Origin of the sequence: Sphingomonas sp. QA11, from assembly GCF_028473665.1 — a bacterium.
Classification (GTDB): Bacteria; Pseudomonadota; Alphaproteobacteria; order Sphingomonadales; family Sphingomonadaceae; genus Sphingomonas; species Sphingomonas phytovorans.
On sequence record NZ_CP098774.1, the window covers coordinates 4,541,168 to 4,992,997 of the forward strand.

A 451,830-nucleotide genomic window follows, 5' to 3' on the forward strand; every position below is an offset into this window, starting at 1 on the left:
CATGTCGGCGGCCCGGCAGAGCCTGTTGTGGAGCGACCCCGCGCTGCCGGTGCTGGGAAGCTGGAACTTCGCATCCTATCTGGCCACCGTCGGGGAATGGCCCACGCCCGATGCCGGCGACGACTTCCGCACGCCCGTTTCAGATCCGACGCCGGTCCTGTTCGTGCACGGCGACTGGGATACCTCGACCCCGGTCGACAATATGCTGGCGATGCTGCCCTATTTCCCCAACAGCCGCGCAATCCTGATCCACCGCGCCCAGCATAACGGCGCTTTCGCGATGCTGCGGAGCCGGCCGGCCGTGGCTGCGAAGATCCATGATTTCCTGCGTAGCGGCACGACCGACGGGCTGCCGACGGATGTCGCGCTCGACCCGGTGACCTTTGCCAGGCCGGATTTCCCGGCGCCGCACGGCGCAGACGATTCGCCCCACCCGACCGGATAGCCGACCACAAGGCGGTGCGAATGGCACGGCAGCCGGCCGGTTCCGTCATCGCCCGCGAATCGCTTTCCGTTGCCCGGCGGGATTATGGCGCAGGAATCCATCAGGATTCAGGTGTTTGCGCATGAACTTCACGCGCGAGGGCCTCATGTCGCGCTCAATTGATGAGAAACGGCAATCGCGATCTGATATCAACCATCGCGCCCGGCCTGTTCGGCACGGGATTGAAGCATCGCCGGGCAGGATGGGGAGATACAATTATCGGGAGCAGGATGAGCACCCGCATCCTATAGTATATTGTGAGTTTATGCCGGATAGCCGGAGTTCTTTACGGGACCTGCGCCGGCTGCGCCGCAACAATAGTGTATAGATAAGCTGTCATAACTGCAGTATGTTTCGGAGAGGTTTGCCGGGGGAGACATGCCCCCTCGATAAGGTCGGAATGTCTTCCATCGGATGCGGCGGCCACCGCGTCCTGGAGGGCGACGAAACCGGGCCCGTCCAGGGCCGACGACATTCTTCGAGGAACGACATCATGCAGCGACGACCCGAAATGTGCATCGTCAACCGCGAGCTGGTGGAGGATCTGGAGCCGCTGGTCGGATCGCAGGCCGAGGTGATGCAGCGGCTCGGGATCAGCTGGAACAGCTGGATCAAGATCGTCGCCGGCCTGCCGGTCCGCAAGTCGGTTGGGCAGCGCCTGAAGGAGCGCGCATTGGCGCAGGCAGCCAGCGCCCAGGGACTGAAAGCGAAATTCCCCTGCAGCTCGGCGCCGGACGGGATCAATCGCGCGGCACTCGACAATGCCTTCATGTTTCCCGCAGCCAATGATGCCGAAGCGGCGCCCCGGCCGGCCGGATATGGCCTTCGCGGCGTTCGGCGCGCGCGGTCGTTCGGGATGTGCGAAGGCGCAGCGCACTGACAAGCCTGATTTGCTTCGGGACAGCGGACCTCGCCGCCGCCCCGAAGGCATCATTTCCAGCTATCGCGGGCTCGCCGATCCTTTCTTCGGCGTAGAGCTTGGCTTGGGCGTCGGGCTTGGACTGGTCGTGCCGTCGTCTCTCATCGCCTCGTTCAACTGCTGCGCGCGGATTCGGATACCGGCATCCTGCTCGGGCGTGATCTTGCCCTTGCCATATTGCAGCGATCGATAATCCTTTTCGGCCTGGCTCTGGTCCGAGGACGCCGGACCGCTCGTGTCGCCCGAGGCCTGCTGAGCGGCGGCGGACTGGGCGAGGGCACCGCCCGCGAGAAGCAGGCCGGCCGCCGAGGCGAGGAAAAGCTGGGTGATCGTCTTCATGGTACATCCCTTCCGGTTCCGGCCGGCGATCGGCCGCGTGGCCGGCGCCGCCCGGGCACCGGTGGGAGCATCATGCGATTCCCGCGGCGACGTTGCGCGTGACAGGCGTCACGCCGTCGCGACACGCTATCGTCGGGCTGTCACCGCGACGCCGGTCGCCTGACCGCCAGCACCCCGGCGGCGATGAAGGCGATCAGCACCAGCCCCTGGACGATCACAAAGGCCGGTTCAGTCCCGGTCGGGGCGAAGGCATTCAGGAAGGGGATCTTCTGGAAGGCCTGCACGACCCCGACAAAGACGTTGAAATAGAGCGCGATGACCGCGGTGACGGTATAGACCGCACGCCATATCCCGGCGCGTTCGAACACATAAAGGGCGACCAGGGCGACGGCGAGATCGACCAGCGAGATCGCGCCGACGACATGTGGCGGGCCGATCACCTTCGAATGGAAGAAGAAGCCGGTAACGCTGGTCAGGATCGTGAAGACGAGAAAGGCGAGGTTCCAGCCGCCCAGCCACCGCCCCCGCAGCAAGGCGACAAGAAAAACGAGCCCGGTCGCGATGCCGATCAGGCTGATGATCGTGTGAAGTTGCGTGAACGCCGCTACCGACAGGCCGAGAATCATCGTTCGTCTCCCCGTTATTCCTGCAGACTATACTTCGTGGACAGTCGCGGCGAGCAGATTCGTAACCGTAACGAAACGATCGGTTCGCGTGACTTCCTGGCGATTGGATGCCGCCAGCCCATCGGCGGCACGCGCCGAGACGCGAAGAAGACACGGCCGACCGGCTTGTCCGGCAGGTGCCCGCCACCTCGATTGACGCCCGCCGAGCGCGTGACCATAGGCTGGCCGCGCTTCGGCAGCGGAAGAAGACGTGGATGGGTGCTGTTTCGGCCGTCTTCTACTTTCTCAGCCAGCATTCCCTTCTGGCAATACCGCTTTATCCGTTGGCCGCGCTGGCGATCGGGGCGGTGCTGGCCAGGGTGACCGGCCGGCGCTGGTGGCTGTTCCTCGGCGTGCCGGGGCTGGCGATGGCGGCGGTCAGCCCGCTCTTCGCATCGGCGGTGAATGCGCTCTTCCTCAATGCCGCCGGCACGACGGGCAGCGCGGTGATCGTCCATGCCGAGGAGACGAACTCGACGCTGAACGACAATCCGATCTGGTATTATGAAGCCGTGGTGCGGACCGCGGACGGCCGCGACGTCGAGACGAGCTTCGACACCATGTCAGCGTCGATCTACCCGTGGCGCAACGAAATCCTGATCCCGCCGGAGGGCGAGCGGTTCGTGGTCACCTATATCCCCGGCTTTCCGCGCAACATCGCGATCATGGTCGACCAGTCGCCCTATGGCCGCAAGCGGCTGATCCAGCGCGACCGGGAGCCGGTCGACACGGCGGGGGCGAAGCTGGCGGCGGCGCCCGGCAATGCGGATTTTCGCGAGGCGTATCGGAAGGCGCTGACCGGCTTCATCGCGCGCCACGGGGTTGATGCCGACCGTGCGCTGCTGGCCGATTATCGGGCTAAACTTGCCGGGCTTGAGACGCAGCCGTCGCGATAGGAGGCAAGGACGATAGGCAAGCTCTGGAAATTGCACCCAGTCACCATCATTATCGGTGCCGACACGCCGTGTCCGGCACGGGCCAAACCGCCGGAAACCAGTTGAGCAGTCAGGAAGGACCGCATGAAATCCCTGTTCGATCGCCTGTTCGGACGCCGCGAGGCCATGACAACAACCGCCGAGGTCGCACCGGCCGCCAGCCCCGACCCCGATGAGAAGATCGACCGGCTGCGCGACCAGATCCGGCGCGATGTCGCCACCGGTTTCTATGATGAGGACGTCATCCTGGTGCAGGCGGTCGCTTCCTTCGAGGAGGAGTTCGATCCGCCCGTGCTGCGCCGTGAGGCACAACGGCTGCTGCGCGAGGCTCTGTTGGAGCATAGCGAAGCACAGCGCGGCTGGCCCGAGCGCACTGACTGCGACCGGCTGGACGACGCGTTCGCCGCGCTTGAAGCCAGGGGCATCGTCTCGCGCCAGCACTTCACCTGCTGCGGCACCTGCGGCTCCACCGAGATATGGGACGAGATCGACGCGGTGGAGAAAGCCGGCCGGCCGGCGCGCGGCTATGCCTTCTATCATGTGCAGGATACGGAACGCGCCGCCGAGGGGGGCGGGCTCCATCTGAACTATGGCGCTTGCGAGGAGGGCGAGGAGGCTGCCCTGGCGGTGGCGAAGGACATCGTCACGCACCTCGAGGCGCATGGGCTTCGGACGGAGTGGGACGGGAGTTGGGCGCAACGGATTGCGGTGTCGCTCGATTGGAAGCGGCGGCGTTAGGGCCAACCCACCGGCACATGGATCAAGTGGAGCGTCAACGTCATCTCGCGGGTAGAACAAGACGGCGAGATGAGGAAACTCGTTCCGGCCACTCCTTGGGTGAGAAGCTGCGAAAGTCTATCGCCACCAGCATTCCGTCATTCAGCCCAGGCCATCGAGTGGCAGCCCTAACCCCGAATCGATCTGGCAGCCCAGATCGGCCTTAGCCATCCTCGACATGGAAGGGCCCTGGCACATTTGCGGGATGGGGCGGCAGGCGAACGGAATTAATCACCGGATCCGCATCGATAAACGGTGCATCATCCATCGCCGATCGGGGCAACGCGTTCTGGCGGAAAAGAACCGCATCGCTGCCCCGATCAGCGACATGCTGACTACTCTGCCGCTGGCAGGTAGATTTCCCCGCCGGTCTGCCGGAACTTCTCGCTCATTTCGTCCATGCCCTTTTCCGCTTCACCGTTGGCGAAACGGGCACGCGCCGCGTCAGCCTGCTGCGCGGGATCGGCCGCGAGGAAACTGTCCACGCCGCTGTTCTGCTTCGCCGCGAAGTCCCGCACTTCCTGCGTAATCTTCATCGAGCAGAATTTCGGCCCGCACATCGAACAGAAATGCGCGGTCTTGGCACCTTCGGCCGGGAGCGTCTGGTCGTGATATTGCTCAGCCGTGTCGGGATCGAGCGACAGGTTGAACTGGTCGCGCCAGCGGAATTCGAAGCGGGCGCGGGACAAGGCGTCGTCGCGCAGCTTCGCGGCCGGGTGGCCCTTGGCGAGATCGGCGGCGTGGGCGGCGAGCTTGTAGGTGACGACACCCACCTTCACATCGTCGCGGTCGGGCAAGCCGAGATGCTCCTTGGGGGTGACGTAGCAAAGCATCGCCGTGCCGTACCAGCCGATCATCGCGGCGCCGATGCCGCTGGTGATGTGGTCGTAGCCGGGCGCGATATCGGTGGTGAGCGGCCCGAGCGTGTAGAAGGGCGCCTCCCCGCAGACCTCGAGCTGCTTGTCCATGTTCTCCTTGATCTTGTGCATCGGCACATGGCCGGGGCCTTCGATCATCACCTGGACGTCTTCCTTCCAGGCGCGGTGGGTGAGCTCGCCGAGCGTGTAGAGCTCGCTGAACTGCGCCTCGTCATTGGCATCGGCGATGCTGCCCGGGCGCAGGCCATCGCCAAGCGAATAGGCGATGTCATACGCCTTCATGATCTCGGTGATCTCGTCGAAGCGCTCATAAAGGAAGCTCTCCTTGTGGTGCGCCAGGCACCATTTCGCCATGATCGAGCCACCGCGGCTGACGATGCCGGTGACACGCTTCGCCGTCATCGGGACATAGGCGAGGCGAACGCCCGCATGGATGGTGAAATAATCGACGCCCTGTTCGGCCTGCTCGATCAGCGTGTCGCGGAAGATGTCCCAGGTCAGGTCCTCGGCCACGCCGCCGACCTTTTCCAGTGCCTGGTAGATCGGCACGGTACCGATCGGCACGGGGCTGTTGCGCAGGATCCATTCGCGGGTGTCGTGGATGTTGCGGCCGGTCGACAGGTCCATCACCGTGTCGGCACCCCAGCGGATCGACCAGACCATCTTGTCGACTTCCGCCGCGACGTTAGAGGCGACCGCGCTGTTGCCGATATTGGCGTTGATCTTCACGAGGAAGTTGCGGCCGATCGCCATCGGTTCGGATTCGGGGTGGTTGATATTGTTGGGGATGATCGCGCGGCCCCGCGCAACCTCGTCGCGGACAAATTCCGGCGTGACATGATCGGGAATCGACGCACCCCAGGACTGGCCGTCGCGGATCAACTGATCCTTGGCGGCGGCGCGGCCCATATTCTCGCGGATCGCGACATATTCCATCTCGGGCGTGATGATGCCCCGGCGGGCATAATGCATCTGGCTGACATTGGCCCCGGGCTTCGCCCGGAGGGGGCGCTTCACCACATTGGGGAATTGCGGCACGCCGGCCGAGCGATCCGGGCCGGACAGGCCGTTATCCTCCGGCCTGATCTCGCGCGCGTCATAGGATTCGACGTCGCCGCGGCCGAGGATCCAGTCGCGACGCAGCGCCGGCAGGCCGGCATTGATGTCGATGATCGCCTTGGGATCGGTATAGGGGCCCGACGTGTCATAGACCCGGAGCGGCATTTCGCCGCTCGACGGCTCAAGCATGATCTCGCGCATCGCCACGCGCCATTCCCCGACATGGATCTTGCGCGAGCCACGGATGGGGCCGGTGGTGACACCGATTTCGGTGCGGGCGGGGATGTCTGCCATGGGTATTTCCTCAGTAGATAATAGGTTTGGCGGTGACGCCGGCGACCAGGAAGGCGAGGCCGAGCGCGAGCACGACGATCGCCCAGACACGGGTGGCGGTGGCGAGCGGACGAGTCAGGTGAAGGCCGCGATCCTGCAGGACGATCAGCCCCATCCCCTTGGCCATCGCCGTCCAGCCGACCAGCGAGACGGCGACGGCGAGCGGATCAGACCAGCGATTGTGGACCCCGACAATCACGGCACCGGCAATGAAGCCGACCGCGCCCGCGACCAGCAACAGCGCGGGAGAGGCAGCGAATTCATCAAATGCGCGACGCCACCGATCCCCGTTCGCCAGCCCGCCAAGGCCTGTGCCGGCGAGATAGACGCCGATCAGCATCGCGAGCAGCGCGGTCGCTGGTGTATGAATCGTCATGGCCACCTCCTCACGCAGTGCGGAGGACGGGCCACGGCTTTCGGGTGAAAGCCGCTCCCTCCCTCCGCCGGTTTCAACCGGATCAGGTTCGGCGGGTCGGGGGCTGCAGCCCCCCTCTCAGGCGCGCATCAGCGCCCCCCCGGGGAAGCGGGGACCCTAGGCGTATCGGCTGACAAAGAAAAGGCCGCGCGACCCGCGTCGCGCGGCCTTTTCAGCATGCTTCGCAGCGAGCCGGTCCGGTCAGTTGGCGCCGCTCGTCTTGAAATAGGTGCTGATGACGCCGTTCGGATAGAAACCGCCGCCCGTCACCGCCGCGCGATTGGTGTAGAGGACGTTGAGCACCTGCGCCGGGGTGCGGCCGGCGACAAGGCCGTCGATCGTGGCCGGCGTGATGTTCGACGTCGTGGCGTTGCCCGTGACCCCCTGGTCGAGATCAGTCGCGCCGTCGAGCGCGTCCCGCGCCCCGCTGAGCTGATCGGTGGCGGTACGCGCCGCCGTGCCGCGGCCATAAAGCTGCGATCGGATCAGCGCCGCCTCATAGGATTTTGCAGCAAGAGCATCCGCCGCCACATTGACGAGAACCAGGTTCGTGATCGCCGGGGTTGCGCCGATATAGGCAGTGACCACGACATCCTGGAGAATGAAAGCGCCGAGCAGGAAGTTGAGATCGCTGGAAAAGGCGTCGAACGTGTCGGCCGGGCCGATCAGCCCGCCGGCACGCGCCAGGCGGGTGAAGCCGCCGGTGACCGAGCTGGAAAGATCGATCGACGGCTGCGCGGACACCGCCGCCGAGCCGATCGCCGAGCGCAGGATGCCGAGCTGGGCGAGCTCCCGGGTCGCGATCTCGCGGGCATATTGGCCGAGCAGCGCATCGCTGAAGGTGATCTGCGCCCCGCCTGACACGGTGCCTTGGGTACCCGTGCCGGTGAGCAGCGATGCTGCGACGCCGCTACCCGTCGTCGCCAGCGCGAAATATTGCGCCGTGAGATACTGAAGCTGAAGCGCGAAATTCAGATAGTCGACGTCGAGCGCGACGGTCGAGGTGGAGGTGGGCGTCGGCGTCGCGGTGCCGGTCGGCGTGGGGGTCGGGGTCGGGCTGCTGTCGCCGCTGCCACCACAGGCAGCGAGGCCCATCGCCACCGTGGCGCCACCGGCGAGTTGCAGGAAGCGGCGCCGCGCGCCGGCGCGATCATTGTCCGCGCCGGGCGCCGTCATCGGGGTATCGGTATCGATCATCGTGAATCTTCCCTTTGGGAGCAATATTGCGATCAGTTGACGGCGCTGGTCTTCACGGCGCCGTTGAGGCCTGCCGTGAAGAAGCCGCCCGAGCTGACCGCCGCGCTGTTCAGGTAGAAGATGTTCAGCACCTGGCCCGCACTGCGACCAAGCACGATACCCTCGGGATTGGCCGGCACGATATTGGACACGAGGTTGCCGTTGACCGTGGTCGGCGAGATGCCGTGATCGAGATCCTTGCTGGCATCGCTGCCGACGCCATCAAGCGAATCGCGGACGTCGGAAATGCTGTCGGCGTTCGTGCGGAGCGCGGGGGTGGCAACCCCCTTTGCGTAGAGCAGCGAGCGGATCATCGACGCATGGTGCGCATGCGCCGAGAGCAGGCCTAGCACCTGGCCAAGGATCGTCCTGTCGGTGATCGACGCCGCGGCGGCGGCATAGCCGGTGACGATGACGTCCTCGATCATGAAGGCGCCGAGCAGGAAATTCTGGTCGCTGGCATAGACGTCGAACGCGGTCCCCGCCGTAACGACGCTGGCCGCGCCGGCCAGCTTGGAGAAGGCGCTGGTCGCGGTGACGCCGAGGTCGATCGCCGGCTGCGCCGTCACGCCGTCGCTGCCGAGCGTGGTGCGCAGGAACGCGACATGCGCCGCCACATCCTGCGCGATTTCCTGCGCATATTGCGAGACCAGCGGATCAGTAAAGGTCACCTGGCGCGCGCCGGTGGCGGCACCAGCGGTGCCGACCCCGGTAAGCTGAGCGGCGGGAAGGCCGACGCCCGACACGGCGAAGCTGTAATATTGCGCCACGAGATATTCGATCTGGAGCAGGAAATTGCCCATATCGTTGTCGGCGATCGTCGCCGCCGACGCCGAGGTCGCGATCGACAGCGCGCCGGCCCCCGCCACCGTGGCCGCCGTGGCGCCAAGCGCTGCCTTGAAGAATTCGCGGCGCTCGTTGCGCAGTTCGGGTTCCGGCTGGAGGGCTGATTCGCTACTCTCGATCAGCTGCTGGTCGTCGGTCAAAATGACCTCTCCTTGAGATGATTTCCCGCACGCGCGAGAAGAATTTGGCCACCGGCCCCAACCATTTGCAGCGGTCGGGCGAACCGATTCCAGCCGGTTTCTGCACCCCGGTAGCCGATCTACCCGGCCGACATCAACAACCGTTAACGGCCAATCCCGCTCAAGCCGACACAGTCCGCCTCAAAAGGTGTAACCGAGCCCGATCGCGCCGAGCCATTGATTGGGGCTGCCGGCGATGCTGGTCACCGGACTGGCGGCGAAATCGTCCTGCATGCGAGTGTAGGAACCCGTCACGTAGATGCCCAGACCATGAAGCAGATCGCCGGTGAGCGAACGGCCGGCGACGAGCCCGACATTGAGATCCTTCCAACCCTTGCGTCCGCTGAACACCGGCAGGCCGCTGCGCGCCGATCCGGCGGCATCCACGTCGAAATAGGCGCGGGCATAGCCGGTGCCCGCATAGTCGGCCGAGACCGAGAGCGCGACGAACGCCTTGCGGCTGAGCGGCGTTGAATATTCGATCGACGGGGTGATCACATAGCTGCGATAGATATTGCTGAGATCGTGGACATAGGCGACGCGGACGGTGAGATTGTCATAGTCGCTGGTGATCAGGCCGGTCTTGCCGATGCCGACGAACCCGCCGGCCTCAAGCGCGACCTTGCGGCTGCCGAGCGCCTTTACCTGCGGATCGACGATTCGGCCGACGCGGTTGAAGTTGAGACCGGCGATCGGCCCGAGCTGGAGATCGAAGGACGGACCGGGGGGATTGGGGATCAGGTCGACGTACAACTGGGTGTTGCGCGTGAAGAAGCTGAACCCGTCAAGCTTGCCCCGCGCCGCGAACGCCGGCGTCACGACATAGTCGTTCGACCCTTCATAGCTCGGCAGATAGGCGACACCGCCGCCGATGGTGAGGCTGTTGCGGTTCTGCTCGACCGTTTCGACGGGCAGCGGCGCCGGAGAAGGCGGGCCGGCCGAATCCTGCGCGAAGGCGGGGGCTGCGGTGCAGGCAAGCAATGTCGCGAGCGAAAGGGCGATATGGTTTTGCGATATCACGAAAATACTCCAGGCCGGATCTCGGACCGGGGAAACGCCGCCCGCATCGCTTTGGGTCCGCCGCGTGATCCTAGAGAAGGTAAAGCATCTTCACCTGTTGCGCATCGGCATCACCCGATACGGTGAAGCGTGCCGCCTTGAAGCTGGGCGGACCGAAGGTGATGATCGGGTTGCGCGAGAAGCCGAAGCCCTCGCGCGGGATGCCGGCAAAGGTATCGAGCTTGCCGTTGCTATTCTCGTCATGGATCACCGCGATGGCATAGTCGCCGCGCGGCAGCCCGTCGAAGCTGATGTCGTGAGTGGTGGCCAGAACGGAGCGCGTCACGGCGCGCCGGTCGTCGGTGCATTTGGGGAAATTGGCGGGATCGGCAGTGAGGCAGATCCGGATCATGCCGCGCGTCGAGCGCAGCTTCGCCACGTCGAGCGACAGATCAGAGACCGGCATCGCCCCCGGCAGCAGCGCCATCGCCGTGAGCGCCAGACCCAGGCGCTTTGCCCAGAACCGCCTTGCTCCTGGCCCGGGCATGGTCGCGCGCGAAATCGCCGACGCCGCGATCGGTGCCGCACAGCCGGTCCCAGAACCGGAAATAAAGCCCATAATTCCCCCCATAATGCTCATGGTGGCGTTGATGATGGCTCGCGGTGATGAGCCACGCCCCCATTCGCCCCCGCCACATGAACGCAGGGAAAACCTCCCACCCCATATGGTTGGTAACCCCCATAAGCGTCATGACCGCAAGCACCACCGCCAGCGCGCCGGCATGAATCGGAATCACGAACACCAGTAGCGGAATTGCCACAGCGCCGGTGACCGCCTCGATCGGGTGGAACGCCATCGCCGCCCAGGCGGTCGGCGGGCGGCTGGCATGGTGGACGGCATGGGCGATGCGGAACGGCCGGGGCAGGTGCATCCAGCGATGAGTCCAGTAGAACCAGGTATCGTGCGCCATCAGGTACAGCAGCACCGACAGCGGCAAATACCAGAGCGGGAACGCATGGAGATCGTTATAGATCAGCGTCCAGCCGCGATTCTGCCAGCCCCAGGCGATCACGCCGGCCGGCACGCCGTAGATCGCGGCTGAGGCGAGACTCCACCCGATCTCGCGCCTGATCTGGGGATCGAGCCCGGCATAGAGGCCAGGATGCCTGACCCTGGTCGCCATGGCGAAGGCGCCGCTGACGATCAGGTAGCGCACCCCGACGATCGCCGACATCGCGACGGCGGAGAGCAGGATGGCGATGGCGACGGTCATGCAGCGCCTTATACGCCGAACGCCCGGCGCGTCATGCGTTCAGACGATCATCGCGGCACAATCGCGCGCGATACGGTCAAGCGATTCGCGCGGCTCCCCGGCGCGGGCGCGGATGCTGAGCGAATGGAGCACCGAGGCGACGATCGCCGCCGATGCGGCCGGCCGGGTACTGCCGGCGGCCGCGAGCAGTTCCTCGATGCAGCGATCCTCCATCGCCAGGAAGGCGCAGAGCGCGGCGCGGACTTCCGGATCGGCCGCGGCCTCGGCCGTGGCGGTGCCGATCAGCAGGCAACCCGAAGGCCCCTTCTCCCCCGACATATAGCCCTGGATCGCGCCGAGCAGCATGCGTTCGACCATTTCCCGCAGCGGCAACGCGAAGCCGCCGAGCGTGACGAACGAACGCTCGACCCGATCGGTCAGCCGCGCGAGCGCCGCGAGATACAGGGACCTTTTGTCGCCGAACGCAGCGTAGAGGCTCGGCCGGGCAAGGCCGGTGGCCTCAGCCAGGTCGTCGAGCGAGGTGCCGGCGAAACCATGGGTGCGGAACCGTTCCGACGCGGCCTTGAGGGCGACGTTCGCATCGAAGCTGCGCGGCCGGCCGCGGGGGCGCTGTGACAAATTATGTACCGTTTCGCAAAGAATAGTTGACTTGAATATATATTATGCGAAACGGTACGAAAATCAACCAAGGCCCAGGGAGGTCCCCATGAACTCTATTTCATTCCCTTCGCCTGCTCGCTCGCGACGCGGATCGCGATCGAGGAGGCAGAGCTCGACGCCGAGTTCATCCAGGTGCTGCCGGGCGGCCGCCTGCCCGACGGACGCCCGTTCAGCGCGATCAGCCCGATGGGCTATGTGCCCGCGATGGAGACGGTCGGCGGCCTTGCGCTGACCGAGGGGCCCGCCGTGCTGACCTATATCGCCGATCTCGCCGCCGAGGGCGTGCTGGCGCCCGCCCCCTATACGGAGGAGCGCTATCAGATGATGCGCTGGCTCAATTTCATCTCGACCGAGCTGCACAAGGCAGTGTTCGCGCCGCTGATGAGCAGCGCGCCGCCCGAGGGCGCCAAGGCCTGGGCGCGCGAGCTGGCCGCGAAACGGTTCGACCTGCTGTCGAGCCGCCTCGACGGCAGCGACTATCTGCTCGACAGCTTCAGCGTGGCCGATGCCTATCTGCTCAGCGTGCTCAACTGGTGCGAATATGCCGGGATGCCGATCGCCGACTGGCCGGTACTGCTCGGCTGGCGCGGCAGGATGCGCAAGCGCCCCTCGGTGGCGCTGGCGATGGCCACTGAAATGCCGTTGCGCGAAGCCGCCTGAAACATCTCCCCTGCCCGATTTGCGGGAACGCGCGAATCGGGTAGGCACGGGCGCATGCCCGCCCTTCCCTCCTGCGATATCGCGATCGTCGGCGCCGGGCTGGCCGGCGGGCTGGTGACGCTGGCGCTCAAGAAGCGGCATCCCGCTCTGGACGTCAGGCTGATCGAGGGATCGGACGGGGTCGGCGGCAACCATGTCTGGTCCTTCTTCGCCAGCGACGTGGCGGATGCCGACCGCTGGATCGTCGCCCCGCTGATCAGCTATGGCTGGAAGAGCTACGACATCGCCTTCCCGGCGCACCGCCGCACGCTGGGCGCGGCCTATTATTCGATCGAATCCGAACGGCTCGACGCGGTGGTGCGCGCCGCCCTGCCCGAGGGCGCGCTGATGACCCGGCGCAAGGTGCTTGGCGCGAGCCCGACCGCGGTAGTGCTGGCCGACGGCGAGCGAATCGAGGCCAAGGGGGTGATCGACGCGCGCGGGCCGGGCGACCTGGCGCTGCTCGAGCTTGGCTGGCAGAAATTTCTCGGGCGCGAATGCCACCTGGAAGAACCGCATGGCGCGCCGAATCCGATGGTGATGGACGCGACCGTCGAGCAGATCGACGGCTATCGCTTCGTCTATTGCCTGCCGTTCGCCGCGACCCGGATGTTCGTGGAGGACACCTATTACAGCGACACGCCCGAGCTCGACCGGACAATACTGGCCGGACGGATCGACAGCTATGTCGGCACGCGCGGCTGGCGGGTCGACCGTGTCGCGCGCGAAGAGGCCGGCGTGTTGCCGGTCGCGATGGGCGGCGATTTCGAGGAATATTGGCGCAGCGGCGGCAACAAGGTCGCCAAGGCGGGCATGCGCGCCGGGCTGTTCCACCCGACCACCGGCTATTCGCTGCCCGATGCGGTGCGGACCGCATCGCTGATCGCCGGAACGAGCGACCTGTCGGGCAAGGCACTGCACGACCTGACCTATGGCCTGGCCCGGTCGACCTGGCGCCGGCGCGGCTTCTACCGCATGCTCGACAAGATGCTGTTCAAGGCAGCCGAGCCAGCCGAACGCTATCGTATCCTCGAGCGCTTCTATCGGCTCGATCCCCGTCTTATAGGCCGTTTCTATGCTGGACGTTCGACCCTATCCGACAAGGCCCGTGTCCTGATGGGCAAGCCACCCGTACCCATCGGCCGCGCTTTTGACGCCGTCATCGGCCCGGCGATCCGTCCGGTCGCCAGGCGGAGCCCGACATGAATCGTTCGGCCATCGTCATCGGCGCGGGCTTCGGTGGCCTCGCGCTCGGCATCAGGCTTCAATCGGCCGGCGTCGAGACGACCATCGTCGAGGCGCGCGACAAGCCGGGCGGGCGTGCCTATGTCTGGGAGAAGGATGGTTTCACCTTCGACGCCGGGCCGACCGTCATCACCGACCCGGCCTGCCTGCAGGAGCTGTGGGCGCTGACCGGGCGCAGCATGGCGGACGATGTGACGCTTGCCCCGGTGCTGCCCTTCTACCGGCTCACCTGGCCCGACGGCACCAGCTTCGACTATACGAATGACGACAGCATCCTGATGGCGGAGATCGCCCGGCTGAATCCGGAGGATGTCGCCGGGTACCGCAAGTTCCTCGACTACGCGGCCGGAGTCTATCAGGAAGGCTATGTGAAGCTAGGCCATGTCGCGTTCCTCGACTTCGCCTCGATGATCAAGGCGGCGCCGGCGCTGGCGAAATACCAGGCGTGGCGGTCGGTCTATTCGATCGTGTCGAGCTTCGTGAAGGACGAGCATCTGCGCCAGGCGCTGAGCTTCCACACCTTGCTCGTCGGCGGCAACCCGATGACGACCAGCGCGATCTACGCGCTGATCCACAAGCTCGAGCGCGACGGCGGCGTATGGTTCGCAATGGGCGGCACCAACAAGCTCGTCGCCGGGATGGTCGCGCATTTCGAGCGACTGGGCGGCGTGCTGCGGCTGGACGATCCGGTGACGAGCATCGAGACGCTGGGCGACAAGGCGACCGGCGTGATCACCGCGTCGGGCTGGGAAGGCAAGGCCGACATGGTCGCGTGCAATGGCGACGTCATGCATGTCTATCGCGACCTGCTGAAGACGTCGCGCAGCGCGCAGCGCACGAAGAACCGGCTTGAGCGAAAGCGCTACTCTCCGTCGCTGTTCGTGGTGCATTTCGGAATCAAGGGCACCTGGCCCGGCATCCCGCACCATATGATCCTGTTCGGCCCGCGCTACAAAGGCCTGCTCGCCGACCTGTACGACACCGGCGTGCTGCCGGAGGATTTCTCGATCTATCTGCACCATCCGACCGTGACCGATCCGAGCCTTGCGCCGGAGGGGCATTCGGCCTTCTACGCGCTGGCGCCGGTGCCACATCTCGGCAAGTTCCCGGTCGACTGGGCCGAGATCGGGCCGATCCTGGAGAAGCGCATCCTCGACGAGGTCGGGCGGCGGCTGATCCCGGATATCCATGACCGGATCGTGACCAAGTTCCATTATGCCCCGAACGATTTCGCGCACGACCTGAACGCACATCTCGGCAGCGCCTTCAGCCTTGAGCCGATCCTGACGCAGAGCGCCTGGTTCCGCGTGCACAATCGCGACGACGAGATCGCGAACCTGTATTTCGTCGGTGCTGGCACGCATCCGGGCGCGGGGATTCCGGGGGTCGTCGGAAGCGCCAAGGCGACGGCTGCGTTGATGCTGGAAGGACCATTGCGATGACTTTTCAAATCCTCCCCGGCACGGGGAGGGGGACCATTCGCTTCTTCAGCGAATGGTGGTGGGGGAGCACCACCAGCGCTTCGCCTGCCGAAGCCCCCCTCCACCATGCTTCGCATGGTTCCCATCCCCGTACCGGGGAGGAATTGTGAAGCGTCTCGCCGTCTATTGCGGGTCAGCCACGCCGGCCGACCCGGTCTATATCGATTCAGCCCGCGCCGTCGGCCGCGCCCTTGCCGGACGCGGCATCGGCGTCGTCTATGGCGGCGGCCGGCTTGGGTTGATGGGTGCCGTCGCCGATGGCGCGATCGAGGCGGGCGGCGAGGTGATCGGCATCATTCCGACGGCTCTCGTCTCAGCCGAGGTGGCGCATCGCGGGCTGACCGAGCTTCATGTCGTCGACACGATGCACCAGCGCAAACAGGCCTTCACCGACCTGTCCGACGGCTTCATCAACCTACCCGGCGGCACCGGCACGATGGACGAATTGTGGGAGGCGCTGAGCTGGGCGCAGATCGGCTATCATGCGAAGCCGGTCGGGTTGCTCAACGTGGCCGGCTATTACGACCATCTGATCGCCTTTTACGCGAAGATGGGGGAGGTCGGCTTCCTGCGGCCGCAGCATCAGGGAATCCTGATCATCGACGACGGGCTCGACGGGCTGCTCGCCAAGATGGCGGCGCATGTGCCGATCGAGACCATCACCAAGATGCGCAAATCGGACCTGTGAGCCCGACGCTGCCAGGCCGCGACGCGATCGTCGCGACGGCGGCTGAATCGATCGCCCGCGGATCGAAGAGCTTCGCGACGGCGAGCCGGCTGTTCGATCGCAGGACTCGCGAGCGTGCCTGGCTGCTCTATGCCTGGTGCCGGAAATGCGACGATATCGCCGATGGCCAGGATCACGGCCACGGCATGACCCGGGTCGACGACGCGCCCGAGCGTCTCGCGCGCATCTCGGCGATGACCGAGGCGGCATTGTCCGGCCACCAGGTCGGCGACCCGGCTTTCGATGCGCTGCGCATCGTGGCGGCCGAGACGGGAATGCCGCCGCGTTTCGCGCGCGACCTCATCGCCGGTTTCGCGCTCGACGCGGAGGACTGGCGGCCCCGCAGCGAGGACGACCTCTATACCTATTGCTATCATGTGGCCGGGGCGGTCGGGTGCATGATGGCGGTGGCGATGGGGGTACCGCCCGGGGACGAGGCGACGCTCGATCGTGCGTGCGACCTCGGCATGGCGTTCCAGCTCGCCAATATCGCGCGCGACATCGAGGAGGATGACCGGGTCGGGCGCTGTTACCTGCCCGTGGAATGGCTGGTGGAAATGGATATCCCGCCTGGCCAGCATATGAAGCCCCCCTTTCGCCAGCGGCTCGCGGTGCTGGCGAAACGGCTGGCGGCGCGCGCCGAGGCATTCGAGGCGAGCGCACGGGCCGGGACGCCTGCCCTGCCGCTGCGATCGGCCTGGGCGGTGCTGGCGGCGGCAGGAATCTACGGCGCGATCGGCCGGGAGGTTGCCGCGCGAGGAGAGCATGCGTGGGACCGCCGTGTCACGACCTCCACCGGCGCCAAGATCGCCATGATCGCCCGGGCAGCGCGGGAGGCAATCGGACGACGGACGCTGTATCCGCCGGTGCCGCGCGACCCGAACTTGTGGACAAGGCCGCGCTAACCTTTTCCGGTGACCGTCACGATACCATCCGGGCTTAGGCCTTGATGCATGACCATGCTCTCCCACCGCTTCTCCCGTGCGCTTGCGCAGGGACGCGCCAGGCCGGCTGAACCGCCGAGCCGCGCGTCGCTGCTCGCAACGCTGCTGCAGAAGCGCGCGACCGCGCATCAGATGGGCGCGGAAGAGCTTGAATCGCTGCTGCGCGCCCAGATCCGCTGGTCGCTGCCGATCGTGCGCGAACCCGGGAACGGATCAGCCGAGTAACGGCTCGCCCGGATAGGGCTTGCGGTGCGACCATATCCCCAGCGCGCCGCCCAATAGCGGCAACAGCACCGCGCAGGCCTGCATCCAGAACGGATGGGGCAGCATCACGATATTGGCGATGCTGCCGGCGAGCACCACCGCGGTGACGATCCGCCCCGCCATGCGCCAGTCGCTGATACGAAGCGCCAGCCAGGCCCCGGCGAAAGGACCGGCGAACCAGCCGGCCGCGACGAGCAGCTTGGCCGCGATCGGCATGCCGGCGACGACAGCCGCGAGCGCCGCCGGGTCATCGCTTTCCAGCTGGGGCATCGGATAGAGATAGCTGGCAAGCGCATCGAAGGCGGAAACGACCAGCATCGCCGCCAGCGCGCCCAATATTATGCTCAGAATCTTGCGCATCGATCGTCCCGCCACCTGTAGCGGATAGCGTAACAGGCCCAGAGCGAAGGCGCTATCAGCCGCCGCGGCGCTGCGGATCCAGTTGGACGAGCTGCGGGCGATTCGAACGGCATGCCGCGCTGATCACCGGATAGTCGATATCGGTGTTGCGCTGGAGCATGGCGGGCATCGCCGCCTGGCATTGGGCGGCCGTGGCATAGCGTACCGGCACGACCCGCGCCTCGGCACATTGGGCCGAACCGTCAGCACATCCCATGATCGCCATGACGAAGTAGAACGGTTCCATGCTTCGGCTCCCAGTCAAGGTATCAATCGACGAGACGAGACTCTTGTTCCGTGAAATGCTTCCGATCGGGGGCCGGCCGCCTATATGGGACGCAATGCCGCCCATGACCGAACCAACCCGCATCGAGCGCCCGCTGATTCCGACGCTGCGGCGCTTCCTGCCCTATCTGTGGCCGGCCGACGCGCCGATGCTGCGGCTGCGCATCGTGGTCGCGCTGCTGCTCGTACTCGCGTCGAAACTGGTCCAGGTTTATGGCGCGCCGTTCGCGCTGCAGGGCGCCATCGATGGCATGGGCGCAGGCGACCGAAGCGCGACGACGCTGATCCTATTGCTGGTGATCGGCTATGCCGCCGCCCGGTTCGGATCAGTGGTGTTCGACAATCTGCGCAACGCTGTGTTCGAGCGCGTCGGGCAGGAGGCAACCCGGCGGCTGGCGGCGGCGGTGTTCCGGCATCTCCACCGGCTGTCGCTGCGTTTCCATCTCGAGCGGCGCACCGGCGCCGTCACCAAGGTGGTCGAGCGCGGCACCAAGAGCATCGACACGATGCTCTATTTCCTGTTGTTCAACATCGCCCCGACGGTGCTTGAGCTTGGCTTGGTGCTCGGCATCTTCTGGACCAAATTCGGTCCCGGGCTGGTCGTCGGCACCGTGGTGATGGTCGCGGCCTATATCGTCTTCACCCGGATCGTGACTGACTGGCGCGCTGCGTTGCGGGCGCGGATGAACGATCTCGATACCGGCGCGGTAGCGCATGCGGTGGATTCGCTTCTGAATTTCGAGACGGTCAAATATTTCGGGGCCGAGGAGCGCGAGGCCAAGCGGTACGACGAGGGCATCGCCGCCTATGCCAATGCAGCGGTGATCAGCGAGAATTCGCTCGCTTGGCTCAATATCGGCCAGGCGCTCATCACCAACCTGATGATGGCGGGCGGCATGGCACTGGTCGTATGGGGCTGGAGCGAGGGGCGCTATACCGCGGGCAATGTCGTGCTGGTCAGCACGTTGCTCTCCCAGTTGTTCCGGCCGCTCGACCTGCTCGGCATGGTCTATCGCACGATCCGTCAGGGGGTGATCGACATGGGCGCGATGTTCGACCTGATCGACACGCCGTCCGAGGTTGTCGACGCGCCCGGCGCGAGCCCGCTCGTCGTCGGCGCCGGGCACGTCCGGTTCGAGGATGTCCGCTTCGGCTATGACGACGGCCAGCCGATCCTGAAGGGTATCGACCTGGATATTCCCGCCGGACACACGCTGGCGGTGGTCGGCCCGTCGGGCGCCGGCAAATCGACGCTCGCAAGGCTGATGTACCGTTTCTACGACCTGACCGGCGGGCGGATCACCATCGACGGGCAGGATATCGCTGGCGTCACGCAGGATTCGCTACGCGCCGCGATCGGCATCGTCCCGCAGGACACGGTGCTGTTCAACGACACGATCGGCTATAACATCGCCTATGGCCGCGAGGGTGCTGGCCAGGACGAAATCGAGCGCGCCGCGCGCGGCGCCTCGATCGCCGAATTCATCGAGCGCCAGCCTCTGGGCTATGAAACACGGGTCGGGGAACGCGGGCTGAAGCTGTCGGGCGGCGAGAAGCAGCGTGTGGCGATTGCCCGAACCCTGCTGAAGAATCCGCCGATCCTGATCCTCGACGAGGCAACCAGCGCGCTCGACAGCCGAACCGAGGCGGAGATCCAGGCGACGCTTGAGGATATCGGCCGTGGCCGATCCACCATCGTGATCGCACACCGCCTGTCGACCGTGGTTGATGCCGACGAGATCGTCGTGCTTGAGGCGGGCCGGGTGGTCGAGCGGGGCAGCCACGCGGCGCTGCTGCGGCAGGACGGGCTCTATGCCGAGATGTGGAACCGCCAGGCCCAGGAACGCGAAGAGGGAGCGCTGGCCGCCGAATGATCCTCAGGCCGTTGGTTCGGCCAGCAGGTCCTGCCATTCAGGGTGGCGCTCGATATAGGCCTTCACGAACGTGCAGACCGGTCGCACCTTCAACCCGCGAGCGCGGACCTGGGCGAGCGCGCCGGAGATCAGCCGGCTCGCCACGCCGTGCCCCTCCAGCGCGGGAGGGACGATGGTGTGAGTGAAGGTGATGATATCGCCGTCGAGCGTATAGTCGCTGAAAGACAAATGGCGGTCGACCACCAGTTCGAAACGGTGGGCGGCGGTGTTGTCGCGGACATCTTCGGTCATGCGCCCGTGCTAGCAGGAAAATCGCGATGGGGCACCTGGCCGCGGGTCCGCCTGACCGTGGGACGCGATATATCCCGAAGCCCTGCATGGCTTTTTGATGCGGCGAGGCTATTTGGGACAGCGTGATCGATCCGCTTCCCACATTGCAATCCACCTTCGGCTTCCCCGAATTCCGCGGGGTCCAGCGCCAGGTGGTGGATCGCGTCCTCGCGGGTGAGAACACGCTGGCAGTGATGCCGACCGGCGCCGGCAAGTCGCTCTGCTATCAGCTTCCAGCGGTGATGCTCGACGGGACCTGCATTATCGTCTCCCCGCTGATCGCGCTGATGCACGACCAGCTGCGCGCGGCGGAGGCGATCGGCATCCGCGCCGCAACCCTGACCTCGGTCGACACCAACCAGATGGAAACCATCGGTCGATTCAGGGCGGGCGAGCTCGACCTGCTCTATGTCGCGCCCGAGCGCGCCTCCGGCGAGAGTTTCCGCAACCTGCTGTCGCAGGCGCCCCTCGCGCTGTTCGCGATCGACGAGGCGCATTGCGTCTCCGAATGGGGGCATGATTTCCGGCCCGACTATCGGCTGCTCAGGCCGCTGCTCGACCATTTCCCGGATGTGCCGCGCCTCGCGCTGACCGCGACCGCCGACGCCCATACCCGCGCCGACATTCTGGAGCAGCTCGGCATCCCGCGCGACGGCAAGATCGTCGCCGGGTTCGACCGCCCCAATATCCGCTATCTGATATCCCCCAAGGACAACACGACCCGGCAGATCGCCGATCTGATCGCCGAGCAGCCGGGCCCGGGCATCGTCTATGCCCAGACGCGCAAGGCGGTCGAGCAGCTTGCCGAAAAGCTGGCTGCGACCGGACGTTCGACCCGGCCCTATCACGCCGGGCTCGATCCGCATGTCCGCGCGCGCAACCAGGCCGATTTCGTCGCGTCCGAGGACATGGTGATGGTCGCCACGGTCGCATTCGGCATGGGAATCGACAAGCCGGACGTGCGCTTCGTCGCGCATGCCGGCATGCCCAAGTCGATCGAAGCCTATTATCAGGAGACCGGCCGCGCCGGCCGCGACGGCGACCCGGCGATCGCCCATCTGTTCTGGGGGGCGGAGGATTTCGCCAAGGCACGCCAGCGCATCGCCGAGGTCGAGCCGCATCGCCAGGCGGGCGAGCGCACCCGGCTGACCGCGCTTGGCGCGCTGGTCGAGACGGCGGGATGCCGGCGCCGCATCCTGCTCAAGCATTTCGGCGACGACAGCCCGGAAACCTGCGGCAATTGCGACAATTGCCTGAACCCGCCAAGCGCGGTCGATGCGACCGAGGTGGCGCGCAAGTTCCTGTCGGCGGTGTTCCGCACCGGGCAGAGCTTCGGCGTCGGCTATATCGAGAGCATCCTGACCGGCCAGTCGAGCGAGCGCAGCCTGATGAACGGGCATGAGGCGCTTGGCGTGTTCGGCATCGCCTCAAGCGCCGAAGAGGCAGCGCTGATCAAGCCGGTGGCGCGCGCGCTGCTGCTGCGCGATGCACTGCGCGCCAATGATTTCGGGGGCCTTGAATTCGGGCCCGAGGCGCGCGCGATCCTCAAGGGCGAGTCCGGCATGGCGCTGATCCTGCCGCCGAAGCGCGAACGGCGCCGGCGCGGCGGTGGCAGCGGCGCGGCCAACCCGACCGGCGATCCGCTGTTCGAGGCGCTGCGCGCCAAACGCCGCGAGCTGGCGCAGGAGGCGCAGGTGCCGCCCTATGTGATCTTTCATGATTCAGTGTTGCGCGAGATGGCGACCATGAAGCCGGCGACGCTTGGCGCGATGGGGCGGATCACCGGTGTCGGCACCCGCAAGCTGGAGGCGTATGGCGATGCCTTCCTCACCGTGATCCGGGACGGGGCGTGATGCGGCGCCCGTCTCCTTTCAGGAAAGCGGCTGGGGTGAGCTTGACCCGGCCCGCGGCGTCTGGTCGATAGCGGATCACCCTCCCACCGCGCCGCGGCGGGAGACGGTCCTTGGAGCAAGTTCGGCATGCAGATTCGCCCCGTTGACGACACTATTGCGGTAGCCCCGCAGATCCTGCCCGGGGACATGGCGGAGATCGTCGCCGCCGGTTTCACCGCGATCGTCAATAACCGGCCAGACGACGAGGAAGGCGGCCAGCCCGAGGGCGACGCGATCCGCGCCGCGGCCGAGGCGGCGGGGCTCTCCTATACCGCGATCCCGATCACCCATGCCGGTTTCTCGGGCAACCAGGTCGATGCGATGGTGACGGCGCTCGAAGCGGCGGGCGGGCCGGTGCTCGCCTTCTGCCGGTCGGGTACACGCTCCTGCAATCTCTGGGCGCTGGCGCGGGCGAAGATGGGCGACCAGCCCGACCGGCTGATGGCCAAGGCAGCGGCGACCGGATACGACCTGACCGGCATCCGGCCGATGCTCGACGCCCTCGCGGGCGGCAGATGAACTGGACCCAGCTCGCCGGATCGATCGCGGCGATCCTGGCGCTGGCCGGGGTCGCGCGGTGGCTGCGGCTGGGCGAGAGCCGGATCGGCAGCCCCGCCGAGGCGCGCGAGATCGCCGAGGACATGCTGGCCGGCTTCTATGCGCATGCCGCCCTGGTCAGCCAGGATGGCGGCGCGGCGATCGTCGCTGGCAATGGCGCGATCGCGGTCCTGAAACGCCATGGCGCGCAGGTCGCCGCACGCCGGCTGCTGGCACCGCTGACGCTTGGCCCGGCGGTCGAGGGCGTGACCGTCAGGACCGGCGAGAGGCTGTTCGGCGACGTGACCCTGCTCGGCGTGCTGGAGACTGATGTGCGTGGGCTGGAAGCGTCGCTGACAAGAGTGTAAGCAGGTGGCATGAGCCTGCCGAATCCAGTCGATTACGCCGTGCCCGCCTTCGTTCTGCTGGTGCTGGCCGAGATGCTGGTCGCCTGGGCGAAGGACCGCAAACGCTATGAGCCCAGGGACACGCTGACCTCCCTTGCGCTGGGCACCGGCAGTACCGTGGCGGGCGTGCTGACCGGCGGGTTCGTGTACATGCTCGCGGTGTGGCTCTCGCAATACCGGCTCTTCGACATCGGCTATGCCTGGTACTGGTTCGTCCTGTGCTTCGTACTCGACGATTTCGCCTATTACCTGTTTCACCGGTCGGCACACCGGGTGCGGTGGTTCTGGGCAAGCCATGTCATCCACCATTCGAGCCAGCATTATAATCTGTCGACGGCGCTGCGGCAGACCTGGACCGGCTTTATCAGCATCGCCTTCATCTTCCGCCTGCCGCTGTTCCTGGTCGGCTTTCCGCCAGCGATGGTGTTCTTCGTCGGCGGACTGAACCTGATCTACCAGTTCTGGATCCATACCGAGGTGATCCACCGGATGCCGCGCTGGTTCGAGGCGGTGATGAACACGCCGTCGCACCACCGCGTCCATCACGCGACCAACGCGCGCTATCTCGACAAGAATTATGCCGGCGTGTTCATCGTGTGGGACAAGTGGCTCGGTAGTTTCGAGCCCGAGCGCGACGATGATCGCCCGCGCTACGGCATCGTCAAGAATCTGGGCAGCTTCAACCTCGTCTGGGCGGCGTTCCACGAATGGGTGGGCATCGCGAAGGATGTGTGGGCGGCACCGGGATGGCGTGCCAAACTGGGCTATATGGTGATGCCGCCGGGGTGGAGCCACGACGGCAGCCGGGATACGTCCGAGACGATCAAGGAATTGTGGCTCGCGAAAGAACGGGCACGGGAGGGGGCGCAGTGGAAGAAGCCGATATCGTCGTCGTCGGGGGTGGATCAGGCGGAGCGGCAACAGCCGGCCGGCTGAGCGAGGACGGCCGCTACAGCGTCGCGCTGCTGGAGGCCGGGGGCCGCAACACCGGGTTCCGCACGCGCATTCCGGGTTTCATCGCCTTCCAGACCCCAAAGACCAACTGGCAGTTCGAGACGGTGCCGCAGGCGGGACTGAATGGCCGGCGCGGCTATCAGCCGCGCGGACGCGGGCTGGGCGGATCGAGCGCGATCAATGCGATGCTCTATCTGCGCGGCAACAAATGGGACTATGACAATTGGGCAGCGATGGGTTGCCCCGGCTGGTCCTATGACGAGGTCCTGCCCATCTTCAAACGCTCGGAACATAATGAGCGCGGGGCCGATGCCTGGCATGGCGGCGACGGGCCGTTGAACGTCAGCGACCAGTGCGATCCGCATCCGGGATCGATCGAGTTCGTCGAGGCCGCACGGCAGCTTCAGATTCCGCTGAACGACGATTTCAACGGCGCCCGGCAGGATGGCGTCGGCGTCTATCAGGTGACCCAGAAGGGCGGCGAGCGCTGGAGTTCGTCGCGCGCCTATATCGAAAGCGCCGGCAAGCGCGCCAACCTGGAAGTGCTGACCGACGTCATCGCCGAGCGGGTGCTGTTCGACGAAGGCCGCGCCTGGGGCGTCGCCTATCTGCAGGACGGCGAGGCGAAGGTAATCCGGGCGCGCCGGGCGGTGGTGCTGGCCGGCGGTGTGTTCGGCACGCCGCAATTGCTGATGCTGTCCGGCATCGGGCCGGGCCGGCATCTGCGCGGACAGGGCGTGGCGGTGCGGATCGACCGGCCGATGGTCGGCGCGAACCTGCAGGACCATGTCGATTATATCGCCGGGTTCGAGGTGAAGGGCAGCTATTTCATTGGCCAGTCGCTGAAGGGCACGCTCAAATCGGCGGGCGCGATCCTGCAATGGATGCGGCACCGGCGCGGCGCGATGACCACGCCCTATGCCGAGGCGGGCGGTTTCCTGACGGTCGACCCGGCCTCGCCCGCGCCTGACATCCAGCTGCATTTCGTGCCGGTGGTGCTTGAGGATCATGGGCGGACCAAGGTGAAGAGCCACGGTTTCTCCTGCCACACTTGCGTGCTTAGGCCGGAAAGCCATGGCACCGTCCGCCTTCAATCGATCGACGCGCGCGCCGCGCCGCTGATCGACCCGGCGTTCCTCAGCGACGGGCGCGACATGGAACTGCTGAAGAAGGGCGTGCGGGCGATGTATCGGATCCTGGAGGCGCCGCCGCTCGCCGACCACAAGGGCCGCGACCGCTATCCGATCGACCTGAACGACGACGATGCGCTCGAACGGCTGATCCGCGCCCGGGCCGACACCATCTATCATCCGGTGGGCACCGCGCGGATGGGATCCGACGACATGGCCGTGTGCGACCCAAGGCTGCGCGTGCGCGGGGTCGAGGGGCTCTATGTCGCCGATGCCTCGATCATGCCCAAGCTGATCTCGGGCAACACCAACGCTCCGTCGATCATGATCGGCGAACGCTGCGCCGATTTCGTGAAGGCCGATCTCGCGGGCTGATCATCCAGATTCATATGGCGCGCGTTCAGCTTTTCGCATGTAGCGCGGCGTCATGGACAGAAAGACGCTCAACCGCCTCGGCCTCGCCGCCGCCATCCTGCTCGTGCCGGGCGGCTTCATCCTGGGCGCGACGCTCGCCGCGCAACGCTATCGCAAGCAGCACGCGGAAGGCGAGGCCGTGACGGAAGAGGACGAAGCCGCCGAGGGCGATACACGCCCAGCCGCCTGACATAAAAAGGGCCGGTGCGTTGCCGCACCGGCCTAAGGTTGTCCGCAGGAGGAACATGATGGGGGGCCGACCGCATCGGGCCGGCCCCGATCTGGTCAGTAGTTGTAGGCGCGCTCGCCATGCTCGCCGACGTCGAGGCCTTCCTGCTCGACTTCGGGGGAGACACGGCCACCAGTGACGGCCTTGGCAATGAACACGGCGATGGCGGTACCGATAGCAGCCCAGACGATGGTGGTGCCGACGGCCTCGAGCTGAACCAGAATCTTGGCGCCCATGTCATAGTCGACCGCGCCGGGCCCGCCGAGCGACGGAGCATAGACGATTGCGGTACCGACCGCGCCGATCATACCGCCGATGCCATGCACGCCGAACGCATCGAGCGAGTCGTCATAACCGAGCTTCGGCTTCACCTTCGTCACGAAGAGGAAGCAGACGATCGAGGCCACCGCACCAAGCACGATCGCCCCGAACGGGCCGGAATTGCCGGCCGCCGGGGTGACGGCAACCAGCCCGGCGATGATGCCGGAGCAGAAGCCGAGGGCCGATGCCTTGTGACCCGAGGCGCGCTCGGCGAGCATCCAGAACAGGCCCGCCGAGGCGGTCGCGACAAAGGTGTTGATCATGGCAAGAGCGGCCGAGCCATTGGCTTCGAGCGCCGAGCCGGCGTTGAAGCCGAACCAGCCGACCCACAGCAGGCCGGTGCCGACCCCGGTGAGCGTCAGCGAATGCGGTGCCATGCGCTCGGTCGGATAACCGACGCGCTTGCCGATGATCAGGGCGAAGACCAGCGCCGAGACGCCGGCGTTGATGTGAACGACCGTACCGCCGGCGAAATCGAGGGCACCGAGCTTGAAGAAATAGCCGCTCGACGCCCAGACCATGTGCGCGATCGGGAAATAGACGATCGTGAGCCACACCAAAGCAAACACCATGACCGCCGAGAATTTGACGCGTTCGACGATCGAGCCGAGCACCAGCGCGACGGTGATCGCCGCGAAGGTCATCTGGAAGCAGACGAACACATATTCGGGTATGCCGACGCCGGCCGTGAAGGTCGCCGCGACGCTCGAGGCGTTGACCCCCTTCAGGAAGAGCTTGTCGAAATTGGACACGACGTTGCTGAGGCCGCTGGTGTAATCGGGCCCGAAGGCCATGGTGTAGCCCCACATCACCCAGACGAGCATCGCCAGCGCGGCGACCGCGCCGATCTGGGTCATCACCGACAGCATGTTCTTGGTGCGGGCGAGGCCGCCATAGAACAGGGCGAGGCCGGGAAGGATCATCATCAACACAAGGACCGTGGCGGTCATCATCCAGGCGGTATCGCCCTTGTTCACCGTCGGCACCGCTGGCGCCGCGGTAGCGGCGGCCTGTGCCCAGGCGGGGAGCGCGGCGAACAGTCCGAGCCCGAGGCCAGCCCCGAGGCCGGCATATTTCAAAACATGCTTCATCACTGCCCCCTTGCTCACAGCGCGGTTTCGTCGGTTTCGCCGGTGCGGATGCGCACGGCCTGTCCGACATCGAGAACGAAGATCTTGCCGTCGCCGATCGCGCCGGTGTTGGCCGAGGCCTGGATCGCCTCGACGACCTTGGCCGCGAGGTCAGCCGCGCACACGATCTCGATCTTGATCTTGGGCACCATGTTGGTGCTGTATTCGGCGCCCCGGTAGATTTCGGTCTGGCCCTTCTGGCGGCCAAAGCCCTTCACTTCAGTCACGGTCATGCCCGCGACGCCGATCTCGGTAAGGGCCTCGCGGACCTCGTCGAGCTTGAACGGCTTGATGATGGCAATGATGAGTTTCACCGGCGCCCCCTGTTGAGATTTAGTCCCGGGGGATGATCAGCAATGGTCGTGCCAGAGTCGAAAACACGCGTTTCCGCGCGGTTTTCCGAAAGAAAATGTTACCGGCAGGTAAATTTTTGTGCAGCTGCGAACAGCTGCACAAGAATCAGGCAGTATCCGACAGGATTTTCCGTGCGGCCGCCAGATCCTCGTCATCGACCATCACGCGGACCGGAATGAACAGATAGCTGCCGTCGGCGATGCTCGAATTGCCATCCAGCGCGACTGCATCGATCCCTTCTGAATCGAGCCGGCCGATCACGATATGTGCTTCGTTGCGATTGAAGCGGCCCAGTTCAACCAGTGCCATTATCGAGCCGCCCGTGTCGGGTTGCGGACCGGCAGGCCGTCGATGCTGCGGGTGCGCCGGGCATATTTGCCGAAGCGCTCCTCGTCGCTCGATTTCGCGTGATATTTGCTGAGCGTCTCGCGCTCGCGGTCGAAGCTCATATGCGGCACGCCCCAGCCGCAGCTCGTCTGCACCTGATCGATCGCGATCTCGAAGATCTGGCGCGTGCCGGGAAGCAGGGTGAAATGGCCGGCCAGTTCCGCCCAACGATCATCCTGCGGCAGGACCGGCATGCCGCGTCCATAGATGCGGAAGATCAGGGCGGGGCTTTCGAAGGCGCAGAACATGATGGTGATGCGGCCGTCGGCAAGGAGATGCGCGTTGGTCTCGTTGCCGGAACCCGCGACGTCGAGATACGCCACGCGCCTGTCGTCCAGCACGCGGAAGCTATCCATGCCCTTGGGGCTCAGATTGATCCGCGCCCCGGCCGCGGCGGTGGCAACGAAAAAGACCGGCTGGCGCGCGATGAAGGCGCGGTGATCGTCGTTGAGGGCGTCGAAGAACTCGGCCATGCGGCTGCCGTATCACACCCCTCCCATGAGAGGGAGAGGCGACGTCTATACCACGCGCGGCACCCGTGGCCGGCCGAGCGGGCATTCCAGCGCATCACGATCCCAGGCTGCAAGATCGGCGGCGGCATCGTACGTTGACCGGCAGAAGGCGAGAAGCGCCGAATCGGGATCGGCGGCGGTGCGGACGGCGTCATAGGGAAGGAGGAACTCGCCCATCTCGACGCTATAGACAGACTCACCCGGCTCGACTTTCGCCTCGGCATAGCCGGCCGGCGCGGGATAGGCGTAGGCATAGAAGGAAGCATGCGGATAGGCATCGCTGCCCGGCCAGAAGCCGACGCTCGCCTCCTCATGGCTATACGCCTCGCACGTCACCGCATCGGGCAGGCCCGGCAGGCCGCCCGGATGGCGCGGCGCCACACGACCGGAGAAGCGAGTCGAGGCCAGATCGAAGCTGCCCCAGAAGAAATGGATTGGGCTCGCCTTGCCAAGAAAGCCGGTGCGGAACCGGCCGAACACGCGCTGCGCCTGGATCAGCGCACGCCAGAACCGACGCACCGCAGCCGCATCATAAGGCCGGACTTCATGATCGTCGGCGAAGGGCAAGGCATCGGACATCTCGCTCGGCTTGCCGTCGAATGACGGCGTGACGCCAAGGCTCCGAAGTGCTTTCACCACAGCCCCGTGGAAATCGGCGATGCTGCCGGCGGCGAGCGCGACGGTCTCCATACCGCCATCGCTGCTGGTGAAGACGACCTCGTCAGCTATCAGATCCATGTCGATCTGGAGGATATGGTCGCCGCAGGGAATGGTGGACGTCCCCCACCCCCGCGCGGTCAGATAGAGCGGCACGTGCCAGCTATGATTGAGCCACGGCGTCAGCGCGAGACGGATCTTGCCGATGATCTGGGTGCGGAGCTGGAGGCCGATCGCGGTCTCGCGCCAGGACAACCAATCGAGTTCGGGCCAGGCAGACATGCTCAGTTCCCTCTTTCACCCTCGCTCCACAGAAGGGCGATCACACCGCCGTGCCGCCCACCGTCAGTCCGCTGACCAGCAAGGTCGGCTGGCCGACGCCGGCGGGCACGCTCTGGCCACCCTTGCCGCACATGCCGACGCCTTCGTCGAGCGCGAAGTCGTTGCCGATGCCGGTCACCTTGGTCAGCACGCTGGGGCCGTCGCCGATCAGGGTCGCGCCCTTGATCGGAGCGCCGAGCTTGCCGTTCTCGATCTTGTACGCCTCGGTGCAGGAGAAGACGAACTTGCCCGAGACGATATCGACCTGGCCGCCGCCGAAGCTCTTGGCGAAGATGCCGTTCTTCACGCGGCTCAACAACTCGGCCGGATCGTCGTTGCCGCCGCGCATGAAGGTGTTGGTCATGCGAGGCATCGGCGCATGGGCGAAGCTTTCGCGCCGGCCGTTGCCGGTCGGGGCGACGCCCATCAGCCGGGCGTTGAGTCGGTCCTGGATATAGCCGCGCAGGATGCCGTCCTCGATCAGGATATTCTCCTGGGTCGGGGTGCCCTCGTCGTCGATCGACAGCGAGCCGCGCCGGTCCACGATCGAGCCGTCGTCGACCACCGTCACGCCGGGCGCGGCGACTCGCTCACCGATGCGGCCGGAAAAGGCCGAGGTGCCCTTGCGGTTGAAATCACCCTCGAGCCCATGGCCGATCGCCTCGTGCAGCAGGATGCCGGGCCAGCCCGGGCCGAGCAGCACAGTCATCTCGCCGGCGGGGGCAGCGACCGAATCGAGATTGACCAGCGCCTGGGCCAGCGCCTCGTCGATCGCGCGGTTCCACGTTTCGGGCCGCATCAGCGCATCATAGAGATAGCGGCCGCCAAGGCCGAAATTGCCCGTCTCGCGCCGGCCATTCTGCTCGACCACGATCGAGACGTTGAGGCGGACGAGCGGGCGGATATCGGTCGCGACGAAACCGTCGGCGCGGACGATCTCGACCACGCTCCAGGTGCCCGACAGCGCGACCGAGACCTGGGCGACGCGCGGATCGCGTGCGCGCGCCGCGGCATCGATCGTCTGGCAGAGATTCACCTTGTCGGCGAAGGGGATGAGATCGAGCGGATCGGCAGCGGTATAGAGATGGCGGTTGGTCGCGCGCGGCGGCGGAGCCTTGGCCGACGCCGAGGGATCGATCAGCGCCATCGTCTCGGCGGCGCGGCCGATCGCCGCGGCGCTCAGCTCGTTCGCATGGGCGAAGGCGGTGGTCTCGCCCGAGACGGCGCGCAGGCCAAAGCCGGAATGGGTGTCGTAGCTGGCGGTCTTCAGCCGGCCGTCGTCGAAGCCGAACGCCTCGGACTTCCGATACTGGAGGTAGAGTTCCCCGTCATCGGCCTTGGCCAGCGCCGACGCGGTGAGGCGCTGCGCCTCAGCGGGATCGAGCTGGCCATCGTGATAGAGGAAGGAGCGGGGGTCTGAGAGGCTGGTCATGCCCCGCAATATAGGGGCGTTAAAGGCTCGCGCCAGCCGGATGATCGGGGAGGGTCGATTGATCGACCCCGTCGGCCGGTCCGCCGATCAGCACGAAACGCCGGTCGCAATAGCCGCAATCGACATAACCATGCTCGTCGATCTCAAGAAACACGCGCGGGTGGCCGAGCGCGGCGCCGCCGGGAATATCGGTCGCGCCGTCACAGGCGTTGCGGCGGTGGGAGACGCGGAGGGTTTCGGGCGGGGCGATCATGAGGTGGCGCGATAGCAAGCGCAGGCGCGAGGGGCAATTCTTCCTTTCCCTATCCCGCCGGGAGAGGGGTTGGCGCGCGCTTGCCGCAAGCTTAAGGGCCAAGCATGACTGAAGCCGCCATCGTCATCGACTCGCTCTGCAAGACCTACAAGGGCGGCAAGCGCGCCCTGGACGATGTGTCCTTCGAGGTGCCGCGCGGGCAGATTTTCGGGCTGCTCGGGCCGAACGGCGCGGGCAAGTCGACGCTGATCAACATCCTGGCAGGTCTGGTCAACAAGACCGATGGCACCGCATCGATCTGGGGCTTCGATATCGACCAGCATCCGCGCAACGCCAAGGCATCGATCGGGATCGTCAACCAGGAGATCCTGTTCGATCCCTTCTTCACCCCGTTCGAGACTCTCGAGATCCAGGCCGGGCTATACGGCGTGCCCAAGGCGAGGCGCCGCTCGATGGAATTGCTCCGCGCGGTGCACCTGGAAGACAAGGCCAACGCCTATGCCCGCACCCTGTCGGGCGGCATGAAGCGACGGCTGATGGTGGCCAAGGCAATGGTGCACACGCCGCCGGTGCTGGTGCTCGACGAGCCGACCGCCGGCGTCGATATCGAGCTTCGCCAGCAGCTCTGGGCCTATGTGCGCGGCCTCAACGAGCAGGGCGTGACGGTCGTGCTCACCACGCATTATCTCGAAGAAGCCGAGCAGCTCTGCGACCGCATCGCGATCATCAACCATGGCAAGGTGATCGCCAACGAGCCGACCCGCGAGCTGGTCGGCAAGGCGACCGAGAAGCTGGTCGAGGTGACGGTCGACCGTGACGTCAAGGCGACACCCCAGGCCGATTGTTTCCAGAAGATCGAGCTGAAGGGCACGCGCACGCTCGCCATCACCTACGCCAAGGACCGGGTGAATGCGGGCGAAGTGCTCGCCGCGGTACAGGCCGACGGCTACGGCATCGTCGATGTTTCGACACGCGAGGCCGACCTGGAGGATGTGTTCCTGAACCTCACGCGCGCATCGAACGGATAGCGACCGCTTGTTTTCCCGTTCGTTTCAGGCGTAGTCGCGGGAAACGCGGATCGAACGCCCCTGGTCTCGACTTCGCTCGACACGAACGGAGTTGGTGTGCCGGACTCTCATATAAGCGACGTTCTGATCATCGGTTCCGGCGCGGCCGGGCTGACCGCAGCGCTCAATCTCGCCGACCGGGTCAAGGTGACGGTGCTTGCCAAGGGCGGGTTGAACGAGGGGTCGACCGCTTGGGCACAGGGCGGGATCGCGGCAGTGCTGGAGCCGGGCGACACCTTCGAGAGCCATATCGAGGATACGATGATCGCCGGCGCGGGGCTGAACAACCGCGAGACCGTCGAATTCGTGGTCGAGCGTGCCCCGGCCGCCATCGCGCGGCTCGAGGAGCTGGGGGTGCCGTTCGCGACCGACGGCGATGCGCTTCACCTGACGCGCGAGGGCGGACATAGCCATCGACGGATCGTGCATGTCGCCGACGCGACCGGCTGGGCGGTGCAGGAAGCACTGCAGCGCGCGGCCGAGGCGCATCCCAATATCAGCCTGATACCCGACATGGTCGCGATCGACCTGGCGACCGGACGGCATGAGGAGCGCTATTCGGGATCAGGCCATGTCTGGGGCGTCTATGCCGTCAACCGGGCGACGGGCCGCGTCGAACTGTACACCGCGCGCGCCACGATCCTGGCGACGGGTGGCGCCGGGCGCACCTATCTCTTCTCGACCGCGCCGCGCGGCGCCACCGGCGACGGCATCGCCATGGCGTGGCGCGCCGGTTGCCGGGTGTCGAACATGGAATTCATGCAGTTCCATCCGACCTGCCTGTACAATCTCGAGGTCAAGAACTTCCTGATCACCGAGGCGGTGCGCGGAGAGGGCGGCCATCTGCTGATCCCCGACACCGGCTATCGCTTCATGCCCGATTTCGATCCGCGCGCCGAGCTGGCGCCGCGCGATATCGTCGCGCGCGCGATCGACCATGAGATTAAGCGGCTCGGCCTGGACTATGTCCATCTCGACATCAGCCATCGCGGCCCGGAGTTCGTGAAGGAGCATTTTCCGAACATCCATGAAAAGCTGCTCGGCCTCGGCATCGACATGACGAAGGACCCGATCCCGGTCGTGCCGGCGCAGCATTATACGTGCGGCGGGATCGTCATCGACCTGCACGGCAAGACCGATCTGCCCGGCCTCTATGCCGCGGGCGAATGCAGCGAATCCGGCCTGCATGGCGCCAACCGGCTTGCCTCCAACAGCCTGCTCGAATGCTTCGTGTTCGGCGAGGCAGCGGCGGACCACATCCTCGACCATTGGGACGAATTGCCCTCCCCGCCCCCGATCCGCCCCTGGGACGAAAGCCGGGTCGAGGATTCGGATGAGGAAGTCGTCATCAAGCAGAACTGGACGGAGATCCGGCGCTTCATGTGGAACTATGTCGGCATCGTCCGGACGACCAAGCGCCTGGAACGGGCGCAGCACCGAATCCGGCTGCTCACCGACGAGGTGAACGACTATTATGGGCATTTCCGCGTGACGCCCGACCTGATCGAGCTGCGCAACCTGCTCCAGACCGCCGAATTGATCGTCCGGTCAGCGCTGCACCGCCATGAATCGCGCGGGCTGCATTACACGCTCGATTATCCCGACATGTTGCCGGAAGCCGTCGATACGATCCTCGTACCGTAAACGGGCGGTGCCGCGCCGTTCCGGGATCGGCAGCGCCTCTTGCCGCAGACAAATCCGCTGCCGCGTCGACTTTCGGGAGCCTGTAAAACTCCTGAATGGATTCAACCGGCTGGCCTGCGATGCTGCGACAACCGTTTCACCTTGTGTCAGCCGCGGTTCGTCGCAAGGCTTGCATGCCGGGGATTCCTCAAGGAGAATCCGTGTTTAAGGTCGCGAACCGGGGGCGGGGCTTTGATTGGTGACACAGATTCTACCATTTGATTTTCCGAGGCCTGTAGCGGTGACTCTTCTCGCCGCCGCGCTCTGCGCCTGCGGACATGACACCAGCAGGCATCTGGTCCTGATACCCCCTGCGCCTGTTCAGCCGCCCTATCAGGTCGTCGTTCCCGTCCCGCCACCCACACCCAGGCAGCTGCCGCCCCGGGCGCCCGAAGCACTGGTCGCGAATGTCACCGCGCTCGGTCGCAACTTCAACGGACGGGTCGGCATCGCGGTGCGCAGCATCGACCAGGGGTGGACGGTATCGAGCAATGGCGACGCCCGCCTGCCGCAGCAAAGCGTGAGCAAGCTGTGGGTGGCGATGACCGTGCTGGATTATCGCGACAGCGGCCGGCTGACGCTCGACGATCCGATCACGCTGACCAAGGACGATTTCACCCTGTTCCATCAGCCGATCGCGGCGCTGGTGAAGGACGGCGGCTATCATACCACCGTCGGTGAACTGCTGCGGCGCGCGCTGACGATGAGCGACAATACCTGCAACGACCGGCTGCTCCGCTATGTCGGCGGGCCGGCCGCGGTGCGCGACTTCATCCGGCGCAAAGGTCTGGGCGATATCCGCTTCGGCCCGGGCGAGAAGCTGTTGCAGAGCGCGACCGCGGGGCTGCAATGGAAGCCCGAGTTCGCCTTCGGCAACGCCTTCACCCGCGCCCGCGCCCGCCTGCCCCAGACAGCGCGGATCGCGGCGTTCGAACGCTATGTCGCCGATCCGCCGGACGGCGCAGCGCCGTCAGCGATCGCCGGCGCCCTGGCCAAGCTCAAGCTCGGCCAGCTTCTGTCCAGGCAGTCGACCGATTATCTGATCAGCACGATGGAATCGTCCAAGACCGGCCGGCAGCGGATGCACGGCGCGGTGCCGGCCGGTTGGGACTTCGGCCACAAGACCGGCACCGGACAGGATCTGGCCGGGCGCACCGCCGGCTATAATGATGTCGGCCTGCTGATGGCACCCGATGGTCGCAGCTATGCCGTCGCGATCATGATCGGCGATACGCCCCGGGCCATCCCGGAACGCCAGGCGCTGATGCAGGCAGTCGTCACCGCGGTGGTGGCGAGCCATCGCGGCCAGGGCGATTCGCTGGCAGGCCGCGCCCCGATTCCCTGATCGGGCAACGCCGGTCAGTGGCCATCCGATCGCAGCACGCGCGCTGAGATTTCGCCTCGCCCCCGCCGCGCACCACTGCTATCCCGCGCCCATGCCGCACCTCTATCTCGTCGACGGATCGGGTTATATCTTCCGAGCCTATCATCGCCTGCCGCCGCTCACCAACGTGCACGGCGAACCCGTCGGCGCGGTCTATGGCTATACGACCATGTTGTGGAAGCTCGCCGACGAGCTGCACAAGGCCGATGGGCCGACCCATATGGCGGTCGTGCTCGACAAATCGAGCCATACGTTCCGCAACGAGCTGTACGACAAGTACAAGGCGCAGCGCCCGCCGCCGCCCGAGGACCTGGTCCCGCAATTCCCGATGATTCGCGACGCCACCCGCGCCTTCTCGCTGCCGTGCATCGAGGAGGACGGGCTCGAGGCGGACGATATCATCGCCAGCTATGCCAAGGCAGCCCTGCGCGAGGGCTGGTCAGTCACCATCGTCAGTTCCGACAAGGACCTGATGCAGCTCATCGAGCCGGGGCTCGACCTGTACGACACGATGAACAACCGCCGTCTCGGCGCCGAGCATGTCATGGAGAAGTTCGGCGTGATGCCCGACCGGCTGGGTGACGTGCTCGGCCTGATGGGCGACAGCGTCGACAATGTGCCGGGCGTGCCCGGCGTCGGCCCCAAGACCGCCGCCAAGCTGATCCAGGAACATGGCGATATCGAAGGCGTGCTGGCCGCCGCTCCCTCGATGAAGCCGGGCAAGCTGCGCGACAATCTGATCGAGCATGCCGACAATGCTCGGCTCTCCCGCGTGCTGGTGACGCTGAAGGACGACGCGCCTCTGGCCGAGCCGCTTGAGGACCTGGCGCTTCAGGGGATTCCCGAGGCACCGCTCCGTGCGTTCCTTGAACATCACGGCTTCAAGTCGCTGCTCGCCAAGCTATCCGCCGTGGCGGATGCGCCGGTCGAGACGCCGAAGAGCGTGCCGCAGGAGGAAGACCCGCCCTGCGATCACGACGGCTATGTGACGGTGATCGACGAGGCAGCGCTCGACGACTGGATCGCGAAGGCGCGACACCAGGGCTGGATCGCGATCGACACCGAGACGACCGGCGTGGACGCGACGCGCGCCGAACTGGTCGGGGTCAGCATGGCGCTCGAACCGAATAAGGCATGCTACGTCCCGCTTGCCCATGGCGGCACGGGGTTGTTCGCCGAAAAGCCCGACCAGATCGCGCCGGCCACCGCGCTGGCGAAGCTCAAGCCGCTGTTCGAAGATCCGGGCGTGCTCAAGATCGGGCATAATCTGAAATACGACATGATCGTGCTCGGTCGGCTTGGCATCGACGTCGCGCCGCATGATGATACGATCCTGATGAGCTTCGATCTCGACGCCGGGCTGCACGGGCATGGCATGGACGAGCTTGCCGCGACTCATCTGTCGCACAGCTGCATCGCGTTCAAGGACGTGGTCGGCACGGGCAAGAGCCAGCTTCAGTTCAACGAGATCGATCTGGCCTCGGCCACGCGCTACGCGGCCGAGGATGCCGACGTCACGCTCAGGCTGTGGCGCCGGTTCAAGCCGCGCCTGCCGGCCGAGGGCGCGACGCGCGTGTACGAGATGGTCGACCGGCCGCTCGCGCCGGTGATCGCGCAGATGGAGCGGCACGGCATCAAGGTCGACCGCGAGAAATTGTCACAGCTCTCGACCGAATTCGCCCATTCGATCGCCGCGCTCGAGACCGAGATCCATGGCCTTGCCGGCGGCCCCTTCACCATCGGCAGCCCCAAGCAGCTTGGCGACGTGCTGTTCGAGCGCATGGGCATCAAGGGCGGGCGCAAGGGCAAGTCGGGCGTCTATTCGACCGACGTCAACGAACTGGAGCGGATTGCGGCGGACAAGGATTCGCCCGGCAAGGAGATCGCGGCGCGCGTGCTCGACTGGCGGCAATTGTCGAAGCTGAAATCCACCTATACCGACGCGCTGCAGGCACAGATCAACCCTGAGACCGGGCGGGTCCATACCAGCTATTCGCTGACCGGCGCGCAGACCGGGCGGCTGTCATCGACCGACCCGAACCTGCAGAACATCCCGATCCGCACCGAGATCGGCCGCCAGATTCGCGACGCCTTCGTCGCGGAGCCGGGCAATGTCCTGCTCGCGGCCGACTATTCGCAGATCGAGCTGCGGCTGGCGGCGCACATGGCCGATGTGCCCGCGCTCAAACAGGCATTTGCCGACGGCGCCGACATTCATAGCCTGACCGCGCAGGAACTGTTCGGCGAGGTCAATCGCGACACGCGCGGCCGCGCCAAGACGATCAACTTCGCCATTCTCTACGGCATTTCGCGCTGGGGCCTGGCCGGCCGGCTCGACGTGACCGCTGACGAGGCGCAGGCGATGATCGACCGTTATTTCGAGCGCTTCCCTGGCATCAACCACTATATCGTCGAGACGACCGAAAAGGCGCGCGACAAGGGTTATACCGAGACGTTGTTCGGCCGGAAGACGCATTTCCCGCGGCTCAAGTCAAAGATCCAACATGAGCGCCAGGGCGCTGAGCGCGCCGCGATCAACGCGCCGATCCAGGGAACGAGCGCCGATATCATCAAGCGTGCGATGGTGCGGATGGGGCCGGCGCTGATCGAGGCCGGCCTGCCGAACGTGCGCATGCTGCTTCAGGTGCATGACGAACTCGTGTTCGAACTGCCCGAGGGTGATGTCGAGGCGGCAAGGCCGGTGATCGAACGGGTGATGGCAAGCGCAGCCGAGCCCGCCGTGGTCCTCAGCGTGCCGCTCGGCATCGAGATCGGCGTCGGTCCGAGTTGGGGAGCGGCGCATTGACCGACGCGGCCGCCGCCGATGATGGGGGCACCGAAGACCTCAAGGCCCTGGCCAAGGGCGGTCGCACCAACATCATCGGTTTCCTGTTGCGTCTTGCCGCACGGCTGCCGTTCCTGTTCATCGCCGGCCGGGTCTATGGCCCGGATATCGTCGGCCGGTTCGCGCTGGCGGTGGTGGTGGTCGAACTCGCCGCCCTGCTCGCCACGCTCGGGCTGAAACGCGGACTTGCCCAGGCGCTGTCCTCCTCCGACCGGCCGCATGTCCATGTGGTGTGGGATGCGATGGCGGTGGCCTTCCTCGCCTCGCTGATCGCCAGCGGCGTGCTGATCGCCCTGCCGCAGATCATGTACCCCAACAGCCCGATCGAGGGGATGGACCGCTGGCTGCCGTGCATCGTGTTCGCGGTCGCCTGGTCCGATGTCAGCCTCGCCGCGCTCGCCTATCGCCGAAACGTGAAGGCAACGGTGACCGCCCGCGCGATCGTCGAACCCTGGACGATCAGTGCCGCTGCCTGGGTCTTCTCCTTCGTTTCGCTGCGCGACGGCCTGATCTATGCCTATATCCTGTCGATGGCGGCGGCACTCGTCGCGTCGCTGGTACCGTTCATCCGCAGCTATGGCCTGCCGCATGGCTGGCGGCCGCGCATCGTTCACCTGGTCGCGCTGGCCAGCCGCAACGCGCCGCTCGCCGGCGCCGACGCGATCGAATGGGGCACGCGCAACGTCGACCGGTTCATCCTTGGAGTGATGTTCGAGCCCAAGATCGTCGGCATCTACTACATGGCGCAGCAGGTCGCTTCGATCCCGGCCAAGCTCAAGACCAGCTTCGATCCGATCCTTGGCCCCGTGATCACCGCGAGCCTGGCCAAGAACGACCGCGAGGCGATCGCGGCGCAGGTCCGGCAGGTCGGTTTCTGGATCATGGCGGCGCAGACCGGCCTTGCGCTGATGGGGTCGATCCCGGGCGAGGCGGTGATGGGCGTGGTGGGGCCGCAATTCGTCTCCGGCACCGCCGCGCTCGCCTTTCTGCTGACCGCCGAGGCGGTGGCGTCGACCGGTGCCGTGTGCGAATCGGCTTTGGTCTATATCGCGCGGGTGCGGAACCTGATGATCTCGCTGGGGACCCTCTGTTTCCAGATCGCGCTCAGCTTCACGCTGATCTTCGCGATGCGCTGGATCGGCTGGCCGATCAACTTCCAGGCCGCAGGGCCAGCGGTGGCGCTGCTGGTCGCGCTCGGCCTCGCATCCGTCGTCAAGTCGAACCTGCTCGCCCATCTGCTCAAGGCGCGCGTCTCGGGTTTCCGCATGCCGATGCTTTGGGCGATCGGCGCGGCGGTGGTCGTCGGGACGGCGTTCACCTCCCTGCCCAGGCGGTATGAATGGGCCGAGCTGCTCATCGGCCTGCCGGCCATCGCCGCGACCTATCTCTTCGTCCTGTCGCGCTTGGCGTTCAGCCCCGAGGACCGGGCGCTGTTCGGCAAGATACCGTCAGTGGACGAAGCGACGCTGCCGACCTGAGGCAGCTCCCCCTGCCTCCAACCCGCCCGCCCGTTCATCAATGCCGGAAGTGGCGCATCCCGGTGAACACCATCGCCAGGCCAGCCGCATCGGCCGCCGCGATCACCTCGTCGTCGCGTATCGAGCCGCCCGGCTGGATCACCGCCGTCGCGCCTGCCTCGACCGCGGCAAGCAGGCCGTCGGCGAAGGGGAAGAAGGCATCCGACGCCACCGCCGAGCCGATCGTGCGCGGCGTGGCCCAGCCTGCCTTGTCGGCGGCGTCCTTCGCCTTCCAGGCAGCGATGCGGGCTGATTCGAGCCGGTTCATCTGGCCCGCGCCGATGCCGGCAGTGGCGCCATCCTTCGCATAGACGATCGCATTCGACTTGACATGCTTGGCGACCGTCCAGGCGAAACGGCAATCGGCAAGCTCCGCCTCGGTCGGCTGGCGTTTGGTCACCACCTTGAGATCCGGCGCTGCGCCATTATCGCGGGTCTGGACCAGCCAGCCGCCCGCGATCGACTTGGCCATAAGGCCGGTACGCGCCGGATCGGGCAGGTCGCCGGTGAGGAGCAGGCGAAGGTTCTTCTTCGCCGCGAAGATGGCGAGCGCGGCTTCATCGGCGTCGGGAGCGATCACCACTTCAGTGAAGATGCCTGAAATGGCGCGCGCGGTCGCCTCGTCCAGCGCCCGGTTCAGCGCGATGATGCCGCCGAACGCCGAGACGGTGTCGCAGGCGAACGCCTCGGCATAGGCCTGTTCGATGGTCGCGGCGCTGGCGACGCCGCAGGGATTGGCATGCTTGACGATGACCACGGTCGGCTGCGCGTCGTGGAACTCGCTGACCAGTTCGAGCGCGGCGTCGGCATCGTTGTAATTATTGTAGCTGAGTTCCTTGCCCTGCACCTGACGCGCCTGGCCGATGCCGCGTGCGTGCGGGCCGGTGGCGGTATAGAAAGCAGCTGACTGGTGCGGATTCTCGCCATAGCGGAGCGACGCGCCGCGCTTCAGCGTGATCGGCAGCGTTTCCGGAAAAGCCTCGCCCTGGTCGGCGAACCCGAACCAGCTCGCGATCATGCCATCATAGGTCGCGGTCGCGGCGAAGGCGCGCGCGGCAAGGCGCTTGCGCAGATCAAGCATGGTGGCGCCGCCCGATGAGTCCATCTCGGCGACCAGCGCATCATAGTCGGCGGGATCAGTGACGATCGTGACAAAGGCGTGGTTCTTGGCGGCAGACCGCACCATCGACGGGCCGCCGATATCGATATTCTCGATGATCTCCGGCCGGTCGGCGCCCTTCATCACCGTCTGAAGGAAGGGATAGAGGTTCACCACCACCAGATCGATCGCGCCGATGCCATGCTCCTCCATCGAGGCGACATGGGCCTTGTCGTCGCGCACAGCGAGCAGGCCGCCATGGACCTTGGGGTGCAAGGTCTTCACGCGACCGTCCATCATCTCCGGGAAGCCGGTCAGATCGGAGATGTCGCGCACCGCGAGCCCCGCATCGCGCAACGCGGCGGCGGTGCCACCGGTCGAGACCAGCTCAACGCCGTGGCGGGCGAGCGCCCGGCCGAGATCAACGATGCCAGTCTTGTCGGATACCGACAAAAGGGCACGGCGGATGGTGATGGCGGTCATGGGCACTCCGGGGGTGAGGGGTCGCGCGTCCCTCTGCCGCCTCAGGTCGCGCGCTTCAAGGCCCAGCTCACGCTGGCGCCGCCCGCAGGCGATTCTCCCGAGACGACGAGCTGGTGAGTCGGTTGCGGCCGGCCGTCACCGTCGATCCACAGGCTGTCCTCGACCGCCAGCGTGCCGCCGCGACAGCGGAACTGCCACAATACCCCGCCGGGCAGACGAAGCAGCGCGGCCATGCCGTCCGCCGTCGGCGAGACCGACACGCCCTGGCCGAGATGGAAGCGGATCACGAAGGCCGTCGCCGCGAGCTTGCGCTTCTTGCTGGCGGGCAGCAGCATATCCTCGCCGCGCACCTCGCGACCGTCGCCGGCAAGCACGAGCTGGCGGCGGTGGACGAAGCCGTAGCGCCTGGCATAGCCGTCATGGCTCGCCTCGATCCGGCTCGACGCCTCGCTTTCCTGCCGTGCCAGCTCGACCTCCGCGACGCCGCGCCCGAGCGTGCCGTCGGCATGGATCGCGGTCGAATTGCTGTCCCCGACGATCAGGGTCGAATGCGCCGCGGTGGTGCGCAGGCCGTCGGCAAGGACGGCGGGAAGCTGCGCCACGGCCGACCGGGCGCCGCCGCAATTGACGATCAGGCGATGCGCGCCATCGGAGAGTTCGAACGCGAGGGTGGAAGCACAGCCGCCCTCGACCAGCCGCGCGATCGGCGGCGGCGCCGCGTCCATGATCAGGACGGCGGTGCCGGCGGCGAGGCGCTGATAGCCCCAGTCGCGCGCCTGGCGGAGCGGCCGGGCACGCACGCCGGTCGCGGCGATGATCCGTTCGAGCGCCTCGCCGGAGACAGGGCCGCCGCCCTGCCAGCTCGAAAGCCCGCGATCGCCGTGGCACACGCCAAGCAGCGCCGGCACCATCCGCGCCAGCACCGCGGCGATCGCCGGCGGCTCGACCAGGCGGCGCGCGGCGTACACTTCCTTCAGGCCGGTGAGCAGCATGATGATGTCGAGCTGCGCCATCGGCGAGCGCGCCACGCTGCCGCCATCCTCGAACACCGAGACCGACAGCGCCTTGGCCAGGGCGGCTTCGGTGGCGCCGCGCCGCGCATCGCCCCCCGGGATCAGCAACCCCGCCGCGACCACGCCGCACAACGCCGCGACCCGTGGGGCGCCCGGCGGAAGCTTGTCGGCGCCGCGATCGATATGCCGCGCGCCCCGCGCGAGCGTGTTGAGCACCAGGCTGCGATAGACCAGGTCGGTGCTCGACAGGATCAGCGGGGCGTGCGCGGTCCAGAACAGGATCCGCCGGCCCCAGAGATCGGCGCGCCAGGCAGGTTCGCTGACCGTATCGGCGTGCGCCGCGAGCCAACGGCGCATCAGATCCTCGGCGATCGGGGTCGCCTGTCCGCGTGTCGCCACGGTCGAAAGATCGCGCAGCCAGAGAAAGCTGTGGAGATAATCGCCCAACGCGCGCGAGAAATCGGGCCTGGCGAGATTGAGATCGGCGATGGCGCGGGTTTCCCCGCGCAGATTCAGCTTGCCGTCGAGCAGCGCGTTGCCCCGTCGCGGATCGCCCAGGAACGGATCGTCGGGAACCGCGATCAGCTTCAGCGGATGCCGGCCCTTCAACCGCATCCCGTGTATCGGCGTCCGCCAGGTCAATCGATGAAAATATTCGGTGAGACGGTCAGCCAGCGACAACCCCTTGTCGCCCCCCAGACGAATCAACCGTTTGCCCTCTTCGATGCCGTCGGCGCCGGAATCGCGACCGCCGTCGTTCACCCGCCTCTCAGGGCAAGGATGTTGGCGGCATAGGCCGAGGGGCCGCCGCGGAAGGTAGCCGTGCCGGCGACGAGCGCGTCAGCACCGGCGGCGATCGCCTCGCGCGCCGTCACCGCGTCGATACCGCCATCGACCTCGAGATCGACGCCGAGCCCTGCCTTGTCGATCATCTTGCGGATGCTTTCGATCTTGCGCAGCGCGCTGGGGATGAAGCCTTGGCCGCCGAAACCGGGATTGACGCTCATCACCAGCACCAGATCGACCTCCTCGATCAGATAGTCGAGCGCCTTGGCCGGCGTCTGCGGCGTCAGCACCACGCCGGCACGCTTGCCGAGCTTGCGGATGTGCTGGAGGCTGCGGTGCGTGTGCGGCCCCGCCTCGACATGAATGCTGATGATGTCAGCCCCGGCTTCAGCGAACTGATCGAGGAACGAATCGACCGGCGCGATCATCAGATGCACGTCGAGCGGCTTCTGCGTATGCGGGCGGAGCGCCTTCACCACCGCCGGGCCGATCGTGATGTTGGGGACGAAATGACCGTCCATCACATCGACATGAATCCAGTCGGCGCCGGCCGCGTCGATCGCGCGCACCTCCTCGCCAAGGCGCGCGAAATCGGCGGAGAGGATCGAAGGGGCGATACGGACAGGCTGTTGCATGACCGATTCCTTAGCATGCGTGAGTCGCGCGGCAAGGCGACTCAGGTACCGCGGCGCAATCTCGCGATGAAGAAGCCGTCGCAGCCGCCCTCTTTGCCGAGCATGCCGGGCAGCGTGCGAACCCAGCCACGCTGATGCGGGATGATGCCGGCCGGCAATTCTTCGACGCTGACCGGATCGATCGCGAAATCGGGCTGGGCGGCGAGAAACGCCATGAGCTGCTCCTCCCCCTCGGCACGTTCGAGCGAACAGGTGGCATAGATCAAGGTTCCGCCGGACTTGACCCATCTGGCGGCCCGGGCAAGCAATTGCGCCTGCACCCGGGACATTTCGGCAATCACCTTCGGATTCACGCGGTGGAGCACGTCAGGGTGGCGGCGGAAGATGCCGGTAGCGCTGCACGGCGCATCGAGCAGCACGGCGTCCACCGGCGCGTCCGGCGACCATTTGAGCAGGTCGGCGGCGATCACCGTCGCCTCAAGATGGGTGCGGGCGAGATTCTCGCGAAGTCGCGCCAGACGACTTTCCGAGGAATCGATCGACGTGACGGCCCATCCCGCGCTGGCGAGCTGCATCGTCTTCCCGCCGGGAGCGGCGCACAGATCGAGCGCGGTGCCACTTCCCTTGCCGATGAGGCGCGCGGGGAGCGAGGCGGCAATATCCTGGACCCACCAGCCGCCCTCTTCAAAGCCCGGCAGTTCACGCACACTGCCGCTGGCGAGGCGGATATGGCCGGGGAGCAGCGAGGTGCCGTCCATCTCTTCGGCCAAAGCATCGGTCGCCGCCGAGTCGGCCAGGGTCAGATCGAGCGGCGGGGGCGCGGCGATGGCACGTTCCGCCGCGGCGACCCGTTCCTCGCCCCAGGCATTCTGCCAGCGGGCCTCCGCATCTTCCGGAAGAGTCGGGAATTCGGGCAGGCTCTTGTTGGCGCGCATCAGCGTGCCGAACACGCCATGGACAAGCTTGCGTGGACCGCCATCGACCAATGGCAGGACGGTCGAGATCGCGGCGTGCGGCGGCGTACCCAGCGCGAGCGCCTGAACCAGCGCGATCCGCAGCGCGAAGCGTGCCTTGGCGTCATCCGGCAAGGGACGTTGAGTCGCCGAATCGATCAGCGCGTCGAGATCGGGCAAGCGGCGGAGGGTCTCAGCGGCGATGGCATGGGCAAGCGCGCGATCGTCGCCGCGATCGATCCCCTGGGTCGCGCGGTCGAGCGCCGCCTCAAGCGGCAGGCCTTGGCGGAGTACCGCATCGAGCAGCTTCAGCGCGGCGCGACGGGCGGGAACGCCGGGCGGATCGGCGGGACGGTCTGGGGATCGGCCAGCGGATCGAGATGGGGGTCGGGTCAAATCGCTTGAACTCGTGTCGTGACGGGTGGATGGGGTGGCAAGCAGCATCCGGAAAGAACCGCCATGGGCCGCCGCCCGCCACATGTGAAGCCGCCAGCCTATCTTTCCAAGAGCCCGCCGGTGCCGAAACCCGATCCCAAGCCAGCGGCCGAAGCGGAAAACGACCCGCTCGGGCTCGACCCGACGCGTTATGGCGACTGGACGCTCAAGGGCATCGCTGTCGATTTCTAGACGGCGAGCCCGCAAGCGTTCCTGACTTTATCCCTGTTCTTCGCCGTTAAACCTCGTTTCTTTTTTCGGGGGCTTTTTTTCCTCTGTTATGTTGGATTTTGCGCCCGGATTTTTCGTTCCAGAACAGTGACTTGAAGACCCATTTCCCTGTTACCGGATAACAGGGGAAAATCGCGCCGATAATAGGGGAGGTTTTTTTGCCGAAACAGGGGACGCGCCCTATAAATACCGACGATGCGAAAGAACGGGACCATGCCGAAATGGTCTGGTCATGATGCTATCGCCGGTTGCCGGCGTTTGAATCGACCGCCGCGCATCGGAGGGGAGATCAGGCCAGCAGGTCCCGCAGCTTGCCCACCGTATTCCAGTTGCGCATCGTCGCGATCTTCGGAAATTTCAGCTTCACCATCGCCGGGAGAAGCTTCGAGTTCCCGACGTCGACCGGGAAATCGATATAAAGCTCCCGATCGATCGCCTCGAGTCGCTCGGGGCCATCATAGAGGCCGGGGATCTTCCCGATCAGCCCGTCCGGCACGGGATCGCGGTGGAACGCCACCATCAGGTGACCTGGATGGTCCTTCGCGGCATCGGGGAAAGGATTGGCCGCGATCACCGCCTCCAGTTCCGCCAGGTTGCGCACGACCACATCGGTCCTGAGGCCCCAGGCGGCGAGCGCTTCCTCAAGCGCCTTTTCCAGCGCGGCACCGTCAGCCTCCCTGGCGGTGAAGACGACATTGCCCGACGCGAGCAACGTCTTGACGTCATCATGGCCGAGCTTCTCGACCAGCGCCTTCAGCTCGGTCATCGGAATCCGCTTGCCGCCGATGTTGATGCCCTTGAGCAGAGCAGCCCAGCGCGTCACTGATCCTCCCGCGTCAACGGTCGCGCCAGGAGCGCACCGACGACCTCGCGCACATCGGCGCCGTCGAGCAGCGCGCAGACCGCCTCGGTGACCGGCATGTCGGCGCCGACATCGGCCGCAGCCTCGCGCAGCACGGGCGCGGTAAAGGCTCCTTCAGCGACGGTGCGGCGATCGGCCATCAGGTCGCGCGCCGATTTGCCCTGGCCAAGCCCCATGCCGAGCGAAAAGTTGCGCGAGCTGGTCGAGGAGCAGGTAAGCACCAGGTCGCCAAGGCCGGACAGCCCCGCCAATGTCTCGGACCGTGCACCGCGCGCCATGCCGAAACGCGTCATCTCGGCGAAACCACGTGCGATCAGCGCGGCGCGCGCATTCTGGCCGAGCCCTGCCCCCTCGACCACGCCGCAGGCGATGGCGAGCACGTTCTTGACCGCGCCGCCGATCTCGGCGCCGATGACGTCGGAAGAGAAATAGGGACGGAAGGCCGGGCCGGCGAGGCGATCGGCGAGCCGGGCGCCCAGATCCTCATTGTCGCAGGCGAGCGTGACCGCTGTCGGCTTGCCCTGCGCAACCTCGAAGGCGAAGGTCGGCCCGGAGATCACCGCGATCGGCGCTCCGGGATGCACCGCGCGGGCGACTTCGCCGACCAACAGGCGCGACCCCGCCTCGATACCCTTGGCGCAGAGCACCAGCGGCGTGATGCCGACGGGCATCGCGCTCAGGATGCTCCGGATATGCTGGGCAGGAACGACGACCAGCAGCGCATCGCAGGCCGAAACCGTATCAAGCGACCCGGTCGCCTCGATCGAGCCCGGCAAGGGGATGTCCGGCAGGAACAGCGGGTTCCGGTGAGTCGCGTTGACTGCCTCGACCACCTCAGGCTCGCGTGCCCATAGCAGGACAGGCTCGCCCTCGCGCGCCGCCACGCTGGCGAGCGCCGTGCCCCAGGCACCGCCACCGACCACGCCGATCTTCATGCCTTCACTCCCGCGCCGCGCACCGCCTCCGCCCCCGGATCCAGCGGCCAGCGCGGGCGCGCGGGCACGTCGAGAGGATCGGTGAGGCCGGCGGCGAACCGTTCCGCCCCCGCCCAGGCAATCATCGCGGCATTGTCAGTGCAGAGCCACAAAGGCGGCGCCACGAAACGCAACCCGTTCGCCGTTGCCAGTCCCTGCAGTGCCGAGCGTACCGCGCGGTTGGCGGCGACACCGCCCGCCACCACCAGTGACGTCACGCCGTCAGCCCGGCCAAGCGCCCGGGTGGTGCGATCGATCAGGCAATCGACCACGGCCGTCTGGAAGGAGGCGGCGATATCCTCCGCGCTCCACGTGCCGGCGTCCCGGGCGCGGGCAACGGCGCTCTTCAGGCCGGCGAAGGAGAAATGCGGCTCAGCCGATCCTTTCAGCGGACGCGGCAGGGGGACGGCGGTGGGATCGCCGGCTTCGGCCGCCCGCTCGACCGCCGGGCCACCAGGGAAACCAAGGCCAAGCAGTTTCGCGGTCTTGTCGAACGCCTCGCCAGCGGCATCGTCGATCGTAGTGGCGAGGCGGCGATAGGTCGCGACACCCTCCACCAGGAGCAACTGGCAATGCCCGCCCGAAACGAGCAGCAGCAGATAGGGGAAATCGAGATCAGGGTCGGAAAGACGCGGGGAAAGCGCATGGCCCTCGAGATGGTTGACCGCGACCAGCGGCTTGCCGACCGCATGCGCCAGCGCCTTGCCGGTGACGAGCCCCACCATGACGCCACCGATCAGGCCGGGCCCGGCGGTGGCGGCGATCGCGTCGACATCCGCGAGCGTCACCCCGGCATCGGCCAGCGCGCCTTCGACCAGCGGGATCAGCGCCTCGACATGAGCGCGCGCCGCGATCTCGGGCACGACGCCGCCATAGGGACGATGTTCCGCCTCCTGCCCGAGCAGGCGATGGGCAAGCACGCGTCGGTCGCTGGTCACCAGTGCCGCCGCCGTTTCATCGCAGCTGGATTCGAGGCCGAGGATCAAACTCATGATGGTTGCCCCCTACCCGTTCGCCCCGCGCTTGTCGAAGGGCTGTCCTTTCTTCTAGGTCGCAGCCAGTGCGGGGCCTCGACACGCCCGGCCCGAACGGAGTTTTTAGTGCCCAACCCCCTTCTTCGCCTCGGCAGCCGTGGTTCGCCGCTTGCGCTCGTGCAGGCCGGCATGGTGCGGGACGCGCTGTGCGCCGCGCATGGCTGGGACGCGGCAGCGGTCGAGATCGTCCCGATCAGGACGACTGGCGACAGGGTGCAGGACCGCGCGCTGGCCGAGATCGGCGGCAAAGCGCTGTGGACCAAGGAACTCGACCGCGCCCTGCTCGACGGCGAGATCGACTGCGCGGTGCATTCGATGAAGGATGTCGAGACTATACGCCCCGTCGCGATCGCGATCGCCGCAATGCTCAAACGCGCCGATGTGCGCGACCGGCTGATCGGAGCGGACAGCATCGACGCGCTGCCGCGGGGCGCGTTGATCGGCACCAGTTCTCCGCGGCGCGGTGCGCAGTTGAAAAGACGGCGGCCCGACCTGAAGACGATATTCTTCCGGGGCAATGTCGATACGCGCCTCGCCAAGCTGGCGGCCGGCGAGGTCGATGCCACCTTGCTCGCCGCGGCGGGGCTTGACCGGCTGGGACGCGCGGAAATCGGCGCGCCGATCCCGAATGACGTCATGCTGCCAGCGCCGGCGCAGGGCGCGGTCGGGATCGAGGCACGCGCCCGCGATGAGCGGATGCTGACCTTGCTGAGCGCGATCGATCACGCCGAGACGCGCGGATGCGTGCTGATCGAGCGGGCGCTGCTCGCCGCGTTGAAGGCGGATTGCCATTCGCCGGTCGCGGCGCTCGCCACGGTCGACGGCGCGCGGACGACGATCCGCGCTGAGCTGCTGGCCGAGGATGGCAGCGCGCATGTTTCCGGCGAGACGTCGGGCGCGGCAGGCGACACGGCACTTGCCGATCGGCTCGCACGGGACCTGCTCGACCGCGCGCCACCGTCGGTAAGACGGCTGTTCGCGGCATGACACCGGACTTCGCGGTGCTCCGCCCGGAACCGGGCAACGCCGCGACCGCCGTACGGATCGAGGCATTGGGCCTGCGCGCGATCCGGCTGCCCCTGTTCGAAATCCGCGCGCTCGACTGGACGGTTCCCGACCCGGCCGGGTTCGATGCCTTGCTGCTGACAAGCGCCAATGCCGTGCGCTTCGGAGGCGCCGGACTGGATTCATTGCGGCATCTGCCGGTCCTGGCGGTGGGCGCCAGAACCGCTGAAATCAGCCGCGCGGCTGGATTTGACGTCATGGCGGCGGGAGAGTCTGACGCAGCGACGCTGCTCGCCGGGGATCACGGCATTGCTCGTGCCCTGCACCTCGGCGGGCGGGATCGATCCATCGAAGAAGGCGGCTGGATCACCCAGGCCATCGCCGTCTATGCCAGCGAGCCGTTGCCGGTGACGGCGGTCCAGCTCGGGGCGCTGGAGGGATCGATCGCCCTGCTGCATTCGGCCCGGGCAGCCACCCGGCTAGGCGAACTGGCTGAAGAACATGGTCTGGCGCGGCCCTCGATCGCCATCGCCGCGTTCAGCCCTGCCGTCGCGTCGGCCGCCGGAAGTGGCTGGAAGTGGATCGCCACGGCCGCCGCACCCAATGACGCCGCGTTGATCGAGGCGGCGTGCGCGCGATTGACCGGGTGAGCATGCGCGGAGATAAGACGGCATGAGCGACGAGCAGCCGACCCTTACGGCGCCATCCCGCAAGCTGGGCTGGCGCACCGCGGCGATCCTGGGGGCAGTCGCCTTCATCGCCGGCCTGTGCGCGATGGCGCTGGGACTCTACGCCTTTCCACAATGGTTCGGCCCCAAGCCGGTCGCCACCGTGACCCTGCCGATCGCCTCCACCGCCGACGGCCAGCGCACGCCCGTGGTGATCGTGCCGGGCAACGGCACGACGGCGGCACCGGCGATCGACCTGGACGCGCTGTCGACCCGCGAGAACGAGCTGGCCGCGCGCCTTGCCGAGCTGGAGGCCCGAACCGCGAGCATCAGCGGACAGGCGCGCCTTGCCTCCGGCTATGCCACCCGCGCCGAGGGGCTGATGATCGCCTTCGCCGCGCGGCGCCAGATCGATCGCGGCCTGCCGCTCGGCTATATCGAGGAGCAGCTGCGCCAGCGCTTCGGCCCGATCCAGCCCGAGGCGACCGGCACGATCATCCAGGCGGCGCAGCAACCGGTGACGATCGAGGATCTGCGCGTCGGGCTCGACGCGATCTCGTCCGAGCTGAGGACCGGCGCGGCGAGCGACGGATGGCTTGCCAGCCTGAGGCGCGAGCTGGGCAACCTCATCGTCCTGCACCGCGCCGACACCCCCTCGCCGCTGCCGGCCGACCGGCTCGCCCGCGCCCGACGTACCCTCGAAGCCGGCCATGTCGAGGCAGCGCTGGCCGAAGTGGCGCGCATGCCCGGCGCGCCGCAGGCCGAACGCTGGACCACCGCAGCGCGGCGCTACATCGGCGCGCGCCAGGCGCTCGACACGATCGAGACGGCGGCTATCATGGGACAGGGCGGCGCGGCGCCGCGCTGACCGGGACTGATCACGCGGCCGCGTTGATCCGGTCGAGCAGCGCCATCGCGCCCGCGGGGGCCCGGACCTTCGCCCCGTTGATGAAGAAGACGAAAGTATCGCGCGGCGTCTTCGCCAGCGGCTCGGACGAGGCATAGGGCAAGGCGGCATCCACTGGCTGGCCGCCACCCGCCCAATTCTTCGCGATATCCAGCCAGCGATCGAGTTCGGCGGGCGTATAGCCTGTAGGAACCGATTCGACCGCCTTTTCCAGCCGGGCGTAGACGAAATCACCGGTGACATCGGCAATCGCCGGGTATTCGGCCGAATCGGCGAAGACCAGGGCGACACCAGCGGCGCGCGCCATCGCGACGAATTCCGGTACATGGAAACTATCGTGCCGCACCTGGATCGCGTGGCGGAGCGCGACACCTTCATGCGACGCCGGCAGCAACTTCAGGAACGCGGCGAAATCGTCCGGTTCGAATTTCTTGGTCGCCATGAACTGCCACAGGATCGGGCCGAGCTTGTCGCCCAGCTCGACGATGCCCTGGTCGACGAACTTTGCGATCGAGTCACCCGAATCGGCGAGGACCTTGCGGTTGGTGCAGAAGCGCGAGGCCTTGAGCGCGAAGACGAAACCGTCGGGCGCTGTCTTCGCCCAGGAAGCGAAGGTCGCCGGCTTCTGTGATCCGTAATAGGTGCCGTTGACCTCGATCGCCGTCACCGCGCGCGACGCATATTCAAGCTCACGCTTCTGCGACAGGCCATCGGGGAAGAACACCCCGCGCCAGGGTTCGTAAGTCCATCCGCCGATGCCAGTGCGAATCATGCCGTGGTTCATGCCATTGCTCCTGAACGGACGGTTCTAGGACGGGAAGCCGCTTTCGCGAAGCCGCCCGACGCTGCTAGGACCATGAGCGACATGGCGTGGGGAAGACCGATGGCGACGGACCGTAGCGAGATCGATCCGAGCGACCCCTATGAGCGCAGCGCCCAGACCTTCCCGGTCCTCAGCGAGGCGATGGTGGCGCGGATGATGTCCTATGGCCGCGAGGAAGCGGTCGAAAAGGGCGTGGAACTCTACACGCGCGGCGAGCGCAGCGTTGATTTCTTCGTGGTACTGGCCGGATCGATCGAGGTGCTGGACACCGACGAGCACGGCGTCGCCAACATCTTCACGACGCATCGCGAACGGCAGTTCACCGGAGAGCTCGACCTGTTCAACGACCGGGAGATTCTCGTCACCGGCCAGGTCGGCGAGGATGGCCGGGTGCTGCGAATCAGCCGGGCGAATTTCCGCAGGATGGTGTCCACCGAGGCGGATATCGGCGAAATCATCATGCGCGCCTTCATCCTGCGCCGCGTCGGGCTGATCCGCCATGCGCATGGCGGCGCGACGCTGATCGGATCGGGACATTCGGGCGACACCCAGCGGCTGCAGCGCTTCCTCGAGCGCAACGGCTATCCGCACCGCCTGCTCGACATCGATGCCGATCCCGATGCCGGCGGCTTCCTCGACTGTTTCTCGCTCACGCCCGAACAACTGCCGGTGGTGATCGCCTCCAGCGAACGCGTGCTGCGCAATCCGCCGACCGGCGAACTGGCCGATGCCCTGGGGCTGACCGAAACGCTCGACCCGGCGCGCGTCCATGACGTCGTGGTGGTCGGCGCTGGGCCTGCCGGGCTCGCCGCGGCGGTCTATGCCGCCTCAGAGGGGCTCGACACGATCGTGATCGAGGGGCTGGCGCCGGGCGGCCAGGCCGGCACCAGTTCCAAGATCGAGAATTATCTCGGCTTTCCGACCGGCATCTCCGGCCAGGCGCTGGCGGGGCGGGCCCAGGTACAGGCGCAGAAATTCGGCGCGCGGCTCGCCATCGCGCGGCCGGCGACGGCGCTCGACTGCAGCAGGGATCCCTATGTCGTGACGATGGAAGACGGGCAGCGCGTAAGCGGCCGGTCAGTGATCGTCGCGAGCGGTGCACGCTATCGCAAGCTCGACGTGCCTGATTACGCCCGGTTCGAGGGCCAGGGAATCCATTATGCGGCGACCGCGATGGAGGCCAATCTCTGTTCGGGCGAGGAAGTGCTGGTGGTCGGCGGCGGCAACTCGGCGGGGCAGGCAGCGGTGTTCCTGTCGCGCACCGTGCGCCATCTCCACATCCTGGTCCGCTCGCGCGGGCTGGCGGAGACGATGTCGGACTATCTCGTCCAGCGAATCCTGTCGTCAAGCCGGATCACGCTGCACGCCCATTGCCAGGTCACCGGCCTGGAGGGCGACGAGTATCTGCGCCACGTGACCTGGACCGATGTGAAGAGCGGCGAAGAACGACGCCATGACATCAGCAACATGTTCGTGATGATCGGCGCCGAGCCGAACACCGACTGGCTCGACGGCTGCCTGGCGCTTGACGACAAGGGCTTCGTGAAGACCGGCACCGACGCGGCTGGATCAACATCGCCCTATGCCACGAGCAAGCCCGGCATCTTCGCGATCGGCGACGTGCGCGCCGGATCGGTCAAGCGCGTGGCCTCCGGCGTGGGCGAGGGATCAGTGGTGGTCTCCGCGGTCCACCGGTTCCTGCATCCGATGGACTGACATCGACTCAGGCGTGCTCGACATAGGGATAATGGTCGCGGATCCGGCGATTGAAGAAACCGCCCTTCGAGGCGACCCGGCGCATCGCGTCGACCACCGATTCGGGCATGTCGAGATAGGAATAGCGCCGGCCGCTGACGAACTCGATATCGAGCCGCCGGTCGGCCGGGTCGTAATCATAGGAGCGGATGACGCTTGAAGGCATGCGACACCAACGCGGCGACCGGCCCGGATTTCCACGCGCATGCCAACCGCAAGGCGCGACGAACGCGGCAATTCGCGCAAAAGATTGAAGCCGAGGGACACGTCCGGCTTCTCGTCCGTTTCCCCTGGGCGTGCCTCTCATCACGAGACGCCGCGCGAAGGGAATTGGCATGAACGAAGATACGCTCAAGGGAGAAGGCCGCAATCTTGGCGGCAAGGTCACTGAAGCAGTCGGCAAGGTGACGGGCGACCAGGCCACTGAGGCGCAGGGTGTCGCCGACCAGATCAGCGGCAACCTCCAGCAGAGCTATGGCGCCGCGAAGGATGCGGTCGCGCAAGGCGTCGGCCCCCTGGCGGACAAGGCCAGGACATTCGCCAAGGAACGCCCCTGGGCCACGGCCGCGCTGGTCGGTACGCTCGCATTGGCGGTGATCAACACGCTGCGCGGCAAAAAGGCCTGACATCAGGTCCTGCCGGTAGCTGAAAGCTGGCCCGACGACGCTTGCTTCCCTATCTTCGAAGGGGAGCAGTCCAAGCAGGGTGAAGCCGTGGCCGACTATCAGCTTTTCGACACGAGGAACGGCGTCGCCGCGATCGCCTGGAACGAGGCTGGCGTGGTCGGGTTTCGACTACCCGATGATTCTGCCGATGCCACGGAACGGTCACTGCTTCGCCGCTTTCCCGGCGCGATGCATTGCGCGCCACCGCCACGGATCGCGGAGGCCATCGCGGCGGCGCAGCGCTATTTCGATGGCGAGGAAACGGATTTCTCCGCCGTGCAGGTCGATCTGGGCGAGCAGGCGCCGTTCTTCGCGCAAATCTACGAATCGGTGCGGCGACTCGGCTGGGGCCAGACCACCACCTATGGCGCGGTGGCGAAGGAACTCGGTGCCGGTCCCGAATCGGCGCGCGACGTAGGCCAGGCCATGGCGTCGAATCCGGTGCCGCTGATCGTACCGTGCCACCGCGTGCTGGCGGCGGGCGGCAAGGTCGGCGGCTTCTCCGCTCCGGGCGGGTCGGAATCGAAGCTGAAGATGCTGGCGATCGAAGGAGTCGATTTGCGGCCGCCCGAACCGGCTCAACAGGGCTTCGGCTTCTAGCCGGACATGAAAAAGGCCGCTCGCGCGGCCTGTTCCCACTCTCGTGATCCGCACGAGAAACTGGAGCGGGCGAAGGGATTCGAACCCTCGACCCCAACCTTGGCAAGGTTGTGCTCTACCCCTGAGCTACGCCCGCTCTGGCGCCTGACCGGTCGGTTGACCGGGCGGGTAAGGGGGCGGCCTCTAGCATCGGCTTTTGGGTCCGGCAACCCCCTGATGCGCATCAAACGAAAAGGGTTGGCTTGAGGGCCCGCACACCCACATAAGGCGCGACGTAGAAACACGGGAGCGACACTTGGCCAGTTTGGGAATGACCGCCGCGGAACGCGAGGCAGTCGAGGGTTTTCGGCGCGACGTCGTCGAGCCGTCGATGACGAAGCTCGTCGTGATCGATTTCTGGGCTGAATGGTGCGGGCCATGCAAGGCGCTGACACCGATCCTCGAGAAGGTCGCCGCCGACTATGCCGACAAGGGCGTGGTGCTGGCCAAGGTCGACACCGACAAGAACCAGTTCATCGCCGCGCAATTCCAGATCAAGTCGATCCCGACCGTCTATGCGATGTTCCAGGGGCAGCTGGTCGCCGACCTGACCAGCGCGCGCACCGAATCGCAGCTCAAGGCGATGCTCGACCAGATCCTGCGCCAGCTGCCGGTGGCCAGCGAGGAGGCCGAAGCCGAGGCTGAGCTCGAGCCGCTGATCGCGATGGGCGAGCAGGTGCTGGCTGAAGGCGATGCCGAGCGCGCCCTATCCGTGTTCGGCCAGATCGCCGAGATGGCGCCGGAGCATCCGGCCGTCCTGTCGGGCCGGGTGCGGGCGCTGGTCGCGGCGAATCGGATCGACGAGGCCGAATCGGCGATCGCCGCGCTGCCGGAAGAACTGGCCAAGCTGCCCGAGATCGAGCGCGCGAAATCGGCGCTGGCGCTGGCGAAGGACGCCAAGCCGGTCGACGACCTGGCCGGCCTGGCCGCCGAGGTCGCCGCCAACCCCGACAATCTGGACAAGAGATTCGAGCTCGCCGGTGGCCAGATGGCGGCGGGCGACCGCGACGCGGCGGCCGATTCGCTGCTCGGCATCATCGCCGCCGACAAGGACTGGAACGAGGGCGCGGCACGCCAGCAGCTGCTGAAGCTGTTCGAGGTGGTCGGCCTTGAGGATCCCTGGGTCTCGGCGCAACGGCGGCGGCTGTCGGCGATCCTGTTCGGATGACCGACGCGCCGACCACGACTCGGCTCTCCATCTTCCCGCTGCCCGGCGCGCTGCTGTTTCCCGGCATGCACCTGCCGCTCCACATCTTCGAGCCGCGATACCGCGCGATGGTATCCGATTCGATGGCGCGCGACCGGCGCATCGGCATGATCCAGCCGCGCCCCGGCCCGCTGGCGCCGGGCGAGGCACCGGCGCTGTTCGAGGTCGGCTGTGTCGGCCGGATCGCCGAGTTCGAGGCAAGCGAGGACGGCCGCTACAATCTGGTGCTTGAGGGCCTCTCGCTGTTCCGCATCGTGCGCGAACTCGATGTGACGACGGCGTTCCGCCAGGTCGAGGCGCTGTTGCTGCCGGTAGCGGGCGAGCCCGAGATATTGTCGCTCTCGCGGCGATCGTCGCTGGAAATGGAATCGCGTCGTTTCGCCGATACGCAGGGCTATGCGGTCGACTGGGAGGCGGTGAACCGGCTCGACGACGAGGCGCTGGTCAACGGCATCGCGCAGATCGCGCCGTTCGACGTCGCGGCGAAGCAGGCGCTGCTGGAAGCACCAGGAATCGAGGACCGTGCCGAGCTGATCATCCAGCTGATGCAGTTCTTCGGCCGCCATGACGGCGAGGATTCGGTGACGCTGCAGTGAGCGGCAACGATAGTCTCAGCGGCGAATGGGACGGTATCTTCAACTATCCCTCTCACTTGCCGCCCAAGACCTTCACCGCGGTCCTGCGCGAGGAAGACGGCGCCTTGACGGGTGAGACGACCGAATCGAGCGAGGCTCGCCTCGACCCCTCCATTTTGCACGCCTGGCTGGAAGGGCGACGCAGCGGGGGTAGCGTGCGATTTGTGAAATCCTATGATGCATCATCGCGCGCGCACTATGTCGTCCACTACACCGGAACGATCGCGCCCGACGCGAACGAAATCACCGGGCAATGGGACGTGCCGGGCGTATGGTCTGGCACATTCATCATGATGCGCAGAGCCGGCAAGACTGAGTCGATCGAACGCAAGGTCGCGGAAACGATCCGCTAGACGGTCAGCCCCTGCAGCAGCTTCGGGACCTCACCCGATTCGCCCCGCGCCTCGGCCATGAAGCGGTCCTTGAGCGGCGGCAGCTTCTGCACCGCCGACAGGCCGAAGCGGCGCACGGCGGAGGCTGTTCGCCCGGGAATGCCGAACAGCCGGGTCAGCCCGTCAGTGGCGGCCGCGACCATGAAGGTATCGAGGCTGCGCCAGCGCTCATAGCGGGCGAGAAGCTGGGGATCGCCGAGATCGAGACCAAGACGCTTGCCCTCGACCAGCACCTCGACCAGCGTCGCGACGTCGCGAAAGCCGACATTGACCCCCTGACCCGCGATCGGGTGGATGCCGTGCGCCGCGTCGCCGACCAGCGCCAGCCGGCCGGACGTGATCGTCGCTGCATGGTGGAAGCCAAGCGGATAGCTCGACCGCGCGCCGAGCGGGCCGAGCCGCCCGAGGAAACCGCCCATCTTCTTCTCCGCCTCGGCAAGGAAACCGCGATCGGACAGTTTCAGCATGCCCGGCGCCTCTTCCCGGCGTACCGACCAGACGATCGCCGAGCGATGGCCCTGCGCATCATCGTTCAGCGGCAGGATCGCGAAGGGCCCCTGCGGATAGAAGATCTCGTAGGCAATGTTCTCATGGGAATGCTCGTGATGGAGCGAGGTGACCAGCGCGGCGTGATCATAGGTCCAGCGCGCGACCTTCAGCCCGGCCGATTCGCGCGTCGGCGAGTTGCGGCCTTCGGCGGCGATCAGCAACGGGGCGGTGAGCACCGCGCCCGAATCGAGCGTGACGGTGACGCCGTGCGCGCCGCGATCGACCGATATGGCGCGCGTCTTCATCCTGACGTCGACGCCGGCAGCCGCTTCGAGCAGCGCCCCGCGCAGCCGGCGATTCTCGAACATATGGCCGAGCGCGCCGCTTTCGGCATCGGGCTCGAAATCGAGCGCGCCCGGCTCGAGCCCGTCGCTGACCCGGATGCCCTGGATCGGGCACCCGAAACCCGCCAGCCGATCGACCACGCCGATCGCCTCAAGCATGCGATAGGGCGCACTGGCGATCGCCGAGGCACGCCCGTCGAAGCCGGCGGCCAGGATCACCTCCGGGTCGGCGATGTCGATGACGATGGCGGTGAGGCCGTGCGCGTCGAGCGCCACCGCCAGCGCGCTGCCGACCAGGCCACCGCCCAGAATGATGACGTCCGCTTTGTCCATGGGCTCGCTCTAGCGCGCCCGATGGATGGTGCCAATGCGTCCGCCTTGACGCCGGACTCGCCAGGAGCGATGATTCCGCGCGTACAGACAGCGAACAATCAAGGACCAGATCATGGCTAGCCGGGCGCAGCCGCCCTTGTGGCGCGAGACGGTGAAGGCGGGCGCCGCGCGCAGCGGCGCACTGATCGGCGCGATCGCGATCGTCGCCGCCGCGATCCTCGTGCTGATCGCGCTCGTCACCTATCATCCGGGCGATCCCTCGCTGAACACCGCGTCAGGCGGGCCAGCGGAGAACTGGCTGGGGACGCCGGGCGCGTGGACCGCCGACCTGCTGTTCGCGCTGTTCGGCCTGCCGGTCGGCCTGGTGCTGTTCACCGCCCTGATGATCGCGCTGCGCCTGTGGAACGACGTGCCGGTCGGGCGCTGGCGACTGATGCTCATCGCGGCGCTGGGCGGCATCGCGCTGATGGGCACGACCGGCGCCCTAATCCGCGGTTCGGCCGTGCACTGGCTACCGGCGGGCTATGGCGGCATGGTCGGCATGACGGTCGCCGACCTGCTGCGCTGGGCGACGGGCTTCATCGGCGACGCGGCCATCCGGCTGTGGACGGTGCGCGGCGTCGCGGTTCTCACCGGCCTGGCGGGCGCCGGCGTCTGGGCGCTGAGCTTCGTCATCGATATCGGCGACAGGCCGCGCCGCCTGCCCAGGCCCCGGCCGGCAAAGGCGGAACGGCGCACGCCCGAACAGGAGGTATTCGCCCCCGAACCGGCGCGAAAGCCCACCCCGCGCGCATTGGCGACCCCCGATTCGCGGCCCGGCCCGGTCATTGCCGAACGCACGCTCGCGCCGTCCGTCGCCAAGCCAAAGGCCAAACAGGCGTCGTTCGACCTGGGTGACAATTCGCAGCTTCCCCCGCTCGACCTGCTGAAACCCGCGCCACCCGCCCCGGGCGGGCCAGTCGACAAGGCAGCGCTTGAGCGCAATGCCCGGCTGCTCGAATCGGTGCTCGACGATTTCCACGTCAAGGGCCAGATCATCAACATCCGGCCCGGCCCGGTGGTGACGATGTACGAGCTCGAGCCGGCATCGGGGATCAAGGCGAGCCGGGTGATCCAGCTCGCCGACGATATCGCGCGCAACATGTCGGCCATCTCGGCGCGCGTCGCGACCATCCCGGGGCGCACCGTGATCGGCATCGAGCTGCCCAATGTGCGTCGCGAGACGGTCGGGCTGCACGAGCTGATCGGGTCGCAGAGCTTCGACGACCAGTCGGCCTCGCTACCGCTGGTGCTGGGCAAGAACATCGCTGGCGACCCGGTCATCGCCGATCTGGCGCCGATGCCCCATCTGCTCGTCGCCGGCACGACCGGTTCAGGCAAGTCGGTCGGCCTCAACTGCATGATCCTGTCGCTGCTCTACCGACTGCGGCCCGACCAGTGCCGGATGATCATGATCGATCCCAAGATGCTCGAACTGAGCATGTACGAGGATATTCCCCACCTGCTCTCCCCGGTCGTGACCGACCCCGCCAAGGCGGTGCGCGCGCTGAAATGGGCGGTCGAGCAGATGGAGGAACGCTATCGCATGATGTCCTCCGTCGGGGTGCGCAGCCTGGCCAGCTTCAACGAGAAGGTGCGCGCGGCGCGGCAGAAGGGCCAGCCGCTCGGCCGCCGCGTGCAGACCGGCTATGATGCCGAGACCGGCCAGCCTGTCTATGAGGAGGAGACGCTCGACTTCCAGCCCCTGCCGCAGATCGTGGTGATCGTCGACGAACTCGCCGACTTGATGATGACCGCCGGCAAGGAAGTCGAGTTCCTGATCCAGCGGCTCGCGCAAAAGGCGCGCGCGGCGGGCATCCACCTGATCATGGCGACTCAGCGCCCCTCGGTCGACGTCATCACCGGCGTGATCAAGGCGAACCTGCCGACTCGGATCAGCTTCCACGTCACCTCGAAGATCGATTCGCGCACGATTCTCGGCGAGCAGGGCGCGGAGCAGCTGCTGGGCAAGGGCGACATGCTTTACATGCCCGGCGGCAAGGGCATCGTCCGTGTCCATGGGCCGTTCGTCAGCGACGACGAAGTGCGCGCGGTCGCCGATCACTGGCGCGCCCAGGGCCGGCCCGACTATATCCAGTCAGTCACCGAAGAGCCCGAGGATGGCTTCGCGCTCGACGGCGCGCCGGACGGCGAGGATTCGGCCGAGGACCAGCAATATCGATCGGCGATCCAGCTCGTCGTCGAAAGCCAGAAGGCCTCGACCTCCTGGCTCCAGCGCCAGCTCCGAATCGGCTATAATTCGGCGGCGCGGCTGATCGAGCGGATGGAGAAGGACGGCGTCGTGAGCCGGCCTGACCATGTCGGACGGCGCGACGTGCTGCGCGACCGCGACGGGAACCCGTTGTAAGGTTTACGGTTCAGAAGGGGTTCAACCCGGCGCGCCTAGCGCCCGGAACCTGTCTCGGGAGAATATCGTGATCCTTCGCAATCTGTCCGTGCTCGGGGCGCTCGCCGTTCCAGCACTGGTCGCGGCGGCACCGGCCACCGGCGATCTCGCGCTCGTCCAGAGCCATCTCCAGTCAGTGCAGAGCCTGACCGCATCGTTCAGCCAGACCGATCGTGCCGGCAAGGTGCTGACCGGCACGCTGACCCTGAAAAAGCCCGGCAAGATTCGCTTCCAATATGAGAAGGGCGTGCCGATCCTGATCGTCGGTGACGGCAAGGCGCTGACCTTCATCGATTATTCGGTGAAGCAGGTGCAGCGCTGGCCGATCGGCAATTCGCCGCTCAGCGTGCTGCTCGACCCCTCCAAGGACATGACGCGGTTCGCCAAGGTCGTGCCGGGATCCGACCCGCGGATCATCTCGGTCGAGGCGAACGACCCCAAGCATCCCGAATATGGCCGGATCACCCTTGTCTTCATCCGCGACGAGAGCGCGCCTGGCGGACTGATGCTGCAAGGCTGGGTCGCCCTTGATTCCCAGAACAACAGAACGACGATCCGACTGTCGAATCAGCAATTCAACGCAGCCGTGAGCGACAGGACGTTCAATTGGAACGACCCGCGACGGACTTTGGGGCGAAACTGATCCTTCGTTCATAGTGGCGACAGGTTAGTCCCCCTAGAAAGACATTGCGGATGTGGGGCGGATCGGGATTTTCCCCCTGTTGCTCGAACGGCCCATTTCCCGCCTGCGTGACGAACGCTAGGTCGGCCCTCGCTCCATGCCCCCGGAGCGAGGGCCTTTCCTTGTCGGCACTGATTCCCCCCGCTACATCGCCTTGATGACGCTGAAGATCGTTTCCTGGAACATTAACTCGGTACGGTTCCGTATCGAAATCGTCGAACGTTTCCTGCGCGAGGTGTCGCCCGACATCTTGTGCCTTCAGGAAACCAAGGTCATCGACGGGGACTTCCCCACCGCGCCATTCCGCGCGCTGGGGTACAAGCACATCATCCTGCACGGGCAACGCATGCACCACGGCGTGGCGATCATCAGCCGGGTGCCGCTGGTCGAGGACGACCGGTTCGACTGGCAGGCCAATCGCGAGGCACGGCATGTCGGCGTGCGACTCGAAAACGGGGTGCGACTGGAGAATGTCTATGTGCCCGCCGGCGGTGACGTGCCGAATCGCGAGGTGAATCCAAAATTCGGCCAGAAGCTCGATTTCGTCGAGCGCATGACTCACTGGTCAGCCGGGCTGACCGTCCCGTCGATCCTGGTCGGCGACTTCAACATCGCCCCGCTCGAATCCGATGTGTGGAGCCACAAGCAGCTGCTCGACGTGGTGAGCCACACGCCGATCGAGGTCGCCGCGCTCGACGGCCTGCGCACATCGAACGACTGGGTCGATCTCGGCCGGCATTTCGTGCCGGCACCCGAGCGGCTGTTCACCTGGTGGAGCTATCGGGCAAAGGACTGGCTCGCGTCCGATCGCGGGCGCCGGCTCGACCATATGTGGGCGACCGCCGACGTCGCGAAGACAGCCACCAGCCACAAGGTGTTCGAAGATTGCCGGAGTTGGCTGAAACCGTCCGACCATGTCCCGATCATGACCGAGTTCGCCCTGTGAGCGCGCGCACGACGGCGAACGCGATCGACGCGCTGCGGCGGGGCTGGCCGATCGCGATCGCGGGGGCGGACGGCACCCTCGCCTTGCTTCCCATCGAGACGACCGATCCCGAACGGCTGGCTGCGTTCGATCCGGAGGGCCAGGCTTCGGTCCTGCTGACCTCGGGCCGTGCCGCGACCCTGAAGCTCGCCAACCAGCGCGACGCCGCGGCCCCCGATTCGCCCGTGATGGTGGAGCGGGCGCCCTGGCTCGATTTCGCGGCCGCGACAGCGCTCGCTGATCCCCAGTTCGATCTGCAGACGCCGCTGAAGGGCCCGTTCCGCGCGATTCCGGTGGCGGCACCGGAGGCAGCGGCCGCGGCGCTTCGACTCGCCCGGATCGGCGGGGTGCTGCCCGCCTTTTTCGCCGGCGCCGCCGCGACCGTCGACGTGACGCTCACCCCGGCCGATATCAATGCACATGAAGATGCCGCCCGGCTGACCATCGCGACGCGCGCTCGCCTGCCGGTTTCGGGTGCTGAAGATACCGAGATCGTCGCTTTCCGTACCCCGGAAATGCCCGGGGAGCATGTCGCGCTGCTGATCGGCGCGCCCAACGGACAGCCGCCACTGGTCCGCCTGCACAGCGAATGCCTCACCGGCGACGTGCTCGGCAGCCTCAAATGCGATTGCGGGCCGCAGCTCGACGCCGCGATCCGTGCCATCTCCGCCAGCGGATGGGGCATATTGCTCTATCTACGGCAGGAAGGGCGCGGGATCGGGCTGATCAACAAGCTGCGCGCCTATGCGCTGCAGGACCAGGGATTCGATACGGTCGACGCCAATACGCGGCTTGGCTTCGCGGTCGATTCACGCAATTTCGCGGTCGCGGCGCGAATGCTCGACCTGCTCGGTCAGCGATCGGTACGGCTGCTGACGAACAATCCGGAGAAGGTGGCACAGCTCGAAGGGGCGGGCATCAAGGTGATCGAGCGCGTGTCGCACATCCTGCCGGCAAACCCGCACAACGAACGTTACTTGGCGACCAAGCGCGACCGCACCGGGCACCAATTCTAGGGGTAGCCAGGTAGCCCTCGGGCCAGATTTGGAACGATCGAAAGCAATTCTAGGCTATCAGCCGGGCGACCTCGTCGAAATTGCCAGCGATCTCCTGCACGCCCAGCGCTCTCAGCGTAGCGGCATGATCCGGCCCGCAATGGCGGCCGCCGCAATAACCGATGACATAAGCACCCGAGGCGACCGCGCCGGTCACTCCGACGGGCGAATCCTCCAGGATCACGCAGCGCCCGATATCGACGCCGAGCGCGGCGGCGGCGTGGAGATAGAGATCGGGCGCCGGCTTGCCGCGCACGACATGGTCGCGGCCGGAAAAGATCTTGTCGCCGAACGCGTCGCGGATGCCGAGATGATCGAGGTGACGCTCGATCCAGCGGGTGGGACTCGACGACGCGATCGCGCGTGGGAAATCGGCGGGCAGGCTCCGAACGAAGGCGATGGCCCCCGCGATCGCGTCGAGCCCCTCGCGCATCGCCCGGTCGTCCTCGGCCTGGCGGGCGACATGGAAATCATCCGGCAGCATCCGCCCGATCCAGCGCTCGATCGCCGCGAGGAAATCGGCGCCGGCCAGACCCATGAAGTTCGTCATGGATTCTTCGGGCGTGGTCGGATGGCCGACGCCGGTCAGATAGTCGGCGATCTGCTTGTTGCCGGCATATTCGCTGTCGAGCAGCACACCATCGAAATCGAAGATGATGGCCTCGAACCTCATCGGCGTGCACCGAACAGCGCGGTACCGATACGGACATGGGTGGCACCGAGCGTCACCGCCGTCTCGTAATCGCCCGACATGCCGATGCTGAGCCCCGCAACGCCATTGTCGCGCGCGAGCTTCGCCAGCAGCGCGAAATAGGGCGCCGGCTCCACCTCGGCCGGTGGTACCGCCATCAGCCCGGCAACCGGCACTCCCGCCGCGCGGGCCTCGGCGAGCAGATCCGGCAGCGCGTCGATCGCGCAGCCGCCCTTCTGCTCCTCGTCCCCGATATTGACCTGGAGAAAGCAATCGGGCCGCCGGTTCTGCCGTTCCATCGCCCGCGCGAGCGCCGCGATCAGCGAGGGCCGGTCGACCGAATGGATGGCGTCGAACAGCGCCACCGCTTCTTCCGCCTTGTTGGACTGGAGCTGGCCGACCAGGTGCAGCACCGCATCGGGCCATGCCTCCCGCAGCGCCGGCCATTTCGCCTGGGCTTCCTGCACGCGATTCTCGCCGAACACGCGCTGACCGGCGGCGAGCAGAGGCTCGATCTCGTCGGCGTCTTTTGTCTTCGATATCGCGATCAGGGTGACCGCTTCGGCCTTCCGGCCGGCAAGGCGTGCGGCATGGGCAATCGCCTCGCGCGCTGTCGTGAGACGGGTCTCGGGGTCGTCGGGCTGCATCGGCAGCGCTATAGGCAGGGCCGTGCCGCACCGCCACCCCAAGCGCCCGCCGATTCCGACGCTGTGGCTGATGACCGACGAGCGGATCGGCGACGGCCTCTGGCGCGCGATCGATTCCCTGCCACGCGGCGCCGGCATCGTGTTTCGCCACTATTCGACCGAGCCGGGAAAACGCCGGGCATTATTCGCCCAGGTCGCACGGATGGCGCGACGCAAGCGGTTGATACTCGTCCGCGCCGGACCGGTGCCGCTGGCGAAGGAAGCAGGTACGCATGGGCGCGGCACGCTCCGACCGGGCGGCATCCGCACCTGGGCGGCGCATTCGCGCAAGGAAGCAGTGGCGGGCAAGCGCGCCGGTGCCGATGCCCTGTTCGTCTCGCCCCTCTATCCGACTCGTTCGCATCCGGTCGCGGGAACGCTTGGTCCAGTCCGTGCCGCTGCAATCGGGCAGGCCCTTGATATCCCTGTCATCGCTCTGGGCGGGATGAACGCGGCGCGATTCAGGAAACTACGAGGACTTGGGTTTCATGGCTGGGCGGCGATCGACGCCTGGCTGCCGGATCAGAAGCGGAAAGCGGTTCCGATATAGACTGCCTGGCTGTCGCGGCGATCGTCGGGCGCTGGCTGGAGACGATAGTCGCGCTCCGCCTTGTACCGGATTCCCGCGGTCACATCGAGGTTGCGGGTCAGGCGATAGGAGCCGCCGACGTCAAGCGAATAGGCCGGAGCCTCCTCGACCAGCTTCGGCGCGCCCGCCAGCGGGCGATCCGCCACCGCCTTCACCCGGCCGGTGAACCGCTGCCCGGAATAGCTGACACCGACATCGACCGCCTCGCGGCTGCCCGGCAGCCCGGCGAGATCGACCTTGGCGACATCGCCCGACAGCGCGAAACGGCGCCAGCCGACCGCGACGCCCAGATTATAGGCGATCGGCGCGATGCTGACCGAGGACGGCATATCGATGAGCGACCTGCCACGCTCGGCGGCGAGCGCGGTGCGCGTGGAACGCGCGCGGACCGCGACGGTGACCGCGCGATTGCCGCTATGCCGCGTTTCGGTTGGCGTGAAGCGGAAGCTGCTGGTGTCGAGCCCGCTCCGCGCGAAGACCGCCGCGAGCTTCGGGTCGGCAGCAGCCGGGGTGAAGGAACTGATATCGCCAATGTCCAGCGGCGCGCGCTTTGCCGTCAGCCGCGACTCGCCGGGTGCGCCGGTCGCCGGTGCCATGGCGAAGCCGGCGGCGACCAGCGCCCCCACTCCGATTCCTGACATCCAACGCCCTGAAAACACGTGCGACCCCTTAGCAGTGCCTGGATTCGGCACTTCACTCCAATTCGCGCCTATCACGATTCGATCCGGCCCTGCCACTGTCTTGACGCATTTTCCCCCGAAGTGTTGCCCGCGGCACACAGGCCGCGCGCGTGCGCCGCGCTTGCGGCAGGCGCGAGACCATCTATAGATGCCCGAGATCTCATGAAACCGTCCAGGAAACCGCCGATGAACCGCCTTTTGCGTACCGCGATTGTGGTTTCGCTTGCCCTCCCGCTCATGGCCTGCGGCCATCGCGGCAAGGACCGCGCCACCCCCGATCTGGCCGCCGCCAAGGTGACCACCATCGGCGTGAACTCCTATCTCTGGCGCGCCAGCCTCGACACGCTGAGCTTCATGCCGCTGCTTCAGACCGATTCGAACGGCGGCGTGATCGTGACCGACTGGTATGTGAACCCCGCCGCCCCGACCGAGCGGATGAAGGTGACCGTGACGATCCTCGACCAGGATCTGCGCGCCGACGGCCTGCGCGTCGCCGCGCTGCGCGAGGTGAACCAGGGCGGGCAATGGGTCGCATCGCCGGTCGCGGCGGCGACCGTGCAGAAGCTCGAGGACATCATCCTGACGCGCGCACGCGACCTGCGCCGTACCGCCATCGCCAACTAAAGGCGGTCGACATATGGCGTCACGCTTCAACGCGCTGAAGGCGGACGCGGCATGGCAGGCGGTGTGGGACGAGCGCCGCACCTTTGCCGCGCGCGACGATTCGGCCAAGCCCCGCACCTATGTGCTCGAAATGTTTCCGTACCCGTCAGGGCGGATTCATATCGGCCATGTCCGCAACTACACGATGGGCGACGTGCTCGCGCGCTATCGCCGGATGACGGGCCATGAGGTGCTTCATCCGATGGGCTGGGACGCCTTCGGCATGCCCGCCGAGAATGCCGCCATGGAAAAGGGCGTTCATCCGGGCGGCTGGACCCGCGCCAATATCGCGACGATGAAGGCGCAGCTGAAGCGCCTCGGTTTCGCGCTCGACTGGACGCGCGAGCTCGCTACCTGCGAGCCCGATTATTACGGGCACGAACAGGCGCTGTTCCTCGACCTGTTCGCTTCGGGCCTGGTCTATCGCAAAGAATCCTCGGTCAACTGGGATCCGGTCGACATGACCGTGCTCGCCAATGAGCAGGTGATCGATGGCCGCGGCTGGCGATCCAACGCGCTGGTCGAACGGCGCAAGCTCAGCCAGTGGTTTCTCAAGATCACTGATTTCGCCGACGAACTGCTTGAGGGCCTGGACAGCCTTGAGCATTGGCCCGGCAAGGTGAAGCTGATGCAGGAGAACTGGATCGGCAAGAGCCAGGGCCTGACCTTCCGCTTCAAGCTTTCGGACGGGGAAGAGGTCGAGGTGTTCACCACCCGGCCCGACACGATCTTCGGATCGAGCTTCGTCGCGGTCGCGGCGGACCATCCGATCGCGCGCGCGTTGGCGGAGCATGATCCGGCGGCGGCCGAGTTCATCGAGCTGTGCAAGCGCGGCGGCACCACCGCAGCCGAGATCGAGACTCAGGAGAAGTTCGGCTTCGATACCGGGCTCCGAGCGGCACATCCCTTTGATTCGGAATGGAAACTTCCGGTCTATATCGCGAATTTCGTGCTGATGGACTATGGCACCGGTGCCGTGTTCGGCGTGCCGGCGCACGACCAGCGCGATCTCGATTTCGCCCGCAAATATGATCTGCCGGTGCGTCGGGTCGTTTCCGACGGCGACGTCACCGATCCGCTCTTCACGGGCAACGAGGCCTATACCGGGCCCGGTACCCTGGTGAATTCGCACTTCCTCGACGGGATGGATGTCGAGGATGCCAAGCGCACCGTGATCCGCCGCGCGGAGGAAGAAGACTGGGGCACGGGATCGACCGTGTTCCGCCTGCGCGACTGGGGCGTCTCCCGCCAGCGCTATTGGGGCACGCCGATCCCGATCATCCATTGCGACGCGTGCGGCGCGGTGCCGGTGCCGCGGGACCAGTTGCCGGTGGTGCTGCCCGAGGATGTCAGCTTCGACATCCCCGGCAACCCGCTGGATCGCCATCCGACCTGGAAGCATGTCGACTGCCCGAGCTGCGGTGGCGCGGCGCGGCGCGAGACCGACACACTCGACACCTTCGTCGATTCCTCCTGGTATTTCATTCGCTTCGCCAGCCAGCCGGGCAATGCGCCGTTCGACCGCACCGTGGCCGAGAAGTGGCTGCCGGTCGCGCAATATATCGGCGGCGTGGAGCATGCGATCCTCCACCTGCTCTATGCGCGCTTCTGGACCCGGGCACTGCGCCATATCGGCATGCTCGACGTGGCCGAGCCCTTTGCCGGGCTGTTCACCCAGGGCATGGTCACGCACGAGACCTATTCGCGCGGCGAAGGCAGTGAGCGTGTCTGGTACGGGCCCGATGACGTCATCCTCGGCAGCGGCAAAGCGACGCTGAAGGCCGATGGCGCCCCGGTGGCGATCGGCCGCGTGGAGAAGATGTCGAAGTCGAAGAAGAACACCGTCGATCCGACCGGCATCGTCGACCAGTATGGCGCCGACGCGGTACGCTGGTTCATGCTTTCCGACAGCCCGCCCGAGCGCGACCTGCCGTGGAGCGAAGCGGGCATCGAGGGATGCTGGCGCTTCATCCAGCGGCTGTGGCGGCTGTTCGACGGGCTGGCCGAGGCCGAGCCGAGCGATGCCCGCGACGCGACGCTCGACCGCAAGACTCACCAGACCATCGCCGGCATCGCAGCCGATATCGAGGCGCTGTCGTTCAACAAGGCCGTCGCCAAGCTGTACGAGCTGGTCAACGCGATCGAACGCGCCGGGTCCTCCGCCTCGCGCGTCGACGCGATCCGCACGCTGATGCGGCTCGTGTCGCCGATGGCGCCTCATCTTGCCGAGGAAGCCTGGGCGGCCAATGGCGGCGATGGCCTGATCGCCGACGCGGCCTGGCCCGAGGTAGACCCTGCCCTGCTGGTCGAAGACGAGGCGACCATCGCGATTCAGGTCAACGGCAAGCTGCGCGACACCGTGACGGTCGCCAAGGGCACCCCGCGCGAAGCAATGGAGACGATCGCCTTGGCCAATGCCAATGTGCAGCGTATCCTTGACGGCGCCGCTCCCAAAAAGGTCATCGTCGTGCCCGACCGTCTCGTGAACATCGTCGCATGAAGCATCTCCCGCTGATCGCCGCCCTTGCGCTGATGCCGGCACTGGCGGGATGCGGGCTGCATCCCCTCTATTCAGGCGGTGGATCGGGCACCGTGGCGACGACGCTGACCAGGGTCGAGGTCGGGCCGATCGAAGGCAAGGCTGGCTGGCTGATGGCCAACGCGTTGAAGGATCGATTCGGCGCGAGCGGTGCGCCGCTCTACCGGCTTGAGGTCAAGCTGGACGACCAGATCATCGGCCTCGGCGTGCGGAGCGACGACAGCGTCTCGCGCGAGCGGCGGACGCTTCGCGCCCGCTATCAGCTGATCGACCTGTCGAAGGGTACCGTATTGCTTGACGCAACCGCCGGGTCGGACGCCGGGCTCGACGTGGTCAATTCCGAATATGGAACGATCGCGGCCGAAAACACGGCGCTTGAGCGACTGTCGGAAATCGTCGCCGACCAGATCGTTTCGCGTGTCGCGCTGTATGCGCAGCGGACGGCCGCATCGGCGAAATGAGCCCCTGGCTGTGAAAGCCAACGCCAATCAGATTCGCGCCGCGATCGACGCGGCGAACCCCGATATCCGACTTTATCTTCTCCACGGCCCCGACGAATCGGGCGCGCAGGAGATTGCGGCGCGGCTGGCGCGGACGATGGGGCCCGATGCGGAGCGAGTAGATCTCGAATCCTCGACGCTCAAATCGAATCCCGGCCGGCTCGCCGACGAAGCTGCGTCGATGTCGCTGTTCGGCAGCGCGCGCCATATCAGGATCAGCGGCGCGGGCGACGAGTGTCTCGAGGCCTTCACCCTGCTGCTTGATGCCGAGCGTGCGGGCAATCCCGTCGTCGCGATCGCACCCTCGCTCAAGGCGACCTCAAAGGCGGTGAAGCTGGCGCTTGGCGCCTCCCGCGCGATGAGCTTCGCCTGCTATCTGCCCGAGGGCGGCGATGCCGAGAAGCTCGCCACCGCCATCGCCCGCGAACAGGGCCTGCGCACCACCGGGGACACTGCGGCACGGCTCGCCAATGCCACGGGGGGCGACCGAGCGGTGATGACGCGCGAGCTTGAAAAGCTGGCGCTGTATCTCGACGCCTCGCCAGAACGGCCGCGGGAGCTGGACGATTCGGCGCTCGACGATGTCGGCGCCGACCTGGGCGATTCCGAGATGAGCCGCGCGATCGACGCCGCGATCGACGGCCGTCCCGATTCTCTGGGTGGCGAGCTCGCCCGGCTTGAGGAAGCGGGCGTGTCGCCGATTCCGGTGCTGCGCCAGCTCGTCCGGCGCCTGATGACGCTTGCGGAGCTTCAGGCCGAGATCGATGCCGGCGCTAGCCCCGGGACGGTGATCGAAAGAGTCTTTTTCCGGGAGCGCGCCTCGACCGGGCGGGCGCTGCGTACCTGGTCTGCCCCCAGGATCAACGAGGCGATCCAGCGCGCGCGGCTTGCCGAGCGAGCGATCATGAGCTCGGCGACAGCCGGGACGGTCCTCGCCCAGTCAGCGATCGTGGCGGTCGCCCGAATGGCTGCCCGGCAGCGTTAGGCTGCCGACCAATCCACCTTTAATATCAATAGATTACTGGCTAGATTCGCTCGCCGGTCAGGCGCTGGCAAACCATGTCGAGCTGATCGAGCGTCGAATAGGACAAGGTTAGCGAGCCGCCCTTGGGGCCATGCGCGATCCGCACCGCGAGGCCGAGCAGATCAGCGAGATGATGTTCAAGCGCGGCGAGATCCGCATCCCGGCCGGTATCTCCGCTGCGGATCCGTGCCGCCTCCGGCTTGGCCTCGCGCGCGAGCCGCTCGGTGTCGCGCACCGACAAGCCCTTCGCGACAACCTGATAGGCAAGCTGCTCGATATCGGGCGCGCCGATCAGCGCGCGAGCATGGCCCATGCTGAGCTCACCCTCGACCACCTTGTCCTGCACCATCTTGGGCAGGTCGAGCAGGCGTAACAGATTGGCGATATGGCTGCGCGACTTATGGACCAGCTTGCCCAGCGCCTCCTGGGTGTGGCCATAGTCCTCGATCAGCCGATGATAGGCTTCCGCCTCTTCGATCGCGTTGAGGTCCTGGCGCTGGATATTCTCCACCAGCGCGATCTCAAGCGTCTCGGCATCATCGAACTCGCGGACGATCACCGGCACTTCATGCAGTCGTGCCCGCTGCGCCGCACGCCAGCGACGCTCGCCGGCGACGATCTGATATCCCTTGCCATGCGGCCGCACGACGATCGGCTGGATCAGGCCGCGCGCAGCGATCGACTCAGCCAGTTCCTCCAGCGCCGCTTCGCTGAAATGGCGGCGCGGCTGGCCAGGATGCGGCGTCAGTGATCCGACCGGCAGCGTGCGCACACCGGTCGACAGGGATTCACCGCCGGCGACTGGTTCTTCGCGGGCAATGTCCCCCATCAGGGCATTGAGGCCGCGGCCAAGGCCTGAGCGGGGCTTGGGCCGTGGGTTTGGCGTCTGATCAGCGGCTTGGTCGGTCATGCGGCCCTGGTGACAGCTTCTTGGGGGGCTGGTCTGGTCGGCAGGCGGACAATCAATTCCCGCGCCAGCGCGATATAGGCTTCCGAGCCGGCGCAGCGATAATCGTAGATCAGCGCGGGCAGGCCGTGACTGGGCGCTTCTGACAGCCGGACATTGCGCGGGATGACCGTGTCGAAGACAACGCGGCCAAGCACGGCGCGAACATCGGCCGAGACCTGATCGGTCAGTCGATTGCGGCGATCATACATCGTCAGGGCGACGCCGAGAATCGAGAGACCAGGATTGAAGCGCTCGCGAATGCGCTCGACCGTATTCAGCAACTGGCTGAGACCCTCAAGCGCGAAGAATTCGCACTGCAGCGGCACGAGCAGCGAATTGGCGGCGACCATAGCGTTGAGCGTCAGCAGCCCAAGCGACGGCGGGCAATCGATCAGCACCACGTCCCAGCGCTCGTCGGAGCGCGCGAGCGCCCGGTTCAGACGGTGGGTACGCTCCTCATAGTCGACCAGTTCGATCTCGGCACCCGAGAGGTCGACCGTCGCTGGCACGATCTCAAGCTTGGGCACGCAGGTGGGAATCGCTGCGTCAGCGACCGCCATCTCCCCAAGGAGGATATCGTAGCTCGATTTCTCCCGCTCGGCGCGATTGATGCCGAGGCCGGTCGACGCGTTGCCCTGCGGGTCGAGATCGATGATCAGCACGCGCGATCCCGTCGCGGCAAGCGCGGTGCCCAGATTGATCGCGGTGGTGGTCTTGCCCACTCCACCCTTCTGGTTCGCGATGGCAATGACATTCATCGGCGTGACACCCCTTTGGCGAGGACGATGAGAGATTCGGGATCGGTGATGCTCTGTTCCACGTGAAACACACCATGCCATGTCTGCTCGGCGACCGCCACCTCTTCGCGCGCGGTTCGTCCCTTTGGGAGAATCCATAACGTCTTGCGACGGCTACATTGAACCGCTGATGCGAGCAACGCATTGAGCTGTGCGACGGCCCGGGCGGAGATCACCGCCACTGGCTCGCTAACCGATTCCACCTTGCCGGCCATAACTGACACGCGATTTGCGATGCCCAGCGCTTCGGCCGCCGCGTGAAGGAATTCGACTCGCCGTTTGCGCGGTTCGACCAGCACGGTACGCCGCTCGGTCAACGTCGCCACGACAAGGCCGGGAAAGCCCGCGCCGCTCCCGATATCGAGCCAGTCACCCTCATTCTCCGCCGCGAGGCCGATCAATTGAGCCGAATCGACAATATGGCGCGACCAGATTGAATCGAGCGTCGAGGGTGCAATCAGGTTCTGGCGGGCGGATTCATCGATAAGGAGCCGGGCGAATTCAGCCATACGCCCCTCACCTTTCGCGCCGAAACGTTCGCGAATCCACCCCCTGGCATCGTCCTCGGTCATGCAGCCCGCCGCCGGGCGTGGAGCAGAATTGCGGTCAATGCCGCGGGCGTAATGCCGCGAATCCGGCCCGCCCCTCCTAGCGTGGCCGGACGCACTCGAGCCAGTTTCTCGACCATTTCGGTCGAGAGACCCGGAATCGCGGCATAGTCCAGATCATCGTGCAGCGTGATCGAATCATTCGCGCGGAGTTGCGCTACTTCCTCGTCCTGGCGCCGCAGATAGGGCGCATAGCGGGCATCCTCAGCCATCTCCGCCACGAGCGATAGATCATATTTCGCTGCCAATCCTGGCGCGACATGGTCGATTCCCACTCCGGCAAAACGCAGCCATTCAGCGCCCGACCGCTTCTGACTGTCGAGCGGCCCAGAGGCGCCGTTCGCCAGCACCACGGCAGCCGGTAGCTGCCGGGCAAGCTCGACCTCGATCTCGCGACGCTGCGCGGAGCGTTCGGCCAGACGCCGGGAACGCTCAGATCCGAGACACCCCAACGCTTCAGCGATAGGGCCAAGCCGGGTCTCGGCATTGTCGGCACGAAGCCGCAATCGATATTCGGCCCGCGCCGTCAGCATACGATAGGGCTCAGTAATGCCCTGAAGCACCAGATCGTCGATCATGACGCCAAGATAGCTGGTCGCCCGGTCAAGTATGATCGGATCGGTGCCGAGCGCCATCGCCGCGGCGTTAAGGCCGGCGACCAGCCCCTGCCCGGCTGCTTCTTCATAGCCAGTCGTGCCATTGATCTGCCCGCAACAGAACAGCCCCCGCATCGCCCGAACCTCCAATGTCGGGTCAAGCGCACGCGGATCGATATGATCATATTCGACCGCATAGCCCGGCGTAATAATCCGCGTCGTCTCAAGCCCTGGGATCGAGGCGATCATCGCCGCCTGGACATCCGCCGGCAACGAGGTCGAGATGCCATTGGGGTAGATGGTCGCATCATCCAGCCCCTCCGGTTCGAGGAATATCTGGTGACCATCCCGGTCGCCGAAACGGTGAATCTTGTCCTCAATCGACGGGCAATAGCGAGGTCCCGGCCCGGCGATCGCACCGCCGAATAGCGGCGACCGGTCGAGCGATGCGCGGATGATGCCATGGGTTTCTTCGGTCGTGCGGGTGATCCCGCAGAAGAGCTGAGGCAGGCTTCGGCCCGATGTGATCGGCGACATGGTCCAAGGCTCGCTGTCGCTACGCTGCTCGGCAAGGCGGCTCCAGTCGATGGTCCGTCCGTCAAGGCGGGGCGGCGTGCCTGTCTTGAGCCGGGCCATCGGCAAGCGCGCATCACGCAACTGATCGGCCAGCAGCGACGCCGCAGCCTCGCCGATCCGGCCGCCGGTCAGCCGCTCCTCCCCGCAAAATATCCGGCCGCCCAGGAAAGTACCTGTCGCCAGCACCACCGCACGAGCGTTTAACCTACCCCCATCGGCAAGCGTGACACCGGCAATCGCCCCCGCCTGGTCGAGCGAGAGCGCTGCGACTTCGCCTGAAACGACCGTCAGGCGCGGCTGTGCGGCTAGCATCCGCTGGATCGCCGCAGCGTAAAGCCGTCGGTCTGCCTGGACTCTGGGCCCCTGCACTGCCGCGCCCTTGCTGCGATTGAGCATGCGATAATGGATGCCCGCCGCATCGGCCGCACGGGCGATCAGGCCATCGAACGCATCGACCTCTCGGACCAAATGGCCTTTGCCGAGCCCCCCGATAGCCGGGTTGCACGACATGGCACCGATTTTCGCCGGGTCGAAACTGACCAATGCCGTGCGCGCGCCGCGCCGAGCCGCCGCGGCCGCAGCCTCGGTGCCGGCATGGCCGCCGCCAACCACGATCACATCGAAATCCATGGGGCCCCGCTAAGTCTGCCACAGCGGCCTGTCAAAGCTGTTCCACGTGGAACGTTTATTTACCGAGGCAAAAGCGGGTGAACAACGCGTCGAGCATTGCTTCGACATCGCTCCGGCCGACGAGCTGATCCAGCGCCTTCATCGCCAGGCGGAGTTCCTCGGCGAATATGATCAGGTCCGCCTGATTCCCCGCGGCCTTCAGCCCGTCAGCGCATAATGCCAGCAATCCGCGCTGGCGGCGATTGACGGCGATCGCATCGTCGCGTGGCAACATGGCGCGGGCACGCTCGGCCAGCACGGCCCAGAGTTCATGCATGCCCTGCCCCGTCGCCACGGACAGCACGAGGTCAGCCTCCGCCGGCACGATCGCGCGTTCGGCGATATCGGCGCGCGCATGCACACGGATCGCTTCGGGCTGTGGCGCTTCATCATCTCCAAGCCACAGTATCAGGTCGGCCGTCCTGATGGCTTCTTCCGCTCGGGTGATACCGATCCGCTCGATCGGATCAGCTGTCTCATCAAGCAGCCCTGCCGTGTCGGTCAACACATAGGCGATCCCGTCACGGATCACCGGTGCCTCGATCCGGTCGCGCGTCGTTCCCGAGATCGGCGAAACGATCGCGGCATCGCGTTCGGCCAGCGCGTTAAGCAGCGTCGACTTGCCACTATTGGGCGGACCGGCGATCACCACGCGCACCCCGTCGCGAAGCCGTTCCACTGGCGGCACCGTCAGAAGCGCGTCGATCTCTCCGGCAAGCTCCCTCGCCTCAGCCGCGAATCCCAATGGCGGCGCCTGGTCGACCTCATCCTCTTCAGCGAAATCGAGTTGCGCCTCGACCTGAGCGGCTAGCGCCAGCAGCCGGTCGGTCCAGTGCTCCGCACGGCGCCGCACCGCGCCCTCGGCCATGGCCAGCGCGACGCGGCGCTGCCCCTCGGTTTCCGCCGCGAGCAGATCGCCCAGCCCCTCCGCCTCGGTCAGATCGATCCGTCCATTCGTCAGCGCGCGCCGGGTGAATTCGCCCGGCTCGGCCCGGCGCATCCCCGGCAGCATCGCGAGCGCCGCCTCGACCGCGTGCACTACCGCGCGTCCACCATGGACATGCAGTTCGACCAGATCCTCCCCTGTAGCGCTATCGGGACCGGTAAAGACAAGAACGAGTGCTCGGTCGAGCAGCAGGCCGTCCTTGTCCCGCAAGGCGCGCAATCCCGCCTGACGAGGCGAGGGCAACGTGCCGGCAAGCATGCGCGCCGCGATAATCGCCCGGTCCCCACTGAGCCGGACGATCGCGATGGCAGCCGGTGGGGCACCGCTCGACACCGCAAAGATCGTATCCATGGGGAAACGCTATTTGGTCGAGGTATCGAACATCTTGCGCCAGAAGTTCATGCCGGCCTCCCCCATCGGCGACCAGCTCTTCATCATGTTCTCGATCATCTCGGGGGCGACCGCACCATCCATCGCACCCAGCACGCCCTGGATATATTTCTCATGCACCGGGGTGAAATCGGGCAACCCCATCACGCGCCGCGCTTCCTCGGGGGTGCAATCGACTTCGACATTGATCTTCATAGGTCATCTCCGCTTGAGCGGGCGACGGCCGCGCTGCATAAGCTTGTGTCACATATGCGCGCTACACGGGCCTGATCGCAACGCCCATTGGCGCCGCAGGAATTTCAGGCCATCAGCCAGCACAGCCGAGGACAGCCATGACCGCAACGATCACCATCGACACGCTCGACGGCACCGGCGATTTCACCGCCTATTGCGCGCGGCCCGGCGGTATCCCTCGCGCGGCCATCGTGGTGATTCAGGAAATCTTCGGCGTGAATGCCGGTATCCGTCGCAAATGCGATCGCCTGGCCGAAGACGGCTATCTTGCCATTGCCCCCGACCTGTTCTGGCGACTTGAACCCGGCGTCCAGCTCGATCCCGACATTCCGGAGGAGTTTCAGCAAGCGCTCGCGATGATGGGCAAGTTCAACCAGGATGCGGGCATCCGCGATATCGAGGCAACGATCCGAACCGCCCGCGCGACGCTGGGTGCCGAAGGCAAGGTCGGCGCGGTCGGTTATTGCCTGGGTGGGCGCCTCGCCTTCATGACCGCTGCCCGCACCGATGTGAATGCTAGCGTCTGCTATTACGGTGTCGGCATTGACGGCCTGCTCGGCGAGAAACATGCGATCGCGCATCCCGTGCTGCTACACGTGCCGGAGGAAGATCATTTCGTCGACAAGGCAGCGCAACAGCGCATGCATGCCGGGCTGGACGATCACTCAAAGGTGACGATCTTCGACTACCCCGGCGAGGACCATGGTTTCGCAACCGAGTTCGGGCTTCGGCGATCGGACGAATCTGCCAGGCTGGCTGATGAGCGGACTGCAGCGTTCTTCGCGGAAAACCTGGGTTAAGGCCTGGATCAAATCAGCAAATGCAGGATTCCGACGTCGTTATCCACGATGCCGTGATAAATCATTGATCCTGATACATAAAGGATCACCGCCAGACCGATATAGGCAATCCAGTGATAGCGCTCGATCAGCCGCGCGATGAAGTTCGCGGCGACCGCCATCAGGGTCACCGATAGGATCAGGCCGAACAACAACACGGTAGGGTGCTCGCGCGCGGCGCCGGCCACGGCGAGGACATTGTCCAGGCTCATCGACAGATCGGCGATGGCGACCTGGATCGCTGCCTTGAGGAAGCTCTTGCTCGGCTTCCCCCCCTCGACGTCCGAGGTTTCGGAATCATCGACCCGAGCTGCCGCCGGCGCGGGATGAAGCTCCCGGAACAGCTTCCAGGCAACCCACAACAACAACAGCCCGCCGCCGAACAACAGGCCGACAACGTGCAACAACTGAGTCGCGATCAGCGCAAAGCCGATCAGGCAGACCATCGCGATGACGACGCCGAAGCCGAGCACCTGCTTGCGCTGCTTCGCCGGCAGGCCCGCCGCCAGCGTGCCGAGGACCATGACGTTGTCGCCCGCCAGCATCAGGTCGATCATGATCACCTGGCCGAGCGTGGCGAGCCCGGCTGCGGTGAACACATCGGCGAAATTGATCACAACGGCTCTCCGAAATAGCTGACGACGGGCATCGGCTCATAGAAAGGATGAAGCAGGGTGCGCCATTCGCCATAACGCTCGGACAGGCGAAAACCGTCCCGATGGCTGGCGATATCCTCCCACTCCACGATCAGCAGATACAGGTCTGGGCTTTCACAGGCTTTTCGAACGGCGATCGAGCGGAAGCCCGGTAAGGCGGCGATCAACGGGCGGGCCTTGGCCATCGCTGCCTCGAAGGCAGCTGACTGGCCGGGTTTTATGGCAAGGAGGGCGTGTTCGAGGATCAAGCGACTGCTCCACATACACAAGCGGCGCGGGCAAGGCCCGCGCCGTCGACCGGGACGAACCCCCGTCGGCCATGCTTGCGCGAGTCCTGCAGCAGCATGCTGCAGGCCACACTGCTCACTGATTCATCGAATCGAAGAAATCCTCGTTGGTCTTCGAATCCTTCATCTTGTCGAGCAGGAATTCCATCGCGTCGATGGTGCCCATCTGCATGAGGATCCGGCGCAGCACCCACATCTTGGAGAGCTTGCTCTTGTCGACCAGCAGCTCTTCCTTGCGGGTGCCGGACTTGCCGACGTCGAGCGCCGGGAAAATGCGCTTGTCGGCGACCTTGCGATCGAGGACGATTTCCGAGTTGCCGGTGCCCTTGAACTCTTCGAAGATCACTTCGTCCATGCGGCTGCCGGTATCGATCAGCGCGGTGGCGATGATCGAGAGGGAGCCGCCTTCCTCGATGTTGCGCGCGGCACCGAAGAAGCGCTTCGGGCGCTGGAGCGCATTCGCGTCGACACCACCGGTCAGCACCTTGCCCGAGCTCGGGACGACAGTGTTGTAGGCGCGGCCGAGACGGGTGATCGAATCGAGCAGGATCACGACATCCTTCTTGTGCTCGACCAGGCGCTTGGCCTTTTCGATGACCATTTCGGCGACCTGGACGTGGCGTGTCGCCGGTTCGTCGAAAGTCGAGGAGACGACCTCGCCCTTCACCGAACGCTGCATGTCGGTGACTTCCTCGGGCCGCTCGTCGATCAGCAGAACGATCAGGAACACTTCGGGGTGGTTGTCGGTGATGGCGCGCGCGATGTTCTGCAACAGCACCGTCTTGCCGACGCGCGGCGGGGCGACGATCAGGGCGCGCTGGCCCTTGCCCTGCGGGCTGATGATGTCGATCACCCGCGCCGATTTGTCCTTGATCGTCGGATCCTGCGGATCGAGCGTCAGCTTCTCTTCGGGATAGAGCGGGGTGAGGTTATCGAAATTGACCCGGTGGCGGACCGCGTCGGGATCGTCGAAGTTGACGCTGGTCAGGCGGGTCAGCGCGAAATAGCGCTCGCCGTCCTTCGGCCCGCGGATCTCGCCCTCGACCGTGTCACCGGTGCGCAGGCCGAACTTGCGCACCTGGTTCGGCGACATGTAGATATCGTCAGGGCCGGCGAGATAGTTCGCCTCCGGGCTGCGCAGGAAGCCGAAGCCGTCGGGCAGCACCTCGATCGTGCCAAGCCCCATGATCTGCTCGCCATTTTCGGCCTGGATCTTGAGGATGGCGAACATCAGGTCCTGCTTGCGCAGGGTGGACGCGCCCTCGACGCCGAGTTCTTCGGCCATCGCGACCAGTTCGGCCGGGCTTTTCTTCTTGAGGTCTTTGAGATGCATGGATGGCGTCCGGACGTATGATGGTCGGGGGAGAGCGTCGGTCGGCGAAGGACACGCGACGATGCTGGAGGAAGGTGCCGCGGCACGGAGCTCAGGACCCCGCGCGCTTCGACGCCATGGGACCTAGGTCTCGCCCCCCGTCAAGTCAAGCCTCAGAAGGGGCGGACGATCACCAGAATCACGATCAGCACCGCGATGATGGCGGGAAGCTCGTTGATCAGCCTGAGCTGCCTGCCGGTCAGGGTAGGCGTGCCTCTCGCCAGCTTCTTCGCATAGCCGACCGCCCAGCCATGATAGCCGCTGAGGATCACGACCAGCAGCAGCTTGGCATGAAGCCAGCCAAGCCCCCCCACCCCGGCGAACAGCCCGGCATTGACCGCGAGCATCAGCCCGAGCACCCACACCAGGATCATCGACGGCGTCAGGATGATGGCACGCAGCTTGGTCTCGCGCTCGACCCATGCCTGCGCCTCGGCCGATCCCGGTTCCGCTTCCTGATGATAGACCAGATAGCGTGGCAACATGAACATGCCCGCCATCCAGAAGATGACGAAGATGACGTGTCCCGCCTTCACCCACAGATAGGCGTCCCCAAGAAAGTTCATCGCGCTCTCCGCACATGCGCCAGCAGGCGCTCGACATGGCTGATCGGCGTGTCCTGCAGGATGCCATGGCCAAGGTTGAAGATATGCGGCCGATCAGCGAGCGCCTCAAGGATTCGCGTCGCCGCGGCATCGAGCTGTTCGCCACCGGCGATCAGGGCGAGCGGGTCCAGATTACCCTGGACGGGCAGCCCTTCCGGAAGGCTGGCATGCGCCCATACAGGATCGACGGTCTCATCCAGACCGATCGCGTCGGCACCGGTTTCCCGCGCATAGGCCGGCAACTTGCCGCCAGCGCCCTTCGGAAAGCCGATCACCGGTGTGTCCGGGTACAGTTGATGGAGAGCAGCGACAATCTTCGCGGTCGGCGCGATCACCCAGCGCTCGAACTGAGCAGGAGAAAGGCTGCCCGACCAGCTGTCGAACAGCTGCACAGCTTCGACGCCCGCTTCGATCTGGCGGGACAGATAGGCGATCGTGCTGTCAGCGATCGCATCGATGATTTCGACAAAGGCCTGCGGATCGGCATAGGCGAAACGGCGCGTCTCGCCCTGGTCGCGGCTACCATGGCCGGCGACCATATAGGTGGCGACCGTCCAGGGGCTTCCCGCAAAGCCGAGAAAGGTGGTTTCCTCCGGCAGCATCGCAGCCACGGTCGCGACAGTCGCATAGACCGGATCGAGCCGCTCAGGAGCGGCCTGGAGCCCCGCCAGCGCGTGATCCACCAAGGGTGGGGCCAGTGCTGGTCCCTCGCCCGCGCCGAAGCTGAGCGTCTGTCCCAGCGCCCAGGGGATCATGAGGATGTCGGAGAAGAGGATCGCACCATCGAAGCCGAAGCGGCGGATGGGTTGAATCGTCACCTCCGCAGCAGCGTCCGGATCGGTCGCTAGCGCGAGGAATCCCCCCTTTTCCGCCCGGAGCGCGCGATATTCGGGAAGATAACGTCCGGCCTGGCGCATCAGCCACATGGGAGGGACGTCGTGCCGCTTGCCCCTCAGGGTCGAGAGCAGCCGTTTTTCGGGCGTCGGAGTCGGGATCGCGAGAGTCCTTCTATCTAATAAGAAGAGAATCTAGAAAGGATGTAGCAGTCGTTGGCGCGTGGATGCCGGGGCTTATGCGTTCGTCCCGAAAATGCCAACAGCTTGACGGGCGGGGAGCGCCTGACTCCGCTGAGTCGTTGCGGCGATCCCCATTATCCACAGCCTGTGCGTTGAATCATGGGGTTGTGAACGGGATTGTGGGAAACTCCCGACTTTTCCACGATCGCCGATCGCTTTGCGTCCGGGCGAAGTTGCGCTAGCGATTTTCCCGATGTTCTCCACAATTTCATCCCCGTGCGGCAAAGCCGCCTGATGCGGCTGCATCTCCACCTCCTGTCGGATTCGACCGGCGAGACGCTCGAGAATATCGCCAAGGCGGCGCTCGCCCAATATGACGATGTGGAGACGATCCGTCATTTCTGGCCGATGGTCCGCACCGAGACTCATCTCGAACGCATCCTGCAGGAGATCGCGCAGAATCCCGGGCTGGTGCTGTTCACCCTGGTCAACAGCGCGACGCGACGGACCCTGGAGACACGGTGCCGCGCGCTTGGCCTGCCGGCGGTCGCCCCGCTCGATCCGGTGACAGATGCGCTGTCCAGCCTGCTCGGGCAGCAGGCCAAGGCCCGGCCGGGGCGGCAGCATGTGCTCGACGCGGCCTATTTCGCGCGGGTCGATGCGATCCAGTTCACCATGGCGCATGATGACGGGATCAACTGGGAGGACTGGGAAGAGGCGGATATCGTCCTCGCGGGCGTGTCGCGCTCGTCCAAGACGCCGACGTCGATCTATCTCGCCAATCGCGGTTTCAAGACAGCCAATATCCCGATCGTGGTGGAAAGCCCTCCGCCATCGAGCCTCTATTCGCTCAGGCATCCGCTCGTCGTCGGGCTGACCACCAGTGCCGACCGGCTGATCCAGGTGCGGCGCAACCGGCTCCTCTCGCTGAACCAGGCGCCCGAGACGGCCTATGTCGACCAGGAGGCGGTGACGCGCGAGGTCGCCTATGCCCGGCGGATGTTCGCCGACAATGGCTGGCCGGTGATCGACGTCACCCGCCGCTCGATCGAGGAGACAGCGGCGGCGATCGTTCAACTGGTCAATGAACGGGATTCGGCATGAGGTTCGTGCTCGCATCGAAAAGCGCGTCGCGCCGGGTGATGCTGGCGGCTGCCGGCGTGCCGTTCGAGGCGGTCTCGGCCAGTGTCGACGAGGATGCGGCCAAGGCCGGGCTGCGGGCCGACGGAGTTGCGCCGCGCGACTTGGCCGATGCGCTGGCTGAGCTGAAAGCGCTGCGCGTGTCGCATCGCGACCCCGAGGCGCTGGTGCTGGGCAGCGATTCCATCGTCGCGCTTGAGGATGGATCGATGCTCGACAAGCCGGTCGATCGTGAACAGGCGGCGGAGCATCTTCGCCGTTTGTCAGGCAAGCGGCATGAACTGATCAGTGCCGCGGTGATGGCGGTCGACGGTCGTCCGGTCTGGCGGGTGGTCGACCGGGCGAAGATGCATGTCCGCACACTCTCCGACACGTTCATCGAGAGCTATCTCGATGCCGAATGGCCCGAGATTTCCGGTTGTGTCGGCTGTTACCGGATCGAGGGGCCGGGCGCGCAACTGTTCAGTCGGATCGAGGGGAGCCAGTTCACCGTGCTTGGCCTGCCGCTTCTGCCGGTGCTCGATTATCTGCGGGTCCGGGGAGTTTTGACGTCATGACGACTGCTTATGCCGAGGTGATCGGCGATCCGATCAGCCACAGCAAATCGCCGCTGATCCACCGCTTCTGGATCGATGCGCTGGGCCTCGACGCTGATTATCGCGCGCATCATGTGACGCCGGACGGGCTGGTCGCCTATTTCGAGGAACGGCGCGCCGATCCCGCCTGGCGTGGGTGCAACATCACCCTGCCGCACAAGGAAGCCGCCCTCGACCTTGTCGAGGATCGTGGCGGGGTGCGCGCGACGATCGGTGCGATCAACCTGGCGATGCGTGCCGAGGACGGCGTGCTGATCGGCACCAATACCGATGCGGGCGGTTTCTACGCGCCGATCGCCGATCTGCCGCTGGCCGGCGCGCCAGTGGCGGTTGTCGGAGCGGGCGGTGCGGCGCGCGCGATCCTGTTCGCGCTGTCGCGGATCGGTGTCGGCGAGGTGACGATCCTCAATCGCAATGTCTTGAAGGCTGCCGCGTTGCTCTCCGCCTTCGGGCTGAAGGGCAAGGCGCTCCCGCTGAGCGCGCCGCTGCCGCCCGCGGCGTTGCTGGTCAACACAAGCTCGCTCGGCATGACCGGTCAGCCCGCGCTCGAGCTCGACCTGTCGCCGTTGCCTGAGGATGCAGTGGTCTATGAGATCGTCTATGCGCCGCTCGAAACGAGCCTGTTGAAGGCGGCGCGCGCCCGCGAGCTCGATACGGTCGACGGTCTCGACATGCTGATCGGCCAGGGAGCCCTCGCTTTCGAATTGCTGTTCGGTGCGGAGCCGCCGCGCGACCGCGACGAGGAGCTTCGGGAGCTGCTGACGTCATGATGGCGCCGTGCTGACCCTGGGTCTCACCGGCTCGATCGGCATGGGCAAGTCGACCGTCGCGGCGATGTTCGAGGAGCTGGGCGTGCCGGTGTTCGATTCGGATGCGGCGGTCCACCGGCTGCAGGGGGAAGGCGGGCGGCTGGTCGCCGCGATCGAGGCGATGTTCCCCGATACCACCGGGCCGAAAGGAGTCGACCGGACGTTGCTGGGCGAGGCGGTGCTTACGGATCCCCGCGCGCTGAAGCGGCTCGAAGCTTTGGTCCATCCGGCGGTGGGCGAGGAACGAGCCGCCTTTATCGCCGCGCACGCAGACGCGCCGCTGGTCGTGTTCGACGTGCCCCTGCTGTTCGAGACGGGCGGCGAAACACGGGTCGACAAGGTCGTCGTCGTCTCGGCGCCGGCCGAGGTCCAGCGTGTTCGCGTGCTGGCGCGGCCGGGCATGACCGAAGCGCGGTTTGACGCCATCCTCGCTCGCCAGATGCCCGATGCGGAGAAGCGTGCCCGGGCCGATTTCGTGATCCCGACCGGGGGCAGCATCGAGGAAACGCGTGCTGCCGTCGGGACATTGGTCTCTTGCCTCAGGGGCTCGTAATACCGATAACATATGTAATGCGTGAGATCGTTTTCGACACCGAGACTACCGGCTTCAGTTTCGCCGACGGCGACCGGATGGTGGAGATCGGCTGTGTCGAGGTGGTCAACCGGGTCGAGACCGGGCGCACCTTCCATGCCTATTTCCATCCGGAGCGGACAATGCCCGCTGAGGCCCAGCGGGTGCATGGGCTGAGCGACGCCTTCCTGTCGGACAAGCCGTTGTTCGCGCATGGTGTGGACGATCTGCTCGAATTCCTCGGCGACAGCCCACTCGTCGCGCACAATGCCAGCTTCGACTTCGGCTTCCTCAATGGGGAACTCGTCCGCTGCGGGCGCAAGCCGATTCATCTCGACAGGATGGTCGACACGATCGTGCTCGCGCGCACGCGCCATCCGGGTGCCAAGCACAGTCTCGACGCTTTATGCTCCCGCTATGGCATCGATCGCAGCCACCGCGTCGTGCACGGGGCGTTGCTCGACGCGCAGCTTCTGTCTCAGGTCTATGTCGAGCTGACCGGCGGGCGCCAGATCGGGCTGACCCTGGTCACCGAGACGGTCGAGGTGCAGGCCAGCTTCGCGCCGGCTGCGGCGCCGGCGGTCGTGCGGCCGGCCCGGCTCTTCGAGGCAAGCGCCGAGGAACTCGCACGCCATGCCGCGTTTATGGAGAAGATCAAGAATCCGCTTTGGGGGGTCGAGGCGTCCGGTTGACGCAGGTACCGGGCCGGGCCAAGTTGGCTGGTCCATCATAGGAGAATGCTCATGGACATCCGGATTTCGGGCCATCAGGTCGCCACCGGCGACGCACTGAAAAGCCATGTCGAGACTCGGCTCCAGGGTATCGCCGCGAAATATTTCTCGCGCGCCATCTCGGCGCAGGTCACCTTCGGCAAGGGGCCGCATGACAATGGCTTCACCTGCGATATCGTCGCGCATGTGATGCAGGGCCTGGTGCTCAAGGGCAGCAATGACGGCACTGACGCGCATGGCGCGTTCGATGGCGTGGCCGACAAGATCGAAAAGCAGCTGCGCCGCTACATGAGCCGCCTGAAGAACCGCAATTCGGGCCAGGCCAATGCCGTCGTCGTCAATGGTGCCGATGGGGTCGATAATGCGGGCTATACCGTCTTCCGCGAGAGCGATGACGAGGTGGCGGAGGATTTTCCGCTGATCGTGGCCGAGACGAGGGTGGACGTGCCTGACGCGACCGTCTCAGATGCGGTGATGATGCTCGACCTGCGCAACACGACTGCCCTGCTGTTCCGCAACGCTGGATCCGGCGCCTATAACATGGTCTATCGCCGCGGTGACGGGACGATCGGCTGGGTCGAGCCGCACCGCGCAGCCTGATCGATATGCTATCGCGCGCCGCCAAACGGCGCTATGGGCGCGCGCCGGGGTTGGCGTGGCCCAAGGATGACGATGACCGATCTGAGTGACCTGCTGCTGCCCGAGACCGTTCTCGAACGGCTCGCGGCAGCCAACAAGAAAGCCTTGTTCCAGCAACTCGGGGCGGCTGCGGCGACGGCATACGGAATCGACTCCGTGGCCGTCGCCGAGGGCCTGGCCAAACGCGAGAAGCTGGGCTCGACCGGTTTCGGCAGCGGTGTCGCGACGCCGCATGCGCGGATTCCGGGCCTTGGTCATGTCGTTGGCGTGTTCGCGCGCCTGGCGCAGCCGATCGATTTCCAGGCGGTCGACGATCTCCCGGTCGATATCGTGTTCATGCTGCTGTCGCCTGTCGATGCCGGCGCGCTGCATCTGAAAGCGCTGGCGAAGGTGTCGCGCCGCCTGCGCGAACGGGGATTCGTCGACAAGCTGCGTGGTGCCGGGTCGCGCGACGCGATGTATGCGCTGCTGACCGCCGACGAGGCCCGTGACGCTGCCTGATCGCCCGGCGCAGGGCGAGCAGGCCCATTTCCGGGCGCTTGAATCGCTCTATGCCGCGGCGCCGATCAACCGGCTGTTCGAGTCAACGCTTGAGATCCCAACGGCTGGGGTCGCGCGAATCCATTTCATGATTGATGAGCGCTATTTTCATGCTGGCGGCGCGGCGCACGGCACGAGCTATTTCAAGATGCTCGACGATGCCGCCTTCTACGCCGCGAACAGCCTGGTCACTGATCGTTTCCTGCTGACCACTGCGTTCAACCTGCTGTTCACCAAGCCGCTCAAGGCAGGTCCCGTCGTGGCGGAGGGGCGCTGGGTGAGCGGCCAGCGTCGCGTCTTCGTTGCGGAGGCCAGGCTGATCGACAGCGAGGGAGAGGAAGCCGCGCGCGGCACCGGCACCTTCATGCGCAGCCGCATCGCGCTGGCCGGCCTGCCCGGATATCGGGTGGCACCCTGAGCATGGGCCGGTGAGCGAACGGTTGCCGAGCGGGCTGCTGGTCGGCGCCCTGCTCAGGCGGGTGAACGACGCCGGCGGGATTGGCATGGTGCTCGCGCGGGGCGATGCCCAGGCCGGGGCGATATTGGTCGTCGCGCTGGAAAAGGGAGTCAATTCAGGCATCTACGAACGCGGAATCGGACCCGGGGGAACTGTCCAGCTTGTCCGCGTTGGCCCGCAAGATATTGCAAATGCTATTGAAATTACCGAATATTGGCGGCGCAGGCGCAGCCGCGATCCCGATTTATGGGTTATCGAGCTGGATATCGCGTCGGCGGAACGATTCGCCGCAGAAACGATAGTGGCAGGTTGACTTGGCTGCGCTGCACAACGAAAGCCTCCGCACAGTCACGCGCGTTGTGCCGTGCCGGGTGCGATCCGGCTAGGTTACGCAGTCGGGGGGAAGTCCGGCTGATCGTTGTTTCGATACGATCAGGTCCGCACGCCAACCGCATATTTTGAAGTCTTAATGACGTTTTTCACTCGCGCCGCAGCCATCGCGGCGATCTCTCTGACCATCACGAGCCTGATCGGCGCCAGCACCCCTGGCTTCGCTTTCGATCTCGACAAGTCTCTTAAACTCCCGACCGCCCTTCCGGTTCCCGTTTCCAGCCCAACGCCTGAGGCCGCCGCAACGCAGGCGCCCGCGGAAGCTGCCAACGCCGTGGCGAAGGCCGATACCGATATTTCCTCCGCCCAGGCGGACGATGACTATGACAGCCTCGCCGAGGCAGTCGCCGCGCAGGACACCAATTCACTCGATAGCGACCTCACCTGCATGGCGGGCGCGATCTATTTCGAGGCGAAGGGTGAGCCCCTGTCGGGCCAGCTCGCCGTCGGCGAGGTGATCATCAATCGCACCAAGTCCGGTCGCTTCCCGAAATCCATCTGCTCGGTGGTGACTCAGCCGGGCCAGTTCTCGTTCGTTCGCGCCGGCCGTGTGCCGGTCATCGCCAACAACGCGGCCTATCGCACTGCCGTGGCCGTCGCCCGTGTCGCGATGGCCGATGCCTGGGACAGCCCGGCGCCGGACGCGATGTACTTCCACGCCCGCCGGGTTTCGCCGGGCTGGCGGATGATCAAGGTCGCCGCGATTGGAAACCATGTATTCTATCGCTGAGGCGACGGGACGGGTTTTCATCGTCCGCTGATTTGACCAGCGTTCGCTAAATGTTCTAGATCGGGAGGATGCTGCAGCATCCTCCCGATTCGTGTGTCGATGCCCCCGGATCGCCGCTGTGCGCGGCGGATGTGGCGCGGGGCACGGTGCGCATGCTGCTCCGCCACGATCTGGTCGCGATGGCCGAGGTGCCGCTCGACGACGGGCGCCGCGCCGATTTGATGGCGCTCGATTCACGCGGCAACATCATCATCGTCGAGATCAAGGTGTCGCGGGCCGATCTGCTCGGCGACGCGAAATGGACTGACTATCTCCGCTCCTGCGACCGCTTCTACTGGGCGATCCCGGCCGGGTTCGATGCGTCGCCGCTTGATGGCCAAGCGTTCCTGCCAGCGCGAACCGGGGTGATCGTGGCCGACCGCTATGACGCGGCGATCGTGCGCGAGGCGCATACCGATCCGCTGTCCAGCGCCACGCGCAAACGCAACACGCTCGCTTTTGCGCGGCGGGCCGGGCGGAGAATGATCGGGTTGATCGACCCGGAGGCCGGCATTCTATCTTAAGGTTGGCCCGGAAATGGCGCGGCGCGCCTTTTTCGGGGTTTCCGCCATCAGCTTGGCCATGGCGGTCGACCGGGCGTCTTCCACCGCATAATCGCGCGCCGATTTTCCGGCGATGACATCGGCCTGGTCGGGATCGCCGCCAGCGGCCAGCAAGGTACGGGCCATGCCCAGGTCGCGACGCTGGACAGCGCGGATCAGCGGCGTCTCCCCGCTTGAATTGGCCAGGTTCACATTCGCATTCTTTTCGATCAGCACCTGCATCAGGTCGATCTGGCCGAGCCCGGCCGCGACCAGCAGCGGCGTGTTGCCCTTGTCGTCCTTGATATTCGGATCGGCGCCCTGGGCCAGCAGATAGCGCAGATAGGTGCCGTCGCCCCGCTTGACGACGATGTGCAGCGCGCCCTCGCCGGTCGCATATTCGCGCGTGTTGAGCACCGTCGTGCCCGGCACCCGCAACATCTTCTCGACGTCGGAGCCCTTGGCGTCCTTCACCGCCTGGAGGAATTTATACCCTTCCGACTGGTTCTGTGCCTGGACGGGAATAGCGGTTGCGCCGAGCAACGCGGCGGTGAGCGCGATGCCGAATGTACGTGCGATCATCTGGTGGACAGGCCCTTGTGCTTCCGAGGACGTGGTTTCCGAAGATGGCTTCGGCTCGACCTTGCGCCAAGTCCCTTAACAGATCATGGCTGGTCGCGCCATGAACGAGATAGCCCGCGCGCCCGCCCTTCTCATCCGTCGAGCCCTTGCCGCCCTGCTGGTGGCAGCCCTTCCCGCCGCCTGCTCCGGCCCGGCCGCCCCTGCCCGGCCACCGCTTGAAGGCGCGCGGATCGGGGGTCCGTTCGTGCTGACCAACCAGGACGGCAGGCAGGTCACCAATCGCGATTTCACCGGCAAATATCGCATCGTCTATTTTGGCTATACCTTCTGCCCCGACGTCTGCCCGGTCGACGCGCGGAATATCGGTGCCGGGTTGCGCGCGGTCGAGACGAGCGACCCGGCGATCGGGGCCAGGATCGTGCCGATCTTCATCTCGGTCGATCCGGCGCGGGACACGCCCGCCGTGCTCAAGAGCTTCGTCGCCAATTTTCATCCGCGGATGGTCGGCCTGACCGGCAGTGCCGCTGCGATCGATGCCGTGGCGAAGGAATATGCGGTCTATTACAGGAAGGGCGAAGTGACGCCCGGCGGCGGCTATATGGTGGATCACAGCCGGGTCGCCTATCTGATGGACCCGCAGGACAAGCCGATCGCGCTGCTGCCGCAGGACCAATCGCCCGAGGCAATCGCGACCGAGATCAAACGCTGGGTGAAATGAGCGACCGTTTCTGGGAAACGACCCCGATCGATGCGCTTGACCGCGGCCAGTGGGAGGCCTTGTGCGACGGCTGCGGCAAATGCTGCGTCCACAAGCTCGAGGATGAAGACACCGGCGAGCTGATGGCGACCAACGTCTCGTGCCGCCTGCTCGATCGCAAGACGGCGCAATGTTCGGATTATCGCCACCGCCACGCCTATGTCAGCGAATGCGTTCGTCTGAGCCGCGACAATGTGCGGGAAATCGATTGGCTTCCCTCGACCTGCGCCTATCGGCTGCGCGCTGCTGAAGAACCACTCCCGCGCTGGCATTATCTGGTCTGCGGGGATCGCGATGCCGTCCACCGTGCGGGTGAATCGGTGCGCGGCTGGACCATTTCCGAGGATGATGCCGGCGACCTCGAATATCATCTGGTCGATCGCCGGCTGTGACCGGGTCCGGTCAGGCGCCGGTCGAGGTCGTCCGCAATGCCCGTGCCCGCCGGGCCAAGCTGTCGGTCGATCCGGCGAGCGGGCGGGTCAGGCTTACCCTGCCGCTACGCGCGCCGGTCAAACCCGCCCTGCTCTGGGCCGAGGGGCAGCAGGCATGGATCGAGGCGCAGCGTGCCCGGCTGCCGCGCCCTCGACCACTGGTGCCGGGCGGGACGGTGCCGTTCGGCGACGCGCTGCTGACGATCGATTGGCGCGAGGGTTCGACGCGACGGATCGTCCGTGAAGGCGACGTTCTACATTGCGGCGGTCCCCGCGATGGACTGTCGCGGCGGATCGAATCCTGGCTGAAGCGCGAGGCGCTGCGTGTCCTGAGCGCTGAGACCGCTGAATTTGCCGCGCGTGCCGGGGTCGGCGTGACCAGGGTCGCGATCGGCGATCCGCGCGGGCGCTGGGGAAGCTGCGCGTCGAGCGGGGCGATCCGCTACAGCTGGCGGCTGATCCTCGCGCCGGATTTCGTGCGGCGGGCGACCGTCGCGCATGAGGTGGCGCACCGGGTCCATATGAATCACGGCCCGGATTTCCACGCACTGGTCGAACGGCTCGACGAAAGCGATCCGGCGCGATCGCGGGCCTGGCTTCGCGCCAATGGCGCGGCGCTTCACTGGGTCGGTCGCGAATCCTGAGAGCGTTCGGCTGGCCGGTCCGGCGGCGGCGCGGCCGGCGCCCGCTCGCGCGGCGGCGCTTGCCGGCCGGGCGGCGGCGTGCGGCCCAGCACCTGATCCATCCAGTCCTGGTCGAGCCGTTCGGGCCGCGCGGCTTGTGGCACTGGATTGCCGTCGGCGTCGACCTGGGGCTGCCCGGCGTCTGACGGTGCCGTCGTGCCCTGGGGGACCGGGTTGCCGTTCTCGTCGACGAACATGCCGTTGTCGGGCTCGCCGAAATAGGATTCCTGGTCGGGTTCGAGCTGCCATTCGGGCAAGGTTACCTGAGTCTCGAACTGCTCGACTGGACGATTGGCGACGGCGGGTTTCATGAAGGCGGCAAAGGCGCGTGCCGGCGCGGTGCCGCCCTGCAGGCCGGGCACGGTCTGGGCATCGTCGCGGCCCATCCACACGCCGGTGGTCAGCCCGCTCGAGAAACCGAGGAACCAGCCGTCCTTGTTCGAGCTGGTTGTGCCCGTCTTGCCGGCGACCGGGCGGCCGATCTGCGCTGCCTTGCCGGTGCCGGTGTTGACCGCGGTCTGGAGCAGATCGGTCATCTGCGCCGCGACATAGGGGGCGACCAGCACATGGCTGCGATCGACCTGCTGGGCATAGATCGTCTCGCCGTTCGCGGTGACCTTGGTGATTCCGTACGGCGTCACCGCGACGCCCTTGTTGGCGACGCTGGCAAAGGCACGGGTCATGTCGATCAGCCGCACGTCGGAAGTGCCGAGCACCATCGCCGGATGGGTGTCGATCTTGGTGGTGATGCCGAAGCGGCGCGCCATGTCGGCCACGGTGGCGAAGCCGACCTGCTGGCCGAGCTTGGTCGCGATGGTGTTGACTGAATAGGCGAAGGCGGTGCGCAGGGTCATCTCGCCGCGATTGGCGCCGGAACTGTTGCGCGGGCTCCACCCGTTGATCGTGACAGGCTCGTCGACCAGCGTGTCCTCGGGCTTGTGCCCTGCCTCGAGCGCGGCGAGATAGACGAACAGCTTGAACGCGGATCCGGGCTGGCGGACCGCCTGGGTCGCCCGGTTGTAGATCGACGAGACATAGTCCTTGCCGCCGACCATCGCGCGCACCGCGCCGTCGCGGTCGATCGCGACCAGCGCGCCCTGCGCGTTCTTCGGCGCATTCGCCCGGATCGCTGCATCGGCGTCGCGCTGCATGTTGAGGTCGAGGGTCGTCCATACCTCGAGCGGGCGGCTTGTCTCGTCGATCAGCAATTCGAGCTGGGGCAGTGCCCAGTCGGTGAAATAGCGGACGCTGTTCTGCTTGGGCTCGGGCGCAAGCGCCACGCTCTTGGGATCGGCGGTCGCTGCTTCGGCCGCCGTGATCTTGCCCGTTTCCTGCATCAGCTGGATCACGACCCCGGCGCGGCCCACCGCGGCCTCGGCATCGGCGGTCGGCGAATAGCGCGACGGCGCCTTGACCAGCCCGGCGATCACCGCCGCCTCGGACAGGGTCAGCTTGTCGGCGCCATGTCCGAAAAATTTCCGGGCGGCCGCATCGATGCCGTACGCGCCGCCGCCGAAATAGACCTTGTTGAGGTAGAGCTCGAGGATCTGGTCCTTGGTGAACTTGCGCTCCATCGCGAGCGCCAGCAACGCCTCGCGCGATTTGCGGCCGACATCATATTTGTTCGACAGGAAGATCGTCCGCGCGACCTGCTGCGTGATGGTCGAGGCGCCCTGGATCCGCCTGCCACTGCCACGATTGACAATGACCAGCTTGGCCGAGCGCAACAGCCCGATCGGATCGATGCCGATATGCGAGCGGAAGCGGCGGTCCTCCACCGCGACCATGGCGTCGCGCATGACCGGCGGGATCTTGTCATAGGACAGCCACTCGCCATAGCTTGGCCCCATCGAGACGATGACGGTGCCGTCAGCCGCATGCACGCGGATCATCTGGCCGTTGGGCGAGGATTTCATTTCCTCGAAGCTCGGCAGTTGCGCGCGCTGGACATAGACAGCAACGACCAGCCCGATCAGGCCGAGCACGGCAAGCACGCCCGCGATGCGCAGCATCAGGGTTAACCGGCGGCGCCAGATCGGCGGCGAAGATGTCGGGGAGCGGCGGGCCATGGGGCTGGGTGGGGATAAGCTCTATTGGTTACGCAAACAAGCGGCCTGCGCGTGAAGATGTGGTGCAGACGCGGTGAAGCGCCGGTGAACGGATATGGTCAGGCGGCTGCCTCGCCGGCGCTTTCGGTGCTGCGCGCCCGGAAATCGAGGCTGAGCGAGTTCATGCAATAGCGCAGCCCGGTCGGCGGTGGCCCGTCGGGGAAGACATGGCCGAGATGCCCATCGCAGCGCGCGCAGCGCGCCTCGGTCCGGGTCATGCCATGGCTGATATCGCTATGCTCGGTCACCCGCTCCGGCGCGATCGGCCGGGTGAAGCTGGGCCAGCCCGATCCCGATTCATATTTGTCGGCGCTGTCGAACAACGGGCTCGCGCAACCGCCGCAGCGATAGATACCATCGGCCTTGTTGTTGTTGTAGCGGCCGGAAAAGGCTGGCTCGGTGCCGGCCTCGCGCAGCACATGATATTGCTCGGGGCTGAGCCGCTTGCGCCACTCTGCTTCGGAGAGGGTGAACAGGTCCATGAGCGTCAGCTTTCCTGCGCCGTGGCGGGATGGTCAAGGTGCGAATGGTCGATGCGGGTCAGCCGCGCGACAACATCGATCAACAGCGGCAGGTTCCGCGCGACCGGCAACACCGCCCTGGCGATGGCGGGACGTTCGGCCGCCGCGCGAATCAGGCCGGCGATGTCGATCGGCCGCGCAAGATCGCGGGCGAGACGACGCTGGAAGGGAATCGCTGCTCCGGCCCCGCCCCGCACGCAGGCGCGGGCGGCACGCATGCCGCTGGCAATGGCGATGCCCATGCCTTCCCCCGCGAGCGAGGGAATCACGCCTGCCTGGTCGCCAAGGCGGAACAGGCCGCTGGTGGCCGCGCGCGCGCGCCAGCCATAAGGGACGTTGGCGACCGCATCGATCGCCTCGCCGCCCCGGCGCCAGGCGAGGCGATCGCCCAGCCGGGGCGATTCGGCCGCAAGCGCATCGAGCAGGCGATCGGGGTCACCGGCTTCGGCCATGCGGGATCGATGCACCGCCATGCAGCAATTGGCGCTGCCGTCCTCCTGCAGGACGACGCCCATATAGCCGCGATCGAACAGGTGCAGCTCGATCGCGTGACCAAGCAGCCGGTCGAGCGCCGGCGCCGGCGCAAGGCGGATGCGCAGGCCGAGGGTCGGGTCGGCCCCGCGGGCCTCGGCCGGGCGCGCCAGGCCCCGAATGTCGTGCTTGCCGCTCGCCAGGAACAGCGCATCGGTTTCGATCGCACCGCCATCCTGCAGCTGGGCGGTGGTGCCGTCGATCGCCTTCACCGCGACGCCGCGCTCGATCGCGGCGCCGGCGCGTTCCGCCCGGTCAAGCAGCAGCGAATCGAGCAGGCGGCGCGACACGCCCTGCGCGGGGCGCGGCAATACAGCCTCGGCCATCCGGTCGCCGGCGAACAGCCGGACATGAGTTACCCGTGCCGGTCCGAGGGAATCCGGCTCGATACCCAGGCTGCGCAGCGATTCGAGCGTGCGCCAGCTGAGGAAGCCGCCGCACAGCGAATCGCCGGTTTCCCGGGTGCGCTCGATCAACAGGTGCGGTGCCCCCGCGCTGGCGAGCAGGATCGCTGCGCTCGCCCCGGCCGGCCCGCCGCCGACGATCAGCGCAGGTGTTCGACGCACAGCCGGAAGGGGAAGGCACGATAAACATGGGCCTCAATGCCAGCCTCCGCCAGGATCTCCGGCCATTCCGAAGGCCGATAGGAGCGGGCGATCGACAAAGTGCCGTCGAGTCGAACGATCCGGTGCCAGCCCGCGACCCGGGCGAGGATCGGGAAGCCCCAATGGGCGAAGCCATGGCGATGTAGGTCGTTGATCAGCCAGCCGCATCGCGACTCGAGCTCCATGAAGCGGAGGAAGGCGATGAGCTGCCCATGAGTCATATGGTGCGCGACGAGGCTCGAGATGACGAAATCCCACTCGCCGCCGGCGAAATCGGCATAGTCGCCGGTGATATAACGAATACCCATATAGGCCGGCGTATGGGCGGTGGCGGCAAGCTCGCTGCGCGGGTTCAGGTCGACGCCGATAAGGTCGGCGGCGATCCCTCGCTTCTTCGCCCAGCGCGCGATCCTCCGCAGCATGTCGCCATCGCCGAAGCCGACATCGAGCAGGCGGAAAGGACGGTCGTCCCGCACGCCCCGCGCGAGGAAATCGAGCGTCGGGCGCGCCGCCATCGTCACGACATTCACTTTGGCGAGATCGCCCACGACCTCGGCATAGGTCGCGGCATCGAGATCCTCGGCGTCCATCAATTCATCGGCGATGGCGCGGGTGGCGAGGCTCACCCCGCGCTCCTGAAGCCGAACCCTTCGGCCGCGAGTCCGGGACCGAAAGCCAGGGCGACGCCGTCTCTGACCGGCGGCCCCGCGAGCAGCCGTGCCAGGACGAACATCAGCGTCGCGGATGACATGTTGCCATTGTCGGCCAGTACCCGGCGAGAGGCGGCCAGCGCTTCGGGCGCGAGATGCAGGCTGTGCTCGACCGCGTCGAGGATCGACCGGCCGCCGGCATGGACCGCCCAGCCGTCGATCTCGTCCGGGGCGCGGCCGCCGGTCGCGGCCGATGCGAAATGGGGATCGGCCAGGCCGGCGGCGATCCGCCCCGGCACTTCCCCGGATAGGTGCATGGCGAAGCCGCTGTCGGTGACGTCCCAGCGAATCAGTTTCTCCGAATCGGGCAGGGTGGTCGCGAAGGGCTGGCCGATCGCGAAGCCGCCCGAATCGGCGGTCACCATCGCCGCCGCGGCGCCATCACCGAATTGCAGCATCGCCAGCAGCGGTTCGACCTCGTTCACGGCCTGCAGATGGAGCGTCGACAGCTCGACGCAGAGCACGAGCACCCGGGCCTCCGGATCGGACCGCACGATATGGCGCGCCGTGCGGAGCGCCGCGACCGCCGCGTAGCAGCCCATGAAGCCGATCAGCAGCCGTTCGGTCGATGGCGGCAGGCCGATCTGCCGGGCAATGATCTGGTCGACGCCCGGCGCGACGAATCCGGTGCAGCTCGCCACGACGAAATGGGTGATATTGTCGATCGGAACCTGCGCGGCGAGCGCCTTGATCGCGGCAATGCCGAGCTTCGGGGCTTCCTTGGCATAGAGCTGCATGCGCGTGGCGGTGCCTGGCAGGTGCGGCTTGGCGTAGAAACCCTCAGCGGAGACGGGCGATCCGCCGCCGCTGGTGCGCCTGAGCACCGACCAGCGATGCTCGATGCCGGAACGTCCCGCCATGCGCGCGAACAGCTTCGCGGCGCGGTCGTCCTCGATCCGGCCCTGCGCCCAGTCGATAAAGGCGTGATGGATATCGTGATCGGGAACGGCGGTGCCGATCGCATTCAGATAGGCGGCTACTTCGGGCAAAGGCAGCTTTCGGGGCAGCTTTCAGTCTGATCCGGCGGATGCCGATCAGTTGCAGAACGCCACTGTAGCGCGGACGATCCCCGCTTGCCAAAGCTTTGCTTCCGCGGCCGCCCGAAGGCGTGTCCTGATCCGGAAGAAGAAAAAGTGGTGCGGCCGAGAAGACTCGAACTTCCACGGGCTTTCGCCCACAACGACCTCAACGTTGCGCGTCTACCAGTTCCGCCACGGCCGCACGTGAAACACCACCGGATAAGCCCCGGCAGCTGGTAGGCGAGCGCCCCTAGCAAGGCATTGCGACATTGGCAACTGCTCTATCCGCGCCGTCGATCCATCGTTAGCAGGGCGGCATGCCCGTTGCCTCCCCCTCCTATCCGATCGGTGACGAGACCAGGCGCATCCTCGGGCTGGCCTGGCCGGTAATGCTGACCAGCCTCAACTGGACGATCCTGCACGTCACCGACGTGGTCGTGGTCGGGCTTGCCGGTACCGAGGAAGTCGCTGCGCTGGGGGCCAGCCGGTCGCTGACCTTCGTCGCGATCGTCGCAGGGCTCGCCGCGCTGTCGGGCGTGCTCGTCCATACCTCGCGTGCCGATGGCGCGGGCGACCTGAAGCGTACCGGTGCCGTGCTGCGGGAGGGGCTTGCCCTCGCGCTTGTCCTCGGCAGCGTGGCCGCGTTGGTGTTGCTGTTCTTCGCCGCGCCGATGCTTGCCGGCATGGGCGTCGCCGACGAGCTTGTCCTGCGCGCGTCGCGCGTCGTGCAGGTGATGGCGATCTGCTTTCCGTTCCAGCTCGTCATCGTCGCGGCGAGCTTCTTTCTTGAAGGGGTCAGCCGCCCGCGCCGGGTAGCGACGGTCAATCTCGCGATCCTGCCGCTCAATGCGGTGCTCGCCTGGGCGCTGTCGGGCGGCCATCTCGGGATGCCGGCGCTCGGCGCCGTCGGCGCGGCGACCGCGACGGCGATTGCCTCGGCGCTGGGTGCCGCAGGCATGATCGGCGCCGCATGGACCCTGCCGCGCGCCGCGCTGCGCGGAGTGCACGATCTGTCGCGCGCCACCTGGCGAAGCGTCCCAGCGGGCGCGGTGCGGCTCGCTGCGTTCGGCATGGTGCCGGCGATCGCCTCGGGGCTCGAACTTGCCGGCTTCTCGATCCTGATCGCGCTTTCCACCCGGCTGGGCGACGCCGCGACGCATGCCTTCCAGATCGTCTTCTCCATCCACAATGTCACCTTTTCCATCGCGCTGGGAATGGGATCGGCGGCCGGCGTGCGAGTCGGCAATGCGGTTGGGGAAGGTATGCCGCAACGCGCCTTTCCCCGAACGATGATCGCCGTGTCGGTCGCGGCGATCCTCACCGGACTATTGGCGCTGCTGCTGGTGGTCGGGCGCGGCGGCATCGTTGCCCTGTTCCCTGCCACGGCAGAGGTTCATATGCTCGCGCTGGCGATGGTGCCGCTATGGGCGCCGTTCATCCTGTTCGACGGGGCGCAGGTGGTGTTCGTCTATGCGCTGCGCTCGCTCGGCGACCAGGTGGTGGCCGGGGGCAACAGCATCATCGCCTTCTTCCTGGTGACGGGCGGGGCTGGCTGGTGGCTGGTCCATATCGGCGCCGGGCTGACCGGGCTGGTGTACGCCTCCGGCATCGGCATGGTCGCGGCGACGCTGCTGCACGGCAGCCGTTTCGCGCTGATCAGTTGGAGGATTCGCCGGAAAAGCTCAGCACCAGCTGTTTCGAATTGACCGGCACGTCGAGCTTCGCGCTGTTGAACTCGACCGATCCGCGCGGCGGCAGCGCCATCGTTTCGGGGCGGATCGTCCAGCTATAGACCAGCCGGTTCTGCGCATCCTTCAGCTCGACCCGGATGTCCGGGACCTGCTGGCGCTGGTCGGTCGGGTTCACCACCTTGCCGCTGATCGCGAACATCTCGCTGCCATTGGCCAGGTCGCGGCGATCGATCGGGTTGTTGACGATCTTGAGCGGCGTCGCTGGCGCGCCGATCGGCAGGCCGAATTGCTGGGCCAGGCCGGGTGCGCCCGAATAGAGGATGGCCGCGGCGCCCACCAGCATGGCGAATCCGGCGGCGAAGGCGGCCATCGTCCAGCGCCGCGCCGGGTTGCGGCGCGGGCGGAAGGGCGGCTGGTGCGCGAAGGCGTCATAGTCGGGCGCGGTGCCAGGCGGCGCGATCTCGACGTCGGGCGCCGTTACGGGTGGCGGTGCTGGCGGAGCTGCTGTGGAGGCGGGGGCCGGAGCCGAACGGGGAGCGGGGGCGACGGCTTCGGCCTGGGCCACCAGATCGAGCACCTGGCCCGGCTGGAACCAGCTATGCTTGCAGCTCGCGCATCGCACGGTCCGTCCTTCGGACCCGATTGCCGAATCGGGTACGAGGTATCGAGTCCGGCATTGAGTGCATTCAAGGATCATCTTGCGCCGCTTCCGGCGTCGCGGGTCGCGCCACGCCTGTCCCGAATCTAAGCACGTGCCGACCGCTCGTGGCAAGTCTTTCGGGTCGAAGGGCTTACGCGCGCGCTTGTGGCGCGCGCCCCGAACGTGCGATGGCGGGGCGGGGCATCAGTGAGAAGCGAGCGTTGCGCCGGTAATGGCGAATATCGTCCAGTTCGAGAATGTGGGGCTGCGCTACGGCACGGGTCAGGAGACTCTGTCCGACGTCAGCTTCACGCTGTCGACCGGCTCCTTCTATTTCCTCACCGGTGCCAGCGGTGCGGGCAAGACGTCCCTGTTGAAGCTGCTCTATCTCTCGCAACGCCCCACGCGCGGCATGATCCGCCTGTTCGGCGAGGATGCAGTGACGCTGCCGCGCAAGCGGCTGCCCGGTTTTCGCCGCCGGATCGGGGTGGTGTTCCAGGATTTCCGCCTCGTCCCGCACCTTTCGGCCTATGACAATATCGCGCTGCCCCTGCGCGTCTCCGGCGTTTCCGAAAGCGATGTCGAGGCGCCGGTGCGCGAGATGCTCGCCTGGGTCGGCCTGTCCGACCGGGTCGAGGCCAAGCCGCCGACGCTCTCGGGCGGGGAGCAGCAGCGCGTCGCGATTGCCCGCGCGGTGATCAGCCGGCCCGAGATCCTGGTGGCGGACGAGCCGACCGGCAACGTCGATCCCGACATGGCGGAACGGCTGCTCCATCTGTTCGATTCGCTCAACCGCCTTGGTACCACCGTCGTCGTCGCGACTCATGATTTCCACCTGCTCGGCCGAATCCCGAATGCGCATATGATGCGGCTCGACAAGGGGCGGCTGCTCGATCCCACCGGGTCGTTGCGCTTTCCGCCTCCCCAGGCGGATTCCGAATGAGCGTCCGGCTGATCGCGTCAGCGGCCGATCGCCGCCTGCTCGACGAGAGTCGCGGCACGCGCGCGATGATGTGGATCATGGCGATCATGCTGTTCCTGACAGTGCTGGCGGCCGCGCTTGGGCTCGGCACGCTGAGCGCCGCGACCCTGCTCGACCGGCAGCTCGCCGGGAGGCTGACGGTCCAGATCGTCGAGCCGGCCGATCGCGCGCGGGCGGACCAGACGGCAAAGGCGCTGGCGGTGCTGCGCGGCCTGCCCGAGGTGTCGCGCGCCGTCGAGGTGAACCGTGCTGAACTCGTCAAGCTGCTCGGCCCCTGGCTCGGCCCGGACGGCGCCGATCCCGATCTGCCCGTACCCGCGATGATCGACGTCGACCTGGGCATTGCCAGCGCGGCCGCCGTGGCGCGGGTGACTCAGGCGGTGCAGGCGGTCGCGCCCGCGGCACGGGTCGACCGGCACGAAAGCTGGATGTCGCCGGTCAGCAATTTCATGAACATGGTCACCTGGCTCGCGGCCGGGCTGGTCGTGCTGATGGCGGCGGCTACCAGCGCCGTCGTCATTCTTGCCGCGCGGGCCGGGCTCGAGACGCACCGCGACACGATCGAGGTGCTGCACATGCTTGGATCGACCGATCTCCAGGTCGCACGGCTGTTCCAGCGGCGAATCGCGCTCGATACCCTGTTCGGCGGCGCGCTCGGCACGGTGGTCGCGGCCGGCATGGTGGTTCTGGTCGGCCTGCAACTTGCGACGCTCGGTTCCGACCTGCTCGGCGGGTTGCAGCTGTCGACGCGCGACTGGCTCCTGCTCGCGATGCTGCCGATCGGCTTCGCCCTGCTCGCGACCTATGCCGCGCGGCTCGCGGTGCTCGGCGCGCTGAGGCGCATCCTGTGATCCTGCGAATCCTCGGCGGTGCCGTGCTGCTCTGGGCGCTTGGTTTCGTGCTGTTCCTGCTCGCCATGCCCGGGCCGCTCGACAATGCGAAGACCGACGCGATCGTGGTGCCGACGGGCGGGGCCGGGCGGATCGACCGGGGCATCGCGCTGCTCAAGGCGCACGCGGCGAAGCGCATGCTGGTAACCGGAGTCGCGCCCGAGGTGAGGCCGGTCGAGCTGGCGCATGAATATCGCGAGGCGCCTTCGCTGTTCGCCTGCTGCATCGATCTTGGCCGGGAGGCGGTCGATACGCGCTCAAATGCCGAGGAGACGGCCGACTGGGTGAAGCAGCACGGCTATAAATCGGTTCGGCTCGTCACCTCGGACTGGCATCTGGCCCGCGCCCGGATGGAACTCACCAACGCGCTCGACAGCGATGTCCAGGTGCTTGACGACGGCGTGCCGAGCAGCCCGCGCTTCAGCCTGCTGGTCGCCGAGTACAACAAGCTGCTGCTCCGCCGCGTCGTGCTCTGGATGGGGATCGGCGTATGACCTGGCTGAGGACGATCCTGTTCATGATCGTGTTCTACGGAATCTCGATCCCGATCGTGCTGCTGACGCCGGTGACGGCGTTGTTCGGCAGGAACGCGCTGATCGTCCACACCCATATCTGGACGAAATTCCATGGCTGGGCGACCGAGGCCATTCTCGGCATCCATCGCCGGGTCGAGGGAAATCTGTTCGCCGATGGTCCGGTCATCTACGCGGCCAAGCACCAGGCGATGTACGAGACGCTTGAGCTCGGGCGGCTGCTCCGCACCCCGGCGATCGTAATGAAGCAGGAACTAGCCTCGATTCCGGTATGGGGCTGGGCGGCACGACGCTATGGCGTCATCGTCGTCGACCGCGAGGCTTCGGCCGCCGCGCTCCGGCGCATGGTACGCGAGGCGCAGGCTGAGCTTGCGCTGGGGCGGTCGATCCTGATCTTTCCGGAGGGCACGCGGGTGCCCCCGGGTGAGCAGCCCCCGCTTCGCGCGGGTTTCGCCGGCCTGTATCAGATGTTGAAAATCCCGGTGATCCCCGTCGCGATCGACAGCGGCAAGGTCTGGCCCAAGCACGGCCCCAAGCTGCCGGGTGTCGTGACTTTCCGCTTCGGCGAGCCGATCCCGCCGGGCCTGCCCCGAGCCGAGGCCGAACGCCGGGTCCATGCGGCGATCAACGCGCTGGATAGCTGAGATTATTCGTGGGTGCGGCCGAAGTCGGGGGCCGGATCGTCCTGGCCCTGCTCGATGATGGTGCGCCGGATCGCGCGGGTCCTGGTGAACAGGTCGAACAATTCGTCGCCCTTGCCCCAGCGGATCGCGCGCTGGAGCGCCGACAGGTCCTCGGAAAAGCGCTGGAGCATGTCCAGCACCGCCTCGCGATTGGCCAGGAACACGTCGCGCCACATGGTCGGGTCGGATGCGGCGATGCGGGTGAAGTCACGGAAACCGCCGGCCGAATATTTGATCACCTCGCTGCGTGTCACTTCCTCCATGTCGGAGGCGGTCCCGACGATGGTGTAGGCGATCAGATGGGGCAAATGGCTGGTGATGGCGAGGACGCGGTCGTGATGGCCCGGCTCCATCGTCTCGACCTCGGCGCCCAGCCTGCGCCAGAATTCGCTGACCCGCTCGATCGCGACCGGATTGGCGCCCTCGGGCGGCGTCACGATGCACCAGCGCTTGTGGAACAGGGTGGCGAAGCCCGCCTCGGGACCGCTCCGCTCCGTACCGGCGACGGGATGGGCGGGGATGACCGTCGCGCCGGGCAACGCCTCGGCCAGCGCACGGACCACGTCTTCCTTGCACGACCCGACATCGCTGACCACCGCGTCGGCCGGCAGGTCGGCGGCGATCTCGCCTCCGACCGCGCCCATCGCGCCGACCGGCACGCACAGGATGACGAGATCGGCATCGATCACTGATGCGCCGGCCGTGTCGGTGACGTCGTCGAACAGCTGGAGGCGATCAGCGACGGCGCGCACCTCGGCATCGGCATCATAGCCGGTCAGCCGCACCGTGGGCATTTGCGCGCGCACCGCGCGGGCGATCGAGGAGCCGATCAGGCCGATGCCGATGACGGTGACGCGGGCGAAGGGAAGCATGGTCGTCCGCATGGCTCATGGCTTTCGCTAAGGCAAGCTGACGCTCTGCCGTACTCCTGCTAGGAAGCGGCAAAACGGGGGATGGGCCGAATGCGGGGCAGTGCGACTTTCTGGGAGGCGCTCGAATCGGCGCGCCGGATGAATCTGGCGGCGGCCGGCGAGAAACCGCCGGTCGCGGGGCCCCAGGGGCTCAGCCGCCGTGCCCTGCTCAAGGCGATCGGCGCGGCCGGCCTCGTCACAGCCATGCCTCGCCCGCTGCGCGCCGCGCCGGTTCGCGGGCCGGTGGCTATCGTCGGCGGCGGAATCGCCGGGCTCACTGCCCTGTGGCATCTGACCCAGGCGGGGATCGACGCCCGTATCCATGAGGCTCGACCCCGGCTTGGCGGCCGCATGTTTACCCATCGCCCGACGGGCGGCGTGCCGATGGAGATTGGCGGCCAGCTGGTCAATTCCGACCATGACGACATGCACAAGCTCGCCGCCGCATTCGGTATCGGCCTGATCGACCGCAAGGGCGAGGCGCACCGCACGATGGTGCTCGCCAATGGCGCGGTGCTGCCCGTGGCGGCGCTCGCCGAGGCGTTGCGACCGATCGCGGCACAGATTGCTCTCGATTCGGACCGGCTCGACAAGGATTATGCACGAACGGCACGGGAACTCGATCGACTCTCCATCAGCCTCTATCTCGACAAACACGCCGACAAGCTGCCCCAGCCCTGGGTGCGCCAGCTGATGGAGGCGACCAGCCGCACCGAATATGGCGTCGAGCCGGGCCAGGCCTCGGCGATCGAACTGGTCTTCAACCTGCCCACCGTGGACGGCGAGCGAGTCGATGTGCTCAGCCGCAGCGACGAACGCTATCTCATCGACGGCGGCAGCGGCGCACTGATCGCCGCGATGCAGGCGAAGCTTGGCGACCGGATCGAAACCGGCAAGAGGCTGTTGCAGATCGATCCGTACGGCGCCGGCGTACGACTCTCCTTCCTTGACGGCACCGTGGCGGATGCCGGGGCAGTGATCGTGGCGGTGCCGGCGCCGCTGCTGCGCCAGATCGAATTCCGGGTGCCGCTGCCACCTTTGTGGCGCCGCTTCATCGCCGAGGTCGATCTCGGTTATAACGAGAAGATCCAGGCCGTCATGACGTCACGCCCTTGGGAAGGGCCGATCGGGCGCGGCGGCGAGCTGTGGCAGACCGATGCCGCCGCGGGCGCCGCGCTCGGCTGGGACGGCGGCATTCGCCCGGCCAGCGATGCCGGCAGCGTCTGGACCTGGTTCCTCGGCGGTAACGAAGTCGAGGCCGCGGCCGCGGCCGATCCTGTCCGGCTCGCGCGCGGTTTCGCCGGCATGGCCGAGGGGGGCGTGCCTGGCTTCGGCGCGGCGATGAGCGGGGTGGTGCGGCGCACCGGCTGGCACCGCGATCCGTTGACGCTCGGTGCCTATGTCAATTTCCGCCCCGGCCAGCTCACCCGCTTCGGCGAGCTGATCTGGGTCGAGGGCGGAAACGGGCCGAAGCATCGCGCGCTTTCCGGCCTGGTCCAGTTCGCCGGCGAGCATCTCTCCGATGCTTATCCAGGCTATATGAATGGTGGCGCGCAGACCGGGCGGATGGCCGCCGCGGCGATCATGGCCGCTCACCATGCTTGAACGACGGCGTTTCGCGGCCTAACGCCGCGTCAATGTCGGACGACACGCGCTTCGGGCTTGCTCGCCATGTCACCCTGCCCGGGCCGTTGCAGCTCGACGGCGGTGCGCTGCTGTCGCCGGTCGACATCGCGTACGAAACCTATGGCACGCTCGACGCTGACGGCGGCAACGCGATCCTGATCTGCCACGCGCTGACCGGGGACCAGAATGTTGCGAGCAACCATCCGATCACCGGCAAGCCCGGCTGGTGGACCCGCCTGGTCGGGCCAGGCAAGCCGGTCGATCCCGATCGGCACTTCATCATCTGCAGCAATGTGATCGGCGGCTGCACCGGGTCATCGGGCCCGGCGACGGTCAACCCGGCGACGGGCAAGCCCTGGGGCATGAACTTTCCGGTCATTACCATTCGCGACATGGTGCGCGCCCAGGCGATGCTGCTCGACCATCTCGGCGTGGCGACGCTGGCGGCGGTGATCGGCGGGTCGATGGGCGGCATGCAGGCGCTGAGCTGGTCGGCGACCTTTCCCGACCGGGTCCGCGCGGCGATCGTCATCGCCTCGGCGGCGCGGCACACCGCGCAGAACATCGCCTTTCACGAGGTCGGCCGTCAGGCGGTGATGGCCGATCCCAACTGGCGCGGCGGCGATTATTACGAGACGGGCGATCCCCCTTCCGCCGGCCTCGCGGTGGCGCGCATGGCGGCGCACATCACCTATCTGTCGGAAGCCGGGCTGACCGAGAAATTCGGCCGCCGCCTGCAGACGCGCAATGCCAAAAGCTTCGGCTTCGACGCCGATTTCCAGGTGGAAAGCTATCTGCGCCACCAGGGGATCAGCTTCGTCGACCGGTTCGACGCCAATTCCTATCTCTACATCACCCGCGCGACCGACTATTTCGATCTGGCCGAGGAACATGGCGGCCTGCTCGCCAACGCCTTCCGGGCAAGCAAGGCGCGCTTCTGCCTGGTCAGCTTCGATACCGACTGGCTCTATCCCACCTCGGAATCGCGCGCGCTCGTTCAGGCGCTCAACGCGGCGGGCGCACCGGTCAGCTTCGTCGAGCTCAACAGCCCGTTCGGGCACGATGCCTTCCTGCTCGATTCACCCGGCATGAACCTGGTCATCGACGGCTTCCTGAGGGCGGGCGCATGAGCGCATGGCGCGACCCATTCTATGTCCCTCTCCCGGCGGGAGAGGGAAGGGCGCCGTCGCGAAGCGATAGGAAGGGTGAGGGTGATCGTTGCCTTCACTCAGTCACCCTCACCCTTCCGCAGCTTCGCTGCTCCCTCCCTCTCCCGCTGGGAGAGGGATTTATCGGTGAGGCAATTTAATGCCTCTCCGTGCCGACCTTGCCGTCATCGCCGATTCCGTCGCGCCGGGCAGCCGAATCCTCGATGTCGGCTGTGGCGACGGCGCGCTGATGGCGGCGCTGCGTGACGGCAGGGGCGTCGACGCGCGTGGGCTCGAGCTCGATGCGGGCAATGTCGCCGCGGCCGTCTCGCGCGGGCTGTCGGTGATCCAGGGCGATGCCGATTCGGATCTCGCCGACTATCCCGACGCAAGCTTCGACTATGCGATCCTCAGCCAGACGCTACAGACGACCCGGCGGCCCGACATGGTGCTCGACCATCTCCTCCGGATCGGCCGGCGCGCCTTCGTGTCCTTCCCGAACTTCGCGCACTGGCGCGGGCGCACCTCGCTGATGTGGGGCGGGCGGATGCCCGTGACCCGGCTGCTGCCCGAACAATGGTATGACACACCCAATATCCACCACCTCACGATCGACGATTTCCGATCCTTCGTGAAAGGGCGCGGCATCACCGTCGAAGGGGCCTGGTTCCTGTCAGGGGACAAGCGCACGACCTCGGCGGCGGCGAACTTCTTCGCCGAACATGCGGTGTTCCTGCTGAAGAGCTGATCTCGATCAAGGAACCTTGCGCCCGTTTCGCGGGTTGGCGGCAGGAAGATTCGAGGAATCCATGGCAACCACCGCTCTTATTGTCGAAGACGAGATTTTCGTGGCGCTCGATCTCGAGCGAATCCTGACCGATGCCGGCTATCATGTGAAGGCGATCGCCGCCGACCGGAGTGGTGCGATCGAGGCCGCCGAGGATTGTCATTTCGCGCTGGTCGACGTCAATCTGCGCGACGGCGCGACCGGGCCCGATCTCGCCGCGACGCTTGCCCGGGATTACGGGGTGAAGGTGATCTTCGTCACCGCCAACCCAGCGCAGATCGGCGCCGCCAGGGGCGCGCTCGGCTATATCCGCAAGCCCTTCTCCGAAGCCGCGATTCTGGCGGCGGCGGCAATGGCCAGTGCCGGCAACCCGCACGGCGCGGCAGCCAATGACGATCTGGTGCTGCTCGGCCGCGAGATCAGCGGCGGCTGAACGCCCGCGACGGCACGTCGATCGTCACGACCAGTCCGTCCGAATGCCAGTCGCGAGCGATATTTCCGCCCAACTGTCGGACGGCGCTCATCTCCATCAACTGGGAGCCGAAGCCCTTCATTGCCTCGGGTGACGTCACCATCGGCCCGCCGCTTTCAGCCCAGCGCAGGACGACACCGCTCTCCGATGCCGTGACATCGAGGACGATTCGTCCCGAATCATTGACCAGTGCGCCATATTTGGTCGCGTTGGTGGCAAGCTCGTGGAACAGCAGGGCAAGCGGCGTCGCTGAGCGGTCGTCGATCTCCACATCCACGCCGCCGACCGTGATTCGCTCGAGGTCGGCCGACTGATAGGGGCGGAACAATTCGCCCAGCAGCCCGTGCAGGCTGTTCTGCGACGCTGCCGGTCGCGAATTCGCGCTGTGCGGGCGGACGAAATCATGCGCGCGGCCGAGCGCGGTGATCCGCTCGCGCAGATCTTCGGCGACGCTCGCCAGCTCTGGCTTGGTCCGCGCGGCGAAGCCCACGAGCCCAGCGATCACGGCGAAGATGTTCTTGATTCGGTGGCTCAGCTCCTGCGCGATGACCTCGCGCTCCTCGCTCGCCTCTTTCTGCTCGTGGATGTCGGTGCAGGTGCCGAACCAGCGGACGATCATGCCCGATTCGTCATGCAGAGGGAGTGCCCGGCCCAGCGTCCAGCGATAGGCACCGTCAGCGCGGCGCAGGCGATATTCGATCTGATAGGGCTCGCCCGTGACGAGGGAATGCCGCCAGGTCTCGAGCGCGCGGGCCTGGTCCTCCGGATGGAACATGCGGTTCCATCCCTCGCCGTCGGTCGACCCTTCGGGCATGCCGGTGAATTCGTACCAGCGCGCATTATAGTAGTCGTTATGGCCGTCGGGCGGGGTCGACCAGACCATTTGCGGCATCGCATCGGCGAGCACGCGGAAGCGGTTGTCGCTCTCGGCAAGCGCGCGGTGGCTGGCGTTCTCGGTGGCGCGCCATGCGGCTGCGTCCCGGCTGTCGCGCAGCCGCGCCATTACGGCCTCGGCCAGCGTCGAAAGGCCCTGGCGCTGGAGCGGGGTCAGTCCGTCGCGCGGTACCGTGTCGATCACGCAGAGCGAGCCGAGCGGCACGCCCTCGTCGGAGACGAGCGGTGCGCCGGCATAGAAACGGATATGGGGTTCGCCGGTGACCAGCACATTGTCGGCGAAGCGCGGATCACGCGTCGCGTCGGGCACGACCATGATCTCGGTCCCGCGCATCGCGAAGGCGCAGAAACTGGTCTCGCGCGGCGTTTCCGTCGCGTCGAGGCCGGTTCGGGCGATGAAGGTCTGGCGACATTCCTCGACGAGGCTGACCAGTGCGATCGGGGCCGCGGACAAGGCCGCGGCGAAATCGGTGATCCGGCTCAGCCCGTCATTGTCGCGGAGCGATTCGATGTCGTGCGCGGCGATCGCGTCGGCACGCACGGCCTCGTCGATCAGCCAGCCGGATGGCGCGGCCGATCCGGCCGGGAAAGTCTCGCTCATAGGCGAATGAACGCGCGAAACGGTCAGAAGGGCACGTCGTCGTCGAGATCGTCGGCGAAGCTGCTGCTGCCGCGATTGGCCGGGGCACCGCCGCCACGGCTGGCGCTGCCGCCGAAGCCGCCACCCGATCCACCCGAGGATCCGCCGCCATAACCACCGGAGGATCCTCCGCCGAAATCGTCGTTGCCGCCGAAATCGTCGCGCTGGCTGCCGCCGCCTCCGCCGCCACCCGAACCGCCGCCGGGGCCGTCGAGCATGGTCAGCACCGAGTTGAAGCCCTGAAGCACGATCTCGGTCGAATATTTATCCTGGCCCTGGGCATCCTGCCACTTCCGGGTCTGCAGCGCGCCTTCGATATAGACCTTGCTGCCCTTGCGCAGATAGCGTTCGGCGACGTTCGCGAGACCTTCGTTGAAGATCGCGACCGAATGCCATTCGGTCTTTTCCTTGCGCTCGCCGGTGTTCTTGTCCTTCCAGGTGTCGGACGTGGCGATGCGCAGGTTCACCACCTTGCCGCCATTCTGGAAGGAACGGCTCTCGGGGTCGCGCCCCAGATTGCCGACGAGAATGACCTTGTTGACGCTGCCCGCCATATATTTAGTTCCTACAATCCGAGTCCGATAGCGGCCCAGTATGTAGCGCCCGCGGCGACGTATGCCAGTACGAAGAGATAGCCGATCATGAACATCGGCCATTTCCATCCATTGGTCTCGCGCCGCGTGACGGCGATGGTCGAGATGCACTGCGGCGCGAAGACGAACCACATCAGGAAGGCGAGCGCGGTCGGCAGGCTCCAGCGGCCGCGCAGGCGGTCGGCCAGCTTGATCTCGTTCGCCGAATCCTCGGGGTTGTCGATCGAATAGACCGTGGCGATCGCGCCGACCGCCGCTTCGCGCGCGGCCATCGCTGGCAGCAGCGCGAGCGCGATATCGTGGTTGAAGCCGATCGGTTTCACCACCACTTCGATGCCGGAGGCGATACGGCCGGCGATCGAATATTCGCTCTGCTTCTGGCCGGCGGGGGCGACCGGATAGCTTGCCAGCGCCCAGAGCAGCACCACGGTGAGGGCGATCGTCGTGCCGGCGCGCTTCAGGAAGATGAGCGCGCGGCTCCACAGGCCGATCAGTATGTCGCCCAGCCGGGGCCATTGATATTTCGGCATTTCCATCATGAAGCCCGATGAGGCGCCCTTGGTCACCGTCCGCCGCAGCACGAGCGCGGCGAAGAACGCGCCGACGATGCCGAGCACATAGAGGCCGAACATCACGAGCCCCTGAAGGCCGACGAACGGCAGCACCCGGGTATTGGGGATCAGCGCGCCGATGATCAGCGTATAGACCGGCAACCGCGCCGAACAGGTCATCAGCGGCGCGATCAGGATGGTGGTCAGCCGGTCCTTCTCGTCGTCGATCGTCCGAGTCGCCATGATGCCCGGCACGGCGCAGGCGAAGCTCGACAGCAGCGGGATGAAGGCGCGGCCCGACAGCCCGACATGCGCCATCAGCCGGTCCATCAGGAAGGCCGCGCGGACCATGTATCCCGATGCCTCGAGCACCAGGATGAAGGTGAACAGGATCAGGATCTGCGGCAGGAACACCACCACCGCGCCGACGCCGGCGATCAGCCCGTCGACGAGAAGCGAGCGCAGGAAACCGTCAGGCAGTTCGCTGCTCACGAAGCCGGAGAGCGAGGCCATGCCCGATTCGATCCAGCCGATCGGCGCCTGCGACCAGGCGAACACCGACTGGAACATGATGAACAACAGGCCGAGCAGCAGGATCGGGCCGACGATCGGATGCAGCGCGATCGCGTCGAGCGCATGGCCCCAGCGCCGGGTCGGCGTCTCGGACACCGTGGCCGCCACCGCGATGGTCCGGGCGCGGCGCTGCAGGGTGACGATGTCTTCCTGCACGCTGCCGTCGCTCGCGCGCAGCGGCCTGGCGGCGCCATGGACCAGGATGTCGGCGAGTCGCGCCTTGAGGTCCTCAAGCCCGCGGCGGCGGACCGCCACGGTCGGCACCACCGGCACGCCGAGATCGCGCGACAGCCGCTCGGGATCGAGGATCAGCCCGTCGCGCTCGGCCAGGTCGAACATGTTGAGCGCGACCACCACCGGCAGCCCAAGCGCGATCAATTGAAGGGCGAAGCGCAGGTGATTGTCGAGATTGGCGGCATCGACGACCACGACCAGCGCATCGGGCAGCCGTTCGCCGTCCTGGGATCCGCTCACCACGTCGCGCGTGACGCGCTCGTCGGGGCTTGAGGGATCGAGGCTATAGGCACCGGGCAGGTCGACCAGTTCGACCGGCCGGCCATCGGGCAGCGCGAGCCGGCCGGAATGACGCTCGACCGTCACGCCGGGATAATTGCCGACCTTCTGTCGTGCCCCGGTCAGCGCGTTGAACAGGGCGCTCTTGCCGGCATTGGGGTTGCCGACCAGCGCCACCAATGGCGCGGCATTCATTTACGGTACCAATCTAACCGGCGATGGGGGAAACGTGGATCGCGCCCGCCACGGCACGGCGAAGCGCAACGGTCATTCGGCCGATGCGGCAGGCGATCGGGCCCTTGCCCAGCGTCGCGCGGTGCAGCACCTCGACACCGACACCCTCGTCGAAGCCGAGCTCGCGAAGGCGTCGCGCCTCCGGCACGCTCAGCTCGCTCCAGGCGATTCCGGCGACGGTCGCGCGCTGCCGGTGCGGCAGCGATTCGAGGCTGAGGGGCATCTGCACAAATTGGCAATAAGCTCCTTGCGATTGATTATCAATAACCGTCGGCGATTTGCCGCAGGATCGATTCACACCACCGGATAGCGCAGCCGGCCGATGAAACGCGACAGGCTCGGCCTGTGCTCGGTCCGCGACAGGAAGCCGGCCTTGGCTTTTTCGAACTGCATGATTCCCTCGATCCGCCGGGCGAGGAAAGCGCGCGTATCCACCCAGTTCCCGCTTTCGTCGTCGAGGAAGACGGTGATCGTCGCTGTATAGACACCGGCCAGGATCGTGCGCTTGGTATAATGATTATAGTCGGTCGCGGTGTCGCCCGCCGCGCGCCACATCAGGTCGGCCGCGCGCCAGCCGAGCTTCGCGCCGCGCACGACATTCTGCGGCATGGCGAGGATCGCCAGCGCGCGGCGCAGCGCCTCGCGATTGGGCGCCACCTCGGCGAGCCGCGCCTCGACCAAAGCGGTTATCTTCTCGCGGATCTTCATCGTCGCCAGGCGTTCGGGCGGCAGGGCCGCCGCCATTGCCGTATCGACCTGGGTGAACCAAGCGTCGATCATGTCGACCGGCCCGCCGGGAAAGGCAACCGCGGCGACATCGCGGTCGACGCCGGCCGACTCGGCGGCGGCATCGCGCGCGGCGTCGTTCCATCCATCGAACGCGGCGTTGGCCGCGATCAGCGGCGCCAGCGCTTCGCGCACCTCGTCGAGCGTCGGATCCTCGGGCAGGGCGGACATCATTCGTCTCCTCGCATCCTATCTAGCTTCGGCCCCGGTCGGTGCAAGCGGCGCCGGCTTGTCGCGCACCAGCACCAGGGCGACGGCGACGAGTACCGCTCCGATCAGGTCGGGCAGGCCGAGCCGCTCGTCATAGACCATCCACCCGACCGTCGCGGCGACGACCGGCTGCACCAGCAGGGCGATGCCGACGACCAGCGGCGATAGCTTGCCGAGCGCGTAGATCAGCAATCCCTGCCCGACCACCTGGCTGACCAGCGCCAGGGCGATCAGCGGGGCCCAATCATGCGGCCAGATGCGCTCTCCCAGCAGGATCGCGAACAGCAGCAGCGGCAGGATGCTGGCCCCGGTCGCCAGGCCGAGAGCCGGCAACGCCTCCATCCGTTCGCGTACGCGCAGCATGAAGATGAAGTAGAACGTATAGAGCAGCCCGGCGAACAGGCAGAGCAGGTCGCCGGTCAGGTTCTTCGGATCGAGCTGGTAGGACCGGCCCATCAGAAGCGCCGCGCCGATCGCGGCCAGGGCGAGCGCGATCCCCTGCATCCGCGTCGGCAGGGCACGCGCCGCGAGGAAGCCGTAGATCGGGAAGAACAACGTCGCCGAATTGCCGAACAGCGTCGCATTGGCCAGCGTCGTCTTCAGGATGCCGACATGCCAGCTGCCGAGATCGGCGGCGAAGCAGATTCCCGCCAGCGCGAACAGAAACCACAGGCGCGTGCCGATCCGCGCCGGTCGCCAGCCCCCGGCCATGGCGGCGGCAAGCAGGATCGGCGTCGCCAGGGCGATGCGCCAGAAGGCGGAGGCGACGGGTCCCGTATCGGCCAGCCGCACGAACCAGGATCCGAAGGCAAGCATGATGTTGGCGGCGATCAGCGCGGCAAATGCCGTCCGCCGAGAGCCCAGGCTTTGCAGCAGGACAGTTTTTCTTGAAGGTACGGACTGGTGCATGCGGCCCCTTAGCGCTCTATGTCTCGGCCGTCAGGTAGCAAAAGGAAACTCAGTTTCATGCCCAGCCTCTTCGATCCGATCCAGCTTGGCGCGATCCACGCGCCCAACCGCGTGCTGATGGCGCCGCTCACCCGGGGGCGCTCGACGCGCGATCATGTGGCACAGCCCTTGATGGGCGATTATTATGCGCAACGCGCCGGCGCGGGGCTGATCATCTCCGAGGCGACCGGCATCTCCCGCCAGGGTCTTGGCTGGCCGTTCGCGCCGGGCCTGTGGACTGATGAACAGACCGAAGCCTGGAAGCCGGTGGTGGCCCAGGTGCATGCGGCTGGCGGGCGGATCGTCGCGCAGCTCTGGCATATGGGCCGAATCGTCCATTCGAGCCTGGGCGGCGCACAGCCAGTCTCCTCCTCGGCGACGACCGCGCCTGGCCAGGCGCATACCTATGACGGCAAGCAGGATTATGAGGAGGCGCGGCCGCTCGCGCTCGAGGAATTCCCCGGCCTGCTCGACGACTATGAACGCGCGACTCGCAACGCGATCGCGGCGGGCTTCGACGGGGTGCAGATTCACGCGGCGAACGGCTATCTGATCGACCAGTTCCTGCGCGACAATTCCAACTTCCGCGACGATCGATATGGTGGCGACCCGGAGAATCGCGTGCGCCTCCTGCGTGAGGTGACCGAGCGTGTCGCGGGCATCGCCGGCGCGGACCGCACCGGCGTGCGCCTTTCGCCCAACGGCAATTCGCAGGGGGCGAAGGACAGCAACCCGGAAGCGGTGTTCGTGCCCGCAGCGAAGATGCTGTCGGAGATCGGTATCGCTTTCCTCGAACTGCGCGAGCCAGGTCCCGACGGTACGTTCGGGCGGTCCGACCAGCCGAAGCTCTCGCCGGAGATTCGCCAGGCCTTTTCTGGCCCGCTGGTGCTCAACTCCGACTATCTCGGCGGGGATGCGCAGGCAGCGCTCGATTCGGGCGTGGCCGACGCGATCAGCTTCGGCCGCACGTTCCTCGCCAACCCCGATCTGCCGGTCCGGCTGCAAAAGGGCGCGCCGCTCAATCCGGACAATATGGCGACCTGGTACAGCCAGGGGCCCGAGGGCTATACCGATTATCCGGCGCTGGAAGACGTCGCGGCCGAATAGCATACCCTGTTACCCCCGGGACTTGTTCTCGGGGGTTCATTCTACAGCCGCGTTGATAGGGGCTGTGGATAGCGGAACAGGTCGGGCATGGCGGAAAAGAGCCGACCCTATCCCAGCGGCACGAACCGCACCGGCAGCCCGTCCTTCGGCCGGGGAATCGGCCAGGCCTGCCATTCGGCGCCCGATCCTTCGTCCAGCTCGATCCGGTAGCGGCTGAGCAGGTGCGCCATCAGGATGCGGATCTGCATCGTCGCGAAATGCAGGCCGATGCACATATGGGCGCCCCCGCCGAATGGCACCCAGGCATATTTGTGGCGCCCTTTGCTCTCCTCGGGGGAGAAACGCATCGGGTCGAAACGCTGCGGATCGGGCCAGTGCTCGGGCATCTTGTGGGTATAGGCCGGGCTGATGCCGATCATGGTGCCGGCCGGGATATGGTATCCGCCGAACTCGAAGTCGCGCACGGCCCGTCGCGGCAGCGACGGCACCGGCGGCACCAGCCGGAGCGCCTCCCTGAAAGCATATTCGGTCAGCACCAGCCGGTCGAGCTGGCCATAGGGCAGGCCCGCATCGTCGTTCAGGCCAAGACCGGCGATCTCCTCGCGCAGCCGGTCCTGCCATTCGGGGTTGCGGCCGAGCAGCATGACCAGGCTGGTCGCCGACGAGGTGATGGTGTCGTGCGCCGCCATCATCAGGAAATTCATATGGTCGGCGATCGCGTCGTCGCTCAGCGGCTGGCCTGCCTCATCGGTCGCCCGGCAGAATTGCGAGAAGAAATCATGGCCCCCACCGTCATCGGTGCCGGCCCGCCGCTTCGGAATCTCGCGCTTGAACAGCTCGATCAGATAGGCGCGCGCCTTCACCCCCTTGCGCATCTGCGTGCCGGGCAGGGGTATGCGGACAGGCGCCACCGAGGCCTGGACCTCATCGACGAAGGCCTGGTTGATCCGGTCGGCCTCCGGGCCAAGCGGCATGCCGAGAAAGCTGTCGGCGGCGAGATCCAGCGTCAGTGCCTTGATCGAGTCGTAGAAACGCATCGGCTTGCCCGACCAGCCGGAAACAGTGCGCGCGATGCCGGCGTTCAGCGCCTCGGCATAATGGCGCATCGGTTCGGGCTTGAAAGCGACCGACATCACCTTGCGATCGGCACGGTGCTTCTCGAAGTCCATCAGCATCAGCCCGCGCGGGAACAGCAGGTTGAGCATCGGCCCCCAGCCCTGTTCCGACGAGAAGATCCGGTCGCGGTCGAACAGCACGAGCTCGTTCGCCTCCGGCCCCATCAGGCTGACGGTCGGCCCGCCGAATGCATGGTTGCGGAAGACCCGGCCATAATTGGAGACCATGTGCTGCCCAAACGCGATCGGGTCGCGTAGCATCTTCAGCGTGTTGCCGACGAACGGCAACCCGTTCTCGCCTGGGATGGCCGCGATGGCATGAGGGCGCTGCCGTGGCAGCCAGTGCGGATTCGCCTTGAAGGTATGCGCCAGCGCCATGCGAGGTCTCCTTACTTACATTAGTATAAGTAAGGCCGCGCAGGGGTCAATCGACCGGCAGCTTCTCAAGCCTGTCGACCCAGCGCGTGCCGATCGCGGGGATATTCTTGCCGACCACCACGAACAGGAAGACGGGAACGAACAGCGCCTCGAACCCGATGGCGAAAGCCAGGATGGCGATGAGGCCGATGAAGATCAGAAAGGCCAGCACGGTGCCGCCAAGCCTTTCGACGCCCGACCGGCCAAGGCTGAATTCGCGTTTCGCCTTGCTGTCGAACCATGATGCACTGGTGAAGATCGGCCTGCCTTCCGCATCTTCGGCGCCGGCACAGGCGGCGAGGGCGAGCTGGCGGAGGAGCGTGCCCCCGTCTTCGCCCGCCCGCGCAATCCGATTCGCCGACCCGCCAGATGTTCGCGGCAACAGGTCGCGCCCGGAGGGTGACGGCGTTGGAGGAAGTGACGCCGTTGGAGGAACCTGGGGAAAAGAAGAGGAGGGCGCCTTGTCGCCTGCCCAGTTGTCGATGACGATCAGCCGCCGGTCCCGCTCCACGATGCGATAGCGCGGTGGCGGAACCTGGCTCATCGGCGCCTCAGCCGAACCGGTCTTTCAGCGCCAGCATCGCCAGCGCCGCCTTGGCCGCCTCGCCGCCCTTGTCCTTTTCGCTGCGACGCGCCCGGGCCAAGGCCTGGGTCTCGTTCTCCACGGTCAGGATGCCGTTGCCGATCGCCACGCCGTCCATCGACAGCGCCATCAGGCCGCGCGCGCTCTCGCCCGCCACGATCTCGAAATGATAGGTCTCGCCGCGGATCACCACGCCCAGCGCGACGAACGCGTCATAGTCGTCGCTCTCCGATGCCAGCGCGACCGCGCCGGGAATCTCCAGCGCGCCGGGAACGGTGATCGTCTCGTGACGATGCCCCGCTTCCTCGATCGCGGCGCGCGCGCCTTCGAGCAGCAGGTCGTTCAGATGGTCGTAGAAGCGTGCTTCCACGATCAGGACGTTCGCCATTATTCGCCTCCAGTGCCGGGGATCGGTCGTTCGCCGACGATCGACAGGCCATAGCCGTCAAGCCCGATCAGGGTGTGATGGGTATTGGTCAGCAGCACCATGTCCTGCACGCCCAGTTCGGCCAGGATCTGCGCGCCGACGCCATAGTCGCGCAACTCGGCTGCTTCCGGCGCGTCGACGGCCTTGCCCTCGGTGCGCAGCTTGATGGTCCGGGTCATCGAATCCTTCATCGGCCGGTTGATGACGACGATGACGCCCGTTCCCTCGGCCGCGATCGCCTCCATCGAGCAGGACAGCAGCCCCGACCGGGGCGATTCCTCGCCAAACGCATCGGCGAACATCGACAGGCTGTGCATGCGCACAAGGGTCGGCTTTTCGGGGTCGATCTTGCCCTTGACCAGCGCGACCTGCTCGTCGCCGGTCGCCTTGTTGAAGAAGGTCATCGCCTTCCAGTCGCCGCCCCATTTGCTGTGGAACACCGTTTCGGCGCGCTTCTCGACAAGATGGTCGTGGCGCCGGCGATAGGCGATCAGGTCGCGAATCGTGCCGATCTTGAGATTGTGGAACTGCGCGAAGGTGACGAGATCGTCCATGCGGGACATGGTCCCGTCCTCGTTCATGATCTCGCAGATCACGCCCGAAGGGTTGAGGCCGGCAAGGCGCGACACGTCGACCGCCGCTTCGGTATGGCCGGTGCGCACCAGCACGCCGCCGTCGCGCGCGACCAGCGGGAAGACATGGCCTGGGGTCACGATCTCCTCGCGGCCCTTGGACGAATCGATCGCCACCGCGACGGTGCGGGCACGGTCGGCGGCGGAAATGCCGGTAGTCACGCCGTCGCGCGCCTCGATCGAGACAGTGAAGGCGGTCTCATGTCGCGTGCCGTTGTGGCGGCTCATCAGGTCGAGCCCGAGCTCGTCGACGCGCTTCTTGGTCAAGGCAAGGCAGATCAGCCCGCGGCCATGCTTCGCCATGAAATTGATCTTTTCGGGCGTCGCCATCTGGGCGGGGATGACCAGGTCGCCCTCATTCTCGCGGTCCTCGTCATCGACCAGGATGAACATCCGGCCGTTGCGCGCTTCGTCGATGATCTCCTCGGGCGAGGAGAGGAAGCCGTGACGCAGCCGCGCCAGTTCAGGCTTTTGCACGATAATGCTCCATGCGTTGGAGGTAGCGGGCGAGCACGTCGATCTCGATATTGATCGGATCGCCGGCCGCGAGGCTGCCAAAAGTGGTGACCGCCGCGGTATGCGGGATGATGTTGACGCCGATCGTGACGCTGCCCGGTGAATCCTCGACTTCGTTGACGGTCAGCGAGACGCCATCGAGCGTGACCGATCCCTTGGGCGCGATGAAGGGCGCGATGTCGGGCCCGGCCTTGATCCGCACGCGGTGCGATCCGCCTTCCTCGATCACTGATTCGACCTCGCCGATGCCGTCGACATGGCCGGTGACGATATGGCCACCCAGTTCCTCGCCCAGCTTCAGCGCGCGCTCCAGGTTGAGCCGGCGTCCCTCGGTCCACTGGCCCTGAGCGGTGCGCGAGATGGTCTCGCCCGACACGTCGACGGCGAACCAGTTGGGGCCCTTGTCGATGACGGTGAGGCACACGCCCGAACAGGAGATCGAGGCGCCCAGGTCGATGGTCGCCGTGTCGTAGCTGGTGCCGATCACCACGCGCGTGTCGGCCAGCGCCTCGACTCGCTCGATGATTCCGATGTCGGTAACGATTCCGGTGAACATAGTGCCTTCCGTTGTCGCCTCATCCGGGCGGAAAACCGGTTCCCACTTTTCCTGATGAGACGGGGCCTTTGGCGCGCTCGTAAACCTCGACGCGGTCGCTGCCAAGCCGCCGCGCATCCTGCAACGTCCAGAGGCCATGCGCATCGGCAAGGTCGGCCAGGCCGATATCCGGCAGGGTGCGGCCGTTCCCGACCAGGATCGGCGTCCGATAGAGCAACAGCCTGTCGACCAGATCGTCCTTCAGGAACGCCGCCGCCGTCCGCGCGCCGCCCTCGACCAGGAGATGGTCGACGCCTTTCAGGCCGCCGATCTCGCCCGGGTTGCGGAGTATTTCCCAGCCGTCTGGCGCGTTCCCGCCGGACAGGACCAGCCGTCGCGGACTTCGACTTTCGAGCCCGGCCAGCCGGACGTCGAGCGTCGGCGAATCGGCGTCGAGCGTGCCGCGCCCGACCAGGATCGCCTCGTGCCGCGCCCGTTCGAGATGCGCGTGCGCCCGCGCCTCAACCCCGGTGATCCATTTGCTGGCCCCGTCGCCCATCGCCACCGCGCCGTCGAGCGACATGGCCAGCTTCAGCGTCACTTGCGGCCGTCCCAGTGCCTGGCGCGTCAAGAATCCGGCCATCGCGCGCCGCGCGTCGCCGTCGCGGACATCGGTCACCACCTCGATTCCGGCGGCGCGGAGCCGCGATATGCCGTCGCCATCGGTGCGGGGATCGGGGTCGTGCAGCGCGATCACCACGCGCGCCACGCCGGCGGCGATGAGCAGGTCGGAACAGGCGGGGCCGCGCGGCGATTCATGCGCGCAGGGCTCGAGGCTCACATAGCAGGTCGCACCGCCTGATGCGGCGCCGGCTTCGGCCAGCGCCATCGCTTCGGCATGAGGGCGCCCGTTGGGCTGGGTCCAGCCCCGACCGACCACCCGGTGGCCGCGCACGATCACACAACCGACATTTGGATTGGGCGCGGTCAGCCCCTTGCCGCGCTCGCTGAGCGCGAGCGCCGCTCCCATCCAGCGCGCGTCCGCGGTCGTCAGAGGCCGTACTTCTTCAGCTTGTCGTCGAGGCGCTTATAGGCTGCCTGGGTCTCGGCATCCTGCCGCCTGACTTCCTCGGCGGCAGCCTTTTCCTTGGGCCCGTCGATCTTCTGCTGGGCGATGATCTCCGCATCGGTGCGGTTGGCCGACCATTGCTCCACATAGACGATGTTGGGGCGATAGACCTTCTCGACTGTCGAATTGTTGGCGATCGCGAACATGATCGTCCAGGTCACGACGATCGCCAGCACCAGGAATACCAGCTCATAGGTCTTGCGCGTCGCCAGGAACTGCCGAAGGTCGCGGTAAGCCCGTAAGGGGGAGATGGCGCGCAGGAAACTCATGGCAGGAAGATAGGCGCATGGACGGCGCGATGCCAGTCCGAAGGTCTCCCGATCGCGCCGGAGGTCCAAGGCAAAGCCCCGGCGCGATCGGAAGCGGTCATTCCTCGGTCATCACGAACCGCACCGCCATCGTCTTCCATGTCTCCATGGGGACGCCGTCGCGGGTGCCCGGCTTGAAGCGCCACTTCTCCAGCGCGCGACGGCGGGTCGCCTCGAAAAAGCTGCTGCTCGGCGAACTGACCATCTCGACCTGCTTCACCCGGCCGTCAGTACCGATCAGCACCTTGACCACGACCCGGCCCTCATTGCCCAGCCGGCGCTCGCTTGACGGATATTCGGGCTGGTAGTTGGCGGCATAGCGCGGATCGACCACGGCATCGACGACGACGGGAGCCGGTTTGGTGAGGATCTCGCCCCCACCGCCGCCAATGCCGGTGCCTGTTCCCTCGGTAATCTCGACGGCCTTCGGGCCGGGATTCACCACGAAGACGTCCGGCTTGTCGATCGTGACATGCTGTGGCGGCGGAACGATCTGCGTTCGCGTATTGGGTTGCTGGACCTCCGGTTTCTGCGGGAGGGGCTTGGGATCGGGTGGTGGCGGTGGCGTCAATTCAATATTGCGGATTATCAGGCGGGGATCTTTCAGAACCGTCCCGATATTGGGCGCCGAGAAGATCATCCCGGTCATGATTCCGCCGACCAGCAATGCCGAAAGGCCAAGGCTGCCCGGGTCCAGCTTTTTCTGTTTCGCGTAACGGTCTGCGTACATTGCCTGCCTCCATCACTCTCCTTGGTGGGCGGTCGAGTCTTGCGCTCGATCTCGACAGGGATGTTACAACATAACTCTTGAGATACAAGATATCATTTCGGCCCGCGAAGAAGGCGCACGAAGCTCTTCCCCGGCGAAGGCCGGGGCCCAGTTGGGGGGACGTCAGTAATTGATGTTGTATGTCGGCATCGAAGCGCTGCCGAGTGGCCCCGGCCTCCGCCGGGGAAGCGGAAGGTTCGCCGCCACCTGCCCGAAGGCCTCAGGCCGTCAGCCGCGCCAGCGCCCGTTCGCGTCCGATCAACGGCAGCAACGCCTTCATGTCCGGCCCATGATCCAGCCCGGTCAGCGCGCGACGCAGCGGCAGGAACAAGGCCTTGCCGCCGCGCCCGCTCGACGCCTTCAGCGCAGTGGTCAGCGCGTGCCACGGGTCGGCCGACCAGTCGATCGTGCCAGCCACCCGCGCTGCCTCGGCTAGGAAATCGGCATCCGCCGGGTCGGTCGCCGACTCGACCGGCCCCTCGATCACCCGCCACCAGTCAGCCGCCTCGGCGACGATGGTGAGGTTGGGGCGCACCGCATCCCATTCCACCCGGCCCATGCCCTCGGGCAGCCGCGCCGCGACCGAGTCGAAATCGAGCTGGTGAACGATCCGGGTATTGACCGCGCTCAGTTCCGCCTCGTCGAACCGCGCCGGCGCCCGTCCGAACCGGCCGAAATCGAACGTATCGATCAGCCTGGCGGTATCGACCAGCGGCTCGACCGGATCGCTCGTTCCGATCCGGGCCAGCAAGGCACGTACCGCCTCGGGCTCGATCCCCGCTTCGCGGAACTGGTCGACGCCGACCGAGCCGAGTCGCTTGGACAGCTTGCCCTCGCTCCCGACCAGCAGCGCCTCATGCGCAAAGGCGGGCGGCGGGCTGCCCAGGGCGGCGAACATCTGCAGTTGCAGCGCTGTGTTGGACACATGATCCTCGCCGCGCACCACATGAGTCACGCCCATCTCGGCATCGTCGATCGCCGAGGGAAGCATATAGAGCCACGATCCGTCGGCACGGCGGATCACCGGGTCGCTCATCGTCGCCGGATCGAAGCGCTGGTGCCCCCGGATCAGATCGTCCCATTCGATCGCGGCGCCATGGTCGAGCCTGAACCGCCAGTGCGGGGCAACGCCCTCGGCCTCAAGCGCCGCGCGCTGGTCGTCGCTCAGTGCCAGCGCCGCGCGGTCATAGACCGGCGGCAGCCCGCGCCCCGCCGCGATCTTCCGCTTCAGGTCAAGCTCCTGCGCCGTCTCATAGGCGGGGTAGACATGGCCCGCGTCGCGCAACGCGGTGAAGCGCGCCTCGTACAGCGCGAAACGCGCCGATTGCCGTTCCTCGCCATCCGGGACCAGTCCAAGCCAGGCGAGGTCGGCGCGGATCAACTCGACATAATGCTCCTCGCTCCGCTCCTTGTCGGTATCGTCGATACGCAGCAGGAATCGTCCGCCACGCTTCTGTGCCCACAACCAGTTGTGGAGCGCGGTGCGGATATTGCCGACATGCAGCCGGCCGGTCGGGCTTGGCGCGAAACGGGTAAGAACGGTCATGGACGCGGCTGTAGACGCCGCGCCGGGCGGCAACAACCGGGACGCTCGATCGCGATCATGCTACAAGGGACGCGGAAGGGGTATCCAGGGATGCACCAGATCGCCATCGTCGCCGCGCTGATCGGCTGCCGCCTTCTCGATCCGGTACGTCTTGGAGGATCGCGGCGTGGCGGTTCACGCGATCGTCGCCGGCCATCATGTCGTGCCATTCGCCCTTTTCAGACTGGCCATCCGACCATGGCGGTGGCGGGCATCGCCCGAATCGGGGCGCAACGGGCCTTTCCCCCTCGCGAAGTGCTGGCTAAGAGCGCCCGTCAACGGCCACGTCGGCCGGTGGGGATACGCGTATGAAACTGATGACCGGCAACTCGAACCTGCCTCTGGCGCGCGCGATCTCCGATTATCTGGAAATCCCGCTGACCAACGCTAGCGTCCGCCGCTTCGCCGACGAGGAAGTGTTCGTCGAGATCCAGGAGAATGTCCGCGGCGAGGACGTGTTCGTGCTCCAGTCGACCGGCTATCCCGCCAACGACAACCTCATGGAGCTGCTGATCTGCATCGACGCGCTGCGCCGCGCCTCGGCCAAGCGCATCACCGCCGTCATCCCCTATTTCGGCTATGCCAGGCAGGATCGCAAACCCGGCCCGCGCACCCCGATCTCGGCCAAGCTCGTCGCCAACCTGATCACCGTCGCCGGTGCGGACCGCGTACTCTCGGTCGATCTCCATGCCGGGCAGATCCAGGGCTTCTTCGATATCCCGACCGACAATCTCTACGGCGCGCCGGTGATGTCGGCCGACATCCTGACTCGCTTCGGCGACCGTAATTTGATGGTCGTCTCGCCCGACGTCGGCGGCGTGGTCCGCGCCCGTGCGCTGGCCAAGCGGCTCGACAACGCCCCGCTCGCCATCGTCGACAAGCGCCGCGAGCGTGCCGGCGAATCCGAGGTGATGAACATCATCGGCGAGGTCGAGGGCCGGTTCTGCATCCTGATCGACGACATCGTCGATTCGGCGGGCACCCTGTGCAATGCGGCCGCCGCGCTGAAGGAAGCAGGCGCCGAGGGCGTGGTCGCCTACGTCACGCACGGGGTGCTTTCGGGTGGCGCGGTCGCGCGGGTCGAGGGATCGGCGCTCGAGGAACTGGTCATCACCGATTCGATCGGCAGCCATGAAGTGGTCGAGAACGCGAAGCGCATCCGCCACCTGACCATCGCGCCCCTGCTCGCCGAAGCGATCAAACGCATTGCCGACGAAACCTCGGTGTCGTCGCTGTTCGACTAGGTCGGATCGCCGTTCACGTCCTGTAGAACGGTTGCAACAAAGAGGGAGGGTTTGCGCAGGGAACGCGGCGGTCATTTCCGACCTCGATCCTCCTGCACTGGCAAGCCCCGTGTTCGTGGACATATCTGTCATCGCAAACCGCCCGTGGCGCTTGCGGTTCCTCTCAGCGCCCTCCGCGCCTCCGCGCGAACTATCAACTTGTGCTGCCGACGCCTTTTCCCTCAGAATTCTATCCCGACACGCCCGATCACCGTGGCACCGGCATGATCGGCGGCGGCGCGATCGATACTGCTGTTCGCATAGCGCACTCCGGCCAGCCAGCGTCCCTTGCGGTAATCAAGCGCCAGGCCGTGATCCCAATAGTGTCCGTCGGGCCGCAGGCGCCGGGCGCGGAAAGGGTCGTTCACCGCGCCCGATGACCGTCCGACATGGCCGGAAAGCGTGAGCGGCGTGCCTGGGATGCCGAATGACGGCGCCATCCCGAGGTAGAGATTGTCGCCCCCGATCGCGCGCTGCCTGGGCGCGTAGCGCGCGAAAAGCTCGATCGTCGCCGGACCGATCAGGAATCCCGCAACGGTGCCCAGCTCGACATAATCCTGGCCGGAGGCGCCGGGAAAGAGGCGATAGGTGGCGTCGGCCGACAGGCGCCACCCGCCCAGTTGACGCGCATAGCTGGCCTGGACATCGACAACCGCGCCTGCCCCGCCATGACGACTGCTTCCCCATAGCGAAACGGCCGTCGCCTCCACCGCGAGCTCCTGGGTGACGGGGATCGCGGCGACCGCGCGCACGACCGGTTCGCCGTCGCTCCAGCTCAGCCCGCGCCTGCGCTCGTCGGTGGCGCCCTCAAGCGACAGGGATGGTCCGGTATCGAGTTGCGCAACGGCAGGGGCGGCGATTCCCAGCGAGGCGATGCAGACAAGGACCGGCGTCATGCCCGGCGTCAAATAGTGTCGCACCCTAGTTGGACGCCATGTTCCTGACGGTATCCAGCTCGGCGAGCAGGGCGGTTCGATCCTGCTCGGCAGCCGCGAGGAGGTGGGCGCGGACCGCGCCGTCGTGCCGCGCCACCTCGCGCTCGATCGCCCTTGAGCCGCGCGCGCACGGGCCTGGCAGATTGCCGGAAAGCGCCCGCTCGCCCGGAACCGGCCGGGTCAGGGCCGGTCCATTGGCCAGCCGCCGCTCCACCAGGATGGTTGCCGTCCAGGTGCAGCGCCGGCCGTCCATCCGGTTGGGCGTATGCGCGCCGATCGTTCGTGTGCGGATGTCGGTTCGTGCGCTGTACACTGCCTCGACCGGTGTGCCGTGATGATCGATGTGCACGCTATGCGTCGCGATGGCTGCCGCCATCGCTGCCAGAGCCAGGCTCATGCTCATCTCCTGCTGGATGCCGGGCCATTCGCCCGGTCGTCACCGGCAGATGTAGAATCCATTCATTGCCAGTATTTTGCTGATGAATGACAAAAGCCGGTTCGGCCCGTGGTGAGGGCCAGCATCTCCGCCCGGACCGCCGGTCTTCGTCACGCCACCCCGTCCCATACCAGCTTCACCCCTACCAGGATCATCAGCACATAGATCGCGGTGTAGAAGCGGGTCGGCGACACGCGCCGCACCAGCCACACGCCCCCCAGGGTCGAGGCGATCGCCACCGGCAGCAAGGTCGCCGCCGTCATCAGGTTTTCGCGGCTGAACTGGCCGAGCGCCCAATAAGCCGGCACCTTCATCCAGTTGGTGACGGCGAAGAAGATCGCGGTGGTGCCGACCAGCACGTCGCGCTCAAGCCGTTTCGGCATCACCCAGATCTGGAAGGGCGGCTGCCCGGCATGGGCGATCTGGCTGGTGAAGCCGGAGGCGATGCCGAGCAGGGTGCCGACCCAGCCCGGCGAGCGTGCGGGGGCGGCGATCGCCCCGCGCCGGTCGACCCACAGTCGATAGGCGCCGAACAGGATCGAGATCGCGCCGACCACGCCAAGCACCGCGCTCTCGGAGACCTGCGCGGCGAAGAACCAGCCGAGCGCGATGCCGATGACGGAGCCCGGCAGCATCCAGCCAAGCACATGCCCGTCCCATTGCCTGCGGAACGCCCAGACGCCGACCACGTCCTGTACGATCAGGATCGGCAGCAGGATCGCCGCCGCCCGCACGGGTGAGATCGCCAGCGCCAGGATCGGCAGCGACAGGGCGCCCATGCCGACGAACCCGCCCTTGGACAGGCCGATCAGCGTTACCGCCGGCACCGCGAGCGCATAGAAATACCAGTCGGGAATGGTTCAGCTCCGCTCGGCGCTTTCGCCGGCCGGCGCGCGGACTCCGGCATGGCCCCGCCGCTTGAGCTCGGCCTTCAGTATCTCTGGTTTCGGCGCCCAAAGAAAGCCGAAGCTCACCGTGCCTGCCTTTGTCTCCACCACATGATGAAGCCGGTGCGCCTGGATGATCCGCTTCATATAGGCGGATTTCGGCAGATAGCGGTGGTTAAGCCGCTTGTGGACGATGATGTCGTGAAACCCGAAATAGATCGCGCCATAGGCAGCGATCCCGGCACCGATCCAGATGAAGCCAGGCCACCAGCCAAGCTGCACCCCGCCGAGCAACAGCACGATCGACGGCACGGCGAAGATCACCGCATAGAGATCGTTCAGTTCCCAATGCCCGGTGCGCGGGCGGTGATGGCTCTCGTGCAGGAACCAGCCCGGCCCGTGCATGATCCAGCGGTGCGCGACATAGGCGAACCCCTCCATGCCCGTCACGGTCAGGGCGAACAGGAAAAGGCCGGTTGTCCAATGCATGGCTGGCGATATAGCGGGCCGGGGGCTGGGTTGCACGATAGGATGGTCGCATGCGGATGATTTTGCCGCCGGGGATTTTGATGATGCCCGCGCTGCTGGTGCTGGCTGCGTGTTCCTCTCCCGAGTCGATGACGCGCGACGGCCTCGTCAGTGCCGGCATCTCGAAACCGGTCGCTGCCTGCATGGCCTCGCGCATGGTCGCCAGACTCTCGATCCTTCAGCTCCGCCGCCTCGCCGGACTCGGCAAGGCGCAGCAGTCGCACGATCTCGACCAGCTCCTCCACCGCGTGCGCTCGCTCAGGGACCCGGAGATCGTCGGCGTGACCGCGAGCGCCGCCGCGCTCTGCGCAACCGGGCTGGCCCACTGAGGCTGATTGTTGACGTACGATGATCGAGTCCGGGAATGATCTCCGCGTTCTCTGCGCCCTCTGCGCGAACCCCCTCTCTAGCTGGGCGGTGTCGGTGACGCGAACGACGATCCGACCGGTCGGGGCGACCGGCTCGCTCCCGGAACGAGTAGCCCGCCTTGCCATGGTCTTGGCACGCTGACGCTTGCAGGGGTGGATTCGCCGCCCACCCTGTGCTTAAGGCTCCTGCATCCCCGATCTTCGAAAGGCATGTGAGCCCCATGAACATCCACGAATACCAGGCCAAAGAGCTGCTCGCGAAATTCGGCGTGCCCGTTCCCGCGGGCTTTGCAGCGCTCAGCGTGGATGAGGCAGTGGCCGCGGCAGGCAAGCTGCCCGGGCCGCTTTATGTGGTGAAGGCACAGATTCATGCCGGTGGCCGCGGCAAGGGCAAGTTCAAGGAACTCGGCCCTGACGCCAAGGGCGGCGTCCGGCTGGCGAAGACCGCTGATGAGGTTCGCGCTGCGGCGACCGACATGCTCGGCAACACGCTCGTCACGGTGCAGACCGGCGAGCATGGCAAGCAGGTGAACCGCCTCTACATCACCGACGGCGTCGACATCGCCAAGGAATTCTACCTCGCCTTGCTGGTCGATCGCGCCACCGGCCGGGTCGCCATGGTCGTCTCGACCGAAGGCGGCATGGATATCGAAACCGTCGCGCATGACACGCCGGAAAAGATCCAGACCTTCGACGTCGATCCGGCAACCGGTTTCATGCCGCATCACGGCCGCGCCGTGGCGAACGCGCTCGGCCTCAAGGGCGATCTTGCCAAGCAGGCAGCCAATGTCGCGTCGAAGTTGTACGATGCCTTTCTCGGCACCGATGCTTCGCAGATCGAGATCAACCCGCTCGCCGTCACTGATGACGGGAAGCTGCTGGTGCTCGACGCCAAGGTCGGCTTCGATACCAATGCCCTGTTCCGTCACAAGGACCTGATGGAGCTGCGCGACGAGACCGAGGAGGATCCTTCGGAACTCGAAGCGTCGAAATACGACCTCGCCTATATCAAGCTCGACGGCGATATCGGCTGCATGGTCAACGGCGCCGGCCTCGCCATGGCGACGATGGACATCATCAAGCTCAACGGCATGTTCCCGGCCAACTTCCTCGATGTCGGCGGCGGCGCCAACAAGGAGAAGGTGACGGCGGCGTTCAAGATCATTCTCGCCGATCCGGCCGTGAAGGGAATCCTGGTCAACATCTTCGGCGGCATCATGAAGTGCGACATCATCGCCGAGGGCATCGTCGCCGCGGCGAAGGAAGTGAACCTCTCGGTGCCGCTGGTCGTTCGCCTTGAGGGCACCAATGTCGAGGAAGGCAAGAAGATCCTCTCGACGTCCGGCCTGGCGATCGTTCCCGCCAACGATCTGGGCGATGCCGCCCGCAAGATCGTCGCCGAGGTGAAGGCAGCGGCGTAACGCGCTAATCATACCCGGCCTTCCTCCCCAGGGACTGGTTTGGACGCAGGAGAGTTTGCGATGAAGGTGGTGGTCCCGGTCAAGCGTGTGCTTGACTATAACGTAAAGCCCCGGGTGAAGGCCGACGGGACGGGGGTCGACCTGGCCAACGTCAAGATGAGCATGAACCCGTTCGACGAGATCGCGGTCGAAGAAGCGATCCGGCTCAAGGACAAGGGCGTCACGGAGATCGTCGTCGTCTCGATCGGCGAGGCGAAGGCGCAGGAAACGCTGCGCACCGCGCTGGCGATGGGCGCCGACCGCGCGATCCTCGTCGTATCGGACGACAAGGTCGAGCCGCTCGGCGTTGCCAAGCTGCTGGCGAAGATCGTCGAGGAAGAAAAGCCCGATCTGGTCATCCTCGGCAAGCAGGCGATTGATGACGACAACAACCAGACCGGGCAGATGCTGGCCGGCCTGCTCGGCGTCGGCCAGGCGACCTTCGCGTCCAAGGTCGAACTGGCCAGCGACTCGGTCACGGTGACGCGCGAAGTCGATGGCGGCTCGGAGACCGAGACGCTGAAGCTTCCGGCGGTCATCACCACCGATCTGCGTCTCAACGAGCCGCGCTATGCGTCGCTCCCGAACATCATGAAGGCCAAGTCGAAGCCGCTCGTGCAGAAGACTCCCGCCGATTACGGCGTCGACGTCGCCCCGCGGCTGACCACGCTCAAGGTGGTCGAGCCTGCCAAGCGCTCGGCCGGCGTGAAAGTCGCCGATGTCGATGAACTGGTGGCCAAGCTCAAGGCGATGGGAGTCGCGAAATGAAGACGCTCGTCTGGGTCGAACATGACGGCAAGGCCGTCAAGGACGCAACGCTCGCCGTGGTCACCGCCGCGTCGAAGCTCGGCGAAGTTCATCTGCTCGTCGCCGGCCAGGGCGTCGACGGCGTTGCGGCCGAAGCCGCGAAGATCGCCGGCGTGGGCAAGGTCCATGTCGCCGACGACGCTGCCTATGCGCATGTGCTCGCCGAAAATGTCGCGCCGCTTGTCGTCGAGCTGATGGGGCATCATGACGCGGTGCTGTTCCCGGCCACCTCGAACGGCAAGAACATCGCGCCGCGTGTCGCCGCGTTGCTCGATGTGATGCAGATCAGCGATATCCTCTCGGTGGAAAGCGCTGATACCTTCACCCGCCCGATCTATGCCGGCAACGCCATCGCGACCGTCCAGACCAGCGACAAGAAGCTGGTGGTCACCGTGCGCGGCACGGCGTTCGAAAAGGCCTCGCCCGAGGGCGGTTCCGGCTCCGTCGAGGCAGTCGCCTCGACCGGCGATAAGGATCTGTCGACCTTTGCTGGCGCTGAGATCGCCAAGTCCGAGCGTCCGGAACTGACCAGCGCGAAGATCATCGTGTCGGGTGGCCGCGCGCTGCAGAACAGCGAGAATTTCCACTCGATCATCGAGCCGCTTGCTGACAAGCTCGGCGCCGGCGTCGGCGCGTCGCGCGCCGCGGTGGACGCTGGTTATGTGCCCAACGATTATCAGGTCGGGCAGACCGGCAAGATCGTCGCGCCCGAGGTCTATATCGCGATCGGCATCTCCGGCGCGATCCAGCATCTGGCGGGCATGAAGGATTCCAAGACGATCATCGCGATCAACAAGGACGAGGATGCCCCGATCTTCCAGGTGGCTGACATCGGCCTGGTCGGCGATCTCTTCAAGATCGTGCCGGAACTGACGGAGAAACTGTAGGCGCGCAGCGAAGCTGCCTGCCGGTGCGAGCGGCAAAGCCCGCTCGCAACAGTTCGACCGGCCGGCGCGGCCAGAGCCGCGACCGACGAGACGCGGGATTTACTCCCGCGTCGCCCCGCCCTTATGTTCTGCCCATGGATAGCGACCGCCTCTTCGTCCTCACCGGCGGTCCCGGATCAGGCAAGACGACCCTGATAGAGGCGCTTGCCGCCGCCGGCGTCGCGACCAGCCCAGAAGTCGGCCGGGCCGTGATCCGCGAACAACTGGCGACAGGCGGCAACGCCCTGCCCTGGGCCGACCAGCAGGCCTTTGCCGAATTGATGGTGGTGCGGGACGTGGCGGCCCGGGAGGCTGCGCTGGCGGGTGGCCACGTCACCATGCTCGATCGCGGTGTTCCGGATGTCGCGGGCTTCCTGCGGGTCTCGGGCCTGCCGGTCCCCCCTCACATCGACGAAGCGGCGCGGACCTGCCGCTACAACGCCCGCGTCTTCATCGCGCCCTTCTGGCCCGAAATCTTCACGGGCGATGCCGAGCGCAAGCAGTCGCCGGACGTGGCGGAAGCGACCTTCGCGGTGATGGTCGCGACCTATCGCAGCTACGACTATGAGCTGATCGAACTACCCCGGGTGAGCGTCGCCGCCCGGCTAGCGTTCGTGGTCGACCGGATCGGTTTCAAATAAACGTCACCCCGGACTTGTTCCGGGGGCCACCGTTCCGCAAGAGTCTCGGCTGCGATTCCCGCCGCATGGTGGATGCCGGAACAAGTCCGGCATGACGGTGGGTCGCGTGCCTAACCCGGCCTGCGGAACTTGTAGATGAACTGGTCGGTCTTCCCGCGGATCGTTTTGTCGAACACCGGCAAATGGTGGTCGTCCGCCGGATTGGCGAGCAGCTTGCTCTCGCCGACGAATTCGAAACCCGCTGCCGTCACCTGCCGCTTCACGATCGCCGGGTCGATTCGGTGGAGCGTGTCGGTATCGCGCATGCCCGATCCCGCCGCTGCCGCATGGTCGATGATCAGGAAGATGCCGCCCGGCTTCAACGCGGCCAACGCGCCCTTGTTGAGCACCGCCGGATCGAGCGATCCCATGAACTTGTCGGGATAGTCGTGGTAATTCTGCGAGGTGAAGACGAGATCGGCCTTGACCGGCGCGGTGATCTCGGTCGCTGATTTGATCGATCCGCTGACATTGCCGAACGCGGGGGTGGCGGCGAGCTTGCCATAGGCAACCACATCACCCCGGGCTTCCAGGGCATAGGGTTTGGGCCAGATGCCATAGACATGGCCCTTGGGCCCGACCGCCCGGGCGAACAGCCGGGTCCAGTATCCGCCGCCGGGGATCAGGTCGATCACCACCCCGCCTTTGGACAAGCCGGAAAAGGCCAGTATCTCCGGCCCATGCCGGCGTGCGTCCTGCCCGACATCCTGCGCGCGCGCTGGATCAGCGGCGGTCGCGGCGACGTCGACGGGTTTGGGAGGAATGGCCTGTCCGCACCCTCCGATCACGCATCCCGCAAGCAGCAGCGCGATTGTCGATCGAGCGATCATCCCCGTCCTCCCTCTTGTCTCCGGTACCGGATCAGCCCGGCTTGCGGAATTTGTAGATGAACTGGTCGGTGTGGCCGCGAATCGCCGGGTCGAACACCTTGAGACTGTGGTCGTCGGCCGGATTGCGCAGCGCATCGCTCTCGCCGACAAAGGTGAACCCTGCAGCGATCACCTGCGCCTTCACCGCCGCTGGATCGATCCGGTGCAGCGTGCTGGTGGTGGTGATGCCGGTGCCGGCCGCGCTGGCGTGATCGACCACGATATAGGTCCCGCCCGGCTTCAGCAGGTTGAACACGGCCTTGTTCCCTGCCGCGAGCGCCGCTTCGCCGCCGGCATTGGCGATGTCATGGTAATTTTCGACCGTCCAGAACAGGTCGACCGGCTTGTCGCTGGTGGGAATGTCGACGGTCTGCACCACCGGCGTCACGTTCGCCAGTTTGCGGCCCTTCAGGTCATCGACGGTCGCGGTGGCGCGGCTGGCGGCCACGGCCGGCCACATCGGATAGACATGCCCCTTGGCACCGACCACGCCAGTGAAGATGCGCGTCCAATATCCCTTGCCCGGCAGATAATCGATCACCGTGTCGCCGGGGCCGACGCCCGAGAAGATCAGCGTCTCGGCTGCCTTGCGCCGCACATCGTCGACCGCCTGGTCGGCGCGCGCGGGATCGGCAAGAGCGGCGGAGACGGCCTTCCGGGTCTGGGCGGCGGGATGGTCCTTCGCGACCGCCGCCGTCGCCATCAGCGCCACGATCGCGACGCCCGTCAGTGCGACCCTCATGCCCGTCTCCTTCGATTGATTTGGCTTAACGCGATTGCCGCGAATGAGAGGCCCGGGAAACTGCCATTTATTACAGAACCCTTCGGCCGATTGCGTGGTGTTGAAAGCGATCATGTGCCCAATTCAAAAAAAATCAATCGATATGTCGTTCAACTATTTGCAAGCTTGAGAAGTGGCGCGGGCCTATGCACGGCTTGGACTGTGGCTGCGATGATCGAACGGGCGATCACGCCGAACCGCCCTTCTATCGGGTTCCGACAATTGGCATGCATGGGAAGCTTGACGGCGCGATCGTCCACTCTCCAGGGCGCGGCGCTGACCGAAACGGTCAAGGTTTTTCGCGCGACCTGACATAATTTCGCGGTAACCCCTGGGGCCCGTGACGGAACCGGCACTACATCCGGAAGTGGCTGCAATTCACAGGTCTTATGGTTTCAGGGGCGGCGGGAATGGGCCAGACTCGGCCATCGGGGACTTGGTGAAAGCCGTGGTCGGCTTATTCGATGGGGGATGTAATGACGAAACAATCTTTTCGGGTCTGGTTAGCCTGCCTCACCGCTACCATGGCCATGCTGGTCCCGGGGCAATTGGCGCAAGCTGATCCCTACTCTACGCCGGTAAAAATCAAAGGGGTTAGGGTCTATTCCAACCCGCCTAGCAACGATGTCGTCCTCCTCACCACGGCGACCGCAGGAGTTTGCAGTACGACAAGCTTTTCGTTCCTTCTGAATACGCCTGCCGGCCAGGGAATGCTCGCCACCGCCCTCACCGCCATCAGCAGCAACAGCAACGTCACGATCGAGGTTTCGACCGCCACCGGCTGCACGACCCAGAACGGCTTCGGCGCTGCGGTTCAGTCGCTGACCCTGCTTTCACCTTCCAATCCAGGGCCTTGGTGAACGGAACGCAGCCTTTCTTATGCGCTGGCTCGAATGGTCGGAGCGCGCGACCATTCGTTTGCTGGCGGGACCAGCAGGTCGGAGCGAAGCTGGACGAGTGAGCGTATCTGCGGCCGACAGGCTTTGAATCAAGCCGTCGGTGGGTTGTCTCCGATCTTCTACACGTCCAGGTTCACCACGCTCAGCGCATTGTCCTGGATGAACTCGCGGCGCGGTTCGACGACGTCGCCCATCAGCCGGGTGAAGATCTCGTCGGCCACATGCGTTCCCTCCAGATTGCAACTGACCGAGGCGCACCGCCATTCACCGATGAAGGGGTGCCATTGACCGAGCCATGGTAGCGTAGCGCGCCGCAAACGGCTCAACCGATGGCATGAACAACACATCGCTCAATCACCGAGACGAGCGCGCCGCCGCTCATCCCGCCTTGGCGACCGCAACGCCGCATAGATATTCCAACACACAATAGCAGCCGCTGTATTTCTCACGCTTCGGGATCACCAAGTAATGCTCGACAAAATTTCCGCCGCAATCGGCCTGATTGCAGCCATGGGCGGCCTTCCCGCCAGTGCGAACGCCCGCACATCGTCGTTGGCGGAGGCAGATAACAAGACCGTCGCAATCGAACAGTTAATCCAGAGCGAGATGGCCGAGCGCGGCATTCCGGGGCTCCAGTTGACGGTCGTACAGCATGGCAAGATCATATTCACCGGCGCTTATGGTCAGGCCAATATCGAAACCTCGACCCGCGTAACCAAACAAACCGTCTTCCCGATCAACTCGATCAGCAAGGCCGTTGCCGGTGTCGCGGCGATGCAGCTCGTCGAGGCCGGAAAGCTGGATCTCGACGCGCCGATCAGAACCTATCTCGAAGCGCTTCCGGAGTCGTGGAGCGGCATTACCGTTCGACAGATTCTGAATCACATGTCGGGGCTGCCCGAGATTTCGGACGACAATCTCCGGCTGCTCGACGGCGCCGAACCTGAAGCCGCCTGGGCAAAGGTGCAGGCGCTTCCCCTCAAACTCTCGCCGGGGACGAAATTCGACTATACCCAGACCAACTATGTCGTGATGGGGAAGATTGTCGAGAAGCTTACGGGGAAGTCCTATGCCGACTTCGTGCGCGACCGGCAGTTCGACGCCGTCGGAATGGAACGGACGCGCTTTGCCGACGTGACCGGCGCCACAACCAAACCTCAAGAAGTGCAACTCTATACGCATTTGACGTTGAAGGTCGACGGGATGAAGACCGTCGGCGTCGAACGGAGCAAGCTTCCGTTTGCGCGCGATGAACCATGGACAGAAATCCTGTTCCCGGCCGGTGGCGTCCGAACCACGTCGACCGATTTGGCAAAGTGGGTTATCGCGCTGCAAAAACAGAAGCTTGTCAACAAGGACAGCCTGGAGCAACTTTGGAAACCGCAGCCTCAGAAAGACGGAACCTATCGCGGCTTTAGCTCCACGATAAATGGCTATGGACTGGGATGGCCATCCGCCCGGCGTGCCGATCATCCGGCGATCACACCCGTCGGCGGAGCCCGCGCCGCCATATTCATCTATCCCGAGGACGATCTCTCGATCGTCGTTCTGACGAACCTGATGGGCGCTTCACCCGAGAAGTTCGTCGACAGGATTGCCTCGATCTCTGTTCCCGGCTTCTCCGTCGAAAAGTGACGGCAGCGTCTCGCAGCGAGGCCACCGACACCTTCAACACCCGCAACAAAGCGACCGACTGCAGCTCGGGCGACCTGTTTCACTTCGAACATTCGGCCAGCTACCCAGTCACCAAGAAGCTGCGGCTCGGCGTTCAACGGCTTATCTGGGACAGACCATCGACCATCGCCAGTTTGGCGTGGCCGTGAACGGCGATGGCAACCGCGGGCGCGTGGACGCCATCGGCCCGGGGGTGCACTATGACTTGGGCAAAATGGACTTCGACCTGAAGGCGCTCAAGGAATTCGACGCGCGCAACCGCGCCGAGGGGGCGAGCTTGTGGCTCAAGATCGTCACTCGCTTCTGACATCTCGGGGCAGGCCGCGCACGGTGACGCGGAGCGCCGCGCCCGCACGACTCATCGGCGCGGCAATCATGATCTACGGAGTTCTGCTCGCGCTCTTTGGTGATCGCTTCCAGCGTCTCTCCGTGGCGGCGTAATGACGAAGACCCTTCGCATCTCGTGCACGAAAGAGCGCACGTCTGCACGATCAGAAGCACGCGCTTCGAAATATGAAGACGCATCGTTCCGGCTATTTCACGTCCATGTGGCCGCTATGCCGCGTTTCAGCCGACGTCGCTGCGGGCAACCAATCGGCTAAACCGAACAGTGTATTGCTTTAAAATAGCAACGTATCACCTTACTCCAGAGTTTTATTACACGTCCAGGTTCACCACGCTCAGCGCATTGTCCTGGATGAACTCGCGGCGGGGCTCGACGACGTCGCCCATCAGCCGGGTGAAGATCTCGTCGGCCACATCGGCCTGCTCGATCTCGACCCGGAGCATCGAGCGGTTCTGCGGATCGAGCGTGGTTTCCCAAAGCTGCTCGGCGTTCATCTCGCCCAGGCCCTTGTAGCGCGAGATCGCCAAGCCCTTGCGCCCCGCCAGCAGGATCGCATCGAGCAGCTGGCTCGGCCGCGCGACCATCGTCTCGCCCTTGCCGACCGTGACGGGGGCGTCATCCTCTTCCTCCGCCGCATCGGTCTCGGCCTGCGCGGCGGCGGCTGCCTTGGTCGATACGAGCTTGGCTGTCTGGGCGAAGGCATCGCCCTGTTCGACCGCCAGCGTGTGGAGCTTGCGCGCCTCTGCGGAGCCGAGGAACGCCGCCTCGATGATGTGATGATCGGTCACGCCGCGCCAGACACGCTTGAACTGGATGCTGCCTTCCTCGGTGACCGAGGCGGACCAGCGCGCGTCGGCATCCGCCGCGTCGAGCCCGCGCACCACCGTTTCCAGCAGCACGCCGCGCGCCTCGTTGGACAGGGACGGGTCGAGCACGCCGCTCATCGCCAGTGCCTCGACCATGGTCGGGTCGTAACGGCGCGGCACGTACCGCATGAGGGTGCGCATCCGCCGCGCATGGTCGACCAGCGAGCGCAGGTCGGCACCGCTCCGCGCCCCGCCGGCGCCTTCAAGCACGGTCGACGCGACGCCGTTCTCGACGAGATATTCGTCGAGCGCATTGTCGTCCTTCAGATACACTTCGGATCGGCCGCGCGTTGCCTTGTACAGCGGCGGCTGGGCGATGAAGAGGTGCCCGTTGCTGATGATCTCGGGCATCTGCCGGTAGAAGAAGGTCAGCAGCAGCGTGCGGATATGCGCGCCATCGACGTCTGCGTCGGTCATGATGACGATCTTGTGGTAACGTAGCTTCTCGACGTTGAAATCGTCGCGGCCGATGCCGGTGCCCATCGCCTGGATCAGCGTGCCGATCTCGCGGCTGGACAGCATCCGGTCGAAGCGCGCGCGCTCGACGTTCAGGATCTTGCCGCGCAGGGGAAGGATCGCCTGGAAATGCCGGTCGCGGCCCTGCTTGGCGGAGCCGCCGGCCGAGTCACCCTCGACCAGGAACAGTTCGGACTTGGCCGGATCGCGCTCCTGGCAATCGGCGAGCTTGCCGGGCAGCGAGGCGATGTCCATCACGCCCTTGCGCCGGGTCAGCTCGCGCGCCTTCTTGGCGGCCTCGCGGGCGGCGGCGGCGTCGATGATCTTGGCGACGATCGCCTTGCCGTGCGCCGGATTCTCTTCCAGCCATTCGGCCAGCTTGTCCGCCATCAGGCTTTCCAGCGGCTGACGCACCTCGGACGAGACGAGCTTGTCCTTGGTCTGCGAGCTGAACTTGGGGTCTGGCAGCTTGACCGAGACGATCGCGGTCAGGCCCTCGCGCATGTCGTCGCCGGTCAGCGTGACCTTCTCCTTCTTCAGGAGGCCCGACTTGTCGGCATAATTGTTGAGCGTGCGGGTCAGCGCGGCGCGGAACGCGGCGAGGTGCGTGCCGCCGTCGCGCTGCGGGATGTTGTTGGTGAAGCAGAGGACGTTTTCGTAATAGCTGTCGTTCCACTCGAGCGCGACGTCGATCGTCACGTCATCGCGGGTGCCGGCGATCGCGACCGGATCGGGCATCAGCGCAACCTTGTTGCGGTCGAGATATTTCACGAACGCGGCGATGCCGCCCTCATAATAGAGCTCGACCGTCTTGGTCTCTTCGTGCCGCGCATCGCTCAGGAACAGGCGCACGCCCGAGTTGAGGAAGGCAAGCTCGCGATAGCGATGCTCGAGCTTCTCGAAGTCGAATTCGGTGATCTTGAAGGTGGCGGGCGACGGGAAGAAGGTCACGCGCGTGCCCTTCTTGCCCTCGGCCGGGCCGACGACCTTCAGCGGCGCGACCGCGTCGCCGAACGCGAAGCGCATGTAATGTTCTTCATTGTCGCGCCAGATCGTCAGGTCGAGCCATTCGCTGAGCGCGTTGACCACCGAGACGCCGACGCCGTGCAGGCCGCCGGACACCTTGTACGCATTGTCGTCGGAGGTGTTCTCGAACTTCCCGCCGGCATGGAGCTGGGTCATGATGACCTCGGCCGCCGACACGCCTTCCTCGCTGTGAATCCCGGTCGGGATGCCGCGGCCATTGTCGGTCACGGAGACCGAGCCGTCGGGATTCAGCGTGATGTCGATCCGGTCGCAATGGCCGGCCAGCGCCTCGTCGATCGCGTTGTCGGAAACCTCGAACACCATGTGGTGGAGGCCCGAACCATCGTCGGTATCGCCGATATACATGCCGGGGCGTTTGCGGACCGCGTCGAGGCCCTTGAGCACCTTGATTGAATCGGCGCCATAGTCGTTCTTGTTGGGATCTTCTGCCATGCCGAGCATATAGGGATTCGGGCACGGAAACGGAAGCAAAATGCCATGGCCGGACGGCCGCCCGCTCCTGGCGGACGACCGTCCCGCGGTACCCGGTTTTCCAACTTAGTTGGCGCGGGCGAAGCGATCCGCGCGCTGGCCGAGCAAGGTCACCTCGACCCGGCGGTTCTGGCGCATGCCGGCCGGCGTGGCATTGGTCGCCACCGGATCGGCCTTGCCATGCCCGACCACCGAGAAGCGGGCGCGCGTCACGCCCAGATCGTCGAACGCGGTGCGCACGCTGGCGGCCCGGCGCTCCGACAGCGCCTGGTTATGCGCGTCGGTGCCGCGAGAGTCGGTATAGCCGTCGATCGCCACCCGCACGCCCGGTTCGGCCCGCAGATAGCCGGCGAGCGGCCGCAGTTTCTCGATCGCGCCGGGGCGAAGCTCGGCGCTGTCGGTGCGGAACAGCACGTCCTCCTGCAGCCGCAGGGTCGCGCCGCGCGTGGTCTGGCGGAAGCCATAGCCGCGCATCGCGCCATGGTCCCATCCGCCGCCGCGGCCCTGGTCGACCACCACGACGCGGTCGTGCGATTCCCAGTCGAACCGGTCGCGGCGCTGGCCGGCGATCCGGGCGAAGGCCCGGTTGGCGGCATCGGCCTCGCGCGGGCTGATCCGGCCGTCTCGGTTGAAGTCGAAATTGCGCATCACGAAGGCCCGGCCACGATTGGTCCGGCGCAATTCGGGATAGAGGATCGGCACGCCCGCGCCCGTCAGGCCATAATCGCGGTCGCCCGCGCGCCCGCCGCCCCAGTCCCAACGGTCCTGCGCCAGCGCGGGGGCGGCCCCTGCCGCGACGGTGATCGCGGCCAGCATCGTGGCTATCATCGGGTTCTTCGTCATTGGTCTTCTCCCATGGCCCCCGCCATGGCAGGCGTCTGCCGCCCGGCGCTTGAACGCCCAATGAGCCGCTTCGACAGTCGAGGTTCAGTGTTGCGCGGGCCCCAGCGTCAGGCGGAAGGCATTGGGACCGATCCCGTCGAACAGGGCGGATTCGGTGCCGGTCATCCATATCTGTCCCTTGCCGGCAAGCCGGTCGAACAGCACGGTGCGGCGCATGGGGTCGAGATGCGCGGCGACCTCGTCGAGCAGCAGGACAGGTTGCTGGCCGATCCGCTCGGCGACCAGGTCGGCATGGGCGAGGATGATGCCGAGTAGCAGGGCCTTTTGCTCGCCAGTGGAGCACAGGGCGGCGGCCTGCCCCTTGGCGAGATGCGTGACGGCCAGGTCGGTACGGTGCGGGCCGGCCAGCGTTCGGCCCGCCACGGTATCGCGGCGGCGGCCCTGGGCGAGGTCGGCCGCGAGGGTTTCGCCTGCCCCGGTCCAGCCCTCCAGCATGAGGCCGGCCCGCGCGAACGGCCCCTCGGGCTGCTCCGTCAGCCGTACGGCGAGTGCCGCCACCGCCTCGCGCCGGGCCATGTCGATCGCCGCGCCATGCTCCGCCATCTGCGCCTCGAGCGCGCTCAGCCATTCCGGATCCGCGGCGCGGATTCCCTCGTTCGCCTCTGCCAGCAGGCGGTTGCGCGCGCGCATCGCCGCCTCGTAGCGGTTGGAATGGACCGCATGGCCGGGGTTCAGCGCAAGGGTCAGCCGGTCGAGGAAGCGCCGCCGCTCGCTCGCCGGCTCGACGAAGAGGCGGTCCATCGCCGGGGTGAGCCACAGCACGGTCAGCCATTCGGCCAGCGCGGTCGCCGCCGCCGGCGCGCCCTGGATGCGCACGATCCGGCGTTCCGGCGCGGCCGGCTGAGTCCCGGTGGCGATCTCGACCTCGCCAGCAAGGGCCGCGGCCACCCCGAACCCTCCGCTTCCCCCCTGCCGCGCCATCTCCCCCAGCGCGGCGCGGCGCAGCCCGCGCCCCGGCGCGAGCAGCGATACCGCTTCGAGGATATTGGTTTTGCCCGCGCCATTCTCCCCGGTCAGCACCACGAAGCCCGGCCCGGGCTCGATCACGGCATCGGCATGATTACGGAAATCGGTAAGGACGAGGCGAGACAGCATTGCGGCAGCCTTAGCGCGTTTCCCAAGCTGTCGCGCCGTTTTCGCGAAGTGCCGCTATAGCGGGGGGCCGGGCGCGCCGCTCGCCACGCGCCCGAGTCGTCCGCAAAGGATATTGCCCATGCGCCTCCCACTGATCGCCCCCGCCGACCTGACCGATGCCCAGAAGCCGCTTTATGCCGACATGAAACAGGGCATCGCGTCGAACTTCAGCGATTTCAAGACGCTGGCTGACAATGGCGCCCTGATGGGCCCGTGGAATCCCTGGCTGCACGAGCCGGTGATCGGCAAGGCGGTGTGGGATCTGACCAAGGCGATGTCGATGCAGGCGACCCTGCCGGACCCGGCGCGTCAGGTCGCGATCCTGGTGACCGGGGCGCATTTCGACGCCGCCTATGAACTCTACGCGCATATCGCCGTCGCCGAGCGCGAAGGCATGCCGCCCAAGCGCCTGTCCGAGCTTTGCGCGAACGTGAAGCCGGCCGATCTCGATGCGGAAGAAGGCGTCGCCTATGACGTGGCCTTCGCGCTGGTGAACGGGGGCGTGCTGCCGGAGCCCTGCTACCGGCTGGCGGTCGACACCTTCGGCCAGCACGGCGCGAACGAGCTGATCTATCTCGTCGGCCTCTATGCGCTGGTCTCGATGACGCTCAACGGCTTCAACGTGCCGGTGCCCGAACGCGAATGATCAGGCGGCGAGCTGCTCCGGAACGGCGCTCTTGTCCTTGCGCGCGCTGAGATAGGAGGCAAGCTCGGCCCCAAGCTCGCGCTGCGCGTGCAGATAGGCGGTCGGCGTCGGGATGCCGAGCCGGGCACGCGCGGCCTCGATCGGCTCGTGCATCAGCTTCTCGTAATCCTCGCCGGCGACCCATTTCGCCTTGCGGCCGTTGCGATACCCCTCGATCACCGCGCGGGCGAACAGGGTGCTCCCGGTGACGCGGATGCTCTTCAGCGCGGCCGCCCCGCCGATGAACGCCCAGCCGAGACCGCCGACCTGGGCATAGCTGAACGCGACCAGCGCCGCCTCGCCCATGCTTTCGTCGGCCTTGTATCCCGTCAGCACGTGCCAGATGTCGTGCGTGTCGCGGATGCGCCGGCCGAACCAGGCATAGGGGTGCGGCATGTCCTCCTCGCGATTGATCTTGCTGATGTCGGCAAGCCCGTCCGCCGAATACCCCGTCGTCTCGAGGAAATGGCGATAGGCGGCACCGACCGTGCCGGGCGCGAACGACGCGACATAGGCCTTGTCGACGAAGCGTTCGGCCAGCTCGATCCGCTCATAGGCCATGCGCCCGCCCTGTCTGGTGGCGATGAACTTGCCGTAATTCGCTGCCGTGCTGCCGACGTTGAGCGCATGCATGATGCGGAACACCTGAGTCGTATCGTCGCCGTCGGCGAGCAGCTTGCGGATCGCATCGAATGCGGTCCGCCAGTCGCGACGTCCGGTCGTACCGGGGAGGGGAGGAAGCTTTGCCATCGACTCGATCCTTACTGACAATCATGTTAATAAGGCGCTCGCCACGGAAATGCAAGACCGAACGTGCGACAGCGTCGCAATCGCCTTCCTTCCCCGACATTCGCCCCGGATCGCGCGGCACGAATCAGGGGCGCGCGAATCAGGGGGACTGTGTCGGGCCGGGATCGGGCAGCGGCACTAGGATCCCGTAGGGATCGTCCCCGGCCGCGCGCCTGACGGCATCGAGCAACCAGTCGCGCAGGGCGCGGACCTTCGCCATGTTGCGCTTATGCTCCGGGTACACCAGCCAGAAGGCGTGGCCATAAGTCGCCACATGCGGGAACGGCTGGACCAGAAGGCCGGCGTCGATCGCCGGCTGGAACATCGGCGGGCTCAGGATGGCAACGCCGTGGCCGGCAATCGCCGCATGGCCATCGAGCACTTGTGATTCGAAACGGATGCCGGTGGGGCCGGCCCCTCCCGCGTCGCCGACCTCCTGCGATTCGAACCAGAGATCCCACCAGTCGTCGTCCGGTGACAGGCGCACGGTCGAGCGCAGGTCAGCGAGCGTTTCGAGCGGATGGTTTGCCAGGAAGGAAGGGTTGACCAGCGGCGTCACCGGCATGCGCATCAGGAAATGCGATATCAGGCCGGGAGCGGGGGCCGGCAGGCCGCGAATGGCGACATCGAATTCGCTCGAATCGAGATCGACCATCTGGTCGGTCACGTCGAGGCGCACCGCGAGATCGGGGTGGGCGATGTGGAATTCGCCGAGCCTGCCCGCGAGCCAGTTGGTGGCAAGGGTACGGGGCGCCGTGATGCCGAGGATCGTATCGCTCTCGGCGCGCGCGATGGCGAAGGCGTCGCCGAGCGCCTTGAACGCATCGGTCACCCGCGGCGCGATTCGGCGGCCGAGATCGGTCAGGATCATGCTGCGGCCCTTGCGGATGAACAACGGTGCGCCCAGCCGCTCCTCCAGCAGCTTCATCTGATAGCTCACCCCGGCCTGGGTCATCGCCAGTTCCTCGGCCGCGCGGCTGAAATTCTCGTGGCGCGATGCGGCCTCGAACACCCGGACAGCGGACAAGGGCGGGATTGGGAGCATCGATCACCTATAAGGACAGCTTGCAGATGGCGTCTGTCGCTTTGTTGGTATCTCGGGCGGCGTGGAGTCAAGACGGACGGCGTCGATCACGACGAACGAAGGACGCTCCCATGCTGAAACTGTTGATCCCGGCTGCTCTCCTGGGCGCCGCTTTACCCAATGCCGCCCAGGCGATGGAAAATCCTGCCGATGTTCATGTGGCGTATCGCGACCTGAACCTGAAAAGCCCGTCTGGCGTGCGGATGCTTGACCGCAGGATCGAGCGTGCTGTGTCTCGGATCTGCGTCGAGGACGGGGCTCTGGACATGCAGCGCAGGCTGGCGGTCTTCCATTGCCGGCGGGTAGCGCTTGCGAAGATCGCCAGCCAGCGTGCGGCGGCCCTGGAAAATGCGGCGCGCGGGAATGTCGAGCTTGCGGCAAGCGCTGATCGATAGCGCGGGTGGCGACGCGCTTATGCGCCGGGGCGACCTCATGCCGCCCCGGCGGGTCAGCCGTTGCCGATGTGCAAGTCAAGCTGATATATAACAGCGATCACGGCACCCTGCCCGGCGCGCGCGATGATCGATCGGGCGCACCCGTGGCTAAAAATGAAGCGTAGTGGCCTCGAAGGCAGTCCCTGCGCTTCTGCGGGAGATCCGGCACGATGCCGCGACGCGCCGAAATCAGCCCGCGTCGCCTGACAGGGATGCTGCATTCGCGCGAGGCTTCTTCCGCCCGGCATTTCCGTTGCGGATGGCGACAGGACGATGGCGAGGCTAATCAGGCCAGCGCGTCGTCACACCCGCATTGGCATCAATACGTATAGCGCCGACGATTTGTCGTTCTCGCGAATCAGGGTCGGGGCGGCAGCGTCGGCGAGGTGGACCTCGATCGTGTCGCCTTCTAGCTGGCCAAGGATGTCGAGCAGGTAACGGCTGTTGAAACCGATCTCGAACGGCATCGCGGCATAATCGCCCGGGACTTCTTCGGCGGCGGTGCCGTTTTCGGGGCTCGTCACCGACAGGATGATCTTGTCGCGGTCGAGGCCCATCTTCACAGCCCGCGTCTTCTCGGTCGCGATGGTCGAGACACGGTCGACACCTTCCTCGAAGCTGCGCGGGTCGATCTTCAGGATCTTGTCGTTGCCGGTCGGGATCACGCGGCTGTAATCCGGGAAGGTCCCGTCGATCAGCTTCGACGTCAGCAGCGCCTGGCCCAGGTCGAACCGTATCTTGGTGGGCGACAGCGACACGCCGACCGAGCCGTCGATCTCGTCGAGCAGCTTGCGCAGTTCAGCCACGCATTTCCGCGGGATGATCACGTCGGGCATGCCCTCGGCGCCGTCGGGGCGCGGCATCGTCACGCGGGCGAGGCGATGGCCGTCGGTCGCGGCTGCCTTTAGAACAGGCTGGGGATCGTCCGACACGTGCCAGAAGATGCCGTTGAGATAATAGCGCGTCTCTTCGGTCGAGATGGCGAAGCGCGTCTTGTCGATGATCTGCTTCAGCGTCTCCGCCGGCAGCTCGAAGCTGACCGGCAGCTCGCCCTCGGCGATCACCGGGAAATCATCGCGCGGCAGGGTGCCGAGCTGGAACTTGGCGCGGCCCGCCATGATCGTCATCTTGCCATCGGCGGCGGCAAGGCTGACCTGGCTTCCCTCGGGCAGCTTGCGCGCGATGTCGAACAGGGTGTGGGCTGAAACGGTGGTCGCGCCGGGCTGGTCGACGGCGGCCGAGACAGTCTCGTTGATCTGGAGGTCCAGGTCGGTCGCCATCAGCTTCAGCCCGCCATCGGCGGTCGCCTCGATCAGCACGTTGGACAGGATCGGGATCGTGTTCCGGCGCTCGACCACCGACTGGACGTGGCTGAGGCCCTTCAACAGCGTTGCGCGTTCGATCGTCGCCTTCATCTCGTTCCCCCGGGCCGCCGCCCATTTCTTTCCCTCCGAGCATGCGCACCGGGGGCAATTCGCCGTCTCCTTTCCTTAACGATAAAAGGGGCCGGGGCAAGCGCCCCGACCCCTTGTTTTACGCCTGTTAACAGACGATTCGGCTCAGAAGCGGTAGCCGATGCCGCCCAGCACCTGATTGCGGTTGGCGTTGATGTCGTAATTGCCGGCTTCGCCATAATGCGAGTAGCGGTATTCCGCCTTCACATAGGCCTTGGGCGTAACATTATATTCGATGCCGCCGCCGACACGGTAGCCGTCGAGGTTGGTGTGGTCCTCGATCCGCGCGGTACCGACGGCATAGTCGGTGTTGACCCGGGCGTTGGTGTAGCCGGCCTTGGCGTAGATCAGCGCGCGGGGCGAGACGGCATAGCCGATGCGGCCACCGACATAGAAATCGCGGCCTGCGCTGACGCGGAGGCGGTCGCCGGCGGTCAGCACATTGGCTGCGCGGATCTTGGTGGTGGAGCCGGTGACCTCGCCCTCGACGCCGAGCACGACGCCGCCGACCTGCGCGTCATAGCCGAGCGCGCCGCCATAGGTGAAACCGTCCTTGCCGGTCGAATTGGAATCGCCGTCGCTGACATGATCATAGCCGCCCAGGGCTTCGACCCGAACGCCGGTGAAGGGTGCCTGGTCCTGCGCGAAGGCGGGGGCGGCGAGACCGAAGCCGAGAGCAGCAGTGGCGGCGGTGATAACAAGCTTACGCATAACGATGACTCCGTTGAACATTCCCGACAGTGTTGGGCCGGGAAGCGGGAAATAGGCGTGCGCGCTCGAAGTTGCATGAACCTCAGATAAACAAGGAAAAGCGTTGCTTTTACGCCACACGGGCTTGAAACCGGGACAGGCAATTCCAAGGCGTGGGCCCCCGGTCGGCTGGACATCATCGCTTGCCGTCTAGAAACATTGTCGAACGCGTTGCGCTCATTGCCGGGCATCCATTGGACCTTGGTCGACGCGGAAAAACGTTGCTTTTGCGCCGCCCGGGGGCGAAGGCCCGAGGGAATTTCAAGGGCAGGGTGGGGTGTCGTATGAGGCTGGGTCGGGACTTCATCGCGCGCCATGGCGAGACGGTGTTCAACGCCGCGCACCGGCTTCAGGGCGATCATCCGCATACGCCGCTGACCCGCGCCGGATTCATGCAGGCCGAGGAAATGGGCCGCGCGCTGCGCGCTGCCCTCGGCGCGAAGCCGGCCTTGACGATGTGGGCTTCGCCGACCGGCAGGGCGCTGCAGACCCTCGCGGTGATCGCCGAACATCTCGAGCTTGACTGGCATCAGGCGAAAACCGACGCGCGGCTGGTCGAGATCGGCATGGGCAGCTGGGGCGGGCGCTATTACGCCGATGTCATCGCAGAGGTCGGGCCGGTGTTCGATCCGGTCCATGCGATGCTCACGCCGGCGCCGGATGGCGAGATCTATCCCGAGATCGCTGCGCGTGTCTCCGGCTGGCTCGCCGACACGGATCAGGATCCCGGCGACCGGCTGGTGATCATGCATGGTATCTCCAGCCGCGTGCTGCGCGGCGTGATGACCGGGGCTGCCCCGATCCCGGCGATTGGTGCGCCTGCCGCGCCGGGCCTGACTCAAGGCTCGGTGGTGATGATCGAGCGCGGCGTCGAGACGGTCGTGCATGTCGGCACAGGTTATTCCCCGGCATGAAACGGGCGCTGCCCCTGCTGGTGCCGGCATCGTTGCTGGCGGCAGCGCCTGTGGCGGCGCGCGATTCGCTCGGCGTCTTCGATAGCTGGGGGGCGTTCAGCGACGCCTCGCCCCGCCGGTGCTTCGCTATCGCCGAACCGGTCAGGCCGGGCAGGGCCGCTGGCTGGCGGCCCTTTGCCAGTATCGCCACCTGGCCCGGCCAGGCAGCGCGCAACCAGCTTCACATCCGCCTCAGCCGGGAGCGTGACCCGCGCGCTCGTGTGACCCTGTCGGTCGGGGAGCGCCGCTTCGAGCTGGTCGCGGGCAATGCCGATGCCTGGGCGCCCGACACGCGCACCGACGCGGCGGTGGTCGCGGCGATCCGGTCGGGCCGGAGCATGAGCGTCGAGACATTGGGCAAAGGCGGTCAGCCCTTCGCCGACGTCTATCCCCTGCGCGGCGCGGCGACCGCGATCGACGCTGCGACGCTGGGCTGCGCGCGAAGATAGTCGGTCAGTCCCCCTGCCAGATAGTCGAAGGTCGTCTTGATCCGGGCGACGCCGCGCATGTCCTCATGCATCACGACCCAGGTATCGAGATCGATGTTGAAGGTGTCCGGCAGCAGGCGGACCAGCGCCGGGTCGCGTGCGGCGAGCGGAACCTGGCAGATGCCGATGCCGATCCCGGCCCTGATCGCGGCGACCTGGGCGAGGTCGCTGTCGGTGCGGAAGATGAAGTCGGCGAAGCTGATGGCATAACGGGTCTGAAGGGCGCGCAGCACGGCATTGTCATGCTCCACGCCGATGATGCCGAGTGCCAGGACTTCCTCGAATGTCTTCGGTGTGCCGTGCGCCGCCAGATAATCGGCGCGCGCGTGCAGGCCGAGCGGCACCGCGCCGATCCGCCGGGCGACCAGCGCGTTCTGGGTCGGCCGGACCATGCGAATCGCGATATCGGCCTCCCGCCGCAACATGTCCTCGTTGCGATTGCTCGGGGAGAGTTCGATCACCAGCGCGGGGTGCAGGCGGCGCAGTGCCGCCAGCATCGGTGGCAGCACCTCAACCGCCACCACCTCGCTGGCGGAGATGCGCACTGTGCCGGCGATTTCCCGGGCGCCCGCCGATCCGGCGCGGACAAAGGCGTCGGCGGCCATCGCCATCGCCTCGGCATGGTCGCGCAGCGCGAGTGCCGCCTCGGTCGCGTTCAGTCCCCCCGACGAGCGCGTGAACAGGGGGGTGCCGAGCGACGCCTCGAGTTCCTCGATCCGCCGCCGCACGGTCGGCTGCGCGACCGACAGCGCGCGCGCCGCTGCCGACAGGCTGCCCTCGCGCAGCACGGCGAGGAAGGCGCGTTGTCGTTCCCAGTCGATGCTCATCAAAAATGTATAGGCGGACTATGCATGCCTGGCAATTTCAACTCAGGCCACATCGCCGCATAGTCTCGCCATCAATCGATGGAGGCGACCCATGACGAACGGAAAAATTGCCCTGGTGCTCGGTGCGACTGGCGGAGTTGGCGGCGAAACGGCTCGCGCGCTGATCGCCCATGGATGGCAGGTCCGCGGCCTGACCCGCACACCCCGTAGCGACGATGGCCGCCCCGGTGACGGCATCGACTGGATCGTCGGCGACGCGCTCGATGGCGAGGCGGTCCTGCGCGCGGCGCAGGGTGCCTCGGCGATCGTCCACGCGGTCAACCCGCCCGGCTATCGCGATTGGGAAAAACTGGTGATGCCGATGCTCGACAACAGCATCGCTGCCGCGGAAAGCGTCGGGGCGCGGCTGGCGCTGCCGGGCACTATCTACAATTACGATCCCCGCTCGGTTCATGTCGCCGCCGAGGATGCGCCGCAGCGGCCCAACACGAAAAAAGGGGCATGGCGGGTCGAGATGGAACGCGCGATCGAGGCTGCGTGCGATCGCGGCATGCGCGCCCTGATCCTGCGCGCCGGCGATTTCTTCGGTCCCCGGCCGGGCAATAGCTGGCTGTCGCAGGGCATGATCACGCCGGGCAAGCCGGTGAAACGAATCATGTATCCTGGCGCGCGGGGCGTCGGCCATGCCTGGGCCTATCTTCCCGACGTCGCTGAGACCTTCGCGCTCCTGCTCGATCGCGATAACGCCCTGCCCGCCTTCGCCCGCTATCATTTTCAGGGAATCTGGGACGCCGATGGCAGCGTCATGGCTGATGCGATCCGCACCGCCACGGGCAATCCCGGCATCAGGGTCGGCGGCTTTCCCTGGGTGCTGCTGCCGCTGATCGCGCCGTTCAACGCGACGATGCGGGAGATGATCGAGATGCGGCCTTTCTGGCAGAATCCCCTCGCGCTGGACAACCGCGCCCTGGTCGAAATACTGGGCGAGGAACCGCATACGCCGCTGGTCCGGGCGATGGCGACGACGCTCGACGCCCTTGGTTGCGGGGGCGCAGTAGAAAAAGGCGGGGAAATCGCCTATGTGCGGGGTCATGCTTGATACCCCGACGCATTCAATGCCCATTCCCGGGCACATCGATCCCGTGCCCGTTCCGCGTGCGCCGACGCTTCGCGAGGATGGCAAGGTCGATCTGATCGGCCTGCCCCGGGAAGCGATTCGTGCCGCGCTCGAAGAGGCGGGCATGGAACCGAAACAGGCCAAGCTGCGCGCCAAGCAGCTCTGGCACTGGATGTACAATCGCGGCGCGACCGATTTCACCGCGATGACCGACATCTCCAAGGCGCAGCATCCGTGGTTCGCCGAACGTTTCGTCATCGGCCGGCCCGACGTGGTCGAGGCGCAGGTCTCTACCGACGGCACGCGCAAATGGCTGCTGCGCTCGCCCGACGGGCAGGATTACGAGATGGTGTTCATCCCCGATGCCGATCGTGGGACCTTGTGCGTATCGAGCCAGGTCGGCTGCACGCTCAATTGCCGCTTCTGCCACACCGGCACGATGCGCCTGGTGCGTAACCTGACCGCGGGCGAGATCGTCGGCCAGGTGATGCTCGCGCGCGACGGCCTTGGCGAATGGCCGAGCCAGCCCGAGGGCCGAATGCTCACCAACATCGTGATGATGGGCATGGGCGAGCCGCTCTATAATTTCGATGCGGTGCGCGATGCGCTCAAGCTGGTGATGGACGGCGACGGCCTTGCCTTGTCGAAGCGCCGTATCACGCTCTCGACCTCGGGCGTGGTGCCGATGATGGCGCGCGCCGGGGCGGAGATCGGGGTGAATCTCGCTGTCTCGCTCCATGCCGTCACCAAGGACGTCCGTGACGAGATCGTGCCGATCAACCGCAAATACGGCATTCCGGAACTGCTCCAGGCGTGCGCCGACTATCCGGGTGCCAACAATGCGCGGCGCATCACCTTCGAATATGTCATGCTGCGCGACAAGAACGACAGCGACGAGGACGCGCATGAGCTGGTCAGGCTGATCCGGCATTACCGCTTGCCCGCCAAGGTGAACCTGATTCCGTTCAACCCCTGGCCCGGCGCGCCGTATGAATGCTCGACGCCGGAGCGGATCCGCAGCTTCTCCAGCATCATCTTCGAAGCCGGCATCTCGGCCCCGGTGCGCACCCCGCGCGGTCGCGACATCGATGCGGCCTGCGGCCAGCTCAAGACCGCGTCGGAGAAGAAGAGCCGCGCCGAGCTCGATCGCCAGGCCGAGGAAAAGCTGGCGGCGCTTGGCTGATCTCGCCGGGCTGGCGCTGGCGGCCGGTGCTGGGCTGCTTGCCGGTGCGATGAATGCGCTCGCCGGGGGCGGCACCTTCGCCACGATGCCGACCCTGATCGCGCTTGGCCTGCCGAGCCCGTCGCCAACGCGACCAGCAACGTCGCGCTCCAGCCTGGCCTGGGTGCCAGTGCCCGGGCTTATCGCAACGATCTGGCGCCGCTGGCGGGTTTCGCCATGCCGCTGCTCGTGATCCGCCTCTGGACCCTGCTGGTGACGGCCGGCACGGCGGCGGTGTTCTTCTGGCGCGCTTATGGCCAGGCGTCCTGATTCACTATCGGGGCGGATCGTGGCAGCGAGGGGGCGGTCGGGGCCTACTGGGGCCCTGCCGGCTCTTTCACATGACCGTATCGTCTCGGGCGATTCTTTCCGGTTGCAGCCGAAAGATCGTCCCGTTTTTCCGCTGTTTCGGCCCGGTTTTCCGCTGTTATCGGGTAACAGGGAAAAATCCGTTCAAGTATTTGATAATACGTATGTAATTTGGCCGAAAATTCCATCATAACAGCGGAAGAAAAAAAGATATCGCGATATCCGGCTCGTTGTTGGATGCCATCATGATATGCAGGGCCATGAGTGAGGCAATCGCCGCCGTTCAGGATGCCGCGCCGACGCCGACGCCGTCGGCGCGGGTGATCTATCGTCACCGGCTTGCGACCCGGCTGTGGCACTGGGTCAATGCCGTGACGCTCTTCATCCTGCTCGGCAGCGGGTTGATGATCTTCAACGCGCACCCGCACCTCTATTGGGGCGTGTACGGCGCCAATTACGATCATGCCTGGCTCACCCTGCCGCAATGGCCGGGCTGGCTGACCATCCCGGCCAGCTACAATCTCGCGCTGGCGCGGCGCTGGCATCTGCTGTTCGCGCTGGTGCTCGGTTTCGGCCTGCTGTTCTTCATGATCGCGAGCCTTATCAACCGGCATTTCCAGCGCGATCTGCGCGTGCGCGCGGCCGAGCTGAAGCCGCGCCATCTGCTCCACGACCTGCGCGAGCATATCGCGCTGCGCTTCCACGATCCGGAGAACCCGGGCGCGTTCAACATCTTCCAGAAACTGTCCTATGTGCTGGTGATCTTCGTCCTGATCCCTTTGATGATCCTGACCGGGCTCACCATGTCGCCGGGCATGAACGCGGCGTGGCCCTGGCTGCTCGACCTGTTCGGCGGACGGCAATCGGCGCGGTCGATCCATTTCATCGTCGCGGCCGCGCTGACCGGCTTCGTCATCGTCCATCTCGCGCTCGTCATCATCGCTGGGGCCTGGAACGAGGTACGATCGATGGTCACCGGGCGCTGGACCGTGCCGGAAGATGCTGAATGAGAGGGCGGCCATGAACCGGATCCTCACCAGGCGCGCGCTGATCACGACAGCGGCGGTCGGTGGCGCTGGCCTGCTCGCCGGGTGCGATCGGGTGGCCAATGATCCCGCCTTCCGGAAGATCCTGTTCTCGGGCGAGAAGATGAACCTGGGGCTGCAACGCGCCCTGTCGAACCGGAACGCGCTCGCCCCGGAATTCCGCCCGGACCAGATGTCGCCTCGGTTCCGCACCAACGGCACGAACAATCCCAACACGCCTGATTATAATGCGATGCTGGCTGAACGCTTCGCCCATTGGCGGCTCCAGGTTGGCGGGCTTGTCGCCCGTCCACTCAGCCTCTCGCTCGCGCAGATCAGGTCGATCCCGGCGCGGACCCAGATCACCCGGCACGATTGCGTCGAGGGGTGGAGCGCGATCGGCAAATGGCACGGGCCGATGCTCGGCACAGTCCTGAAGGCGGCGGGGATCAGGCCCGACGCGCGCTATGTCGTGTTCACTTGCGCCGACCTGTTTCGCGGTCACAATTATTATGAATCGATCGACGTGATCGATGCGTTCCACCCCCAGACGATCCTCGCCTGGGCGATGAACGATGCGGTGCTCGGCGTCGGGCACGGCGCGCCGCTCCGCCTGCGGGTCGAACGCCAGCTCGGCTACAAGCACGCCAAATATGTCATGCGGATCGACGCGGTCGCCTCGCTCGCGGGGATCGGCAAGGGCAAGGGTGGCTATTGGGAGGATAATGTAGATTACGATTGGTATGCCGGCATCTGATTGTTAGGTGGGCGGAATATGGCTCTGATCGATCGATTCCTCGCCGCCCGCGTCAAGCGGGGTCAGCTCACAGTCCATCACGCCAACGGCGCCGTCCGCGTATTCGGCACGCCCGATCCCGATCCCGATTTTCCGAACGTCGTGATCCGTTTCACTGACAATGGCGCCGCGAACTTCATCGTCCGCAATCCGAGCCTGGGCGCGGGGGAGGCCTATATGCAGGGCCGGATGACCGTCGATGGCGAGGATGTCATGGGCCTTGTCCGGCTAATGACCGCGAACGACCTGTGGGAAGGCGGGGGCGGCGCTCTCCACCCCAGTCGGGCCAGGCGCGCGGTGGCGGCGATCACGCACCGGATCAACCGCGTCAACATGGCGCGCCGCTCGAAGAGGAATGTCGCGCATCATTATGACCTGAGCGACCGGCTCTACGATCTCTTCCTCGACGCGGATCGTCAGTATAGCTGCGCCTATTTCACTGATCCGTCGAACAGCCTTGAGCAGGCGCAGGACGACAAGAAGGCGCATATCGCCGCGAAGCTCGCGCTGAAGCCGGGCATGAGGGTGCTTGACATCGGCTGCGGCTGGGGTGGCATGGCGCTCTATCTGCACCGGAAGACCGGGGCCGAGGTGCTCGGCGTCACGCTGTCGGAGGAGCAGTTGAAGGTCGCCCGCCGCCGCGCCGAGGAGGCGGGCGTCGCGGACAAGGTAAGGTTCGAACTGATCGACTATCGCCATGTCACGGGCAGTTTCGACCGGATCGTCTCGGTCGGCATGTTCGAGCATGTCGGTCCGGCGCACTACCGCACCTTCTTCAGGCAATGCCGCAACCTGCTCGCCGAAGACGGGGTGATGCTGCTCCACACCATCGGGCGCGCCGGCGCGCCCGGCGTCACCGACGACTGGACCGCGAAGTACATCTTCCCGGGCGGCTACAACCCGGCGCTCTCGGAGATCGTCAGGGCGAACGAGGGACTCCGCTTCTTCCTCACTGATGTCGAGGTGCTGCGCCTGCATTATTCCTACACGCTCGACCATTGGTACGACCGCACCGTTGCCGCGCGCGCGGCGATCGTGGCGCTGTATGACGAGCCCTTCTACCGGATGTGGCAATTCTATCTGGCCGGCGCGTCCTGCGCCTTCCGCTATGGCGGCATGGTCAACTACCAGCTTCAATATGCGAAGAACCGCCACGCCCTGCCGATCACCCGCGACTATATGATCGAGGGGGAACTGGCGCTGCGGACGTCCTGAGTTGCCGAGTTGCGACGGCGTCGGGCTGGCGTGGCGCCGCGCCGCCGCCGATCCGGGCCCGTGATCTCGGCCCCTCTCACCCGTCGCGCGATCTTTGCCCAGGCCTGGCCGATCATGCTCGGCCAGACGACGGTGCCGCTGGTCGGGCTGGTCGATACCGCGGTGATCGGGCGGACCGGGGATGCCACCGCACTTGCCGGGGTCGCGCTCGGCACCGTCGTGATCAACATGATCTTCTGGACCTTCGGGTTCCTGCGCATGGGCATGACCGGGATGACCGCCCAGGCCGAAGGGGCGGGCGACGCGCGCGAGGTCGAGGCGATGCTGCTGCGCGGTGTCGTGGCCGGGGTGGGGTTGGGCGTCGTGCTCTTCGCGCTCCAGATCGTGCTGATTCCGCTCGCACTGGAGACGATGGCGGGCGGGGGCGCGCTCGACGACGCGGCGCGCGGCTATGTCAGCGCGCGCTTCCTGGGGGCACCGGCCAGCCTCGCGATCTTCGCGATCAACGGATGGCTGTTCGGCCGGGGGCGCACGCGCGCGGCGCTGGCGCTGCAGATCGTCATGAACCTCGTCAACATCGCGCTGAACCTGCTGTTCGTCTGGCATTTCCACATGGGCGCGCGGGGCGTCGGCCTTGGCACCGCCTGTGCCGAATGGATCTCGCTCGCGGTCGGGCTGGCGATTGCCGGGCGCGGGGTCGACTGGGGCCGCATCCTCTCGCCCGCATTGTTCGGCGGTGGCGCGCTCAGGCGGCTGTTCGCGGTCAATGCCGACATCATGATCCGCACGATCGCGCTCCTGTCGCTGTTCCTCTGGTTCACCAATGCCGGCGCCCGCCTGGGCGCGACGGCGCTCGCGGCCAATTACGTGTTGATGCAGTTTGTCAGCGTTTCCGCCTTCGTACTCGACGGCTTCGCCTTCACCGCCGAATCCCGCGTCGGCCAGGCTATTGGCGCGGGATCGCGATCCGCGATGGTCCGGGCGATCCGGCTGACGGGAGAGTTCTCGCTGCTGGCCGGGATCGGTTTCGCCCTGCTGTTCTTCGTGCTCGGCCCAGCGCTGATCGCGTTCTTCGCGAGCAACCCCGCCGTGCGCGCGCAGGCAGGGGCGATGCTGCCCTTCGCCGCGATCATCCCGGCGATCGGCGTGCCCGCCTGGCTGCTCGACGGCATCTTCATCGGCGCGACGCGGGGCAGGGCGCTGCGCAACGCCGCGATTCTGGCGACCGCGCTTTATATCGCGACCGACCTGCTGTTCCGGCCCTTCGGGGAGAGCGGGATCTGGTGGGCGTTCATGGCGAGCTATCTCTATCGCGCGGTGTCACTGGGTGCCTATCTGCCCGGGCTGCTTCGGACCATCGAGGTTGCGGAACCCGCCAACGGACCCTAGAGCGCGGGCCGATTCCCCGTACCTTCCCGGAGCCTGCTTCATGACCGACAAGATCAACCGCGTCGTCCTCGCCTATTCGGGCGGACTCGACACCAGCGTGATCCTGAAGTGGCTCCAGCAGACCTATCAATGCGAGGTGGTGACCTTCACCGCGGATCTCGGCCAGGGCGAGGAGCTTGAGCCGGCGCGGCGCAAGGCCGAGGCCGCCGGCGTGAAGCCCGAGCATATCTTCATCGACGACCTGCGCGAGGAGTTCGTCGGCAACTATGTCTTCCCGATGATGCGCGCCAACGCCATGTACGAGGGGCTGTACCTGCTCGGCACCTCGATCGCCCGGCCGCTGATCGCCAAGCGCCAGATCGAGATCGCGAAGCTGGTGAATGCCGATGCGGTCAGCCATGGCGCGACCGGCAAGGGCAACGACCAGGTCCGCTTCGAGCTCGGCTATTACGCGCTCGCGCCCGATATCAAGGTGATCGCGCCATGGCGCGAATGGGATCTGACCAGCCGCACCCGCCTGATCGAGTTCGCCGAACAGCACCAGATCCAGGTGGCGAAGGACAAGCGCGGCGAAGCGCCCTTCTCGACCGACGCGAACATCCTGCACACCTCGTCGGAGGGAAAGGTGCTTGAGGATCCGTGGGAAGAAGTGCCCGACTATGTCTATTCGCGCACCGTCAATCCCGAGGACGCACCCGACCAGCCCGAGTTCATCACGATCGATTTCGAGCGTGGCGACGGCGTCGCGGTCAATGGCGAGGCAATGAGCCCGGCGACGCTGCTGGCCAAGCTCAACGATCTCGGCCGCAAGCATGGCATCGGCCGGCTTGACCTGGTCGAGAACCGCTTCGTCGGCATGAAGTCCCGCGGCATGTACGAGACGCCGGGCGGTACCATCTACTATCTGGCGCACCGTGGCATCGAGCAGCTCACGCTCGATCGCGGCGCAGCGCACCTCAAGGACGAGCTGGCGCCGCGTTATGCCGAGCTTGTCTATAACGGCTTCTGGTTCTCGCCGGAGCGTGAGATGCTCCAGGCGGCGATCGACCATAGCCAGGAGAAGGTGGCGGGCACCGTCCGCCTGAAGCTCTACAAGGGGGGCGTCTATGTGGTCGGCCGCAAGTCGCCCAATACGCTCTATTCGGAGAAGGTCGTGACCTTCGAGGACGATCAGGGCGCCTATGACCAGCGCGACGCGGCTGGCTTCATCAAGCTCAACGCCCTTCGCCTGCGTCTGCTCGGGCGCCGCGACCGGGATTGAGGCCGGCCGCGGGTAGTAACTGCCGTTACGAACCCGTTCCTGCCCTAACCCGGCCTTAACCCGGCTCCGCTACGCCCCTGTCATGGGGACGGCGATCGAACGGCGGCTGGTCTATGGTGACGCGCTGGTGGCAATGCTGCTGGCAGTGCTGCTTGCCGCCGCCTGGGCGTTTCGCGACTGGCACCAGCTTTCGGCGCTCCGCCTGCCCGACACCGATGATGTCATGCGGCTCCAGCAGATTCGCGACTGGCTGGCGGGGCAGCGATTCAACGATCTTTCGCAGCACCGGCTGGGCGAGGCGCCCGGCCTGGCGATGCACTGGTCGCGGCTGCCCGATCTGGTGCCGGCGGCGATCATCGCGCTGCTGACCCCGCTGGTCGGAACTCACCAGGCGGAACTGGTCGCCGTCATCACCTGGCCGACGGCGCTGTTTGCCGCGGCGCTGTTCCTGGTCGGACGCATCGCCCGATCGATCGGTGGGCCGGGCGTCGCGCGCACCGCCATCGTCGTCGCTGCGATCGCTTATCCGGCGACGACCATCTTCCTGCCCGGTCGAATCGACCATCACGGCCTCCAGATCGTGCTGTTGCTGCTCGTGGCGCGCACCCTCACCAGCCCCCCGACGCTCGGCCACGGCCTTACCGCCGGCCTGGCCGCCGCGGCGAGCGTGGTGATCGGCATGGAGACGACCCCCCTGCTGGCAGCGGCCGGCCTCGCCATGGCGGGCGAATGGCTGTTCGCGAAGCACGCCGCCGATGACCGGATGATGGGCTTCGGCATCGCGCTCGCCGCCGGGTTGCTCGGCGCGTCGATCATCTTCAAGACAAGCCAATGGGGCTATCCGGGTTGCGACGGCTTCACCGCGACCGCCTGGCGCGGCACGGTCATCGCTGCCTTCGGGCCGATGATGATGGCGCTGGCGGCGCGCGACTTCACCAGGCCGGCGATGCGCCTGATGCTCGCGATACTGGTCGCGGGCGTGATTGGCGGCGGGGTCATCGCGGTCGCCCCGCAATGCCTGGAGCCCTATGCCATGGTCGATCCGATGCTGGCGCGGCTGTGGCTGGGCAAGGTCGGAGAAGCGCAGCCGCTGTTCACGGCGCCGGTCAGCGTGGCGATCGGCTATGCCGGGGTGATGGTCGCCGGCATCCTCGCGACGGCCTGGCGGTTATATGTGACGCGCGACTATCGCTGGGTCGCGCTGCTCATCGTGCAGGTCGCGGCGTTCGGCCTCACCTGCTTCCAGCTGCGCGGCGCCTATGCCGGGGCGATCCTCGCCGCGCCGGCGCTTGCGGCGGTGATCGCCGCCGCCCGCCGCCGGGGCAGCCTGTGGCTCACCGGTGCCTGGATCGCGTCGGCAGGCATGCTCTATCCACTCGCCGCCGATGCACTGACGCCGCGCCAGACGGTGCGTACCAGCGATCCCGTTGAAGGGAGCTGCACCTCGCCCGAGGCGCTTGCGACGCTTGCCGCGCTGCCGCCGGGGAGATTGCTCGCGCCCCTCGATCTCGGCGCCTTTGCGCTGGCGGCGACCCGGCTCGATGTGGTCGGCGCGCCCTATCACCGTAACAATGCAGGCAACCTCGCCGTCTATCGCTTCTTCCTCGGCGCCCCCGAGGATTCGGCGACGATCGCGCGGGACTGGAAGGTCGGTTACGTCGCGCTCTGCCAGGATAGCTTCACTGAACTGGGCGACAATTCGGCAGGCGATATCCAACTCGTGAACCAGCTCCATCGCGGCCAGGTACCGGCCTGGCTCAGTCCCGTGGCGGCTGCTCCTGCCGGGCTCGCCTTGTATCGCGTCGAACCCGGCTTGTTTACGCAGGCCCCATCGCGGTAAAGCCCTCCCATGCCGGGGGATATCGAAAAACTGCATTGGTGGCAGACGCGCTGGTTCGTGGCGCTGGCCGCGTTCGTCGCGATCATTCCGCTGCTTCGTCCGGAAATCCCGCCACTGGTCGACCTGCCGGGGCATCTCGGGCGCTACCGGGTTCAGCTCGACATCGGCAATGCGCCGTGGCTCGCCGAATGGTATAATTTCAGCTGGCAGCTGATCGGCAATCTCGGGATCGACATCCTCGTCATCCCGCTCGCCAAGATCTTCGGGCTCGAGCTCGCGGTGAAGCTGATCGTCATGACCATTCCGGCGATGACGGTGACGGGCCTGTTGTGGATCGCGCGCGAGGTGCACGGCCGGATTCCAGCCACCGCCCTGTTCGCCCTGCCGATCGCCTATAGCTATCCCTTTCATTTCGGCTTCATCAACTTCGCGCTGTCGATGGCGATCGCCTTCAACGCTTTCGCCCTGTGGCTGCGGCTCGCGCGGCTCGGCAGGTTCAGGCTGCGCGCGATCGTGTTCGTGCCGCTCTCCTGCGCGCTCTGGCTCTGCCATACCTTTGGCTGGGGTGTGCTCGGCGTGCTCGCTTTCTCGGCCGAGATGGTCCGTCAGCACGATGCCGGCCATCGCTGGTTCAACGCTTGGGTGCGCGCCGGGCTTGGCTGCGTGCCGCTTGCCCTGCCGATGGTGCTGATGGTGATGTGGCGCAGCGGCCATCATGTCGGCGGAGAGACCGGCGACTGGTTCAACTGGCGCGCCAAGGCCATGTGGCTGACCATGGTCCTGAAGGATCGCTGGCAGCTCTTCGATATCGCCTCGGCGGCGATATTGTACCTGATCCTGTTCAGGGGTTTTCGCGATCCGACGATCGAATATTCGCGCAACCTGGGCCTGTCGGCGCTGTTCCTGCTTGCCGTGTTCATCCTGCTGCCGCGGATCGTGTTCGGATCCGCCTATGCCGACATGCGCCTCGCGCCGTTCGTGATCGGCATCGCCCTAATCGCGCTGCGGCCGCGTCCGGGCGTTCCGATCCGGCACGCGGCGGTGGTCGCCGTGCTTGGCCTCGCCTTCTTCCTCGTCAGGATCGGCGCCACGACGGTGAGTTTCTGGATGTACGACCAGTCCTACGAGCGCGAGTTGAAGGCGCTCGATCACGTCCCGGTCGGCGCCAAGGTCGTCAGCTTCGTCGGCGCTGAATGCCGGCCGTCCTGGTTCATGACCCGGCTCGAGCATCTGCCGGCGATCGGGCTGGTGCGCAGGCTCGCCTATACCAACGATCAATGGTCGATGGCGGGCGCGCAGTTGCTGACGACGCGCTATGCGCCCGCGCGGCGCTTCGCGCACGACGCATCGCAGATCGTTACCGAGCAATATTGCCGTGGCGAATGGTGGCGCACCATTTCGCTCTCGCTGGCGCGCTTCCCGCGCGATGCGTTCGATTATGTGTGGCTGATCAAGCCGCCGCCCTATGATCCGAAATACAATGCCGGGCTGGTGGAGATCTGGCGCGACGGTTCAAGCGCGCTGTTCCGCGTCGACCACAATGTCACGCCCCCGACCGTGCCGTTGTTCCCCGAGGAGATCAGGGCGATCGAGCTTCGGGCGCGGCGCCTCAGGGCGCTCGGTCTCGACGAAACGGGGTCGTCTCTCCCAGCCACTCCCGATCCGACGTCACCGCCTGCCGCTCCTGCTCAAGGAACTGGGCGACCGCCCTCCTGAAGCCGGGGTCGGGGATGTAATGCGCCGACCAGGTTGGTTCCGGTACATAGCCGCGCGCCAGCTTGTGCTCGCCCTGCGCGCCGGCCTCGACCGTCCTGAGCCCGCGCGCGATCGCTGCGTCGATCGCCTGATAATAGCAGAGCTCGAAATGGAGGAAGGGCACTTCCTCGGTGCAGCCCCAATAACGCCCGTAAAGCGTATCGGCACCGATCAGGTTGAGCGCGCCGGCGATCGGCCGGCCATCCCGCTCCGCCAGGATCAGCAGGACCTTGTCCGCCATGCGCTCGCCCAGCAGCGAGAAGAAGGCACGGGTCAGGTAGGGGCGGCCCCATTTGCGCGCGCCGGTGTCCTGGTAGAAGATCCAGAAGGCATCCCAATCGGCCTCGGTGATCTCCCTGCCGGTCGCGTGGCGGATGGTCAGCCCCTCGATCGCGCCGGCCCGCTCCTTGCGGATCGCCTTGCGCTTGCGGCTGGCCAGGTCGCCGAGAAAATCGTCGAACGCGGCATAGCCCTGATTGTGCCAGTGGAACTGGGTGCCGGCGCGGATCAGCCAGCCGGCCGCCTCGAACAGCGGCAACTGGTCGGGCGCGACGAAGGTGGCGTGGGCGGAAGAGAGATTGTGCCGGTCGGCGACCGCCTCGATCGAGGCGATAAGGGCGGGCGCCAGGCTGTCGTCGCGTAGCAACAGGCGCGGGCCCGGTGCGGGGGTGAACGGCACGGCGAGCTGGAGCTTGGGATAATAGCGTCCGCCGGCCTGTTCCCAGGCGTCGGCCCAGCCATGATCGAAGACATATTCACCCTGGCTGTGGCTCTTCCCATAAGCGGGGGCGATCGCGGCGGGGCGCCCATCGGCGCCATCGATGACGATCGGGATCGGCTGCCACCCCGTTTCAGCCACGGCGCTTTCCGAATCTTCGAGAAGAGCGAGGAAATCATGAGTGACGAAGGGGTTGCTCGTGCCCGAGCACGCATTCCAGTCCTCCGCCCTGATCGACGAGATGCCGTTGGCGATTCGGGCGGTAACGGCGGCGTTGCTCACACCGTCTAACTAGGCGCGGACTCTCCGCTTTCCAACCGCGGTGCGATCATTCCGCAGGCGAGCAGCAGCAGGAACGGGGTGACGAACTCGCGGTGGCGCTCGCCGAACTCGAACCACACCCCGAACAGCAGCAATTGCACGCCGCATGCGGCAATCAGCAGCAGCAATGTTCCGGTGCCGGGCGTGCACCGCACGCGCACCGCGACCGTGGACGCGCCAAGCAATGCGACATGGGTAAGATGGGACATGGGCAGCAGTGCCGCCGCGAACGCCGCGGGCAGGGGCGGCTGCATCGCCACCAGCCGGGTGATGCCGAACGACGCCACGCCGCAGGCACGAAGGAACTTGGTGATGGTGAGCCTGACAAAGGCGCCCGGATTGGCCTTGATCCATTCCATCGCGATCGCGCCGATACGCTTGCCATAGGCGATTTCGGGAAGGCCGCGCAGATGTTCGGGCGGTGGCATCCAGTTGCCGGTGGCGTCGGGATTATTGCCGATCCACAGGCTCGCGCCGCCCGCGCTGGTCAGCGGCACGAACACGCCGAAGATCAGCCAGTTGCGAATCCACCAGGGCAGCATCACCAGCAGCGCCACGCACAGCGCGCGCAGGCCCGCGGCCATCGTCGATAGCGCACTTGCCCGACGGATCAGGCACAATCCGAACAGCGCGGCGAGCGGCGCCAGGCCCGGCTGGGTCAGGGCGAGCAATGCCGCGGGCACGCCGATCTTGATCGCGTCGCGCCAGCCCCTGTGGTCGCGGTTCAGCCAGGCCAGCGCCAGGGCGAGGATCAGGAAGGCGCAGAGTCCTTCCTTCTGCGCGAGCGGGGCCGAGAACAGGACGGAAGGCCAGACGAGATAGAGCCACGCGGCAGCGCGTCCGGCGCCTTCATTTCCCAGGCGGCGGCCCAGCCTGACGATCAGCGAGACGGTACCGAGATCGATCGCGGTGCCGAGAAACAGGACTGAGAGAGTGGAGAAACCGGTGATCGCGCCCCACCCCGCCAGCAGGAAGGAATAGAAAGGCGGGAAGAGGGCGCGCCAATACCCACCGAAAAACGGTTCGTAGATTCCGTATTCGTCCCGGATCAGCAGGCCCTTTGCGAGCAGGAGATAGGCATTCGGGTCGCCGTTCGATCCTCGATGGACGGAGAGCAGCGCGAAGGCGAGGCGTACTGCGATGGCGACCCCCGCAAGCATCGCGAGCCGTCGGCGCGATGGTTCGGCACGCAACAGGGGTAGCCCGAGACTGGCCACCGCGACCCACAGCAGGAGGATTCCGATCGCGGCGAACGACAGGCCCCATTGGCCCAGCAGCCCGGGAAGGGAGGCAAGGCCGTAGAGACAGAGAACCGCGAGGACCGCCTGGACGCCGATGCCGGCGAACCTGCCGGGCGCCCGGGTCATTCGCCGAATGCGGTCGCGCGGTAAAGCAGCGTGATGGCGACCCGCCGGTTGCGCGGATCGGTCGGGTTGTCCTGGATCATCGGCTCGCGATCGGCGACGCCCTCGATCCGGTTGAAACGGGCTTCCGGAATACCGCCGGTGGCCAGGCGCCGCCGCGTCGCCTCGGCCCGGCCGCTGGACAGCATCCAGTTGTTCATCGCAAGCGGATCGCCATAACCCAGGCTGTCGGTATGGCCGCGGATCATGATCGGATTGGTCATGCCCTTGATCGTTTCGGCGATCAGCCCGATCAGCTTCGACGCCTCGGGGTCGAGCATGGTCGTGCCCAGGCCGAACATCGAATAATCCGCATCGTCGATCAGGTCGACGCGCAGCCCGTTCTGGGTACGGACGAAGCGAACATGCGATCCCAATTTGGACAGTTTCGGGCTCGACGACATCGCGAAGGCGACCTGACGACGGATCAGTTCGAAATTCTTGCGATCCTCGGCGTTGAGCACCGCCTTGTCCTTCAGCGTGCCTTTCTGCCCGGTGCCGACCTGGTCGCCGCCAGTCGCCTCGACCGGAATGGTCATCGACCGGGTACCGGTCTGCGAGGCCTTGTGCGGATAATTGTCCTTGTCGGTGATGGAGGAGCCGCCGAACATGCCGTTGGAGCCGGCGCTGTTCTGCTTCATCTGGACCAGAGTCGGCGCGAAATAATCGGCCAGCGCCTTGCGCTGCTTCTCGTTGGTCGCGCCCAGCAGCCACATCAGCAGGAAGAACGCCATCATCGCCGTCACGAAATCGGCATAGGCCACCTTCCAGGCGCCGCCGTGATGCCCGCCATGCCCTTCGACATAGATCTTCTTGTAGATGATCTTCGGTGGCTGGTTGCTGCCATGGGGAGCACGCGCTGCCATCCCTTATCGCCCGCGCAGGCCGTCGAACACTTCGGCGAAACCGGGCTGGTTCGAATGCGCGATGCCTGAGCGCGCGGCCTCGATGACGAGCGGCTGCGGATGGCCGTGGAGCGACGCGATGATGATCTGCTTCACGACATGATAGATGGCGGCATCGGCATCGATGACCTGCTTCAGCCGGCTGGCGAGCGGGCTGACGATGCCATAGGCAAGCAGCACGCCCATGAAAGTGCCGACCAGCGCCGAACCGATCATCGCGCCCAGGATGGCGGGCGGCTTGTCGATCGAGCCCATCGTCTTCACCACGCCGAGCACGGCGGCGACGATGCCGAGGGCGGGCAGCGCGTCGGCGAGGCTCGACAGCGTGGTATGCGGCCCTTCCACCTCGTGATGGTGGGTCTTGATCATGTTGTCCATGACGTCCTCGACCGCATGCACGTCGAGCGTGCCCGACGAGACGACGACGAGACGCAGCGTATCGGCGATCAGGTTGATCAGCGTATGATCGGCGAGCAGGCGCGGATATTCAGCGAACAGCGCGGAGGATTTCGGATCCTCGACATGCGGCTCGAGCGCGATCGGTCCCTCGGTGCGGAGCATCTTCATCAGCTTCGACACGAGGAAGATCGTGTCGAGATAATCCTGCTTCTTGTATTTGGCGCCCTTGAAGATCTTGGCGAAGCTGCCGCCCAGCGCCTTCAGCTCCTTGCCCGAATTGCCGATGATCAGCGCGCCCGCGGCGGCGCCGCCGATGATCAGCATCTCGTGCGGAATCGCTTCCATCACCGGGCCGAGCGCACCGCCGGTGATCGCGAAGCCGCCAAAGATCATGACGAGCAGGACGACGAGGCCGATCACCGGAAACATGAACTTCGCATTCCCCTTCTTGGTCGCCGCCGTCTCAAGGAACGGTCGCGATCATCCCCGGTTAACCGGATTTCGTAGCCAACCGGTTACCAAACGGCCCCGGTTCACCGCAGATAGTCGAACAACGAAAGCTGGCTCAGCTTGGTGAAGCTCGCCTGGGTCGCCGACAGGATCGTCATGGTCTTCTGCAATTCGGTGAGCGTTTCGGTGATGTTGGTATCCTCGATCGCGCCGCGCGCGGTCTCGCGATTGGCCGCCGTGTCGGTCAGCTGATCCGAAACCAGGTCGAGCCGGGCGGCGCGGGCGCCAACCGAACCGCGCACGCTGCCGATCTGGGTCAGCGCTGCGTTGATGCCGTTCGTCGCTTCGCCGGCCGCGTCCTTCACGCTGCCGCCTGCATCGAGCGCGGCGGCGAATTTGGAAAGGATCGCGAAGACGTCGCTCGTTCCGCTCGCGGTCGGGATCCCGCCGAACACGCGCGCGGCGGTATCGGAAGCAGCGATCGACTGATCGTCGCCGATCGGGATCGGCGGCGGGGTGCCCGTACCGGTGAAACTGACCGAGCCATCGGCGTTGACGGTGACCGCGCTGTCGCCGGTGGCGGCACCGAACAGCGGCTGGCCGCGCGCGTCGGTGGTGTTGGCCAGGCTGACCAGGTTGCTCAGCACGCCTTTCAGCTGAGTTGCGATCGTCGCGCGATTCGCGTCGGTCAGCGTGCCGTTGTTCGCTTGTAGAACCAGTTCGGCTGCCTGCTGCAGGCCGGTTTGGACCGAGGTCAGCGTGGTGTCGGATTGCTGGAGCAGCGACTGGGCGAGCGAGACATTGGCCTTGGTCGCCGTATCGTCGGCCTTGCCCTGCTTGAGCGTGGCGAGCCGCTGATACGCGACGACGTCGTCCGAAGGCGCCTGCAGGCGCGTTTCTGACGAGACCTGGATTTGCAGCTTGTCGGCCTTCTGGCTGAGCTTCTGCATGAGGCTCGATGACCGGTCGTAAAGCTGGGAGGTGCTGATCTGCATGATGCTGCTCAACGAATATCGAGGATTGACTGGAGCGTTTCGCGCGCGACCTGGATCACGCGGCTCGACGCCTGATAGGCCTGCTGGAAGCGCATCAGGTCGACCGCCTCGCTATCGAGGTTGACGCCCGATACCGCGTCGCGCGCGGCGACCGCGCCGTCGCGGATCGCGCTCTGCGCCTCGGCGACCTGCTGGCGCGAGGCGAGGGCGGCGGCGTTGCCGGAGATAAGGGCGGTCGTCTTGCCTTCGAAGCCGGCCGAGCTGCGCAGGGTTGAGAGCGCCTTGAGATTGCTGTTGTCGCGCGTGCCGCCGCCGACCGCGGCCGCGGCCACGTCGCGCGGATCGGTCAGCGTCATCCGGATATCGGTCGGCGTCGTGCCCATGGCGAACATCGCCGCACCCGGGTTGCCGTCGAGGTCGCGGCCCTGGGCCTGCACTGTATTGATGCCGTCGACGAAGCTCGTCGCGATGTCGTTGAGCTGCTCGCGCGCCGCGGCGATTCGCTGCGCGCCATCGACGATCCCGGCAAGCGCGCCGCCCGACGGGGTCAGGGTCGTGACGTCGCCGGCATGGTTGACCGCGAAGGAGACGCTGCCATCCTGGTTGCGGGCATAGGTCACGGTGCCCGCATCGTTGCCGGAAACGAACGTCGGGCCAGTCGCGCCACCCAGGCGGACGGCGGCGCGGCCGGCGACGTCGATCGAGACCGACACATCGCTGATCGCGCTCATCTGTTCGAGCAGCTGGTCGCGCTGGTCGAGCAATTGCGCGGCGCTGGTGCTGCCCGGTGTGGCCCGGCCAAGGCCGTCATTGACCTTGGCGAGCGCCGCCCCGAGGCTGCCGAGCGTGGCGACGGCATTCCCGGCGGTGCCGTCGAGATCGGCCGCGACACCGTCGAGCGCCTTGCCGGTGGCGGCAAAGGCGCTCGCGGCGGAGGTGCCTGCCTCCAGGAACACCGAGCGCGGCGCGCTGGCGGTCGGATCGGCGGCGATCGCCTGGGCCGAGGTGAAGAAGCTGGTCAGCCGGTTTCCGAGCTGGTTGCCGGTCAGCGCGCCCTGGATTCGATCGAGCCAGGTGATGCTTGTCTCGCTGCGCGCAAGATCGGCGCTTGAGGCACGGACGTCAGCGGCGCGGAAGGCATCGGCCGAACGCACGATGCCGTCGACGACCACGCCCATGCCCGATACGACGCGGCTGGTCGACGCGATGCCCGCCCCGGCATTGACCTCCTTGAGGTTGACGGTGCGGCGCGCATAGCCGGCGGTGCCGGCATTGGCGATGTTCTCGGAGACGGTGGTCAGCGCGCTCTGATACGCGCGGACCCCGCTTGCGCCAGTCGCGAGGAGATCGCTCATGGCGTCTCACCCGCGGGTTTTGAGGTCGATTCAGGCTGGAGGTTGGCCTGAGACTTGGCGAGGAAGTCGGTCATCGCCTTGCCGATGCCGAGCGGGGCGTGATCCGCCATCGACTGCGCGACCTGCTGGTCCTGCATGTCGCGAAACGTGTCGAGTCCCTTGGACGAGAACAGCTCCTCGGCGAGATGGGCCTGGCGCATCGACTTCAGCATCATGCCGGCAAAGACCGACTCGAACTGCTTGCCGGCCTTTTCGAGGTTGGCTCGCGAGGCGAGGCGGCTCGTGTCGACGCCGATGCCGCTGGTCGGGCCGGGCGTAGGACGGGATGGGGGAAGGGCTGGGATGTCGGTCACAGGACGATCAGCTCCGCTTTCAGCGCGCCGGCTTCCTTCAGCGCTTCGAGGATGGCGACCAGGTCGGCCGGCGACGCGCCGATCGCGTTCACTGCCTTGACCACATCGGCGAGCTTCGGGCCGGGTTCGAGCAGGAACATCGGGCGATGCTCCTCGTCGACCGCGACGCCGCTCTTCTGTTCGGTCGCCGTCTGCCCCTGGCTGAACGGCAAGGGCTGGCTGACATGCTGCTGCTCGTCGATGCGAACGGTGAGCTTGCCGTGGCTGACCGCGGCTGGGCCGACCCGAACCGCTGAGTTGATCACGACGGTACCGGTGCGGGCGTTGACGATCACCTTGGCTGAAGGTTCGGCCGAGACGACGTCGAGATTCTCGATCTCGCTCATCAGGGTCGCACGGACGTCGCCACCCATCGGCGCGCGCACCGAGACCGAGACGGCGTCGATCGCCTGCGCCGAGCCGGCGCCGAGCCGCGTGTTGATCGCGGCGGCGACATTCTGCGCGGTGGTGAAGTCGGCGCGGGTGAGGTTGTAGGTCAGCACCGGTGATGTCTCGAAACCGGTCTGAACCGCGCGCTCGACCGTGGCGCCCTCGGGGATTCGGCCGGCCGACGGGATGTTGACGACGATCTGCGAGCCGTCCTTGCCTTCGGCACCCAGCCCGCCGACGGCGAGGTTGCCCTGCGCCATCGCGTAGATCTGGCCGTCGGCGCCAAGCAGCGGCGTCAGGATCAGCGCCCCGCCGCGCAGCGACTTGGCCTTGCCCATCGAGGCGACGGTGATGTCGAGCTTCTGGCCCGGCTTGGCGAAAGCGGGCAGGTCGGCGGTGATCATCACCACCGCTGCGTTCTTCAGCCCGGGATTGGCGTTGGGCGGCAGCTGCAGCCCGAAGCGTGAAGCAACCGCCTTCATCGACTGGATGGTATATTCGAGATTGTCGTCGCCCGTGCCGGGCAGGCCGACCACGATGCCATAGCCCGTGAGTTGGTTCGAGCGGATGCCCTGGAAACCGCCAAGGTCCTTCACCCTGTCGGCGTTTGCCGGAGCCGCCGCGAGGAAGATCGCGGCCACCGCCAGGAAAGCCGCACCAGCCCGCTCCCCCACCCGGCCTCCCATCGAGGATACCGTGTGGGGGAGCGGGCTGGTGCGGCGGCCCAGCGCAGCGCGGCAAAGAGCTACCAGACGGAACATCGCGGGCGCTTTCATCAGAAGGGGCTGACGACGGAGAAGAATCGGCCAAGCCAGCCCTGGCGGCTGGCGCGGGCGACATCGCCCTTGCCGGTATAGGCGATCTGCGCATCCGCCACGCGGGTGGAAGGCACGCGGTTGTTGGCGTCGATGTCGGCGACGCGGATCAGGCCCTTGATCTGGACGAACTCGTCGCCGCGATTGAGCGTCACGCGCTTCTGGCCCTGCACCAGCATGGTGCCGTTCGGATAGACGGCGGAAACGGTCACGCTGACCTCGCCCGACAGGGTGTTCGACTGGTCGGTCGCGCCGCTTCCGGTGAAGTTGCGGGTGTTGCTCGCGCTGGCGTCGGTGTTCTTGAACAGCGAGAGCGCGCCGGTGGTGGGCGGGGTGATGCTCAGGCCGCCGCCGCTGTCGAGCTTCGAACTCGCCGATTTGGAGGCGACGGTGCGCTCGACCAGCAGGATCGTCAGCGGATCGCCCACCCGGCGCGCGCGCGCTCCTTCATGAAGCGCGGCATAGCCGTCGCTCGCCTGGAAGATCGATCCGTTGGCGGGGGCCGCGACCGGCATGGGAAGGGGGAGCGCGGCGGAGAAATCGACCGGCTCCTTCTTCTTGCCGAACAGGCGCGCGTCGGCGGGCGACGGCGCGAGCGCGACGACGGCGGGCAGCGCGATCAGGGCGATCAAGGTGGCTGACGGTTTCATGAAATTAACCATCAGATATTTTGGTTAACATATTTCAGCATGTCGTCGGTCGCCGAGATCATTTTTGAATTTACCTCGTACGCGCGCTGAGTCTCGATCATGTCGACAAGCTCCTCGACGACGTTGACGTTGGACGCCTCGAGCATGCCCTGGCGGATATTGCCGCGGCCCTCGAGGCCGGCGACACCGAGATTCGCCGCGCCCGATGCCGCCGTTTCAGTCAGGTAATTGTCGCCCTTGCTGAGCAGGCCGGCCGAATTGGCGAAGCTGGCGACCTGGATCTGGCCAAGCTGGCTTGCTTCGGTCTGGCCGGGCACGGTGGCCGAGACCGTACCGTCGGTGCCGACGGTGATCGCGGTCGCGCCCTCCGGCACGGTGATGCCTGGCATCACCTGATAGCCCTCGGAAGTGACCAGCAGGCCTTCCGGCGAGCGGGTGAAATTGCCCGCGCGGGTATAGCCCAGGGTGCCCCCCGGCATCTGGACCTGGAAATAGCCGTCCCCGTCGAGCGCGAGATCGAGCGCGTTGCCCGTGGTCTGCATCGCGCCCTGGGTGTCGATTCGCGCGGTGCCCTGGATACGGACGCCGGTGCCGAGGTTGAGCCCGACCGCATATTTGGTCTCGGCCGTGCTCGGCGCCCCCGGCGCGGTGACCGTCTGATAGGCGAGCGTCTCGAACGCCGCCCGGTCGCGCTTGTACCCGGTGGTGTTCACGTTCGCGAGGTTGTTCGAGATCACCCGCATGCGCATGTCCTGGGCGTCGAGCCCGGTCCGCGCGATGTGCATGGCTGCGCTGGTCATATCCTGTCGTCCTTATGAAGGCATCCGCATCAGCGATGCGGCGCTCTCGTCCATGTCCTTGGCCTGCTTCATCAGGTTGGCCTGGACCTCGTAGCTGCGCTGGTTCTCGATCATGTCGACCAGCGCCTGAGTCATGTTGACGTTCGATCCCTCGAGTGCGCCCGACTGGAGCTTCGCCTCCATGTCCTCGGGCAGCACGCCGCCGCCGCGGACATGGAGGAGATTGTCGAGCCCCTTGACCGTGTCCGAGCCCTTGGTGCTGACGAGCTTGAGCTTGTCGAGGATCTGCGGGTTGCTGGCGTCGCCGCCGATCGGCACGATCGAGATCGATCCGTCGGCCGAGATCTTGATCGATTCGGCGGGCGGCACGGTGATGGGACCCCCCGATCCCATCACCGGGAAACCGTCGCCGGTTTCCAGCACGCCCGTGGGGGCGACCTGAAGATCGCCGCGCCGGGTATAGGCCTCGCTCCCGTCGGGAGCCTGGACGGTCAGCCACGCGTCGCCGGTGATGGCGACGTCGAGCGGACGGCCGGTCGACATGATCGCGCCCGGACGGCGATCCGCATCGACCACCTCTTCCGACGCCGGCGAGCGTGTGTCGAAGCCGGAGCCCGACACTTCCAGCCGGCTGAACACCACCCGGTCGGCGCGGAAGCCGATCGTCGAGGCGTTCGCCATGTTGTTCGCGATCGCGGCCTGCGACGCCATGTGCGCCTTGAGCCCGGTTGCCGCGGTATAGACCAGCTTGTCCATTCAGTGTTCCCGTCCGCCCGTCGCGATCAGCGGATGTTGAAGATGGTTTCGGAGATCTGGCTCGCGGTATCGAGCGCCTTGGCGTTCGCCTGGAAATTCCGCTGCGCCGCGATCAGGGCGACCAGTTCCTCGGTGATGTCGACGTTGGAACCCTCGACGGTGCCCGACATCAGCGAGCCATAGCCATTGTCGTTGGCGCTCCCGAGCGTCGCAGAGCCGGAGATGCCGCTGGCCGACCAGTAGCTGTTGCCCATCTGGCGCAGCCCCGACGGATTGGCGAAGCTGGCGAGCGCGACCTTGCCCAGCGCCCTTGTGTCGCCGTTCGAGAAATTGGCGGTGACGACACCCGATTCGTCGACCGTGACGCCCGCCAGCTGGCCGACCGACTTGCCGTCCTGGCTGCGCGCCTCGACCTTGAAGGCGCTCGCCGCCTGGGTCGTGCCGCTGAGGTCGAAGCTCAGCGCCTGGGCAGCGGCGCCGCCCGCCGAGGTGAAGGCATCATAGCTGACGGGGGCTGCCGGCGCGGTCATCGTACCCGCGGCGTTGAAGGCAAGCTGCACCGGATTGGTCGAACCGCCGACACTCAGCTGCTGGTTGCCGACATAGGAATAGACCGACCAGCTATTGGCGCCCCCGGGGCTCGTCGCACTGTTGCGGACATAATAGTTGGTCAGCGTCATCGCATTGCCGCTGGCGTCGTAGATCGTCGTTGCGGTCGAATTATTGTAGGACGAGGCGTTAGTGCGGTCGAACGCGGTGCCCGGCGGGGTCGCGTTGGCCGACAGGTTCACGTCGAGCGCGACCTTTGAGGTGGCGACCGGGACACCGCTGGTTTCAGGCAGGGTCAGGTTGGTCAGGCCGTCCGGGCCGGTCGCGGTGACGTTGCCCTGGGCGTCGACCGGATAGACCTGAAGCGCGCTGCCCTGGGCATCGACGACATAATGGCTGACCGGATCGACCTGGAAGCTGCCGTTGCGCGTATAGGCGGTCGAGGCGTTGATCCCGTTGGTCTTGACCGTGAAGAAGCCGTCGCCGGAGATGGCGAGGTCGAGCGAGGAACCGGTCGATTTCAGGTTGCCCTCGGTGAACAGCTGGCGGTTCGCCTTCACGACCGTGCCCGATCCGACCACCTTGGTGGGATCGGCCGAGACGCTCGACGCGATCACGTCGGCGAAATCGGTCCGGCTCTTCTTGAAGCCGTTGGTCGAGACGTTGGCGAGGTTGTGCGAGATGGTCGACATCTCGGACTGGGACGCCTGCAGGCCGCTGAGCGAAGTGTAGAAGGACATTCTGATCTACTCCTGATGATAAGGTCAGCCGATCTGGCGAACGGCGGAAATGGGAACCTGGCCGAGGCCGGGAAGCGTGAGCACGGGCGAGCCCGAGGCGGGCATCGACACAGCGGCGACCGGCGACCAGACGAGGCCGCGGCTGCCGACGCTGGTGCCGGCATTGGCGGCGGTCACGGTGACCTTGAACGGGCCCGGGCCGGCATCCGCGCCGCCGTCGGTCTTGCCGTCCCAGTCGTAATTGACCGTGCCCTTGGGCTGGGCGCCAAGCTGCTGCGTGGTCAGCACCTGGCCGTTGGCATTCTCGATCGTGACGGTCACGTCGGTTGCCGCGCCATCCAGCTCGACGGCGCCGGCGATCCCGCCCGAGGTGCGGCCATAGGCCACCTTGCCTTCGGTCAGCACGGTCCGGCCGACATAGGCGAGCGCGTCGCTGGCGCTGGTCCCGGACAGCTTGTCGGAGATCGCTTTCAGCGTCGTGTTCATGTCGGTGATGCCGGCCAGCGACGAGAACTGGGCCATCTGGGCGACCATCTGGGTGTTGTCGACCGGCGAGAACGGGTCCTGGTTCTTGAGCTGCGCTGTCATCAGCTTCAGGAAATCCGCCTGGCCGAGCGAGGTCGAGCCCTTCGACGCGGTTGGCGCGCTGTTGGTGGTGCGGTTGATGCCCAGATTGTTGAGCGTGGTATCGAAGGCGGAGCTCATGATCAGCGTCCCAGCTTGAGGGTATCGAGGATCAGCGACTTCGCGGTCTGCATCACCTCCACATTGTTTTGGTAGCTGCGGGCGGTCTCCATCATGTCGACCAGCTCGCGGGTCTCGTCGACCGCGCTGACGAAGACGTTGCCGTCCTTGTCAGCCATCGGATGCGAGGGGTCGTAGAGCTTGGTCGGATCGCCACCGGCGGTCACGATCTGCTCGACATTGACGGTCGCAAGGCCCGTGGCCTTGTCATATTCGGTGCGGAACACCGGCTTGATCGTGCGGTAGGCGGTGTCAGCGCTGCCCGTGATCGCCCCGGCATTGGCCAGGTTCGACGCGGTCGTGTTCATCCGCACGAGCTGCGCCGACATCGCGCGACCGGCGACCTGGAAGATGTTGAGGCCGTTGTCAGCCATCTTATTCGCCCTTCAGCGCGCGGGTGATCTGGCCGATCCGCCCGTTCAGGAAGGAGAGGGTCGTCTGATACTGGACGGCATTCTCGGCAAAGGCGGTCTGCTCGGTCGACAGCTCGACCGTGTTGCCGTCGAGCGAGGCCTGGCTCGGCACGCGATACCGCACTGAGTTCCCGATGCTGCTGCTGCCGGTGCTGTCCGACTGTTCCATCGCGGAGAGCGCGGTGCGGAAGTCGATGTCCTTGGCCTTGAAGCCCGGGGTCGACGCATTGGCGATGTTCGATGCGAGCAGGCCCATCCGCTGCGAACGCACCTGAAGCGCCGCACCGTGGATCCCGAAAAGCATGTCGCTGGCCATTGGCCTTCTCCTGCGCAAGATTGCGCGAGGGAACACAGCAAAGGTCGTGCCAAACGCGATCGGCAGGGTCCTGCATCTCCTTCCCGCCTCCCGATGGCGGCTGGAGCGGCAAGGTCTTGCCGGTGGGGCGGCAATCTTGCCGGTCGCCTGCCGGTTGCTACGGCATCGTCGGGCGTTGCGGTGTGGCGGCCGGCATTTGGCCCACCCCTTGCAACGGGCAGGCGGATGACGACCGCACCCGATATCGCCCAGCAACTGGGCCCCTTTCTCGATCCGCTCGCGATCTCGATCGTCGGTGGCGGAACGTTGCTCGCCGTCGTGCTCCGCACGCCAATGCGCGATCTCTCGCGCGCCGTCGCGGCGCTCGGCACGATCGGGCGGCGCCGGTTCGATGCCGGGCCGCTGCTCGACCAGATTGGCGCGCTTGGCCGAATCGCCCGGCGGCACGGCGTTATGGCGCTCGATCGCTCGGTCATCGCCGATGCGGATGTCGCCGCTGCGATCGCCGCGATCGTCGACGGCCGGCCCGCCGCCGATGTCGAGGCGCTCGTCCGGCATTGCCGCCGCGCGCGGATCGACCGCCATGTCGCGGCCGCCGACGTCTGGGCCGGCATGGCCGAGGTCGCACCGGCCATGGGCATGGTCGGCACGCTCATCGGCCTGGTCGGCATGTTCGTGAAGATGGATGATCCGGCGGCGATCGGTGGCTCGATGGCGATCGCCCTGCTCGCCACGCTCTACGGCGCGCTGCTCGCCAATCTGGTTGCGATGCCGGTGGCGGCACGCCTGCGCCGCCACGCCCGCGAGGAAGCGGTCGAGCGGCTTCGACTCGAAGCACCGCTTGTCGCGCTCGCCGCCCGCGAGCAGCCGCGCACCGCGGCGCCCCCGCTGGGCGTCCCCGTGCCGATGGCCGACGTCGTATGACCGAGGATTTCCCGGAAGCGGCGCCCGGCCGTCCGATCTGGCTGATGACGCTCGCCGACCTGGCATTGCTGCTGGTCGGCTTCTTCGTGCTGATCCAGGCGAGCCAGAATGTAGACCGCAAGGCGCTGGCCCGAGGTATCCGCGAAGGCTTCGGTGTGTCGGCAGCGACTGCCGCGCCCGATCCGATTCCCGTGGCCGCGGCCGCGATGATGAATTTCATGCCCGGCTCGGCCGCGTTGCCCTCGACGCCCGCGGGCCTGATCGCCTGGGCGCGGGAGGCGGTGCGCGATCCGCGCGTCGTGTTGAAGATCAGCGGCAGCACTGACGGCTCGCCCCGCGACGTCGATGCCCTGACGGGTAGCGGCGCCGTGCTCGCGGCGGATCGTGCCCGGGCCGTCGCGGCCGCGCTCGCTGCGGCGCATGTGGTGCCCGCCGGGCGCATGACCATCGTCAATGCGCCGGAGAATCCGGGCCGCATGCACCGCACCGTCGTGATCACCATCGGCTTTGCCGGGGAACGGCAATGACGTGCCGCCCGGCAACCCGAATTTGCCGCCCTGAGGAGAAAATCATGTCCCCGTTGTTCGTGGCACGCCTGTTCGTGCCGCTCGCGTTGCTCGCCGGTCCCGCTGTCGCGGCAGCACCCTTTCAGGATACCGTGGCGATCGACCGTGCCGTCGCTGCCTTTACCGGCAAGGCGATCGGCGAGGCCGGGGGGGCGCGCAGCATCGTCGATACCAGGCTGAAGCTCGCCGCCTGTCCGATGGTCTCGATGGCTTGGCGCGGTGCCGGCCAAGATGCGGTGGTCGTGACCTGCACAGGCCCGGCTTGGCGGATTTTCGTCCCAGTCCACACCGTTGCGAAGCCAGTCTCGGCACCAGCGCCGGCTGCGCCGGTCGCCGTCGCGCCGGTCAAGTTCGCGGCCGTGATCAAGCGTGGCGATCCGGTGACGATCGCGGCCGGATCGCCCGGTTTCTCGATCACGCGCGAGGGCATCGCGATGGCGGATGCCGCGCCGGGTGCCCGCTTCCTCGTCAAGGTCGATAGCGCCAAGGCGCCGGTACAGGCGGTGGCGATCGAATCGGGCCGTGCAACACTGCCCGGCTGGACGGAATAATTCCTTAAGCTGTGGACGAAACGGTCGTTACTCCTCCTGTCAGCGTAACCCCAAAGGTGCAGACGTGGTGGATTCGATCAGCTCAAAGCCAGTGCCCGGACGCGATCGGCAGGTCGTCCCGGTCGCGCGTGCCGCACCGCCCGCCAAGGCGACGGGTCGTGAAGGCGTGGTCGCCGAGCAGCTTGAACTGTCCGCCATGGCGTTCGGCTTTGCCGACCAGCCGCCGGTGGATGTGGAGCGAGTGTCGCGTATCCGCAACGCGATCCGCAACGGCACCTTTCCGATCTACCCTACGACGATCGCCGACCGGCTGATCGCGCTCAAACTCGAATGGAATCCGCATGACGCCGACTAACAGCAGGCGCGACGCGCTGATCGGCGTGATCGAATCGCTCCACGCCGAGATTGCGGCGCTGAAGGCGAACGACGTGGAGGGGCTGGAGCGTGCGACCCAGGCCAAGCTCGCCGGGATCAACGCCATTGCCGCACTGGGTACTGGCCCGGCCGGCCCGGAGCTGCGCGATCTCGCCGAGGAGGCCAACCGCCTCAATGAGACCTGCCGCATCTATGTGAACCTGATGGCGGCAAATGTTCGCCGCCGCCTGCAAAGTCTGACCGGCGATGCCGGCGCCGGCTACCGTCCGGGCATGGGGCTCAACGTCTACGCCTGAGAATCGGGTGGTCTTCACCCGGCGCGTCCCGAATAGCCGTCGAGCCTGACGAGACGGCGTAGCGCGGGACGGGCGTTATACATCCCGATAGCGCCTCTATACGGTCGATCCCCGCTCGACACGAACGGACGGGCGAGAACTGGCACGCTCCTTGCTGATTGTGACCCTGAATAAGGGCAAAGCAGCCAGGGATCGATGACCTTCAATCCGATTGCCAATCTCGTGGGGACGAAATCGACCGGCTCGGTGCAGTCGGCGATCGCGCTTGCCAGCCAGAAGACCGGGATCGATTTCAACTATCTGATGGGCCAGGCGCAGCTCGAAAGCGGCATGCGCGCCGATGCGCGCGCCGGCACGTCGAGCGCTTCGGGCCTTTATCAGTTCATTGAACAGAGCTGGCTGCGGGTGGTGAAGCAGCATGGGACGGAACATGGCCTTGGCTGGGCGGCTGACAGCATCTCGACGACCAGTTCGGGGCGCATGGCGGTCAGCGACCCGGGCCTGCGGCGCTCGATCCTCGCGCTACGCAACGATCCGCAGACCGCCTCGCTCATGGCCGCGGAGCATGCGTCGGACAACAAGGACGCGATCGAGAGCGCGCTCGGCCGCGACGCCAACGGCACCGACCTCTATATGGCGCATTTCCTCGGCCTGGGCGGCGCTCGATCCTTTCTCGGCGCGATGCAGGACAGCCCAAACCGCAGCGGCGCGGCGATGTTCCCCGCAGCGGCGCGCGCCAATCACAACATCTTCTACGCCTCGAACGGCCAGCCGCGCACGCTCGCGCAGATCTATGACCGGTTCACCGCCAAGCTCGAAAACGGCGCGGCTGGCGGTGCGGCAAAGGTTGGCGGCGTTGCGCTTGCCTCGACCACGCTCGGTGAATCCGGCGCGACCGTCATTCCCGGCAATGGCGAGACCAGCACCAGCGACGCCGCCGTCTGGGCGCAGGCCACGCTCGACCAGATCAACGGAGGGGCCGCGCGCGTGCAGACTGCCAATCTCATGCGGCCGACGCCGGATACGGCGCGGCTGGCGTATATGATGCTCGCGACCCTGGGGGCCTGACGCATGGCTGTTGCTCTCAAGCGTGGCGGCATGGCGCCGCTGTTCCGCTCCGCCGCGCTGCCGGTCGCGATCCTGCTGCTAGTCGTGCTGATGGTCGTGCCGATCCCGCCGGCCCTGCTCGACCTGTTCTTCATCATGAACATCACGATCAGCCTCGCCGTGCTGATGGTGTCGCTGAACGCGCAGAAGCCGCTCGACTTCTCCGCCTTCCCCACCGTGCTGCTGTTCGCCACCTTGTTCCGCCTCAGCCTCAACGTCGCGTCGACCCGTGTCGTGCTGGTGCACGGTCATGAGGGCGAAAGCGCCGCCGGGCATGTCATCGAGGCGTTCGGCACTTTCCTGATCGGCGGCGACTATGTCGTCGGCCTGTTCGTCTTCGCCATCCTGGTCATCATCAATATGATCGTGGTGACCAAGGGTGCGGGCCGCGTGTCCGAAGTGTCGGCGCGTTTCACCCTGGACGCCCTGCCGGGCAAGCAGATGGCGATCGACGCCGATCTCAATGCCGGCCTGATCACGCCCGAGGAAGCCAAGGCGCGCCGTATCGAGGTCGCGACAGAGGCCGATTTCTACGGTTCGATGGACGGCTCGTCCAAGTTCGTGAAGGGCGATGCGGTCGCGGGCCTGCTGATCCTCGCCGCCAATATCATCGGCGGCTTGATCCTCGGCCCGGTCAGCCACGGCATGTCGATCGGCGACGCCGCGCACAATTACGTGCTGCTCGCGGTCGGCGACGCGCTGGTCGCGCAGATCCCGTCGCTGATGCTGTCGATCGCCGCCGCGGCCATCGTCACCCGAGTCACCTCAAGCATGGATCTGGCCGGCCAGATCGGCAGCCAGTTCGGCTCGGCCCGTACCTGGACGCCGGTCGCGATCATCCTCGCCCTGCTTGGCCTCATGCCCGGCATGCCGCATCTCGTGATCCTGCCCGCCGCCGCCGCCGCCGGTTTCGCCGCATGGAAGCTGCGCGAGATCGCCCGCCGCCCGGCCCCGGTCGAAATCGTCGCGGTCGAGCCGGTCGACCAGTCGAGGATCGGCTGGGAAGAAGTGACCGACGGGATGCAGGTCAATATCGACATCGGCTATGGCCTGGTGCCGCTGGTCGACGAACGCCGCGGCAGCCCATTGATGGCCCGGATCACCGGTGTCCGCCGCCAGCTGTCCAAGGAGCTCGGCTTCGTCGTGCCGCAGGTGCGCGTGCGCGACGACATCAATCTTGCGCCCTTCACCTATCGTATCATCGTCGGCGGCGTGACCGTCGGCGAGGACAGCGTCTCGCCCGACGAGATGCTCGCGCTCGATACCGGCCAAGCGTTCGGCGAGCTCCAGGGCAAGAAGGCCAAGGACCCGACCTTCGGGCTCGACGCGGTCTGGATCGCCGCCGGCGATACCGATGCCGCCACCGGTGCGGGTTATCTGGTGGTCGATCCGGGCACCGTGGTCGCGACTCATCTCAACCACCAGCTCGGCGCGCATGCCAGCGAATTGCTTGGCCCCGACGAAGTCCAGAGCCTGCTCGACGGGCTGAAGGATCGCGCGGCGAACCTCGTCGCGTCGCTGTCGCCCAGCCCGTTGCCGCTGACCACGCTCACCCAGGTGCTGCGCGGCCTGCTTGCGGAGAATGTGCCGCTGAAGGAATTTCGCCGCATCGCCGCCGCCATCGCGGTCGCCGCCCAGCGGACGCTCGACGCCGACGAGATCATCGAGATGATCCGGCCGGAACTTGGTGGACTGATCATCCAGAAACTGTGCGGCGTGCGCGAGCCGCTGCGCGTGATGACCCTGGAAGGCCAGCTCGAAGGGTTGCTCGGCCAGGCCGTCCGTTCCGATCCGTCGCGCCGCCACACCATCGAGCCCGATCTAGGCCGCCGGATCGTCGACGCGCTTCAGCGCGCCGCCCAGCCTTTGGTCGATGAGGCCAAGCCCTTCGCGCTCGTCGTCCAGCCGGCGATCCGCGTCGCCATCCGCAAACTCGTCCGTACCATCTTGCCGGATACCCCAGTCATGAGCTTCTTCGAAGTACCCGAGGACAAATCTGTCGAGGTCGTCGCCGTGATCGGCGCGCCCGGAGCGCTGCCGGCATGACCGCGCAGCCGCACCCCGCCGCCTTCTCGGGCGCGATGCCGCTGGTCTATGGACGGACCTCGGCTGCCTCGGCGCCTGACATGGCGACGCTCGCCAGGAAGCATATGCCGCTCGTCCGCCGCCTCGCCTGGCACATCCATGGCGGCATGAGCAGCGCGATCGAGGTTGAGGACCTGGTGCAGATCGGGCTGGTCGCCCTGGTCGAGGCGGGCTCCAGCTTCGAGGATCGCGGGCAGGTCACCTTCGAACAATATCTCGTCACCCGTGTGCGGGGATCGATGATCGATGCGTTGCGGCGCCAGGCGACGCTGACCCGTGGCGCGATGCGTCGCCGGCGCGCCTATAATAATGCGATAGCCGCGCTGACGACCGAGCTTGGCCACGCCCCGACCGAAGCGGCGATCGCCGAAAAGCTCTGCGTCACCGTTGAGAAGCTCCGTCTGGAATATGCGACGGCTGAGCCGGTGCGGTTCGAGGCGATCGACCAGGTCTATTCGGACGACAAGCCGTGGTTCGCCAGTGACGAGCCTGACGCCTTCGAGCAACTCGCCGAGGCCGATCTGCGCGAGGCGCTGATCGGCGCGATCTCCGCCCTGCCCGAGCGCGAGGCGCAGGTGATCCAGCTTTATTATGTCGAGGAACTGAACCTGGAAGAGATCGGGCTTGTCCTCGGCGTCGGTGCCGCGCGGATCTGCCAGATCAAGAAATCGGCGCATGACCGGCTCAAGAAGGCGCTGATGCGGCGGTGCTGAACGCCGCCCTGCTGTCGTCGGGCACTTCGTCGCGATCGGCCATGCCGTAATCCCGCACGACCGCCGCGATCCGCAGGCGATAGTCCTCGAATACCGAGTCGCGGCCCTGCGCTTGTGTCGCGCGGTGCGAGGGGCGGTTGCGCCATGCCGCCACTGCCGCCTCGTCGCGGAAGAAGGACAGCGACAGCAGCTTGCCTGGCTCGGTCAGGCTTTCGAAACGTTCGATCGAGACGAATCCGTCGATCGCCTCAAGCTCGGGGCGCAGCGCCGCGGCCAGATCGAGATAGCCTGCCCGCTGGCCGTCGGCCGGCCTGACTTCGAAGATCACCGCGATCATTGCGTGTCGACCCGGCGCAGGAACAGCCGGTCCTCCCGGCGGATGAAACGCTCCGCCTTGGCAAAGGCAAAATTCTCCCGGCCGAGCGGGTCGGCCTTCAGCCGGGCGCGATAGGCTTCGTACGCGGCGAAATCGGCAATCGAATAAACGCCGTACGCCGTCGTCACCGATCCCTCGTGCGGCGCGAAATAGCCGATCAGATCGGCACCGCAGCGGGGAATGGCCTCGCCCCAGGTTCGTGCATATTGCTCGAAGGCGGGCAGGTTGAAGGGATCGATCTCGTAGCGGATGAAACAGGTGATCATGCTCGGCTCCGTGGTTGCGGGCCTTCTCCTACACCTTGATGTGACACTGATGGTTCGGCTATGGTCGAACCATGAAGGACGGGCCAAGCATTGCCGCCATCGCCGCGCTGATCGGCGATCCGGCGCGCGCCAACATGTTGACCGCGCTGATGGACGGCCGCGCGCTAACTGTCAGCGAGCTGGCGCAGGCAGCCGGTGTCGGGCTGCCGACCGCGAGCGGGCATCTGGCGAAGCTCGATGCCGCGGGGCTGCTCGTCGCGCGTCGGCAGGGGCGCCATCGTTATTTCCAATTGTCCGGGGCTGATGTGGGGGAGGCGCTGGAAAGCCTGATGAGCCTGGCGGCGCGGACCGGGGCGATGCGGGTGCGGACCGGACCGAATGACGCGGCGCTGCGCGAAGCGCGGATCTGCTACGATCACCTTGCGGGCGAGCGGGCCGTGGCGCTGATGCAGGCCTTTACCCGGAACGGCCTGATTGCGGGTGAGGATTCGCCGGTGGTGACCCCTGCGGGCGCCGGCTTCCTCGGCGGCCTGGGCATTGATGTGGTGCGGCTCGGCCGGGCGCGGCGGCCGCTGTGCCGGGCCTGTCTCGACTGGAGCGAGCGGCGAAGCCATCTCGGCGGCGTGCTGGGCGCGGCGATCCTCGACCATGTCATCGCGGCCGGCTGGGCCCGCCGGGGCGAGGGGCGCGCGATACGGTTCGACCGGGCCGGCGCGGCGGCGTTCGACGCAGCGTTCCTGGGCGGCTGAGTCGCGACAAAAACCCCGGCGGTCCTGCGACCGCCGGGGTTCCTGGTTGCTCCGCCCTTGCGGGAAGAGCCCGGTCGGCCCCGACACCCGATGGGGGGCGGTGCCGGAGGCCGTTTTCCGATATTAGCGGAGCAGGGAAAGCACGCCCTGCTGGCTCTGGTTCGCCTGGGCGAGCAGCGCCGTCGATGCCTGGCTCAGGATCTGCGCCTTGGCGAGGTTGGTGGTTTCGGTCGAGAAGTCGACATCCTCGATCCGGCTGCGCGCGTCGGTCAGGTTGGCGACGTTGCTGGTCAGGTTGTTGACCACCGATTCAAGGCGGCTCTGGCCTGCGCCGATCGACGAGCGGGTCGTGTTGACCGCCAGCAGCGAGGTGTCGAGCGTGTCGAGCGCGCTCTTGGCGCCGGCGGCGGTGGAGATGTCGATGCTGCCAACGCTGGTGAGATTGAGCGCGGTGATCTTCAGCGCGACCTGGTCGGCCGAGCCCGAACCGGTCTGGATGTTGATCGTGACGTCGCTCGCGCCGAACAGCGTGACGCCGTTGAAGTTGGTCTTCGACGTGATGTCCGAAAGCTGCGACGCCAGTTCCTTGACTTCGACCTGCAGGTTCTTGCGGTCGTCGTCGGAATAGGTACCCGACGAGGACTGGACCGACAGCTCGCGCACGCGCTGCAGGATGTTGGTGACTTCACCCAGCGCGCCGTCGGCGGTCTGGGCGAGCGAAATGCCGTCGTTCGCGTTGCGGATCGCCTGGGTCTGGCCCTTGATCTGCGAGGTCAGCGAGGAAGCGATGGCGGACCCCGCCGCGTCGTCCTTCGCGCTGTTGATGCGCTTGCCGGTCGACAGGCGCTCGATGCTGGTCTGCAGTGCCTTCGACGCCGCGTTCGACGCGTTGGTCGCGCGCAGCGCGGCAACGTTGGTTCCGATAACAGTCATTGTCCGAACTCCATTGTGATCTGACGATCCCCGCCGCCCCCAAGCGGAGGGCCGAGCCGTCATGGAAGGTAACGGCCGGCAAAGCTGCCGATTAAGTAAATTCGCACGGCACCGCCGGAAACCGCGCATTTCCGGGGCCTGTAGTGGCGCATTCCTGCCGGGCGGAAATAATTTGCCGCCACGGCAATATGCTTAACTCCGCGTTTACCATCCGTGCGGCATTTCCCTTCCTACCGAAGGGGGAATTCAATGCGTGCCATCGTCCCGTCAGCTGCGGTCCTGCGGCAGAAATATACGCTCGTATCGTCGCTCCGCGCCCAGGGGTTCGCGGTCCGCTCGTTCGAGGATGGCCGGCCGCAGCCGGGCGACATCTATCTCGTCGCCGATGGCGAGACGCCGCCCGCACCGGCCCGCACCGTGATCATCGGCGATGCCGTCGGCTCAGCCGGCCGCCATATCGTCCCGGCCCGCGACGGCAGCCCCGCGCGGATCGCCTTCGGCCCCGAGGACGCGCATGTCGGCAACGGCTTCATCCGTGCGCTCGTCGCTGAACAGGAAACGCCGACCGCCGCCGATCCGGAGAGCCTCGCGCTCTACGCCCTGGCAGAGCGGGTCGCCGCCGCCGACATCAGCGTGCTGATCAACGGCCCGACCGGGACCGGCAAGGAAGTGCTTGCCCGCTCGATCCATCTCAACTCAAGCCGCCGCGATGGCCCGTTCATCGCGATCAATTGCGCCGCGCTGCCGGAGACGATGCTTGAGGCGCTGCTGTTCGGCCACCAGAAAGGCGCTTTCACCGGGGCTTCCTCGGGCGGGGAAGGCTTTTTCCGCGCCGCGCACGGCGGCACGCTGCTGCTCGACGAGATCGCCGAGATGCCGCTCCAGCTCCAGTCGAAGCTGCTCCGCGTGCTGCAGGAGCGTGAGGTCGTGCCGATCGGTGCCTCAACGCCCGTCTCGGTGGATGTCCGGATCATCGCCTGCGCCAACCGCGACCTGCAGGCTGAGGTCGCCGCCGGCCGGTTCCGCGCCGATCTCTATTACCGCCTCTCGGTCTTCCCGCTGAGCACCAAGCCGCTCGCCGAGCGCCGCCAGGATATCCCAGCGCTCGCCGCGACCCTGATCCTGCGCCATGCCGGCAATCGTGCGACGACCCCCTGGCCCGATGCCTCGGCGGTCGAGGCGCTGTTGGGCCATGACTGGCCGGGCAATGTCCGGGAGCTCGAAAACGTCATCCAGCGCGCCTTGCTGTTCGCGGCGGGCGATACGATCCAGGCAGAGCATATCGTGTTCGATCGCCCGTCGGCGCCGGTCCCGGCCTTCGCCGCGCACGCCGCCAACGATCAGCCGGCGACCCAGCCCGCAACCTTGGGCAACATCGTCCAGATGAGCGAGTTCGCGGCGATCCGCGAGACGCTCGCTGCCTGTGGCGGCAGCCGGATCGAAACCGCGCGGCGGCTCGGCATCTCGGAGCGGACGTTGCGCTATCGCCTCGCCAAGGCTCGCGAGCAGGGTGACGATATCACCCGTGCCCCGAACAAGACGGTGTCGGCATGAGCGGCGTCGGTGGTGTCGGCGGCGCGATGAGCGTCGACAGGGTGATGCAGCTTCGCGCGCAGATCCTCGAACGTAACGAAGCGCTGTCGCGCGCCAATGCGACGGCCGGAACATCGACCCCGGTCCAGGGGGTGGGCTCGTCGCAGCCGACCAGCTTCGCCGCGACGATGGAAGAGGCGCTGAAGAACGTCAACGAAGGCCAGAACAAGGCCGGCGAACTCTCCGCGGCGTATGAACGCGGCGAGAATATCGATATCGCGAAAGTGATGCTCGCGCGACAGCAGGCCTCGGTCGGCTTCGAGGCGACGCTTCAGGTCCGCAACAAACTCCTGTCCGCCTACAAGGACATCATGAGCATGCCGGTGTAAACCATGAGCAACGCCCTCACCCCGTCCGCCACGCCCGCCCTGCCGGAGCGCTTCGCCAACCCCCTGCGGCAGATCCAGGATCTGCTCGCCCAGCCGGCGGTGCGCCGCAGCCTGCCGATGGTGCTGATGATCGGCCTGATCGCGGCCGCCGCGCTCGCCTGGGTCATGCTGTCCACGCCGACGCAGAAGACCCTGTTTTCCGGGCTCAGCGACGTCGACAAGGGATCGGTCACCCAGGCGCTCCAGCAGGCCAAGATCACCGCGCGGATCGACGAGGGCACCGGCGCCCTGACGGTGAACGAGGACGATTATTCCCGGGCGCGAATCCTGCTTGCCGGGCAGGGCCTGCCCAAGGGTGCGCCCGGCGGTTACCAGATTCTCGACAATCTGCCGATGGGCGTGAGCCGCGCGGTCGAGGGCGAGCGCCTTCGCCAGGCACGCGAGACCGAACTCGCCCGGTCGATTCAGGAGATCGATGCGGTGGCCGAGGCGCGAGTCCATCTCGCCACGCCCGAGGCATCGGTATTTGTCCGCGATAACGCCGCGCCTTCAGCCTCGGTTATCGTCAAGCTTCAACCGGGCCGGTCGCTGGGCGATGCGCAGGTCAGCTCGATCATCAATCTCGTTGCCTCGTCGGTTCCGGGCATGAAGCCCGAGGCGGTCACGATCGTCGACCAGATGGGCGGCCTGCTCACCAAGGGATCCGACAAGAGCGCGCTCGGCATCGCCAGCGACGAACGAATCGCCTTCCAGCGCCGCATCGAGGAAAAGAACCGCGCGCAGGTGGTGCAATTGCTGACGCCACTGGTCGGCGCCGGCAATTTCACCGTCGAGGTCCAGGCCGATGTCGATCTCGACGAGACCCAGGCAACCCGCGAAAGCTACGACAAGCAGGGCACGCTACGCGCCGAACAGGGCAATTGGACCGGCAACCAGAAGGACGGCGCGGGCGCCCAGCCCGGTGGCATCCCCGGCGCGCTGTCGAACACGCCACCGCCGGCTTCGACGCTCAACGCACCGAAGCCGACGCCGACGCCCGCCCCCGGTACGCCGCCGGTCGCAGGTGCCCCCGGCGCGCCGTCCGCGGCAGCCGCCGTGGTCGGCGCGGTCAGCGATGCGATGAAGCAGAGCGACCAGTATAGCCGTGCCTATGATCTGGGTAAGGAAGTCTCGGTCACCCGGGCTGCTCCCGGCGCGATCAAGCGGCTGTCGGTCGCGGTGCTGCTGCGCGAGCCGGAGGCCGGCAAGCCGCGCAGCCAGCTCGAAATCCAGCAGATCACCCAGCTCGTCCAGACGGCGGTTGGCTATAACCAGGGCCGCGCCGACCAGGTCACCGTGATCAGCCGCAAGTTCGCCGGCGCGACCGCGCTCGACGACAAGCAGCCCTGGTACGAGGCAGGTTGGCTGCCGGTGGTGGCGCGCAACGTCACCGCCATCGTGATCGCGCTGCTGGTGCTGTTCCTCGGCGTGCGTCCGCTCGCCAAGGCGATGCTGAAAAAGCGCGACGACGCGGCGCCGCGCCTGGCGCTCGGCCGCGACTATGGCGGCGCGGCGGGTGGCACGGGCGGCGGTGGAGCCGGGAGTGCCAATGGCGTCCCGGTCAGCATCGACGCGCTCGAAAGCGCCCGTAACTATGACGACCGAATCGGTATGGTACGGGGCTTCACCCGGGACAATCCGGCGCGCGCCGCCCTGGCGGTGCGTGACATGATCAAGGCGGACGCCAAGCCATGACCGCGCCTTTCCGCAACTATACCGGCGTCGAGCGCGCCGCCGTGCTGATGATGCTGGTCGGCGAGGAAGAAGCCGCCGCGATCCTGCAGAAGCTCGATCCCGAGGAAGTCCGCCAGCTCGGCAAGGCGATGTTCGCCGTCGCGGATGTCAGCGAGACCGAGGTCGAGTTCGTGCTCGACGATTTCGTCGGTAAGGCGCGCGAGCGTACCGGTATCTCGTTCGATCCGCGTCCGCAGATCGAGACGATGATGACCCGCGCGCTCGGCCAGGAAAAGGCGGACAGCGTGCTGTCGCGAATCATCCCGCCCGAGGATGCCTGCCAGATCGACCTGCTCGACTGGCTCGACGCGACGGAGATCGCCGGGCTCATCGAGAAGGAGCATCCCCAGATCGCCGCCGTGATGATCGCGAACCTCGATCCGACAGTTGCGGCGCAGGTACTCGAATTGCTGCCCGATGCGGTGCAGCCCGATATCCTTCACCGCGTCGCGCGGCTTGGGCCGATCACGCCCGAGGCGGTCGAGACGCTGAAGACGGTACTCGCCGGCCGGGTCGGCACGACCCAGCAGCCGGCCGGCGTCACGCTGGGCGGCACCAAGGACGCGGCGAAGATCCTGTCGAGCGGCCGCAAGGCGACCGAGCTTCGCGTTATGCCCAAGCTGTTCAAGATCGACCGCGACGTGGCCAAGGCAATAGAGGAGGCGATGTTCGTCTTCGACAATCTGCTTGAGCTCGACGACAAGAATCTCGGCACGCTCATCCGCAACATCGACGGCGACATCCTTACCCGGGCTCTCAAGGGCGTCGACGAATCGATGCGCGCCCGCTTCCTTGGTTGCATGTCCAGCCGCGCCGCCGATGGCATCCGCGACGAGATGGAGGCACGCGGCCCGATGAAACTGTCCGAAGTGCTCGAGGCGCAAAAGGTGATCATCCAGATCGCGCGCAACCTTGCCAAGGACGGTACGATCCAGATGGGCGGCGGCGAGGACGACTATGTCTGATTTCACCGCAGGCTTTGTCGCCCGCCACGAAGCGATAGCACAGGCGCTTCACCAGGCTTTCGAGGTTCCGCCCGAAGGGTTCGCGCCGGCCGATCTCAGGGCATGGGCCACGGGTCGCGCCGGCCCGGTATCCTTCTCGCCGCAATCGGACGGTCCGAAGCATTTCCATCCGGCCGATCCGGACGCCAAGCCGACCGAGGGGTGGGATCCGTTCGCCGCAGCCGAGGCCGCGCCGTCCCCGGCGCCCTTCGTCGATCCGCTCGCCTCCGCACACGCCGCCGGCTTTGCCGAGGGCATGGCCGCGGCCATTGCCGAGATCGGCGAGACCGGCGATCGCGATCGCGCGCTGCTGGCCGCGCTTGGCGAGGCATTGCGCAACGAAGGCCGGCTCGATCGCGAACTGATGGCCCGCCAGTTACGCCAGACCGTGATGTTCCTTGTCACCAGGCTGATCGGGGAAGCGGGCATTTCGCCTGACATCCTCGCCCGCCGGATTGATTCGGCCGCCGAAATTCTCGCCGACAGTGCCGAATCGGCGCTGCTGCGCGTTCACCCAGACGATGTCGTCTTGCTCGACGGCAGGCTGCCCAAGACGGTGTTCGCGGTCGGCGACGCGGATGTCGCGCGCGGCAGCTTCGTGCTCGAATCGGCCTCGACCATTGTCGAGGACGGCCCGGAACTCTGGCTCGAACAGCTCGCCCTGGCGATCGACCGGGTGGCCGTGCCGCCATGCTGAACCGTTTCACGAGCGATTATCTCGAATCGCTGGGCGTGCCCGATTTCACGCCGGCTCCGAAGATCTCCGGCCGGCTCGCCTCGTTCGATGGCCTGTTGATGGAGGCGGTCGGCCTGACCCTGCCGGTCGGCACGGTCTGCCAGGTCGGCACCCGCGGGGTCGGCGTGGAGGCCGAGGTGATCGGTTTCCGCAACGGGCGGACCCTGCTGATGAACCTGGGGGGCCCGGCGCCGCTGCTCCCGCAAATGCCGGTGCGGCCGCTTGGCCCTCCGGGCGAGGCGGAGGTCGGGCCGGCGCTGCTCGGCCGTGTCGTCGATGGCGCGGGCAAGCCGATCGACGGGCTTGGTCCGATTCGCGGGGCGGATCACTGGCCGCTCGCGGGCAAGCTGCAAAGCCCGCTCGATCGCGGCCGCGTGCTTCAGCCGCTCGATGTCGGCGTGCGCGCGATCAACGGATTGCTCACCGTCGGCCAGGGCCAGCGTATCGGAATCATGGCCGGTTCGGGCGTCGGCAAGTCAGTGCTGCTCGGCATGATTGTGCGCGCGGCCGAGGCCGATGTGATCGTGATCGGCCTGATCGGCGAGCGCAGCCGCGAGGTCGCCGACTTTCTCGAAACCAAGGTTGCCGGCGAGGCGCGCCGGCGTGCCGTCGTTGTCGCGGTCCCCGCCAATCATTCGCCGGTGCTGCGCATCCGCGGCGCGCTGCGCACTCATGCCATTGCCGAGGCGTTCCGCGCCCAGGGCAAGAAGGTGCTGTTGATCATGGACAGCCTGACGCGTGTTGCGCATGCCGGTCGCGAGATCGGCCTTGCCCTGGGCGAGCCGGCCAGCGCGCGCGGCTATCCGCCTTCAGCCATCGCCATGTTGCCCAACCTGATCGAGCGTGCCGGCACCGACGTCGCGTCGGGCGGCTCGATCACCGCGATCTACACCGTGCTTGCCGACGGCGACGATGGCAACGATCCGGTGGTCGACAGCGCCCGTTCGATCCTGGACGGCCATATCGTGCTGTCCCGCGCGCTGGCCGAGCATGGCGTCTATCCCGCGATCGACATCGGTCCGTCCGTCAGCCGCGTAATGACCGACATCGTCGACAAGCCGCACCAGAAGGCCGCCCGCGTGCTGCGGCGTCACCTCGCGACTTATGAGGAGAATCGCGACCTGGTGCTGATGGGCGCCTATCGCGCCGGCACTGATCCGGCGATCGACGCTGCCATCGCCTGCCACCCGGCGGTGATGGAATATATCAGGCAGGACCCTGACGAGATCGTGTCGCTCGGCGATGCCGTGATGGAACTGACCGGTGTGTTCGGCGATGGCTAAGCCGGCCAAGCTCGACCGGCTGCTTCGTGTCCGCACGCTGCAGCTTGGGCTGGTCCGTGCCGAGGAGGTGCGGGCGCAGGAGCGGTTCAACAGCGAGACGGCGCTCAAGGGCAGGATCGCGCAGCTCGCCGAAGCGGTCGCGCCGAGCTCGACCGCGACCGAGGGCTTCTCCCTCATCGCCACCGCCCATTTCCGCGACCGGCTCCAGCAGTCGGCCGAAGCGGCGGAGGGGCGGCTCCGCGCCGCTGAACGCGTGGTGGAGCGCGCCGTCGAAGCCACTCGCGAAGCCAGGCGGGACCAGAACGCGATCGAGAAGCTGATCGCGCGCGCCGATGCCGACGCGGCGCTCAAGGCGATCCGCGCGCTCGAAGCCGCCCCGCCCACCCGGAAGATCCGGCACGATCCTTGCTGAAACCCTGAGCGGCGGAATGTGCCGAACGGGATATATGGATGATCGAGCTCTCGACCCAGTTGCCACAGACGACAGTACCGGTTTCCGGTCCAGCCGCGCCGGGGGGCGCGGCTGGCGGATTCGTTCAACTTCTTGCGGCTTTTCTGGACGCGGGTGCCTCGGCCGCGCCCGACGATCCGGCCGATACGGCGTTGCCGGCTCACCGGCAGGCTCTTGCCGATGACGGCAAGGCCTTGCCTGCCGCCGTTGCCGATGACGGCAAGCCGATCGATCCGGCGCTGATCTGGCTGCCGGTCGGATTGCCGATCCTGGCGCCGGCGGCCCCGCCGCTCATGCTGCCGCCCGATCCCGGCGCACGCGCGCCCTTTGCCGGTGCGGCTGGTATCGACCCCGGTCCGGCGACAATTACCGCCGCCGTTCCGTTGATGCTGGCCCCTGGCGTCATGGAGGCAAAGACCGACGCCACGATGAAGGAACTGCCGGTCCCGGCCGCCGGGCTCCCGGTGAAAACGGATGCTGGCGTGACGGAGCCTCTGTCGAAGACCGTCGCTGCCGCTCCATCGCCGATGACCGCGGTTCCCACCGCGCAGCCGGCCGGCCAGACCTTCGCCGCGGCGATCGCGGCGGTCCTTGCCAATCACGAGGGCCCCGTGCGCGCCGATGATCGCGCCGATCCGCGCAATACCGGCGCGCTGATGGCGATTGCGCAGGCCGATGCCGCGGCGCGGCCCATCGTGCAGGCTGCGGGCGGCGCGCAGAATCCCGCGCTCGACCTGCGCGACGATCGCGGACTGCACGGCATGATCGACCGTATCGAGATGCTGCGCGACGATGCCAATGCGCGCGACACACGGATTCGCCTCGTTCCCGATGCGCTGGGCGGCGTCGATGTCGCGCTGCGCAAGGACGGGGATACGCTCCATGTCCGCTTCACCGCCGACACCCAGGCGACGCGCGCGCTCCTGACCGAAGCACAGCCGCGCCTCGCCGAACTGGCCGACGCGCGCGGCGTGAAGCTTGGGCAGACCAGCGTCGACACCGGCGCCGGCGGTGGCGCGAACCACGCGAATCACCAGTCGCGCGCCGCGCCGCGCGCGCCCGCGCCCGCGGCGGTGCCCGCTGCCGATGCCGATTTTTCCACCGATCAACGACTAGCCTGACATTGAAGGAGCCCGACAATGAGTGACACCGAAGACGCCAAGGCCTCCGGGAAAAAGAAGAAGGGCAAGGGCAAGCTCCTGGTCATGGTCCTGGGCCTGCTGGTGCTCGGCGGCGCCGGGGGCGGCGGCTATTTCGCCTGGAGCAGCGGCATGCTGGGCGGTGGCGCTCATGGCACGGAGGGCAATGGCCCGCGCCTCGTTCCGAAGCGCGAGCAGAAACGCGTCAGCGCATCCGGCGAGGGCGGTGGCCATGGCGAGGAAGGCGGCGGCGCCGGCTCCAAGCCGCCGAGCGGTTCGGGCGGCGAGAAATATGCCTCCAACTATTATGCGATGGAAAAGGAGTTCACCTCCAACCTGCAGGACAGCGTCCATTTCATCCAGGTCGGTCTGGCGATCTCGACGCCATACGATGATTCGGTGATCGAGAACATCAAGACCAACGAGATCGCGGTCCGCTCGGCGATCCTGATGACGCTCGGCGACACGACCGAGGAGCAGGTGTTCACCAGCGACGGCAAGAAGCTGCTTGAACGCCGCCTCGCCAAATCGATCAACGACACGCTGAAGGAAAAGGAAGGATTCGGCGGGGTTGGTAACGTCTACTTTACCAATTTTGTTGTTCAGTGACCTGGCATGGTTAACGGCTCTTCACCACAATCGGGCGAACGACGGGAACGGCCCCGGCATGTGGCGGAACACGCCACGCTGGGGGTCGCGAACCTCAATCCGTTCGGCGATCTGCACACGCTGCAGCATCTCTCGGCGCGCCTCGCGCGCGGGATGCGCGGCGTGTTCGAGCCGTTGCTGCGCAAGGAAATCCGTACCTTCGCCGAGCCGCTGGTCGTCCAGCGCTTCGCCGACTACCGCGCTGAGCGGCCCGACGGGCTGACCGCCTGGCTGCCGCTGGCGATGACGCCGGCCACGGGCCAGGCGATGGTGGTTCTCGACGGGCGCTTCGTGATGGAACTGCTCGACCTGTTCTTCGGCGGCACCGGCGCCGTCCCGCACGATATGCCGTCCGAATTCACGCCGGCGGCCGAGGCGATGATCGGGCGGCTCGGCATGATGCTCGCCGCGCCGCTCAAGGCTGCCTGGGAGCCACTGGCCCGGATCGAGTTCAAGCCCGGTCATGTCGAGGCGAACGCGGCGCTGATCGCCGGCCTCGACGGTGACGATGCAATGGTGATCACCCGTTTCGGCATCGCCGCGGGCAACGCCAAGCCCGTGTTCGTCGACATCGTCTATCCCGTCGCGGCGCTCAAGCCGCACGCCCCGTCGCTGACCGGCAAGGTCCATGCGAAGACGGCCGAGCCTGATCCGGCATGGCGCAACAGCCTGACTCGTGCCGTCATGGGTGTCCGTTTCCCGATCCGGTCGGTGCTGGCCGAGCCGATGGTCCCGCTCAGCATGCTGATGAACCTGAAGCCTGGTGACGTCATTCCGATCACGCTCGGCACCGACGTGCCGGTGATGGTCGGCGGCGACCGGCTGGGTGCCGGCACCGTCGGCACGTCCAACGGCCATGCGGCCATTCGTCTCAATTCGATCTCGCACGAAAAACTAGAGGAACTCCAATGACCGACATGACCGGGGGATTCCCCGTCGATTCGTCGCTGGCGGCCAATTTCCGGCTGCTGCAGGACGTCGACGTCAAGCTGACCGTCGAGATCGGGTCGACCTCGCTCACGTTGCGCGAACTGCTCGCCTTGGGGGAATCGAGCGTGATCGAGCTCGATCGCCAGGCGAACGAACTGCTCGACGTGCTGGTCAACGGCACGCTGATCGGCCGTGGCGAGGTGGTGATGGTCGGCGACCATTTCGGCGTGCGCATGACCGAGCTGGTCAATCCCGAGAAGCGGGTCTGATCCGCCATGATGTGGTCCTATGTCCTGAAGCTGGTCGTGCTGCTGCCGCTCGTCTGCGGTCTGATGATCGGCTGCCTCTATCTCTGGCGCCGGCTTGAATCGCGCCTGCCCGGCCAGCCCGCCAACCGCATGATGGCGGTCAAGGAAACCATGATGATCTCGCCCGGCCTGCGTCTCGCGGTGATCGAGTTCGAAGGGCGCAAGCTGCTCGTCTCGGTCAGTCGCGGCGGGGTCACCCTGATCGACAAGGGCGACAAATGACCGTCACCGTTACCCGCAAGGGCACCGGCCCGGCGCTGATCAGGACAGTGAAGCCCCGCAACGGCCTCTCATGGGGCAAGGTCGCGCTGCTGGTCCTCGGCATCGTCTTCGCGGTGATGATGGTCCATCCCGCCTTTGCCCAGACCGCCGCCCCTGCCGTGCCGCCACCCGCGGCACCGGGCGCCGGGGATGCGGTCGATCGTGCGCTCGGCGATCTCGGCGGCGGCAACGCGCCGCTGGCGTTGTCGCTGCAGGTCCTCATCATCATGGGCCTGCTCACGATCCTGCCGGGCATCCTGCTGATGATGACCAGCTTCACCCGGATCATCATCGTGCTGGCGATCCTGCGCCAGGCGCTCGGGCTGCAGCAGACGCCGCCCAACCAGGTGCTGATCGGCCTGTCGCTGTTCCTGTCCTTCTTCGTGATGGCGCCGGTGGTCAACCAGATCAACACGGTCGCGATCCAGCCCTATGCGGAGAACAGGATCGGCGCGACCGACATGATCAAGAACGCATCGGTGCCGCTGCACAGCTTCATGACCAAGCAGACGCGGGTGAAGGACATCACCATGTTCGCCGGCATCGCCAAGTCGGGCCCCTATGCGAAGCCCGCCGACGTGCCCTTCTCGATCCTGCTCCCGGCCTTTGTGACCAGCGAGCTGAAGACAGCGTTCCAGATCGGCTTCCTCGTCTTCCTGCCCTTCATCGTCATCGATCTGGTCGTCGCGACCGTGCTGATGTCGCTCGGCATGATGATGATGTCGCCGACGATGATCTCGATGCCGTTCAAGCTGCTGCTGTTCGTCCTGGTCGATGGCTGGGCGCTGACGATGGGCAGCCTCGCCAACAGTTTCGTGAGTTAGCGGCCATGGACGCTGACTATTTCCTGACGATCGCCAACCAGACGATGTGGGTGCTGGCACTCGCCGCGGCGCCGATCCTGATCCCCGCGCTGTTCGCCGGGCTCATCACCGGCATGATCCAGGCGGCGACCTCGATCAACGAGCAGACCCTGTCGTTCGTGCCGAAGCTGATCGTGGTGGCGTTCTCGATCCTGATCTTCGGCGGCCTGATCCTCGGCCTGCTGAGCGACTTCACGGTCAGCATCTTCGAGCGGATTCCCGATCTCGTCCGATGAGCGTGCTCGGCTTCGGCCTCTCGATCGAGCCACAGCTCTGGGCGCTCATCTTCGTCATGGTGCGCATCGGCGCTGCCTTCATCGCGGCGCCCGTGTTCAGCGCCGTGTCGATCCCGGTCACGGTGCGTGTCACCCTTTCGGGCGCGATCGGGGTTCTCGTCCTCGCCGCCCACCCGATCACGCCGCCGGCCGAGATCTTCGCTTTCGCAACGTTTCTCGCGGTGGCGTCCGAGGCGCTGGTCGGCTTCGCGCTTGGTTTCATCCTGCAGATCGCCTTCGCCGCGCCGATGATCGCGAGCGAGGTGATCGGCACGTCGATGGGCATCGGCTTCGCCTCGGCGATCGATCCGCAGAACGGCCGCTCGACGCCAGCGCTCGGCCAGTTCTTCTCGATGATGCTGACGCTCTTATTCCTGTCGATGAACGGGCATCTCGTGCTCGTCGAGATGATCGTCAAAAGCTATGACGCGCTGCCGGTCGGTGCCTCCTGGCTGACCGCGCAGCAGTTGAAGGATATCGCCTTTTTCGGCGGCTATATCTTCCTTGCCGGCCTGCTGCTCGCGCTGCCGGTCGGTTTCCTGCTGCTGTGCCTCAACCTCGTCGTCGGCATGTTGTCGCGTTCGGCGCCGGCGCTCAACCTCTTCGCGATCGGCCTGCCGACCAGCCTCGCGGTCGGCGTGGTCGCGCTGGCCTTGGCCTTCCCTGCGATGGGTGACTATATGATGGTCATCGTCACCCAGGGGCTCGCCGCCACCCAGAGCCTGGTGCTCGGCTGATGTCGGAGGAATTCGGCGAAAAGACAGAAGCCCCGACGCCAAAGCGCAAGAAGGACGCGGCGGAAAAGGGGGATGTTCTCCGCTCAAAGGAATTCGCGACCGCCCTGGTCGTCATGGCCGGTTGCGCCTGGCTGGCGCTGGCCGGGCCGTCGCTGATCGGGGCGTGCAAGGCGGTGATGGCGTCGAGCTTCCAGTTCGGCCGCGCCGACATCGAGAATTTCTCGCCCTTCCGGCCATTGCTCGATTCGGGCTGGAAGCTTGCCCCGTCGATCATCTCGCTGTTCGCGGTGACCCTCGTCGCCGCGATCCTCAGCCAGGCTGGCCTTGGATCGTTGAGCTTCAACAGCACCCTGCTCGCGCCCAAGGCATCGCGGATCAATCCGGCATCGGGGCTGAAGCGAATCTTCGGGCCGCAGGGCTGGATGGAACTGGGCAAATCCCTGCTCAAGGTCATCCTGCTCGGGTCGATCGGCGCCTATATGCTGTGGAAGGCGTCGAAGGCGTCGATCGGGCTGGTGTCTTCCGACATCAACGGCGCGATCGGCGCGCTGGGCGACAGCCTGATGACCATATTGTTCGTCATGGCCGGTGGGTTGCTGATCATCGCCGGCATCGACCTGCCGATCCAGATCCTCCGCCTGCTCGGCAAGCTGCGCATGACCAAGCAGGCGGTTCGCGACGAGCACAAGGAAACCGAGGGTTCGCCCGAGGCGAAGGGGGCGATCCGCCAGCGCCAGCGCGAAGTGATGAAGCGCGGCATGCGCAAGGCAGTCGCCGGGGCTCATGTCGTGCTGACCAACCCGACTCATTTCGCGGTGGCGCTACGCTACGATCGCGGCAGCGATCAGGTGCCGGTCGTGGTCGCCAAGGGGCGCGGCGTGATGGCGCTGGCCATTCGCGAACTGGCCGGCGAATCGCAGGTGCCGATCCTGGAATATCCGGCGATCGCCCGCGCGCTCTATTATACCAGCCGCGAAGGACAGGAGATCCGCGACGACCTGTACCAGGCGATCGCCACGATCCTTGCCTTCGTGTTCGGCATCAATGCTCAGGCCGGCGGCAGCCCGCCGCCCGTGCCGGTGCCGCAAACCGCCCGGTTCGACGAAAACGGGGTCAAACAAGCCTAAAGATTGGCCCCGAACGGCCGATATCATGGATGAAGCTTCCGAGGATAGAATCATGGTGAGTACATCTATCGCGGGTACGCTCGGTACCGGTTCCGGCGTGGACTTCACCGCGCTCGCCAACCAGCTGGTCGACGCGCAATTCGCGACCAAGCTCAAGAACCTGACCGCCACCAACACGAAGCTCACCGCGCAGATCTCCGGCGTCGGCCAGATCAAGAGCGGCATCACCGCTTTTTCGACCAGCCTGACCGCGCTGATCAAGGGCGGTTCGCTCGCGACTCAGCCGACCAGCTCGAACACGTCGCTCGTCACCACGAAGGCGCTGCCGGGCGCGAAGCTTACCGGCTTTACGGGATCGATCGAGGTACGCCAGCTTGCCGCCGCCCAGTCAGCCGCCACCGGCCCGATCGCCGACAAGTCGGCCCCCATCGGGACCGGCATGCTGACCCTGACGCTCGGCACCGCGACGGTCACCGATGGGGCGATGACCGATTTCACCGCCGGCAGCGGCAGCCCGATCAACATCGCGATCACCTCGACCAATTCGAGCCTGACCGGGATCGCCGCGGCGATCAACGCGCGAAACGCCGGTGTAACCGCGTCGATCGTCAGCGATGCGGATGGTTCGCGCCTCGTGCTCAAGGGCCCGACCGGCGCGAGCCAGGCCTTCACCATGACCGCCACGGAAAATCCCGGCTTCGAAGGCCTGTCGGCGCTCAATGTCGGCGTCGGTGCGACCGGCACGACGATCGGCAGCAGCGCGAAGGACGCGATCGTCGCGGTCGACGGCGTCGCGGTCAAGCGATCGACCAATTCGATCAGCGACCTGATCGACGGTGTGCAAATCAATCTGGTCGGTGCGTCGGTCGGCACCAAGGTCACGCTCGGCACCAGTTCGCCGAACGCGAACATCACGCAATCGGTCAACGATTTCGTCGACACCTATAATCAACTGCTGGCGGTCGTGAAGCAGGAGACGGATGCCAAGACTGGCGCGCTCTCCGGCGATCCGGTGGCGAAGTCGCTCACCCGGGCGCTCGCCCAGCTTACCGTCACCAGGCTGGTGCCGGGCAGCGGAACTGATGCGCCGGCGACGCTGGCCAATATCGGCGTGATGACCAACAAGGACGGCACGCTTTCGGTCAATGCCGCCAAGCTCACCGCGGCGCTGGCCAAGGATCCGGCGGCGGTCGAGGCGATGTTCGCTGACGGCACGGGCGCAAGCGGCAATGGCTTGGGCGCGGCGCTCGCCGCCATCACCGACAATGCGGTCAGCACCAAATATGGCCTTGGCGCGAGCGCTGACCGCTATACCAAGGCCCAGTCCACCATTGCCGACGACCAGGCGAAGATCTCCGACCAGGAGGACAAACTCCGGACGCGCCTGACCGCCCAATTCGCCGCGACTGACGCGCGCGTCGCTGCCTACAAGGCCACGCAGGACTATCTGAAACAGCAGGTCGCCGCGTGGAATGCGAAGGGATGATCAAATACGCAAGCGCGTTGCGCGATCCCGATGCCACCTATCGCCAGATCGACCTTGTCGGCCGCACCGCCGAGGCTGATGGACCGGCGCTCGTCCAGCTCCTCTACGAGGAGGCGATCCATGCACTCCGCGCGGCCGCCTGGGCCGCCGAGAACCAGCAGTCCAAGGCCAAGAGCGACAAGGTGACCCGCGCCACCGCGATCCTGTTCGCGCTCGAGGCCAATCTCGATCACGAGGCCGGCGGCGAGGTCGCGCAGACACTGGCGCGGCTGTATGCCGGCGTGCGGCGCATGATCATCGACGCAAGCATCGGCAATGATCCCGCGCCTTTCCGTGAGGTCGCGACGATGCTCGACGAGATCAGCCAGGCCTGGCGGACCGCCCGCACGAGCTGAATGCTGCTGGCCATGGTTGCGGGGTGATTAACCGAATCGTGACCGGCCCGTCCTAGGGTCGCCCTTATCAAGGACGGGACCTCGCCAGATGGATGTTTTCGGCAAGCTGGAATCGGTGGCGCAGCGGCGCGGCCCGGTGCGAACGATCCTCGCGGTCGACGACAGCCGGACCAACCTGGGCGTATTGGGGCGCCGCCTCGGGCATCTCGGTTACCTGACCGTGCTCAGCGACAATGGTGCGGAGGCGCTCGACCTGATCGCCGCGCGGGGCTTCGATCTGGTCCTGCTCGACATGGTCATGCCCCGCATGTCGGGCCTGCACGTGCTTGCTGAAATCCGCGGCAGCCGGGACACCGCCGATCTGCCGGTCATCATGCTCACGGGGCGCAGCGATCCGTCGGCTGCGGTCGAGGCGCTGGCGGCCGGTGCTGACGATCATGTCGCCAAGCCTTTTGCCTTCGAAGTGCTCGCCGCGCGGATCGAACGCGTGCTTGCCCGCGCCCGGCGCATTGCCGAGTTGAAGCGTTCCAATGCGACGCTCGACGCGCGCATCGCCGCGCGCGCGATGGAACTCGGTGAAGCGAAGAGCGCGCTGGCGGCAACCCGCGCTGATCGGCAGCGGCTGATCGCGTCGATCCAGGCACTGAACGACGAGGTGGAGCGCCTCAGCGCCCGCGCCTGATAGTGTCAGCCGTGCCCGAACCAGTGGCGGCGCACGAAATAGATGATGATTCCCGCTGAGATCACGGTGCAGACGGCCGTGATCGCGTCGAACGCCCATGGCGCCTCGGCATAGGGCAGCCCCTTGACGTTCATGCCATAGAGTCCGGTGATGAAGGTCAGCGGCAGGAAGATCATCGCGGCAATCGAAATGATCAGGGCGCGGCTGTCGATCTGCTCGGCGCGAAGATCGGTCAGCGCCTCGTGCATCAGTGCCGCGCGTTCGCGAATGCTTTCCAGCTCTTCGGCCATGCGCGCGGCGCGGTCGGCGGCGGCGCTGAGATGCAGCCGGTCGTCGTCCTGCAGCCAGTCGCACGGCAACGCGGCCAGCTTCTCGATCGCGGCGCGCTGCGGGGCGAGGAAGCGACGATAGCCGATCGCCGCGACGCGCACCTTGGTGACGTGGCGACGCAGCTCGAACACCTTGTCGGCATCGAGATCGGCCTCGCAATCGTCGAGCGTATCGCCGAGGTCGGCGACCTCCGGATCAAGGTTGCGGGTGATTGCCGAGGCAAATTCAGCGATCAGGTCGCCGGGATCGCGGATCTTGCTTCCCTCGATCGTCTCGACCACATCGTCCACCGCGACAAGCGAACGCCGCGTCACGGAGATCACCCGCCCCGCCGTCGCCCAGATGCGGACTGAGGCGAGCGGCTCGGAGGTCGGTGTCTCCTCGCTCGACCGGCCGCGCAGGTTGAGGAAGGCACCGTCGCCCAGCGCGTCGCAGCGCGGGCGAGTCTCGGTCGCGGTCAGCGCATCGACGATATAATCGGGTGCCTTGGCCTCCTCGACCAGCCAGGCTTGGGCATGTTCGTTGTTGGTGGTCAGATGGACCCAGATCAGGTCGGCGTCGCTTGCCAGCGCCTGCTTGATCTCGACCCGTTCGGCCTTGCCGCCTGATACGCGATAGGCAAATCCGCTCATGCCAGCTCCATATAGATCGCAAGTCCCGGACCGGGCTCAACCGGCGACATGCTGCAAAGGGTCCTTGGCGCATCAGCCCGTGCGCGGTCCAGGATCGCGGGCGGTACGTCGGCGTGATGATAGACATGGTCGGCCAGGCCGATCAGGCGCGCTTCCCTGATGGTCAGGTCCTCGGGATCTGGCGAACGAAGGCGGATCGTGACGAGCCGGTCGCGTTCAGGCGAGTCCAAGTCGTCCAGCCATGCCGCCGCCATGTCGGCGGTGGCCGCCAGTGGATCCAGCGCGCCGCCGGGGGCGAGCGCCTGCCCGAGCGCGCGTCTGCGATCGTCGATCGCAGGCAGCTTTTGCCGCAGCGCAGCCCGGGCGTGATACAGCGCGTTGGCCAGTCCGCCGAGACTCGCTGGCAGGATCGTTTCCAGCCGCTGGCGCAGCGCCGCGGCGAGCCCCGCGGAAGCGCCGCCTGTTCCGATCGCGATCAGCACGGGGGCGCGGTCGACGATCGCGGGCAAGGTGAAATCGCACCAGTCCGGCCGGTCGACCGCGTTGACCAGGATGCCGCGGGCCCTGAGCCGGGCGACTGCCTCGCCGGCAAGCGCCTCGTCAGCGATCGCCACGATCGCCAGCGCGGCATCGGCATCCTCGTCGCTGATCACCGCGCCCGCGCGCTCTAGCAGGCGCCGTTTCGCGTCGGCCGCGTCGCCGTCGCCCAGCAGGATCACCGGCCGGTCCGCCAACCGCACGAAAAGCGGCAGGCTGTGCAGGCTCACGCGGTCAGCCACTCCGGCAGCCGCTCGGCGGCGATGATCGTCTCCGGCTCGATCCGGTCGGCGACCACCGCGAACCTGTCGCCGTCGACCATCACCTCGGGCACCAGCGCGCGGCTGTTGTACGTGCTCGCCATGGTCGCGCCGTACGCGCCGGCGGTACGGAATATCGCGAGATCGCCGGATTTCACCGCATCGATATCGCGCGCCATCGCAAAGGTGTCGCCGCTTTCGCAGACCGGGCCGGCGATGTTGGCGATCATGCGCTCGCCGGTCGGGCGGACAGCGGCGAAATCATGCCAGGCGTCGTACAGCGCCGGCCGGGCGAGGTCGTTCATGGCCGCGTCGACGATCACATAGGGATTGGTCACGCCGGGCTTGACCCAGATCACTTTGGTCAGCAGCACGCCGGCATTGCCCGCGATGACCCGGCCGGGCTCGAACATCAGCATGACGTTCCAGCCCTTGGTCACCCGCGCGACCATCGCGCCATATTCGGCTGGGCTCGGCGGGTTGTCGCCGACCTTGTACGGCACGCCCAGGCCTCCGCCGAGATCGACCCGCTCGATCGGATGGCCGGCGGCACGCAACTGGGCGACGAGCTCGCCGACACGGGTATAGGCCGCCTCGAGTGGGGCGAGATCGAACAGCTGGCTGCCGATATGAATGGCGATGCCGCGCATGGCGAGGCCGGGCAGGGCGGCAAGCCGGCCGAAAATCGCGGGGGCCTGGTCGATCGGCACGCCGAACTTGTTCTCGCTCTTGCCGGTCGAGATTTTGGCATGGGTGCCGGCATCGACATCGGGGTTCACCCGGAGCGTTGCATTGGCGCGGATACCCATCGCCGCGGCGAGGCCGGACAGGGCTTCGCCTTCCTCCTCCAGTTCGAGGTTGAACTGGCCAAGACCGGCATCGAGCGCCCGCAACAGCTCGACCCGGGTCTTGCCGACCCCGGAAAAGACCACGTCCTCGGCCTTCATGCCCGAGGCGAGCGCGCGGGCCAGTTCGCCGCCCGAAACGACATCGGCGCCATAGCCCTCGTCTGCCAGCACCTTGAGCACCGCGAGATTGGGGTTGGCCTTGATCGCATAGGCGAAATGGGCGCGTTCGACGCCTGCCAGTCCCTCGCGGAACACCCGCGCATGCCGGGTCAGCGTCGCGCGCGAATAGACATAGACCGGTGTGCCCACCGTGCTGGCGATGTGTTCCAGGGGAACGCCCTCGGCGTGAAGAGCGCCGTCGATGATACTGAAATGGTCCATATTCTCAATTCGGCGGCGGGAGGTCGAAATCGTCGCTGCGGCGGTTCTCGGAAGTCTTGAGAAGCTCGTCACTGCGGGAGGGGCGTGCCTGGGTGCTCGGTTTGAGCAGGTCCTGGGCAGGCGGCGGTGCCTTGGCGCCATAGGGCGCCACCGGCAGGGATTCGCCTTTTTTCGGCCTGATGTCGTTCCGTGCCCCGCAACCGGCGAGAGCCCCCGATACGGCCAATGCCATGACCATCACGATCGCGCGTTTCATGATCCGCTTTCCTTCCTCGCCGCCGCGATCGCCGCGCGCACCCGTTCCGGTGCCGTGCCGCCGAAGCTCGTCCGGCTGGCGACCGACGCATCGACGCTCAGCACATCATAGACGCGTTGGTCGATCCGCGCATCGATTGCCTGCAGGTCGCCGAGTTGAATCGCGTCGAGGGCGATCCCCAGCTCCTCGGCCAGCTTCACCGCGCGGCCGGTGATATGATGCGCCTCGCGGAACGGAATGCCCGCCTCGCGCACCAGCCAGTCGGCCAGGTCGGTCGCGGTCGAGAAACCGGCTTCGGCCAGGCCGCGCATCCGGTCGGTGCGGAAGGTCGCGCTTTCCACCATGCCGGTCATCGCCGCGATCGACAGGCCGAGCAGGTCGTGCGCCTCGAACACCGGCGGCTTGTCGTCCTGCATGTCCTTCGAATAGGCCAGCGGCAGGCCCTTCATGGTGATCATCAGCGCGGTCAGGCACCCGATGATCCGTCCCGAATGGCCGCGCACCAGTTCGGCGGCGTCGGGATTGCGCTTCTGCGGCATGATCGACGACCCGGTGGACCATTGATCGGACAACGACACGAAGCCGAAGGGCTGCGACGCCCAGAGGATGAATTCCTCCGCCAGCCGCGACAGGTGAAGCGCGCATTGTGCCGCCGCCGTCAGATATTCGATCGCGAAATCGCGGTCGGACACGCCGTCCAGCGAGTTGCGCATCGGCCCGTCGAAGCCGAGCGCTGCCGCGGTCATCTCCCGATCGATCGGGAATCCCGTGCCGGCGAGCGCCGCCGAGCCGAGCGGCGAGCGGTTCATGCGCGCGCGCGCATCGGCGAACCGGCCGCGGTCGCGCGCGATCATCTCGTGATAGGCCATCAGGTGATGGCCCAGCGTCACCGGCTGAGCGCTCTGCAGATGGGTGAAGCCGGGCATCACGCTCGCGGCATGGTCTTCAGCACGGGCGAGCAGGGCCCGCTGGAAATGCGCAAGGCCGGCATCGACCGAGTCGATCGCATCGCGCACCCAGAGCCGGAAATCGGTCGCTACCTGGTCGTTGCGCGATCGCGCGGTGTGCAGCCGGCCGGCGGCCGGGCCGATCGCCTCGGCGAGGCGTGCCTCGGTCTGCATATGGATGTCTTCGAGGGCGAGATCCTCGGCGACGCCGTTCGCCTCGTAATCGGCCGCGACCCGGTCGAGCCCGGCGATGATCGCCGCGATGTCCCCGGCCGAGACGATGCCCTGGGCGCCGAGCATTGCCGCATGGGCTTTCGATCCGGCCACATCCTGGCGCCACAGCCGCTTGTCGAACGGGATCGAGGCATTTATCTCGCGCATCACCGCCGCCGGCCCTTCGGCGAAGCGGCCGCCCCACATGGCATTGGATCGGTCCGACATGTCCTTCCGCTCGACGATCGTCTCTCTCCTAGCCACCGGGCTGCTGATCGGCGGCTGCGATAGGCAAGTCTCCGCGCCGGAGCAAGCAAAGGCCTCGCCGGCCGTACCGGCAGCGACCGGCCCGAACCAGGGTGGCAAGGGTGCGGCCAGTGCAATCGGCACGCTCGATCGCAGCCACAAGGGCGAGGCAGCGCCGAAACTGGCGTTCAAGGACCCGGCGGGCAAGCCGGTGACGATCGCGGCCTTTGCCGGCAAGCCGTTGCTGCTCAATCTCTGGGCGACCTGGTGCGCGCCCTGCGTCGCTGAGATGCCGACGCTCGATGCGCTGGCAAAGGATATGAAGGTCGTGGCGGTCAGCCAGGATCTGGGTGGCGCGGAAAAGGTCGCGCCTTTCTTCGCGAAGACCGGCCTGAAACATCTTCAGCCTTATCTCGACCCCGCCATCGGTCTCAGCGTCGCGTTGAACGCTGAACTGCCGACCAGCATTCTCTATGATTCGACCGGTCATGAGGTCTGGCGAATGACCGGGGGCATGGACTGGACGACCCCGGACGCCCGGCGATTGCTCGCCGAGGCGCGCTGACCAGCCGGGCGTTCGCACCTCCCGTCGATCGGGCGTAGTAGAAGCGTTCGATAGTTTCGGCTGACCCTGGACTCTGCGCTAGCAGCCATTGCGGCCTTGTCCGGCCCGTCCGCCGGATAGGATCGAATCCGTGCCTTTTTTGCATCGGCCTTCCCTCGGCTGACCCGACTCGTTTCGGACTCGCTTGACGCCCGTCCGAAGCGGCCGTAGGAATGCCTCGATTTTCGATCCTATATCATATCAAATCATAAATAAGATCAGATCGAGAGTTGAGAGGATAACCAGTCTGAAAGGGGGAGCGGGATGCGATTCTCGTCAAAAATCAAAATAAGCGGTTCGGTGATTGCATTGACGGCGGCGATGGCGCTCGTTCCGGGCATCGCCTCCGCGCAGAACGCGCCAGCGGCCGGAGAAGCCAGGCCTGCACCAGCCGATGACGCGACCCTGCCCCAGGAAACCCTGACTGACGGTTCTGCGGCGGACATGAGCAAGGACATCGTCGTCACCGGCACCAGCATCAAGGGCGTGGCGCCGATCGGGTCGAACCTCGTCTCCGTCGGCCAGGCGACGATCGAGAAGGTGGCGCCGATCAACGTATCGCAGCTGGTCAACACCGTGCCGGCGATCACGACATCGGGCTCATTGGCCCAGGGCGAGAATGCCTATTCCTATTATTCGCCGCAGATCCACAGCCTTGCCGGCTCGTCGTCCAACACGACGCTGGTGATCATGGACGGCCTGCGCCTTCCGGGCGGCGGCACGCAGTTCGCCCAGACCGATCCCAACATCATTCCCGTCAGCGCGGTCGAGCGAGTCGAGGTTCTCGCCGACGGCGCTTCCTCGGTGTACGGTTCTGACGCGGTCGCGGGCGTGGTCAACTTCATCACACGCCGTACCTATGACGGGCTCGAGGTGAATGCCCGCTACGGCTTCGCCGACGCCTATCACAACTACGATATCAACGGCATCTGGGGCACCAAGTGGGACACCGGCGGCGTCTACATCGCCGGGTCGTACAGCAAGGGCAGCACGCTCTATAACCGCGATCGCTCCTTTGCGAGCCTGGGCGATTTCCGTCCGGTCGGCGGTACCAATACCAACGCCTATACGTGCAACCCGGCGACGATCCAGGTGACCAACCGTTCCGATGGCGGTGCCGTATCGGGCGTCTATCTCTCGCCCGGCGCGACGACGACCGTGGCCAACACCGCGGTCAACGCGCCATGCAATACCTCGGTATATGGTGTTCTGGTGTCTGGCCAGTGGCGCGCCAACACCATGATGAAGGTGTATAACGAGTTCGGCGACAAATTCCGCATCACCGCGATGCTGAACTACAATATCCAGAAGACGACATCGCCGAACGGCCCGGGCACTCTTACCAATGCGACTGCCTTCGGCCCCGGCCGCGGTATCGCTTCATACACTGCGCCCAACGGCACCGTGACGGCATTTCCTCAGGTAAACCCGTTCTTCGTCGCCCCGGCCGGTTCACCGACCGCGAACCAGGAATCGTTGAGCTGGCTCGCGCTGCGTGACGACGGCAAATATGGCTATGGCGAATCCGAAGCGGATTCGATCTACGCCACCTTCGTCGCTGAATATGATCTGAGCGACAGCTGGACCGTGAAGTTCAGCGACGCGTTCGGCAGGAATCGCTCGGCACTGAACACGATCGACGGCTTCTGCAGTTCCTGTGCTCTGCTGGCACTGAACGGCACGGCCCAGCTCAGCGGCAGCACGACGACGACCGATGTCGCCGGCCAGAACGTGATCGCGCTGAACCTGCCGCTCACCACGGCCAACGCGCTCGATGTGTGGCGGACCGGCTCGGCCAACCGCACCTCGGCGGCGGTTCTTCGCTCGCTTTATGGTGCCGACAGCCAGAACACCAATTTCAACACCTTCAACCAGATGAAACTGGACTTCCAGGGCGGCATCTTCAACCTGCCTGCCGGCGAAGTGAAGGTGGCGTTCGGCGGCGAGCATTACTGGGCCGACGAAACCCAGAAGATCAACGGCTCGAACGGCACCGGCCCCTCGGTGACCGGCGCGACCTTCCGGCAATATATGTACAAGCGCACGGTCAACTCGGCCTATGGCGAAATCGTCATTCCGGTGATCTCGCCTGACATGGGGATCCCGTTCTTCCGCCGGGTCGATCTGGATATCTCCGGACGCTACGATCACTATAGCGACGTCGGCAGCACCACCAACCCGAAGTTCGCCGCGAACTGGGAGGTCTTCGAAGGCGTCAAGCTCCGCGGCAACTATGCGACGGCTTTCGTGGCGCCGCCGCTCGCGGTCATCGGCGATCCCAGCCAGGGCTATCTCTATGCCTCGGGCAGCGTCGGCAACCAGGGCCAGCTCGTCGTTCCCGTCGCCAACTATCCGAGCGTGGTGAACGTGCCCGGTGCTGTGGTCACCAACACCAGCACTGCCTGCACGGCGACGGCGACAACCTGCACGATCGGTCTGGCGGCGAATCCCGGCATGCGTCGCCAGCTCGGCGGCGGCTTCTCGAACATGGTGCCGCAGAAGGGCACGAGCTACTCGTTCGGCCTCGATCTGGCGCCACGCTTCATGCCGGGCTTCACCGCGGCGGTGACCTGGTTCCACAATCAGTTCATCGGCGGCGTCAGCTCGCCGAGCCCGACGGCGATCGTGAACTCGGCCGGTCTGCGCAACCTGCTCACGATCTGCCCGGGGACACCCGGCGCGAATTCGGACGGAAGCTGCAGCCAGGCCCAGATCGATACCTTCGCCAACATCGCGAACGGTTCGACCATCTCAGGTGCGATTCCGGACAAGATCTACTTCTTCCTGGACCAGAGCTCGCGCAACGCCCTGAACCTCACGGTCGAGGGTATCGACTTCCAGGCAAGCTACCGTACCTCGATCGGCGATCTGGGCAACTTCACCGCCGGCATAGGGGGGACGTACTTCACGAAGTTCACCCAGAACTTCGGCGGCGGCACGTCGTTCAGCATCCTGAACACCTCGGGCTACAACACGACCTTCCCGTCGGTTCAGTACAAGCATCGTGCGCAGCTCGGCTGGGAACTGGGCGGCATCTCGGCCGACCTGTTCTGGAATCACACCGGTTCGTACCGGAACTGGATCAGCACCTCGGTGATTCCGATCACGACCAACTCGATCGGCAATCCGACGGGCGGCGGCGACAAGGTCAAGGCGGACAACACCTTCGACCTTCACCTCCAGTATACGGTCAAGAGCGAGGGCATGTTCAATGGCTGGCAGGCTTATGTCGACGTGAAGAACCTCTTCGACAAGGATCCGCCTTTCTACAACGGCAACACCGCCGGCATCATCGGCGGTGCCTGGGGCTACAACGGCTTCGTCTCGAACCCGCTTGGGCGGCAGATCGCGGTGGGTCTGCGGACGAAATTCTGATCCTCCATCCGCTCGCTCCTTTTCGGGGAGCGAGCGGACCCTTTCTCTACCGGGCGGAACAAGACGGCCATGACGATCAGCAAGCGGGAACGGATGCGAGAGGGGTTTCTCCCCGGCGCCGGGCTCGCGGCCATACGACCTCGCGCTGCGGATATTCTTTCACCTTCAGCGCGTGTCGGTCGCGGATGGAGATCGGCCGGATGATGCCGATCGAAACGACAAGACGGATGAAGAACGTCCCCGGACGAAATGGAGCGGGTCCTATGCGTGCATGTAGCTTGATGAGCGTGGCGGCGATGATGGCGGGGGCGCTGACCGCGATGCCGGCCTTGGCGAAGACCGTGGCGCTCTCGCACTTCACGCTGATCGACGGCACCGGCCGGGCGCCGGTCAGGGACTCGGCGATGATCATCACCGATGGCAAGATCAGCTGGGTCGGCTCGGCCGCCAAGCTGAAGGCACCTGCAGGCGTGGCGGTTACCGACCTGACCGGCAAGTTCGTCATGCCGGGGATCATCGACAGCCATGTCCATCTGGGGCTGGTCGACGGCATCACCCAGGACCTGAAATATTATACCCGCGAGAATGTCGAGCGGCAGCTCAGGCTCTACGCGGCTTACGGCGTCACCTCGGTCCAGGTGCTTGGCACCGACAAGGATGAGATCCACGCTATCGTCAGTGATATCCGCGCTGACCCGGCTGGCCGGGCGCGGGTGTGGACGGCCGGTCGCGGCGTCGTGTTCAAGGGTTCCTATGGCGGTGTCCCCGGGCTTGACGCCCAGGTCGCGACGCCGGCCGAGGCCAGGGCGATGGTCGATCGCGAGGCGGCCAAGGGCAGCGACTTCATCAAGCTGTGGGTCGATGACGAGTTCGGCGATATCGCCGAACGCATGCCGCCCGCGATCAGCACGGCGGTGATCGCGGAGGCGCACAAGGACGGCAAGAAGGCCGTTGCGCATATCTTCTACTACGACAATGCCAGGGAACTGACCCGTGAGGGCGTGAACGGTTTCGCCCACTCGGTTCGTGACCGTGCTGTCGATGCGCCGCTGCTTACCGCGATGAAGGCGAAGGGCGTGTGGCAGATCGCCGCGACGCTGAGCCGCGAGGCGAGCTTCACCTACGATCTGCTGCCCTTTGTCGACGATCCCTTCTTCTCGCGGGGCGTGACCCCGGCGGTGATCGAGGAGCTCAAGAGCCCGGCGCGGCGCCAGCGCCTGGCCGCCGGGCCACATTTCACTCAATATCCGGGCGTCCTCAAGATCGCGATGGAGAATTTCGGGCGCGAGGCGAAGGCCGGCATTCCCTATGGAATGGGCACCGACAGCGGCCCGACGGCGCGCTTCCCGGGCTATTTCGCCCATTGGGAGCTCGAGCTGATGGTCAAGTCGGGCATCACGCCGCTCCAGGCGCTGACCGCCGCGACCAGCCGCAACGCCAGCTTCATGGGCGCGAGCGGCATCGGCACGATCGCGCCAGGCAAGGCGGCCGACCTGCTGGTGCTCGACAAGGATCCGACCGCCGACATCCGCAATACCCGCGCAATCGACAGCGTCTACCTCGCCGGCAAGCAGGTGCCGACGATCTGGCAGACCTGCACCGGCCGCGCGGCCGACGCCTGCACGGGCGGCCCGAAGTGAACGACGGTTCGGCCCGCGTCCGCGGCGCACGGCCAGCTCATCCCACCTTCGTCCGGCATAAGGTGCTGTGGCTGACGGTGCTGGCCTATCTCATCACCTATATGGACCGCGTCGTCATCTCGACCGCGGCACCGTCGATCCAGAAGGAATTCGGCTTCCATGACGTGACGATGGGCTGGATCTTCGGGGCCTTCTCCATTTCCTATGCCCTGTTCCAGATTCCGGGCGGCTGGCTTGGCGACAAATTCGGGCCGCGCCGGGCGCTCACCGGCGTGGTGCTCTGGTGGTCGACCTTCACCGCCGCGACGGCGCTGACCTGGTCGGCCGGATCGATGATCGTCACCCGGTTCCTGTTCGGCATGGGCGAGGCGGGGGCCTTTCCTATCGCCACCCGGTCGCTCTCGCGCTGGATGCTCCCGGCTGAGCGCGGCTGGGCGCAGGGCCTGACCCATGCCGGCGCGCGGCTGGGCGGGGCGGTGACACCGGTGTTCGTCGCATTGCTGATCGTCGATTTCGGCTGGCGCATGCCGTTCATCGCCTTTGCGGTGGTCGGCATCGCCTGGGCGGTGTTCTGGTTCTGGTTCTACCGCGACAGCCCGCGCGAGCACGCTTCGGTGAACGAGGCGGAGCGCGCGATGATCGAGGAAGCGCTCGGTGAGGGCCGCGCCAGGGCAAGCGTTCCCTGGGCGAAGCTGCTCGCGCGGCCCCAGCTCTGGCTGCTGTCGGCGATGTATTTCTGCTACGCCTACTGCATCAACATTTTCCTGACGTGGTTCCCGAAATATCTCCACGATGCGCGGGGATACGACATCGCGTTGATGGGCCTGTTCGCCAGCCTGCCGCTGATGGCGGGCGTCGTGGGCGATCTCGCTGGCGGCTGGTTCTCCGATCATCTGGTCAAGCGCGGCCGTGGCCTGCGGCTCGCGCGGCGCTGGGTGTCGGTAGCGGGTTTCGCGATCGCGGCCACGATGATCCCGCTCGCCACCGCGTCGGACAATCATGTGGTCAGCATCGCCTGCTTCTGCCTCGCGCTGTTCGGGCTCGAGCTGACGGTCGGCGTGTCCTGGGCGGTGACGCTCGATATCGGCGGTGCGTTCGCCGGCTCGGTCTCGGCGGTGATGAACACCATCGGCAATCTGGGCGCGTTCGTCGCCGCGACGCTGACCGGCTATATTGTCTCGGCGAGCGGCTGGGGCTCGGCCTTCGGCGTGCTGGCCGGCCTGTGCGTGGCGGCGGCCCTGCTGATGTTCACGATCGACGCGTCGCGCCCGCTCATTCCGGAACCCGCGCATGAGTGACGGCGGCATGGACGGTCACGGGCGTATTGACACCTTCGGCAACAGGCTCGGGGCAGGGGCTGTAGTCCTGCTCGCAGGAGTATCGAGATGAGATATATTGCAGCATTGACAACGTTCGTCATGATGGCGGGAGCAGCCGCCACGATCTCGGCCGCACCGCCGGGGAACGCCGCGAATGGCGCCGTGATCTTCAAGAAGTGCGTCTCGTGCCACAGCGTTGACCCGTCCGGGAAGAATGGCCTCGGCCCCAATCTGCGCGGCGTGGCCGGGCGCAAGGCCGGCACGGTTGCCGCCTTCACCTATTCGCCTGCGTTGAAGGCGTCAGGGCTGGTCTGGAACGACCAGACTCTCGCCCGCTTCCTCGCAGCCCCGCGCCAGACGGTCCCGGGCACCCGGATGATCTTCATCGGTCTGCCCAAGCCCGAGGATCAGGCTGATGTGATCGCCTATCTCAAGCAACACAGCGCGAAGAAATAATCCCTTGGGAATCAATCAGATGAATATCCTCTCACTCTCTCCTTCGGCAGGCATATCATGACTATCTTCGGCGCCATGCGCCTTCCCCGCTCGGTCCTGTTCGGTGTCGGCCAGCGCCGCGCCATCGGCAAGGTGACCGCCTCGCTCGGCAGGCGCGCGCTTATCTGCACCGACGCGCGCCTGGCCGCGGACCCGGCGTTCCGGACGATGCTCGCCGATCTCGAAGAGGCCGGGGTCGAGACTCATGTCTATGACCAGACCCAGCCCGACCTGCCCGTCGAATCGATCCTTGAATGCGTCGAGCAGGTTCGCGGCTTCACCGCCGATGTCGTGCTCGGCATCGGCGGCGGCAGCTGCATGGACCTGTCGAAGGTCGTCGCCGTGCTCCTCGCGCACGGCGGCGGCATCAGTGACTATTATGGCGAGTTCAAGGTTCCCGGGCCCGTCCTGCCGCTAGTCGCGGTACCGACCACCTCGGGCACTGGTTCAGAGGTTACGCCCGTCGCCGTGGTCTCCGACAACGCGCTCGGTGCCAAGGTCGGCATCGCCAGTCCCTATCTGATCCCGATGGCGGCGATCTGCGATCCGGAACTAACTATAACCTGCCCAAAGGGCCTCACCGCCTGCTCGGGCTCGGATGCGATGACCCATGCGGTCGAGGCGTTCACCGCGCTCGCCCGCCCGATCGATGCGATGCTGACCCAGGATCATGTCTTCGTCGGCAAGAACGGCTTGTCGGATCATTTCGCCAGGCTGGCGGTGAAGAGCGTGTGGGACAGCCTCAAGGCGGGATATGACGACGGCAGCAACATGGTCGCGCGCGAGCAACTCATGCTCGGCTCGCTGGCCGCCGGCTGCGCGTTCGGCGTGGCGGGCACGGCGGCGGCGCACGCGCTGCAATATCCGGTCGGCAATTTGACTCACACGGCGCATGGCGACGGGGTCGCGGCGCTGCTGCCCTATGTCATGCAGTTCAACCGCCCGGCGGCGGTCCCGGCCTTTGCGGCGCTTGCCCGCGTCGTCGGCCTCGGGTCACCGGACGACAATGAGGACGTGCTGTCGCAGCTCTTCATCGACGGCATTGCCGACTTGTTCGCGTCGGTCGGTATTCCCACCTCGCTCAGGCAGCTCGGCCTGGCCGAAGACATGCAGGACTATGTCGCGGAGAACGGCCTGAAGGCGCAGCGCCTGATCAAGAACAACCCTCGCCCCCTCGATCTCGACGCGATGCGCAGCATCACCGCCGCCGCCTATGCGGGCGACCGTTCGTTGCTGCTCGATCGCGTGAATCTGAATTTCCAGAAGGCAGAATGATGGAATCCCTGAACAGTTACGCCGCCCCCGCCGCCGGGGATCATGAAGCACCTTTCGATGTCCCGACCGATCTGCTGATCGGCAATGCCTGGGTCGAGGGTCATGCCCGTGGCCGTATCGAGGTGGTCAATCCCTCGACCGGCGACGTGCTGACCGCAATCGCCGACGGCACGGTCGAGGACGGCATTGCCTGTGTCGACGCCGCCGAGGCCGCCGCCGCTGCCTGGGCCGCTACCGCGCCCCGTGCCCGCGCGACGATTCTGATGGCGTGCTGGGAAAGGATGATGGCGAACGCCGAATGGCTCGCCCAGCTGATCAGCCTGGAAAATGGCAAGTCGCTGCCCGACGCGCGCGGCGAGGTCGGCTATGCCGCCGAATTCTTCCGCTGGTATGCGGAGGAAGCGGTGCGCATCAACGGCGAGCTGTCCCTCTCGCCGGCCGGGAACAACCGCATACTGGTCCAGTATCAGCCGATCGGCATCTCGCTGCTGATCACGCCGTGGAACTTCCCGGCGGCGATGGCGACGCGCAAGATCGCCCCGGCGCTCGCGGCTGGCTGCACCGTCATCCTGAAGCCTGCGGCGGAAACCCCGCTGACTGCACTCGCGGTGGCGCAGATCATGCTTGACGCCGGCGTGCCGGCCGGCGTCGTCAATGTGATCAATACCAGCGATGCGCCGGGCGTGTGCCGTGCGATGCTGCACGATCCGCGGGTGCGGAAGCTCAGCTTCACCGGCTCGACCGAGGTCGGCCGGATCCTGTTGCGCGAATGCGCCGACCAGGTGCTCAGCGCGTCGATGGAACTAGGCGGCAACGCGCCGTTCCTGGTGCTCGACGATGCCGATCTTGATGCTGCGATCGAGGGCGCGATGGTCGCCAAGATGCGCAATGCGGGCGAGGCCTGCACGGCAGCGAACCGTTTCTATGTCCAGCGCGGCATCTACGAGGCGTTCACGCAGAAGCTGGTCGAGCGGATGGGCGCGCTGAAGGTGGGGCCCGGTTACGACGCGGCCACTGAATGCGGCGCGATGATCAACCAGGAGGCGATCGACAAGATCGAGATGCTGGTCGAGGACGCCGAGGCGAAGGGCGCGCGTGTCCTGCTCGGCGGCAAGACCCCGCAGGGCGACGGTTTCTTTTATCCGCCGACGGTCATCGCCGACATCCATCCGGACTCGCAGATCCTGACGACCGAGGTGTTCGGCCCCGTCGCCCCGATCACGGCGTTCGACGATGTCGAGGACGCCATCCGCCTCGCCAATGCGACCGAGTTCGGCCTGGCCGCCTATGTCTTCACGGGCGATCTGAAGAAGGGCCTCGCCATCTCGGAACGGATCGAGGCGGGCATGGTCGCGCTCAACCGCGGCCTGGTGTCGGATGCGGCGGCGCCGTTCGGCGGGGTCAAGCAGAGCGGCCTCGGCCGTGAAGGCTCGCACCACGGCCTGCACGAATATACCGAGGCGAAATATATCGCCGTCAGCTGGTAAGGCTGGCGATCGTAGGACGGCCGCTCCTGAAAAGGGGCGGCCGCTCTTGGTGGGGCGGGTGTTCGAACCAGCCGCCATGCCGGACTTGTTCCGGCATCCATTGCTCCGCGGGCGCCGCGGCCGTTGTGTTTGCTGGCCGATGGACCCCGGAACAAGTCCGGGGTGACGATAGTGATCGGGTATAGGGGCGCGGTCTATGCAACCGTAGCGGTCAATCCCCCGTCCAGATCGGGGTCTTCTTCGTCTTCGCGAGGAAATCGTGCACGCCGCGACGGAAGTCGTTGCTGCCATATACGTCGGAGATGAGCTGCTGGATGTCGGGCAGCCCGTCGAAGGTCAGCCGACGGATCGTTTCCTTGGTCGTGCGCGTGGTGAGCGGCGCATTCTCCGCCGCGCGTCGCACCAGCGTCTCGACCACGGCATCAAGGTCCTCGGGTTCGGCGATCTTGTAGAGGAAGCCGTTGTCGAGCAGTTCCTGCGCGGTAATCATCTCGCCAAGCAGCACCATGCGCTTGGCGACCTGCGCGCCCACCGCGCCGCCGACGCGCGCCACGCTGCTGGCGGACAGGCAATTGCCGATGGTGCGGCCGATCGGCGATCCGAACTTCGCATTGGGTGTCGCCACCCGGAAATCGCAGGCGGAGGAGATGTTGATCCCGCCGCCGACCGCCCAGCCTTCGACGATCGCAATGGTGGTGGCCGGTATCCTGTCGATCGATCCCATGAACAGGTCGATCTCGTTCTCGTAGTCGAGCCCGTCCTGCCCGCCCGAGAAATCGGCGAAACCCGAGATGTCGGTGCCCGAGATGAAGGCCCTGCCGCCGGTGCCGCGGAAGGTGACGACGCGCACTGTCGGATCATTGGCCAGCGTCACGCAGATGTCGTGCAGATCGACCCACATCCGGTGAGTCAGCGCATTGTGTGCCGGGACATTGTCGAACCGGACGCGCGCGATCGCGCCGTCGCGCTCCAGGATGGTCTGGCCGCTCATTTGGCAGCCTCCGTCGGAGCCTCGGGCAACAGGCCGCGCTCGCGCAGCTCGCGGCGGATCTCGTCGGCATGTTCGTTGATCAGCGGCGGGGGCAGGCGCACTTCCTGCGGGGTGCCCATCATCTTGACCGGGAAGCCGAGCGACTTGAACGTCCCCTCGACCGGGTGGGCCACCTCCATCACCATGTTGCGGGCGATCGCCTGCTCGCTCGCCATCGCCTGTTCGTAGTCGAGAATGGGGGCGGCGGGCACGCCGGCGCCGAGCAGCGCGTCGATCCATTCCTGGCTGGTGCGCGTCAGGAAGGTCGGGGCGAGCTCGGCGATCAGCTCGATCCGGTTCGCCACGCGCGCGGCATTGGTCGAATAATCGGGCACGTCCTGCAGTTCCTCGCGACCGAGGATCTTGAGGAAGGTCAGCCACAGGCCCTGGTTGGCCGCGCCGATGACGAACCAGCCGTCCTTGGCCAGTACTGCCTGATAGGGGCCGGACATTCGATTGGCCGAGCCGATCGGGGTCGGCGACTTGCCGGTGCCCCACAATTCGGTCGTCTCCCAGATCGACAGGCCCATCGCCGCCTCGAGCAGCGAGGCGTCGATATACTGGCCGACGCCCGATGTCGCGCGACCGATCACCGCGCTCAGGATCGCATAGACGGAGAACAGCCCGGCGCCGAGATCCGCGACGGCGATCGAATTCTTGGCGGGCTCCATGCCGGGGAAGCCGTTCGAGCTGAGCACGCCCGACATCGCCTGCGCGATCAGGTCGAATCCGGGGCGCTGCGCCCAGGGACCGGTCTGGCCGAAGCCGGAGATGCTGGCATAGATCAGCCGCGGATTGATCGCGCTGAGCGTTTCATAGCCCATGCCGAGCCGGGCCGCGACGCCGGGCCGGGCGTTCTCGACCACCACGTCGGCGGTCTTGACCAGGGCATAGAGCACCTCGCGATCGGCCTCGTTCTTCAGGTCGAGCGTGATGCTGCGCTTGTTGCGGTTGAGCGCGAGGAAGCCGGGGCTGTCCTCGCCCTTCAGGCGGAAGCCCATCGAATGCCGCGTCGAATCGCCCGTCTTCGGCGGCTCGATCTTGATAACGTCGGCGCCCATGTCGCCCAGGAGCATGCAGCAGAACGGGCCTGCCATGACCTGGGTGATATCGAGAACCCGGATGCCGGAAAGCGGCAGCGTCGTCATTCAATGTCTTCCTTCATACGCGCCGCCCGCCGACGGCATTTTCAGTCAAGTGATTGCCCGTCGGCGATATCAGGCGGCGACCGCGAGATGGGGCGAGGCCGGCCGCTCGGCGACGATCAGCCGGTCCGGCTTCACGAAACACCAGGCAACGGCCCCGATGATCGCCAGGGCGGCTGCGGTGCCGAAGGCTGCGATCCAGCCATATTCCTGGGCGATCCAGGGTGTCAGCGACGCGGTGATCGCGCCGCCGATCTGGCACCCCATGTTCATGAAGCCCGATACGACGCCGGTGTGCGGCCCGGCGATATCGGCGGTGACCGACCAGAACGAGCTTTGCGAGAGGTACAGCGCGCCCGCGCCGCCGGCCAGGATCACCACGGCCAGCCCGGTGCCGGTCACCTGGGATCCCGCCGCGAGGAACCCTGCGGTCAGGATGAACGCGACCACTGCCAGGCCGCTGCGGCCCCAGAACAGGCCGTATTTCTTCGCGATCCGGTCATTGGCGACGCCGCCGCCCAGGCAGCAGATGGTCATCGCGATGAACGGCATCATTGAATAAAGCGCGCTCGCCTTCAGGTCGACATGGCGCGCCTCCGCGAGATAGATGAAGAACCAGCTGAAGAAGAGCCAGGCGACATAGCCGAAGCAGAAATAGCTGACGAACAGGCCCCAGACGTTCCGGTCGGTGAGGATCGTGGCCCATGGCGTGGCCGGCGCGGCGCCGGTCGAGGGCACGGGCAGGCCGGCCCGGATATGGGCGAGCTCGGCTTCGGACACGCCGGGATGCTCTTCCGGCCGGTCGCGCGCGAGCAGGTACCAGACGGCACCGACGATGATCCCGATCAGCGCACAGGCATAGAAGGACAGGCGCCATCCGCCAAAAGCGATGATCGCGGTGATCAGCGGTGGCGTCAGGCCGGCGCCCGCGCCCACGCCCGCGAAGATCCAGCCATTGGCCTTGCCCCGCTCCTGGATCGGAATCCAGCGCGAGAGGAACTGGTTGCCGGCCGGATAGATCACCGCTTCACCGGCGCCGAGCAGGAAACGGACGACGATGAGCTGAAGCACGGTGCTGCCGAGGGCCGGGGAAACGAGCGCGGTCGCCGCCGAGAGGATGCCCCACCAGATCACGCCATAGGTGAGGACCTTGCGCGGCCCGATCCTGACCGCGAGCCAGCCCGCGGGAACCTGGAACGCGGCATAACCGATCAGGAACGCGCTGAAGACCCAGCCGAGGTGAATCTGGTCGATGCCATATTCCTGACGCATCTGCACGCCCGCGACCGAGATGTTGGTCCGGTCGAGGAACGCGACCGCGCTCAACAGAAAAAGCAGGAAAATCAATAAGATCCGCACTCGCGAGCGCCTCGCTATCGTCATCACGGTCTATCCCCTCGCTACACCCCGCCCTGCGCCCAATAGCCACAGGATCATATTGTATATGATATTGCACCCTGCTAGCATCCGTCGAAACAAAGAACAACGTCTGTGCCGGACCGGTAGCGAACGGCCGTGACGTCGAGGGGAGATCCGGGTTGAGGAAGCATCTGTTGGCGTGCGCGGTCATCGGGCCGATATTCGTTTCGGCCGCCGCGCATGGACAGTCCGCTGGTCCGGTTCAGCCCGCCGCCCGGCCGGCGAAGACGCTGACGCAACGCATCGGCCATACCGACCCGACCAGATACCGCCGCAGCGAGGGCGTTCATGCCGGCGCCGGATCCATGGAATTCGCCCCGATCTTCGGCACCGATGCGCTTAGTACCAACCTGATCTTCGTGCACCGCGGCGTGATCGCGCCCAGAAGCGGCATCGGCGAACATTTCCACAACAATTGCGAAGAGATGTTCGTCATCCTGGACGGGGAGGCGCAGTTCACGATCAACGGCCATACCTCGCTCATCAAGGGCCCGGCCGCGGTGCCCGATCGGATGGGTCACGCGCACGGCATCTACAACCCCACTGACAAGCCTGTGCAGTGGGTCAATATCAATGTTGGGCTGACCAAGACCTACGACGCGTTCAACCTGGACGACCCGCGCACCGATGTGGCGCTCGACCCGATTCCCCAATTCATCTCAGCCCGCTTCGATCCGGCGCAGCTTCGGCCGGTCGCCGGCATGGATGGCGGCGACGGCACGGTGCAATATCGCCGGGCGTTCGAGCCGAGCGTCTTCTCGACGCCCTGGTCCTATGTCGATCACCTGCGCATTCCGCCGGGTGCGTCGGTCGGCACGCGGACCATGGCGGAGATGAGCGAGGTCTATCTGGTCATCTCTGGCGATGGTGAGGTCGCCATCGGTTCGGAGACGGCGCCCATTCACATTGGGGACGTCGTCCCCGTCGATCTGGGACAATCCCGGTCGATTCGGTCAACAGGAGCAACTCCCCTGGATATGATGGTGATCGGTGTAGCGAAGGATCTGGCGTCCAAGGCGTCGTATATGGCCGCGCAGGCCGCTCGTCCGAGGGCTGCCCGTTGAGGATCGCTCTGCTGCTCGCGGGCGTCGCGACGATCGCCGCTTCGGCGCATGCCGCCCCCGCCGGAAAGGATTGGCCGAGCTACGGCAACGATCAGGGAGCGACGCGCTATTCGCCGCTGACCCAGATCACGCCGCAGAATGTCGACCGGCTTCAGGTCGCCTGGACCTACAACATGAAGCCGTCCAATTTCGTCGTACCGACCTTCCCGGTGAACCCCGAAGCGCCGGCCAACATGGCACCCCCGCCGCGGCCGCGCTTCTCCTCGTCGCAGGCCACGCCGATCGTGATGAAGGGCGTGATGTATTTCCCTTCCCCTTACGGCAAGGTCGTCGCGCTTGATGCTGACACCGGCAAGGAGATCTGGTCGTACCAGATGCCGGAGCGCGACCAGGCCTCTACCCGCGGCGTGCAATATTGGCCCGGTTCGAAGCAGGCGAAGCCGGAGATCGTGTTCGGCACCCGTTCGGGCCGGCTGATCGCGCTCGATGCCGCTACCGGCGTGCCGGTGCCGGGCTTTGGCGAGAATGGCGTCGTCAACATGAAGACGCCGGAGATCATGAACGGCAACCCGAACGGCCAGTACGGCATGACCGGGCCGCCAGCATTCTATGGCGACCTGATCATCACCGGATCGCGCGTGCAGGAAACGCCGTCGCTCGGCGCCAGGGGGGATGTCCGCGCCTGGGATGCGCGCACCGGCAAGCTCGTCTGGACCTTCAACACCGTGCCGGGGCCGGGCGAGCCTGGCCACGAGACATGGGAAGGCGCCAGTTGGAAGAACCGGTCGGGCAACAATGTCTGGACGCAGATCGTCGTCGATGAAAAGCGCGGCATCGCCTATCTGCCGATTGCGGCGCCCAGCTTCGATCGCTGGGGCGGCGATCGCAAGGGCGACAATCTCTACGGCAACTCGATCGTCGCGGTCGACGCGACCACCGGCAAATATCTCTGGCATTTCCAGGTCGTCCATCACGACATCTGGGACGTCGATCTGCCCGCTGCTACCTTGCTCGACGTGAAGAAGGATGGCCGCACCATCCCCGCGATCGTGGTGATGAGCAAGATGGCGATCATGTTCATCCTCGACCGTGTCACCGGCCAGCCGATCTACGACGTGAAGGAGGTGCCGGTCCCGACCGACACCGATGTCCCGGGCGAGGCCCCGTCGCCGACCCAGCCGATGCCGTCGGCGCCGCCGCCGCTCACCCGCCTGTCCTTCGAGATGGCGGACATGGCGGCGATGACGCCCGACATCAAACAGCGCTGCCAGAAGGTGGTGGACGATTACAAGATCGTGCCCAGCAGGATGTTCCAGCCGCTCCGGGCGGATTCGGCGGTCGCCTTCTTCCCGGGCAGCCTTGGCGGCATCGACTATGGCGGCGGCGCCTTCGATCCGAAACAGGGTCTCTACATCACCAACGTCAACTCGCTTGCCAGTCCGCAACAGCTTGCCAAACAGGCCGACGGGTCCTGGGGACTTGCCCGCGGCTATGTCTATTTCTGGGATCGCGAGACGCGGACACCGTGCGGCCCGCCGCCCTGGGGCGAGATGGTCGCGGTCAACGTCAACAGCGGCAAGATCGCCTGGCGCGTGCCGCTCGGCACGACCGACAGCCTGCCCGAGGGGATGCGTGACACCGGACGGCTGAGCTCGGGCGCGCCGATCGTCACCGCGACCGGCCTCGCCTTTTTCGGCGGCACTGACGAAAACAAGATGCGCGCCTTCGATACCCGCTCTGGCAAGGTCCTGTGGACCGCGACGCTGCCGGCGGCGATCTATGGCTCGGCGATCACCTATGCCGGCAAGAGCGGCCGCCAATATGTCGCGGCGGTCGATACGGGCGGGTTCAATGGCGCGCCCGTGTCGAGCGACGCGGTGCTGGCGTTCGCCCTGCCGGATGCCGGGCCGAAGAAGTGAGCATGTAACTGGAGCATCGGGTCGAGATGACTGCACGAAAAATAGCGCTGGGCGTGATGGGTCTTGCATTTGCCGTGGTGGCGACCTGCGGGCTCGAGGCGCAGAGCGCGCCGCCGGCTCCTTTGGCGGGAAGCGCCGCCCCGACACCGCCCCCCGGCCCGGCGCTCGTCGTGATCAACGAACGCTGCGGCACCTGCCATTCGACCGCGAGCGTGTTCAACCAGCACCGCAGCGCCGACGACTGGGCCGCGACGGTGCAGCTGATGGTCGATCGCGGGGCTGATCTGACGCCCGACGATATGAACATGGTGATCGACTATCTGGCGGCCAACTTCGGCCCGGAACCGGCCAGGCCTGCCGCGAAATGAAAAGCTGCGGCCGGATTCCGGGACGAACGAGAACAATCCTGGAGAGGGATAAAGCGATGAAGTCCGTACTGAAATACGCGCTTGTCATGAGTGCTGGGATCGCTGCCGTCAGCGCCGCGACCGCGCAGACGTCGCCGGCCGCACCGGCCGTGTCCGAGGTGGTTCGCGTGGACCCCGCGCTCGATACCCTGATCGCGCCCGGAGCGCAGGTCGAGAAGGTCGCGACCGGTTTCAAGTTCGTCGAGGGCCCGATGTGGCGCGAGGGGCGGCTGTGGTTCTCCGATGTCGGTGGCGAGGAGATCAGGGCGGTCACGCCGGACGGCAAGGTGGAACTGCTGGTCGATCACGCCGGTGGCTATCCCAATCCCAAGCCTGGCAAGACGCTCGGGCCGAACGCGATGGCCACCGACAAGGACGGCACGATCGTCTATGCCCAGCAGGGTGGCCGCAACCTTTCCCGGCTCGATGCAAAGCTTGCGATCAGGCCCTTCCTCAGCACCTATCAGGGCAGGAAGATCAACAGCCCGAACGACCTGGTCTTCGCGAAGGACGGTGCGCTCTGGTTCACCGATCCGCCCTTCGGCCCGATGAACATGGAGCCGTCACCGCCGCTCGATCAGCCCTTTGCCGCGGTCTATCGCTACGCCAGGGGCAAGCTGACGCCGATGGTGACAGACCTGACATTGCCCAACGGCCTCGCCTTCTCGAACGACGGCAAGACCTTCTACGTCAACAGTTACGGGCCGGAGATGTTCACCCGTGCCTATGACGTGGGCAAGGATGGAGCGTTGTCGAACCCGCGTGTGCTGTTCACATATGATCGCGGCATGGGCCGGGGCGGCCCGGACGGCCTCAAGACCGACATTGCCGGAAATGTCTGGAGCACCGGTCCTGGTGGCATTCGCGTCATCACGCCGCAGGGCAAGCTGCTCGGCCAGATCACGCTGCCGGAAGTCGCGGCGAACCTCGCCTGGGGCGGGGCCGACGGCAAGGATCTCTATATCACCGGCTCGACCAGCATCTACCGCTTGCGGACCAAGATTGCGGGCACGCCGCCGCTTTACAGACGCTGACTCGACCCCTTCCGTTGGTCCCGAGCACGGGACACTTGGCGGGGCGTCGCTTCGGCGCCGTCCCGCCCTTTTCATCAATGGCCGTCAGGCACGGAGCCAGACCGGGGGGCTTGCTGACAAATTACAGGCATCTCGATATATCCTATAGGATAGATGATTCTGCTGTGGTAGCCGGCATTCAGGGCAGCGCAAGAGTGCCCGGCATAGGGAGTGGTTGAATGTCGAATCTGTCCAGACGTACGCTTCTGCTGAGCACCGGGGCGACGCTGCTGCTGGCGAAGACGGGCGCGTTCGCTCAGGGCAAGGGCGGGTGGACGCCGCCGGTCATTCCGCCACACGATCCCAGGGTCGATACCGAGTGGCGCCATTATGCCGCCGACCAGGCCAATACGCGCTACGCCCCGCTCGACCAGATCAACGCGGCCAACTTCAACAATCTGGAAGTCGCCTGGCGGTTCAAGACTGACGCGCTCGGTACTCGCAAGGAATATCAGTTCGAGGCGACACCGCTGCTCGTGAAGGGACGCCTGTTCCTGACCGCCGGCGCGCGCCGGGACTGCATCGCGCTCGACGCTGCCACTGGCGAGATGCTGTGGATGTATCGGATCGACGAGGGCAAGCGCGCGCAGAATGCGCCGCGCCAGCTCTCCGGCCATGGCTGCTCCTACTGGACCGACGGCACGAAGGAGCGGGTCCTGTTCGTCACGGTCGGCTATCAGCTCGTCTGTCTCGACGCGGCGACCGGCTATCCCGACACCTCGTTCGGCGTGAACGGGATCGTCGATCTGAAGAAGGATTTCGACCAGGAGATCGATCCGGTCACCGCCGATGTCGGTCTGCATGCGACGCCGTTGGTGGTGAAGGACATGGTCGTGGTCGGCGCCGCTCACACCTCGGGTGACGTGCCGACGACGCGTTTCAACGTGAAGGGCTATATCCGCGCGTTCGATGTCCGCACCGGCAAGCGCAAATGGATCTTCCACACGATCCCGAAAAAGGGTCAATATGGTTACGACAGCTGGCTGAACGGCGATGCCGACCAGGCCGGCAATACCGGCGTCTGGGCGCAGATGTCGGCCGATGAAGAACTCGGCCTGGTCTATCTCCCGGTCGAGCTGCCCACCGGTGACGAGATGGGCATGTATCGCCGCGGCAATGCGCTGTTCGGCGAATCGCTGGTCGCGGTCGACGTGAACACCGGGGAGCGGCGCTGGCACTATCAGTTCGTGCATCACGGCCTGTGGGACCGCGACCTACCCTGCGCACCGATCCTGTGCGACATCCCAGTCGCCGGCAAGATGGTCAAGGCGCTGGCGCAGCCGAGCAAGCAGGCCTGGCTCTACGTGCTCAACCGGGAGACCGGCAAGCCGATCTGGCCGATCGTCGAGCGCAAGGTGCAGGCGGGCGACGTGCCCGGCGAATGGTATTCGCCGACCCAGCCCTTCCCGACCAGGCCACCGGCCTATGATCGCCAGGGCACCGGCCCGGAGAATCTGATCAACTTCACGCCCGAGCTGCATGCCGAGGCGCTCGAGCTGGTCAAGAATTATGTCACCGGTCCGTTATTCACCCCGCCGACACTCAGCAAGGAAGGCGGACCGTTCGGGACGCTCGTCGCGCCGGGCCTGCAGGGCGGCACCAACTGGCCCGGCGGCTGCTACGATCCGGAGACCTGCAAGGTCTATGTCTATTCGAAGACGACGATCGGCCTGATCGGCATCGTGCCGAGCACCGACAAGAATGTGTCGGACTTCGCCTATGTCCACGGCGTCACCGGCATTGCGCCCCAGCCGCAATTCTCGATGGGCGCGGCGGCTCCCGAAGGCGGTCGTCCGCAGCGTCCGCCCGCTGCGCCGCCCAGGCCCGGCCTACCGCGTCCCGGCCCGCTCACCGTGCAAGGCCTGCCGTTGATTGCGCCGCCCTATGGCCGTATCACCGCGCTCGACCTGACCAAAGGCGACATCGCGTGGCAGGTCGCGCATGGCGAGACGCCCGACAATATCCGCAACCATCCTGCGCTGAAGGGCCTGAAGATTCCGCGTACCGGGCGCGAGGGCAATCTCGGGCCGCTCTGCACCAAGTCACTGGTGATCTGCGGCGAGGCGGGTTTCTTCACCAACGAACAGGGTATTCGCGGCGCGATGCTGCGCGCCTATGACAAGGCGACCGGCGAGGAGAAGGGGGCGGTCTATATCCCTGCCCCGCAGAGCGGTTCTCCGATGACCTATATGCTTGGGGGCAAGCAGTATCTTGTCGTCGCGATCGGCGGCGGCAACTACAGCGGCGAGCTCGTCGCGTTCAAACTGCCCAGGGAGGCATGACCATGAAGTTCGGCTGGATGATCGATGGCGAGGCAGGCCCGCGTACCGGCCTTCCTGGCGGACGTGCGGCGCTTGTTGCCGCGGCTGCCCTGCTGACGACGGCGATCGCGTCGGTCGCCACCCATGCGCAGGCGCCGGCCGGTTCGGTATGGACGGGTGCCTTTACGACCGAGCAGGCGGTTCGCGGCAAGGCCGCCTATGCCGACAATTGCGCGGCCTGCCATGGCCCGACCCTGACGGGTGGGGATTCAGCGCCGCCGCTCGCCGGCAGCAACTTCCTCAACAACTGGAACAACACCAGCACGGCCGACCTGTTCGCGCGCATCCACGATACGATGCCGGCGCAAGATCCCGGCAGCCTGAGCGGCAGGACGGTCTCGGATATCGAGGCGTTCATCCTGCAGACCAACGGCTTTCCGGCCGGCACGACGGCGCTCGCGACCGATCCTCAGCTCATGGGCAACACCAGGATTCTGGGCACCAAGCCTGGCCAATAGTCCTGTGCACAGGGGGCGCCATGCTTGGCGGACCCCTGTGCCGGCGGATAGGTTCATTGTTAACCTATCGCCCGGCGATCATCCTTTCCCGCGACGATCCGATATCCTATAGGTGTTGCATAGACGCCGCGGCGCCGTTGCATGTCGAGACCTAGATGGAAAACCCTGATTCCCCAGTGACCTTCCCGCCCATGGGCTATCGTTCGCCCCGCCCCGCTCCGGTTCCGACCCTGGTTGCCTGGGCGCATGAGCATCTCCTGTCGATGCTGGTCTCCATGGAGATCGCACCGGGCACCCGGATCGGCATCGACGCGGTCGCGCGCAAGCTCGGCATTTCGCAGACCCCGATCCGGGAAGCACTGAGCCGGCTCGAGGCCGAGAAGCTCGTCATCAAGGTGCCCAATGTCGGCTATCACGCCAGCGCCCAGATGACGCCGGCCGAGGTGAGCGACCTTTATGCGCTGCGCCAACTCATCGAGCCCTATGCCGCCGCCCGCGCGGCGGAATCGATGAATGATGAGATGCTCCGGCAATTGGCGGCGATGGAAGAGGAGATGGACCGGATCCAGGCTGAAACCGGCGTTGCCTATGCCCGTTTCGCCGAGGCTGACGCGATGCTCCACAGCCTGGTCGCCACCGGCAGCGGCAATTCGCTGATCGCCGAGACGATCGAGCGGCTGCACATGCATCTCCATATCTTCCGCTTCCTGTTCAACACCAACGCCCCGCAGGAAGCAGCGGAAGAGCATGCCCGGATCATCCACGCGCTGATCGCGCGCGATCCGGCGGCGGCGGAAACCGCGATGCGCACCCATCTGGAGCGCTCGCGCATCCGCATGGAGGAAGCATCGGTCCGGATCGCCCAGCGCATGCCGTCCGAGCCGCGCACGGCCGGCGGCCCGCGCCGGGAGGGCTGATGCCCTCCCGGCCGTGAACGCTTGCCTGGAATGAATCCCGCCCGGCGGGGTTGATCTGCTGTCATGTCGGCATTGTTCCGGATGCCTCCCTATGGGATTCATACGCCTGCATGCGCCGTCGATCCTTGAATCGGCATGGTTGATATTGGCTGATCCGGGCTGTGGATGATCTCTTGCATGAAAAAAATGTCATGATGATCGCAAAAGATTGCGGTCATCCATGTATATTGATCTGCATCAAACGGCAGGACCACTTGTCGCTTGCCAGAGCGGCCTAATGAAACCTAGCGTCCTGCGACACGAATTGGGGGATTCGTCAGCAAGATGCGACATGTTCTCGGCCTGGCTACTATCGTCGTCGTTGCAGTGGCGATCATCGCGGGGATCGTCTTCCTGCGGCGCAGGTTCGGCTGGGGAACGCGCGAACGCCGCCGTGCGCGTGCCGACCTGACGGGTATCGTCCGTTCTGATCGCAGCGAGTGAAGGGCCACAAGCGCGGGGCGGTTTCACGACGGACGTTCGTCTGGCCTTTGGTGGCCCCCACTCTGTTCGTCGACTTCGTCAGCAGTCGCGTGAAAATGCTCCGGTCCGGAGAGGCCCGCTACGCCGACCAGGCCAGGGGGCCAGGCCCGCCGGCGGCGGGATCGGAATAGGACGCGCTTCCATTCTCGATATGGCCTGCCATGCGCCAGGACTGACCTTCCGCCACGAATTGCCGGTCATACCAGCCATGGCTTGCCGTGAGATTCAGCGGGATACTGCGCGCTTCTCCGCCCGCGAGCATGATCACATCGGGAGATGCGCCATAGGCCCGGTCAGTCATGGCGATGGACTGGGGCATCGAGGTGAGATTTTCGAGCAGGAGCGAGGGGGGAGCGGCAATGCCACCCTTGAGGCTGACCGAGAAGATATCGCCCCTCCCGGTCAAGCGTCGATGAAAGCCGTTGGGCCCAAGGACGAAGATGTCCAACGCTTTGCCGGAGACGGGCAGGAGGTGAGCCAGTTCCCGGCCTGCGCCAACCGTATAGCGCGCGGGAACCTCGCCGAGCTGCGTGACGTCATGGACATGGAAAACGGCCGCGCGCTCGGCCGAATGGTTGGCGAATACCAGGGCGCGGCTCGTGCCCTGGGCGCGCAGTCGGGCGTCGAGGGCATAGGGTGTTGCGCGTCGCCGTCGCAGGCCGGTTTCCTGCACGGGGGCGACCGCATGATCGGGAAGTGGCGGCCGGATTTCCTTCAGGCTGGCCGCGCGCTCCGACAGGGCGGCGGTGGCCGGAAGTGCCCGCATGAAATCGACCGTGTCGGGCGCGCTGAAATCGAAGCAGGACGTGAGGTCGCCGCACACGGCCCGTCGCCAGGCGCTGATATTCGGTTCATGGACGCCAAAGCGGGCTTCGAGGAAGCGCAGGATGCTTGTGTGATCGAAGACCTCGGAGGCGACATGCCCTCCCTTGCTCCAGGGCGATATCGCGTAGAGCGGCACGCGCGGGCCAAGGCCGTAGGGCCGGTCAAGATAGACCGCGTCTTCGGCTGCCTGCGAATGGACATGATATTCGTCGTCCGCCGGGATGTTCGTCGCGCCGACTGTGCGCCCGGACACGCGCGCCGGCGGGGCTGGCGGGGGTACATGGTCGAACAGGCCATCATTCTCGTCGAAATTGATGAGCAGCACCGTACGCGCCCAGACTTCCGGATTGGCGGTGAGCGCGTCGAGCACTCTTGCCGCATAGTCCCCGCCCTGGAGCGGCGTTGAAACGCTCGGATGCTCCGATAGGGCTGCGGGAGCAACAATCCAAGAAACCTCCGGCAGCCGCCTGGCCAGCACGTCCTGCCGCAGGTCGTCGAGCGAGCGGGTCGTCATCGTCCGGCGTGAAAGCAGGGCCGCGGCTGCCGTGGCCGCGCCATGCGCCTGGCGATAGCGACGGAAGCCGACCAGCGGATTGTCGGTGAAATTGTCGGACATGTCCTGATAGATCTGGAAGCCGATCCCGGCAGCCATCAGGCGCTCGGGATAGGTCGTCCAGAGATAGCCGCCGTGGCGCAGCGGATCGGCGCCGAGACTGTCATAGCCGTTGTCGATGGCGGGGCCGTTGCCCCGGGCCAGCGGATCGTGCGTGCCGGTCCAGATGTAGAGCCGGTTGGGGTTGGTGCACAGGTGCATGGCGCAGTGATAGGCGTCACACAAAGTGAAGGCCTCGGCGAGGGCATATTGGAACGGCAGATCCTCGCGCGTGAAATGCGCCATCGCGTGATTTTGCTTGGAGCGCGGCCACGCGCCCATCCGTCCATTATCCCATGCGGCCTGGCTGTCGGTGAAGCCATGGGGTGTGCCGAGCGGGCGATAGAGGCGGAAATCGACGGACGTATCGAGCCGGAATGGGGCGATCAGCGCCGGCTCGGTTCCCGGATGCTCGTTCGGCTGGAGGAGGACGGTGCGATTGGGCGCGGCAGGAAGCGGCGGGGCGGGAATGGCGAAGCGGTCGCCATAGCCCCTGACGCCGCGCATCGTGCCGAAATAGTGATCGAAGGAGCGGTTTTCCTGCGTGAGGATGACGACATGATCGACATCCTTCAACGTGCCCGTCCGGCGATCGGCTGGGATCTCCAGGGCGCGGGCGATCGAGGGAGCCAAAGCCGCCGCAGCGCCCGCTGTCGCCATCATGGTGCGGATAAAGCTGCGGCGATCCTGCATCGTCATCATGCCCGGTCTCCCGATCGACTGCGATAAACGAGAAAGGGAGGAACTCGCACGGGAATATCACCTGTCATAGTGCAGAGGTCTAGACCACTGATATGGCGGTTGGATGACGGCAAACGGGGATGCGGCTGGCGGTGGCCACCGGGGCCCGTTCGCTGCGTACTTCCAGCGCGACCGGCCTTGGATTCCGTATCGGCAGAAAATTCGGCTCGGAATTCGTTTCGGTAAAAACTGTCACAGAGGTGTCTCCGCAGTCTGCTTTAGGCCTTCTGGTTCATACCAGTTGGCGGGGGATAACCAATGACGAAATCATATTCGGTTCGGGCCATGCGCCTGAGGTTCAAGAGCTTTTTGCTGGCAACCGTTGCCGCGGTGGCTGCCGGGGCGACTCCACGAGTCGCTCTCGCGCAGGAGGCCTCCGATCAGCCGGCCTCCACCAGTTCGGGCGCGGACATCGTCGTCACCGGCTTTCGGAAGTCGCTGAGCGATGCGCGCAGGATCAAGAAGGATTCGACGATCCAGGTGGACGCGATCGTCGCCGAAGACATGGCGAAGTTCCCAGAACTGAACCTGGCCGAATCGCTGCAGCGCCTACCGGGCGTGCAGATCACCCGTGAGGCAGGGGAGGGCCGGCGCATTTCGCTGCGTGGCCTGGGGCCGGATTTCTCGCGCGTGCAGCTCAACGGCATGGAAGTGCTGGGCAATGTCGACTCTGCGCAGGACAGCCGCGGCCAGCGTACCCGCGATCGCGCCTTCGACTTCAATATCTTCGCCTCGGAATTGTTCTCGCGGGTGGAAGTGGAAAAGACCTTCCAGGCGGCGCAGAACGAGGGCGGTATGGCCGGCACGGTCGGCCTGTTCACCGGCAAGCCGTTCGACTACGCGCCAGGCAACAAGGGTGCGCTGGTGGGGAAGCTGGGCACGAACGAATATACCAAGGACGCTCAACCGCGCGTCGCGGCGTTGCTCAGCCATAATTGGGACAATGAGTTCGGCATCCTGGTCTCGGCCGCCTATTCCAGGCGCCAGACCACGGAGCAGGGCCACAACACCTATAATTACGACCGGCCCAGTGCGGCGACGTTGCGGAGCCTGGTCGACAAGGGCCTGAACATCTCGAAACTGACCGCGGCACAGCAGGCCAAGTTCCTGTCGGGCGACCTGTATTTCGCTGATGGCAATCGTCTCTCTTCCTGGAACGCGAAGCAGGAGCGTCTCGGCATCACGGCTGCCGCGCAGTGGCGACCGGCGGACAATTTGCTGCTGACGCTCGATGGACTATATGGCCAGCTCACCACGCATCGCGACGAACTGCACCTTGCCACACGACCGCTCAAGTCCGACGGTTCCATCGCGTTCGACACTCCCGCCGGCGCACCCTGGCCGGCCATGTTCCAGACGGCTTCGACCATCAACGACCTGAGGTGGGACAGCAGCAACTACGTCACCAGGACCGATGTCACCGGCACGACCTTCGGCAGCGAACACCGCCGGTCGCTGAACGAGACCCGTTTCCGGTCGCTGGAGCTGACCGGCACCTGGGACGTCTCCGACCGGTTTACGGTCGACGGGCATGTCGGGTACCAAAAATCGACCTACAAGACGCCGTATGACGACAAGTTCTACATGCGCGCCAAAGGGAATCTGGTCGCCGATTATGGTACCGACGGCCGTTCGGCTTCGTTCGATTATCCGGGTTGGGATCCAACCAACCCCGCCAACTACACGATGGATGATTTCTACTATCGCGCGTTCAATAATGAATCGGAGTTGCGGGAAGGCGTGCTCAACCTGCGCTACAAGATGAACGACGCGCTGACGTTGCGCGCGGGCGGCGCCTATCATCGCTTCCAGCAGGACGGCAGGGATCTCTTCTATGACAGCAACGTCAACGGTACCCGGTCCAAGACGCGGGGCACGTCGGTCAACGACATCACCACTGTGTTCAAGAACGAGTTCGGTTCGTGGCTGATCGGCGACTACGACAAGGGTTTTGCGAAATATAAGGAATATCACCGGCTCGAGCCCAACAAGGACGGAACGGGCGGGACGATCCAGGACATCGAGAATGTCTATACGACGACTGAAGAGACCTTTGCCGGCTTTGTCCAGATGGACTGGAGCACTGAACTGTTCGGCAAGCATTTCCGCGGCAATGTCGGCGCGCGGGGCTATCATACTGACACCCGCAGCATCGGCTGGATCCAGGGCGACAGCTATGCCTATCTCGGCACGGCTGACGTAAAGGGCAGCTATTCGGGCGTGCTGCCCGCCATGAACGCGGTGCTGGAACTGACACCGGAGGTGCTGCTTCGGTTCGCCGCCTCGCAGAACCTGAACCGCCCGGGGCTTGGCTCGATCGCGGCCGAGGGTAGCGCGTTCCGGAACGACGATACCGGCGCGATCACCGCATCCCGCGGCAATCCCAACCTCAAGCCCTACAAGGACACCACGCTGGACTTCTCCGCCGAATATTATTTCGGCAAGGTGGGCCTGCTTTCCGCGAGCGTGTTCCATAAGCGGATCAAGAACTTCATCGGCTCGCAGACTCTCAGCAATGTCACCTTCGACGAGGCGGGCGTGCCGATCAGCTCGATTCCGGGCGCGACGGGCAGCACGGTCATCAAGGAATTCTCGATGCCGATCAACGTCGCGGGCACGAAGAGCCTGACTGGCGTTGAACTGGCGGCACAGGCCCAGTTCTCGTTCCTGCCGGCACCCTTCAACGGCCTGGGCGTGACGGCGAACTATACCTATGTCGACGCGCCCAAGGAGATCACGGGCATATCGAAGACCAGCTACAACGCCACGCTCTATTACGAAACCAACCGCTGGGGCTTCCGTGGTTCACTGAGCCATCGCACCCGTTACTACACGGGACGCAGCGAGGACATTATGAGCGCCAACACCCGTGGTTTCGAGGGGACGACATATGTAGACGCTTCGGCCTTCGTGAACGTCACCGACGGCATCCAGCTCACGCTGAACGCGATCAACCTGACGAACCAGAAGGACACGCAATTCTGGGGTCAGAACCGCTATCTCTACAACCAGACCCAGAGCGGCACGACCTACATGGCCGGCTTCAGCTTCAAGTTCTGAGGCGACCCCATATGCTAAACCGCGCCCCTCCCTTCTCCGGAAGGCGGGGGCGCATTTTTTCGTGTGACATCAGACATGATCGTTTCCCATCGCCACCGTTTCATCTTCGCCGCGGTGCCCAAGACCGGGACCCATTCAGTGCGGCAGGCCCTGCGCGAGCAGCTGGGCGACGGGGACGTCGAGCAGGTGGGGCTGTTCGTCAACAAGCGCTTCCCATGGGAGGATCTGGCGGCGATCCAGCATGGCCATTTGTCGCTGCGGCAGGTGCGTCCCTATCTCGGCGAGGATGCTTTCGGCAGCTATTTCAAATTTGCCTTCGTGCGCAATCCGTTCGACCGCTTCGTCTCCTACTGCGCCTTCATGCTGCGTGGCGGCGATGTCTTCCGGCAGCGGCCGCGCGACGTGATGCGCCATTTTCTTTTCGTCGAGCCGCCGGAAGACCATATCCTGTTCCAGCCCCAGGCATCGCTGCTGGTGGGTGAGGATGGCAGGACCCTGCTGGCTGACAAGGTCGGCCATGTCGAGGACATGCAGGGCTCGTATGATGCGATCTGCGCGCGCCTCGGCATTGCCTCCCGCCCGCTCGACCGCGTCAACGGCAGCACGCGCGGCGACTATCGTCATTACTATGATCAGGCCCTGATCGACGGCGTCGCCGCACGCTACGCGCAGGATCTGGAGTTGTTCGGCTACACCTTCGAAGGCATGCGATGATGCTCGCTCGTCCTGGCGCTCATCATGGCCCCGCCGCCAACCCGCGCAAGACCACGACCGTTCGCAAGCTCGGTCCGGTTGACATCGTTGCCCTGCAAGCCGCCGTGCTGGTAATCCCCGAGCACGTCTGGGACGCGGAGAACGCGGGCAAGCCGAACAAGTTCGAGGTTCTGGACGATACCCGCCACATCGTTCTTCGCTTTATCGACGGCCCCCGCGACTGGCGCGGCTCGCACGACCGCCCGGCCTGGCCGCAATGGCGGGGTTTGCTTGAGCCGGTGCTGGCGGAGGCCGTTCGCGGCTATGGCTATCCGCGGGGCGTGTTCCCCCGGGTGATGCTTGCAAGGATGGCGGCGGGCGGGGTGATCCACCCGCACGTCGATGCCAACCCTGCGGCGAAGTGGCCGCACAAGATCCATTTGCCGGTGTCGACCAATGCCGGTGTCGTGTCGTTCTTCGGCGGCGAGGAGCATTATTTCCCGCCGGGCGAGGCGGTGGAGGTCAACAACCTCGGCCCGCACTGGGTGCGCAACGGCGGCGATACCGACCGAGTGCATCTGATCTTCGAATATTACGATGCCGACCAGCCGGAACCGGACTGGCTGGAGCCGTTCCTCCTTTCCGGCGCGGCGCGATGAATTTCTCCGAGCGCGATGCCCTCCTTGAGGAAGCCACGGACTTGCGCTCCCGCCAGCGCCTGCCCGAGGCACTGGCCACCCTCGCCCGGCTCCAAATATTGGATCCCCTGTTCAGTCGCCTGTACCAGGAGCGCGGCCATTGCCACGTCCTGCTTCGCGATGCGCCGGCCGCCATCGACGCACTGTGCGAGGCGGTGCGCCTCAACCCGACGCTGCCGGCGAGTTGGGACATGCTGGAACAGCTCTACCGCATGCTGGGCGACACAGCCCAGGCGACCATGTCGGCGCAGCGCCTGGCCATATTGAGACAGCTGCCTCCGCAGGTCGTGGTGGCGAACAGCCTGTTCGCCGATGGCGACCTCCCGACGGCGGAGGAGGTCATCCGGGATTATCTGCGCGAGGACGGCGACAATGTGGGCGCGCTGCGCCTGCTGGCGCGCATCCGCCAGGACCGCGACGCGTTCGATGAGGCCGAGGTGCTGCTGAAATCGGTGCTCGATCGCGCGCCGGACTATCACCCGGCGCGCCTCGACTATGCCATGGTGCTGTTGCAGCAACAGAAGCACCTGCAGGCGCGGCGGGAGGCCCGGCACCTGCTCGGGCACGACCCGGATAATCGCGAATACCTCAAGCACTATGGCGCTGCCTGTGTCGGCCTGGGCGATCATGAGCCAGTGATCGATCTGTATGAAAGGCTGCTCGCCGGGCAACCGCAGTCGGGGGCTGAGGTCGCCGACCTGCGCCTGTGGCGGGCAAATGCCCTGAAGGTCACGGGCAGGCAGCAGGAAGCCGTTGCCGACTATCGCGCCTCGCTGACGGCCCGCCCTGACTATGGCGTTGCCTGGTTCAGCCTCTCCAACCTCAAAACCTATCGCTTCGCCGATGGTGAAATCGCGCGCATGCGCGCCGCGGAATGCGGGCCCGCCGTCCAGGACATGGACCGCATCTATCTATGCTTCGCGCTGGGCAAGGCACTGGAGGACCGGGGCGATTACGCATCCTCGTGGCATTATTACGAGCGCGGGAACGCGCTTCGGCGTGCTGCCGGCCGCTATCGTCCGGACGTCGCGGAATCCTGCGCGCGCCGAATCAAGCGGGCGTTCACCGCCGAGTTCTTCGCCGCGCGCGCCGACTGGGGCATGGACGATCCGGCGCCCATCTTCATCCTGGGGATGCCGCGCTCGGGCTCGACATTGATCGAGCAGATACTGGCATCCCATTCCCGCGTGGAGGGCACGCAGGAACTGACTGAAATCGGCCGATATGCGGGCGAGCTCTGCGATGCCGATCCGGATTGCGGCCTGCCACTGCACCCCGAAAGGTTGCGGCGCCTGACCGCCGAGGACGCCCGGGCGCTCGGAGAGCGCTTCCTGGCCGAAACCCGGACTCATCGCCGATTGGGCCGGCCATTCTTCATCGACAAGATGCCGAACAATTTCTGGCACGTCGGGCTGATCAACCTGATCTTGCCCCGCTCGACCATCATCGATGTTCGACGCGAACCCATGGGCTGCTGTTTCGGCAACCTCAAGCAGCTGTTCGGCACGACCAACCAGGAATTCAGCTACGGCATCGACGATATCGCGCGCCACTACCGCCTTTATCTCGACCTCATGCGACACTGGGACCAGGTGTTGCCGGGGCGGGTGCTGAGGGTGCGGTGCGAGGACGTGGTCGAGGATCTCGAAGGCAGCGTGCGACGCATGCTGGAGCATATCGCGCTGCCCTTCGAGCCCGCCTGCCTCTCGTTCCACGAGACCCGGCGCAGCGTGCGCACGCCCAGTTCCGAGCAGGTGCGCCAGCCCATCGGCCGGGAAGGCCTTGCGCAATGGCAACATTATGCGCCCTGGCTGGCATCGCTACGGGACGCGCTGGGTGACGCGTTGACCGGCTACGGGGACTGAACCATGCGGCTGTCGCGTCCTTTCTTCCAACTTCCGGTGCTCTTCGAGATGGAGCATCTGCAAGCCGAGCTCGTCGCGTTGCCGCCCGAGGCGTGGGTGCCGCATCCGGACGGCCTGCCTGGCAACAGCGCGGTGCGGCTGATCAGCGTTGGCGGCGATGAGACGGATTCCGTCCACGGACAGATGCTGCCGACGCGCTGGCTGGCGGCCATGCCCTTCCTGCGTCAGGCGCTTGCGGGTTTCGGGGTGGTATGGGGCCGTTCGCGGTTGATGCGCCTCGCGCCGGGCGCGCGCGTGCCCGAGCATGCCGATATCAACTATCACTGGCATAGGCGGGTGCGGCTGCACATTCCGATCTTCACCCGCCCTGAGGTGCGCTTCCATTGCGACGGGCAGTCGGTGCACATGGCCGCGGGCGAAGCATGGATCTTCGACAATTGGCGCCGACACCATGTGGAGAACCAGTCCGGCGCCGAACGCATCCATCTCGTCGCTGACACCACCGGCACGGCCGCGTTTTGGCAGTTCGCCTGCGGGCAGGCGCCGCCGCGGGAGCAATGGCGGACGGTAAGCCGGCACCCCGATGCCGGTCCGCAACTGCTGACCGAGGGCGATCAGCGTTCGCCGGTGATGCCCGCCGCCGAGGTGCAATGGCTGGTCGACGATCTGCGCGCTGATCTGGCGGTCGCCATCGATACCGTGGAAGCCAGGGCCCGCGCCGCGCAATTCGGCATGTTGCTGGAGAGCTTCGTGTTCGACTGGCGCCAGCTCTGCGCATTGCACGGCATTGGCGGACAGGGGCGAGCGGACTTCCTTCGCCTGGCCGGTGCCGTGCGCAAGGCCGCGAAGCCCCTCGCCGATGGGGTCGTCATGCGCACCAACGACGTCGGCGCGCTGCTGGTATTCGAAAAGCGTGTGCTTCAGCACCTGCTCGCTGAGATATCCTAGCCGATCGGCAATTCCCGCAGCGCGGTCGGCAGGTCGGCGACCGTGTCGATCACGACATGCGCTCCGGCATCGGTGAGGATGGCCCTCGCCCGCGCGATGCGTTCGGCCCGATCCTCGGGCGCGAGCGCGGCCAGCGCCTCGCGCGACAGCCCCAGGGCGTTACCGCTGGCCGCGACGCCGACCGTCCACACGCCCGCCGCGCGGCCCTCGGCAATGCCGACCTCCGCATCATCGACCTTGACGCAGGCGCTCGCCGGCCAGGCGCCCAGCTCGACCAGGTTCTTCCACAGCATCAGCGGGGAAGGGCGCCCTTGCGGCGTCTCACCCGCGCAGACCAGCATGTCCGGTCGATAGCCCTGCTCCGCGGCGCGGGGCAGAATGTCGACCATCATCTCGCGCGTATAGCCAGTGCAGGACCCCACCGCGACGCCCCTGTCCTGGAGCCGTCCGGCGATGTCCGCCGCGCCCGGAATCAGCTCCGCGCAGTCGCGCGCCGCCTCGCGCATCATCGGGCCGATGCTCCCGAACAAGGCCGCGACGTCCCCTTCGCTCGCCGCCCCGCCATGTCGCGCGGCCCAGGTCTTGGCGACGCGGGGGTTGCCCAGCAGCGCGCGGATATGGTCGCGCTTCGCCATGCCCATATCGGCGCGTGCCTCGGCCTCGCGGATCGGCACCCCGGCTTGTTCGAACACCCTGCACAGCGCCACCACCGGCGCGCGGCTGCCGAAATCGATCATCGTGCCCGCCCAGTCGAACACGATGGCCTTGAGTCCCGGATGCATCAGTTTCCCCCGAAGAGATCGGCGATCACGTCCTCGGCCAGCGCGAAGCTAGTCGACGCGCCGGTGCCGCTGGTGATGACGACCAGTCGCACGCCCTCCGTCGGCGCGCGGACGATGCTATGCCCTGCGGCCGAGGCGTAGGTGCCCGTCCAGCGCCCGATCACCGCCGGTGGTGCGCCAAGGACCTGGGCATAGGCGTCGAGGATCGCATCATCGATCGCTGCCGTGGAAAAGGGGTCGGGGGTCGGCGCATAGTCATGGCTGTCCCCCACCACGAGCGATCCGTCAGCGCCCTGCACCGCGATCAGGTGAACGCCGTGCGCCAGCGCCTCCGCCGCCTCGGCCTCCAGCCGGGTACGCAGCGCCGCCGCCTCGGGCAGCGCGGCATAGCCGAGATAGCGGACCATGCTCAGGTCGCTCATCACTGGCGCGGCGAGGTGCCATCCCGGCGGCGCGAGCCGCAGCATCTGGAGCTTGCAGCGGGTGATCCCGGCCTCTGAATAGATTTCAGGGAAGAGGGTTGCCCAATCGTCTCCCGGGCAGACGATTACGGCCTCCGCTTCGTGCACGCCGATACTCGACCGGACGCGACCCGTCTCGACGGCATTGACCGCGACGCCATAGGCGAAGTCGACTCCATGCGCGACGCTGAGCCAGGAAGCGAGCTTCGGGATCGCCAGCGGCGAATCGACACGCAGGTCGTGCGGGCTTTGCAATGCGGCCGTCCCGCCGCGCACCATCGGCCAGCGTGCCGCCAGCTCCGCCGCGCCGAGGCGGGTGCAGCCCCGGCCCATCTCGGTTGCGAGGAAGGCGTCGATGACAGCCCCGGCCTCCGCGCGCTGGGCGACTAGCAACAGGCCCTCCTGCTCGATCGCTATCCCTGCCGGCCCCGCGACGTCGCGCCAGATCGCGGCGCTGCGCATCGCCAGCTCCCGGACCCGGCCGCGTTCCTGCCCGGTGACGGTGACGAAGCCGAAATTGCGGATCGAGGCGCCGTTGGCCCGAGCATCGCGATCGAGCACCAGTACGCGCTTGCCCCGCCGCGCCGCGGCCAGCGCATGGGCAAGGCCGACAATGCCCGCGCCGACGACGATCAGGTCATGCTGCGGCATAGCTGTTCCTTGAGCGGCCGCGTATCGCGAAGCCGAGCGCGGAGAGGGTTGTCAGCGCCCCCACCATGATCGCCGTCGCATAGGAAACATGGATGAAGAAGGGGAGCCAGTCCATCTTCGGCGCCGCCAGGCTGCGGAACAACAGCAGCGCGACGCTGCCGGCATAGCCCGAGGCATCGGCGACATAGATCAGAAAGCCGGCATTGCCCGCCTTGCCGATCGCCGCGATCATCCGGTCGAACAGCATCGCGTTGAACGGGGTATAAGCAAGATAGAGTCCCGCGCCGGTCAGGATCATCCAGGGGAGCGGCGCGAGCAGCCCCGCCTGGAACGCCAACGTCGACAGGCCGAGCGACAGCGCGCCGACGATGATCACGCCGTGCATCGCCAGCAGCGCGCGCATATTGTCGCGCACCAGCATCAGCGCGGCGAGCCCGCCCAGGCTGATCACCGCAACCGGCAGCTCGCTCGCGGAGAACATCGCCGCCTTGCCGGCATATCCCATCGCGGCCCACAGCTCGGCGGCGAAATTGTCGCGGAAGTCGCGGATCGCGGTCAGCAGCACATAGCCCGCGACCAGCAGCAGCAGCGAAAGCCCGTGCTCGCGGAGGAAGGCCGCCCGGTCGGCGCGTAGCATCGGTACGCGCGCGACGCGCTCGGCCTCGTCACGGGCATCGGGCGGCGGCATCCGCTCGAGCCACCACAGCGACACCAGCAGTACTGGCAGGAACGCCGCGCCAGTCACCGCCGGCATCCAGACCTCGGGCACTCCCGCGTGAAGGAACAGCACCGCGACCGACTTCACCACGCCCGAGGAGAGGATGAAACTCGCGCACAGCATCGCGCCGAGCAACTCCGACGCGCGGCGACCCTCGACATAGCTGAACACCAGTCCCCAGATCATGCCCAGCGGCAGCCCGTTGAGGAACAGGCAAGCGACGCTCAGGGGCGGCGGGACCAGCGCGAACAAGACCAGCGCCAGCCAGGACGAGCCGATCAGCGCAAGGATCAGGGCCCCGCGCCCGCGCCGGCCGAATTCGGCGATCACCCGGACCCCGATCAGCTTTGATAGCGCGTAGCCGAACACCTGAGCGATCAGCAGCGCGCTCTTGTAGTCGATCTCGAAATGCCAGCCGCCGATATCGGCGAAGGTCGCTGCTGCGAACGGCTTGCGGAAAGCGTACATCGCGAAATAGGCACCAAAGGCGGCCAGTCCCCCGAGCAGGAGCGTCAACGGAGGGGTAGCGCCAGGTGCGGGTTTTGCGGGCGGCATGGAAGTCCTGCGAATTGTCAGGACTGGTATGAACCAGATTGGCGTCGATTTTGTGACGCTGGCGGGGTGCCTTTCCTCACCAGGGCCGTGCGGCCAGTACCCCCTGTTCAGCCTTGCATTGCCCCGGATCGGGCGCGGGCACATTTGAGCCGATCGAGACCAGCTCGTCCCGGGCTGCCTTCAGGTCGCGCTGGAAGCCGGGAGCGCCGCCGAGCATGGCGAACATCGCCGATCCCGCCATCCAGCCTGCCTGTACCGCGCTCGCAGAATGCGAGCCGCATACCGCGCGACTCTCGCCATAGGCCCGGGCCCTGGCGAGGATCGCCGTCGCGCGTTCAGGCATCAGTTCGGCCAGGATCAGTCCCTCGAGCCAGCCGTTCGCGGCATGGCCGGAGGGATAGTCGCCATTCCCGGCGAGATGCGCGGTCCTGGGCTCGCAGATCGGCGAGTCGGTGCCGAGATAGGGGCGGGGCACCCGGTAGTGCTGCTTCACCCGGTTCACCAGATCGCCGGTGCCCGCCCGGTCGAGCAGCCGGGTCAGCGCCGGCGCGCTAGCTGGGGCAAGCTTCATGCCGAGCGCGCAAGCATAGCGGTCGAGCGGGGCGTTGCCGACATCCTCGGCCGCGATTCGCCAGCGCGGCGTGTCCCGCAATGCGCGCGTGGCGACGAAGATCGCGCGGTCGGCCCGCGCGGCGGCGCTGCCGGGGGCGGGCGGTGGTGACAGGATCGCCACCCCGTCGGGCACGAGGCCGGGCGCCAGATAGGGGCCGGTATCTCCGACCTGGCTTGTCGCGGTCAGCGCCAGCCATGCGGCGAGCAGCAAGGTGGTGCGCATCGCGGTCAGGCCGTGACGCGCATCGGGCCTATGCCGGGATCGGTGCGCCCGGCGCGCCCGGTCTCGACCTTACCGGCGAAGCGGCGGAGGAACGCAGCGTCGTCCACCAGCGTGACGGTGAGATCGTACCAATGGTCGCTCGTCGCGAGCCGCCAGATGTCGCTGACCTGCTTGCCCGGCGCCACGGAAATGCGGCGTGTCCGCGCGCCTTGCGCGGGATAATGTCCGTCGAGCGCGATCGCGAAGACCATGGGCTCGCTGCCGCCGTTGCGCAGCAGCAACTCGACCTCGCCCTCCGACGGACGCTGGAGCAGGACCACCTCGGCGCGGGGCGCCTGCGCCGCGAGCGATCCGGCGAAGCGGCGCCACAGGCCGTTCGGGCCCCGCAGCGTGAGGTCATAGGCGGCGAGCGGCCCGGCATCGTGCCATTGCTCGCTGGCGAAACGGTCGCCCGCGCCGATCGTATAATGCCAGGGTTCCTGCGCATCGCTGTTGTCGTGCACGGTGAAGGCCGCCCCGACGGTACCGCGGTTGATCATCTCGATTCGCAGGCGCCGCTCGGGTGTCACGCCAGCGATCACGTCGAGCTTGTAGGGCAGCGGACGATGCGGGCGCTGGCCCGGCATCTGGGTGGCAGGCGTCTGCGTCGCGGGAATCATATTGACCGGCCCCGCGAGCGATTGCGCGATGCGCTCGCGGAAATCGTCGGTGATCGGCAATTTGAGCGCGGCGGCACGATCCGATCCGCTGAAGTCGAATACCGAGGTCAGGTCGCCGCACACCGACCGCCGCCATGCGCTGATATTGGGCTCCTGCACGCCGAAGCGTTTCTCGACGAACTGGAGCACCGATGTGTGGTCGAACAGCTCCGAACAGACGAAGCCGCCGCGGCTCCAGGGCGAGACGATGATCGCCGGCGTGCGGATGCCGAGCCCGATCGGGTGCTTGCCCGGGGCCTGGGCGTCAAGCGCGCCATAGTCCTTGGTCTCGCCATTGAGCGGCACGGTGCTGTGGCCGCGATAATCGCCCACCGGCGGCACCGGCGGCGGCGCGTGATCGTAAAAGCCGCCGGCCTCGTCATAGTTGAGGATGAACACGGTCTTGGCGAACACCTCCGGATTGTCGACCAGCGCCTCGATCAGCTTGGCGGTGACATGTTCTCCCCTGGAAGGCTCGGCCGTCGGATGCTCGGACAGATCGGCGGCGGTGACGATCCACGAGACTTGCGGCAGCTTGCCCGTCTCCACGTCGCGGCGGAATGCCGCGACGAGCTGCTCGCCATCGGAGCGCTTTCGGTCCGCACCCTCCTTATGCTCACTGACCCAGGAACGGCCGCGGCGATACAGCTCTGACTCCCTGGGTGCCGGGCGGAAGGGCGGGAAGATCGACAGGAGATTGTCGCCGAAATTGTCGTATTCCTGATAGACCTTCCAGGCGATGCCCGCCGCCTGGAGTCGTTCGGGATAGGTGGTCCAGCGATAGGCCCCGTCGCGAAGGGCTCGGTCTTCCGCCATGTCAGCGCTTGGCGTCTCGTCCTCGCCATAGTTGCTCATTTCGGGGTCGCCGCCCACCGTGCCGCCGCCGTTGCACCCGGTGAACAGATGCATCCGGTTGGGATAAGTCTGGGTCATCGTCGAGCAGTGATAGGCGTCGCACACGGTGAACGCGTCGGCGAGCGCATAATAAAATGGCAGGTCGCTCGCGGTGTAGTGAAGCATCCGGTTCTGGAGCGCGCCGTTATGTCCCCAGCGATCGTAACGGCCGCGATTGAAGATATGGACATTCTCCTGGTGCGACTGGTCGGCGCCATCGACCTTGAACGAACGCGTCGTCTTCGAATCGCCGTGAAAAGGCAGGACATAGCCATCGGGATGTTGCCCCGACGGCTGTGCCCATGCGCTGCGCCCGCCCGGCAGTCGCAGCGGCCGCGGGTCACCGAAGCCGCGCACGCCGTTCAACATGCCGAGATAATGATCGAACGAGCGGTTCTCCTGCATGTGGATGACGATATGCTCGACATCCCGGAGTGAGCCGGTCCGCTTGTTCGCCGGGATCGCCAGCGCCCGGTCGATCAGGTTCGGGAGAATCGATCCGGCCGCGCCCGCGCCCGCCATGCGCAGAAAATGCCGCCTCGTCGTCGGATCCATGGCTTTACCCTTTTCTTGGTCGCGCGAACGCGCTAATCGTTGTTGAAAGTGGTATAGTCCAGTAAGGCTACAATCTTACGACAGCGAAACAGCGTGAACGGGCAGCTCCCGGTGCCGTTCGCCATCACGCAAACCAGCGAGGAAGCATGACCGCGAACGTCATCGACCGGATTTTCGAGCTCTTCAATCGTTTCGGAACGCTCTATTATGGCGAAGACGCCACGCAGCTCCAGCACGCGCTCCAGGCGGCCGAGCTGGCGCGCCGCAATCGCTGTTCGGACATGATGATCGCCGCCGCGTTGTTGCACGATGTCGGTCAATTCATGGATGATGCCGGCAACGCTGCCGAAACCCTCGGGGTCGATGCACGGCACGAAATCTCCGGCTCTTTGTTTCTTGGCGCCTATTTCCCGCGCGGGGTTACCGAACCGGTCCGGCTCCATGTCGCGGCCAAGCGCTATCTGTGCGCGATCGATCCCGCCTATCTGACCGGACTCAGCAGTGCCTCGGCGATCAGCCTGGAATTGCAGGGCGGCCCGATGTCGGCCGATGAGGTGCGGGCGTTCGAAGCCGAGCCCTTCTTTGCCGACGCGGTGACGCTGCGCCGCTTCGACGATATGGGCAAACACCCCGACTGGCGTCCGCCCGATCTGGCCAGCTATCGCCCGCTGCTCGAATCGCTGCTCATCGCAACCAACTGAAAGGTTGCGGACGCGCCGTTTTACAACTGGCATAGACCAATTCGCCGCGCGTGAACTCAGCGAATCCCGAAAAGCCTGCAGCAGCAGGGTCTCCGAGCCGGAAACATACGGCGTCGAACTGAACCCGATCAAGGATTTTCAGGGCCTTGCATGGCTGTTCGACGCTTCGGCTTGACCTGCCTCCGCACCCACTGTCATCTCCAGTCCAGGCACCATGCGAAGCGAACTCGAACTCACTCCGATCGCCAAGGGCGACACCGCGGACGGTCCGCAATATCTGGCGCTGCGCGACCAGATCGCGCTCGGCATCGAGATGGGCAAGCTGGCGCCGGGATCGAAGCTGCCGTCCGAGCGTCAGTTCCAGGGCGATAGCGGCGCGGCGCGCGGCACCATTCGCGAAGCCCTGTTCCAGCTCGAGGCCGAAGGGCTGATCTACCGGCGCGACCGCAGCGGCTGGTTCGTCTCTCCGCCGGCGGTGACGTACAATCCCACGCGCTGGTCGGGCTTCATGACCTATGTCGCTGAGCAGGGGCGAATTCCGGCGACCGAAACGCTGAGCAAGGATCTGGTGCCCGCGCCGCCCGCGGTTGCCGATATCTTCCGTACCGCGCCCGGCACGCCGCTGTACAACCTCCATCGCCGCCGTTCGATCGACGGCCGCGCCGTGCTGGTCGAACGGATCATCGTCGATCCGTCCATGGCGCCCGGCCTCGTCGATCGTTCGCTCGACGGCTCGCTCACCCAGATCCTCACCGGCGACTATGGTCTCACGGTGGTGCGCAACCGGGTCGACATGCGGCCCTGCGCGCTGGTCAAGTTCGCCGCCGACGCGCTGGGCGTGAAGCCCGGCACGCCGGGCCTGCTGGTGGTGCGCACCAGCATCGCGGCGGACGGGCGCGTGGTGGAATATGATCAGGAATATTGGCGGCACGACGCGATCCGCGTTCATGTCGATCTCGACGTCCGGGGGTGATTCACCCCGGCCGATGACAGGCCATGGTTCCGGTTCCGACCCTTGTCGCCTGGGCGCATGAGCATCTCCCGTCGACGCTGGTTACCATGGAGATCGCACCGGGGACCTGGATCGGCTTCGACGCGGTCGCGCGCAAGCTCGGCATTTCGCGGACTCCGATCCGGGAAGCGCTGGGGCGGTTCGAGGCCGAGAAGCCCGTCTGAGGCCGCCGCTGGCGAAGCATGTAGCTCAAAAAACCGTCGAAGCGGATATCGCGACCCGATCCACATCATTGAACTGCTTCACCGCAGAAACACCCCGCGCATATTCCAGCGAGAATCCCAGTCCGGCTTTGGGAACCGCGCCGCGGAGGCCAGCGCCCAGATTGACCGCGGTAAGGTCTGGGCGTTCGACCGCCGTCGCTCGCTCGATCCAGCCCTTGCCGGCAGCGCCGAACAGAAAGGGCGATAGTCGCAACCATTTGCGTCGGCCGAAGGCGAAATGCCGCGCAAGTTGTGCTCGCGTGACGATCGCCGCATCGACAGCCGTTTCGCCGCCGACATAGGCGGACAGCGCATCGTTTCCCTCAAGCGCCGTCTGTTCCGATCGGAACAGCGGCCGGCCGAATGATGTCTGCCCCCTCGCCGCAAGGCTGAATTCGAGTCCGGCGCTGATGGGCATGGCGATGCGGTATGCCAGTGTCGCTTTGGTGAAATCGGTCGCCGCGCCCTGTCGCGAGGGGAGCACGCCGGCCGGCAATGCATCGCTATCGAGTCCCCCGAGCCCTTGGCTGACCTGCGCCGACGCCGCCATGCTCCCGCCACCGGACAGGGCCGCCGAATAGGTCGCGCTAAGCCGGCCGACCATGAAGCGATCGAGACTTAGGCGAGCGCCGAAATCGATCGCGTCATTCGATTCCCGAATCTGCTCGATCGCGCCGCTCAGCGAAAGACTCTGTCGGCGCGACTTCTCGACCACGAAGCCGCCGCGCAGCGACAGGCGGCGCAGATTGCCCCGCGTTGTCGGCACGCCCGGCCGGGGCCGAGGCTGGGTGCGCGAAAAGGTGACTTCCGGATTGATCGAGAAACGCGCTTCGCCGGGCGCGAGATTGATGCCACCGCCCAGCACGCGAACCGGGGCGTCCCCATAGAAATTCCCGGGCAGGTCGTATCCGCCAACCGCGAAGCCGTAGATTTGCTCGCCAAGCCCAAAAGCCGAATTGAGGGACGCCTGAGCCGTCACGCCAAACCGGCCCAACGCGGGCGCAAACCCGTTCTCCACTGACAGGCTGCCCGAAGTGATCCTTTGCCGTCCGCTTAGCAGCAATCGGGTGCCGCCCTGTTCCAGGCCGCGCGTCAGCGTCGATGTCAGTGTCAGGCCGGGTGTCTCGCCTGTCAGCAGCAGGGGCCGCTCGATCTCGCCGATTTTCAGGTGGCGTCGCCCGGTCAACGCTGCCGCCCGCGCAGCGACGCTATGACGGACCCGCTCGGGCACGGCGGAGACATCGATACTCTCGATGAAACCGTCGATCACGAGGATACGGAAGCGCCCGCCATTGGTGATCTGCTGGGGCGGCACCGCGACGCGCGCCAGCACATAGCCGGCCCGGGCATGTGCCGCCTCAATGGCCGACGCCACGGCATAGAGTCGAGCCAGCGTTACTTGACGGCCGACGACCTGAGCGACGATCGCCTTCGTTTCCCGCGCTACCTCGGCAAAGCTGCCCTCGACATCGATACCTTCAATCCGCACGGCCAGGCCTTCGGCGCCCTTCGGCGCCGTCAGCCCCTCGGTCTGTTGGATGACGGCCGCATTGTCGTTGACAGGCGGTGGCGGCTTCAGCGTCGGCGGCGTGATCGAACTCGGCGCGGTCGATTGCGACAGTGCCGGACATGCGGTGACAAAGCCTGCGATACCCGCGGCTGACAGGATGAGGCGCGTGCGCCGCACTAGCGAAACTCTCCCCTCGCCGCCACTGGCGCTTCTATGCCCGCAACCCCGGATCAAGGCGTTGTCCCATGCGCGGAAACGCGCTTCCCGCCACGGTGTCGATCGCGATCGTCTTCATTCACGAAGGGTGGCGTGGGGTTCAGGAAGCGTTGAGGCTTGGGGATGCGGATCCGTCATTGGGTGGCTGGGTTGCATCCTGCATGGTGTCGTTCATGCTGCCGAGGGTTTCGAGCCTGGGCGTGGTCCAGGGTCGCCTGGGCGCTGGTGCTGTGTCGGGGATGTGGTGATTGTCGTGGACGGTCATCGTTTCGGTCTCGCGAAGGGAGGGGGATCAGGGGCGGAGTGCCGGAGAGGCGCTGGCGACGGGAGCATTCCAGATCGTGACGAAGTCCCATCCGGCATAGCTGAGGGGGGACTGCATCTGGGTGGCGGTCAGGGCGGTGCCCCCGGCGCTGGTCGCCTGCCCGCTGGCCAGGATATTCCAGTAGGAACTGGTGACGGTTGCACCGTTCGTCCTCTGGCCGATCAGTCCGCCTGCTCCCCGCGTGCCGATCACCAGGCCGGTCGAATAGCTGTTGGTGAGGCTGCCGCCGTAGAGATAGCCGATCAGCCCGCCCGCGGTGTTGACCGACGCGCCGGCCTGGCCGGTGGCATAGCTGTTGGCGGTGGACGAATTATACTGATAGCCGATCAGCCCGCCGACATAGTTGGTGCCCGCCACGGTGCCGGTCGCGAAGGACCGCGTGATCGTCGCGCCCGAGGCATAGCCGACCAGCCCGCCGACATTGCTGACGCCGCTGACCGCGCCGCTCGCGCTGCTCAGGGTGATGCTCGATCCGTCATTCTGGTTGCCGACCAGCCCGCCGACCAGATTGTTGCCGGTGACGGTGACCGCGCTGCTGCTCCCGCTGACGCTGCCGCCATTATAGAGCATGCCGACCAGCCCGCCGACGCCGTTCTGGCCGCTGATGCTGCCGCTCACGTTGATATTGCTCAGCGTGCCCGAGGACAGGCCGAACAGCCCGATATTCTTGATCGTGGGACGGTTGATGCGCAGGTTGGACAGCGTGAAGCCGTTGCCGTCGAGCGTTCCGGTGAAGCCGTAGGTGCCGCTGGTGATGCTCGCGAGCAGCGCATGGCCGGTGCCGTTCCAGACATTGCCGAGGCCATCGGTACCGATCGGCACGAAGCCGGCGCTTGACCACATGCCCGAATAGGAGCCCGGGGTCCCCGCGACGACCGAACCGGTTTCAGCCAGGTCGATAGTGCCGGCCAGGCTGTAGCTGCCCGACAGGCGCGCCTGATCATAGCCGATCAACTGCAGTTGATGGCTGTTGGAGATCAGCAGGCGGCCGCCGGCATCGGTCGTCGTGGTGAAACTGGTCGGCACCTCGAACGCAAGGAACGGCCGTGTCGAATTGCCCGCCAGGAACACGAAGCCGGTCGGGGTCGCGGTGCCGATACCGGCCGCCGCCGCGAGATTGCCATAGGCACCCGCCTTGTACGCATAGGTCGCCGCGCCAGACTGGTTCGGATCAGAAGTGATCGCGGATACGTTGCTCGCGGTGCCGGTGGCTGTGGTGAAGGCGTTGTTTTGCCGCGTCGAATAGCTGTCCCAATAGGCATTGGTAATCGAACCGGCGACCAGCCGGGCGACCACGCCGCCGACCTGGTAACCCACCATCGATGTCGATACTTCGCCAGCGGCATAGGCGCCGTTGATCGAACTGGACGCGCCGATCACGTTACCGACCAGGCCGCCGACATTCTGGCCTCCGGCGACGGCGCCGGTCGCATAGGCGTTCTGGATGCGGCTCGCGTTGAGCGTGCCGACCAGCCCGCCAGCACCGACATTGCCGTTGATCGAATTGCTCGACACACGGCCGGTGGCGTAGGAATTATTGACAAGGCTGTTCGACGCGACGTTCCCGACCAGTCCGCCCGCGCTGCCGTTGTTACCAGTGCTGGCGAGTGTCGCCGTGCCGGTGGCGTAGGAATTGCTGACCGTACCACCCGTCAATTCACCGATCAGGCCGCCGACAAAGGCGCCGCCACCCGATCCGGTCGCCCTGGCAGTGCCGCTGGCCCAGGAATTTGTCACCGTGCCGGTCACCGTTCCGATCAGGCTGCCGACCCGCGCGACGCCGGATACGTTAACGGCGGAGGACGAATTGCTGGTTGTACCGCGGAGCTGCTGGCCCACGAGGCCACCGATATTGCCGGCGGTGCTGCCCACGCCAGCAACGGTGCCGGCGACGTGCACGTTAGTGATCCGGTTGTTGGTCGACCCCATATAGCCCGTCAGGCCGGCAGTCAGGCTCCGACCGGTGATATTCAGGCCGGTCAGGGTAAGATTGCTGATCGTGGCCGAACTGTCGATGCCGCTGAACAGGCCAACATAATCGCTCGTAGGGCGGTTGATCGTCAGGCCCGAGATGACGTGGGACCTGCCGTCAAAGGTGCCGGTAAAATAGACCGGTGCGGAAAGCGAAATGGGATCGAAACCGGCGCCATTGTTCCACAGCGCCGTGCCGCTGGCGTCGATGTCGGCGGTCAGCACGAACTGGCGCGCGAGCTGGTTCGCCGAGGCGATCCCCTGCAGGCCATAGACGTCCTCGATGGTGAATGGCGTGTTCATGGTGCCATCACCGCCGGTCACGCGCCGGAAACTGGCATTGGCGAAGCTGAAGCGGAAATCGGTCGCGTGGAAGAATGGCAGTGCCGCGCTGTTCTGCGACCAGCCGCCATTGACGAGGTTGAACAGCCCGACATCGACCGTGCCGGTCGCGTTGATCAGGCCCATGCGGGGAGAGGCGTTGCCGGCACTGAGCGCCAGCCCGCCATTGGTGCCGATGATCGCGGCGTTGATGTTGATATTGTTATAGGCGCGTAGCGTTAAGCTGTTGGCGCTGGTCCAGGTGACGGCGCTGTCGATCGTGATGTCGCCCGCGCCGGGTGTCTGGTTGCCCGCGCCGGCCGCGCTGCTGCCGGTGGTTTCGAGCGTGACGTTGTTGCTGGCGAGATTGGCGCTGATCGTCGCGGCGGCGCCCGCATCGACGGTCAGGTCGACCGGGTCGATCAGCCAGGTGCCGGTCATGCCGCCGGCCGCCGAGGTATCGACGCGCAGGCCGGTGAAGGAAATGTTCGCGCCCGACGTCTCGATGAAGCCGCCATCACCCGTCGTCCCGGTGGCGCGCGCTGAAAGTGTGCCGGCGAAATTGACTGATCCGCCGTCGCCGCCATGCAGGATGATCGTGCCGCCGTTGCCGATCGCGCTATCGGCATTGATGTCCCCGGTCAGGTTGATCACGTTGCGAACCGCATCACGCACCGTCGCCGCCCTGAGCTCGACAATGCCGCCGCTGGCGTTGATCGTGCCCGCCATGTCGATCAAGGCGGTGCCGCCGACGGCGGTGATCGGCACCGCGACCTGCATGAAGCCGTCGCCGTTGAGATCGAGCGTGATGCTTTCGCCGGAGGCAAGGTCGACACGGCCATAGGCCACGCTGATCGTTCCGCTATTGCCGACCGATCCGCCAAGCAGCGCGACATAGCTTCCCTGCCCCGCATCGATCGTTCCGCCGTTCGCCACGCGGGCCGATGCGCCGGACCCGGTGAAGTTCAGGCGCCCGGCCTCGAAGTCGGCATCGCTGATCGCCAGCGTCGAGGCGACGAAGCCGCCGCCGGTACTGACGTTGCCGGTCGAGGTGATCGCGATGCCGTTAGGATTGACGAGATAGACCGAGCCGTTGGCGCGAACCTGCCCGGAGATTTCCGATCCCATCGTACCTGTCACTCGGTTCAGGGTCGCGCTGCCCGCATCGGGCTGGTGGAACACCACGCTGTTGCCTGACGCGACGTTGAAACTGTTCCAGTTGACGATCGCGCGCGCCGTCGTTTGTGTTATCGTGACGCTGTCGGGCGCGGTCGCGATCGTCGCGGTGCCCGATGCCACGACCCCGCCCGCGGGCAGCGCCGTCTGTGCCTGCGCACCCGTCGCGCCCACGCCGTTTACGCACGCGCAGATGGCCGCACGCACCAGAATGCTTGTCGCGAGCGCACGGCTACGTCCAGCCGAGCGGACCAAGGAATGACGATGCATGAATCCCCCACCGGAAAGCCGGGCGCATGCCTGGGCCTTAGGGGAGCCTTAACTATTCTAACCTCGGCGCCACTCAACGGAACACAAGCGGACTATTCCGGCGCGAGTGATCCGACCGGATCATGGCGGGTTGAGCAGCGCCCGCGATGGGCCTTCCGATATGGAGGAAAAAACCGGGCGTTGTGCGCATTTCCGTGGGGAACGATCCCGGAAAAGGCATCCCTGGCCATCCAGCGACCGTCCTGATCGAGTGCCTCCGTCACCCCCTCCACACGACCTGCGTGACACTCGATCGATCGCACGTGGCGGGCCTGACGAAACGAATCCGTGATATTATTAAACCATTTTGGGTGTGTTGGCATCCGCGCGATCCGATGATCGCGGGAGATTCGCGCAACAGGGCAGCCCGGTCTCTCGGCGTGCGGCACGGCTCGTAGGAGGTCAGCAGCTTGAAGACATCGCCAATCGAGCAGTCGATCGACCCGGCTGTCGCCATTCCTTCTTTCCACACCCCGGAGACACTGCGCGCGCATCCGCGCTTCTCGGAGGCTGTGGCCTGCCTCGTCGATGGGCTCGTGTCATTGTTCGGCCATGATCGCCGGCTGCGGTCATTGATCGAATATGATCGCGGCGTCACCTTCATGCTGATCGTCTGCCTCGCCGCGGGGGAGCGAAGCGACCGGCCGGAAACCTGGCTGACCATGAAACGACTTAACGCCTTGTTGCCGCGCCTGTGCATCGAACCGGGGCGCGGTATCACCGACTTCGTCACCAGCCTGCAGGATGAAGACTTCCTGACCACGCGCCGCTCACCGCTCGATGCGCGGGTCCGCATCCTGCAGCCGACCGAGAAGATGCTCGCCGCGGATCGCGAATGGCTTCAGGTGTTCCACGCACCGCTCGCCTTGCTTTATCCCGACGGCGACTATCACGGCGCGATGCGGCAGGACCCGGTCTATCAGCGCGCCTATCGCACCGCCTCGCTCACCACGCTCGAGATTGCCGACCGGATCGTCGGCGGCAATCCGCCTGCCGATTATTTCATCCGCGAAAGCGTCGGCACGCGCCTGTTGATGGTACTGATTCAGGAGGTGCGCGACGCGCCGGACCATCGCACCGGACCGGGCTTCTATACTCGCGCGGCGGCGCTCGGCGGCGTGTCGCGCACGCATGCGCGCAACGTGCTGCAAGGCGCCGCCGACCGGGGCTGGCTGCGATCGAGCGATCCGCCGGGCCTCTTCATCGAAGTGCGGGACGAGCTATGGGACTCGGTTCAGCGTTGGGTGGCCGAGTCGGTGGCGGGCGTGGACATCGTCCACGGCATGGCCCTCGCGCTCCAGAAGCCCGCGCAAAAGGGCGCGTGAGCCCGATGAGAAAAAATGGGAAGTCGATGTAACTACCCGAAGGCCTGCTGGAAGGGCGGCATGCCTCGCATGCGGGCGCCCTGAGCCGCCCGATCGTCGAGACTCGTGACGGGATGGGGAATGATGCGGGAAGGCATTCCGCCGTCCGGAAAATTATCCGGCTACTTCTCATGGATGGCTGGTGGAGATGGATGCCCCGTGAGGATTCGAACCTCAATAGACGGAGTCAGAGTCCGTAGTCTTACCATTAGACGACGGGGCAACGCGGAGGGCGATCTAGGGGGCGAGGCCGGGGCTGTCAACCAACGCCGCGCGCTGCTTGCCGCACGGCACTGCCTGCGCTACCCTTTGCCTCAAGCACCGAACGGCGGCCTTTCCGGCCGCCGCGACGGCAGAACATAAAAGCGAGTACACACGGCATGGGGGATCATTCGCCCAAGATGCCGTACCGGCAGGAAAGACCTGCCCGTTCGGCGCCGATCCCCGGCAAGGTCACCGGGGCGGGACGCGCGCGTTGGCCGGAGGCGCGCCATTTCGCGGCGCTTGACCTCGGCACCAACAATTGCCGCCTGCTCATCGCGCGGCCGCAGGGCAACGGCTTCGCGGTGGTCGACGCCTTTTCGCGAATCGTCCGGCTGGGCGAAGGGCTCGCCGCGACCGGCAGACTCAGCGACGCGGCGATCGATCGAACCCTGGCCGCGCTGAAGGTCTGCGCCGACAAGCTCAAGCGCCGCAACGTCGCCCTGTCGCGTTCGGTGGCCACCGAGGCGTGCCGCCGCGCCAGCAACGGGCCTGAATTCATCGCGCGCGCCTATGAGGAAACGGGCATCCATCTCGACATCATCTCGGCGGAGGAGGAAGCGCGGCTCGCCGTGCTCGGGTGCCACGCGCTGATCGAGCCCGGCGAGGACCCGGCGCTGGTGTTCGACATCGGCGGCGGCTCGACCGAACTGGTGCTGGTCGACACGCGGCCCAAGGTGCCGGTGGTGCTCGACTGGCACAGCGCGCCCTGGGGCGTGGTGTCGCTTACGGAGTTCGCCGGCGGCGGGACGGGGCCGGACGGGCTTGCCGCCGCCTATGCAGCGATGCGCAGCCTCGTCGCGGACAGCTTCGCCGGCTTTGCCGGCCGCCTGCCGCGCGGCATGGAGCGGCCGCGGCTGCTCGGCACCAGCGGCACGGTGACGACGCTTGCCAGCGTGCATCTCGGCCTGTCGCATTATGATCGCTCGGCGGTCGACGGGTTGATCGTGCCGGCCGCCTCGATGCGGCGGATCAGCGCCGACCTGTCGCGGATGAGTCTGGCCGAACGCGCGACCCTGCCCTGTATCGGCAACGAGCGCGCCGATCTGGTCGTTGCCGGTTGCGCGATCCTCGAGACGATCCTCGATCTATGGCCCGCCGAACGGCTGGGCGTGGCCGATCGCGGTATCCGCGAAGGCATTTTGCGCCGGCTGATCGGTGGGAAGGCGCTATGAAGGTGGCATTGTGAGCAAGGACGGCGGCGGGCTTCGAGTCCGCGTCAAGACGGCGCGGCGGCGCACCGCGCAATCGACGCGTTGGCTCGATCGCCAGCTCAACGATCCGTACGTGAAGCGCGCCAAGGCGGAGGGCTATCGCAGCCGCGCTGCCTACAAGCTGATCGAGCTCGACGAGCGCTTCGGCTTCCTCCGGGGGGTGAAGCGCGTGGTCGATCTCGGGATCGCGCCCGGCGGCTGGACCCAGGTGGTGCGGCGGCGCTCGCCCAAGATCGCGATCGTCGGGATCGATTTGCTGCCGGTCGATCCGATCGACGATGTGACCATCTTCCAGATGGATTTCATGGACGACGCCGCGCCCGCAATGCTCACCGAGGCCCTCGGCGGCGCGCCGGACCTGGTGCTGTCGGACATGGCGGCCAACACGGTGGGGCATCCCCAGACCGACGCGCTCAGGACGATGGCGCTGGTCGAGGCGGGCCTTGCTTTCGCGATCGACGTGCTCGAGCCGGGGGGCGCCTTTATCGGCAAGGTGTTCGCCGGCGGTGCCGATGCGTCGCTGGTCACCGAGCTGAAGCGCAACTTCAGGACGGTGAAGCACGCCAAGCCGCCCGCCAGCCGCAAGGGCTCGTCCGAATGGTATGTCGTGGCACAGGGCTTCAAGGGCCGGCGTGAAGCGGTGCCTCAAGAGCCGGAGGATCAGTAGAATAGGCGTCGTGCCGGATGCCTCGGGCTTGTCGAGAGGGCCAGGGTGACGGCAGGATTGCCCGGCCGGGCGCGAGCATCACAAGCACGAAAAAGCCCGCGGATCGCTCCCCGGGCTCTTCGTATCGTCAGGACTTCGGGCTCAGCCCTCGTAGTCGCCGCCCAGATTCTGGTTGCGCGGCGGCGCGGCGGCGGTGAGGCGAAGCGCCTCGGCCGATGCCGCCAGGCTGCCGATTTCGTCGGGCGTGTCCTCGTCGTCGACCTGGACCCGCTGAAGGCCGGAAACGACTGCTTCCTCCAGGTGATTCGGACGCACCGTCTCTTCGGCGATCTCGCGCAAGGCGACGACCGGGTTCTTGTCGCGATCGCGGTCGATCGTCAGGTCGGCGCCGCCGGAAATCTGCCGCGCACGCTGGGCCGCGAACAGCACCAGATCGAACCGGTTGGGAATCTTGTCGACGCAATCCTCGACAGTGACGCGCGCCATGAATGGCTTCCTTCGCAAACAACGATAGAATGAAGACCGGCGATCTAGGGCCCGGACCGGCAAGAGTCAAGGAATCCGGCTTGCCCCCGTCCCGATGCGCGGCCACATCTGCAAGATGACCGAACCTGCCGTCCAGCCGAGCTTCACCGTCGACGGCAACACGCTCACCATGCTGGATACCGGCCCGCGCCGGCTCGAAGCGCTGATCGCCCTGATCGCCGGGGCCGAACGGACGCTTCGGATCATCTACTACATCTATGTCGACGACGATGCCGGCGCGCGGGTACGGCAGGCGATGCTCGATGCGGCGGCGCGCGGTGTCGCAGTGTCGCTGGTGGTCGACGGGCTGGGCAGCGAGCATGCCGAGCAGAATCATTTCTTCGAGCCGCTGCGCCAGGCCGGGGTCGATGTCTGCCGCTTCGTGCCGCGCTGGGGCCGCCGGTATTTGTTGCGCAACCACCAGAAGCTGGCGCTGGCGGACGAGGCGCGCGCGATCATCGGCGGCTTCAACGTGCAGGACAGCTATTTCGGCACGCCGGCCGAACAGGCATGGCGCGATCTCGGGCTCCTGGTGGAAGGCCCCGCCGCGGAGCATATCGCCGGCTATTTCGACGCGCTGTCGCGCTGGTCGAAGCAACCCAGGGCGCCGCTACGCTCGCTCCGTCGCGCGCTCGGCACATGGAGCGAGCCGGAGGGCAGGACGCGCTGGCTGTTCGGTGGACCGACACGGCGGCTGTCGCCCTGGGCGCGGGCAGTGAAGCGGGATCTGGAAAGCGCCCAGGCGATCGACATCATCGCGGGGTATTTCGCGCCAAGCCCCGGCATGCTCAAGCGGCTCGACCGCGCCGGCATGCGGGGCCGGGTGCGAATCGTGCTGCCGTCGAAGAACGATCATGGCGCCGCGATCTGGGCGTCGCGCTTCACCTATGCCGGGCTGCTGCGCAAGCGGGTCGAAATCTACGAATATCAGCCGACCAAGCTCCATACGAAGCTCTTCGTGATCGACGACGTGGTCTATATCGGCTCGGCCAATTACGACATCCGCAGCCTGTTCCTCAACCTCGAGATGATGCTGCGCATCGACGACAAGGTCTTCGCCGCCCATGTCCGCGCCTATGTCGACGGGGAAGTCGCCCAGTCGGAACGGATCACTACGGCGCTGTACAAGGCCCGCACCAACTGGTGGGTCCGCACGAAGCAGGCGGCTGCCTTCTTCGTGATGACCGTGCTCGACTATAATGTGACGAAGGGGCTCAATTTCGGGCCGCGCCGGCGGCTCCGCAGGCCCTGATCTTTATTCCTTCCAGGCCCAGTAGAGCTGGGCCGGCGGTACGTTCCACCATTCCATGTCGTGGTCGACCTTCGGGATATAGGGCTCGATGAAGTCGCGGCACTTGGGCGAGAACTGATAGACCAGGAAGGCGCCGCCCGGCCGGAGCACGTCGGCGGTCGCCTGGCCGATCGCGTCGCCGACGCCGGCGGGAAGCGTGGAGAAGGGCAGCCCCGACAGCACATAGTCGGCATGGTCGAAACCGTGATCCTCGATGATCTGGCGCACGTCGGCCGCCGATCCGCCGACCGCCAGGAAGCGGGGGTCGGTAATCTCGTGGCGCAGATAGCGGATGAAATCGGGATTGGTGTCGATCGCGAGATAGGTCGCGTCCGGGGCGAGCCGTTCAAGGACATGCGGGCAGAAGGTGCCGACGCCGGGGCCGTATTCGACGAACAACCTGGTGTTCTTCCAGTCCACCGGACCAAGCATCTTGCGGATCAGCTTGCCCGAGGAGGGGACGATCGATCCTACCATCACGGGATGTTTCATGAACCCTTTCAAGAACATGGCCCAGGGTGAGGACACTCCGGCGGCGGCCCTGCGCTGGCGTCGCGCGGCAGTGGTTGAAACGGTCACTGGCGATCCTTGTTTTCGTGATTCACGGGTATCTGTCGCAATCCTGTAACGAACATTCAAGTCTTAGGGTCCGCGCGCCGCCCTGCATGCGTCCCGTTCGGGGTTGCGCATGGACCCGAAGCGTTTAAGCGAGGCGCATGCGCGACGACCGGACTGGCCAGATCGTGGTGATCTTCCTTTCGCGCCGGACTGTCGCGGACGACGCCGGCTATGCCGAGGCGGCCGAGGCGATGGCGTCGCTCGCCGCGACCCAGCCGGGCTATCGCGGAATCGAAAGCACGCGCGGGCCCGACGGGCTCGGTATCACGCTCAGCTTCTGGGCCGACGAGGCTGCGGCGCTGGCCTGGCGCGACCATCCCGAGCACAAAGTGATCCGCGATACCGGGCGTGCGCTCTGGTATGAGAGCTATGAGGTGATCGTCTGCGCGGCGCAGCGCTCCTACGCTTGGGAAAGGGCCGGGGAAAAGGCCAGGGACCGGGGTTGAAGACGCCTGCGGTCAACCGCGATTTCGCGCTGCTGTTCCTGGTGATGCTCACGATCGCTGCCGGCAACACTGCGCTGCAATCGGTGCTGCCCGCCCTCGGCCGATCGTTGAAAGTCCCCGACAGCGCCGTTGCTGCGGCGTTCTCGGTATCGGCCCTGCTCTGGGTGATCGCGGCGCCCTATTGGGCCAACCGGTCGGACCGGCATGGCCGGCGCGCGATGATCCTGCTCGGCGTCGGCGGCTTCTGCGTATCGCTGCTGCTCTGCGGCGTCTTTCTCGCTGCGGGGATCAATGGCTGGATCAGCGGCACCGCGGCGTTCATCTGCTTCATCGGTGGCCGGTTGATCTATGGAACATTCGGGTCGGCCGCGCCGCCGGCGGTCCAGGCGCTGGTCGCCGGGCGCACCAGCCGCGAGGAACGGACCCGGGCGCTCACCCTGCTCGGCTCGGCCTTCGGGCTCGGCACGATCCTCGGGCCAGCGATCGCGCCGTTCCTGATCCTCGGCAGCATCGGCGCGGTGGAGATCGGCCTGTCCGGTCCCGCCTTCATCTTCGCGCTGTTCGCGACCGGCATCTATGTCGCGGTGCTCAAGCGCCTGCCCAATGACCGGACGCCGCAACCGGGCACGCACGGCGCGGCCAATGCCTATCCCTCGATCGGCGGTCAGAGTTCAGGCGCAAGCATCACCGCCGCGATCGAGCCGCACAGCGAGCGAGTCGGCTATTTCGATCCGCGCGTCCGCGCCTGGATGGTCGCTGGACTGGTGATGGGCCACGCTCAGGCGATGACCAGCCAGGCGGTCGGCTTCCTCGTCATCGACCGGCTTCACCTCGCGCCGGCCGACGCGCTCCAGCCGACCGGGATCGTGCTGATGATGGGCGCCGGCGCCGCATTGCTGGTCCAATGGGGCATCATCCCGCTGCTCGACATGCGTCCGCGCCAGTTGATCCTGGTCGGCCTTGTCGTCGGCGCGGCGGGCTGCGCGCTGACCGGGCTCGCGACCTCGCTCTATGGTATCGCGACCGCTTATGCGCTTGCCTCGATCGGCTTCGGCTTTACCCGGCCCGGCTTCACCGCCGGCTCGTCGCTCGCCGTCGGCCATGCGGCGCAAGGGTCGGTCGCGGGCAAGGTGACCTCGATCAACGGCGCGTCCTTCGTGCTCGGGCCATCGATCGGGGTCGGCCTGTACGAAGCGCAGCACGCGCTGCCCTATCTGACGGCAGGCGCGGCGCTCATCCTTCTGCTCGGCTATTGCTGGGTGGCGTTGCGGGATTCACCCGGGTCGAGACTCGATCCGCCCTCCGTGCCCGTTCGTCCCGAATAACCATCGACACGAACGGCTGAGTTCGACCCGGGCAATGCTTCGGTTGACCTTCAATCGGCGCCCTTCGGCCCGTGCGGACGGAGCTGGCCGGGGGAGATGAAGCCGATCGGCTGGATGGCTGATGCTTCCTGCTTCAGCCGCGCGGCCATCTGCTCATATTCGCGCTCCATGTCCGGCGTCACCGAGGCGCGGGAATCCTCCAGCGCTTCCTCGAAATGCGCCATGGTCACCTCGGCGACCGACAGGGATTGGCGCAGTGCGACCAGGCCCGCCCGGCGGACCAAATCCTCCAGGTCGGCACCGGTGAAGCGTTCGGTCCGGCTTGCCATCTCATCCAGATCGACATCGTCAGCGAGCGGCATCTTGCCGGTCTGGATCGCCAGGATGCGACGCCGCCCGGCCTTGTCGGGCACGCCGACATAGACCAGCTCGTCGAAGCGGCCCGGCCGCAACAGGGCCGGGTCGATCAAATTGGGGCGGTTGGTCGCGCCGATCACCACGACCGACTGGAGTTCTTCCAGCCCGTCCATCTCGGCCAGGATGGTGTTGACCACGCGTTCGGTGACCTGGGGCTCGCCCAGGCCGCCGCCGCGGGCGGGCACCAGCGAATCGAGCTCGTCGATGAAGATCACGCACGGCGCAACCTGCCGCGCGCGGGCGAACAGCCGGGCGATCTGCTGCTCGGATTCGCCATACCATTTGCTCAGCAGGTCGGACGATTTGGTGGCGATGAAGTTCGCCTCGGCCTCGCGCGCGACTGCCTTGGCCAGCAAGGTCTTGCCGGTGCCGGGCGGGCCATAGAGCAGGAAGCCCTTGGCCGGACGGATGCCGAGCCGGCGGAACGCGTCCGGGTCTTTCAGCGGCAACTCGACGCCCTCCTTGAGGCGCGACTGGGCCTTGTCGAGCCCCCCGACATCTTCCCAGCGCACGCGCGGCGCCTCGACCATCACCTCGCGCATGGCGCTCGGCTGGACACGCTTCAGCGCATCGAGGAAGTCCTCGCGCGTCACCGCCAGCGTATCGAGCACTTCAGGCGGAATAGTCCCCTCGGCGAGGTTGAGGCGCGGCATGATCTTGCGCACCGCCTCGATCGCCGCCTCGCGGGCCAGCGCCGCCAGATCGGCGCCGACGAAGCCGTAGGTGGTCCGCGCCAGCTCGTTCAGGTCGACCTTGTCGCCAAGCGGCATGCCGCGGGTGTGGATGCCAAGGATCTCGCGCCGGCCGCGCTCGTCGGGCACGCCAACGACGATCTCGCGGTCGAACCGTCCGGGACGCCGCAGCGCTTCGTCGATCGCCTCGGGGCGGTTGGTCGCGGCGATCACCACGACATTGGCGTGTGCTTCCAGCCCGTCCATCAGGGTCAGCAGCTGCGCGACGAGGCGCTTCTCCGCCTCGCCGGACACTTGCCCGCGCTTCGGCGCGATCGAATCGATTTCGTCGATGAACACGATGGAGGGCGCGTTCTTGGCGGCCTCCTCGAACACCTGGCGCAGCTTGCCCTCGGATTCGCCATAGGCTGATCCCATGATCTCCGGGCCGTTGATCAGGAAGAACTCGGCCGCGCTTTCGTTGGCGACGGCGCGGGCAAGCCGGGTCTTGCCGGTGCCGGGGGGCCCATGGAGCAGCACGCCCTTGGGCGGATCGACGCCCAGCCGCTGGAACAGCTCTGGGTAGCGCAACGGCAGCTCGACCATTTCGCGGAGCTGGTCGATCGTCTGCCCCATGCCGCCGATATCGTCATAGGTGACGTCGGCGCGGCGCGCCTCCTTCGGCTCCTCATATTCGGGGCGAAGCTCGATCTCGGTATTCTCGTCGACATGAACGACGCCCTTGGGCGATGTCGCGATCACCGCGAGGCGGATCTCCTGCAGGGCATAAGCCGGCGCGCGGAGGAATTGCTGAACGCCCGGGGGCATGTTGTCGACGCGCTGCTGCCCGGCGGTCGCGACCACGTCGCCCTGGGTGACCGGCCGGCCGAAAAAGGTGCGCTTCAGCGCGTTGGACGACCCTTCGAGCCGAAGATTCTGCTGTGCGGGGGCGAAGACGATTCGGGTCGCCGGCTTGGATTCGACCTTGCGCACCTCGACGAAATCGCCCGAGCCGGCACCGGCATTGGCGCGCTGCAGGCCGTCGATCCGGATGATCTCAAGCCCCTCGTCCTCGGCATAGGGTGCGACGGCGCGCGCCGGGGTGGTCGACTTGCCGACGATCTCGATCACATCGCCTTCGCCGATGCCAAGCGCCGCCATCAGCGCGCGCGGGACATGCGCCAGCCCGCGGCCGCTGTCTTCGGGCCGGGCATTCGCCACCTGCAATTTCCGAATCGGCGCTTCGCCATCGGCCATGTGAGATCCCCTCGAGAACGCAAAGTTGAGCGCGCGAGATAGGATGGTGGTTCCGAAGATACGAGGGGCAGATAAAGGAAGGGGTTGCCTGCTTCAGGTAAGCCACTGGAAGCAGGCAAAAAAAGGGCCAGCCCCAAAGGGCCGGCCTTGAAAGTTTTAGGAGAGGATGCCTGAAAGGCCTCGCCTATATGCGGCGCAGCGGATTATGCTGCAAGTGCGAAACGAGTCTATGCAATTGCGTTCGATGCAATCATTGCTGGCAATCCTGCGAGGGACGATGATAGATTTGGAACGCAGGGTATATGATGCAGCGCACAATGCGCGTGTGAAGGGAACGCTGACACCATGCGCAGATTGCCGCCTCTGACCGCGATCGAGGCGTTCGTCCAGGTCGCGCGCCTCGGCTCGATCAAGGCTGCGTCGCAGGAGCTTGCGCTGTCGCCGCCGGCGCTCAGCCGCCGGATCCAGGCGCTTGAGCGCTTCATCGGCAAGCCCCTGTTCGATCGCCGCCACCAGGCGGTGGTGCTGAATGCCGATGGCGAACGCCTGCTCCAGCAGATCGCGCCGGCGCTGGACAACCTGTCCGATGCGGTCGAGATGATGACCAGCGGCACCGACGTGTTGCGGCTTCGCCTCGGCATCCTGCCGCTGTTCGCGTCGCAGCGCCTGTTCCCGCGCCTGGCCGAGCTGCGTGCGAAGCATCCGGAACTTCATCTCGACATCGACACCGCCGCTCATGGTCTTGCCCGGCTGGGCGATGGTCTCGATGCAGTGATCGCGCTGGCGCGGGAGATCGATCCGGCCCTGTACGGCAAGCGGCTCGACCGCAATTCGGTCTATGTCATCGGTGCGCGGGCGCTGGTCGAGGGCGCCAATCCGGTTACCCGGCCCGAACAGCTCGCCGGGCTCACCGCGCTCGTCCACCGCGACATGCCCGATACGTTCACGGCGTGGCGCCGTGCCGCGAAGCTCGACGATCTCGAGCCGCTGGCGATCGACCATTTCGATTCGGGCGCGCTGATGCTCGAGGCGGCGGCGCAGGGGCTCGGCATCGCCTTCATGCACGAAAGCCATTTCGAGGACGCGCATGACGACCGGCTGGTGAAGCTGTTCGATATCGCGGTGGAGAGCCCGTACAGCTACTGGTTCGCCTGCCGCCCCCGCTCGCTGGCGCAGCGGCCCGTGCGATTGTTCCACGACTGGCTGATCGAAACGATCGGCGACCCGGAGGTATGACCCTCCTTAAAAGCCCCTCCCCTTCAGGGGAGGGGTTGGGGTGGGAGACTAATCCGGACGTTCCCGGTGAGTCCCACCCGTGCGACTCCCCTGACGGGAGGAGATCAGGTTCAGGCAGCTCGTGCCTTGACGATCTTGCCCGGCTCGCGCGGCGGCTCGCCCTTGGGCAGCGCGTCGACATGGTCCATGCCGGAGGTCACTTCGCCCCAGACGGTGTACTGGCCGTCGAGGAAGCGCGCATCGTCGAAGCAGATGAAGAACTGGCTGTTCGCGCTGTTCGGGCTCTGCGCGCGCGCCATCGAGCAGACACCGCGGACATGCGGCTCCTTCGAAAATTCGGCGGGCAGGTTCGGCTTGTCGGAGCCGGACATGCCGGTGCCCGTGGGGTCGCCGCCCTGGGCCATGAAGCCGGGGATCACGCGGTGGAAGACGACGCCGTCATAGAAGCCGTCATTGGCCAGCTCGACGATGCGCGCGACATGCTGGGGCGCCAGGTCGGGGCGCAGCTTGATCGTCACGTCGCCGCCGTCGAGCGTCAGGGTCAGGGTTTCGGGGGAATCGGCCATGTCGGGCTCCTGAAGAAATAAGGTCCCCGCACCTAGGGACCGTCTTCGATATCCGCAATGGCAGGCAACGCCGAATGGCCATGGGCCGGACAGTCGATGCGGCGGTTTTCGATCGCATCGCAAATGCTGTCATGGCGATTTGGCTTTGGCCGCGCGGGAGGTTAGAGGCTGGCGTCGTACGGCTATGGGAGGTCAGGATGAACGAGACCGAACTGAGCCAAGCCGAGGATGAAGCTGAGACCGGCCAGCTCGACGAGGACGACCGGCTGAAGCCCGAATTCGTCCGTGCCGTGCTGGATGCGGTCGATGCCGGCGATACCGAGGCTGCACGCGCGCTGGTCGAGCCGCTCCACCCGGCCGACATCGCCGACCTGTTCGAGCTGACCCCGCACGAAGAACGCGCGGATCTTGCCAAGGCGATCACCGACCTGCTCGACGCGGACGTGTTCGCAGAGATGAACGATTATGTCCGCGAGGACCTGATCGACGCGCTCGAGCCGCACGAAGTGGCGGATATCGCCTCGGAGCTCGATACCGACGACGCCGTTGCGATCATCGAGGACATGGAGGAGGACGACCAGAAGGCCGTGCTCCGCGCGCTCGATCCGGACGACCGCGCCGCGATCGAGGAGGCGCTGTCCTATCCGGAGGAATCCGCCGGCCGCCTGATGCAGCGCGAGCTGATCGCGGTGCCGGAGCATTGGAGCGTCGGCGACGCGCTCGACTATCTGCGCGGCCATGAGGAACTGACGACCGATTTCTGGGAGATCTTCGTGGTCGGCCCGTCTCACAAGCCGGTCGGCACCTGCCAGCTCTCCTGGATCCTGCGCGCGCCGCGCACCGTGTCGATCGGCGACGTGATGAAGCGCGAACAGACACTGGTCCCGGTCGACATGGACCAGGAGGAAGTCGCGCTCCGTTTCCAGAAATATGCGCTGATCTCGGCGGCGGTGGTCGATTCGGGCGGGCGGCTGGTCGGCATGATCACCGTCGACGACATCGTCCACATCATCTCCGAAGAGGCGGGCGAGGATATCCTGCGGCTGTCCGGCGCGGGCGAGGGCGACATCAACGAGCCGATCCGGCTCACCGTGCGGACGCGGATCACCTGGCTGATCGTCAACCTCGGCACGGCGATGCTTGCCGCTTCGGTGGTCGGGTTGTTCCAGGGCGAGATCGGGCGCTTCGCCCTGCTCGCGGTGCTGATGCCGATCGTTTCCGGCATGGGCGGCAATGCCGGCACCCAGACGCTTGCGGTGGTGGTGCGCGCGCTCGCCACCAACCAGCTGACCAGTTCCAACACACGGCGCATGATCTTCCGGGAATTCAGCATCGCGGCGGCCAACGGCTCGATGCTCGGCCTGCTGATCGGGCTCGGCACCTATCTCGTCTTCGGCAATGGCGATCTCGCCATCGTCATTGCGATGGCGATGGTCATCAACAATGTGATCGCCGGCCTGTCGGGCGTGCTGGTCCCGGTCGGCCTCGAACGGGCCGGGGTCGATCCCGCCGTGTCGTCGGCGGTATTCGTGACGATGATGACTGATGTGATGGGTTTCTTCTCGTTCCTCGGTCTCGCTACCCTATGGGGCCTTGGCGGCTGACCCCCGGCTTCCCAAATCGCTGAAATGACACTGCATATTACCAAGGTCGCGTTCGGCGCCACCGGCGTCGACCATCTCGCGGAGCGGCTGCTTGCCCGTGCCGAGGCTGGCCCGGTGTTCCTGACCACGCGCTATCTGCCCAAGCGTCACGAGGAGATTGCAGGGCAGGGGTCGCTGTTCTGGATTATCAAGCATCAGCTCATCGCGCGCTCGCCGATCCTGCGATTCGGCGAGGCGGAGGGCGGCCGGGTGGCAATCCATATCGATCCGAAGCTGATCCTCACCCAGGCCCGACCAAAGCGCGCGCACCAGGGCTGGCGCTATCTCGAGGATGGGGATGCGCCAGCCGATCTCGACGGCGACATGGCGGTGGGCGATCAGATGCCGCCCGCGCTGATGGGCAAGCTTGCCGGACTGGGCCTGATTTAGGGTACGCGTCCTCGGTCGGATCGACATTCGGAACTGGCCCCTCGGCGGCACAAGATGGTTCGCGCAAAGGCGCGGAGGACGCTGGGAAGGGCCGGTCAGCCGCATGGGTGGTTTGCGATGAAAAACACGTCCAAAAACAGGCGGCTTGCCGGTGCACGACGATCGAGTCCGGGAATGAACTCTGCGGTCTCGGCGCCCTCTGCGCGAACCCTTGTCTTCGCTGCCATCGTTCCGATAACGTGACTGTCGATCCGGCCTAGGGGGCGGCCAGCTTGCCGCAGCTCACCGGGCCGCCCGCGATCGCCTTCACCGTGCAGGCCGGCTTGCCATAGACGGTAACCGACCCCAGCCCGGTTGAGGTGACATTGGCGGTGAACCGGGCGGTCGCGCGTATCTCGCCGGGGCCGTCGAGCAGCAGGGTGAGATCGCCTGCACTCAGCGGCACGGCGTCGATCCCGCCCGTTCCATTGGTCATCAGCCGCACCTTGGCCGCTCGCCCGCCAAGCTTGATGCCGCCCGATCCGACCAGGGTCGCGTTGAGCTGATCGGCATCAAGCGTGGCCGCGTCGAGCGTGCCGCTGCCCGTCACCTGCAGGTCGATCCGTTGGCCCTTGACCGCGCCGGCGACGCTCAGCCTGCCGCCGCCGATAAGGGTTGCACCGCGGATGGCCAGCGTCGAGATGCTGATCACCGGCGCGCTCACGCTCCCCCCGCCCGATTGTTCACCCCAGCCGTTGGCGCTGGCCCGGACAATCAGGGTTGTCCCTTCGACGCGGACATCGAGCGTATCGACCGCCCGGGCGTCACCATCGGCGCGCGCACCCGGCGACTTGCCCGTCACAAGCTTGACCTGGAACGGCCCGTCAACGCGGACTCGGTCGAAGCTGCCGATCGCATAGACTCGGTTTGCCGCGCTCGCCGACATAGGCAGAAGCAGCAGGGCCAGCGCGGACAGATGACGGATCATCCGCCCGGCATCGGCCCAATCGCGGTTTCAGGCAAGAGGCTCAGCTACCGCATTTCACCTCGCCGGACCCCTTCTTGGAGGTTGCGCAGCGGGCTCCCGGACCAAGATCGACATCGCCCGAGCCGACGACCGATACCGCCGCGCCGCCCTTTACGGCGGCACGCACGCTGCCCGACCCGGCGACCGATACCTCGGCGCCCTGGGCGGTCAGCCCCGGCGCGTCGACATCGCCCGATCCGGTGACGTCGATCGTCAGCTTCCTGGCGTTGCCTTTCAGCTTCATGCCGCCTGATCCGGCGACCGAGAATTTGCCGGTCTCGACGTTGACCGTTGCGACCTCGAGATTGCCCGACCCGGCGCTTGAGCCGCTGAAGCTCTGGCCCTCTACCCGGTCGACCGCCAGGTTGCCGGAGCCGGCAATGCTCGCTTCGGCGATGCGCGGCATCGTCACGAAGACCTTCACGCCCTTGTGGCTGCCGCCGCCCCAATTGAAGCCGTCGCGGTTGATCCGGCCGATCCGAAGCGTGTCGCCGACTTTTTCGATCTTGAGTCGATCGAGTTCCTCCGAAGGCCCTTCGGCGCGCACCGAGAAACCGGTGCCGACGCGCACGTCGACATCGTCGGATCCGCGTAGCGCGACTCCGGTGAAATTCGCCACTGAATAACTGCGCGTGGTGCCGCTGCCCGATCCGGTGACGCCGGGCTTGGAATCATTGCCGCCCGATGTGAACGAGCAGGCCGCCAGTGGAATGGCGGTCAGCGGCAGGGCCGCGATCAGGGCAATGAGACGCATGATATCCTCCGTGTGTGTATTGTGTGAATAACACACCTATAAAGCGCGCGCAAATGAAAAGGGCCAACGAAAAAGGGGCGGCCGTTGCCGGCCGCCCCTCTTGCTGGTTCCGGATCGGACGCCGCGATCAGGCGGGCGTCTTGTCCTTGTTGTGGATCGCCGCGGCCTTGCGCAGGATCTCCAGGATCTTTTCCTGAGCCGTCGGCTCGTCGACCTGCTCCATCGCGGCGAGTTCGCGCGCGAGGCGGCTGGTCGCCGCTTCGAAGATCTGGCGCTCCGAATAGCTCTGCTCGGGCTGGTCGTCGGCACGGAACAGGTCGCGGACCACTTCGGCGATCGACACCAGGTCGCCCGAATTGATCTTCGCTTCATATTCCTGGGCACGGCGCGACCACATGGTGCGCTTCACGCGCGGCTTGCCGGTCAGCGTGTCGAGCGCCTCGCGCAGCGTCTTGTCGGACGACAGCTTGCGCATGCCGACGCTCTCGGCCTTGTTGGTCGGTACGCGGAGCGTCATGCGCTCCTTCTCGAAGCGGAGAACATAGAGTTCGAGTTGCATGCCGGCGATTTCCTGCCGCTGCAGCTCGATGACACGGCCAACGCCGTGCTTGGGGTAAACGACATAATCGCCGACGTCGAAGGACAGCGCCTTGGCAGCCATTCCGTTGAGCCTTTCCGTGGACTGGTTCCCCTGAGGGTGCGCGTCAGCAGCGTTGCTGCGTGCGCGCGATAAGGGGGTGTTGATTTAAACGTCTCCAGCCGGATGACGCGAATCCGCGCCTCCGTCCTACCTCATGTAGCAGAGTCGTAATAAAATTACCAGCCGCACTAGGCCCGTTCCGGGCCGTCCGTGCGAAAAATAGTATGGATGCGACGAAAAGAGCCGCTGATCAGTCGCCCTTGCCGGCCTCCGGCGAGAAGTATTTGTCGTACTTGCCTTCTTCGCCCTTGTGCTCGTCGGCGTCGGCGGGAGTCTGGTCGGCCTTGCGTGTCACATTGGGCCATTGCGACGAGAAGCTGTTGTTCAGCTCGAGCCATTTTTCCAGGCCGCTCTCGGTATCGGGCAGGATCGCCTCGGCCGGGCATTCGGGCTCGCACACGCCGCAATCGATGCATTCGCTGGGGTTGATCACCAGCATGTTCTCGCCTTCATAGAAGCAATCGACCGGACAAACCTCGACGCAGTCCATGTACTTGCAGCGAATGCAGGCATCGGTGACGACGTAGGTCATTGCAAACTCCCCAGCTCGGAACACACGGGTCCGACGAAACGCCCGTCTGCTATGCCCCGTCGCCGCCGTCGTCAATCGCCCGAAGCCTGATGCGAGACGTTCTCAATGACGAGGTCGGTGTAGCAGGCGCGTGCCTCGGGTGCGGGCCCCCGCCGTGGCGGCAGCGCCTCCACCCGGATCGCGCGTACCCTGTCGCCCTGGACAAAGGCCAGCACGCTGCCGATGCGAACACTTGCATGGGCGCGGTCGATCGCACGCCCGTCGAGCCGCAGCCGGCCCTCGCCGGCGATCTTCTGGGCGGCGCTGCGCGTCTTTGCGAGCCGCGCGAACCAGAGGAACCGGTCGAGCCGCATCGTCTGGCCGCCAGCCCCGATGCTAGCCCCGACACTAGCCATGCGTGGAGCGCAGTCCGGCCAGCGCCGCAAAGGCATTATCGCGTGGCGGCGGGGCCACCTTGGCACGGGTAAGCCCCCGCCATACCCAGTGTGGCGCTCCCGCCTGCGCATGTTCTTCCCGTGCCGGGGCCATGCGAAAGCCGAGCGCCGCCATCAACCGCGCCAGAGTCTCGGGGGTCACGCCGATAGAGGTGGCGAGCGCGGGGTCGGGGGCGAAGGGCTTCCGACCGGCGCGCGCTTCATGCGCGGCCCGGGCGATCCGCTCGGCCAGGTCGACCCGCACCGCCTGGTTGCCGAGCGGGCGAAAGCCGTCGGCGAGCGTCGCGCCCGGGGCGCCACGGGCGAGCACCGTCGCGCCATCGGGCGGTGCTGCCCCCGGCGCGTGCCCTGCCTGCGCCGCGATCAGCATCCGCCGCCATCGCGCCGGGCCGGGCTTGAGCAGCCGCGGGTCGAACAGGTCGAGCGCCCCGATCGTCACGCCGACCGCGCGCAGCCTCTTGCGGGCCGCCGCGTCGAGCGAATCCACCGCGGCGTCGATCCCGCTCCGCGCGACGATCCCGCCCGCCCCGACCAGGGCGGCGGCCACGGCGCGGAGCGGCGGCGTCGCCGACGGATCGCGCTGCGCCGCATCGAGCGCGACCAGGCCGGGCAGGCGCTGCTGTATCTGGCCGGCCATCCAGTACTCCAGCCGGGCCCGCACCCTGGCCTGCAACCCGCGATCGAGGCAGTCGAGCGCACGGTCCAGCGTCAGGCGCGGCCGGGCGAGTGATGGCCCGGTCGCCAGTCCGGCGACTTTCAGCCCGTTCCACAGAATCGCCGGCGGTCCATTGTCGTCGATCGCCAGCGCCGTCTCAGCGGCGGTAGCGAGCGCTTCGCCCCGCCGCGCCCGCTCGTCGCCCAGGCGGCGTTCGGCCGCGGCGAGCAGCAGCCTCTTGTCGCCGTGCCGCGCGTCGGCGGCGACGGTGAAGCGGAAGCCGTCGAGCCGCCCGATCGCATGCTCCTCGACCATCACCTCGCCTTCGGGCCCGATCGTCACCGGCAGGGCGCCCTTGTCGGCGCCGATCTGGCGCAGCAGCATCGTCGTCCGCTTGTCGACGAAGCGCTGGGTCAGGCTGAGGTGCAGCGCGTCGGAAAGCCGTTCCTCGACCGCCGCCGCCCGGCCCGCCCAATGTGCCGGATCGGCGAGCCAGTCGGGCCGGTTGGCGATATAGGCCCAACTCCGCGCCGCCGCGATCCGACCGGCCAGCGTCTCGACATCGCCCGCGACATTGTCGAGACGGGCGATCTCCTCCGCGAACCAGGTGTGCGGGATGTGGCCGTTCCCCTCGCTGAGATGCCCGAACACCCGTCCGGCGAAGCGGGCATGCGGGTCGACGCCGAGCTTGCGGAAATCGGGCAGCCCGGCCGCCGCCCATAGCCGCCTGACCATCGCCGGGGACCTGACACGGTCGCGCACCCAGTCCTCTTCGGCCAGCCGCTTGAGGATGGCGAGGTCGGTCGCCTGCGGCGCGGCGCGCAGCACCCGCTCGGTTGGCCGCGCCTCCAGGCTGGCGACCAGCGCGTCGATGCTCGCCATGTCGGGATCGCCGTCGCGCCAGTAGAGGAAGTCGAGCCGCGGGAAGCGATGCTCCTCGATCGCCAGCACTTCCTCCGGGGTGAAGGCGCCCGGCCCCTCTTCGACCAGCGCGCCGAACGTCCCGTCGCGCTGGTGCCGCCCCGCGCGGCCGGCGATCTGCGCCATCTCCGCCACGGTCAGCCGGCGCTGGCGGTGCCCGTCGAACTTGTCGAGGCTGGCGAAGGCGACATGCGCCACGTCCATGTTGAGACCCATGCCGATCGCATCGGTCGCGACCAGATAATCGACCTCGCCGGCCTGGAACATCGCGACCTGAGCGTTGCGCGTGCGCGGAGACAGCGCGCCCATCACCACGGCCGCTCCGCCGCGCAGCCGCCGCAGCATCTCGGCCACGGCATAGACCTCCTCGGCCGAGAAGGCGACGATGGCGGAGCGCTTGGGCAGTCGGGAGATCTTCCGCGCGCCGGCATAGCTGAGCGTCGAGAAGCGCGGCCGGTTGAGGATGTCGATCCCCGGCACCAGCGCCTTGAGCATCGGCCGGAGCGCTTCCGATCCGAGGATCATCGTCTCCTCGCGGCCCCGCGCGCGGAGGATCCGGTCAGTGAAGACATGGCCGCGCTCGGGGTCGGCGCCAAGCTGTGCCTCGTCGATACCGACAAAGGCCAGGTCGCGATCCAGTGGCATCGATTCAGCGGTACACAGGAACCAGCGCGCGTCCTTCGGGACGATCTTCTCCTCGCCGGTGATCAGCGCGACCTGGTTCGCGCCCTTGATCCTGACCACCCGGTCATAGACCTCCCGGGCCAGCAGGCGCAGCGGAAAGCCGATCATGCCGCTCGAATGGCCGCACAGCCGTTCGACCGCCAAATGGGTCTTGCCGGTATTGGTGGGGCCCAGCACAGCGGTGACCGGACGTTCGGTGTCGCGACTCATCGTGAAGGCAACATCGCGTGCCAATCGCCCCTGCGCAACCTGCCAGCGTCAAAAACAACGCTAACCATATCGAATAGCTGGCGGATTCGGTTGATAACTCCTTGTCGCAGGGCCGCCACGCTTCGCCGCGCGTGCCTCGCCCCGGGACATTCCTTAATTTGACTTTAGGAGAATGTCGCCACAGTCATGCGACCTCGCGCCGGGGGGTTCTTTTTTCAGACGGCGCCGCGATCTGGGGGCGGACAGCCTTTGTTCTTGCGCAGCGATCATGGCTCGGATCAGGCGGGGGGTACCGCTACCCTGTCGTTCGGCCGGGCCATCGTACCGATGGCGGAGCCGGGCACGCTCGAGCGGCTGCGCGACGCGATCGCCCGTATCGACTGGGCACCCGATCTCGGGTCGCAGATCGGCTCGCTCGACTGGTGGCGCGGTGCCGCGACCTGCGCCGCGCTCTGCACCGCCAGCTGGATGCTCGCCCCGGGCTTCGACACGAAGATCATCGGCGCCGCGCCGGCAGCGCTCGACGGCGACGCCTGGGACGAGGCGCGCGCCCAGTCGATCGCGCCGCTTGCCTGGGGTGCCGATACCGGGCGCCACATGGCGGCGAACGACCTCGTCGCGCCGCTCAGCCAGACGCCCGAACGCCCGATCGTCGATATCACCACCCTGTTCGGCAATGGTGACAGCTTCACCCGCGTCCTGCAGCGCGCGGGTGTTTCGGAAGGTGACGCCACCGCGACCGCCCGGCTCGTCTCGGGCGCGGTCGGCCTTGGCGATATCAAGCCCGGCACGCCGATCGACATGACGCTCGGGCGCCGCCCGAACCGCAATGTCGCCCGCCCGCTCGATCTCCTGTCCTTCCGCGCGCGCTTCGATCTCAACCTCAGCGTGTCGCGCGTGAACGGCGCGCTCACCCTGGTGCGCCATCCGATCGTGATCGATCATACGCCCGCCCGTTTCCAGGGCCTGGCCGGCCGAAGCCTCTACCGCTCGGCCAGGGCCGCCGGCGTTCCCGCCAAGATCGTCGAATCCTACATCAAGGCAATGGCGACGCGCCTTTCGGTCGGCCGAGACGTCGGTGCCGGCGATACGTTCGACATCATCGTCGAACAGGCCCGCGCAGCGACCGGCGAAGTCCAGATCGGCAACCTGATGTTCGCGGGGCTCGACCAGGGCCGCAAGAAGACCCAGCTCGTCAAATGGAATGACGGCCAATGGTATGAGGCGTCGGGCCAGTATGAACGGCGCGGGACGATGGGCATGCCCGTCGCCGGCCATATCACCTCGACCTTCGGCCTGCGCCGTCACCCGCTGCTCGGCTTCACCCGGATGCACAAGGGGCTCGATATCGGTGCGCCCTATGGTTCGCCGATCCGCGCGGCGATGGGCGGCATCGTCGCCTTTGCCGGGCGCAACGCCGGCTATGGCAATTTCGTGAAGCTGGCGCATGGCGGGGGCATCGGTACCGGCTATGGTCATATGAGCCGAATCGCGGTGCATGCCGGCACGCGCGTCTCGGCCGGCCAGGTCATCGGCTATGTCGGCTCGACCGGCCTGTCGACCGGCCCGCATCTTCATTGGGAGGTGTGGAAGAACGGCGTCGCGGTCAACCCGCGCTCAATGTCCTTCTCCAGCATGGCCCAGCTCACCGGCGAGGCATTGCGCGCGTTCAAGGCGCGCTATGCCGGCCTGATGGCGGTGAAGCCCGGCGCGCAGTGATCGGCGTCAGCCGGTTCTGCGTCCACGCGGGCTCGATCCGGTCCAGCGCTTGAACGCCCTTGAAAAGGAGCTCGGGTCCGAAAAACCGACCAGATAGGCCGTTTCGTTCACCGAGGTCTTCCTCCCGCTCAGGTAATGCAGTGCCATCCGATGGCGCAGATCGTCGATCAGCGCCTCGAAGCTCACATCCTCTTCCTTCAGGCGGCGATAGAGCGATTGCCGGCTCATGCCGATCTGCCGCGCGATATCCTCCATGGTCAGGTCGCCGGTGTGCAGCAGCGGGATGGCGAGGCTTTCCACCCGGCCGCGCATCGTCGTCGCCTTCTCAAGGCTCTTCAGCAGGCGCTCGGCATGCTCGCTGAGCACCCCGAAGACATAAAGGTTCGGCTGGTGCAGCTCGATCGACAGCCAGGAGGGGTCGATCATGATCGCGTTCCTGTCGCTGCCGAACGTCACCGGCACCTCCAGCACGCGCTCATAGTTGGCGGCATGGTCCGGGGCCTCATGGGTGACGTGCACCGCCTTGGCGAAGGGTGCGTCGGGGAAGTGGCGCCTGGTCTCGGAAATGAAGCGCGACCAGGTCGATTCAGTCATTTCGGGAAAGGCGTTCGGGTCGCTGCGCATATCGACCAGCCACAATTCACCGTCGATCGGGGTCAGCTGGAACCGCCCGCCGCTCACCGGGATGTCGACCTCCGCGGTCAGGCGGCTGAAACGGTTCAGTTCCATCAGTGCGGCGCCCATGGTCGGCGCGGCATAGCAGATCAGCCCGACGACCGAGATTTCCTTGAAATCCTTCTCGGCGCCCAGGTCGAGCGCCAGGGCGGGCGCGTCGCACAGCTCCTTGGCCGCCTTCATCAGCGCGATGTAGCGGGCCATCGGCACGCGACTATCGGGGTCGGCCAGCGCGTCGGCCGCGATGCCGGATCGCTCGGCAAGCAGCGTCGCGCTGGCGCCCTTCGCCACCGCGAACTGCATCAGATTATGGGCATACCCCCCTGATACGGTCGGTTCGGGCACGCTTCTCCCTCCTGGAACGCAAAGCCATGTTTTTGATCGTTCCTGTCATGTGCCCGGAATCCGGCGCGGACTAAAGCCCGGAGGATGGAAGAACCGAAGACGATGCAGGTCGCGACCGCCGCCAGAGCCTTGAGGGCATCGGGCATGTTCTGGTTCCTGACGGCGCTGGCCGGCCAATGGCTGTTCGTCATCTATATCGCGGCTTTCTACGGCGGGGCGGCGGCGCGGGGTGCCTTTGCCGAGTGGAACGACGTGCTGGTCGGCGGCTATGTCGCCGGCGGTACCGTCGGCAATGTCGTGCTGGCGGCGCATCTGCTGCTGGCTGCGGTCATCACCATCGGCGGGCCGCTCCAGCTCGTGCCGTGGATCCGCGCGCGGTTCCTGCTCTTCCATCGCTGGAACGGGCGGCTGTACATCCTCACCGCGATCGTGATCAGCCTTGCCGGACTCTACATGGTCTGGACCCGCGGCACCGCGGGCGGCCTGGCGATGTGGGTCGGGATCAGCATCAACGGGGTGCTCATCCTGGTCGCCGCCGTCACCGCATGGCGCCTGGCGCTGGCGCGCCGGATCGCGGCGCATCGCCGCTGGGCATTGCGCAGCTTCATCCTGGTCAGCGGAGTATGGTTCTTCCGGGTCGGGCTGATGTGCTGGGTCCTGCTCAACCAGGGCCCGGTCGGCATCGGCAAGGATTTCGACGGGCCGTTCGTGCGCTTCTGGGCATTCGGCTGCTATCTCGTGCCGCTCGCCGTGCTCGAACTCTATCTGCGCGCGCAGGATCGCGGGACGCCGACCGGTCGATACGCGATGGCGGGCGGGCTGACGATACTGACGCTCGGCACGGGGATCGGGATCGTCGGCGCCGCGATGGGGATGTGGCTGCCGCGGCTGACCTGAGGCGCCCGGCGATCAGCGTCCCTGGGATCGCCAGCGCTTGAGCGTGCGCCCGATGATCAGGTCTTCCTGGCCGACTTCGCGCCACAATTCGGAGAAGAGCGGGTCCTCGGATGCCGGGCGCCTGTTCTCCTCGAGCCCGTCGAACGACACGCGGATCGGGATGGCGACGCCTTCGCCGCAGATGATGCATTCGCGGTTGCGCAGCGCCGGGATCGAATCGAGGAAACCGCGCGCGCCTTCGGGCATGGCCGCGCGGACGAATGCCTGGTCGCGATCGTTGTTCAGGCGCATCGAGATGATCGTGCCGAGCTGCGACAGCACGCCTTCGGCAAGATCCGACGGCCGCTGCGTGATCAGGCCGAGCGACACGCCGTATTTGCGGCCTTCCTTCGCGATCCGGCTGAGAATCCGGCCGACCGAGCTGTCGTCGGCATTGCGTTCGTTGGGGATGTAGCGGTGCGCCTCCTCGCAGACGAGCAGGATGGGGCGCTGGGCCTCGCCGCGCGACCAGATCGCATAATCGAATACCATGCGGCTGAGCACCGCGACCACGACCGAGGTGATTTCGGAGGGCACGCCTGACACGTCGATGATCGAGATCGGCTTGCCGTCGCCCGGCAGGCGGAAGATCCGCTCGATGAAACCCGCCATCGTGTCGGCGACCAGCATGCCGGAGAACATGAAGCTGTAGCGTGGATCGGCCTTGATCTCCTCGATCTTGGTCTTGAGTCGAAGATAGGGCGCGGTGTCGCCGGCCCGGTCCATCTTGCCCATTTCGAGCTGGATCAGGTTGGTCAGGTCGCTCAGCAGATAGGGGATCGGCGCGTCGACCGTCAGCTTGGAGATTTCCTGCCCCAGCCTGCTCTTGCCGCGCGCCATCAACAGGCACTTCGCCAGGATGTCCGCGTCGATCTGATGCTCCGAACCGCTCGAGGTGACGAACACCTCGCAATGCTCCTCGAAATTCATCAGCCAGTACGGCATCTGCAGGTTGGACACGTCGAAGGTCGCGCCATTGTCCTTGAACGCGGCGCCATATTCGCCGTGCGGATCGACCATCACGATATGGCCCTGCGGCGCGAGCTCGCAGATCCGGTGCAGGATCAGCGCGGCGGCGGTCGACTTGCCGGTACCGGTCGATCCCAGCAGCGCGAAATGCTTGCCCAGCATCGCATCGACATACAGCGCGGCGCGGATGTCGCGGGTCGGATAGACGGTGCCGATCTCGATATTGGCACGGTCGTCCGCGGCGTAGATCTGCTTCAGGTCGGCGGTCGTCACGGGGAATACGCGGCATCCCGGGGTGGGGTAGCGCGTCACGCCGCGACGGAATTTGTAGAGTTTGCCGGTCAGCTTCTCTTCATCGCCCTCGCCGAGGAAATCGACCTGCGCGGCAATCCGGTCGGTTGATCCGTCCAGGAGCTTCAGCGACCGGATATTGGCGATCAGCCAGGTACCGCCGACGCGCATCTTAATCTGGCTGCCGACCTGCCCGGCGCTTGCCGCCACCGGATCGCTGCTCTGCGTGGCGGCGTCGAGCGCGCGCGCGTCCAGCATCACCTGGCTGCTCGATCCGGCGATCTCGAACACGATGCCGATGCCGCCCCCCGCCGCGTCCTGCGGGGAGATCCCGGCACTTGTGGGAGCTGCTCTTTCGAAAGCGTTGCTGCCCAGCATTTCGGTCATTCCTCGGTTCCCCCGGGTGTCAAGAACCGAGCTATGCCGAGTGACTGGTAAATATTGGGTGTGCCGGGACATGGGGCGCATACTCAGGCCATATCCGATGGGCCAATCCCTTTCCGTCCGGGGCAAACCTTTCGAGCCATTTGCCAGCTCGCGGCGCATATTATCTGAAATTGAAATAAAAACCTGATCAGGATAAATTGGTCTCCATCGGGTTGCAAATAGGCGTGGTTTCATCAATGATGCGCGCCATAAAAGAGAGGGCACATCATGATCTCGATCGCGCGAATGAAGCATGTCGTTCTGTCCGCAACGGCATTGGCCCTGATTGCGCCCGCGATCCCGGCCCTGGCGCAGACTGCCGCCCCGGCACCCGCAGCATCCGCTGCCCCTGCAACTACGGCCGCGCTCGAGGGGCTTGATGCCTATATCGAGACCGCCCGACAGACCTGGCAGGTGCCCGGCATGTCCATCGCGATCGTGAAGGACGGCAAGATCGTTTATTCCAGGGGCTTCGGTGTCCGTGAGGAAGGAAAGCCCGGAAAGATCGATGCCGACACAGTCTTCGCGATCGGCTCGACGACCAAGGCATTCACCGCTGCTGCGCTCGGCATGCTGGTCGACGAAAAGAAGATCGCCTGGGACGGTGCGGTGCATGATTACATGCCGTCGTTCGAGATGGACGATCCCTATGTCACCCGCCACGCCACGGTGCGCGACCTCCTGTCACACCGGACCGGCGTGGTCACCAATGGCAACCTCTGGTACGGCTCCGGCTTCGATCGCAAGGAGATCATCCGGCGGATGCGCTTCCAGACCGAGTCGCTCGGTTTTCGCAACCAGTTCCAGTATCAGAACGAGATGTTCATCGTCGCGGGTGAGGTCGTCTCCTCGGTCGCCGGCATCAGCTATGACAGGTTCATCGCCAGCCGGATCTTCGAACCGCTCGGCATGCGCCGAAGCTATACCAGCATCACCGAACTCAAGGGGCTGGCCAATGTCGCGACCCCGCACGTGCTGGTCGATGGCAGGATGGTGCCCATCGGCTATCGCATGATCGACAATGTCGGTGGTGCCGGCGTGATCAATTCAACCGCGCGCGACATGGCGCAGTGGGTGCGCCTGCAACTGGGCGGCGGCATGTTCGAGGGCAAGCAACTGATCGCCCCCGCCACCCTGGCCGAGATGCACACCGGCCAGATCGTGCCGCGCGGCGGGGCCAGCGCGACCTTCAAGTTCAGCGAATATGGCCTTGCCTGGGGCATCCAGGAATATCGTGGGCAGAAGGTCGTCGCGCATACCGGCGCGATCGACGGCATGCAGAGCGTCGTCGCGATGATACCGGAAAGGAAGCTCGGCGTGGTCGTGCTGACCAATGGCCTGCGGACCATGCTGCCCACCGCCGTCGAGATGCGCGTGCTCGACGCTTTTCTGGGCGGTCCGGTGACCGATCATAGTGCTGTCCTGAAAAAGGCAAGTGACGACGCGGCCCGGGTCGCGCGCGAAAAGACCCCTCCGCCCCCCGCTACGGTGTCGGCGCCCACCCTGCCGCTCGATCGCTATGTCGGCACCTATGCGAGCGCCATGCTGGGCGACATCGCGATCACGGTGGCCGACGGCAAGCTGGTGCTCGCGCGCCCGGTGGAGTCGGCGGTGCTCGATCATGTGGACAAGGACAAGTTCAAGGCTTTGTGGAACAGCCCAGGCCAGGCGACCATTTTCGGGCAGACCCCGGTGGGCTTCACCTTCGGGTCGGCGGGACAGATTACCGCGCTGGAGCTGGGTGGCGATAGGTTCGCGCGCAAATAGGGGGCGGGAGTCTGTTTCAGCAACGCTGGAACCGCGGCGGTCTGGCACCGATTCAGCGACGCTGAAAACGACTCTAGAACCGTCGCGCGACCCATCCCGCGGTCCAGCCGAACAGGATCGACAGCGCGACGGCGGTCAGGCCATAGGTGAAGGACCAGCGATCGGCGGAGCGCGCGACGAAACGCTCGAACCCCGATTTGCGGATGTCGATATTGCGCGTCGCCGCCGCCAGCACGCGGCCGTCGCGGATCAGGAAGGTCTCGGCGGTGAAGCGGCCGACCGGCACCCGCGCCGGGATGGAGACGCGGGCGCGATAGAGCACGCCGTCGGTGATCTCGACCGCGCCCGGTGCCTCGTAATACAGGCCGGAACGGCGCTTGAGATCGACCAGCCCGCGCGCGAAGCGATCCTGCTCGGCGGTCGGCGCGCTGCTGGCGGGCGACAGCTGCAGGCTGTTGAGGCCCAGCTCGTAGATCGCCTGGGTCCGGCCGTCGACCAGTCTGCCGATCGGCCGCGACGAGGCGATCGCGTAGAAGCTTGGCGCTGAGCGGTAGCGCAGCCTCGCTGCGTTGACCCAGATGCCCGCCACCTTCTCCTTCTCGCGCACCAGGATCGACTGGACCGGTCCCTTCACCACCACGACGATGTCGGTCGGCTTGTCGTCATCGGGCAGCCGGCCGCCAGGATAGAGGATCGCGCCGAACAGCAGCAATTCGGCACCGGTGAAGCTATAGGCGATCTCGATGTCGCGCTGGGAGACGTCGGGCACCAGGACAGGCTTGGACTGCCCCATCAGGAGCGGGACGAGCAGAAGAAGGAGGCACCGCCTTCCCGATGCGGGAACCCACTTCACGACAGCTCGACCGAATAGATCTCGTCCGGCCGCCAACCCAGGCCGAGGCCGATGCGGAAAGCGACGAGCAGCACGATGACCGCCAGCGCGAGGCGGAGATATTCCGGCTTCACCTTGGCGGCGAAGCGCGCGCCGACCTGCGCGCCCGCGACCGACCCGAGCAACAGCAGCGCCGCCAGCACGATATCGACCGCCTTGGTGGTGGTGGCATGGACCATCGTCGCCATCGCGGTGACGAACAGCGTCTGGAACAACGAGGTGCCGACCACGACCTGAGTGGTCATGCCGAGCAGATAGAGCATCGCAGGGACCAGGATGAAGCCGCCGCCGATCCCGAGCAACATGGTCAGGATGCCGACGAAAAAGCCGAGCAGCAGCGGGGCGAGCGGCGAGATGTACAGCCCCGACCGGTAGAAGCGTGTCCGCAGGGGGAGCGCCGCGACGAGTGGATGGTGCCGGCGTTTGCGGGGGCGCGGCGGCGCACCAGTACGGCTGGCGTGGATCGCGGTCCAGCTTTCATGCGCCATCAGCCCGCCGATCGAGCCGAGCATCAGCACATAGACGATCGCGATCACCGTATCGATCTGGCCGCTCGCCTGGAGCAGCTTGAACAGCCAGCCGCCGAACAGCGAACCGATCAGGCCCCCCGCGACCAGCACGCCGCCCATCTTGGTGTCGACCCCGCCGCGCCGGATATGCGCGAACACGCCGGAGACGCTCGCGCCGGTCACCTGGCTCGCGGCCGAGGCGGCGGCGACGGTCGGCGGGATGCCATAGACGATCAGCAGCGGCGTGGTCAGGAATCCGCCGCCCACCCCGAACATGCCGGAGAGCAGCCCGACACCCCCGCCGAGCAGGACGATGACAAGTGCGTTCACCGACAGGTTGGCGATGGGCAGATAGATGTCCATTGACCAAGGCGGATATCCTGTTCGGCGCGTCGCGGAAAGCGCGACGCGGAGAATTCGGTAAGATGCCGGCGGTTCGCGGCAATGCACGGCAAGGATGTCCAGTTATTGCCGTCATCGGGCGGCCACTTCCGGCTGGACTTGAACCCGTATCGGGCCTTAGCGTGTGGCCGACTTTCCGGGAGAGTTCGATGAAGCTCGCACTGCGTCTGGCACTGCTCGGACTGGCGCTCGCGCCCGTCGCCGCGCTCGGTGACAACAGCCCGCAGGTGGTGATGGCGACCCCTGGGGTCGGCGATGGGGGCTCGATCAGGTCCTTCACCGCGCGGTTCAGCCAGCCGATGGTCCCGCTCGGCGATCCCCGGGCGCCATCGCCGTTCGGCGTCACCTGCGCGGTCGATGGCGAAGGGCGCTGGGTCGATCCGCAGACCTATGTCTATGACTTCAGCGGTCCGCTCTCCGGCGGCACGACCTGTAGCTTCAAGCTCAAGACCGGGCTGAAGAGCGTGTCGGGCTATGCCGTCACCGGCCAGCAGGACTTCAAGGTCGATGCGGGCGGCCCGGTCGCCCGCGCGATCCTGCCGGCGCAATATGACGGGGAGATCGAGGAGGATCAGGTTTTCCTCGTCGCGGCCAACATGCCGGCGACCGCCGCGTCGGTCGCCGGCAATGCCTATTGCGCGGTCGACGGGATTGGCGAGAAGATTCCGGTCGACGTGCTCGCGGCCGATGTGCCGGGCAAGCTGCTCGGGGAGATAGGCACGGGCAACTGGAACGTGCGCAGCTTCCTCGAAAATGCCGGCCTTCCGGCGGCGGTGCCGGCCGATGCAGCCGACCGGCAAAAGGCCTATGCCGCCGTGACTGCGCTCAAATGCCGCCGTCCGCTGCCCCCCGGCCGCGACATGGCACTGGTCTGGGGGGCGAATATCGCTGGCATCGGCGGTAAGCTTGCCGGTGCTGAACAACGCTTCGACTATACCGTGCGCAAGCCCTTCACCGCGCGTTTCGAATGCTCGCGCGTCAATGCCCAGGCCGGGTGCAGCCCGGTCGAGAAGGCCTATGTGCGCTTCACCGCGCCGATTCCGATGAGCATGGCGGAGCAGATCCGCGTGACCACCGCCGACGGCAAGGCCATCGCGCCGGTGTTCGACAAGGACGAGAAGAAGAAGGCGACGATCAGCAACGTCACTTTCTCCGCGCCGCTTCCGCCCGCGACCGCCGCGAAGCTCACCCTGCCCGCCGGGATCAAGGACGAGAGCGGCCGGACGCTGGCCAATGCAGAGCGTTTCCCGCTCGATGTCCGCTTCGACGAAGCGCCGCCGCTGATGAAGTTCGCCGCTCCCTTCGGTATCCTCGAGGCGAAGGAGCAGGGTGTCCTTCCCGTCACCGTCCGCAATGTCGAGCCATCGCTGCAAGGCCTGAGCGTGCCGGTCGCAGGCCAGTCGCTGCGTGTGGACGGGTCTGACGGCAAGGTCGCCGAATGGCTGCGCACCGTCGACAAGGCGGGCAGTTATGAAAGCCATCAGGTCAAGCAGGGGACTGAGACGGTCACCGTCAACGACACCGGGTCCAAATCGATCCTCGCCGGAGCCGGCGGTGCGCCGCTGCAGGTCGGCTTGCCCGGCAAGGGCAAGGATTTCGAGGTGGTCGGCATCCCGCTCGGCAAGCCCGGATTCTATGTTGTCGAGCTGGCCAGTCCGGTGCTCGGCCAGGCGCTGCTTGGCCGCAAGGCGCCGCGCTATGTCGCGGCGGCGGCGCTCGTCACCAACATGGCGGTGCATTTCAAATGGGGCCGGGAGCGCAGCCTTGCCTGGGTGACTCATCTCGACACGGGCAAGCCGGTCGCCAATGCCGTGGTCCGCATCACCGACAGTTGCACCGGGGGCCTACTCGCGCGCGGCACCACCGATGCCAGCGGCGGCGTGTTCGTGCCGCAGGGCCTGCCCGAGCCCGAGACCTATGGCAGCTGCGAGAACGGCAGTTCGCATCCGCTGATGGTTTCGGCGCGCGAGGGCGACGATTTCAGCTTCACCCTGACTGCCTGGGGCGACGGCATCCGGCCGTATGATTTCGACCTGCCCTATGGCTATCAGGCCAAGGGCGATATCCTTCACACCGTGTTCGATCGCGCACTCGTCCGCCAGGGTGAGACGATCAACATGAAGCACATCCTGCGCACCTCGATCGGCGCGGGTTTCGGCATGGCGCCGGCGCTCGAGGGGGTCCTGCGCCTGTCGCATCGTGGCTCCGACACCCAGTTCGACCTGCCGCTCAAGATCGACGCGAACGGCATCGGCGAATCGAGCTGGACCGCGCCGCAGGGCGCGCCGATGGGCGATTACGACCTGCAGGTGATCGTCGGCGACAAGACGATCTATACTTCCCAGTCGTTCAAGGTCGACGTCTACAAGCTGCCCACCATGCGCGCGACGGTGACCGGGCCGAAGGAAGCCGCGGTCAGGCCGAAGACGCTGCCGCTCGACCTGTTCGTCGGTTATCTGTCCGGTGGTGGCGCCTCCAACCTGCCGGTCGACCTGCGCGTCGGCTATTTCGGGCGGAGTTCAACGCCCGAGGGATATGACGGCTACAGCTTCGGCGGCACCGCGATCCAGGAAGGGACGCGCCCGCTCAACGGCGATGGCGAGGAAGAGCAAACCCCGCTTCCGCCGACCCAGACCCTGCCCGCCACGCTCGGCGGCGACGGCACGGCCAAGTCGGTCATCGAGGTGCCGCAGGGCCTGGACGGCGCGACCGACATGCTGGTCGAGATGGATTATCAGGATGCGAATGGCGAGGTGCTGACCGCATCGCGCCGAATCCCGATCTTCCCCTCGGCGGTGCAACTCGGCATCAAGACCGATGGCTGGCTGATGAAGCAGGACGATCTGCGCCTGCGTTTCGTCGCGCTCGACACCTCCGGCAAGCCGCTCGCCAACCAGAAGATCTCGGTCGCGCTCTACAGCCGCAAGATCCTGACCGCGCGGCGCCGGCTGATCGGCGGCTTCTATGCCTATGACAACCAGATGAAGACCGAGAAGCTGGCGGGCACCTGCGCCGCGACAACCGACTCGCTTGGCATGGCACAGTGCAAGGCCGATCCCGGCGTCTCGGGCGAGGTCTATGCCGTCGCGACGACGACGGATGCCAACGGCAATGTCGCGCGGGCGACCCGCTCGGTCTGGCTCGCCGGCGACGACGACTGGTGGTTCGGCGGTGATAATGGCGACCGGATGGACGTCGTGCCCGAAAAGACCGCCTACAAGGCGGGCGAGACGGCGCGTTTCCAAGTGCGCATGCCCTTCCGCGAGGCGACCGCTCTGGTCACGGTCGAGCGCGAAGGCGTGCTTTCCTCCTACGTCACCAACCTGTCGGGTACCGATCCGGTGGTCGAGGTGAAGATGCCGGGCAGCTATGCGCCCGACGTCTTCGTCTCGGTCATGGCGGTGCGCGGCCGCGTGCAGGGCGGCTTCTGGAGCTGGGTCCACGGCATCGCGCAAAGCCTCGGCCTCGCCAGCGGTCCGCCCGCCGCGCCGGAGCCGACCGCTCTGGTCGATCTCGCCAAGCCAGCCTACCGGCTCGGCATGGCCAAGGTGAAGGTCGGCTGGGAGGCGCATCAGCTCCAGGTCGCGGTCAAGGCCGACAGGGAGAAATATGCCGCGCGCGATACGGCGCAGGTCGATGTCCAGGTGAAGACCCCCGACGGCAAGCCCGCGGCCACCGCCGACGTCGCCTTCGCGGCGGTCGACGAGGCGATCCTCCAGCTCGCCCCCAATGAAAGCTGGGACGTGCTGACCGCGATGATGGGCGAGCGCTCGCTCTCGGTCCTCACCTCGACCGCGCAGATGCAGGTCGTCGGCAAACGCCATTACGGTCGCAAGGCGGTCGAGGCGGGCGGCGGCGGCGGCAACGACATGTCGGGGCTCAATCGCGAGAATTTCCAGCCGGTGCTGCTGTGGAAGGGGCGGGTCGCGCTCGACCGGAACGGCCATGCCCGGATTCCGGTGGTAATGAGCGACGCGCTGTCGTCGTTCAAGCTTGTCGCCATCGCCACTGACGGAGCGCAATTGTTCGGCACCGGCATGGCGAGTGTCAGGACGGCGCAGGACCTGTCGATCTTCGCCGGCCTGCCGCCGCTCGTCCGCGCCGGCGATTATTTCGCGGCCGGCTTCACGCTGCGCAACGGCTCGGACAAGCCGATGAAGGTCACGGCCATGGTCGACGTCACTCCGCGCGTTGCCGAGGGCAAGCCGTTGACGGTGGTCATCCCGGCCGGCGGCGCGACGCCGGTGGCCTGGAATCTTACGGCGCCGGGCAATGTCGCCAACCTCCGCTGGCATGTCAGCGCCAAGGCGGAAGACGGCAAGGCGGTCGACCAGCTCACGGTGAACCAGGACGTGATCCCGGCCGTGCCCGTCGAGGTGTGGGCCGCGACGCTCGCCCGGGTCGGCACCGACACCTCGATCCCCATCGCGCCGCCCGCCGGCGCGCTGCCGGGGCGCGGTTCGGTGGATATCAAGCTTGACGACACGCTTGCTCCGCCGCTTGCGGGCGTCCGCGCCTTCATGTCGGCCTATCCCTATGACTGTTTCGAGCAGCGCCTGTCGCGCATCGTCGCGCTGGGCGATTCAGCTGGCTGGACCGCGCTGGCGGGGGCGATCCCGACCTATCAGGCGCCTGACGGGCTGTTGCGCTTCTGGCCGTCCGACACGCTGCAGGGGTCGGAGATCCTGACCGCCTATGTCCTGTCGCTGACGGCCGACGCCGGCCTGCCGATCCCCGAGGCATCGCGCACGCGCATGATCGAAGGGCTGAAGGCAGTGCTCGACGGGCGGCTGCGGCACGAAACCTATGGCGATGTCCGTCTCGAAAAGGTCGCCGCCTTCACCGCGCTGGCGCGGGCCGGTGTCGCCACCCCGGCGATGCTCGGCCAGATCAGCATCACGCCGAAGGAGATGCCGACCGCGAGCGTGGCCGATTACCTGATGGCGCTCGACAAGGTCCCTGGCCTCGCCAACGGCCCGGCGCTGAAGGCGGCGGCGGAGGCGGTGATCCGCTCGCGCATCGCCTATGAAGGCACGCGGCTCGACCTGACCGACGCGTCGAGTTCGGCCTGGTGGCTGATGTCGTCAAGCGACGAGGCGTCGATCAAGGCGCTGCTCGCCACGCTCGGCCGGCCCGGCTGGCAGGACGATGCGCCGAAGATGATGGTCGGCGTCGCGCTGCGCCAGGTCCGCGGGCATTGGGATACGACAACGGCCAATGCCTGGGGCAGTGTCGCCGCGCGCAAGTTCGCGACGCTCTACCCGGCCGAGGCGATCGCCGGCACGACCTCGCTCGTGCTGGGCAGCCGCACCGTCGCGAAAGCGTGGCCGCTTTCGGTCGATCTGCGCCAGGCGAGTTTCCCGCTCCCCGCCGCGCAGACCCCGCTCCGCCTGTCGCAATCGGGTGGCACCGGTCCCTGGGCGAGCGTCTCGGTCTCGGCGGCGGTGCCGCTGACCAAGCCGCTCAATGCCGGCTACCGGATGTCGCGCAAGATGGACGTGGTGCAAGCGCGCACCAAGGGCGTGCTGACCCGCGGCGATGTCGTGAAGGTGACGATCACGGTAGAGGCGACCGCGGAACGCAACTGGGTGGTGATCGACGATCCGATCCCGGCCGGTGGCACCATCATCGGCGATCTCGGCGGCCAGTCGAAGATCCTTGCCGATCAGGGCAGCAATGGCGGCGGCTTCGATTTCGTCGCGCTCGACGGCGACGGCAAGCTCTGGAACGTCGAGGTCGGCGCCCAGCTCGCCTATGTCGAGCGCGGCAATGAATCGTGGCGCGCCTTTTTCTCCTGGCTGCCCAGGGGCAAGCTGACGGTCAGCTATCTGGTCCGCCTCAACGGCGCCGGCCGGTTCAACCTGCCGCCGTCGCGGGTCGAGGCGATGTATTCGCCCGCGATCCGCGCGCAGCTGCCCAATGCGCCGATGACGGTGGCGCAGCGGTGACGAGTGGCCGCGTTGCCTGATCCGGGGAGATTGCTCTCCGCGGGCGCGGAAGTGGCGAAGGCTGGCGGGCGGCTCTGGATGCGCGCGGAGTCGCTGCTGTTCCGCTGGTGGGCGGCGCTCCGCACCAGAAAGGGCATGACCTTCGCCGGCATAGGGCTGGTCGCCCTGGCCTATGCCGCGGTCGATTATGCCACGCTTCCCCCGCCGCTCCCCGGCTTTGCCGGGGTCCGCGCCGCATGGCATCCGTCCGAGGCCTGGCTCTACGACCGCGACGGCAACCTCATCGACAGCGCCCGCGTCGATTTCGCGGCGCGCCGGCTCGGCTGGACACCGCTCGACAAGGTCTCGCCGGTCACGCGCGAAACGCTGGTAGGTGCCGAGGATCGCCGTTTCTTCGGCCATGGCGGGGTCGACCTGCTCGCGCTGGCCGGCGTGGCGCGCGACAAGGCGCAGGGGGAACGCGCGCGCGGCGCCAGCACCATCACCATGCAGCTCGCGGGCTATCTCGCGCCCGGTCTCGCGGCCCCCGGTTCCCGCCGGTGGTGGGACAAGATCCGCCAGATGCGCGCTGCCTGGGCGCTCGAACGCGGCTGGACCAAGGATCAGATCCTCGAGGCCTATCTCAACCTGGCCGGCTTTCGCGGCGAGGCGCAGGGCATCGCCGCCGCGGCGCTTGGCCTGTTCGGCAAGACCCCCGATGCCCTCGCCCGCGACGATGCGCTGTTACTGGCGGCCTTGCTGCCCGATCCCCAGGCGACCGCGGACCGGGTCGCCCGCCGCGCCTGCGCCCTCGCGCATGAGGCGGATTGCACGCGCTTCGCCGGCGAGGCCGCGTCGATGCTCGGCCCGGCGCGCAGCCTCGCGCTCGACCCAGGCCTCGCGCCGCATCTCTCCGACCGGCTGTTGCGCAAGCCCGGCCTGCGCGTCAAAACGACACTCGATCGCCGCATCCAGCAGCTCGCGATCACCGCATTGAAACGCCAGCTCCAGGGCCTCGGCGGCGCCCGTGCCCGCGACGGCGCGGTGGTGGTGCTCGACAATGCCAGCGGCGACGTGCTCGCCTATGTCGGCGGAATTGGCGGCGCCTCGACTGCTCCGTCCGTGGATGGCGCCAATTCCTATCGCCAGGCCGGATCGACCCTGAAACCGTTCCTCTACGCCCAGGCGATCGAGAAGGGCTATCTCACCCCGGCCTCTATCCTCGACGATTCGCCGGTTCAGCTCGACACCGCCTCGGGCCTCTACGTCCCGCAGAATTACGATCGCGGCTTCAAGGGGCCGGTCTCGGCACGCTCGGCGCTGGCCGGGTCGCTCAACGTGCCCGCCGTCCGCACCCTGTTGCTGGTCGGGGTCGATCCCTTCCGCGACCGGCTATGGGATACCGGCTATCGTGGCATGACCGAGGACGGCCAATATTACGGCTTCTCGCTCGCGCTCGGCTCGGCCGAGGTGACTCTCCTCGAACAGGCCGATGCTTATCGCAGCCTCGCCAATGGCGGCCGCTGGTCGCCGCTCCGCCTCACCGCCGATGCCCCGCACGATGCGCCGCGAAAGGTCACCACACCCCAGGCGGCCTGGATCGTCGCCGATATGATGGCTGATCCCAACGCCCGCGCCGCGACCTTCGGGCTGGATTCGGCGCTTCGCCTGCCTTTCTGGGCGGCGGTGAAGACCGGCACGTCGAAGGCGATGCGCGACAATTGGTGCATCGGTTTTTCGGATCGCTACACCGTCGCTGTGTGGGTCGGGAATCTGGAGGGCGATCCGATGCGTGCCGTCTCGGGCACCAGTGGCGCGGCGCCGGTCTGGCGCGACCTGATGCTGGCGCTGAACGCCGATCGAAAGGTCACCGCGCCGCAGCGCCCGCCGGGCATCGAGCAGCGCGCGATTCGCTTCGCCAATCATGTCGAGCAGCCCCGGCTTGAATATTTCCTCGCCGGCACCGCGCAGACCGAGATCGCGTCGGCACCCCAGGCTGCCCGCCGGCCGCGCATCACCAATCCGGTTGCCGGCAGTGTCTACGCGATCGATCCGGATATCCCGCCCGATCGCCAGCGGCTCGCGATCGGCGTATCGGGAGAAGTGACCGCGCATCGCCTGCTGCTTGACCGGCGCGATCTCGGCGCCGCCGATTCGCAACCCCAGGTCCTCGCGGCGCCGGGCCAGCACCGGCTGAGGCTGGTCGATGTCGGCGGCCATGTGGTGGATCAGGTGTTCTTCACCGTCCGATAGAAAAGGCCGCGCCCGCCGGATGCGGACGCGGCCATGGGGTGGGCGGCATCGCCGCCCGTGCCGTTACCAGTAGAAGTTGCGGATCACGTCGACCACGACGCCGCGACGCGTGTCGATCAGCAGCACGTCGTTATAATGCCTCACCCAGCGCTGGTTATATCCTACCGGCGGCAGGCGATAGCGCCACGGATCGGCGATGAAATAGCGTGGCCCGTAATAGCTCGGCGCGATGCGCACGCCGGGGCGGAACGCGTAATAGCGGAACGGCGCGTTCCAGTTGCCGCGCGCGTAAAGCGAGCGATTGCGGTCGCGCCAGCCGCTCCAGTCGTTGCGGCCCCAGCGGCGGTCGCGGTCGCGAATGTCCTCGCGCAGCTCCTGTCGGGCGTCGCGGACGTCGCGGCGCTCCTCGCGGATGTCGCGGCGGTCGCCGTGGCGCCGCGCCTGGTCAAGCTCGCGCTGCTCCTCGCGCAGGTCGCGCCGGTCCTGGCGGACCTCGCGGTTCGATTGAGCCATGGCCGTGGTCGGCAGGACCGTCGCGGCCATCAGCGTCAGGATGATTAGTTTACGCATCGTCGATTCTCCATCTTCTCCCGGCGGCGCCTGAAAAGGCGCCGCGGCCCGCCCTTGTCGCCGGCTCGCGCTGAACGGCGCGCGAACCAGCCAGTCAGGTGATAGAAAGAATGACGCATGGGCGACGGCCTTCCGCCGCGCCACCGCGATTCGTGACGACGATTACGGGGTGTCGCGTCCGCCACCAGTCCCGCTGCCCGGCGAGCCCAGGCCCGCCGCGCCGACCGTGCCGATATTGCCGAACAGCTCGTCGAACAGGCTGCGCTTGCGGCCAAGCGTCGGCGTCTTTTCGCCGGATGGCCTGATCCTCGCGATCTGCTCGGCGCCCGTTCGGGTCACGCTCGTCACATTGCCTCTGGCGTCGAAGCTGATGCGCAGCGTCGTCTGGCTGGTCACCTTGGGGTTGTTATAGGCGAAATTGCGCGTGTCGCGGGCGATATAATACCATTCGCCCTGGTTGAACTGGCTGGCGAAGCTCGGCTTGCCCAGCACCTGGAGGACCGACTGGCGGTTGTCGACGCCCGGCTGGACCGAGTTGATCAGGTCGACGTCAAGCACATAGCCCTGATGCGCGCGCAGCGGCGTGCAGCCAGCGGCGGCGATTGTCGCGAGGCCCAGGGCGGCGCCCATCAGAAAGCGGGCGGAAATCACACTCATCATACTCTCCAGGCACGCCAGCGCGGCAACGCGAGTGCATTGCATCATGCGCCGTCAGCCTCAATATGCGGATGAACGCGGCCAAACAAGGGCACGCGCGGGAGACCTTGAGACGTGCAATGGATCGCGAAGCTGTTCGGTAGCCGGGACGAGGAGACGCTGCCGCTCTATACCGCGATCGTCGCGCGTGCCCGGGAACCACATTGGTACGAGGCAGGCGCGGTGCCCGACACGATCGACGGCCGGTTCGACATGGTCGCGACGGCCCTGTCCTTCGTGCTGCTCCGGCTCGAGGACGATCCCGTGGCGGCCGGCCCAAGCGCGAAGCTGACCGAGCGTTTCGTCGAGGATATGGACGGCCAGCTTCGCGAAATCGGCATCGGCGACATCGTCGTCGGCAAGCATATCGGCAAGATGATGAGCATGCTCGGCGGCCGGCTGGGCGCCTATCGCGACTCGACGACTCCCGCCGCGCTCGATGCTGCACTGGTCCGCAACCTCTATCGCGGGACGCCGCCTGGTCCGGCGGCGCTGGCCCATGCGCGCGATTCGCTGATGTCTTTCCGCGATTCGCTCGCCGCCACGCCGACGGCATCGCTGCTCGCGGGAACCATGCCATGAGCGTTCCGGAATTTTCCCGCCCTGAACGAATCGACACGATCGGCGAAGGGGAGCGCGAGGTCGCGGTATCCGCCAGCGCGGAGGAAATGGCGGCACTCGCCGTCCGCTTCGGCCTGAAGGCGATCGACCGGCTCGAGGGCAAATTCCGTATCCGGCGCGATGCAGCCGGCATCGTCGCGCGGGGCAATGTCCAGGCGGATGTGGTGCAGGCCTGTGTCGTTACCGACGATCCGATTCCCGTTTCGGTCGATGAACCCGTCGCGCTCCGTTTCGTCGCTGACGATGAACCCGCGGGTGAAGAAGTCGAGCTTAGCGAGGATGCGCTCGATACGATGAGCTTCGACGGCGCCGCGATCGATCTCGGCGAGGCGGCGGCCGACACCATGGCGCTTGCGCTCGATCCCTTCCCGCGCGGGCCCAACGCCGCGGCGGTGTTGAAGCAGGCGGGGGTGATCAGCGAAGAAGAGGCAAGGCCGCTTGGCGCGCTGGCCGGGCTGGCCAGCCTCAAGGCCAAGCTGGAAAAAGGTCAGTCCTGATCGGGGCCAAGACTAGGGTCCAGGTCGCGCGGCCTTACGAACAGCGCCAGCGACGCACCGCCGGCCGCGACATCGCGCCACGATTCCACCGCGAAGCGCAATTGCGCGGTGCTCGCTGTCGGGAATTTCGTCTCGACATCGTCGCGCAGCGGTTGCTCGTCCGAATCGGGTACCAGCAGCAGCACCAGATCTTCCAGCCCCGGATTATGGCCGATCAGCAGCGCATCGTCGGCGCCCTCGGGCAACTCGTGGATCACGTCGAGCAGCGTCGTGGCCGAGGCGAGATAGATTCGCCGGTCCCAGGCGGGCGCCAGCGCGGCGCCGTAGCCGGTGGCGACCTGATCGATCGTCTCCATCACCCGCACCGCGGGCGAGGCGACGACCTGGTCGAATTTCAGGCCCATCGTCCGCCAGTTGCGCCCGACAAGCTGGGCCGCGCGCTTGCCCTTGCCGTTGAGCGGCCGATCGAAATCGCGCAGCACCGGATCGTCCCAGCCCGATTTGGCATGGCGCAGGAGCGTCAGCGTCTTCATCCCGGCAAGCGTCTCCGTCAGGCTTCCTCGCGCGCCTCATGCCCCACCTTCGTGAAGGAAGGAAGACGGCCCGCACGGAGCACCGCCTCGTCCAGGGTCACGCGAGACACCGATACGCCCGGCGGAAAGGCGGTGAGCAGCCGCGACGGCATCGCCGCGGAAAGCAGGACGAAAATGCCATGGTCGTCGGCCCGGCGGATCAGCCGCCCGAAAGCCTGGGCCAGCCGGGCCCGCACGATTCGGTCGTCATAGGCGCTGCCGCCCCCGGCAAGCCGCCGCGCGGCATGCAGCACGGTCGGCTTGGGCCAGGGCACACCCTCCATCACCACCAGCCGCAGCGACCGGCCCGGCACATCGACCCCGTCGCGCAGCGCATCGGTGCCGAGCAGCGAGGCGGAGGCGTCGTCGCGGAAGATATCGACCAGCGTGCCGGTGTCGATCGGGTCGACATGCTGGGCGTAGAGCGGCAGGCCGTCCCGGGCCAGCCGGTCGGCGATCCGCGCATGCACGCCGCGCAGCCGCCGGATCGCGGTGAACAGCCCGAGCATGCCCCCGCCCGAGGCGACGCCGAGCCGGGCATAGGCATTGGCGAGCGCTCCCATGTCGCCGCGCTTCACGTCGGTGACGATCAGCACCTCGGCCTGCGCCGCATAGTCGAACGGGCTCACCGCCTCGAACCGGCTCGCGCCGCGCACCAGATGCTGCGCCCCGGTCCGCGCCTCGGCCACTTCCCAGTCGCCGCCGCCGCGCAGCGTCGCGGAGGTGACGAGCGCGCCATGCGCCTGTTTCAGCACCGTCTCGGCGAACGGCTTGCTCGGGTCGAGCCAGTGGCGGTGAAGCCCGATATCATATTCGCGCCCCTCGATCCGGTCGACCGCGAGCCAGTCGACATAATCGGGCGTGGCCGGCCCGCCGATCCGGGCGAGCAGCGACAGCCATGCCGCCACCGTCTCGGCCCGCCAGCCGATCGAGGCGATCGCACCCTCGATCCGCGCGCGGGCGGGGCCGTCCATCCAGTCAGGCGCCTCGGCCAGCACCGCCTCGAGCCGTCGCCCCAGGGTGACGAGCGGACGCACCAGCGCATCGAGTGCCTGCGCCGCCGGCGCGGCCGCTTCGATCAAGGCCGGATCGGGTTCGGCCAGCTCGGTCTCCAGGCCATAGCCGGCATCGCCCGCCGCCTCGGCGCGTGCATAAGTCAGCCCGCGCACCGCCGCGAGCAGGGTCTCGATCGGGCCGAACGGCGCTCCCTCGCCCAGCCGCTGCAGCCACCCGTCGCTCGCCAGCGCCCCCGCTGCCTTGATCGCGTCGGCGATGGCGATTCCGCCGCCTTCGTCATAGCTCGCCACGTCGGAAAGCCGCGCCGCCAGACCGCGCCGCCGCCCGCGCGCGCCCGATTCGGGGCCGAGGATCCAGCGCCTTAGCTCGATCGTCTCCTGCCCGGTCAGCGCGGTCGAGAACATCGAATCCGCCGCGTCGAAGATATGGTGACCCTCGTCGAATACGTAGCGGGTCGGTCGTGTCGCCAGCTCGCGGCCGCGCGCCGCATTGACCATCACCAGGGCATGGTTGGCGATGACGATATCCGCCTCTGCGCTCGCCCGGGCCGCACGCTCGATGAAGCATTTCCGGTAGTGCGGGCAGCCGGCATAGACGCATTCGCCGCGCCGGTCGGTCAGTGCGGTCGATCCGTTGCGGCGGAACAGGGTCGGCAGCCAGCCGGGCAGGTCGCCGCCGACCATGTCGCCGTCAGCGCTATAGGCCGCCCAGCGCGCGACCAGTTGCGCCAGGATCGCCGCGCGTCCGGCGAACCCGCCCTGCAGGGCATCCTCCAGGTTGAGCAGGCAGAGATAATTCTCCCGGCCCTTGCGGGTCACGACCCTGGCCTTGCGGATCTCCGGATCGGGGAACAGCCGTGCGCTTTCATGTCCCAGCTGGCGCTGCAGCGCCTTGGTGAAGGTCGATACCCACACCGCACCCCCGGCCTTTTCCGACCAGAGCGAGGCGGGGGCAAGATAGCCCAATGTCTTGCCGATGCCGGTGCCTGCCTCGGCCAGCACCATGTTCGGCTCGTCGCGCACCATGCGCGGGCTGAACGCCTCCATCGCGGCCTGGGCGAAGGCGCGCTGGCCCGGCCGCTGTTCCGCGCCATTGCCGGTCAGTCGCGCGAGCCTCGCCTGGGTCTCCTCGGGGTCCAGCGAGATGGTACGCGGCGCGGGTCGTGGTGCGCCTTCCCACCATTCCGGCAGCTTCGAGAACAGCCAGCGCTCGGCGGTGGCGGGTTTGCGCAGCCGTTCGGCGACGACCGGCGCCCAGGTCCAGCGCAGCCGGAACAGCGATTGCGCCGCGGTCCAGGCGCCCTCGCGCTCCGGCCAGTCGCCAGCCGGCATGTCGAGCAGCTTCGCGGTCGCGGCGCGCAGGAATGCGGCGACGTCCGCATCGTTGGGCGGTGGCTCGAGCCCCGTCTCACGCGCGAGTCCGCGCGGCGTCGGCACCATGAAGCGCGCCGGGCAGAGAAAGGCGAACAGTTCGAGCACGTCCAGTCCCGACAGATCGGCATAGCCGAGCCGCTGCCCGATCAGCGGCGCGTTGAGCACGATCACCGGCGTATCGGCCGCAATCCGGATCGCCTCGCCGCGCCCGATCGGTCGCGTGCCCTCGGCATCGGCGATCCAGATGCCGCTATGGCTTGCGTGGAGGGCGGGATAGGGGAGCAGGGCCACGCCCACCCATCGCCCGAATGGAACGAATTGGCAACGGCGACCCGTCGCATTCCCCGGGGGGTATCGCCCTTGCTCCTTCCCCGGCGGAGGCCGGGGCCCAGTTGGGGAACGTCTGGGAATTTGCGTTGCGCGCAATCACTCAAGCCTTTCCAACTGGGCCCCGGCCTTCGCCGGGGAAGGTAGAAGCGGGAGGCTGCGTCTCGAAAAGCAGGCTATGTTGTCGCTCAGCCGTCACCGCGCTACTGCGCCCGCATGACTGCACCCGAACTCCGCGCCGCCGCCCTCGAATCCAAAGCCTGGCCGTATGAAGAGGCGCGCAAGCTGCTGAAACGCTATCCGGACGGCAAGCAGGGTGCGCCGGTGCTGTTCGAGACCGGCTATGGCCCCTCGGGCCTGCCGCATATCGGCACCTTCAACGAGGTGCTGCGCACGACGATGGTGCGCAATGCCTTCCACGCGCTCAGCGACACGCCGACCCGCCTCGTGGCCTTTTCCGACGACATGGACGGCCTGCGCAAGGTACCGGACAATGTCCCCAATCGCGCGATGCTCGCCGAATATCTCGGCAAGCCGCTGACCAGGGTGCCGGATCCGTTCGAGAAGTTCGAAAGCTTCGCGCATCACAACAACGCGATGCTGCGTGATTTCCTCGATCGCTATGGCTTCGATTACGAATTCCTGTCCTCGACCACTGAATATGCCTCGGGCCGGTTCGACCCGACCTTGAAGCTGATCCTCCGGCGCTACCAGGCGATCATGGATGTCATGCTGCCGACGCTCCGTGCGGAGCGTGCCGCGACCTATTCGCCGATCCTGCCGATCAGCCCGAAATCGGGCATCGTGCTTCAGGTGCCGGTCGAGGTGGTCGATGCCGATGCCGGGATCATCGCCTTCATCGATGAGGGCGACCGGATCGAGCAGTCCGCGCTGAGCGGCATGGCCAAGCTGCAATGGAAGGTCGACTGGGCGATGCGCTGGACCGCGCTCCAGGTCGATTACGAGATGTCGGGCAAGGACCTGATCGACAGCGTCACCCAGGCGTCGAAGATCACGCGGGTGCTCGGCGCCCGCCCGCCCGAGGGACTCACCTATGAGATGTTCCTCGACGAAAAGGGCGAGAAGATCTCCAAGTCGAAGGGCAACGGCCTCAGTCTCGACGAGTGGCTGACTTACGGGCCTGAGGAGAGCCTTGCCTTCTACATCTATCGCGAGCCGAAAAAGGCCAAGTCGCTTCACATGGGCGTCATCCCGCGCGCGGTCGACGAATATTGGCAGTTTCGCGGCAATTATGCCGGGCAGGAACTGAAGGAGAAGCTCGGCAACCCGGTCCATCACATCCATGACGGCAAGCTGCCGACGGGCGAATTGCCGGTCACCTTCGGGCTGCTGCTCAATCTCGTCAGCGTGATGGGGGATGCGACCCGGGAACAGGTGTGGAGCTATCTTTCCAATTATGTGCCCGACGCGACGCCCGAGGCTTATCCCGAGCTCGACCGGCTGATCGGCCATGCGCTCGCTTATGGTCGCGATTTCGTCGCGCCCACGCTTCAGCGCCGCGCCCCCGAGGGTGTGGAGGTCGCCGCGCTCGAACGGCTCGACGCCGATCTTGCTGCATTGCCGCCCGAGGCGAGCGCCGAGGACATTCAGAATATCGTCTATGAGATCGGCAAGACCAGCGGGTTCGAGACTCTGCGTGACTGGTTCAAGGCGCTCTACGAGACACTCCTCGGTTCGTCCCAGGGGCCGCGCATGGGCAGCTTCATCGCGCTCTATGGTATCGAGAACAGCCGCAAGCTGATCGCCGAGGCGCTTGCGCGCTGATGGGAGGCGCGATGTCGATACGGCCCGCCCGGGCTGACGATGCCGCTGCCATCTGGTCGATCATCGGCCCGGTGATCGGGGCCGGCGAAACCTATGCGCTCGATCGCGACATGGCCGAGGCCGAGGCGATCGCCTATTGGATGGGCGCGGACAGGGAAACCTTCGTCGCCGAGGAAGACGGTGTCGTGCTCGGCACCTATTATATCAGGGCAAATCAGGCCGGTGGCGGCAGGCATGTCGCCAATTGCGGCTATATGACTCATGTTGCCGCAACGGGTCGTGGCCTGGCGCGACGCATGGCGGAGCATTCGATCGATCGTGCGCGGCTGCGCGGCTTCCGGGCAATTCAGTTCAACTTCGTGGTGAGCAGCAACGACCGGGCGGTGCGCCTCTGGCAGTCGCTCGGCTTCGACATCGTCGGCACCTTGCCGCGCGCGTTTGACCATCCGGCGCACGGCTTCGTCGATGCGTTCGTGATGTTCCGGGACCTCTGAAACCTCCCCTCCTAACCTCCCTCTCCCCTTGTGGGAGAGGGAAGGGACCCGCGCCGAAGGCGTGGGAAGGGTGAGGGGGACACTCGTCACTGAGTATCTCGAACCTCACTCCCCCTCACCTTCCCGCAGCTTCGCTCTCCTTCCTCTCCCTGAAGGGGGAGAGGAAGCTGGAGGCAAAATGCGGCCCCTCTACTTCGCCCCGATAAAGGGCAGGGGTGCGCTCGCGCCGGTATAGGTCGGCAGCTTGCCGTCCCATTTCTCGACCGCGCGAAGGTTCACGATTTCCGGGTTGGTGCGGATCGCCTCGGCCTCGACCTGGATTGCCTTGGCGTCGCCTTCCGCCTTGGCGACCCGTGCCTCGGCGTCGGCCCGCGCGGTCGCGACATTCGCCTGGGCGGCAAGGGCCTGCTGTTCGTTGGCGATCTTCGCGTTGATCTGCTGGAGCACCGCGTCCGGTACGACGATATTACCCGCCCAGTAGAGTTGCTCGACCTGAAGGCCGACCGGCGCGAAATAGGCCTGGACGTGGCGCAGCGCCGTCTGGATCAGCTCGCTCTTGTGCGGGCCATATATCTCCTCGACGCCAAGCTGCGCGCCGCGCTCGACAATGGCGTTGCGGATGGCGTTGCGCAGCGGCCCCGCGATGATCGCGTCCATGTCGGTGCGATAGCGCTGGAACAGGATTGGCGCCCGGCTTGCGTCCACATGATAGGCAACGGCAACGTCGGCCGACAGCGCCAGCCCGTTCTTGTCCTGGAAGTTGAAGGCCTCGTCGACCCGGGTCTGTTCGGTCGCCGAACGAGTCCAGCTATAGGTGCGGGTAAAGACCGGATATTCGTAGATGTTGGTGCCGGGAGGGGCGAAATACCAGCCGACCGGCAAAGGCTGCGAGACCACGCCGGCATTGCCGCCGATATTGTTCACCCGGATGCCGACATAACCCGGCAGCACGCGCGCGAACGCATTGGTCAGGAAGATCGCCGTGATCGCGAATGCCATCATCCCCGCGATCAGCGCGCCACGGCGCCGCGTGAAGCGGCCAAGGCTGCGGGCTACCGGGACCTCATCGAATGTGTCGTCCATCGTCTTTTCCTGTTGCATGCAGCGCGCGCACGATGCGCGTCAGCATTGCCGCAAGAACAAGCGGACTCAGCAGGAACAGGAAGATCGATGACCAGAGGCCGGTCGACGTGTGCGCGTTGAAGAGCGCAGGCGCGACGAAAAGCAACAGCCAGAGGGCGGCGGCCATCACGATGACCGTCTCGATCCAAGGGCTCACGCCAATCCGTCTTATGTCTCGCTCCAATCCTCGAACGCTGCACCGCACAATATAATCATGCTGTGAGCGCAACGAAATGAGAATCGCCATGATGCACGCCGTGCACTGTCGATTGCACGACGCTTCCGTTTCACCGGCTTTGCTTGCAACGACATGCCACAAACCGGCATAGCGGGCTCGAAAGGGGACGCGCATGAGCAGCCCGAAACGCCGCGGTTACGCCTCAGCCCTGCGCGCCTTCCTCGCCAATGAAGCGCTGGGCGGCATCCTGTTGATCGCGGCGGCGGCGCTGGCGATGGTCGCGGCCAACTCGCCCTTCGCCCAGGATTATTTCCACCTGCTGCACGTCGAGACTGGGCCGGTCCTCGCCCCCGCGATCGGGCCGATGACGGTCCATCTGTGGATCAACGATGCCCTGATGGCGGTGTTCTTCCTGCTCGTCGGGCTCGAGATCAAGCGGGAGCTGGTCGACGGGCAACTCGCCTCGCCCGAGCGGCGGCGCATGCCGATCATCGCCGCGGCGGCCGGCATGATCTGCCCGGCGATCTTCTATCTCGCCATCACCGGCGGCGCGGCGGACTTGCGTAGTGGCTGGGCGATCCCGGCCGCGACCGACATCGCCTTCGCCATCGGCGTGCTGGCGCTGCTCGGCCCGCGCGTGCCCGCCTCGCTCAAGCTGTTCCTGACCACCGTCGCGATCGTCGACGACATGGGCGCGGTCGCGATCATCGCGGTCTTCTACAGCCACGGTCTGTCGCTGCTGGTACTCGCCGGCGCGGCGATCGTCGCTGGCGGCATGGGCGCGATGAACCGGTTCGGCGTGGTGCGGCTCTTGCCCTATCTGATCGGGTTCGCTCTGCTGTGGCTGCTCGTGCTGATGTCGGGGGTGCATGCGACCATCGCCGGCGTCGTCGCGGCGATGACGATCCCGATCCGCCGATCGCCGGGCGCGCCCGATCATCGTGATTCGCCGCTCCATATACTCGAACACGCGCTCAATCCCTGGGTTGCGTATGGCGTGGTGCCGTTGTTCGGGTTCGCCAATGCCGGGGTGTCGCTTGCCGGGCTGGGGCCGTCGATCCTGGTCGAGCCGCTGGTCCTGGGCATTGCCCTCGCGCTTTTCTTCGGCAAGCAGCTCGGCATTTTCGGCAGCATCTGGCTTGCGGTCCGCTTCGGCATCGCGCAGGTGCCGCGCGGCGCTAGCTGGGCGCAAGTCTATGGCGTCGCGCTGCTCGCCGGGATCGGCTTCACCATGAGCCTGTTCATCGGCGGGCTCGCCTTCCCCGGCAATGCCGCGATCATGGACGAGGTGAAGATCGGCGTGCTGACCGGCTCGATCCTGTCCGCGGTGGTTGGTTTCGTCGTGCTGTATCTCGCCGGCTCCCGCACCAGGTCGTCCTGATTCAACCGGGGCAAGGATCATGGCAGCGTCGAAGCGCCGGCCCTCCGGCCCGTTCTTTGTCATGGTCGATCGATGTTGAAGGGTTTTTTCCGTTGCTTCAGCGGAAAATCCGGCGCTTTTCACCGCCGTTTTTCCGCTGTTAGGCATAACAGGGAAAAGCCGACCCAAGTAACTGTAAATGCGGGTGGAATCCGGCACGAAAATCCAACATAACAGCGGAAGAAAAATAGGTGTTGGCCGATCGCGAAAAAGCCGAGTCGCTGCTGGATCCGGTTGCGCCGGTCTCCGCGCCGCGCGACAAGGCCGGATGCGCTGTTTCTTCGACCCCCGTCAGCTCGCCCATGCTCCCCTGAAGGAGCTGCACAATGGCGGCTTCGCCGATTATGCTGAAAAGCCGGTCCGGGCTGAGGCGATCGCGGAGACGCTGGGCACGCTGGAGGCGCCCGTCGATCATGGCGATACCGCGATCCGTGCGGTGCACGATGCAGGGTATCTCGATTTCCTCAGGACCGGGCCGGCGCGCTGGGCGGCGGCCGGGCGTCCGGGGGACGTGATCGGCTATATCTGGCCGATCGTCGCCCGGCGGGCGCTGAAGCTCGACCGGATCGACGCGCTCGCCGGCCGCTACAGCCTCGACGCCTCCACCCCGTTGACCGGGGAGACCTGGGACGCCGCTTATTGGAGCGTCCAGTCGGTCCTTTCCGCGCTCGACGCGGTGCGGGGCGGGGATCGCGCCGCCTTCGCGCTGTGCCGTCCGCCGGGTCACCATGCCGGTGCCGACTATCTCGGCGGCTATTGCTATCTCAACACCGCCGCCATCGCCGCACAAGCCGCCCGCGATGCCGGGGCGAGGCGGGTCGCGATCCTCGACGTGGACTATCATCACGGCAACGGCACGCAGGACATCTTCTGGACTCGGGGCGACGTCTTCTATGCCTCGATCCATGCCGACCCGGCGACCGACTATCCTTTCTTCTGGGGCCATGCCGAGGAAACGGGTGAAGGGGAGGGGGCGGGTACCACGCTCAACCTGCCATTGCCGCAAGGGGCCGGGCTCGACGCGTTCCGGGCGGCGCAGGCGTCGGCGCTCGATGCTATCGCGCGGTTCGGCCCGGACCTGCTGATCGTCAGCTTCGGGGCGGATACGTGGGACGGCGATCCCATCTCCTTCTTCCGGCTCGCGACGGAGGACTATGCCGTGCTCGGTGGTGACATCGCCGCGCGCGGCTGGCCGACGGTGATCGCGATGGAGGGCGGCTATGCGGTGGACGCGCTCGGCGCCAATGTCGCCAGCCTTCTCGCGGGCTTCGCCGCCTGATTCAGATGTTCCCTTCGGCCTCGGGAACCTTGATCACCGACAGGAACAGGCCAAGCTGGCGGATCGCCTGGGCGAAGCTTTCGTAATTGACCGGCTTGGTGATGTAGACGTTCGCGCCGAGATCGTAGCTGCGCTCGATCTCCGCCTTGTCGTCGGTGGTGGTCAGGACCACGACCGGGGTGCGCCGCAGTGCCGCCTCGCCCTTGATCTTCGCCAGGATGTCGTTGCCGTTCATGTCGGGCAGGTTGAGATCGAGGATCACCAGGGCCGGGCCGCCCAGCGCCGGCCCCTTCTTGTCGTTGAACAGATAGTCGAGCGCCCGGGTCCCGTCGGTGAAGTGGACGATGTCGTTCAGGATGCCCGCCCGCCGGATATTCTTCTCGATCAGCCGTGCATGACCTTCATCGTCCTCGATCATCACGATGCTGACTGAGTGGTGATCGTTCATCTAATGCCCCTGTGCATCGGAGAGCGTGGTGGGAAGCGAAAGGCGGAAAGTCGCGCCCTTGCCGAGGTCGGAACGGACATCGATAACGCCGCCGAGCCGATACGCCAAGGCGCGGACGAGCGCCAGGCCGATGCCTTCGCCCGGCTGGTCCTGATTGCCGGCCCGGCGGAACAGGTCGAACACCCGGCTGTGATCCGCCGGCGCGATCCCGCGGCCATTGTCGCTGACCTCGAACGTCACGCGCCCGCCATGCCGCACACCGCGGATCTCGATCACGCCGGGACTGCCCGGCTTGAGATATTTCACGGCATTCTCGATCAGGTTCGAGAAGATCTGCTCGATCGCCAGCCGGTCGCTGACGATCTCCGGAAGCGTGACTTGGATTGCCAGCCGGGTCTGGTTGCCGTCGATCAGGTGCTGCAGCGTCGCGCCGATCGTCGCGACCAGGGCGGTCATGTCGATCCGCTCCGGCACGATGACGCGCCGGCCCTCGCGCGACAGCTTGAGGATCGCGTTGATCAGCCTCTCCATCTTCTCGGTCGAGGTGCGGATGAAGCGAATCGCTTCGGGCATCTCCTGGCGCGCGGCGGTACGCGCTTCCTCCGTGAGGATGGTGGGCGCGCTGGCTTCGGCGCGGTCGATCAGCTCGGTGATCGCGCCGATCGAGGCGTCGAGCTCGGCGGTGAAGCCCATGACGTTGACCAGCGGCGCGCGCAGGTCGTGGCTGACGATATAGGCGAAGCGCTGAATTTCCTCGTTCGCACGGGTCAGGTCGGCGGTCCGCTCGTCGACCAGTTCCTCGAGCGATTCAGCGAAGTCGCGCAAGGCGTCGCGTGACGTGGCGAGGTCCCTCGTGTAGCGCTGGATGGTCAGCAGCGACGCTATCGCGACGAACAGCAACAGCGCGCCGGCGACGCCGATCGTCATGTAGAAGGTCCGCACGCTGGCCCGCTGTTCGGCGTCGCGGAACGTGAGCAGCCGCTGTTCCTCGCGCTCCATCGACTTGCCGAGGTTGCGGATGCCGCGCATCCGGCGTGCGGTGGTTTCCTCGGTGAAGGCGTCGATCGCGTCCCCGATACGCCCGGCCTCGACCAGCCCGTTGGTGATGTCCCGGCGTGTCTCGATCGCCGCGACCAGCCGCCTGAGCCGGGTGAGATTCGCCCGTTCGCGGGGATTGTCGTCGGTCAGCTCGTCGATCTTGTTCAGCGCGCCCGGGATCTGCGCGGCGATCGTCCTGTAGCTGTCCAGATATTCCTGCTCCCTGGCAATGATGTAGCCGCGCCTCACCGATTCGGCCTGTTCGATCAGGACGACCGCGCGCGAGATGGCCAGTTCCACCTCATAGGTGTGGTTGACGGCGCGGATATGTTCCTGGTTGCGTCCGGTCGACCAGATGGCGGCGGCCCCCGCGGCGACCAGGCTGGCGAAACCGATGACCATGCATCCGATGAGGAAACGGCCCATCGACTGTTCCGCCCATCCGAAGCGCCGGGCGATTCCTCGGAACATGGGCCTGTCGAGCATGGGCGTTTCTAGATTCGCCCGTCCGGAAACGCCAGCGTGACGGGCGCAGGCCTAGAACAGCGCGCCTTGCAGCGTCGTCCGCCCGACGGCACCGCCGCCGCGGCGGCGCGCCAGCTCCGTCTCGGCGGTGAAGCGCACGTCGATGTCGCGGTCGCCCAGGAAGCGCGCGAGCGATTCATCCTCGATCTCGCGCCAGTCCTTTCCGCGATCGGGGCCTTGGCGGACTCGCGGGAGCAGGCCGGGCAGGTTCGACCATTCGATCAGCTGGGGAAGCCCGACCTGGTTGAGCATGTCGCGCAGATGGAAGGCGGTGACATAGGCGTCGGGAAAGGCCCGGTGCGCGGGCAGGCCGCGCTCATGCTCGATCCCCTCGGGCTTGCGCCAGTAGCGCAGCACCTGGTTGGAGAAGCTCGGGCAGTCCGGCCAGAGGCGCATGGCGCATTTCCACGTGCATACCCAGTCGGCATTGCGGGTGAGCGCAGGCGTGCAATATTGTTCCTCGAAATCGGCGCGGTGCGCCGCGAGCGCGACGCGGCGCGGCCACGGGTCCAGCACGGCACGGGCGACATCATGCCAATAGGGCGCGTCGGCGACCTGCTCGTCGAGGATATGGTGGATCGCCTGCGTGATCGGCGGAATCTGCCGGCCTGGATTGACCAGGCGGCTCCCGCCCTCGCCGTGCAGTTCCCACCGGCCCTCGGCGCCGAGCGCAACGTCCTGCCACCCGATCTCGCAAACGCCGTGCGCGGGCGGCGCCGGACCGGTTGTCTCTAGGTCGACGACGCGGATAAGCTGGGGCTGAGGGGGAGGCATGCCCTTACGTGGCGGTTCGAGGCGCGGAATGCGAGTCCCTAAAGCCCCTCCCCCGAAGGGAAGGGGCCATCCCTCAGTGGCCCGCCTGCTCGCCTCGCACGATGCCGCTTGCCGCAAGCTGCGCGTCGATCATCGCCATCAGCCGGTCGAGCCCGGCCTGATCCCTTGCCTCGGCGCGTGCGACCAGCACGTCCTGCGTGTTCGACGCGCGCAGCAGCCACCAGCCGTCGGGCGTGTTGACCCGCGCGCCGTCGGTGCGGTTGATGTCGGCGCCCTCCGCCTCGAGCCGGTCGAGCACCTCGTCGATCACCGCGAACTTGCGGCTCTCGTCGACCTGGAACCGCATTTCGGGGGTGTTGACCATCGCTGGCATCGCGCCGCGGATCTCGGTCATCGACTTGCCGATCATGTGCACCGCGCGGATCAGCCGGACGGCGGCGTATTGCGCATCGTCGAACCCGTAATATTCATGCGCGAAGAAGATGTGCCCGCTCATCTCGCCCGCCAGCGGCGAATGGGTCTCCTTCATCTTCATCTTGATCAGGCTGTGGCCGGTCTTCCACATCAACGGCTCGCCCCCGAGCTCGGCGATCCGGTCGTATAGTGCCTGGCTCGCCTTTACATCGGCGATGATGGTCGCGCCGGGCACCTCCTTCAGCACAGGCTCGGCCAGGATGGAAAGGAGTTGGTCGCCCCAGATCACCCGGCCCTGGCCGTCGATCGCGCCGATCCGGTCACCGTCGCCGTCGAATGCCAGGCCGAAATCGAGCTGCTTCTCGGCGACGAGACGCTTCAGGTCGGCAAGGTTCTTCTCGTCAGTCGGATCGGGATGATGGTTGGGGAAGGTGCCGTCGACCTCGGTGAACAGTAGATGATGCTCGCCGGGCAGCAATTTGGTCAGCTTCTCGATCACCGGCCCTGCCGCGCCATTGCCCGCGTCCCAGCCGATCCGGTAGGTGCCGCCGGCATAGCCGGCGAGCAGCCGCCCGACATAATCGTCGACGATATCGGCTTCGGTGACCTCGCCCGCCCCCTCTTCCCAGTCCCCCTCTTCGGCGAGCCTGCCGAGATCCTGAATGTCGGCGCCGAAAAAGGGCAGGTGCTGGAGCACCATCTTGAAGCCGTTGTAATCGCCCGGGTTGTGACTGCCGGTGATCTGGATGCCGCCGTCGACCTCGAGGATCGCCTCTGCATAATAAAGCATCGGCGTCGGCCCCATGCCGACCCGCACGACGTCGACGCCACTCGCGGTCAGGCCGTCGATCAGCGCCGCTTCCAGTTCGGGCGAGGAGACCCGGCCGTCATAGCCGACCGCGACCCGCGTACCGCCGGCACGCCGCACCCGTGTCGCGAAGCCGCGTCCGATCGCGGTCGCATCGGCCGGGCCGAGCGTCTTTCCGACGATGCCGCGGATGTCATATTCACGTAGCGAGGTGGGATCGAACCGGTGAGTCATCGGGGCTCCTGTGGGTAATGTCCTGCGCCCAATCGGCGAGCGACGGGAAAGTTCATTGGAGAAGGGTCAGTCGCGCCGTTTCAGCAACACGTCGCGCGCCGCGTTGATCCGCCGCGCCAGTTCGACCGATCCGCCGCGATCCGGGTGGACCGCGGCGACCAGGCGGCGATGCGCGGCCCGGATGGCATCGGCATCGGCGCCATTGTCCACGCCAAGGATGGCGCGCGCTTCCTTCTCGTCGATCGGCTGGGTGGGGGCACTCCGGCGCAGGTACAGCCACAGGCCGAACAGCGCGAGGCCGATGAAGAGAAGCTTCGCCATCAGGCGAACAGCGGCATCGCTGGCTCGGGCAGGCCGAGCGCCGCCATCATCTCGCGCAGCTCCTGCCGGGCCGCGACATGGGCCAGGCCCATCTCGCCGAACTCGCGCGCGTCGAGCATGGTAAGTCCCTTGGGGAAAAGCTCGCGGTAGATCACGCGTTCGCCCAGCCCCGGGATGATGCGGAAGCCGACCCGCTTGGCGAGCTGGTCGAGCGCCTCGGACACGCGGCGCATATTGCGCGCCTCGATATGCTGGACCCGGTTGCGCAGCACGACCCAGTCGATCGTCGATCCGTCGGCCTTGGCGCGCGCCTTGCGCGCGTCCCAGATCAGCTCGGCATAGAAGCTCGGCCGGGTCACCTTGTAGGTGACGGGATCGACCTGGCCGATCAGGTCGAAATCGACGAAACTGTCGTTCATCGGCGTCACCAGCGTGTCGGCCTTCTGCGCCGCGATGCGCGCGAAGGGATCATCGCGGCCCGGCGTGTCGATGACCAGAAAATCGGCACCCTCGGCAAGGGACGCGACCGTTTCGGTGAAACGGTCGAGGCTCTCGCCGTCATGCGTCGCGTGGCGTGGGATGTTCAGCTCGCGGCCAGTGCGCTTGGCGGTCGCAAGGCGGTTGTCGAGATAGCGGCCCATGGTCCGCTGGCGATGGTCGAGATCGAGCGCTGAGACCTTGGCCCCGCGCGCTTCGAGCGCGATCGCGACATGGACGGCGGTCGTCGATTTGCCGGTGCCGCCCTTCTCGTTGGCGAACACGATGATATGTGGCTTCTGTGCAACCGTCGACAAGTCGCTCGTGTCCCTGATGATTGGCCGTATTGATCGGTCGCGTCACGCCCCATAGAAGGCCCGCCCCGTCCTTACTCGTCCTTATCGAAGGCCCATCAAGCGTGCAAACCATCCGTCAACTCGATCTGCTCCGTGGCGGGATTGCCGAATTCCGCGAGCAGGGGGCGACGATCGCGCTCGTCCCGACCATGGGTGCCCTGCATGCCGGGCATATGGCACTGATCGAGGCAGCGAAGCGTCCCGGCACGCGCGTGGTCGCCTCGATCTTCGTCAATCCGAAGCAGTTCGGCCCGAACGAGGACCTGTCGCGCTATCCCCGCAAGGAGACCGCCGACACGCGCATGCTGAAGGAGGCGGGCTGCGACCTGCTCTGGATGCCCCCGGTCGAGGCGATGTATCCTGACGGCTTCTCGACCAGCGTGTCGGTGGCCGGAGTCAGCGAAGGACTGGACGGCGCGGCCCGGCCCGGCCATTTCGACGGAGTCGCGACGGTTGTTGCCAAGCTGTTCAACCAGGTGCGGCCGGATATCGCGTGGTTCGGCGAAAAGGATTTCCAGCAGCTCGCGGTGATCCGCCGCATGGTCGCCGATCTCGATTTCGGGATCGATATCATGGGCCTGCCGACCCAGCGCGAGGATGACGGCCTCGCGCTCTCGTCGCGCAACATCTATCTCGACGACGACCAGCGCAGCCGGGCGGTCGCGCTGCCGCGTGCGCTCGGTGTCGCGGCGAAGGGGATCGGCAAGGGCGACGATGTCGAGACGGTGCTGGCCGCCGCGCGGGATTCGCTGGCCGCAGCCGGCTTCGAGATCGACTATGTCACGCTGGTCGATGCCGAGACGCTGAAGGAGGTGCCCGATCCCGAGCGCCCACGCCGCCTGCTGGCCGCCGCGCGGATGGGCGGGACTCGCCTGATCGACAATATCGCGGTCTGAGTGGCGGCATGCCTAACCGGCATTAACCATTTGTTGAAATCTTGACTCCAAAGTCGCCCGACAGGGATGGTTAACAGGGGTTAAGGGCATGGGCAGCAGCCTGAAGAGTGCGCAGTTCCTGATAGACAGCCGGCTCGCTGACGCGGCCCGGGGCGACATGGACGCGCTCTACGATCTCGGCATGGTCTATTCGAGCGGCGCCGCCGGCATCGATGTCGACCTGATCGAGGCGCATAAATGGTTCAATCTGGCGGCTGTCGCGGGCAGCGACGCAGCGCAGGCCTGCCGCAGCGAGATCGCCGAGGATATGACCGCGCGTCAGATCTCCGAGGCGCAGAAGGCGGCGCGTGCCTGGCTCGGCGTGACGGCACGCCGCGCCGCCTGATCCGGATCGACGCCCAATCGACGCAGGGCAACAAAAGGAATAGAACCGCCTCCGCAACGAAGGAGGGGGTATGCAACTCACGATCACCGCGCTCGCCGCGGCCGCGCTCGCGCTGCTGCTGGTCTTCCTCTCGGTCACCACGATCCGGATGCGCATCAAGCACAGTGCTGCCTATGGCGATGCCGGCCAGCATGACCTGAATTGCGCGATTCGCGCGCACGGCAATCTCGCTGAATATGCCCCGACCGGTATCATCCTGATCGCGCTGCTCGAAAGCGGCGGCGCCAATTCCACCGTTCTCTCGATCGTCGCTGCCGCCTTTGTCGGGGGGCGCCTGCTCAACGCCATCGGCCTGTTCAACCCGCCCGGGCCGCCCAAGCCTGCGCGCTCTACCGGCATTGTCGTCACGCTGCTGACCCTGTTCGGCATGGCGGTCTGGCTCTTCATCAGGACGGTTCCGCTGCTGCTGGGCTGACCCCGGCTCAATCGCCGATCGGCAATTCCATGTCGATGCGGTGCATGCCGGGACCCCAGCCATTCTCGAGACAGCCGAGGGCATGGGCGCCGTGGCGCAGGAAGAATGGTGCGCTGTGCTGGCTCGCCGCGATGTCAAGCATCGTGGCGCCTTGATCCGCCGCGCGCGTCCGCGCCGCCTCCATCATCGCGTTGCCGATGCCCCCGCCTTGCGCCACGGGATCGACCAGGATCCAGTTCAGATGCGCCCGGCCTGCCGTGCCGCGCGCCACCGCAAAGCCGGCGACGATCGAGCCTTCCCGCTCGCAGACCGCATAAAGGCCGGCGTTTCCGTCGAGATAGCGAACGAAATCCGCCCGTTCGTTGACCGCGAAGAATTGCGGCGTGTTGGCGTCGAAGATCGCCAGCATGCGGTCGCGATCCGATGCGACATAGTGCCTGATGGACAGGACCATGAGCTGTTATCCCGCCTTTGCGCCAGTCTTCGTCGCGGTCTTGGCCTTGCTCGGTGCCGCTTTCTTGGCCGGGGCTTTCTTGACCGCGGCCTTCTTCGCCGGTGCCTTCTTCTTGGTCTTTTTCGATGGGCCGGCCGCCGCGCGCGCATCGAGCAACTGCGCCGCTTCTTCGAGGGTCAGCGCATCCTTCTCGATCGACTTGGGCAATGTCGCGTTGGTCTCGCCATCAGTCACATAGGGGCCGTAGCGACCCTCCATCAGCTTGATCTCGGCTTCGGTCCGCGGGTGCTTGCCCAGGATCTTAAGCGGTGCCTGCGCCCCGCGCTGCGGGCGTCCGCCGCCGGCCGCAGCTTCGGCCAGCCTGACCACCGCCGCGTTCATCCCGGTTTCGAATACCTCCGCCGTCGAGGTGAGGCGGGCATATTTGCCTGCATGGGCTAGATAGGGCCCATAGCGTCCGATCGACGCGGTGATCGGTTCGCCGCTCTCCGGATGCGTGCCGATGGTGCGCGGCAGGCTGAGCAGCTTCAGCGCCCATTCCAGGTCGAGCTCCGGAATGTCCTTGGGGATCGAGGCGCGTTTCGCGTCCTTGCCCTCGCCGAGCTGGATATAGGGGCCGAACCGCCCCGCCTTGCGCTCGACGGGAAGACCGGTTTCCGGGTCCTGGCCGATCGCTTCGGGACCGGTATCGCCGCCCTCGTCGCTGCCGCCCTGGCCGAAGCGCCGGGTGTATTTGCAGTCGGGATAGTTGGAACAGGCGACGAACGCGCCGAACTTGCCGCCGCGCAGCGCCAGCTGGCCCTGGCCGCAATTGGGGCAGAGCCTCGGGTCGCCGCCGTCAGCCCTGGCCGGGAAGAGATAGGGCTCGAGGAACTTGTCGAGCGCGGCGGTCACCTCGGACGGTTTCTGCTCCATCACCTCGGTGGTGCGCGGCTTGAAATCCTTCCAAAAGGATTCGAGCACTGCCTGCCATTGCGCGCGACCGCCCGAGACCTCGTCGAGCTCGTCCTCAAGCCCGGCGGTGAAATCATAGCCGACATATTTTTCGAAGAAGCGTTCGAGGAACGCCGTCACCAGCCGGCCGCTCTCCTCTGCGAAGAAGCGGTTCTTCTCGACCCGCACATAGGCGCGGTCCTTCAGCGTCTTGATGATCGACGCATAAGTCGAGGGGCGGCCGATGCCGAGCTCTTCCAGGCGCTTGACCAGCGACGCTTCGGAGAAGCGCGGCGGTGGCTGGGTGAAATGCTGCTCAGCCCTGACCGCCTTCTTGGCGGGCGCGTCGCCTTCGCGCAGGCGCGGCAGGCGGCGGCTGTCCTCATCGGCGCTGTCGTCGGTACCTTCCTCGTACAGGGCGAGGTAGCCGGGGAAGAGTACGACCTGGCCGGTGGCACGCAGGCCGGTCTGGCCCGATCCGTCGGTCAGCTCGACCGTGGTGCGCTCCATCCGCGCCGACGCCATCTGGCTGGCAAGCGCGCGCTTGAAGATCAGGTCGTAGAGCCGGGCATGATCCCCGCCGCCGGCCTTGTCCCTGGAGAAATCGGTCGGGCGGATTGCCTCATGGGCTTCCTGCGCGTTCTTGGCCTTGGTCTGGTAGAGGCGCGGCTTGTCCGGGACATAGCCGGCGTCATAGCGGTCGGCGATTGCCTTGCGCGCGGCGGAGATGGCCGATCCGTCCATCTGCACGCCATCGGTTCGCATATAGGTGATCGCGCCGTCCTCGTAGAGGCCCTGCGCGATGCGCATCGTGTGATCGGCGGAGAAGCCGAGTTTGCGCGATGCCTCCTGCTGAAGGGTCGAGGTGGTGAAGGGCGGCGGCGGGTTGCGGGTGGCCGGCTTGACCTCGATCGTCTGGACGCTGAAGCGCCCTGCCTCGACCGCGGCCTTGGCGCGGAGCGCGGTGCCTTCCTCGCCGATCGACAGCCGGTCGAGCTTCTTGCCCTCGAAAGTGACGAGCCGGGCGGTGAAGGGCGTGCCATCCTGCTCCATGTCGGCGGTGACCGACCAATATTCCTGCGCGCGGAACGCTTCGATCTCGCGCTCGCGATCGACGATGATGCGCAGCGCGACCGATTGCACGCGCCCGGCCGATTTCGCGCCGGGCAGCTTGCGCCACAGCACCGGCGAAAGCGTGAAGCCGACGAGATAATCGAGCGCCCGTCGTGCGCGATAGGCGTCGATCAGGTCGGTATCCAGCTCGCGCGGATGCTTCATCGCCTCGGTCACCGTTGTCTTGGTGATGGCGTTGAAGGTGACTCGCTCGACCTCCTTCGGCAGCGCCTTGCGACCGCGCAGCACTTCCTGGACGTGCCAGCTGATCGCTTCGCCCTCGCGGTCAGGGTCGGTCGCGAGGATCAGGCGGTCGGCCTTCTTCGCCTCGTCGGTGATCGCCTTGAGCTGCTTCGACTTGTCGGCGTAATTTTCCCATTCCATCGAAAAACCGTGTTCGGGATCGACTGACCCGTCCTTGGCTGGCAGATCGCGGACATGGCCGTAACTCGCGAGAACGCGATAGTCGGAGCCCAGATATTTCTCGATGGTCTTCGCCTTGGCCGGCGATTCGACAATGACAAGCTGCATGGGTTTTTGAAGCGTCCTTACGTGTACGCGCGAGGATGGAGAGGTGTTCGGGGCGGCGTCAAGCGGTGGGAGAGCGATCCCGGGATAGCGCGATTCCCCATCGTTTGAATCGAGCGAATCGAATCTGGTTGGATGCCAGCGTCAAATCAAGCTCACCCTCCCGCCGGCATGACGTTCAAGCCGCCCGGCCAGTTCAAGTTCGAGCAGCACTGTCTGGACGATCGCCGGGGCAAGCCCGGATTGCCGGATCACCTCGTCGATCGCGACCGGCACCGGGCCGAGCAGCCCGGCCACGTCGCGCCGTTCGATGTCGCTTGCATCCTCGGGCGGCGGTCCTTCGAAGCGCGATCCTGGAGCCCGCACCATGCGCGGGTCGATCGGGCGGATCAGCTCGAGGATGTCGGCGGCCGACTGGATCAGGGTCGCGCCGTCGCGGATCAGCCCGTTGCATCCCTGCGTGCGCGGATCGAGCGGGGAGCCGGGCACCGCCATCACGTCGCGGCCCATCTCGCCGGCCAGCCGTGCGGTGATCAGCGACCCGGATTTGGGGGCCGCTTCGACCACCACCGTGCCTTGGGCAAGCCCGGCGATGATGCGGTTGCGATAGGGAAAATGGCGCGCGCGGGGTTCGGTGCCCGGCGGTTGTTCGGCGATCAGCAGGCCGCGCATCGCGATCGCTTCCTGCAGGCCGGCATTCTCGGGAGGATAGGCGATGTCGATGCCGCCGGCGATCACCGCGATGGTGCCGCTGTCGATCGATCCGACATGCGCGGCCGTGTCGACGCCCCGTGCCAGCCCCGATACGATCGTGACGCCCTCGCGTCCGAGCTCGACCGCCAGTTGCCGCGCGAAGCGGCATGCCGCGGCGGAGGCGTTGCGCGCGCCGACCATCGCGATCGTCGGGCGGCGGGCCAGGGCGATGTCGCCGCGTAGCATCAATACGGGCGGCGCATCGTCAAGCTCGGCCAGCAGCGCCGGATAGTCCGGATCGTCGACGAACAGATGGCGCGCGCCGAGTTTCGCCGCATCCGCCAGTTCCCGTTCGGCGATCATGGCCGGGGCGATGGCCGGCGCCCGCCCACCGCCACGAGCCGCCAGACCGGGCAGGGCCTCGAGGGCGGTGGGTGCGTCGCCGAAGCGCTCGATCAACTGACGATAGGTGACCGGGCCGATCTTCGGCGTGCGGATCAGCCTGAGGCGCGCGATCGCCCGGTCGCGCGCCGGATCGTCACGCACGTTTCGCGCCGACCTTCGGCTCGGTACCGTTCAGCAGGCGCTCGATATTCTCACGATGCTTCCATAGCACCAGCAGCGCGAGTGCGAGCAGCGGCAGCACGATGTCGAAGGCGGAGAAGAAGGCGGCGCTGACCGGGGCGCTGAACGCCGCGGTCATGCCGGCCAGCGAGGAGAAGCGCAGCACGGCGAGCAGCCCGAGCCAGACCACCGCGAAGACGACGGCGCATGGCCAGTGCAGCGCGAGCACGATGCCCATCATCGTCGCGACGCCCTTGCCGCCCCGGAACCCGAGCCAGACCGGATAAAGATGGCCGAGAAAGGCGGCCGCCGCGGCGAGCACGCCGTTGCCCGGCCAGATCGCCTCGACGATCGCGACCGCGGCGAAACCCTTGGCCGCGTCGAGCAGCAGCGTCGCCGCGGCAAGGCCCTTGCGGCCGGTGCGCAGGACGTTGGTCGCGCCGATATTGCCCGATCCGATCTTGCGCAGGTCGCCGGCCCCGAAAACGCGGGTGAGAATCAGCCCGAACGGAATCGAGCCCAGCAGATACCCGAGCAGCAGCGCGCCAGCCGGCGCCATCCAGACAGTTTCGGTCGGCAAAATGGATCAGCCCCCACGCGACGCCAGCATAGCCCGATATGGGATTGCCGCCAACAACCTCTGTTAGGTTGGCAAGCCCCGGCCCAGGTTCAAGGGCGGGGACATTGTCAAACCCGGCGAGCGCGCTACATCGCGCCTGTGACGGACACGCGGCCGATCCTGTTTTTCGATTCCGGGGTGGGCGGGCTTTCCGTGCTCGCGCCGACGCGCGCGCTGCTGCCCCATGCTCCCTTCGTCTATGTCGCCGATTCGGCTGGCTTTCCCTATGGCACCCGGAGCGAGGCCGAGATCGCGGCGCGGGTGCCGGCGCTGCTCGGGCGGCTGGCGGAGCGGTATCGGCCGCGCCTGATCGTGATCGCCTGCAACACCGCCTCGACCATTGCGCTCGCCGCGGTGCGTGCCGCGCTCGATCTGCCGATCGTGGGCACGGTCCCCGCGATCAAGCCAGCCGCCGAAGTAAGCCGCACGCGCGCGATCGGCGTGCTCGGGACCGATGCGACGGTGCGCCAGCCCTATGTCGACGATCTCGCCGCGCGGTTCGCCGGCGATTGCCTGGTGCTGCGTCACGGATCGGCCGACCTGGTCCAGCTCGCCGAGGCGAAGCTGCGCGGCGAGGACGTCCCGCCCGTCCGGTTCGAGGCGGCGCTTGCCGGCCTGTTCGGTCAGCCGGGTGGCGAGCGCATCGACGTGATCGTCAATGCCTGCACGCATTTCCCGCTCGTGGTCGATGAACTGGCGGCGGTCGCGCCGCATCCGGTGCTTTTCGTCGATGGCTCGGAAGGGATCGCGCGCCGAATCGCGTTCCTCACCCAGGGTCAGTCATGGCCGGACAGCCCGGGGGAAGGAGTCGCGGTGTTCACCGGCGACGCGGATCACGCCGCGCTCGCGCCGGCGCTCGCCCGCTACGGCCTCACGCGGGTAGAGGCGCTCTAGGCGTTTCCGCCTGGACCTCGGCCGACTCGGCGGCCAGCACGGCATAACGACTCGCCAGCTCGCGATGCACGCGGCGCGCCGACCGGTCGGCGGTCCGCCCGGCAAGCTCGCGCTCCTGTGCCGCCCTGTGTGAATAATAGACCTGTTTTCCGTCAGTTGGCACATCATTGGCCATGATCATAAGCTCCATGCTGCTGCGGGAGCGCATCGCGTCTCTCGATCGCGGCGGGTGCTTTCGGCACGCGGCCGGCGACGGCGCATCATAGCATGAATGGGCGTGCCGCGCTTGAGCGAAGCTAAGGAACGCGATTCTTTTTCCAACCGGTTCGGGCGCATTCCGGGTGAGTAAAACACTGGAAATCCTTGGCGCCGCGCGCTAGGGCGGCCCTTATGGAAGCGGACGGCACGGCGCTGCGGGGAGTGGATTACTCGCGCATCTTCACCCAGGCGATTGACCGCCTGCATGTCGAAGGCCGTTATCGCGTCTTCATCGACATCCTGCGCAACAAGGGCGCGTTCCCCAATGCCCGCTGCTTCGCCGGGCATAACGGGCCGAAGCCGATCACCGTATGGTGCTCGAACGACTATCTCGCCATGGGCCAGCATCCGGCGGTGATCGCCGCGATGGAAGAGGCGCTGCACGATGTCGGCGCCGGCTCGGGCGGCACCCGCAATATCGGTGGCAATACCCATTACCATGTCGATCTTGAGGGTGAGCTTGCCGATCTCCACGGCAAGCAGGGCGCGCTGCTGTTCACGTCGGGCTATGTGTCGAACGAGGCGACGCTTGCGACGCTCGCCAAGATCCTGCCGGGCTGCATCATCTTCTCCGACGAACTCAACCATGCCTCGATGATCGCGGGTATCCGCAATTCGGGCTGCGAGAAGCATGTCTTCCGGCACAACGACGTGGCGCATCTGGAAGAACTGCTCGCGTCGGTCGATCCGACGGTGCCCAAGCTGATCGCGTTCGAGAGCGTCTATTCAATGGACGGCGATATCGCGCCCATCGCCGAGATTTGCGACCTGGCCGACAAGTACAGCGCGCTGACCTATCTCGACGAGGTCCATGCAGTGGGCATGTATGGCGAGCGGGGCGGCGGCGTTTCGGAGCGGGACGGTGTCGCGCATCGGCTGACCATCATCGAGGGCACACTGGGCAAGGCGTTCGGGGTGATGGGCGGCTATATCACCGCCGACCAGACGATCGTCGACGTCATCCGCTCCTACGCGCCGGGCTTCATCTTCACGACGTCGCTCTCCCCGGTGCTGGTCGCCGGCGCGCTGGCAAGCGTGCGACATCTCAAGGCGTCGAGCGTCGAGCGCGACGGCCAGCAGGCCGCGGCGAAAATGCTGAAGGCCATGATGGCCGAGGCAGGGCTGCCGGTGATGAACTCGACCACGCACATCGTGCCGCTGATGGTCGGTGATCCGGTCAAGGCCAAGAAGATCAGCGACATCCTGCTCGCCGAATATGGCGTGTACGTTCAGCCGATCAATTACCCGACCGTGCCGCGCGGCACGGAGCGGCTGCGCTTCACCCCCGGCCCGGCGCATGACGAGGCGATGATGCGCGAGCTTACCGGAGCCCTGGTCGAGATCTGGAGCCGGCTGGAACTCCGCAAGGCCGCCTGAGCGGCCACCATTTCCGACGATTTGCGGTTTCGATTTTTCTTCCGCTGTTATGTTGGATTTCGGGTCCGGAATCCGGGCCTGTTTTCAACGTTTTGAACGGTGTTTTCCCTGTTATTGCATAACAGGGGAAAATTGCCGGCTTTCGGGCGAAAACCGCCCTGTGTTTACCGCTGCTCAGGCGGAAAAATCGTCCAGCATTCTTCGGTCATGTCAAAGAGCCGGACAGGGCGCGAGGAGCTCCTATCCGGCTCCAGCGTGCGACAATCGGACGACGGGTTGAATCGAGGCCGGTCCCGTTCCTCCCTCGCACCGCGAGGGAGGAAAAGGGGCGGCGGTCAGGTTACCCCGTGCATCCACTTCTTCAGCGGCCAAGACAGCAATAGCAGGAGCAGGCCAAGCCCGATCGCGATGTAGGAAATCGTCGTGAACACGCCGGTATAGGTTTCGAGGCTGACCTTGAGATTGGTCACCTGCCCGCCGACGGTTTCGACGCTGGCGACCTGCGCCACCGCGCCGGCGACATATTGAGCGACGGAGATGGACAGGAACCACACGCCCATCATCATCCCGACGATCCGCGCGATCGACAATTTGGTGATCATCGAGAGGCCGACCGGCGAGATGCAGAGCTCAGCGATCGAATGGATCAGGTACAGGCCGGCGAGCCAGGCCATGCCGACCTTGAAGTCGCTGCCGACAAACTGGCTGCCCCAGACGAGGAACAGGAAGCCAGCGCCCACGCCCATCAGCGCGATGGCGAACTTGATCGGGATCGAAGGCTCAAGCCCGCGTCGGGCCAGCGCATTCCACAACACGCTGAAGATCGGCGCGAAGATGACGATGAACAGCGCGTTGAAGATCTGGGTCTGGCCAGCGGGCATCACATAGACAGCCTGGCTGCCGAAGCCGTGGATCCGGGCGACGTGCATGCCGACCAGGCCGGCCGCCGCGACCACGGCGAAGCCGATGGCCATGATACGACGCGTTTCCGGCTGCTCGCCGGAGGCGAAGAACCAGAAGGCAAGCCAGGCGACGCCGCCGATCACCGCGGCGAAGAAGAGATAATAGGTGATGGGAGTCGCCTGGAACATGGCGAACAGCGGGGCGGTCCAGCCGATTTCAAGCACCGTGTTGCGCGCGGCGAATAGCGTGAGGGACGACCCGGCCTGTTCGAACAATGTCCAGAACACGACGTTGAAGATGATCAGCACCATCGCCGCCATCATCATCTGGAACTCGGCCCTGCTTCCCTTGACGAAGGACCAGACGAGAATGGCCGGCACGCCGACCAGGAAGGTCCCGAACAGCGCCTTGCCCATGACCGGGAGGTTGAGGACGTAGCCGATGACGCCCGATCCTTCCGGTGGTGCGACATAGTTCATCAGGTTCCAGAACAGGAAGATGACCAAGGGCACGGTGACGAGCGCGCCGCCATAGATCCACCAGTCTCTGTCCGCCCGGGCATCGGCCGGGCGCTCGCCATAGCCGTCGAGACGGCCCCCATCGAACTGGAACAGAAGCCACGAGCATCCCATGCCGATGGCGGCCAGGCCGAAGCCGGCCCACCAGCCAACGCTTTCGGCGAGGATCGGGCAGAAGAATTGCGAGATCAGCGAGCCGAGGTTGATGCCCATGTAGAACATCGTGAAACCCGCATCGCGCCTGCGGTCCCCGCTTGCGTACAGCTCACCCACCATGGTCGAGATGTTCGGCTTGAAGAAGCCGTTGCCCACGGTGACGAGCGACAGGCCAAGCAGGAGGATGAAGACGAAGAAGGGGGAGCGCTCACCGTCCGACTTGAAGCCATTGGCCTCGATTCTGCGGACTTCATGGCCATCCTGGGCGAGAAGCGAGACGCTCTTGTCGTCATTGCCGCGAATCTGCAGCTTCTGATCATGGTCGATGACGAACTGCTTGCCCGCATCCCCCTTGCCCTCGACCACCACCTCATAGCGCTGGCCGTCGATCGTCGCGAACGGGGTGGCTCCGTTGCCGCCGAAGCAGAGTGTGAGATAGCCGAGCGACATCATGATCGCACCGAATTTCACGGTCCGTTTCGAGCCGAGATACTGGTCGGCGATCAAGCCGCCGACCAGCGGCGTCAGATAGACCAGGGCAGTGAAGCCGCCATACAGGCCGGTCGAGGTCTCGTCGTTGAACAGGAAATGATGGGCGAGGTAGAGCGTCAGGATCGCCCGCATGCCGTAATAGCCGAACCGTTCCCACATTTCGGTGGTGAACAGGCGCTTGAGCTGTGGCGGGTGGCCGAACCAGACCGCGTCGCTTGCTGGATTTACATGAGTGATATCGGGTTCTCGCGGGCTGTCCGCGGTCGGTGTGTCCACCATTTTTTTGGTCGCTCCCTGAATGACTTCACGCCGTCAGATGCGGCGTTGCTGATGGCGCGGAGACTAGCGGCATGCGCCGGGGTGTAAATACGCGTGGCCATCGCTAGATGACCGCCATGTTCAACGACACCAGCAGCCCGCTCGCGCTCCTCGCCACCCGCCGTTCGGGCAAGCCGCGCGACCTTGTCGCGCCCGGTCCGGACGAGGCCCAGCTTACCCATATGCTCGGGATCGCGGCGCGCACGCCCGATCACGGCAAACTGGCGCCGTGGCGTTTCGTCGTGGTCCCGGCCGATCGCCGCGAAGCGCTCAGCGACCTGATCACCACCGCCTATCGCGCCGAACGGCCTCAGGCAGCGCGGCTCGAGATCGAGGCGCTCGACCAGTTCGCCCGTCAGGCACCGACTCTGGTCGTCGTGCTGTCCTCGCCGAAACCCGAAAGCCATATCCCGTTGTGGGAGCAGGAACTGTCGGCGGGCGCCGCGTGTATGAACCTGCTCCATGCCGCGCATGCCGCCGGATTCGCCGGCGGATGGCTCACCGGATGGGCTACGTACAACGAGTCGGTGCGTGACGCTTTTGGCACAGCGCCGGAGAAAATCGCCGGATTCATGTTCATCGGGACGCCTTCCAGGCCCCTGGAAGAGCGCCCGCGTCCGGAATCGGACAAAATCGTCCGATATTGGACATAGTGTTGGACTCTCGGCCTGATCGGTGTATTATTGCACCATGACAGCCCTGAACAGCGAAGACAGCCCCGTCTATATCAAGCTTCGCGGCACGATTTCCGCGGCGATCCTGCGCGGCGAGTATCGCGCGGGGGACCAGCTTCCGTCGGTCCGCGCGCTTGCGGCCGAACACGGCGCCAACCCGCTGACGGTGGCCAAGGCCTATCAGAGCTTCCAAGACGACGGCTATGTCGAGGTCAGGCGCGGCGTCGGCATGTTCGTACTGCCGGGCGCCGCCGAGAAGCTTCGCGCGGCCGAGCGCGAGCATTTCATCCGCGACAGCTGGCCGCGCATCCGCGCGCACATCGTGCTGCTGGGCCTCGATACCGAAGACCTGCTGGAGCGCGCAGGGGCGTAATCCCGGCAAAGCCGGGCCATGGCGAAGGGGTCAGGCCCCGAACGCCTCGGCCGGAATCGCATACAATATTTCCGCTTTCGCCGTCGCTGCCGCCCTGAGGCCCATCGCCTCGGGCACGATCTGTTCGACATAGAATCGCGCCGTGGCCGCCTTCATCGCGAGGAAGGCGGGATCGCCCTCTCCCGTCGCCGCGCGGCCCTGCCGTTCCATCAGCCAGCCGCAGACAGCGGTCGAGAGCATGGTCAGGAAGGGATAGCTTGCCGCCAGCCGGTCGTCCGTGTCGCGGCTCATCAGGTCGCGTCCGATGGCATCGCATGCCTCGATCAGCTCGACCAGACCTGCGTCCCTGGCTTCGGCGCGCATGTCGCCGATCAGCCCTGCGAAGACGCCGCCGCCCTTACCATCGGCACCAAGCCCCAGCTTGCGCCCGACCAGGTCGGCCGCCTGGATGCCGTTGGTGCCTTCATAGATCGGGGTGATGCGTGCATCGCGGTAGAACTGCGCCGCGCCGGTCTCCTCGATATAGCCCATGCCGCCATGGACCTGGACGCCGATCGAGGCGACCTCGCATCCGATATCGGTGCCGTGCGCCTTGGCGAGCGGGGTCAGCAGCTCAAGCCGGTCCTGAGCGCCCGCCTCGCCGATCGTCGCCCGGTCGACATGGCCGGCGGCGAAATAGACCAGGGCGCGCACCGCCTGCGTCTGCGCCTTCATCCGCATCAGCATGCGGCGGACGTCGGGATGCTCGATGATGGCGACCGAATCGCGTGACGGCGATCCGGCGCGGGGCGACTGGATCCGCTCGCGGGCATAGGCAATTGCCGCCTGGGTCGCGCGCTCGGCGACCTGCGCGCCCTGAAGCCCGACATTGAGCCGTGCATTGTTCATCATGGTGAACATCGCGCGGATGCCGCCGAACTCGCCGCCGATCAGCGTGCCGACGCAATCGTCATTGTCGCCGAAGCTCAGCACGCAGGTGGGCGAGGCATGGAGCCCCATCTTGTGTTCGATCGAGACCACGCGGACGTCGTTGAGCTCGCCCGGGTTGCCACCGACGTCGAGTCGGTGCTTCGGGACCAGGAACAGCGAGATGCCCTTCGTCCCCGGCGGCGCATCGGGGGTGCGGGCGAGCACGAGGTGGACGATGTTGGGCGCCATGTCATGGTCGCCGAACGAGATGAAGATCTTGGTGCCCTTGATGCTCCAGGTCCCGTCGCCGCGCGGCTTCGCCTGGGTGCGCAGCGCGCCGACATCCGATCCGGCCTGCGGCTCGGTCAGGTTCATCGTGCCGGTCCATTCGCCGGTTGCGAGCTTCGGCAGGTAGAGCGCCTGCTGCTCGGGCGATCCATGATGGATCAGCGCCTCGATCGCGCCGACCGTCAGGGTCGGGGCGAGGGCCAGGCCCATGTTTGCCGCGCCGAGCGTGTCGAGCACCGCCGTCTGGATCGCGAAGGGCAGGCCCTGGCCGCCAAAAGCCTCGGGCACGCCGATCGTGCCCCAGCCGCCCTCGACATAGTCGCGATAGGCCTCGTCGAAGCCTTCAGGCATCACCACCCCGTCCGGCGTCCATTTCGGGCCGACGGTGTCGCCGGCGCGAAGCAGGGGCGCCCATTCCCCCGCCGCGAAATCGCCGATTCCCTCAAGCACTGCCTCGACCACGTCATCCGTCGCCGCGGCGAATCGGTCGGAATCGGCCAGCGCGCCGATACCGACGACATGGTCGAGGACGAAGCGCTGGTCGGCGGTAGGGGCGGTGAATGTCATGGCGTTTCTCTTCCTGCGGTCGTGCGCGCTATAGCCACGCATGATGACCTCGCCAAACCCGCTTATCTCCACGTGCACCTTACCTTACGGCGAGGCGGCGATCGCCGAGGCCGCCGCGACGATCCTGTCGGGCGAGCCGGTCGCGATCCCGACCGAGACGGTCTATGGCCTTGCCGCCGACGCAACCGAGTCGCGCGCGGTCGCCGGCATCTACGCCGCCAAGGGCCGGCCGAGCTTCAATCCGCTGATCGTCCATGTCCTCGATCGCGCGGCGGCCGAGTGTATCGCGTCGTTCGACGAAGCCGCAGGAGTGCTTGCCGATGCGTTCTGGCCGGGGCCGTTGACCCTGGTGCTGCCGCTCCGCCCCGATGCGGGGATCGCGTCACTGGTGACGGCCGGGCTCGATACGATCGCGATCCGGGTGCCGGCACACCGGGCCATGCGCGCCCTGCTGCTCGCCACGGGCAGGCCGCTCGCCGCGCCGTCGGCCAATGCGAGCGGCTCGATCAGCCCGACCCGCGCCGAGCATGTGCTGGCGAGCCTGGGCGGGCGGATTCCGCTGATCGTCGATGACGGGCCGACCGAGGCGGGGCTGGAATCGACTATCGTGATGACGGGCGACGGGGTTCGAGTGCTGCGCCCCGGACCGGTCACGACGGAAGACATCTCCAATCTCTTTCCCGGCGAAGGCCGGAGGCCGGTATCGGAGGGCATCGTAACCGGGCCCCGGTCTTTACCGGCGAAGAAGATCGTGACGTCCCCCGGCCAGCTCGAAAGCCACTACGCACCGGCCAAACCACTGCGCATCAACGCCAGTTCAGCCACCCCGGACGAATGGTTGATCGGATTCGGTTCCATCTCCGGCGACGTTTCCCTGTCCGGGACGGGCGACCTGACCGAGGCCGCCGCCGCCCTGTTCTCGGCCCTGCACCGAAGCGATGCGTCTCCCAAACCCCGAATTGCCGTCGCGCCGATTCCCGAAACCGGGCTCGGCGTGGCGATCAACGATCGCCTGCGCCGCGCCGCGCACCGCGACTGACGTCTTTACGCCGCCGTAACGGCCGTTAACCTCCCTCCCTACGACTCGTAAAGGAGAGGAAGACCATGGTGACGAACACGCAGCGGGGGCTCGCCGAGTTCCTGGGTACTTTCTGGCTCGTCTTCGGCGGCTGCGGCAGCGCGGTGCTGGCGGCGGGCTTTCCGGAAGTCGGCATCGGCTTTGCGGGCGTCGCGCTCGCCTTCGGCCTGACCGTGCTGACCATGGCCTATTCGATCGGCCATATCTCCGGCTGCCACCTCAACCCGGCGGTCACTGTCGGCCTGTGGGCGGGCGGGCGGTTCGCGGGCAAGGACATCCCGCTCTACGTCATCGCCCAGGTGCTCGGCGCGACGGTCGCCGCCTATCTGCTCTATTTCATCGCCAGCGGTGCGCCGGGCTTCACCCTGCCGCCCAACGGCCTTGCGGTGAACGGGCTCGAATCGCTGTCACCCGGTCATTATTCGCTGGCGGCCGGGCTGACGATCGAGGTCGTGCTGACTTTCTTCTTCCTGCTGGTGATCATGGGATCGACCGACACGCGAGCGCCGGCCGGCTTCGCGCCGATCGCGATCGGCCTCGCGCTCACCCTGATCCACCTGATCAGCATCCCGGTCACCAACACCTCGGTGAACCCGGCGCGCAGCACCGGACCGGCACTGGTGGTCGGCGGGCTGGCGCTTCAGCAGCTCTGGTGGTTCTGGGTCGCGCCGATCGTGGGCGGTGTGCTCGGCGGCCTTGTGTACAAGACGCTCGGCGCCGATGCGTCGAAGAAGCCGCCGATCGAGGGCGAGGCGCTCTGATCTGCTTATTCCCCTCCCGGAAGGGAGGGGAATATTACGCGGCCATCCCGGTTTTCGACCGGTCGGCGAAGCTCTTGCGGAGCTTCTTCAGCTTGGGCGGGATCACGGCCAGGCAATAGGGGTTCGACTGGCCTTCGCCTTCCCAATATTGCTGATGATAGTCCTCCGCCGGATACCATTCGGAAAGCGGCTCAATCGACGTCACGATCGGCGCGGGCCAGCCGGCCGAGGCGCGCGCGATCGCTGCCTGGGCCTCTTCGCGCTGGTCGGCCGAATGCGGGAAGATCGCCGAGCGATATTGCGTGCCGACGTCATTGCCCTGCCGGTTGAGCTGGGTCGGATCATGAGTCGCGAAGAACATGTCCAGGATATCGCCATAGCGCACCTGATCCGTGTCGAAGGTGATCCGGATCGCCTCGGCATGGCCGGTATCCCCGCCGCACACCTGCTTGTAGGTCGGGTTGGGCAGCGCCCCGCCGATATAGCCACTCTCGACCGTCTCGACGCCGATCACGTCCTTGAACACTGCCTCGGTGCACCAGAAACATCCGCCCGCCAGCGTCGCCACGTCGCTTGCCATCTCTCACTCCTGCCTTGAGCCGCCCAAGATAGGGTCGCGCGGGCGGGAGGCAATCGCCCCGGAGCCGGCTTACAGGCCGAAGCGCAGCGTGGCCCGGATGTCGCGGCCGGCGAGCGGCGCGAAATCCTTGAGGAAGCTCGCCGCACGCCGCGCATTCACATCGAAGATGTTGTTGGCGCTGATCGTCAGCGTGGTCTTGCTGGCCTTGCCGAACGGCGCGATCCCGACCGAGGCATTGACCATCGTATAGGCGTTGGTCGGGGTCTCGAACGCGGCGATCCGGTTCTGCCTGAACACGCGTTCGACCTCGATGCGGCCGTTGAGCCGGTCGCCCTGCGCCTCGACCCCGCCAAGCACGCGCATCGGCGGGATGCGCGGCAACGGACCCTGGTCGACGATCGAGGCATGGACATAGTCGCCCAGCGCATCGACATTGATCTTGTAGCCGCCGACCTTGGCGAGCAGCACCGACGCCTCCGCCTCGACGCCGTAATAGACCGCATCGGTCTGGATCGACTGGAAGCAGGGGAATTCGACGGTGCGCCCGCTCGGCGCGGCGGCAGCCTCGCAGACCGATTGCGCGACCTGGGTCTCGGCGATGTAGTTGGTGAAGCGGTTATAATAGGCCGACGCGTCGAAGCTGTAGCCATTGCCGTGCGCGTGCAGCGTCCCCTCCAGCCCCCAGCTCTTCTCGAGCCTGAAGTTGGGATTGCCCAGCTCATAGGCCTGGGTGCCGGCATGCGCGCCGTTGGCGAACAATTCCTCGGCTGAAGGAGCGCGCTCGGTGCGCGAGAAGTTCAGGCCGATCCGCACTGCATCGCTGATGCCGTAGGACGCACCGATCGATCCCGACAGTGCACCGAAATGCCGCTGCCCAGCGAAGAAGCGCTCGTCGCCCAGCGGCGTGCGCGCCGCGACGTCAGTCACTTCGTAGCGAAGCCCGCCCTCCGCCTTGAACGCGCCGAGATCGAGCTGCTGGAGGGTGAAGAAGCCGATCTGGTTGGTCTCGTTCTTGGGCAGGAAGGCCTCGTCGCCAACCACGTTGAACACCCGGTTGAAATATTGCACGCCCGACGCGCCGACCCAGGCGCCCCGCTTCGCCTGAACCAGCTCAAGCCGTGCCTCGGTGCCGTTATTATAGAAGGCGGTGCCGATCGCGCCGTCGGGCTCAAGCTCGAAATGGCGATAGGTCGCATGGCCCGCGCGGAGGCGGATCTTGTCGAGGAAGCCGCCGCCCGTATTCACCTCGGCGCGCAGGTCGAACCGGTTCTGCACGATGTCGAGCCGGGGCGCCTCCTGGCCCTGGTCGGGCAGGGTCGCGTAGCGGATCGGCACGCCGTACAGGCTGTCATAATGGCTGTACGATACGCCCAGGCTGCCGGTGTCGGTGATGATCGACGCGCCGACGCCCGCCGTCCAGGTTCGGGCGGCGGTATTGGGCAGCTTGCCGCGGATCGCCGCGTTGGCGGCATAGTCGATCGGGTCCTCGCCGGGTTCGGGCGCAGCCGGCGGCAGCTTGCTGGTGGCGATCGCCTCCTGGCGGCGCTGTTCGGTCAGGGCATAGCCACCGATGCGCAGGTCGTCGCTCTTCGACCAGGAACCGTCGGCATGGAGCACGAGATGCTCGCCGATCGCGACATCGCCCGCCATGCCGGCCGATCGCTCGTTCGCCGCCGAGCCATAGGTGGCGATGCCGTCGAGACGATAGCCCTTGGCAGGCACCGCGCGCGGAATGCGCGTGTCAATCACGTTGACGACGCCGCCCACCGCGGAGGAGCCGAACAGCAGGGCCGAGGGGCCGCGCAGAACCTCGATCCGCTCGGCCAGCAGCGGATCGATGATCACCGCATGGTCGACCGAGGTGTTGGACACGTCGATCGATCCGATCCCGTCGGTCAGCACGCGGACCCGCTCGCCCTGGAAGCCGCGCAGGATCGGGCGCGACGCGCTCGGCCCGAACGAGGTCGCCGAGACGCCGGGCTGCTTGGCCAGGGTTTCGCCGATCGTCGGCTTCAGGTCACGGGTAAGTTCCTCGCCGCTGACGACCGAGGTGCCGGAAAGGACGTCGGTTTCGCTCTGTCGGAAGGGCGCGGTGACGATCACGTCGGGGCCCTGGCCGGCCAGGGCGGAGGCGCTGTCCGACACGCTCACCGAAGGCGCGTCCTGCGCAAAAGCCGGCCCTGCGATCATCAGGGTGGTACCGGCGAGCAGGGCGATCTTCAGCGTCATGACATACTCCGACTGTGCGTTGTGCGGCGGAGTAGATAGGATGTTATAAAGTATCAAGGCAATTCATCGCTACGGACGCACGCTTCGCCGACGATGAGGATTGATACGGCGTTACGCCCGGTACGGCGTGACGGTGGCCGCCCGCTTCATCCGCGCCCAGGCACCCAGCGCCCACCAGGCGAGCGCCCACAGGATTCCGAAGCTCCAGCCGGCGATGACGTCGCTCGGCCAGTGGACGCCGAGATAGATCCGGCTGAAGCCGATCGCGCCGACCAGCAGCATGGCGACGGCCAGGATATAGCGGCGCGCGCGTGGTTCCTCGACGATCTGGGCCATCAGCAGCGCGATGGTGAGATAGATGATCGCGCTGTTCGCGGCGTGACCGCTCGGGAAGCTGGCCGAGGTCACTTGGACGAGATGATCGGTCACCTCCGGGCGAGCACGGCCGGTCAGGCTCTTGGCGATGGCGACCGCGACCGAGCCGCTGATCGTTCCGCCAAGCACCAGCCAGAAGGTCAGCCAGTGGCGCTGCACCGCCAGGAAGCCGGCGGCCATCGTCACCAGGATGACCAGCACCGTCTCCCCGCCGAGCGCGGTCACGTCGATCATCGTCTGCTTCAGCCAGGACGGGCCGATCGGGGCGCCGTGAATCGTGCCGTGGCGCATCGCGAGCAGGATGGTCCGGTCGAAGCCGAACTGGAACCCGCGATCGATCAGCGTGCCGATCAGGCCCAGGATCAGCACCGCGGCCGCCACCGCGCCGATGCCGATCAATCGCCAGGGCGGATGACGGATATCGTCGGGAACATGGCCTGCCGTGTCGGCGCCCCGGGCATGAAGGGGATCGTCGGGGAGGGGATCAGCGGACGTCACCCGACCCTTACTGGGCGCGTTCGGCCAGCCGATCAACCTGCGCGCGAACCACTGCCCCGGCTTTCCTGATCGAAAGCCCCTGCTCCATGCGCAGCCGCTGCCATGTCTCGAAGCTCAGCAGCAGGTCGATCGATTCGAAGGCGAGCATGTCGCTGGAAATCTCGTCGGGCAGGATCGATTTCAGCCTGGCCCGCATGAAGGCGAGCGTTCGGGCATGTTCAGCCTGGATCGCGGCCGATTCATGCCGGTGCGCATCGGCGGCACGCTTGAACGGCATCAGCTTTTCATAGGTGCTCAGCCGGCGGTCCATCGTCTCGGCGAGCTGTCCGCGCCAGTCGCTCGATTTATAGGGGACAAGCCACATCTCGTACTGGCGCGAGAGCCGTGCCGTCATCGCGGCATAGAGGCTCTCCATATCCTTGAAATGGCGGAAAACGCTGCGCAGGCCGACGGCGGCGCGGCCCGCCACCTGGTCGGCGCTGGGGGTGATCTGCCCTTCGGCGACAAGCGCGAGCATCGCCTCGACGATCTTGTCGCGGCTCGATTCCGATCGTCTTCTTCGCCCGTCGGCTGAACGCCCTTCGTCTTCGGCCATCAGTTCAATTTGCCCAGTAGATATAGGTCTCGCCCGGTTTCGGCCTGGTCCCGAGCGGCCGGTCGATGGCGATCGGCGACCGGATCAGCGACGGCCAGGCCGGCTTGACGCTTTCCTTATCATGCTTTGCCAGCAATGCCTGCAGTCGTGCGACGACGGCGGGTTGTTGCGCCGCGACGTCATGCTGTTCCGTCGGGTCGGCGCGCATGTCGAACAGCAACGCCTTGTGCGGCAGATCGAGCATCTGCAGCTTCCAGTCGCCCTCGCGCACCACCCGATAGGCGCCGTCGCGCCAGAACAGCGTCTGGTGCGGGGCGCCGGTCGCCTTGCCCTCGACAAAGGGCATCAGGTCGACGCCGTCGATCGCGCGGTCGGCCGGCATCGCGATCCCGGCTGCCTTGCCCGCGGTGGCGAAGATGTCGAAATGGCTCACCGGCCCGGCGATTCGCGTGCCTGCCCTGATCTGCGCGGGCCAGCGCATGAAGAACGGCACCTTCATCCCGCCTTCGAAGAAGGTGGCCTTCCAGCCGCGATAGGGCCGGTTGATGTCGGGCAGGCCGATATAATGCGCGCCGCCATTGTCGCTGGTGAAGATCACCAGCGTATTCTTGTCGAGGCCCTGCGCCTTCAGCTCGGCCGTCACCCGGCCGACCCCCCGATCGAGCGCGCGGATCATCGCGGCATAGACGCGGGTACGGTGGTCGGCGATCTGCGGCAGCGCGTCGTAATCCGCCTTTAGCGCCTGGAGCGGCGTGTGCGGCGCGTTATAGGCCAGGTACAGGAAGAAGGGCCGGTTGCGGTTCGCCCTGATCGTGTCGATCGCCTGGTCGGTCAGGTAATCGGTCATGTAGCGGCTCGGCCGGAACGGCGCGCTGCCGTTATACTGGACGCTGAACGGGAGGTTCGCCCAGATATATTTGTCGATCGGGTCGAAATCCTGCTTCGAATTGGCGGCGTTCGGATCAGTTTCCGGCAGGAACATCTGCGCGCCGATGATGAAGCCGAGGCTTTCGTCGAAACCCTTGTCCTCGGGCCGCATGCCCTTCGCACCGCCAAGGTGCCATTTGCCGAGATGGAGCGTGTGATACCCCTTGCCGCGCATCAGCTGGGCAATGGTCAGCTCCGATCGCGGCATGCCCTTGTCGTCGGCCGGCGGATCGTTCCGCGCGGCCTCCTCGTCGAAGATGGTGCGGTGCTCCCAGCTCGTCGGGAAGCCGGCGATGGTGCGCGCGAAGCGGGTGTCGGTCGGCGTGAATTCAAAGCCGAAGCGGGTCGGATAGCGCCCGGTCATCAGCGCGGCGCGCGACGGCGCGCAGGTGGCGTTGCCGGCATAGCCGTCGGCGAAGCTGACCCCGTCCCGCCCGAGCGCGTCGATATGAGGCGTCTTGAGAAGGCCGCCCGCCACCCCGCCGCCGTTGAAGCTGATGTCGTTATAGCCGAGATCGTCAGCGACGATCAGGACGATATTGGGCGGGCGCTTGTCGGCCGGTACCCGCGGCGTATCCGGCCCCTTCTGCCAGGCGACCGGCCGGTTGGGATAGACGTGCGGCGACAGCCAGCCAGCGAGGTGGAGCAGCACGTAATCCTTGGCCAGGTAGCCGCCGACAAGGAGCAGCGCGACCGTTCCAAGCAGGATCTTCAGCCAGGTCTTCATGCGCGGGCTCCTCAGCGCCGGTTGGAGAGGATGCGGCGTCCCGCAAGCAGGATCGCGATCATCGCCGCCTCGGCGATCATCGGTTCGAAGGCGGTGGGCGACGCCCCGTCGATCGCGATGGCGACGCAGCGCCCGAACAGCGCGATGGCGAGCAGGAGCAGCGGCACGCTCAGCGGCTCGGGCCGTCCGCGCCACGCCCCGAGCAGCGCGAACGTCCCGCCGGTCACGAAGAAGGCGGTGAAGTCGGCCCGCATCGTCGCGAGCCCCTGGATGCTCGCGGGCAGCAGGAAGAATCTGGCGCCCAGCCTTGCCGGGGCGGCCAGGAAGGCGAGCCCGATGGCCAGGTTGAACAGCCCGACCAGTGCGATCGCGGCGCGAATCATGGTGCGCATGCCTGCCTCTCCCTTGTTTCCCGGCATCGTATCAGCACTCGGGGCCTTTGCAACATTTCGGCATTGATAATGCCATTATCCCGGCGCATCATCATCGACAGGAGAGAGGCCGATGCGAGCAGCTTCGAAAAAAGGGCTGGGAAAATGGGCGCTGGCGGGAGTCGTCCTGGCGGCGGTCGCGTTCGGCGGAGTGACTCTGTTCCAGCGGCAGATCGGCACGGCGATGCTCGACCGCGCGGTCAAGCATCGCGTCGGCCGCGATGCCACCGCCGGGCTTCCCGACGGGTTGCATGTCGCGCTGTGCGGCACCGGCTCGCCGCTGCCCGATCCGACGCGTGCTGGGCCGTGCACCGTGGTGATCGCCGGCAAGCGGGTCTTCCTGGTCGATGCAGGCGGGGGCGGCGCTAGGAACATCGTCCAGATGGGCATCCCGCCGGGCCGGATCGAGGCGCTGTTCCTCACTCATTTCCATTCGGACCATATCGACGGGCTAGGCCCGGTGATGCTGCTGCGCTGGTCGGGCCGCGCCTCGCCCACGCCGCTGCCCATCCATGGTCCGTCGGGGGTCGACAGCATCGTCGCCGGCTTCGACGCGGCGTACGGGCTCGATACCGGTTACCGCGTCGCGCATCACGGCGCCAGGATCCTGCCGCCTTCCGGTGCCGGCGGGACGGCGCTGCCCTTCGCGCTGCCGCCGCGCGGGCAGGGCGACAGTGTCGTGCTGATCGACGATGGCGGGGTGAGGGTGACGGCGTTCCGCGTCGATCACCGGCCGGTCGAGCCCGCGGTCGGCTATCGCTTCGACTATAAGGGCCGCTCGGTTGTGCTGAGCGGCGACACGGCACCGACCCCGACGGTGGCCGCGGCGGCGAAAGGCGCCGATGTGCTGGTCCATGAGGCGCTCCAGCCGAAGCTCGTCGCCTTGCTGACCAGGGGACTCGAGGCGCGGGGCCAGGCGAACATGGCGCAGGTCACGCGCGACATCATCGGCTATCACTCGACGCCGGAACAGGCGGCGCAGGTCGCGAAGGCGGCGGGCGTACGCTATCTGATGCTCAACCATATCGTCCCGCCGATGCCGATCCGCTTCGCCTACCCCGCGTTTCTCGGCGATGCGCATTCCTATTATGACGGGCCGATCACGGTCGGGGAGGACGGCATGATGCTCAGCATGCCGTCGGGCGGGCAGGCAGTGATCCTCAAGCGGCTGATCGACCGGTGAGGCGCGCCATCACCCTGCTCTGGGCTGCTCCCCTGCTCTGCACCGTCGCGCTTGTCTCGGGTGCCGGCGCGGCGGAGCGGAAGCGGCCCAATATCGTCATCCTGCTCGCCGACGATTGGGGCTTCAGCGATGTCGGCAGTTTCGGCAGCGAAATCCATACGCCCAATATCGACGCGCTTGCGAAGATCGGCGTCCGCTTCTCCAACTTCCATGTCGCCGGCACCTGCTCGCCCACGCGCGCGATGTTGCAGACAGGCGTCAGCAACCACCGCGCCGGCCTCGGCAACATGCCCGAGACGATCCCGCCCGAACATGTCGGCAAGCCCGGCTACGACACGGTGCTCAACGACCGGGTCGTCACGCTGGCCACCCTGTTCCGAGACGGCGGCTATCGCACCTATCTGACCGGCAAATGGCATCTCGGCCGGACGCCGGACAAGCTGCCCACCGCGCGCGGCTATGACCACGCCTTCTCGCTTGCCGATGCCGGCGCCGACAATTTCGAGCAGCGCCCGATCGAGGGACTCTACGACACCGCCGACTGGACCGAGGATGGCAAGCCGGCGATCCTCCCGAAGGATTATTATTCCTCGCGCTTCGTCGTCGAGAAGATGATCGACTATATCGAGCGCGGTCGATCGAGCGGGCGGCCCTTCTTCGCGTCGATCAACTTCCTCGCCAACCACATCCCGGTGCAGGCGCCCGACGCCTATATCGCGCGCTATCGCACCGCCTATGATGGCGGCTGGACCGCGCTGCGCACCGCGCGGCGGGACAGGGCGGCGGCATTGGGTATCATCCCCGCCGGCACGCCGATGGTCACCATGGCCAGCACCCGCGACTGGAACGCCCTTCCCCCTGCCGAGCGGGCGGCGCGGGCGCGCGCGATGGCTGCCTATGGCGGCATGGCCGAGGCGGCCGATGCCGAGATCGGGCGGCTGGTCGCGCATCTCAAGGCGACTGGCGACTATGCCGATACCGTCTTCGTCTTCCTGTCGGACAATGGCGCCGAGCCGATCGATCCGATGGCAAACATCCTCAGCGCGCTCAACAGCCGGCTTCATTACGATCTGGCACCCGAGTCGCAGGGACGGCGCGGCTCGTTCACGTCGATCGGCCCGGGCTGGGCGAGCGCCGCCGCCTCGCCGCTGCGGGGCTATAAATTCTCCGCCGGGGAAGGGGGGCTGCGCGTGCCGCTGATCCTGGCATGGCCGGGCAACCCCGCGCTCAAGGCGGGAACGATCGCCGGACGCTTTGCCTATGTGACGGATATCGCCCCGACCTTGCTGGCCCTCGCCGGGGTTCCCGGACAGAAGGGCAGCTATCGCGGCAAACCGGTCGAGCCGATGATGGGGGCGAACCTCTGGCCGGTGCTGACCGGTGCGGCGGACAGCGTTCATCCAGCCGACCAGGCGATCGGCTATGAGCTGGCCGGCAACGCGGCGGTGTTCCGCGGCGATTACAAGCTGGTGAAGAACCTGCCGCCCACCGGCACGGGCGAATGGCACCTCTACGACATCGCCCGCGATCCCGGCGAGACGCGCGATCTTGCCGGGGCGATGCCTGCCCTCTTCACGGCGCTGCAGGCCGATTATGCCGCCTTCGCCAGGCGCGACCAAGTGCTGCCGATGCCGGCCGGCTATACCGCCGAGGTGCAGATCAACCGGAGCGGTTTCAACAAGAGCGTTCGGCCGAAGCTGCTCAGGGCACTGGCGGCGCTGCTGGCACTTGGTGCGCTCGTGACCGGGGCGGTGTGGTGGCGGCGGATGGCGCGTCGGACCTGACCGGCCAGGTCCCGCCCTGCCGGGCTTCTCAGTTCACATAATCCTCGTCGTCTTCATCGGTGTTGCGTTGCTTCGCGCGGACGAAATCATCCTCGAAATCTTCCTTCAGGCCGGTGAAGTCAGCGACGGTCTGATCCATCCGGATGAAATGATGCCGCATGTTGTTCGGCATCTGATCGTAGATATCGCCGGGAATGGAGAAGCGCGTGCCCTCGACGAGCAGCGTGTGCGCTTCCGAGCCGTCGATATCGTCGTCGCCGGTGCCTTCAAGCTTCCCGAGAGCATCCACGAAATCACAGAATGACTGGTTCGCGGAGAATGGCGGCTTGTTCGCCAGATCCTGCATCACATCGAGCTTCTTGTGGAAACCCTTGATCGCCTTGATGGCGTAGTCCTGGGCGTTCTGGACATGCTTGAGATAGGTGCTGGTCGAGGCGGTGTGGCCTGAGAGGTGGAGCTTGGTCTGCTCCATGAATCCACCGCCGCCGCTGGAGAAAAGATGATCGCCGCCGGGGAAGTTGAGTCCGAACTGGCCGCCGTTCAGCGCGATTGGCTGATAGCCCTGATTGCTCATGGTCTGGCTGGCGAAATATTCGCCCATGGTTCCCTGGAAGGACTTTTCCGACCAGTTCCGGATCTCGCGCTCCTCGCCGTCCCGGTATTTGATCTTGTCCAGGCCGGCATTGTCGCGCGCCGTCGTCGTCATATGGACTTCGAATTCGTCACGATTGTCGAACTGGTAGTCCTCGTCCTCTTCCTCCATGTCGGAATTAACGTCATCCTCGGTGATCCTGAGCGGTACTCCGTCCTGGCGCCGTCGGTATTCAGCGAAGATCAGGTCTCCGTCGCCGGGTTGAAGCATATAGCCTTCGGGTTCCTCGCCCAGATGGATCGCGTTGACGAGTGCGAAGAGTTCGTCGTCGCCGAGCGTGGTGACATCCACCACGCCGCCTTCCTCGTCGAGCAGGCGCTGGACCGGCGTGGTGCCGGGCCCGTCGATCGCACTGAGCTGGGCCGGCTCCTCTTCAGTCTCTTGCGGGGCGGTCGCGAGCGCCTGCGCGCCCATCACATCGGCTTCCCGCTCGAGCCCCGTATCGTCGTTGATCGGAACGCCCGAGGCGAGCTGCGTCGTCGCCTGCACCCGGCCCTGGGCCTGCTGCGCGACATGCCATGCCTCGTGCGGGAGGTTGTGCGCCTGGCCCGGGGCGAGATGGATGTCGGTGCCCTGGGCATAGGCATGGGCGTTGAGCTGCGCCGGCTCCGCCGAATTATAGTGCACCCTCACCTGGTCCATCGACACGCCCGACAGGGCCTCGACCCCCGACTTGAGCCGGTCGGGCAGGCCGGTGCGGTTGGGCTTGCGTTGCAGGATGGCCTTGAGCTGAGTCAGCTGGGCATGACGCGGTCCGGCGATGGCGTTGCCCGCCGGTGCCGGGCGGGCCGATCCGGCCGGGGTCCGGTAGCTGCTATGGCCGCCCATCGCCTTCTCCCCGCTGCACTCGATCCGCCACTCTGCAGTCAATCAAACTGTGCGTGGAGCGTCAATCGACGAAGGCGCCATTAGTGGCGCGGTTCAGCGCCGCGCGAGACCCTTCCGCTCCATCCGCCATTTGAGCTGGTCGAACCGGTCCTGCCCGAAGAACGGCTCGCCTTCGAACACCATGAGGGGCACGCCATAATGGCCCCCGACGCGCTGCGCGGCCTGGTTGGCCTCTACCACAGCGACATGATGGCCGGGGTCCGCCGCGATCGCCGCATCCATCTCCGCCAGGTCGAGCCCGGCGCGACCGGCTGCCTCCGCCAGATGGTCGCCGAGATGCCAGTCGGGCACCGCGCCGCCCCAGATCAGCCGGCTGACCTCGTCGAGAAAGGCAAGGCCGCGTCCGCGCTCGGCCGCCGCCACGCCGAGATGAGTCAGCCGGTGGATATGGGGCTGCTCCTTTGGATAGGTGCGCGTCGCCATGTCCATCTTCACCGGATCAGGCGATGCCCAGCGGAAGGGCAGGCCGACGAATTCGGCGCTCCGGCCGATGTCGCGCAGGAAATAGCTCACCCAGAGCGGATCGTTGCTGGTGAAGAAATCGGGCTGCCGCACCGCGATCGGATAGACCGGGCGAACATTGGCCGTGACGTCATGATCCCGCTCCAGCTCGACCAGCCTCGGTGTCACCAGATAGGAATAGGGCGAGCGGAACGACCAGTAGAGATCATAGGTGAGGGTCATCCGCCGATCGCCTTGGTGCGGATGTTGAGCTGGCCAGCGAGCCCGGCGATGCGGTGCTTCTCGATCGCCTGATAGGCCGGGGAGGATACCATCGCCATCATCGCCGCGCGCGACGGATATTCGGCGAGCGCGACCATGTCCCACAGCTCGTCGATCTCGCCCAGCATCAGTTCGGTGACGTCACCGGCATAGAGCGATCGCGCGCCGACCGAGGCGAGGCAGGCCTGCACCGCCTTGCCGTAGCGGCGATAGGCGTCGCGGCCGCTCAATTCAGGCTCGGAGCCGTCGGCATATTTGGCACGGTCCCGGAACTTGAGCAGGTTGATCATGACGAATGGTCCGTCCTCCGGAGCGCCGAAAAAGGCGGCTGCCTGTTCGGGTGCGGGGAAGACGACATTGGTGACGTTCATGCCGCGATCTCCGCCGGCCGTTGCCGGATGAAGGTGTCGATCAGCGCGCACAGTGCCTCGGGCTTGTCTTCCTGCAGGAAATGCCCGGCGTCCTTGACGATCAGGTGCGCCTGCCCGCGCGCGCCCGGGATGCGGTCGATGAACGCCTTCTCGCCACCGCGCGTCACCGCGTCATTGTCGGCAAAGGCGGTCAGTACCGGTTTCTCGAAGCGTTCGAGCACAGCCCAGGCGGCCCGGTTCTCAGCGACCGACGCGTGTTCCGGGGTGATCGGTACAAGGGTCGGGAACTGCCGCGCGCCCTCCTTATAGCTTTCGTCGGGAAAGGGCGCGTCATAAGCGGCGATCTCGGCCGGGGTGAGCTCGCGCGTGGTGCCGCCATTGACGATGAAACCGACCGGGAATTGCGGCACATTCTGGCTGAAGGCGAGCCAGGCATCGAACCCGGCCGACGATCCGGTGCCGACCGGCAATCCGGTATTGGCGATCACCAGCCGCGCGAAGCGGTCGGGGAAGGCGGCGACCAGCCTCAGGCCGATCAGCCCGCCCCAATCCTGGCAGAACAGGGTGATGTCGGTCAGGCCAAGCGCGGTCAGCCAGTCGCTCATCCAGGCGACATGGCGTTCATAGCTATAGTCGGTGCGCTCGGCCGGCTTGTCGGATCTGCCGAAGCCGACCAGGTCAGGCGCGACGATGCGATAGCCACGGGCGACCAGCGCCGGCACGAACTTGCGGTAGAGATACGACCAGCTCGGCTCGCCATGCATCAGCAGCACGACCGGCGCCTCGGGATGACCCTCGTCGAGATAATGGATGCGAAGTGCCGTGCCGTCGGCATCGGTGACGGTCAGGTAATGCGGCTCGAACGCATAGTCCGCCAGCCCTTCGAACCGCTCGTCCGGAGTCCTGAGCACCTGCATCATCACTCTCCCGCCGTATATATTGGCAGTGAGAGTGTCATATCATCCCGGCTGGGTCAATGTCGCGGCGGCACCGGACGGTCGGCGACGAGGCGCACGCCGATATGGTCGGTACCGAGCCCGCGTTCCTGGAACTGGCGCGCGGCGGGGCGGTAGCGCGCGCAGTAATTGCTCGCGCAGAGATAGGATCCGCCTTTGATGACATGCATGTCGCCCTGCGGCCCACCGGGGTCGCTGGTCCATTCCCAGACATTGCCGATCATGTCGTACAGCCCGAACGCATTGGGCTTGAAGCACCCAACGGGCGCCCGGCCCCTGTATCCGTCGAGCCCAAGGTCGCGTTGCGGGAACACGCCCTGATAATAATTGGCCTGGGGGCGCCCTTCGCCGTCGACCGGCTCGGGCAGTGCCTTCTGCCCGGCACGGGCGGCATATTCCCATTCTGCCTCGGTCGGCAGTCTCTTGCCTGCCCAGCGCGCATAAGCCTCGGCATCCTCGAACGCGATCTGGACGACGGGCTCATGATCACGCCCGGCGATCGACTCGGCCGGCCCCGACGGGTGCCGCCACTGCGCCCCGACCGACCAGCGCCACCAGCGGGGATCGCCCTGGCCCGGCACGCTGAACACGGCTGATCCCGGCAGGCGCATCTCGGGTGGCGAGCCCGGCATCACGGGCGGGACGCGCTCGGCCATGGTCTTGTAGCCGGTCGCTTTGACGAAGGCGGCGAATTCGGCGTTGGTCAGCTCATGGGTGTCGATCCAGAAAGGTTTGACGCTGACGGTGCGCGGGGGCCCTTCCTCGCGGTAGAGCGGATCGTCCCCCATGGTGAAGCTGCCGCCGGGGATCGCGACCATCGGTGTCGTTGAGAGATCGGCACAGGTCGATGCGGGCTGTTTCGAGGTGCAGGCGGTCGTGGCCAGCAATGGCGCCGATATCGCCGAGAGCAACAGCCATCTCCATTTGCCTGTAACCTTCCCCGGCGAAGGCCGGGGCCCAGTTGGGGGGGGCTTGGAACGGTCGCCTCGCCTGTTTCCTTCTACTTCCCAACTGGACCCCGGCCTCCGCCGGGGAAGAAGAAAGATGCACATCATCATCGGGGCCCAAGCTCGCATGCTTCGGCGATGGCGGCATAGATCAGGTCCAGGTCCGAATCCTCGATGCAATAAGGCGGCATGACATAGACGGTGTTGCCGAGCGGGCGAAGCAGCAGGTCCTTGTCGCGGAACAGCGCTGACAGGCGCGGGCCGAGAGTCGACAGATAATCGCTGGTCCCGTCGGCGATCTCGATCGCGGTGACCGTGCCGAGCTGTCGCGCGTTGCGCACCGCCGGCAAGGAGGCGAGCTTGGCCAGCCGGCTCCGCTGGCGGGCGGCCAGGCCGGCGATCCGCTCGAGCACCGGCTCCTCGCGCCAGATGGCGAGATTCGCGTTGGCCGCGGCACAGGCGATCGGGTTGGCGGTGTAGCTGGATGAATGGAAAAACATTCGCGCCCGGTCGGTGGACAGGTGCGCCGCGTAGATCGGTTCGGTCGCCATCGTCACCGCCAGCGGCACCGCGCCGCCGGTGAGTCCCTTCGACAGGCACAGGATATCGGGGACGATATCGGCCTGTTCGCAGGCGAGCAGCGTCCCGGTGCGACCCCAGCCGGTCATCACCTCGTCGGCGATGAACAGCACGCCGTGCCGGGCGCAGATCGCGCGCATCTCGGCCAGTACCCAGGCGGGATAGATGAGCATCCCGCCCGCGCCGAGGAGCAGTGGCTCGACGATCAGCGCCGCCGGCCTGGCGCGGCAGGCGGCTTCCAGGTCGTCCAGCATGTCCTGTTCGCGCCCGCTGGCGGGGAAGGGCAGCGTGCCGACATCGAACAGCAGGGGCGCATAGGCCTGGTTGAACACGCCGCGCGCGCCGATCGACATCGCGCCGATCGTGTCGCCATGATAGCTGTGTTCCATCACCAGGATGCGATGCCGGGGCTCGCCGCGATTGGCCCAGAAGCCGAGTGCCATCTTCAGCGCTACCTCGACGCTGGTCGATCCCGAATCCGAGAAGAAGATGCGGGTGAGTTCGGCCGGCATCATCGCCCTCAGCCCCTGCGCCAGCGTTTCGGCCGGTTCATGAGTCCAGCCGGCGAAGATGATCTGGTCGAGCTTGCCCGCCTGTTCGGCGATCGCCGCCATGATGCGCGGGTTGCGGTGGCCGTGAGTCGTCACCCACCAGGAGGAGATGGCGTCGATGATCCGCCGTCCGTCAGCGGTGTAGAGCGCGGCGCCCTCATTATGGGTGACGAGCGGGATCGGCTCGCCCAGGCCGTGCTGGGTGAAAGGATGCCAGATCGCCGAGCCGCTCACCGGAAATCCGCCGGATCGAAGTGCGCAGCGAACGCGGCCGCGAGCGTGTCGGCGGCGAGTGGCGCCAGGCGCGGCAACCGGCCGAGCCGCCTTACCCCGCCGATCCGGGCGATGGTTGCCTCGCTATGCTCCACCGCGTCGCCGGTAAAGGCGATGCCCAGGATCGGCACGCCGCGCGCGCGCAGCGCCTCGATCGACAACAGGCTGTGATTGATTGTGCCCAGCGCGGTGCGCGCGACCAGCACCACGGGCAACGCCCAGCGCGCGAACAGATCGGCGAAGACCAGGTCGCCGACCACCGGCACCAGCACGCCGCCGGCGCCCTCGATCACCAGCGGTCCGCCGATTGATGGTGGTGTCAACCGCTCGGGATCGATCGTCACGCCGTCGATCGCGGCCGCGCGATCGGGCGAGCAGGGAGTGGCAAACCGATAGGCCTCGGGGAGAATCCGCCCGGGTTCCAACCCACCCAGCCGCGCGACGATCGACGAATCGCCGCCTTCCTCAAGCCCGGCCTGGACCGGTTTCCAATAGGAGGCGCCCAGCGCGCCCGCGAGCGCGGCGGCGAAGACCGTCTTGCCGACATCGGTATCGGTGCCGGTGACCACGATGCGCGGGGCGATCATTTGAGCGCCTCCGCAATGGCGTCGGCCAGCGCCTCCACATCGTCCAGGGTCAGATTGAGCGTCAGCGAGATGCGCAGTCGCGACGTGCCCGCCGGGACGGTCGGCGGTCGGATGCCCCGCACGTCGAAGCCCGCTGCCTGCAGGGCCGCGGCGACCCGCATCGTCCGCGCTTCGTCGCCCAGCACCAGCGGCAGGATCTGCGATCCGGTCGGCGCGACGCCGCAGCGCGCCAGCGCCCGTTCGGCGGCGGCAACCAGTTGCCACAGGGCAGCGCGATGCTCCGGCTCATCGACCAGGATGCGCAGGCTCTCGCGCAGGGCGCTTGCCATCAGCGGCGATGGCGCGGTGGAGAAGATGAAGCCGCGCCCGCGATTGATCAGGAAGTCGCGCATCACCTGCGGACCACAGACCAAAGCTCCTTCGCACCCAAGCGCCTTGCCGCAGGTGTGCAGGGTGACGACATTCTCGTGTCCGTCGAGCCCTGACGCGAGGCCGCGTCCGTCATCGCCGAACACGCCGGTGGCGTGCGCCTCGTCGATCAGCAGCATCGCATCGTGCCGCGCAGCCACCGTCGCCAGCGCGTCGAGCGGTGCCCGGTCGCCGTCCATGCTGTACAGGCTCTCGACCGCGATCCATGGCCGGCCTGTGCCGCCACCGCGCCGCCACCGCGCGATCCTGTCCTCGAACGCGTCGGCGTCATTGTGCGCGGCGGAAACGCAGTCGGCGCGACCGAGCCGCATTCCTTCATGCGCGCTCGCGTGGATCAGGGCGTCGTGGACGACGATGTCGCCGCGTTGCGGCAGCGTCGAGAACAATGCCGCATTGGCGCTGTAGCCGCTTGAGAAGAACAAGGTCGCCTCAGACCCGAAGAAGGTCGCGGCCTCTGCCTCCAGCGCCTCATGCTCTTCGTGATTGCCGCGCAGCAGCCGCGATCCGCCCGATCCTGTCGGCACCCCGCGCGCGATCGCCGCCGTGACGGCGGCGGCGATCCTCGGGGCCGATGCCAGGGCGAGATAGTCGTTTGACGACACGTCGGTGCCACGGCGCGGCGCCAGCACCCGCAGGCGATCCTGCGCGGCGAGCTGGACGAGATCGGCGCGGTAGGGAGTGAGTAGCGACATGACGCGGCCTCTAACCGCATCGTATCGCCATGACGATATGTTATGCGGGCGGAGCGCGCTTGTGCGGGAGGACAAGCGAGGGCAGGGGCGTGCCATGGTCAGCCCTTTCCCCGGCCGCGGCTTCGCCGCCTTCCTGTTCGACATGGACGGGACGATCCTGAGTTCCATCGCGGCGGCCGAGCGGGTCTGGGCGTCCTGGGCCCTGCGTCACGGGCTGGACGTGGCGGCCTTCCTGCCGACGATCCACGGAAGACGCAGCGTGGAAACGGTCCGCCGGCTCGCGCTGCCCGGCGTCGATCCCGAGGCCGAGGCGGCCGCGATCACGCTGGCCGAGATCGAGGATGTCGCGGGCGTGGCCCCGATCCCCGGCGCACCCGCTTTCCTTGCGGCGCTACCCGCCGGTCGCTGGGCGATCGTCACCTCCGCGCCGCGTGCCCTCGCGTTGCGGCGGCTGGAAGCCGCCGGCTTGCCTGTGCCGGAGGTGATGATCACCGGCGAGGATGTCGAGCATGGCAAGCCAGCTCCCGACTGCTTCCTGCTGGCGGCCGAACGTCTCGGCGTATCGGCCGGAGACTGCCTTGTGTTCGAAGACGCAGCGGCCGGCATCGCGGCCGCCGAAGCGGCTGGTTGCGCCGTGGTGGTGATCACCGCCACCCATGGGTATCCGCTCGCCACGCGTCATTTCGGCGCACCCGGCTATGAAGCGCTCTCGGTCTCTCCTGGTGCGGCCGGATCGCTGGCACTCGACGCGCGATAGCGAACGGCTGCCGCGCCTGAACGCGGCATCGGCACAACGGGTACGCGATCGGGATATCGATTGGGCGTCATGCGTTTTTCGCGTCCATCCACAGCGCAGGAGCAGCATCATGCCTCGCGGAGACAAGGACGCCTATACCGACAAGCAGAAGCGCAAGGCGGAACATATCGAGGAAAGCTACGAGGATCGCGGCGTGCCGAAGGACGAGGCCGAGCGCCGGGCCTGGGCGACGGTGAACAAGGAATCGGGCGGCGGCAACAAATCCGGCTCGGGACGGGGCAAGCCCGACACGCATGTATCCTCGTCGCGTGGTGGCCTGGCAAACAAGTCGGGCTCGGCCGAACAGCGCTCGGCGGCGGCGCGCAAGGGCTGGGTCACCCGGCGCAGGAACGCGGCTGCCTGACGTTTCGCCGATTCGATCGTGGCGCTATGAGGGGGCGTGACCAGCATCCGCCGATCCCTGACACTGCCGGTCCTGGGCATGGGGCTGACCTGCACCGTGTCAGCGGGTTCCCGGGCGGCGGAGATCCAGCCGCCGGCCTGGCCTGACACGCTGCTCGCCCGTGCCGGCGCGCTTGCGCTGTTGCAGTCACTCAATGCTGAACTGCTCAGCCATGACAGCGCGACGCTTACGCTGGACGGCTGGTGCGCGCGCCGCCGGCTGGCACCGACGGGCAGCAGGGTCGCCGCGGAGCGGGTCGCCGGGCAGGGCAAGCCGGCGACGCCTGACCTACGCGCCGCGCTTCAGGTCGGGGCGGAGGAGCCGATCCGTTATCGCCATGTCAGGCTGCGCTGTGGCGACCATGTCCTGTCGGAGGCGGATAACTGGTACGTCCCGTCGCGGCTCACGCCGGAGATGAACGCAGTGCTGGACACCACCGACACCGCTTTCGGCCGCGCCGTCCAGGCGCTGCATTTCCGCCGGCAGACCATCAGCGCGACCCTGCTCTGGTCGCCGCTGCCGGACGGGTGGGATGTCATGCCGAAGGAACGGAAGAAGACCGTCGGACGAAAGCTCGCCATTCCGGCGGCGGTGATCGAGCATCGTGCCGTGTTGCGCCTGCCCGACGGCACGCCGTTCAGTCAGGTGGTGGAAACCTATCGCGGCGACGTGCTCGGTGCGCCGCCACCGGGATTCGCGCGTCGATGACCTAGCGGGCGCGGCTGCGAGGGATCGTCCCGCCGCCGCGCACGTTCACGCTTCCGGGCTGGCGATCGGTCCGTGACCACAACGAACTCAAGCTCTTCAGGAAACCCCATGCTTCAGGCTGAGCCAGTCCTCGATCACCATGATCTCATCCTGCGGCCCGATCCGTCGCGTACGGTCGTCCGGCCTTTCGAGCTGGAATATCCGGGCAGATTCAAGGTCGAGGGGCATCCGCGCGCTCAGGCGATCGTCGATCGCATCCTGACGCTCGATGACAGTGCGCTGGAGAGCGAGCTGAAACTGCTCACCCAGTCGCTCGACGAACGGCACCGCGACGTGGACGACATGCTGCGCCGCCGCTTCGACGAGATCGCCAGCCTCCTGCCCGGACGGACAGCGGTCAACGACGCGCAGCGCCGCCTGGTCGGCGCCTATTTCAGCGAGGAATTCTCCTTCGAAGCCGCGGCGTTGTTCAACCCGAGCGCGGTGCCGGCGCCGGATCAGTCGGGTGTGCCGGAGGGTGGGGTACGCTTCATCCTTTCGCTTCGCGGTATCGGGGAAGGCCATGTCTCCTCGGTGACCTTTCGAACCGGCATCTGGATCCCGGGAGGTGAGATCACGGTCGATCCCGCCAGTCGGGTGGCCGTGGCGCCGACCATCCTTGTCGGAAAGGACGACGCGATCGCCGAGCTGAAGCTCGATTGCGGCGGAACGCGGGAGATATCGGAAGCAGTGCTGTTTCCGATGCTGCCGAGCCAGCATCAGGGCATCGAGGATCTGCGCCTGGTACGCTTCACCGACGACGACGGCAGCGTCACCTATCACGGCACCTACACCGCTTTCAGCGGTGCCGCGGCACGGCCCGAGTTGCTCTCGGGCACCGATTTCCGCAGCTTCCGCATGCGCGCGTTCACCGGCGACGCGGCGGGCGCCAAGGGCATGGCCCTGTTCCCGCGCCGCATCGGCGGGCGCTATGCCATGCTCGGGCGGCAGGACAGCGAGAGTATCTGGCTTCACCTGTCGGATGATATCCTGCGCTGGGAAGGCGGCGGCAGGATCGTCTCCCCGCGCTATCCGTGGGAATTCGTCCAGATGGGCAATTGCGGATCGCCGATCGAGATCGACGAGGGCTGGCTTGTGTTCACCCACGGCGTCGGCACGGTGCGCAATTACTGCATCGGTGCGTGCCTGCTCGACAAGGCCGACCCCTCCAGATTGCTGGCGCGCACGCCCGAGCCGATCCTCACCCCGAGCCCGGACGAGCGCGACGGCTATGTGCCCAACGTGGTCTATAGCTGCGGCGCGATGATCGAGGGACGGAACGTGATGATCCCCTATGGCGTGGCCGACAATTTCGCCGCGTTCGCCACGACGACGGTCGACCGGCTGCTACGCTGCATGGAATAGACGGCTGAGGAGGGGCGACCTTCAAACTGGCCCGTCGGCGACCCGGGATGATGGTTCGCGCAGAGGCGCAGAGGCGCTGAAGACGCTGAGAAGCTCCGGCAGCGGCTCGGGCGGTTTGCAATGAAAAGCACGTGCCCTCGCGGCATGCAATCCTGTGCGGGCAATGCCTATTGCGATTGACTTGCATTATAATCTCTCGACTGCTAGCCGCCCGGTAACAGCCCGCGGCATGGTGACCGGCGGGCAGGGGGAAATCATGTCGTTTCGGTCCGTTTCTTCGATGTCTGTCGTCGCGCTCGCGTGCGCCGTGCCGGTTGCGGCAACAGCGCAGCAGGCCGCCGCCGTATCGACCGACGACCGGGCGGATGCGGCAGGCGATATCACCGTGACCGCGGCACGCACGATCCTGCCGCCCAATGCGCTGCCGCTCACGATCGACCTGATCGACAAGGCGACGCTCGACCAGCAGATCGCGATCTCCGGATCGATCACCGATGCGGTGGCGAACCTGACGCCATCCTTCTCGCCCACCCGGCAGAAATTGTCGGGTGCCGGCGAGACGCTGCGCGGGCGGTCGCCGCTCTATGCGATCAACGGCATCCCGCAATCGACGCCGCTGCGCGACGGCAGTCGCGACGGCTTCACCATCGACGGCTTCTTCGTCGATCGAGTCGAGCTGATCTACGGGTCCAATGCGCTCCAGGGGGTCGGCGGCACCGGCGGCATCGTCAACCAGGTGACGGTGGGGGCGCCGCGCGCGGAAGGGTTCAGCGGGCGGACCCTGCTCCAGGCCAATGCGGACAACGGCTTCAGCAAGGACGGGATCGGCGGCAAGGTGGCCGGCCTCGTCCAATACAAGGCCGGACGGTTCGATGCGACGGTGGGCGCCGCTTACGAGAAGCGCGGCGTCTTCTATGACGGTGACGGGCGCCGGGTCGGCCTGAACCTGACCCAGGGCGAATCGCAGGATTCGAGGACGCTCTCGCTGTTCGCGCGGCTCGGCTACAAGGTCGGGGAGACCGGCCGGATCGACCTCATCGCGAGCCGTTTCGAACTGAAGGGCGATGGCGATTATGTCGCGGTCCCGGGAAACCGGGTCACCGGCCTGCCGACCAGCGCGATGCGCGGCGACCCGCCTGGTGTTGCCGCCGCCAGCCGCACCGAGAGCATCGCGCTTTCCTACACCGACACGTCGCTTTGGGGCGGCAATTTCGTCAGCCAGATCTTCTTCAACCGCAGCCGCGACACCTTTGGCGGAGAGATCGCGCCGATCCTGACCTTCCAGGATCCGAAGATCGACCCGACTTTCAAGCTGTTCGACCAGTCGCAGAACCGGTCGCGCAAGATCGGCGGGAAGATCAGCTATGAGCGCGCCATTCCGGGCATCGAGGCGCTGACGACGACGGTCGGGTTCGATTTCCTGACGGATTCGACCGAGCAGCGGCTGATCGCGACGAATCGAGTCTGGGTGCCGCCCAGCGATTTCCGCAGCCTCGCGCCGTTCGGGCAGGCCAATCTCAAGCTGTTCGACGGCGTGCTGCGCCTGGCTGGGGGCGCGCGCTGGGAGAATGTGCAGATCAAGGTCGACGATTATCACACCCTCGCCTCGACCACGTATGACGGTTCGAGGGTCGCAACCTATGGCGGCGTCGCGGTGTCCGGCGGCAAGCCGCGCTTCAGCGATCTCCTGATCAACGGCGGCGTGGTCGTCGAGCCGCTGAAGGGCATCCGTGCCTATGTGAGCTATGCGCAGGGTTTCACCGTCCCTGACATCGGCCGGATCACCCGAGCGGTGAACAAGCCCAACCAGGATATCGACCACTATGTCGACATCCAGCCGATCATCTCGAACAATCGCGAGATCGGCGTCGAAGTGAAGCGTGGCCCGCTCGATGCCTCCGCCACCTATTTCTGGTCGTCGAGCGACAAGGGTCAGCTGCTCATCGCCAGTCCCGGCGGTATCTTCGACGTCCAGCGGCAACGGGTGGAGATCCAGGGACTTGAGATCAATCTCGGCGTGCAGCTGCCGATCGACGGGCTGCGCGTGTCGGCGGGCTATGCGCATATCGAAGGCCGCTACGACGCCAGCCCCATACCCGACGGCATCGTCGATACCGATCTGGACGGCACCAACATCTCGCCCGACCGGCTCAACCTCGCGGCCAATTACGCCACCGGCCCCTTGTCGATGCGTGTCCAGACCCAATTCTATCTGTCGCGCACCTTCCAAGGGCTGAAGCGCGTTCCGGACAATGATTTCGGCGGTTACACGCTGACCGATGCCTATGTCCGTTACCAGACGGGGATCGGGGGCATAACGCTCAGCGTGTCGAATCTCTTCAACCGGCAATATATCGACTACAGCAGCGACACGCGGCTTCCCACCGATCCGCTCAGCTTTTTCGCGGGGCGCGGACGCTCGTTCACGCTCGGGTGGGATACGCGCTTCTGATGAGGTGGCTCGACCTGATCCATCGCTGGACCGGCGGCGTCATCGGGCTTGTGCTGGCGATCATGGGCCTGACCGGCGCGATCCTGGTCCATAAGGAAAGCTGGATCGCGCTGCCGCATGCCGGCGACGCGCGGATCGGCGATCCGGCGGCGGTCGGCGCGGCGACCGAGAAGCTGATGACCGCGAACCCCGGGGCGCAGGGCATCGTCTATGCCGGCGACCGGTTCGGCCTTGACCAGCTGCGCCTGCCCAAGGGCGCGGGTGCCTATGCCGATCAGGCGGGCAACATCGTCACGCGCTGGTCGAGCCAGTGGGAGCGGCCCGAACTGTGGATTTTCGACCTGCACCATCATCTGTTCAGCGGTGATGTGGGCGAGACGATCATCGGCGTGGCCGGGCTGGCGGCGATCCTCTTCGTGGTAACGGGGACGGTCCTGTGGTGGCGAACCCGCCGGACCTTCAAATTCCGCCCGTGGCCGAAGCGGTTGAGCAGGCCGGCGATCGTGATGCAGCATCGCGATCTCGGAATCGTCATGGCGCCTCTGCTGCTGTTGTCGGCGGTGACCGGGACGATGATGGTGTTCAGGCCCTTCGCCAATCTCGTGCTGATCCCGTTCGGGTCGGGCGAGGCGCTTGCCGCCGCGATGGCGCCGCCCAGGGTGAAGAGCGGCCTCTTGTCGGCGACGCCGGACTGGCGCGGGATGATCAGCGTGGCGCACCGGCGCTTCCCCGATGCGCAGATCCGCATCCTTTCCCTGCCGCGCAAGCCGGGCGACGCGATCCTGATCCGGATGAAGCGTTCGGGCGAGTGGCTGCCCAACGGACGCTCGACCCTGTGGTTCGATGCGGCGGACGGGCATGTGCTGGCGGCGACCGATGCGCTGGCGATGCCGCAAGTCGCGCAGGTCTTCAACGGTGCCTATCCGCTGCACGCGGCCAAGGTGGGCGGACTTGCCTATCGCCTGTTGCTGACGGTATGCGGGCTCGCGCTCGCCATGCTGGGCAGCCTGACGGTGTGGACCTTCTGGTTCAGGCGACCGCGCCGGAAGCCCATGACCCATCACGCCGCAGCGCGTTCCGGATAGGCACTGCTATGATCGGTGCTGCCCGGCCTGGACGAAGAGATCGGAAAGGTCGGAGGCCGGGCGTGCCCGGCCCCCGGAAAGGATGGCGTTACTGCTGCCACACGGTGACGTTGGAGCTGCCGTTGCTGCCATAACCCTCGGTGGCGAGGATCTGATAGTTCATCGTGCCGAGGTTCATGCCATGGCTCCGCCACGCATTGACGTGGTTGACGAAGGCGATGACGTTGTTGGTGCCGGTCGCGCGCTTCGACGTGCGCACGCTCCAGAATTGATAGAAGGTCGCGTTGCCGATGATGGACGGCGCGTTGACGCGTTGCGTGCGGTAGATGTTGTAGGTGCCGCCGTCGCTGTTGACGGTGCCCATGAAGGTGGCGCCGCTGCCCGGAGGGGTAAAGCTTCCCCAGTTATCGACGACATAATATTCGATCAGCGGGTTGGTCGACCAGCCGTACAAGGCGAGATAGCCGTTCGAGCCGCCATTGAACACGCCGGCATTGTACCCGATCACGCGGCTGGTCGACCCGGTGGCCCAGCCCTTCCCGGCGACCAGATTGCCGCTTGAGCCGAGATTCCAAGTGGTGCTGTAATTGCCGTTGGTGCCGAGCGTCATGCACGCCGAGCCGGAGCTCAGATAGACCTGATAATAGTAGCCGTTGTTGGTGCCGGTCTGGTTGTTGCAGATGGTCTGTGCCTGCAGGCTGCCGGCGGTGACCAGGGCGAGAACCGATGGAAGAAAGCGTGTTACCGCTATCATAGCTAGTCGCTTCAAGTTCATGTGCCTCTCCTGTTTTTGATTTTTGCTGGTGATCATGCCGCGTCGGCAGTTCTGGAGTCGTCTATCTCCGCGCGACATGAATTGATGACATGCGAACACTGTAACCGTCAAGTGGAACGGTAACATCACATTCGGCCGGTAAATCCGGTGAGCCGGGAAAGCATTTGGTGGGATAACCGAAGGGTCTCGACCGGGGGTGAAACAGGGTCAGGTCTGTTGAGACTGGATCTGCTGCATGTGCGTCAATCAGGTTCGACGTCGCGGTTTTCAGGAGCCTTCATGAACGGCGGCAAGGCCTGGTAGGCCGCGACAATCACGACTGAAGATCGAACCTACAATTCAGGCAAGACTATCGTATGTGGCCCCGTCCGCATCATTGGGATCGGAAGAGACCCAGGTGAGCGGATCCTTGCCGCAGCGCGGACGGCGAAATTCCGAGATGCGCCTGTTCTGAAAGATTAAAAATCCCGCCGATGCGATTAGCCCAAGGGCAAATATCGCCAGAAGCAATATGTTCTGGCCGGCTGCGGATGGCGATGCTCCCATGAACGATAAAAACACAATAAGTGCATATCATTTTGCGTGAGAACGGCGCCTGTTATATTCGGCAAGCGTCATGTCGAATATCCGGCATTTCGCGCAATGGGCCGATCATGGCGCAGGAAGCTGCAATTCGCCGTCATAGTTGCATCCGATCAGCGTCTTGCCCGGAAAAGCCGGGTTTGTTGCGATCTGCAGGGAAGAACGGTTCTTGAAGGAAAATCCGGATTCCTTGTCCATATTAATCGATTCATCGACGAGGCGTTCGCCCCTGAATTGCCCGGACCCTTCAAGAATATTGGCGATATTCTGCGCAGCGCCGAGTGCGGTGGGGTCCGGCAGGTCCAGGACCGCAAACATCGCAGTGCCGGTGAAGGCCACGGTGCTGGTGGTGTAGCCAAAGACGCCAAGCGGTTTGGAAAGGAGGTATGACGAGAAGAACATGCTCCTGGTTGGAAGCTTCACCCAGCCACGCGCCTTGGCGCTACCCGGACTGTCACTATCGCTGATCGACAGCGCAAAACCAACATAATGGCCCCCATCGATCTTGCAGGCCAGGACTTCCGCCAGATCGACCGTGGCCGGATCGAATGGCATTGGCTGAGCCTCAGTCGCCAAGGAAGATGATAACAACAGCGCCGCCAGCGCAAACTTATATCCGGCCCGCATCATTCACTCCCCGGTCACGCTGTTCTGGTCACATTTTCGTTTCGGAATGAATCTGGCCAACGGCCTAACGCTGATAAAGTACCATGAGAGCGGTTCGCAGCGACAATGGACCGGACGCGCCATAATGGGTGATTTCAGACACCCCCCATTATCGCACGCGCGCTCTTGGCGTCGTTCTGCGTGGCGATTCCGATGAGCGGCCTGGCGTATGTTCCGACCAGATTTCAGCGATTCTCGCTGTTGCCCCCGTTCGGGAAAGTTCGCACAAGATCGAGGGTTGGCGGGCCACGCCCGATGAAGATGAGCACTACGTCTACGCTGTAGTGCTACTCTAGCGCCGCTGAGAGGTGCCTCTGACCGCCTACCGGCCGCATTTTCCGCCGTTCGAACTGCGACCGTGCAGCTTCCGACCAGAATGCGTCGTTCACCGATCGGCGTTCGAACGGCAGCGTCCGCCACAAGCTGCCATTCACTTGTTCCACTCTTATCACCCATTGCTCGCCGAGCAGCCTTTGTCAGACCTGCCCCATTCCTCCATCCACGAACAGCTCCGCTCCGGTGGTGAAACTCGCCTCATCGCTGAGCAAAAACACCGTAGCGGCCGCTACTTCTTCCGGTCTTGCCATGCGACCGAGAGGGATCGGTGCGATCAGCGTCGCGCGCACATCGTCGGGGACGCGCGCCATCATATCCGTGTCGGTTGGGCCGGGCGCGACTATGTTCACGCGAATGCCTCGCGGCGCCAGCTCCGTCGCCCAGGTACGAGCATAGGATCGCAGCGCGGCCTTGGTCGCGGCGTAAGTGCTGTAGCCGGAGACACTGATTGATCCGGCCACTGACCCCATCAGCACGACACTGCTCCTATCGCGCAGGGTGTCGAGCGCAGCCTTGAGACCATAAACGGTACCTCGGACGTTCACGTCAAAATGCCGGTCGAAATGGTCAGTCGTGATGCCGGCCAGCGACGCGGGTTCGCTGATGCCGGCGTTGAAGACCAAGGCGTCTATATGGCCATGGACGTCCCGGATCGTGGCCATGACGCGCTCCAGATCTTGTGGCGATGCGGCGTCTGCGACGAGGCCGGTCGCCCCGTGGCCGATCTTCTCGACCGCCAGATCGACCTCATTGGGTGCGCGACCGGTGATGATTACGGCGGCGCCTTCCACAGCGAGCCTCTTTGCAACCGCCAGCCCGATACCCTTTGCACCGCCCACCACCAGAGCCGCCTTGTCCGCCATTCGATACATTTGCGCTTTCCCGTCATGATAAAGACGGGCCACTAGATATACAGCGAATATCTGCTATCAAGAACGCACTATGAATAGCGTAGATATAGCCGAGGATACCGAACTTGCCTGCGTGGCGCAGAGAGCGTTGTCGGAGATGGCGCAAGTTCGACCCGTGCTCGACAAGATCGCGGACAAGTGGACGATCCTGATCCTCATCGCGATCTGCCCCAAGCCTGCGCGGTTCAACGAGATCAAGCGACGGCTGAACGGCATCACCCACAAGGCCCTGGCCGACGCGCTGAAGCGCCTCGAGCGGAATGGGTTTGTCACGCGGACCGTCCTCCCTACGGCTCCGATCGGAGTCGAGTATGCGATCACACCGCTCGGCCATTCGCTGCGGCAGCCGTTCGAAGCGCTGTGCGGTTGGGCGCTCGCTCATGGTCGCGAGATAGGCGAAGCGGGCGGCCGTTACGATGCTGGCCAGAACCCGGCTTGGCGCGCTCAGGCGTCGAGATAGGCGGCAAGCTCTTCCGGCGCGGCCCGCGGAAAGGCGCGGCGCAGGTGATCGAGGAAGGCGGACACCCTGGCGTTGAGCAGCCGGCGCGATGGGTAGAGCGCCCATAGGGCGATGTCCGATCCCGCCACCTCGCCCCAACTCACCAGTCGCCCGGCGTCAATGTCGCCGAGCACCAGCGACAGCGGCAGGCGCGCCACGCCCGCGCCCACGCGCACAGCATCGCGAATCATGACTAGCGAGGACAGGCGCAACACCGGTTCGATCTCGATCTCCATCGGCCCGGTCGGCATGACCGCGGTCCAGCTTCGGGCCGTTTCGCTCCCGCGTACCAAAGCCGGCACGCTCTCCCCGGGCATTCTCGGCAGGCCGGGGGCGGCTACCACCACCAATCGGTCGTGCAGGAACGGGCGACCGACGAGCGCCTCGTCCGGCGCGGGGTTGACGCGGATCACCAGGTCGTAGCCTTCCTCGATCATATCGACCGGTCGATCTTCCGTCGTCACCTCCAGCCGGACGTCCGGGTAGGCTCGTGCGAACTCGGCCGCCAGCCGACCCATCGCCGTCTGTGCAAACAGCAGTGGTGCACTGATCCGCAGGCGCCCGCGCACCCGCTCGCTGCCGGATGCGATAGCGGCGGCAGTTTCCTCCAACTCGGTCAGCAGCGCGCCGGCACGCTCGAACAGCGCGCGTCCTTCCTCGGTCAGCTTGAGGTCGCGCCGACCCCGCTCGAACAGCCGCAGATCAAGCGCCGCTTCCAACTCCCCCACCCGCCGGGACAGCGTGGCCTTGGGGCGGCGAGCGGCGCGCGCGGCCTTCCCGAAACCCCCATGACGAGCAACAAGCGTGAAGTCGGCAAGCGCAAGCAGGTCCATGTCGTTCCACCAGTGAGACGCTGCGTCTAGATTGCGCGTCTATTTGCATCGCCATGGATCACGCATCTTTGCCTCGTCAGCAAGACCAAACGAAGGAGCGAACATCATGACCATTCTCGTAATCGGAGCCACCGGCCGCGTCGGGCGCCATGTCGTCGATCAGTTGGTGAAGCGCGACGCCGGCGTGCGCGTCCTGACCCGTGATCCCGCCAAGGTCGACTTCCCACCGAGCGTTGAAGTGGTGCAGGGCGACCTCCTCGACATTGACGCACTGCGCGCCGCCTTCTCGGGCATTCGCACGTTGTTCCTGCTTAACGCGGTGACGGGCGACGAATTCACCCAGGCGATCATCACCCTCAACGTCGCCCGCGAGGCAGGCGTCGAGCGGGTCGTTTATTTGTCTGTCTTCGGCGCCGACGAGGCGGTCAACGTCCCCCATTTCGCGGTCAAGCGCGGCGCCGAACGGATGCTAGAGGCGATGGGCTTCGGCGCCACCATCCTGCGCCCGACTTATTTCATCGACAATGAGGTGATGGTGAAGGACGTTATCCTTCAGCACGGCGTCTATCCGATGCCGATTGGCGGCAAAGGACTCGCCATGGTCGATGCCCGCGACATCGCCGAGGTCGCGGCGATCAAACTAGTCCATCGCGACACCGCATCGGATATGTTGCCGATCGAGACGATCAATCTGGTCGGCCCCGACACGCTGACCGGCACCGACGTGGCGGCGATCTGGTCGGACGTGCTGGGGCGCCCGGTGGTCTATGGCGGCGACGATCCCAGCGGGTTCGAGGCCAATATGGCGACCTTCATGCCGAAATGGACGGCCTATGAGATGCGGCTGATGGCGGAGCGCTACGTCAGCGACGGCATGATCCCGCAAGACGGTGACCGCGAGCGCCTGGTGAGCATGCTCGGTCGGCCGCTGCACAGCTATCGGGAGACCGCCGTCCGAATTGCCGCTGCCTAGACCATATGGTCTGACTTGCCTGCTGCCGACATGCTCGCCTGCGGCAGGCACTCTGCCTTCCGCAACGTTGAACGGTGCCTATCCCAAAGACGGTGCCTCATCCTTCCTATTCAAGATCAAGCGCAGGATGCACCATTTTGCCTTGCCGGAAACAGCAGGCGCCTCGTGACTGCTCCCGACCAGAGCCGGTCGTTCAGTTCATCTCTTGTGACCGTTCGGTGCTGACGGCAGCCGCCGATCACATGTGTAAAGTGGACGATGGGTAACCGTCGATCGAGCGTTGCATGTCTAACTCGCCGAAGCGAAAGCAACGCTCAGTCTAGCGACGTTAGATACTCGGCCGCCTGCGCACGGGTCTTGGCTTGATCGCTCTCCGATTGGCGGTCCCAGGTGCGATAGGGCATGGTGAGGCGCCGGTTTTTGCCGAGCTTCTCACGGTGCCGGGCGAGGAAATCCCAATAGAGCGCATTGAAGGGGCAGGCATCCTCGCCGATCCGCTTGCCGACGTCGTAGCAGCAATGGCCGCAATAGTCCGACATGCGGTTGATATAGGCTCCCGACGAGACATAGGGTTTGGATCCGAGCAGGCCACCATCGCCGAATTGGCTCATGCCGAGCGTATTGGGCAGTTCGACCCATTCGTAAGCGTCGAGATAGATTTCAAGATACCAGTGGTGGACCTGTTTAGGGTCGGCACCAATCAGCAGCGCGAAATTGCCGATCACCATCAGCCGCTGGATGTGATGCGCATGCGCGGTGGCGAGTGTCTGCCCGATCGTCTCGGCCAGGCAATGCATGTCGGTGTCGCCAGTCCAGAACCAGTCGGGCAAGGCACGGCTGTGACCGAGGAAGTTGCGATCGACATAGTCCGGCCCTTCGCGCCAATAGATGCCGCGCACATATTCGCGCCAGCCGATGATCTGGCGGATGTAACCCTCGACTGAGTTGAGTGGTGCGCGACCCTCGCGGTATTCGGTCTCGGCACGGCGGCACAGATCGAGCGGATTGAGCAGGCCCGAATTGATGTAGGGCGACAGGATCGAGTGCCACAGGAAGCGCTCGCCCGTCAGCATCGCATCCTCGAAATCGCCGAATTGCGGCAAGGCGTTCGTGAAAAAGCTGACGGCCTGCCGTTCGGCATCCTGAGCCGTCACCGCATAATCGAACCCGTCCAAGCTGCCGGGATTGTCGGCGAATCGCTCTTTCACCAGCGCAATCACGTCGCGGGTAATGGCATCGGGTGAGAAAGCCAGCGGACGCGGCATAAGTAGATCAGCCTGCGCGCGCTTGCGATTGTCTTTGTCGAAATTCCAACGCCCGCCGGCAGGCTTGCCCTCATCCATCAGTAGGCCGGTCTTCCGCCGCATCTCGCGATAGAAGAACTCCATCGTCAGTTCGGAGCGGCTATCGGCCCATGCCGCAAATGCGGCGTGCGAGCATAGAAACCGCGTGTCCACCCGGATCTCGACAGACAGACCGAAGATCGTCGGCCAGGCGTCGAGCATAGCGGCAACCCGCCACTCGCCGCTTTCGGTAACGACGATCTGGCTGACCTCGTGACGCGCCACGGCACGCGCAACTTCGCCGGTGAAGCTCCCGCTGTTTTCGGGGTCGTAGAGATGGATGTATTCGACCCGCCAGCCCGCCGTGCGTAACGCCTCGGCATGATGGCGCATAGCCGACAGAATATAGACGAGCTTCTGTTTGTGATGCCGGACGTAAGTGGTTTCGTCGGCAACCTCCATCATCAGGACGATGCTGTCCGCTTGATCCATGTCGGCAAGCGAGGAGAGATCGAGCGACAATTGGTCGCCGAAGACGGGAATGAGGATTGTCACGGATCCGGCATAGCGATTTACGAGGAGAGAGTCGCTGCGCTGGTGCAGGTCGCGATCCAGCGTTACGAACGGCACCGACGGGCCACTGGAACGTTGGCGTAGGGGCATGGCTCACAAGAAGCTCACCCTCCCGACAAAGATCTGCGCTGCATGCCAGCGGCCGTTCGCCTGGCGTAAGAAATGGGAGCGCGACTGGGACGATGTGAAGTTCTGCTCCGACCGCTGCCATGCGAGCGGCAACAAAGCTGCGGGCTGACGCGCTCGCCTGGCTTCGCCAGTCGCGCCTAAATTTACAATCGACCGAAACTGCGATGGCGTTCGGACATTTTTAGCGGAGCCAACCAGCAGGAGTGCTCCCCATGTCGAACGACCATGATATCAAAACGCTGAATTCGCTAATCGAGACCGTGATCGACAGCGCCGACGGCTATGCCGAAGCTGCCAAGGCCTCGGAAACCTCGCGCTTCACGCCGATCTTCTTCCGTCGCGGCTCCGAGCGTCAGGAACTCACCACTCAGCTGCAGGCCGAAGTCCGCGCCCTCGGCGGCGAGCCCGAGGATGACGGCACGCTGCTCGCCGGCGCGCATCGCCTATTCCTCAATCTGCGCAACAGCATGTCGAGCGACGATGTCGCTATTGTCGACCAGGTCGAGTCCGGCGAGGATCACATCAAGCATAAGTTCGAGGATGCCATCCGCGACACTGAGGTCAGCCCGGCGGTCAAGGCGATCATCGAGCAGGCTTATGTCGTGGTGAAAGAAGGCCATGACGAAATCCGCGATCTGAAGCATTCGCTCCACGGCGAGTGACCATCACCCAGGGCGGCCTTGGCCGCCCTGGTCATTTGGGGAACGAAGCATGACCCGGTCCAGTGTGCTCGATCTATGGTTGTGGCCGCTCGAAGCGGCACGGACTGCCGTTGGTGTCGCCGAGACTTTCTCCAACGCACAGGCTGTCATCGCGAAGCGGACGCCGAAGATCACGTCAGCAATGCGCGATCCCCTCAATGCGGATAGCCGCGAACTGACCCGCATGGTGACGGAAAAGGTCGATGCCTTCGGACGCTCTGGCAAGATCCTCACGGATGGACAGGGCAAAATTCAGGCGGCGCTGTCAGCTCAGGCAAAAGACCTCGGCCGCTTCGCCGGCGGCGAAATCTTCGGCCCCGCAGACTGGATGCGCATAGCGAACCGTAACGTTGAGCTTTGGTCCGCCATGGTCAATCTACCGGGCGCATCGCTACATCCGGTCCGCACCCGCGTCTCGAAAAATGCGCGGCGCCTGAAACGCTAGGCATCGTGGACAAAGGGCATCCAGAGCCTAGTTGAAGCGATGGTGACGAAGCCGAGATAGGACTCTTTGGTTTGTCGTGGAGGGTGGTAATTCGGCGCCAGTTTTTGAGCTTTTTTAAGAGTTGCTCGACGTAGCTGCGCTGACGATCTGGCGCGGATCATCCGCACCTGCTGGTATCGCGCGGTTAGGCGGCAATCCCGATGATCCGCGCGACAATACTCAAATGGCTCGAGGCCGACGTGAAGCTTACCGCAGGTCTGCAGTCAATTTTGGAATATGCATCTCGAACAGTCGAGTGAACGCATTCCGCAAGCATCGTTGGTTGTGTGCTCTCGGCTTGATCCTTGGTGATGCCATGCTTGCGCGCGAAGTAGTTCACTTCATAACCTTCGTCGGCGACCTGACGTCGATCAGCTACTCCTCGCTTCGATTTGTTGTCCGCCATTTCCTGTCTCCTTGCAGCTGAAATCCGCAAGGAATCGTCCGGTTCCAAGGACGACGGCCGACACGGCCGCCGTCCCGCGTTTCATGCCGCGCGCCGCCACCGGGGGAACCTAAAATCGATATCCACGGGTTCGGGCAACTTGCGCCGCGACTGTTCGCCGACCGCTTTCGACGGGCGCTCGACAAGGGCCTTCGGCTCGGGCAGCCCATTGCTCAACATGTCGGTCCAGATCGTGGCCAACTCCCGACGACGGGGCATGTATGCGGCGCGATAATAAACGCCTTCTACCTTCGCCGGCGGTACATGCGCGAGCATGAGGTCGATGACCTGTCGATCGTGCTCCTTACCCTCTCGCTCGGCCCATTCGTTCATGATCGTCGAGAAGGCGGCGCGAAAGCCGTGGGGCACATGATGCCCATGATAGCCGGCACGGTTCAGCAGATAGCCGATCGCATTCTCGCTTATCGGTCGGTCGGGATGCCGGTTGCTCGGGAAGATCAGCTCTCCGTCGCAGGTGAGAGGCCAGAGCGCTCGAAGCACGGCAATCGCAGGCTGAGTGATCGGCACGAGATGATCCCCGTTCAGCTCCTCCTTGCGATCGAGGTCGCCTTTCATGCGCGATGCCGGGATGCGCCAGAGCGGCAATTTCCCATTGAGATCCGCGCCGCGCAGTTCGCTTGGTCGTACCGAGGTGAGCGCGAGCAGGCGCAGCGCGAGCCGTGTGATAGGGCGCGCATAATCCTCCTCGGCGGCGATGATCATCTTCCGCAGCGGGACAAGATCGGTGATGGCCGGCTGGCGCCCCTTGCGGAGTGGTTTCAGCACGGCGCCGAGCTTCTCCGCCGGATCGCTCTGCACGATGCCCTGGGCAAGGCCGTAGACGAAGACCGCGGAAATACGCTGGCGTACGCGTTTCGCGGTCTCAATCGACCCCCGGGCTTCGATTTCTCGAAGCACTCCCAAACCAGGGGCGGCGTGCGCTGGGCGATCGGTAGCGCGCCGATCGAGGGGAAGACGTCGCGCTCAAGGCTGCGGATGATATCGGCGGCATGAATCTTGGCCCACTGCGATTTCGCATTCTCATGCCATTCGCGGGCGACACGCTCGAACGTCTGCCGGCTCGCCTCGATATTCTCCTCGATCTTGAGCCTCTTTACCACGTTTGGATCCCGGCCTTCGCGGAGAATCGTATAGGCCTCGTCACGCTTGCTGCGCGCATCGGCCAGAGAGACGATCGGGTAGCCGCCGAAAGCCACGCTTTTCTGCTTGCCGTCATAATCATAGTTCCAGCGCCAGAGCTTGCCGCCGCTGGGGGTGACCAGCAGGTAGAGGCGGTTGGCGTCGGTGAGTTTATAGGCTTTGGCGCGCGCTTTAGCGGCGCGAACTTTCACATCGGTCAGCAATGTCGGTCTCCTGAAAATACCACGTTTTTCGACCGCGCGTACCACGTTTGCGTACCTCCGAATCGCCGGATGGACACGGACGGGTACGAACGGCCGAGGCCGAACCGGTCTGCTAAGTGTTAGATTTCAGGAGAGAAAAGTCGAGACCAGTGGTCTTTTGCGGACCGCTGGGAACAGGTCAGTGGCGGAGCGGGAGGGATTCGAACCCTCGATACGCTTTTGACGTATACTCACTTTCCAGGCGAGCGCCTTCGACCACTCGGCCACCGCTCCGCATTCCCCGGACGTTGCCCCCTAGAGGGTGACGCGCGGGCGCGCAAGCCGCGAGCGATTGCGTGGTGACCGGGCTTCATGCCAGGATTGCCGCATGCTGATCTCCCTCCTCGCGTTGCTTGCCGGCGTCCAGGCCGCGCCCGCGCCGGTGCTGCCATCCGACGCGATCGCGGCCGACTGGCGCCCGATCCCGGATGACGAGGTGATGATCATCACGCTCACCGGCAACCGCAGCGTCGTGATCCGGCTTGCCCCGCGTTTCGCGCCCGAGCATGTCGCGAATGTCCGCACCCTGGCGCTGGCGCATTGGTGGGACGAAACGAGCGTCTACCGCGTGCAGGAAAATTGGGTGACTCAATGGGGCGACGCCACGGAGAAGAAGCCGCTCGCCCCCGGTATCGTGCCCTCACCGGCACCGGAATTCGATATCGCGGCGTTCGATGCAGCGCAGCGGCTCACCCGGAGGGACGCCTATTCAACCGTATCGGGCGTCACCGCAGACGGCTGGCCGATCGTGACTGACGGCAAGGCGGCCTGGATGCCGCATTGCTACGCCACCGTCGGCGTGGCGCGCGATGCGCTGCCCGACACCGGCAGCGGTGCCGAGTTGTTCACCCCGATCAGCGGGGCGGCGCGCCGGCTCGACCGCAACTATACGATCGTCGGACGAATCATCGAGGGCATGAAATACATGTCGGGGATGCCGCGCAGCGATGCTGCGCTGGGCGTCTATGCGACCGAGGCAGAGCGCACCGGCATCGTGTCGGTGCGGCTGGCCAGCGACATGCCGGCGGCCGAGCGGCCCAGGTTCTATTATCGTTCGACCGACAACCCGCGCTTTGCCGCATTGATCAGGCTGCGCGAGAATCCAGCGGCGCCGACCATCGGGCTTGGCGGCGTCGACATCTGCGATCTGCCGCTCGCCACCCGCCGGGCGGGCGTGAAATAGCCTCGCTCAGCGACCGACCCAGTCGGCAACCTCAGCCGCGACCTGATTGGCGGCCTGGTTGATCGCGATGCCGGCCGGGCCCGGCTCGATCGCTGAAACCGGGACTCGTGCCTCGAAGCGCCGCTTCTCAATGACATTGCCGTCCTTGCGTGTCAGCGCCGCGTCATAGCTTACCACTGCCTGGAGCGAGCCGGCATCGACCCCGAAGGCGCGGAGTTCGCCGGAGAGGCGCGCCGCCGGATCGACCGACGACTGGAGGCCGATCACGACCCGGCCCGTCTTCGCGCTGATCGTATCCGACAGCAGACGCGCGAACAGGCGGGCAGGGGGTTCGACCCATTGCGCATTGGCGATATAGGCAAGGTCGGTGGCACTGGTCTGCACCGGCACGCGGGGCGTGGCGAGTGCCTGCGAGACCGCCGGGACCAGGATGACGATGGTCGGCGCCGTCGCCGAGGACTGGGTCTGGCCGGCCGGGATCGATGCGGCCGACGTGATGGTCAGCAGTGAGGGCGGCGGCTTCGCGCCGAAGCTGATGCAGCCGGCAAGCGGTGCCATCGCCAGCAGCGCCAGCGCGGGCCTGAGGGTACGGATGCGCATCATCGAGCTCATTGCGTCTTGCCCTCTCACTTCTTCTTGCCCTTGTAATCCGGAAGTTTCGGCGCGCCGACGAGCGAACCGGCCCCACCCTGGTCGATCTTCTCCGCCACCGAGGTGAGCGCGGCCGACATCACGCGCAGATCCCGGACGAGCTGCCCGATCTCCGGCATCGTCTGTTTCGAGAAGGACTGGATACCGGGCCGAGCGTCGCCGATCGCCGAATCGAGCGTTTCCATGCTGTGCTGCGCTGAAGCGACCGCCTTGTTGAGGTTCTGCATCGCCGGGCGGACATCGTTCGCCATCACGCCATTGGTCGTGTCGGCAAGCTGGCCGATCTGCTGCGCTGCGTCGCCGGCCTTCTGGATCGCGACGCGCGTCTCGGCGATGGTCGCCGCGATTTCCGGCCCGCGATCGGCGAGCGCGCCGGTCAGCCTATTGGTGTTGGCCAGGATGCCGCTGATCGATGCCTGGTTCTTGTCAGACAGCATTTCGGTCAGCCGCTCCGTCAGGGTCGACAGCCGCTCGAGCAGTTTCGGCGCCGAATTGAGCAGCGCGCCCAGCCCGCCCTGCTTGGGCGGGATGACCGGGACGCCGAACGGGCAATCGGCCTCTGGGTGAACCTCGGGGCAGCGAATCGGCGGCGCGCCCTTGACCGCGCCATCAAGCTGGATCTGGCTCACGCCGGTAAACCCGACGCCCTGGATCGTCGCTGTCGTGCCCTGCAGCACGGGCGTCTCGTCGTTCACGCTGATCCGGACCCGGACGAACTGGGGGTCGGGCTTCCACAGCGCGATCTCCTTCACCTGGCCGGACGGCACGCCCGAAAAGGCGACGGCGGAGCCCTTGTTCAGGCCGTCGACCGACTGCTTGAAGAAGATGTCATATTCCTTCTCGGAGCTGCCGCTGAGCCGGGCGATCCACACCGTGAAGATCGCGAGCACGGCAAGCAGGATCAGCACGACGGCGCCCACCAGGACATGGTTCGATCGGGTTTCCATCAGTCGTCAGCCCCTGCTTCTTCGGTCGCCTTTTCGGCCGCCTGTCGGGCGACCTGTTCCGTGCGCTGCTTGTGTTCGAGCGTCGCCGTGGCCGCCCGGCCGCGCGGCCCCCTGAAATATTCCTGGATCCACGGGTGATCCAACGCGAGAAGCTCGTCGATGGTACCGACCGCGATCACCTTCTGGTCGGCGAGGACCGCGACACGGTCGCAGATTGCGTAGAGCGTATCCAGATCGTGCGTGATCAGGAAGACCGTCAGCCCCATCGTTTTCTGGAGCGACGCGATCAGTTCGTCGAATGCGGCGGCACCGATCGGATCGAGCCCGGCGGTCGGTTCGTCGAGGAACAGCAATTCGGGGTCGAGCGCCAGCGCGCGGGCGAGGCCGGCGCGCTTGCGCATGCCGCCCGAGAGCTCGGCAGGATATTTCGGGCCGGCATCGGCGGGCAGGCCGGTCATCACCACCTTGTAGGCGGCAATTTCGTCGAGCAGCGCCTGGTCGAGATCGGCATAGAATTCGCGCAAGGGGACCTGGGTGTTCTCGGCGACGGTCAACGTGGAGAACAGGGCGCCGCCCTGGAACAGCACGCCCCAGCGCTTGCGGATATTGACCGCCTCATTCTCGTCGAGGTTGACCGTGTTCTCGTCGAACACCGTGATCTCGCCCTCGTCAGGGACCTGGAGCCCAATGATCGATCGCATCAGCACCGACTTGCCGGTGCCCGATCCGCCGACAACGCCGAAGATCTCGCCGCGCTTCACCTCCAGGTCGAGGCCGTCATGCACGACCTGCTCGCCGAAGCTGTTCTTCAGCCCGCGAACGGAGATGACTGTCTCGCTGCTCTTGCCCGGGCTCATGTCCAGCCGATCCAGGTGAAGAACACAGCAAAGAAGGCGTCGAGCACGATCACGAGGAAAATCGCCTGGACCACCGCGGCGGTGGTGCGCATGCCGACCTGCTCCGCATCGGCCTCGACCTGCATGCCCTGGAAGCAGCCGGCGATGGCGATGATCGCGCCGAACACCGGCGCCTTGACGAGGCCGACCCAGAGATCGGTGATCGGCACGACCTCGCGGATTCGCTGAACGAAGGTGATGGGCGGAATGCCGAGCGATATCCAGCAGAACAGCCCGCCGCCGATGATCGAGATCAGCGAGGCATAGAAGCCGAGCAGCGGCATCATCACCACCGCCGCGATGACGCGAGGCAGCACCAGCGCTTCCATCGGCGACACGCCGATCGTGCGCATCGCGTCGATTTCCTCAGTCAGCTTCATCGTGCCGAGCTGCGCGGCGAAGGCAGAGCCTGACCTGCCGGCGACCATGATCGCGGTCATCAGCACGCCCAGCTCGCGCAGCGTGATTCGGCCGATCAAGTTGATCGTGAACACCTCGGCGCCGAACTGGCGAAGCTGGACCGCGCCCTGCTGGCCGATGACGATGCCGATCAGGAAGCTCATCAGCCCGATGATGCCGAGCGCCGTCACGCCGACGACCTCGAAGCGCTGGACCGTCGCGTTGAAGCGGAAGCGGCGATAGCGAATCACATTGCCGAACGCGATCACCGTCGCGCCGAAGAAACCAAGCAGGCCGTACAACGTCTTCAGAACTATGACGATGGCGTCGCCGACCTCGCCGACCACGCGGACCAGGCCTGAACTGACGGCGGGTCGCATCGCGACCGGCTGATCCGCCGCCTCGACCTGCTGGAGCAGGTGTTTGCTGTCGGGGTTAAGTCCTTCGATCCGGGCGCTGTGCCGGGCGGCGAAGCGATGGACCAGCCAGGCGCCGATCGTGTCGATTCGGTCGATCCCGCTCAGGTCGATCACGTCGACCGATCCGTCATATCCGCGCAACCGCTCGGGCAGATCGCCGATCCGCGCGAGCGAGAGGTTGCCGGTGAAACGCAGGACGTCGCCGTCATCGGCGCGTTCGTGCGAGAAGGCGGCCATCTCGTTCATATCCGGCACCATTGCTGCAATCGCACTGGATCGGCAAGCCGCACCGTGACTAGGGTGAGATGATGCAGAAGCCCGCCCCGCACAAGCTCGCCATCTACGACATGGACAAGACGATCACGCACGCGCCGACCTGGACGTCGTTCCTGATCAGCACCGCGCGGCGCCAGGCGCCGTGGCGGCTCGCCCTGCTGCCGCTCGCCGGGGTCGCGACCGGCGCCTATGCGATCAAGGCGATCGATCGGGCACGGCTGAAACAGGTCACGCAGCGCCTGCTGCTGGGCGGCGCGATGCGCGATGCGCAGGCGAAGCGGGCCGCCGCGCGTTTCGCCGAATCGGTCGTCGCCTCCGGCGTCTTTGCCGGCGCGCGCGCGCAGATCGCGGCCGACAAGGCGGCGGGATACCGGCTGGTGATGGCAACCGCCTCCTATCGCTTCTACGCCAGCGCGATCGCCGACCGGCTTGGCTTCGACGACGTGATCGGCACCGAAGTGGAGCGTGCCGGCGACCGGTTGCGCGCGCGAATCGCCGGGGAGAATTGCTACGGTCCCGCCAAGCTCCGCATGATCCAGGCCTGGATGGCGGCGAACGGCATCGATCGGGCGGACACGGCGATCCGTTTCTATTCCGATCACGTTTCGGATTCGCCCGTGCTCGACTGGGCTGACGAGGCATTCGCCGTCAATGCGCATGGCCCGCTCCGCGTGCTCGCCCGGGAAAAAGGCTGGCCGATCGTCGACTGGGAGCGATAGCGGCTCATAGCGACACGTCCACGGCGTGGATGACCAGCCCGACCAGGCCGCCGACCAGCGTGCCGTTCACCCGAATATATTGGAGATCCTTTCCGACCGCATTCTCCAGCCGGCGGGTGATCGTGCGGGCATCCCAGCCGCGCACGGTTTCCGAGACAAGGCGGACGATGCCATCGCCATAGTCGGCCGCCATGCCCACGGCGGTGCGGCGCACGAAGCGGTTGATCGTCGCGCGCAGCATCTCGTCATGTTGCAGCGTGTCGCCGAGCTGGCGCAACGCCTCGCCAAGCTGACCGGTCAGCGCCGCGTCCGGATCGCGGGCGATCCGCAGCATGCCGGCGCGCGCGCTTTCCCACAATCCGTCGAGCCAGCGCTGCATCGCCGGGTTCTCGATGATCTCGGCTTTCAGCGCCTCGACCCGAAGGCGCATCTTCTCGTCATGCTGCAGATCATAAGCGAGCGCCGTGAGACCCTCCTCGGCCTTTGCCCGAAGCGGATGGTCCGAATCCTCGGCCATGTCGTGGAGGAGGTTGTCGAGGCCGTCGATGATCTTGTTGGCAAGCGTCTCGTCGAGCCCGGTCCAGCGCATCACTGATCCGGCGCGTTCATGCACCATCGCGCGAATCATATGCTCGTTCGCTGACAGCACCTTGGCGGCCCAGCGGATGATGCCGTCGAGCAGCGGGGCGTGCCGCCTTTCAGCAATGGCGGCGGTCAGGGCTTGGCCGAGCAACGGCGATATATCGAGGGCGCGAAGACGCTGGCCGATCGTCGTCTTGACCATGCCGCCGAGCCGCTGCGGGTCGAACGCCTCGAGCATGTTGGCGGCAAGACGCGAGGCGCCTTTGCGCAAGCGGCCCTGGGTTCCCGCCGGGCTTGCGAGCCAGCGCCCGGCGGCACCGGCGACATCGAGCTGGCGCATGCGCCGGGCGACGACGCCGGGCACGAGGAAATTGTCGCGGAGGAAGGCGGCCAGCGTCTCGCCGATACGATCCTTGTTGCGCGGGATGATGGCGGTGTGCGGGATCGGCAGGCCGAGCGGATGGCGGAACAGCGCGGTGACCGCGAACCAGTCGGCCAGGCCGCCGACCATCGCCGCCTCGGCGAAGGCACGGACGAAGCCGATGGCAGGATGGACATGGTCGAACGCCCGGGCGGCGAGGAACGTCGCCGCCATCAGGACAAGCAACCCCGTCGCGATCCAGCGCATCCGGCGCAGGCCCGTTGGGATGGTTTCCCCGTTGCCGGTTGCGCGGGCGAGCAGCTTCATAGGCGAAACAATCCCCGAAACCCGGGATTGTTCAAGTGCTGAGTCGATTTGATGTCCGGCCCCGCTATCGCACGGGGCCGGACAAGGACTTTATTCAGCAGGCTGGGGCTCATCGTCACCCGACCGCTGGGTGATCGTCACCGGCTTCCGCCCGATCTGCGGGGTGGGGTCATGGTCGATCACCGGCCGGCCATCGTCGCCCGGACGATAGGTCAGGAGGCGACGGCCGAGCTTCGGTCCGATCCACTTCTCGATGCCGACGGCAAGGCTGAAGCTGGCCGGAACGATCAGCAGCGTCAGCACGGTCGACAGGGTCAGGCCGCCGATCACGACGATGCCCATCGGCGCGCGCCACGATCCGTCACCGCTCAGCGACAGGGCGGTCGGCACCATGCCGGCGACCATGGCAACCGTCGTCATGACGATCGGCTGGGCGCGCTTGTGCCCGGCATCGATGATGGCGACCGCCGTATCGACGCCTTTCTGCATCTCCTCCAGCGCGAAATCGATCAGCAGGATCGAGTTCTTGGCGACGATGCCGAGCAGCATCAGGATGCCGATATAGACCGGCATCGACACCGGATTGCCGGTCACCAGCAGGCCGAGCAGCCCGCCGAGGGGCGCGACCAGCAGCGACAGCATGTTGACGAAGGGCGGCAGCAGGCGGCGGTAGAGCAGCACCAGCACGGCGAAGACGAGGAAGATGCCCGCCACCACCGCGACGATGAAGTTGTTGATCATCTCCCCCTGCCATTTGGCCTGGCCGAGCGTCAGCTCGCTGATGCCGACCGGCAGGTTCTTCATCGCGGGCAGGGCGTGAATCTGCTTCATCGCTTCGCTTGAGACGATCTGCTTGCCGTTCTTGTCGTTGCCGCGGTCCGCGCCGATCGTGATCTGGCGCTGCTGCGCGACCCGGTCGATCTTGGTCGGGCCGGCGCCGAAGCCGATCTCGGCGACGAGGCTGAGCGGGACCGAGCCGCCGGACGCGGTCTGCACCGGCAGGTTCTGGATCGTCGACAGCCGCTGGCGCGCATTCTGGTCGAGCGCGACACGGATCGGGATCTGGCGATCGGACAGCGAGAATTTCGCGCTGTTCTGGTCGATGTCGCCAAGCGTCGCGATTCGGATCGCCGAGGACAGGGCCTGGGTCGTCACGCCGAGATTGGCGGCAAGGTCCATCCGCGGCGAGATGACGATCTCGGGCCGTTTCAGGTCGCCGGTGATGCGCGGCGCGACGAGCGAGGGCAGCTTGCCCATCTGCTCGACGATCTTGACCGCTGTCGCGGTCAGCAGCGCCGGATCGTCGCCGCCGAGCGTGACGGTCAGGTCACGGCCGCTGCCGCCCCAGCCATTGTTCGACCGGAACGAGACCCGGGCGTCAGGGATCTTCGCCAGTTCGGGGGCGAGCGAGCGTTCGAAATCGATGCTCTTCTTCGCCTTCTTCTCCTTGAAGATGGCGGTGACCCGGCCATTGCCGACAAAGGCGCGCGAATAGACCGATTCGACATCGGGCTGCTTGCCCAGGAAATCAGCCACGCGGCGGACCACCAGCTTGGTATCGTCGAGCGTGGTGCCGGGCACCATCTCGATCGTGGCCGTGCTCGAATCCTGATCCTGGTCCGGCTGGAAGGTGGCGGGCAGCGTCGTGAACAGGACGATGGTAAGCGCGAACGAAATGATGCCGCCGACCACCGCCGACCAGCGATGGCTCAGGGTCCATTTCAGCGTGGACATGTACATGTCCATCAGGCGTCCCTCGCCATGCTTGGCCTCGCCATGCGCCTTGAGGAAATAGGCGGCGATCATCGGCGTCACGAGGCGCGCGACGGCAAGGCTCATCAGCACCGAGACCACGACGGTCAGGCCGAAATTCTTGAAGAACTGGCCCGAAACGCCCGGCATCAGGCCGACTGGCAGGAACACCGCGACGATAGACATGGTCGTGGCGAGCACCGCGAGGCCGATCTCGTCGGCTGCGTCGATCGACGCCTGGTAGGCGGACTTGCCCATCCGCATGTGCCTGACGATATTCTCGATCTCGACGATGGCGTCGTCGACCAGCACGCCGGCCACCAGGCTGAGCGCGAGCAGCGTCATCTGGTTCAGGTTGAAGCCGAGCAGTTCCATGAACCAGAAGGTCGGGATCGCCGACAGCGGGATGGCGAGGGCCGAGATGATCGTCGAGCGCCAGTCGCGCAGGAACAGGAAAACGACGAGCACGGCGAGCACCGCGCCTTCCACCATCGCCTCCATCGCCGAGTGATATTGCTGCTCGGCATATTTCACCTGGTTGAAGATCAGCTGGAAATGGACCTTCGGATTGCGCTTCTCCAGCGCGGCCAGCTTCTCCTTGGCGCCGTGATAGACCGAGACGTCCGACGCGCCCTTGGAGCGCTGGAAGTCGAAGCTCAGCACCTGGCGGCCGTTCATTTCCGAGGCGGAGCGCTGCTCGGCATAGAGATCGCGGACCTGCGCGATATCCGACAGCTTGACCGTGCGGCCGCCGCCGACGGCGATCTGGGTCTGGCCGAGCTCATAGGCGTTCTTGGCGTTGCCGAGCACGCGCACCGATTGTTCGGACCCGGCGATCTCGGCGCGGCCGCCCGCGGCGTTGAGGTTCACCTGGCGGAGCTGAAGGTTGACCTGGCTCGCGGTCAGGCCCTGCGACTGGAGCTTGGCCGGATCGAGGATGATGCGGATCTCGCGGGTGACGCCGCCGTTGCGGCTGACCGTCGCCATGCCGGGAACCGACAGGAGTTCCTTCGACACATTGTTGTCGATGTACCAGCTCAGCTGCTCGATCGTCATGTCGGTGCTGACGGCGGCATAGCTGGCAAGATCGTTGCCCGACGTGTTGGCGCGGGAGACCTGTGGTTCGAGAATGCCGTCCGGCAGGTCGGACCTGATCTGCTGCACCGCGCTGCGCACGTCCTCAACCGCGCGGTCGATCGGCGTGCCGATGTTGAGCTGGACCACGGTGACCGAACTGCCTTCGGTAACCGTCGAGTTGATCTCGTCGATGCCCTGAAGGCTGCGGACCGCGGCCTCGACCTTCTGGGTGACCTGGTTCTCCAGCTCGGTCGGCGCCGCGCCGGGCTGGCTGATCTGAACGATCACGACCGGGAAATCGATGTCCGGGTCGTTGTTCACCTCCATCGTCCAGAAGCTGACGATGCCGGCGACCGTCAGCATGAAGAACAGCACGATCGACGGAACGGGGTTCCGGATCGACCATGCCGAGATGTTGCGAAAGCTCATGGCGCTCAGCCTTGCGTTTTCTGGAGGACGGGCTTGTTCTGGAGGACCGGCTTGATCTTTTGTCCGGCGTTCAGGAATGCCCCGGCCGAGAGCACGACCTGCTCGGTACCGGTCAGGCCTTCAGTGATCGCGACGCCGGTGTCGGAGACTTCGCCGAGCTTGATCGGACGACGGACGACCTTGTTGTCGTTACCGACCACGTACACGAAATTGCCCTGCGTGTCGCTCTGGATCGCCGAGTTGGGCAATTGCGGCATGTCGCTCGAGCCGCGACGGATCGTCGCCGAGGCGAAGCCGCCGGGACGAAGCGCCGGATTATAGCTCAGGGCGATGCGCGCGATGCCCTGGCGGGTCTGCGGGTCGATCACCGGAGAGACCTGCCAGACCGTGCCGGTGAAGGCCTGGTCGCCGCCTACCGGGGTGACCTGTGCCGTGACGCCGGTGGGCAGGCCGGTGAGGTCTGCTTCACTGAGTTGGGCGCGCATTTCCATCTCGCCGCCCTTTGCCATGCGGAAGAGCGTGCCGGATCCCGAGCTGATCACCATGCCGGGCTCGACGCTGCGGGTCAGCACAAGGCCGGCGGCGGGCGCGCGGATGTCGAGACGGCCGGTGCGGGCGTTCTGCTCGGCCAGCTGCGCCTGAGCGACGCGGACGCGTGCCACCGCGGCGTCGCGGGTTGCCGCCTTGCGCTCGAGATCGGCCTTGGAGATGAAGCCGCGATTGACCAGCGCCTGGGCGCGGTCGAGCTCTGACTGGGCGATCGCCGCGTCGGAGCGCGCGACGTTGACCTGGGCGGCCAGCGAGGCGCCGGTCTGGGTCTGCACCGCACGGTCCACGGTCGCGAGCACCTGGCCCGCGCTGACCCACTGGCCGGGTTCGACCAAGACTCGCGTGACCATGCCGCCTTCGCCGGCAACGCCGATCGGCATCTCGCGCTTGGCGGCGAGCGAGCCGGTCGCCGAGATGATGCGCGCGGAGGACTGCCGGCCTGGAATGGCGACCGACACGGTCGGGAGCTGTTCGTTCTTGCCCCCCGCGACGGCAGGCTGGGCGGCCCCCTTGTCGCCGGACATCGCGAAATAAACGCCGACGATGACGAGGACAGCGAGGATCGCCGCGCCGATGATCCACCACCGGCGATTCGAACGGCCCTCCGCGCCCGGCAGGGCGAGATGGTCGTCAGTGCCGAAGGACGGCTGGCCGTAATTCATGTGCGTCACTTTCCCCGTCCCGCCCGTGTCGGCGTCGTCGTTATCGTCCGACTGTATTATAGAAATAAGTCACCGACCTCAAGGGGTCGTTTTTACGGTTGCGCTCATGGCCGTTTCGGGCCGTTTTCGCAAGCGCAGCATATCGTTGTGGTAAAGAAACGGTTGCATATCGCCGGTATGAAGGCGACCTTCCCCGCGGCCACGCGCCAGCGGGCCGTAATCTAGGGGAGTGAAGCGATGCTTTTGCACAACAGCTTCTTGGGCTGGATTCTGATCGGCCTTGTCGCCGGCGTTCTCGGCAAGATGATCATGCCCGGCAAGGATCCGGGCGGATTCATCGTCACGATCCTGATCGGTATCGCGGGCGCCCTGCTCGCCGGCTATCTCTCGCCGATGATCGGGCTTCATATCGAGGCCGGCTGGCAAAGCTATGCCGCGGCGACCGTGGGCGCCGTCGTCCTGCTGGCGCTCTATCGCCTGGTGATGGCGCGCCGGGTGCGTTGAGCGGTCGAGCCGTTCAGCTTAGGTTGGCCTGCGCATCCGCATGAGGTGTGCGCGGGCCAGCCGGCCCGGTTCGATACAGGAGTAATATTGATGCGTTTCCTTGCGACCGCCGTGGCGCTCGCCGCCCTGCCGCTCACCCTGTCGCCTGCCGCGGCGCAGGTGACCCCGACCATCGTGGCCGATGGCGCGCTCCTTGATGTGACCGCGCAGGGTCAGACGAGCCGTGTGCCCGACATCGCGACGATTCGCGCCGGCGTGGTGACTCAGGGCGCGACGGCCGCCCTGGCGCTGGCGGAGAACGCCAAGCGCATGGCAGGCGTCCTTGACGCGCTGAAGCGCGCCGGCGTGGCCCCTCGCGACAACCGGACGGCGAACGTCTCGCTGAGCCCGCAATATCGCTATGCGGACGGCCAGCCGCCGGTCGTCACCGGCTATCAGGCGAGCAACAGCGTCGCGATTCGTTTCCGCGACATCGCCAAGGCAGGCGCGATCCTCGATGCCCTGGTGGCGCAGGGCGCGAATCAGATCGACGGGCCGACCCTGTCGATCGACCAGCCCGAAGCGGCGCTGGACGAAGCGCGCGCCGATGCGGTGAAGATCGCCCGCGCCCGCGCCGAGCTCTACGCCCGCGCCGCCGGCCTGTCGGTATCGCGGATCGTCTCGATCTCCGAAGCCGGCCAGAATGACGGCAGCACGCCGCAACCGGTGATGTTCGCCAGGGCGGCGGGCATGGATGCCTCGACCCGGGTCGTGCCCGGCGAGACTGACGTGACGGTGTCGGTCACCGTCCGTTTCCTGCTGAAGTAAACGAAAACGGGCCGCCCGGTTGCCCGGGCGGCCCGCGTTTCCGCGCCTGTCCCGCGCTTAGCGGACTGAACCGCGGCGGATCAGGTTGACGATCGCCAACAGGATGATCGCGCCGATCAGCGAATAGACGAAGGTCGTGATGGTGATGACCTGATTGATCCCGCCTCCGAAGAGGAAGGATGCGATCACTGAACCGATGATGCCCACGACGACGTTCAGGACGATGCCCTGCTGCCCGTCAGTGCGCATGACCATGCTGGCGAGCCAGCCGACGACGCCACCAACTACGAGCCAAACAATAAGACCGACCATGTTTCCCTCCGTTGCTCCCGGCTTGTCCGGGTTCGGACTTCAAAGACTCATGACCGGCCGGATTTGTTCCGCAGGCGTTTCGCTCGACTGAACGACAACGCCCCCGCAACCATTCCCGGGAATGGCGCGAGGGCGCGCAACTTCAGCGATGCTGAGGAAAGGGTTCAGTATTTCTGCTGGCGTTCGTACAGCGAACGATAATGCTGGATCCGGGTGACGCGGAGGCCGGGCATGCCCGAACGGTCGATCGCGCGCTGCCAGCCGGCGAATTCCTCGACCGTCAGGCCATAGCGGTCGCACACCTCGTCGACCGACAGCAGCCCGCCATTGACGGCGGCCACCACCTCGGCCTTGCGGCGCACGACCCAGCGGGTCGTCTCGGGCGGGGGCAGCGTGTCAAGAGTCAGCGGTTCTCCCAACGGGCCGATGACTTTGGCGGGGCGAATCTTCTGGTTCTCGATCATTCTCAACCTCGATCGGGGCGGGGGGCCCCCTCTCTTCTTCAACAACGTCATTACGCGCGCGGACTTGAACGCCGGCTAAAGCGGCTCGGTAAACGGCGGGTTCATTCCTTCCTGGTCCCGCGCCAGCATTTCGGCGACCGACCGGTTGAACGCGCCATGTTCCGGCGCGAACCAGCTGCGATGGCTGAACGCCGGCACCAGATGGGCGTGGTGAAGCGCGGTCGGGCTCGCGGCCTGGCGCGCGGCGATCCCCACCATCAGCACCGCCAGGTCTGGCGGGAGGATGGTGACGCCGGCGTCAGCCTCGAACCGGGAAAAACTCAGATCCATAGCGCCCTTTCCGGCGACGGAGACTCGATCGGCACCTGTCTAGGGAAAGGGTCTGAAATTCCGGTAAAGCTCGTTTAAAGAGCTTGGAAAGGCGTGGCGCTTTGCATCACGGGCCCCGCGCGCCTATCTGGCGCCCATGATGACCGAGGGTGATTTCCAGCTTGGGCCGGACCTGAGCGGCAGGCGCATCGTCGTCGCGATGTCGGGTGGCGTCGACAGTTCGGTGGTCGCGGCGCTGGCCGCGCGCACTGGCGCCGAGACGATCGGCGTGACGCTCCAGCTCTACGATCACGGCGAGGCGGTGGGCCGGGCGGGGAGCTGCTGCGCCGGCCGCGACATCCGCGACGCGCGCGCCGTGTGCGACCGGCTTGGCATCGCGCACTATGTGTTCGACCATGAATCGAGCTTCCGCGACCAGGTGATCGACGGGTTCGCCGACGAATATCTGCGCGGGCGCACGCCGATCCCTTGCGTCCGCTGCAACATGGGCCCGAAATTCACCGACCTGTTCCAGGTCGCGCGCGACCTCGGCGCAGACTGCCTGGCGACCGGCCATTATGTCCGCCGGGTCGAAGGGCCTGCTCGGGCCGAGCTGCACCGCGCGGTCGATCCCGCGCGCGACCAGAGCTATTTCCTGTTCGCGACGACTCAGGACCAGCTCGATTATCTGCGCTTTCCGCTTGGTGGGCTGCCCAAGACCCGGGTGCGCGAGCTCGCGGCCGAACTCGGGCTGGGCGTGGCGGCGAAGCCCGACAGCCAGGACATCTGCTTCGTGCCCGACGGCGACTATGCCTCGCTGGTCAAGAAGCTGCGGCCGGAGGCCGACACCAGCGGCGAGATCGTCGACGAGGGCGGGCGGACGCTCGGGCGGCATCGCGGGCTGATCCATTTCACTGTCGGCCAGCGGCGCGGACTTGAGATCGGCGGGACGCCTGAGCCACTCTATGTCGTTCGGCTCGAGCCGGAGAGCCGCCGGCTGGTGGTCGGGCCGAAGAGCGCGCTGGCGGTGGAAGCCGCGCGGCTGTCCGACATCAACTGGATCGGCGGCGATCATCACGGGCCGCTGACCGCCAAGGTGCGCTCGCTGGCCAAGCCGGTACCGGCGCGGCTGATCGGTGATCGGGTGGTGTTCGATTCCCCGGAATATGGCGTCGCGCCGGGGCAGGCGGCGGTGCTGTATGCGGGTGAGCGGGTGCTTGGCGGCGGCTGGATCGAGGAAACCGAACGGGCGCTGATCGCCGCCTGAAAGTCGTTCTCGTCGGCAATCCGTTGCCCTCACCCGCCCGCCCTCTACAGCTGGGAGAGGGGCTAGCGGAGCTTGAGCGGCGTGCCTTTGAACGGCTCGGGCTGGCAGCCGAGGACCGGGTCATAGGTCGCCGAACGGCTGGCGATCAGCGGGACATAGGCGGTCACCGTCTTGGTCGCCGGATCGTCCGAGAGGCGGATCGCCTCCATGCCCGGCTCGAAATCGGCGCGGCAGCTCTTCAGGTCGCGGTTGCCGATATAGCGGCAGGCGCAGGCGACCCGGGCGGCATAGCCGGTACCGAGCTGGAGCTGCGGGGTGAGCGACCGGGCATAGAGCAAGGCGGCGGCGAGCAGCGCGAGCAGCAACACCCCCAGACCGATCGCGATGCGCCTTGCCTTCATGGGCGTGTACCCTATCGTGGCTGCGATGCTACGCAAGGCCGCCTTTCTCGCGATGGTGCCCATCCTCCTGGCGAGCACCGATGCGACGCCGCTCGCGTCGACCTTCAGCATCACCGCGTGCCGGGGCACCGACCTCTCAAAGTCGATGGCACCGATCCGGTTGTTGTTCTCCGGCCATCCCGAAACCCGCGCCGTGCTGGTGACGGCGGACGGGTGCCCGGCATTCAAGGCCTATGCGCCGGGCTATTCGGACGGGAATCGCTTCATCAGCTGGTCGATGGCGAAGACAGTGACGGCCATGCTCGTCGGTGCGCTGGTGACCGACGGCCGCCTGAAGCTCGATGCGCCGGCGCCGATCGCCGAATGGCACAAGCCGGGCGACCCTCGTGCCGCGATCACGCTGCGGCATCTGCTCCAGATGTCGTCCGGCCTCCAGCATGTCGAGGTGGGCGATCCGGTCGAGACGTCGGATACCAACCAGACGCTGTTCGTCAGCCATACCGGCGCGATGGCGGCGGCGGCGATCGACCATCCGCTCCAGACGAAGCCCGGCACCACATTCCGCTACAGCTCGCTGACCACGATCATCCTCGGCGAGATCGTTGCGCGCACGCTGACCGACAGCCGCGATCCGAAGACGCGCGCGACACGCTATACCGAGTTCGCGCAGGCCCGGCTGTTCAGGCCGGCCGGCATCACCAGCGCGGTGCTCGAATATGACGGCGCGGGGACTCAGATCGGCGGATCGATCCTGCATATGAGCCTCGACGACTGGGGCCGGATCGGCGGTCTGCTGCTCGACGGCAAGGCGGGGGATGGTCGGCAGGTGGTCGACCCGGCCTGGCTTGCCTTCATGAAGGCGCCGTCGCCGACCAACGCCGAATATGGCGCGCAGACCTGGCTCAACCGGCCCGGCGGCGCCGAGGGCAAGGCGACATTGTTCCCCGGCAAGGGCCCGGCGAGCGCGGTCGCGGCTGACGGTCATCTCGGCCAACTGGTGATCGCCAGCCCGGATAGCGGGCCGGGCCGAGGGATCGTGGTGGTGCGGCTTGGCAACACGCCGGACACGCGCAACGCGGCGCTGATGCAGACGCTCGGCGATGTCGTTGCGGGGTTCGACCGGCCGGCAACGAAGCAGTGAGCGAAGCCCGCCTCCCCGTCGTGTAGCCGCGATTCTGCGACATAAGGGCGAAAATCGCGGTTTCTTTTTTCTTCCGCTGTTATGTTGGATTTCGGGCCCGGATTCCTGTCTGTTTTACAGGTGCTTGACCGCTGTTTTCCCTGTTATCGAATAACAGCGGAAAACGGGGGGCGAATGCGGGCGAACGCGCATTCTTCTTCCGCTGAGGACGTCGAAAAACCCTCCAACAGATTTCGACAATAAGAAAGAGCGGTCGGGCGCCGGCTGGCGCCCGGCTGCTCCTCGCTGCCACGGTCGCGTCGCGGTTTGAATCGGTGTCAGGCCTTGCCGGCGCGCAGGAGTTCGACCGCATGATGCGCGCCGCGCGCCGACATCGCCATATAGGTGAGCGACGGATTCTGGCAGCCCGACGAGGCCATGCACGACCCGTCGGTGATGAACAGGTTCGGCACGTCATGCGCCTGGTTGTGGCCGTTGAGCACCGAGGTCTTCGGGTCCTTGCCCATGCGCGCGGTGCCCATTTCGTGGATGCCGAGGCCGAGGCCGCCATAATGCTTGTACTGGACGATGTCGGTGCAGCCGGCCATTTCGAGCATCGTCCGGGCATCGGCACTGGCCTGGTCGATCATCTTCCTGTCCTGCGGTCCGAGTTCCACGTCGATATGCGGGATCGGGATGCCCCATTTGTCGGTGCGTGTCGGGTGGAGGGTCACGCGGTTCTCCGGACGCGGCATCATTTCGCCGAAGCCGTTCAGATTGAGCGTCCAGGGCCCCGGTTTACGCAGCCTTGCCTTCAGCGCCGCGCCGGTGCCGGGTTCTCCGATGCCGCGCTGCCAGCTGCTCCGCAGCCCCCGGCCCTGGAAGCCGAAGCCGCGCGTGTATCCGTCGCCGGGCTCCGTCACGTTGCGGTAGCGCGGCACGTAGAAGCCATTGGGGCGGCGGCCATGATGATAGATGTCGTCGAAGCCGGGATAGGTCCCGCTCGCGCCCATGCCGCTGATATGATCGGTCAGGTTGCGCCCGACCATGTCGGAGCGGTTGGCCAGGCCGGTCGGAAAGGTGTCGGAGGTCGAGGTCAGCAGGATCTGCGCGGTGCCGATGGTCGAGGCGCAGAGGAATATCAGCTTTGCTTCATGGACGGTGCCGGCCTTCGTATTCTGGTCGATCACTCGCACGCCCGATGCCTTGCCGGTCTTCGGGTCATGGATGATGCTGTGGGCAATGGCATCGGTGACGATGGTGAGGTTGCCGGTGTTCTTCGCGGCGGGCAGCGTCGCGCTGAGGCTGGAGAAATAGGCGCCATAGGAGCAGCCGCGCTCGCACAGCGACCGGTACTGGCACGGGCCGCGGCCCAGCGCCTCATGCTCCGGGGTCGGCGCGGTCAGATGCGCGCAGCGGCCGGTGATCAGCCGGCGGGTCGGGAAGGCAGCCTGTATCTTGCGGCCGAATTCCGCCTCGACCGGAGTCAGCGCCATGGGGGGAAGATATTTGCCGTCGGGCAATTGCGGGAGACCCTCGGCCGAGCCCGAGATGCCTGCGAAGGTCTCCACATGATCGTACCACGGTGCCATGTCGGCATAACGGATCGGCCAGTCAGTGCCGTAGCCATCCTTCGCGTTGGATTCGAAATCCATCTCGCTCAGCCGATAGGATTGCCGCGCCCACATCAGCGAGCGGCCGCCGAGATGGTAGCCGCGAATCCAGTAGAAGGGCTTGTCCTCCGGCGTCGAATAGGGGTGGTCGCTGTCCTTGGCCCAGAAATGTTTGTTGGCGGCGGAGAAGGCGTAGCATTTGCTCTGCACTTCATAGTCCGCCTCGATCTCGGCCTCCGAGACCTGGCCGTAATTGTCGATCTCCCAGGGCGAGAGCGAGTCGGTATAGTCGCTGCCATGTTCGATATGCCGGCCGCGCTCGATGACCAGCGTCTTGAGCCCGCGCTCGGTCAATTCCTTCGCGGCCCAGCCGCCGCTCATCCCCGATCCGATGACGATCGCGTCGAAGCTCATGCTCATTCCCCGATGATGTTGGTCAGCCGGCCCAGGCGCGCGTGTCGGGCCCCATCTTCATGCCCGGTTCCCACACCCCCGGGGACAATTCGTACCGAAGCTCCCGCGTCGCGCCGGCCTCCGACAGATAATAGCCGGTCAGGGCGAGATTCCTGAAACGGCGCCAGGCCAGGTCCTTCGCCGCGAAGGCCGCGGCGTCGAAGGCGGCGAGCCTTGTGTCGCGCTGACCGGTACTCAGCGCAGCGAAGCCCTTGCCGGTCGTGGCGCGGGCCTCGGCATCGATCTTCGCCAGCACGGCGCGGAAGCCGGCGGCGGTGCCCGGCGCGGCCCAGTTGCTCATCATCGCGTCGATGAAGCCGGGCACGCCAGCCTCGATTGCCCCCGGCGTGTCGGTGCGCGGGATCAGCGCGCCACAGACGGCATCAAGCACGGCGCGTTCGGCCGGCGTGAAAAAGGCCCTGGTGGGAGCGGTCGCAAAAGCGAGGTCGGGCAGGCCGGCAAGGGTGCCGCCGACAAGCAGGATCGCGCTTCGCAGGAGCGCCCGGCGATCGAACGCACGGCTTTCGGCCATCTGCATCATCCTCTCCCATCCTCTCATCGCATCAGAACGCTTGTGCGCTTCCCGCTTGCACGCCAGACTGCCGGGCGGGGCGGAGCTTGTCCAGCCCTTCGCGTTACCGGTATCACGCACAGGCGTGGACCGGGGGGAGGATCGACGATGAGATATCTGCTTCGCCTGCTGGCGATCCTGGCCGGTGCCATGACCCTGATGGGCGGCGCCGCCTGGGCGAAGGACGCGCCGCGCGTCCTGATCTTTTCCTATTCGACCGGCTATCGCCACGCCTCGATCGAGCCGGGCGTCGTCGCGCTGCAGGCGCTGGGCAAGAAGATGGGCGTGACGATGGTCGCGAGCGCCGATCCGGCGGTGTTCAGCAATGAGGGGCTGAAGGACGTGGCGGCGATCATCCTGCTCAGCAACACGAGCAAGCATGACGATCCGACCTCGGAATGGCTGACCGGCACGCGGCGCGATGCGTTCCAGGCGTTCGTCCATCGCGGCGGCGGGGTCGTCGGCATTCATGCGGCGGCGGATTCGCACTATAGCTGGCCATGGTACGGCAAGCTGTTCGGCGCCCGCTTCATCCGCCATCCCAGGGGAACGCCCGAAGGGGTGGTGACGCTGGCCGACCTGAAGCATCCGGCGAACAAGGGGCTGGCGCCGGTCAGCCGGCATGTCGACGAATGGTATTATTTCGACGATTACGATCCGCGGATGCATCTGCTTTCGACGGTCGATCCGGCGTCGATCGGCGAGCCTGACGCCAATCCCAATCCGGTGTCCTGGGTGCACGAGTTCGAGGGCGGCCGGGTATTCTACACCGCGATGGGACACACGGTGGAGGCGTATCAGGACCCATGGTTCCTGAGACAGGTGGAGAATGGGGTGAACTGGGTGCTGAAGCGGTAGAGGACTGACGACGAGGCCCGGCGACAGCGCGGGCCGCTCTTTCTCCCCTCCCCGGAAGGGTGGGGCTGAGGGCGGCTGTCGCCGAGACACCTGGCGCTTTCCGACAGGATATGCCGGGCGGTGCCTTCCGGGCCGGCCAGGACCATGTCGTCGCGTTTGCGGCTGACCCGCGATTTCTGCACTGCCAACCCGGATGCGATGTGATCTTGTTGATAAAAAACAAGAAAAATCAGCATCCGGGTTGGGCGAAAATCGCTTCCTTCCCAAAGCGCGGCGCGTTGATCCGGGCTTTTCGCGGAAATCCAGTCCGATCCGAATCGGACGCTATCCATCGCTGTCCTTGCCGTCGCGGAAGCGGGCAAGGACGTAGAATCGGCTCAGCTCAAAACCCCGATCGGGCGTTCAGATCGCGTCCAGCGCCTGCTGGAAGTCAGCGATCAGATCGTCGGCATCTTCAACACCGATCGAGATGCGCACCAGATTGTCGGTGATGCCCAGCGCCTTTTTGCGCGCATCGGGCACCGACAGATGAGTCATCGCCGCGGGATGACTGGCCAGCGTCTCGGTGCCGCCAAGACTGACCGCGAGCTTGGCGATCTTCAGCGCGTCGAGGAAGGCGAATGCTTCCTTCTCGCCGCCCTTCACGATCAGCGAGAAGGTCGATCCGGCGCCGGTGCAGTGGCGGCGATAGATATCGGCCTGGCGCTCCATGCCCGGGGTGTCCTCAAGGAAGCCGAGATAGCCGACCCGCTCCACCTTGGGATGGCTGCGCAGGAATTCGCAGACCTTCACCGCATTCTCGCCCGCGCGGCTCATGCGCAGTTCGAGCGTCTCCAGGCTGCGCATCAGCATCCAGGCGGTGTGCGGGTCGCAGATCGTGCCGATCGTGTTGCGCATCAGCCGGATGGTGTTGATGTGCTCCTTCGATCCGAGCACGCCGCCCGCGACGAGATCGCTGTGCCCGCCGGCATATTTGGTCAGCGAATAGACGACGATATCGGCGCCATGCTCGAGCGGCTTGAGCCAGAGCGGGCCGAGGAAGGTGTTGTCGATCGCGATCGGCGGCTTCTCCGCCGCGTTCTTGAAGATCGCGTCGCGGCTGGCGGCGACCGCCTGGATGTCGACCAGCGCGTTGGTCGGGTTGGCCGGGCTTTCGAGATAGATCAGCGCGACCCGGCCGCTCGCCGCCTTGCCCAGCACCGCGTCGATCTCCTCGCGGGTCGCGCCCGCCGGGAAGTCGAGCCAGTGAACGCCGAACCGGCCGAGGATACGCGCGATCAGCGTCTCGGTCGCGGCATAGAGCGGGCCTGAATGGACGATCGTGTCGCCCGGCTTGACCATCGACAGGAACAGGGTGGCGATCGCCGACATGCCCGAGGAGAAGGCGAGGGCATCCTCGGCATCTTCCCAGATGCCGAGCCGGTCCTCGAGGATCTCCTGGTTCGGCCCGTTGAAGCGCGAATAGACCAGGCCCTCGGCGCCGCCCGGGCGCTTGCCGGTCACGCCCTCGAAATGGCGCTTGCCCGCCGCGGCATTGGGGAAGACGAAGGTCGAGGTCAGGAAGATCGGCGGCTTGAGCGACCCTTCCGACAGCATCGGATCATAGCCATGGCCCATCATCAGCGTCGAGGGCTTCAGCTTGCGGTCGCCGATCTTCTCGATCGGCGGCTTGGGCTTGGTGCGCGGCGCGACGCCCGTGAGATCGGCTTCGTCTTCGTTCTTGATCGCCATGGATACGTCCTGGGAGAGAGAGAGGGTGCGCCGTCCTAGCGCGAGATAGTCACACTTGAAACCTTGTTGCGCGACGGCAAGGGCCGGGCGCCTGTAGTGCCGTCATTCCCGTAACGGATCGATACGGTGCGCGTTCCGCCACTGCCGGGAAGAATTCGCGCCGATTCAAGCGGCGGGGCCATCGCGGCATCATGGTGCCGGAGGAGGCGTTTTCGCACCCTCCCGCTGTTTCTCATCGTGATGAATATTGGCGGGCTTCTTGTGCGTTCACGCGGAAAGAAACCGGCGATTTTGCGTTTTCGGCGGGCATTTTTCCTCTGTTATGGCGTAACAGGGAAAATGGCGGCCAAGCCTTTGAAAGGCCAGCACGAATCCGGTGCGAGAATCCAACATAACAGCGGAAGAAAAACAAAGGTCGAAAAGCGATCGCTGCGTTGGACAAATGCCTCAGTCGGCCTGTGCCGCCGTCAGCTGGCGATTCCGATGATCGAGATCTGCCGCCCGTATCCCGGCTCGCCGCGATGGGTGGCGCGCCGGAAGCTGAAGAAGCGATCCTCGTCGGCATAGGTGTCGAGGCCGAGCATCTCGATCCGCGCGAGCCCCGCTTTAGCAAGGCGGTGGGCGACATAGGCTTCCAGGTCGAACTGGTGATGGCCGGGCTTGCCGGGCGCGAAGAAGCGTTCGTTGGCGGGGTCGTCGGCGTCGAAGCGCCGGGCGAAGCCGTCGTCGACCTCATAGCTCGACCGGGCGATGCAGGGGCCGATCGCGGCGGCGATTCGATCGCGCCGGGCGCCCAGCTTCTCCATCGCGGCGATCGCCGAGTCGGTCACGCCGCCGATCGCGCCCTTCCATCCGGCATGCGCCGCGCCGACCACCCCGGCTTCGCGATCGGCGAACAGCACGGGGGCGCAGTCGGCGGTGAGGATGCCAAGGGCGAGGCCGGGCCGGTCAGTGACCAGCGCGTCGCCCGGCGGTCGGTCGTTGAACGCGGTGAGCGCCCTGACGACATCGGCCGAATGAGTCTGATAGAGGGTGAGGAGCCGTGTGCCAGGAAGCACTGCTTCGGTCGCGAGGCGGCGGTTCTCGGCGACAGCCCCGGCATCGTCGTCCGATCCGATGCCGACATTGAGGCCGGCATAATTTCCGGTCGACACCCCGCCGCGCCGGCCGAGAAAGCCGTGCGGCACGCCATCGAGTGTCCTGGCCCGGATAATGTCGACCTCGCTCACAGCGTGCGCCGCCAGATACGGTCGTCATGGACCTGCGGACCGGTAACGAAATCGCAGCGCCCGACCTCGGTAAAGCCGTGCCGCGCATAGAATCGCTTGGCGCGCTGGTTGTGGTCGAACACCGCGAGGTAGAGTTCGGGCGCTCCACGCGACCGGGCCGTATCGATCAGCCATTCGGTCAGCGCATCGGCCACGCCCCGGCCCTTGCACGCCTCGACGACATAGAGCTGCCGCAGCTCCATCGCGTCCGGATGCGCCGTGTCGAAGGGGAGGGTCATCGCCGAGAGCTTGATAAAACCGGCCGGCGCTCCGTCGAGCCAGGCGGCGCGCCAGTCGATCGCGGGGTCGCCCAGATCGCGCTGCATCTGGCCGGCGGGGCCGTAAGCCTGATCCAGATAGATGGCGAGCGGTGCCGGGTCGATCACCCCGGTGAAGCTGTCGATAAAGGCCTGCCGCGCCATCGCCGACAGGGCGGGGGCGTCGGCTGGGCCGGGCGCGCGATAGGTAATGGTCACAGCACCAGCCGCATGATTCGATCGTCGTCGATCGTCTCGCCCACCCGGAAGGCGTAGCGGCCGATCTCCTCGAACCCGTACCGCTCGTAGAAGCGCCGGGCGCGGTGGTTGTCGACATAGACGCTGAGGATCACCTCCTTCGCGCCATGCTCCCGCGAATGTTCGAGCGCCCAGTCCATCATCACCGGCGCGACGCCCTGGCCCTGCCAGGGGCCGAGGACATAGAATTGGTACAGCTCGATCGCGTCGGGCCGCCATTCGCCGGGGAAAGTGACGGGCCCCATCTTCACGAAGCCGATGACCTCGCCGTCGTCGAGCGCGAGGCGGACAGTGAAATCGGGGTCGGAAAGCTGCGAGGGCAGGCCGTTCGCGCCGAACGCCTCGTCGAGGAACGCGGCGAGATCCGACTGGCGATAGAGATTGCCGAACGTCTCGGTGAAGGACCGGCGGGCCATGGCGGCCAGCGCCGGGCCGTCGATCGTGCGGGCATCGCGATAGCTGATCATGAGAAGGCCGCCGGTACCGGCCAGCCGGGCGCGGTGAGCGCCAGCGCCTTGAACAGGCTCCCCATCGCGACCGTCAGCCGCTCGCGATCGGCGGCGATCGATTCGGCGCGGTCGGGTGCCGTCCGGGCGAGCGCGGCGGCGCGCGCGTCAATGCCGAGCGCGCTCAGCAGCGTGCCCTGGCCAATGGGGCCGAAGGCATGCACGCCCTCCGCCTGGGCGGCGGCGGCAAGCGTCGCGAAGTCTACATGGGCGGTCAGATCCTGCTCTCCCGGCAAGTCGAAGGGATTGGCGAAACGGTGGCCGCGCACCGCCTGGAGCGTGTCGCCGATCGCCGGCCCCTCATAGCCATAGTCGATCGCGAGTACAGCGCCGCCCTGCCGCGCGACGGCACCGGCCAGGGCGCGCATCACCGCGACGCTGGCCGGGGATGTCTCGATCACCGATCCCGGCGGCGCGCCGCGCAGCGCCTTGGGGATGATCTCGTCGGGCACCTGCCTGCCAGCGATCGGCAGGAACAGCAGGTCCTGGCAGGCGACGAAACGCTCATGCCAGACGTCGAGCGCGCGGACGAGCTGGCGGATCGGCAGCGCGTCGAAGAACTCGTTGGCGATCACGATGAGCGGCCGGTCGGCGGGCAGGGTGGAGACATCGTCATGCCAGGCGGCTCCCGGCACGCGCTCCGCCTGCGCGGCGCGGAGCGTCGGGCTGGTCTCGACGAAATGGACTGGCGGGGTCAGCCCCGTCCTGGCCATCGCGCGAAGGGCATCGCCGGCGAGCGTGCCGCGCCCGGGGCCGAGTTCGACCCAGGCGATGTCGGGACGTCCGGCGCGATCCCACAGGTCGGCGCACCACAGGCCGATCAGCTCGCCGAACATCTGGCTGATCTCGGGCGCGGTGGTGAAATCCCCCGCTGCCCCGAGCGGATCGCGCGTCGCGTAATAATGCGCGTTGGCGGCCGCCATGAACTGGGCGATCGAAATCGGCCCCGCCAGCGTTATCGCGCGGGCGAGACGATCGGCGAGGCTGGGTTCAGATCCCCCCCCGCTTGCGGGAGGGGCCACAGGAGGGCTTGGAGGACTCATAATGCGTGGCGGGCATGCCCTCCCCCGCCCCCACCCGCAAGCGGGAGGGGAGGAAGATCAGGCGACGCTCTCGCTCCCGGCGATCGGCTCGACGCGCTGGCGGCGCTTCTTCGATGTCGCGATCAGATAGAGGCCACCGGCGATCATCGGCAGGGTCAGCACCTGACCCATATGGATCGTCGTCGCGAAGAAGGTGCCGGCGAACTGCGAATCGGGCTCGCGGAAGAACTCCACCGTGAAGCGCGCGAGGCCGTAGAACAGCAGGAACAGGCCGACGAGCTTGCCCGGATCGTAGCGCGCCTTGGTGCGCCAGAAGGCGAACCACAGGATCGCGAACAGGACGATCCCCTCGAGCCCGGCCTCGTAGAGCTGGCTCGGATGCCGTGCCGGATCCATGCCGCCGATCACGGTGCGCGGGAAGACGATCGCCCAGGCGACGTCGCTTGGCTTGCCCCACAGCTCGCCGTTCACGAAATTGGCGAGCCGGCCGAAGAACAGGCCGAAGGGCACGCAGCAGGCGAGATAATCGTGGATTCGCAGCCAGTCGAGCTTGTGGCGCCGGGCGAACAGGATGATGCCGAGCGAGGTGCCGATCATCCCGCCATGGAAGGACATCCCGCCGTCCCACAGCTTGAGGATCTGAAGCGGATTCAGGAACATGCCGGGCGCGTAGAAGAGCGCATAGCCGAGCCGCCCGCCCAGGATGATGCCGAGCGTCGCGTAGAAGACGAGATCGTCGGCATGCCGGCGCGCCATCGGGCTGCCGGGCTGCGCGATCAGCCTGAGCAGATACCACCAGCCGAGCAGGATGCCCGAGATATAGGCGAGCGAATACCATTTGATGTCGAAGAAGCCGAGCGACAGCGCCACCGGCTTGAGCCCGAGGCTGTCGAAATGGAGGTGGTTCTGCGCGCTGGCGAGCGTGGTCAGGATCAAGGCTTTTCCCCAAGGGTTCGCGTCTCCATAAAGGCGGGGAACGACAAGACCAAGTGGAGAGAGCGATGCGCACTGAGCTTGACCGGCGAATGGACGAAGGGCTGGCCGCTCTGACGGGGGAGGGCGCCCCGCTGGCGCTCGGCTCGATCGCCCTGAACGGGGTCGATTTGCCCCTGATCGCGACCGTGCCGCCGGCCCTGCCCTATTATTTCGCGCATTATTCGGCCGAGCATAAGGACAAGATATTCCTGGTCGCGGGCGAGGAGCGGCTGACCTTCGCCGAGGTGCATGCCGAGGCGGAGAAGGTCGCGCGAACGCTGGTCGGCGACGGGTTGCAGAAGGGCGACCGGGTCGGGATCGCGATGCGCAACTCGCCGTCGTGGATCACGCTCTATATGGGCATCACCATGGCGGGCGGGATCGCGACCCTGCTCAACGGCTGGTGGCAGACGGCGGAACTGGCCGAGGCGATCGCCGATGTCGGCTGCACGCTGGTGTTCGCCGATCCGCCGCGCGCGAAGCGTCTCGCGGCGATCGAGGGCGCGGCGGTGCCTGTGGTCGAGATCGACGACGGCCAGCCGCTCGCCCAGGCGATGTCGGTCGTCACGCATAGCTGGCCCAAGGTCGCGCTGCCCCCGCTGACGGGTGACGATCCTGCGACGATCCTGTTCACATCGGGATCGACCGGCCAGTCGAAGGGCGCGCTCAGCGATCACCGCGCGGTGCTGCAGGGCGTGTTCAACTATCTGGCCCAGGCGCTGGTGATGCTCGGCATCGCGATGAAGGACGGCAATCCGCCCGAAGGCCAGCCGGCGACGCTGCTCAACGTGCCGCTGTTCCATGTGACGGCGGAGGTGCCGGTATTCCTTCAGAGCTTCGCCATGGGCCGCAAGCTGGTGCTGATGCCGAAATGGGATGCGGAGGAGGCGATGCGTCTGATCGAGGCGGAAGGGATCACCTATTTCGTCGGCGTGCCGCTGATGAGCTTCGAGATCCTGACTCATCCCAACCGGTCGAACTACAATCTCTCCACCGTCACCGATTTCGCCGCCGGGGGGGCGCCCCGCCCGGTCGAGCATGTCAGGCGGATCAAGGAGGAGATGGGCGGCGGCGCGCCGTTGCTCGGCTACGGCCTGACCGAGACCAACGGCATCGGTTGCGGCAACTGGCGCGACAACTATCTCGCCAAGCCCAATTCGACCGGCCGCGCCTCTGCGCCGCTGGTCGACCTCGCCATCCTCGATGCGATGGGGCGGCCGGTCGCCGCCGGCGCGCGGGGCGAAGTGGGGATCCGGTCGGTCGCGAACTTCAAGGAATATTGGAATCGGCCCGAGGCGACCGCCGCCGCCTTCACCGCCGACCGCTATTTCCTGACCGGCGATATCGGCTATCTCGACGAGGACGGCTATCTGTTCATCGTCGACCGCAAGAAGGACATCATCATCCGCGGCGGCGAGAATATCTCGTGCCAGGAAGTCGAGGCGGCGATCTACCAGAATCCCGCCGTCGCCGAGGCAGCGGTGTTCGGCCTGCCGGACGAGCGCTTCGGCGAGGTGCCGGGGGCGGTTGTGAAGTATCGCGACGGCGAGGAACTGACGCCGGACCAGCTCTGCGCCTATCTCTATGCGCATATCGCCGCGTTCAAGGTGCCGCAGCGGATCTGGACGTCGGAGGAGCCGTTGCCCCGGCTCGGGACCGAGAAGATCGACAAGGTCGGGCTGCGCGCGAAATACCAGGCGATCGCCGCGGCCGAGGCGGTGGGGGCGGGCTGAGCCGACCCCGACCATTGGTCCAATACCCGTTCGTGCTGAGTAGGGATCGAGTATCCGAAGGCGTATCGAGAGCCCGTATCGAAGCACCTTGAAGTACGGTGCGCCTGTCCTTCGATACGCCATTTCGACAAGCTCAATGGCTACTCAGGACGAACGGGCCTGGGGGCTGTGGTCGCCCCACCCTTCCACCACCCTCTCCACCACGATAGAGCAGCATGATGGCGGTCAGTGACGCACTTCCGAACATCAACCGGCGGTCGCTGCTGATCGGCGGTGGCGTGGGGGTCGGCCTGTTCGTTGCCTGGGGCGTCTGGCCGCGCAGCTATGCACCCAACCTGACGGCCGCGAAGGGCGAGACGGTCTTCGGCGCGTGGCTCAAGATCGGCCTGGACGGGCATGTCACGGTGGCGGTCGCGCAGGCCGAGCATGGCCAGGGCGTCTACACCACCCTGCCGCAGATCCTCGCCGACGAGCTCGGCGCCGACTGGCGCACCGTCGCGGTTCAGCCGGCGCCGCTAAACCCGCTCTACGCCAATGCGATGGCGGCTGACGTGCTGTTCGAAGGCGTGTTCGATGCCTTGCCGGCGCCGCTGCGGTCGGGCCATGCGGCGCGCACCGCGCTGGTGCTGACCGGCGGATCGACCTCGGTGCGCGCGTTCGAGGACGATCTGCGCGACGCGGGCGCGGCCGCGCGAGTGCTGTTGTGCAAGGCGGCGGCGAAACGCTGGAAGGTCGACTGGCAGGCCTGCGGCACGGCCGGCGGTTTCGTCATCCACGGTACCGACCGGATACGCTTCGGCGAGATCGCGGCCGAGGCGGCGGGCGGAACGCTGCCCAATCCGTTGCCGTTGCGCAGCGGCGAGGCCAACCGCCTGCTCGGCCAGTCGCTGCCCCGGCTCGACGTGCCGTCCAAGGTCGACGGTTCGGCCAATTTCGCGGGGGATGTCCGCCTGCCCGACATGGTCTTCGCCGCGATCCGCCAGGGGCCGGTGGGCGACACGAAGCTGATCAGCGTCGATCGCGCCGCCGCCGGGCGAATCCGCGGCGTGCTGTCGGTCGCGACCAACGACAATTGGGTCGCCGCGATCGGCAGCAACTGGTGGGCGGCCAACCAGGCGCTCGCGGCGATGCGGCCGCGCTTTCAGACACGCGGCGCGATCATCAGCTCGAGCAGCATCGACGACGCGCTGACCGCCGCGCTCGACGGGCCGGGCGAACGCATGGCGGCCGAGGGCGACCTCTCGGCCGCGTTCAAGGGGGCCCGGCTGGTCACCGCCGAATATAGCGCCGGCCTCGCGGTTCATGCGGCGGTCGAGACGATGACGGCAACCGCGCATTATGCCGATGGCAGGCTTCAGCTCTGGCTGCCGACCCAGGCGCCGGGCCTCGCCCGTGCGGCGGCGGCGGCGGTGCTCGGCCTGTCGGAGGACAATGTCGTGGTCTATCCGATGCTGATCGGCGGATCGTTCGGCGCCAATCTCGAACATCTCGCCGCGGAGCAGGCAGCGATCCTCGCGGAGAAGCTCAAGCGCCCGGTGCAGCTCGTCTGGTCGCGCAGCGAGGACATGATGCACGACCGCTACCGCCCGCCCGCCGCCGCGCGGATGTCGGCGCGGCTCGGGCCCAACGGGCAGATCCTCGGCTGGCTCGCCAAGATCGCCGCGCCGACCACGGGGCGCGAGCTTGCCGGGCGGCTGATGGGGGGCGACAAGGCGGCGCGCGCGGCGCTTGCCCTCCCGGCGGTGGGCGATGCCTATGCGGTCGCTGGCGCCAAGCCCATCTACCGTATCCCGGCCTATGCGATCGACCATCATCCGGCGGAGATCGGCGTGCCGACCGGCCATTGGCGGTCGGGGGCACACAGCTACACCGCCTTCTTCACTGAATGCTTCCTCGACGAACTGGCGCATGTCGCCGGCACTGAACCGCTGTCGTTCCGCATCGGCATGCTGGGCGGCGATGCGCGGCTGGCGCGGTGCCTGTCGACCGCCGCATCGCTGGGCGGCTGGGAAGGCGGCATCCCGGGCAGCGGCCAGGGCATTGCCTGCCACAGCTTTCGCGGCAGTCACATTGCGGTGCTGGCCGAGGCGCATATCGACGAGGGTCAGGTGCCGGTGGTCGACCGGATCGTCGCCGCGGTCGATTGCGGGCGCCAGATCAATCCCGACGTGGTGCGCCAGCAGATCGAGGGCGGGCTGATCTTCGGCATGGCGGCGGCGCTGAGCGGTGCGACGACCTTCACCGAGAATGTCGCCGATGCGCGCACCTTCGGCGACATCGCCCTGCCGCGCCTGGCCGATACGCCCGACATCACGGTCGAGATGATCCGCAGCGAGGCCGATCCCGGCGGCGTCGGCGAACTTGGCGTGCCCCCGATCGCGCCGGCCATTGCCAATGCGCTCCAGGCCTCTACTGGCTTCCGCATGCGCACCCTTCCGCTGACCCCCGGCGAGGCATGACTTCGCCCGCCGGCCATCCGGCCATCCCGCCGCGCAGGATCGGCGTGCTGCTGGTCAACCTGGGCACGCCCGATTCGGCGGATGCCGGGGCGGTTAAGCGCTATCTCGCCGAATTCCTGTCGGACCGGCGCGTGGTGGAGATACCACCGATCCTGTGGCAACCGATATTGCGCGGTATCATCCTGAACACGCGGCCGAAAAAATCGGCGCACGCTTATGCGCAGGTCTGGCGCGAGGACGGTTCACCGCTGGCGGCGATCACCCGGGCCCAGGCGACGGCGCTGCGGGGTGCGTTCGGGCCGGGCGTGATGGTCGACTGGGCGATGCGATACGGCAATCCGGCGATCGCCGGCCGGCTCGCGGCGCTGAAAGAGGCCGGGTGCGATCGAATCCTGATCGCGCCGCTCTATCCGCAATATTGCGCGGCGACGACGGCGACCGCCAATGACAAGGCCTTTGCCGCGCTGGCGGAGATGCGCTGGCAACCCGCCATCCGCACCCTGCCGCCCTATCATGACGATCCGGCCTATATCGCCGCGCTGAAGGACTCGGTCGAGGCGTCGCTCGCCGCGCTCGATTTCGCGCCCGAGGCGATCGTCGCGAGCTTCCACGGCATGCCGCAGCGGACATTGGAGCTGGGCGATCCCTATCATTGCCAGTGCCGCAAGACGGCCAGGCTGTTGGGCGAGGCGCTGGGCCGGGAACTGATCGTCGCTTTCCAGTCGCGCTTCGGCCGGGCGAAATGGCTCGAGCCGGCGACCGACAGGACGCTGGAGGCATTGCCGGGCAAGGGCGTGAAGAAGGTGGCGATCGTCTCGCCGGGCTTCTCCGCCGATTGCCTGGAGACGCTCGAGGAGCTGGATATTCGCGGGCGCGAAAGCTTCATGGCGGCCGGCGGGACCGACTTCGCCTATCTGCCCTGCCTCAACGACAGTGACGTCGGGGTGAAAATGTTGCGCATTCTGCTGCAACGGGAGCTTGAAGGCTGGAACCTGCCCGCCTAGCCTTGGCCAACGGCTAACGGGAGAGAAGTATATGGCACGCGTAGCGATCGTCACTGGCGGCACCCGCGGAATTGGTGAGGCGATCAGTCTTGCGCTCAAGGATCTGGGAATGACCGTCGCCGCCAATTATGCCGGCAATGACGAGCGTGCCCGGGAGTTCACCGAGCGTACCGGTATCGCCGCGTACAAATGGGACGTGGGCGACTATGATGCCTGCCAGGAGGGCTGCGCCAGGGTCGCCGCCGAACTCGGCCCGGTCGACGTGGTGGTCAATAACGCCGGCATCACCCGCGACGGCACGATCCTGAAGATGACCTACCAGATGTGGAAGGAGGTCATGGACACCAATCTCGGCGGTTGCTTCAACATGGCCAAGGCGGTGTTCCCCGGCATGCGGGAGCGCAAATGGGGGCGGATCGTCAATATCGGGTCGATCAATGGACAGGCGGGCCAATATGGCCAGGTCAATTATGCCGCCGCCAAATCGGGCATCCACGGCTTCACCAAGGCGCTGGCGCAGGAAGGCGCGCGAGCCGGGGTGACGGTCAACGCGATCGCGCCCGGCTATATCGACACCGACATGGTCGCGGCGGTGCCGGCCGACGTGCTGGAGAAGATCGTGGCGAAGATCCCGGTCGGTCGCCTCGGCCAGGCGCATGAGATCGCACGGGGCGTCGCGTTCCTGTGTTCGGAAGAGGGCGGGTTCGTGACCGGATCGACGCTGTCGATCAATGGCGGGCAGCATATGTACTGACGATTGCAGGCGGCACCACGTGCCGCCGATGCGCGAAGCGCAGCAATCGGCACGGCCGGCGGGTGGGCCTGCCCACCCGACCGACGGCGGCTTTGCCGCCGACACGCCGTTGGAATGCCCTGTCCCCGACCGGGGAGAACCCCATAAAAGATGAGGGCCGGCGCCTTGCGGCACCGGCCCTCGCCCTCGTTACACCACGCGAGGGATTTCGTTAGCGGCGGCAATAACGCGGATCGTCAGAGCGGGCGATCGCGCGACCAGCCAGCGCGCCGGCACCGGCGCCGAGCACGGTGCCCAGCAGGCGGTCGCCGCGGCCGGCAACCGTGTTGCCGAGCAGGCCGCCCGCGATCGCGCCGATCACGGTGCCGCCGTCATTGTTGCAACGGTTGCGACGGTTGCGGTCATAGCCGCGATAGCCCCGGCGATCGTCATAGCCGCGATCATCATAACCACGGTCGTCGCGATAACCGCGGTCGTACCCGCGATCATAGCCGTCGCCGCGATACTCGCGCTCGTAGCGCTGCGCGGCGGCCGGCGTCGCGGGGATCAGCACGGTGGCGGTCATGGCGATCGCCGCACCGGCGAGAGAAAGCTTCTTGAGCATGGCGTGTCTCCTCTGGATGCCGTGTCGTTGGGCCTCTTATGTCCGCCCCGGCTTGAGCCCGTCCTGAATGGAGTCGTTAGGCAATGTTCATGAAGCGGATGCCGGTTGCGCGAGCGGTGCATGTCGATCAGGGCGATGGGGATGCGCATCCTCCAATCAGTCCTGCTGCTGCTTTTCCTGATACCGCCATGGATGGGGGAGAAGAGGCTGCCGCTGCTCGGGCCAGTCCCCCGGTTCGAGGCGAGGCGGGTCGGGCTGGACAACGCCAATCCCGGCCTGAAACGGGTCGGGCAACTGACCTGGCTCGGTGGCGTGGAGCTCACCAGCCCTGATCCGGCCTTTGGTGGATTCTCCGCGATGGCCGTCACGGGCGACCGTTTCACCCTGTTGAGCGACGGGGGCAGCATCGTGCGCTTCCGGATGGATTCGCGTGGGCGGCTGAGCGAGCGCAGCTTCGCCGAACTGCCGGCCGGGCCGGGCACTGGCTGGTCGAAGCAGGACCGCGACAGCGAATCGATGACGGTGGATCCGGAGACCGGCCAGGTCTGGGTCGGCTTCGAGCGGGCGAACGAAATCTGGCGCTTTTCGCGGGACCTTCGACGAAGCGAGGCGAATGCCGCGCCGCGGGTCATGGCCGGCTGGCCAGCGAATACCGGGGCGGAAGCGATGGCGCGCCTGCCCGATGGCGGCTTCATCGTGATCGGGGAACGGCAACCCTGGCCGGGGCACAAGGGCAGGGCGGCGATTCGTTTTTCGGGCGATCCCACCTTGCGACCCGATACGGGGTTCCGCTTCAGCTATGTGCCGCCGGATCATTATGATCCGAGCGACATGGCCGTGCTGGCCGATGGCAGGCTGCTGATCCTCAACCGGCGATTCGCGTTGCCGTTCACTTTTTCGACAAAGCTGACGGTGATCGATCAAGCGGCGATTCGGCCGGGCGCGGTGGTCCGCGGGCGGGAGATCGCGACGCTGGCGAGCCCGCTGATCCACGACAATTTCGAAGGATTGGTGGTGACGCGCGAGGGCAAGGCGACGATCGTCTGGATCGTGTCGGACGACAATCAGCTGTTCCTGCAGCGCAGCCTGCTGCTCAAGTTCAGGCTTGAACCCGAATCGCGCTGAGCGAAGGCGCAAGCGCGACGCGCCCGCTTCCCCGTAGGAAAGCAGGCCGGCATTTTTCGATTGTAATCGAAAAGGTTAGGCGGCCACCGCGACGGTGCCGAGCTTCTTGCGGACGTCGCGCTTCAGGCGGCGTGCGCGGAGCGACAGCTTGTCGTCCGAGGTCTTCACCAGCCAGTTGTCCAGGCCGCCGACATGCTCGACCGAACGCAGGCCGTGCGTGGAGACGCGCAGCTTGACGCTGGTGCCCAGGGCTTCCGACATCAGCGTGACGTTCTGCAGATTCGGCAGAAAGGTACGCTTGGTCTTGTTGTTGGCGTGGGAGACGTTGTTTCCCACCAGCCGGCCCTTGCCGGTCAGCTCGCAAATGCGCGACATGTGTCGTATCCTGAGTTTCGGCCAGACCGTGCTGGCTGGTCCCGTAAAGGCGGCGCGGATAGCCGTAACGGGACAGGGCGTCAACCGATTCAGCCTTTCCCCATGCAACCTAGTGCGGTGACGCGGCGTTATTACGCTAACGATTCGATTACCTCGATTGGAGAATGCCCATGCGCGCACTGCTAGCCCTGGTCGGAATCGCCGCCGTCGTGGTTGCCATCCTGCTCTCGCTCGGCCTGTTGACGCTCAAGACAACCCCCGGCTCATTGCCGACCGTCAGCGTCAATGGCGGCGCCGCGCCGTCGGTCGACGCGAATCTCGCCACGGTGAGCGTCGGCACCACCAACAAGACGATCGAAGTGCCTACCGTCACCACCACGGAGAAGACCATCACCGTGCCGACGGTAAAGATGAACAAGCCCGGCGACGTCGCGGCCAACAGCGCTCAATAATCTCAGGGCATAGCCCTGCGCCGTCGCCCGGGCTGGTCCGGGCGGCGATGCTGGGGCAAGAGGGGGAATGTTCCCTATTCCTGCCCCGATGCGCGCGGCGCTCGACGCCGCCGCCAAGGCAGCCGCCGCGGGCGAAGTGCCCGTCGGTGCCGCCGTGGTGCTCGACGGCAGGATCCTGGCGATAGCGGCGAACGCGCCGCGCGCCCTGCACGATCCGACCGCCCATGCCGAGATGCTGGCGATTCGCGCCGCCGCCGAAGCGATCGGCGGCGACCGGCTGTCCGACTGCGACCTGTGGGTGACGCTCGAGCCCTGCGCGATGTGCGCCGGCGCTATCGCCCATGCCCGGATCGCGCGGCTCTATTACGGCGCCAGCGACCCGAAGGGCGGGGCGGTCGAACACGGTCCGCGGCTCTTCGCCCAGCCGACCGTGCATCACCGCCCCGACATATATCCGGGGATCGGCGAGGGCGAATCAGCCGCGCTGCTCAGGGATTTCTTCGCGGCGCGGCGCTGAACCGGCCCCTCCCCGACGGGAGAGGGCTTTCCGGTCAGCGCAGGTCGCTTTCGGGGATCGGCACGACCTTGATCTCGACCCGGCGATTCGCGGCACGGCCCTGCTCGGTCTCGTTCGAGGCGATCGGCTGCATTTCGCCGAAGCCGCGAATGCCGATTCGCGCCGACCGCACCCCGCGTGTCGTGAGATAGTCGGCCACCGATTCAGCGCGGCGTTCGGACAGGTCCTGGTTATAGGATTCGCTGCCGGTCGAATCGGTATGGCCGTAGATATCGACATAGGTGCGGTCATACTGGCCGAGCACCTGGCCGACCTGGTCGAGCGTCCGCCGGAACTGGGGCGCCACCATCGCGCTGTTATGGGCGAAGTTGATTCCCGACGGGATGTTGAGGATCAGGTCGTCGCCCTGGCGGATGACCTGCACGTCGGTCCCCGCGGTGCGTGCGCGCAGGTCATGCTCCTGCTTGTCCATATACGCGCCGATGCCAGCACCGGCGATTCCGCCGATCCCGGCGCCAAGGATCTTCGCGGTCCGGTCGTTGCGGCCGCCGACGATGTCGCCGATCAGATAGCCGCCCAGCGCGCCGCCGATGCCGCCGATCGCTGTCTTGGAAAGGCGGCGCTCGCCGGTGACCGGATCAGTGGTGCAGGCGCTCGTCGTCACCAGCGCTGCGAGAGCGGCAACGGCGAGGACCCGATTCGAAGCCTTCATATTCTTTTCTCCCCTTGGACGCGCAATGGCGACCTCCGACCGGGGTCAAACACATTTTGCCCTCGGCTTGTTCCGCCATCGATTCGAACTTCGCGTCTTCGGGCGGTTGTGCCGGCGCGAGAAACCGGCCAAAGACTGGAGGCGCGCCATGGCACCGCTTCCCCCCTTCCCCTGGATCGACGTCGCGATCATCCTCGCGCTGATCGTGCTGAACGGTGTTTTCGCGATGGCGGAGCTCGCGATCGTCTCGTCGCGCAAGCCGCGGCTCGAGGCGATGGCCCGGGCGAAGAAGCGCGGCGCCCGTACCGCGCTGGCGCTGGCGTCAGACCCAGGCAAGTTCCTGTCGACCACCCAGATCGGCATCACGCTGATCGGCATCCTGGCCGGTGCCTATTCGGGCGCGAGCCTGGGCGGCCCCGTCGCCGCGCGGCTTGGCTTTCTCGGTCTGTCGGGGGACGCCGCGCAGACGATTGGCTTCGGCATCGTTATCGCGATCACCACCTATGCCTCGCTGGTCGTGGGCGAACTGGTGCCCAAGCAGATCGCGCTGCGTGCGCCGGAGCCGATCGCCGCGCTCATGGCGGGGCCGCTCAGCACCCTCGCCTGGGCGACGGCGCCGGTCGTCTGGCTGCTCGATTCGTCGAGCGGCGCGCTGTTCCGCCTGATGGGGCTGACCCGTGAGACCGAGGATCATGTGACGGCGGAGGAGCTCCACCTGATCGTCGCCGAAGCCTCCAAGTCAGGCGTGATCGAGGAGCATGAGCGCTCGATCATCTCGGGCGTGGTCCGCCTGGCCGACCGGCCGGTGCGGGAGGTGATGACGCCGCGCACCGATGTCGAATGGATCGACGCGACGCTTGACGACGCCGGGATTCGCGCCGCCCTGATGGCCGCGTCGCACAGCCGCATGCCGGTCGCCGACGGATCGGTCGACGCGGTGATCGGCGTCGTCCAGGCGCGCGACATCGCGGTGGCCCTGTTCAAGGGTGAGCCGCTCGACCTGCGCGTGCTGATGCGCCAGGCGCCGGTCGTGCTCGACCAGATCGATGCGATGGACGCGCTCGACGCGCTGCGCCAGGCCGAGGTGCCGATGGCGCTGATCCATGACGAATATGGGCATTTCGAAGGCATCGTGACGCCCGCCGACCTGCTCGCGGCGATCGCCGGCGAATTCGCGTCGGATACCGATCCGGACGACGCGCCCTCGGTGGTCGAGCGCGACGACGGATCGCTGCTGGTCGCCGGCCAGATGGCGGCCGACGCGCTGGCCGAACGGCTCGGTATCGATCTGCCCGAAGACCGCGACTATGCGACCGTCGCCGGCCTTGCGCTGGCCGTATTCCGCCATCTGCCCGGCGAAGGCGAGAGCTTCATCGAACAGGGCTGGAAGTTCGAGGTGGTCGATCTCGACGGGCGGAGGATCGACAAGCTGCTGGTGAGCGAGGCGCGGAAGAAGCGCTAGGAAGAAGGCCGGGACGGAAGAGACGGTCGTCGCGACCCGGACTTAACCGAGCTTGCCGAATTCAGCCTCATAGGCGGCACGATCGCCGGCGGCGAGCAGGCGGGCCTGCTCGATCCAGCGGTCCCGGGCGAGCCGCCCGCGGAAATTGCCCAGCCGCGCATCGAGATCGGCGGCCTGGTCGGGGCTCAGCGCCGCGATCTGGTCGATCCGGGTGATGCCCAGTTCCGCCAGCGCGGCGACCAGCTTGGGGCCGAGGCCCTTGAGCTGAGTCAGGTCGGTCCGTGCGGCAGCGGCTGGCTCCGGCGCGGATGGAGCATCAGACACGTCGGCGGCGATCGAGGCCGGGCTTGCGTCGAGCGGTGCCGCCGCCACGATCGGTTCGTCGGCGAGCGGCGGGGGGCTCGGCGCGACAGGGGGGGCAAGAGGCGCGATGATCGATTCGGGAGCTGATTCAGGCAAGGCTGGTTCAGCGGCGGCACGATTCGAGGAGACGGTTCGCTCCGTCGTGTCGCGCTGGCGCTTGAGCCTCATCCCCCAGAGGATGCCGACGACCACGACGATGGCGACCAGCGCGATCAGGATCAGGGGGGCGGTCGTTTCCATGGTCAGCTCCGAGTGGTGTCGGCCCCTTCTATCGCAGGAGAGGCCCGCAACGCCACCGGATCATCGGCCGCGCCGTCAGTCGCTGCCCGCCAGGCTGGCGGATACCAGTGCAAGTGCGTTGCGATTCGGCCTTGCCGACAGTCCACCCGGCGGGCTGTCGTGTAAAATCAGGGAATCAGCGGGTTCGGGCGATCTCGCGCCACCCAATGTCCTTTCGGCAAAAGCCGGTGGGGAAGTCGATCAAATCGATCGCCTGATAGGCGTCGGCCTGGGCTGTTGCGATATCGGAACCGATCGCGGTGACCGCCAGGACGCGGCCGCCCGACGCAACCAGCCGGCCGTGATCGAAGCGTGTGCCAGCCTGGAAGACGCGGGCGCCGAGTGCCTCTGCAGCGTCGATCCCTGCAATGGCGCCGCCGGTCTCGGGCGTGCCGGGATAGCCCTTCGCCGCCATCACCACGGTCAGCGCGGTATCGGGCGAGAAGCGGAGCGGCGCGCGCCCGGCCAGCCGTCCCTCGGCGGTGTCGAGCATCAGGTCGAGCAGGTCGTCCTCCAGCCGGGTCATCAGCACCTGGCATTCGGGATCGCCGAACCGGGCATTATATTCGATCAGCTTGGGACCGTCGGCGGTGAGCATCAGTCCGGCGAAGAGCACGCCCGAAAAGGGCATGCCGGCCGCTTTCATCGCCGCGACCGTGGGCAGCACGATCTCGTCGATCGCCTGTCGCTCCAGTTCGGGCGTCAGCACCGGGGCCGGGCTATAGGCACCCATGCCGCCGGTATTGGGGCCGGTATCGCCCTCGCCGACGCGCTTGTGGTCCTGGGCGGAGCCGAAGGTGAGGATCGCCTCGCCGTCAGTCAGCACGAACAGGCTTGCTTCCTCGCCGTCGAGGAATTCCTCGATCACCGCCTCGGCGCCCGCGACGGCGAACAGATCGGTGACGGCAGCCTCAGCTTCCTCCTGTGTCGTGGCGACCGTCACGCCCTTGCCGGCGGCGAGGCCGTCGGCCTTCACCACCACGGGCAGGCCGAAATCGGCGAGCGCGGCGAGGCCGCCGTCGCGCGACGTGACGCGCGCATAGCCAGCGGTCGGGATGCTGGCGCGCCGGCACAGATCCTTGGTGAAACCCTTCGAGCCTTCGAGCTGCGCCGCCGCCTTGTTCGGCCCGAAGACCGGAATGCCCATCGCACGGATATTGTCGCCGAGGCCGTCGACCAGCGGTGCTTCGGGTCCGATCACCACCAGTCCGATCGAATGGCGATGGCAGAAATAGATCACCGCGCGGTGGTCGGCCGGGTCGAGCTCGGCCAGTTCGGCATGCTGCGCGATCCCCGGATTCCCGGGAGCCGCATAGAGCTTGCCGAGGCGCTGCGATTGCGCCAGTCGCCACGCGAGCGCATGTTCACGGCCACCCGAGCCGATCAGCAGGACATTCATGACCGACCCCTTTTACGACGCTATTCAAGACGACAAGACCGGGCGGCTCGTAGCCGAGCAGATGCCGGGCGACAACGCCGCGCCGCTCGGCGTGGGCGAACTGGCACTCAAGCTGAAGCGTGTCGTCGAGGGTGAGTTCGGCCATGTCCGGCTGCGCGGCGAGATTTCGGGCTACAAGCGCGTCGCCTCGGGCCATGCCTATCTCAGCCTGAAGGACGATAGCGCGGTGATCGACGGGGTGATCTGGAAGGGGCAGGTCGCGTTGATCCCCTTCCAGCCGCAGGACGGGATCGAGGTGATCGCGACCGGCAAGGTCACCACCTATCCCGGCCGGTCGAAATACCAGATCGTGATCGAGCGGATGGAACTGGCGGGCGAAGGCGCGCTGATGGCGCTGCTCGAGAAGCTCAAGGCCGGGCTCGCCGCCGAGGGGCTGTTCGACAATGCCCGCAAGAAGGTGCTGCCCTATCTGCCGGGGGTGATCGGGGTGGTCACCTCGCCGACCGGCGCGGTGATCCGCGACATCCTCCACCGGCTCGAGGACCGCTGCCCGACGCGTGTCCTGGTCTGGCCGGTGAAGGTGCAGGGCGACGGTGCCGCGGCCGAGGTCGCCGCGGCGCTGCGCGGGTTCGACTCGATCCAGCCCGGCGGGCCGGTGCCGAGGCCCGACCTCGTCATCGTCGCGCGGGGCGGCGGCTCGATCGAGGATCTCTGGGCATTCAACGAGGAGGTCGTGGTGCGCGCCATCGCTGCCTGCTCGATCCCGATCATCTCGGCGGTCGGGCATGAGACCGATACGACGCTCGCCGATTTCGCCGCCGACCTCCGCGCGCCGACCCCGACCGCCGCGGCCGAGATGGCGGTGCCGGTGCTCGCCGACCTCCGCCTGACCCTGGCCGCGATGGGGCAGCGGACCGAACGGTGCGTGCGGCGCTATCACGAGCGCGGCCGTGAGCGGCTGGATGCGCTGGTCCGGGTGATCCCGAAGCGCGATGCGCTGCTCGGGCCGCAACGCCAGCGCGCCGACGATCTCGGCGCGCGGCTGGATCGCGGGCTGGAACGGCGCGTGACCCTGGCGCGGGGCGTACTCGACCGCTCGGCCGGGGCACTCCGGCTGTCAGTGCTTGAGCGGCGACTGGACGATGCGCGGATCAGGCTCGACCGGACCTGGCGGCTGGCTGAATCGCTCAACCCGGACCGGCTGCTCGAACGGGGTTATGTCCGGGTGTCGGCGCGCCCTTCGGGCGCGGTGGTCACGACCAGCGCGGCGGCGCGCACCGCCGGCGCCGTCACGCTCCACTTCCGGGACGGGCCTGTCGACGCGCGGGTTGAGCGCACGGGCGGCAAGGCATATGACAAGCCCGGTCCGGAACAGCCGAGCCTCTTGTGAGCAGAAATACGATGTTGATGTCGAACAGCGATCGCCCCGCACGCCTCCATTTCATGGCGAACGGATTCCGTGTGCTCGCGACGGGCGACCATGTCGTCTGCGCCCTGTCGGGCGAGCGGATCGCGCTGGAGGATCTCCGCTACTGGAGCGTCGCGCGGCAGGAGCCCTACGCATCCCCGCAACTCGCGATGCAGGCCATGGCGCCGCAATGACGCGATTTCGGCGCTGGATGGTGGGGGGCACCGCGCTGATCATCGCCGGAAGTTGCACTACCCCGTCGGTATCGCGGCCGACGATCCGGCCAGTCCAGGCCACTCCTCGCGTGGCGCCGACCGTCCCGTCGCAGCGTGTCCCCGTGCGGGCGAGCTTCAGCTACTCGGGCAGCATGATCCAGGGCGGCCTGGTGATCGGCATCGCGCCCGCCGGCACGAGCATGCTCTCCTTCGACGGCACCGCGATCCCCGTCGCGCCAGACGGCCGTTTCCTGATTGCGTTCGATCGCGATGCCAGGCCGACCGCGACGCTGGTCGCGACGCTTGGCGACGGGCGCGAGGTGCGCGACACGCTGACGGTCGCGCCGCGCGCCTGGGATATCTCGACGCTCGACACGGTGCCAAAATATCCGGTGCCCCAGCCTGAATTCGAGAAGCTGCGCCCGGCCGAACTCGCCCAGATCAACGCCGCGCGCCGGATCGTGACTGACGCGGACGGCTGGCGCGGGCCGTTCATGTGGCCGGTGCTCGGGCGGATCTCAACCCTGTTCGGGTCGCAGCGAATCTATCGGAACGGCGAGGCCGGCAGCTATCATTCGGGGCTCGACATCGCCCGCCCGACCGGCACCGTCGTGCTGGCGCCGGCTGACGGCGTGGTCATCCTCGCCGCCGATCATCCCTTCACGCTTGAGGGGAATCTGCTGATGATCGATCACGGCATGGGGCTGAACACCGCATTCCTCCATCTGTCGAAGATCACTGTCCGCCTCGGCGAACGGGTGAAACGGGGGCAGCCGGTCGGGCTGATCGGGATGACCGGCCGGGCCTCCGGGCCGCATCTCCACTGGGGGATGAAGTGGCGCGAATCCCGCATCGATCCGCTGCTCGTCGCGGGGCCGATGCCGGTCGCGCAATAGCGCTCCAGACCTTCGCAGTTGCAGCACGGTATCACGGGATACCGGCCATTTGCTGCCGAAACGCGTCGATTATGTGTCTTTTCGGATACAGATCGAGCGAAAGCAGCGCAGCGAATATGAATGGCACCTTTACAGTCGCCAACCCCGTGTCCCATCACGACGGCATGTCTCTTGGGGCCGTATTGCGTGCGGTCGATGGGGGCTTGGCAACCGCCCTACCGGATCGCGAAACGCGAACGGAGGGGCCAAGCGAGGGAAAATTACGTGATTCACAACACTTTAATCGCGCAGAAACTGCGCCTTCTCGCCACGGTCGCGCCGATGTCGCTCGCGCTCGTGGCGTCGCCCGCCTTCGCGCAGGCGACCGCGCCGCATACCGACACGACCACGACTACGGCTGAGGAAGAGCCCGAAACCATCGTCGTCACCGGGTCGCGCATCCGCCAGCCCAACGCCGATTCTCCGGTTCCGATCACGACCGTCACCGGGGAGCAGATCTTCCAGACCGGCCGCATCTCCGTCGGCGACGTGCTGAACCAGATGCCGCAGCTCCGCACCTCGCTCGGGTCGCAGAACTCGACCTCCGGCCTGGGCACGCGCGGTCTCAACTTCCGTGATCTGCGCGGCCTTGGCCGCTCGCGCACGCTGGTGCTGATCAACGGCCGTCGTCAGGTGACTGCCGACATCATCAACAATGGCAACGCGGTTGATATCAACACGCTGCCGACCGACCTGATCGACCGGATCGACATCGTGACCGGCGGCAACTCGTCAATCTACGGCTCCGACGCGATCGCCGGCGTGGTGAACTTCATCATCAAGGACAATTACGACGGGTTGCAGCTCCACGCCCAAACTGGCGTCAGCAAATATGGCGATGCCGGCAACCAGTATATCTCGCTGGTCGCGGGCAAGAATTTCGCTGAAGGTCGCGGGAACATCGCGATCAACGCCGAATTCGCGCATCAGCAGGATTACTACGCCTCGGGTCGCCCGAACCTGCGCCAGAACGACAATTTCGTGGTCGTCGACACTGACATTGGTGCGTCGTCAGACGACGTCATCGACCGGGCCTTCTATCGCGATATCCGCAGCTCGACGATCTCGCTCGGCGGCCAGCTCGGTTTCCGTTATGGCAACGCTGGCGCACCATGCGGTAATGACGCGCTCGGCAATTCGTTCACCTGCAGTTTCCTTTTCCAGCCCAATGGTAGCCTCGTCAATCAGACCGGGTTGCGCGTTGGCCTTGGCCCGAACGGCAACTTCGTGAACGGCAACGGCATGACCGGTCGTGAAGACAAGCTCGTGGTGCTCTCGCCGGATCTGAAGCGCTATGTCTTCAACGCCGTGGGGCATTTCGAGATTTCTCCGGCGTTCGTGCCCTTCTTCGAAGCGAAATATGTGCGGACGGAAGCGTTCGGCTCGCAGAGCGGCCCGTTCTTCTCGCAGGGGCAGACGCTGGGAGATTTCCTTGGAGGAACGGGTCTCGTCGATCGTTCCTATGCGAATAGCGGGGGCAACACCCAGTTCGTGAACCGCGAGGGCATTCGCCTCGACAACCCGTATCTGTCGGACGCGGCGCGGGCCACCATCACGCAGCAGCTGACTGCGGCGATCAATTCGGGCGTGAACCCCAACACCGGCGCGCTGTACCTGCCGGCCAATGCAACGCCGGCGCAGATTGCTGCGGCTCCCGTCAATAAGGCCGCGGCCCTGGCGCAGGTCCAGGCCGGCACCTTCCGGTTCTCGCTCCGTCGCAACTGGGTGGACCTCGGCACGCGTGACGAGCAGATCAAGCGTGATACCTTCCGCGTGGTTGCCGGTATCCGGGGTGATTTCAACACCGACTGGAACTACGAAATCTCGGCGAACTACGGCGAGCACAAAGAGAACAACATCATCACCGGCAACGTCAACACGCAGCGGTTCCTGCTGGCGATTGACACGACCAAGAATGCCGCCGGCCAGATCGTCTGCCGTTCGCAGGTCAACCCTGTCTATGCTGGTGAGGATGTCGCTGGTAATGCTGCGCAACTTGCCAAGGATGTCGCGGCTTGCGTTCCGCTGAATCCGTTCGGCCAGGGCAGCGTGAGCGATGCGGCCAAGGCCTATCTGCTCATGCCGACCACCGCGAGCGGCAAGGCGACCCAGTTCGTCGCAAGCGGCTTCGTGTCGGGTAATCTGGGGCAGTTGTTCCAGCTGCCTGGCGGCCCGGTCGGCTTCTCGGTTGGTGGTGAATATCGCCGGGAGACGCTGCGCTACGATCTGGATCCGATGACCCAGGCTGGCTACGCCTTCTACAACGCGATCCCGTCCTTCAGGGCCCCTGCCTTCGAAGTGAAGGAAGCTTTCGGCGAGGTCTCGATCCCGCTGGTCAAGGACGTTTTCCTGCTGAAGGAACTGACGGTCAACGGTTCGGCTCGTGTGGCTGACTATAAGGGGAGCGTGGGCACTGTGTTCGCCTATAGCGGCGACGTGACGTGGCGGCCGATCAGCGACCTTCTGCTGCGTGGCTCCTATTCCAAGTCGGTACGCTCGCCGTACCTGGGCGATCTCTATTCGGTTCCCGGGCAGAACTTCACGCCCGCGCCGAACGATCCCTGCTCCGCACGCAACATCGGCACGGGCTCTTCGACCCGCGCCGCCAACTGCGCGGCTGCAGGCATTCCAACGAGCTATGACTATGTCTTCAGCCAGTCGCTGGAAATTCGCAGCGGCGGCAACCCGAACCTGAAAGCTGAAAAGTCCACGTCCTGGACTCTCGGCGGCGTCTATCAGCCGAGCTTCGCGCGCGGCCTGATGGTGTCGGTCGATTATTACGACATCACCGTCAGCGACGTGATCACCTCGCCGACGGTGCAGAATGCGCTGAACGCGTGCTACGATGCGCCGTCGCTGTCCAATCAGTTCTGCGCGCTGTTCAAGCGTGACGACGCGGCCGGCACCGTTTCGGGTACGCCGTACCGCATCCTCGACGGCACCTTCATCGACAGCCCGCAGAACTACGCCAAGCTGAAGGCACGTGGTATCGACACCCAGGTCGCTTTCAACCGCGACTTCGGTTTCGTGAAGGCGAACGTGAAGGGCGTGTGGACTCATGTCATCCAGCGTGACGAGTTCACCGATCCGTCGCGGCCGACCTTCAAGAACGTTCTGACTGACGAGCTGAACTATCCTTCGGATGCCTTCAACATCAGCACTGATCTGAAGTTCGGCAAGTTCACCATCGGGCACACGCTGCGCTGGCTGGACGGAATGTACCTCAACACGTGGGAAGACTATAACGCGGTCAATGGCCAGCCGCCGCAGAACCCGGATTATGCACCGATCAAGAAGTATCCGGCTGTCACCTACAACGACATCCGCGCGAGCTATGACGTGACCGAGAAGTTCAACTTCTACGGCGGCGTCACCAATATCGGTGACGTCAACCCACCGTACGGCCTCACCGGTGTCGGTGCCGGCTCGGGTATCTACGACAACCGTGGTCGCTTCTTCTACATGGGCGCAACCGCCAAGTTCTGATCGATCGCAGGACATTGAAGGGCCGGAGGAATTATCCTCCGGCCCTTTTTTTTTGGTGTTCAATTCCGGTAGGAAGGAACGATGTCGGAAACCCCCGTGGCCCTCGCCAACAAACTGGTCGCATCAGGGGCGATCACTGACGGTATCGCATTGCTGACCCGGGCCGCCGATGCGGGCGACGTCGATGCCCTGATGCAGCTCGCCGTGTGGCATCTGGTGGGGAACCCGGTCCCGCGGGACCTCGTCAAGGCGCGTGCGTTGCTGCGCCGGGCCGTTTCGATCGGCCATGTCGATGCGGCGCTGATGGAGGTCGCGCTGACCGCCAATGGTAGTGGGTGCGTGCCAGACTGGGCTGCCGCGCTGGAGCTTCTGCGCGCCGCTGCCCTGGCCGATCCGGTAGCGGGGGGGCAGTTGAGGCTGCTCGACGCGATGAAAATCGATGCGAAAGGCCATCCCCTGGTCTTGCCCGAACCTGAAATGCTCGGTGCCGGTTCCGGCATCATGCGTTTTCCGAGGCTGTTCACGCCGGAGGAATGTGCCCATGTCGCGACTGTCGCGGCCGATCTGCTTGAACCAGCCCGCGTGATCGATTCACGCACCGGCCGCTGGATCGCTCACCCCGTCAGGACAGCGGAGGATGCAGTGATCGGCCCGACGCGCGAGGATCTGGTGGTGCAGGCGCTGAACAGGCGCATCGCCGCGGCGAGCGGTACCGAGGCCGGCCAGGGCGAATCCCTGGCGGTCCTGCGCTATCGCCCCGGGCAGCAGTTCAGGCTGCACTCGGATATCCTGCCCAACACCCGGAACCAGCGCGTCGCGACGGTCCTCGTCTATCTCAACGAGGGGTTCGAAGGCGGGCGGACGACGTTTCCGGCGTACCGGCTGGACATCAGGCCCCGGGCCGGGGACGCGATCGTGTTCAGGAACGTCGACTCGAACGGGTCGCCCGATCCCTCGAAGCGCCACAGCGGCGAACCGGTGGTTCGCGGCACCAAATGGCTGGCAACCCGCTGGATACGGGCCCGCGCTTTCTCACCCTGGGATGGCCCGGAAGCCTGACGCAAGTCAGATTGGCGCGATACGTCGATCCGGGGCGGAGCCTTTACGGGCGGGCGGGGTGTTCCTCCGCTGCCCATCTTCACATGACGCGCTTCACCCGAACGCCTGGGGCTCCTCCCACGCGCATCATGAAGCTGCCCAGGCTCGCACGCCGCACGACAACGTCCAGCCCAGGCTTCGGTTCGCGAATGAACGGTTTGGTGTCGATCTGTCGCCACATCGATCCGTCAGCCAACCCGACGATCCATCCGTCGGTTCCGTCGCGTGCGGAAGTGATTCTGGATTCGATCTGCCCAACATCTTCATTGTCGTTGCCGGCAAATAGCTTGAAGCTCGGTAATGTCAGGCCGAACAAGGAGCGTTTCGCGCCACGTATCTGTTCCTTGTCGATGATTACGACGTTCTTCGCAGCTTCCGCGTCGGCGAGAGCTGCCACTTCGCGATCGTAACATGCGAGACGGGCGGCGGTATCGGTTATCGCACGACAATCGATCAGATGCTGAAATACCGGTGCGCGCGCAGGCGCTGGCTCATCCCGCGCGATGGCAGGATACGCCGCCAATAAAGCGGCCAGGAAAGCGGTTGCGAACTTGATGCTTTTCATAATGGTTACAATTTCATCATTGTTGCAACGGCGCAACAGTAAAAGGCAATTTTCACAACTGCCGCACAAGCCGTTTACAGCGCAAGTCCCCACAGGCACTGACGAATACATCGTCGGGAGTGGGCTCCGGGCCTCTCCACGACATCAATCCGCGCGGTCACCGCGCGGCAAGAAAGGAAACGGGGAAGTGAGCAAACTAGCAAAGATATCGATGCTCAAGGCTGGCACAGCGCCAATCGTTCTTGGGCTCGCGCTGCTGTCGGCCCAGGCCAACGCTCAGACCGCCGATGCGGCGCAAGCGAGCACGCTGCCTGCCGATCAGCCCGCCGCGGCTCCAGGCGGCGACATCGTCGTCACCGGATCTCGCATCCCGCAGATCAATCTTGAATCGGTTAGCCCGATCACTGTCGTGACAGCGCAGGACATCAAGCTTCAGGGGACGACGCGAGTCGAGGACCTGATGAACTCGCTCCCGTCGGTGTTCGCCAGCCAGAACTCGACCAGGGCCAATGGTGCCGACGGCACCGCGACGGTCGATCTTCGCGGTCTCGGCACCACGCGTACGCTCTCTCTTGTCAACGGCCGTCGTCTGCTGCCGGGCGATCCGAGCCCGACCAGCGGTTCGGCCGCCGACATCAACATCATTCCTGCCTCCGTCCTGAAGCGCGTCGAAGTGCTGACCGGCGGTGCGTCGTCGACCTATGGCGCTGACGCCGTCGCCGGCGTTGTGAACTTCATCATCGACACCGACTTCACCGGCATCAAGCTGGACGGCCAGTACAGCCTTTTCCAGCACGACAATCGCGACAAGTTCCTGACGCCGCTGCTCGATGCACGCGCGGGCGCGGGACTTCCGGGATACGGCTATCCCAAGGGCAGCGTTGCTGATGGCGGCGCCGTTGACGCGACGCTGACGATCGGTTCTGGCTTCGATGACAATCGCGGCCATGCCGTCGCCTATTTCGGCTATCGCAAGGTCAACGCGATTTTGCAGGCCAATCGCGACTACAGCGCCTGCGTGCTTCAGAACACACGTGCCGGCGGTGTGCAGTGCGGCGGTTCCGCGACCTCGGACAACGGCAACGTCTTCCTGTTCAACAACGCGGTCACCGTCGGTACCTCGACGGCCTTTACCTTCCGGCCGGGCGGCGGCTTCGTCAACGGCACGTCGCTCTACAACTTCGCGCCGACCAACTATTATCAGCGCCCTGACGAGCGTTACACTGCCGGCCTGTTCGCGAACTACGAGATCAACGATTCGATCAAGCCGTATCTCGAGTTCATGTTCATGGACGATCGCACCGTGGCGCAGATCGCGCCGTCGGGCGATTTCGGCAACACGCTGACCCTGAACTGCGACAACCCGCTGATGTCCGCGACGCAGCGCGCCGTGGTCTGCTCCCCGGAGAACCTCATCAACGGCTATCTCGGCAACTTCCCGACCGCCCAGGGAGCGCCGTATAATCCCAATCCGAACGCGCCCCCGATCAACTTCGTCGACTCGCAGGGCCGGGTCTACAATCAGGGCTTCTTCCAGTTGCTGCGCCGCAACGTCGAGGGTGGCCCGCGCCAGTCCGACCTGCAGCACACCAACTTCCGCGCGGTGATCGGCACCAAGGGCTCGCTGGGCAGCGCCTGGTCCTATGACACCTATTATCAATATGGCCGCTCGAACTATTCGCAGGTCTATTCGAACGAGTTCTCCGTCGCGCGGCTCAACCGGGCGCTGAACGTCGTCACCGACAACCGCGCGGGCAGCTCGACCTTCGGCCAGCCGGTCTGCCGCTCGGTCATCGACGGCAGCGATCCGAACTGCGTGCCCTACAACGTCTTCGGCGGCGCCGGCGCGGCGAGCCCGGCATCGGTTGCCTATCTCTCGGCAACGGGCTTCCAGAAGGGGCAGACCTCGGAGCAGATCGCCAGCGCTTCGCTGACCGGCGCACTGGGCCAGTATGGCGTCAAGAGCCCCTGGGCCGATGATGGCGTAGCGATCAACCTCGGCGTCGAATGGCGCAAGGAATCGCTCGAGCTGCAGACCGACAACGCCTTCCAGACGGGCGACCTGACCGGCCAGGGTGGCAAGACGCTGCCGCTGTCGGGCAATTTCAGGGTGCTGGAGTTCTTCGGTGAGACCCAGGTTCCGATCGTCCATGACGGTTTCATCAAGGATCTGTCGCTGAACGCCGGCTATCGCCGTTCGTCCTACAAGACGAGCGCAAACAAGAGCTACGATACCGACACCTGGAAGGTCGGGCTCGAATTCGCGCCGATCCGCGATATCCGCTTCCGCGGCACCTATAACCGCGCGGCGCGCGCGCCCAACATCCAGGAACTGTTCGCGACGCCGACCGTCGGTCTCGTCGGCAGCAGCGATCCCTGCGCCAAGTCGATCACGGCCACCGACTATGGCTGTATCGCACAGGGCTTCACCGTCGGCACGGGCACGGCGAGCAACCCGGCAGGCCAGTATAACGGCCTGATCGGCGGCAATCCCAACCTGAGGCCGGAAATCGCGACCACCAAGACGATCGGTGTCGTGATCCAGCCGAGCTTCCTGAAGCGCTTCTCGCTGACGGTCGACTACTTCGACATCAAGATCAAGGACACGATCAGCGCGACCAGCCAGGACGCGGTCCTCAAGGATTGCGTCGCCAATGCGACGGCGACCTTCACGCCGATTTCGTGCGGACTCGTCCATCGTGACGCGGCGCGGTCGCTGTGGTTGACGCCCAATGGTTACGTCAACGACATCCCGAGCAATATCGGGAGCACCCAGACCAAGGGTATCGAGGTCAGCTCTGCCTTCGCGCAGAGTCTCGGCAGCATCGGTAACCTCAACCTGAGCATGACGGGCACCTATCTCGACAGCTATCGGACCGACAATGGCATCACGCAGCCCTATGACTGCGCCGGCTATTATGGTCCGACCTGCAGCGCGGGCGGCACCACGAACAGCGGCGCCCCGCTTCCGAAATGGCGTCACAAGGCGCGTGCAACCTTGCAGACTCCGATGGGAATCGGCTTCTCGCTGCAGTGGCGCTACATCGGCCCGGTCCAGGCCGAGACGCTCCAGAAGAACAACCAGTCGCTCAACGGCGCGTTCAACTATGATCCGGGGCTTCACATCAAGGCGTACAATTATTTCGACCTGGCGGCGTCGTTCAGCGTTGGTGACAATTACAACTTCCGCCTGGGCATGAACAACGTCTTCGACAAGCAGCCGCCGTATGTCACGTCGGGCAATGGTGGTCGTGACGGGTCGAACCTGTGTCCGTCGGGGCCCTGCAGCGGCAATACCTATCCCGGCACCTATGATGCGCTGGGCCGCTACCTCTATGCAGCGGTATCTCTGACCTTCTGATCCTTCGATTTAAGGATCGTTCTTTCTGGGGCGGCGATCTTCGGATTGGCCGCCCTTTTTTTATCCCGGCGTTGCTTCGGGATTGCATTGGCGGGGCGGGGCGGTCCAGACTGATATGGTGGCAAGCGTTCCAATGCTAGATTCCGACACGGCCGAGACCCTCCGGCAGGCAATCGACGCCGCCCGGGCGGGCGATGTCCCGCGCGCGCGGTCGCTTGCCGAGGCGGCCTTGTTGCGTGGGGGCGATCTTGTTGCCCTCAATGCCTTTCTCGGCATGTTGCGGAGCCGCGCGGGGGATGCGGGGGGGGCGATCACGCATCTGCGGGCGGCGCATCGCCATCGACCGGGCGACGCCACCATCGCGTGCAATCTCATCGCGGCATTGATCGAAACGGGTGACCAGGCAGGTGCCCTCGACATTGCCGGCCGCGATCTTGCTTTCGCCGATCCGTCGCTGCGCGTGGCTCGCTACCGGGGTTTCCTCGCCCAGTCGCTCGAGCAATTCGAGGCGTCGGTCGAGGCCTATGATCATGTCGTGGCGCGTGCGCCGAATGATTTCGAGAGCTGGAATAATCTCGGCAATGCCCGTTCGGGTCTGGAGGACTATCCCAGCGCCGTCGCGGCGTTGAAACGCGCCGTCGAGCTTGATCCGCGTGCGGCACCGACCCGGCTCAACCTTGCCCTTGCACTCCGCTCGGCCGGAGAGGCGGCGGAGGCGGAAGCCGTCCTGCGCAGGGCTGCCGAGGATTTCCCGCAGGACGATCGCGCGCTGAACGAACTCTACCTCCAGCTGCGGCTGGACGGACGATATGACGACGCGCTCCCGGTCATCGAAGAGGCGGTCGCGCGCAATCCGGAGAATGGCGACCTGCAACTGAAGCTCGGCGTCGAATGCGGGCTGGCGCGCCGGACCGAGGATGCACTGCGCGCCTTCAGCAAGGCCATCGCGCTCGATCCGACGCTGGTGGACGCCTATCTGGGGCTCGCGATCCAGTATGAACATACCAACCGCGAGGAGGGGTTTGCGCCGCTGATCGCGCTGGCGACGGAGAATGGGATCGGCGAGGGGCCGCTGGCGTTCCTGCGCGCGCTTGAGCATCGCCGGGCCCAACGGTTCGAGGAGGCACTTGCCTGTCTCGCGCTGGTTCCGCCGGATATCGAGCCCGAGCGTACGGTGCATCTTCGCGCGATGCTTCTCGATCGCCTCGGCCGGATCGACGAGGCCTTCGATGCCTTCCGGCAATTCGCCCAGTTGCTCCAGGAGGGGCCGACCGATCCCCTACGCCGCGGGGCCGAGCTGCGCGACGAATTGCGCGGGGAGCTTGACCTGCTCACGCCCGGCTGGCCCGCTACCTGGTCAACGGCGCGGGCGATTGCCGATGGCCCCGATCCGGTGTTCCTGGTGGGGTTCCCCCGATCGGGGACGACGTTGCTCGATACGATCCTGATGGGCCACCCCGGAACGGTGGTGACCGAGGAACAGCCGCCCTTGAATCTGGTCGACAAGGCGATCGGCGGTCTTGCTGCGATCCCCACGCTCGACGAGGCGGCGATCGCCCGCGCGCGGGCGCATTATTATGAGGAGATGGCGAAGGTCGGCACGGTCCCGAATGGCCGGCTGCTCATCGATAAATCGCCGCTGTTCCTCTACAAGGTGCCATTGATCCAGCGCCTGTTCCCCAACGCGCGTTTCATCCTGGCCCTGCGCCATCCCTGCGATGTGCTGCTCAGCTGCTTCATGAGCAGTTTCCAGCTCAATAACGCGATGGCCAATTTCCTGCGCCTGGAGGACGCGGCCGATTTCTACGACCTGGTCTTCAGGCATTGGGAACGGTCGCGGGAACTGTTCCCGGTACAGATGCATACGATCGTCTACGAACGGCTGGTCGACAATGTCGAAGCGGAAGTTCGTCCCCTGTTCGATTTCCTGGGGCTCGACTGGCATGAGGATGCGCTGGACCACCGCCGCACGGCACTGTCCCGGGGCCTGATCACCACCGCGAGCTACTCGCAGGTCATCGAGCCGATCTACAAGCGCGCGTCGGGTCGCTGGGAGCGGTACCGGCAACATTTGGAGCCGATCCTGCCGACGCTCGAACCCTGGGTCGCGAAATTCGGCTATTCGCTTTGACGGCGGATGTGGGATCACTGCTCGCCGAAGCGGATCGCGCTTCGGCGTCGCAGGATTTCACGCGGGCGCAGGCGCTGCTCCGGGATGCGGCGGGGATTGAACCGCAGGATCTTTCCATCCTCCTGAAACTCGCAGGGGTGAGCCGGGCTGCGGGCCAGCCGCGCGTGGCGCTCGACGCCGTGCACCGCGCGCTCGCCGTCTCCCCGCTGGACTTCACCGCGCTGCTAATGCGGGCAACGCTGCTGGATCGCCTGGGTGACGAGACAGCGGGAGAGGCGTGGGGCCACGCGCTTGCCCAGAGACCGCAGGCCGCGCCGCCGCCGCAGATCGCGGTGGTGCTCGAACAGGGCGAGCGCCGATATGCCGAATGGCTCGATCGGCGGGAAGCCAGGCTGAAGGCTGGCATGGCCGAAGTGGAGCAGCGCGCCGACGAAGAGGAGCGCACGCGTATTGCGCGCTTCCGGAACAATGTATTGCGCAGGACGCGTCCTTATCACAGCGAGCCGACCCATTTTCACTTTCCCGGTCTGGTGGAGCGCGAGTTCCATCCGCGGCGCCATTTCGACTGGCTCGATACGCTGGAAGCGGCGACCGACATGATCCAGGAGGAATTCGAGACGGTGATGGGGGCCGAACGGGCCGAGCTCGTCCCCTATATCCAATATGCTGACCATCTCCCGCTTCGCCAGTGGCAGCCGCTCAACCACAATGCCGACTGGACGGCGATTCATCTGTGGCAGAACGGGCGGCAAATCGAGGCCAATGCCCGCCATTGCCCCCGCACGATCGATCTCCTCTCCCGGCTCCCGCAACCGGCGATCCCCGGGGCTTCTCCCAACGCAATGTTTTCCTTGCTCGCGCCCGGCACCGTCATTCCCCCGCATGTCGGCGTCAGCAACGGCCGGCTCGTATGCCATCTCCCGCTGGTGGTTCCGGAGGGCTGCTGGTTCCGGGTCGGCGCTGAAACGCGTTTCTGGCGCCGGGGAGAAGCCTTTGTGTTCGACGATACGATCGAGCATGAGGCAGCGAATCCGAGCGACCAGCTCCGCGTCGTCCTTATCTTCGATATCTGGCATCCGGATCTAACCGCGATCGAGCGCGAGGCGGTCGCGGCGCTCATCGCAGCAGACGGTGCCGCGGCAAGCGGACTGTGACCTTTTCGTCCCGGCTCGCTGCGGCTCGGCTGGGACAGGCGGATGCGAGCAGCCTCGCCGAACTGGCGGAACTCGCGCTCGATGAGGGTGAGGAAGAACAGGTCCTTCCCCTGCTGACTCGCGCGGCGGCGCAAGGGGCCAACGCTCAATTATGGCAATGGACCGGATTGCTCCAGCGGGCGCTGGACGAGCATGCGGCCGCATCACAGTCCTTCGCGCAGGCCGCACGCCTGGCGCCGGCCGTGGCAAGCATCGCCCATGGCCGTGCCCATGTGGCCCTTGAAGCTGGTCTGGACTCAGTCGCGCTGTTCGAACAGGCGCGCCGTCTCGCGCCGGCGAACGGGGCGATTCTGCTCGGACTGGCCGCCGCGCGCCTGGCGGCGGGTCGTGGGGAACAGGCGGCGGCCGAGCTCCAGGCGATTCTGGATCGAGAGCCGAGATGGATTCACGGCCATCTGCAATTGGGCCAGATTCAATCGATGCTCGGGCGGCCCGAAAGGGCGACTCATTCTCTCGATCAGGCACTCGAACGCCTCCCGGGCGAAAGAGCGTTGTGGCAGGGCCTGTTCGATCTTCATGTGCGCAGCGAGAATTATGCCGGCCTGCAGGAGGCGCTGCAGCGAGCCGGGAAAGCGGGGCATGGACAGGACGTCCGCGCCGAATATGAGGCGATCGCGGCCGCGGAACTGGGGGAAGACGATACCGCCACCGTCCTGTTCGACAGCGCTCCCGCCTCCGCCCGGCCGCGCCTTGCGCTCTGGCGGGTCCGTCATCTGCTGAGAAGCGGCAGGGCAGCGGATGCCGTCACGCTCATCGATCGCGAACTGGCGACGGATCGTGCCGTGGCCATGTGGCCCTATGCCGCCGCCGCCTGGCGGTTGACGGGCGATCCCCGCAGTGCGTGGCTGGAGGATTCGCCGGATCTCGTCGCGGTGGTGGATCTCGGCCCGGCGTTGCCGGCGTTGGAGAGGCTGGCCGATCGTCTGCGCTCGCTCCACGTGGCGAAAGGACAATATCTGGATCAGTCGGTTCGTGGCGGGACTCAAACCGACGGCCCGCTTCTCAGTCGTATCGATCCGGAGATCCGGGCCATGCGCACGGCGATCGAGCAAGCTGTCGCGCGCTATGTCGCCCAGCTCCCGCCGCCGGATGCCAGGCATCCGCTCCTTGGTGCACGGCGCGACCGTCGAATCCGCTTCACCGGCAGCTGGTCCGTTCGGCTTCGCGGCGGCGGATTCCATGCCAACCACGTTCATCCACAGGGCTGGATCAGTTCAGCGCTGTATATCGCGCTTCCCTCGCGCCAGTCGGACGAACTGGTACAGGCTGGCTGGCTGGCATTGGGCGAACCTCAGGCCGCGTTGAAGCTTGATCTGGCGCCCAGTCGGCTGATCGAGCCGAAGGCAGGCAGGCTGGTGCTGTTCCCCTCATGGATGTGGCACGGGACGCGCCCCTTTGCTGAGGGGGAGAGGCTGACGGTCGCGTTCGATGTCGCGCCGCCGCGCTGAAACCTTTCGATTGTCGCGCAGAAATATATGGCCATTCCGGACGGTCTGCGGCAGATTTCCTGTCCTATCAACATCCCGAAAGGATCGCTTATGAGTCCCGTCTTCCGAGTTGCCTTGTTGGCGGCGATCGCCAGCCTCATGCCGGCGCCGCTGGCTGCAGAACAGAAGAACGATGCAGGAACGGCGTCGAAGAAGCGCGATCCGAACCAGATGGTTTGCGAGAACCAGGAGGTTCTGGGCAGCCGATTGGCGGTCAAGAAGATCTGCATGACGCGAAGCCAATGGGCGGAGCAGCGCCGCGTCGACCGGGAGACGGTCCAACAGTCGCAGGTCAGTGGTTGCGGGAGGAAGGTGGGTTGCTGATCCGATCGTCGGCTTCCGGGGGCGAAGCGCGATAAAGGAGACCTGATAGGCGTGCAGGGGCATGATTCGACTGGAACGGATCATGCCCCCGATTTTCTTCCGATGGTCGCGAGGGGCCAAGAATGCTCCTAGCCGACCTGCAACTCCAGCTTCCCGTCGCCTTCATCGACTCTCACGCTCGCCCCATCCTTCACTTCCCCCCCCAGGATCAGGTCGGCGAGTGGATCCTGCAGGTAGCGCTGCACCGCGCGCTTCAGCGGACGGGCGCCATAGACCGGGTCATAGCCGACCCGGCCGAGCCAGGCCCGGGCGCCGCCGGTAAGGTCGAGCGTCACCTTGCGGTCAGCCAGCAGCTTCTGGACGCGCGCCACCTGGATATCGACGATCGGCGCCATCTCGCTCTGGCCGAGCCGGTGGAACAGGATGACCTCGTCGAGCCGGTTGAGGAATTCGGGGCGGAAATGTCCGCGCACGATCTCCATCACCTGGGGCTCGACCGAGGATACGTCCTCACCGTCCGGCAGGCTCGACAGATACTGGCTGCCCAGGTTCGAGGTCAGGATGATCAGCGTGTTGGAGAAATCGACCGTGCGGCCCTGGCCGTCGGTCAGCCGGCCGTCGTCCAGCACCTGGAGTAGCACGTTGAACACGTCACCATGCGCCTTCTCGACCTCGTCGAACAGGACGACCTGATAGGGCCGGCGCCGAACGGCTTCCGTCAGCACGCCGCCTTCCTCATAGCCGACATAGCCTGGAGGGGCGCCGATCAGCCGGGCGACCGCATGCTTCTCCATGAACTCGCTCATGTCGATGCGGACCATCGCCGATGGATCGTCGAACAGGAATTCGGCGAGCGCCTTGGTCAGCTCGGTCTTGCCGACGCCCGTCGGCCCGAGGAACAGGAAGGAGCCGAGCGGGCGGTTGGGTTCCTGCAGGCCGGCACGCGCGCGGCGCACCGCGGTCGAGACGGCGCGGACCGCCTGGCTCTGTCCGATCACCCTCTTGCCCAGCGCTTCTTCCATGCCGAGCAGCTTGGCGCGCTCGCCTTCAAGCATCCGGTCGACGGGAATGCCGGTCCAGCGGCTGACCACCGCTGCAATGTCGTCGGCGGTCACTTCCTCGCGCAGCATCGCGCCCTTGGTGGTCGCCTGCGCGTCATCGAGCTGGCGCGTAAGCTGCGGGATCGTACCGTAGGACAGCTCGCCCGCCCTGGCGAGATCGCCAGCGCGTTGTGCCTGGTCGAGTTCAAGCCGCGCTGCATCGAGTTGCTCCTTCAGCTTCGCCTCGGCGTTGATCTTGTCCTTCTCGCCCTGCCAGCGCGTGGTCAGCTCGGCCGATTGCTGTTCGAGATTGGCGAGTTCGCCCTCCAGGGTCGTCAGCCGGTCGCGTGAGGCGGCGTCGCTCTCCTTCTTCAGCGCCTCGCGCTCGATCTTCATCTGGATGATCCGCCGGTCGAGCGTCTCGATCTCCTCCGGCTTGGACTCCACCTCCATGCGGATCCGGCTGGCTGCCTCGTCCATCAGGTCGATCGCCTTGTCGGGCAGGAAACGGTCGGTGATGTAGCGGTTCGACAGCGTCGAGGCGGCAACGATCGCCGCATCGGTGATGCGCACGCCGTGATGCAGCTCGTACTTCTCCTTCAGCCCGCGCAGGATCGAGATGGTGTCCTCGACCGTCGGCTCGCCGACGAAGACGGGCTGGAAGCGCCGCTGGAGCGCCGCGTCCTTCTCGACATATTTGCGATATTCGTCGAGCGTGGTCGCGCCGACGCAGTGGAGTTCGCCGCGCGCCAGCGCCGGCTTGATCATGTTGGACGCGTCCATCGCGCCGTCGGTCTTGCCTGCGCCGATCAGCGTATGCATCTCGTCGATGAACAGGATGATGTCGCCTTCGCCGGCGCGCACCTCGTCGAGCACGCCCTTGAGCCGTTCCTCGAACTCGCCGCGATATTTGGCGCCGGCGATCATGCTGCCGATGTCGAGCGACATCAGCTTCCGGTCCTTCAGCGTATCGGGCACGTCGCCATTGGCGATGCGCAGCGCGAGCCCCTCGGCGATGGCGGTTTTGCCCACGCCGGGCTCGCCGATCAGCACCGGGTTGTTCTTGGTGCGCCGGGCGAGGATCTGGATGGTGCGGCGGATCTCCTCGTCGCGGCCGATCACCGGATCGAGCTTGCCGTCGCGCGCCGCCTGGGTCAGGTCGCGGGCGAATTTCTTGAGCGCGTCGAACCGGCTCTCGGCCCCGGCACTGTCGGCGGTGCGGCCAGCGCGGATCTGGTTGATCGCCGTGTTGAGCGCATCGGCCTTCACCCCCGCAGCAGCCAGCGCCTTGCCGGCGGCGGTGGTCGTGGAAAGCGCCAGCGCGAGCAGCAGTCGTTCGACCGTAACGAAGCTGTCGCCGCCCTTGGCCGCGACCTGCTCGGCCTGGTCGAGCACGCGTACCGCGTCATTGTCCAGCCCGGGCGTCTGTTGGGCGCCGCCACCCGAGACGGCGGGAATCCTCGCCAGCGCCGCGTCGGTTTCGGCCACCGCGCGCTTCGCGTCGCCGCCCGCGGCCGTGATCAGTCCCGCGGCCATGCCCTGCTCGTCCTCGAGCAGCGCCTTCAGGATATGGTCGGGCGAGATGCGCTGATGGCTCATCCTGATCGCGATCGTCTGCGCTGATTGTAGGAAGCCCTTTGCGCGATCGGTGAATTTTTCCAGGTTCATTGTCGTCCCTCCAGGTCTCGCCCGAATATGGTGTTGTATATATGCAACACAAGCCTTTCCGGCCTGACTTTTTTGCCCTCGTTTCAGCGGGGCTGGACCGTGTCACATTCCTGTCTCGCCAGTCACGCACGAACGACATGTTCCTCCCATAATTGTGCAACGCACAACGCCTAGGCGCGACGAGGGCGTCAGGGAGTGGGGCGCCCCGGACTTCATGCCCAAAGGGGAAATCGACATGCGTCACCTTCACGCCTGGCTGCTGGCTGGCACTGCCCTGTGCTCGCCATTCGCTGCGAACGCTGCCGTCACCACCGACACGCCAGCCGCCACAGGCGATGCGGCGGTCGCCGATACCACGCCGGATTCAGCCGTGCCGGACGAAGCGCCCTCCGCCGATATCATCGTGATCGGCCGTGGCGAGACGCGCCAGGTCCAGCGCATCAGCCAGGTCGATATCGAGCGGCTGGCCGCAGGCACCAGCCCGCTCAAGGCGATCGAGAAGCTGCCCAGCGTGAATTTCCAGTCGGCCGATGCCTTCGGCGCCTATGAATGGTCGGAGCGCGTTTCGATCCGCAGCTTCAACCAGAACCAGATAGGCTTCACGCTCGACGGCATCCCGCTCGGCGACGGCAGCTACGGCAACACCAACGGCCTGCACGTCAGCCGCGCGATCTCGTCGGAGAATATCGGCCAGACGATCGTGTCGCAGGGCGCCGGATCGATCGGCACCCAGGCGACCAACAATCTCGGCGGCACCATCGAGTTCTTCTCGAGCGATCCCAAACCCACCTTCGGCATGACGCTCAACGGCACCTATGGCAGCCAGAACACGGTGCGCGCCTTCGGCCGTCTGGACACCGGCGTGCTCGGTGAGAACGGGCCGAGTGCCTATGTCTCCTACGGCTATCTCGATACCGAGAAGTGGAAGGGCTTCGGCTCGCAGCGCCAGCATCAGGTCAACGCGAAGTTCGTCGCGCCGATCGCTGATGTCCGCCTCGTCGGCACGTTCGATTTCTCGGATCGCCGCGAGAACGACTATCAGGATCTGTCGCTCGACATGATCCGCCGTCTCGGGCTGAACAACGACAATATCTCGAACAATTATCCGCTCGCGGTCGCGATCGCCGATGTGCTTGCCTATAACGGCGCCCACCCGACGGCGCCGCTGCCCTATCCAGCGCCCTACGCCACTGCTGACGACGTCTATTACAATGCGGCGGGCCTGCGGGTCGACTATCTCGCCTCGCTCGGCATCGAGACGGCGAAGGACGCGCCGATCCACGGCGAGCTCAAGGCCTATTATCATTCGAACCACGGCCAGGGCATCTGGTTCACGCCGTACACCGCGACGCCGGGCGGCGCGCCGCTGTCGGTGCGCACGACTGAGTACGACATCCGCCGCAAGGGCGTGTTCGGCTCGATCGGCGGCAAGCTCGGCTTCAACGACATCACCGTCGGCGGCTGGTACGAGAAGAATGATTTCCGCCAGGCCCGGCGTTTCTACGGCCTCACCAGCCGCATGGCCCCGACGCGGGATTCGCTCGAATTCCAGTCCAATCCCTTCTTCACCCAGTGGGATTTCAAATACGGCACAGAGACCATCCAATATTATGTCCAGGACAAGATCGCTCTGGGCAATCTGACGATCGATTTTGGCTGGAAGGGCTTCGACGTCCGCAATTCCGCCACCCCGATCGTGTCGGGCGGCCTCGCGGCGGGCAAGATCAAGGTGACCGACTGGTTCCAGCCGCATGGTGGCTTCAACTACAAGCTCAGCGAGAGCGCCGAGCTGTTCGGCGATTTCACCCAGGTGAAGCGCGCCTTCGTCTCGTCGGCGACGACCGGCCCGTTCGCGACCACCCAGCCCGGTTTCAACGCGCTGCTCACCACCAGCAAGCTGAAGCCCGAGGAATCGAACACCTATGAACTCGGCGGCCGCTTCAAGAACCGCTGGTTCAACGGCCTGATCGCGGCTTATTATGTCGACTTCCGCAATCGTCTGCTCGGCGTGACGACCGGCGCGGGGATCGTCGGCAACCCGGTGATCCTGCAGAATGTCGGCGCAGTCCGCTCCTATGGCTTCGAGGCGGCGGGCGAGGCGAAGCTCGGCCATGGCTTCGGCGTGTTCGCGTCGTACAGCTACAATGACTCGACCTATCGCGACAATGTCAGTGCCACCGTCCTGACCAAGGGCAAGACGACCGTCGACAGCCCGAAGCATCTGGCCAAGGGCGAGATCACCTATGACAAGGGCATGTTCTTCGGCCGCATCGGCGCGAATTACATGAGCAAGCGCTACTTCACCTACACCAACGACCAGTCGGTGCCTGAACAGGTGATCTTCGATGCGACCCTTGGCGCCCGCGTCACCCTGCCGGGCGAGCGCAAGGTCGAGGTGCAGCTGAACGCGACCAACCTGTTCGACAGGAAGTATATCTCGACCATCGGGTCGAACGGCTTCGGCAACAGCGGCGACAACCAGACGCTGCTCGCGGGCGCGCCGCAGCAGTTCTTCGTCACGGTGAAGACCGGCTTCTGATCGACGCACCGCCGCCGCTTCCGCGCTTTGCGCGGGGGCGGCGGCAATCGCGCTCGCTCCGGTCGCCGCGTACCGCTACACCATCCGCATAAAAAGCGGGTGAGGGTGGATGCGGCGGATTTTCGTAAGAGGCGCGACCGGACTGGTCGCCTTGTTGATCCTGGCCGCGATCGGCCTCGCCATCTGGGAGCCGCTCACCGCGAGCGCGCCCGTGGCCCCGCCCGCTCATGCTTATGATGTGAAGATCGCGCGCGACACTTTCGGTGTGCCGCATATCTTCGGCAAGACCGATCCCGACGTCGCCTATGGCATCGCCTATGCGCATGCCGAGGATGATTTCTCGACCTTGCAGGAAGTGCTCGCCATGACACGCGGGCGGCTCGGCGCGATGACCGGCGGCGACGGGGCGAAGACCGACTATGTGCTTCACCTGCTCGGCGCGCGCGAGACGGTCGATCGCGATTACCTGAAGCAGCCGGCCGATGTGCGGGCATTGCTCGATGGCTATGCATCGGGGCTCAACCATTATGCCGAGAAGCATCCGGGCGAGGTGCGGCTGGCGAAGCTCTTCCCGGTCGATGGCCGCGATGTCGCGGTGGGTTTCGTGCTGCGGTCGCCTTTCTTCTTTGGTCTGGATTCGGTGCTCGGCGCACTGGCCGGTGACACGCCGTTGCCCAGGGAAAATGCGGGGCCTGTGCCCGACGCGCCTGACATCACGCCGATCGGCCCCAACGGCAACGAGAACGGCTCAAACGCCTTCGTCGTGGCGCCGAAGCGCTCGGCCGACGGATTCACCCGGCTCGTCTCCAATTCGCACCAGCCCTGGCGCGGCGGCGTCGCCTGGTATGAACTGGTGGTGCATTCGCAGGCCGGCTGGAACTTCGCCGGTGCCACCTTCCCCGGCGCTCCTTATCCGCTGCTCGGGCACAACCAGACACTCGGCTGGACCAACACGGTTAACCGGCCCGACCTGATCGATATCTATAAGCTCACGCTCAATCCGGCGGGCGATGCCTATCGCTTCGACGGTGCATGGCGCCCGCTCGAAAAGACGCGGGTCTGGCTGCATGTGAAGCTGTGGGGCCCATTCGTGCTGCCGGTGCCGAAGATGGTGCTGCGCGCGGTGCAGGGGCCGGTGGTGGAGAACGCCAGGGGCGCCTTCGCGCTGCGTTATGGCGGGGCCGACCAGTTGAAGATGGTCGAGGAATATTACCGGCTCAACCGGGCGCGCGATTTCGCGGAATGGCAGAAAGCGCTGGCCATCCAGGGGGTGCCGGCGACCAACTTCCTCTATGGCGATGCGGCGGGCAACATTGCCTATTTCTACAATGCGAGCTTCCCCAACCGGAAGCCGGGCTATGATTATGCCAAGGTGCTGCCGGGCGACACGTCGCGCGACCTCGCGGCTGGAACGGTGCCCTGGGCGCAGGTGCCGCGCAATGTGAACCCCGCCTCGGGCTTCCTGATCAACGCCAACAACACCCCCTTCCAGGCGGCGGGGACCGGTTCGGAAATGAAGCCTGGGGACTATTCCCCGCTGCTCGGGATCGAGACCGACACCACCAACCGGGCGACCCGCGCGCTGGAACTGATGGGGGCGACCCCCTCGATCAGCGACGCTGATCTCCACCGGATCAAGTTCGACACCGGCGTCAGCCGGGTTAGCTGGGCGGCGAAATGGTTCGCCGATCTGGCAGCGGTCGACCCCAAGGGTGACCGGATGCTGATCGAGGCCCAGGCGCTGCTGGCGAAATGGGACTGGAATTACGACGGCAAGGGTCCGGCCGATGCGATCGCTGAGCTGCTGCTGCGCGCCGGCAACAAATGGCATTATCAGCGGCGGCCCGAAGCCGATCCGCGCGAGGAACTCGGCAAGGCGGCCGCTTATCTGAAGAAATATTTCGGCCGGCTCGATCCGCCGCTCGGGACGATCCTGCGCGTCCGCCAGGGCAAGGTCGACCTGCCGATGGACGGCGGCCCCGACGTGCTCCGCGCCGCCGCCCTGTGGGACGAGGCGCCTGACGGCCGGCTTGTGGTGAAGCATGGCGACAGCTTCATCATGTTCGTCGCGTGGGACAAGGCGGGCAAGGTCAGTTCGCAATCGATCCAGCCCTTCGGCGCCGCGACGACACGGCCCGAATCGCCGCATTATGCCGATCAGGCACCCTTGTTCGTCCGGCATGAGCTGAAGCCGGTGTGGTTCGATCCGGCGCAGCTCAAGGACCATGTCGAGCGGGTTTATCGTCCCTGAGCGGCCCCGATTGCGCGGCGCATCGGCCGCGTTATACCTGCGTAATATACGTGCTTATTCGAGGACATATCTTCCATGAACATCAAGCTGTTCGCGCTTGCGGGCGTGGCGCTGTGCGCGCTCGCGACGCCGGTCGTCGCGGCGCCGTCCCCGGCCGCTACCGCTAAGGCCGCTCCGATCAAGCCGGCCCCGGTTTCAGTCCTCGTGAAGAGCGTCGATATTCCGTACCAGGAATTCACCCTCGCCAACGGGCTGCGCGTGATCGTCCATACCGACCGCAAGGCGCCGATCGTCGCGCTGTCGGTCTGGTACAATGTCGGCTCGAAGTTCGAGCCCGCCGGCAAGACCGGCTTCGCCCATCTGTTCGAGCATCTGATGTTCAACGGCAGCGAGAACGCGCCGGGCGATTATTTCGCGCCGATGAAGGAAGTCGGCGCGACCGACCTGAACGGCACGACCTGGTTCGATCGCACCAATTATTACGAGACGGTGCCGACGCCAGCGCTGGCGCGCGCGCTGTTCCTGGAAAGCGACCGGATGGGCTATCTCACCGGCGCGGTGACTCAGGGCGTGCTCGACGAGCAGCGCGGTGTCGTCCAGAACGAGAAGCGCCAGGGCGACAACCAGCCCTTCGGCCTGGTCGAATACAGCCAGCTTGCCGCGCTGTTCCCGGACGGTCACCCCTATCGCCACTCGACGATCGGTTCGATGGCCGATCTCGACGCCGCCAGCCTCGTCACGGTGAAGGACTGGTTCCACGATCATTATGCGCCGAACAATGCGATCCTGTCGCTTGCCGGCGATGTCGACCTGGCCACGGCGAAGCTGCTGGTCGAGAAATATTTCGGCGCGATCCCGCGTGGCCCGGTCAGTGTGGTGCCAAAGGTCGACGTCCCGACCCTCGCCGCTGCCAAGGCCGAAGTGATGAAGGACCGGGTTTCGACCACGCGCATTTACCGCATGTGGACGGTGCCGGGCGTCAACGACAAGGATTCGACCCTTCTCGACGTAACCGCCGGCGTGCTCGGCGGCCTTTCCAGCTCGCGGCTGGACAATGCGCTGGTGCGCAAGGAAAAGATCGCGGTGCGCGTCTCCGCGAGCAACCAGACCTTCGCGCAGGTCGGCCTGTTCGAGGTCTATGCCGATGTGAAGCCGGGCGTCGATCCGGCGATCGTCGCGAAGCGCCTCGACGAGATCGTGGCGGATCTGATCGCCAAGGGCCCGACCGCCGACGAGGTGCAGCGCGTGGCGACGGGCACCGTGACCCGCACGATCCAGGGCCTTGAATCGGTCGGCGGCGGCGGGGGCAAGGCGGCGACCCTGGCCGAGGGCGCGCTCTATTCGAACGATCCCGCTGCCTACAAGAAACAGCTTGCGATCATGGCGGGCGCGACGCCGGCGATCGTCAAGGCGGCGACCGCGAAGTGGCTGAGCCGCCCGGTCTATGCGCTGACCGTCGTGCCCGGTCCGCGCGAGGCCTATACCGAGGCGGCGGCGGTCGAGCCCAAGCCGTCGACCGACGTGCCGGTCAAGGGCACGCGCGGCGCGATGCCGGCCGTCGCCGCCATCTCCGACATCGATTTTCCGCCGGCGGTGCGCACCAGCTTGAAGAACGGCATCGAGCTGATCTATGCGCAGCGCGGCGCGGTTCCGATCACTCAGGCGGTGATCAGCTTCGATGCTGGCGTTGCCGCCGATCCGGCGGCCAGGCTCGGCACGCAGCAGCTGACGCTCAACATGATGGACGAGGGCACCACCTCGCTCGATTCGATCGGGATCGCCGAGGCCAAGGAAAGGCTCGGCGCCGCCATCGGCGCGGGCGCGAGCGCGGATCGCACCAGCCTGACCCTGTCGGTACCCAGCCCCAACCTGGTGCCGGCGATCGACCTGTTTGCCGATATCGTGCGCAACCCTGCCTTTGCGCCGGCCGAGGTCGATCGAGTGAAGAACCAGCAGCTCGCGCAGATCTCGGCGGAGCTGACCAGCCCGGGCGGCCTCGCCTCGCGCGTCATGCCACGGCTCGTCCATGGTCCGGCCTCGCCTTATGCCAAGTCGTTCGGCAGCGGCGATCCCAAGGCGGTCGCGATGCTGACCCGCGATGATCTGATCGCCTTCCAGCACGCGTGGCTCCGGCCCGACAAGGCGCGCATCTTCGTCGTCAGCGATCGGCCGCTGGCCGAGGTCAAGGCGGCGCTCGATGCCGAATTCGGCGACTGGACCCCGACCGGTCCGGCCGGCGTGAAGGATTTCTCGGCGCCGTCGACGCCGTCGGTGCCGAAGATCGTGCTGGTCGACCGGCCGGATTCGCCCCAGTCGCTGATCTATGCGGCGACCCCCACGACGCTGAAGGGCACTGACGATTTCGTGCCCCTGCTTGCCGCCAACGACACGCTCGGCGGCGGCTTCCTGTCGCGCATCAACATGGATCTGCGTGAGGACAAGCATTGGTCCTATGGCGCGAACGGCAATTTCCAGCGCGCTGAGTTCGCCGCCCCCTATGTCATCCAGGCACCGGTGCAGGCCGACAAGACCGGCGCCTCGATCGCCGCGCTGCGCGCCGACGTGGGGGACTTCCTGACGACCAAGGGAATCACCCCGCTCGAGTTCGACCGGACGATCGCCGGCATGACTCGTTCGCTGCCCGGCAATTTCGAAACGGCGGGTGCGGTGCTGGGCGGCATGCAGTCCAACAGCCTCTACAAGCGGCCCGACGATTATTATGCAAAACTTCCTCAGGTCTATCGCGGGCTGAAGATCGGCCAGCTTGACGCTGCGGCACGCGCGGTAATCGACCCGTCGAAGCTGATCTGGGTCGTCGTCGGCGACGCGAAGACGGTTCGGCCCCAGCTTGACAGCCTCGGGTTGCCGGTTGAGGTGGTGCCGGCGGCGTCCGTCGCGGACGTGCGCTAGGGATTCAGGATCAGGAGAGAAGACATGGCTGAAGTCGACGGCACCTGGGATACGGTCGTGAAGTCGCCGCTCGGTGACCAGAAGGCAACGTTCGTCGTGAAGAGCGACGGCGGCAGCTTCACCGGCACCAACACCGGCGCGATGGGATCGGTCGACGTCACCGGCACCGTGGACGGCAATGCGCTCCACTGGACGATGAACATCACCGTTCCGATGCCGATGACCCTTGACTGCAACGCGACGGTCGATGGCGACACGCTGACCGGCACGGTCGGCGCCGGCGCGTTCGGCAGCTTCCCGATGTCGGGCACGCGCGCCGGCTGATCGCGTCCGGCTCGTGTAACGAAGCGGCCCGCCTTCCACCCGGAAGGCGGGCCGTTTTCATTCCCGCGCCAGCCGGGTCACATGGCCCATCTTGCGGCCGGGACGCACTGTCTTGCCATAGAGGTGCAGGCGCGCGCCCGGTTCCTCCAGGATCTCCGCCCAGCGATTGGCGTCCTCGCCGATCAGGTTTTCCATCTCGACGCGCGGTGCCATCAGGCCCGTGTCGCCGAGCGGCAGGCCGCAGATCGCGCGGATATGGTTCTCGAACTGGGAGGTGACGGCGCCCTCGATCGTCCAGTGCCCGGAATTGTGCACGCGGGGCGCCATTTCGTTGAACACCGGCCCCTTGTCGGTCGCGAAGAATTCGAGCGTGAGCACGCCGACATAGCCGAGCGTGTCGGCGACGCGGCCAGCCAGCGCCGCTGCCTCGGCCCAGTGTCGCGCGATCTCGGCGGGCGCGGGGAGCGAGGAGCGGGCGAGGATGCCGTCGACATGCTCGTTCCAGGGCGGCGGATAGCTGACCATCTCCCCATCGGCGCCGCGGGCGAGGACAATCGAGAATTCGTGACTGAAGGTGACGAAGCCTTCGAGGATCGCCGGACGCTCGCCGATCTCGGCCCAAGCCGCCTCCGCCTCGTCGGCGGTGCGGATACGGACCTGGCCCTTACCGTCATAGCCGAGCCGAAGCGTCTTCAGGATCGCGGGGGCACCGATCTCCGCCAGCGCCTGCTTCAGCTCATCAAGGGTCGTGACCTTGCGCCACGGGGCAGTGCGGCCGCCGAGCCCGTCGACGAAGCTCTTCTCGCTGGCGCGGTCTTGTGCGACCTCGAGCGCTGCGGGTGCCGGATGCACCGGCACTTGAGTCCCGAGATAGCGGATCGGCTCGATCGCGATATTCTCGAATTCATAGGTGACGACATCGGCCGATGCGGCAAGCTCGTCCAGGACGATACGGCTGTGATAATCGGCGCGGGTGAAGCTTGAGGCGGTCTGTGCAGCGACGCTCTCGGCGTCGGGGGCGAGGACCTGGGTACGATAGCCGAGCTGCGCCGCTGCCACCGCGAGCATCCGCCCGAGCTGGCCGCCGCCGAGGATGCCGATGGTCGAGCCGGGGGGCAGTGGTGTCCTGGGGCCGGTCATTCGGGGTCGGTCACCACGGCGTCGGTCTGCGCGGCGCGCCATTTCTTGAGGCGCTCGGCCAGCAGCGCATCGTGCGTGGCGAGGATCGCGGCGGCGAGCAACCCCGCATTCTTGGCGCCGGGCTTGCCGATCGCGAGCGTGCCGACGGGGATGCCGCCGGGCATCTGGACGATCGAGTAGAGACTATCCAGGCCCTTCAGCGCCTTGGATTCGACCGGCACGCCGAGCACTGGCAGATGAGTCATCGCGGCGGCCATGCCCGGCAGATGCGCCGCGCCGCCGGCGCCGGCGACGATCACCTTGAGGCCGCGCACCTCGGCGTGGGCCGCATAGTCATAAAGACGCTGCGGGGTGCGGTGCGCTGACACGACCTTGCTCTCATGCGGCACGCCGAGCTCGGCGAGGATGTCGGCGGTATGGCGCATCGTGTCCCAGTCGGACGCGCTGCCCATGATGATGCCGACAAGGGGATGGTCCGTCATGAGAGGTGCCCCGGTAGAAGGAGCGGCTTCCTAACCATGGTAAGGAAAGAGGGCAACTTACTAAAAGCCCCTCCCCCTGAAGGAGGGGTTTTGGAAGACGTCAGCGCTCGCTCAGATAATAGCGGTCGGTGGCGTTCAGTGCCTCGTCCAGTTCATAGACGATCGGCTGGCCGGTCGGAATCTCCAGGCTGGTGATCGCATCGTCCGGGATGTTCGACAGATGCTTGACCAGCGCGCGGAGCGAATTGCCGTGCGCCGAGATCAGCACGCGCTGCCCGGCCTCGAGCGCGGGGGCGATGCGGCCCTCCCAATAAGGCAGCACCCGCGCGATCGTGTCCTTCAGGCTTTCGGTCGACGGGATCGCGATACCGGCATAGCGACGGTCGGTGGAAAGGTCGAAGGCGCTGCCCGGCTCGAGCGGCGGGGGCGGGATGTCGAAGCTGCGGCGCCAGACATGGACCTGTTCGTCGCCATGCTTGGCCGCGGTCTCTGCCTTGTCGAGCCCGGTCAGGCCGCCATAATGCCGCTCGTTCAGATGCCAGTCCTTCTCGACCGGCAGCCACAGCCGGCCCATCTCCTCAAGCGCGAGGTCGAGCGTCTTGATCGCCCGGGTCTGCAGGCTAGTGAAGGTCTGGTCGAAATCCAGGCCCTTCTCCTTCATCAGCCGGCCAGCCGCGCGCGCTTCCTCCGCGCCCTTTTCGGTCACGTCGACGTCCCACCAGCCGGTGAAGCGGTTTTCGAGGTTCCAGGCCGACTGGCCGTGGCGGATCAGGACGAGGGTCGGCATGGTTTCTCCGAAGCGATCGATGACGCGCCCGTCTCTAGCGATTGGCGGCGGAGAGGCAACTTGCGGCGCATGCGTCGCGCATGTCATTCGGGCCGCAAGGAGAAACGCCATGGCGATCGTTCGACAGACACTCGTGTACAAAGGTCCGGGCGGGCCCTTCGAGGGCGTGATCGCCTATGAGGATGAGGTGAGAACGCTCAGGCCCGGCGTCCTCGTCGTGCCCAACATCCGCGGGCAGAAAGAGGCCGACACGCTCAAGGCCGAGGCGCTGGCCGGGCTCGGCTATGTCGGCTTCGCCTGCGACGTGTTCGGCCAGGGCAAGCGGACCACGCCTGAATCCCCCGACATGGCCGTCTATATGAACGAGCTGAACGCCGACCGCGTGCTGCTGCGCGACCGGCTGAGGGCGTCGCTCGACGCGCTGAAAGGTTTCGACCGGGTCGATCCGGCGAAGACCGCGGCGGTCGGCTTCTGCTTCGGCGGCAAGTGCGTGCTCGACATGGCGCGTGCCGGGCTGGATTTCCTGGGCGGGGTCAGCTTCCACGGCGTGTACGACCGGCCGGACTACGCCAGCACCACGCCGATCGGGCCAAAGCTGCTTGTCTGCCATGGCTGGGAGGACCCGCTGGCACCGCCCGACGCGATGGTCGCGCTGGGCCGGGAACTGGCCGAGGGCAAGGCCGACTGGCAGATCCACGCTTATGGCAATGCGGGCCATGCCTTCACCGACCTGGCGGCGAAGGCGTCGACACGGCCGGGCGTCGCCTATGAGGAACGCGCCGACCGGCGGAGCTGGGAGGCGATGAAGGATTTCCTGGCTGAACTGTTCTGAAGCGGTCCGGCCGGTCCAGCTACGCCGTTCGTCCCGAGCAGCCCTTTCGGCTTGTCTCAGCCCCTGCTCGGGACGAACGGCGATTGTCTTCGGTCAGATCGTGTCGATCACCTCGGCCAGCACTTCCAGGCAGGAGTGGCCGAGCTGCTTGCTGCGCTCCGGCGACCAGCCGAATTCCGGGTCGGCGTTCGCATCATGGTCCTTGAACGGCATCTCGAGGGTCATCGCCACCGCGCCGAAGCGCTCGGCGACCTGGTTGGTCGACATGCTGAGGTTGGCCTTGCCGGGGCTCGATTTCTCATAGCCCTTCTCGACCTGGAAATCGGGTGTGTGGGCGGCGAGGCGGCGGGCGAAGTCGTAATATTTCTCGCCAAGCTCGTCGGTCCAGCTCGGAATACCTTCGAAGCCGGCGAGAAAATTGGCGGGGATCGCCTCGTCGCCGTGAACGTCCATCGCGAAGGCGACGCCGGTCTCGTCCATCGCATTGCGCACGCACAGCACTTCGGGGCTCTGCTCCGCCGTCGGCGTATGCCATTCGCGGTTGAGGTTCACGCCGGCTGCGTTGGTGCGGAGATGGCCGCGAAAGGTCCCGTCCGGGTTCATGTTCGGCACGACATGGAAGGTCGCCTTGGCGAGCAGGGTGGCGGTGACGGGATCCCCGCTGTCGGTCAGGCGCTCCAGCGCGCCTTCCATCCACCATTCGGCCATGGATTCGCCGGGATGCTGGCGGGCATAAAGCCATACCTGCTTCGGGCCGTCGCCGATGCTGAAACAGTCGATCGCGCGGCCGTCGAGCGACAGGCCGAGCTGGCGATGGATGACGCCGGGCTGGAGCGCGGTCGCGGCGACCAGTGCGTCGTGGCGCTCCATCGTATAGGGCGCGAAATAGGCGAACCAGACCAGCTCGCTGTCGCCCTCCCAGTCGAACTCAAGCACGCCGTCGGCATAGCGCGTCTCGATCATCCGCCAGTCGATGCGGTCGGTCGACACGCGCGTTTTGTAGCCCGGCCAGCCGAAGGGATAGGCCGAGGAACCCGCATTCACGATGCGATAGGTGATCTTGCGTCCCTTCGCCCCGGCGACGCGGAAATAGAACCATTGGAAGAAATCGGACTGGTGATCCTGCGCGATCTCCAGGTCGATGCGGTCTCCGGTGATGGCGACCAGGCGGATATTGCCGCCGTCGAAGGCGGCGTTGATCTGAATGCTCATTTGATCGTGATAGAACGGCCGGATTCGCCGGGGAAGCCCAGGAACAATGCATGGGCCAATTTGGTTGCAGCGACGCTGGTCTGCGCGCCGGGGCCCTTGTCGTCGTCGCGGGTCTGCGCACGGCCTTCCCACACCACCGTGCCGTCGCTGCGCCGACGGATCTGCACCGACATCTGGCTCGCGGTCACATAACGCGACCGCGCCTTTCCGATGGGAAAGGAGACGCCGCCACCGACGCCGACCCCGCCGCCATAGCCGCCGCCACCGCCGGCGCCGATCCCGACGGTGAACGGGGAACGGCGTGGCGCCCCTTCCAGCGTGGTGCGGTTGACGCCGACGACGGCGAGGTACTGCGCGGTCACATGGGGCTCGGGCGCGGTATAGCCCTGCTGCAGCAGTTCGGCCTGCACCGCGCTCGCATAGACGCTGAACTCGAGGCTCGCCGGTGCGTCACCGGTCATCGGCTCCACCGTCACGGTGCCGCGCTCAAGCGGCGCGCCGAGATGGAATCGCGTCACCTGCACCGGCGCGCTGCCCGTGGCGGCGCAGCCCGAAAGGCCCGTGGCCGCCAGTGCGATGAACAATCCACGTGCCTTCATCATAAATGCCATCCTTCGAATCCGTCGCCACGCCCCCGCTACGACCGATAGACCTTTCCGTCTTCCGTGTCGCCCGGGTTGACTTGCGCACCTCTCGTCCATATGCGGGCGCCTCTTTCCAAAACCCGAGAATCAAAGAAGCGAATCGATCATGAAGATCCGCAATTCCCTGAAGTCGCTCAAGGGGCGTCACCGCGACAACCGCGTGATCCGCCGCCGTGGCCGCACTTATGTCATCAACAAGACGAACCGCCGCTTCAAGGCCCGCCAGGGCTGAAGGTGACGGGTCCTGCCGCTGTCGTCTTCGACGTCGGCAACGTCCTGTATGACTGGAACCCCCGGTTCCTCTACGAGCGCCTGATCGGTGACGGTCGGGCGCTCGATGCGTTCCTGCGCGATGTCGCGACCAAGGAATGGCATTTCCAGCATGACGAGGGTCGCTCCTTCGCCGAGACCTCGGCTGAGCTGAGCGCCGCCTATCCCCATTATGCCGACATGATCGCGCTGTGGGGGCCGCGCTTCAGCGAGACGATCCCGGGCATGCTGCCGGGCATGGCGGACCTGGTCGCCGAGATCGATTCGGCCGGCGTGCCGCTTTTTGCGATCACCAATTTTTCCGGCGAATTCTGGAAGCCTTTCCGCGCGCGCGAAGCGGCGGTCTTCGACCGGTTCCGCGACATCGTCGTCTCGGGCGACGAGCGGCTGGTGAAGCCCGATCCGGCGATCTACCACCTAGCGCTCGACCGATTCGGGCTGGAGGCGAGCGAGGCGGTGTTCATCGACGACCGCGCCGACAATGTCGCGGCGGCCAACGGGGTCGGCATGCGCGGCCTGGAGTTCATCGACGCGCCAACGTTGCGCGCGCAGCTGGCCGGGCTGGGGCTGCTGCCGGCCTGAGCCGTCCAACAGCGACTCGGATTTTCCGTTGTTACGGCCGGCCCCGTTTTTCTTCCGCTGTTATGTTGGACTTTCGACCTGATTTACGCGGGTGATTCCAGCAGGTTGGCCTGCGTTTCCCTGTTATCGCGTAACAGCGGAAAAAGGCGAGGAAACGGGTCGAAAACAGCGCTGGTTTTCCGCGTGGGCGGCGCCCGGAATCGCGCCGACATCGTCCAACATTGTCCAGTCATGTCAAAGAGCGGCCCGGCTTGCGGACCGCGCCACGCTCTCATGATCCGCGCCGGCGTTGAATCGGGGTTGCTTGTCAGTAACGGCACATTTGTGTACACCGTGTACATATTTGGAGGCGGTCATGGAAATGTCGGTTCGCGAGGCTCGAGCCCAGTTCGCCGCCGCGCTCGCTGCGGTCGAGCGCGGGGAACGGGTAACCATCACCAAGAACGGCAAGCCCGTCGCCGAACTGGTGGCGCCGCCAGTGAAGAAGGGGTTCGACTGGGAGCGTGCTGAGCAAGTCCGCAAGGAACTGGGCATCGAGCAAGTGACTCTCGATAATGAATGGATGGAGTCGTTCAATGATCCCGCCTTCAGTCGGGAGGTATTGGGCATCGGCGACGATTGGGATCCGACGCGCAAGTGAAGCTGCTGCTCGATACGCATTTTCTGCTGTGGATGATGCAAGATCGCGGACGGTTGAGTCTTGCGGAGCTTGAGTTGCTGGGGCGGAGCGATGTCGCCTTGTTGGTCTCGCCGGTCGTGATCTGGGAGATCAGGTTGAAATGGAACATCCTCGATCGGAACGGCCATCCGAGAGGGATGGCAAGTCCTGAAGCCGCAGTGGGTTATGTGATGCAGAACGGCATCGAAATGGTGCCGCTGACCGGCGAAGACTGTGCTGGGCCGCTCGACCCTCCGATTCCGCACAAGGATCCGTTCGACGAGATGCTGCTGGTCCATGCCGGGCAACTCGGCGCAAGGCTCCTGACCCGCGACCGCCTGCTGGTCGGGCACCCGCTGGCGATCACGCCCTAGCTCCCATAGCCCTTCAGCTCGTCGCCGGTCACCCGCACCACGTGCAGCACGTTGGTCGAACCGGGGGTGCGGAACGGCACGCCGGCGATGATGATCACGCGGTCGCCGGCCTTGGCGATATTGTGGCGCAGGGCCATGCGCTTTGCCTTGGCGACCATATCCTCGAACGATTCGACGTCGCGCGTGTGCACCGCGTGGGTGCCCCACAGCAGGCCGAGCCGACGGGCGGCCTCGATCTTGGGGGTCAGCACCAGCAGCGGCACCGAGGGCCGCTCGCGCGCGACGCGACGCGCGGTCGAGCCCGACGAAGTGAAGCAGATGATCGCCGCCGCCGTGACGGTCGCGGCGATGTTCTTGGCGGATTCGGCCAGCGCGTCGGCGGTGGTCGGGTCGGGCCGGGTGACGGTGAAATGGATTCGGTCGCCGTGCATCGGGTCGCGCTCGACCGCCTCGCCGATCGAATTCATCATCGCGACCGATTCGATCGGCCAGGCACCTGCGGCGCTCTCGGCCGACAGCATGATCGCGTCGGCACCGTCATAGACGGCGGTCGCCACGTCGGACACTTCGGCGCGGGTCGGGGTCGGCGCGGTGATCATCGATTCGAGCATCTGGGTCGCGACGACCACCGGGCGGCCGAGCCGGCGCGCGGTCTCGACGATGCGCTTTTGCAAAGGCGGCACCGATTCGGGCGGCAGCTCGACGCCGAGATCGCCGCGCGCGACCATCACGCCGTCGCAATGCTCGACAATCTCCTCAAGCCGTTCGATCGCCGACGGTTTCTCGATCTTGGCCATCAGCGCCGCCTTGCCCTGAATCAGCTTGCGGGCCTCCGCGAGATCCTCGGGCCGCTGGACAAATGACAGGGCGATCCAGTCGACGCCCTGGTCGATCGCGAAGGCGAGGTCGCTGCGATCCTTCTCGGTCAGCGCCGCCATCGGCAGGACCACGTCGGGGACGTTCAGCCCCTTGTTGTTGGACAGCGTGCCGCCGACCACCACGGTGGTGACGATCTTCTTCGCCTCATGGCTTTCGACGCGCAGCACCAGCTTGCCGTCGTCCAGCAGCAGGCGTGCGCCGACCTCGATCGCCTCGAAGATCTCGCGGTGGGGCAGCTCGACGCGAGTCGCGTCGCCGGGCGTCTTGTCGCGGTCGAGGATGAAGGTCGATCCGGTGACCAGCTCGGTCCGGCCGCCTTCGAACTTGCCGACGCGCAGTTTGGGGCCCTGGAGATCGGCGAGGATCGTCGTCGGCCGGCCATATTTCTTTTCGAGGCTGCGGATCGCCTCGATCACCGCCACCTTCGACGCCTGGTCGCCATGGCTCATATTGACGCGAAAGGCGTCGGCGCCCGCCTCGAACAGCTTGCCGATCATCTCGGCGCTGTTGCTTGCGGGCCCCAATGTCGCGAGCACGCGCACCTTGCGCGATCGGGGACTGATGGCCTTCGTCATGACAGCGTTTTCCTCGGCTTGTGCCGGGAAGGCTCTAACTCCTATCTCCGCCCGATCAACCTTGGAGCGTGCGAAATGGCGGATTTGAATGCGATCGACGATGCGGTGGCGGCAGCGGCGTTCCGGCGGCTCGTCCTTCACCTGCGCCACAGGGCCGATGCGCAGAATGTCGACCTGATGGGGCTGGCCGGATTCTGCCGCAACTGCCTGTCGGACTGGGTGCAGGAGGCGTCGGACGGCGCGCTCGACCGGGAGGGCGCGCGGGAGGCGATCTATGGCATGCCCTATGCGCAGTGGAAGGCGGCGCATCAGGGCGAGGCGACACCCGAACAGCTTGCCCGGATGGCCGAGAGCGTCGCGAAGAATGGCTGAGCCCGGGAATGCGTGAGCTTGGGGGGTGACGGGTGGCCGATCGGCGGCTATGCGGCTCCTCCAAACCGTTCGTCCTGCGTAGCCGTTGAGCTTGTCGACATGGCGTATCGAGGACAGGCCCCGCAGGGAACGACGTTTCGTTGCGACGTTTCGTTACGGGGCTTCGATACGGGTCCCCGACCTGATTCGACCCCGCTCGGCACGAACGGCCGACAGTCAATCGCTCGGCGCAGATGGCCGACATTCAATCAAGGAGTTCCCATGTCCGACGTGATCGCCGCCGACCAGCTTCGCCTCTTCATCGAGCGGATCGAGCGGCTCGAGGAAGAGAAGAAGGGCATCGCCGACGATATCAAGGACGTCTATGCGGAGACCAAATCGAACGGCTTCGACGTGAAGACGATCCGGACGATCGTGAAGCTGCGCAAGATGGAGAAGCACCACCGCGACGAGGCGGAGATGCTGCTCGAAACCTACAAGACGGCGCTCGGACTGGACTGAGGGAAGGGTTCGGCCGGCCCAGCTTGTCGAACCGCCCCATTATCTTCTAACGCGGTCCAACGACATCAGGGCACATCGAGAGACCCATGGCAGGCCATTCCAAATACAAGAACATCATGTACCGCAAGGGCGCGCAGGACAAGAAACGGTCCGCCGCCTTCTCCAAGCTCAGCCGCGAAATCACCGTCGCGGCGAAGATGGGCACGCCCGATCCGGACATGAACCCGCGCCTGCGCGCGGCGGTCAACGCCGCCAAGGCGCAGTCGATGCCCAAGGACAATATCCAGCGCGCGATCGACAAGGCCGAGCGGGGCGACGGGGAGAATTACGAAGAGGTCCGCTATGAGGGTTTCGGCCCCGGCGGCGTCTCGCTGATCATCGAGGCGCTGACCGACAACCGCAACCGCACCGCGACCAATGTGCGCACCGCCGTTTCCAAGAATGGCGGCAATCTCGGCGCGAGCGGATCGGTGAGCCACGGCTTCGACCGGATGGGCCTGATCTCCTATCCGGCGAGCGCGGGGGACGCCGACAAGGTGTTCGAGGCGGCGCTGGAGGCGGGGGCCGAGGATGTCGACTCGGGTGATGACGGCCATGAGATCTGGACCTCGAACGAGGCGCTGCACGAGGTGGTCAAGGCGCTGACCCCGGTGCTCGGCGAGCCGGAGGGCGCCAAGCTCGCCTGGAAGCCGCAGACGATGGTCGAGGTCGGCGAGGACGATGCCGGGCTGCTGTTCAAGCTGATCGATGTCCTCGACGACGATGATGACGTGCAGCAGGTGTGGGGCAATTATGACGTGCCCGATGCCGTGCTGGAGAAATTAGGGTGACCTTCCTTCCTCCCCTCCCGCTCGCGGGAGGGGACCGAGGGGTGGGCTCGCGCTTTCCTCAAGCGGATCGCTTGCGGTGGCCGGGCGCCCACCCCCCAACCCCCTCCCGCAAGCGGGAGGGGGAACAGAAGTGATCATCCTGGGCCTCGACCCCGGGCTCGGCACGACCGGCTGGGGGCTGATCCGCGCCGAGGGCAACCGGCTGTCGCACCTTGCCAATGGCCGGTTGAAGACCGACAGCGCCGCAGCGCTGCCGCGCCGGCTCGCGCATCTCGATGCGATGCTGGGCGCGCTGATCGTCGATCATGCGCCGGATTCGGCTGCGGTCGAGGAGGTGTTCGTCAATGCCAATCCGCAATCGACCCTGAAGCTGGGCCAGGCGCGCGGCGTGGTGCTGTGCGCCGTCGCACGGTCCGGCATCGATGTCGGCGAATATGCGGCGCGGCTGGTGAAGAAGGCGGTGGTCGGCACCGGTGCCGCCGAAAAGGCGCAGGTCCATGCGATGATCGCGCGGCTGTTGCCGGGGGTGAAGGTCGACGGCGCGGACGCGGCCGATGCGCTGGCGGTGGCGATCTGCCACGCGCATCATGTGGCGAGCGCGCGACGGGTGCCGCTCGCCTGACCGTCATCCCGGGCCTCTCGACACGCTCGAGACAGGCTTGTTCCGGGGTCCATCGTGCCGCATACGAACGACGCACGGCACTTGCTGCCCGGTGGATGCCGGAACAGGTCCGGCATGACGGATAGAGCCACATCACCCAATGATCGCCCATCTTAAAGGCCGCCTCGACTCCCTCGGCATCGACAATGCCGTGATCGATGTCGGCGGCGTCGGGTATCTGGTCGGCGCGTCGTCGAAGACGCTGGCGGCGATCGGCCCGGTCGGCGAGGCCGCGATGCTTCACACTGAAATGCTGGTGGGCGAGGATTTCATCCGCCTGGTCGGCTTCGCCACCTCCGGCGAGCGCGACTGGTTCCGGTTGCTCACCGGCGTTCAGGGCGTCGGCGCGCGTGTCGCCCTGGCGATCCTTTCGGCGCTCGACCCGTCCGACCTGAGCCGCGCGATCGCGGCGCAGGACAAGGCGATGGTGGCGCGCGCCAATGGCGTGGGCCCCAAGCTGGCGGAACGGATCGTGCGCGAGCTCAAGGACAAGATCGGCGCGGTCGCGATCGGTGGCGCGACGCCGGTCGCGGTGACCGGCGCGGGCGCTGACGCGGTCTCGGCATTGCTCAACCTGGGGTTTCGTCCGGCCGAGGCGAGCGCGGCGGTGGCTGCGGCGGAGGAGGAACTGGGTGCCGGCGCCAGCCTCGATGCGCTGGTGCGCCTCGCGCTCAGAAAGGCGTCGCGGGCTTGATCGCCAGGCTGTGGCACGGGGCCGTTCCGGCCGACAGGGCTGAAGCCTATCTCGCGCGGATGCGCGAAGTGGCCCTTCCGGACTATCGATCGACACCTGGAAATCGCGGCGCCTGGTGCCTTCATCGCGCCGAGGGCGACGTCGTGCATTTCCAGATGCTGAGTTTCTGGCCCGATCTGGACGCGATCAAGGGATTCGCCGGCGATGACCATGAGGTCGCCAAATATTATGATTTCGACCGGGATTTCCTGATCGAGCTTGAACCGCACGTCACCCATTACGAGGTCCATGACGAATAGTGCCCGAACCCCTCTCCGTTCGACCGAGGGAGAGGACGATGCTTCGGTTCAGACGATCGGTGTCAGCAACGGCTTGCCGGCGAAATGCGCGTCGAGATTGGCCACCACCAATGCCGCCATCTCGGTGCGGCTTTCGACCGTGGCACTGCCCTGGTGGGGTACCAGCACGACCTGATCCATGCCCCTGAGCGCTTCCGGAACATGGGGTTCGTCCGCGAAGACGTCGAGGCCGGCGCCGGCGATGACGCCGTCGGCCAGCGCGGCGATCAGCGCCGGTTCGTCGACCAGGCTGCCGCGCGCGACGTTGATCAGCACGCCGTCCTTGCCGAGCTTCGCCAGGACCGATGCGTCGACGATGTTTCGGGTCGCGTCGCCGCCGGGAGCGATCAGGATCAGCGTGTCGCACGCTTCGGCCAGCGCGCCGATATCGGGGACGAAGCGATAGCCGGAGTCGGGCCGCTCGTGCCGCGCGGTATAGAGGACCTCGCTCGCGAACACCGCCGCGCGGCGGGCGATGGCCTGGCCGATCGTGCCGAAGCCGAAGATGCCGATCCGCCGCCCGCTCGACCTGCGGCCCAGCGGCACGGTCCATCCCCCGTCGCGGATCACCCGGTCGTTGAAGGCGATCCGCCGGTCGACCGCCAGCATCAGCCCGATCGCAAGATCGGCGACATCGTCGGTCAGGATGTCGAGCGTCGTCGTGACGCGAACGCCGCGTGCGCGCATCGCGTCCAGATCGATCCGTTCATGGCCGACGCCGTTGACCGAAATGATTTCCAGGGCGGGCAGCCTGTCGAGCAGGGCCTGGTCCACCTTCACCGAGCCGCCGCCGACGATCGCGCGGGTCGTCGAGGGCGGATCGTCGCGGTGAATGCTGAAACGCCTGGCCAGTTCGTCCATCAGGGGACCAGCCATCGCGGCCGGAAGATACAGGTCGGGAAGGTCGTTCATCGCCTTCCTATAGGATAGGCGCGCGACGTCGCCCAGAGCCTGCGGGCATGGCGGATCGCACCCGGGAAGATGACGGAGAACATACTTGTCGGGCGATCCGGGCAGGCCTAGGCTCGGTATGGGTTCTGGCGAGCGGCTTGTCGCTCGGTTTTCCCGTGTCCGCGGGGTTTTTCAATGACGCCCGGAGGTTGCGTCGCGCTGAAATCGTTCGAACCCGAGTCCATGATGTTGGGGAGAGACGAATGAAACGGCTTCTCTTGGTCACGACCAGCCTGCTGCTGATCCTGCCCGATCTCGCATTGGCGCAACAGGACGCGCCGCCGGGACGCGACCGGCCCGGGCAGGAACGCCCGAACCAGAACGGCCCGCACGTCAGGCCTCCACGCCCCGGCGGCCCGCAGGTCCAGCCGCCCCGTCCAGGTGGTCCGCAAGTCCAGCCACCCCGACCCGGCGGGCCGCAGATTCAGCCGCCGCGCCCGGGCAGGCCGGAAGTCCAGCCGCCCAGACCCGGCAGGCCAGAGGTACGGCCTCCGCGTCCCGGTGGTCCGCAGATCCAGCCGCCCCGTCCGGGTGGCGACCATGGGAGGCCGCCACGGCCGCAACCGCCGCGTCCGGGCTTTGGCGGACCGGGCCAGCACCGGCCGGGCGCCGGACGGCCGCCGAATTTCCGTCCAGTCCATGGGCCGTCATTCCGCTATCCGCGCGGCTATGGCTATCGCCGCTGGTCGATCGGCGCGCTGCTGCCGGCGATCTTCCTGTCGACCGCCTATTATTATAATTCCTGGGACAGGCTCGGCGTCGGCGCCCCGCCGCCGGGATATCGCTGGGTGCGCTACGGGCCCGATCTGCTGCTGGTCCAGCAGCGTAGCGGGCGCGTCGTGGACGTGATCTACGGCGCCTTCTACTGACCTGTCCGATGGCCGGGCCGCGTGTTCCTCCGGGAATGCCGGCCCGGCCTGACGATCCGGTCCTGCGGGCGCCGTCGCCGGGTGGCAAGTCGCGCCTTGCCCGGTTCGGCATCGGCGGGCTATCGCCGGTATCGTGAACGACAGCGACCGCCTCCTGACGCCAGCGCGCAAGCCCGAGGATATCGACGCGGCGCTGCGCCCGAAGACGCTCGACGATTTTGTCGGGCAGAAGGCCGCGCGGGAGAATCTGCGCGTCTTCATCGCGGCTGCCAGATCGCGCGGCGACGCGCTCGATCATGTCCTGTTCTTCGGCCCGCCCGGTCTCGGCAAGACCACGCTGGCGCAGATCATCGCGCGTGAAATGGGCGTGGGTTTCCGCGCCACGTCCGGCCCGGTCATCGCCAAATCGGGCGATCTCGCCGCGCTGCTGACCAATCTGGAGGATGGCGACGTCCTCTTCATCGACGAGATCCACCGGCTCGCGCCCGCCGTCGAGGAGGTGCTCTATCCAGCGATGGAGGATCGCGCGCTTGACCTGATGATCGGCGAGGGGCCTTCGGCACGCTCGGTGCGGATCGATCTGCCGCGCTTCACCCTGGTCGGCGCGACGACGCGGCAGGGGCTGTTGACCACGCCGTTGCGCGACCGGTTCGGCATCCCCGTTCGGCTCCACTTCTACACCGTGGACGAGCTGGAGAAAGTGGTGACCCGGGCGGCCACGCTGCTCGACCTGCATGTTTCGCCGGACGGCGCGCACGAGATCGCGCGGCGCTCGCGTGGCACGCCGCGCATCGCGGGACGCCTGCTCCGGCGCGTGCGTGATTTCGCCAATGTCGCCGGCCGCGCGACGGTCGATGCGGTGGCGGCGGACGGGGCGCTCAACCGGCTCGAGGTCGACAAGCTCGGGCTCGACGCGATGGACCGGCGCTATCTGATGATGATCGCCGACGTCTATCGCGGCGGCCCGGTCGGTGTCGAGACCCTCGCGGCGGGCCTCAGCGAGCCGCGCGACACGGTCGAGGAAGTGATCGAGCCCTATCTCATCCAGCTCGGCCTGATCGCGCGCACGGCGCGGGGCCGGATGCTCAATGCCGGCGGCTGGAAGCATCTCGGGCTCAACCCGCCGGCTGACAGCCAGGACGGATTGTTCGACTAGCTGGATCAACATTCACCTCATTGGCGCGATGGCTAACTGGACCTTCTCCGCGACCTCGGCGCCTCCGCGCGAATCACATTGCGCCACCGACGGGCCGGTCATGAATGCCGATCCGCCCGGGATGGGCTTCTTTCCGGATCGGTGTTTCTTGTTGCGCAGCATTGTGGCCCAGCCCCTCACAATCTGATAGCGCCGAAGCATGCCCAGCGCCGCCGCTTCCGCTCGTGAGATCCTTGTCCGCCTCCACGATGTGATGGCGTCGCGCACCGCGGCGCAGGCGAAGCTCAACTCGGTGGTGCAGATCGTCGGGGAGGCGATGTCGAGCGAGGTCTGCTCGATCTACCTGCTGCGCGACGGGGTGCTCGAACTCTACGCCACGCGCGGGCTGGCGCAGGAGGCGGTGCACGTCACCAAGCTCGCGATGGGCGAGGGGCTGGTCGGCACCATCGCGCAGGAGGTGGAGACGCTCAACCTCGACGAGGCGGCCGCCCATCCCGATTTCGCCTACAAGCCCGAGACCGGCGAGGAGAAATTCCACAGCTTCGCCGGCGTTCCGATCATCCGACGCGAACGTGCGGTGGGCGTCTTGTGCGTTCAGCATGCCGATCCCCATAAATATGACGATGTCGAGATCGAGGCCCTGCAGACTGTCGCCATGGTATTGAGCGAGCTGATCGCCAATGCCGACCTGGCCGATGCGGGCGGGGCCGCCGCGGCGCGCCCGCAATCGACCGCGGCGATTCGCGCGCCGGGGCTGAAGCTGGTCGATGGCATGGCGTCGGGCTATGCCGTGTATCACCAGCCGCGCATCACCATCGAGCATACCGTGGCCGAGGATGTCGAGGCGGAACGCCACCGGGTCTATGCCGCGTTCGACAAGATGCGCGAGCAGATCGAGCGAATCTCGGCCCAGGCCGAATTCGGCGTCGGCGGCGAGCATGAGGAGGTCCTCGAGACCTACAAGATGTTCGCCTATGACGAGGGCTGGAGCCGCCGGATCAACGAGGCGATCGATTCAGGCCTGACCGCGGAGGCGGCGATCGAGCGCGTGCAGCAGCGCACCCGCATGCGCATGCGCCAGATCGACGACCCGCTGCTCGCCGACCGGATGCACGACCTGGAGGACCTCTCCAACCGGCTGCTCCGGATCGTCTCGGGCCAGATGGGCACCGCGGCGCAGATGGGCCTCAGGCAGGATGCCATCCTGATCGCGCGCAACCTTGGTCCGGCCGAACTGCTCGAATATGATCGCAGGCGCCTGAAGGGCGTCGTCCTTGAAGAGGGCTCGCTGACCGCTCACGTCACCATCGTCGCGCGGGCGATGGGCGTGCCCGTGCTCGGCCGCGTGAAGAGCGTGCGCCGGCTGATCGGCGAGGGCGACCTGCTGCTGCTCGACGTGACCGAGGGCAATGTGTTCGCGCGCCCCTCCGCCGCGATGGAGGAGGCGTTCGAGACCAAGCTGGGGTTGCGCCAGAAGCGCCGCGCCGCCTTTGCCGCGCTGAAGACCGAGGCGCCCGTCACCAGGGACGATCACCGGGTGATGGTGATGGTCAATGCCGGCCTGCGCGACGATGTGGCGGCGCTCGACCTGACCGGCGCCGACGGGATCGGGCTGTTCCGTACCGAATTCCAGTTCCTCGTCTCGGCGACTCTGCCGGCGCGCGAGCGGCAGCAGCGGCTGTACCGGGACGTGCTCGATGCGGCGGGCGACCGCCCGGTGATCTTCCGCACCGTCGATATCGGCGGCGACAAGGCGCTACCCTATCTCAACAAGGAAGACGCCGACGAGGAGAATCCGGCGATGGGGTGGCGCGCGCTGCGGCTTGCGCTCGATCGCGGGGGGCTGATGAAGGTGCAGGCGCGCGCGTTGCTCGAGGCGGCATCGGGGCGGACGCTCAGCGTGATGTTCCCGATGGTTTCCGAACCCTGGGAGTTCGACGAGGCACGCGCGCTGTTCGAGGCGCAGCGCGACTGGATGGGCGCGCGCGGGCGCAAGCTGCCGGCCGAGATCCGCTATGGCGCGATGCTCGAGGTGCCGGCGCTGGCCGAGCAGCTCGACCTGCTGCTGCCGAATATCGATTTCCTGTCGGTCGGCACCAACGACCTGACCCAGTTCCTGTTCGCCGCCGACCGGGCGAATCCCCGGCTGGCCGAGCGGTACGACTGGCTGAGCCCGGCGATCCTGCGCTTCCTGCGCCGCCTGGTCGGGCCGACGCGCGCGGCGAACGTGCAGCTCGCGGTGTGCGGCGAGATGGGCGGGCGACCGCTCGAGGCGATGGCGCTGATCGGGCTCGGCATCGACCGGCTGTCGATCACCCCGGCGGCGGTCGGGCCGATCAAGGCGATGGTGCGTTCGCTCGACCGGGCCGCTCTGGTCGCCCATATGGACACGCTGCTCAGCAGGCCGCCGCGCGACATGCGCGGGGCGCTGACCGCCTGGGCCGCGAAAACCGGCGTCGAACTGGCATGATAGCGTGACGGGTGGCGCGACGAGACGTTGACAGGTGCCTAGCGCTTTGTGAGACACGCGGCGGCGCAGGATCATATATAGGGCGCAACCTGCCTCGCCGGAGAAGAGCATGACTGACACCGATCCCGGCGAAGAAGCGACTCTGTTCCCCAAGACCGCGGGCGAACGCCTGCGCGAGGCGCGAGAGGCACAGGGCCTGTCGCTCGCCGAGATCGCGGCACGCACCCGTATCCCGATCCGCCAGCTCGAAGCGGTGGAAACGAGCAATTTCGCGGCGCTGCCGTCGATCACCTATTCGGTCGGCTTCGCCAAGGCCTATGCCCGGGCGGTCGGCGCCGATGAGGTCGCGATCGCGCGCGACGTGCGTGGCCAGAACGACCAGACGGTCCGGCGCACCGAATATGAAGCCTATGAAGTGACCGAATCGTCGCGCGTGCCGACCGGCGGCATCGCGCTGGTCACCGGCGTGCTCGCGGTGCTGCTGCTGATCGGGGTTGGCCTGTGGTACGGCACCAACTGGTTCCGTGGCGAGGAGGCTCCGGCGCCGGCACCGATCGAGGCGGTGGACCAGAGTCAGGCCGCGCCCGTCGCGGCGCCGACCCCGGCCACGGCCGGGCAGGTGACGCTGGCCGCCACCGACGAAGTGTGGATGCGGATCTACGATGCGAGCGGCAAGACGCTCTACGAGAACACGCTGAAAGCGGGCGACCGCTATGACGTGCCGGCCGACGCCAACAATCCGATGATCAATATCGGCAGGCCCGACAAGCTCCAGGTGCTGCTCAACGGGTCGCAGGTGGCGCCGCTCGGCGACGGCAAGGTCGCGATCAAGGACGTGCCGATCGGCGCCGCGGCGCTCCAGGCCCGCGCCAACGGCACGCCGCTGCCGACGCCATCGGCGACGCCGGGCGCTGCCGTGGGGACGACGTCGCCAGCGACCCGGACGGCGCCGCGGACGCCGCGCGCCCGGAGCACGCCCGAAGCGGCGCCGGCCGCCGCGCCGGCCGCCGCGCCGCCTCCGCCGCCGGCCTTCGCGCCGACGCCTGCCCCGACCACTGCTCCTTAAGGCTGGCGACAGGATGATGGTGTCAGCTATACCCGGCAATCCAACGCACCGGGGGGTGTCTATGCGCAAGTTTCTGATGATGGCGAGAACGATGGTGACCGGGGCGATGCTGGTGGCGGGCTTCGGCCTGGCGCCCGGGATCGCGCATGCCCAGACGGCGATCGAGGGCCGTGTCGGCCGGCTCGAGAGCGAGATGCGCGCGGTGCAGCGCAAGGTCTTCCCGGGCGGGCGGGACCAATATGTCCAGCCCGAGATCAACCCGGCCGCGCCAAGCCAGGTCATCCCCGGCAGCCCGGCTGAGAGCCCGGTCGCCGATCTCGACGCACGGGTGAACGCGCTCGAGGCGCAGATGACCACGATGACCGGCCAGATCGAGACGAACCAGCACAGGATCCAGCAGGTCGAGGACGCGTTCAACACCTACAAGCGCACGATCGACGCGCGACTGCGGGTGCTCGAGGACAATGCTTCGTCGACCTCGGGCGCGAGCGCGCCGTTCGGCACCGGCCCGACCACGGTGCCGGCCGCCGGCGGTACCACCACGCCATCGACGCCCAAGCCTGCGCCCGGTGCCAAGCCGCCCGTCACGCCCCCGGCCACCAAGCCGGGGACGGCGCCCGCGACGGCACCCAAGGACCCGGCCCGTGCCGAAAAGATCGCGGCGATCGAGAAGCCGGTGACCGACGATCCGGCCGAGGACGCCTATCTCTACGGCTATCGCCTGTGGCAGGGCCAATTCTACCCCGAGGCCGAGACTCAGCTGAAGAAGGTCGTCACCACCTATCCCAAGCACAAGCGCGCCAGCTATGCGCAGAACCTGCTCGGCCGCTCCTATCTCGACGAGGGCAAGCCCTCGCTCGCCTCGATCGCCTTCTACGACAATTACAAGAAGATGCCCGATGGCGAGCGCGCGCCGGACAGCCTCTATTATCTGGCGCAGGCGCTGATGAAGCTCGGCAAGCCGGCCGATGCCTGCAAGGTCTATGGCGAGCTGAGCGACGTCTATGACGCGAAGATCGGCGCGACGATGAAGGCGGACATCGCCCGTGGCCGTACCGAGGCGAAGTGCAAGTGACCTGCCCCGGCGGCTCCCCCCGGCGCCGGCCGGGATCACGCTAGGCCCGGTGCGCGTGAGCGCGCCGGACACAGCATCGGTCGAAAGATTCCGGCAGGATTTCGAGGCGGTGCTGGGGCGTGCCCTGGCATCGAACGAGCGGGTCGCGCTGGCGGTTTCCGGCGGACCCGACAGCATGGCGTTGCTGGCGCTGGCCGCCGCCGCCTTTCCCGGACAGGCCATCGCCGCGACGGTCGACCATGGTTTGCGGGCCGAGTCGGCGGACGAGGCGGCGATGGTGGCCGGCTATTGCGCCGGCGCGGCGATCCCCCACGAAATCCTGCGCATCCCTGTTCCTCCGGAAGCTGGCGACAATATCCAGTCCTGGGCGCGGCAGGAGCGCTATGCCCTGCTGCGGCGCTGGGCGGCCGAGGCGGGGGCGCTCACGCTCTCTACCGCGCATCATGCCGACGACCAGGCCGAAACCTTCCTGATGCGCGCGGCGCGGGGGGCGGGCCTTTCCGGACTGGCGGCAGTGCGGGCGCGGCAGGAGATGGAGGTGCCGGCCCAAGAGGCACCCGCGCGATTGCTGCTGCTCAGGCCGCTGCTCGGCTGGCGTCACAACGAACTGGTCGCGCTCGCGGGGGCGGCCGGGCTGCCGTTCGTCGACGATCCCAGCAATGACGATGATCGTTTCGACCGGACGCGGTTCCGCCGGCTGCTGGCCGGGGCGCCCTGGATCGATCCAGTCCGGATCGGGCGTTCGGCCACGTGGCTGGCGGACGTCGATGCCGATCTGGTCGCGATCAGCCAATGGCTGTGGCGGGAACGGGCGCTGCCTTCGGACGAGTTCGAGGCGACGCTCGACGTATCGGGCCTGCCCCGCGCCGTCCGCCGCTATCTCGCCCGGATGGCGATCGAGCATGTTCTGGAGATGAAGGGCGGGAAGAGGGGGAACTGGTCCCGCGCGACCAACATCGAATCGCTGCTCGACGCGCTCGAATCCGGGAAAGCCGGCACGCAGGCGGGCGTGATGGCCTCGGCAAAAGGCGATCTATGGCATTTTCGTGAAGCCCCGCCGCGCCGATCACACTGATCAACGAAAGCATTGCGTTGTTCCATTGCCATTAACCTCGCACCGCTTATCTTGTACCCTGAAAGGTACCGGACACCCATGAACGACAATGAGAAGCAGCAGAGCCCGGATAACGGGGGCGGCAATCCCTGGATGAAGAGCCTGTTGATCTGGGTCGGCATCCTCGTCGCGCTGGCGCTGTTCGTGACGCTGATCGACGGCCGGACCCAGCCTGCGGCAAGCAGCACGATCCCCTATTCGGCGTTCCTCGACAAGGTCGAGGCCGGCACGGTGCAGGACGTCAACGTCGCGGGCGAGGTGATCACCGGCACGCTGAAGGATACGACCAAGTTCCGCACCTATGCGCCGTCCGATCCGCGCCTGACCGATCGCCTGCGCGAAAAGAACGTGACGATCACGGCGAAGCCGGAAGAAGGCCCGCCGATCTGGCAGTATCTGCTGGTCCAGTCGCTGCCCTTCCTGCTGTTCCTCGGCATCGCCTTCTTCGTCCTGCGCCAGATGCAGAAGAATTCCGGTTCGGGCGCGATGGGCTTCGGCAAGAGCCGCGCGAAGATGCTGACCCAGCGCGAGGGCAAGGTGACCTTCGACGACGTCGCCGGCATCGACGAGGCGCGCGAGGAGCTTCAGGAGATCGTCGAATTCCTGAAGGACCCGACCAAGTTCGCCCGTCTCGGCGGCAAGATCCCCAAGGGCGCGCTGCTGGTCGGCTCGCCCGGCACCGGCAAGACGCTGCTCGCCCGCGCCATCGCGGGTGAGGCGGGCGTGCCCTTCTTCACCATTTCGGGCTCCGACTTCGTCGAGATGTTCGTCGGCGTCGGCGCCAGCCGCGTGCGCGACATGTTCGAACAGGCGAAGAAGAGCGCGCCGTGCATCGTCTTCATCGACGAAATCGACGCGGTCGGCCGCCATCGCGGCGCCGGACTGGGCAACGGTAACGACGAGCGCGAACAGACGCTGAACCAGCTTCTGGTCGAGATGGATGGCTTCGAGGCGAACGAAGGCATCATCATCATCGCCGCGACCAACCGCCCCGACGTGCTCGACCCGGCGCTGCTGCGCCCGGGCCGCTTCGACCGCCAGGTCGTGGTGCCGCGCCCAGATATCGAGGGCCGGGTGAAGATTCTCCAGGTCCATATGAAGAAGGTGCCGCTGGCGCCTGACGTCGACGCGCGGACCATCGCGCGCGGCACGCCGGGTTTTTCGGGCGCCGATCTCGCCAACCTCGTCAACGAGGCGGCGCTGACCGCGGCGCGCAAGGGCAAGCGCCTCGTCGCCATGGCCGAGTTCGAGGAGGCCAAGGACAAGGTCATGATGGGCGCCGAGCGGCGCTCAATGGTGATGACCGAGGATGAGAAGCGCATGACGGCCTATCACGAGGCCGGGCACGCCATCGTCGCGCTGCACGAGCCGGCGTCGGACCCGATCCACAAGGCGACGATCATCCCGCGCGGCCGTGCCCTCGGCATGGTCATGCGGCTGCCGGAACGCGATTCCTACAGCTATCACCGCGACAAGATGTACGCGAACCTCGCCGTTTCGATGGGCGGGCGCGTCGCCGAGGAAGTGATCTTCGGCTATGACAAGGTTTCGTCGGGTGCGTCGAGCGACATCCAATATGCAACCGGCCTGGCCCGCGACATGGTCACGCGCTGGGGCATGTCGGACAAGCTCGGCCCGCTCGAATATGCCGAGCCCGAGGGCGAGAGCTTCCTTGGCTATTCGTCGAGCCGCCCGGTGCGCATGTCGAACCAGACCGCGCAGCTGATCGACGACGAGATCAAGACGATCGTCGAAGGCGGTCTCAACCGCGCCAAGGAACTGCTGTCGACTCATCTCGACCAGCTTCACCTGCTGGCCGGCGCGCTGCTCGAATATGAGACGCTGTCGGGCGACGAGATCAAGAAGCTGATCGCCGGCGAGGAAATCGGCCGGATCGACAGCGGTCCCAAGGGGCCGCCGGTCCCGGCCGGCGGCACCTCGATCCCGCGCACGCGGCGGCCCAAGGGTCCGTTCGGCACCCCGGCGCCGCAAGGCGCGTAAGACGGGGCGCCGCAAGGCGCACGAGGCCAGATTTCCATCGTTTCAGGCCGGCGGCTGCATCTTGCGGCCGCCGGCTTTTTCTAGGGCGAGGCTGGCGTGCCGGGCCCGCCCGATGGCCCTGTCCTGATTTCAACCGCATAACCGCACGGCTCGTGGCGGTGTGCGCCGGACTACCCGGCCGGCCGGATTCAGTTCATTTTCGGTTCACCCGCCTGGCTGACATCGGGGCGACGAGGCGGATGGATGGAGGGGACGGGAATGCGTCGATCGATATCAATGGGTGCGCTGGCGCTGCTGGTCGTGTTGCCTGGCGTTGCGCAGGCGATGACGGTGGACGAATTCCTCGCCAAGGCGGCGGCGCTCAAGGCCAAGGGGGTGAGCGCGATGATGTCGCCCGATATCGGCCTGCTGCGCGGCGAGGTGAAGGCGGCGGGCGATTCCTACCGCGCTGAAATCGATTCGGCGGCTGCCACTGGCGCCAAACCGCGTGGCTGCCCGCCGCCCAAGGGCCAGGCCAAGATCGATTCGAATACGCTGATCTCGTCCTTCCAGACGATTCCGGCGGCGAAGCGCGGGATGAGCGTGAAGACCGCCTTCTACAGCTTCATGGACAAGCGCTATCCCTGCCCGTGATGCCGCCTGCCCCTGAGGGCAATGGTCACTTCATGAGGCCGAGGACGAGCAGCATGATCGTGAAGGCAAGCAACGCGAAAACCACGAAGACCAGCAGCGCCAGCGTCCGCCACAGCGCGGATCGCTTGCGCAGCGAATAGGCGCCGCGCAGCTGCGCGAACATATGGACCGGCGGCGCGAGCATCGCGGTCATTGTGACCAGGCTGGTCGGTACGCCGATCGTCCAGGCGAGGGTGAGCGCCACGACCAGCAGCGTCATGAAGGACAAGGAGTAAGTGACGAAGATCGCGTGGTCGTAGAGCTTGAAACCGCGCCGCCAGAGGAACAGCAACGCGACGAACGGCACCGAGATGGGAATCAGCGCCCAGGAATATTTATAGGCGCTCGACTGGAGCTTGTAGAGCGCCAGGCCTGGATTGGCCTTGGCCTTCTCGATCCCATGCTCGATTGCTGGTCCGAGGCCGAGATTCGATTTGACGGACAGGGCCGGGATGTCCTCCTTGCCGAGGGCGATGTCCCGCCGAACCTGGGTGAGGGAATCCACCGTCGCCTGGGCCGCGATCAGCTTGCTGTCGGGAATATCGGTTTGCTTCTGTCTGGCCTGCGCCTTTTCCAGTTTTACCTTCGCTTTTGCCAGCCGGGCGTCGATCCGAGCGATCTGCTCCTGTCGACTGGCCGGCGTCAGGTTGATGGGGGTTTCGAAGTCGCCGTCGAAGGTGTGGATCGACGCGAACATCAGGAAGACGGAAAACAGGAACAGGGCGAGCGGCGATACGAAGCGCGCGCGCTCGCCGGCGATATAGCGCCGGGTCAGCGTGCCGGGATGCAGCACGAGCATCGGCAGCGTGCGCCACACCTTGCCCTCGAAATGGAAGACGCCGTGAAGCAGGTCGTGTCCGATCGCGGCGAGCGAGCGATGGACATGCGCGGCCTGGCCGCAGGCATGGCAATGATCGCCGATCAGCGCGGTGCCGCAATTCAGGCACAGTCCCCCGGCGCCATGCCCGGCCCCCGCGTGGCTGTCGCCAGCCCTGGGCTCGATCGCGCGCCCGATGAGCGCTCCCGTGGCGATGTCGCCGGCTGCTTCTATTCCCCCGTTCATGGCGGGCGAATATCATCTTGTCGTAGCAAAAGGCGATAGCCCTTTGGCGTGGGTCGCCGGTCGTGGTAGCGAGCCCGGCATGGCCGATGCCGAAACCGATTCCGCGGCGCTGATCGCCGATATGGGCCGCCGTGCCCGCGCCGCCGCGCGCGTGCTCGGCGGCCTGTCCAGCGCCGCGAAATGCCGTGCCCTCGAAGCAGCGGCCGACGCGATTCGCGAAGCTGCCCCGGCGATTGCCGCCGCCAACGCCGAGGATATGGCGCGGGCGGAGGCTGCGGGACTGTCGGCGGCGATGCTCGACCGGCTTCGGCTCGATGCCGGGCGGATCGAATCGATGGCGGCGGGCGTCGCGGCGGTCGCCGGCCTGCGCGATCCGGTGGGCCAGCTGATCGACGAGAGCCGCCGGCCGAACGGCATGGTGCTGCGCCGGGTGCGCGTGCCGATCGGGGTGATCGGCATCATCTACGAAAGCCGCCCGAATGTGACGGCCGATGCCGCGGCCCTGTGCATCAAGTCGGGCAATGCCGTGATCCTGCGCGGCGGATCGGAGGCGATCTGCAGCAACCGCGCGATCCATGCGGCCATGGTCGCCGGGCTCGAGCGTGAAGGCGTGCCGGGCGATTCGGCGCAACTGGTGCCGACTACCGATCGCGCGGCGGTTGGTGCGATGCTCGGCGCCGAGGGCGCGATCGACCTGGTCGTGCCGCGCGGCGGCAAGAGCCTGGTCGCGCGTGTCCAGGCGGAGGCGCGCGTGCCGGTGCTCGCGCATCTCGACGGGATCAACCATGTCTATGTCGATGCCTCGGCCGATCCGGCGATGGCGCGGGCGATCACCGTCAACGCCAAGATGCGCCGTACCGGCGTGTGCGGCGCGATGGAGACGCTGCTGGTCGATCGCGGCTATCAGCATATTGCCGATCTGGTGAAGGCGCTCGGCGACACCGGCTGCGAGGTGCGCGGCGACGCCGCGATCCGCGCGCTGGTGCCCGGAACGGTTCCCGCCGATGAGGCTGACTGGGATACCGAATATCTCGAGGCGATCGCCTCGGTCGCGATGGTCGACGGGGTCGATGGCGCGATGGCGCATATCGCGGCACACGGATCGCACCATACCGACGCGGTCGTGGCTGAGGATGAGGGCGTGGCTGAGCGTTTCCTTGCCGGCGTCGACAGCGCGATCGTGCTGTGGAACGCCTCGACCCAGTTCGCCGATGGCGGCGAGTTCGGCCTTGGCGCCGAGATCGGCATCGCCACCGGGCGCCTGCATGCCCGTGGCCCGGTCGCGCTCGAAGGGCTGACGACGTACAAGTGGATCGTGCGCGGGACCGGGCAGACGCGGCCTTAAGGCCGCTCGCCCCTTCGTCCTTCCCGGGCCGGGGAAGAGATCGGGATTATTCCAACAAGCCCATTGTCGCGCTTCGGGCCGATACGCATATCCTCCGCGCCGACGGGAGTGGCATCGACGAAGGGATTCCCAGCATGCGTTACAATCCGCTCGGCCGCACTGGCCTGTTCGTCTCGGAACTGTGCCTGGGCACCATGACCTTCGGCGGCGAGGGCTTCTTCGCCTATATGGGCCGGGTGAGGCAGGACGGGGCCGACGCACTGCTCAAGGCTTCGGTCGATGCGGGCGTCAATTTCATCGACACCGCCAATGTCTATTCGCAGGGCCTGTCGGAGGAGATCACCGGCCAGGCGATCCGAAATCTCGGCCTCCGCCGCGAGGATGTGATCCTCGCCACCAAGGTGATGGGGCCGATGGGGGAGGGCATCAACAGCCGCGGCGCGTCGCGCGGGCATATCATGGACCAGGTCAAGGCGAGCCTGGCCCGGCTCGGCACCGACCATATCGATCTCTACCAGATCCACGGGTTCGACGCGGCGACCCCGATCGAGGAGACGGTGCGCGCGCTCGACGATCTCGTGCGGCAGGGGCATGTCCGTTATGTCGGCGTATCGAACTGGGCTGCGTGGCAGATTGCCAGGGCGCTGGGCATTTCGGAGCGGCTGAACGCAGCGAAATTCCAGAGCGTGCAATCCTATTACACCATCGCCGGCCGCGACCTGGAACGCGAGCTGGTGCCGATGATGACGTCCGAAGGGCTTGGCCTGATGGTGTGGAGCCCGCTCGCCGGCGGCTATCTGTCGGGCAAATATCGCGGCGGCGATGCCGAAGGGCGGCGCGCCACGCGTGCCTTCCCGCCGGTCGATCGGGCGCGCGGCGATGCGGTGCTCGACGCGCTCGAGCCGATCGCGACGGCGCATGGCGTGTCGGTCGCTCAGGTCGCGATCGCCTGGCTGCTGCACCAGCCGCACGTCACCAGCGTGATCGTCGGCGCCAAGCGGCAGGACCAGCTCGACGACAATCTTGCCGCGACGAAGGTGGTGCTGAGCGCCGACGAGTTGGCGACGCTCGATACGGTGTCGAAACTGCCGCCGGAATATCCCGGCTGGATGCTCGACGTGCAGAGCAGCTATCGCGACGGCGCGCTGAAGCAGCCGCCGCGGGCAAAATCACCTGAAGGTTGATTCCCTGTAATCGAGTGTATACATTCGATACATGAGCAAGACCGCCGTCATCACCGCGCGCCTCGATGAAGAAACGCTTCAATCCCTGGACGCCCTGGCCGAGAGCCAGGAACGGACTCGCGCCTGGCTCGTCGCCAAGGCGGTTAAGCGGTATGTCAAGGAAGAGACCGAGTTTCGCGCCTTCCTGAAGGAGGGAGAGGACGCGATCGATCGCGGCGACTATTTCACCCAGGAGCAAATGGAGGAATGGGTCCAGGCACGCGGCAGGACTGCTGACGCCGCATGAGGCAACTCCGGTGGTCGCGCGACGCGCGGTCCGACATGGCGGCGATCGACGACTATTATCGTCCGCGCAACGTGGAATTCGCGCAGCGCGTGCTCGCTCAGGCAGTTGCCGCGGGCCGAATGCTTCAACAACACCCGCATGCTGGTCCGATGATCGATGACGACGGCATGCGGAAATGGCGCGTGGCACTAACGCCCTATATTCTGCTGTATCGCGATACAGGGACGATCCTGCGTATCGTGCGCGTCATGCACGCCGCACAGGATTGGCAGAGCGATTTGCCATGACCCGCATCGGCATCCTCGGCGGCTCGTTCAACCCGGCGCATAGCGGCCACCGCGCGATCAGCCTCGCCGCGATCCGCGCGCTTGGGCTCGATGAAGTGTGGTGGCTGGTCTCGCCGGGCAACCCGCTCAAGGAGAAATCGGGCGACATGGCGCCGTTCGCGATCCGCTTCGCCTCGGCGCGGCGCATGGCCCGCCATGCCCCGATCCGGCCCAGCGCGATCGAGCTCGACCTGCACACCCGCTACACCGTCGACACGGTCCGCGCGCTCACCCGGCGCTACCCGAAAACGCGCTTCATCTGGCTGATGGGATCGGACAATCTCGCCCAGTTCGACCAGTGGCGCGACTGGCGCGGCATAGCGCGCGAGGTTCCGATTGCGGTCGTCGCCCGTCCGGGCTATGATGGCGTCGCCCACGCGGCCCCCGCGATGGGTTGGTTGCGGCGCTTCATCCGGCCCGTGGACCAGGCAAAGAGCTGGACGAAGTGGAGATTGCCGGCACTCGTGCTGTTGCGCTTCCGCCCCGACCCGACTTCCGCGACCCGGCTTCGTATGGCCGATCCCGCCTGGCAGCGCCGTTTTGCGCGGCCGGTGCCACCCACACCCTCAACATAGGAATCGTCTTGGCCTCATCTTCCCCTGCGTATCGTGCGTCCGAACCCGATGAGGTGGAGGCGCTGCACAAGCTCGTCCTGGCGTCGCTCGACGACGATCAGGCCGTCGACACCATCTCCATCCCGCTGGCGGGCAAAAGCAGCATCGCCGATCACATGGTGATCGCGAGCGGCCGCTCGACGCGCCAGGTCGCCTCGATGGCATCGAAGCTCGCCGAGAAGATCAAGGGCGAGCTGGGCCGGAGCACGCGGATCGAGGGCCTGCCCACCGCCGACTGGGTGCTGATCGATGCGGGCGACGTGATCGTCCACCTGTTCCGCCCGGAAGTGCGCAGCTTCTACAATCTCGAGCGGATGTGGGCGTTCGGCGACGCGCCGCCCCCTGGCCCGGATTCGTCTCCGGCAGCGCTGACGCCCGACGCGTAAGCCGCGTTGCTGCTCCATATCGTCGCGCGCGGCCGGATCGGGCGCGGGCCCGAGGCCGAGCTGGTCGATCGCTATGTGAAGCGCCTGGCCTGGCCGGTGAAGCTGACTGAACTGCCCGATACCGGCGGCAGGATGCCGGCGGTCGAGCCCGGCACCCGAATCGTCATGCTTGACGAGACAGGTGAAGTGCTGCCCTCGCGCGGCTTCGCTGAGCGGCTGGAGAAATGGCGCGACGGCGGCGTGCGCGAGGCGCGTTTCCTGATCGGCGCGGCCGACGGGTTCGACGATGCGCAGCGGGCCGGTGCCGATCTCCTCCTGTCCTTCGGCCGCGCGACCTGGCCGCATCTGCTCGCCCGCGCGATGCTCGCCGAGCAATTGTGGCGGGCGACCAGCATCCTTGCCAACCACCCCTATCACCGCGAAGGGTGAGCGCATGCGTGCCGCCTGGACAGCATCGATCGCTGCCGCCGCCCTGGCCGGCATCGGCATCGCGTCCTCGCCGGCCCAGACAACACCAGCGCCAACCACGGCATCACCTGCCGACGAGCAGCGCCAGCGCCTGATCGAGGCCAAGGCGCAGTCAGCCGCCGCCGCCGCGCGATCGGCGCAGCTTGAACAGGCAGCGGCGCGGGAACGGAACGAGGCGGTCCAGGCACGCGCGCAGGAGGCGGCCGTCGCCGCGCGAATCCAGCAGGCGGAGGCCGATATCGCGGCGGGCCAGGCCCGGATCGCGATCATCAACCGCCTGCTCGCTGCCCAGCGGGCGCGCCTCGCCGCCTGGCAGGGGCCGGTCACGCGGCTGATGGCGGCGCTCCAGTCGCTCGCGCGGCGGCCAGCGCTGATCAGCATCGTCCAGCCCGGGTCGGTCGGTGATATCGTCCATGTCCGCGCCGTTCTCGCCAGCACCTTGCCGGTGGTTCGGGCGCGTACCGCCGATGTCCGCGCCGATCTCGCCCGTACCCGCCAGCTCCAGGCGAGCGCGGCGCTGGCGACCCGGACCCTGGCCGACAGCCGAATGCGGCTCGAGGAGCAGCGCCTCGCCCTGACCCGGCTCGAAGCGGAGCACCGGCTTCGCTCGCGCGCGCTCGGGCGCGACGCGCTGTTCGAATCGGATCGTGCCATCGCGCTTGGCGAGCGCGCCCGCGACATCGTCGACCTGATGGACCGGCTCGGCAGCCAGGCGACGACGCGCGAGGAGCTCCAGTCGCTGCCTGGCCCGCTGCCTCGTCCGCCGCGCCCGGGCGAAGTCCCGTCGCCGGTCGAAACATTGTCCTGGTCGGCCGGCGTGCCGCCCTACCGCCTTCCCGTTATGGGACGGGTGGTGACCGGGCTGGGCGAGCTTTCCGATGCTGGCGTGCGCGCGCGCGGGCTGACGATCGCCAGCGCGGCGCAAGCCGCGGTGATCGCACCGGCGGCGGGGCGGATCGCCTATGCCGGCCCGTTCCGCGGCTATGGGACGATCGTCATCATCGATCATGGCGGTGGCTGGACCTCGCTGATAGCCGGGCTCGGCGCCGTCTCGGCGAAGGTCGGGCAGATCGTGGCGCAGGGCTCTCCCGTCGGGCGCGCAGGGACGGGCGATGAACCCCGCATCACCGTCGAGTTGCGCCGCCGCGACCGGCCGATCGACATGACGCCGCTGCTGGGATGATGTTTTTCAGCTCCCCTGAAGCGTGGAGAGCGGAAGGAGTCACCCCCTGTTCAGCCGCGCTACGCTTTCATCCGCGGCATTTGATCGCTACGATGCCCGCAAACCGGTTTCCTGGGTAAAAGCTTATGTCACGTGCACTTCTTCAGGCGACCGCGATCGCCGCGGTCCTCGCGATCATTCCCGTCGGCACCAGTGCGATGGCGGCGGTCGACAGCAGCACCTATCGCGAGATCGACCAGTTCATGGACGTCTTCAACCGGGTGAAGGTCGACTATGTCGACAAGGTCGACGACAAGACGCTGATCAAGGGCGCCATCACGGGCATGCTCGCCGCGCTCGATCCGCACAGCGCCTATGAGACCGGGCTCGACTACGACAATCTGCGTATCCAGACGCTGGGCAGCTATGGCGGCCTCGGCCTGACGGTCACCATGGAGGACGGGGCGGTCAAGGTGATCTCGCCGCAGGAGGACACGCCGGGCTGGCGCGCCGGGGTCAAGCCGGGCGACTATATCACGCATATCAACGGCAAGCTGATCTATGGCGAGACGCTCGACGAAGCGATCACCGAGATGCGCGGCCCCCCCGGCAGCAAGATCGCGCTGACCCTGATCCGCCCCGGTCGCGACAAGCCGATCGAGGTGTCGATGGTTCGCGAGAAGATCGTGCAGAAGCCGGTGAAGTGGGAAGTGAAGAACGGCATCGGCATCATCAACATCAATACCTTTTCGGAGAATACCGGCGAGGCGACCAAGGCGGCCATCCTTGGTGTCGAGAAGTCGCTGGGCCATGCGCCGCTCGGCTATATCGTCGACCTTCGCAACAATGGCGGCGGCTTGCGCGACGAGGCGGTGAAGGTCGCCGACAATTTCCTGAACTATGGCGAGATCGTTTCGGAACGCGGCCGCGAGAAGAGCGATATCCAGCGTTTCTACGCGCATAACGGCGATCTCGCGCGCGGCCTGCCGGTGATCGTGCTGACCAATGCCGGCACCGCCTCGGCGTCGGAGATCGTCGCGGGCGCGCTGCAGGACCACCACCGCGCGCTGGTCATGGGCGAACGCTCGTTCGGCAAGGGATCGGTGCAGACCGTGCTCGATCTCGGCAACAATACCGCGCTGCGCCTGACCACCTCGCGCTACTACACGCCCTCGGGCCGGTCGGTGCAGGAAGGCGGGATCGAGCCCGACATCAAGGTGCCGCAGATCACCGATCCGGACTATAAGGCGCGGCCGGTGTTCCGCGAGGCCGACCTGCGCCGCCACCTGATCAACGAGGTGAAGGCCGACAATTCAGTGCTTGAGGAAGATACCAAGACCGATCCGCGCTTCGCCGCGACGCCCGAGCAGCTCAAGGCGAAGGGAATCGAGGATTTCCAGCTCGACTATGCGCTGAAGACGCTCGGTCGGCTCGCCTCCACGCCGCAGCCCCAGGTGGCGAGCGTGACGCCGGTTACGAAGCACTGATCGCGCGATGACCAGGGACCGCTTCGTCGCCGCACGCTGGATCGCGCTGCTCCTGCCCGCCGCCCTGATGGCGGGTGCGCTTGGATCGCAATTTATCGGCGGGCTGTTCCCGTGCGAGATGTGCCACTGGCAGCGCTGGCCGCACTATACCGCGATCGTGCTGGCCGCCGCGGCGTTCGTCGTCCCCGGTGCCCTGGCCAGGCGCGCGCTGGTCGCGGCGGCGGCGATCGCGATCCTCGTCAGCGGCGGGATCGGCGTGTTCCATGCCGGGGTCGAATATCACTGGTGGCAGGGCATCACCGCCTGCAGCACGACGATGCAGGGCAGCGGCGGCTCGGTCGCGGACATGCTGAAGCGGATCATGGATGCGCCGGTCGTGCGGTGCGACGTGGCGCAATGGTCGCTGTTCGGCATCTCGCTCGCCGGCTTCAACGCGATCCTGTCGCTGACCGGCGGGTTTGCCGTGCTCTGGCTGCTTCGCCGCCGCACCGTCTCGGCCTTCGCCAGGTGAGCGGCTGGCGGCCCGGCGACGCGAAGCGCGCGACCCGGTCGATGATCCGGGTGGATCAGGCGGGCGAATATGGCGCGACGCGCATCTATGCCGGCCAGCTTGCGGTGATGGGGGATCGCACGCCCGCCGCGCGGAAGATTGCCGGCATGGCCGGGCAGGAGGAGCGCCACCGCGCTTTCTTCGACGCGATGATGGCACGGCGCGGCGTGCGGCCGACCCTGCTCCAGCCCTTCTGGGACGTTGCCGGCTTCGCGCTCGGCGCGGTGACGGCGGCGATCGGGCCGGAGGCGGCGATGGCCTGCACCGCCGCGGTCGAGACCGAGATCGACAAGCATTATTCGGAACAGCTCGCCCTGCTCGGGGAGAGCGACCCGGAACTATCCGAGGCGATCGCGGATTTTCAGGCTGAAGAGGTCGAGCATCGCGAGACCGCGCTTGCCTCCGGGGCCGAGCGTGCTCTCGGGTATCCGCTGCTGAGCGGCCTGATCCGCCTCGGCTGCAAGGCGGCGATCGCCACCGCCAAACGCATTTGAACGACTCGGATTGAACGGGAGAGTGTGATGATTGTCAGGATCCTGGTGTCCGCCCTGGCGCTGGCCGTGGCCGGCCCGGCGTTCGCCCAGGTCGTCGGGCCGGTCCTGCCCGGCGCGCGCGTGGTGGTGCCGAAGGGCCCGGCCGAGGTGTCGCGCAGCGCGCCGGTCAACGGCGTCATCACCCTGTTCGGCAACGAACGCTGCCCGACCAATGCCGAAGGCAGCGAAGTGGTGGTGTGCGTGCGCGGCAAGCCGAGCGAGCAGTTCCGCATCCCCAAGGACGTGCGCGAGCTTCAGGTCACGCCGGAAAACCAGAGCTGGGCGGTGAGGGCGCAGGGGCTGGTCGATGATCCGACCGTTGGCGGCGGTGTCGGCAGCTGCTCGACCGTCGGCGCGGGCGGGCAGAGCGGCTGCTTCCTCCAGCGGGCGCAGCAGGCCAAGCGCGAGAACCAGGCGAAGAAGGCAGCGCAGAAGCAGCTCGAAGATTCGCTGCCCTGATGCTTTGACCTGCCGGGCCCGCTTCGGTTAGGGCTTGCTCCTCTCAGTGGGCAGGGCAGGCGATGGCGACGGTGACGGGCGGGACGGCGCGGGTTAGGCCGCTCGCGGTCGACGGATACGAGAAATTCCTGGCGATCGCCGCGATCGTGCTGCTCGCGACGGTGCTGGTGGCGCTGGCGCGGGGCTATCCGCACTGGGGCGCGGTGCCCGTCCTCGTCTGGGCGCATCTCGCCACGATCCTGCCGGCGCTGGCCCTGACGCCGGTGATGCTGCTGCGTCCGCGCGGCGACCAGCCGCACCGCCTGCTCGGCAGGATCTGGGTCGCGGCGATGCTGCTGAC

General features: G+C 66.2%; 448 protein-coding genes, 4 tRNA genes, 1 pseudogene and 1 riboswitch (2 of these 454 only partly in view). Of the genes and pseudogenes, 245 read left to right on the top strand and 208 right to left on the bottom strand.

The genetic code is table 11. From position 1 onward, the window contains the following. A protein-coding gene (locus NDN01_RS20885; RefSeq protein WP_272623788.1) for an alpha/beta fold hydrolase crosses the window boundary here: on the top strand, window positions 1-445 show its 3' portion. The gene continues 1,097 nt to the left of window position 1, outside the view; 445 of the gene's 1,542 nt are visible here — the last part of the coding sequence; its start codon lies off the left edge, out of view; its stop codon occupies window positions 443-445. Between the two features lie 532 nt (window positions 446-977). Further along, window positions 978-1,364 (top strand): hypothetical protein, encoded by a 387-nt coding sequence (locus tag NDN01_RS20890; protein ID WP_272623789.1) that lies wholly within the window; start codon window positions 978-980, stop codon window positions 1,362-1,364. Between the two features lie 60 nt (window positions 1,365-1,424). Here the strand turns inward: NDN01_RS20890 and NDN01_RS20895 are convergent, their stop codons facing one another. Together NDN01_RS20895 and NDN01_RS20900 are read right to left on the bottom strand one after the other, a co-directional pair. After that, a complete protein-coding gene (locus NDN01_RS20895) occupies window positions 1,425-1,742 on the bottom strand; it encodes a hypothetical protein (RefSeq protein WP_272623791.1) in 318 nt (105 codons plus the stop codon). Window positions 1,743-1,882: 140 nt separating this feature from the next. Then, entirely contained in the window at window positions 1,883-2,368 is a 486-nt protein-coding gene (locus NDN01_RS20900) for a hypothetical protein (RefSeq protein ID WP_272623793.1), read from the bottom strand. A gap of 254 nt (window positions 2,369-2,622) precedes the next feature. On the opposite strand from NDN01_RS20900, the gene NDN01_RS20905 reads away from it, so the two are divergent. Continuing rightward, on the top strand, window positions 2,623-3,303 hold the full coding sequence (locus NDN01_RS20905; RefSeq protein WP_272623795.1) for a hypothetical protein: 681 nt from the start codon (window positions 2,623-2,625) through the stop codon (window positions 3,301-3,303). 123 nt (window positions 3,304-3,426) lie between these two features. Further along, on the top strand, window positions 3,427-4,080 hold the full coding sequence (locus NDN01_RS20910; RefSeq protein WP_272623797.1) for a DUF6891 domain-containing protein: 654 nt from the start codon (window positions 3,427-3,429) through the stop codon (window positions 4,078-4,080). Window positions 4,081-4,454: 374 nt separating this feature from the next. Here NDN01_RS20910 and thiC read toward each other — a convergent pair whose 3' ends face one another. From thiC to NDN01_RS20950, 8 genes are all read right to left on the bottom strand, one after another. Then, window positions 4,455-6,350: a phosphomethylpyrimidine synthase ThiC gene (thiC, locus tag NDN01_RS20915; protein WP_272623799.1), complete on the bottom strand. Its 1,896-nt coding sequence runs from the start codon at window positions 6,348-6,350 to the stop codon at window positions 4,455-4,457. 10 nt (window positions 6,351-6,360) lie between these two features. Beyond that, window positions 6,361-6,765, bottom strand: a complete 405-nt coding sequence (locus tag NDN01_RS20920) for a hypothetical protein (protein WP_272623801.1) — start codon at window positions 6,763-6,765, stop codon at window positions 6,361-6,363. Between the two features lie 45 nt (window positions 6,766-6,810). Continuing rightward, window positions 6,811-6,912, bottom strand: a riboswitch (TPP riboswitch). 93 nt (window positions 6,913-7,005) lie between these two features. Beyond that, window positions 7,006-8,001, bottom strand: a complete 996-nt coding sequence (locus tag NDN01_RS20925) for a ferritin-like domain-containing protein (protein WP_272623803.1) — start codon at window positions 7,999-8,001, stop codon at window positions 7,006-7,008. Between the two features lie 32 nt (window positions 8,002-8,033). Beyond that, complete coding sequence (locus NDN01_RS20930) at window positions 8,034-9,026, bottom strand: ferritin-like domain-containing protein (RefSeq protein ID WP_272623805.1); 993 nt, start codon at window positions 9,024-9,026, stop codon at window positions 8,034-8,036. Between the two features lie 180 nt (window positions 9,027-9,206). Then, complete coding sequence (locus NDN01_RS20935; protein ID WP_272623807.1) at window positions 9,207-10,085, bottom strand: MipA/OmpV family protein; 879 nt, start codon at window positions 10,083-10,085, stop codon at window positions 9,207-9,209. Window positions 10,086-10,155: 70 nt separating this feature from the next. After that, window positions 10,156-10,530 (bottom strand): DUF2141 domain-containing protein, encoded by a 375-nt coding sequence (locus tag NDN01_RS20940; protein WP_272623809.1) that lies wholly within the window; start codon window positions 10,528-10,530, stop codon window positions 10,156-10,158. Further along, entirely contained in the window at window positions 10,517-11,338 is an 822-nt protein-coding gene (locus NDN01_RS20945; protein ID WP_272623811.1) for a sterol desaturase family protein, read from the bottom strand. The genes NDN01_RS20940 and NDN01_RS20945 overlap by 14 nt, the downstream gene beginning before the upstream one ends. Before the next feature lie 39 nt (window positions 11,339-11,377). After that, window positions 11,378-11,956: a TetR/AcrR family transcriptional regulator gene (locus NDN01_RS20950; RefSeq protein WP_272623813.1), complete on the bottom strand. Its 579-nt coding sequence runs from the start codon at window positions 11,954-11,956 to the stop codon at window positions 11,378-11,380. Between the two features lie 174 nt (window positions 11,957-12,130). Here NDN01_RS20950 and NDN01_RS20955 point away from each other — a divergent pair, with 174 nt between their 5' ends. The 6 genes from NDN01_RS20955 to NDN01_RS20980 all read left to right on the top strand — a co-directional run bounded on the left by NDN01_RS20955 (window position 12,131) and on the right by NDN01_RS20980 (window position 17,319). Beyond that, complete coding sequence (locus NDN01_RS20955) at window positions 12,131-12,658, top strand: glutathione binding-like protein (protein WP_272623815.1); 528 nt, start codon at window positions 12,131-12,133, stop codon at window positions 12,656-12,658. Between the two features lie 54 nt (window positions 12,659-12,712). Further along, on the top strand, window positions 12,713-13,903 hold the full coding sequence (crtY, locus tag NDN01_RS20960; RefSeq protein ID WP_272623817.1) for a lycopene beta-cyclase CrtY: 1,191 nt from the start codon (window positions 12,713-12,715) through the stop codon (window positions 13,901-13,903). Then, window positions 13,900-15,384, top strand: coding sequence for a phytoene desaturase (locus NDN01_RS20965; protein WP_272623819.1), 1,485 nt, complete (start codon window positions 13,900-13,902; stop codon window positions 15,382-15,384). Before crtY ends, NDN01_RS20965 begins: the two co-directional genes overlap by 4 nt. A 145-nt stretch (window positions 15,385-15,529) precedes the next feature. Next, window positions 15,530-16,111: a TIGR00730 family Rossman fold protein gene (locus tag NDN01_RS20970; protein ID WP_272623821.1), complete on the top strand. Its 582-nt coding sequence runs from the start codon at window positions 15,530-15,532 to the stop codon at window positions 16,109-16,111. Beyond that, on the top strand, window positions 16,108-17,055 hold the full coding sequence (locus NDN01_RS20975) for a phytoene/squalene synthase family protein (protein ID WP_272623823.1): 948 nt from the start codon (window positions 16,108-16,110) through the stop codon (window positions 17,053-17,055). The genes NDN01_RS20970 and NDN01_RS20975 overlap by 4 nt, the downstream gene beginning before the upstream one ends. A 48-nt stretch (window positions 17,056-17,103) precedes the next feature. Continuing rightward, window positions 17,104-17,319, top strand: coding sequence for a hypothetical protein (locus NDN01_RS20980; RefSeq protein WP_272623825.1), 216 nt, complete (start codon window positions 17,104-17,106; stop codon window positions 17,317-17,319). Here NDN01_RS20980 and NDN01_RS20985 read toward each other — a convergent pair. Beyond that, window positions 17,308-17,718, bottom strand: coding sequence for a hypothetical protein (locus tag NDN01_RS20985; RefSeq protein WP_272623827.1), 411 nt, complete (start codon window positions 17,716-17,718; stop codon window positions 17,308-17,310). The genes NDN01_RS20980 and NDN01_RS20985 overlap by 12 nt on opposite strands. A 55-nt stretch (window positions 17,719-17,773) precedes the next feature. Continuing rightward, window positions 17,774-18,004, bottom strand: coding sequence for a hypothetical protein (locus tag NDN01_RS20990; RefSeq protein ID WP_272623829.1), 231 nt, complete (start codon window positions 18,002-18,004; stop codon window positions 17,774-17,776). A 94-nt stretch (window positions 18,005-18,098) separates the two neighbouring features. Here NDN01_RS20990 and NDN01_RS20995 point away from each other — a divergent pair, with 94 nt between their 5' ends. Next, a complete protein-coding gene (locus NDN01_RS20995) occupies window positions 18,099-19,916 on the top strand; it encodes an ABCB family ABC transporter ATP-binding protein/permease (protein ID WP_272623831.1) in 1,818 nt (605 codons plus the stop codon). 3 nt (window positions 19,917-19,919) lie between these two features. Here the strand turns inward: NDN01_RS20995 and NDN01_RS21000 are convergent, their stop codons facing one another. Continuing rightward, on the bottom strand, window positions 19,920-20,207 hold the full coding sequence (locus NDN01_RS21000; RefSeq protein ID WP_272623833.1) for a GNAT family N-acetyltransferase: 288 nt from the start codon (window positions 20,205-20,207) through the stop codon (window positions 19,920-19,922). A gap of 122 nt (window positions 20,208-20,329) precedes the next feature. Here NDN01_RS21000 and recQ point away from each other — a divergent pair, with 122 nt between their 5' ends. The 6 genes from recQ (at window position 20,330) to NDN01_RS21030 (ending at window position 25,770) form a co-directional block, all read left to right on the top strand. Further along, window positions 20,330-22,099 carry a DNA helicase RecQ gene (gene recQ, locus NDN01_RS21005; RefSeq protein ID WP_272623835.1) on the top strand — a complete coding sequence of 590 codons (1,770 nt, stop codon included), beginning with the start codon at window positions 20,330-20,332 and terminating at the stop codon, window positions 22,097-22,099. Window positions 22,100-22,225: 126 nt separating this feature from the next. Continuing rightward, on the top strand, window positions 22,226-22,657 hold the full coding sequence (locus NDN01_RS21010; protein ID WP_272623837.1) for a TIGR01244 family sulfur transferase: 432 nt from the start codon (window positions 22,226-22,228) through the stop codon (window positions 22,655-22,657). Further along, window positions 22,654-23,043 (top strand): hypothetical protein, encoded by a 390-nt coding sequence (locus NDN01_RS21015; protein WP_272623838.1) that lies wholly within the window; start codon window positions 22,654-22,656, stop codon window positions 23,041-23,043. The genes NDN01_RS21010 and NDN01_RS21015 overlap by 4 nt, the downstream gene beginning before the upstream one ends. Before the next feature lie 9 nt (window positions 23,044-23,052). Then, window positions 23,053-24,018, top strand: a complete 966-nt coding sequence (locus NDN01_RS21020; protein WP_272623839.1) for a sterol desaturase family protein — start codon at window positions 23,053-23,055, stop codon at window positions 24,016-24,018. Beyond that, window positions 23,952-25,541: a GMC family oxidoreductase gene (locus NDN01_RS21025; RefSeq protein ID WP_272623842.1), complete on the top strand. Its 1,590-nt coding sequence runs from the start codon at window positions 23,952-23,954 to the stop codon at window positions 25,539-25,541. Before NDN01_RS21020 ends, NDN01_RS21025 begins: the two co-directional genes overlap by 67 nt. A gap of 52 nt (window positions 25,542-25,593) precedes the next feature. After that, entirely contained in the window at window positions 25,594-25,770 is a 177-nt protein-coding gene (locus NDN01_RS21030) for a hypothetical protein (RefSeq protein WP_272623843.1), read from the top strand. A 95-nt stretch (window positions 25,771-25,865) separates the two neighbouring features. On the opposite strand, the gene NDN01_RS21035 is transcribed toward NDN01_RS21030, so the two are convergent. The 7 genes from NDN01_RS21035 to NDN01_RS21065 form a co-directional block, all read right to left on the bottom strand. After that, on the bottom strand, window positions 25,866-27,221 hold the full coding sequence (locus NDN01_RS21035; protein WP_272623844.1) for an ammonium transporter: 1,356 nt from the start codon (window positions 27,219-27,221) through the stop codon (window positions 25,866-25,868). A gap of 14 nt (window positions 27,222-27,235) precedes the next feature. Continuing rightward, complete coding sequence (locus tag NDN01_RS21040) at window positions 27,236-27,574, bottom strand: P-II family nitrogen regulator (RefSeq protein ID WP_272623846.1); 339 nt, start codon at window positions 27,572-27,574, stop codon at window positions 27,236-27,238. A gap of 145 nt (window positions 27,575-27,719) precedes the next feature. Next, window positions 27,720-27,923 (bottom strand): putative signal transducing protein, encoded by a 204-nt coding sequence (locus tag NDN01_RS21045; RefSeq protein WP_272623847.1) that lies wholly within the window; start codon window positions 27,921-27,923, stop codon window positions 27,720-27,722. Next, entirely contained in the window at window positions 27,923-28,474 is a 552-nt protein-coding gene (locus NDN01_RS21050; RefSeq protein WP_272623848.1) for a pyridoxamine 5'-phosphate oxidase family protein, read from the bottom strand. The genes NDN01_RS21045 and NDN01_RS21050 overlap by 1 nt, the downstream gene beginning before the upstream one ends. A gap of 45 nt (window positions 28,475-28,519) precedes the next feature. Beyond that, a complete protein-coding gene (locus tag NDN01_RS21055) occupies window positions 28,520-29,452 on the bottom strand; it encodes a DUF5996 family protein (RefSeq protein WP_272623849.1) in 933 nt (310 codons plus the stop codon). A 40-nt stretch (window positions 29,453-29,492) separates the two neighbouring features. Beyond that, window positions 29,493-30,923 (bottom strand): metalloprotease TldD, encoded by a 1,431-nt coding sequence (gene tldD, locus NDN01_RS21060; RefSeq protein ID WP_272623850.1) that lies wholly within the window; start codon window positions 30,921-30,923, stop codon window positions 29,493-29,495. Between the two features lie 19 nt (window positions 30,924-30,942). Next, the gene (locus NDN01_RS21065; RefSeq protein ID WP_272623851.1) at window positions 30,943-31,176 is read right to left on the bottom strand and encodes a zinc-finger domain-containing protein; all 234 of its coding nucleotides are present in this window, start codon (window positions 31,174-31,176) and stop codon (window positions 30,943-30,945) included. Window positions 31,177-31,280: 104 nt separating this feature from the next. Between NDN01_RS21065 and NDN01_RS21070 the strand changes: the two genes are divergently transcribed. The 5 genes from NDN01_RS21070 (at window position 31,281) to NDN01_RS21090 (ending at window position 39,633) form a co-directional block, all read left to right on the top strand. Next, window positions 31,281-32,204 carry an ABC transporter ATP-binding protein gene (locus NDN01_RS21070; protein WP_272623852.1) on the top strand — a complete coding sequence of 308 codons (924 nt, stop codon included), beginning with the start codon at window positions 31,281-31,283 and terminating at the stop codon, window positions 32,202-32,204. 96 nt (window positions 32,205-32,300) lie between these two features. Beyond that, complete coding sequence (gene nadB / locus NDN01_RS21075; protein ID WP_272623853.1) at window positions 32,301-33,887, top strand: L-aspartate oxidase; 1,587 nt, start codon at window positions 32,301-32,303, stop codon at window positions 33,885-33,887. 280 nt (window positions 33,888-34,167) lie between these two features. After that, window positions 34,168-35,271, top strand: coding sequence for a class A beta-lactamase (gene bla, locus NDN01_RS21080; RefSeq protein ID WP_272623854.1), 1,104 nt, complete (start codon window positions 34,168-34,170; stop codon window positions 35,269-35,271). 91 nt (window positions 35,272-35,362) lie between these two features. Beyond that, window positions 35,363-38,116 carry a DNA polymerase I gene (polA, locus tag NDN01_RS21085; RefSeq protein WP_272623855.1) on the top strand — a complete coding sequence of 918 codons (2,754 nt, stop codon included), beginning with the start codon at window positions 35,363-35,365 and terminating at the stop codon, window positions 38,114-38,116. Continuing rightward, complete coding sequence (locus NDN01_RS21090; protein WP_272623856.1) at window positions 38,113-39,633, top strand: lipopolysaccharide biosynthesis protein; 1,521 nt, start codon at window positions 38,113-38,115, stop codon at window positions 39,631-39,633. Before polA ends, NDN01_RS21090 begins: the two co-directional genes overlap by 4 nt. Window positions 39,634-39,670: 37 nt before the next feature. Here NDN01_RS21090 and purH read toward each other — a convergent pair whose 3' ends face one another. From purH to NDN01_RS21110, 4 genes are read right to left on the bottom strand one after another with little or no spacing between them, the layout of a single operon-like run. Further along, complete coding sequence (gene purH / locus NDN01_RS21095; RefSeq protein ID WP_272623857.1) at window positions 39,671-41,254, bottom strand: bifunctional phosphoribosylaminoimidazolecarboxamide formyltransferase/IMP cyclohydrolase; 1,584 nt, start codon at window positions 41,252-41,254, stop codon at window positions 39,671-39,673. A 41-nt stretch (window positions 41,255-41,295) separates the two neighbouring features. Further along, window positions 41,296-43,029: a heparinase II/III family protein gene (locus NDN01_RS21100; protein WP_272623858.1), complete on the bottom strand. Its 1,734-nt coding sequence runs from the start codon at window positions 43,027-43,029 to the stop codon at window positions 41,296-41,298. Continuing rightward, window positions 43,026-43,688, bottom strand: coding sequence for a ribulose-phosphate 3-epimerase (gene rpe, locus NDN01_RS21105; protein ID WP_272623859.1), 663 nt, complete (start codon window positions 43,686-43,688; stop codon window positions 43,026-43,028). Before rpe ends, NDN01_RS21100 begins: the two co-directional genes overlap by 4 nt. A gap of 41 nt (window positions 43,689-43,729) precedes the next feature. Then, window positions 43,730-45,037 (bottom strand): RsmB/NOP family class I SAM-dependent RNA methyltransferase, encoded by a 1,308-nt coding sequence (locus NDN01_RS21110; protein WP_272623860.1) that lies wholly within the window; start codon window positions 45,035-45,037, stop codon window positions 43,730-43,732. A 63-nt stretch (window positions 45,038-45,100) separates the two neighbouring features. Here NDN01_RS21110 and NDN01_RS21115 point away from each other — a divergent pair, with 63 nt between their 5' ends. Beyond that, window positions 45,101-45,268 carry a DUF1674 domain-containing protein gene (locus NDN01_RS21115; protein ID WP_272623862.1) on the top strand — a complete coding sequence of 56 codons (168 nt, stop codon included), beginning with the start codon at window positions 45,101-45,103 and terminating at the stop codon, window positions 45,266-45,268. Between the two features lie 328 nt (window positions 45,269-45,596). Here NDN01_RS21115 and NDN01_RS21120 read toward each other — a convergent pair whose 3' ends face one another. The 3 genes from NDN01_RS21120 to tsaD are packed head-to-tail and all read right to left on the bottom strand — an operon-like array spanning window position 45,597 to window position 48,135. Next, window positions 45,597-46,130 (bottom strand): DUF1697 domain-containing protein, encoded by a 534-nt coding sequence (locus NDN01_RS21120; RefSeq protein WP_272623864.1) that lies wholly within the window; start codon window positions 46,128-46,130, stop codon window positions 45,597-45,599. Further along, on the bottom strand, window positions 46,127-47,104 hold the full coding sequence (locus tag NDN01_RS21125; protein WP_272623866.1) for an NAD(P)H-dependent glycerol-3-phosphate dehydrogenase: 978 nt from the start codon (window positions 47,102-47,104) through the stop codon (window positions 46,127-46,129). Before NDN01_RS21125 ends, NDN01_RS21120 begins: the two co-directional genes overlap by 4 nt. Next, window positions 47,101-48,135, bottom strand: a complete 1,035-nt coding sequence (tsaD, locus tag NDN01_RS21130; RefSeq protein WP_272623868.1) for a tRNA (adenosine(37)-N6)-threonylcarbamoyltransferase complex transferase subunit TsaD — start codon at window positions 48,133-48,135, stop codon at window positions 47,101-47,103. The genes NDN01_RS21125 and tsaD overlap by 4 nt, the downstream gene beginning before the upstream one ends. A 171-nt stretch (window positions 48,136-48,306) precedes the next feature. On the opposite strand from tsaD, the gene hemC reads away from it, so the two are divergent. From hemC to NDN01_RS21145, 3 genes are read left to right on the top strand one after another with little or no spacing between them, the layout of a single operon-like run. Continuing rightward, window positions 48,307-49,164 carry a hydroxymethylbilane synthase gene (gene hemC / locus NDN01_RS21135; RefSeq protein WP_443025261.1) on the top strand — a complete coding sequence of 286 codons (858 nt, stop codon included), beginning with the start codon at window positions 48,307-48,309 and terminating at the stop codon, window positions 49,162-49,164. Further along, a complete protein-coding gene (locus NDN01_RS21140) occupies window positions 49,161-49,832 on the top strand; it encodes a uroporphyrinogen-III synthase (RefSeq protein ID WP_272623872.1) in 672 nt (223 codons plus the stop codon). The genes hemC and NDN01_RS21140 overlap by 4 nt, the downstream gene beginning before the upstream one ends. A gap of 22 nt (window positions 49,833-49,854) precedes the next feature. Continuing rightward, window positions 49,855-50,718, top strand: a complete 864-nt coding sequence (locus NDN01_RS21145; RefSeq protein WP_272623874.1) for a hypothetical protein — start codon at window positions 49,855-49,857, stop codon at window positions 50,716-50,718. A gap of 10 nt (window positions 50,719-50,728) precedes the next feature. Here the strand turns inward: NDN01_RS21145 and NDN01_RS21150 are convergent, their stop codons facing one another. Further along, window positions 50,729-51,541, bottom strand: a complete 813-nt coding sequence (locus NDN01_RS21150; protein WP_272623876.1) for a DUF72 domain-containing protein — start codon at window positions 51,539-51,541, stop codon at window positions 50,729-50,731. A gap of 99 nt (window positions 51,542-51,640) precedes the next feature. Between NDN01_RS21150 and NDN01_RS21155 the strand changes: the two genes are divergently transcribed. Next, window positions 51,641-53,296 (top strand): FAD-dependent oxidoreductase, encoded by a 1,656-nt coding sequence (locus tag NDN01_RS21155; protein ID WP_272623878.1) that lies wholly within the window; start codon window positions 51,641-51,643, stop codon window positions 53,294-53,296. 7 nt (window positions 53,297-53,303) lie between these two features. On the opposite strand, the gene NDN01_RS21160 is transcribed toward NDN01_RS21155, so the two are convergent. Then, the gene (locus NDN01_RS21160) at window positions 53,304-53,501 is read right to left on the bottom strand and encodes a KTSC domain-containing protein (RefSeq protein WP_272623880.1); all 198 of its coding nucleotides are present in this window, start codon (window positions 53,499-53,501) and stop codon (window positions 53,304-53,306) included. Window positions 53,502-53,670: 169 nt separating this feature from the next. Between NDN01_RS21160 and NDN01_RS21165 the strand changes: the two genes are divergently transcribed. Next, window positions 53,671-53,961, top strand: coding sequence for a CsbD family protein (locus tag NDN01_RS21165; protein ID WP_272623882.1), 291 nt, complete (start codon window positions 53,671-53,673; stop codon window positions 53,959-53,961). An 87-nt stretch (window positions 53,962-54,048) separates the two neighbouring features. Further along, window positions 54,049-54,600 (top strand): methylated-DNA--[protein]-cysteine S-methyltransferase, encoded by a 552-nt coding sequence (locus NDN01_RS21170; protein ID WP_272623883.1) that lies wholly within the window; start codon window positions 54,049-54,051, stop codon window positions 54,598-54,600. A 61-nt stretch (window positions 54,601-54,661) separates the two neighbouring features. Here NDN01_RS21170 and NDN01_RS21175 read toward each other — a convergent pair. Continuing rightward, a tRNA-Gly gene (locus NDN01_RS21175) sits at window positions 54,662-54,736 on the bottom strand. Window positions 54,737-54,910: 174 nt separating this feature from the next. On the opposite strand from NDN01_RS21175, the gene NDN01_RS21180 reads away from it, so the two are divergent. Genes NDN01_RS21180 through NDN01_RS21190 form a run of 3 tightly spaced genes read left to right on the top strand, consistent with a single transcriptional unit; the run spans window position 54,911 to window position 56,834 of the window. Continuing rightward, entirely contained in the window at window positions 54,911-55,807 is an 897-nt protein-coding gene (locus NDN01_RS21180) for a tetratricopeptide repeat protein (RefSeq protein WP_272628335.1), read from the top strand. Continuing rightward, window positions 55,804-56,442: an LON peptidase substrate-binding domain-containing protein gene (locus tag NDN01_RS21185; RefSeq protein WP_272623884.1), complete on the top strand. Its 639-nt coding sequence runs from the start codon at window positions 55,804-55,806 to the stop codon at window positions 56,440-56,442. Before NDN01_RS21180 ends, NDN01_RS21185 begins: the two co-directional genes overlap by 4 nt. Then, window positions 56,439-56,834 carry a hypothetical protein gene (locus tag NDN01_RS21190; RefSeq protein ID WP_272623885.1) on the top strand — a complete coding sequence of 132 codons (396 nt, stop codon included), beginning with the start codon at window positions 56,439-56,441 and terminating at the stop codon, window positions 56,832-56,834. Before NDN01_RS21185 ends, NDN01_RS21190 begins: the two co-directional genes overlap by 4 nt. Here the strand turns inward: NDN01_RS21190 and NDN01_RS21195 are convergent. Beyond that, window positions 56,831-58,039, bottom strand: coding sequence for a UbiH/UbiF/VisC/COQ6 family ubiquinone biosynthesis hydroxylase (locus NDN01_RS21195; RefSeq protein WP_272623886.1), 1,209 nt, complete (start codon window positions 58,037-58,039; stop codon window positions 56,831-56,833). The genes NDN01_RS21190 and NDN01_RS21195 overlap by 4 nt on opposite strands. A 112-nt stretch (window positions 58,040-58,151) precedes the next feature. On the opposite strand from NDN01_RS21195, the gene NDN01_RS21200 reads away from it, so the two are divergent. From NDN01_RS21200 to ribA, 4 genes are all read left to right on the top strand, one after another. Continuing rightward, complete coding sequence (locus tag NDN01_RS21200) at window positions 58,152-60,446, top strand: DNA translocase FtsK (protein WP_272623887.1); 2,295 nt, start codon at window positions 58,152-58,154, stop codon at window positions 60,444-60,446. A gap of 67 nt (window positions 60,447-60,513) precedes the next feature. Next, window positions 60,514-61,128, top strand: a complete 615-nt coding sequence (locus tag NDN01_RS21205; RefSeq protein WP_272623888.1) for a LolA family protein — start codon at window positions 60,514-60,516, stop codon at window positions 61,126-61,128. 202 nt (window positions 61,129-61,330) lie between these two features. After that, complete coding sequence (locus NDN01_RS21210) at window positions 61,331-62,113, top strand: exodeoxyribonuclease III (RefSeq protein WP_443025262.1); 783 nt, start codon at window positions 61,331-61,333, stop codon at window positions 62,111-62,113. Beyond that, the gene (gene ribA / locus NDN01_RS21215) at window positions 62,110-63,168 is read left to right on the top strand and encodes a GTP cyclohydrolase II (protein ID WP_272623890.1); all 1,059 of its coding nucleotides are present in this window, start codon (window positions 62,110-62,112) and stop codon (window positions 63,166-63,168) included. The genes NDN01_RS21210 and ribA overlap by 4 nt, the downstream gene beginning before the upstream one ends. A 49-nt stretch (window positions 63,169-63,217) precedes the next feature. Here the strand turns inward: ribA and NDN01_RS21220 are convergent, their stop codons facing one another. Together NDN01_RS21220 and NDN01_RS21225 are read right to left on the bottom strand one after the other, a co-directional pair. After that, complete coding sequence (locus NDN01_RS21220; RefSeq protein WP_272623891.1) at window positions 63,218-63,880, bottom strand: HAD family hydrolase; 663 nt, start codon at window positions 63,878-63,880, stop codon at window positions 63,218-63,220. After that, window positions 63,877-64,545 (bottom strand): YggS family pyridoxal phosphate-dependent enzyme, encoded by a 669-nt coding sequence (locus NDN01_RS21225; protein WP_272623892.1) that lies wholly within the window; start codon window positions 64,543-64,545, stop codon window positions 63,877-63,879. Before NDN01_RS21225 ends, NDN01_RS21220 begins: the two co-directional genes overlap by 4 nt. A gap of 22 nt (window positions 64,546-64,567) precedes the next feature. On the opposite strand from NDN01_RS21225, the gene NDN01_RS21230 reads away from it, so the two are divergent. After that, window positions 64,568-65,134, top strand: coding sequence for a thiamine phosphate synthase (locus tag NDN01_RS21230; RefSeq protein WP_272623893.1), 567 nt, complete (start codon window positions 64,568-64,570; stop codon window positions 65,132-65,134). Here NDN01_RS21230 and NDN01_RS21235 read toward each other — a convergent pair. Further along, a complete protein-coding gene (locus NDN01_RS21235) occupies window positions 65,107-65,814 on the bottom strand; it encodes a hypothetical protein (RefSeq protein WP_272623894.1) in 708 nt (235 codons plus the stop codon). The two genes, NDN01_RS21230 and NDN01_RS21235, sit on opposite strands and share 28 nt — an antisense overlap. A gap of 225 nt (window positions 65,815-66,039) precedes the next feature. Between NDN01_RS21235 and NDN01_RS21240 the strand changes: the two genes are divergently transcribed. The 4 genes from NDN01_RS21240 to holA are packed head-to-tail and all read left to right on the top strand — an operon-like array spanning window position 66,040 to window position 70,540. Further along, window positions 66,040-66,477, top strand: coding sequence for a DUF3576 domain-containing protein (locus NDN01_RS21240; protein ID WP_272623897.1), 438 nt, complete (start codon window positions 66,040-66,042; stop codon window positions 66,475-66,477). A 13-nt stretch (window positions 66,478-66,490) separates the two neighbouring features. Beyond that, window positions 66,491-69,016: a leucine--tRNA ligase gene (gene leuS, locus NDN01_RS21245; RefSeq protein WP_272623899.1), complete on the top strand. Its 2,526-nt coding sequence runs from the start codon at window positions 66,491-66,493 to the stop codon at window positions 69,014-69,016. Further along, window positions 69,013-69,516 carry an LPS assembly lipoprotein LptE gene (gene lptE, locus NDN01_RS21250; RefSeq protein ID WP_272623900.1) on the top strand — a complete coding sequence of 168 codons (504 nt, stop codon included), beginning with the start codon at window positions 69,013-69,015 and terminating at the stop codon, window positions 69,514-69,516. The genes leuS and lptE overlap by 4 nt, the downstream gene beginning before the upstream one ends. 10 nt (window positions 69,517-69,526) lie before the next feature. Continuing rightward, the gene (gene holA, locus NDN01_RS21255) at window positions 69,527-70,540 is read left to right on the top strand and encodes a DNA polymerase III subunit delta (RefSeq protein WP_272623901.1); all 1,014 of its coding nucleotides are present in this window, start codon (window positions 69,527-69,529) and stop codon (window positions 70,538-70,540) included. Window positions 70,541-70,580: 40 nt separating this feature from the next. Here holA and NDN01_RS21260 read toward each other — a convergent pair whose 3' ends face one another. The 6 genes from NDN01_RS21260 to NDN01_RS21285 are packed head-to-tail and all read right to left on the bottom strand — an operon-like array spanning window position 70,581 to window position 76,305. Then, on the bottom strand, window positions 70,581-71,489 hold the full coding sequence (locus NDN01_RS21260) for a ParB/RepB/Spo0J family partition protein (protein WP_272623903.1): 909 nt from the start codon (window positions 71,487-71,489) through the stop codon (window positions 70,581-70,583). Then, window positions 71,486-72,286, bottom strand: coding sequence for a ParA family protein (locus tag NDN01_RS21265; protein WP_272623904.1), 801 nt, complete (start codon window positions 72,284-72,286; stop codon window positions 71,486-71,488). Before NDN01_RS21265 ends, NDN01_RS21260 begins: the two co-directional genes overlap by 4 nt. Next, a complete protein-coding gene (gene rsmG, locus NDN01_RS21270) occupies window positions 72,283-72,834 on the bottom strand; it encodes a 16S rRNA (guanine(527)-N(7))-methyltransferase RsmG (protein ID WP_336298312.1) in 552 nt (183 codons plus the stop codon). The genes NDN01_RS21265 and rsmG overlap by 4 nt, the downstream gene beginning before the upstream one ends. A gap of 59 nt (window positions 72,835-72,893) precedes the next feature. After that, entirely contained in the window at window positions 72,894-74,735 is a 1,842-nt protein-coding gene (gene mnmG, locus NDN01_RS21275) for a tRNA uridine-5-carboxymethylaminomethyl(34) synthesis enzyme MnmG (protein WP_272623908.1), read from the bottom strand. 55 nt (window positions 74,736-74,790) lie between these two features. Beyond that, window positions 74,791-76,071 carry a tRNA uridine-5-carboxymethylaminomethyl(34) synthesis GTPase MnmE gene (mnmE, locus tag NDN01_RS21280; RefSeq protein ID WP_272623910.1) on the bottom strand — a complete coding sequence of 427 codons (1,281 nt, stop codon included), beginning with the start codon at window positions 76,069-76,071 and terminating at the stop codon, window positions 74,791-74,793. Window positions 76,072-76,080: 9 nt separating this feature from the next. Further along, complete coding sequence (locus NDN01_RS21285) at window positions 76,081-76,305, bottom strand: DUF6489 family protein (protein WP_272623912.1); 225 nt, start codon at window positions 76,303-76,305, stop codon at window positions 76,081-76,083. Between the two features lie 137 nt (window positions 76,306-76,442). Between NDN01_RS21285 and NDN01_RS21290 the strand changes: the two genes are divergently transcribed. Next, complete coding sequence (locus NDN01_RS21290) at window positions 76,443-77,144, top strand: dienelactone hydrolase family protein (protein ID WP_272623914.1); 702 nt, start codon at window positions 76,443-76,445, stop codon at window positions 77,142-77,144. A gap of 8 nt (window positions 77,145-77,152) precedes the next feature. Here NDN01_RS21290 and NDN01_RS21295 read toward each other — a convergent pair whose 3' ends face one another. The 5 genes from NDN01_RS21295 to hemE form a co-directional block, all read right to left on the bottom strand. Next, a complete protein-coding gene (locus NDN01_RS21295) occupies window positions 77,153-77,800 on the bottom strand; it encodes a YjbE family putative metal transport protein (protein ID WP_272623916.1) in 648 nt (215 codons plus the stop codon). Then, on the bottom strand, window positions 77,797-78,087 hold the full coding sequence (locus NDN01_RS21300; RefSeq protein ID WP_272623917.1) for an antibiotic biosynthesis monooxygenase family protein: 291 nt from the start codon (window positions 78,085-78,087) through the stop codon (window positions 77,797-77,799). Before NDN01_RS21300 ends, NDN01_RS21295 begins: the two co-directional genes overlap by 4 nt. Before the next feature lie 115 nt (window positions 78,088-78,202). Then, complete coding sequence (gene rho / locus NDN01_RS21305; RefSeq protein WP_272623919.1) at window positions 78,203-79,459, bottom strand: transcription termination factor Rho; 1,257 nt, start codon at window positions 79,457-79,459, stop codon at window positions 78,203-78,205. A 152-nt stretch (window positions 79,460-79,611) separates the two neighbouring features. Next, entirely contained in the window at window positions 79,612-80,064 is a 453-nt protein-coding gene (locus tag NDN01_RS21310) for a CopD family protein (protein WP_272623921.1), read from the bottom strand. Continuing rightward, on the bottom strand, window positions 80,061-81,029 hold the full coding sequence (gene hemE, locus NDN01_RS21315) for a uroporphyrinogen decarboxylase (RefSeq protein ID WP_443025152.1): 969 nt from the start codon (window positions 81,027-81,029) through the stop codon (window positions 80,061-80,063). The genes NDN01_RS21310 and hemE overlap by 4 nt, the downstream gene beginning before the upstream one ends. Before the next feature lie 384 nt (window positions 81,030-81,413). Between hemE and NDN01_RS21320 the strand changes: the two genes are divergently transcribed. The 11 genes from NDN01_RS21320 to NDN01_RS21370 all read left to right on the top strand — a co-directional run bounded on the left by NDN01_RS21320 (window position 81,414) and on the right by NDN01_RS21370 (window position 88,285). Continuing rightward, window positions 81,414-82,223 (top strand): pyruvate, water dikinase regulatory protein, encoded by an 810-nt coding sequence (locus NDN01_RS21320; RefSeq protein ID WP_443025153.1) that lies wholly within the window; start codon window positions 81,414-81,416, stop codon window positions 82,221-82,223. Further along, window positions 82,220-82,816, top strand: a complete 597-nt coding sequence (locus tag NDN01_RS21325; protein ID WP_272623922.1) for a Maf family protein — start codon at window positions 82,220-82,222, stop codon at window positions 82,814-82,816. Before NDN01_RS21320 ends, NDN01_RS21325 begins: the two co-directional genes overlap by 4 nt. After that, on the top strand, window positions 82,813-83,625 hold the full coding sequence (locus NDN01_RS21330; protein WP_272623924.1) for a shikimate dehydrogenase family protein: 813 nt from the start codon (window positions 82,813-82,815) through the stop codon (window positions 83,623-83,625). Before NDN01_RS21325 ends, NDN01_RS21330 begins: the two co-directional genes overlap by 4 nt. A gap of 7 nt (window positions 83,626-83,632) precedes the next feature. Continuing rightward, complete coding sequence (gene coaE / locus NDN01_RS21335) at window positions 83,633-84,217, top strand: dephospho-CoA kinase (RefSeq protein ID WP_272623928.1); 585 nt, start codon at window positions 83,633-83,635, stop codon at window positions 84,215-84,217. 17 nt (window positions 84,218-84,234) lie between these two features. Next, window positions 84,235-84,927: a DNA polymerase III subunit epsilon gene (dnaQ, locus tag NDN01_RS21340; RefSeq protein WP_272623930.1), complete on the top strand. Its 693-nt coding sequence runs from the start codon at window positions 84,235-84,237 to the stop codon at window positions 84,925-84,927. A gap of 51 nt (window positions 84,928-84,978) precedes the next feature. Continuing rightward, complete coding sequence (hpf, locus tag NDN01_RS21345; protein WP_272623932.1) at window positions 84,979-85,566, top strand: ribosome hibernation-promoting factor, HPF/YfiA family; 588 nt, start codon at window positions 84,979-84,981, stop codon at window positions 85,564-85,566. A gap of 72 nt (window positions 85,567-85,638) precedes the next feature. Continuing rightward, a complete protein-coding gene (locus NDN01_RS21350) occupies window positions 85,639-86,106 on the top strand; it encodes a PTS sugar transporter subunit IIA (protein WP_272623934.1) in 468 nt (155 codons plus the stop codon). Continuing rightward, window positions 86,093-86,563, top strand: a complete 471-nt coding sequence (locus NDN01_RS21355) for a PaaI family thioesterase (protein ID WP_272623936.1) — start codon at window positions 86,093-86,095, stop codon at window positions 86,561-86,563. The genes NDN01_RS21350 and NDN01_RS21355 overlap by 14 nt, the downstream gene beginning before the upstream one ends. Before the next feature lie 10 nt (window positions 86,564-86,573). Further along, window positions 86,574-86,915 carry a DUF1491 family protein gene (locus tag NDN01_RS21360; RefSeq protein WP_272623938.1) on the top strand — a complete coding sequence of 114 codons (342 nt, stop codon included), beginning with the start codon at window positions 86,574-86,576 and terminating at the stop codon, window positions 86,913-86,915. A 156-nt stretch (window positions 86,916-87,071) separates the two neighbouring features. Beyond that, on the top strand, window positions 87,072-87,722 hold the full coding sequence (locus NDN01_RS21365; RefSeq protein WP_272623940.1) for a cell wall hydrolase: 651 nt from the start codon (window positions 87,072-87,074) through the stop codon (window positions 87,720-87,722). 68 nt (window positions 87,723-87,790) lie between these two features. Then, window positions 87,791-88,285 carry an MmcB family DNA repair protein gene (locus NDN01_RS21370; RefSeq protein WP_272623942.1) on the top strand — a complete coding sequence of 165 codons (495 nt, stop codon included), beginning with the start codon at window positions 87,791-87,793 and terminating at the stop codon, window positions 88,283-88,285. Here NDN01_RS21370 and NDN01_RS21375 read toward each other — a convergent pair. Continuing rightward, window positions 88,277-88,885 carry an ankyrin repeat domain-containing protein gene (locus NDN01_RS21375; protein WP_272623944.1) on the bottom strand — a complete coding sequence of 203 codons (609 nt, stop codon included), beginning with the start codon at window positions 88,883-88,885 and terminating at the stop codon, window positions 88,277-88,279. The genes NDN01_RS21370 and NDN01_RS21375 overlap by 9 nt on opposite strands. Window positions 88,886-88,970: 85 nt before the next feature. Here NDN01_RS21375 and NDN01_RS21380 point away from each other — a divergent pair, with 85 nt between their 5' ends. The 3 genes from NDN01_RS21380 to NDN01_RS21390 are packed head-to-tail and all read left to right on the top strand — an operon-like array spanning window position 88,971 to window position 90,717. Continuing rightward, a complete protein-coding gene (locus tag NDN01_RS21380) occupies window positions 88,971-89,603 on the top strand; it encodes an SCO family protein (protein ID WP_443025154.1) in 633 nt (210 codons plus the stop codon). Next, window positions 89,600-90,034: a YcgN family cysteine cluster protein gene (locus NDN01_RS21385; RefSeq protein WP_272623946.1), complete on the top strand. Its 435-nt coding sequence runs from the start codon at window positions 89,600-89,602 to the stop codon at window positions 90,032-90,034. Before NDN01_RS21380 ends, NDN01_RS21385 begins: the two co-directional genes overlap by 4 nt. Beyond that, the gene (locus NDN01_RS21390) at window positions 90,031-90,717 is read left to right on the top strand and encodes a M48 family metallopeptidase (protein ID WP_272623947.1); all 687 of its coding nucleotides are present in this window, start codon (window positions 90,031-90,033) and stop codon (window positions 90,715-90,717) included. Before NDN01_RS21385 ends, NDN01_RS21390 begins: the two co-directional genes overlap by 4 nt. Here NDN01_RS21390 and NDN01_RS21395 read toward each other — a convergent pair. The 6 genes from NDN01_RS21395 to NDN01_RS21420 form a co-directional block, all read right to left on the bottom strand. Further along, window positions 90,693-92,825, bottom strand: coding sequence for a transglycosylase domain-containing protein (locus NDN01_RS21395; protein WP_443025155.1), 2,133 nt, complete (start codon window positions 92,823-92,825; stop codon window positions 90,693-90,695). The genes NDN01_RS21390 and NDN01_RS21395 overlap by 25 nt on opposite strands. Before the next feature lie 98 nt (window positions 92,826-92,923). Beyond that, complete coding sequence (gene msrB, locus NDN01_RS21400) at window positions 92,924-93,346, bottom strand: peptide-methionine (R)-S-oxide reductase MsrB (RefSeq protein WP_272623949.1); 423 nt, start codon at window positions 93,344-93,346, stop codon at window positions 92,924-92,926. A gap of 5 nt (window positions 93,347-93,351) precedes the next feature. After that, window positions 93,352-94,482, bottom strand: coding sequence for an NAD(P)/FAD-dependent oxidoreductase (locus NDN01_RS21405; RefSeq protein WP_272623950.1), 1,131 nt, complete (start codon window positions 94,480-94,482; stop codon window positions 93,352-93,354). Continuing rightward, window positions 94,461-95,147, bottom strand: coding sequence for a methyltransferase domain-containing protein (locus tag NDN01_RS21410; RefSeq protein ID WP_272623951.1), 687 nt, complete (start codon window positions 95,145-95,147; stop codon window positions 94,461-94,463). Before NDN01_RS21410 ends, NDN01_RS21405 begins: the two co-directional genes overlap by 22 nt. Then, window positions 95,144-96,220 carry a type III polyketide synthase gene (locus NDN01_RS21415; protein ID WP_272623952.1) on the bottom strand — a complete coding sequence of 359 codons (1,077 nt, stop codon included), beginning with the start codon at window positions 96,218-96,220 and terminating at the stop codon, window positions 95,144-95,146. Before NDN01_RS21415 ends, NDN01_RS21410 begins: the two co-directional genes overlap by 4 nt. Before the next feature lie 145 nt (window positions 96,221-96,365). Then, window positions 96,366-96,452, bottom strand: a tRNA-Leu gene (locus NDN01_RS21420). A 115-nt stretch (window positions 96,453-96,567) separates the two neighbouring features. On the opposite strand from NDN01_RS21420, the gene NDN01_RS21425 reads away from it, so the two are divergent. Beyond that, the gene (locus NDN01_RS21425) at window positions 96,568-97,956 is read left to right on the top strand and encodes an MATE family efflux transporter (protein ID WP_272623953.1); all 1,389 of its coding nucleotides are present in this window, start codon (window positions 96,568-96,570) and stop codon (window positions 97,954-97,956) included. Here NDN01_RS21425 and NDN01_RS21430 read toward each other — a convergent pair. Next, entirely contained in the window at window positions 97,907-98,638 is a 732-nt protein-coding gene (locus NDN01_RS21430; protein ID WP_272623954.1) for an MJ0042-type zinc finger domain-containing protein, read from the bottom strand. The two genes, NDN01_RS21425 and NDN01_RS21430, sit on opposite strands and share 50 nt — an antisense overlap. 175 nt (window positions 98,639-98,813) lie before the next feature. Here NDN01_RS21430 and ftsE point away from each other — a divergent pair, with 175 nt between their 5' ends. Genes ftsE through NDN01_RS21450 form a run of 4 tightly spaced genes read left to right on the top strand, consistent with a single transcriptional unit; the run spans window position 98,814 to window position 101,630 of the window. Then, a complete protein-coding gene (gene ftsE / locus NDN01_RS21435; protein ID WP_272623955.1) occupies window positions 98,814-99,524 on the top strand; it encodes a cell division ATP-binding protein FtsE in 711 nt (236 codons plus the stop codon). Further along, entirely contained in the window at window positions 99,521-100,414 is an 894-nt protein-coding gene (locus NDN01_RS21440) for a cell division protein FtsX (protein ID WP_272623957.1), read from the top strand. Before ftsE ends, NDN01_RS21440 begins: the two co-directional genes overlap by 4 nt. Then, window positions 100,411-100,947 (top strand): YdcF family protein, encoded by a 537-nt coding sequence (locus NDN01_RS21445; protein WP_272623958.1) that lies wholly within the window; start codon window positions 100,411-100,413, stop codon window positions 100,945-100,947. Before NDN01_RS21440 ends, NDN01_RS21445 begins: the two co-directional genes overlap by 4 nt. Continuing rightward, complete coding sequence (locus NDN01_RS21450) at window positions 100,944-101,630, top strand: lysophospholipid acyltransferase family protein (RefSeq protein WP_272623959.1); 687 nt, start codon at window positions 100,944-100,946, stop codon at window positions 101,628-101,630. The genes NDN01_RS21445 and NDN01_RS21450 overlap by 4 nt, the downstream gene beginning before the upstream one ends. 2 nt (window positions 101,631-101,632) lie before the next feature. Here NDN01_RS21450 and NDN01_RS21455 read toward each other — a convergent pair whose 3' ends face one another. Next, on the bottom strand, window positions 101,633-102,541 hold the full coding sequence (locus NDN01_RS21455) for a prephenate/arogenate dehydrogenase family protein (protein WP_272628341.1): 909 nt from the start codon (window positions 102,539-102,541) through the stop codon (window positions 101,633-101,635). A 90-nt stretch (window positions 102,542-102,631) separates the two neighbouring features. Here NDN01_RS21455 and NDN01_RS21460 point away from each other — a divergent pair, with 90 nt between their 5' ends. The 4 genes from NDN01_RS21460 (at window position 102,632) to NDN01_RS21475 (ending at window position 106,574) form a co-directional block, all read left to right on the top strand. Continuing rightward, complete coding sequence (locus tag NDN01_RS21460) at window positions 102,632-104,185, top strand: flavin monoamine oxidase family protein (protein WP_272623960.1); 1,554 nt, start codon at window positions 102,632-102,634, stop codon at window positions 104,183-104,185. Between the two features lie 32 nt (window positions 104,186-104,217). Next, window positions 104,218-105,336 (top strand): homoserine O-acetyltransferase MetX, encoded by a 1,119-nt coding sequence (gene metX / locus NDN01_RS21465; protein WP_272623962.1) that lies wholly within the window; start codon window positions 104,218-104,220, stop codon window positions 105,334-105,336. Between the two features lie 178 nt (window positions 105,337-105,514). Continuing rightward, entirely contained in the window at window positions 105,515-106,102 is a 588-nt protein-coding gene (gene metW / locus NDN01_RS21470; RefSeq protein WP_272623963.1) for a methionine biosynthesis protein MetW, read from the top strand. A gap of 61 nt (window positions 106,103-106,163) precedes the next feature. Continuing rightward, window positions 106,164-106,574: a response regulator gene (locus NDN01_RS21475; RefSeq protein WP_272623964.1), complete on the top strand. Its 411-nt coding sequence runs from the start codon at window positions 106,164-106,166 to the stop codon at window positions 106,572-106,574. Here NDN01_RS21475 and NDN01_RS21480 read toward each other — a convergent pair. From NDN01_RS21480 to NDN01_RS21505, 6 genes are all read right to left on the bottom strand, one after another. Then, window positions 106,561-108,108: a sensor histidine kinase gene (locus tag NDN01_RS21480; RefSeq protein ID WP_272623965.1), complete on the bottom strand. Its 1,548-nt coding sequence runs from the start codon at window positions 108,106-108,108 to the stop codon at window positions 106,561-106,563. The two genes, NDN01_RS21475 and NDN01_RS21480, sit on opposite strands and share 14 nt — an antisense overlap. 23 nt (window positions 108,109-108,131) lie before the next feature. Next, window positions 108,132-108,701 (bottom strand): single-stranded DNA-binding protein, encoded by a 570-nt coding sequence (gene ssb, locus NDN01_RS21485; RefSeq protein WP_272623967.1) that lies wholly within the window; start codon window positions 108,699-108,701, stop codon window positions 108,132-108,134. 11 nt (window positions 108,702-108,712) lie between these two features. Next, window positions 108,713-110,572 (bottom strand): ferrous iron transporter B, encoded by a 1,860-nt coding sequence (feoB, locus tag NDN01_RS21490; protein WP_272623969.1) that lies wholly within the window; start codon window positions 110,570-110,572, stop codon window positions 108,713-108,715. Window positions 110,573-110,585: 13 nt separating this feature from the next. Further along, window positions 110,586-110,834, bottom strand: coding sequence for a FeoA family protein (locus tag NDN01_RS21495; RefSeq protein ID WP_272628343.1), 249 nt, complete (start codon window positions 110,832-110,834; stop codon window positions 110,586-110,588). A 71-nt stretch (window positions 110,835-110,905) separates the two neighbouring features. Next, entirely contained in the window at window positions 110,906-111,571 is a 666-nt protein-coding gene (locus tag NDN01_RS21500) for a COQ9 family protein (protein ID WP_443025156.1), read from the bottom strand. 15 nt (window positions 111,572-111,586) lie between these two features. Further along, window positions 111,587-112,516, bottom strand: coding sequence for a DMT family transporter (locus NDN01_RS21505; protein WP_272623970.1), 930 nt, complete (start codon window positions 112,514-112,516; stop codon window positions 111,587-111,589). A 57-nt stretch (window positions 112,517-112,573) separates the two neighbouring features. Here NDN01_RS21505 and NDN01_RS21510 point away from each other — a divergent pair, with 57 nt between their 5' ends. Beyond that, window positions 112,574-113,662, top strand: coding sequence for an alkene reductase (locus NDN01_RS21510; RefSeq protein ID WP_272623972.1), 1,089 nt, complete (start codon window positions 112,574-112,576; stop codon window positions 113,660-113,662). Window positions 113,663-113,769: 107 nt separating this feature from the next. Here NDN01_RS21510 and NDN01_RS21515 read toward each other — a convergent pair whose 3' ends face one another. The 9 genes from NDN01_RS21515 to gltX all read right to left on the bottom strand — a co-directional run bounded on the left by NDN01_RS21515 (window position 113,770) and on the right by gltX (window position 121,639). Further along, window positions 113,770-115,155, bottom strand: coding sequence for a cytochrome P450 (locus NDN01_RS21515; protein WP_272623973.1), 1,386 nt, complete (start codon window positions 115,153-115,155; stop codon window positions 113,770-113,772). 46 nt (window positions 115,156-115,201) lie between these two features. Beyond that, window positions 115,202-115,738: a hypothetical protein gene (locus NDN01_RS21520; protein WP_272623975.1), complete on the bottom strand. Its 537-nt coding sequence runs from the start codon at window positions 115,736-115,738 to the stop codon at window positions 115,202-115,204. Window positions 115,739-115,745: 7 nt separating this feature from the next. Next, window positions 115,746-116,165 (bottom strand): 6,7-dimethyl-8-ribityllumazine synthase, encoded by a 420-nt coding sequence (gene ribH, locus NDN01_RS21525; RefSeq protein WP_272623977.1) that lies wholly within the window; start codon window positions 116,163-116,165, stop codon window positions 115,746-115,748. After that, on the bottom strand, window positions 116,165-117,313 hold the full coding sequence (ribB, locus tag NDN01_RS21530) for a 3,4-dihydroxy-2-butanone-4-phosphate synthase (protein WP_443025157.1): 1,149 nt from the start codon (window positions 117,311-117,313) through the stop codon (window positions 116,165-116,167). The genes ribH and ribB overlap by 1 nt, the downstream gene beginning before the upstream one ends. Then, the gene (locus NDN01_RS21535) at window positions 117,300-117,908 is read right to left on the bottom strand and encodes a riboflavin synthase (RefSeq protein ID WP_272623979.1); all 609 of its coding nucleotides are present in this window, start codon (window positions 117,906-117,908) and stop codon (window positions 117,300-117,302) included. The genes ribB and NDN01_RS21535 overlap by 14 nt, the downstream gene beginning before the upstream one ends. 19 nt (window positions 117,909-117,927) lie before the next feature. Beyond that, window positions 117,928-118,917, bottom strand: coding sequence for a bifunctional diaminohydroxyphosphoribosylaminopyrimidine deaminase/5-amino-6-(5-phosphoribosylamino)uracil reductase RibD (ribD, locus tag NDN01_RS21540; protein ID WP_272623981.1), 990 nt, complete (start codon window positions 118,915-118,917; stop codon window positions 117,928-117,930). 20 nt (window positions 118,918-118,937) lie between these two features. Further along, the gene (locus tag NDN01_RS21545; RefSeq protein WP_272623983.1) at window positions 118,938-119,285 is read right to left on the bottom strand and encodes a hypothetical protein; all 348 of its coding nucleotides are present in this window, start codon (window positions 119,283-119,285) and stop codon (window positions 118,938-118,940) included. Window positions 119,286-119,382: 97 nt separating this feature from the next. Further along, window positions 119,383-120,054: an energy transducer TonB gene (locus NDN01_RS21550; protein WP_272623985.1), complete on the bottom strand. Its 672-nt coding sequence runs from the start codon at window positions 120,052-120,054 to the stop codon at window positions 119,383-119,385. A 259-nt stretch (window positions 120,055-120,313) separates the two neighbouring features. After that, window positions 120,314-121,639 carry a glutamate--tRNA ligase gene (gene gltX / locus NDN01_RS21555; RefSeq protein WP_272623987.1) on the bottom strand — a complete coding sequence of 442 codons (1,326 nt, stop codon included), beginning with the start codon at window positions 121,637-121,639 and terminating at the stop codon, window positions 120,314-120,316. 347 nt (window positions 121,640-121,986) lie between these two features. Here gltX and NDN01_RS21560 point away from each other — a divergent pair, with 347 nt between their 5' ends. Further along, window positions 121,987-122,922 carry a ribose-phosphate pyrophosphokinase gene (locus NDN01_RS21560; RefSeq protein WP_272623989.1) on the top strand — a complete coding sequence of 312 codons (936 nt, stop codon included), beginning with the start codon at window positions 121,987-121,989 and terminating at the stop codon, window positions 122,920-122,922. 221 nt (window positions 122,923-123,143) lie between these two features. Here the strand turns inward: NDN01_RS21560 and NDN01_RS21565 are convergent, their stop codons facing one another. From NDN01_RS21565 to NDN01_RS21580, 4 genes are all read right to left on the bottom strand, one after another. Further along, window positions 123,144-123,857 carry a TorF family putative porin gene (locus NDN01_RS21565; protein WP_272623991.1) on the bottom strand — a complete coding sequence of 238 codons (714 nt, stop codon included), beginning with the start codon at window positions 123,855-123,857 and terminating at the stop codon, window positions 123,144-123,146. 25 nt (window positions 123,858-123,882) lie between these two features. Continuing rightward, the gene (locus NDN01_RS21570; protein WP_272623993.1) at window positions 123,883-124,293 is read right to left on the bottom strand and encodes a hypothetical protein; all 411 of its coding nucleotides are present in this window, start codon (window positions 124,291-124,293) and stop codon (window positions 123,883-123,885) included. Window positions 124,294-124,442: 149 nt separating this feature from the next. After that, window positions 124,443-125,111 carry a sulfite exporter TauE/SafE family protein gene (locus NDN01_RS21575; protein ID WP_443025263.1) on the bottom strand — a complete coding sequence of 223 codons (669 nt, stop codon included), beginning with the start codon at window positions 125,109-125,111 and terminating at the stop codon, window positions 124,443-124,445. Between the two features lie 81 nt (window positions 125,112-125,192). Next, window positions 125,193-125,708: a sterol desaturase family protein gene (locus NDN01_RS21580; RefSeq protein WP_272623996.1), complete on the bottom strand. Its 516-nt coding sequence runs from the start codon at window positions 125,706-125,708 to the stop codon at window positions 125,193-125,195. 50 nt (window positions 125,709-125,758) lie between these two features. Between NDN01_RS21580 and NDN01_RS21585 the strand changes: the two genes are divergently transcribed. From NDN01_RS21585 to NDN01_RS21605, 5 genes are all read left to right on the top strand, one after another. After that, entirely contained in the window at window positions 125,759-126,076 is a 318-nt protein-coding gene (locus tag NDN01_RS21585) for a hypothetical protein (protein WP_272623998.1), read from the top strand. Window positions 126,077-126,336: 260 nt separating this feature from the next. Further along, a complete protein-coding gene (gene sucC, locus NDN01_RS21590; protein ID WP_272623999.1) occupies window positions 126,337-127,536 on the top strand; it encodes an ADP-forming succinate--CoA ligase subunit beta in 1,200 nt (399 codons plus the stop codon). 60 nt (window positions 127,537-127,596) lie between these two features. Continuing rightward, window positions 127,597-128,343, top strand: a complete 747-nt coding sequence (locus tag NDN01_RS21595; RefSeq protein WP_272624001.1) for an electron transfer flavoprotein subunit beta/FixA family protein — start codon at window positions 127,597-127,599, stop codon at window positions 128,341-128,343. Beyond that, the gene (locus NDN01_RS21600) at window positions 128,340-129,269 is read left to right on the top strand and encodes an electron transfer flavoprotein subunit alpha/FixB family protein (protein WP_272624002.1); all 930 of its coding nucleotides are present in this window, start codon (window positions 128,340-128,342) and stop codon (window positions 129,267-129,269) included. The genes NDN01_RS21595 and NDN01_RS21600 overlap by 4 nt, the downstream gene beginning before the upstream one ends. 134 nt (window positions 129,270-129,403) lie before the next feature. Next, complete coding sequence (locus tag NDN01_RS21605; RefSeq protein WP_272624004.1) at window positions 129,404-129,949, top strand: AAA family ATPase; 546 nt, start codon at window positions 129,404-129,406, stop codon at window positions 129,947-129,949. Window positions 129,950-130,059: 110 nt separating this feature from the next. Here the strand turns inward: NDN01_RS21605 and NDN01_RS21610 are convergent, their stop codons facing one another. Next, window positions 130,060-130,818, bottom strand: coding sequence for a class I SAM-dependent methyltransferase (locus tag NDN01_RS21610; RefSeq protein ID WP_272624006.1), 759 nt, complete (start codon window positions 130,816-130,818; stop codon window positions 130,060-130,062). Between the two features lie 31 nt (window positions 130,819-130,849). Beyond that, window positions 130,850-131,599 (bottom strand): class I SAM-dependent methyltransferase, encoded by a 750-nt coding sequence (locus NDN01_RS21615; RefSeq protein ID WP_272624007.1) that lies wholly within the window; start codon window positions 131,597-131,599, stop codon window positions 130,850-130,852. 515 nt (window positions 131,600-132,114) lie between these two features. On the opposite strand from NDN01_RS21615, the gene NDN01_RS21620 reads away from it, so the two are divergent. The 4 genes from NDN01_RS21620 (at window position 132,115) to NDN01_RS26045 (ending at window position 134,518) form a co-directional block, all read left to right on the top strand. Then, on the top strand, window positions 132,115-132,498 hold the full coding sequence (locus tag NDN01_RS21620; RefSeq protein ID WP_272624008.1) for a hypothetical protein: 384 nt from the start codon (window positions 132,115-132,117) through the stop codon (window positions 132,496-132,498). A gap of 507 nt (window positions 132,499-133,005) precedes the next feature. Beyond that, entirely contained in the window at window positions 133,006-134,172 is a 1,167-nt protein-coding gene (locus tag NDN01_RS21625) for a serine hydrolase domain-containing protein (RefSeq protein WP_272624010.1), read from the top strand. Further along, window positions 134,169-134,360, top strand: coding sequence for a transporter (locus NDN01_RS26040; RefSeq protein ID WP_443025158.1), 192 nt, complete (start codon window positions 134,169-134,171; stop codon window positions 134,358-134,360). Before NDN01_RS21625 ends, NDN01_RS26040 begins: the two co-directional genes overlap by 4 nt. Then, window positions 134,351-134,518 (top strand): transporter, encoded by a 168-nt coding sequence (locus NDN01_RS26045; RefSeq protein ID WP_443025159.1) that lies wholly within the window; start codon window positions 134,351-134,353, stop codon window positions 134,516-134,518. The genes NDN01_RS26040 and NDN01_RS26045 overlap by 10 nt, the downstream gene beginning before the upstream one ends. 350 nt (window positions 134,519-134,868) lie before the next feature. Here NDN01_RS26045 and gyrB read toward each other — a convergent pair whose 3' ends face one another. The 3 genes from gyrB to recF all read right to left on the bottom strand — a co-directional run bounded on the left by gyrB (window position 134,869) and on the right by recF (window position 139,395). After that, window positions 134,869-137,358 (bottom strand): DNA topoisomerase (ATP-hydrolyzing) subunit B, encoded by a 2,490-nt coding sequence (gyrB, locus tag NDN01_RS21635; protein WP_272624014.1) that lies wholly within the window; start codon window positions 137,356-137,358, stop codon window positions 134,869-134,871. A 105-nt stretch (window positions 137,359-137,463) separates the two neighbouring features. Continuing rightward, window positions 137,464-138,240, bottom strand: a complete 777-nt coding sequence (locus NDN01_RS21640) for an OmpA family protein (RefSeq protein ID WP_272624016.1) — start codon at window positions 138,238-138,240, stop codon at window positions 137,464-137,466. 84 nt (window positions 138,241-138,324) lie between these two features. Further along, a complete protein-coding gene (recF, locus tag NDN01_RS21645) occupies window positions 138,325-139,395 on the bottom strand; it encodes a DNA replication/repair protein RecF (RefSeq protein WP_272624017.1) in 1,071 nt (356 codons plus the stop codon). A 118-nt stretch (window positions 139,396-139,513) separates the two neighbouring features. Here recF and NDN01_RS21650 point away from each other — a divergent pair, with 118 nt between their 5' ends. Further along, window positions 139,514-140,080 carry a carboxymuconolactone decarboxylase family protein gene (locus NDN01_RS21650; protein ID WP_272624018.1) on the top strand — a complete coding sequence of 189 codons (567 nt, stop codon included), beginning with the start codon at window positions 139,514-139,516 and terminating at the stop codon, window positions 140,078-140,080. On the opposite strand, the gene NDN01_RS21655 is transcribed toward NDN01_RS21650, so the two are convergent. Both NDN01_RS21655 and NDN01_RS21660 read right to left on the bottom strand, forming a co-directional pair. Beyond that, the gene (locus NDN01_RS21655; protein ID WP_272624020.1) at window positions 140,081-140,869 is read right to left on the bottom strand and encodes a Coq4 family protein; all 789 of its coding nucleotides are present in this window, start codon (window positions 140,867-140,869) and stop codon (window positions 140,081-140,083) included. A 139-nt stretch (window positions 140,870-141,008) separates the two neighbouring features. Beyond that, window positions 141,009-141,935: a LysR substrate-binding domain-containing protein gene (locus tag NDN01_RS21660; protein ID WP_272624021.1), complete on the bottom strand. Its 927-nt coding sequence runs from the start codon at window positions 141,933-141,935 to the stop codon at window positions 141,009-141,011. Window positions 141,936-142,063: 128 nt separating this feature from the next. Between NDN01_RS21660 and NDN01_RS21665 the strand changes: the two genes are divergently transcribed. Beyond that, the gene (locus NDN01_RS21665) at window positions 142,064-142,387 is read left to right on the top strand and encodes a UrcA family protein (protein WP_272624023.1); all 324 of its coding nucleotides are present in this window, start codon (window positions 142,064-142,066) and stop codon (window positions 142,385-142,387) included. 341 nt (window positions 142,388-142,728) lie between these two features. Here NDN01_RS21665 and dnaN read toward each other — a convergent pair whose 3' ends face one another. Together dnaN and NDN01_RS21675 are read right to left on the bottom strand one after the other, a co-directional pair. Then, entirely contained in the window at window positions 142,729-143,841 is a 1,113-nt protein-coding gene (dnaN, locus tag NDN01_RS21670; RefSeq protein WP_272624025.1) for a DNA polymerase III subunit beta, read from the bottom strand. A gap of 144 nt (window positions 143,842-143,985) precedes the next feature. Further along, window positions 143,986-144,591, bottom strand: coding sequence for an outer membrane protein (locus NDN01_RS21675; protein ID WP_272624027.1), 606 nt, complete (start codon window positions 144,589-144,591; stop codon window positions 143,986-143,988). Window positions 144,592-144,914: 323 nt separating this feature from the next. On the opposite strand from NDN01_RS21675, the gene NDN01_RS21680 reads away from it, so the two are divergent. Both NDN01_RS21680 and NDN01_RS21685 read left to right on the top strand, forming a co-directional pair. Continuing rightward, window positions 144,915-145,544, top strand: a complete 630-nt coding sequence (locus tag NDN01_RS21680) for a histidine phosphatase family protein (protein ID WP_272624029.1) — start codon at window positions 144,915-144,917, stop codon at window positions 145,542-145,544. Beyond that, entirely contained in the window at window positions 145,541-146,032 is a 492-nt protein-coding gene (locus NDN01_RS21685) for a hypothetical protein (protein ID WP_272624030.1), read from the top strand. The genes NDN01_RS21680 and NDN01_RS21685 overlap by 4 nt, the downstream gene beginning before the upstream one ends. On the opposite strand, the gene NDN01_RS21690 is transcribed toward NDN01_RS21685, so the two are convergent. Beyond that, entirely contained in the window at window positions 145,969-146,898 is a 930-nt protein-coding gene (locus NDN01_RS21690) for a LysR family transcriptional regulator (protein WP_272624032.1), read from the bottom strand. The genes NDN01_RS21685 and NDN01_RS21690 overlap by 64 nt on opposite strands. 91 nt (window positions 146,899-146,989) lie before the next feature. Between NDN01_RS21690 and NDN01_RS21695 the strand changes: the two genes are divergently transcribed. The 10 genes from NDN01_RS21695 to NDN01_RS21740 all read left to right on the top strand — a co-directional run bounded on the left by NDN01_RS21695 (window position 146,990) and on the right by NDN01_RS21740 (window position 158,788). Next, on the top strand, window positions 146,990-147,997 hold the full coding sequence (locus NDN01_RS21695; protein WP_272624034.1) for an NAD-dependent epimerase/dehydratase family protein: 1,008 nt from the start codon (window positions 146,990-146,992) through the stop codon (window positions 147,995-147,997). Continuing rightward, complete coding sequence (rlmN, locus tag NDN01_RS21700) at window positions 147,990-149,198, top strand: 23S rRNA (adenine(2503)-C(2))-methyltransferase RlmN (protein ID WP_272624036.1); 1,209 nt, start codon at window positions 147,990-147,992, stop codon at window positions 149,196-149,198. The genes NDN01_RS21695 and rlmN overlap by 8 nt, the downstream gene beginning before the upstream one ends. Continuing rightward, window positions 149,191-149,430, top strand: coding sequence for a hypothetical protein (locus tag NDN01_RS21705; protein ID WP_336298314.1), 240 nt, complete (start codon window positions 149,191-149,193; stop codon window positions 149,428-149,430). Before rlmN ends, NDN01_RS21705 begins: the two co-directional genes overlap by 8 nt. 376 nt (window positions 149,431-149,806) lie before the next feature. Next, window positions 149,807-150,556 (top strand): cytochrome b/b6 domain-containing protein, encoded by a 750-nt coding sequence (locus tag NDN01_RS21710; RefSeq protein ID WP_272624038.1) that lies wholly within the window; start codon window positions 149,807-149,809, stop codon window positions 150,554-150,556. 10 nt (window positions 150,557-150,566) lie between these two features. Further along, window positions 150,567-151,328 (top strand): molybdopterin-dependent oxidoreductase, encoded by a 762-nt coding sequence (locus NDN01_RS21715; protein ID WP_272624040.1) that lies wholly within the window; start codon window positions 150,567-150,569, stop codon window positions 151,326-151,328. Window positions 151,329-151,346: 18 nt separating this feature from the next. Continuing rightward, window positions 151,347-152,582 carry an SAM-dependent methyltransferase gene (locus tag NDN01_RS21720; RefSeq protein WP_272624041.1) on the top strand — a complete coding sequence of 412 codons (1,236 nt, stop codon included), beginning with the start codon at window positions 151,347-151,349 and terminating at the stop codon, window positions 152,580-152,582. A 60-nt stretch (window positions 152,583-152,642) separates the two neighbouring features. After that, a complete protein-coding gene (locus tag NDN01_RS21725) occupies window positions 152,643-153,971 on the top strand; it encodes an MATE family efflux transporter (RefSeq protein ID WP_272624043.1) in 1,329 nt (442 codons plus the stop codon). Between the two features lie 40 nt (window positions 153,972-154,011). After that, window positions 154,012-155,232, top strand: coding sequence for an argininosuccinate synthase (locus NDN01_RS21730; protein WP_272624045.1), 1,221 nt, complete (start codon window positions 154,012-154,014; stop codon window positions 155,230-155,232). Between the two features lie 82 nt (window positions 155,233-155,314). After that, window positions 155,315-157,072, top strand: coding sequence for a hypothetical protein (locus NDN01_RS21735; protein WP_272624047.1), 1,758 nt, complete (start codon window positions 155,315-155,317; stop codon window positions 157,070-157,072). Window positions 157,073-157,081: 9 nt separating this feature from the next. Continuing rightward, window positions 157,082-158,788, top strand: coding sequence for a hypothetical protein (locus NDN01_RS21740; RefSeq protein ID WP_272624048.1), 1,707 nt, complete (start codon window positions 157,082-157,084; stop codon window positions 158,786-158,788). On the opposite strand, the gene NDN01_RS21745 is transcribed toward NDN01_RS21740, so the two are convergent. The 15 genes from NDN01_RS21745 to flgB form a co-directional block, all read right to left on the bottom strand. After that, on the bottom strand, window positions 158,682-159,827 hold the full coding sequence (locus tag NDN01_RS21745; RefSeq protein WP_272624049.1) for a GNAT family N-acetyltransferase: 1,146 nt from the start codon (window positions 159,825-159,827) through the stop codon (window positions 158,682-158,684). The genes NDN01_RS21740 and NDN01_RS21745 overlap by 107 nt on opposite strands. 5 nt (window positions 159,828-159,832) lie before the next feature. Then, window positions 159,833-161,233 (bottom strand): ArnT family glycosyltransferase, encoded by a 1,401-nt coding sequence (locus tag NDN01_RS21750; protein WP_272624051.1) that lies wholly within the window; start codon window positions 161,231-161,233, stop codon window positions 159,833-159,835. Next, window positions 161,230-162,135, bottom strand: coding sequence for a flagellar motor protein MotB (locus NDN01_RS21755; protein ID WP_272624053.1), 906 nt, complete (start codon window positions 162,133-162,135; stop codon window positions 161,230-161,232). The genes NDN01_RS21750 and NDN01_RS21755 overlap by 4 nt, the downstream gene beginning before the upstream one ends. 3 nt (window positions 162,136-162,138) lie before the next feature. Continuing rightward, complete coding sequence (gene motA / locus NDN01_RS21760; RefSeq protein ID WP_272624055.1) at window positions 162,139-163,002, bottom strand: flagellar motor stator protein MotA; 864 nt, start codon at window positions 163,000-163,002, stop codon at window positions 162,139-162,141. Window positions 163,003-163,106: 104 nt separating this feature from the next. Continuing rightward, entirely contained in the window at window positions 163,107-164,018 is a 912-nt protein-coding gene (gene flgL, locus NDN01_RS21765) for a flagellar hook-associated protein FlgL (protein WP_272624056.1), read from the bottom strand. Window positions 164,019-164,026: 8 nt separating this feature from the next. Next, entirely contained in the window at window positions 164,027-165,373 is a 1,347-nt protein-coding gene (gene flgK / locus NDN01_RS21770; protein ID WP_272624058.1) for a flagellar hook-associated protein FlgK, read from the bottom strand. After that, complete coding sequence (locus NDN01_RS21775; RefSeq protein WP_272624060.1) at window positions 165,370-165,726, bottom strand: rod-binding protein; 357 nt, start codon at window positions 165,724-165,726, stop codon at window positions 165,370-165,372. Before NDN01_RS21775 ends, flgK begins: the two co-directional genes overlap by 4 nt. After that, the gene (locus NDN01_RS21780; protein ID WP_272628348.1) at window positions 165,723-166,841 is read right to left on the bottom strand and encodes a flagellar basal body P-ring protein FlgI; all 1,119 of its coding nucleotides are present in this window, start codon (window positions 166,839-166,841) and stop codon (window positions 165,723-165,725) included. Before NDN01_RS21780 ends, NDN01_RS21775 begins: the two co-directional genes overlap by 4 nt. A gap of 89 nt (window positions 166,842-166,930) precedes the next feature. Further along, window positions 166,931-167,620 carry a flagellar basal body L-ring protein FlgH gene (locus NDN01_RS21785; RefSeq protein ID WP_272624062.1) on the bottom strand — a complete coding sequence of 230 codons (690 nt, stop codon included), beginning with the start codon at window positions 167,618-167,620 and terminating at the stop codon, window positions 166,931-166,933. A gap of 11 nt (window positions 167,621-167,631) precedes the next feature. Then, complete coding sequence (flgG, locus tag NDN01_RS21790; protein WP_272624064.1) at window positions 167,632-168,420, bottom strand: flagellar basal-body rod protein FlgG; 789 nt, start codon at window positions 168,418-168,420, stop codon at window positions 167,632-167,634. 12 nt (window positions 168,421-168,432) lie between these two features. Further along, window positions 168,433-169,176 (bottom strand): flagellar basal-body rod protein FlgF, encoded by a 744-nt coding sequence (gene flgF / locus NDN01_RS21795; RefSeq protein ID WP_272624065.1) that lies wholly within the window; start codon window positions 169,174-169,176, stop codon window positions 168,433-168,435. Window positions 169,177-169,202: 26 nt separating this feature from the next. Next, entirely contained in the window at window positions 169,203-170,465 is a 1,263-nt protein-coding gene (locus NDN01_RS21800) for a flagellar hook protein FlgE (protein WP_272624066.1), read from the bottom strand. Between the two features lie 24 nt (window positions 170,466-170,489). Next, complete coding sequence (locus NDN01_RS21805; protein ID WP_272624067.1) at window positions 170,490-171,170, bottom strand: flagellar hook assembly protein FlgD; 681 nt, start codon at window positions 171,168-171,170, stop codon at window positions 170,490-170,492. Between the two features lie 2 nt (window positions 171,171-171,172). Then, on the bottom strand, window positions 171,173-171,583 hold the full coding sequence (flgC, locus tag NDN01_RS21810; RefSeq protein ID WP_272624069.1) for a flagellar basal body rod protein FlgC: 411 nt from the start codon (window positions 171,581-171,583) through the stop codon (window positions 171,173-171,175). A 1-nt stretch (window position 171,584) separates the two neighbouring features. After that, on the bottom strand, window positions 171,585-171,938 hold the full coding sequence (gene flgB, locus NDN01_RS21815; protein ID WP_272624071.1) for a flagellar basal body rod protein FlgB: 354 nt from the start codon (window positions 171,936-171,938) through the stop codon (window positions 171,585-171,587). Window positions 171,939-172,163: 225 nt separating this feature from the next. Between flgB and NDN01_RS21820 the strand changes: the two genes are divergently transcribed. From NDN01_RS21820 to NDN01_RS21855, 8 genes are all read left to right on the top strand, one after another. Beyond that, complete coding sequence (locus NDN01_RS21820; protein ID WP_272624073.1) at window positions 172,164-172,862, top strand: motility protein A; 699 nt, start codon at window positions 172,164-172,166, stop codon at window positions 172,860-172,862. Then, window positions 172,859-173,389: a flagellar motor protein MotB gene (locus NDN01_RS21825; protein WP_272624075.1), complete on the top strand. Its 531-nt coding sequence runs from the start codon at window positions 172,859-172,861 to the stop codon at window positions 173,387-173,389. The genes NDN01_RS21820 and NDN01_RS21825 overlap by 4 nt, the downstream gene beginning before the upstream one ends. 44 nt (window positions 173,390-173,433) lie before the next feature. Then, window positions 173,434-173,979 carry a flagella basal body P-ring formation protein FlgA gene (locus NDN01_RS21830; protein WP_272624077.1) on the top strand — a complete coding sequence of 182 codons (546 nt, stop codon included), beginning with the start codon at window positions 173,434-173,436 and terminating at the stop codon, window positions 173,977-173,979. A gap of 64 nt (window positions 173,980-174,043) precedes the next feature. Next, window positions 174,044-174,334: a flagellar biosynthesis anti-sigma factor FlgM gene (locus tag NDN01_RS21835; RefSeq protein WP_272624079.1), complete on the top strand. Its 291-nt coding sequence runs from the start codon at window positions 174,044-174,046 to the stop codon at window positions 174,332-174,334. Continuing rightward, the gene (locus NDN01_RS21840) at window positions 174,321-174,650 is read left to right on the top strand and encodes a flagellar protein FlgN (RefSeq protein WP_272624080.1); all 330 of its coding nucleotides are present in this window, start codon (window positions 174,321-174,323) and stop codon (window positions 174,648-174,650) included. Before NDN01_RS21835 ends, NDN01_RS21840 begins: the two co-directional genes overlap by 14 nt. Before the next feature lie 195 nt (window positions 174,651-174,845). Then, a complete protein-coding gene (locus NDN01_RS21845) occupies window positions 174,846-175,718 on the top strand; it encodes a lytic transglycosylase domain-containing protein (RefSeq protein ID WP_272624082.1) in 873 nt (290 codons plus the stop codon). A 3-nt stretch (window positions 175,719-175,721) separates the two neighbouring features. Next, window positions 175,722-177,803, top strand: coding sequence for a flagellar biosynthesis protein FlhA (gene flhA, locus NDN01_RS21850; protein WP_272624085.1), 2,082 nt, complete (start codon window positions 175,722-175,724; stop codon window positions 177,801-177,803). Next, window positions 177,800-178,555, top strand: coding sequence for a FliA/WhiG family RNA polymerase sigma factor (locus tag NDN01_RS21855; protein WP_272624086.1), 756 nt, complete (start codon window positions 177,800-177,802; stop codon window positions 178,553-178,555). Before flhA ends, NDN01_RS21855 begins: the two co-directional genes overlap by 4 nt. Here the strand turns inward: NDN01_RS21855 and NDN01_RS21860 are convergent. Together NDN01_RS21860 and NDN01_RS21865 are read right to left on the bottom strand one after the other, a co-directional pair. After that, window positions 178,527-178,892, bottom strand: a complete 366-nt coding sequence (locus NDN01_RS21860; protein WP_272624087.1) for an antibiotic biosynthesis monooxygenase family protein — start codon at window positions 178,890-178,892, stop codon at window positions 178,527-178,529. The two genes, NDN01_RS21855 and NDN01_RS21860, sit on opposite strands and share 29 nt — an antisense overlap. Beyond that, window positions 178,889-179,197, bottom strand: coding sequence for an NIPSNAP family protein (locus tag NDN01_RS21865; RefSeq protein WP_272624089.1), 309 nt, complete (start codon window positions 179,195-179,197; stop codon window positions 178,889-178,891). Before NDN01_RS21865 ends, NDN01_RS21860 begins: the two co-directional genes overlap by 4 nt. Window positions 179,198-179,268: 71 nt before the next feature. On the opposite strand from NDN01_RS21865, the gene NDN01_RS21870 reads away from it, so the two are divergent. Next, window positions 179,269-179,946: an ArsR/SmtB family transcription factor gene (locus tag NDN01_RS21870; RefSeq protein WP_272624091.1), complete on the top strand. Its 678-nt coding sequence runs from the start codon at window positions 179,269-179,271 to the stop codon at window positions 179,944-179,946. Window positions 179,947-180,069: 123 nt separating this feature from the next. On the opposite strand, the gene NDN01_RS21875 is transcribed toward NDN01_RS21870, so the two are convergent. Next, a complete protein-coding gene (locus NDN01_RS21875; protein WP_272624092.1) occupies window positions 180,070-180,879 on the bottom strand; it encodes a flagellin N-terminal helical domain-containing protein in 810 nt (269 codons plus the stop codon). Between the two features lie 249 nt (window positions 180,880-181,128). Here NDN01_RS21875 and NDN01_RS21880 point away from each other — a divergent pair, with 249 nt between their 5' ends. The 19 genes from NDN01_RS21880 to NDN01_RS21970 all read left to right on the top strand — a co-directional run bounded on the left by NDN01_RS21880 (window position 181,129) and on the right by NDN01_RS21970 (window position 196,899). Continuing rightward, window positions 181,129-182,433 carry a sigma-54 interaction domain-containing protein gene (locus NDN01_RS21880; RefSeq protein WP_272624093.1) on the top strand — a complete coding sequence of 435 codons (1,305 nt, stop codon included), beginning with the start codon at window positions 181,129-181,131 and terminating at the stop codon, window positions 182,431-182,433. Next, on the top strand, window positions 182,430-182,801 hold the full coding sequence (fliE, locus tag NDN01_RS21885) for a flagellar hook-basal body complex protein FliE (RefSeq protein ID WP_272624094.1): 372 nt from the start codon (window positions 182,430-182,432) through the stop codon (window positions 182,799-182,801). The genes NDN01_RS21880 and fliE overlap by 4 nt, the downstream gene beginning before the upstream one ends. 3 nt (window positions 182,802-182,804) lie before the next feature. Beyond that, entirely contained in the window at window positions 182,805-184,535 is a 1,731-nt protein-coding gene (fliF, locus tag NDN01_RS21890; RefSeq protein WP_272624095.1) for a flagellar basal-body MS-ring/collar protein FliF, read from the top strand. Next, on the top strand, window positions 184,532-185,539 hold the full coding sequence (fliG, locus tag NDN01_RS21895) for a flagellar motor switch protein FliG (RefSeq protein WP_272624096.1): 1,008 nt from the start codon (window positions 184,532-184,534) through the stop codon (window positions 185,537-185,539). Before fliF ends, fliG begins: the two co-directional genes overlap by 4 nt. Continuing rightward, window positions 185,532-186,275 (top strand): FliH/SctL family protein, encoded by a 744-nt coding sequence (locus NDN01_RS21900; RefSeq protein WP_272624097.1) that lies wholly within the window; start codon window positions 185,532-185,534, stop codon window positions 186,273-186,275. The genes fliG and NDN01_RS21900 overlap by 8 nt, the downstream gene beginning before the upstream one ends. Further along, entirely contained in the window at window positions 186,269-187,597 is a 1,329-nt protein-coding gene (locus NDN01_RS21905; protein WP_272624099.1) for a FliI/YscN family ATPase, read from the top strand. The genes NDN01_RS21900 and NDN01_RS21905 overlap by 7 nt, the downstream gene beginning before the upstream one ends. Continuing rightward, on the top strand, window positions 187,590-188,009 hold the full coding sequence (locus NDN01_RS21910) for a hypothetical protein (protein WP_272624101.1): 420 nt from the start codon (window positions 187,590-187,592) through the stop codon (window positions 188,007-188,009). The genes NDN01_RS21905 and NDN01_RS21910 overlap by 8 nt, the downstream gene beginning before the upstream one ends. 38 nt (window positions 188,010-188,047) lie before the next feature. After that, window positions 188,048-189,169 carry a flagellar hook-length control protein FliK gene (fliK, locus tag NDN01_RS21915; protein WP_272624103.1) on the top strand — a complete coding sequence of 374 codons (1,122 nt, stop codon included), beginning with the start codon at window positions 188,048-188,050 and terminating at the stop codon, window positions 189,167-189,169. Window positions 189,170-189,187: 18 nt separating this feature from the next. After that, on the top strand, window positions 189,188-189,796 hold the full coding sequence (locus tag NDN01_RS21920; protein WP_272624105.1) for a flagellar basal body-associated FliL family protein: 609 nt from the start codon (window positions 189,188-189,190) through the stop codon (window positions 189,794-189,796). 6 nt (window positions 189,797-189,802) lie between these two features. After that, window positions 189,803-190,747 (top strand): flagellar motor switch protein FliM, encoded by a 945-nt coding sequence (locus NDN01_RS21925; protein ID WP_443025160.1) that lies wholly within the window; start codon window positions 189,803-189,805, stop codon window positions 190,745-190,747. Beyond that, on the top strand, window positions 190,744-191,034 hold the full coding sequence (gene fliN / locus NDN01_RS21930; RefSeq protein ID WP_272624109.1) for a flagellar motor switch protein FliN: 291 nt from the start codon (window positions 190,744-190,746) through the stop codon (window positions 191,032-191,034). The genes NDN01_RS21925 and fliN overlap by 4 nt, the downstream gene beginning before the upstream one ends. Window positions 191,035-191,040: 6 nt before the next feature. Further along, window positions 191,041-191,295 (top strand): flagellar biosynthetic protein FliO, encoded by a 255-nt coding sequence (locus NDN01_RS21935; protein ID WP_272624111.1) that lies wholly within the window; start codon window positions 191,041-191,043, stop codon window positions 191,293-191,295. Beyond that, window positions 191,292-192,158, top strand: a complete 867-nt coding sequence (fliP, locus tag NDN01_RS21940; protein WP_272624113.1) for a flagellar type III secretion system pore protein FliP — start codon at window positions 191,292-191,294, stop codon at window positions 192,156-192,158. The genes NDN01_RS21935 and fliP overlap by 4 nt, the downstream gene beginning before the upstream one ends. A 5-nt stretch (window positions 192,159-192,163) precedes the next feature. Then, window positions 192,164-192,433, top strand: coding sequence for a flagellar biosynthesis protein FliQ (gene fliQ / locus NDN01_RS21945; RefSeq protein WP_272624115.1), 270 nt, complete (start codon window positions 192,164-192,166; stop codon window positions 192,431-192,433). Further along, window positions 192,430-193,209, top strand: coding sequence for a flagellar biosynthetic protein FliR (gene fliR, locus NDN01_RS21950; RefSeq protein ID WP_272624117.1), 780 nt, complete (start codon window positions 192,430-192,432; stop codon window positions 193,207-193,209). Before fliQ ends, fliR begins: the two co-directional genes overlap by 4 nt. Continuing rightward, entirely contained in the window at window positions 193,209-194,336 is a 1,128-nt protein-coding gene (gene flhB / locus NDN01_RS21955) for a flagellar type III secretion system protein FlhB (RefSeq protein WP_272624119.1), read from the top strand. The genes fliR and flhB overlap by 1 nt, the downstream gene beginning before the upstream one ends. 52 nt (window positions 194,337-194,388) lie before the next feature. Beyond that, on the top strand, window positions 194,389-195,822 hold the full coding sequence (gene fliD, locus NDN01_RS21960; RefSeq protein WP_272624121.1) for a flagellar filament capping protein FliD: 1,434 nt from the start codon (window positions 194,389-194,391) through the stop codon (window positions 195,820-195,822). Then, window positions 195,819-196,217, top strand: coding sequence for a flagellar export chaperone FliS (gene fliS, locus NDN01_RS21965; protein WP_272624123.1), 399 nt, complete (start codon window positions 195,819-195,821; stop codon window positions 196,215-196,217). Before fliD ends, fliS begins: the two co-directional genes overlap by 4 nt. Before the next feature lie 88 nt (window positions 196,218-196,305). Continuing rightward, window positions 196,306-196,899: a response regulator gene (locus NDN01_RS21970; RefSeq protein WP_272624125.1), complete on the top strand. Its 594-nt coding sequence runs from the start codon at window positions 196,306-196,308 to the stop codon at window positions 196,897-196,899. A 5-nt stretch (window positions 196,900-196,904) separates the two neighbouring features. On the opposite strand, the gene NDN01_RS21975 is transcribed toward NDN01_RS21970, so the two are convergent. The 5 genes from NDN01_RS21975 to argH are packed head-to-tail and all read right to left on the bottom strand — an operon-like array spanning window position 196,905 to window position 201,510. Then, window positions 196,905-197,861, bottom strand: coding sequence for a zinc transporter ZntB (locus NDN01_RS21975; RefSeq protein WP_272624127.1), 957 nt, complete (start codon window positions 197,859-197,861; stop codon window positions 196,905-196,907). Beyond that, entirely contained in the window at window positions 197,858-198,640 is a 783-nt protein-coding gene (locus NDN01_RS21980; RefSeq protein WP_272624129.1) for a precorrin-2 dehydrogenase/sirohydrochlorin ferrochelatase family protein, read from the bottom strand. Before NDN01_RS21980 ends, NDN01_RS21975 begins: the two co-directional genes overlap by 4 nt. Beyond that, window positions 198,625-199,887, bottom strand: coding sequence for a diaminopimelate decarboxylase (lysA, locus tag NDN01_RS21985; RefSeq protein ID WP_272624131.1), 1,263 nt, complete (start codon window positions 199,885-199,887; stop codon window positions 198,625-198,627). The genes NDN01_RS21980 and lysA overlap by 16 nt, the downstream gene beginning before the upstream one ends. A gap of 4 nt (window positions 199,888-199,891) precedes the next feature. Beyond that, window positions 199,892-200,143 (bottom strand): hypothetical protein, encoded by a 252-nt coding sequence (locus NDN01_RS21990; RefSeq protein WP_272624133.1) that lies wholly within the window; start codon window positions 200,141-200,143, stop codon window positions 199,892-199,894. Continuing rightward, complete coding sequence (argH, locus tag NDN01_RS21995) at window positions 200,140-201,510, bottom strand: argininosuccinate lyase (RefSeq protein ID WP_272628349.1); 1,371 nt, start codon at window positions 201,508-201,510, stop codon at window positions 200,140-200,142. The genes NDN01_RS21990 and argH overlap by 4 nt, the downstream gene beginning before the upstream one ends. 19 nt (window positions 201,511-201,529) lie before the next feature. On the opposite strand from argH, the gene NDN01_RS22000 reads away from it, so the two are divergent. The 7 genes from NDN01_RS22000 to NDN01_RS22030 all read left to right on the top strand — a co-directional run bounded on the left by NDN01_RS22000 (window position 201,530) and on the right by NDN01_RS22030 (window position 211,744). Further along, a complete protein-coding gene (locus NDN01_RS22000) occupies window positions 201,530-202,114 on the top strand; it encodes a TlpA family protein disulfide reductase (RefSeq protein WP_272624135.1) in 585 nt (194 codons plus the stop codon). Window positions 202,115-202,453: 339 nt separating this feature from the next. Next, on the top strand, window positions 202,454-205,528 hold the full coding sequence (locus NDN01_RS22005; RefSeq protein WP_272624138.1) for a TonB-dependent receptor domain-containing protein: 3,075 nt from the start codon (window positions 202,454-202,456) through the stop codon (window positions 205,526-205,528). A gap of 263 nt (window positions 205,529-205,791) precedes the next feature. Continuing rightward, the gene (locus NDN01_RS22010) at window positions 205,792-207,168 is read left to right on the top strand and encodes an amidohydrolase family protein (protein ID WP_272624140.1); all 1,377 of its coding nucleotides are present in this window, start codon (window positions 205,792-205,794) and stop codon (window positions 207,166-207,168) included. Further along, entirely contained in the window at window positions 207,165-208,466 is a 1,302-nt protein-coding gene (locus NDN01_RS22015) for an MFS transporter (RefSeq protein WP_272624142.1), read from the top strand. Before NDN01_RS22010 ends, NDN01_RS22015 begins: the two co-directional genes overlap by 4 nt. 105 nt (window positions 208,467-208,571) lie before the next feature. Continuing rightward, the gene (locus NDN01_RS22020; RefSeq protein WP_272624144.1) at window positions 208,572-208,943 is read left to right on the top strand and encodes a c-type cytochrome; all 372 of its coding nucleotides are present in this window, start codon (window positions 208,572-208,574) and stop codon (window positions 208,941-208,943) included. A gap of 75 nt (window positions 208,944-209,018) precedes the next feature. Beyond that, on the top strand, window positions 209,019-210,257 hold the full coding sequence (locus NDN01_RS22025) for an iron-containing alcohol dehydrogenase (protein WP_272624146.1): 1,239 nt from the start codon (window positions 209,019-209,021) through the stop codon (window positions 210,255-210,257). Further along, entirely contained in the window at window positions 210,254-211,744 is a 1,491-nt protein-coding gene (locus NDN01_RS22030; RefSeq protein ID WP_272624148.1) for an NAD-dependent succinate-semialdehyde dehydrogenase, read from the top strand. Before NDN01_RS22025 ends, NDN01_RS22030 begins: the two co-directional genes overlap by 4 nt. 211 nt (window positions 211,745-211,955) lie before the next feature. Here the strand turns inward: NDN01_RS22030 and NDN01_RS22035 are convergent, their stop codons facing one another. The 3 genes from NDN01_RS22035 to NDN01_RS22045 form a co-directional block, all read right to left on the bottom strand. Beyond that, a complete protein-coding gene (locus NDN01_RS22035; protein ID WP_272624150.1) occupies window positions 211,956-212,735 on the bottom strand; it encodes an enoyl-CoA hydratase in 780 nt (259 codons plus the stop codon). After that, on the bottom strand, window positions 212,732-213,922 hold the full coding sequence (locus tag NDN01_RS22040) for a CaiB/BaiF CoA transferase family protein (protein ID WP_272624152.1): 1,191 nt from the start codon (window positions 213,920-213,922) through the stop codon (window positions 212,732-212,734). The genes NDN01_RS22035 and NDN01_RS22040 overlap by 4 nt, the downstream gene beginning before the upstream one ends. A gap of 69 nt (window positions 213,923-213,991) precedes the next feature. Then, window positions 213,992-215,245: an MFS transporter gene (locus tag NDN01_RS22045; protein ID WP_272624153.1), complete on the bottom strand. Its 1,254-nt coding sequence runs from the start codon at window positions 215,243-215,245 to the stop codon at window positions 213,992-213,994. Window positions 215,246-215,457: 212 nt separating this feature from the next. Between NDN01_RS22045 and NDN01_RS22050 the strand changes: the two genes are divergently transcribed. The 8 genes from NDN01_RS22050 (at window position 215,458) to NDN01_RS22085 (ending at window position 223,980) form a co-directional block, all read left to right on the top strand. Further along, complete coding sequence (locus NDN01_RS22050; RefSeq protein WP_272624154.1) at window positions 215,458-216,402, top strand: cupin domain-containing protein; 945 nt, start codon at window positions 215,458-215,460, stop codon at window positions 216,400-216,402. Beyond that, the gene (locus tag NDN01_RS22055; RefSeq protein ID WP_272624155.1) at window positions 216,399-218,321 is read left to right on the top strand and encodes a pyrroloquinoline quinone-dependent dehydrogenase; all 1,923 of its coding nucleotides are present in this window, start codon (window positions 216,399-216,401) and stop codon (window positions 218,319-218,321) included. The genes NDN01_RS22050 and NDN01_RS22055 overlap by 4 nt, the downstream gene beginning before the upstream one ends. A gap of 26 nt (window positions 218,322-218,347) precedes the next feature. Then, window positions 218,348-218,689, top strand: a complete 342-nt coding sequence (locus NDN01_RS22060) for a hypothetical protein (RefSeq protein WP_272624157.1) — start codon at window positions 218,348-218,350, stop codon at window positions 218,687-218,689. Window positions 218,690-218,745: 56 nt separating this feature from the next. Further along, the gene (locus NDN01_RS22065) at window positions 218,746-219,762 is read left to right on the top strand and encodes an SMP-30/gluconolactonase/LRE family protein (protein ID WP_272624159.1); all 1,017 of its coding nucleotides are present in this window, start codon (window positions 218,746-218,748) and stop codon (window positions 219,760-219,762) included. A gap of 218 nt (window positions 219,763-219,980) precedes the next feature. Continuing rightward, window positions 219,981-222,083, top strand: a complete 2,103-nt coding sequence (locus NDN01_RS22070; protein ID WP_272624161.1) for an outer membrane protein assembly factor BamB family protein — start codon at window positions 219,981-219,983, stop codon at window positions 222,081-222,083. Beyond that, window positions 222,080-222,580 (top strand): c-type cytochrome, encoded by a 501-nt coding sequence (locus NDN01_RS22075; protein WP_272624163.1) that lies wholly within the window; start codon window positions 222,080-222,082, stop codon window positions 222,578-222,580. Before NDN01_RS22070 ends, NDN01_RS22075 begins: the two co-directional genes overlap by 4 nt. A gap of 155 nt (window positions 222,581-222,735) precedes the next feature. After that, on the top strand, window positions 222,736-223,497 hold the full coding sequence (locus tag NDN01_RS22080) for a GntR family transcriptional regulator (protein WP_272624165.1): 762 nt from the start codon (window positions 222,736-222,738) through the stop codon (window positions 223,495-223,497). A gap of 324 nt (window positions 223,498-223,821) precedes the next feature. After that, the gene (locus NDN01_RS22085) at window positions 223,822-223,980 is read left to right on the top strand and encodes a hypothetical protein (RefSeq protein WP_272624167.1); all 159 of its coding nucleotides are present in this window, start codon (window positions 223,822-223,824) and stop codon (window positions 223,978-223,980) included. A 118-nt stretch (window positions 223,981-224,098) separates the two neighbouring features. Here the strand turns inward: NDN01_RS22085 and NDN01_RS22090 are convergent, their stop codons facing one another. Then, window positions 224,099-226,198: a phosphocholine-specific phospholipase C gene (locus NDN01_RS22090; RefSeq protein ID WP_272624168.1), complete on the bottom strand. Its 2,100-nt coding sequence runs from the start codon at window positions 226,196-226,198 to the stop codon at window positions 224,099-224,101. A 297-nt stretch (window positions 226,199-226,495) separates the two neighbouring features. Here NDN01_RS22090 and NDN01_RS22095 point away from each other — a divergent pair, with 297 nt between their 5' ends. The 5 genes from NDN01_RS22095 (at window position 226,496) to NDN01_RS22115 (ending at window position 233,501) form a co-directional block, all read left to right on the top strand. After that, window positions 226,496-229,297, top strand: a complete 2,802-nt coding sequence (locus NDN01_RS22095; RefSeq protein WP_272624170.1) for a TonB-dependent receptor — start codon at window positions 226,496-226,498, stop codon at window positions 229,295-229,297. Between the two features lie 75 nt (window positions 229,298-229,372). Further along, the gene (locus NDN01_RS22100; protein ID WP_272624172.1) at window positions 229,373-230,011 is read left to right on the top strand and encodes a sulfotransferase family 2 domain-containing protein; all 639 of its coding nucleotides are present in this window, start codon (window positions 229,373-229,375) and stop codon (window positions 230,009-230,011) included. Continuing rightward, on the top strand, window positions 230,008-230,649 hold the full coding sequence (locus NDN01_RS22105; RefSeq protein ID WP_272624174.1) for an aspartyl/asparaginyl beta-hydroxylase domain-containing protein: 642 nt from the start codon (window positions 230,008-230,010) through the stop codon (window positions 230,647-230,649). Before NDN01_RS22100 ends, NDN01_RS22105 begins: the two co-directional genes overlap by 4 nt. Further along, the gene (locus tag NDN01_RS22110; RefSeq protein ID WP_272624175.1) at window positions 230,646-232,553 is read left to right on the top strand and encodes a tetratricopeptide repeat-containing sulfotransferase family protein; all 1,908 of its coding nucleotides are present in this window, start codon (window positions 230,646-230,648) and stop codon (window positions 232,551-232,553) included. The genes NDN01_RS22105 and NDN01_RS22110 overlap by 4 nt, the downstream gene beginning before the upstream one ends. A gap of 3 nt (window positions 232,554-232,556) precedes the next feature. Next, the gene (locus tag NDN01_RS22115; protein WP_272624177.1) at window positions 232,557-233,501 is read left to right on the top strand and encodes an aspartyl/asparaginyl beta-hydroxylase domain-containing protein; all 945 of its coding nucleotides are present in this window, start codon (window positions 232,557-232,559) and stop codon (window positions 233,499-233,501) included. Here NDN01_RS22115 and phnX read toward each other — a convergent pair. The 5 genes from phnX to NDN01_RS22140 form a co-directional block, all read right to left on the bottom strand. After that, window positions 233,498-234,283 (bottom strand): phosphonoacetaldehyde hydrolase, encoded by a 786-nt coding sequence (gene phnX / locus NDN01_RS22120; RefSeq protein ID WP_272624179.1) that lies wholly within the window; start codon window positions 234,281-234,283, stop codon window positions 233,498-233,500. The genes NDN01_RS22115 and phnX overlap by 4 nt on opposite strands. Further along, the gene (locus NDN01_RS22125) at window positions 234,283-235,395 is read right to left on the bottom strand and encodes a TIGR03364 family FAD-dependent oxidoreductase (RefSeq protein ID WP_272624181.1); all 1,113 of its coding nucleotides are present in this window, start codon (window positions 235,393-235,395) and stop codon (window positions 234,283-234,285) included. Before NDN01_RS22125 ends, phnX begins: the two co-directional genes overlap by 1 nt. Beyond that, complete coding sequence (locus tag NDN01_RS22130) at window positions 235,382-236,629, bottom strand: DUF5690 family protein (protein WP_272624183.1); 1,248 nt, start codon at window positions 236,627-236,629, stop codon at window positions 235,382-235,384. Before NDN01_RS22130 ends, NDN01_RS22125 begins: the two co-directional genes overlap by 14 nt. Window positions 236,630-236,744: 115 nt before the next feature. Beyond that, window positions 236,745-237,503, bottom strand: coding sequence for an acid phosphatase (locus NDN01_RS22135; protein WP_272624185.1), 759 nt, complete (start codon window positions 237,501-237,503; stop codon window positions 236,745-236,747). Between the two features lie 5 nt (window positions 237,504-237,508). Next, complete coding sequence (locus NDN01_RS22140; RefSeq protein ID WP_272624187.1) at window positions 237,509-239,650, bottom strand: phosphocholine-specific phospholipase C; 2,142 nt, start codon at window positions 239,648-239,650, stop codon at window positions 237,509-237,511. A 146-nt stretch (window positions 239,651-239,796) separates the two neighbouring features. Here NDN01_RS22140 and NDN01_RS22145 point away from each other — a divergent pair, with 146 nt between their 5' ends. From NDN01_RS22145 to NDN01_RS22155, 3 genes are all read left to right on the top strand, one after another. After that, window positions 239,797-240,351: an HD domain-containing protein gene (locus tag NDN01_RS22145; RefSeq protein WP_272624189.1), complete on the top strand. Its 555-nt coding sequence runs from the start codon at window positions 239,797-239,799 to the stop codon at window positions 240,349-240,351. A gap of 214 nt (window positions 240,352-240,565) precedes the next feature. After that, a complete protein-coding gene (locus NDN01_RS22150) occupies window positions 240,566-241,324 on the top strand; it encodes a UTRA domain-containing protein (RefSeq protein WP_272624191.1) in 759 nt (252 codons plus the stop codon). Window positions 241,325-241,347: 23 nt separating this feature from the next. Next, complete coding sequence (locus tag NDN01_RS22155) at window positions 241,348-241,527, top strand: GntR family transcriptional regulator (RefSeq protein ID WP_272624193.1); 180 nt, start codon at window positions 241,348-241,350, stop codon at window positions 241,525-241,527. Window positions 241,528-241,552: 25 nt separating this feature from the next. Here NDN01_RS22155 and NDN01_RS22160 read toward each other — a convergent pair whose 3' ends face one another. Beyond that, window positions 241,553-243,253 carry a ShlB/FhaC/HecB family hemolysin secretion/activation protein gene (locus NDN01_RS22160; protein ID WP_272624195.1) on the bottom strand — a complete coding sequence of 567 codons (1,701 nt, stop codon included), beginning with the start codon at window positions 243,251-243,253 and terminating at the stop codon, window positions 241,553-241,555. Window positions 243,254-243,321: 68 nt separating this feature from the next. On the opposite strand from NDN01_RS22160, the gene NDN01_RS22165 reads away from it, so the two are divergent. Continuing rightward, window positions 243,322-243,540, top strand: a complete 219-nt coding sequence (locus tag NDN01_RS22165) for a hypothetical protein (protein WP_272624196.1) — start codon at window positions 243,322-243,324, stop codon at window positions 243,538-243,540. Window positions 243,541-243,584: 44 nt separating this feature from the next. Here the strand turns inward: NDN01_RS22165 and NDN01_RS22170 are convergent, their stop codons facing one another. After that, window positions 243,585-247,259, bottom strand: coding sequence for a beta strand repeat-containing protein (locus NDN01_RS22170; protein ID WP_272624198.1), 3,675 nt, complete (start codon window positions 247,257-247,259; stop codon window positions 243,585-243,587). A gap of 545 nt (window positions 247,260-247,804) precedes the next feature. On the opposite strand from NDN01_RS22170, the gene NDN01_RS22175 reads away from it, so the two are divergent. Next, on the top strand, window positions 247,805-248,719 hold the full coding sequence (locus NDN01_RS22175) for a hypothetical protein (RefSeq protein ID WP_272624199.1): 915 nt from the start codon (window positions 247,805-247,807) through the stop codon (window positions 248,717-248,719). 188 nt (window positions 248,720-248,907) lie between these two features. Here the strand turns inward: NDN01_RS22175 and NDN01_RS22180 are convergent. Next, window positions 248,908-248,981, bottom strand: a tRNA-Gln gene (locus NDN01_RS22180). 178 nt (window positions 248,982-249,159) lie between these two features. Here NDN01_RS22180 and NDN01_RS22185 point away from each other — a divergent pair. Together NDN01_RS22185 and NDN01_RS22190 are read left to right on the top strand one after the other, a co-directional pair. Further along, window positions 249,160-250,194: a Ppx/GppA phosphatase family protein gene (locus NDN01_RS22185; RefSeq protein WP_272624201.1), complete on the top strand. Its 1,035-nt coding sequence runs from the start codon at window positions 249,160-249,162 to the stop codon at window positions 250,192-250,194. Between the two features lie 10 nt (window positions 250,195-250,204). Continuing rightward, the gene (locus NDN01_RS22190) at window positions 250,205-250,900 is read left to right on the top strand and encodes an RlmE family RNA methyltransferase (RefSeq protein WP_272624202.1); all 696 of its coding nucleotides are present in this window, start codon (window positions 250,205-250,207) and stop codon (window positions 250,898-250,900) included. A 141-nt stretch (window positions 250,901-251,041) separates the two neighbouring features. On the opposite strand, the gene rpoZ is transcribed toward NDN01_RS22190, so the two are convergent. Then, the gene (gene rpoZ, locus NDN01_RS22195) at window positions 251,042-251,386 is read right to left on the bottom strand and encodes a DNA-directed RNA polymerase subunit omega (RefSeq protein WP_272624204.1); all 345 of its coding nucleotides are present in this window, start codon (window positions 251,384-251,386) and stop codon (window positions 251,042-251,044) included. A 115-nt stretch (window positions 251,387-251,501) separates the two neighbouring features. Between rpoZ and NDN01_RS22200 the strand changes: the two genes are divergently transcribed. Then, window positions 251,502-252,677: a phospholipase D-like domain-containing protein gene (locus NDN01_RS22200; RefSeq protein ID WP_272624207.1), complete on the top strand. Its 1,176-nt coding sequence runs from the start codon at window positions 251,502-251,504 to the stop codon at window positions 252,675-252,677. 3 nt (window positions 252,678-252,680) lie between these two features. Here the strand turns inward: NDN01_RS22200 and NDN01_RS22205 are convergent, their stop codons facing one another. Next, entirely contained in the window at window positions 252,681-253,295 is a 615-nt protein-coding gene (locus NDN01_RS22205) for a class I SAM-dependent methyltransferase (RefSeq protein ID WP_272624209.1), read from the bottom strand. 137 nt (window positions 253,296-253,432) lie between these two features. Here NDN01_RS22205 and NDN01_RS22210 point away from each other — a divergent pair, with 137 nt between their 5' ends. Beyond that, window positions 253,433-253,780: an antibiotic biosynthesis monooxygenase family protein gene (locus NDN01_RS22210; protein ID WP_272624210.1), complete on the top strand. Its 348-nt coding sequence runs from the start codon at window positions 253,433-253,435 to the stop codon at window positions 253,778-253,780. 44 nt (window positions 253,781-253,824) lie between these two features. After that, a complete protein-coding gene (locus NDN01_RS22215; RefSeq protein WP_272628351.1) occupies window positions 253,825-255,105 on the top strand; it encodes an MFS transporter in 1,281 nt (426 codons plus the stop codon). Between the two features lie 50 nt (window positions 255,106-255,155). On the opposite strand, the gene NDN01_RS22220 is transcribed toward NDN01_RS22215, so the two are convergent. Continuing rightward, window positions 255,156-257,450, bottom strand: coding sequence for a CDC48 family AAA ATPase (locus NDN01_RS22220; RefSeq protein ID WP_272624211.1), 2,295 nt, complete (start codon window positions 257,448-257,450; stop codon window positions 255,156-255,158). Between the two features lie 345 nt (window positions 257,451-257,795). Here NDN01_RS22220 and NDN01_RS22225 point away from each other — a divergent pair, with 345 nt between their 5' ends. Beyond that, entirely contained in the window at window positions 257,796-258,686 is an 891-nt protein-coding gene (locus tag NDN01_RS22225) for a LysR substrate-binding domain-containing protein (RefSeq protein ID WP_272624212.1), read from the top strand. A 110-nt stretch (window positions 258,687-258,796) separates the two neighbouring features. Here NDN01_RS22225 and NDN01_RS22230 read toward each other — a convergent pair whose 3' ends face one another. Continuing rightward, window positions 258,797-259,252, bottom strand: coding sequence for a peptidylprolyl isomerase (locus NDN01_RS22230; protein WP_272624213.1), 456 nt, complete (start codon window positions 259,250-259,252; stop codon window positions 258,797-258,799). 197 nt (window positions 259,253-259,449) lie between these two features. Between NDN01_RS22230 and mgtE the strand changes: the two genes are divergently transcribed. Together mgtE and NDN01_RS22240 are read left to right on the top strand one after the other, a co-directional pair. Beyond that, entirely contained in the window at window positions 259,450-260,856 is a 1,407-nt protein-coding gene (gene mgtE, locus NDN01_RS22235; protein ID WP_272624214.1) for a magnesium transporter, read from the top strand. A gap of 24 nt (window positions 260,857-260,880) precedes the next feature. Continuing rightward, window positions 260,881-261,285 carry a DUF1489 family protein gene (locus NDN01_RS22240; protein WP_272624215.1) on the top strand — a complete coding sequence of 135 codons (405 nt, stop codon included), beginning with the start codon at window positions 260,881-260,883 and terminating at the stop codon, window positions 261,283-261,285. A gap of 256 nt (window positions 261,286-261,541) precedes the next feature. On the opposite strand, the gene NDN01_RS22245 is transcribed toward NDN01_RS22240, so the two are convergent. The 6 genes from NDN01_RS22245 to NDN01_RS22270 all read right to left on the bottom strand — a co-directional run bounded on the left by NDN01_RS22245 (window position 261,542) and on the right by NDN01_RS22270 (window position 267,181). Continuing rightward, window positions 261,542-262,252: a GIN domain-containing protein gene (locus NDN01_RS22245; RefSeq protein ID WP_272624216.1), complete on the bottom strand. Its 711-nt coding sequence runs from the start codon at window positions 262,250-262,252 to the stop codon at window positions 261,542-261,544. Window positions 262,253-262,292: 40 nt separating this feature from the next. Next, window positions 262,293-263,045, bottom strand: coding sequence for a head GIN domain-containing protein (locus NDN01_RS22250; protein ID WP_272624217.1), 753 nt, complete (start codon window positions 263,043-263,045; stop codon window positions 262,293-262,295). A 127-nt stretch (window positions 263,046-263,172) separates the two neighbouring features. Beyond that, entirely contained in the window at window positions 263,173-263,706 is a 534-nt protein-coding gene (locus NDN01_RS22255; protein WP_272624218.1) for a CarD family transcriptional regulator, read from the bottom strand. Window positions 263,707-263,935: 229 nt separating this feature from the next. Next, window positions 263,936-264,277, bottom strand: a complete 342-nt coding sequence (gene fdxA, locus NDN01_RS22260; RefSeq protein ID WP_272624219.1) for a ferredoxin FdxA — start codon at window positions 264,275-264,277, stop codon at window positions 263,936-263,938. A 71-nt stretch (window positions 264,278-264,348) separates the two neighbouring features. Then, entirely contained in the window at window positions 264,349-264,672 is a 324-nt protein-coding gene (locus tag NDN01_RS22265) for an RNA-binding S4 domain-containing protein (RefSeq protein ID WP_272624220.1), read from the bottom strand. After that, on the bottom strand, window positions 264,665-267,181 hold the full coding sequence (locus NDN01_RS22270) for a helicase-related protein (RefSeq protein WP_272624221.1): 2,517 nt from the start codon (window positions 267,179-267,181) through the stop codon (window positions 264,665-264,667). Before NDN01_RS22270 ends, NDN01_RS22265 begins: the two co-directional genes overlap by 8 nt. Before the next feature lie 255 nt (window positions 267,182-267,436). Between NDN01_RS22270 and NDN01_RS22275 the strand changes: the two genes are divergently transcribed. Further along, complete coding sequence (locus NDN01_RS22275; protein WP_336298316.1) at window positions 267,437-268,900, top strand: M23 family metallopeptidase; 1,464 nt, start codon at window positions 267,437-267,439, stop codon at window positions 268,898-268,900. A 6-nt stretch (window positions 268,901-268,906) separates the two neighbouring features. Here NDN01_RS22275 and NDN01_RS22280 read toward each other — a convergent pair whose 3' ends face one another. After that, window positions 268,907-269,920, bottom strand: coding sequence for an AraC family transcriptional regulator (locus NDN01_RS22280; RefSeq protein WP_272624223.1), 1,014 nt, complete (start codon window positions 269,918-269,920; stop codon window positions 268,907-268,909). A gap of 84 nt (window positions 269,921-270,004) precedes the next feature. Between NDN01_RS22280 and NDN01_RS22285 the strand changes: the two genes are divergently transcribed. Further along, window positions 270,005-270,817, top strand: coding sequence for a DUF2306 domain-containing protein (locus NDN01_RS22285; protein WP_272624224.1), 813 nt, complete (start codon window positions 270,005-270,007; stop codon window positions 270,815-270,817). Window positions 270,818-270,829: 12 nt separating this feature from the next. On the opposite strand, the gene NDN01_RS22290 is transcribed toward NDN01_RS22285, so the two are convergent. After that, window positions 270,830-272,503, bottom strand: a complete 1,674-nt coding sequence (locus NDN01_RS22290; protein WP_272624225.1) for an ATP-binding protein — start codon at window positions 272,501-272,503, stop codon at window positions 270,830-270,832. Window positions 272,504-272,788: 285 nt separating this feature from the next. On the opposite strand from NDN01_RS22290, the gene NDN01_RS22295 reads away from it, so the two are divergent. Next, a complete protein-coding gene (locus tag NDN01_RS22295; RefSeq protein ID WP_272624226.1) occupies window positions 272,789-274,309 on the top strand; it encodes a serine hydrolase in 1,521 nt (506 codons plus the stop codon). A 73-nt stretch (window positions 274,310-274,382) separates the two neighbouring features. Here NDN01_RS22295 and NDN01_RS22300 read toward each other — a convergent pair whose 3' ends face one another. Continuing rightward, entirely contained in the window at window positions 274,383-275,102 is a 720-nt protein-coding gene (locus tag NDN01_RS22300) for a TIGR02186 family protein (RefSeq protein WP_272624227.1), read from the bottom strand. 56 nt (window positions 275,103-275,158) lie between these two features. Then, window positions 275,159-276,073: a sulfite exporter TauE/SafE family protein gene (locus NDN01_RS22305; protein ID WP_272624228.1), complete on the bottom strand. Its 915-nt coding sequence runs from the start codon at window positions 276,071-276,073 to the stop codon at window positions 275,159-275,161. Window positions 276,074-276,261: 188 nt separating this feature from the next. Here NDN01_RS22305 and NDN01_RS22310 point away from each other — a divergent pair, with 188 nt between their 5' ends. Beyond that, window positions 276,262-282,060 carry an alpha-2-macroglobulin family protein gene (locus tag NDN01_RS22310; RefSeq protein WP_272624229.1) on the top strand — a complete coding sequence of 1,933 codons (5,799 nt, stop codon included), beginning with the start codon at window positions 276,262-276,264 and terminating at the stop codon, window positions 282,058-282,060. A gap of 135 nt (window positions 282,061-282,195) precedes the next feature. After that, window positions 282,196-284,292: a penicillin-binding protein 1C gene (pbpC, locus tag NDN01_RS22315; RefSeq protein WP_272628353.1), complete on the top strand. Its 2,097-nt coding sequence runs from the start codon at window positions 282,196-282,198 to the stop codon at window positions 284,290-284,292. A 63-nt stretch (window positions 284,293-284,355) separates the two neighbouring features. Here pbpC and NDN01_RS22320 read toward each other — a convergent pair whose 3' ends face one another. Further along, the gene (locus NDN01_RS22320) at window positions 284,356-284,862 is read right to left on the bottom strand and encodes an RcnB family protein (RefSeq protein WP_272624231.1); all 507 of its coding nucleotides are present in this window, start codon (window positions 284,860-284,862) and stop codon (window positions 284,356-284,358) included. A 162-nt stretch (window positions 284,863-285,024) separates the two neighbouring features. Further along, window positions 285,025-285,519: an outer membrane protein assembly factor BamE gene (locus NDN01_RS22325; RefSeq protein ID WP_272628355.1), complete on the bottom strand. Its 495-nt coding sequence runs from the start codon at window positions 285,517-285,519 to the stop codon at window positions 285,025-285,027. A 114-nt stretch (window positions 285,520-285,633) separates the two neighbouring features. Here NDN01_RS22325 and NDN01_RS22330 point away from each other — a divergent pair, with 114 nt between their 5' ends. Next, window positions 285,634-286,140 carry a ubiquinol-cytochrome C chaperone family protein gene (locus NDN01_RS22330; protein WP_272624233.1) on the top strand — a complete coding sequence of 169 codons (507 nt, stop codon included), beginning with the start codon at window positions 285,634-285,636 and terminating at the stop codon, window positions 286,138-286,140. Beyond that, window positions 286,137-286,676, top strand: coding sequence for a YceD family protein (locus NDN01_RS22335; protein ID WP_272624235.1), 540 nt, complete (start codon window positions 286,137-286,139; stop codon window positions 286,674-286,676). Before NDN01_RS22330 ends, NDN01_RS22335 begins: the two co-directional genes overlap by 4 nt. Here the strand turns inward: NDN01_RS22335 and NDN01_RS22340 are convergent. Together NDN01_RS22340 and NDN01_RS22345 are read right to left on the bottom strand one after the other, a co-directional pair. Then, complete coding sequence (locus NDN01_RS22340; RefSeq protein WP_272624237.1) at window positions 286,667-287,209, bottom strand: SixA phosphatase family protein; 543 nt, start codon at window positions 287,207-287,209, stop codon at window positions 286,667-286,669. The genes NDN01_RS22335 and NDN01_RS22340 overlap by 10 nt on opposite strands. Before the next feature lie 17 nt (window positions 287,210-287,226). Continuing rightward, window positions 287,227-289,929 (bottom strand): ATP-dependent DNA helicase, encoded by a 2,703-nt coding sequence (locus NDN01_RS22345; RefSeq protein WP_272624239.1) that lies wholly within the window; start codon window positions 289,927-289,929, stop codon window positions 287,227-287,229. A 252-nt stretch (window positions 289,930-290,181) separates the two neighbouring features. Here NDN01_RS22345 and NDN01_RS22350 point away from each other — a divergent pair, with 252 nt between their 5' ends. Continuing rightward, complete coding sequence (locus NDN01_RS22350) at window positions 290,182-291,750, top strand: lysine--tRNA ligase (protein ID WP_272624241.1); 1,569 nt, start codon at window positions 290,182-290,184, stop codon at window positions 291,748-291,750. 11 nt (window positions 291,751-291,761) lie between these two features. Then, window positions 291,762-292,244 carry a GNAT family N-acetyltransferase gene (locus NDN01_RS22355; protein WP_272624243.1) on the top strand — a complete coding sequence of 161 codons (483 nt, stop codon included), beginning with the start codon at window positions 291,762-291,764 and terminating at the stop codon, window positions 292,242-292,244. A 189-nt stretch (window positions 292,245-292,433) separates the two neighbouring features. Here NDN01_RS22355 and NDN01_RS22360 read toward each other — a convergent pair whose 3' ends face one another. Both NDN01_RS22360 and NDN01_RS22365 read right to left on the bottom strand, forming a co-directional pair. Next, window positions 292,434-293,327 (bottom strand): SPFH domain-containing protein, encoded by an 894-nt coding sequence (locus tag NDN01_RS22360; RefSeq protein ID WP_272624244.1) that lies wholly within the window; start codon window positions 293,325-293,327, stop codon window positions 292,434-292,436. Beyond that, on the bottom strand, window positions 293,308-293,613 hold the full coding sequence (locus NDN01_RS22365; RefSeq protein WP_272624245.1) for a hypothetical protein: 306 nt from the start codon (window positions 293,611-293,613) through the stop codon (window positions 293,308-293,310). The genes NDN01_RS22360 and NDN01_RS22365 overlap by 20 nt, the downstream gene beginning before the upstream one ends. 103 nt (window positions 293,614-293,716) lie before the next feature. Here NDN01_RS22365 and nhaA point away from each other — a divergent pair, with 103 nt between their 5' ends. Together nhaA and NDN01_RS22375 are read left to right on the top strand one after the other, a co-directional pair. After that, window positions 293,717-294,925: a Na+/H+ antiporter NhaA gene (gene nhaA / locus NDN01_RS22370; protein ID WP_272624246.1), complete on the top strand. Its 1,209-nt coding sequence runs from the start codon at window positions 293,717-293,719 to the stop codon at window positions 294,923-294,925. Between the two features lie 307 nt (window positions 294,926-295,232). Beyond that, window positions 295,233-296,243 (top strand): histone deacetylase family protein, encoded by a 1,011-nt coding sequence (locus tag NDN01_RS22375; protein WP_272624247.1) that lies wholly within the window; start codon window positions 295,233-295,235, stop codon window positions 296,241-296,243. A gap of 1 nt (window position 296,244) precedes the next feature. Here the strand turns inward: NDN01_RS22375 and NDN01_RS22380 are convergent, their stop codons facing one another. From NDN01_RS22380 to NDN01_RS22405, 6 genes are all read right to left on the bottom strand, one after another. Continuing rightward, entirely contained in the window at window positions 296,245-296,691 is a 447-nt protein-coding gene (locus tag NDN01_RS22380; protein WP_272624248.1) for a response regulator, read from the bottom strand. Further along, window positions 296,692-298,155, bottom strand: a complete 1,464-nt coding sequence (locus NDN01_RS22385; RefSeq protein WP_272624249.1) for a sensor histidine kinase — start codon at window positions 298,153-298,155, stop codon at window positions 296,692-296,694. Window positions 298,156-298,266: 111 nt separating this feature from the next. Continuing rightward, window positions 298,267-299,028, bottom strand: a complete 762-nt coding sequence (locus NDN01_RS22390) for a 3'-5' exonuclease (RefSeq protein ID WP_272624250.1) — start codon at window positions 299,026-299,028, stop codon at window positions 298,267-298,269. A 73-nt stretch (window positions 299,029-299,101) separates the two neighbouring features. Beyond that, entirely contained in the window at window positions 299,102-300,484 is a 1,383-nt protein-coding gene (gene pgmG / locus NDN01_RS22395) for a phosphoglucomutase/phosphomannomutase PgmG (RefSeq protein WP_272624251.1), read from the bottom strand. 66 nt (window positions 300,485-300,550) lie between these two features. Next, the gene (locus tag NDN01_RS22400; protein ID WP_272624252.1) at window positions 300,551-300,805 is read right to left on the bottom strand and encodes a J domain-containing protein; all 255 of its coding nucleotides are present in this window, start codon (window positions 300,803-300,805) and stop codon (window positions 300,551-300,553) included. After that, window positions 300,805-301,599, bottom strand: coding sequence for a division plane positioning ATPase MipZ (locus tag NDN01_RS22405; RefSeq protein ID WP_272624254.1), 795 nt, complete (start codon window positions 301,597-301,599; stop codon window positions 300,805-300,807). Before NDN01_RS22405 ends, NDN01_RS22400 begins: the two co-directional genes overlap by 1 nt. A 101-nt stretch (window positions 301,600-301,700) precedes the next feature. Between NDN01_RS22405 and panC the strand changes: the two genes are divergently transcribed. The 3 genes from panC to NDN01_RS22420 all read left to right on the top strand — a co-directional run bounded on the left by panC (window position 301,701) and on the right by NDN01_RS22420 (window position 303,394). Next, on the top strand, window positions 301,701-302,534 hold the full coding sequence (gene panC / locus NDN01_RS22410) for a pantoate--beta-alanine ligase (RefSeq protein WP_272624256.1): 834 nt from the start codon (window positions 301,701-301,703) through the stop codon (window positions 302,532-302,534). An 88-nt stretch (window positions 302,535-302,622) separates the two neighbouring features. Beyond that, window positions 302,623-302,919: a hypothetical protein gene (locus NDN01_RS22415; protein WP_272624258.1), complete on the top strand. Its 297-nt coding sequence runs from the start codon at window positions 302,623-302,625 to the stop codon at window positions 302,917-302,919. 70 nt (window positions 302,920-302,989) lie between these two features. Beyond that, window positions 302,990-303,394: an MAPEG family protein gene (locus tag NDN01_RS22420; protein ID WP_272624259.1), complete on the top strand. Its 405-nt coding sequence runs from the start codon at window positions 302,990-302,992 to the stop codon at window positions 303,392-303,394. A 7-nt stretch (window positions 303,395-303,401) separates the two neighbouring features. Here NDN01_RS22420 and NDN01_RS22425 read toward each other — a convergent pair whose 3' ends face one another. From NDN01_RS22425 to plsY, 4 genes are all read right to left on the bottom strand, one after another. Then, a complete protein-coding gene (locus NDN01_RS22425) occupies window positions 303,402-303,848 on the bottom strand; it encodes a GNAT family N-acetyltransferase (RefSeq protein ID WP_272624260.1) in 447 nt (148 codons plus the stop codon). Window positions 303,849-303,854: 6 nt separating this feature from the next. After that, complete coding sequence (gene topA, locus NDN01_RS22430; protein ID WP_272624262.1) at window positions 303,855-306,425, bottom strand: type I DNA topoisomerase; 2,571 nt, start codon at window positions 306,423-306,425, stop codon at window positions 303,855-303,857. Between the two features lie 141 nt (window positions 306,426-306,566). Continuing rightward, window positions 306,567-307,661: a DNA-processing protein DprA gene (gene dprA / locus NDN01_RS22435; protein ID WP_272624264.1), complete on the bottom strand. Its 1,095-nt coding sequence runs from the start codon at window positions 307,659-307,661 to the stop codon at window positions 306,567-306,569. Further along, a complete protein-coding gene (gene plsY / locus NDN01_RS22440) occupies window positions 307,654-308,238 on the bottom strand; it encodes a glycerol-3-phosphate 1-O-acyltransferase PlsY (protein ID WP_272628357.1) in 585 nt (194 codons plus the stop codon). The genes dprA and plsY overlap by 8 nt, the downstream gene beginning before the upstream one ends. 159 nt (window positions 308,239-308,397) lie before the next feature. On the opposite strand from plsY, the gene murI reads away from it, so the two are divergent. Continuing rightward, on the top strand, window positions 308,398-309,192 hold the full coding sequence (murI, locus tag NDN01_RS22445; protein ID WP_272624266.1) for a glutamate racemase: 795 nt from the start codon (window positions 308,398-308,400) through the stop codon (window positions 309,190-309,192). Here the strand turns inward: murI and NDN01_RS22450 are convergent. Then, entirely contained in the window at window positions 309,170-309,382 is a 213-nt protein-coding gene (locus NDN01_RS22450) for a hypothetical protein (RefSeq protein WP_272624267.1), read from the bottom strand. The genes murI and NDN01_RS22450 overlap by 23 nt on opposite strands. A gap of 200 nt (window positions 309,383-309,582) precedes the next feature. On the opposite strand from NDN01_RS22450, the gene hemA reads away from it, so the two are divergent. After that, entirely contained in the window at window positions 309,583-310,827 is a 1,245-nt protein-coding gene (gene hemA / locus NDN01_RS22455; protein WP_272624269.1) for a 5-aminolevulinate synthase, read from the top strand. Between the two features lie 335 nt (window positions 310,828-311,162). Here hemA and NDN01_RS22460 read toward each other — a convergent pair whose 3' ends face one another. Continuing rightward, window positions 311,163-313,175 (bottom strand): peptide MFS transporter, encoded by a 2,013-nt coding sequence (locus tag NDN01_RS22460; protein WP_272624271.1) that lies wholly within the window; start codon window positions 313,173-313,175, stop codon window positions 311,163-311,165. 116 nt (window positions 313,176-313,291) lie between these two features. On the opposite strand from NDN01_RS22460, the gene NDN01_RS22465 reads away from it, so the two are divergent. After that, a complete protein-coding gene (locus NDN01_RS22465) occupies window positions 313,292-313,867 on the top strand; it encodes a nitroreductase family protein (protein WP_272624273.1) in 576 nt (191 codons plus the stop codon). Between the two features lie 37 nt (window positions 313,868-313,904). Then, entirely contained in the window at window positions 313,905-314,261 is a 357-nt protein-coding gene (locus NDN01_RS22470; RefSeq protein ID WP_272624275.1) for a GntR family transcriptional regulator, read from the top strand. A gap of 30 nt (window positions 314,262-314,291) precedes the next feature. Here NDN01_RS22470 and NDN01_RS22475 read toward each other — a convergent pair whose 3' ends face one another. Beyond that, window positions 314,292-316,025 (bottom strand): acyl-CoA dehydrogenase, encoded by a 1,734-nt coding sequence (locus NDN01_RS22475; protein WP_272624277.1) that lies wholly within the window; start codon window positions 316,023-316,025, stop codon window positions 314,292-314,294. A 40-nt stretch (window positions 316,026-316,065) separates the two neighbouring features. On the opposite strand from NDN01_RS22475, the gene NDN01_RS22480 reads away from it, so the two are divergent. Both NDN01_RS22480 and aqpZ read left to right on the top strand, forming a co-directional pair. Next, complete coding sequence (locus NDN01_RS22480) at window positions 316,066-317,064, top strand: L-threonylcarbamoyladenylate synthase (protein WP_272624279.1); 999 nt, start codon at window positions 316,066-316,068, stop codon at window positions 317,062-317,064. Between the two features lie 65 nt (window positions 317,065-317,129). Further along, window positions 317,130-317,864 carry an aquaporin Z gene (gene aqpZ, locus NDN01_RS22485; RefSeq protein ID WP_272624281.1) on the top strand — a complete coding sequence of 245 codons (735 nt, stop codon included), beginning with the start codon at window positions 317,130-317,132 and terminating at the stop codon, window positions 317,862-317,864. 34 nt (window positions 317,865-317,898) lie between these two features. Here aqpZ and msrA read toward each other — a convergent pair whose 3' ends face one another. The 6 genes from msrA to NDN01_RS22515 all read right to left on the bottom strand — a co-directional run bounded on the left by msrA (window position 317,899) and on the right by NDN01_RS22515 (window position 324,187). Further along, window positions 317,899-318,444: a peptide-methionine (S)-S-oxide reductase MsrA gene (msrA, locus tag NDN01_RS22490; protein ID WP_272624283.1), complete on the bottom strand. Its 546-nt coding sequence runs from the start codon at window positions 318,442-318,444 to the stop codon at window positions 317,899-317,901. A 69-nt stretch (window positions 318,445-318,513) separates the two neighbouring features. Further along, window positions 318,514-320,673, bottom strand: a complete 2,160-nt coding sequence (locus NDN01_RS22495) for a TonB-dependent receptor (protein WP_272624285.1) — start codon at window positions 320,671-320,673, stop codon at window positions 318,514-318,516. 111 nt (window positions 320,674-320,784) lie between these two features. Next, complete coding sequence (locus NDN01_RS22500; protein WP_272624287.1) at window positions 320,785-321,546, bottom strand: phosphatase PAP2 family protein; 762 nt, start codon at window positions 321,544-321,546, stop codon at window positions 320,785-320,787. Window positions 321,547-321,553: 7 nt separating this feature from the next. Then, the gene (locus NDN01_RS22505; RefSeq protein WP_272624288.1) at window positions 321,554-322,141 is read right to left on the bottom strand and encodes a TetR/AcrR family transcriptional regulator; all 588 of its coding nucleotides are present in this window, start codon (window positions 322,139-322,141) and stop codon (window positions 321,554-321,556) included. Between the two features lie 4 nt (window positions 322,142-322,145). After that, window positions 322,146-323,795 carry a sulfatase-like hydrolase/transferase gene (locus NDN01_RS22510; RefSeq protein ID WP_272624290.1) on the bottom strand — a complete coding sequence of 550 codons (1,650 nt, stop codon included), beginning with the start codon at window positions 323,793-323,795 and terminating at the stop codon, window positions 322,146-322,148. A gap of 11 nt (window positions 323,796-323,806) precedes the next feature. Beyond that, window positions 323,807-324,187 (bottom strand): hypothetical protein, encoded by a 381-nt coding sequence (locus NDN01_RS22515; protein WP_272624292.1) that lies wholly within the window; start codon window positions 324,185-324,187, stop codon window positions 323,807-323,809. Between the two features lie 112 nt (window positions 324,188-324,299). On the opposite strand from NDN01_RS22515, the gene NDN01_RS22520 reads away from it, so the two are divergent. Both NDN01_RS22520 and NDN01_RS22525 read left to right on the top strand, forming a co-directional pair. After that, window positions 324,300-325,409 carry an MBL fold metallo-hydrolase gene (locus NDN01_RS22520; RefSeq protein WP_272624294.1) on the top strand — a complete coding sequence of 370 codons (1,110 nt, stop codon included), beginning with the start codon at window positions 324,300-324,302 and terminating at the stop codon, window positions 325,407-325,409. Further along, on the top strand, window positions 325,406-327,193 hold the full coding sequence (locus tag NDN01_RS22525) for an arylsulfatase (protein WP_272624296.1): 1,788 nt from the start codon (window positions 325,406-325,408) through the stop codon (window positions 327,191-327,193). The genes NDN01_RS22520 and NDN01_RS22525 overlap by 4 nt, the downstream gene beginning before the upstream one ends. Window positions 327,194-327,221: 28 nt before the next feature. Here the strand turns inward: NDN01_RS22525 and NDN01_RS22530 are convergent, their stop codons facing one another. From NDN01_RS22530 to NDN01_RS22565, 8 genes are all read right to left on the bottom strand, one after another. Further along, window positions 327,222-328,673 (bottom strand): eCIS core domain-containing protein, encoded by a 1,452-nt coding sequence (locus tag NDN01_RS22530; protein ID WP_272624299.1) that lies wholly within the window; start codon window positions 328,671-328,673, stop codon window positions 327,222-327,224. A gap of 93 nt (window positions 328,674-328,766) precedes the next feature. Beyond that, window positions 328,767-329,417 (bottom strand): 2-hydroxychromene-2-carboxylate isomerase, encoded by a 651-nt coding sequence (locus tag NDN01_RS22535; RefSeq protein WP_272624301.1) that lies wholly within the window; start codon window positions 329,415-329,417, stop codon window positions 328,767-328,769. Then, window positions 329,414-329,827, bottom strand: a complete 414-nt coding sequence (locus NDN01_RS22540; protein WP_272624303.1) for a DUF1330 domain-containing protein — start codon at window positions 329,825-329,827, stop codon at window positions 329,414-329,416. The genes NDN01_RS22535 and NDN01_RS22540 overlap by 4 nt, the downstream gene beginning before the upstream one ends. Further along, window positions 329,824-330,747: a haloalkane dehalogenase gene (locus tag NDN01_RS22545; RefSeq protein ID WP_336298317.1), complete on the bottom strand. Its 924-nt coding sequence runs from the start codon at window positions 330,745-330,747 to the stop codon at window positions 329,824-329,826. Before NDN01_RS22545 ends, NDN01_RS22540 begins: the two co-directional genes overlap by 4 nt. A 53-nt stretch (window positions 330,748-330,800) precedes the next feature. Beyond that, window positions 330,801-331,601, bottom strand: coding sequence for a formylglycine-generating enzyme family protein (locus NDN01_RS22550; protein WP_443025264.1), 801 nt, complete (start codon window positions 331,599-331,601; stop codon window positions 330,801-330,803). Window positions 331,602-331,837: 236 nt separating this feature from the next. Next, entirely contained in the window at window positions 331,838-333,094 is a 1,257-nt protein-coding gene (locus tag NDN01_RS22555) for an adenosylmethionine--8-amino-7-oxononanoate transaminase (RefSeq protein WP_272624305.1), read from the bottom strand. Then, complete coding sequence (gene bioD / locus NDN01_RS22560; protein WP_443025265.1) at window positions 333,091-333,717, bottom strand: dethiobiotin synthase; 627 nt, start codon at window positions 333,715-333,717, stop codon at window positions 333,091-333,093. Before bioD ends, NDN01_RS22555 begins: the two co-directional genes overlap by 4 nt. Then, window positions 333,717-334,841: an 8-amino-7-oxononanoate synthase gene (locus NDN01_RS22565; protein WP_272624307.1), complete on the bottom strand. Its 1,125-nt coding sequence runs from the start codon at window positions 334,839-334,841 to the stop codon at window positions 333,717-333,719. The genes bioD and NDN01_RS22565 overlap by 1 nt, the downstream gene beginning before the upstream one ends. Window positions 334,842-334,935: 94 nt before the next feature. Between NDN01_RS22565 and NDN01_RS22570 the strand changes: the two genes are divergently transcribed. From NDN01_RS22570 to NDN01_RS22595, 6 genes are all read left to right on the top strand, one after another. Continuing rightward, window positions 334,936-335,598, top strand: a complete 663-nt coding sequence (locus tag NDN01_RS22570; protein WP_272624308.1) for an HAD-IA family hydrolase — start codon at window positions 334,936-334,938, stop codon at window positions 335,596-335,598. 109 nt (window positions 335,599-335,707) lie between these two features. Beyond that, a complete protein-coding gene (locus NDN01_RS22575; protein ID WP_272624309.1) occupies window positions 335,708-336,001 on the top strand; it encodes a plasmid stabilization protein in 294 nt (97 codons plus the stop codon). A 36-nt stretch (window positions 336,002-336,037) separates the two neighbouring features. Further along, the gene (locus NDN01_RS22580) at window positions 336,038-336,748 is read left to right on the top strand and encodes a hypothetical protein (protein WP_272624310.1); all 711 of its coding nucleotides are present in this window, start codon (window positions 336,038-336,040) and stop codon (window positions 336,746-336,748) included. Window positions 336,749-336,856: 108 nt separating this feature from the next. After that, entirely contained in the window at window positions 336,857-338,152 is a 1,296-nt protein-coding gene (locus tag NDN01_RS22585) for a glycoside hydrolase family 130 protein (RefSeq protein ID WP_272624311.1), read from the top strand. Window positions 338,153-338,432: 280 nt separating this feature from the next. Continuing rightward, a complete protein-coding gene (locus NDN01_RS22590; protein WP_272624313.1) occupies window positions 338,433-340,604 on the top strand; it encodes a TonB-dependent receptor in 2,172 nt (723 codons plus the stop codon). Beyond that, entirely contained in the window at window positions 340,604-341,689 is a 1,086-nt protein-coding gene (locus NDN01_RS22595) for a PepSY-associated TM helix domain-containing protein (RefSeq protein WP_272624314.1), read from the top strand. The genes NDN01_RS22590 and NDN01_RS22595 overlap by 1 nt, the downstream gene beginning before the upstream one ends. A gap of 88 nt (window positions 341,690-341,777) precedes the next feature. On the opposite strand, the gene NDN01_RS22600 is transcribed toward NDN01_RS22595, so the two are convergent. The 3 genes from NDN01_RS22600 to NDN01_RS22610 form a co-directional block, all read right to left on the bottom strand. Beyond that, entirely contained in the window at window positions 341,778-342,443 is a 666-nt protein-coding gene (locus tag NDN01_RS22600; protein WP_272624316.1) for a glycoside hydrolase family 11 protein, read from the bottom strand. A 672-nt stretch (window positions 342,444-343,115) separates the two neighbouring features. Beyond that, entirely contained in the window at window positions 343,116-343,676 is a 561-nt protein-coding gene (locus tag NDN01_RS22605; RefSeq protein ID WP_272624317.1) for a hypothetical protein, read from the bottom strand. A 512-nt stretch (window positions 343,677-344,188) separates the two neighbouring features. Continuing rightward, complete coding sequence (locus NDN01_RS22610; RefSeq protein WP_272624319.1) at window positions 344,189-344,920, bottom strand: SDR family NAD(P)-dependent oxidoreductase; 732 nt, start codon at window positions 344,918-344,920, stop codon at window positions 344,189-344,191. A gap of 154 nt (window positions 344,921-345,074) precedes the next feature. Here NDN01_RS22610 and NDN01_RS22615 point away from each other — a divergent pair, with 154 nt between their 5' ends. Further along, window positions 345,075-345,419 (top strand): winged helix-turn-helix transcriptional regulator, encoded by a 345-nt coding sequence (locus NDN01_RS22615; RefSeq protein WP_272624320.1) that lies wholly within the window; start codon window positions 345,075-345,077, stop codon window positions 345,417-345,419. On the opposite strand, the gene NDN01_RS22620 is transcribed toward NDN01_RS22615, so the two are convergent. Beyond that, complete coding sequence (locus NDN01_RS22620) at window positions 345,404-346,291, bottom strand: LysR family transcriptional regulator (protein WP_272624322.1); 888 nt, start codon at window positions 346,289-346,291, stop codon at window positions 345,404-345,406. The genes NDN01_RS22615 and NDN01_RS22620 overlap by 16 nt on opposite strands. A gap of 106 nt (window positions 346,292-346,397) precedes the next feature. Here NDN01_RS22620 and NDN01_RS22625 point away from each other — a divergent pair, with 106 nt between their 5' ends. After that, window positions 346,398-347,264: an SDR family oxidoreductase gene (locus NDN01_RS22625; protein WP_272624323.1), complete on the top strand. Its 867-nt coding sequence runs from the start codon at window positions 346,398-346,400 to the stop codon at window positions 347,262-347,264. A 314-nt stretch (window positions 347,265-347,578) separates the two neighbouring features. Here NDN01_RS22625 and NDN01_RS22630 read toward each other — a convergent pair whose 3' ends face one another. Further along, entirely contained in the window at window positions 347,579-349,102 is a 1,524-nt protein-coding gene (locus tag NDN01_RS22630; protein WP_272624326.1) for a cryptochrome/photolyase family protein, read from the bottom strand. Window positions 349,103-349,208: 106 nt separating this feature from the next. Between NDN01_RS22630 and NDN01_RS22635 the strand changes: the two genes are divergently transcribed. The 3 genes from NDN01_RS22635 (at window position 349,209) to NDN01_RS22645 (ending at window position 350,395) form a co-directional block, all read left to right on the top strand. Further along, window positions 349,209-349,358, top strand: a complete 150-nt coding sequence (locus NDN01_RS22635; RefSeq protein ID WP_272624328.1) for a DUF2256 domain-containing protein — start codon at window positions 349,209-349,211, stop codon at window positions 349,356-349,358. Between the two features lie 103 nt (window positions 349,359-349,461). Continuing rightward, on the top strand, window positions 349,462-349,911 hold the full coding sequence (locus tag NDN01_RS22640) for a PA2169 family four-helix-bundle protein (RefSeq protein WP_272624329.1): 450 nt from the start codon (window positions 349,462-349,464) through the stop codon (window positions 349,909-349,911). A 49-nt stretch (window positions 349,912-349,960) separates the two neighbouring features. Then, the gene (locus NDN01_RS22645) at window positions 349,961-350,395 is read left to right on the top strand and encodes a hypothetical protein (protein WP_272624330.1); all 435 of its coding nucleotides are present in this window, start codon (window positions 349,961-349,963) and stop codon (window positions 350,393-350,395) included. 184 nt (window positions 350,396-350,579) lie between these two features. On the opposite strand, the gene NDN01_RS22650 is transcribed toward NDN01_RS22645, so the two are convergent. The 4 genes and pseudogenes from NDN01_RS22650 to NDN01_RS22660 form a co-directional block, all read right to left on the bottom strand. Next, on the bottom strand, window positions 350,580-350,840 hold the full coding sequence (locus NDN01_RS22650; protein ID WP_272624332.1) for a hypothetical protein: 261 nt from the start codon (window positions 350,838-350,840) through the stop codon (window positions 350,580-350,582). Window positions 350,841-350,921: 81 nt separating this feature from the next. Then, window positions 350,922-351,698, bottom strand: a complete 777-nt coding sequence (locus NDN01_RS25915) for a tyrosine-type recombinase/integrase (protein ID WP_336298318.1) — start codon at window positions 351,696-351,698, stop codon at window positions 350,922-350,924. A 33-nt stretch (window positions 351,699-351,731) separates the two neighbouring features. Continuing rightward, a pseudogene (locus NDN01_RS25920) lies at window positions 351,732-352,288 on the bottom strand (tyrosine-type recombinase/integrase); the annotation flags it as partial. 137 nt (window positions 352,289-352,425) lie between these two features. Beyond that, window positions 352,426-352,516, bottom strand: a tRNA-Ser gene (locus tag NDN01_RS22660). A gap of 94 nt (window positions 352,517-352,610) precedes the next feature. Between NDN01_RS22660 and NDN01_RS22665 the strand changes: the two genes are divergently transcribed. Then, the gene (locus tag NDN01_RS22665) at window positions 352,611-353,465 is read left to right on the top strand and encodes a peptidylprolyl isomerase (protein ID WP_272624334.1); all 855 of its coding nucleotides are present in this window, start codon (window positions 352,611-352,613) and stop codon (window positions 353,463-353,465) included. Between the two features lie 6 nt (window positions 353,466-353,471). On the opposite strand, the gene NDN01_RS22670 is transcribed toward NDN01_RS22665, so the two are convergent. From NDN01_RS22670 to NDN01_RS22685, 4 genes are read right to left on the bottom strand one after another with little or no spacing between them, the layout of a single operon-like run. After that, window positions 353,472-354,068, bottom strand: a complete 597-nt coding sequence (locus tag NDN01_RS22670; RefSeq protein ID WP_272624336.1) for an ABC-type transport auxiliary lipoprotein family protein — start codon at window positions 354,066-354,068, stop codon at window positions 353,472-353,474. 23 nt (window positions 354,069-354,091) lie between these two features. Continuing rightward, a complete protein-coding gene (locus NDN01_RS22675) occupies window positions 354,092-355,063 on the bottom strand; it encodes an MlaD family protein (protein ID WP_272624338.1) in 972 nt (323 codons plus the stop codon). Further along, window positions 355,063-355,920: an ABC transporter ATP-binding protein gene (locus NDN01_RS22680; RefSeq protein ID WP_272624339.1), complete on the bottom strand. Its 858-nt coding sequence runs from the start codon at window positions 355,918-355,920 to the stop codon at window positions 355,063-355,065. Before NDN01_RS22680 ends, NDN01_RS22675 begins: the two co-directional genes overlap by 1 nt. Further along, window positions 355,917-357,023 (bottom strand): ABC transporter permease, encoded by a 1,107-nt coding sequence (locus NDN01_RS22685; protein WP_272624341.1) that lies wholly within the window; start codon window positions 357,021-357,023, stop codon window positions 355,917-355,919. Before NDN01_RS22685 ends, NDN01_RS22680 begins: the two co-directional genes overlap by 4 nt. 59 nt (window positions 357,024-357,082) lie before the next feature. Between NDN01_RS22685 and NDN01_RS22690 the strand changes: the two genes are divergently transcribed. Then, window positions 357,083-357,772, top strand: a complete 690-nt coding sequence (locus tag NDN01_RS22690) for an HAD family hydrolase (protein WP_272624343.1) — start codon at window positions 357,083-357,085, stop codon at window positions 357,770-357,772. A gap of 4 nt (window positions 357,773-357,776) precedes the next feature. On the opposite strand, the gene NDN01_RS22695 is transcribed toward NDN01_RS22690, so the two are convergent. From NDN01_RS22695 to NDN01_RS22705, 3 genes are all read right to left on the bottom strand, one after another. Next, complete coding sequence (locus NDN01_RS22695) at window positions 357,777-359,042, bottom strand: DUF445 domain-containing protein (RefSeq protein ID WP_443025161.1); 1,266 nt, start codon at window positions 359,040-359,042, stop codon at window positions 357,777-357,779. A gap of 90 nt (window positions 359,043-359,132) precedes the next feature. Beyond that, the gene (locus NDN01_RS22700; RefSeq protein WP_272624345.1) at window positions 359,133-362,300 is read right to left on the bottom strand and encodes an efflux RND transporter permease subunit; all 3,168 of its coding nucleotides are present in this window, start codon (window positions 362,298-362,300) and stop codon (window positions 359,133-359,135) included. Between the two features lie 5 nt (window positions 362,301-362,305). Further along, window positions 362,306-363,511, bottom strand: a complete 1,206-nt coding sequence (locus NDN01_RS22705; RefSeq protein ID WP_272628364.1) for an efflux RND transporter periplasmic adaptor subunit — start codon at window positions 363,509-363,511, stop codon at window positions 362,306-362,308. A gap of 237 nt (window positions 363,512-363,748) precedes the next feature. On the opposite strand from NDN01_RS22705, the gene NDN01_RS22710 reads away from it, so the two are divergent. Beyond that, entirely contained in the window at window positions 363,749-364,015 is a 267-nt protein-coding gene (locus NDN01_RS22710) for a GlsB/YeaQ/YmgE family stress response membrane protein (RefSeq protein WP_272624347.1), read from the top strand. Between the two features lie 90 nt (window positions 364,016-364,105). Further along, window positions 364,106-364,822 carry an SIMPL domain-containing protein gene (locus NDN01_RS22715; RefSeq protein ID WP_272624348.1) on the top strand — a complete coding sequence of 239 codons (717 nt, stop codon included), beginning with the start codon at window positions 364,106-364,108 and terminating at the stop codon, window positions 364,820-364,822. Window positions 364,823-364,879: 57 nt separating this feature from the next. On the opposite strand, the gene NDN01_RS22720 is transcribed toward NDN01_RS22715, so the two are convergent. From NDN01_RS22720 to NDN01_RS22730, 3 genes are all read right to left on the bottom strand, one after another. Further along, entirely contained in the window at window positions 364,880-365,134 is a 255-nt protein-coding gene (locus NDN01_RS22720; protein ID WP_272624350.1) for a GlsB/YeaQ/YmgE family stress response membrane protein, read from the bottom strand. Window positions 365,135-365,298: 164 nt separating this feature from the next. Continuing rightward, window positions 365,299-365,598: a CtrA inhibitor SciP gene (sciP, locus tag NDN01_RS22725; RefSeq protein WP_272624352.1), complete on the bottom strand. Its 300-nt coding sequence runs from the start codon at window positions 365,596-365,598 to the stop codon at window positions 365,299-365,301. Window positions 365,599-365,673: 75 nt separating this feature from the next. Beyond that, on the bottom strand, window positions 365,674-365,928 hold the full coding sequence (locus tag NDN01_RS22730; protein ID WP_272624354.1) for a hypothetical protein: 255 nt from the start codon (window positions 365,926-365,928) through the stop codon (window positions 365,674-365,676). Between the two features lie 139 nt (window positions 365,929-366,067). On the opposite strand from NDN01_RS22730, the gene mnmA reads away from it, so the two are divergent. Then, on the top strand, window positions 366,068-367,174 hold the full coding sequence (gene mnmA / locus NDN01_RS22735) for a tRNA 2-thiouridine(34) synthase MnmA (RefSeq protein WP_272628365.1): 1,107 nt from the start codon (window positions 366,068-366,070) through the stop codon (window positions 367,172-367,174). A gap of 62 nt (window positions 367,175-367,236) precedes the next feature. Here mnmA and NDN01_RS22740 read toward each other — a convergent pair whose 3' ends face one another. Continuing rightward, a complete protein-coding gene (locus NDN01_RS22740; RefSeq protein WP_272624356.1) occupies window positions 367,237-367,575 on the bottom strand; it encodes a hypothetical protein in 339 nt (112 codons plus the stop codon). 25 nt (window positions 367,576-367,600) lie between these two features. On the opposite strand from NDN01_RS22740, the gene NDN01_RS22745 reads away from it, so the two are divergent. After that, on the top strand, window positions 367,601-368,716 hold the full coding sequence (locus NDN01_RS22745) for a serine hydrolase domain-containing protein (RefSeq protein WP_272624358.1): 1,116 nt from the start codon (window positions 367,601-367,603) through the stop codon (window positions 368,714-368,716). A 317-nt stretch (window positions 368,717-369,033) separates the two neighbouring features. Here the strand turns inward: NDN01_RS22745 and NDN01_RS22750 are convergent, their stop codons facing one another. After that, entirely contained in the window at window positions 369,034-370,722 is a 1,689-nt protein-coding gene (locus NDN01_RS22750; protein ID WP_336298320.1) for a GMC family oxidoreductase, read from the bottom strand. A gap of 22 nt (window positions 370,723-370,744) precedes the next feature. Continuing rightward, a complete protein-coding gene (locus NDN01_RS22755) occupies window positions 370,745-371,302 on the bottom strand; it encodes a gluconate 2-dehydrogenase subunit 3 family protein (RefSeq protein ID WP_272624363.1) in 558 nt (185 codons plus the stop codon). A 138-nt stretch (window positions 371,303-371,440) separates the two neighbouring features. Here NDN01_RS22755 and NDN01_RS22760 point away from each other — a divergent pair, with 138 nt between their 5' ends. Continuing rightward, complete coding sequence (locus NDN01_RS22760; RefSeq protein WP_272624365.1) at window positions 371,441-372,190, top strand: ThuA domain-containing protein; 750 nt, start codon at window positions 371,441-371,443, stop codon at window positions 372,188-372,190. A gap of 402 nt (window positions 372,191-372,592) precedes the next feature. Here NDN01_RS22760 and NDN01_RS22765 read toward each other — a convergent pair whose 3' ends face one another. The 6 genes from NDN01_RS22765 to lgt form a co-directional block, all read right to left on the bottom strand. After that, a complete protein-coding gene (locus NDN01_RS22765; protein ID WP_272624367.1) occupies window positions 372,593-373,921 on the bottom strand; it encodes a cystathionine gamma-synthase family protein in 1,329 nt (442 codons plus the stop codon). Between the two features lie 467 nt (window positions 373,922-374,388). Then, complete coding sequence (pgeF, locus tag NDN01_RS22770) at window positions 374,389-375,150, bottom strand: peptidoglycan editing factor PgeF (RefSeq protein ID WP_272624369.1); 762 nt, start codon at window positions 375,148-375,150, stop codon at window positions 374,389-374,391. Continuing rightward, window positions 375,147-375,665, bottom strand: coding sequence for a GNAT family N-acetyltransferase (locus tag NDN01_RS22775; protein WP_272624371.1), 519 nt, complete (start codon window positions 375,663-375,665; stop codon window positions 375,147-375,149). Before NDN01_RS22775 ends, pgeF begins: the two co-directional genes overlap by 4 nt. Then, a complete protein-coding gene (locus tag NDN01_RS22780) occupies window positions 375,662-376,171 on the bottom strand; it encodes a GNAT family N-acetyltransferase (protein WP_272624373.1) in 510 nt (169 codons plus the stop codon). Before NDN01_RS22780 ends, NDN01_RS22775 begins: the two co-directional genes overlap by 4 nt. Then, a complete protein-coding gene (locus NDN01_RS22785; RefSeq protein ID WP_272624374.1) occupies window positions 376,168-377,253 on the bottom strand; it encodes a class I SAM-dependent methyltransferase in 1,086 nt (361 codons plus the stop codon). The genes NDN01_RS22780 and NDN01_RS22785 overlap by 4 nt, the downstream gene beginning before the upstream one ends. Before the next feature lie 57 nt (window positions 377,254-377,310). Beyond that, complete coding sequence (gene lgt / locus NDN01_RS22790) at window positions 377,311-378,189, bottom strand: prolipoprotein diacylglyceryl transferase (protein ID WP_272624376.1); 879 nt, start codon at window positions 378,187-378,189, stop codon at window positions 377,311-377,313. A 65-nt stretch (window positions 378,190-378,254) separates the two neighbouring features. Between lgt and NDN01_RS22795 the strand changes: the two genes are divergently transcribed. The 4 genes from NDN01_RS22795 (at window position 378,255) to phbB (ending at window position 384,178) form a co-directional block, all read left to right on the top strand. Continuing rightward, window positions 378,255-379,961 carry a class I adenylate-forming enzyme family protein gene (locus NDN01_RS22795; RefSeq protein WP_272624377.1) on the top strand — a complete coding sequence of 569 codons (1,707 nt, stop codon included), beginning with the start codon at window positions 378,255-378,257 and terminating at the stop codon, window positions 379,959-379,961. Between the two features lie 215 nt (window positions 379,962-380,176). Continuing rightward, window positions 380,177-382,420, top strand: a complete 2,244-nt coding sequence (locus NDN01_RS22800; RefSeq protein WP_272624379.1) for a xanthine dehydrogenase family protein molybdopterin-binding subunit — start codon at window positions 380,177-380,179, stop codon at window positions 382,418-382,420. Next, a complete protein-coding gene (gene hemH / locus NDN01_RS22805) occupies window positions 382,417-383,424 on the top strand; it encodes a ferrochelatase (RefSeq protein ID WP_272624380.1) in 1,008 nt (335 codons plus the stop codon). The genes NDN01_RS22800 and hemH overlap by 4 nt, the downstream gene beginning before the upstream one ends. A 31-nt stretch (window positions 383,425-383,455) precedes the next feature. After that, a complete protein-coding gene (gene phbB, locus NDN01_RS22810) occupies window positions 383,456-384,178 on the top strand; it encodes an acetoacetyl-CoA reductase (RefSeq protein WP_272624382.1) in 723 nt (240 codons plus the stop codon). 211 nt (window positions 384,179-384,389) lie between these two features. Here the strand turns inward: phbB and NDN01_RS22815 are convergent, their stop codons facing one another. Continuing rightward, window positions 384,390-384,782, bottom strand: a complete 393-nt coding sequence (locus NDN01_RS22815; protein ID WP_272624383.1) for a glycine zipper 2TM domain-containing protein — start codon at window positions 384,780-384,782, stop codon at window positions 384,390-384,392. Between the two features lie 141 nt (window positions 384,783-384,923). On the opposite strand from NDN01_RS22815, the gene NDN01_RS22820 reads away from it, so the two are divergent. Next, the gene (locus NDN01_RS22820; RefSeq protein ID WP_272624384.1) at window positions 384,924-385,907 is read left to right on the top strand and encodes an esterase-like activity of phytase family protein; all 984 of its coding nucleotides are present in this window, start codon (window positions 384,924-384,926) and stop codon (window positions 385,905-385,907) included. A gap of 75 nt (window positions 385,908-385,982) precedes the next feature. Here NDN01_RS22820 and rpmB read toward each other — a convergent pair whose 3' ends face one another. Next, window positions 385,983-386,282 carry a 50S ribosomal protein L28 gene (gene rpmB, locus NDN01_RS22825; protein ID WP_272624386.1) on the bottom strand — a complete coding sequence of 100 codons (300 nt, stop codon included), beginning with the start codon at window positions 386,280-386,282 and terminating at the stop codon, window positions 385,983-385,985. A gap of 170 nt (window positions 386,283-386,452) precedes the next feature. On the opposite strand from rpmB, the gene NDN01_RS22830 reads away from it, so the two are divergent. Both NDN01_RS22830 and NDN01_RS22835 read left to right on the top strand, forming a co-directional pair. Further along, window positions 386,453-386,734: a hypothetical protein gene (locus tag NDN01_RS22830; RefSeq protein WP_272624388.1), complete on the top strand. Its 282-nt coding sequence runs from the start codon at window positions 386,453-386,455 to the stop codon at window positions 386,732-386,734. A gap of 88 nt (window positions 386,735-386,822) precedes the next feature. Further along, window positions 386,823-387,251 (top strand): nucleoside deaminase, encoded by a 429-nt coding sequence (locus tag NDN01_RS22835; RefSeq protein WP_272624390.1) that lies wholly within the window; start codon window positions 386,823-386,825, stop codon window positions 387,249-387,251. A 34-nt stretch (window positions 387,252-387,285) separates the two neighbouring features. Here the strand turns inward: NDN01_RS22835 and NDN01_RS22840 are convergent, their stop codons facing one another. After that, window positions 387,286-387,963, bottom strand: coding sequence for an OmpA family protein (locus NDN01_RS22840; RefSeq protein WP_272624391.1), 678 nt, complete (start codon window positions 387,961-387,963; stop codon window positions 387,286-387,288). Window positions 387,964-388,111: 148 nt separating this feature from the next. On the opposite strand from NDN01_RS22840, the gene NDN01_RS22845 reads away from it, so the two are divergent. Continuing rightward, window positions 388,112-389,425 carry a hemolysin family protein gene (locus NDN01_RS22845; protein ID WP_272624394.1) on the top strand — a complete coding sequence of 438 codons (1,314 nt, stop codon included), beginning with the start codon at window positions 388,112-388,114 and terminating at the stop codon, window positions 389,423-389,425. 42 nt (window positions 389,426-389,467) lie between these two features. Here the strand turns inward: NDN01_RS22845 and NDN01_RS22850 are convergent, their stop codons facing one another. Continuing rightward, window positions 389,468-390,028 carry a hypothetical protein gene (locus tag NDN01_RS22850; RefSeq protein ID WP_272624396.1) on the bottom strand — a complete coding sequence of 187 codons (561 nt, stop codon included), beginning with the start codon at window positions 390,026-390,028 and terminating at the stop codon, window positions 389,468-389,470. 175 nt (window positions 390,029-390,203) lie between these two features. Then, a complete protein-coding gene (gene purD / locus NDN01_RS22855) occupies window positions 390,204-391,466 on the bottom strand; it encodes a phosphoribosylamine--glycine ligase (RefSeq protein WP_272624397.1) in 1,263 nt (420 codons plus the stop codon). On the opposite strand from purD, the gene xseA reads away from it, so the two are divergent. The 5 genes from xseA to NDN01_RS22880 all read left to right on the top strand — a co-directional run bounded on the left by xseA (window position 391,465) and on the right by NDN01_RS22880 (window position 398,569). Next, complete coding sequence (gene xseA / locus NDN01_RS22860; RefSeq protein ID WP_443025162.1) at window positions 391,465-392,856, top strand: exodeoxyribonuclease VII large subunit; 1,392 nt, start codon at window positions 391,465-391,467, stop codon at window positions 392,854-392,856. The two genes, purD and xseA, sit on opposite strands and share 2 nt — an antisense overlap. Before the next feature lie 11 nt (window positions 392,857-392,867). Next, window positions 392,868-393,068: a DUF2093 domain-containing protein gene (locus NDN01_RS22865; protein ID WP_272624398.1), complete on the top strand. Its 201-nt coding sequence runs from the start codon at window positions 392,868-392,870 to the stop codon at window positions 393,066-393,068. Next, entirely contained in the window at window positions 393,065-393,985 is a 921-nt protein-coding gene (locus tag NDN01_RS22870) for a M23 family metallopeptidase (protein WP_272624400.1), read from the top strand. The genes NDN01_RS22865 and NDN01_RS22870 overlap by 4 nt, the downstream gene beginning before the upstream one ends. Before the next feature lie 264 nt (window positions 393,986-394,249). Further along, on the top strand, window positions 394,250-397,510 hold the full coding sequence (locus tag NDN01_RS22875) for a TonB-dependent receptor domain-containing protein (RefSeq protein ID WP_336298322.1): 3,261 nt from the start codon (window positions 394,250-394,252) through the stop codon (window positions 397,508-397,510). A gap of 81 nt (window positions 397,511-397,591) precedes the next feature. After that, window positions 397,592-398,569 carry a 2OG-Fe(II) oxygenase gene (locus tag NDN01_RS22880; RefSeq protein WP_272624401.1) on the top strand — a complete coding sequence of 326 codons (978 nt, stop codon included), beginning with the start codon at window positions 397,592-397,594 and terminating at the stop codon, window positions 398,567-398,569. A 79-nt stretch (window positions 398,570-398,648) separates the two neighbouring features. Here the strand turns inward: NDN01_RS22880 and NDN01_RS22885 are convergent, their stop codons facing one another. Beyond that, the gene (locus NDN01_RS22885) at window positions 398,649-399,284 is read right to left on the bottom strand and encodes a hypothetical protein (RefSeq protein WP_272624403.1); all 636 of its coding nucleotides are present in this window, start codon (window positions 399,282-399,284) and stop codon (window positions 398,649-398,651) included. 76 nt (window positions 399,285-399,360) lie between these two features. On the opposite strand from NDN01_RS22885, the gene NDN01_RS22890 reads away from it, so the two are divergent. The 5 genes from NDN01_RS22890 to NDN01_RS22910 all read left to right on the top strand — a co-directional run bounded on the left by NDN01_RS22890 (window position 399,361) and on the right by NDN01_RS22910 (window position 407,690). Continuing rightward, window positions 399,361-402,534 (top strand): TonB-dependent receptor domain-containing protein, encoded by a 3,174-nt coding sequence (locus NDN01_RS22890; protein ID WP_272624404.1) that lies wholly within the window; start codon window positions 399,361-399,363, stop codon window positions 402,532-402,534. A gap of 133 nt (window positions 402,535-402,667) precedes the next feature. Next, window positions 402,668-404,665 carry a tetratricopeptide repeat-containing sulfotransferase family protein gene (locus tag NDN01_RS22895; RefSeq protein WP_272624406.1) on the top strand — a complete coding sequence of 666 codons (1,998 nt, stop codon included), beginning with the start codon at window positions 402,668-402,670 and terminating at the stop codon, window positions 404,663-404,665. 8 nt (window positions 404,666-404,673) lie between these two features. Continuing rightward, the gene (locus NDN01_RS22900) at window positions 404,674-405,819 is read left to right on the top strand and encodes an aspartyl/asparaginyl beta-hydroxylase domain-containing protein (protein ID WP_272624407.1); all 1,146 of its coding nucleotides are present in this window, start codon (window positions 404,674-404,676) and stop codon (window positions 405,817-405,819) included. After that, window positions 405,816-407,327, top strand: coding sequence for a putative 2OG-Fe(II) oxygenase (locus NDN01_RS22905; protein ID WP_272624408.1), 1,512 nt, complete (start codon window positions 405,816-405,818; stop codon window positions 407,325-407,327). Before NDN01_RS22900 ends, NDN01_RS22905 begins: the two co-directional genes overlap by 4 nt. A 27-nt stretch (window positions 407,328-407,354) precedes the next feature. Next, complete coding sequence (locus tag NDN01_RS22910) at window positions 407,355-407,690, top strand: hypothetical protein (protein ID WP_272624409.1); 336 nt, start codon at window positions 407,355-407,357, stop codon at window positions 407,688-407,690. 128 nt (window positions 407,691-407,818) lie between these two features. On the opposite strand, the gene clpB is transcribed toward NDN01_RS22910, so the two are convergent. Then, window positions 407,819-410,398 (bottom strand): ATP-dependent chaperone ClpB, encoded by a 2,580-nt coding sequence (gene clpB, locus NDN01_RS22915; protein ID WP_272624410.1) that lies wholly within the window; start codon window positions 410,396-410,398, stop codon window positions 407,819-407,821. Window positions 410,399-410,633: 235 nt separating this feature from the next. Here clpB and NDN01_RS22920 point away from each other — a divergent pair, with 235 nt between their 5' ends. The 4 genes from NDN01_RS22920 to NDN01_RS22935 all read left to right on the top strand — a co-directional run bounded on the left by NDN01_RS22920 (window position 410,634) and on the right by NDN01_RS22935 (window position 418,422). After that, entirely contained in the window at window positions 410,634-412,937 is a 2,304-nt protein-coding gene (locus NDN01_RS22920) for a TonB-dependent receptor (protein WP_272624411.1), read from the top strand. A gap of 109 nt (window positions 412,938-413,046) precedes the next feature. Then, window positions 413,047-415,188, top strand: coding sequence for a penicillin acylase family protein (locus NDN01_RS22925; RefSeq protein WP_272624412.1), 2,142 nt, complete (start codon window positions 413,047-413,049; stop codon window positions 415,186-415,188). A gap of 75 nt (window positions 415,189-415,263) precedes the next feature. Next, window positions 415,264-418,098 (top strand): M16 family metallopeptidase, encoded by a 2,835-nt coding sequence (locus tag NDN01_RS22930; RefSeq protein WP_272624413.1) that lies wholly within the window; start codon window positions 415,264-415,266, stop codon window positions 418,096-418,098. A gap of 24 nt (window positions 418,099-418,122) precedes the next feature. Continuing rightward, a complete protein-coding gene (locus NDN01_RS22935; protein WP_272624414.1) occupies window positions 418,123-418,422 on the top strand; it encodes a hypothetical protein in 300 nt (99 codons plus the stop codon). Window positions 418,423-418,479: 57 nt separating this feature from the next. Here the strand turns inward: NDN01_RS22935 and NDN01_RS22940 are convergent, their stop codons facing one another. From NDN01_RS22940 to gpmA, 3 genes are all read right to left on the bottom strand, one after another. Beyond that, window positions 418,480-419,562 (bottom strand): 5-(carboxyamino)imidazole ribonucleotide synthase, encoded by a 1,083-nt coding sequence (locus NDN01_RS22940; RefSeq protein WP_272624415.1) that lies wholly within the window; start codon window positions 419,560-419,562, stop codon window positions 418,480-418,482. Then, window positions 419,559-420,044 (bottom strand): 5-(carboxyamino)imidazole ribonucleotide mutase, encoded by a 486-nt coding sequence (purE, locus tag NDN01_RS22945; RefSeq protein ID WP_272624416.1) that lies wholly within the window; start codon window positions 420,042-420,044, stop codon window positions 419,559-419,561. The genes NDN01_RS22940 and purE overlap by 4 nt, the downstream gene beginning before the upstream one ends. Before the next feature lie 100 nt (window positions 420,045-420,144). After that, window positions 420,145-420,831, bottom strand: a complete 687-nt coding sequence (gene gpmA, locus NDN01_RS22950; protein WP_272624417.1) for a 2,3-diphosphoglycerate-dependent phosphoglycerate mutase — start codon at window positions 420,829-420,831, stop codon at window positions 420,145-420,147. A gap of 109 nt (window positions 420,832-420,940) precedes the next feature. Between gpmA and NDN01_RS22955 the strand changes: the two genes are divergently transcribed. Further along, the gene (locus NDN01_RS22955) at window positions 420,941-421,663 is read left to right on the top strand and encodes a dienelactone hydrolase family protein (RefSeq protein WP_272624419.1); all 723 of its coding nucleotides are present in this window, start codon (window positions 420,941-420,943) and stop codon (window positions 421,661-421,663) included. A 93-nt stretch (window positions 421,664-421,756) separates the two neighbouring features. Here NDN01_RS22955 and NDN01_RS22960 read toward each other — a convergent pair whose 3' ends face one another. Both NDN01_RS22960 and NDN01_RS22965 read right to left on the bottom strand, forming a co-directional pair. Further along, on the bottom strand, window positions 421,757-422,875 hold the full coding sequence (locus tag NDN01_RS22960) for a M14 family metallopeptidase (RefSeq protein ID WP_272624421.1): 1,119 nt from the start codon (window positions 422,873-422,875) through the stop codon (window positions 421,757-421,759). After that, window positions 422,872-423,477, bottom strand: coding sequence for a DUF4136 domain-containing protein (locus NDN01_RS22965; protein WP_336298323.1), 606 nt, complete (start codon window positions 423,475-423,477; stop codon window positions 422,872-422,874). The genes NDN01_RS22960 and NDN01_RS22965 overlap by 4 nt, the downstream gene beginning before the upstream one ends. A gap of 148 nt (window positions 423,478-423,625) precedes the next feature. Between NDN01_RS22965 and ykgO the strand changes: the two genes are divergently transcribed. The 4 genes from ykgO (at window position 423,626) to NDN01_RS22985 (ending at window position 425,403) form a co-directional block, all read left to right on the top strand. Next, window positions 423,626-423,751, top strand: a complete 126-nt coding sequence (gene ykgO, locus NDN01_RS22970; RefSeq protein ID WP_004210176.1) for a type B 50S ribosomal protein L36 — start codon at window positions 423,626-423,628, stop codon at window positions 423,749-423,751. Window positions 423,752-423,753: 2 nt separating this feature from the next. Then, window positions 423,754-424,371 (top strand): HAD family hydrolase, encoded by a 618-nt coding sequence (locus NDN01_RS22975; protein ID WP_272624423.1) that lies wholly within the window; start codon window positions 423,754-423,756, stop codon window positions 424,369-424,371. A gap of 355 nt (window positions 424,372-424,726) precedes the next feature. Beyond that, complete coding sequence (locus tag NDN01_RS22980; RefSeq protein WP_272624425.1) at window positions 424,727-425,011, top strand: type II toxin-antitoxin system Phd/YefM family antitoxin; 285 nt, start codon at window positions 424,727-424,729, stop codon at window positions 425,009-425,011. Beyond that, on the top strand, window positions 425,008-425,403 hold the full coding sequence (locus NDN01_RS22985) for a type II toxin-antitoxin system VapC family toxin (protein WP_272624427.1): 396 nt from the start codon (window positions 425,008-425,010) through the stop codon (window positions 425,401-425,403). The genes NDN01_RS22980 and NDN01_RS22985 overlap by 4 nt, the downstream gene beginning before the upstream one ends. On the opposite strand, the gene pyk is transcribed toward NDN01_RS22985, so the two are convergent. Then, on the bottom strand, window positions 425,400-426,857 hold the full coding sequence (gene pyk, locus NDN01_RS22990) for a pyruvate kinase (protein ID WP_272624429.1): 1,458 nt from the start codon (window positions 426,855-426,857) through the stop codon (window positions 425,400-425,402). The genes NDN01_RS22985 and pyk overlap by 4 nt on opposite strands. 75 nt (window positions 426,858-426,932) lie before the next feature. On the opposite strand from pyk, the gene NDN01_RS22995 reads away from it, so the two are divergent. From NDN01_RS22995 to NDN01_RS23020, 6 genes are all read left to right on the top strand, one after another. Continuing rightward, a complete protein-coding gene (locus NDN01_RS22995) occupies window positions 426,933-427,229 on the top strand; it encodes a DUF1244 domain-containing protein (protein WP_272624431.1) in 297 nt (98 codons plus the stop codon). Between the two features lie 261 nt (window positions 427,230-427,490). Next, complete coding sequence (locus NDN01_RS23000; RefSeq protein WP_272624432.1) at window positions 427,491-427,730, top strand: DUF2312 domain-containing protein; 240 nt, start codon at window positions 427,491-427,493, stop codon at window positions 427,728-427,730. A gap of 86 nt (window positions 427,731-427,816) precedes the next feature. Then, window positions 427,817-428,560, top strand: coding sequence for a YebC/PmpR family DNA-binding transcriptional regulator (locus tag NDN01_RS23005; protein WP_272624434.1), 744 nt, complete (start codon window positions 427,817-427,819; stop codon window positions 428,558-428,560). 130 nt (window positions 428,561-428,690) lie between these two features. After that, the gene (gene ruvC, locus NDN01_RS23010; RefSeq protein ID WP_272624436.1) at window positions 428,691-429,182 is read left to right on the top strand and encodes a crossover junction endodeoxyribonuclease RuvC; all 492 of its coding nucleotides are present in this window, start codon (window positions 428,691-428,693) and stop codon (window positions 429,180-429,182) included. A 139-nt stretch (window positions 429,183-429,321) separates the two neighbouring features. Beyond that, window positions 429,322-429,915 carry a Holliday junction branch migration protein RuvA gene (gene ruvA, locus NDN01_RS23015; protein WP_272624438.1) on the top strand — a complete coding sequence of 198 codons (594 nt, stop codon included), beginning with the start codon at window positions 429,322-429,324 and terminating at the stop codon, window positions 429,913-429,915. Continuing rightward, a complete protein-coding gene (locus NDN01_RS23020; protein WP_272624440.1) occupies window positions 429,912-430,214 on the top strand; it encodes an antibiotic biosynthesis monooxygenase family protein in 303 nt (100 codons plus the stop codon). Before ruvA ends, NDN01_RS23020 begins: the two co-directional genes overlap by 4 nt. Window positions 430,215-430,262: 48 nt before the next feature. Here the strand turns inward: NDN01_RS23020 and NDN01_RS23025 are convergent, their stop codons facing one another. After that, the gene (locus NDN01_RS23025; RefSeq protein WP_272624442.1) at window positions 430,263-431,165 is read right to left on the bottom strand and encodes a 2-hydroxyacid dehydrogenase; all 903 of its coding nucleotides are present in this window, start codon (window positions 431,163-431,165) and stop codon (window positions 430,263-430,265) included. A 242-nt stretch (window positions 431,166-431,407) separates the two neighbouring features. On the opposite strand from NDN01_RS23025, the gene NDN01_RS23030 reads away from it, so the two are divergent. The 8 genes from NDN01_RS23030 to NDN01_RS23065 all read left to right on the top strand — a co-directional run bounded on the left by NDN01_RS23030 (window position 431,408) and on the right by NDN01_RS23065 (window position 441,588). Continuing rightward, window positions 431,408-432,073, top strand: coding sequence for an RcnB family protein (locus tag NDN01_RS23030; protein WP_272624444.1), 666 nt, complete (start codon window positions 431,408-431,410; stop codon window positions 432,071-432,073). A gap of 133 nt (window positions 432,074-432,206) precedes the next feature. After that, window positions 432,207-433,229, top strand: a complete 1,023-nt coding sequence (ruvB, locus tag NDN01_RS23035) for a Holliday junction branch migration DNA helicase RuvB (protein ID WP_272624446.1) — start codon at window positions 432,207-432,209, stop codon at window positions 433,227-433,229. Window positions 433,230-433,428: 199 nt separating this feature from the next. Then, entirely contained in the window at window positions 433,429-435,699 is a 2,271-nt protein-coding gene (ptsP, locus tag NDN01_RS23040) for a phosphoenolpyruvate--protein phosphotransferase (RefSeq protein ID WP_272624448.1), read from the top strand. A gap of 109 nt (window positions 435,700-435,808) precedes the next feature. Further along, the gene (locus NDN01_RS23045) at window positions 435,809-436,765 is read left to right on the top strand and encodes a helix-turn-helix domain-containing protein (protein WP_272624450.1); all 957 of its coding nucleotides are present in this window, start codon (window positions 435,809-435,811) and stop codon (window positions 436,763-436,765) included. A 61-nt stretch (window positions 436,766-436,826) separates the two neighbouring features. Beyond that, on the top strand, window positions 436,827-437,840 hold the full coding sequence (locus tag NDN01_RS23050) for a hypothetical protein (protein ID WP_272624451.1): 1,014 nt from the start codon (window positions 436,827-436,829) through the stop codon (window positions 437,838-437,840). Window positions 437,841-437,895: 55 nt separating this feature from the next. Continuing rightward, entirely contained in the window at window positions 437,896-438,915 is a 1,020-nt protein-coding gene (tilS, locus tag NDN01_RS23055; RefSeq protein ID WP_272624453.1) for a tRNA lysidine(34) synthetase TilS, read from the top strand. Between the two features lie 78 nt (window positions 438,916-438,993). Next, the gene (ftsH, locus tag NDN01_RS23060) at window positions 438,994-440,955 is read left to right on the top strand and encodes an ATP-dependent zinc metalloprotease FtsH (RefSeq protein WP_272624455.1); all 1,962 of its coding nucleotides are present in this window, start codon (window positions 438,994-438,996) and stop codon (window positions 440,953-440,955) included. A 258-nt stretch (window positions 440,956-441,213) separates the two neighbouring features. Continuing rightward, the gene (locus tag NDN01_RS23065) at window positions 441,214-441,588 is read left to right on the top strand and encodes a hypothetical protein (protein WP_272624457.1); all 375 of its coding nucleotides are present in this window, start codon (window positions 441,214-441,216) and stop codon (window positions 441,586-441,588) included. Window positions 441,589-441,613: 25 nt separating this feature from the next. Here NDN01_RS23065 and NDN01_RS23070 read toward each other — a convergent pair whose 3' ends face one another. After that, the gene (locus NDN01_RS23070) at window positions 441,614-442,690 is read right to left on the bottom strand and encodes a DUF3667 domain-containing protein (RefSeq protein WP_272624459.1); all 1,077 of its coding nucleotides are present in this window, start codon (window positions 442,688-442,690) and stop codon (window positions 441,614-441,616) included. 79 nt (window positions 442,691-442,769) lie between these two features. Between NDN01_RS23070 and NDN01_RS23075 the strand changes: the two genes are divergently transcribed. The 13 genes from NDN01_RS23075 to NDN01_RS23135 all read left to right on the top strand — a co-directional run. Beyond that, a complete protein-coding gene (locus NDN01_RS23075; RefSeq protein ID WP_272624460.1) occupies window positions 442,770-444,035 on the top strand; it encodes a glutamate-5-semialdehyde dehydrogenase in 1,266 nt (421 codons plus the stop codon). A gap of 134 nt (window positions 444,036-444,169) precedes the next feature. Further along, window positions 444,170-445,219 (top strand): aldo/keto reductase, encoded by a 1,050-nt coding sequence (locus NDN01_RS23080; protein ID WP_272624461.1) that lies wholly within the window; start codon window positions 444,170-444,172, stop codon window positions 445,217-445,219. Between the two features lie 31 nt (window positions 445,220-445,250). Continuing rightward, window positions 445,251-445,505 (top strand): CopG family ribbon-helix-helix protein, encoded by a 255-nt coding sequence (locus NDN01_RS23085; protein ID WP_272624463.1) that lies wholly within the window; start codon window positions 445,251-445,253, stop codon window positions 445,503-445,505. A 35-nt stretch (window positions 445,506-445,540) separates the two neighbouring features. Beyond that, window positions 445,541-445,792 (top strand): type II toxin-antitoxin system RelE/ParE family toxin, encoded by a 252-nt coding sequence (locus tag NDN01_RS23090; RefSeq protein WP_443025163.1) that lies wholly within the window; start codon window positions 445,541-445,543, stop codon window positions 445,790-445,792. After that, window positions 445,789-446,406, top strand: a complete 618-nt coding sequence (locus tag NDN01_RS23095; RefSeq protein WP_272624466.1) for a nicotinate-nucleotide adenylyltransferase — start codon at window positions 445,789-445,791, stop codon at window positions 446,404-446,406. Before NDN01_RS23090 ends, NDN01_RS23095 begins: the two co-directional genes overlap by 4 nt. Before the next feature lie 8 nt (window positions 446,407-446,414). Continuing rightward, a complete protein-coding gene (gene rsfS, locus NDN01_RS23100) occupies window positions 446,415-446,831 on the top strand; it encodes a ribosome silencing factor (protein ID WP_272624467.1) in 417 nt (138 codons plus the stop codon). Between the two features lie 6 nt (window positions 446,832-446,837). Further along, complete coding sequence (locus tag NDN01_RS23105; protein ID WP_272624469.1) at window positions 446,838-447,260, top strand: 23S rRNA (pseudouridine(1915)-N(3))-methyltransferase RlmH; 423 nt, start codon at window positions 446,838-446,840, stop codon at window positions 447,258-447,260. A 4-nt stretch (window positions 447,261-447,264) separates the two neighbouring features. Further along, a complete protein-coding gene (locus tag NDN01_RS23110; RefSeq protein ID WP_272624471.1) occupies window positions 447,265-448,482 on the top strand; it encodes a murein hydrolase activator EnvC family protein in 1,218 nt (405 codons plus the stop codon). Between the two features lie 125 nt (window positions 448,483-448,607). After that, on the top strand, window positions 448,608-449,948 hold the full coding sequence (locus NDN01_RS23115; protein ID WP_272624472.1) for a S41 family peptidase: 1,341 nt from the start codon (window positions 448,608-448,610) through the stop codon (window positions 449,946-449,948). 7 nt (window positions 449,949-449,955) lie between these two features. Next, a complete protein-coding gene (locus tag NDN01_RS23120; protein WP_272624473.1) occupies window positions 449,956-450,459 on the top strand; it encodes a disulfide bond formation protein B in 504 nt (167 codons plus the stop codon). 41 nt (window positions 450,460-450,500) lie between these two features. Beyond that, the gene (locus NDN01_RS23125; RefSeq protein WP_272628373.1) at window positions 450,501-450,992 is read left to right on the top strand and encodes a demethoxyubiquinone hydroxylase family protein; all 492 of its coding nucleotides are present in this window, start codon (window positions 450,501-450,503) and stop codon (window positions 450,990-450,992) included. A gap of 27 nt (window positions 450,993-451,019) precedes the next feature. Continuing rightward, the gene (locus NDN01_RS23130) at window positions 451,020-451,490 is read left to right on the top strand and encodes a hypothetical protein (protein ID WP_272624474.1); all 471 of its coding nucleotides are present in this window, start codon (window positions 451,020-451,022) and stop codon (window positions 451,488-451,490) included. Window positions 451,491-451,552: 62 nt separating this feature from the next. Next, window positions 451,553-451,830, top strand: the 5' portion of a protein-coding gene (locus tag NDN01_RS23135; protein WP_272624475.1) for a DUF2306 domain-containing protein. 232 nt of this gene lie beyond the right edge of the window; 278 of the gene's 510 nt are visible here — the first part of the coding sequence; its start codon is at window positions 451,553-451,555; its stop codon lies beyond the right edge, outside the window.

Coding starts and splice junctions, on each gene's coding strand:
- NDN01_RS20890 (WP_272623789.1), top strand. CDS start 978: ATGCAGCGACGACCCGAAATGTGCATCGTCAACCGCGAGCTGGTGGAG.
- NDN01_RS20895 (WP_272623791.1), bottom strand. CDS start 1,742: ATGAAGACGATCACCCAGCTTTTCCTCGCCTCGGCGGCCGGCCTGCTT.
- NDN01_RS20900 (WP_272623793.1), bottom strand. CDS start 2,368: ATGATTCTCGGCCTGTCGGTAGCGGCGTTCACGCAACTTCACACGATC.
- NDN01_RS20905 (WP_272623795.1), top strand. CDS start 2,623: ATGGGTGCTGTTTCGGCCGTCTTCTACTTTCTCAGCCAGCATTCCCTT.
- NDN01_RS20910 (WP_272623797.1), top strand. CDS start 3,427: ATGAAATCCCTGTTCGATCGCCTGTTCGGACGCCGCGAGGCCATGACA.
- thiC (WP_272623799.1), bottom strand. CDS start 6,350: ATGGCAGACATCCCCGCCCGCACCGAAATCGGTGTCACCACCGGCCCC.
- NDN01_RS20920 (WP_272623801.1), bottom strand. CDS start 6,765: ATGACGATTCATACACCAGCGACCGCGCTGCTCGCGATGCTGATCGGC.
- NDN01_RS20925 (WP_272623803.1), bottom strand. CDS start 8,001: ATGATCGATACCGATACCCCGATGACGGCGCCCGGCGCGGACAATGAT.
- NDN01_RS20940 (WP_272623809.1), bottom strand. CDS start 10,530: ATGCCGGTCTCTGATCTGTCGCTCGACGTGGCGAAGCTGCGCTCGACG.
- NDN01_RS20945 (WP_272623811.1), bottom strand. CDS start 11,338: ATGACCGTCGCCATCGCCATCCTGCTCTCCGCCGTCGCGATGTCGGCG.
- crtY (WP_272623817.1), top strand. CDS start 12,713: ATGCCCGCCCTTCCCTCCTGCGATATCGCGATCGTCGGCGCCGGGCTG.
- NDN01_RS20965 (WP_272623819.1), top strand. CDS start 13,900: ATGAATCGTTCGGCCATCGTCATCGGCGCGGGCTTCGGTGGCCTCGCG.
- NDN01_RS20980 (WP_272623825.1), top strand. CDS start 17,104: ATGACCATGCTCTCCCACCGCTTCTCCCGTGCGCTTGCGCAGGGACGC.
- NDN01_RS20985 (WP_272623827.1), bottom strand. CDS start 17,718: ATGCGCAAGATTCTGAGCATAATATTGGGCGCGCTGGCGGCGATGCTG.
- NDN01_RS20990 (WP_272623829.1), bottom strand. CDS start 18,004: ATGGAACCGTTCTACTTCGTCATGGCGATCATGGGATGTGCTGACGGT.
- NDN01_RS20995 (WP_272623831.1), top strand. CDS start 18,099: ATGCCGCCCATGACCGAACCAACCCGCATCGAGCGCCCGCTGATTCCG.
- NDN01_RS21000 (WP_272623833.1), bottom strand. CDS start 20,207: ATGACCGAAGATGTCCGCGACAACACCGCCGCCCACCGTTTCGAACTG.
- NDN01_RS21010 (WP_272623837.1), top strand. CDS start 22,226: ATGCAGATTCGCCCCGTTGACGACACTATTGCGGTAGCCCCGCAGATC.
- NDN01_RS21015 (WP_272623838.1), top strand. CDS start 22,654: ATGAACTGGACCCAGCTCGCCGGATCGATCGCGGCGATCCTGGCGCTG.
- NDN01_RS21020 (WP_272623839.1), top strand. CDS start 23,053: ATGAGCCTGCCGAATCCAGTCGATTACGCCGTGCCCGCCTTCGTTCTG.
- NDN01_RS21030 (WP_272623843.1), top strand. CDS start 25,594: ATGGACAGAAAGACGCTCAACCGCCTCGGCCTCGCCGCCGCCATCCTG.
- NDN01_RS21035 (WP_272623844.1), bottom strand. CDS start 27,221: ATGAAGCATGTTTTGAAATATGCCGGCCTCGGGGCTGGCCTCGGGCTC.
- NDN01_RS21045 (WP_272623847.1), bottom strand. CDS start 27,923: ATGGCACTGGTTGAACTGGGCCGCTTCAATCGCAACGAAGCACATATC.
- NDN01_RS21050 (WP_272623848.1), bottom strand. CDS start 28,474: ATGGCCGAGTTCTTCGACGCCCTCAACGACGATCACCGCGCCTTCATC.
- NDN01_RS21055 (WP_272623849.1), bottom strand. CDS start 29,452: ATGTCTGCCTGGCCCGAACTCGATTGGTTGTCCTGGCGCGAGACCGCG.
- tldD (WP_272623850.1), bottom strand. CDS start 30,923: ATGACCAGCCTCTCAGACCCCCGCTCCTTCCTCTATCACGATGGCCAG.
- NDN01_RS21065 (WP_272623851.1), bottom strand. CDS start 31,176: ATGATCGCCCCGCCCGAAACCCTCCGCGTCTCCCACCGCCGCAACGCC.
- NDN01_RS21070 (WP_272623852.1), top strand. CDS start 31,281: ATGACTGAAGCCGCCATCGTCATCGACTCGCTCTGCAAGACCTACAAG.
- polA (WP_272623855.1), top strand. CDS start 35,363: ATGCCGCACCTCTATCTCGTCGACGGATCGGGTTATATCTTCCGAGCC.
- purH (WP_272623857.1), bottom strand. CDS start 41,254: ATGACCGCCATCACCATCCGCCGTGCCCTTTTGTCGGTATCCGACAAG.
- rpe (WP_272623859.1), bottom strand. CDS start 43,688: ATGCAACAGCCTGTCCGTATCGCCCCTTCGATCCTCTCCGCCGATTTC.
- NDN01_RS21115 (WP_272623862.1), top strand. CDS start 45,101: ATGGGCCGCCGCCCGCCACATGTGAAGCCGCCAGCCTATCTTTCCAAG.
- NDN01_RS21125 (WP_272623866.1), bottom strand. CDS start 47,104: ATGAAGATCGGCGTGGTCGGTGGCGGTGCCTGGGGCACGGCGCTCGCC.
- tsaD (WP_272623868.1), bottom strand. CDS start 48,135: ATGAGTTTGATCCTCGGCCTCGAATCCAGCTGCGATGAAACGGCGGCG.
- hemC (WP_443025261.1), top strand. CDS start 48,307: ATGGTGCGGGACGCGCTGTGCGCCGCGCATGGCTGGGACGCGGCAGCG.
- NDN01_RS21140 (WP_272623872.1), top strand. CDS start 49,161: ATGACACCGGACTTCGCGGTGCTCCGCCCGGAACCGGGCAACGCCGCG.
- NDN01_RS21145 (WP_272623874.1), top strand. CDS start 49,855: ATGAGCGACGAGCAGCCGACCCTTACGGCGCCATCCCGCAAGCTGGGC.
- NDN01_RS21150 (WP_272623876.1), bottom strand. CDS start 51,541: ATGAACCACGGCATGATTCGCACTGGCATCGGCGGATGGACTTACGAA.
- NDN01_RS21155 (WP_272623878.1), top strand. CDS start 51,641: ATGGCGACGGACCGTAGCGAGATCGATCCGAGCGACCCCTATGAGCGC.
- NDN01_RS21160 (WP_272623880.1), bottom strand. CDS start 53,501: ATGCCTTCAAGCGTCATCCGCTCCTATGATTACGACCCGGCCGACCGG.
- NDN01_RS21165 (WP_272623882.1), top strand. CDS start 53,671: ATGAACGAAGATACGCTCAAGGGAGAAGGCCGCAATCTTGGCGGCAAG.
- NDN01_RS21180 (WP_272628335.1), top strand. CDS start 54,911: ATGACCGCCGCGGAACGCGAGGCAGTCGAGGGTTTTCGGCGCGACGTC.
- NDN01_RS21185 (WP_272623884.1), top strand. CDS start 55,804: ATGACCGACGCGCCGACCACGACTCGGCTCTCCATCTTCCCGCTGCCC.
- NDN01_RS21195 (WP_272623886.1), bottom strand. CDS start 58,039: ATGGACAAAGCGGACGTCATCATTCTGGGCGGTGGCCTGGTCGGCAGC.
- NDN01_RS21200 (WP_272623887.1), top strand. CDS start 58,152: ATGGCTAGCCGGGCGCAGCCGCCCTTGTGGCGCGAGACGGTGAAGGCG.
- NDN01_RS21220 (WP_272623891.1), bottom strand. CDS start 63,880: ATGAGGTTCGAGGCCATCATCTTCGATTTCGATGGTGTGCTGCTCGAC.
- NDN01_RS21225 (WP_272623892.1), bottom strand. CDS start 64,545: ATGCAGCCCGACGACCCCGAGACCCGTCTCACGACAGCGCGCGAGGCG.
- NDN01_RS21235 (WP_272623894.1), bottom strand. CDS start 65,814: ATGTCAGGAATCGGAGTGGGGGCGCTGGTCGCCGCCGGCTTCGCCATG.
- NDN01_RS21240 (WP_272623897.1), top strand. CDS start 66,040: ATGAACCGCCTTTTGCGTACCGCGATTGTGGTTTCGCTTGCCCTCCCG.
- leuS (WP_272623899.1), top strand. CDS start 66,491: ATGGCGTCACGCTTCAACGCGCTGAAGGCGGACGCGGCATGGCAGGCG.
- lptE (WP_272623900.1), top strand. CDS start 69,013: ATGAAGCATCTCCCGCTGATCGCCGCCCTTGCGCTGATGCCGGCACTG.
- NDN01_RS21260 (WP_272623903.1), bottom strand. CDS start 71,489: ATGACCGACCAAGCCGCTGATCAGACGCCAAACCCACGGCCCAAGCCC.
- NDN01_RS21265 (WP_272623904.1), bottom strand. CDS start 72,286: ATGAATGTCATTGCCATCGCGAACCAGAAGGGTGGAGTGGGCAAGACC.
- rsmG (WP_336298312.1), bottom strand. CDS start 72,834: ATGGCTGAATTCGCCCGGCTCCTTATCGATGAATCCGCCCGCCAGAAC.
- mnmG (WP_272623908.1), bottom strand. CDS start 74,735: ATGGATTTCGATGTGATCGTGGTTGGCGGCGGCCATGCCGGCACCGAG.
- mnmE (WP_272623910.1), bottom strand. CDS start 76,071: ATGGATACGATCTTTGCGGTGTCGAGCGGTGCCCCACCGGCTGCCATC.
- NDN01_RS21285 (WP_272623912.1), bottom strand. CDS start 76,305: ATGAAGATCAATGTCGAAGTCGATTGCACCCCCGAGGAAGCGCGGCGC.
- NDN01_RS21290 (WP_272623914.1), top strand. CDS start 76,443: ATGACCGCAACGATCACCATCGACACGCTCGACGGCACCGGCGATTTC.
- rho (WP_272623919.1), bottom strand. CDS start 79,459: ATGCATCTCAAAGACCTCAAGAAGAAAAGCCCGGCCGAACTGGTCGCG.
- NDN01_RS21310 (WP_272623921.1), bottom strand. CDS start 80,064: ATGAACTTTCTTGGGGACGCCTATCTGTGGGTGAAGGCGGGACACGTC.
- hemE (WP_443025152.1), bottom strand. CDS start 81,029: ATGTGGCTGATGCGCCAGGCCGGACGTTATCTTCCCGAATATCGCGCG.
- NDN01_RS21320 (WP_443025153.1), top strand. CDS start 81,414: ATGCGGCTGCATCTCCACCTCCTGTCGGATTCGACCGGCGAGACGCTC.
- NDN01_RS21325 (WP_272623922.1), top strand. CDS start 82,220: ATGAGGTTCGTGCTCGCATCGAAAAGCGCGTCGCGCCGGGTGATGCTG.
- NDN01_RS21330 (WP_272623924.1), top strand. CDS start 82,813: ATGACGACTGCTTATGCCGAGGTGATCGGCGATCCGATCAGCCACAGC.
- dnaQ (WP_272623930.1), top strand. CDS start 84,235: ATGCGTGAGATCGTTTTCGACACCGAGACTACCGGCTTCAGTTTCGCC.
- hpf (WP_272623932.1), top strand. CDS start 84,979: ATGGACATCCGGATTTCGGGCCATCAGGTCGCCACCGGCGACGCACTG.
- NDN01_RS21350 (WP_272623934.1), top strand. CDS start 85,639: ATGACCGATCTGAGTGACCTGCTGCTGCCCGAGACCGTTCTCGAACGG.
- NDN01_RS21365 (WP_272623940.1), top strand. CDS start 87,072: ATGACGTTTTTCACTCGCGCCGCAGCCATCGCGGCGATCTCTCTGACC.
- NDN01_RS21370 (WP_272623942.1), top strand. CDS start 87,791: ATGCTGCAGCATCCTCCCGATTCGTGTGTCGATGCCCCCGGATCGCCG.
- NDN01_RS21375 (WP_272623944.1), bottom strand. CDS start 88,885: ATGATCGCACGTACATTCGGCATCGCGCTCACCGCCGCGTTGCTCGGC.
- NDN01_RS21380 (WP_443025154.1), top strand. CDS start 88,971: ATGGCTGGTCGCGCCATGAACGAGATAGCCCGCGCGCCCGCCCTTCTC.
- NDN01_RS21385 (WP_272623946.1), top strand. CDS start 89,600: ATGAGCGACCGTTTCTGGGAAACGACCCCGATCGATGCGCTTGACCGC.
- NDN01_RS21395 (WP_443025155.1), bottom strand. CDS start 92,825: ATGGCCCGCCGCTCCCCGACATCTTCGCCGCCGATCTGGCGCCGCCGG.
- msrB (WP_272623949.1), bottom strand. CDS start 93,346: ATGGACCTGTTCACCCTCTCCGAAGCAGAGTGGCGCAAGCGGCTCAGC.
- NDN01_RS21425 (WP_272623953.1), top strand. CDS start 96,568: ATGCCCGTTGCCTCCCCCTCCTATCCGATCGGTGACGAGACCAGGCGC.
- NDN01_RS21430 (WP_272623954.1), bottom strand. CDS start 98,638: ATGATCCTTGAATGCACTCAATGCCGGACTCGATACCTCGTACCCGAT.
- ftsE (WP_272623955.1), top strand. CDS start 98,814: ATGGCGAATATCGTCCAGTTCGAGAATGTGGGGCTGCGCTACGGCACG.
- NDN01_RS21440 (WP_272623957.1), top strand. CDS start 99,521: ATGAGCGTCCGGCTGATCGCGTCAGCGGCCGATCGCCGCCTGCTCGAC.
- NDN01_RS21450 (WP_272623959.1), top strand. CDS start 100,944: ATGACCTGGCTGAGGACGATCCTGTTCATGATCGTGTTCTACGGAATC.
- NDN01_RS21455 (WP_272628341.1), bottom strand. CDS start 102,541: ATGCTTCCCTTCGCCCGCGTCACCGTCATCGGCATCGGCCTGATCGGC.
- NDN01_RS21460 (WP_272623960.1), top strand. CDS start 102,632: ATGCGGGGCAGTGCGACTTTCTGGGAGGCGCTCGAATCGGCGCGCCGG.
- metX (WP_272623962.1), top strand. CDS start 104,218: ATGTCGGACGACACGCGCTTCGGGCTTGCTCGCCATGTCACCCTGCCC.
- metW (WP_272623963.1), top strand. CDS start 105,515: ATGCCTCTCCGTGCCGACCTTGCCGTCATCGCCGATTCCGTCGCGCCG.
- NDN01_RS21475 (WP_272623964.1), top strand. CDS start 106,164: ATGGCAACCACCGCTCTTATTGTCGAAGACGAGATTTTCGTGGCGCTC.
- NDN01_RS21480 (WP_272623965.1), bottom strand. CDS start 108,108: ATGAGCGAGACTTTCCCGGCCGGATCGGCCGCGCCATCCGGCTGGCTG.
- ssb (WP_272623967.1), bottom strand. CDS start 108,701: ATGGCGGGCAGCGTCAACAAGGTCATTCTCGTCGGCAATCTGGGGCGC.
- feoB (WP_272623969.1), bottom strand. CDS start 110,572: ATGAATGCCGCGCCATTGGTGGCGCTGGTCGGCAACCCCAATGCCGGC.
- NDN01_RS21495 (WP_272628343.1), bottom strand. CDS start 110,834: ATGCCCCTCAGCCTCGAATCGCTGCCGCACCGGCAGCGCGCGACCGTC.
- NDN01_RS21500 (WP_443025156.1), bottom strand. CDS start 111,571: ATGATGTCCGCCCTGCCCGAGGATCCGACGCTCGACGAGGTGCGCGAA.
- NDN01_RS21505 (WP_272623970.1), bottom strand. CDS start 112,516: ATGCACCAGTCCGTACCTTCAAGAAAAACTGTCCTGCTGCAAAGCCTG.
- NDN01_RS21510 (WP_272623972.1), top strand. CDS start 112,574: ATGCCCAGCCTCTTCGATCCGATCCAGCTTGGCGCGATCCACGCGCCC.
- NDN01_RS21515 (WP_272623973.1), bottom strand. CDS start 115,155: ATGGCGCTGGCGCATACCTTCAAGGCGAATCCGCACTGGCTGCCACGG.
- NDN01_RS21520 (WP_272623975.1), bottom strand. CDS start 115,738: ATGAGCCAGGTTCCGCCACCGCGCTATCGCATCGTGGAGCGGGACCGG.
- ribH (WP_272623977.1), bottom strand. CDS start 116,165: ATGGCGAACGTCCTGATCGTGGAAGCACGCTTCTACGACCATCTGAAC.
- NDN01_RS21535 (WP_272623979.1), bottom strand. CDS start 117,908: ATGTTCACCGGAATCGTTACCGACATCGGAATCATCGAGCGAGTCGAG.
- ribD (WP_272623981.1), bottom strand. CDS start 118,917: ATGGGAGCGGCGCTCGCGCTCAGCGAGCGCGGCAAGGGGCTGACCGCG.
- NDN01_RS21545 (WP_272623983.1), bottom strand. CDS start 119,285: ATGAGTTTCCTGCGCGCCATCTCCCCCTTACGGGCTTACCGCGACCTT.
- NDN01_RS21550 (WP_272623985.1), bottom strand. CDS start 120,054: ATGTACGCAGACCGTTACGCGAAACAGAAAAAGCTGGACCCGGGCAGC.
- gltX (WP_272623987.1), bottom strand. CDS start 121,639: ATGACCGTTCTTACCCGTTTCGCGCCAAGCCCGACCGGCCGGCTGCAT.
- NDN01_RS21560 (WP_272623989.1), top strand. CDS start 121,987: ATGAAACTGATGACCGGCAACTCGAACCTGCCTCTGGCGCGCGCGATC.
- NDN01_RS21565 (WP_272623991.1), bottom strand. CDS start 123,857: ATGACGCCGGTCCTTGTCTGCATCGCCTCGCTGGGAATCGCCGCCCCT.
- NDN01_RS21570 (WP_272623993.1), bottom strand. CDS start 124,293: ATGAGCCTGGCTCTGGCAGCGATGGCGGCAGCCATCGCGACGCATAGC.
- NDN01_RS21575 (WP_443025263.1), bottom strand. CDS start 125,111: ATGGGCGCCCTGTCGCTGCCGATCCTGGCGCTGGCGATCTCACCCGTG.
- NDN01_RS21580 (WP_272623996.1), bottom strand. CDS start 125,708: ATGCATTGGACAACCGGCCTTTTCCTGTTCGCCCTGACCGTGACGGGC.
- NDN01_RS21585 (WP_272623998.1), top strand. CDS start 125,759: ATGCGGATGATTTTGCCGCCGGGGATTTTGATGATGCCCGCGCTGCTG.
- sucC (WP_272623999.1), top strand. CDS start 126,337: ATGAACATCCACGAATACCAGGCCAAAGAGCTGCTCGCGAAATTCGGC.
- NDN01_RS21595 (WP_272624001.1), top strand. CDS start 127,597: ATGAAGGTGGTGGTCCCGGTCAAGCGTGTGCTTGACTATAACGTAAAG.
- NDN01_RS21600 (WP_272624002.1), top strand. CDS start 128,340: ATGAAGACGCTCGTCTGGGTCGAACATGACGGCAAGGCCGTCAAGGAC.
- NDN01_RS21605 (WP_272624004.1), top strand. CDS start 129,404: ATGGATAGCGACCGCCTCTTCGTCCTCACCGGCGGTCCCGGATCAGGC.
- NDN01_RS21610 (WP_272624006.1), bottom strand. CDS start 130,818: ATGATCGCTCGATCGACAATCGCGCTGCTGCTTGCGGGATGCGTGATC.
- NDN01_RS21615 (WP_272624007.1), bottom strand. CDS start 131,599: ATGAGGGTCGCACTGACGGGCGTCGCGATCGTGGCGCTGATGGCGACG.
- NDN01_RS21620 (WP_272624008.1), top strand. CDS start 132,115: ATGACGAAACAATCTTTTCGGGTCTGGTTAGCCTGCCTCACCGCTACC.
- NDN01_RS21625 (WP_272624010.1), top strand. CDS start 133,006: ATGCTCGACAAAATTTCCGCCGCAATCGGCCTGATTGCAGCCATGGGC.
- gyrB (WP_272624014.1), bottom strand. CDS start 137,358: ATGGCAGAAGATCCCAACAAGAACGACTATGGCGCCGATTCAATCAAG.
- NDN01_RS21640 (WP_272624016.1), bottom strand. CDS start 138,240: ATGACGAAGAACCCGATGATAGCCACGATGCTGGCCGCGATCACCGTC.
- recF (WP_272624017.1), bottom strand. CDS start 139,395: ATGCTGTCTCGCCTCGTCCTTACCGATTTCCGTAATCATGCCGATGCC.
- NDN01_RS21650 (WP_272624018.1), top strand. CDS start 139,514: ATGCGCCTCCCACTGATCGCCCCCGCCGACCTGACCGATGCCCAGAAG.
- NDN01_RS21655 (WP_272624020.1), bottom strand. CDS start 140,869: ATGGCAAAGCTTCCTCCCCTCCCCGGTACGACCGGACGTCGCGACTGG.
- NDN01_RS21665 (WP_272624023.1), top strand. CDS start 142,064: ATGCTGAAACTGTTGATCCCGGCTGCTCTCCTGGGCGCCGCTTTACCC.
- dnaN (WP_272624025.1), bottom strand. CDS start 143,841: ATGAAGGCGACGATCGAACGCGCAACGCTGTTGAAGGGCCTCAGCCAC.
- NDN01_RS21675 (WP_272624027.1), bottom strand. CDS start 144,591: ATGCGTAAGCTTGTTATCACCGCCGCCACTGCTGCTCTCGGCTTCGGT.
- NDN01_RS21680 (WP_272624029.1), top strand. CDS start 144,915: ATGAGGCTGGGTCGGGACTTCATCGCGCGCCATGGCGAGACGGTGTTC.
- NDN01_RS21685 (WP_272624030.1), top strand. CDS start 145,541: ATGAAACGGGCGCTGCCCCTGCTGGTGCCGGCATCGTTGCTGGCGGCA.
- NDN01_RS21690 (WP_272624032.1), bottom strand. CDS start 146,898: ATGAGCATCGACTGGGAACGACAACGCGCCTTCCTCGCCGTGCTGCGC.
- NDN01_RS21695 (WP_272624034.1), top strand. CDS start 146,990: ATGACGAACGGAAAAATTGCCCTGGTGCTCGGTGCGACTGGCGGAGTT.
- rlmN (WP_272624036.1), top strand. CDS start 147,990: ATGCTTGATACCCCGACGCATTCAATGCCCATTCCCGGGCACATCGAT.
- NDN01_RS21710 (WP_272624038.1), top strand. CDS start 149,807: ATGAGTGAGGCAATCGCCGCCGTTCAGGATGCCGCGCCGACGCCGACG.
- NDN01_RS21715 (WP_272624040.1), top strand. CDS start 150,567: ATGAACCGGATCCTCACCAGGCGCGCGCTGATCACGACAGCGGCGGTC.
- NDN01_RS21720 (WP_272624041.1), top strand. CDS start 151,347: ATGGCTCTGATCGATCGATTCCTCGCCGCCCGCGTCAAGCGGGGTCAG.
- NDN01_RS21730 (WP_272624045.1), top strand. CDS start 154,012: ATGACCGACAAGATCAACCGCGTCGTCCTCGCCTATTCGGGCGGACTC.
- NDN01_RS21735 (WP_272624047.1), top strand. CDS start 155,315: ATGGGGACGGCGATCGAACGGCGGCTGGTCTATGGTGACGCGCTGGTG.
- NDN01_RS21740 (WP_272624048.1), top strand. CDS start 157,082: ATGCCGGGGGATATCGAAAAACTGCATTGGTGGCAGACGCGCTGGTTC.
- NDN01_RS21750 (WP_272624051.1), bottom strand. CDS start 161,233: ATGACCCGGGCGCCCGGCAGGTTCGCCGGCATCGGCGTCCAGGCGGTC.
- NDN01_RS21755 (WP_272624053.1), bottom strand. CDS start 162,135: ATGGCAGCGCGTGCTCCCCATGGCAGCAACCAGCCACCGAAGATCATC.
- motA (WP_272624055.1), bottom strand. CDS start 163,002: ATGTTTCCGGTGATCGGCCTCGTCGTCCTGCTCGTCATGATCTTTGGC.
- flgL (WP_272624056.1), bottom strand. CDS start 164,018: ATGCAGATCAGCACCTCCCAGCTTTACGACCGGTCATCGAGCCTCATG.
- flgK (WP_272624058.1), bottom strand. CDS start 165,373: ATGAGCGATCTCCTCGCGACTGGCGCAAGCGGGGTCCGCGCGTATCAG.
- NDN01_RS21780 (WP_272628348.1), bottom strand. CDS start 166,841: ATGGGAGGCCGGGTGGGGGAGCGGGCTGGTGCGGCTTTCCTGGCGGTG.
- NDN01_RS21785 (WP_272624062.1), bottom strand. CDS start 167,620: ATGAAACCGTCAGCCACCTTGATCGCCCTGATCGCGCTGCCCGCCGTC.
- flgG (WP_272624064.1), bottom strand. CDS start 168,420: ATGACCAGCGCAGCCATGCACATCGCGCGGACCGGGCTCGACGCCCAG.
- flgF (WP_272624065.1), bottom strand. CDS start 169,176: ATGGACAAGCTGGTCTATACCGCGGCAACCGGGCTCAAGGCGCACATG.
- NDN01_RS21800 (WP_272624066.1), bottom strand. CDS start 170,465: ATGTCCTTCTACACTTCGCTCAGCGGCCTGCAGGCGTCCCAGTCCGAG.
- NDN01_RS21805 (WP_272624067.1), bottom strand. CDS start 171,170: ATGAGCTCCGCCTTCGATACCACGCTCAACAATCTGGGCATCAACCGC.
- flgC (WP_272624069.1), bottom strand. CDS start 171,583: ATGGCTGACAACGGCCTCAACATCTTCCAGGTCGCCGGTCGCGCGATG.
- flgB (WP_272624071.1), bottom strand. CDS start 171,938: ATGGCCAGCGACATGCTTTTCGGGATCCACGGTGCGGCGCTTCAGGTG.
- NDN01_RS21820 (WP_272624073.1), top strand. CDS start 172,164: ATGACGACCGCACCCGATATCGCCCAGCAACTGGGCCCCTTTCTCGAT.
- NDN01_RS21825 (WP_272624075.1), top strand. CDS start 172,859: ATGACCGAGGATTTCCCGGAAGCGGCGCCCGGCCGTCCGATCTGGCTG.
- NDN01_RS21830 (WP_272624077.1), top strand. CDS start 173,434: ATGTCCCCGTTGTTCGTGGCACGCCTGTTCGTGCCGCTCGCGTTGCTC.
- NDN01_RS21840 (WP_272624080.1), top strand. CDS start 174,321: ATGACGCCGACTAACAGCAGGCGCGACGCGCTGATCGGCGTGATCGAA.
- NDN01_RS21845 (WP_272624082.1), top strand. CDS start 174,846: ATGACCTTCAATCCGATTGCCAATCTCGTGGGGACGAAATCGACCGGC.
- flhA (WP_272624085.1), top strand. CDS start 175,722: ATGGCTGTTGCTCTCAAGCGTGGCGGCATGGCGCCGCTGTTCCGCTCC.
- NDN01_RS21855 (WP_272624086.1), top strand. CDS start 177,800: ATGACCGCGCAGCCGCACCCCGCCGCCTTCTCGGGCGCGATGCCGCTG.
- NDN01_RS21860 (WP_272624087.1), bottom strand. CDS start 178,892: ATGATCGCGGTGATCTTCGAAGTCAGGCCGGCCGACGGCCAGCGGGCA.
- NDN01_RS21865 (WP_272624089.1), bottom strand. CDS start 179,197: ATGATCACCTGTTTCATCCGCTACGAGATCGATCCCTTCAACCTGCCC.
- NDN01_RS21870 (WP_272624091.1), top strand. CDS start 179,269: ATGAAGGACGGGCCAAGCATTGCCGCCATCGCCGCGCTGATCGGCGAT.
- NDN01_RS21875 (WP_272624092.1), bottom strand. CDS start 180,879: ATGACTGTTATCGGAACCAACGTTGCCGCGCTGCGCGCGACCAACGCG.
- NDN01_RS21880 (WP_272624093.1), top strand. CDS start 181,129: ATGCGTGCCATCGTCCCGTCAGCTGCGGTCCTGCGGCAGAAATATACG.
- fliE (WP_272624094.1), top strand. CDS start 182,430: ATGAGCGGCGTCGGTGGTGTCGGCGGCGCGATGAGCGTCGACAGGGTG.
- fliF (WP_272624095.1), top strand. CDS start 182,805: ATGAGCAACGCCCTCACCCCGTCCGCCACGCCCGCCCTGCCGGAGCGC.
- fliG (WP_272624096.1), top strand. CDS start 184,532: ATGACCGCGCCTTTCCGCAACTATACCGGCGTCGAGCGCGCCGCCGTG.
- NDN01_RS21900 (WP_272624097.1), top strand. CDS start 185,532: ATGTCTGATTTCACCGCAGGCTTTGTCGCCCGCCACGAAGCGATAGCA.
- NDN01_RS21905 (WP_272624099.1), top strand. CDS start 186,269: ATGCTGAACCGTTTCACGAGCGATTATCTCGAATCGCTGGGCGTGCCC.
- NDN01_RS21910 (WP_272624101.1), top strand. CDS start 187,590: ATGGCTAAGCCGGCCAAGCTCGACCGGCTGCTTCGTGTCCGCACGCTG.
- fliK (WP_272624103.1), top strand. CDS start 188,048: ATGATCGAGCTCTCGACCCAGTTGCCACAGACGACAGTACCGGTTTCC.
- NDN01_RS21920 (WP_272624105.1), top strand. CDS start 189,188: ATGAGTGACACCGAAGACGCCAAGGCCTCCGGGAAAAAGAAGAAGGGC.
- NDN01_RS21925 (WP_443025160.1), top strand. CDS start 189,803: ATGGTTAACGGCTCTTCACCACAATCGGGCGAACGACGGGAACGGCCC.
- fliN (WP_272624109.1), top strand. CDS start 190,744: ATGACCGACATGACCGGGGGATTCCCCGTCGATTCGTCGCTGGCGGCC.
- NDN01_RS21935 (WP_272624111.1), top strand. CDS start 191,041: ATGATGTGGTCCTATGTCCTGAAGCTGGTCGTGCTGCTGCCGCTCGTC.
- fliP (WP_272624113.1), top strand. CDS start 191,292: ATGACCGTCACCGTTACCCGCAAGGGCACCGGCCCGGCGCTGATCAGG.
- fliQ (WP_272624115.1), top strand. CDS start 192,164: ATGGACGCTGACTATTTCCTGACGATCGCCAACCAGACGATGTGGGTG.
- fliR (WP_272624117.1), top strand. CDS start 192,430: ATGAGCGTGCTCGGCTTCGGCCTCTCGATCGAGCCACAGCTCTGGGCG.
- flhB (WP_272624119.1), top strand. CDS start 193,209: ATGTCGGAGGAATTCGGCGAAAAGACAGAAGCCCCGACGCCAAAGCGC.
- fliD (WP_272624121.1), top strand. CDS start 194,389: ATGGTGAGTACATCTATCGCGGGTACGCTCGGTACCGGTTCCGGCGTG.
- fliS (WP_272624123.1), top strand. CDS start 195,819: ATGATCAAATACGCAAGCGCGTTGCGCGATCCCGATGCCACCTATCGC.
- NDN01_RS21970 (WP_272624125.1), top strand. CDS start 196,306: ATGGATGTTTTCGGCAAGCTGGAATCGGTGGCGCAGCGGCGCGGCCCG.
- NDN01_RS21975 (WP_272624127.1), bottom strand. CDS start 197,861: ATGAGCGGATTTGCCTATCGCGTATCAGGCGGCAAGGCCGAACGGGTC.
- lysA (WP_272624131.1), bottom strand. CDS start 199,887: ATGGACCATTTCAGTATCATCGACGGCGCTCTTCACGCCGAGGGCGTT.
- NDN01_RS21990 (WP_272624133.1), bottom strand. CDS start 200,143: ATGAAACGCGCGATCGTGATGGTCATGGCATTGGCCGTATCGGGGGCT.
- argH (WP_272628349.1), bottom strand. CDS start 201,510: ATGTGGGGCGGCCGCTTCGCCGAAGGGCCGGCGGCGGTGATGCGCGAG.
- NDN01_RS22000 (WP_272624135.1), top strand. CDS start 201,530: ATGTCCTTCCGCTCGACGATCGTCTCTCTCCTAGCCACCGGGCTGCTG.
- NDN01_RS22010 (WP_272624140.1), top strand. CDS start 205,792: ATGCGTGCATGTAGCTTGATGAGCGTGGCGGCGATGATGGCGGGGGCG.
- NDN01_RS22025 (WP_272624146.1), top strand. CDS start 209,019: ATGCGCCTTCCCCGCTCGGTCCTGTTCGGTGTCGGCCAGCGCCGCGCC.
- NDN01_RS22030 (WP_272624148.1), top strand. CDS start 210,254: ATGATGGAATCCCTGAACAGTTACGCCGCCCCCGCCGCCGGGGATCAT.
- NDN01_RS22035 (WP_272624150.1), bottom strand. CDS start 212,735: ATGAGCGGCCAGACCATCCTGGAGCGCGACGGCGCGATCGCGCGCGTC.
- NDN01_RS22040 (WP_272624152.1), bottom strand. CDS start 213,922: ATGACGACGCTGCCGCTTTCCGGCATCCGGGTTCTCGATATCACCCAG.
- NDN01_RS22060 (WP_272624157.1), top strand. CDS start 218,348: ATGACTGCACGAAAAATAGCGCTGGGCGTGATGGGTCTTGCATTTGCC.
- NDN01_RS22065 (WP_272624159.1), top strand. CDS start 218,746: ATGAAGTCCGTACTGAAATACGCGCTTGTCATGAGTGCTGGGATCGCT.
- NDN01_RS22070 (WP_272624161.1), top strand. CDS start 219,981: ATGTCGAATCTGTCCAGACGTACGCTTCTGCTGAGCACCGGGGCGACG.
- NDN01_RS22075 (WP_272624163.1), top strand. CDS start 222,080: ATGACCATGAAGTTCGGCTGGATGATCGATGGCGAGGCAGGCCCGCGT.
- NDN01_RS22080 (WP_272624165.1), top strand. CDS start 222,736: ATGGAAAACCCTGATTCCCCAGTGACCTTCCCGCCCATGGGCTATCGT.
- NDN01_RS22085 (WP_272624167.1), top strand. CDS start 223,822: ATGCGACATGTTCTCGGCCTGGCTACTATCGTCGTCGTTGCAGTGGCG.
- NDN01_RS22090 (WP_272624168.1), bottom strand. CDS start 226,198: ATGATGACGATGCAGGATCGCCGCAGCTTTATCCGCACCATGATGGCG.
- NDN01_RS22095 (WP_272624170.1), top strand. CDS start 226,496: ATGACGAAATCATATTCGGTTCGGGCCATGCGCCTGAGGTTCAAGAGC.
- NDN01_RS22100 (WP_272624172.1), top strand. CDS start 229,373: ATGATCGTTTCCCATCGCCACCGTTTCATCTTCGCCGCGGTGCCCAAG.
- NDN01_RS22105 (WP_272624174.1), top strand. CDS start 230,008: ATGATGCTCGCTCGTCCTGGCGCTCATCATGGCCCCGCCGCCAACCCG.
- NDN01_RS22110 (WP_272624175.1), top strand. CDS start 230,646: ATGAATTTCTCCGAGCGCGATGCCCTCCTTGAGGAAGCCACGGACTTG.
- NDN01_RS22115 (WP_272624177.1), top strand. CDS start 232,557: ATGCGGCTGTCGCGTCCTTTCTTCCAACTTCCGGTGCTCTTCGAGATG.
- phnX (WP_272624179.1), bottom strand. CDS start 234,283: ATGCATCCGGGACTCAAGGCCATCGTGTTCGACTGGGCGGGCACGATG.
- NDN01_RS22125 (WP_272624181.1), bottom strand. CDS start 235,395: ATGCCGCAGCATGACCTGATCGTCGTCGGCGCGGGCATTGTCGGCCTT.
- NDN01_RS22135 (WP_272624185.1), bottom strand. CDS start 237,503: ATGCGCACCACCTTGCTGCTCGCCGCATGGCTGGCGCTGACCGCGACA.
- NDN01_RS22140 (WP_272624187.1), bottom strand. CDS start 239,650: ATGGATCCGACGACGAGGCGGCATTTTCTGCGCATGGCGGGCGCGGGC.
- NDN01_RS22145 (WP_272624189.1), top strand. CDS start 239,797: ATGACCGCGAACGTCATCGACCGGATTTTCGAGCTCTTCAATCGTTTC.
- NDN01_RS22150 (WP_272624191.1), top strand. CDS start 240,566: ATGCGAAGCGAACTCGAACTCACTCCGATCGCCAAGGGCGACACCGCG.
- NDN01_RS22155 (WP_272624193.1), top strand. CDS start 241,348: ATGGTTCCGGTTCCGACCCTTGTCGCCTGGGCGCATGAGCATCTCCCG.
- NDN01_RS22165 (WP_272624196.1), top strand. CDS start 243,322: ATGCGCGGAAACGCGCTTCCCGCCACGGTGTCGATCGCGATCGTCTTC.
- NDN01_RS22185 (WP_272624201.1), top strand. CDS start 249,160: ATGCCGTACCGGCAGGAAAGACCTGCCCGTTCGGCGCCGATCCCCGGC.
- rpoZ (WP_272624204.1), bottom strand. CDS start 251,386: ATGGCGCGCGTCACTGTCGAGGATTGCGTCGACAAGATTCCCAACCGG.
- NDN01_RS22200 (WP_272624207.1), top strand. CDS start 251,502: ATGACCGAACCTGCCGTCCAGCCGAGCTTCACCGTCGACGGCAACACG.
- NDN01_RS22210 (WP_272624210.1), top strand. CDS start 253,433: ATGCGCGACGACCGGACTGGCCAGATCGTGGTGATCTTCCTTTCGCGC.
- NDN01_RS22215 (WP_272628351.1), top strand. CDS start 253,825: ATGCTCACGATCGCTGCCGGCAACACTGCGCTGCAATCGGTGCTGCCC.
- NDN01_RS22220 (WP_272624211.1), bottom strand. CDS start 257,450: ATGGCCGATGGCGAAGCGCCGATTCGGAAATTGCAGGTGGCGAATGCC.
- NDN01_RS22225 (WP_272624212.1), top strand. CDS start 257,796: ATGCGCAGATTGCCGCCTCTGACCGCGATCGAGGCGTTCGTCCAGGTC.
- NDN01_RS22230 (WP_272624213.1), bottom strand. CDS start 259,252: ATGGCCGATTCCCCCGAAACCCTGACCCTGACGCTCGACGGCGGCGAC.
- mgtE (WP_272624214.1), top strand. CDS start 259,450: ATGAACGAGACCGAACTGAGCCAAGCCGAGGATGAAGCTGAGACCGGC.
- NDN01_RS22240 (WP_272624215.1), top strand. CDS start 260,881: ATGACACTGCATATTACCAAGGTCGCGTTCGGCGCCACCGGCGTCGAC.
- NDN01_RS22245 (WP_272624216.1), bottom strand. CDS start 262,252: ATGATCCGTCATCTGTCCGCGCTGGCCCTGCTGCTTCTGCCTATGTCG.
- NDN01_RS22250 (WP_272624217.1), bottom strand. CDS start 263,045: ATGCGTCTCATTGCCCTGATCGCGGCCCTGCCGCTGACCGCCATTCCA.
- NDN01_RS22255 (WP_272624218.1), bottom strand. CDS start 263,706: ATGGCTGCCAAGGCGCTGTCCTTCGACGTCGGCGATTATGTCGTTTAC.
- fdxA (WP_272624219.1), bottom strand. CDS start 264,277: ATGACCTACGTCGTCACCGATGCCTGCATTCGCTGCAAGTACATGGAC.
- NDN01_RS22265 (WP_272624220.1), bottom strand. CDS start 264,672: ATGGCTAGTGTCGGGGCTAGCATCGGGGCTGGCGGCCAGACGATGCGG.
- NDN01_RS22270 (WP_272624221.1), bottom strand. CDS start 267,181: ATGAGTCGCGACACCGAACGTCCGGTCACCGCTGTGCTGGGCCCCACC.
- NDN01_RS22285 (WP_272624224.1), top strand. CDS start 270,005: ATGGAAGAACCGAAGACGATGCAGGTCGCGACCGCCGCCAGAGCCTTG.
- NDN01_RS22290 (WP_272624225.1), bottom strand. CDS start 272,503: ATGACCGAAATGCTGGGCAGCAACGCTTTCGAAAGAGCAGCTCCCACA.
- NDN01_RS22295 (WP_272624226.1), top strand. CDS start 272,789: ATGAAGCATGTCGTTCTGTCCGCAACGGCATTGGCCCTGATTGCGCCC.
- NDN01_RS22300 (WP_272624227.1), bottom strand. CDS start 275,102: ATGGGGCAGTCCAAGCCTGTCCTGGTGCCCGACGTCTCCCAGCGCGAC.
- NDN01_RS22305 (WP_272624228.1), bottom strand. CDS start 276,073: ATGGACATCTATCTGCCCATCGCCAACCTGTCGGTGAACGCACTTGTC.
- NDN01_RS22310 (WP_272624229.1), top strand. CDS start 276,262: ATGAAGCTCGCACTGCGTCTGGCACTGCTCGGACTGGCGCTCGCGCCC.
- pbpC (WP_272628353.1), top strand. CDS start 282,196: ATGACCTTCGCCGGCATAGGGCTGGTCGCCCTGGCCTATGCCGCGGTC.
- NDN01_RS22320 (WP_272624231.1), bottom strand. CDS start 284,862: ATGCGTAAACTAATCATCCTGACGCTGATGGCCGCGACGGTCCTGCCG.
- NDN01_RS22325 (WP_272628355.1), bottom strand. CDS start 285,519: ATGAGTGTGATTTCCGCCCGCTTTCTGATGGGCGCCGCCCTGGGCCTC.
- NDN01_RS22335 (WP_272624235.1), top strand. CDS start 286,137: ATGAGCGTTCCGGAATTTTCCCGCCCTGAACGAATCGACACGATCGGC.
- NDN01_RS22340 (WP_272624237.1), bottom strand. CDS start 287,209: ATGAAGACGCTGACGCTCCTGCGCCATGCCAAATCGGGCTGGGACGAT.
- NDN01_RS22350 (WP_272624241.1), top strand. CDS start 290,182: ATGACTGCACCCGAACTCCGCGCCGCCGCCCTCGAATCCAAAGCCTGG.
- NDN01_RS22355 (WP_272624243.1), top strand. CDS start 291,762: ATGTCGATACGGCCCGCCCGGGCTGACGATGCCGCTGCCATCTGGTCG.
- NDN01_RS22360 (WP_272624244.1), bottom strand. CDS start 293,327: ATGGACGACACATTCGATGAGGTCCCGGTAGCCCGCAGCCTTGGCCGC.
- NDN01_RS22365 (WP_272624245.1), bottom strand. CDS start 293,613: ATGGCGATTCTCATTTCGTTGCGCTCACAGCATGATTATATTGTGCGG.
- nhaA (WP_272624246.1), top strand. CDS start 293,717: ATGAGCAGCCCGAAACGCCGCGGTTACGCCTCAGCCCTGCGCGCCTTC.
- NDN01_RS22375 (WP_272624247.1), top strand. CDS start 295,233: ATGCGCTGTTTCTTCGACCCCCGTCAGCTCGCCCATGCTCCCCTGAAG.
- NDN01_RS22380 (WP_272624248.1), bottom strand. CDS start 296,691: ATGAACGATCACCACTCAGTCAGCATCGTGATGATCGAGGACGATGAA.
- NDN01_RS22385 (WP_272624249.1), bottom strand. CDS start 298,155: ATGGGCCGTTTCCTCATCGGATGCATGGTCATCGGTTTCGCCAGCCTG.
- NDN01_RS22390 (WP_272624250.1), bottom strand. CDS start 299,028: ATGCCTCCCCCTCAGCCCCAGCTTATCCGCGTCGTCGACCTAGAGACA.
- pgmG (WP_272624251.1), bottom strand. CDS start 300,484: ATGACTCACCGGTTCGATCCCACCTCGCTACGTGAATATGACATCCGC.
- NDN01_RS22400 (WP_272624252.1), bottom strand. CDS start 300,805: ATGGCGAAGCTTCTCTTCATCGGCCTCGCGCTGTTCGGCCTGTGGCTG.
- NDN01_RS22415 (WP_272624258.1), top strand. CDS start 302,623: ATGGGCAGCAGCCTGAAGAGTGCGCAGTTCCTGATAGACAGCCGGCTC.
- NDN01_RS22420 (WP_272624259.1), top strand. CDS start 302,990: ATGCAACTCACGATCACCGCGCTCGCCGCGGCCGCGCTCGCGCTGCTG.
- NDN01_RS22425 (WP_272624260.1), bottom strand. CDS start 303,848: ATGGTCCTGTCCATCAGGCACTATGTCGCATCGGATCGCGACCGCATG.
- topA (WP_272624262.1), bottom strand. CDS start 306,425: ATGCAGCTTGTCATTGTCGAATCGCCGGCCAAGGCGAAGACCATCGAG.
- plsY (WP_272628357.1), bottom strand. CDS start 308,238: ATGGCGCCGGCTGGCGCGCTGCTGCTCGGGTATCTGCTGGGCTCGATT.
- NDN01_RS22450 (WP_272624267.1), bottom strand. CDS start 309,382: ATGGAGCTTATGATCATGGCCAATGATGTGCCAACTGACGGAAAACAG.
- hemA (WP_272624269.1), top strand. CDS start 309,583: ATGGAAGCGGACGGCACGGCGCTGCGGGGAGTGGATTACTCGCGCATC.
- NDN01_RS22460 (WP_272624271.1), bottom strand. CDS start 313,175: ATGGTGGACACACCGACCGCGGACAGCCCGCGAGAACCCGATATCACT.
- NDN01_RS22465 (WP_272624273.1), top strand. CDS start 313,292: ATGTTCAACGACACCAGCAGCCCGCTCGCGCTCCTCGCCACCCGCCGT.
- NDN01_RS22470 (WP_272624275.1), top strand. CDS start 313,905: ATGACAGCCCTGAACAGCGAAGACAGCCCCGTCTATATCAAGCTTCGC.
- NDN01_RS22475 (WP_272624277.1), bottom strand. CDS start 316,025: ATGACATTCACCGCCCCTACCGCCGACCAGCGCTTCGTCCTCGACCAT.
- NDN01_RS22480 (WP_272624279.1), top strand. CDS start 316,066: ATGATGACCTCGCCAAACCCGCTTATCTCCACGTGCACCTTACCTTAC.
- aqpZ (WP_272624281.1), top strand. CDS start 317,130: ATGGTGACGAACACGCAGCGGGGGCTCGCCGAGTTCCTGGGTACTTTC.
- msrA (WP_272624283.1), bottom strand. CDS start 318,444: ATGGCAAGCGACGTGGCGACGCTGGCGGGCGGATGTTTCTGGTGCACC.
- NDN01_RS22495 (WP_272624285.1), bottom strand. CDS start 320,673: ATGACGCTGAAGATCGCCCTGCTCGCCGGTACCACCCTGATGATCGCA.
- NDN01_RS22505 (WP_272624288.1), bottom strand. CDS start 322,141: ATGGCCGAAGACGAAGGGCGTTCAGCCGACGGGCGAAGAAGACGATCG.
- NDN01_RS22510 (WP_272624290.1), bottom strand. CDS start 323,795: ATGAAGACCTGGCTGAAGATCCTGCTTGGAACGGTCGCGCTGCTCCTT.
- NDN01_RS22515 (WP_272624292.1), bottom strand. CDS start 324,187: ATGCGCACCATGATTCGCGCCGCGATCGCACTGGTCGGGCTGTTCAAC.
- NDN01_RS22520 (WP_272624294.1), top strand. CDS start 324,300: ATGCGAGCAGCTTCGAAAAAAGGGCTGGGAAAATGGGCGCTGGCGGGA.
- NDN01_RS22530 (WP_272624299.1), bottom strand. CDS start 328,673: ATGGGCGGCCATAGCAGCTACCGGACCCCGGCCGGATCGGCCCGCCCG.
- NDN01_RS22535 (WP_272624301.1), bottom strand. CDS start 329,417: ATGACCCTCACCTATGATCTCTACTGGTCGTTCCGCTCGCCCTATTCC.
- NDN01_RS22540 (WP_272624303.1), bottom strand. CDS start 329,827: ATGAACGTCACCAATGTCGTCTTCCCCGCACCCGAACAGGCAGCCGCC.
- NDN01_RS22545 (WP_336298317.1), bottom strand. CDS start 330,747: ATGATGCAGGTGCTCAGGACTCCGGACGAGCGGTTCGAAGGGCTGGCG.
- NDN01_RS22550 (WP_443025264.1), bottom strand. CDS start 331,601: ATGGTCGCGATCCCCGGCGGCAGCTTCACCATGGGGGACGATCCGCTC.
- NDN01_RS22565 (WP_272624307.1), bottom strand. CDS start 334,841: ATGTCGCTACTCACTCCCTACCGCGCCGATCTCGTCCAGCTCGCCGCG.
- NDN01_RS22570 (WP_272624308.1), top strand. CDS start 334,936: ATGGTCAGCCCTTTCCCCGGCCGCGGCTTCGCCGCCTTCCTGTTCGAC.
- NDN01_RS22575 (WP_272624309.1), top strand. CDS start 335,708: ATGCCTCGCGGAGACAAGGACGCCTATACCGACAAGCAGAAGCGCAAG.
- NDN01_RS22585 (WP_272624311.1), top strand. CDS start 336,857: ATGCTTCAGGCTGAGCCAGTCCTCGATCACCATGATCTCATCCTGCGG.
- NDN01_RS22590 (WP_272624313.1), top strand. CDS start 338,433: ATGTCTGTCGTCGCGCTCGCGTGCGCCGTGCCGGTTGCGGCAACAGCG.
- NDN01_RS22595 (WP_272624314.1), top strand. CDS start 340,604: ATGAGGTGGCTCGACCTGATCCATCGCTGGACCGGCGGCGTCATCGGG.
- NDN01_RS22600 (WP_272624316.1), bottom strand. CDS start 342,443: ATGATAGCGGTAACACGCTTTCTTCCATCGGTTCTCGCCCTGGTCACC.
- NDN01_RS22605 (WP_272624317.1), bottom strand. CDS start 343,676: ATGATGCGGGCCGGATATAAGTTTGCGCTGGCGGCGCTGTTGTTATCA.
- NDN01_RS22610 (WP_272624319.1), bottom strand. CDS start 344,920: ATGTATCGAATGGCGGACAAGGCGGCTCTGGTGGTGGGCGGTGCAAAG.
- NDN01_RS22620 (WP_272624322.1), bottom strand. CDS start 346,291: ATGGACCTGCTTGCGCTTGCCGACTTCACGCTTGTTGCTCGTCATGGG.
- NDN01_RS22625 (WP_272624323.1), top strand. CDS start 346,398: ATGACCATTCTCGTAATCGGAGCCACCGGCCGCGTCGGGCGCCATGTC.
- NDN01_RS22635 (WP_272624328.1), top strand. CDS start 349,209: ATGGCTCACAAGAAGCTCACCCTCCCGACAAAGATCTGCGCTGCATGC.
- NDN01_RS22640 (WP_272624329.1), top strand. CDS start 349,462: ATGTCGAACGACCATGATATCAAAACGCTGAATTCGCTAATCGAGACC.
- NDN01_RS22645 (WP_272624330.1), top strand. CDS start 349,961: ATGACCCGGTCCAGTGTGCTCGATCTATGGTTGTGGCCGCTCGAAGCG.
- NDN01_RS22650 (WP_272624332.1), bottom strand. CDS start 350,840: ATGGCGGACAACAAATCGAAGCGAGGAGTAGCTGATCGACGTCAGGTC.
- NDN01_RS22665 (WP_272624334.1), top strand. CDS start 352,611: ATGCTGATCTCCCTCCTCGCGTTGCTTGCCGGCGTCCAGGCCGCGCCC.
- NDN01_RS22670 (WP_272624336.1), bottom strand. CDS start 354,068: ATGATGCGCATCCGTACCCTCAGGCCCGCGCTGGCGCTGCTGGCGATG.
- NDN01_RS22675 (WP_272624338.1), bottom strand. CDS start 355,063: ATGGAAACCCGATCGAACCATGTCCTGGTGGGCGCCGTCGTGCTGATC.
- NDN01_RS22680 (WP_272624339.1), bottom strand. CDS start 355,920: ATGAGCCCGGGCAAGAGCAGCGAGACAGTCATCTCCGTTCGCGGGCTG.
- NDN01_RS22685 (WP_272624341.1), bottom strand. CDS start 357,023: ATGAACGAGATGGCCGCCTTCTCGCACGAACGCGCCGATGACGGCGAC.
- NDN01_RS22690 (WP_272624343.1), top strand. CDS start 357,083: ATGATGCAGAAGCCCGCCCCGCACAAGCTCGCCATCTACGACATGGAC.
- NDN01_RS22695 (WP_443025161.1), bottom strand. CDS start 359,042: ATGAAGCTGCTCGCCCGCGCAACCGGCAACGGGGAAACCATCCCAACG.
- NDN01_RS22700 (WP_272624345.1), bottom strand. CDS start 362,300: ATGAGCTTTCGCAACATCTCGGCATGGTCGATCCGGAACCCCGTTCCG.
- NDN01_RS22705 (WP_272628364.1), bottom strand. CDS start 363,511: ATGAATTACGGCCAGCCGTCCTTCGGCACTGACGACCATCTCGCCCTG.
- NDN01_RS22710 (WP_272624347.1), top strand. CDS start 363,749: ATGCTTTTGCACAACAGCTTCTTGGGCTGGATTCTGATCGGCCTTGTC.
- NDN01_RS22715 (WP_272624348.1), top strand. CDS start 364,106: ATGCGTTTCCTTGCGACCGCCGTGGCGCTCGCCGCCCTGCCGCTCACC.
- NDN01_RS22720 (WP_272624350.1), bottom strand. CDS start 365,134: ATGGTCGGTCTTATTGTTTGGCTCGTAGTTGGTGGCGTCGTCGGCTGG.
- sciP (WP_272624352.1), bottom strand. CDS start 365,598: ATGATCGAGAACCAGAAGATTCGCCCCGCCAAAGTCATCGGCCCGTTG.
- NDN01_RS22730 (WP_272624354.1), bottom strand. CDS start 365,928: ATGGATCTGAGTTTTTCCCGGTTCGAGGCTGACGCCGGCGTCACCATC.
- mnmA (WP_272628365.1), top strand. CDS start 366,068: ATGACCGAGGGTGATTTCCAGCTTGGGCCGGACCTGAGCGGCAGGCGC.
- NDN01_RS22740 (WP_272624356.1), bottom strand. CDS start 367,575: ATGAAGGCAAGGCGCATCGCGATCGGTCTGGGGGTGTTGCTGCTCGCG.
- NDN01_RS22745 (WP_272624358.1), top strand. CDS start 367,601: ATGCTACGCAAGGCCGCCTTTCTCGCGATGGTGCCCATCCTCCTGGCG.
- NDN01_RS22750 (WP_336298320.1), bottom strand. CDS start 370,722: ATGAGCTTCGACGCGATCGTCATCGGATCGGGGATGAGCGGCGGCTGG.
- NDN01_RS22755 (WP_272624363.1), bottom strand. CDS start 371,302: ATGATGCAGATGGCCGAAAGCCGTGCGTTCGATCGCCGGGCGCTCCTG.
- NDN01_RS22760 (WP_272624365.1), top strand. CDS start 371,441: ATGAGATATCTGCTTCGCCTGCTGGCGATCCTGGCCGGTGCCATGACC.
- NDN01_RS22765 (WP_272624367.1), bottom strand. CDS start 373,921: ATGGCGATCAAGAACGAAGACGAAGCCGATCTCACGGGCGTCGCGCCG.
- NDN01_RS22780 (WP_272624373.1), bottom strand. CDS start 376,171: ATGATCAGCTATCGCGATGCCCGCACGATCGACGGCCCGGCGCTGGCC.
- NDN01_RS22785 (WP_272624374.1), bottom strand. CDS start 377,253: ATGAGTCCTCCAAGCCCTCCTGTGGCCCCTCCCGCAAGCGGGGGGGGA.
- NDN01_RS22795 (WP_272624377.1), top strand. CDS start 378,255: ATGCGCACTGAGCTTGACCGGCGAATGGACGAAGGGCTGGCCGCTCTG.
- NDN01_RS22800 (WP_272624379.1), top strand. CDS start 380,177: ATGATGGCGGTCAGTGACGCACTTCCGAACATCAACCGGCGGTCGCTG.
- hemH (WP_272624380.1), top strand. CDS start 382,417: ATGACTTCGCCCGCCGGCCATCCGGCCATCCCGCCGCGCAGGATCGGC.
- phbB (WP_272624382.1), top strand. CDS start 383,456: ATGGCACGCGTAGCGATCGTCACTGGCGGCACCCGCGGAATTGGTGAG.
- NDN01_RS22815 (WP_272624383.1), bottom strand. CDS start 384,782: ATGCTCAAGAAGCTTTCTCTCGCCGGTGCGGCGATCGCCATGACCGCC.
- NDN01_RS22820 (WP_272624384.1), top strand. CDS start 384,924: ATGCGCATCCTCCAATCAGTCCTGCTGCTGCTTTTCCTGATACCGCCA.
- rpmB (WP_272624386.1), bottom strand. CDS start 386,282: ATGTCGCGCATTTGCGAGCTGACCGGCAAGGGCCGGCTGGTGGGAAAC.
- NDN01_RS22830 (WP_272624388.1), top strand. CDS start 386,453: ATGCGCGCACTGCTAGCCCTGGTCGGAATCGCCGCCGTCGTGGTTGCC.
- NDN01_RS22835 (WP_272624390.1), top strand. CDS start 386,823: ATGCGCGCGGCGCTCGACGCCGCCGCCAAGGCAGCCGCCGCGGGCGAA.
- NDN01_RS22840 (WP_272624391.1), bottom strand. CDS start 387,963: ATGAAGGCTTCGAATCGGGTCCTCGCCGTTGCCGCTCTCGCAGCGCTG.
- NDN01_RS22845 (WP_272624394.1), top strand. CDS start 388,112: ATGGCACCGCTTCCCCCCTTCCCCTGGATCGACGTCGCGATCATCCTC.
- NDN01_RS22850 (WP_272624396.1), bottom strand. CDS start 390,028: ATGGAAACGACCGCCCCCCTGATCCTGATCGCGCTGGTCGCCATCGTC.
- xseA (WP_443025162.1), top strand. CDS start 391,465: ATGACCGACCCCTTTTACGACGCTATTCAAGACGACAAGACCGGGCGG.
- purD (WP_272624397.1), bottom strand. CDS start 391,466: ATGAATGTCCTGCTGATCGGCTCGGGTGGCCGTGAACATGCGCTCGCG.
- NDN01_RS22865 (WP_272624398.1), top strand. CDS start 392,868: ATGTTGATGTCGAACAGCGATCGCCCCGCACGCCTCCATTTCATGGCG.
- NDN01_RS22870 (WP_272624400.1), top strand. CDS start 393,065: ATGACGCGATTTCGGCGCTGGATGGTGGGGGGCACCGCGCTGATCATC.
- NDN01_RS22880 (WP_272624401.1), top strand. CDS start 397,592: ATGTCGGAAACCCCCGTGGCCCTCGCCAACAAACTGGTCGCATCAGGG.
- NDN01_RS22885 (WP_272624403.1), bottom strand. CDS start 399,284: ATGTATTCGTCAGTGCCTGTGGGGACTTGCGCTGTAAACGGCTTGTGC.
- NDN01_RS22895 (WP_272624406.1), top strand. CDS start 402,668: ATGCTAGATTCCGACACGGCCGAGACCCTCCGGCAGGCAATCGACGCC.
- NDN01_RS22910 (WP_272624409.1), top strand. CDS start 407,355: ATGGCCATTCCGGACGGTCTGCGGCAGATTTCCTGTCCTATCAACATC.
- clpB (WP_272624410.1), bottom strand. CDS start 410,398: ATGAACCTGGAAAAATTCACCGATCGCGCAAAGGGCTTCCTACAATCA.
- NDN01_RS22920 (WP_272624411.1), top strand. CDS start 410,634: ATGCGTCACCTTCACGCCTGGCTGCTGGCTGGCACTGCCCTGTGCTCG.
- NDN01_RS22925 (WP_272624412.1), top strand. CDS start 413,047: ATGCGGCGGATTTTCGTAAGAGGCGCGACCGGACTGGTCGCCTTGTTG.
- NDN01_RS22930 (WP_272624413.1), top strand. CDS start 415,264: ATGAACATCAAGCTGTTCGCGCTTGCGGGCGTGGCGCTGTGCGCGCTC.
- NDN01_RS22935 (WP_272624414.1), top strand. CDS start 418,123: ATGGCTGAAGTCGACGGCACCTGGGATACGGTCGTGAAGTCGCCGCTC.
- NDN01_RS22940 (WP_272624415.1), bottom strand. CDS start 419,562: ATGACCGGCCCCAGGACACCACTGCCCCCCGGCTCGACCATCGGCATC.
- purE (WP_272624416.1), bottom strand. CDS start 420,044: ATGACGGACCATCCCCTTGTCGGCATCATCATGGGCAGCGCGTCCGAC.
- gpmA (WP_272624417.1), bottom strand. CDS start 420,831: ATGCCGACCCTCGTCCTGATCCGCCACGGCCAGTCGGCCTGGAACCTC.
- NDN01_RS22955 (WP_272624419.1), top strand. CDS start 420,941: ATGGCGATCGTTCGACAGACACTCGTGTACAAAGGTCCGGGCGGGCCC.
- NDN01_RS22960 (WP_272624421.1), bottom strand. CDS start 422,875: ATGAGCATTCAGATCAACGCCGCCTTCGACGGCGGCAATATCCGCCTG.
- NDN01_RS22965 (WP_336298323.1), bottom strand. CDS start 423,477: ATGATGAAGGCACGTGGATTGTTCATCGCACTGGCGGCCACGGGCCTT.
- ykgO (WP_004210176.1), top strand. CDS start 423,626: ATGAAGATCCGCAATTCCCTGAAGTCGCTCAAGGGGCGTCACCGCGAC.
- NDN01_RS22980 (WP_272624425.1), top strand. CDS start 424,727: ATGGAAATGTCGGTTCGCGAGGCTCGAGCCCAGTTCGCCGCCGCGCTC.
- pyk (WP_272624429.1), bottom strand. CDS start 426,857: ATGACGAAGGCCATCAGTCCCCGATCGCGCAAGGTGCGCGTGCTCGCG.
- NDN01_RS22995 (WP_272624431.1), top strand. CDS start 426,933: ATGGCGGATTTGAATGCGATCGACGATGCGGTGGCGGCAGCGGCGTTC.
- NDN01_RS23000 (WP_272624432.1), top strand. CDS start 427,491: ATGTCCGACGTGATCGCCGCCGACCAGCTTCGCCTCTTCATCGAGCGG.
- NDN01_RS23005 (WP_272624434.1), top strand. CDS start 427,817: ATGGCAGGCCATTCCAAATACAAGAACATCATGTACCGCAAGGGCGCG.
- ruvA (WP_272624438.1), top strand. CDS start 429,322: ATGATCGCCCATCTTAAAGGCCGCCTCGACTCCCTCGGCATCGACAAT.
- NDN01_RS23025 (WP_272624442.1), bottom strand. CDS start 431,165: ATGAACGACCTTCCCGACCTGTATCTTCCGGCCGCGATGGCTGGTCCC.
- NDN01_RS23030 (WP_272624444.1), top strand. CDS start 431,408: ATGAAACGGCTTCTCTTGGTCACGACCAGCCTGCTGCTGATCCTGCCC.
- ptsP (WP_272624448.1), top strand. CDS start 433,429: ATGCCCAGCGCCGCCGCTTCCGCTCGTGAGATCCTTGTCCGCCTCCAC.
- NDN01_RS23045 (WP_272624450.1), top strand. CDS start 435,809: ATGACTGACACCGATCCCGGCGAAGAAGCGACTCTGTTCCCCAAGACC.
- NDN01_RS23050 (WP_272624451.1), top strand. CDS start 436,827: ATGCGCAAGTTTCTGATGATGGCGAGAACGATGGTGACCGGGGCGATG.
- ftsH (WP_272624455.1), top strand. CDS start 438,994: ATGAACGACAATGAGAAGCAGCAGAGCCCGGATAACGGGGGCGGCAAT.
- NDN01_RS23065 (WP_272624457.1), top strand. CDS start 441,214: ATGCGTCGATCGATATCAATGGGTGCGCTGGCGCTGCTGGTCGTGTTG.
- NDN01_RS23070 (WP_272624459.1), bottom strand. CDS start 442,690: ATGAACGGGGGAATAGAAGCAGCCGGCGACATCGCCACGGGAGCGCTC.
- NDN01_RS23075 (WP_272624460.1), top strand. CDS start 442,770: ATGGCCGATGCCGAAACCGATTCCGCGGCGCTGATCGCCGATATGGGC.
- NDN01_RS23080 (WP_272624461.1), top strand. CDS start 444,170: ATGCGTTACAATCCGCTCGGCCGCACTGGCCTGTTCGTCTCGGAACTG.
- NDN01_RS23085 (WP_272624463.1), top strand. CDS start 445,251: ATGAGCAAGACCGCCGTCATCACCGCGCGCCTCGATGAAGAAACGCTT.
- NDN01_RS23090 (WP_443025163.1), top strand. CDS start 445,541: ATGGCGGCGATCGACGACTATTATCGTCCGCGCAACGTGGAATTCGCG.
- NDN01_RS23095 (WP_272624466.1), top strand. CDS start 445,789: ATGACCCGCATCGGCATCCTCGGCGGCTCGTTCAACCCGGCGCATAGC.
- NDN01_RS23110 (WP_272624471.1), top strand. CDS start 447,265: ATGCGTGCCGCCTGGACAGCATCGATCGCTGCCGCCGCCCTGGCCGGC.
- NDN01_RS23115 (WP_272624472.1), top strand. CDS start 448,608: ATGTCACGTGCACTTCTTCAGGCGACCGCGATCGCCGCGGTCCTCGCG.
- NDN01_RS23120 (WP_272624473.1), top strand. CDS start 449,956: ATGACCAGGGACCGCTTCGTCGCCGCACGCTGGATCGCGCTGCTCCTG.
- NDN01_RS23125 (WP_272628373.1), top strand. CDS start 450,501: ATGATCCGGGTGGATCAGGCGGGCGAATATGGCGCGACGCGCATCTAT.
- NDN01_RS23130 (WP_272624474.1), top strand. CDS start 451,020: ATGATTGTCAGGATCCTGGTGTCCGCCCTGGCGCTGGCCGTGGCCGGC.